This window comes from Streptomyces sp. NBC_00289, from assembly GCF_041435115.1.
GTDB lineage: Bacteria > Actinomycetota > Actinomycetes > Streptomycetales > Streptomycetaceae > Streptomyces.
This window is the reverse complement of record NZ_CP108046.1, coordinates 459,909-921,281: the sequence shown is the minus strand read 5'-3', so window position 1 is coordinate 921,281 and position 461,373 is coordinate 459,909. Positions and strand designations below refer to the sequence as shown.

The following is a 461,373-nucleotide window of genomic DNA, read 5'->3' as shown; positions in this document are numbered from 1 at the left end:
TACGGCTCGTCGTGATCACGCTGGGTGTCGACGGCGCACTCGCCTCGCTCGACGGCGTACGGCTGCGGGTTCCCGGAGTGGCCACGCAGGTCGTCGACACGGTCGGTGCGGGGGACTCCTTCACCGCCGGCCTGCTGCACCACCTCGGCGCCCACGGACTCCTCGGTGGCCGGCTGGACGGTCTCGGTCTCGACGATGTCGCGGAAGCCTGCCGGTTCGCCACCCGGGTCGCTGCCCTGACCTGCTCGGTGGCCGGTCCCAATCCGCCGTGGGGGAACCGGTTGGAGCAGCTCCCGGCTGCCGGCGGCGCCTGACGGGCGGGCGGGCCGCGCCGGGCAATCCCGCCCGCACCGTTGACGCATCGGCCGGACTCCGCTCATCATCGGGCCACCCGATGTCATCGATGACACAAGTCAACGATGACACGCCCTCGGCCGGCGGCGTGGACGACGGCGCCGATCAGGGCGTCACTTTCCGCTCGGTCCACGCCAGAGCCACAGGCTCCGCCAGATGGGCGGCCACAGCACAGGAGACACCATGAGCTCAAGACGTTTATCCCGGCATGCCCGCGTACGGATGACGGCAGCGGTGGCGACCGTCTGCGCCCTGTCCGCAGCCCTGCTCGCCCCGCAGGCCGTGGCCGCCGGCACTCCGCCGTACTCCGAGACCTACCGTCCCCAGTTCCACTTCACGCCGGAGAAGAACTGGATGAACGACCCCAACGGCCTCGTGTACTACAGGGGCGAATACCACCTCTTCTACCAGTACAACCCCAACGGCAACGCGTGGGGCGACATGTCATGGGGGCACGCGGTGAGCAACGACCTCGTGCACTGGAAGCAACTGCCGCTCGCCCTGTCGCACGACGACAAGGAGATGGTGTTCTCCGGCAGCGCGGTCGTCGACCGGGACAACTCCACCGGCTTCGGCACGAAGAAGAACCCGCCCATGGTGGCGATCTACACCAGCCACAACAAGACCACGGGCATACAGGCCCAGTCGCTCGCCTACAGCACCGACCGCGGCCGCACCTGGACCAAGTACCAGGGCAACCCCGTCATCGACATCGGCTCCAAGGACTTCCGCGACCCCAAGGTCCAGTGGTACGCGCCGACGAAAAGCTGGCTGATGACGGTGTCGATGTCCGCCGAACACAAGGTACGGTTCTACTCCTCCAAGAACCTCAAGGACTGGACGCTGCGAAGCGAGTTCGGGCCGTCCGGCGCGACGGGCGGCGTGTGGGAGTGCCCCGACCTGTTCCCCCTGGCGGTCGACGGGGACAAGAAGAAGATCAGGTGGGTCCTGGTCGTCAACATCAACCCCGGTGGCATCGCGGGCGGTTCGGCCGCCCAGTACTTCCTCGGCGCCTTCGACGGCAAGAAGTTCACCGCAGAGGACAAGGGCACCTACACCCCGCCCACCGGCACGGTGGTGCAGGACTTCGAGGGCACCGACTTCGGCTCGTGGACGACCACGGGCACCGCGTTCGGAACGGCTCCCGCCGCCGGGGCGGTGGACGGTCAGGGCACGGTCGACGGCTTCGACGGCAAGGGCCTCGCCAACAGCTTCCACTCGGGAGACGCCACCACCGGCACGCTGACCTCGCCCTCCTTCACCGTCGACAGCAAGTACCTGAACTTCAAGGTCGGCGGCGGCCGGCACCCTCACGTGGACGGCACTGTCATGGAGCAGGCCCCGCCGCCCGCGGGCACGGTCCTCGCCGACTTCGAGGCCGGCACCTACGGCGACTGGACGACCACCGGGGACGCCTTCGGCACCGCACCGGCCACCGGCACCCTCCCCAACCAGCAGGAGGTCTCCGGCTTCCTGGGAAGCGGCCTCGCCAACAGCTACCTGAACGGCGACTCCACCACCGGCACCCTCACCTCGCCCGAGTTCACCATCGACAAGGACTACGTCAACCTCCTTGTCGGCGGCGGCAACCACCCCGCCGGCTCCGGCAACCCCACCGCCGTCGAACTCCTCGTCGACGGCCAGGTGGTCCGCAGCACCACCGGACAGGACAGCGAGGCACTCAACTGGGCCTCCTGGGACGTCAAAAACCTCGCCGGCAAGAAGGCGCAGGTAAAGATCGTCGACGACAACAGTGGCGGCTGGGGCCACCTCAACGTCGACCACATCATGCTCTCGGGCACCCAGGCCCAACCCGTCTCCCAGGAGACGGCCGTCAACCTCGTCGTCGACGGCAAGGTCGTTCGCAGCGCCACCGGCTCCAACAGCGAGACCCTCGACTGGGCCTCCTTCGACATGCGCCCCTACGCGGGCAAACAGGCGCAGATCCAGATCGCCGACATGAACACCGCCGGCTGGGGTCACCTCCTCGCCGACCAGTTCACCGCCGCGCAGGCGCCCGCGAAGTCCGTCGTCCAGCGCGCCGACTGGGCCGACTATGGCAAGGACTACTACGCGGCGGTCTCCTGGGACAACGCGCCGGGCGGCAAGCGGTACATGATCGGCTGGATGAACAACTGGGACTACAGCGGTGCCATCCCCACGTCCGCCTGGCGGGGAGCGCAGAGCATCCCCCGGGAAATGGCCCTGCGTACCATCGACGGCCGCGTCCGGCTGACCAGCGAGCCCGTGAACAGCGTGACGTCCCTACGACAGCCCCACGCGGTGTCCACGGTCGGCGTCAGCGTCAAGAACACGTCCAAGACCCTGATCGGCCCCGCTGCGCAGGGCAAGGCGCTCGACATCGAGGCGACCTTCTCCCTCGAGGACGCGGACCGGTTCGGCCTGAAAGTGCGCACGGGAGCCAATGGCGAGGAGACCGTCATCGGCTACGACACCACGACACAGGAGCTGTACGTCGACCGCACACACTCCGGCGCCGTCGACTTCAACAGCACCTTCCCCGGCGCTCAGACCGCACCTCTGAAGGCCAAGAACGGCAAGGTCAAGCTGCGGATCCTCGTCGACTGGTCGTCAGTCGAGGTCTTCGGCGGCAGCGGCGAGGCCACGATCACCGACCAGATCTTCCCCGACCCCGCCAGCCAGGGAGTGCAGGTTTTCGCCGAGAACGGCTCGGTGAAGCTGGACAGGGCCGCCGTCTGGCACCTCGACTCCGCCCACAAGTGACGCCTACAACCGACATGGAGAACGAGACCATGAAGAAGACCCTGCTCGCCGAGTTCACCGCCCGTGAGGGAGCGGAGGACGAGGTCGCCCGCCTGATCGCGGACTACGCCCTGAAGGTCCGCGAGGAGGAAGGCAACATCGCCTTCGACGTCTACACCAGGGCGGCCGACCCGCGCGCCTTCTGGATATTCGAGGTGTACCGGGACGAGGACGCCTTCCAGGAACACCTGAACGCCCCCTATGGCGGCCCCTTCAACGCCGTTCTCGTCCCACTGATCGAGGAGGATGCCTCAGTTCTGACCTTCCTCGATCCGCTGGCCACGACCCCGTAGCGAGCTGTCGACAGGGGCTCCCGACAGGCGCGATCTCCTTCCGTGCCCAGCTTTCACGTGGGCGGGCGTCCGAGGGCTGATCCTAGACGAGAGAAGTGCTTCTGACCTGCAACGACGGGGCTTGTCGAAGGTCCCGTCGGTTGCGAGGGAAAGAAGCACTTCCCAGGTGAATGAGGTCCGCAAGTCCGGCCTGGATCAGGGGATGTCGGCGGCAGTGTTGCCGTGGCGCAGGCCGCGGACGGGGAGACAGGTGGGTCGGCGGACCTCGGGGTTCCTCACTTCTTGTGGCCGTTGCCGTGTCCGTTCGGATGCAGGACCACCTTGGTCCAGCCCTCGTCACGGGCGTCGAAGTGCTCGTAGGCGCTGGGGGCCTCGTCCAGGCTGAACTCGTGGGAGACGACGAAGCTCGGCGTTGCCTTCCCGCCGGCGATCAGATCCCGCAGCGCCCGGTTGTACTTCTTCACCGGCGCCTGCCCGGTCCCCATGTGCTGGCCCTTGAACCACATCATGCCGAAGTCGATCGGGACCTTGCCCTGCGCCTCCAACTCTCCCTGGGCCTCGGCGCCGCCGGGGTCCTCGGGCAGGAACACGCCGACCACGCCGATGTGGCCGGTGAACCTGACTGAGTCGATCAGTCCGTTGAGGGTGAGGCTGGCGTCCTCGTGTCCCTGTGGGTCGTGTGCCTGGTAGCCGACGCACTCACAACCGTTGTCGGCGCCCAGGCCGAGGGTGGCCTCCTTGACGACCTCGGCCGGATTCTGGTCGGCGGTGTTGATCGGGATGGCGCCGATCTCCTCCGCCTTGCGCAGTCGGTCGGGCTGGTGGTCGGCCACCCAGACGCGGCCGGCGCCCTTGAGGAGGGCGGAGTATGTCGCCATCAGCCCGACGGGACCGGCTCCGAAGACGATGGTCTGGTCGCCGGGCTTGACGTCGGCCATCTCGGTGGCGTGATAGCCGGTGGGGAAGATGTCGGCGAGCATCACGTAGTCGGTCTGCCGGTCGGCGGCGTCCTCGCCCAGACGCAGCGCGTTGAAGTCGCCATAGGGTACGCGCAGCAGTTCCGCCTGGCCGCCCTGGTAGGGGCCCATGTCGGCGAATCCGTAGGCGGCTCCGGCGAGGGCCGGCTCGGGCTGCATGGTCAGGCAGTAGTTGGTCAGGCCCCGTTCGCACTGCTTGCAGAAGCCGCAGGCGATGTTGAAGGGCAGGACCACATACTCGCCGACCTGGACCTTGCGGACGGCCGAGCCGACCTCCACGACCTGGCCCATGTTCTCGTGTCCCAGGGTTCGGCCGGACTCGAACGAGGTGCGGCCCTCGTACATGTGCAGGTCCGAACCGCAGATGTTGGTGGTGGTGATCTTGACGATGATGTCGCAGGGGTGTTCGATCTTCGCGTCGGGTACGTCCTTCACTGTGACCGTTCGCGGGCCTTCATATACCGCTGCTTTCATGATGGCTTCCTTCGGTGCCGCGACATGACCGCAGCACGGCGGTGATGGAGGCGACGCAAGGAGCCCGACGTCCGGGAGTTGGTGCGCGGGGTCAGTGGCTCCGGCATGCCTCTGCGGGCCGTTCACCCGGTTCGAGGGAGCGGTGCCGCCGCCGGCCGGCCATACGGAGCTTTGGCGCTTCGGCGGCGTAGCGCCCGGGTCCCCGTCGGCCCTGGCGCGAAACGGGCAGGCACTGATCGATCAGCTGATCCGAACCGCCCGATGCGATGGGCGCGGGCTGGACCCCGAAGGAGGCGTCGCGGGGGCCCTAACTCCCGGCACATCGAACTGCGGTGAGGGGGGCGATGCCGGCACGCTCGCGTCCCGTGGGCCGTTTGTGCCGTCACCGGTTCAGCATGATCTAGCGCGGAACCCTGGGCGTTCACGCCCGGGAGGAAGCGCTTGTCGACACTGCTGTGATCCGCGCGGGTGCGCGGGTCTGCGCTGGTGACCTCAGCCGGGATGTTCCTGGTTGTCGATGTACTTCTTGATGACGGCGTGTGGGGCGCCCCCGCACGAGGCGGCGAAGTAGGACGGCGGTCAGAAGTGCTCGCCCCACAGGTACGTGCGGATGTGGCCGGGGAACTCCTGCCGCAGGCGCCGGGCGGAAACACCCTTGAGGGAGCCTACGAGCCGGGAGATGGCGACCTGGGGCGGGTAGTGCACGAGCAGGTGAACGTGATCGCGTTCGCCGTTGAACACCCGCAGCTCCGCGCCGAAGTCGGTGCACACGTCGCGCATGACCTCTTCGCAGCGCCGAAGGATCTCGTCGGTGAATGGTCCGCGCCGGTACGTGGGAGTGAAGACCAGGTGGGCGTGCACGGTGCAGACGACGCTGCGGCCCCTGCGGCGGACATCGGGGTTTGGCCCCCCAGCGGGGTGACATAGATCAACGCTACGATCACGCCTGTGAAGATCGTGACGCAGGTCAAACTCATGCCGGATGCGGGGCAGGCATCCGTGCTTGAGCGCACCCTGCGCACGGTCAATGACGCCGCGAACTGGGTGTCGGAGGTGGCGTTCGAGCACGGCGTGCCGCGTGAGTACGAGCTGCGCAAGCACACCTACGCCGAGCTCAAAGCTCGTGGGCTGGGAGCACAGGCCGCGCAACATGTCGTCAAGAAGGTGCGCGACTCGTACACCACGCTCAAGGCCAACATCCGTGCGGGGAATCTCGGCCCGGAAGGCTCCAGGCGTCGCCGCAAGGCTGAGTCCAAGCCGGTCAGGTTCCGGCCCCGGGCCGCGCAGCCGTATGACGACCGGTGTTTGAGCTGGCAGTACGACCAGCAGACGGTGTCCATCTGGACCATGGACGGCCGGGTCAAGAACGTCTCATTCGTGTGCTCCGCGGAGGCGCTCACGATGCTCCAGGCGCACCGGCAGGGCGAATCCGACCTGATCGAGCGCGACGGCGTGTTCTACCTCGTCGCCACCTGTGACGTGCCCGAGGCCGAGCAGTACGAGCCGGCCGGGTTCCTCGGCGTGGACCTCGGTATCGTCAACATCGCCACCACGTCCGACGGCTACCGCGCCGCCGGGCGGGGGCTGAAGCGGTACCGCAAGCGACAGCTTGCCCTGCGTGCCAAGCTCCAGAAGAAGCGCACCAAGAGCGCCAAGCGGCGGCTCAAGGCCCGTGCCCGCAAGGAAGCACGGCACGTGGCGAACACCAACCACATCATCTCCAAGACGATCGTGACCGAGGCTGAACGCACCGGACGCGGCCTGTCCCTGGAAGAACTCAAGGGCATCCGCACCCGGGTACGGCTCCGCAAGCCCCAACGGGTCGCACTCCACTCCTGGGCCTTCGCCCAGCTCGGAGAGTTCATCGTCTACAAGGCCAAGCGAGCGGGAGTGCCGCTCATCTACGTCGATCCCGCGTACACGTCGCAGATGTGCTGCGAATGCCGGCACATCGACAAGCGCAACCGTGTCGGCCAGGGACTTTTCATCTGCCGGGGGTGCGGGGTCGTTGCCCACGCCGACCGGAATGCTTCCCGCAACATCGCCACCCGTGGCGAGAGCGTGTGGAATGCGGGGCGTGAGTCACGCGTCCCTGCCACCCCATAACGGGGTGTCTGGACCGGGGAGTCCACCCCAGCAGCCAGCTGGGTTCTACCTCCAAGCCCAGCCCTTCAGGGCCGGGTCAAGTTGACTTCACTTCGAGGGCCGGTCACCGTGGTTGTTCCGGACCATGCGGCGGCGTTCCTGTTCGCGTTTGGAGTAGGCGGCTGCCCGGATCGCCTCGTCGCTCTCCAGGCTTGATCCCAGCGCGCCGCCCACGGTGGCGATCGAAGCGACGAACCAGGACAACGTCAGGTACTCCGTGGTGTCCAGCGGGGTTCGTGTCGCGGAGGCGAACACCCGGTCGTTGAGGATGAACAGGGCCCACACCAGGTTGATGACCAGCAAACCCAGGTAGCAGACGAGCACTCCGATACTCACGGTTACGATCGTCGAGGCGTTGTAGAGAGCCGTCCTCTTCCTCGCCTCCGGCGAGGACTCTGTCGATCGATGCCACAGGTGCGCGTCCACGATCAGCCAGCCGATCATGAGCCCGATGGACCCGACCATGGCGATCACCAGGCGTGGTGCGCTCAGGGCCGCTGCCACGCTCCAGACGGTGGAGTTCACGGTGGCGACAGCTCCCGTGGCGAGTGCGGCCGCCAGGGCTTTCGACAAGCCCGGAATCAGCCGCCACGGCCGATTGGCGCGGACCATACCGATGAGCACGCGCAGATAGCCGCGCGGTCCGCTGACGACATACCGGAGATCGGCGGTCTCCTCCTCCTCACCGACCGGGCCCGGGTGGATAGGGTTGAGACGACCGGTGAAGGGCCCCAGAAGCGGCTGGTCTTGCGGAGTTTCTCCAGCCCCGTTGGTCTGCGCGGCCGTCAGGCCGAGCACGGCTTCTTCCACTGCGCGCCGGGCCCTGGTCTGCAGCCGCAAGCCCCCCAGTGCGGGAAGGGACAGCAGGGCCAAGCCGTGTTCGTGACTCAGGTTCACCACGAGCTTGCGCCCGTGTGAGTGGAGGGGAAGGTCGGTGAGGGCTACGACGATGTCCCAGTTCTCCGCACTTCCCCGGTCCATGATTCGCCGCATCAACTTGGCCAGGTCCTCGGTCTCCGAGGTGAAGGGCTCACTGACCACCTCGACGTCGAAGCGTTGCCCCTCTCCCGACTTGTCGGCGAGCCGAGCGGGAAGCGTCCGGGCCATGAGCCGCGCGACTTCTGTCGGCGTGTCCGGGTCCGCCAGGAGAGCCACGACCGTTACGCCCTGAGACGGCTCCCGCATGACTGCCTCTTCTCGTCGGCTGACCCCGCGATCCCGAGTGCCCGTGGATGCCCAGAGGTAACGGCGACGCCGCGTGACCCGCCGGCGCCCGGCCGTCAGGCGCGGGCGGTACGGCAGCACCTGCCTCTGCACCAGGCTGTTGGTGACCGGGCCGCCCGTCCGGGGGAGGTCAGCGCCAGGGCACGGATTGGCCCGTCACCGGCCGAGGGCCCTGGGGGTCGGCGGCGCGGACCAGGTTGCCTGCCTTTTCCCGGTGCTCGTGCACGAGGCGGATCGCCATGGCACCCTCGCCTGCCGCCGAGGTCACCCGTTTGACCGAGCCGCTCCTGACGTCGCCGGCGGCGAAGACTCCGGGGAGGGTGGTCTCCAGCAGCAACGGACCACGGCCGAGCGAGTCCCACCGGGTCGCGTCGGCCGCCGCCTGTGCGTCGGCGCCGGTGAGGACGAAGCCCTTCTCGTCCAGGGCCAGCACGCCTCTGAGCCATTCCGTGTGCGGCCGGGCACCGATGAACACGAACAGTGCCGTGGCCCGCAGTTGGCGGTTCTCACCGTGTGCGTTGTCCTCCACGGTCAGCGACTCCAGCTTCTCCTCCCCGCAGACGCCCCGGACTTCGGTGCGCAGCAGCACCTCTATTTTCGGGTGCCGTTCCACCCGGTCCACGAGGTAGCGCGACATGTCCGCGTTGAGGTCACCGCCCCGGACGAGGAGGTGGACCGTGGATGCGTGGTTCGCGAGGAACAGCGCCGCCTGCCCGGCGGAGTTCCCGCCGCCGACCACGGCGACCGGATCCGCCTGGCAGAGACTGGCCTCGTGGACGGTCGCCGCGTAGTAGACGCTGATGCCTTCCAGGCGGTCGATGCCGGGCACCTCGAGCCTGCGGTACCACACGCCCGAGGCGAGCACCACGGTGCCGGCGCGCGTCCTGGATCCGTCTGTGAAGGTGACAAGGTACTCGTCGTCCTGCGGAGTGAGGCCGTTGACCTGGGCCGGTACCATGAGGCGAGCGCCGAACTTGCGGGTCTGGAACACCGCGCGCTCGATGAGCTCGCCTCCGGAGATGCCCGAAGGGAAGCCGAGGTAGTTCTCGATGCGGGACGTGGTGGCGGCCTGGCCTCCGGTGGCGACGGCGTCGACGGTGACCGTGGTGAGGCCGTCGGAGGCGCCGTACACGGCGGCGGCGAGTCCCGCGGGGCCCGCACCGACCACCATGACCTCGCACCGCTCGGCCTCCGGTGAGGGGGCGGGCAGCCCGATGAGCCGGGCCAGTTCGGCGTTGCTCGGATTGCGCAGCACCTGCTCGCCCTTCCAGAGGACCACCGGGGTGTCTTCGGGACGGATGGCGAACCGACGGAGCAGTGCCTCCGCCTCCTTGTCCTTCTCCAGGTCCACCCAGCGGTGGGGCAGCCGGTTGCGGGCGGCGAACTCGCGCAACCGCATGGTGTCCGGTGAATAGCACGATCCCAGGATCCGGAAGCCGGCGCCGAGGCCGATGAGCAGATACCTGCGGCCCAGGTAGGCGCGGAGGATCAGGTCGCCCAGGACGGGATCGCGGCCGACCAGGGCGCGTTGTCGCTCCACCGGTATGGCCAGGATCTCGCCCGCCTCGCGCACCACGGCGGTGTCGAACGCGGCCTCGCCCTCCAGCAGCCCGAGTTCACCCAGGAACCTGCCGGGTCCGTGCACCGCCATGGTGCGTTCCTCGGGCCCGCCGTAGTCATGGAGCATCTCGACGGTCCCGCTGAGGATCGCGAGGAACTCCCGGAACGGCTCGCCCTCGCGGTACAGCACCTCGCCCTCGGTGGTTCCGCGGCGCTCGCCGTGTGCGGCCAGATCCTCGAGCTGCTCCGGTGTCAGGCGTGGAAACGCCCCGTACTGGTCCGGTGTCTCGCGGACCGCACTCTGCTTGTGCTCGGCCGTGCTCATCAGACCATGGCCTCGTGGACGTAACACCAGCGCCAGTTCTCTCCCGGCTGGAAGGACTGTACGACGGGGTGGTGGGCGCTGCCCGCGTGCCCCCTCGCGTGCTTGAGAGGCGAGGAGTCGCAGCAGCCGACATGTCCGCAGGTGAGGCAGAGCCGCAGGTGCACCCACGGGGAGTGCAACTTGAGGCACTCCTCGCAGCCCTCCGGGGTGCGCGGTGTCACTGGGCGCACCATCGCCAGGTGCGGGTCGGAAATCGTGGCCATGAGGGTTCTCCTTCCGTGGTCGGGACTGCCCGACTGCGGCCCGCGGTGGATTTCTGCACCGAACGGCGCCGCTTCGGGCGGGGTGGCACCGGCCCGGCGGGACATCTCCGCTGTCATGTCGAGCAGGACTGGTCGGTGCCGCTGTGACCCTGGAGTCGCTGTGCGGGGGCGGCGATGGGTCGCGTCCGGGGCTTGGGTTTCGAGGGGCTCGGGCGGTGGCTGATCCATCACTTTCCGGCAGTGGTTTGTCGGCCCTCCATGGCCTGCTCGACCCACGAGCGCAGAACGTGCGCGGGAGCCGCGCCGGCCTGCCGGGCGACCGTCTCGCCCCGGTCCAGGATGAGCAGGGTCGGCACCGCCTGCACCTCGAACCGTCGGCTGAGCCGTGGGTTCTTGTCGACGTCGACCTTGACGAGCTTGATGCGTCCTGCGAGGTCGCGGGCGACCTGTTCGAGGGCGGGGCTGACCATGCGGCAGGGGCCGCACCAGGTGGCCCAGAGGTCGACGACGACGGGCATGGTGGCCTGCTCGACGACCTCGGTGAAGTCGTCGTCGCCCGCGTCGACGATCCAGGGGATTGGCTGCTTGCAGTGGCCGCATTTGGGGCGTCCCTCGGCGGCCACGGAGATCCGGTTGGCACGCCCACAGTTGGGGCACGTCACCGTCGTCGTCCGGGTGGTGTTCATGCCGCCCTCGCTTCTCCAGTGCCCTGGTCGTAGGTGACCACCAGTTCTCCGTGCTGGGCGTCGACGCGGACGGTGGCGCCGTCCTGGACGTCGCCGCGCAGCAGGGCGCGTCCGACCAGTGTCTCGACCTCGTGGGAGATGTAGCGTCGCAGCGGGCGGGCCCCGTACACCGGGTCGTAGCCCTGGTGGGCGATGACCTCCCTTGCCGCGTCGGTGAGTTCGACGGTGATGCGGCGTTCGGCGAGGCGGCGGCGGAGTTCGTCGAACTGCAGTTCAACGATCCGCTCGATCTGCCGCTCGCCGAGCGGCTTGAACAGCACGATGTCGTCGACGCGGTTGAGGAACTCCGGGCGGAAGTGGCCGCGCAGCTCGCCCATCACCAGGGCCCGGGCGTCGGGCTTGATCTCGCCCTCGGCGGTGGCGCCGTCGAGGAGGTGCTCGGAGCCGATGTTGGACGTCATGATGATCACGGTGTTGCGGAAGTCGACGGTGCGGCCCTGGGCATCGGTGATGCGGCCGTCGTCGAGGACCTGCAGCAGGGTGTTGAAGACGTCGGTGTGCGCCTTCTCGATCTCGTCGAACAGCACTACCGAGTACGGCTTGCGGCGTACGGCCTCGGTGAGCTGGCCGCCTTCCTCGTAGCCGACGTATCCGGGCGGTGCGCCCATGACCCGGCTGACGGTGTGCCGCTCCTGGTATTCGCTCATGTCGAGGCGGACCATGTTGTCCTCGGAGTCGAACAGGGCCCGGGCGAGGGTCTTGGCCAGCTCGGTCTTCCCGACGCCGGTGGGGCCGAGGAAGATGAACGAGCCGATGGGGCGGCGAGGGTCGCGGATGCCGGAGCGGGCGCGGATGATGGCGTCGGCGACGAGCTTGACGGCCTCGTCCTGGCCGATGACGCGCTCGCGCAGGATCTCGTCGAGGCGCAGCAGTTTCTCGCGTTCGCCCTCCTGGAGGCGGCTGACGGGGATGCCGGTCCAGGCGGCGACGATCTCGGCGATCTCCTCCTCGGTGACGACCTCCCGCAGCAGCCGGTTCTGGCCCTGCCTGGAGGCCAGCTGCTCCTCCTCGGCGGCCAGCCGGCGTTCGAGGTCCTGGAGGCGGCCGTAGCGGAGTTCGGCGGCGCGGTTGAGGTCGTAGGCGCGCTCGGCCTCCTCCGCCTCGTGACGGACCTGCTCCAGTTCCTGCCGCAGCTCCTGTACGCGGCGAATGCTCTGTCGTTCCGCCTCCCACTGGGCGTGCTTGGCGTCGGCCTCGGCGCGCAGGTCGGCCAGTTCCTTGCGCAGTTCTTCGAGGCGGGTTTGGCTGGCGGGGTCGGTCTCCTTGGAGAGGGCGGCTTCCTCGATCTCCAGGCGGGTGACGCGGCGGGTGATCTCGTCGAGTTCGGCGGGCATGGAGTCGATTTCGGTACGCAGCCGGGCGCAGGCCTCGTCGACGAGGTCGATGGCCTTGTCGGGCAGGAACCGGTCGGTGATGTAGCGGTGGGAGAGCGTCGCCGCCGCGACCAGGGAGGTGTCCTGGATCTTGACGCCGTGGAAGACCTCCAGGCGTTCGCGCAGGCCGCGCAGGATGGAGATGGTGTCCTCCACGCTGGGTTCGTCGACCAGCACTTGCTGGAAGCGGCGTTCGAGGGCGGCGTCCTTCTCGATGTGCTTGCGGTATTCGTCGAGGGTGGTGGCGCCGATCATGTGGAGTTCGCCGCGGGCGAGCATCGGCTTGAGCATGTTGCCCGCGTCCATGGCCCCTTCGGCGGCGCCCGCCCCGACGACGGTGTGGAGTTCGTCGACGAAGAGCAGGATCCGCCCTTGGGCGGCCTTGACCTCGCTGAGCACGGCCTTGAGGCGTTCCTCGAACTCACCGCGGTACTTGGCGCCGGCGACCAGGGAGCCCATGTCGAGGGCGAAGACGACCTTGTCGCGGAGTCCTTCGGGTACGTCGCCGCGGACGATGCGCTGGGCGAGGCCCTCGACGATGGCGGTCTTGCCGACGCCGGGGTCGCCGATGAGGACGGGGTTGTTCTTGGTCTTGCGGCTGAGGATCTGGGTGACACGGCGGATCTCGGCGTCCCGGCCGATGACCGGGTCGAGCCTGCCGGACCTGGCCTCGGTGACCAGGTCACGGCCGTACTTTTCCAGGGCCTCGTAGGCCACTTCGGGGTTGGCGGAGGTCACGCGCTGGTTGCCGCGGATCTTGGTGAGTGCGCTCAGGAACGAGTCCCTGGTGATGCCGGCCTGGTTGAGCAGTCGGCCGGCGGCGGTCGCCGAGCCCTCCTCGGCCAGGGCCAGGAGCAGGTGTTCCACGGACACGTACTCGTCTTTGAGGCGTTTGGCCTCCCGCTCGGCGGCATCGAGCAGGCGGGAGAGGCGCTGAGTGACGAAGACCTGGCCCGGCGCCGCGCCCGGACCGGTCACCCTCGGGCGGCGGGAGAGCTCCTCGCGCACAGCCGCGCGCAGTTCCTTCGGCTCGCTGCCCGACTGTTGCAGCAGCCGCGGGATCAGACCGTCCTCCTGATCGAGAAGGGCGAGCAGCAGATGCTCCCCGTCGACCTCGGTCTGCCCCATGCCGACGGCCGCGCTCTGGGCCTCCTGCAGGGCTTCCTGGGACTTCTGGGTGAGACGGTTCATGTCCATGGGGGTGGTTCACTCCTCATGCCGCGGCCGCGCAGAGCGGCTTCGAGCAGGCTGATGCGGTCGAGCAGGTCGATTACCAGCCCGATGGATGCGTAGTTGAGGCAGAGGCCTGAGCGCAGCCGCTGGATTCGGGCGAGGACAACTGGGGCCGTGGGGCCGAACACCAGGTGCCCCGCGGCGTCGCGCTCGGCGTCGACCAGGCCGAGGGCGACGAACCGGCGGATGAGATCGGGATGCAGGCCCGAGCGGCGGGCCACGGTCGCCAGGGACAGTCTGGGGGCGGGCACGAGTGCGTACCGGACGGACGTCGAGGCGGTGAGGTCGGCGCCCGGTCGTACCGGACGGGCGCCGACACCGGCCCGGCCGACGCCTGCCGCTCCCGTGGGTCGGTCGTTCATCGCGTCCTCCTGGGGTCGAACGAGGAGGTGGCGGCGAGCTCCTCGAACAGTTCGCGCTCCCGGTCGCCGAGGGTGGGCGGCACCATGATCCGGAGCTCGGCGTACAGGTCGCCGTTCGCGCCGCGTGGGTTCGGCATGCCCTCGCCGCGCAGCCGCAGCCGCCGGCCGCTGGACGAACCCGCGGGCACCGTGACCTTGGCCGTGCCACCGCCGGGGGTGGGCACCGGTACGGTCGCGCCCAGGGCCGCCTCCCAGGGGGCGACCGGGAGCTGGACGTGTACGTCGCGGCCGTCGAGGCGGAATTGGGGGTGGGGCTGGATACGCACCCGCAGGTACAGGTCGCCGCCGGGGGCGTCGCCACTGCCCCGGCCGCCCTCGCCCGCCAGCCGGATGCGCTGCCCGTCGGTGACGCCCGGCGGGACGTCGACCTCGTACCGCCGCGGCTGCCCGGTGGGACCGGCCAGTGTGACGCTGCGGCGGCCGCCTCGGTACGCCTCCTCGACGGTGAGCGGCAGTTCGGCCTCCTGGTCGGCTCCCGGTACCCCGGCGGGGGCGCCGCCTGCTCCGAAGAGCGAGCCGAACAGATCCTCGATGTTGACGCCCTCCGTTGCGAAGTCGTCGCCGAAGCCGGTGGTGTAGCGGACGCGGGGGCCGCCCGCGCCCGCCGTCCGCCGACCGCGGAAGCCGCTGCCCGCACCGGCCGCGACCCGTTCGTCGAAGTCCTCGGGGATCTGGCGGAAGTCCTCGCCGAAGCGGTCGTAACGGGCCCGGGTCTTCGGGTCCGACAGGACGCTGTACGCCTCGTTGAGGTCCTTGAACTGTTCCTCCGCACCCGGGTCCTTGTTGACGTCGGGGTGGTACTTGCGGGCGAGCTTGCGATATGCCTGCTGGATCTCGTCCTGGCTCGCGGTCCGTGACACGCCCAGCGTCTCGTAGAAGTCCCGTGCCATGGCCGCTCACTCCCGCTTCGCGACGGTCACGGCGGCAGGCCTGAGCTGTCGTTCGCCGTCCCCGTAGCCCGCGCGCAGCACCTCCACGACCGTGCCCGGTGTGGCATCGGGGTCCTGGACGACGCCGACGACCTCGTGCCGGGCGGGGTCGAAGGCGACGCCGGTCTCCGCGTGGCGCGGATAGCCGAGCAATTCGACGACGTTGACCGCCTGGTCGTGGACCGCCTGAACGCCCTGCACGATCGCGCCGGGGTCGGCACCCGCGTGAGCCAGTGCGAGTTCGAGGTTGTCGAGGACGGGCAGGAAGGCGGCGGCCGTACGGGACCGCTCGGCCGCCCGCTCCCGCTCCAGTTCCCTGGCGTGGCGCTTGCGCAGGTTGTCGAGGTCGGCGAGCGCCCGCCGCCAGCGGTCCTCCAGCTCCCGGATCGCGGTCGTGTACTCGTCCTCGGACGGAGCAGGGCCGCCGGCCGCGTCGGGTCCGGGTTCCTCGTCCGCGGCAGGCCCCGGCCCGGTCGGGCCCGCGGGCGGAAGATCCCCTTGGGGAGGGTGTACGGCGCCCTCCGGAGCCGGGTCGGTGTGGTCCGGCACGACCGGGTCGGGTTCCCTGGGGTGGATCGGCATGGCAGTTCCTCAGTCCTTGTCGAACTCGGCGTCGATGACGTCGTCGTCACCGCCACCGCCGCTGGGGCCGCCGGCGGTCGCGCCGCCCTCGGTGGTGTCCTGGCCCGGACCGTCCGTGGTGGCGCCGCCCTGGTGGGCCGCCAGCCCGGCGAGCACCTGCTGGAGTTCGGAGGTCAGGGGCCGTACACGCTCCACACCCGCCTCTTCCTTGATCGCCGTCCTGGCGTCGGACACCAGCATTTCGGCGCGTGCCTTCTCGTGCGCGGGAGCTGCGTCGCCCAGTTCGGCCAGGCGCTTCTCGACCTGGTACGCGACGGCGTCGAGCTCGTTGCGGGCGTCGACGGCCTCGCGCAGGGCCTGGTCCTGGTCCTGGTTGCGTTCGGCCTCCTGGACCATGCGTTCGACCTCGCTGCGGTCCAGGTTGGAGCTCTCGGTGATGGTGATGCCCTGTTCCTTGCCGGTGTCCCGGTCGCGGGCCTTGACGTTGAGGATGCCGTTGGCGTCGATGTCGAAGGTGACCTCGATCTGTGCTTCGCCCCGCGGCGCCGGACGGATGTCGGTCAGCTGGAAGCGGCCGAGCACCCGGTTGTCGGCGGCCCGTTCGCGCTCGCCCTGGAGGACCACCACGTCGACGGCCGGCTGATTGTCCTCGGCGGTGGAGAAGGTCTCGCTGCGGCGCACCGGGATGGTGGTGTTCCGCTCGATGATCTTCGTCATCACTCCGCCGCGCGTCTCGACGCCCAGCGACAGGGGGGTGACGTCGAGCAGCAGGACGTCCTTGACCTCGCCCTTGAGCACCCCGGCCTGGATCGCGGCGCCCAGGGCCACGACCTCGTCGGGGTTGACGCTCATGTTGGGTTCCTTGCCGCCGGTCAGCCGGCGCACGAGGGCCTGAACCGCCGGGATGCGGGTGGAACCACCGACGAGGATGACCTCGTCGATGTCGCTCTCGCCGACCTTGGCGTCGGTCATGGCCTGCTGGACCGGCCCCAGGCAGCGTTCCACCAGGTCGCTGGTGATCTGCTCGAACGTGGACCGCATGATCGAGTCGGTGAGGTGCTTGGGGCCCGAGGCATCGGCGGTGATGAAGGGCAGGCTGACCTGCGTCTGCGTCACCGAACTCAGCTCGGTCTTGGCCTTCTCCGCCGCCTCGAACAGGCGTTGCAGGGCCTGCGCGTCCTTGCGCAGGTCGATGCCGTTCTCCTTCTGGAAGTCGTCCGCGAGGTAGTCCACCAGACGGCGGTCGAAGTCGTCGCCGCCCAGGTGGCTGTCGCCGGCGGTGGAGCGCACCTCCACCACGCCGTCGCCGACGTCGAGGATGCTCACGTCGAAGGTGCCGCCGCCGAGGTCGAAGACGAGGATGGTCTCGTGCTCCTTCTTGTCCATGCCGTAGGCGAGGGCGGCCGCCGTCGGCTCGTTGATGATCCGCAGCACCTCCAGTCCCGCGATCCGTCCGGCGTCCTTGGTGGCGGTGCGCTGGGCGTCGTTGAAGTAGGCGGGCACCGTGATGACAGCCTCCGTGACCCGTTCCCCCAGCTGCTTGGACGCGTCGTCGGCGAGTTTGCGCAGCACCTGGGCACTGATCTCCTCAGGCGCGTACAGCTTGTCGCGCACCTTGAATCGGGCCGCCCCACCGTCGCCCTCGACGACGTCGTACGTCACCGCCTTGGCCTCTTCGGAGATCTCGTCGAAGTGCCGGCCGATGAACCGCTTGGCCGAGTAGATGGTGCCCTTGGGGTTGAGGATCGCCTGGCGGCGGGCCAGCTGGCCCACCAGGCGCTCGCCGGTGTCGGTGAAGGCCACGACGGACGGTGTCGTGCGGTTGCCCTCGCTGTTGGGCACCACGGACGCCTCGCCGCCCTCCCACACGGCGATCACCGAGTTGGTGGTGCCCAGGTCGATGCCCACTGCTTTGGCCATGAGTAACTCCTCCTGGGTGCGGCGGCCTGCGCCGACTCTTCGGATCACGTTCGTTCGGATATGGGTGGAACCTTCGACGGGGGTACGCAGCGTGCCGATCAGCCGTACCGCCTCGCCCACGACGAACCTCGCACCGCCTCGGCCGCATCGAGCGCAGCGAGGCGACATCCCGGTGGCCGCCCCGCAGCGTGCTTGCGATCGCTCCGAAGATCAGCCCGTACAGGGCGAGGAGCAGGGCCGAGCCAAGGTGTCGGGCCAGTCCACACGGCGGGACAACTGCTCATCAGGCACGGGTGGCCCGTCTCCCGCCGTTGCGTGGAGTGCGGCCGTGCCGTCGTGCATCCAGCCGATCACCTCGGCCAGGTGCACGTGCCGGCCGATGATCGCTGCCCTCCCCACGGGGAACGCGGGGTGATAAAGGTCGTCATCGGCGCGTTCGGCCTTCGGGGATTTCTTGTACAGCCGACCGGCCTGCGACGCTGTTCGGTCATCGCCCAGTCCTTCCTGCCGGTGCGCGCGGAGGTTGCGAAGTTCCAGGGTGGCCAGCCGAGTGGCTTGACGCCTGCGCCTGGCGAGTCAGAAACGAGCGGGTCCGGTCGCCCCACGAGTACGAAGAATCCAAACATTTCGAATGAGCGGCCTGACAGCGGGTACCCGTCGCGTCTCTCCTCCCTGAAAGCGTGGGGAGAACGGAGTGATCCCAATGGCCGGCAGTTGGGCGCACAACCTGTACCGCCGCCGCTCCGACCGGGAGGGCAGCCTTCCGCGGGACGGAGCCGGGCGGCCTCCGACGGCCGCGCGGAGAGAGACCGGCCCATCCGCTACCACCACGGCCGACCATGCCCTCCACGACGTGACGGTGCTCTCCCGCACCCTCTTCGACACTCCGGACGAGGGCGAGATCCTGCGCCTGGCCATGGACCACATAGCCGCCGCAGGGCCGTACAGCGCCGAGGCCGCATACCTCACGGTGGACGGCTGCCTGGTCCCCAGCCGGACGAACGTGCAGCGCCACGCCTTGGCCGTGGACCACAGGGTGCGGGAACTGGCCGGGCACGACGGCCCTGTGACCGTACCGGGCCAGCTCTGGGGCCGGGCCCTGGGACTGCGCGGCCTTGAGAGGCTCCACGGCTACCTCGTGGTGACGTCCCACTCCCAGCCCACCGAGGCCGAGCGCTCCCTGCTCGCCACGCTCGTCCGGAACACCGCTGCCGCTTTGTCGGTCGCCTTCGCGCGCCGCCGCCAAGGCGAGGAAGCGCTGGAGCTGCACCGGCTCAGGCAGGAACGCACAGTCCTCCAGCGGCAGCTGATCTCCGTCATGGCCGAGCTGGGGTACCAGCGTGCCGTTCACGCGCTCATGGCCGACGTCGCCGCCTCGGGTGGCGGCGAGGAAGCCATCACCCGCGCACTGCACCGGCTCACCGGACTCCCCGCGCTGGTGGAGGACCGCTTCGGCCGGCTGAGGTCCTGGACCGGCCCCAGCCGCCCCGACCCCTATCCGGAACCGGACCCCAGACGCCAGGACGAAATGCTGCAGGCCGTCGCCCGGGAGGCCGGGCCGGTGCGGATAAAGGACCGGCTGATCACTTTGGTCCGCCCACACGGCGAGATTCTGGGCGTGCTGGCCCTGGTCGATGCCCGGAACGAGGCCGACGAGCACACCGTGCTCGCACTGGCACACGCCGCCACGTCGCTCGCCCTGGAACTGGCGCACCTGCGCAATCTGGCCGAAGTGGAACTCCGGCTGCGCCGCGAGCTGGTCGACGACCTCCTGGCGGGGACCGACGAGGCGAGCGCCTACGCCCGGTCCGAGGCAGTCGGGCACGACCTGCACCGCAGCCACTACGTCGTCGTGGTGCAGTGGTCGAACCGGACTGCCGACGACTCCTTCGCGCAGACCGTGGGGCGGGCGGCCTCGGCCGTGGGCATGCGCTCACTGCTGACCCGGCGATCCGACCACGTGGTCCTGGTCGTCTACGACCGGCCGCACGCCCGCGCGCTGTACGAGGCGCTCGCCAGGGAGACCGGGACACGGTCCGGGACGATCGGGGTGAGCGCCCCGTGTGACTCCCCGGACGACATCCCCCACCGCTACCAGGAGGCGCAGCGCGCCCTGGAAGTGCGCCGCCACTCCCGCGAGCGCTACGGCACGACGTTCTTCGACGAGCTGGGCCTCTACCGCATCCTGGGACCCGGCAACGATTACCGGGAACTGGAGACGTTCGTCCACGAGTGGCTGGGGAAGCTCATCGACTACGACGCCCAACACCACACAGCCTTGGTGGAGACCCTGTCCCGGTACTTCGACTGCGGCGGCAACTACGACGAGACCGCCGAATCCCTCGCGGTTCACCGCAGCACACTGCGGTACCGGCTCCAGCGCATCCGCGACATCAGCGGCAACGACCTCGCGAACGTCGAGAACCGGCTCAACCTCCAGGTGGCGACCCGGGTGTGGAGGATCGTGCTGGGCGGACACGGCTGAGTTGAGGAGGCGCGGTGCGGATGCTGCCGGAGATCGGGGCCGGGCGCGCCTGCCTGCGTGGCGCGCCGGGCGGGGCCGTCGCGGCCGGACGCCGACGGTGAGCGGCCAGGGGACAGGAGTCGTCGGTGGGGACTCGACGAGGTGGCCGAAGCCGTGGAACACAGGTGTCCGGTCGTGTTTGGATACGGACCGCGCGGAAACTCCGGCGTTGTCCGACATGCGTGCTTCGCTACCGCACTTGAGTGGCCTGACGCTTTCCCGTCACCTCATCGCACGTGGGGAGAACCCATGAAGACAGACACCCGCTTCACCTCCCGCCTACGGCACGATCCCCTCGTGCGCGGCCTCGGCTGGACCAGTGCGCTCCTGGGAGTGCCCCAGGTCGTGGCCCCGGCGGACTTCGCCCGGGCACTGGGCGTGGACGACACCCCCCGGAACCGTCTGGCCACGACCGCCGTCGGAGTGCGTGAGCTGGCGGCGGCGGCCGGGCTGCTGGGGCGGCCGCATCCCGCGTGGCTGTGGGGGCGTGTCAGCGGCGACCTCATCGATCTGGCATCGCTGACGCGGGCCCTGAAGAACCACGACGGCCGCGGCCTCGGCCGCACGGTCGCGGCAACCGCCGCGGTCAGCGCCATCACGGCCACGGACGTGTACGCGGCCGTCACCCGCACACGGGGGAGCGCCCCCATGCAACTGACCGCGACGACCACCGTCACCGAACCGCCGGACGAGGTCTACGGTCTGTGGAGCGACCTTGAGCGACTGCCCTCCTTCATGGCGCACTTGGACGAGGTGCGCGTCACCGGCCCGCGCACCAGCCGCTGGCGGGCGAGCGCGCCGTTCGGCAAGACGGTCGAGTGGGACGCCGAGACCACGCAACAGATCCCCGGCCGGCTGATCGCCTGGCGGTCGGTCGATGGCGCCGACATCGACAACTCCGGCGAGGTCCGCCTGGAGCCCGCCCCCGGCGACCGCGGCACGGAGATCCGGGTGACCCTGCGCTACGACCTGCCCGGCGGGGCGCTGGGCAAGGCTGCGGCGCGCTACTTCGGCGAGGAACCGCACCAGCAACTGGACGACGACCTGCGCCGCTTCAAGCAGATCGCGGAGACCGGCGAGGTCGTCCGCTCGGAGGGCGCACCCGGCGGCAAGCGCGCCCGCGGAGAATTCCCGCAGCACCCGGCCCGACCGCTGACCGAGGACGAACTGAAGGAGGCTGCGGCATGAAGGCAAGCTGCTGGACCGGGCGCAACTCGGTCAAAGTGCGGGACGTCCCCGAACCGTCGATCCTGAACAGCCGCGACGCCATCGTCAAAATCACCTCGACGGCGATCTGCGGCTCCGACCTCCATCTGCTCGACGGCTACGTCCCCACCATGCAAAAGGGCGACATCATGGGCCACGAGTTCATGGGCGAGGTCGTCGAGGTCGGTCCCGGCATCCGCAACGGCAAACTGCGCGTCGGCGACCGGGTCGTCGTGCCCTTCCCGATCGCCTGCGGCGCCTGCGCGTCCTGCCGCGCGGAGCTGTACTCGTGCTGCGAGAACAGCAACCCCAACTCCGGCATCTCGGAAAAGCTCTTCGGGCATCCCACCGCCGGCATCTACGGCTACTCCCATCTCACCGGTGGCTTCGCCGGCGGTCAGGCAGAGTACGCCCGGGTGGTGTTCGCCGACGTCAACGCCTTCAAAATCGAGTCGGACCTCAGCGACGAGCAGGTGCTGTTCCTGTCCGACATCCTGCCGACCGGGTACATGGGCGCCGAGCTGTGCGACATTCAGGAGGGTGACGTCGTCGCCGTCTGGGGCGCCGGGCCGGTCGGCCAGTTCGCGATGGACAGCGCCCGGGTTCTGGGCGCGGAGAAGGTCATCGCGATCGACAAGGAGACCTATCGGCTCGACATGGCCGCCGCTCAGGGCTACGCGACCGTCGACTTCGAGGAGGTCGACGTACGCTCGGCCCTGCTGGAACTCACTGGCGGCCGGGGCCCCGACAAGTGCATCGACGCGGTCGGAATGGAAGCCACGCACGGTGCCTCCCACCTCGACCTCTACGACCGCGCCAAGCAGGCGGTCCGCTCCGAGACCGACCGGCCGCACGCCCTGCGCCAGGCCATCCTGTCCTGCCGGAGCGGCGGCGTGGTGTCGGTCATCGGTGTCTACGGCGGGCTGATCGACAAGTTCCCGGCGGGTGCCTGGATGAACAGGTCCCTGACCCTGCGCACCGGGCAGTGCCATGTGCAGAAGTACATGAAGCCGCTGCTGGGTCTGATCGAGCAGGGCAGCATCGACCCCACCCGGGTGATCACCCACCGGCTGCCCCTGACCGAGGCAGCGACCGGCTACGACATGTTCAAGAACAAGAAGGACCACTGCGAGAAGGTCGTCCTCAAGCCGTGAGGCCCCGCCGCTGAACTCGGGTGCTTCCTCCACCGCGCCGAACTCCCGGGCGCGCAGGCGTTCCGCACCACCAGGAGCCTCGCGCGGTACGCAAATGGCGGCCGCGCGAACTGCCCCTCGGGCCGCAGCCCGAGGGGCGGGCTCGGCTCCTCGAGGTTTTCCGTACTGAGCCGCGACGCAGGGCGACGACTGGTGTGCCGCAGGCCATGGCCTCCACCATGACCATGCCGGGCCGGGAGCTCCTCCTAGTCCTGGGCGCCGACCAGAGCCTCGAAGTCCCGGGGCAGCTGGGACAGTACATGGCGGAACTCTCCATCACTGACCGCGTTCTTCAGGGTGCTCAGCTCGGCCCGTACACCCTCACGGGCCTCCTCCGGGCTCACCCCCGCTCGCCTGCTCACCCGATTGATGAACTCGTCGAGTCCGAACGGTTCGGCCTCCGGAGTGGGAGAGACCAGCGTCTCCTTCAGCTGCTTGGGCAGTTCGGAGGCGAGGTCGTCCGCCTCACCCCTGGTGAGCCGCTCGGCCAGGGTTTCCAGGGTGGCACGGGTGAGGGGCTCCGCCTTCTCCGGGGGGACATTGCCGCGCCGGGTGATGGTGTCGAGGAAGGTGTTGTAGTCCATGGGCCGTCCTGCTCTCTGTAGCTGTGCAGCCCCCGGCGGGGGAGACAGCCGTCGAAGGGGGCGTGGTGCGTGGGAGATGGCGGGCTGCGGCGCGACCAAGGCGCGCGCCCCAGCCAAGGCCAAGTAGAGGGGGGTGCTTCGTCGGTTCCATACTCCGGATGTGGGCCCCACCCGGCCTGCTCCCCACGGGAGGAAAAGTGCAAGGCTCGATAGGCCTCCGAGCGCAAATGCAGACAACCTGCGCCACGGCAAGGGGAGGCCGAGCTGGTCTGCCGTACGTGCGTCGGGGTGCCGTACAGGGAACTCCGGACCCGCAGTGGCCGGCGCGATACCACCCGACTTCACCACCTCGGACTGCCTCCGCCGCCCCGGCTGCCTTTACGTCTGCCCGCGGCCGCCCCAGCTCGTCCGACCAGGGGTGGACCATCTCGTGAAGCGGACAGGCGGCCGGCCGATGGAGGCCTGACCACTGGTCGCTGCTCTGCTAGGAGAAGAGGGAGTGCTCCTTTTCGGCCTGGCGTGCGGAGGCGCTCACCCCGGGGGCCCTGCGAATCTCGACCGGGTAACAGCAGATGGCGGCGCGGCCGGGAGCGAGCGACGCCGTAACGGTTCTCGGTGAGGAGGCGAGAGGCATGACCGTGATGGGTGTGTCGAAGTTCGAGAGGTTCTTCCGCGCTGCCGCAGGCCTCGACGTGGACAAGAACGATCTGAAGCGGTACGGCGACTTCGTCGACGCCAAGCTCTATGACCTCCTGCTCGTGGGCCAGGCATCGGCCAAGGCCAATGGCCGGGACACCGTCGAACCGTGGGACCTACCGATTACCAAGGGCCTCCAGGAGGCCATCCACCGCTTCCGCCGGCTCGACGAGGAGGTCGAGCTGAAGCCGATCCTGGAAGCCCTCGCCGCGCATCCTCCCCTCGACAGGGCGCCCACCCAGGAGACCGAAGAGCGCTACCCCGAGATCATCGGCGGTCTCAGCGTCGCCCTCGCCGAGACGTTCAAGATCATGTATTCGGACATCAAGAACCCGCAGACCAAGCACTGGGAGGGTGTAACCGCGGTCTTCGACCGGCTCCTGTAGCAGTCTGAGCGGCTCAGATCTGCACATCTTCCCTCTCAGGACGGCAGCCCCCCGCACCGCGCCCGGACACACGCCTGGGGCACGTCCTGGCCCGGCCTTGCCGTCCCCGGTCCGGCAGGGGACCCCTACGTGCCCTGCCAGATGTATCTGCCACTCGCAACGCACAGACCAGTGACTCGTGAAGGGAGCCGTACCATGACACAGGAACTCCGGGGGATGAGGGTGGGGATTCTGGCCACCGACGGCGTCGAACGGGTGGAACTCGACCAGCCGCGCGGCGCGTTGCAGGGCGCGGGGGCGAAGACCGAAATCCTCTCACTCCACCCCGGCGAGATACAGGCACGTCAGTTCGACCTCAACGCGGCCGGAACCTTCCCCGTGGACCGCACGGTCGACGACGCCTCCGTCGACGACTACCACGCGCTGCTCCTGCCCGGCGGCACTATGAACCCCGACCAACTGCGCATGAACCGCGACGCGGTGCAGTTCGTCAAGGACTTCATGACCACCGGGAAACCGGTCGCATCCATCTGCCACGGCCCGTGGACTCTGGCGGAAGCCGACTCCGTGCGCGGCCGTCGCCTGACGTCCTGGCCCAGTATCCGCACCGACCTGCGCAACGCCGGCGCGGAGGTCGTCGACGAGGAGGTGGTCGTCGACGGGCAGTTGGTCACCAGCCGCAGTCCGGCGGACCTGCCCGCCTTCTGCGCCGCCATCGTGGAGCAGTTCGCCCGGGCACACCACCCCATGCCCGGCTGACCCGGCAGGTCTGGTCGCCGGCGGTGGCAGCAGACGGTCCACGGTGGAGTTGTGCGGGAAAGCTCTCGACCCCCACGGGCCGGAAAGCCGGGGCGGTCGCCTCCGTACGGCTGCCCGTCCATAGCGTCGCGCAGCCGCATCGCGTGCCGCTGTGCCCAGGTGGGGATCGCCATGACCAGGACGAGCGCCACCAGGATGACCCTCGGGTACCCGGCCGCCACCGACATCGCCAAGAGGGCCCTCGCCACCGGCCGGGGATTGGCCGAACCCGTCCCCGCAGCTGCGCGCCGAAGTCGGTGCAGATGCTGGACCTGGCCGCAGATCCGGCCTGCGCCGACTTCGTCGGCTAGACCGCGGTGAAGGCCCACAAGAGGTTGGTGCTGATGCCGTAGGTCCACTGCTTGGTGATGGAGCCCGAGTCGACGTTGCCGCCGCCGTCGAGGACCAGACCGGTGGTGCGGTTGGCGATCGAGTAACGGTCGCCGCCGCGGTGGGTGATGGTCCACTGCTGATTGGTGCCGCCGTTCCAGGCGGCCTGTCTGGCCGGGGAGCCGTCGGCGGTGGCGCCCCAGCCGTCGGCGACCATGCCGTTGGTACGGTTGACCAGCCTGTAGTAACCGCCTCCGACAGCCACCGCGTGCCACTGCAGGTTCGGACTCCCGTCCCAGGTCCACTGCTTGAGGTTGGAACCGGAGGCGACGTTGCCGCCGCTGTCCAGGACGAAGCCGTTGGTGGCGTTGGTGATCCGGAAGTATGTCGCCGGGTTGAACTGGACCTTGAGTGAGGTGATCTGGTCGTTGTTGCCGGTGACTCCGAGGTCGGGGTTGTCGGCGGTGAAGGTCCAGGAGGTGCCGGTGAAGTTGTCTCCGGAGTAGCCGATCACCTGGTAGCCGGGGGCCGGCCGGAGGGAGGAGACGGTGCGTGGGCCCGGTCCGGCCGCGGTCAGGCCGGCCGAGTTGTAGTCGCCGACGGTGAGGGCAGCGGAGTTGCCGGTGTAGTTGACGTCCGTGAAGGCGATGGCGCCGGCGAGCGGCCGCAAGCCCGGGATCGTGCCGGAGAAGGTGAGCTTCAGGACGTAGGCGCCCGCGCTGTAGGGCGCCGAGGACGGCAGGCCGATCGTGAGGCCTGAGGCGTTCTGGGCCGGCGTGGGCAGGTCGATGTAGGTGCCGGCGGTGGAGCCGAGGAGCGTGACCGAGGTCAGCGAGGAGAGGTTGATCCGGTCCGAGCCGAGGGTCTTGATCGTCAGCGCGCTGCCGGGCCAGCCCAGGACGGTGGCGTACAGGACGTTGTCGGCCTTGTTGCGGGTGAAGCGGATGTCCTGCGCGGTGCCGGCGTGCGGAGTGGTGAACGCGCCGCCGCCCATCTTCGTCGGGCCCTCGCCGTACGCCGTCCAGGCGCGGGTCGCGTACACCGATTCGCCGAAGCGCCTCAGGTGGTCTCCGATGCCGAGCAGGATGTCCTTCTGCGCCTGGGGGATGGTCCCGTCGGCCATCGGCGCGAGGTTCAGCAGCACGCTGCCGTTCTTGCTGACCCGGTCGATGAACGAGTGCAGCATCTGCTGCACGGTGTAGTAGCCGATGCCCTGGGTGTAGCACCAGCTGCTGCTGGAGATGCTGTCGTCGGTCAGCCAGTACGGGGTGGTCAGATCGGCCGGGCCGCCACGTTCGTAGTCGAAGACCTCGCCCTCGCCGTTCATGCCGTCCTTGTAGGTGGCGACGACTTCACGGCCCCAGCTGTCGGCCTGGTTGTAGTAGTACGCCAGGAACTTCAGGCGCTGTGTCTCGTCGACCGCGTCCAGCTTGAAGTCCTGCCACAGGATGTCGGGCTGGGCGCGGTCGATGACCTCTTTGAGTTTGTCGAACCAGAGCTGGTTCTCCGCGGATGAACCCAGCTGTCCGTAGAACTTCTTGAGGCTGCCGTCCGTCTGTGCGGGGGCGAATTCGTAGAAGCCGTTGAAGTGGTAGGCGTGGTGCATGGCCACCAGTAGCTTCAGGCCCTTGGCGCGGATGGCCGTGGTGAAGAGCCGAAGCAGGTCGAGGCCGGGCCCCTTGTTCACCGAGTTCCACTCGTTGACCTGGCTGTCCCACATGGAGAAGCCGTCATGGTGCTCGGCGACCGGGCCGGCGAACCTCGCGCCCGCGTCGACGAACAGTTGAACCCACTCGTCGGGGTCGAACTTCCCGCCGGCCGACTTCAGCTTCGGCGCGAACTGCACGGTGTTGCCCGCCAGGTCCCGCGCTCCGTCGATGAAGTTGTGGTACGGCCACGCCGACGGCTGACCGTAGGTCGCGGTGTGGTGCCGATTGGCGTTGCTGCCACTCTGGTACATGCTGCGCGGGTACCACTCGTTGTCGAAGGCGGGGACGCTGAAGACGCCCCAGTGGAAGTAGATCCCGAACTTCGCGTCCTGGAACCACTCCGGAGCCGGCGGGTGCTGGTCGAGCGAGTTCCAGTCGGGCGTATACGCGCTGGACGCCGCCTCGGCGACTCCTGCACCAGACACACCTCCGTCAACGGCCGCTGTGGCCACGCAGGTTGCGGAGGCCAGGAACTGGCGTCGGTTGATCGAGCTCGACATGGACACATCCCTGATGCGGAAGGGGACGGGGGAATGCAGGGGCCACGCTTGAAGGTCGGCCATATCGCCATGGGATGTCAACCGCGTGCAGGGATGAAAGTGTCCATCGCTTCGAATGAACAAGCTCATTTGTCAGGATTTAGCGTGTGTTGAGATCGGGCAAAGATAGAATGTCTTACCGTGATTCACGGTCGGCGATAGTCATCAAGTGGCGACTGTTGACGGGATGAACCGTGCCCTGCGGCGGCACCACCCTGCCCGGCGTCGCGGTCGCCTTCCCGCACACGCGTCCCAGTATCATCAACGTCACCCTCGGCATGCGGACTCCGGAACAGGTCAGGCGAAACGTGGAACCTCGTGATCAGCAAGTCCTGGGCGGCCTCTGGGATGATCTCCGCACTCAGGGGCCGAACAGGTCTGGGCACGGTGGGGGGAGGGACGAGCGGTGTCTTTGACGGACAAGGCCATCGAGGAGATCCGTGAGCTGATCCGGACCGGTGCCCTGCCTCCGGGCTCGAAGCTCCCACCGGAGGCGGACCTGGCCGCACAGCTGGGCCTGTCCCGCAACCTCGCCCGGGAAGCGGTCAAGGCGTTGGCCGTCGCCCGGGTCCTGGAGGTCCGGCGGGGCGACGGCACCTATGTGACCAGCCTGCAGCCGAGCCTGCTGCTGGAGGGGCTCGGCGGCGCGGTGGAACTCCTGCAGGGCGACTCGGTCGCCCTGCAGGACCTCATGGAGGTACGGCGGCTCCTCGAACCGATCGCCACGGCCCTTGCCGCCACCCGGATCTCCGACGCCCAACTGGCCGAGGTGAAGCGGCACCTGGACGCCATGCGCGAGGCCCGCGACGACGTCGGACAGCTCAACGCCCATGACGCGGCCTTCCACCGCGCTGTCATCTCGGCCACGGGCAACGAGACTCTGCTCACCCTTCTCGAAGGCATCTCCGGCCGCACCCTGCGCGCCCGCATCTGGCGCGGCCTGGTCGACACCCAGGCCGCCGGACGCACCCTCGCCGAGCACGAGGCCATCTTCAACGCGCTGGCCACCCGTGACTCCGCCCTGAGCCAGGCTGCCGCCCTGCTGCACGTCAGCAACACCGAGCAGTGGCTGAGACAGCACCTGCGCTCCGGCGAACCCCTTCCCTTCGGGACGACAGCGCGGAAGTGACGGGCGGGCGCTGCCCGCCACGGTGCCCCGCGACAGGCGGCACGCGGGATGAATGCAGGGTGCCTCGGGAATGCGTCTTATCGCACGGCCTTCGCCCACCCCCGGGGCGTGCCGCTGCCTGCGACGGCCCCGCCGGCTGAGCCCTTCATACGCCCTGACCCGGTACGGAACTTCGCCCGAGCGGTCCCGGATCAGTAGCCGTAGACCATCTTGTAGGCGACCTCGGGGAGGAACTGTCCGGCCGAGGAGCCGCTTCCGGCGCCGCAGTTGCCGTCGGACTCACCCGGTACCTTGATCCACAGGAGCATCTCCGCGCCTCCCCCCAGCCGGGTGGGCGTGCCGATACGGCGGCCTGAGGGGTTGCACCACTGGCCGTTGGAGCCGTTGCCGTTGCGGCTGGTGTCCACGACGAACGGCTTGGTGTAGCCGTAGCGGGCGTTGAGTTCGGTGTTGACGGCGTTGCCGTATGCGGTGTTCTCGGCCGTGGTCAGGTAGTTGGAGACGTTGAGCGAGAAGCCGTGGGCCTGTCGGAGGCCGGCTTCGTGCAGGCGCCGGGCCATGGTCGCCGCGCTGGCCCAGGCCGGGTTGCCGGCGTCGAGATAGACCCAGGTGTTGGGGGCCTGGCGGTTGAACTCGGCGAGCGCGCCGGTGAGCATGGCCTCGCGTTCGTCGATCTGGGCCTGGGTCATGCAGCCGTAGTCCCCGAGGGAGTCCGGTTCGAGGACCACGACGGCGGGGCGGCCCGCGATCCCGCCCGCGAACTGGGCGATCCAGCTCGTGTAGGCGGACGGCGAGGAGGCTCCGCCCGCGGAGTGCCCGCCGCAGTAGTCGCGGTTGTAGATGTTGTAGGCGACAAGGACGGGCAGCTTGTCCCGGGCGTCCGCGGCGCCCGCGTACGCGCCGGTGGCGGTGCCGATGGTGCCGCTCCACGAGCCGAACCAGCGGGCCGTCGGGGTGCCCGCGATGGAGGCGTTGACCGCGGGTGCCCGGCCGTCGCCGGGGTTGGCGGCCACCCATCGCTTCGCGCTGGAGTCGGGGTCCGCGTAGAACCCGTTGGTCATCGTCGTCGGATCCGCCGCGTGGGCGGACGGTGCGGCGGCGAGCGTCAGCGGCAGCGAGGAGAGCGCTGCTGCCAGGGCGAGCAGTCTGCGGCGCATGACGGTACCTCGGTTCTCTGGCAGGGATGCGTCCGGTGGTCGGCGGTGAGTGTGGGGAGCGCTCCCGTCGGGAGCGCTCCCCACGGGCCTGGTCGGTCAGCAGGTCGAGTTGGTCTGGGTCAGGAGGCCGAGCCGCCACGGGAGGAGGTTGTAGTCGCCGCCCGCGTTGGGATTCAGGCCCTGGTAGAGGTACTGGAGCCGACACGCGGGGATGGTGAGTGTCTGGTCGTAGCCCGCGCGGATCATCTCGCCGTGGCTGACGTCCCGGGTCCACGCGCCCGCGGGGAAACTGACGTTGTTCGCCCGGGCGAAGGGATTGCTCTCGGACGCGGCGAGCTGCGTCCAGGAGCCGGCGAGACTGGCGGAGGTCCAGGAGCGGAAGTAGCGCCGCCCGTCGGAACCGATGGCCTCAACCAGGAGCAGGTACTGGTTGCTGCCCTGCACCTTGTACACGTTGCTCGCTTCGAACAACGCGTTCTTGGAGTCCTGCAGTGCGATGACGGTGTTCGTGAAACCGTTCGGGAACTGGCCGACGGTCGTCTGCGAGCGGTAGAGGTGTCCGTTGTCGTCGGAGGAGAACAGGTAGCAGTTGGCGCTGTCGCAGATCACCCACATGTCGACCCAGTAGCCGTTGCCGATGTTCTGCCGGATGATGTCAGGCATCGACGAGTAGAAGTTGCGGGGTGCGCTCCACCCGTTGGGGTTGCTGATGTCGGGGTTGGTGGAGTACGAGGCGTTGCCGGTCTGGTAGACGAGATACCACAGGCGCTGCTGCGCGTTGTAGAAGACCTGCGGCGCGGCCCGGTAGCCGGAGCCGATGGCGGTGCGGTCCAGGTAGTGGTGGGTGGCCGAGCCGGCCTGGGACCAGTCGCTGAAGTTCAGGTAGACGAGGTTGTAGCCGGAGGAGCTCGCGGTACTGGCGAACACGTGGTACTTGCCGTTGTACTGGACGACCGTCGGGTCCTTGATGCCGGCGATGTTGTGGGTCGAGTCGGGCTTCGGTGCGATCAGTTGGCCGCTGGAGCTCCACGAGTACCTGCTGGGCAGGGCGGTGGCGTCAGGGGCGCCGCGCGTGGTGGCGGGCGTGCCGCCCAGTGTCGTCAGCGCCGCGTTGTACGCCGACTTCTTGTTGCCGTTGCGGTCGAACAGCAGCGGGTTCTCGCTACTGCGCCAGGAGTCGCTGTCGCGGATGCCCCAGACCGTGATGCCGGTGCAGCGTGCCACGTTCATGCAGGCCCTGACCGTGTTCGCATACGCGGTCGGTGACGCCTGCGCGATGTCCAGTTCGGTGATCTGGACGTCCACGCCGAGGGCGGCGAAGCTCGACAGCGTCGTCTGGAAGCTGCCGGGGGGACCACCGGCGCCGAAGTGGGCCTGGAGGCCGACGCAGTCGATGGGCACGCCGCGTGCCTTGAAGTCGCGCACCATGCGGTAGACGCCCTGGGTCTTGGCGGCGTTCCAGTCGTCGATGTTGTAGTCGTTGTAGCAGAGCTTGGCCCCTGGGTCGGCCGTCCGGGCCGTGTGGAACGCCTCTTCCAGGAAGCCGTTGCCCAGCACGTCCCGGAAGACCGAGCTGCGGAGCTGGCCGCTGCCGCCGTCGGCGAAGGCCTCGTTCACCACGTCCCAGGCGTAGATCTTTCCCCTGTAGTGGTTCGCCACGGTGTTGATGTGGTTGTTCATCACGGATCGCAGGGTGTTCGCGTCCCTGATGGAGCTGACCCAGCCGGGCAGTTGGGAGTGCCACACCAGGGTGTGGCCACGCATGCGCTGACCGTGGGACGTCGCGCGGTTGACGATCTGGTCGCCGGGGCCGAAGTTGAACGAGCCGCGGGACGGCTCGGTGGCGTCCCACTTCATCTCGTTCTCGGGCGTGACCATATTGAACTCACGGTCAAGAATGCCGGTGTACGTACGGTCGCCGAGCCGGCCCGCGGCCACCGCGGTTCCGAAGTACCGGCCGGACTGGGCCGCTTGCGCGCCCAGGGTGGAGGCCCGGACGGCGTCGGGCGCGCCGGTCGCGGTCCCGGGTGTCGCCAGGACGGTCGCGGCCAGCAGGCCCAGGATCGAGGTTCGGCGACAGCCGAGCCGTTTGAGAGGGTTCATGGTTCTCCTCGTGGGGTGGGGGGTTGCGTGGTGCGATCGGTGGACCTCTTCAGGGCGTGGTCAGCTCGAACCGCGTGAAGCGGACCGCGCCGCCGAGTGCCTGGGTGGCGTGGTTGAAGAGGGCGAATCGGTAGCCCATGAAGAACCGCCAGTCGTTGCCCAGGGAGAAGGCGGGTCCGAGGCGGGCGAAGGTGGCGCCGTCGGTGCTGTAGGAGAAGGTGCCGAGGCGTCCGGTGCCGGGACGGATGTCCGCGCTCGCGCGCAGCCAGACGCGGCTGCCCGAGACGGCCGCGCTCGCGACCTCGGTGCCGGTGCCGGTGGTGTTCCAGTTGGTGTCCATGGTCAGCCCGTTGACCATGGACACGCGCGTCCCCGCGCCGTCGCGCTTGACGCCGATCCAGGCGGAGGAGTCACGCAGCAGTGCGAGTCCGGCCCGGTCGCCGTTTCGCATCGCGGTGTGGTCGAGCTGGACCGTGGCGGTGGAGGTGGGGCCCTGGATGCGGTGCGTGAGGGTGTTGCGGGCCCAGTAGAGATCGTTGGTGACGGTCGCGGTCCGCAGGGTCAGGCCGTTGTTGACCGACCAACTGGTGTTGTCCGGGTTGTGGTTCCACTCCCATCTCGGCTTGAGGGTTGTGCCGTCGAAGGTGTCGACGCCGGTCATGGGGGGGGTCTGGCGGGGCGGAGGGGGAACGGCCGGACTGGGATACGAAGTGCCCCAGGCGCCGTTGACGAGTTGCACGACCGGCCAGCCGTCCGCGGTCCAGGTGACCGGCGCCAGGGCGGGCATCCGGCCACCGGGGTACGCGTCGACGAAAGCCAGGTAGTACCAGGCGCCGTTCCCCGTCTGCACCAGCCCGCCCTGGTGGGGGACTCCACCCCCGGGGATCGGCCCGGGCAGGTCGAGGAGGACCTGCCGCATCGTGTAGGGGCCGAAGGGGCCGCTCGACGACTTCAGGATGTACTGGCCGTTCGCGGGGCGGGTCAGGAAGATGTAGTACTGCCCGTTGATCTTGTAGAAGCGGGAGCCCTCGAGGGTGCCGACGCTCGACGGAGCGGTGAACACCTGCTGCGTGCGGACCTGGTTGCGGCCGTCGGCCGAGAGCTGGGCCACGCTGATGGTGGTGTTCCCGTACGCCACGTAGAGGGTGTCGTCGGTGTCGACGAGCAGCCCCGCGTCGTAGTAGGGGGTGTTGATCGTCGTCAGCCTGTTCCATGGCCCCTCGGCCGCGGTGGCGGTGTAGAGGTACGTCTTGGCGAAGTCGATCTGGCCGAGCCAGTAGAACGTCCTGTTGCTCGGCCGGTAGGCCAGCGACGACGCCCAGATCCCTCGGACGTAGCCGCGGGCACCGTTCAGGTCGTACTTGGCGCCGAAGTCGAGCACGGGCACCGAGTGACCGGCGATCTCCCAGTTGACCAGGTCGTACGAACGCAGGACGGGCGCGCCCGGCGAGTAGTGCATGGTCGAGGCCGAGGCGTAGAAGGTGTCACCGACGCGGATGACGTCGATGTCCGCGAAGTCCTGCCAGATCACCGGGTTCGTGAAGGCCGCCGCGGTCGCGAGGGCCGGCGCTTGGGTGGAAGCCGTGCCGGAGGCCGTTGTCGGAGGAAGCAGAGTGACGGCGGCCAGGCCTGTGGCAGTCGTGAGCGCGCGGCGACGGGACAGGAGGTGATGAGTCCATGACATCTGCACGTGTGGCGTTCTCCTTCTGTGGCCCAGCCGTTGATGGTGGGAGGGGTCCGGAGGTGCCCTGCTGGTTCGCGCGAAGCGTCTACTCGTATACGAGATATCGAACAAGGATCGGCTTGTCGAGCAATCTGGATGATAGGGGGCCGGTGAATCCCGTCAATACCCCTCGCATGAATCGTCAGTAGTCTCGAAACATTCGAAGAAGACGTCTGATTTCGTGTCGCCGCTGGCCAGTTGCCCAGGCAGTGCAAATACGGCACCTTCCGTGGGCCTGCCTGGCCGGATCGTGGGGGGCGGTTCGGCCATGGGTGTTGACATGTTCGACCGCCTCCCTAGTATCCGAGAGGCTCACAGTTTCCGAACGGTCAACGAAATTTCGAACCAACCTTAGTGTCATGGACGTGACATCGATCTTCCCGTCACCCTCCCATGGCGCCCTTCCGGAAAGGGAGCACTTGGTGCCCAGACGATCAGGCGGACGGCTGCTCCACCTCCTCGCGGCGGCCGCGCTGACGATCACCGCGGCCGTGACCGCTTCCGCCCACTCCACCGCCTCGGCCGCGCCCGGCAGCCCGGCGCTCACCTCGCCGCTGGGCTGGAACAGCTGGAACAGCTTCGGGTGCGGGATCATAGAGGCGCAGGTTCACCAGGCCGCCGACGCGATGGCGTCCTCCGGCATGCGGGAAGCCGGCTACCGGTACGTGGTGGTCGACGACTGCTGGTTCGACCCGCAGCGTGACGCGTCGGGCCACCTCCGGGCCAACGCGGCCAAGTTCCCGAGCGGAATGAAGGCGCTCGGGGACTACATCCACGCCAAGGGACTGAAATTCGGCATCTACCAGGTGCCGGGCGAGCGCACCTGCGCGCAGGCCACGGGCGGCTACCCGGGGTCCACCGGCAGCAGGGGTCACGAGGCCCAGGACGCCGCCACATTCGCGTCGTGGGGCGTCGACTACCTGAAGTATGACTGGTGTTCCTCCAGCGGTACCCGCGACGAACAGGTCGCGCGGTTCACGCTCATGCGCGACGCCCTGCGCGCCACCGGGCGGCCGATCGTCTACAGCATCAACCCCAACAGCCTGCACGCCATCACCGGCGCCACGTACAACTGGGGCGAGGTCGCCGACCTGTGGCGGACGACCGAGGACCTGCTCGACATCTGGCAGAACGGCAACACCAACAGCTATCCGATGGGCGTCGGCAACGTCCTGGATGTCACCGCGCCGCTGGCGGCCCAGTCCGGCCCGGGTCACTGGAACGACCCCGACATGCTGGTCGTCGGCCGCCCCGGCCTGTCACTGACCGAGTCCCGCTCGCACTTCGCCCTATGGGCACTGCTGGGCGCACCGCTCATGGCCGGCAACGACATCCGAACCATGTCAGCCGACGTGAGCGCGATCCTGCGCAACCCGCGTCTGCTGGCGGTGAACCAGGATCAGCTGGGCGCGGGTGGGCGCAGGGTGCGCGACGACGGCAGCACCGAGGTGTTCGCCAAACGGATGTCCGACGGCTCGGTCGCGGTGGGCCTGTTCAACCGGGGAGGCGACACGACGACGGTCACCACCAACGTGGGACAAGTCGGCCTGTCCGGCGGGCCGTTCACCCTCACCGACCTGTGGACCGGCGGCACGTCGAGCACGGCCGGGCAAATTTCCGCGAGCGTCCCCGCGCACGGCGTGGCCGTGTTTCGGGTCAGCGGTGGCAGCCCGCAGGCCGCCACCACCTCGCGGCTGCGCGGCAACGCGTCCGGCCGCTGCCTGGACGTGGACAACGCCTCCACCGCTTCCGGCGCCACGGCACTCATCTGGGACTGCCACACGGCCGCCAACCAGCTGTGGACCACCTGGGCCGGCGGCGAGATCCGCGTCTTCGGCGACAAGTGCCTGGACGCCGACAACCAGGGCACCGCCAACCGCACCCGGGTCATCACCTGGCCCTGCAACGGCCAGAACAACCAGAAGTGGACCGTCGGCTCCGACGGGTCGATCCGCAACGCCCACGCCGGGCTGTGCCTCGACGCCGGCCGGGCCGGCACCACCAACGGAACCCCGCTGGTCCTGTGGAGCTGCAACGGCCAGGCCAACCAGAAGTGGACCCGCGCGTGAGCAACCGCGGCTTCAAAAGGAGAGCTTCACGATGACAAGGACAAGATCCCTGCTCTGGTCCGCCGTGGTCGCGGTGCTGGTCGTCCTGAGCCTGGGAGGCACGGCACTGGGACGCGGCCAGGGCGAGGACGCCCCGCGTGCGGCCTCCGACACGGTGGCCGCGTCCGTCGGCACCGCCGCCCCGAGCCCCGGTTGCGGCAAGATCCCCGCCCTGACGAGCGGAACGCACACCATCCAGAGCGGCGGCAAGATCCGGGACTTCATCCTGCGCATCCCCGACGGCTACGACCACAACCGTCCCTACCGGCTGGTCTTCGGGTTCCACTGGCTGGGCGGCACCTCCACCGACGTCGCCACCGGCCGCACCGTGGAAACGGGCACCTGGGCCTACTACGGGCTCCAGCGACTGGCGAACAACAGCGCCATCTTCGTAGCACCCCAAGGCCTCGACAACGGCTGGGCCAATGCCGGCGGGGAAGACGTCACCTTCGTCGACGACATGCTCAGGCGGATCGAGACGGACCTGTGCGTCGACACGACACAGCGCTTCGCCCTGGGATTCAGCTATGGCGCCGCCATGTCGTACGCGCTGGCCTGTTCCCGCGCGACGGTCTTCCGCGCGGTCGCGGTCCAGAGCGGCGGCCAGCTCAGCGGATGCAGCGGTGGCACCCAGCCCATCGCCTACCTCGGGGTACACGGCCTCAGGGACAACGTCCTCATGATCTCCGGCGGACGGACGTTGCGAGACAGGTTCGTCAGGAACAACGGCTGCGCCGGCCAGAACCCGCCAGAACCGGCCCAGGGCAGCCTGACGCACCGGATCACCGCCTACTCGGGCTGCTCGGCCGGACATCCGGTCGTCTGGGCCGCCTTCGACGAAGGACACATCGCAGCTCCCCAGGACGGGGCCGCAGGTGACAGCGGATCCAGGACCTGGCTGCCGGCGGAGGTGTGGAAGTTCTTCACACAGTTCCAGACCTCCAACCCGCCGCCGGGGACGGCGACCTGCCGCGTCACCGCCTCCGTCAGTGCCTGGAACACCGGCCTGTCGTCGAACATCAGCATCGCCAACACCGGCACCACCACGATCGACGGCTGGTCCCTCGTCTTCACCCTGCCTGCCGGCCAGACCGTCACCTCCGGCTGGAACGCGGACTACTCGCCCACCTCCGGCAAGGTGACGGCCAGGCACGTCGCCCACAACGCCACGATCGCCCCAGGCGCGTCCGTCGACATCGGATTCCAGGCGACCCACACCGGCAACACCGCCGCGCCGAGCTCCTACACCCTCAACGGCACAGCCTGCGCCATGACGGTGACCGCGCCGAAGTGACCAACGGTTCCTCGCAGCCCGCCTGGTGTTCTCCGCCCCCGGCTGAGCACCCGGCCGGGCGGCCGTGGTCAGGAGGTCGTGCCGGTCACCGTGCTGCCCGACCTGGTCACGTGGTAGGTCACGGTGGCGCCGCTCCAGAAAGGGAAGGTGAGCTTGACGCGCGCATTGTCCTCGAGCGCGTTGAGGAAGGCGGGGGTCAGGCGGATGGTCCTCTCGGCGTAGTCCGGTGCGAAGGCGGTGTTGAACTGCTGGTACGGCGTCCAGCTGGTCGGGCCCGCGTTGCTGCCGTCGGCGTACGTGGCCTGCATCGTCGCCAGCACGTCACCCCGGAACCGTGTGGGAATGCGGAACGACGCGGTCGTACCGGTCGTGTCCGACTGCACCGGGGTGTCATAGGTGATCACCTGGATGCGCCAGGGTACCCCTCGGGAGAACCCGGCCCGGAGCGTCGCGTTGACCCCGGGGGAGCGGTCGCCGACGAGCCGGGTGAGGGTGGTCGCCTTCAGGGTGAGCCGGTTGCCGGAGAGTGTGTAGTCCCGGCCGCTGACCAGCTTGGTGGTGCCCTGCTTGAGCGAGGTGAAGCCTGCGCCGTTCAGGTCCAGGGTGAGCGAACGGTCCGTGACCGGCCCGGACTTCGGCACGAAGACGCGGTCGGAGGAGACTGTCGCCGAGCGGGTCGTCCAGCTCGACTTGATCTGCCGGAACAGCCCCGCGTCCTTCCAGAGCAGCTTGCCGCGGTCGTAGAAGGAGCCGTTGTCCCACAGCACCGTGGTGATCTTGTTGGTGCGGGCGGCGTGGCCGAGCGCCTCGAAGTACTTCAGCATCTCACCGCGTTCCACCGCGCCGGGACCGTGGTCGTAGCCGAGGAGACCGTACTCGCCGAGCACGACGGGGATGCCCTGGGCGACGAAGGTGTCGCGCATCAGCCTGAACGTCGTGTCCAGGTCGCCCCGGGCCTGCGCGTCGAAGCGGGTGGAGCCGGCGACGTTCACACTGAACGGGAAATAGCCGTAGTAGTGCACGGTCGCGATCAGTCGGGAATCGTGCAGCGACTTGATCGAGGTGGCCAGGTTGTCCATCAGCCGTTGGCTGGGGGTACAGGCCTCGGTGGGCAGCATGAGCAGACGGTTCTTGTTGGTGCCGCCCGACGCACGCACGACCTTGTGGAAGGACGTGTTGAGCTCGCTGAGCAGCTGGGCCTTGCGGGCGTTGTCGGCGTTGTCGAACTGGGGTTCGTTGACGCTCTCGAAGACCAGCTGGGCAGGCTCGTCACGGAACGCGGTGGCGATCTGCGTCCAGGTCGCGTCGAAGCGGGCCAGGATCTGGTCGTGATCGGTGGACATCTTGCTGGTCCACTGCCAGGAGTCATGATGCACGTCGATGATCACGTAGAGGCCGTCGGTGATCGCCCAGTCGACGACCTGCTTGACCCGGCTCATGTACGCCGGGCCGATGGTGTAGTTCGGCGCCGCCCCTTGGTGGTCACTCCAGGTCACGGGGACACGGATGCTCTTGAAGCCCTGGGCGCGGACCGAGTCCAGCAGGGTCTTGGTGGTGCGCGGCTGACCCCAACTTGTCTCGTCGGGGCCGGCGTCCAGGCTGTTGCCCAGGTTCCAGCCCGGCTGCATCGCGGCCACGGCCGCCGACGCGTCGCGGGGCACCGGAGCCGGCGCCGCCGCAGCGTGGGGCTCGGCGTCGTCTCCGAACGTCCCGAAGACCGCGCCATAGGCGAGAACGCCAGCGGCGATCAGCGCCAGCGGCGTACCCACGGCCAGCCGGATCCTGCGTCGGCGGTGCTGTGGGGCTTGCTGCTTTCTCATTGCTCATCCGTTCTGGAATGCCGAGCCGGTGTTGCTTTCCAGTGGTCGCCGCAGGACGGAAGGTTGCCGCGCTCCACAGAAAGAGCACAGAAAGGACTCCGTGCGTGTCTGCCCGCAGCCGGGGCGGGCGCCCCCGAAGAGAGAGCCCTCCAAGTGCGGCCGGGCGGGCCGCGACCGGTCGGACGCCGGTGCGGGTGGCCATCGTGGTTCTGAGCGGGCGGGGGTCGTTGTCGACGCCGACGGCGGTGCCGTCATGCCGGGTGTCCGGGACGGGCACGTACGCCCGCCGGGGGCGGCGGCGCAGCCGCTGAACCCGACGCCGGGCAGTGCGACCGCTTGCGCAATTGGTGCCAGGATCTGGGCTGATCAGGGGTCGGGGCGCAAGCCTGTAGTGCACAGTGTGGTCAGCACGACCAGGGTGCCGATCGCGGAACGAGCACGACCGAGGCCAAACAGCGCACTCGTTTCGTCACGTTTCCTTTTCCTGCCCCTACCGGGGCCGTATCAGATCAGCGTGCTCGAGTCCTCGCGGCCTCGGGGGTGCCGGGCGCGAACACGTCACATGGACATATGAAGGGGAAGCGGTGGAAGCGACGAGTACACAGGTGCGGACAGGCACCAGACCTCCGGTCGTTGCGGCGCAGTGGGCGTTGTGGACTTTTGTCATTGTCAACTTGGTGATCCTCGAGGGCTTGTTCCTCGCTGCCGGGACCGGCCAGAACGGGGTGCTCACGGTCGCCAGGTTCTTTGGTCTGCACGCCGCCGTGCTCGTGCTGTTCCAGCTGTTGCTGGTGGCGCGGCTGCCGTGGCTCGACCGCCGTATCGGCATGGACCGGCTGACGGTGTGGCACCGGTGGGTCGGGTTCACCTTGTTGTGGACCGTGCTCACCCACGCCCTGCTGGTGGTGCTGGGCTTTGCGAGGCTCGATGACGCGTCGATGGCGAAGACGTTCTCCGCACTGGCCGGAGTGCCCGCCTCGTTGCTCGGGATGGGGGCCGCGGCGATCATCGTCGTGGTCGCCGCGGTGTCCGCCCGGCAGGTCAGACGGCGGCTTCGGTACGAGACCTGGCACGGCCTGCATCTGCTGTTGTACGTGGCGTTGGGGCTGGCATTTGTCCACCAGTTGCAGGAGACGACGACGTTCAGCTATTCCGCGCCGGCGAAGGTCTACTGGTGGGCTCTGTGGCTGTTCGCGTTCGGTGCTCTGGTCACGGGGCGGATCGTCCTGCCGCTGTGGCGCAACGCCTATCACCGGTTCCGGGTTGCTGAGGTGGTGCTGGAGTCGGACGACGTGGTGTCGGTGCGCGTCACCGGCCGTCACCTCGACAGGTTGCCGGCCCGGGCCGGCCAGTTCTGCATCTGGCGGTTCCCCGGGCACAACCACTGGTGGCTGGCGAATCCGTTCTCGCTGTCGGCGGCGCCCGACGGCCGCACGTTGCGCCTGACCGCCAAGGCGGTCGGCAGCGCCAGCGCCGGTCTGCGGCACGTCCCGGTCGGGAGCCGCGCATTCGTCGAAGGTCCGTACGGGGCGTTCACCGCGTTGCACCGAACGCGGCCGGGTGCGCTCCTGATCGCCGGAGGAGTGGGGATCACGCCGGTCAGAGCCCTGTTGGAGGAGGAAGCGGGCGACGACGTCGTCGTGCTCTACCGGGTGCGCAGTGAGAGCGATGCCGTGCTGGTCGACGAGGTACGAGCCCTGATCGCGGACCGGGGTGGGCGGTTGCACCTGCTCACCGGCCGCACGGGGGAGACGAGCCCGCCGTTCGAGCCCGACGGTCTCCTCGGCCTGGTTCCCGACATAGCCGAACGCGACGTCTACGTCTGTGGTCCGCCCGCGATGACCTCGACCGTGCTCGGCGCCCTGCGCAGGCTGAAGGTTCCGCACCTGCAGGTGCACGCCGAGCGGTTCGGCCTGGCCTGACGCAAGGGGGGCGACGGGCGCGATGACGTCTCAGCGCGGTCCACGGGCTTCGCTCGCCGCCCCCTCCGTGCGGTTGCGAAGTCCTGTGTCCCGGAGGTGTCGGGCTGAGTGAGACGAGGCCGATTTCCGTGAAGGCCTCAGGGCGACGGCGCCCGCGCCCCGGTTGGGGCCGGCGTCCTTCTTGCGGTCCATGGCCCTGCGGACCGTAGTCGCATGGTCACAGGCTCGTCGCCGGGGCCGTCACCCACCCTGGCGTGTGGATTCTGGTCGGTCACCTTCCGCAGCTACGGCCGCCCGCACGCGCTGCTCCTCGCGAGCAGAGCCGACGTCCCGTTCCAGGGGTGTGCGGCTCACGGCCGTCGCGAGGTCGTCCAAGGCCTGCTTCTGCAGTTCCGCTCCGCGCCGCACTACCGGGCTTTGGTCGCCGGCGGCGTCCTCCCACGCGTGGAGTGCCTGCTTCACGCGTTGCCAGTCGGGATTCTTGTGCTCGCGCACGTCGGCTGCCGCCTGCGCGGTGTCGGCCTCCAAGGCTTCGGCGAACTGCTGCGCCTCGGGGGCGAATCGGCTGTCGGCCCGCGGGATGTGGCTCTCCATGAGCATCGCCGCGCGGTCGAGTCCCTTGAGCGCCTGTTGTGCGTCCTCCGCCTCGCGCGATGTCAGACCTCTCGGGCGGACCGGTTCCTGTTTTGCCTGGTCGTAGGCCTCCTGCCAGGCGGCACGTGCCTCCCTGCTCGCCAGGAGGGCCCTGCGCGTGTCGGCGCGATGCTCCCGGGTCGGTTCGGCGTAGCTGCGGAGCACCGCGGCGGCGTAGCGGCCGTTGGCGGCGAGCCAGTCCGCAAGGCGGCTCGGCAGTCGGGGGGTCTCCCATGCTGGGAACACCACGTACGCCAGCATTGCCAGAGCCCCGCCGAGCAGGGTGAGCACTACCCGTTCCGGGACCGTCTGCTCCCATGCCTGGCCGCCCATGCCGAGCAGGAAGACGACGTACGCGGCGGTGAAGCACTGGGAGTAGGCGTAGCCGGTACGGATCAGCGTGTACGACAGGCCCGCCGAGACCACCGCCAGCGCGCCGAACACATGGGCGTCCGGGCCCAGGGCCCGCACCATCCCGGTGGCGAGCGTGACCCCCGCCAGGGTCCCGGCGAGACGGGCCACTGCACGCGCGTACGTCCGGTGGAAGTCCGGCCGCATCACCATCACCGCAGCGATGGGCGCCCAGTAGCCGTGGCCCAGGGGTAGCAGGGCGGCGATGAGATAGCCGAGCGTGGCCACCGCCGCCAGGCGGACGGCGTGCCGGAACACGGGCGAGTCCCGGCGGAGCTCACAGCGGGCCGCCCGGACGACGACCGGGAGCAGCCGGTGCATGGTCGGGCGCACCAGGAAGTGGGCGCTGGCGGGGCCGGGCGGCGTTGGCGCCTTGTCGCGCGCGCCGCCGCTCCCGGCGATCTCCAAGGCCTCGTCGAGCAGTTCCACGAGCCGTTGGGCGGCCTGTCGGGCGGGCCCCTCCAGCACTTCGTGTTCCTCGTCGACGCGCAGGACTTCCGTGCTCCGGGGCGGCACTTCGGTCGGAGTGCCGCAGCGGATCGAACGGGCGGCCGCGTCCAGGACGTCGGCGGCCGCGTTGAGCAACTCCCGTGCGCGGTCCCGCCCGGGTCCCTCCGCCGGGGCGCCGACGTCCGGGTCGGCGAGCGCGGCGACGACCGGCAGAATGCGCTCGGCGAGGCCGCGGGGGCCGTGGAGGACGGGGGGACGGGTGCGGGCCTGTGACGGCGTTACGGCGGCCGCGTCCCGGGCCGTCATCAGCGGCTCCGGGTCGAACGGGGCGGTCGGGTCCTGCCGCAGCCGGCGGGCGTAGTCCGCCACGGCGGCCAGGGCGTCGGCGAGCGCGTCACGATGCGCCCCCCAGCGGCGGATCGGGAACAGCAGGATCAGCAGGGCCTGCGCCACCCCTCCGAGCGCGATGACCCCGGCGTGCTCCAGGGCTCGCCCGACGCTCGTGGGCAGGGTGATGGTCACCAGCATGCTGCCGACCGTCGTCGCTGCGACGATCCCTGCGGTCGATCCGAGGGCCCACGCCATCCCGGCGACGAAGGCCCATACAGCCAGCAGTGGGAGGAACGTCGCGAGTCGCCCCGCCGCCAGGTAGCCCACGAAGGTGCTGACCGCCAGGCCCGAGCCCGCGGCGAGCGCGATGACCTTGCGTGGGCGCCAGGTGCGCTGGAAGGTGGCCCCACCCGCGGAGTAGGCACCGAGGGCGGCGGACGCGGCGTACGTGGGGGAGACCAGCCACAGCGCGGGCCCGATGACGAGCGCCACCCCAGCAGCCGTGCGCAGCGCGAGCAGGGGCTCCAGCCGCGTCTCCTCGATCGTGAGCCCGGATCGCACGACCTCGCCGAGGGCCCGCAGCCACGTCACGGTGTGAGCCTAGCCGGAACGCCCTGCTGGGTCGCGTTGGCCGGGCTGCCTCCTGGCGGCGCCGCGCTGGGCGGACGGGCGCGGCCATCGCGGCGTTCGGCGTCATCAGCAGCGCCGTGTGGTTTACGTGGGGCCTGCTCCATTTCCGACGCGACATGGGCGCCGGGACGGCCGGAACGGACACGCTCGACGAGCAGCCGCGTGCCGTGAACGGTCGGCCGGGCATCATGGTGGGACACGAAGACCTCCGTGCGGTGCAGTCCTGGACAGCTGCGCGACACCGGAGGTCTTCGCCGTGATCAAGCACCGGCGAGCGTCAACAGCGCTCGTGATCACTACACCTGGGTGTTGGGACGGCCGGGGCGCCGCATGCCTGTTCGGGGGCTGAGCCGCACTCGTGATCGTCTCCGGCCGGATCACGGCAGGAGCGCGGCAAGGGATTTCGGCACCCGGGATTTGAGGTGCTGCCATTCGCCGGCGCTCACGTGGCGCTCCAGGGATTTCAGTACGGTGCGCACCAGTTTTTCGCTGCCGCCCTCGACCGTGTAGGGGAATTCGCTCCGGACCCGTGCGAAGAACTCCTCGTTGCTCATCTTCACGGGCGTCTCGGCGGGTTTCCAGCCGTCGTAGTAGACGCCTCTGATGAGGGTCGGCAGCTGGGCGCCGAATTGTACGGCGGTCTCGACCGGGAGACGGTCCCGGAGTGGGTGCAGCACGGCCCGAAGTGCCGCGTACGACTGCTTGCGGCGTTCTTTGGGCCACTCGAAGGCCTCCTCGACGTCCTTGAGGAGCCGATTGGCCTTGTCCACCATGGTGTCGAACGAGGAGAAACCTGTGTCGACCATTTTCGTGGGCCTTTCGTTCTGGGCGCCTCACGGGCTCAGTCCGCGAGGTCGGCCTTGCCGAACAGGACCGCGTAACTGGAGGGGAGTTGGCTGATGAGCTGGTTCAGTTCTCCGCCCGTGACAGCGTCGGCGACGGTGGTCAGGACCGCGCTGGCGTCCCACTGCGCGGTACGCGGCCGGGCATGGGTGCGTTCGGCGACCCGGCGGTAGAACTCTTCGATCCCGAAGCTCCGCGCCTGCTGTGGCGTGGCGTGGTGCAGAACTTGTCCCAGTGGGCCGGGCAGCTGGGATGCGAGGTCTTTGACCTCTCCCGGGCTGATCCGCTGGGCCAGCACTTCCAGCACGGCGTTGGTGACGTCCGCGGCTTCGTCCTGGTCGTTGTATTCGCCGAGCTCGCGTACACGGGCGAGGAATCCGTCGTATTTCATCGCTGCCTTCCTTCTGTCCCGGTCACCGCTGGTCATGGGGGCGGCCCGGTGTGCCGTCGGGCCGGCCGGGTCAGTCCGCCGGCGCATAGGTGCCGTTCGCAAGGCTCTTGGTTCGGGACTCGCGCGCGGACTCACGCAGGGCGCGCCGGAAGCGCCCGGGGCCCCAGGAACGGCCGCCCACGGCCTGTTCGAGTCGGTCTCGGCTCGTCGGGCCGGCTTTTTGGAGCGCGTGGGTGATCTGTTCGATCTCGTCGTCGAGGCGTTGTTCGGCCACGGCGGACGTACGGCTTGCCGTGCCCGCTGTGCCGGCCATCCCGGGCGAGTACAGGGTGCTGCCCGGTCCGGTGCCTGGGCGGTAGCGGTGGGCTCCGGCGCGCTGCCGCTCCCGGCGGCGGGCGGTGCGGTCGGCGATCCGCAGTTCCCGCTCGTGCGCGGCCTGCCGGACGGGCGCGGGCCGGAGGCGGTCTCGTGCGTCCTGTGGCGCGGGCTCGTCGCGCCAGGCCGCGTCGGCTTCCTCGGCGGTGAGCGGCCGGGCGATGTTCTCCAGGGACTGTTGTTCGGCCTGGACACCGAAGAAGACCTCGGCCAGTCCGCCCAGCGCCATGGCTGCCGCTCCGACGAGGAAGCCGACGGCGACCAGGTTGGCATCGCCGCTGTGGATCAGGTGGCCGAACAGCAGCGGGCCGGTGATTCCGCCGACGGCCGTGCCGATCGCGAAGAACAGCGAGATGGACAGGGCTCGGGTCTCCATGGGGAAGACCTCGCTCACCGTCAGGTAGGCCGAGCTGGCTCCCGCGGACGCCACGAAGAAGGTCAGCGAGACCAGCAGGAAGAACGACCAGGTTGTCAGGGAACCGTTGATCAGCAGGACGGCGAGGACGGCTGCCACGACTGCCGAGCCGAAGTAGGTGCCTGCGATCATCGGCTTTCTGCCCACGGTGTCGAACAGTCGGCCGAGAAGGAGTGGTCCGAGGAAGTTGACGATGGCGAAGAGGGCAAGGAAGTAGGGGATCGAGCCGGAGCCGATGTCGAAGAAGCCGTTCAGGATCGTGCCCAGGTCGAAGACGATCGCGTTGTACAGGAACGCCTGTCCGATGAAGAGCGCCAGACCGAGAAGGGCGCGACGCGGGTACCGCCGCAGAGCCACGCCGGCGATCTCCCTGAACGGGATGACGTCGCGCTGCCGTACGGTGACCGCCTCGCCCGGTTCCGGCAGCTCGCGGCCGGTCTCCTGGCGCACCTCGGCCTCGATCTGGTCGACGATGCGTTCAGCCTCGGCTTGATGTCCGTGGATGAACAGCCAGCGCGGACTCTCCGGCACGTGGCGGCGTACCAGCATGATGCCCAGGCCCAGAACGCCGCCCAGGCCGAAGGCGAGTCGCCAGCCGAGGTCGGCTGCCAGCAGACTCTCGTTGAGAAGCAGCACGGCGACCAGGCTGCCGATCGCCGCACCGACCCAGTAGCTGCCGTTGATGGCCAGGTCCACCTGTCCGCGGTTGCGGGCAGGAATCAGCTCGTCGATGGCCGAGTTGATCGCGGCGTACTCTCCGCCGATGCCCATACCGGTGATGAAGCGGGCGAGGTAGAGATACCAGGCGTCGTGGGCGAACGCGGTCGCGACGGTGGCGAGGATGTAGATGCCGAGCGTGAGCATGAACAGCTTCTTGCGCCCGTAGCGGTCGGTGAGCCTCCCGAACAGCAGAGCCCCCGCACATGCGCCTGCCACGTAGATGGCGGCGGCCGTGCCGATGTCTGCGCTGGTCAGGTTGATGCCGCTGCCCGGCTCGGTCATACGGGCGGCAACCGCCCCGACGATCGTGACTTCCAGTCCGTCCAGAATCCAGACGGTTCCCAGACCGATGACGATCCGCCAATGGAACCGGGACCACGGCAGCCGGTCAAGCCGGGCGGGAACCTTGGTCGTGACGATACCGAGCTCGGCGGTGGTGGTCATGCCATGCCTCCTCGTTCAGGGCCTTGGGCTGTTGCCTGGAGGGACAGAACAGGCCGGAATGGGCTGGTCCGCATAGGGTGGTTCTCTGTGCTGCGCTGCCACCTTCTGGGACACCGTTTTCGCTTTCTCCACGAGAGCGACACGATGCTCTGGCGCTGCGCGCGTGGGTGCGGAGCGGAGGGAAGCAAGCGATATGCGACGGCCCAGGACGCCGAGCGTTACGCACGGGCATTCGACCGCGAGGACCAGGCGGACCTGGGCCGGCGAGCACCGCTGGGTCTGCTCCCGCTGCGGCTGCTGCGCGCCTGGCGTCTGCGGCGCCGAAAGCCGGCCGATGGGGAGCCACGTGCGGCGTCTCCGCCGCCGTGAGGGGTTGTGGACGCCGTGAAACGGGACGTCATTCATGAGTCACCCCGGGTGTTGAGCCTCGCCGGCCCGGGCCGCGGTGCCGGACGTGTGTCCGGAACCGCGGCGTTCGGTCTCAGCCGCTGCTCTCAGTGCTTTCACTCCTGTCGCTGATCTCGACATGCCGGGGCTTGGCGGCCTCCGCCTTGGGGACGGTGATGGTGAGCACCCCGCCCGACATGTGCGCATCGATCTTTTCGGTGTCGAGCTCTCCGGGCAGCCGCAGCCGGTACTCGAAGGCTCCGGTGCGGCGGGTGCTCCGGCGCAGGACGCCCTTGCGTTCCTTCTCCTTGATCTCTCCGGTGACCACCAGCTCCTGGCCGTTGGCGTCGACGCTGATGTCCTTGCTCTTGACGCCGGGAAGCTCGATCTCCACCTGGAAGGCGTCGTCGGACTCCGTGACATCCGCCAGGGGTGTCCACGCCACGGCGGGCACAGTGCCCCCCACCGTGGATTCCATCAGTCCGCTCATCTCGCTGAGCAGTTGGTCGAACTCCGTCAGCGGATTGCGTGCCCAGCCAGCGGGCCTGTCCTGCATCGCGCCACCGCGGTGACGTCGGACGGGCGTGGTCATTTCCATCGCCTCCATTTCCTTCTCGGGATCTCCTCGCCCGCTGAGCGGCATGCGAGCCAAGCGGACTGTTTCGGACGGGTGCGCGGGGACTACCGCCGGGCGCGGCCGTGTGGGCCAGGTAGCGGTGCGCGACGTGGATGCTCATCGCGCCTTCGCCGACCGCTGAGGCCACGTGCTTCACCGAGCCGCTGCCAGGCAGTCGCGGCCCTGGCTCTGCCACAGTTCGGGAAGGGAGCAGGCTCGTGCCTCCGCGCCGGTGAGCACGTAGCCGAGCGCGTCGAGGCCGAGCGCGCCGGACAGCCAATTGGTGTGGCGTCCGCGCCGGTGAAGACGAACAAGGCCCGCACCCGGACGGTGTCGTGTGGCTGCCGTGGCTGTCGGGCACCACGGACGGGCCGCCGTCCTCCCGCACGGCGAGCACCGAGTTGGTGGTGTCGATGCCCACTGCTTCGGCCACGAGTACCTCCTCCCGGGTGCGGCGGCCCCCGTTCGCCTCGGAATCGAGCCCGGTCTTTCAGCACTCGCTCAGGTGACGGCGGGACCGCTCCGCGGGTGGCTGCTCTTCCAAGCCCCGCTGCCTGTGCCCGTACCGGTCCCGCTGGGCAGCTCGGCCAGCAGCCGCACCGCCTCGTCGGCGACCGCGTCGTCGACGACGACGTCGTACCGGTCGGGCTGCATGAAGCTCACCGAGGCGAAATCCCGGCGGCCACCTTGGGCCGCGTGCACCAGCAAGCCCAGCAGCGCGCCGACGAGTGCTCCGAAAACCAGCCCGTACAAGGCGAGGAGCAGCCCAGACACGACAGGGTCCAGCCAGTTCAGCAGCCCGAAGATCCATCCGATCAGTGCGCCGGGCAGGGCGCCGCTCGCCGCGCCGTGCAGGGCGGCCCCGCCATATCCCATGCGGCCGGTCACCTGCTCGACCAGGCGCACGTCCTGCCCGATGATGGCCACCCTCTCGACGGGAAAACCCTGATCAGAGAGGTGATCGACGGCGCGTTCCGCCTCCTGGTACGTCGTGTACGAGGCGATGGTCCTGCGGGCCTGCTCCTTCATCAGCCAGTCCTTTCCTCCCACGGTCGCCGGTGCGCCGGCGATCCCTGAAAAGCCAAGCGTGGCAAGAGAGCAGCGCGCTCCGCCTGCGCCCGGCAGGTCAGAAACCGACGCAGCCGGTCGGTCCACGAGAACAGGAACAAATCCATACGAGCCGGATGGTCTTGCCGGGGCTGGGTACTCAGGGCTCGCCCCGGCGTGGATCCCACGATTCGCTTGATCGCCTCCGATGACCGGAGAACGGAGTGATCTATGGCCTGCCGTCCGTCACAGAGGCAGAGGCTGTCCTCTCATGTCCCCGACCAGGAAGTGACCCGCCCGGGCGACACCGCGGGCACCGAACGGCGCGACCCCGGTCTGCTCGCGGCGCTGGACCCGCACGGGCTGTTGATGCTGTCCCGCACCCTGTTCACCTGCGCGGAGCAGAGTGAGATCCTGCGGTTGGCCATGCGGCACGTCAGTGCCCTTGGTCCCTACCACGCCGATGCCGGGTACCTCGCGACGGGCGACGGTTTGGCCCGCGTCCCCGGCCACGACGCGGGAGCGCCAACGGTCGACGACGCGCAGGTGGAGGAGTTGGGCGAGGCTGACGGCTCCGTATCCCTTCCGGAGCGGTCCTGGAACTGGGCGTTCGGCCTGCGCGGGGCCGACGGTCTGCTGGGCTACATCCTCGTCTCCTCCCACTCCGGGCCCGACGAGCAGGGGCACTTTCTCCTCTCCACCCTCGTGGGGCTCACATCGGCGGCCCTGTCACTGACGGTCACGCACGCCGCGCAGCACGACAACGCCGGCGAACTGAGCCGACTCGGCACCGAACGCGACACCGCACTGCGGCGGCTGGACGCGATGCGCTCCGAGCTGCACCTGCAGAAGACCGTGCACGAGACCCTGGCCCGTGTCGCTGCCCGGGATGGCGGGGAGGACGCCATCACCCAAGCGCTGTACGAGCTCACCGGGCTGTCGGCGCTCGTCGAGGACCGGTTCGGCAACCTGAGGTCCTGGGCAGGTCCCGACCGGCCCGACCCCTATCCGGTGCGGTCCTCGACCTACCAGGAAGAGATGCTGGGGCAGGTCGCGCGCGAGGCGGGCCCGGTCAGAGTCAAGAATCGGCTGATCGCCCTGGCCCGCCCGCGCGGCGACGTCCTCGGCGTACTCGCCATCGAGGACCCCGACGCGACGGCCGACGAGCACACCATGTTCGCCCTGGATCACGCCCAGCAGTCGCTCGCCCAGGAACTCATGCACATGCGCGAACTCGCCGAGGTCGAACTGCGGCTGCGCCGCCAGCTGGTCGACGACCTGTTGGAGGGCACCGACCAGCAGGGCGCCTACGCCCGGGCCGAAGCCGTGGGCCACGACCTGCAACGTACCCATTACGTGGTCGTGGTGCACTGGCCGGGCAACGCCGCAGACGGCTCCTTCACCCGCGCCGTCGAGCAAGCAACGGCCGCCACGGCCACCACGGCGACCCGTCCGCTGATCACCCGTCGCGGCGACCGGGTGGTCCTGCTGACCGAAGCACGGCCCGACGACAATGCCGTGCACGCGGTGCTGGCCCATGAGCTGGGGACGCCCGACGGAGCGATCGGGGTGAGCACCCGCTGCGACTCCCCAGACGCCATTCCCCGCTGCTATCAGGAGGCAATGCGGGCCCTGGAGGTGCGGCAGAACTCCCGCCAGCGCAGCGGGACGACGTTCTTCGACGACCTCGGGCTGTACCGGATCCTGGGGCCCGGCAACGATCTTCGAGAGCTACAAGGCTTCGTGCGAGAGTGGCTCGGCCAGCTGATCGACTACGACGCAGAGCACGACACGGAGTTGGTGGAGACGCTCTCGCGCTACTTCGACTGCGGAGGCAACTACGACGATGCGGCCGCCGCGCTGACGGTCCACCGCAGCACCCTGCGCTACCGCCTCCAGCGCATCCGCGAGATCAGCGACCGCGACCTGGCGGATGTGGACACCCGCCTCAATCTCCAGGTGGCAACCCGCATCTGGAGGATCATCTTGGGCGGGCAGCGCTGACCCAAGCCATACCTGGGGCCCCGCGACGGTGACGAAGCCCGGCATGCCGCCGCGGTGTGACGAGTCCGCGCCGTGCTCGGCGGCGCGGCTTGCGATGAAGAAGGTGGCGGCCTGCTCGATCCAGCGTCGCCGGCCGTCGGTGAGCTCCTCGCCGGTGCGCGCTTTCCCGGCCGGCGCGGCATCGGCCGGCCCGGTGATGACGCGGCTCTGCGGGTAGTTCGGGCAGTTGCCGAGTACTTGCTCGGCGCGCATCCGCAGGCCGTCGGAAGTGGGTGCGGACACTGTGCCATGAAGCCCTCCGGGGTTCTTGAACGAACCCCTTGCGCAATGGTCAAGAAACGTTGACCATTGAGGGCATGCCTACCGATGATCTCCCCGAGACGTTTCACGTCACCACGGACGAGCAGCTGCGCGCCGTCTCCAACCTCACGCGTCACCGGATCATGGCCGTGCTCCGCTTCGAGCCGGCGACGATCACGCAGATCGCCGAGCGGGTGGGCCTTGCGAAGGGGAGTTCCAGCTATCACGTACGGCTGCTGGAGCGGGCCGGCCTGGTGAAGGTGGTACGGACGCGGAAGGTGCGGGGGGTCACCGAGCGGTACTACGCGATGGCCGCGCGGGCGATCGCGCTGCCGGATCCGGGCGAGGGAGGGCCGGATGTGCTGATGCGGCATGCGGTGGCGGACCTGGAGGCGTCGCCGGTGGATGGCGAGCGGCACGTACGGATGGCGCATCTGCGGCTCACCGAGGAGCAGTTCGCGCAGCTGGGGGAGCGGCTGCAGGCGCTGGCGGACGAGTACCGGGAGCTGTCCGATCCGTCGCTGCCGGACGCGTCACTCGTCTTCGCGCTGTTCCACCCGGCATCGCGCCAGCAGGCCGAAGGGGGCGCCAAGTGACCTCAGACTTCCGGAAGTTGCCGACCGGGTTCGGACGGCTGTGGACCGCGCAGACGATCTCCTCGCTCGGTGACGGGGTGTCGCATGCCGCGCTGCCGCTGCTCGCGTTGACGTTGACACGGGATCCGATGGCGCTCGCCGTCGTCACGGCCGCCGGGACGCTGCCGTGGCTGCTCTTCGGGGTGCTCGGCGGCGCGCTCGTGGACCGCTGGGACCGCCGGCGCACGATGTGGGCCGCGGACGCGGCGCGTGCGGTGCTGCTCGCGATAGCCGCGGCGGCGGCCGCGCTCGACATGCTGAGCATTCCGCTGCTCGCGGCCGTCGCCTTCCTGCTCGGCCTCGGCGGACTCTTCTTCGACACGGCCGCCACGGCCTATCTACCGGATCTGCTCGGCCGCGACCCCGCACTCCTGGAGCGCGCCAACTCCCGCCTGCGCGGCGCCCAGACCGCCATGTCCGGCTTCGCCGGGCCCCCTGCGGGCAGTGCGCTGCTCGCGCTCGGGCGGGCGGTTCCACTGCTCACCGACGCGGTGTCGTTCGCGCTCTCCGCATTGCTCGTACGGTCGCTGCCCGCCATGCCCCGGCCCGTGCCGGAGGTCCGCGAGTCGCTGCTTCGGCAGGCGCGGGCCGGGGCCTCGTACGTCTTCCGGGACCGGGTGCTGCTCGGGCTCGCGCTCCGCCCGGCGGTCGGGAACATCGCCTTCCTCGCCGTGGAGACCGTCCTCGCCCTCTTCGCGCACGACCGCCTCGGCATCGACACCTACGGCTTCGGGCTGCTCCTCGCAGCGGAGGCCACCGGCGGCCTGCTCGGCGCGGGCATCGCCTCCTTCCTCGGCCGCCGACTTGGCACCGGCGCCGCGCTCAGCTGCACGGCCGCGGTGGAAGGGCTCGCCATCCTGGGCCTGGCCGTCGCCCCGAACCCGTACGTCGCCGGACTGGCGCTCGCCGTCTGCGGGGCCGGCATGGGCGCCACGATGGTGCTCGGCCCCTCCCTCCGGCAGGCGATCGTCCCCGCCCGCCTGATGGGCCGGGTCGCCTCCACCTCCCGCATGTTGGCCATGTGCGCCGCCCCCATGGGGGCCTTCCTCGGCGGCTGGCTGGCCACCACCTACGACATCCGCACCCCGCTCTACGCCGCTGCCGTCCTCCTCCTGGCGATGACGGCCGTCACGGCATCCATGACCAGCAACCGCCGGGTCGAAGCGGCGCTGCGTGCCGCCGCCCCGGCCGCCGGTCCAGATCACCCGGCATCCGAGGATCCCGCCCAGGAGAGTGCACCTGACTTGGTGTGACACCCCTGCCGCGAACGTCACCACAGGGCGGGTCGCAGGCACCCGCGGGGCGCGACGAGTGGCCGAGTCGCTCGGGTGTGCCGGCCGTCGATCCTCGTCCTCCTCGGAGGCGTCCGGGTCCCGGAGGCAAGGCACCGGACCAGCGGGCGGGTGCCGCGCGCACAGGACGTTGAGGGCCCGCCGCGCCGGAGAGTGGCGGTCGCGATTGCCGTTCGATGATCGTGGCGTCGGCGAGCGCACTGTCCGGCCCGCGGGCGGCTCTCGGGAACGGTGCGACGCGGCCCGGTGCGCCGCCACGGGAATGCGGCGGAGAGGCTGCGGCCACCACGGAGAAGGCTGCGACACCACAGAGGCCTGAGGGTGCCGGGGCCGAAACCGCCGCTTCAGACGCGGGAGGGTTGGTGTAGCCGCCAGATGCCTTCCCGCAGGCGGTCGCTCGCCTTGTGCACGTCCACTGGGTTCAGTCCGCGTCGGCGACGACAGGGCCGAGGCGTTCGGGCAGGGTCGGGTCGCGGCTGACCAGGAGGGCGCTCAACTCCGCGGATGCGAGCGGATGTTCGTTGAGACGGAAAGTTACGGTCCGGTTCCGGAGCGAGGCTGGAGTTGCCGCCCGGGGGAGAGGGATCGATACCGTGGCACAGCGATCTTCTCGTGCGCACTGCCCAGGACGGTCGCCGAAAGTACACAAGAAACGGGGATACCTTGCCATGGCTCACTTGGCCCGCTCTGCTCACATGACCCGTGCCACGCGCATGGGCGTGTTCGCCGCGGTCGTCTTCTCAACTGCGGCTTCCTTGACCGGATGTTCCACCGCCGACATAGCCTCCGAGGCCCCGGACGCTGCGCCGGCCGAGAGGCCGTTGCTCACCAAGGCCGAGGCGAACAAGACGGTGGACGCCTATCAGAAGCTCAACAACCGGGCCAACGCCCAGCGTTCCGCCTCGCTCATGGCGAAGGCGGAAGGTGGCGCTGTCCTTGCGATGGACCAGGCGTACTTCACACAGATCCCAGCCCTCGACAAGAGCGACGTCGCGGACAATCTCGCTCCGTTCGCGTACGTCAACCGCACCTTCTACATCCCGCCCGCCTCCTCGAAGACCAACTGGTTCCTGGTGCGCACCCAAGGCGCGGACCTCACCCATGGCAAGCCGGGCAAGCTGTGGTCGAAGAACATCAGGTTCCTCGTCTTCAAGCGCTCCGGTGACGGCTGGCGGATGGTCGTTGCCCGCGACTTCGGGGGGTCTGACGTGGCCAAGGTGCCGCACATCGCCCTCGACAAGTCCGGGCTGATGAAGGTCGCCGACCCGGACACCAAGATCGGTAAGACGGCGCCCTCGCAGTTGCCGGAACTGGTCACCGACCTGTGGGTGACAGGCGGCCACAACACCCCGCTCGCCAACACCTCAGCCCGACGCACCGGCAGTTCCTGGTACACCGAGCGGGCCAGCAACCTGGACGAGCACGCCTGGGTCGACTTCACAAAGACCGCCCCCCACCCCGGGGACGTCTTCGCCGCGAAAACCGCTGACGGAGGCGCGCTCGTGTTGTCCGACAGCGCCGTCGATGAGACCTTCCTCGCCAAGGACCTCAACTCCTATATCAACCTCGGCGACTCGGACAAGCCGTTGGTCCAGCACAACCCGGACGCGCGCATGAACAAGGTCGTCCGCCACTACGCACAGACGGAACTCGGAATCATCTCCGCAGACGGCAAACCTGCCGTCTACTCCATCGGCACCCAGGTGACCAAGGTGGACGCCACACCAACACCTGACCTCTAGTAGGGCTTGGTCAGGTCCGTATCGGTGTGGGTATGTCGCGGTGGCAGGTGGGGCAAGCACCGGTCCAGGCGGCGAGAAGTGTCTGGAGTTCTCGGACGACTTGGTAGAGGCTCAGACCTGCGCCGCGTCTTTTGGGTCTCGTGCCAGTCGTTGCAGGGTGCAGAAGGCGTGGGCGGCGGAGACGAGGGTGACGTGGTGGTGCCAGCCGTTCCAGGTGCGGCCTTCGAAGTGGGCAAGTCCCAGGGCCTGTTTCATCTCGCGGTAGTCGTGTTCGATGCGCCAGCGCAGCTTGGCCAGCCTCACCAGGGTCGCCAGTGGCATGCCGGAGGGCAGGCTGGAGAGCCAGAACTGCACGGGTTCGGGTTCGGTGGCGGGCCATTCGGCCAGCAGCCAGCGTTCGGGCAGTTCAGGGCCGTCGGTGGCCTGGCGGACGCCGCGTCCGGCCGGGCGGATGCGCAGAGCCACGAACCGCGAGTAGATGCGTTTGAAGCCGCTGATTCCTTTGCCCGGGCGGGAGCCTTCCCGCCAGGACACCGGCCTCGTGGCCGTCCTCCCGGCCGCGATGACCAGGTCTTTCACGGTCTGCGCAGGCTCGGGATACTGCATTCGCGGTGGCCGGCCGGTTCCCGCGTAGGCGGGCTGGACGGGCCGGGCGTCGGCCGGATGGGCGGTGTGGCGGGAGGAAATGCCCACCGCGTAGGGCAGGTTGCGTTCTTCCAGACCGTGGCGGAAGGCGGCGGCGTCCCCGTATCCGGCGTCCGCGACGACCAGGGGGATGTCGATGCCCCACGACCGGCTCTCGTCGATCATGTCCAGGGCCAGCTGCCACTTCTCGACATGCCCCACCCGGTCGGGGATGCCGCAGCGACTGCGGCGGGCGACCTTGTCCGGGTCCGCCTCCGGCGAGTCGGGATCCCAGGACGCGGGCAGGAACAGCCGCCAGTTCACCGCCGCCGAGGCCCTCTCGCGCGCCAGATGCAGCGAAACCCCCACCTGGCACTTGGTGACCTTGCCCGCGGTGCCGGTGTACTGCCGTGACACACACGCCGAGGCATCCCCGTCCTTCAAAAAGCCGGTGTCATCGACGATCAATGCCTCTGGACCGATCGCCTCGTGCATCCGCCAGGCCAGCCGGGCCCGCACATGCGCCGGATCCCACGGACTGGAGGTGATGAAATGCGCCAGCGCCTGACGATTACCGTCCTCACCCAGTCGGGCCGCCATCGGCTCCACCGACTTACGCCGCCCGTCCAGCAACAATCCGCGCACGTACGCCTGCCCCCACCGCCGCTGATCCGCACGGAAGAACCCGTCGAACAACTCCGCCGCGAACGCCTCCAGGTCCTCCCGGACCGAGGCCATCTCCTCAGGTGTCACACCACCTCAACGACCCTCACGGACCAGCGGACACGCCACCCACGAGTGAAGCTGACCAAGCTCTACTAGTGCTCTGACCTGGTCCGCGAACTGAACCTCGACGCCGGTGAGTTCCTGGCAAGATCTCCGCATGTCCGAAGAGAGGGTCGACGCCCTCACGCAGAGGATGGCCGAGCACATGGCCATGCCGTTCCCACCCGGCTTTCGCGGCCTCGACATCGAGAGCCAGGACATGGTGATGCTCGACGCGGACGCCTATGGCTATGCCCTCGGCGTCGTCGAAGGTCCGCTCAACGAACAGCGCCGCGCGGGCCTGACGCGGCTGATGACCGTGTTCGAGCGGGTCCTTCCGGCGATCGACGACGAGTACGCGACCAGGTACTACACGCACGTACGCGACATGGCTGCTATGGCCGCCGAAATCGAGGCCCAGCGCGACATGTAGTCCTCTGACATGGAACGTTCGGCGCGGCGACGATCGGGACGGCTGGATGTGCGGTGACGTCCGATCCGATCGTGGGGGTGTGGTGGCCGAGCCTGTCCGTGTGCGCAGACTGACCGACCAGGAGGGGCAGAAGCTGCAGCAGATCGTGCGCCGGGGCAGCACCAGCACGGTGCGTTACCGGCGGGCGATGATGCTGCTGGCCTCGGCCGGCGGCAACCGGGTCCCGGTGATCGCCCGTTCGCCCTGGTCTCCCCGTGGTCGCAGGCCCGTACCCTCGTGGGGTGCACTCTCATCTGCGCTTCGAGAATCCGCCCGCGCTGCCTCACGAGGCGGTGGTCGAGACGCTGGAGCGGGCGCTTCGCGACCGCGCGCACGAGGGTGAGGCGGCAAGTGTCTTGGTCGGGAGTGCGTTGAACGACGAGGATCGGGAGTTCGTCGAGCACTGGTGCGTGCAGGTCGGGACGCGGGCTGTGCCGGGGAGCCCTTTGCTGGGCCTGGCTGGTCTGTGCCTTGGACATACCGCCCGGCGCTTCGGATACCTCAGTGCTGAGGCCCTTGCGCTCGTGGAGTCGCTGGCGGCGCGTGCGGAGGCGGATCCGAAGGAGGTGGACGGTCGGGCTCTTGATGGCTTTGACGACGCCCGGAGCTTCCTGCATCTGTGGTGAGGAGAGCTGTCACAGCCGGAGTCAGGCGGCGTCCGCCCTGGTTGCGACGTCGTTGAGGCGCTTGTCGGTGGCGTGCTTGTTCCGCCAGATGATGTAGCGGCGGATCATGCTGCCCTGGGCCTCGTGGGTGGGGCGGTCGGTGCCGTCCAGGGCGAAGTAGCGAAGGGCCGTGAACTGGGCCTCGATCCGGTTCAGCCAGGACCGCAAGGCCGAGATGCACACCGCGAAGGAGACCTCGCACGAGGCTCACCGCGCGGTCGTCGACGCGGTCATCGCCGGTGACGCGCGTGCCCAGACCGTGCTGGGCCCCCATCTGGAGTCGGTGGCCGCCTGGATCGAGAAGCACCGGGTGCGTCGGCGAGGGCCGCGGATCGCGGGGAACGTGGTCGAGCCGGACTGGTCGAGGGAGCGCGGGCCAAGCTCGCCGAGGTGGTCGCCGCCCGGATCCACGACGACATCGCCGCTCGTAGGAGCCCCCGGGGTCCAGGACGTCAGGGTGTGAGCTGTTGGTGTCCGATGACGGAGAGCAGCTCGAGTTTGCTGTGGCTCTCCGTGCCTGGGCGAGTGGTCAGCACGACCAGGGTTTGGGCGCGGTTCTCGGTGTACAGGAGCTGGGCGTCGACGTCGATGCGGCCGAGTTCGGGATGGAGGACGGCCTTGCAGTCGTCGTAGCGTTGCGCGACTTCCTGAAGTTCCCACATGCGGACGAACTCGGGGCTGTGTTCCTGGAGTTCGGCGAGGATCAGGGCGGCCCGGGGGGTGTCGCTGCCGGATGTCAGCGCGGCCCGCAGGCGCGCTGCCTGGGCACGGCCGTGGCGTTCGTGGGTCTCCTCGGGAACCATCAGACGCTCGGCCGGGTCCATGAACCAGCGGTAGTAGCCGCTGCGGGCCAGACCGGTGTGGCGGGTCTGGTCGCCGAGCAGCGCGACGGCCACGGGGTTCATCGCGAGGGTGTCGAACAGGTCGGTCTGCACCATGGCCGGGGAGTCGTCCAGGCGGTCCAGGACCCGCAGCAGCGTCGGGCTGACATGTTCGGAGCGTTGGAAGCGGGCCGGGGCGTTGTGGCCGATGAGGACGAAGAGATGGTCGCGTTCGTCCAGGGTCAGCCGCAGTGCCCGGGCGAGAGCCGTGGTGATCTGGACGGAGGGCTGCGGAGCACGCCGCTGTTCCAGCCGGGCGTAGTAGTCGGTGGACATGCCGGCGAGCTGCGCGACCTCCTCGCGGCGCAGCCCCCGCGTACGCCTGCGTGGCCCCTCGGCCAGCCCGACGTCGCGGGGCCGCAGCGTCTCGCGCCGGTGGCGCAGGAATTCCGCCAGTTCCTTCTTGTCCATGCCCCCATCCTCGCCGCATCCCGCCCGCCTATCCAGAGACCGCCGATCCATGGCTGAGCGCTCCTCTTCCACCCGCGCGAAGCCGCCCATGAGGCCGATGCCGAGGCCGAGGGCGCTCGGGGTGGGACGGGCCCGATGGTCCCTTGAGCTGCATGGCTCGCTGGGAAAGTCGCTGACCGTCGGCGGTGCGCCGCTGGCCGTCGGCAGGGAAGACGGCCTGCGGCGACGGTCCTCGTCGACGACGTCCAATGTGTTGGACCGGGCCCGGGCCGCGTCGCCTGGACCGGCCGACACGACGATGTTCGCCGTGTCAGACGGGTGCACGCGTGCCTCTCGGCACTCGGGACGGAGCCGAAGACGCTTCCCTATTCGTTCCGCGTCTTTGGTGAGGACCTCCGCGAGGCGGGTCCAGCTCGCGTTCGCCCATGACGTGACCTCTCACGGCCCGCCCGCGTGCTGTTCTTCCGCGTCGGTCACTACAGGTCGGTCAGCTGCCGCTGATCATGGCGAGGACGTCGTCGTAGGAGCCGTTGGCCTCCGCGTCGCGGATGAACCTGGCGCGCTCGACGACAAGCTCCTTCGCGCCGGGCTTCTCGCGCAGCAGGTCGAGGGTCTCGGTGAGGAAGTCGTCCAACGGCATGGATTGGTCGTTGTTTTGCTGGCCCAGCAGGGTCGTGCGCACGCCCGGCGGCACCATCTCGATCACCTGGACGCCGGCACCGGCACCGGCGAGCTGGATGCGCAGGCTCTCGGAGAAGGAGTGCAGCGCGGCCTTGGTCGCAGAGTAGGTCGGGGTGCTGGGGAACGGTACGAACGCCAGCGCGGAGGTGACGTTCATGACGGTCGCGTCGTCCTTGCCCGCGAGCAGGGGCAGGAAGGCGTACGTCATCCGGATCGTGCCGAGCAGGTTGACCGTGACCTGATCCTCGGCGACCTGGAGACCGGCCGGGTCGAGGAGGTTCTCCCGCAGCATGATGCCGGCGTTGTTGACCAGGACGTTCAGCCCCGGGTGGGTCGCCGCCACGGTCTCACGGGCCCGGGCAATCGACTCGGGGTCGGCGACATCGAGGACGAGCGCGTCGATGCCCGGGTACTCGGCCGTGATCTCGTCGAGGAGTTCCTTGCGCCGGCCGGCGACGACCACCTTGTTGCCGGCCTCGTGCAGGCGCAGGGCCAGGCCGAGGCCGATGCCCGAGGTTCCGCCGGTGATCAGGATCGTGTTGCCGGTCATCTTCATGGGGGTCTCGCTCCTTCGTTGCGGCGGGCCGGTGAGCGCCCGCAGCCTCGACCGTAGGAGCGCCCGCGCAGGGGCGGGAGAGGAAGGTTTATCCATGGATCGGCGGTCCCTGGCGAGCCGTAGAAGACGCCACAGCCGGTCAGCGCCTCCAGACCAGGCGCAGCGAGCCGCCGGTAGCAGACCTCGGTGGCCAGGATCACGGTCTGAGCGGGTAACAGTGGATTCGTCGTTGAACCGCGCCGACGCCGCCGCCCTCGGGCCATTGCGTGTACGAGGGCAGCCTCGGGTGACTCAGCGGTGGGCGGCGCGGTTCATCTCGACGACGTCGTCGACGGTGGGATGGGCACCGAGGGCGGCGAAGCGTTCCGGGAGGCTGTCGCGGACGCGCGCGTCCTTGGCGCGGTCGGCCGCGGCCAGGGCCGCCGGCAGCTCGTCGAGGGTCAACTCGGTGCAGTACGCGGGGCTGTTGGGCTGCTGACGCCAGGAGTCGGCAAGCGTGCCGGCGTCGTAGGGGTCGAAGCCGGTGTCGTCCACGAGGCGCATGGCCACGCGCCGCGCCTCTTCGGAGTCGCCGGCGACGGGGATGGCGAGGCGGCCGGGCGTTCCGGCCGGGACGCCCTTGGTCCGCTGGGTTTCGGCCAGCGCGGCGTTCCACGCCTTGACCACGGGGCGGCCGAGTAGCTCGGCGGTGTACACGCTCTCCACCTGGCCGTTGTCCACCGCCTCGATCGGCTCGCTGAGCATGCCGGGGTAGTAGTTCGAGGTGTCGATGACCACCGTCTCGTCGGGCACCGACGCGAACAGGTCCGCCAGCTGGCCCGCCACCCCGAACGGGATCGACAGAACGATGACGTCCCGGCCCTGGACGGCGTCGGAGAGGTCCGACGCGCGGGCCCCGGACTCGAGCACCTCGGCCGGGACGGCCACGGGGCGGCGGGCGTCGGCCACCTGGACGTCGTGACCCGCCGTGCTGAGCTTGGCAGCGAGGCTCCCGCCGATGGCACCGACACCTATGACGGTAATTTTCATGATTTGTTCCTCAGGAGGTTGTGCTGCCCCCGAGGGCAGCGCGACGTGTTGGCTGTGTGGTGGTGCCTCTTGGCGTTGCGAGGACGGGGTGCCTGGCGTTTTACGCCTGGGTGTCCCGCTGGCGGTAGCCGCTCGCGATGAGCGTGCGGAGCCGGTCGAGCGACTCCTCCTCGGTGCCGGTGCCCTTGATCCAGGCAACGGAACAGGCGGCGAGGAACAGGTCGTGCCCCCGCACCGACGCGCGCACGTGCCCCGCGAGCTGCGCCGCTCGCACGTACTGATCGGTGGCGGAGATGAGGATGTCGCAGGGGATCGTGAGCGGGTTGTCCGGCTCCTGCGCCCGGGCCGCGGCCATGAGCGGGTCCGGCAACCCGCTGAAGGCGCTGAAGTACTCCTCCATCGCCCGCAGCCACTGCTCCAGCGCCTCGCCGGCGTCGCCGAGTTGCTCGATGTCCGCCTGACGGGCCACCAGCTCCTCGGAGCGCGTCTGCAACACGGCCGCGAGCAGCGCCTCCCGGGTGGGGAAGTGTCGGTACAAGGTCCCGGGCCCGACGCCTGCCTCCTTGGCCACCGCCTCGAGCGAGGTGCCGACCCCGTGCTGCAGGAAGTGACGTTGCGCGGTCTCAATGAGGGCAGCGCGGTTGCGCTGGACGTCCGCGCGGGGCTTGCGTCCCCGCTGCTCACCGACGCTCATGTGCCCTCCTGTCCGCCGTGATCCTGCGGCCGCATCAAAACGGATGCTGCCTCCGTACGCATACGACAGTAAAGCGGAGGCGGCATCCGGTCAAACCGGCGGGACCGGCCACGGACAACGCAGGGGGCCGACATACCTGGCCGCAAAGCGCAGGGCAAGAGCCGTACAGAGGGGCCTGCGGCGTCATCCGGTTCAGCCTCTACCAGTCCATCACGCGATGAGCGGCATCGCCCGTCTCCACAACCTCGCACCTGGCCGATAGGCGGGCGAGCAGTGGACGACGACCTACCCTGCCCAGATTTTCGGCCCCTGCTTAACGACGACGAGTCCGTGAGTCCGGTCGGATGGCCAGAGATCTATCTGATAGAGAAAGTGGTCACCGGGACCTCCGACCCGCCCGTCGGTCCCGTCCTGCTCGACAGGGGGGACCGGCGTGGCCGGGGCGTCAGTCGAAGAGGATGCACCGCAGTGTCCGAGTGAGGTGTTCGGTGAGTTTGGCGGGTGGCATCGAGGCGAGGGGTTCCGTTCGGGCGATGTAGCGGCTGAAGGCCACGCCGATCAGGTGTGACCCCACGAGCGCCACGCGGGTGTCCAGGTCGTCGCCTGGTGTTGCCGCTGCGTTGGGGGAGAGTACGGACCGGTAGACGGTGGCGCTGTGCTCCTGCATCGCGACCAGGAGGTGAGCGGCCGCGCGCTCGTCGGACGCGGCGCTGCGCACAAGGGCCACGAGCGGGTCGTTGGCGGCGTCGGTCTCCATCCGTTGCACGAAGGCGTGGGAGATCCGGTCGGGCAGTGTCGCCGGATCCCCGGCGGCTACCCGCTCCAGGTCGCGGTTGCCGGGTACAGCGGCGAGGAAGAGCCGTTCCTTGGACGCGAACTGACGTGTGATCAGGCCGTGGGTGACGTCGGCCCGGCGGGCGATCTCGCGCAGGGTGGTACGAGCGTAACCGCGCTCGGCGAAGGTGTGGCGGGCCGCCTCCAGGATGGCCGCCCGGTGTCCCTCGGGGTCCCGTCGGCGGCTGCGCTGCGGCTTCTCGGGCGCTTCCTGGTCGTTCATGGCGGGCTCCTTCATGTGATCACTGTAATGCGGGTTGGCGGGGTCATCGGGGCCTCGAGCGGGCCACTGATACTCTTAATATCCAAGTGGATATTAACGATCGATCCCATGAGGATGGAGTCTGTTGTGAGCACGAATCCGCCGGAGTCGGCCGCGATCGTCGAGACCCGGTTACTGCACAAGATGCACCGGGCCGCGACGTCCCTGTTGGCCGACGCCACACAGCGCGACACGGCCCCGTCGACCGCGCTGGCCGAGCTGCGTGACTTTCTGGTGGCCGCGCTGCGCCATCACCACGAGAGTGAGGACCACGTGCTCTGGCCCCGGTTGACCGCCGCCGACCCGGCAGCCGGTGCGGGGCTGATCGAACTCGGAGCGGAGCACGCGGCGTTGGACGCGGCGCTGGACGCGCTGGCCGCCGCTCCCATACGGGACGACGAGGACCGGGCGGAGCTGGCCTCGGCTGCGGTGACCGTGCGCGACCTGGTGCACCGGCACCTCGAACACGAGGAGCCGGTGCTGTTTCCCGCGCTGGCGGCGCACATGTCCGACCAGGCCTGGTCGGAGTTCTCCCGCGCGGTGATCGCCTCGGCCCCGCCCGTGGGCGCCCACCTCAACATCGGCTTCTTCGAGCAGGTGGGCACCCCGGCCGAACTCGCGGTGGTCACGGCGAACCTGCCGCAGACCGCTCTTCCACTGGTCCCGGCCATGCGCGAGCAGGCCCTGGCCACCCTCAGCAGCCTTCGGGCAATCGACCACGTAAGGACGGTCAAGGCGTGACCAGCACACTCATAGTCGGTGGCAGCGGCGGCCTGGGCAGTGTGATCGCCCAGCACTTCGCCGACCGGGGCGACGATGTCGTCATCACCAGCAGGGACAAGGCACGGGCCGAGACCGTCGCCGACCGTATCGGCGGCAACACTCGGGGGCTGGCCCTCGACCTCGCCCGGCCCGAGACGATCGGCGCCTCGTTGGCCGACGTGACCGAGGTCGACAACGTCGTTGTCACCGCCGTAGGACAGGCCGCGAACACATTGGCGCAGTTCGACATCACGAACGCCGTAGCGGCCGTGACCATGAAACTCGTCGGCTACGCCGAGACCGTGCGGGTGCTGCGCGACCGGCTCAAGCCGGGCGCCTCCGTCGTACTCTTCGGCGGGCTCGCGAAAGAGCGCCCCTACCCCGGCTCGACCGTCGTGACCACCTTCAACGCCGGGATCACCGGCCTGGTGAAGACGCTCGCGGTGGAGTTGGCCCCGCACCGCGTCAACGCCCTGCACCCAGGCCTCATCGGCGACAGCCCCAAATGGCGCGATGTCCCCGACCCGCCGTACTCGGACCGGACACCGATCGGACGGCTGGTGACGATGGCTGAGATCGCCGATGCCACCGACTTCCTGCTCCGCAACACCGGCGTCAACGCCCACGACCTGTACATCGACGGCGGCCTGCTGGCCACCTGACACACACCCGCCGGTGACCGCCCCCGTACTGATCGCCGAGCGGGCTCCGGTTCCACCGCCTTCGTGAGCCCGTGCCGCTCGGGCGTGCTGCTGTCCCGGCCGCCGAGTGCGTGGAGCGCGGCGCGAACGGCACCGTACCCGGACTGGAGCAGCCGGGCGTAAGTGGAGGTTTCGCGAAGGTGGCTCAGCCGGCGCGTCGGCTGAGCCACCTGCTGTGAGGAAGCAACCGTGCCTGGCCTACTGCTCCCGCTCGGCCGGCAACCGGAGCACCTCCAGCCTCGCCTTCCTGCTGTTCATCCGTCACCCCGAACGCGCCCGGCATCGTGAACCAGCCGTACGCGACGAGGTCCTCCAGCTGTCGGAGGCGGAACTGCCCGGCGTGAAGGGCTGCGCATCGCGTCCGTGGACGCCGCGCACAACCGTGTCGTCGTGGCGACCGAGACGGCTGCCCCGGCGCTGGTGACGGCCCTGGGCGAGCGGTACGGCACCGACACCGTGGCCGTCCAGGTCTCGCCCGGGGTCGACGCGCTGGAATCCCAGGCGACCGGCTACAACGACATTCAGGCCGCAGGGCCGTTGAGGGTCCGTGCCTGTGCACGGACCGACCGGGCGGACGGCCGACTTCGAGGAGCCGACCTTGAGGCGAGGGCGGTGGACTGGGCGGAAGCATCACTTGCGCCCGGCGTGGCCGACTCACCCTCCCGGGCACGGGCCTGCGCGCCAGGTGGCAGGACTGCGGCCGCCACGACCTGCGCGGCAACAGCGATGTTCTGCGGATGCTGCTCGGCCGTGAACCCAGTCCTTCGAGCGAGTAGCCGCCGCTTTCGCCGCGGGCTGAGCGGCGCCGCAGTGGGGCGAGCCCCATGGCAGCCGGCGCGCAATGCGCGGGGAACGCGGGGAGGAGTCGGCGTGCGCCGGGCCAGTCTCCGGACGCACAAGCGTGGCCTGTCGGTCGACGTCCTCAGGCGTTGCGCACCGTCTTGCTCACCTGGTTGAGCAGCGTCCGCAGCTGCGCGCTCTCCGCCGGTCCCAGCCCCTCGGTGATGTGGCGCTCGATGTCGGCGATCACCTGGTCGGCCACGCGGAGCGCTTCCCGTCCGGCGTCGGTGAGGTGCAGTTCCTGCACGTGCCGGTGGCGCGGGTGCTCGCGCCTCTCCAACTGGCCGCGGCCCTCCAGGCGTGCCACGAGGGAGGCGACGGCCTGGGGGGTGACGTTGAGGCGGCGGGCCAACTCGGCGCCGGCCAGGCCTGGTTCGCTGTGCACCGACATCAGCAGGGTGTAGTGCGCGGCGGCCATGCCCAGCGGGCGTAGCCGCTGTTCCTTGAGTGTCTGCACCGCCAGTTCCGCGCGGCGCAATGCCCAGGTCACCCGGTCGAGCGCGCCGAGCCCCACAGGCTCCTCGTCATCACGTATCACCTGCCAAGCGTACGACATTTCACAACCATCAAGTGTTTGACACTAGGCTAACGCTTGAGGCATGCTCGGCGTATGACTCGCACCATCGCTCTCATCACCGGAGCTTCCTCCGGCATCGGCGCCGAATACGCCCGTCTGCTGGCGGATGACCACGACCTCGTCCTGGTGGCGCGCCGCGCGGACCGGCTCGGCGACTTCGCACAGGAGCTCCGCGCCCGGGGTGCAGCCGTGGAGGTGCTGCCCGCTGATCTCGGCACCCACGAGGGCATCACCGCTGTCACCGGTCGCCTCGCCGCGGGGGACGTGCGCCTGCTGGTCAGCAACGCGGGCGCCGGCGGCTACGCCCCGCTCGTCGACGTCGACCCCGCCGACATCGACCGCCTGCTCACCCTCAACGTCGTGGCCCCCGTTCAGCTGGTCCGCGCCGCGCTTCCCGGAATGCTCGCCGCCGGAGAAGGCGCGATCATCACCGTGGCCTCGCTGCTGGCCTTCAGCGGGGGCCTCAACGATCCACGCGCACCCCGACGCACTCTCTACGCGGCGGCGAAGGCCGCCACCGTCGCCTTCACCCGGACCCTCGCAGGTGAGCTCGCCGACACGCCCATCCGTACGCAAGTGCTGCTGCCCGGCGTCGTGGCCACGGAGTGGAACGAAGGCGTCGGCCGCGACATCCCCTGGGCGATGACCCCGCAGGACGTCGCCTCGGCCAGCCTTGCCGGACTGCGCCTGGGGGAGACCGTGTGCACCCCTGGTCTGGAGGACCAGGCCCCAGCCCTTGACGCCCTACTGGCCGCGGAGTCCGCTCTGCTCACCGGCGGCAACCAGCCCACCCCCGCGGCTCGCTACCGCAACCCGCAGGCGTAGAACCGGGCGCCTCCTCGGCGCTCCCCCGACCCGGCCGCGGTCGCCCTCCGACGGCTGCGCCACATCCGCCCGCCGAGAGCGCTTCCGGATATGCGGCCACCCGTGCCCAACTGCCAAACGTCCGGCATGGCACACGTTCTCAAAGATCTCGTCCGTGCGGTCCTTCACGTCGGCCCGCGCCGACTGCAGTCCAGCGGCCATTCGTGCCGAAGACCACGTCCGCCAACCTGCCCGCACCCACGGGTGCGCCTCACGCGGGCGGACGCAAGAAAGAAACAGGGGACGACCCATGACCGACAACATCCCGACGACCACACGTGACGGCGTCATCGGATACGACGCGACCGAGGTCGTCACCATCGACCAGGCCACCGGAGCCGAGTTCGCCCGATACCCCGTGGCCGGCAAGGAAGAGGCTGCCGCGGCCGTCGCCGCCGCGCGCTCGGTCACCGGGGCCTGGTGGGATCTCGGCTTCGAGGGCCGCGTGGAGCGACTGCGCGCGTGGCGGCGGCAGATAGCTTCGAGCGGCGAGGAGGGCGCCGCACTCATTCACGCCGAGAACGGCAAGCCCCTCGACGACGCCCGCGTGGAGGTGCTCGGGACTCTCGAGCACCTGCAGTACGCCGCCGACAACGCCGCCCGCGTCCTGGAGCGCCGGGAGGTTCCGGCCAGCCCCACCACGCCCAACCAGCGTGCGTGGGTGGAGTACCAGCCGTACGGCGTGGTCGGCGTCATCGGCCCGTGGAACTTCCCCCTGCTCACTCCCGCGGCCATCCTCGTCGACGCGCTCGCGGCCGGGAACGCCGTGGTCCTCAAGCCCAGCCAGATCACGCCAGGCGTCGCTGAATGGCTCGTCCGAACCTGGCAGCGTGCCGTCCCGGAGCTGCCGGCCGTCCTGCAGAACCTGAACGGATACGGGGCCACAGGTCAGGCGCTCATCGAGGCCGGCCTCGACAAGCTCGCGTTCACGGGCAGCGTCGCCACGGGCAGGACGGTGGCCGCCCAATGCGCTCAGACCCTGACCCCCGTCCTGCTGGAACTCGGCGGCAAGGACGGCGTCATCGTCGCCGAGGACGCCGACCTGGACGAAGCCGCCGCTCACATCGTGTGGGGCGCCATGCAGAACACCGGGCACGGTTGCATCAGTCTCGAAGTGGCCTACGTAGTCGAGTCGGTGCACGACGAGTTCGTCCGGAAGATCAGCGAGCTTGCCGGGCAGGTACGCGTCGGCAGCGACGAGGATGCGGAGATCGGGCCGGTTCCGCTGCCGAGCCAGACCTCGATCATCCGCGAACACATCCAGGACGCTCTGGAGCGCGGCGCGACAGCCACCGTAGGCGGCCTCGACGCGGTGGGTGACCGCTATGTCGCGCCCACCATCCTCGTCGGAGTGGCCCCCGACGCCCTCGCGGCGACGGAGGAGACGTTCGGGCCGACGCTGGCGGTCATCAAGGTCGCCGACGCCGATGAGGCCGTCGCTCACATCAACGCAGGCCGGTACGGACTGGGCAGCGCCGTCTTCAGCCGCGACCGCGGCGAAGCCATCGCCCGTCGCCTCCGCGTGGGAATGACCAGCATCAACGATGCACTGGTGTTCTCCATGAACCCCGCGGTGCCTTTCGGCGGTCGCGGCGACAGCGGTTACGGGCGCAAGCAGGGGGAGGAGGGGCTGCGGGAGTTCGCCTACGCGCACTCCTTCACCGCCAAGACCGGCCCCGCCCGGTTCTCCGCCTCGACCTTCGGCAGGCCACAGGGAGCCATGGAGGGAGCCCTCGCCGGCGCCCGTAACAGGATCCTGGCAGAGGACGGCGAGAAGTCGGACTGATTCAACTCACCGGCGCCGACGGATGTTCCGGGCCGAGCCCGGCCCGCCCTACGTGCCCTCACGAGGCAGGCCATCGGCCCGCCGGCACCCGGGTTCGAGACGCTGCACCGTCTTGGACAGCTGCCGCTGAACGTCCGCGAGTAGACGTGCGCCTGCGGCGCGAAGCATGACCGCGACGTGAACGCGGCGCGCAACATCCTGGCCGCCGGGTCGGCGGCGTCTGCTGTGGAGACGGTGTAAGCCCTCAACGGGAGTCCTCCCGGACGGGGCGGTCGTCGGTGAAGCAGGAATCCCAGCGGGCGACCGCTGGTCTTCTTCTCATCGCCCAGCCGTGCGTGACGGCGGGTCAGCTGCGCCCCTTGGAGCGCGGAGCGAGCGGGCCCAGTGCGCCGCGGATGCCGGGCGCCGGGGCCGCGTGGGTGCTCGCGCTCCGCGAGGGGCCGGGTGCACTGCCGCGACCACGGGGGAGCCGACGCACACGGAAAGCAGCGCAGGTGGGCGCGTAGTACCGCGGTACCACGCGGACGGCGTAGATCAGCCTCCCGGTACCACCGGACCGGGTGATTGGGCACCTAGCGTTGCCGGTGCGGCGTCGAAGTGACGGACGCCCGAGCCCGACAGAAAGAACGCGAATGATCGACGCACGGCAGCTGACCAAGAAATACGGCGAGAAGACGGCCGTCGACGGACTGGACTTCGTCGTGAAGCCGGGCACGGTGACCGGCTTCCTGGGGCCCAACGGCGCGGGCAAGTCCACGACCATGCGCATGATCGTCGGGCTCGACGCCCCGACGAGCGGTTCCGTCACCGTGAACGGCCACCACTACGCCCGCCACCAGGCGCCGCTCCAGGAGGTCGGCGCCCTCTTGGAGGCGAAGTCGATCCACCCGGGCCGCTCGGCCTACAACCACCTCAGGGCCCTCGCGCTGACGCATGGCATTCCGGGCCGCCGGGTCGACGAGGTCATCGAGCTGGCCGGGCTGGGCAGCGTGGCGAAGAAGCGGGCCGGCGCCTTCTCCCTCGGGATGGGTCAGCGGCTGGGCATCGCGGCGGCGCTGCTGGGCGATCCACAGACGGTGATGCTGGACGAGCCGGTCAACGGGCTGGACCCGGAGGGTGTGCTCTGGATCCGCAACCTGCTCATGGGGCTGGCCGACGAGGGCCGGACGGTGTTCGTGTCCTCCCACCTGATGAGCGAGATGGCCCTGGTGGCGGACCACCTGATCATCGTGGGGCGCGGGCGGCTGCTCGCCGACACCACGGTGGCGGACCTGATCCGCGAGGCGGGCGGTGACACGGTGAAGGTGGCGACGCAGGACCCGGCGCGGCTGCGGGACGTGCTGGCCGGGCCGGGCGTCGACGTCACGGGTCAGATCGGCTCCGAGGAGCTGCAGGTGACCGGGCTGTCGGCCCGCGAGATCGGGTTGAGGGCGGCCGAGCACGGGATCGCCCTGTTCGAGCTGAGCGCGCGGACCGTGTCACTCGAGGAGGCATTCATGGACCTGACCAGGGATGCCGTGGAGTACCACGGGGCCACGACCGGCATCGAGATCCTCGGGAGGTCCGCGTGAGCACCCTCACCGCAACCGCCGAGGAACCCGGGACCACCCGCGCCCGGCCGGCCTACCGGGTGACCGGGCGGCGCGTGCTGGCCTCCGAATGGGCCAAGTTGTGGTCCCTGCGCTCGACCTGGATCACCTTGGGCCTGGGCCTGCTGTTTTTGGTGGCCTTCGGCCTCATCGCCGCGAGCCGCTACAAGTCGGGGATCGACTCCGGCAACCTCGACTCGGACTTCGCCGATTCGACGACCGTGAGCCTGTCCCTGTTCGGTACGAACTTCGCCCAGCTTGCCCTGGGCGTGCTCGGAGTGCTGGTCACGGCGGGGGAGTACTCGACCGGCATGATCCGCTCGACGCTCGCGGCGGTGCCCCGCCGACTGCCCGTGCTGTGGTCCAAGGCGGCCGTGTTCGGGCTGGTCGCGCTGGCGGTGGGGACGCTGGGTGCGTTCGGCACCTTCCTGATCGGGAGCGGCATCGTCTCGGGCACGCCCGCGGCCATGAGCTTCTCGCACGCGGGTGTCCTGCGGAGTCTGCTGGGCGCGGGGCTCTACCTCGGCCTGGTCGGGGTGATCGGCGCCGCCCTGGGCGCTCTGCTGCGGTCGGTGGCCGGCGGGATCTCGGTCCTGGTGGCTGCCCTGATGCTGATCCCCGGACTGATCTCACTGCTGCCGAGCTCCTGGCAGGACGACATCAGCCCGTACCTGCCGTCCAACGCGGGCCAGGCGATGTTCTCCCTGACCCACGACTCCACGACCCTGTCGCCGGGCGCCGGACTGCTGGTGTTCCTGTGCTGGACGGCGCTGGCGCTGGGCGGCGCGGCGTACCGGCTCGCGCGCAGCGACGTCTGACGCCCGCACCATGGACAGGTGACGTCCGTGACCACCGATGACCTCAGCGGGATGGGACCGCTGGTCGCCCGATTGTCCCGGGGCGGCCAGCGGCTGCGGCAGGCCGACCGGACACATCCCTGGGTACTGGACACCGCGGTCGTCGTCCTGGTCTTCCTGATGTTCTGCCTGCCCGACCTGATCCACGGCGGTGTGGACGACGGCGACAGTCCGCCCCGTTTCCGGGTCGCCTTCACCCATCTGCCCGTCGCGGGGGTGCTGGCCCTGCAGGCCGGACTGGTACTGCCTCTGCTGTGGCGGCGGCGCACGCCCGCGGTGGCGTTCGGCGTCATCGCCGCGGTGTTCGTTTTGCAGTGGTCCCTGGGTGCCGCGATGCGTGCGGACATCGCCCTCTTCATCGCGCTGTACAGCCTGGCCCTGCACGGGCGGCTGCGGCAGCTGCCGTGGGCCTGTGCGGTCATGGCGGCCGCCATGGTGCTGGTCGCGGTGCGCGCGTCCTCGGCCGTGTCCGTCTGGGACGCGCTGTTCTTCCTGCTGAGCACGGCGACCGCGGCCCTCGCGCTCGGCCTGATGGTCCGGATCCGCCGGGCCCAGCTCGCCGGGCTGCGCGAGAGGGCCGCCCGGCTGGAGATCGAGCGCGACCAGCGCAGCAGGCTGGCCACGGCCACCGAGCGCACCCGTGTCGCCCGCGAGATGCACGACATCGTCGGCCACAACCTGTCCGTCATCATCACGCTCGCCGATGCCGGCGCCTACGCCACGGACATCGCTCCCGAACGGGGCAAGGAGGCCCTGCAGCTCATCGGCGACACCGGCCGGCAGGCCCTCGGCGAGCTGCGGCGCGTGCTCGGCGTGCTGCGCGAGGCGGCGGACGGTCCCTCGGACGGGCCAGAGCTCAGCCCGCAGCCCGGTATCGCGGACATGGAGGCGTTGTGCGCCAAGGTGCGCGCCGCCGGACTGGAGGTCTTCTACCGGACCTCGGGCGACGTGGACGCCCTGGACAGCGGAGTGCAGCTGGCGGCGTATCGCATCGTCCAGGAGGCCCTCACCAACACCCTGAAGCACGCCGCGCCCGGCGCCCGGGTTCACCTGGCGATCCTCGTCGAGGACAGTCGGCTGACCATCCGGGTCCAGGACACCGGCCCGGCCGTATCGTCCGGACCGCCGAACGAGGAAGGACATGGCCTGGTGGGCATGCGAGAAAGAGCGGCCTTGTACGGCGGCACCGTCAACGCGGGGCCGGCAGTCGGCGGAGGATGGAGCGTCGAGGCCGTCCTCGACCTCACGCCGGGAAGCGGCGGTGACCAATGACCACCGTGCTCATCGTGGACGACCAGCCGCTGCAACGCTACGGCTTCCACCTGCTCCTGGACTCCGTCCCCGAGACCGACGTCGTCGGCGAGGCCGCCCACGGGGCCGAAGCGGTCCGCAAGACGGCAGAACTGCGACCGGACGTCGTCCTGATGGACGTCCGCATGCCCGGCATGGACGGCATCGAGGCCACCCGCCGCATCGTCGCCGCCGGCGGCCGCTCACACGTCCTCGTGCTGACCACCTTCGACCTCGACGAGTACGTCCACGCCGCCCTGCGGGCCGGCGCGAGCGGGTTCCTCCTCAAGGACGCGCGTCCTGAGGAGCTCCTTGCCGGGATCCGCGCGGTCGCCGTCGGCGACGCCGTCATCGCGCCCGCTCTCACCCGCCGCCTCCTTGAGGAGTTCGCCCAGTACGTCCCCTCCCACAGAACCGACCCCGCCGAGGACCCGAGGCTCACCTCGCTGACCGACCGTGAACGCGAGATCCTCGTGGCTGTCGGCAAAGGCTGGACCAACGGGGAGATCGCCACGCGGTTCGTGCTGTCCGAGTCCACCGTCAAGACGCATGTCGGTCGTGTCCTGGCCAAGATCGGCGCCCGTGACCGCATCCAGGCCGTGATCTTCGCCTACGATCACGGCCTCGCCCGTCCCACGGTGGACTGAACCGACCGGAACCGAGCCCCGATCGCAAGGTGCCTGTTGGTGATGGCTGCCGGCGACCGAAGATGTACTCGACCATCGGCCGCGGTCGACCGAGTGCGGACTGTTCCCAGCACACCGGTGAGGTGGGGTGCAGGAAGACCACGGCCCGGCGGCGGTCGAGTTCCGCGAAGACCGGGTCGAGGCGCTGGTCGCCGAGGTAGACACCGTGCGTGTGCGTCAGCAGGGCCACGCCGTCGGCGTCGAGTTCGTCGAAGGCGAATCCGATCTCCTCCAACGAGCCGTCCACGTCCGGCAGGGGCAGCGACACGAAGTTGCCGAAGCGGCCGGGGTGGTCTCGGGTCAGTGCGGTGGTGTACTCGTTGACCTGCCGGGCGAGGAGACGGGCCGCCTTGTCGTCACCGAAGTGCACGCCGGGTAGACGACATGGACAGCATCGCGGTCTCGATGCCGTTGCGGTCCATCAGGTCCAGGTGGGCTGCCACGGACCATGGTGGCCAGCCGGCCATGCCGTCGGGGTGGGCGTGGCCCGCCGCTGTCGCCTGCTGGACGTAGAAGTCGGGAAGGAGGTGGGCGTGGACGTCGATGAGTGGGGAGGACATGACAGGCGGATCCCTTCTCGTGGGTCTTGTGCCGGGGACGAGTGACGGGTTCTGCTCACTCCGCCTGCTCATGTGCGGCCAGCCGCACCTCTTCGTAGTCCAGGGCGGCCTGGAGCCGACGCAGCACCGTGTCGTCGATGTCGCGTTCGTCGCGGAGGCGGACGATGGTCGCCCGCTTGTGGGCGATGAGGGCCAGGCCGAGATCCGTGTAGTGGCGGTTGCGGAGCAGGGCGGGATCGTCGTCGGAACCCGCGCCTTTCGCCCGCGCCGCCGCCAGGTGAGCCTCGTACTCCTGGCGCAGCCATTCCATGACCCGTGGGTCGGCGCCCTGTTCGGCGGCGAGCCGAGGCAGTGCCTCGATGGCTTCCTCGGTTGCCGTGGTCTCGGCGAGGATCTGCTCCTCGTCGACGGACGTGTCGCGCGGCAGCCGGGCCCAGCGCACCACGCGCGGCAGCAGCAGCCCTTGCACCACGAGCGTCACCACGATGACACCGGAGGTCACGAAGACGATGAAGGCGCGGTCCGGGAAGGGCTCACCCGAGTCCAGGGCCTTCGGTACGGAGAGTGCCACGGCGAGCGACACGGCACCCCGGAAGCCCGCGAACCCGCTGACGACGCGGGCCCGGTGGCTGATCCTCCGCAGCCGCTGCTGCGGACGACGGTCGATCAGGCGGATCAGGTAGGCGGAGGAGAACAGGAACGCGAACCGGACCAGGACCAGCACCACGCTGACCACTCCGATGGCGATCAGGGCGTCTTGCAGGTCGGCCCGGCTCAAGTGGCGCAGAGCGTATTGCAGCTCCACTCCCACCAGGACGAACAGCGTGCCGTTGATGATGAACGTGGCCAGCGGCCAGAAGGCCAGCGCCTGCCGGCGATGCTCGGCCCGGATGAGACTGGGAGCCACCTGGGCCATGATCAGCCCACTCACGACGACCGCGAGGACACCCGAGGCGTGGATCAGCTCGGCGAGCAGATACGCCGTGAACGGGGCCAGGATCATGACGAGATTGCCGAGCAGGGGATCGTCCAGGCGGCGTCGCAGGTTCATGTTGATCCAGGCGACCAGCACGCCGATCGCGGCCCCGCCGCCGTAGGCCAGGAGGAACAGTCCGCCGACGTGCGGCAGGGTGAGGTGTTCCTCGCCGACGGTCAGACCGACCGCCAGGCCGAAGATGACCAGAGCGGTGCCGTCGTTGACGAGGCTCTCGGCACGCAGCACGGTGACCTGACGACGCGGCAGGGCACCGGCCAGGGCGCCGACCGCGGTGGCGTCAGTGGGAGCCACAGCCGCGCCCAGCACCCACGCCGGTCCCCACGGCAGTCCCAGAGCGTGGCCGGCGACCGCCACCGCCCCGGCGGTGAGGATCACGAGGACCGTGCTGAGCAGGACGATGCCGCGCAGGTTCGAGCGGATCTCCCGCATCGACGTGGTCAGGCTCTCCCAGTACAGCAGCACGGGAAGGAAGAGCAAAAGCACTACTTCCGGCGGCAGTTGGGTTTGGCGGACAGCCGGGACGATCCCGAGGAGAGCGCCCACGACGAGCAGCATGACGGGCGGCGCGAGGCCGAAACGCTGCCCCAGGACGTTGCCCACCAGCACGGCCACGCCGAGGGCGACGACGAGTTCTAGACCGAGCATGGCGCTTGCTCCTGTGACGGGCGGGCTGTCGGTGGGAGCTCAGCGGTCTTCACGGGGAACGTCCCGCTCATTGGGGGACCAGCCGCAGTGTCGTCGAGCGGGCGGCGACCATGGGGTCGACGTACGCGCCGCCGAAGCGGCCGTACTTGGTGCGGTACGCGGTGTCGATGCGGTCGTTGCTTTCGGCGTCCGCCACCTCTTCGAAGGTGACGTCCTTGTCGACGCCGCCGGAGCGGATGTGTCCTTCGCGGCTCGTGCGGGCCGAGCGCCACCAGGCACCGTCGGTGCCTCGGAAGGAGCGGACGTACACGTCGTCACCGTCGCGGACCACCCAGATCGGCACCGGTCCCCGCAGGGTGCCGTCACGGCGGAGCGGCGCGATCTCCAACTCGTCGGCCCCCGCTATCCGGTTGAGCTCGTCGCTGGTCCATGTCGTCATCGGTGCTGCTCCAGTCTCCTTGATTCGGTGAGAGCGGGAAGAAGGTGTGGGGCCGGAACCCCTGGGGTCACGGGGGAGTGGTGGTGAGCGGCTCACCGAGGTAGGTACGCGTGATGCCGAGCGAGTCCTCGAAGACGCGATAGTCGGTGATCAGTCCGCCGGTGACGGTGAAGCGCAGGATCATCTCGCTTTCGAGTACCTGTCCCGAGGGATGGAACCGGGAGACGTAACGGCCCTGTGCCAGCACGCGCCCGTCGGCCTCCACCATGTTCCGCAACTCGAATGCGAGCGGCTCGACGGCGCCGAAGAACGCGGTGAGGGACTGACGGATCTGCTCCGGCCCGGTGCGGCACCCGGCCCAGGGAGTCAGTGCAGGGTCGCCCGGGATCGTCCAGGTCGCGTCGGGAGCGAAGTGGGGAAGGATGAGCTCCAGGTCGCGCGTACCGAGGGCGTCGAAGTACGCCTCGATGGTGAGGATCGCCTCGCTGGTCATGGCGGTCGGTCCGTTCTGGTTGGCTGGGATGTGCGGGCTCGACTGCCGCTCGTCGACGCCGGCGGTGGTGGACGCGGATGCGGAGTGGTGACGACAGCCGCGGTGGGCCTCGCCGTCCAGGTGTGGCTCGGGCCCGCGCTCGCGCTGAGCGCGGCCGTCGCCGCGGTGCTGCTCCCCGCGTCCACCACCGCCGGGCCTCACGTCAGGGACGCAGCAGCGCCTTGATGGCGCGGCGCTCGTCCATGGCCTTGTAACCTTCGGCGACGTCGTCCAGGGGCAGGGTGAGGTCGAAGACCTTGCCCGGGTTGATGCGGCCGCTGACGACGCGCTCGATGAGATCGGGAAGGTAGGCCCGCACGGGGGCGGGACCACCACGCAGCCCGACGTGGGAGAAGAAGAGCTCTTGGCCGTCGATCCGCACGTCGTGCGGCATGCCGACGAAGCCGACGTTGCCGCCGGGGCGGGTGGACAGCAAGGCCTGGTGCATCGACTCCTGGGTGCCGACGCACTCGAGGACGGAGTCGGCGCCGATGCCGTTCGTCAGTTCCTTGACGCGGGCGACGCCTTCCTCACCCCGCTCGGTGACGATGTCGGTGGCGCCGAACTCCAGGGCCAGCTTCTGCCGGGAGGCGTGCCGGCTCATGGCGATGATGCGCTCGGCGCCCAGCTCCTTCGCGGCGATGACGCCGGACAGTCCCACCGCGCCGTCGCCGACGACCACCGCGGTCGCACCCGGCTCGACCTCGGCCGCCCTGGCGGCGTACCAGCCGGTGCCCATGACGTCGGACAGGCTCAGCAGACTCGGGATCAGCTCCGCGGCCGGCTGCTCCGGAAGGGCGACCAGGGTGCCGTCGGCGAGGGGGATACGGACGTACTCGGCCTGGCAGCCGTTGGGGAAGTCACGGTGCAGGCAGTTGGTCTGGTAACCGGCCCGGCAGTTCGGGCAGGTGTTGTCGGAGGCGATGAAGGAGCCGATGACGAACTGGCCGGGCCTGACCGTCGAGACGTCACTGCCGACCTCCTCGACGATGCCGACGTACTCGTGGCCGATCGGCTGCGGCCCGGTGACCGGGTTGATGCCCCGGTAGCTCCACAGGTCGGAGCCGCACACACAGGTGGCGACGGTGCGGATGACCGCGTCCGTGGGCGCCACGATCTTCGGCTCGGGGGCGTTCTCCACCCGGATGTCACCAGGCGCGTGAATGAAGGTTGCTCGCATGACGCTGTCTCAGCTCTCGTCGGGTCTGTCGTGGGGTCAGGGACGGTGCGGGTGCTGACGCGCGGGCCGTGGTACTCGGTGTCCGAGACGTGTTCGAGCCAGGTGGCGTCGTCCGTCCCCACAGGGCGAGATGGACCATGAACCGGTCGGGCGCGGCACCGTGCCAGTGCTCCTCGCCCGGGGGCGTGTGGATGATGTCGCCGGGGTGAGCCTCGATGATGTCGCCGCCGCGGGACTCGATCAGGGCGATGCCCTCGACGATGTCAAGGGTCTGGCCCAGGGCGTGCGAGTGCCAGGCGGTGCGGGCGCCGGGAGTGAACCGGACGATATTGGCCGCATCCGCGACGAATCCTCGCCACGGTAGATCACGTCGGCGTAGGCGTCGCCGGTGAACCACTCGGCAGGCAGCTTCATGGTCGGGGGCTGCTTCAGCAGTTCCATGGTTGTCTTTCCCTCGGGGCCGTGCTGCCGCCGGACGTTGCGGCGACGACATGTGGGGGGCGGGGGCCGCGCTGGGGGGTGCGGGCGGTTCAGGAGAGGCGGCCTCAGTCGGATTGGCCGGGCTGGTCGGACTGGCCGGGCTGGTCGGACTGGTCCACGATCTCCTTGAGCTGGTTCATCGCGGTCATGGCGTTGGGCCAGCCGGCGTAGAAGGCCAGATGGGTGATGGCCTCGATCAGCTCGTCCTTGGTCACGCCGTTCTCCAGCGCCTTGCCGAGGTGGAAGCCGAGCTGGTCGGTGCGGTACAGGGAGGCGAGAGCGATGACGGTGACCAGGCTGCGGTCACGCGGGGACAGACCCGGCCGCTCCCAGATGTCCCCGAACAGGACCGTGTCGGTCACCTCCGCCAGCTTGGGGGCGAATTCCTGGATCGCGGGCGGCGCGAACTTCTTCCGTTCGGGCATGGGGGGTGCTCCTTGCGTGTGTTCGGGATTTCAGGCCGCCGGGTACTCGGCCGCCGGCTGTTTCACCCTGGGAAAGACCTAGAAACCACGGAATATCGGCGGCATTCGAAAGACGCTCCCCACCCCAGGAGGCAGAGGCCCCGCCACTTCGGTGAATGCTCTCCGTAGGCGGGTCCTCGTCGCCGACCACGTCATCGACCCTGCCAGCGTCGCGCGAACCCGCAATGGGGAGAATTCCACCCTGGGAAGGACTTATCCAGGGAAGGATCCTTCCCCCCCTCGCGAGGACCGGGCGCTGCGAGACTGGACAGCATGACCAGCGACGCGCACCTGAACGAGCTGGGAGAATTCCTCAAGGCGCGAAGGGCGGAGTTGAGTCCGCGCACGGTCGGCCTCCCCGCAGCCGCACAGTCGACCTTCCGGCCGGCGCACGCTGGACCGACAGCGCCCAGCGTCATGTCCACCGGCGACGTCACCGGGCCGTCCGCGCACAACAACGCGTCCACGAGCTCGAACAACTCGTCCCCACGCATGGTCAGGCAGTCGAATAGGTCCTCCCGGAAGCGTGACGCTTGCGCGAACGCTTCCCCGGGACTGGCGTCAGGCAGCAGACTCACCTTCACGGCCTTCGTCTCGATCGGTGCACCTTGGTCGGAGCACATGATCAGACGAAGGCCGCTCCAGCGTCCGGCGAACGCCCAGGTGAGCGGACTCGTTCGAGGCTCAATTCGACCTCAGACCATGAAGAACAAGCTCACCCGGCGAGCAGGGCGTGCAGCCACTGGTCTTCGCGTTGCTCGATGTATTCGGCGTCGTTTCGCCAGGCGTCACCGTGGCCTTCAGCCCACAGCCTTGCCCAGGGTTGGACACCTTGGGCTGCCTGGTCTCGCAGGAAGTCGTGCATGGAACGCGTACGGCGCCCCAGCAGAGGGACCAACCGACGACGTTCGGACTCATCGAGACCGTACGCGTCGGCGAAGACTCGCAGTCGTTCCGCCGCGTCCGGGCGCTGCCAGTCTGGATGTGCGGACAGCGGGATGAACCCGTGGATGGCGTATGCGACATCCCACAAGACGGAGCCGGGACCTGCTCCGTCCCAGTCGATGAGGGCCCACCGAGTCTCGTCTGCGACCACGAGGTTCCAGGGGGCCAGGTCATTATGGGCGATGATGTCGCTGCCCTCGGGAGGGATCAGCGTCTGCCAGTGCGCGTCGGACGGGGGCGTGAAGTCCTGCACGGCATCGTGGAAGTCTCGGATGAGGCGTGCAACGCGAGCCAGTTGTCGAGCAGGTTCCATCAGCGAGAACCGGTCGGGCCAGACCACATGTCCCGGCATGAAGGTCAGGACCTCACGTCCTTGATCGTCAATACCGAGTGGGCGAGGAGCCGCGCTGAATCCCACCTCGTTCAGGTGGGCAAGCAGGGCATGCACGGAGGGAGTCCACGCTCCTGCCGGACGGCGAACGGTGTCGCCGACGCGAACGACACCATCACTGACGTTGCCGCCAGGCAACGGCTGTTCATCATCGTGCTCCATCGAACCAGTGTGCCGGACCAGCTCGCCGTGATCACCCCATTAACAGGGGAACGTCAGAGTGCGGACAGAGGTTAAAGAACAAGCTCAGTGCCCGTGTTCGATGCTGGCATGACAGGTACGGCTTCAGTGTTGTTGTCGGCGGCTATCCGGCATCACGGACCGAGTGTTGTCAGTAGGGCCTGTCAGGATGCGGCCATGGAGTCTTCGGAGATCGTTGAAGCGTTGTGGGACCGCATGCAGGCCCGGGACTGGGAGGGGCTGGGTGAGTTGCTGGCCGATGACCTGGTGGTGGAGTGGCCCGTGAGTGGAGAGCGGATCGTGGGTCGCGACAACTTCGTTCGCATCAACGCGGAGTATCCGGAGGGGTGGTCGATCCGGGTGCTGCGGATCGTGGCGGATGGCGAGGCAGTGGTCTCTGAGGTGGAGGTCCCGCACGACGCCATGGGGGTCCACCGCGTGGCGTCGTTCTGGACCGTTCGGGACGGAAAGATCGTTGGTGGGCGGGAGTACTGGACCGAGCTGGGTACGGACCCGTCGCCGGAATGGCGGGCTGCGTACGTGCAGCGGATGTAGACCGCTCGCGTTGGCCGTCCGTGCGCCTGTCGTAAGACGGCTACCGGTCCTACGGTGCCCGTATGGGCAGGGACGGTGGCCCCCGGCTGCGGCTGGTTGTGGTCGCGGAGCAGGATGTTGGGCTGCGGTCGTGCCGGGGCTGCGGTGGGCCGTTGATGCCGTCGGCGAAGGCCACGGCGGTGTTCTGTGAGGCGGCCTGCCGCTCCAGGCACTGGCGGCGGATGCGTCGAGCGAGGACAAGGACCGAGGCGGTGAAGGCCGGCCGGACGGCCGGCTGCCCTGTGCGGGATGTGACACAGGCACTCAGAACGTCAGGACCAGCCGGCCCCGCACGCCGCCCGCAGCGAGGAGCCGATGCGCTTCGACGGCCTGTTCCGCCGGGAACGTCTTGGCCACCCGGAGTGTGACGCGGCCCTCCTCCACCTGCTGCCGGAGCTGGTCGAGCTTGGCGTGCTCCCGGGCGTATCCGAAGACGACGACCGGCTCGAAGACGACGCCTCGCTCGCCGGGGCCGTCGAAGCCGCGCAGCGTCACCACCCGGCCGCCGTCGCGGACCGCCCGAGCGGTGAGAGCGCCGAGCCCGGCGCCGTCGACGAGTCCGTCGACGCCTTCGGGGACTTCCGCGCATACACGGTCCGGGTACTCGGCACCGCGGCGCAGTACGACGTCGGCACCAAGTTCCCTGAGCAGCGTCTCGTCCTGTTCCGAGGCGTCGGCCACCACCCGCAATCCGTCCGCCTTGGCCAGTTGCACGGTGTACCCGCCGACCGCACCGGCCGCGCCGGTGACCGCGATGATCTGCCCGGGATCCAGATCGAGCGTGTCCAGCGCCAGGCGGGCGGCCAGGCCGTTCATCGGCAGGGACGCGGCCTGCGCGTCGGTCGCAGTGTAGGGAACGTGCACGACCGACTCCGCCGGTACCACGACCTGTTCGCAATACGCGCCGTGCGAGCCGCTGGGGACCACGATCGCCATCACGCGGTCGCCGACCCTCACGTGCGTGTCCGCGCCCGGGCCTATCTGGTCCACGACGCCGACGGCGTCCATGCCGGGAACGAACGGCGGCTGGACGTCCGGCGGTCCGGAGGGCCCGCCGCGCTGCAGGGCGTCGATCGCGTTGACGGTCGCTGCGTGCACCCGGATACGGACCTCGCCCGGACCGGCCTCGGGGGTGGGCAGCTCCAGGACCCGAAGCACCTCCGGCCCGCCGAATTCCGTGAAACCTACGGCCTTCATTCGAATTACCTCATTGCTCGGCATGCGGTCATTGAGGTGTCCAACCTTTCTGCCTGGCGCGCGCCGGAAAAGGGGAAAGTTCGTGGCGGGGATACGGGTATAGGGGGGAGAGATCTCTCCCCCCACGGCGCTGGATGGGGACCGGAGGCGCGATCATCCGGAACGCGGAAACGACGAGCGGAGCCGGGCGTCATGCTGGTCTTCGGCCGAGGCGAAGGGATCGTCCCGTGCTGCGGCCGCCGCGAACGCGAATCCCGGCGGCGACCGTCACCACGTACACGGTCGAGGGGAGCCGGGAGCTGCCCGGAGATGGTCTTCCCGCCCAACAGTGGTTGCTGACCGCAGTGATGGGGGGAGAGGTTCAGGACACGGTGTCGGACGCCGTTCGCTTCTGGTCCGTGGCCCAGGAGGCCAGGAGACGCAGTCCGTCGTGGGAAGGGGAGCCGGGTGCCGCGGTCCACACGATGATGTGCTGCTCGGGGTCCGTGGCACAGGTGAGCGTGTCCCAGTCGAGCGTGAGCTCGCCCACCGCCGGGTGACGAAGCTTCTTGGTGCCCTTGCCCCGTGCCGCGACGTCGTGCTCGGCCCACCACTGCCGGAACTGGGCGTCGCGGGCGGAGAGTTCCTCGACCAGGGCGGCGAGGAGCCGGTCGCCGGGGTAGCGCGCGCTTTCCATACGCAACTGGACGATGGCCAGACGGGTGACCTCCTCCCAGTCGGCGTACAGCTCGCGCATCCAGGGTTCGGTGAACAGCAACCGGAGGAACACACGTTCCTGCTCAGGGAATCGCCCGAAGTCGGTCCAGAGCGCTGCGGCGAGCTCGTTCCAGGCCAGGATGTCGGTCCGCCGGCCGATGACGAAGGCGGGAGTGCCGGTGAGATTGTCCAGTATGCGCTGCAGCTGGGTATCCGCCTGCTGGCGGTCGCCGGAGATGGGCGTGCGCACCGATTCCTTGGCCGCGAGGTCGAACAGGTAGGTTCGCTGGTCCTCGTTCAGGCGGAGCACCTGGGCGATCTCGTTCAGGAGGGGCGTCGACGCCTGGAGACGGCCCTGCTCGATCCGCGCGTAGTACTCGGTGCTGATCGCGGCCAGGAGAGCCACCTCTTCGCGGCGCAGACCACGCACACGCCGCCGTTGCCCGCCGCGCAGTCCGACCTCGGAGGGGCTGAGCTCAGCACGGCGGGCCTTGAGGAATTCACCCAGCTCGTTCAGATGCGGGTTGCGGCTCATGGTCTTCAGCCTTCCACAGAGGGCCCGGTGCTGTGAGGGGGAGAGACCCTGCCTACGTCGGCCTGGGCCGGCGTAGGGAAAGCATACGGTTTCGATCTGTACGGCCGCGAGCGCCATGACACGGTGGCCCAGCACGCAGGAGTGCGTACTGGGCCACCAAACGATCCACACAGCTGTGGCGTCAGCTCAGTGCCTTGAGCACCTCTTGGGCCAGCGGAGTCGCCGAGCCCGGGTTCTGGCCGGTGAACAGGGTGCGGTCGACCTCGAGGTGCGGGGTGAACGGATCGGCTTCGCGGTAGTCCGCCCCGAGATCGTTGACGAGGCGGTCCTGCAGCAGCCACTTCGCGCGGTCCGCGAGACCGTTCTGCTTCTCCTCGGCGTTGGAGAGGCCGGTCAGGCGGTAGCCGGTGAACGGGGACGTCCCGTCGGGGCCGATGGTGGCCAGCAGGGCGGCGGGGCCGTGGCACACCAGGGACACCGGCTTGCCCGAGGCGAGCCACTCGGTGAGCAGCTTCCCGGACTCGGCGTTGTCGGGGAGGTCCTCCATCGGGCCCCAGCCGCCGGGGTAGAAGACGGCGTCGTAGTCGTCGACGCGCACGTCCTCGATGCGCAGCGGCTGCGCCAGCTCGGTCGCCTCACGCAGCGTGGTCCGCATGCGCTCCGCGCCTTCCTCGCCGCCGTTGAAGTCCGGGGTGAGGCTGAGCGCGTCTGCCGTGGGCGGTACTCCGCCGGGTGTCGCCGTGGCGATCTCGTAGCCGGCCTTCTTGAAGACCTGGTACGGGCCGAGGGCTTCCTCGGCCCAGAAGCCGGCCGGCTGCCGGGTTCCGTCGGCCAGCGTCCAGTGGTCGGACGCGGTGATCACGAAGAGGATCTTCGCCATGGGTAATCTCCCGGTGATGGTGTCAGCAGTTCAGGGCTTCTTGGAGGAGGTGGCTGTCGGCGGCCTGCCGCATCCGTGCGAGCTTGCCTTCGCGGATGGTCCACAGGTGGATGAACCGGACGTCGGCCTTGTTCCCGCTCTTCGTCTCGGCGTGGTAATGCCCGTACACGAAGACGTGGTTGTCGTCGGCTCCGTAGAACTCCTCGGCCACCGCGCCGAAGGACTCGTAGCTCGGCATCATCACGCCGAAGAAGTCCTGTGCCACGTTGTCCCAGCCGTGGTAGACGCCGCTGTTCGGGAATCCCGGAGTGATGTCCCAGACGAGGTCGGGGGCCATGACTTCCTTGGTGACCTCGGGCGCCATTCCGGAGTCGTACAGCCGGCGGACGAGGGCGACGTTCGGGGAGTCGGACATGGTGCGCTCCTTGCGGGTGGGTGCAGTGGAGAGGGGATACGGGAAAGGGAGCCTCGTGATCAGGTGGCGAGGGCGATCCGCCCGGCGCAGAAGTCCGTGGCCTGTCGCGTGACGTGCGCACCGAGGTGCTCCGTGTGGCGATGTCCGGGGTGGCGACCACTTCCGGGCTCACTGCCCGTGGTGGATGCCCATCCCGGCTGCGGCCCCAGGACGATCCAGTGCATGCCGTGCCGCGGCGATGCTGGTGACGTAGCTCAGAGTGGACGATTTGTCGCCGTTCTTGGCGGCGAAGAGGATCGCGTCCGTTGCGCCGCGCGCCACGGCTTCTGCGATGACGGCTGTGTGCCGTAGCCCGAATAAAAGGCATCGGCGACCGTGGGGCGTCCGGAAGGGGACATGGTGGCAGGGCTCCTCGAATGTCATGCTCGTGCGTCAGCAAGCTTTGCATTGGAAGAGCGCGGTGTGAGGGGGAAGGATTTTTCCCCTGCACGCCATTCTCCGGGTTACCGAACCCCCTCGGAGGCCGAGGGAAAGGCATGGGCCTCGGGAAAATTGCGAGTGCCGCACTCGTTTCCACAACGGAAGGCGAGATTCCGAGCCGGGCGCCATCCCTCCCGGTCACCGGAGGCGACAGGTGAACGAGAGGGTCTTTCAGGCGACGTAACCGCTTCCGAGGTACGGAATTGCGGTGCCCTTGGGGCGACGGTGCCGTACGCCTTGGGACGACGGTGCCGCAGCCGCCGCCGTTCACAGACTCTGACCGATGTCCCGCGCGGATGCCAGCAAGGGTCGGGACAACTCCGCCAGGCTCGCGCGCGTGCATCGGACCGACGGAGCCGCAACCGCCACGGCCGCCACTGCGGTGCCCGTGCGGTCGCGCACGCATGCGCCGACGGCATGCACCCCGCGTTCGCTCTCCTGCAGATTGATCGCGTAGCCGGTCCGTCGCACCGACACCAGCTCGTTGAACAGGCGCTCCACGTCGTCGGAGGCGTCGGCCCGCCCGCCGGGGAGCCCGTTGGGGTAGAGGGCGCGCAGCCGGTCGGCCGGCAGCGCGGCGAGCAGGGTCTTGCCGCCTGAGGTGACGTGGGCGGGCAGGAGGGTGCCGGTGCGATAGCTGACGCGCAGTGCCTGGGGGCCCTCCACGCCGTCCAGGAAGCGGGCTGCGTTGCCTTCGAGCACCATCAGGTGGGTCGTCTCGCGGACGGCGTCCGCCAGCCGTTGCAGGTGAGGGTGGGCGATGGTGATCAGGTCCGGGGGAGGGGCGGCCTGGCTTCCCCTGATCGCCTGGAGAGCCGGGCCCGGCCGGTACACCTTGTGGCGGTCCTGCGCCGCGAATCCCTCGCACCGGCACAGCCAGGGAGCCTTCCGGTTCGTGCTCGAAGGCGAAGGCGTGTGGACCAACGTCGACGGGGACGCGGTCGCCATGCGGCGCGGTGACCTGCTGCTCACACCGAGCTGGGCCTTCCACGAGCACCAGAACGTCACCGACGAGCCGATGGCCTGGCTCGACGGCCTCGACATCCCGCTCTTCTCCAAACTCGACGGCGGTTTCTTCGAGTTCGGCCCCGACCAGCTTTCCACCCGCGAAACACCCGAGCGCTCGCGCGGCGAACGGCTGTGGGGGCAGCCCGGACTGCGCCCGATCAGCCGGCCTGACCAGCCCAACTCCCCGCTGAACGCCTACCGCTGGGAACACACCGACGCCGCCCTGACCGCCCAGCTGGAACTGCAGGACGAAGGCGTACCCGGCGTGATCGAGTCCGGGCACGCCGGAGTCCGCTTCTCCAACCCCACCACCGGCAAGGACGCCCTGGTCACGATGCGCACCGAGATGCGCCGACTGCGGGCCGGCACACAGACCGTCCCGGTGCGCACGGTCGGCTCCGCGGTCTGGCAGGTGTTCGAGGGCGAGGCGGTCGCCCACGTCGGCGACAAGGTCTTCGAGATCGCCAAGGGCGACCTGTTCGTCGTCCCGTCCTGGTGCGAGGTCTCACTGTCCGCCCGTACCCAGGTCGACCTTTTCCGTTTCAGCGACGAGCCCGTCTACGAGGCCCTGGGCCTCGCCCGCACCTCCCGAGGAGAACAGCAGTGAAGCTCGCCACGATCCGTGTCAACGGCACGACCCGCGCCGTCCGCGTTGACGAGGACAAGGCCGTCGACCTCGGCGAGAGCGACCTGGTGGCCTTCCTGCGCCACACCGACTGGGCGGCGCGCGCCGCGGACGCCGACGGCGACACCTACGAAGGCGCCCTGGACTACGCCCCCGTGGTCGTCGCCCCGGAGAAGGTCGTATGCGTCGGCCTCAACTACCGCACCCACATACTGGAGATGGGCCGCGAACTCCCCTCGCACCCCACACTGTTCTCCAAGTTCGCGCGGGCGCTGGTCGGCGCGTACGACGACGTGACCCTGCCCGCCTCCTCCACACAGATGGACTGGGAAGCCGAACTTGGCGTCGTCATCGGGGCCGAGGTCCGGCACGCCGACACCGAGCAGGCACGGGCCGCGATCGCCGGGTACACCGTGCTCAACGATGTCACCGCCCGCGACTGGCTGTACCGCACCGATCCCGCGCTGATGCGTAGGAGCTGACGTGGCCCCGTCGGCCGGCAGCCGGCTGTCGAGCGGACCCGTGAGCGACGGCACGGGCCCCAGACGAAGGAACGCGCCGATCACGGCGGAACCGGACAGCGTGGTGTCAACCGGCGTCGTCAGGTGCTGCAGCGGAGGTTGATCAATGCTGTCCGCCGGCGGGAGAAGGAGTACGTGCATGACCGCCAGGCAACAGCCGGCTCATCAAGCACGTACCACTCAGGGCATGAAGCTTCCATGAAGCCAGTGACTGCTACCGGGAGTCCTGCGGTGCGTCGGCAGGGTGCAGCGTGGTGAGCCATTGGGCCACGACGGCGTCGATGAAGGCGTCGGTGACCTGGCCGCGGTCGAGGAAGAGCCTGGCGAGGACGGGCCCGTACAGCAGGGTGAACTCGTCGTCGCTGATCTGGACGCCTGCGGGCTCCAGCAGCTTGTTGAAGCCGGCGTAGCGGTCTTCGCCGATGCGGACGAGTGCCCGGGCGCTGTCGGGGTCGTGGTCGGCCTGGGCGGTGACCGCCAGGGCCGCGGCTCGCACGGCCGGCACGCTGACGCCGGCGCGCAGGCTCTTCAGCCAGGCGGTGGCCACCTCGCGCACGTCGCTGCCCGGTTCGGGGTAGGTGCCGAGGTCGGGGCCTTCGAGGACGAGGTCGAAGAGAAGCGCGGCTCGGGTGGGCCAGTGACGGTAGAGCGTCTGGCGGGTGACGTCTGACCGCTCGGCCAGCAGGGCGTAAGTCAGCCCGGCTGGTCCGACCTGAGGCAGCAGTTCTCGCGCGACGGCCAGCACGCGGTTGCGGGTGCGCTGCACGCGTGGGTTGCTCTGGGTCGGCTGTCGGCGGTGGAGGGGCTGCTTCATGCCGCCACCCTACCGGCACATCATACGGCGCGTGTGATTGACATCACAGGCCCGAATCATACATGCCGTGTGATAGACCTGGGGAAGTAATCACACGCACTGGATGATTCCTGTGTGTCGGCGCATTCGAAAGGCAGACCGCCATGTCACCTCGCAACCTGACCGCACCCACGTTCGCCCGCACTCGCCTCGGCTCCGGCCCCGGCCTGCTCCTCGCCCACGGCGCCGGCAGCAGCCTGGCCGGCACCTACGGCCCCGTCCTGGAAACCCTCGCCGCCCGCCACACCGTCGTCGGCATCGACTACCCCGGCAGCGGCGACACCCCCCGCTCCACCACCCCGCTGTCCGTCGACGACCTCGCCGACCAGCTCGTCGCCGCCGCCGACGCAGAGGGCATCGACCACTTCGCCGTGTCCGGCTACTCCCTCGGCGGCCCGATCGCCATCCGAGCAGCCGCCCGCCACCCCGAACGCGTCACCGCACTCGTGCTGACCGCAGCCTTCCCCCACCGCGACAACCGGCTCGCACTCGCCTCCTCGATCCAGAGCAAGATCGCCGCATCCGGCGACCGCGAACTGCTCGCCGAATTCCTGCTCATGATGGCCCTCGGCACCCAGGCACTGGAGTCGATGCCGGCCGAGCAGCTACGGCAGACCCTCGGCTACACCGCCGCCTCCATCGCCGACGGCAGCGCCGAGCAGACCGACCTCGTCGGCCACGTCGACGTCCGCGACGACCTCCCTAACATCACCATCCCCACCCTGGTCATCTCGACCACCGACGACCGGCTCACCTCCACCGCCCTGCACCGCCAGCTCGCCAAAACCGTCCCCGGCGCCCAACTCGCGGAAATCGCCACCGGCCACCTGCCGATGCTGGAGCGGACCGACGAGTGGCTGCGGCTCATCACCGACTTCCTCGACAAGCACCACGCCTGAACGCACCCCAGGGGCGGGGCACAACGTCCTGGCCCCTCACCCCGGACCGCCCATCGACCACAACTCGCCACACGCGAGTTCTTGGAGGAATCATGCTCAACTTCGGCCACCTCGACGCGTCCACCCACTTCCGCGACCAGCAGAAGGAGGAGACCGGACCAGTCACCATCATCAACACGTTCGTGGCCCCAGAAGGCAAGGAGGACGAGGTGCTGGCCGCCTGGACGGACGACGCGGAATACATGAAGAAGTCGGGGAGCCTGCTCTCGGTGCAGCTGTACCGGGGCATCGGCGGCAGCCGGCTCTTCACCAACGTCGCGGTCTGGAAATCCACCGGGCACCTCCGCGCAGCGCTCGGCACGCCGGAGTTCGCCTCCCACCTGGAGCAGTATCCCTCCGGCACCGTCGCCTACCCGCACCTGTACCAGAAGTTCGCTGTCGAGGGCGTCTGCGAAGGGGAGTGACGACCGCTTCCGGTGTTTCCCGGCTACGCAGGCGGCCGAGAAGCCGGCGGCCAATGAGCGGCAGCTGCGCGGGTGGCGTACAAGGTCATGGACGAGAACGGGCTGCGACGGGTGCCCTTGTACGACGCTCACGCGAGCTGCTTCACGTACCTGGCGAACAACGGGGGGCCGGACCACCTGCCGGCCCGGTAGCTGGGCACCCCTAGCTAGTCTGCTTCGCGAGACATGTTCTCCGGGAAGTGGCAGGCCACAAGGTGTCCTCGCTTGAGCTCTCTGAGCGGCGGTTCCTGCGTCCGGCAGATGTCCTGGGCCTTCCAGCAGCGGGTGTGGAAGCGGCACGCGGGCGGTGGGTTCACGGGCGAGGGCACGTCGCCCGTGAGGAGGATCCGTTCGCGATTGGTGCGGCGCTCGGGGTTCGGGACGGGGACCGCAGACATGAGGGCCACTGTGTAGGGGTGCATGGGCCCGCTGTACAGCGACTCCCTGCCGCCGATCTCCACCACCTTTCCCAGGTACATCACCGCCACCCGCGTGGAGACATGTCGGATGACCGACAGGTCGTGCGCGATGATCACGTAGGTGAGGCCCAGCTCCTCCTGAAGATCGTCCAGCAGGTTGACCACCTGGGCCTGGATGGAGACGTCCAGCGCCGATACCGGCTCGTCTGCCACGATCATCTTCGGCCGCAGCGCCAGCGCCCTGGCCACGCCGATGCGTTGCCGCTGGCCGCCGGAGAACTCGTGCGGGTAGCGGTTGTAGTGCTCGGGGCTGAGCCCGCACAGTTCCAGCAGGTCCTGGACGGCGCGTTTTACTCCCTCCTCGGTCTTCACCTTCTGCAGCCGGAAGGGGTAGCCGACGATCGTGCCGACGGTGTGCCGGGGGTTGAGGGAGGAGTACGGGTCCTGGAAGATCATCTGGATGTCTTTGCGCAGGGGCCGCATCGCGCCGGGCGACAGGTGCGTGATGTCGCGTCCCTCGAACTCGATCTTTCCTGCCGTGGGCTCGAGGAGCCGGATGATCAGCCGTCCGGTCGTGGTCTTGCCGCAGCCCGACTCGCCGACCACGCCCAGCGTCTCCCCGGGCGCCACGCTGAAGTCGATGCCGTCCACCGCCCGCACCGCGCCGACCTGACGGCGCAGCAGGCCCTGGGTGATGGGAAAGTGCTTCACCAGCCCCTGGACGTTCAGCAGGGCCTCCTGATCGGTGGTCTGCGTCGGTCCCATGAGTCCTCCACCTCCTCAGCCCGGCCTCACAGCCGGGGCGCCACTTCCTTGGCGAAGATCCGGCGCCGTTCCTCGGGCAGCAGATGGCAGGCCACGAGATGGCCGGTGCCTGACGCGTCGGTCAACTCGGGCACTTCCGTGAGGGACTTGTCGCCATTGCGGTCGGCAAAGGGGCAGCGCGGATGGAACGCGCATCCCCGCGGCAGTCTGATCAGGCTCGGCGGATTCCCGGCGATCGGGATCAGCCGCGCCTGCATTTCGCGGTCCATGCGCGGCATGGAGCCCAGCAGGCCCCAGGTGTAGGGATGCTCGGGCGCCGTGAAGAGCTGCTTGGCCTCGCCCGTCTCCACACATTTGCCGGCGTACATCACCAGGATGTCGTCAGCCAACTCGGCCACCACTCCCAGGTCGTGAGTGATGATGATCACTGCGGAACCGAACTGCTCCTGGAGCTCGCGGATGAGGTCCAGGATCTGCGCCTGGACTGTGACGTCGAGTGCTGTCGTCGGCTCGTCCGCGATCAGCAGCGAGGGGTTGTTGACCAGAGCCATGGCGATCATGGCGCGTTGGCGCATGCCGCCGGAGAACTGGTGCGGATAGTCGTCGACACGGGTGGCGGGCTGCGGGATGCCCACCCGTTCGAGCATCTCCACCGCCCGTAGGCGGGCCTCCTTGCGGCTCGCTTTCGGGTGGTGCACCCGGTAGGCCTCGGTGATCTGGGCGCCGATGGTATAGAAGGGGTGCATCGCGGTCAGTGGGTCCTGGAAGATCATCGCCATCTTGTGGCCCCGCAGGTGCTGTACCCGGTCGGGAGGGGCGGAGACGAGCTCTTCGCCGTCCAGCCAGATCTCGCCGGAGATCTTGGCCTTGACGGTGCGGTGAAGGCCCATGATTCCCAGCGAGGTCACCGATTTCCCGGAGCCCGACTCGCCCACGATGCCCAGGGTCCGGCCGCGCTCGAGTTCGAAGGAGATGCCGTCCACGGCCCTGACCAGGCCGTCGTCGGTGTCGAAGTGGATGCGTAGGTCGCGTATGCGGAGAAAGCCGGTACCGGAAGGCGTTCCGTGGCCGGCCTCCACCTCACCGATGGGCGCCCCCACCGGCGGCTTTTCGCGAGGTTTCCGGTTCATCAGTACCTCACCCGGGGGTCGACGGCGACGTAGAGCACATCCACCACGAGGTTGGCCACGACGATGAAGAAGGCGGCCAGCGCGGTTACGGCCATGATCTTCGGCAGGTCGTTGTCGTTGATCGCCTGCACCGCGTACTGCCCGACTCCGGGCAGCGAGAAGGCGGTTTCGGTGAGTACGGCGCCGCCGAGCAGCAGACCGATGTCGAGGCCGAAGATCGTGATGATCGGGGTGAGCGCGGAGCGCAGACCGTGCTTGACGACCACCGTCCGCTCGCTGAGGCCCTTGGCCCGCGCGGTGCGGATGTAGTCCTCGCTCATCGTCTCCAGCATGCCTGCCCGAGTGAGCCGGGCGTACAGCGCCGAGTACAAGAAGGCGAGGGTGACCCATGGCAGTACCAGATTCTTCGCCCACATCAGCGGGTCCGAGGTGAAGGGCACGTACTGCAGGTTCGGGAAGATCGGCCACTTGTAGCTGAACAGTGCGAGGGAAACCAGCGCGGTGAAGAAGATCGGCAGCGAGACGCCAGCCAGCGCGATCCCCATGGAGAGTCGGTCGAAGATCGAGCCGCGCTTGAGCGCCGACAGCACGCCGATCGACACGCCGCTGACCAGCCAGATGATCGCCGCCCCTATGGTCAGTGACAGCGTCACGGGGATGCGTTCGGTGATCTGTGGCCAGACCGGCAGGTGGCTCTTGAACGAGTAACCGAAGCACGGCACCTGGCAGTAGGAGGCGTCCGGTCCGTAATGGAACGTGCGGCCGGCGAAGATCCCGTGCACGAACTGCCAGTACTGCGTATAGAGCGGCTGGTCGAAGCCCAGGTTCTTCTGGACGGCGGTCAGTGCCTCAGGACTGGGATCGCGGCCGACGTACTGCGCCGCCAACTGGGTGCTGGTCTCGCCGGCCAGCCGGGGCACCAGGAAGAAGATCGCGAAGGTCATGGCCGTCACGACGAACAGCAGGATCACCGCAGCCGCTACTCGGCGAATGATGTACGCACTCACGGTCGGGCGGCGGGGCCCCGGCCGGCCGGCGCCCCGCCCTTCACCTCCTCAGCTCCTCCGTTCCGGTACGGTCCGCGCGTCTGTCACGGGCTACTTGACGCCGACGTTCAGGTAGTCGTACATGCCGTAGGCCTCGGTGACGAACACGTTGGTCGCTTGGTCCGGGCGGTACAGGGGGTCCTTGCGGTACAGCAGGGGCACCAGAGGCGCCTGCGCCATCGCGGCCTTGTCGATGTCACCCCACGCCTTGGTGCGGGCCGCGGCGTCGGTGTTGCCGATGGCCGCGTCGAGCATCTTGTTGATATTTGGATCGTTGAGCTCGGACAGGTTGCTGTTGCCCGAGGCCTTGATGGCCGTGCCGTCGATGATCTGCTGGAGGAAGCCGTAGCCGTCCGGCCAGTCGGCGGCCCACGCCATCATCATCAGACCGAGACCGTGCGAGTGGACGAAGGCCGGAGCGCCGGCGCTGTCCGTGAAGTACTTGCCCGACGGGTACTGCTGGATGCCGACGTTGACCCCGATCTTCTTCAGCGAGGCCTGGACGGCCTGGGCGATCGCGATCTCGTTGGGCCGGTCGGACCGGGCGGAGAGGTTGGTGGAGAAGCCGCCCGGGTGGCCGCACTTGCCGAGCTCGTTCTTGGCCGCGGCGAGGCCCTCCGGCGAGTTCGCTCCCTTGTAGCCGGGGGTCTTGTACAGGTCGTACGTGACGTGGCCGGCCACTGTGGGCGGCAGGATCGTCGTGGCGATGTCACCGTGGATGTCGCCGCCGGTCGCGGTCTGCGCGGAGACCTTGTCGACCGCGTACTCCAGCGCCTTTCGGCAGTGCACATTGTCGAACGGCTTGACGGCGCTCGAGATCGCCACATAGGCGAGCGCGCCGCTCTGCGCGTCGTCGACGTGTCCCTTCTGGGTCGCATTGCTCAGGGCGGCGGCCTGACTCTGCGCCGCGATGCCGGCGCCTGCGATGTCGAGCGTCGCGTTACCGGCGATCAGATTCTGGTCGACCGTGGTCTGGGCGATGTTGAACTGGACGGTGATCTTGTCCGGGAGCTGCTTGCGGATCGAGTCGGAGGACGCTTTCCACTGCGGGTTCTTCACCAGCGTTGCCCCCTTGCCGTCCTGGTAGCTCTGGAACATGTACGAGCCGGACGAGATCACGTTCTTCACGTAGTCCGAGCCGGTGTCCTTGGCCTTGGGGACCGGCGCCGTCTGAGGACTGCTGACCAGGTAGTCGAAGTCCGCGAACGGCTGGTTGAGGTGGAAGACGAGGGTGGTGTCGTCAGGTGTCTCGATGGACTTCAGGTCGCCGGTCTTGTCCTTGTACGGCCCCTGGTACTTGGGGGTGTTGTCCACCAGATACGCGTTGAAGTACGTGGGCCCGTTGGACATCACCTCGGGCGCGTAGTTGCTGCGCTCGATGGCGTACTTGACGTCCTTGGTCGTGATCGGCGTGCCGTCGGAGAACTTCAGACCGGGACGGATGTGGTACGTCCAGGTCTTGCCGTTGTCGCTGGGCTTGCCGAGCTCCGCCGCGAGGTCCGGTACGAGTTTGAGACCAGCCTTGCCGGGGGCCGGCTGGTAGGTGGTCAGAGCCCGCGCGTAGACCCGCGAGAAGTTCCACATGAAGGCGTAGTAGGTGTTGCCGGGGTCCATCGAGTCCGGTGTGCTCGACAACTGGTACGCCGCTGTCCCGCCCTTGTGGTCGGAGGGATTGACCACGTCAGTGATGCCGGCGTTGTAGGCGGGGGCCTTGCCCGTCGTTCCGCCGCCGCCGCCGTTGCCGCCGCACCCGGACACGACCAGCGCCGCGACTGCGGCCCCCGCAAGAACGAAAGTGATCCTTGATCTCCTCATGACGATGTCCCCTCGCCTGAGACGGGAATCGGTACGCGCATCATTTGCTCCGCGGGTCCAGGGCGTCCCGGAGTCCGTCGCCGAGCAGGTTGAATGCCAGAACAGTGATGAAGATCGCCAGACCCGGGACGAGCATGAACCACGGATCGGCCTGGTAGAGGCTGATGGCCTGGTTGAGCATGCCGCCCCAGGACGCCTGCGGCGGCTGGATGCCGACGCCGAGGAAGCTCAGACCGGCCTCGAAGAGGATGTTCGTCGGGATCAGCAGCGTCGAGTAGACGATGATCGGCGCGACGAGGTTCGGCAGCAGTTGCTTGAACAGGATGTGCGGCCCCCGGGCGCCCAGGGTGCGTGCCGCGTCGATGAACTCGCGCTCGCGCAGCGAAAGCGTCTGGCCCCGAATGATGCGGCCCATATAGGGCCAGCTGAAGAAACCGATCACGAAGATCAGCACACTGATATGGAGCGTCAGCCCGTGGAGTCCGAAGGCACCGCCCTGCAGCGATGCGGACAGCGCGATCGCGAAGAGCAGCAGGGGGAATGCCAGGAATATGTCCATGAGGCGGCTGATCACGGTGTCGACCCAGCCCCCGTAGTAGCCGGCGGCCACGCCCAGCACCGTGCCGAGGGTCACCGACAGCAAAGTCGCGCCGAATGCGACTGCCAGCGACACCCACGCACCTTCGATGATCCGTGCGAGCAGGTCGCGGCCGAACTGCGGCTCGACGCCGAGGGGATGGTCCCAGCTGATCCCGCCCCAGGCCCCTTTGGGCCTGAGCTGCACCGGGTCGATCAGATTCTGGTGGAAGGCGTCCGGATCAAGCTTGAAGACGGATTCGATGACCTTGGCGAAGACTGCCAGCACCATCAGGCAGACAACGACGATGCCGCCCGCGACCGCGACCTTGTCTCGCTTGAACCGCATCCATGCGATCTGCCCGAGCGACCGGCCCTCGATCCCCTCGCCCATCCCGGACAGCACGGACTCCGGCTGCGCTTCGGCAGCTGAGCCGGTGACCTCTACGGGGGCCGTCATGGCCGTGCACCCCCTGTCCGGTGGTGACCGGTTCCGGAGCAGCCGTCACGGACGATGGCCCGGCGGGCCACGATCGCCCATCCAGCACCGGTCCGAAGGGTCGCCAGACCAAGGCGGGATCAGAACGACTCATTGTAAGTCTTTTCGGGTGGTAAGGGTAGAAATATGGGAGAATAGGGTAGTCGGCAGACCATGACGTCTCCGGTTCACTGCAGCCCAGAAGCGCAGCCTGCTGGACCTGGTCCGCGTCTACGTCGGCAACATGGACGACGGGCACGCCGACGTGAAGTTGAAGGAGGTGGAGGGGCACCTCGACGACACATACTTGGTCACGCGGCCCTTGACCCGGAAGTCACCGATCGTGTCAGGGGTGAAGGCCGGCAGTTGGAAGACATCGCCGCCGATCTGGTCAACGCCCTCTTCTTCGCCGCCACTCTGGCTGCCCGCACCGAGTACGCCCCTGCGGAAGTACGCGCTCAGGTCTTCATCTGGGTGGCGGCCTTGAAAATCACGTCGGGGTCCGCGGGCACCGCCCTCGCCGGTTCTCTCACGGGCTTCGACGTCCGTCTTCCCCTGCTCCTCGGCGCCGCCGGGATTTCGGCAGCTGCCCTGGCGGCGACGCTCGAGAAGCGGGCCGCCGAGAGCCTCGCAGGTTCACGCTGACCGAGCATGGCGGGCACATCCCGTGTGCCCGCCGAGCGAGTACATCCTGTCGTGACGGGCAGTCACAGGCGCGTGTACTTCGCCGGAGCCGGCGATGGCAGACCACACGGGAGTTGCTTGGACCACCCGAGCTCGCGGGACACACCAAGGCCGAAGTCGCTGCCGGTGTGGGCTTCCCCGATGACGTCCACTTCAACAGACTGTTCGCGGGCGAGTACGGAGTCCCCCAGGTCGCTACCGAGCCATCGCACTCGGATCCTGACCGACAGGTCCGAGCGGACCAGACCAAACGGTCGGCCATGCTCGTCGCACATGGCGGCCTCGCGGACAGCTTCGTAGCGCCACGGCTGGGCTCGCACATGGCCACGCAGGCGCCCGGCGTCCGCCGAAGCCCTGCCCCAACTCCTGCTGCTCTCGATGACTGGGGTCGGCTGTTGCGCACCGACCCCGGACTGCCCGTCGCCTACCTGGGGTCATCGGCGCCATCGGCGTGGGCGGGGCGGACGACACCACGGACGACCGCATCGCGCGGCAGGCTAGCGATTCCGTCGCGAAGATCGTCGACCGGGCCGGCGGCCGGGCCCCGGCAAAGGCCGGGGGTGCCCGGCCGAGCGCCCGCCGCCGCGGCGCGCGAGGCGTGCCGGAGGCCCTTTACTGGGACGCCGAGACCGCCCGGCTGCTGCCCTGGTTGCTCAAGGGCCGCACGCGCGGCCCGGTCTTCGTCACTCACCGCCCTTCTCGCGGGCCGCGCGACGCGCACCGGTCACGACGGCATCACCTTCGGTGGGCGTCTCAGAACATCGCACGGATGACCCCCACGGTGCGCTCCAGGTGCGGCTCGGAGCGGTCCGCGCGGTGGGCGACGGCCAGTTCCACGCGCGCGTCCGGTCCGGCCAGTGGTAGGTAGGTGACGCCGTCGAGCGTCAGTGCTGTCACGGGTTCGGGCACGACGGCGACGCCGAGGCCGCCGGCCACGAGTGTGACCAGTGTCGACGTCTCACCGACCTCGTGGCGGATGTGCGGCTCGACGCCCGCGTCGCGCAGAAGGCCCAGCACGACGTCGTACATCACCGACCGGCGGTCGGCGGAGTGCACGATCAGGTCGGCACCGGCCAGGTCCGCCACCCGCAGCCGTTTCCGGCGGGCGAGGGGGTGGTCGACCGGTACGGCGACGACGAGCCGGTCCCGGCGCAGCGTGTGCACGGTGAGGGAGAGGTCGGCCGCCGGGGGGCGCAGCAGCGCGACGTCGATCGCGCCGGTGCGCAGCGCCTCGACCTGGTCGGGCGCGAGCATCTCGCCACGGAAGGAGAAGTCGACGCCGGGAAGCTCCTCCGAGAGCCGCCGCGAGAGCGCGGGCAGGACGCTGTACGTCGCGGAGCCCACGCACCCGATCGCGAGGTGGCCCACCGAGCCGGCGGCGACGAGCCGTGCGTGCTGGCCGGCCTCGTCGATGTCGGCGAGGATCGCGCGTGCCCGCTCCAGGTAGGCCCGGCCGGCCTCGGTGAGGTCGACGCGGCGTGTGGTGCGGTGGAGCAGCTGTACGCCGAGCTCGGTTTCGAGCTGGCGGATCTGCTGGGACAGCGGTGGCTGGGCCATGTGGAGCCGCTCGGCGGCACGACCGAAGTGGCGCTCCTCGGCCACCGCCACGAAGTACCGCAGGTGACGCAGATCCATATGTCGTCCATATCAATCGGATGGGATATGCGTACTTCAGAATATCGCGGTCCGGGATTAGCGTCGCTGCCATGAGTGCCTTCCTCTACTCCGCCACACGCACGCCGTTCGGCCGCTTCAACGGCGCGCTGGCCGGCGTTCGCCCCGACGACCTCGCCGCCGCCGCGATCACCTCGACGCTCGCCAGGGTGCCGGGCCTCGACCCTGCCGCGATCGACGACGTGGTGTGGGGCAACGCCAACGGCGCCGGCGAGGACAACCGCAACGTCGGCCGCATGGCGGCGCTGCTCGCCGGGCTCCCGGTGAGCGTGCCCGGCACCACCGTCAACCGGCTGTGCGGCTCCAGCCTCGACGCGGCGATGGCGGCGAGCCGCACGATCGAGTCCGGCGACGCCGAGGTGGTGCTGACCGGCGGCGTGGAGTCCATGACACGTGCGCCGTGGGTGCTGCCCAAGTCGGCGAAGCCGTTCCCGGCCGGGGATGTCACCGCGGTCTCGACCACGCTCGGCTGGCGGCTGGTCAACCCGCGGATGCCGAAGGAGTGGACGGTCAGCCTCGGCGAGGCCAACGAGCAGCTCCAAGAGCGCTTCGGGATCTCCCGCGAACGGCAGGACGCCTTCGCCGCCCGCTCCCACCAACTCGCCCACGCGGCATGGGAGTCGGGCTTCTACGACGACCTGGTGGTGCCGGTCGAAGGCGTCGACCTGACCCGCGACGAGGGCATCCGGGCCGGATCCACACCGGAGGTCCTGGCCGGGCTGCGGCCGGTCTTCCGTACGGCGGAGCAGGGTGGCACCATCACCGCGGGCAACGCCAGCCCGCTCAACGACGGTGCCTCCGCGGTGCTGCTGGGCAGCGAGAAGGCCGCGGCCACGATCGGGGCCGATCCGATCGCCCGCATCGCCGGGCGCGGCGTGATGGCGCTGGAGCCGCAGGCGTTCGGCTACGCCCCCGTCGAGGCCGCCAACCGCGCGCTGGGCCGGGCCGGGATCGGCTGGGACCAGGTGGGCGCGGTCGAGCTCAACGAGGCCTTCGCCGTGCAGTCGCTCGCCTGCCTGGACGCGTGGAAGATCGACCCCGGCATCGTCAACCAGAAGGGCGGCGCCATCGCGATCGGGCATCCGCTGGGCGCCTCGGGCGGCCGCGTCCTCGCCACGCTGGCCAAGGTGCTGCGCGAGACGAGGCAGCGCTACGGCGTCGCCACGATCTGCATCGGCGTCGGTCAGGGCCTGGCCGTCGTACTCGAGAACTGCGCTGTCACGGAGTCGGGCCGATGAGCCGGGCGGAAATCCTCGAAAGCACCGACGCCGCGGTCGCCAGGATCGAGGACGGCTCCACCATCCTCGTCGGCGGCTTCGGCCTGGCCGGAATGCCGTTCGATCTGATCGACGCGCTCATCCGGCAGGGCGCGAAGGACCTCACGATCGTGTCCAACAACGCCGGAAACGGCGACGTCGGGCTGGCCGCGCTGCTGGCCGCCGGCCGGGTCCGCAAGGTGCTCTGCTCCTTTCCGCGCCAGGCCGACTCCTGGGTCTTCGACGGCCTCTACCGCGAGGGGAAGATCGAACTCGAAGTGGTACCGCAGGGCAACCTCGCCGAGCGGATGCGCGCGGCCGGTGCCGGCATCGGCGCGTTCTACTGCCCGACCGCGGTCGGCACACCGCTCGCCGAGGGCAAGGAGGAACGGGAGATCGACGGCCGTAAATACCTGCTGGAGTACCCCATCAAGGGCGACTACGCGCTGATCCGCGCGCACCTCGCGGACGCGATGGGCAACCTCGTCTACCGGAGAACGGCCCGCAACTTCGGACCGGTCATGGCCACGGCCGCGACGACCACGATCGTCCAGGTCGACGAGGTCGTCGAGCCCGGCAAGCTCGACCCCGAGGCCATCGTCACCCCGTCCATCTACGTCGACCGGGTCGTCCAAGTGGCGGTCCGCCACTACACCGTCCAGGGGGCACGATGACCACCAGGCCAAGCGAGCAGATGCGCGCCGACCACCGGCTCTCGATGGACGAACTGGCCGCCGTCATCGCACGCGACATTCCGTCCGGCGCCTTCGTCAACCTCGGCATCGGGCAGCCCACCAAGATCGCCGACCATCTGCCGGCCGGCTCCGGGGTGGTGCTGCACACCGAGAACGGCATGCTCAACATGGGCCCGAAGGCCGAGGGCGCCGCGATCGACCCCGACCTCACCAACGCCGGCAAGGTCCCGGTGACCGAGCTGCCGGGCGCGGCGTACTTCCACCACGCAGACTCCTTCGCCATGATGCGCGGCGGCCACCTCGACGTCTGCGTCCTGGGCGCGTACCAGGTCGCCTTCGACGGCGACCTCGCCAACTGGACCACCGGCAGGCCCGACGACATCCCCGCCGTCGGCGGCGCCATGGACCTGGCCATCGGCGCCAAGGACGTCTACGTGATGATGACGCTCTTCACCCGCTCCGGTGAGCCCAAGCTCGTGCCGCAGTGCACCTACCCGCTCACCGGCGTCGGCTGCGTCAGCCGCGTCTACACCGACCACGGCGTCTTCGACGTCGGCCCCGACGCCGTAAGGATCCGGGAGACGTACGGCGTCAGCGCCCCCGAACTCGCGGAACGACTCGGCATCACGCTGTCTTAACCGTGTGTCCTTGTTGACGTGGACGCTGACCCGTGATGAGGCCGTGCCCGTGGAGCTGGACCGATGGCGGCGGGGTCTCCCCTGCCTCCACCGACCACCGGTCCGGAGTCCTTCACCGCCGGACCAGGCGCCCCTTTCGCTCTGAGCGCGTCGGGCCCGGAGACTGTCACGTGCTCGGCTGGGAGAGCTCGATGTCGTGGCTCTGCACGCCCGAGCCATGCCCGTCAATCGCGTTGATCGCGCAGCATGGCAACCCAGGCACAGGCAGCTCCTCAAGAGGGCCTGCTGGAGGCAGCGGCCACGCTCACACCGAGACCGTGTCGGCAATCGGCGTCGCGGCGCTGTGCAAGGCGGCGGGGGTGTTGAAGCGTTCCATGTACCACTGGTTCCTGGCGAATGCGGTGGTGTGCGGCATCGTTGCGGCTCCCGTCGTTGGGTGATGGCGCCATCGTCCGGAAGGGCGTCACGGCGCCGCAATACCTCTTCCGCCTCACGGAAGCGGCTGGGGAAACTGCCTGTTCAGGGCGGGGGCTCGTCTGTGGGGTGAAATCAGGAGTGCGCTGAGCCGGCGACCTCGTTGAGCGGTTCCGCCGATGGTTTGCGTCAAGCTTCACCCTCCCGCTTTGCGGGTTATAGCAGCTTTGGCCATTTTGTATCGATTATTGCTCCGCAAACTGTCTGTACAGGAGCAGAAATTGCATCGTCGCAGATCAAGCATGTTCGTCGGCGCGTGAGAGGGCTTCGGGGGCGAATCCGGGTCGAATCTGCCCTCCTTTCGGCTCCCCAGTGTGTTGTCGCAGGTCGGACAGGCAGCGCGAAGGCTTGGGGGCAGGAATCGCGAGGAGGCTGCTGGATGAAAGGACGCAGGGAGACGGTCGTCGACTGGCTGTTCGCCTCCAGGTGACACCCATGGGACGCCAGCTCTGGCTTGCGGAAACCGGGCTGTTGGCGGGTGGTGACTCGGCCCACGAGTGGCCCGGTTGGGTTTTGGGTGGCGTGGCCAGGACGGTTCCTCGTCTGACTGCGTCCCCAGTCCTATGTCGGGGTTGGGCAGCCCGGGCGGAGAGTGAATTCGTCGTAGAGCAGAGCAGCGGACTCATAATCCGTCGGCCGTGGGTTCGAGTCCCACTCGCCCCACCTGTGCAGGCATGTGACCTGCGGAAACGTTCACTTTTGGGTGTCGGAGCGTCAACTGCCGCTCAAAGGACTGGATCCGCTGCTCGCGACTTCGGGGCGGGGCGGGACTTTTCTCCCGCGCCGAGCAGACATCGCGCTGACCTGCGGAAATGCTGATGATCAGGGCTTGTGCCGACGAGCCGGCAGCGCCTCCGCGGCTTCGATTTTTGATCCTGGGGACATGTTGGGGACGCGGGGTTTCGGAGGGGTCTGCTGATCACCGTCCGCGGGCCCTCTGTCCGGCCGCCCGGAAAGCTTCCGTGCGGGACTGCTGACCGGCCGCAACATCGAGGAACTCGATCGCGTCGGCACCGGAGCGTGGGGGCCTGGTGCACGTTGGGCGGAAACTGCCCAAACAGAAAACGGCCCGGTCTGTTCGATGAGCTGCTCGAGCGTGGCAGACGGTGACCCGGTAGCCGAGGAAGGGTCCGGCCTGGCTGAGGGCGGCGGCGAAGTCGACGGCGTCGACAGAAGATCAGAATCCGAGGCGGAGGGGTGTGGGTGTGGAGCAACGGCGGCGGGTCTGCCCAGTGGCAGTTCGCTCACGGCGGCGGCCGGGTGGGGCAGGGAAGTCGGGTCGACGCGTTGGATCAGGACATCGATCTCGCCAGACGGCTCCTTCCTTCCACCGGCCTCAGCCGCGCTCCTGCCGCTGTCCATCGGAGCAAGCGGCGTCGGCCGGGCCTTAGGGCTCGTAGCGAAACAAGTTATGAATCAGTCGCGCGGCGCGTACGTTTCCTGCTATGCCGATCGATATGGAGTCCCTGGCCCGGCGCTACGAGGCGATCCGGGATCACCTGACCGAGCGGCAGCGACGGTTGTGGCTCGGCAACGAGGCTCGTGAGCTGGGTGGCGGCGGTGCACGGATCGTCTGTGAGGCGACCGGGGTGTCCCAGGACACGATCCGACGGGGCCGCGGGGAACTGGACGATCCGCAGCCGCTGGCGGTCGGGCGGTCCCGGGGGCCGGGAGGCGGCCGCAGACGGGCCGAGGTCCTGGACCCGCAACTGGCCGTGGACCTGGATGCCCTGGTCGAGCCGGAGACTCGTGGTGATCCGATGAACCCGCTGCGCTGGACCACGAAATCGCTGTCGCACCTGGTTGCCGAGCTGGTCAATCGGGGACACCGGTGCACCGAGAACGTCGTGGCCCGACTGCTGCACGAGGCCGGCTACTCCTTGCAGGGCAACGCCAAAACCGTCGAGGGCAAGCAGCACCCCGACCGCGACGCCCAGTTCCGCTACCTCAACGATCAGGTCAGGGCGGCCCTCGCTGCCGGACAGCCCGTCGTGTCCGTGGACTGCAAGAAAAAGGAACTGATCGGGAACTTCAAGAACGTCGGCAAGGAATGGCGACCGCCTGGGGACCCGGTGAAGGTCAACGTCCACGACTTCCCCGGACCGGCCGGCAAAGCCATCCCCTACGGCGTCTACGACATCGGCGCCAACGCCGGCTGGGTCAGCGTCGGCATGGATCACGACACCGCCGCGTTCGCCGTGAACACCCTGCGGACCTGGTGGAACAACGTCGGCCGGGCCGCATATCCGCAGGCCACGACACTGACGATCACCGCGGACAGCGGCGGATCCAACGGCAGCCGACTACGGGCCTGGAAGACCGGGCTGGCTGCCCTCGCCGCCGAGACCGGCCTGTCGATCACCGTGCTGCACCTGCCGCCGGGTACTTCGAAGTGGAATCGCATAGAGCACCGGCTGTTCTCCGCAATCACCATGAACTGGCGCGGGACACCACTGACCAGCCACGAGGCCGCCGTTTCCCTGATCGGTGCGACGACGACCGAGACCGGCCTGACCGTGTCCGCGGCCCTGGACACCGGTGTCTACCCCACAGGCATCAAGATCAGCGACAAGGCCATGAAGGCCCTCCCGCTGACCCGTCACGAAACCCACGGCCAGTGGAACTACACCATCAGCCCACCCGCCGACACTCCCGAACCCGCAGACGTTAAATCACACTGAGCCCTTACTGACGTTCTGCTCGATGACGCGCCCTGCCAGGTCACGGCACTGTCGGCCCGTCAGTTTTCTGATCTCCGAGGTGAGGAGTCTGCGGCGCGGCGAGTCGGAGAGTCAGTACGTACGAGACCACCACCGCCACGATCACCAACGGCATGACGGTCAGTCCCGCGGAGCCAAGAAGCAGGGTGGCCAACAAGGCGCAGGTCATGGGCAGTTTGAGCATGGCAACGCTCAGCGCGCCCACGCCGAGGGCGAAGCCGGTGGTGGTGTCCAGGCCGGGAAGGTGGGACATGGCCAGTCCGCCCGCACCGCCGATGAACAGGGAGGGGAAGACCGGACCTCCGCGGAAGGCGCTGAGGGAGGCGCTGTAGGCGAGGGACTTGAAGACGACGAGGAGCAGCAGGGTGCCGAGGGAGTAGGTGGCGTGGTCGGCCAGGAGGGGGCCGATGGTGGTCTGACCGGAGAACAGCACGCCGGAGATCGGTTTGCCGGTGACGGTGGTGTAGAGCAGGGCGAGCAGTCCGACGAGTACGCCCATCGCCACGGTGAGGGGCAGCCTTCGCCGCTTGACGTGCGTCTCCAGGTGCTGGGCGGAGCGCCGGATGGCCTCGCCGAGGATCGCGGCGGCGAGGCCGGCGAGGATCGCCCAGCCGAACGCGGCGAGTGTCGGCCGGTCGGCGGGCGGCACCTGGTGCAGTGACAGGGAGTAGGTGCCAAGTCCGGTCCAGGAGTCCAGGCCGGTGAAGATCAGGGAGCCGACGCCTGCGGCGAGCAGGCCGGGCACCAGCACGACGCCGAGCATCGGACCGGCCAGGCCGGAGGCTTCCATGAGCAGGAACGCTGCGATCAGTGGGGAGCCGAGGAGTTCGCTGATCGCAGCGAAGCTGCCCGCTGCCGCGACGACGGCGAGGGTGGTGGGAGGGGCGTCGCGTTTCAGCATCCGGATCGCGCCTGCGGCCAGTCCGCCGCCGAGGGCGATGAGCGGGGCCTCCGGGCCGAGGACGGCACCGAGGCTGAGCGTGGCGATCGATGCGAGGGCGACGCCGGGAACCGATGTCACCGACGGGGTGTCGCCGGTCTTGAGCCCTTCGGCCGGCTCGTGTCCGCCCTTTCCGGGCAGATGGCGAATCGTGAGGGCGACCAGCACGCCGGCCACGGCGAGTAGGGGCACAGCCCACCAGTCCGGTGTTCCGCTGAAGCCGAGGCCCTTGGGCAGGTCCTCGTACAGCAGGGACTGGAGTTCGGAGACGAGGGCGAGGAACCCGTAGGCCACGCAGGAGATGGCGACGCCCAGTACGGCCGCGATCACCAGCAGGGAGATGTAGCTGCGGGTACGGACGATTTCGAGCGGGTTCTGCTGTGCGGTGGCGGGTCCGGCCGGCATACGTATCCACTCCTCGCAGACGGGACTGGGGTCACGGACTCGACATCCCCGTCAGGTGCTACCACGGGATGGCGAATCAGCCCGGCCTGCCGTGCTCGCGAGAGCTGCGAGTTCACAGCGTTCACTCGTTTGGCCAGTTCGATGTCAGGACGTGCTGCCGAACTCGGGGGGCAGCTCCGCGGACAGAGACGGCCCGGTCGGAGACCTCCGCCGTCACGCTGCCACGTCGGGACGTGGACGGTGCGCCCAGCGATCCCCTGGAAGAGGGTCAGGCTCCGACTGGGCCGTCCGTGGCTCCGAGAGGCGTCGGCATATGGCCTGTCAGATAGTGGACTGCGTAGAAACCTCCCTGATTGGACTCCTATGGACCGCTATCCCCCCATCGCCAACCACGGTCTGGTGGGCGACCTCCAGACCGCCGCCCTGGTGTCCTCGGAGGGCGTGGTGAACTGGTTCTGCTCGCCGAGGTTCGACTCGCCGAGTGTCTTCGCCTCGCTGCTCGATCACGACGGCGGCGGGTATTTCCGGCTGGCACCCGAGCACTCGGACGTGACGTGCAAGCAGCTCTACTACCCGGACACCGGTGTGCTGGTCACGAGGTTCATGTCCCCGGAGGGCGTCGGCGAGGTCATCGACTGGATGCCCGCGAACACCAGCCGGACCCCCACCGACCGCCACAGCCTGACGCGGGTGATCCGCGTGGTGCGCGGCACCGTCCGGTTCGTCCTGGAGTGCAGGCCGCGCTTCGACTACGGCCGGGCCGACCACGAGCTGGATCTACGGCCCCAGGGGGCGGTGTTCCGGGGGCCCGGGATCGCGGGTCACCTGCAGGCGTCCTTTCCGCTGGTACGGGACGGGCAGGACGTGAAAGGCGCGGTCACTCTCGGCATCGGGGAGTCGGCCGCCGCCGTGTTCACGACGTGCGCCGTCGACGGCGAGGCGCCACCTCCGCTCACGGTCGAAGGCGTGACGGAGGCGCTGTGGCGTGAGGTGGACTTCTGGCAGAAGTGGCTGCACACCTCCCACTACCGGGGGCGTTGGGCCGAGATGGTGAACCGCTCCGCCATCACGATCAAACTCCTCACCTACCACCCGACCGGCGCTCCCGTCGCCGCCGCCACCATGGGTCTGCCGGAGCAGGTCGGCGGTGAGCGCAACTGGGACTACCGGTACACGTGGGTGAGGGACGGATCGCTCTCCGTGCGCGCTCTGCTCGACCTCGGGTTCACCGAGGAGGCGTCGGCGTTCACCAAATGGCTGGGCGAGCGGATGCGCGACCGGGAGGACCTGCCCGGCGAGCGTCTGCAGATCATGTACCGGGTCGACGGGGACCCGCACCTGACCGAGGAGATCCTCGACCACTGGGAGGGCTACCGGGGATCAAGGCCCGTACGCGCCGGCAACGCCGCCGCGGACCAGTTGCAGCTCGACATCTACGGTGAGGCCATCTACGCGATGGCCGAGGGCATGGATGTCAGCGAGGAACTGGGCTTCCACGGCTGGAAGGGGCTCGCCCGAACGCTGGACTGGCTGTCCGACAACTGGGACCGTCCGGACGAGGGAGTCTGGGAGACGCGCGGGGGCCGCAGTGACTTCACGTTCAGCCGGGTGATGTGCTGGGTCGCCTTCGACCGGGGTCTGCGCCTGGCCACGGAACTCAGCCGGCCCGGCGACATCCCGCGCTGGCGCAACGCCCGCGACAGCATCCTCGAACAGGTGATGGACAAGGGCTGGAGCCAGTCCGAGCAGGCCCTGGTGCAGCACTACGGCGGAGACGTCCTGGACGCCTCCCTCCTGCTGATCCCGCGCGTGGGGTTTCTCGCCGCGAAGAGCCCCGGCTGGCTCTCCACCTTGGACGCCATGGAGCGCAAGCTCGTCTCGGACAGCCTCGTGTACCGCTACGACCCTGCCGCCTCCCCGGACGGCCTGCGCGGCTCGGAGGGCACCTTCAGCCTCTGCACCTACCTCTACGTCGACGCCCTGGCCCGCGCCGGGCGGATCCGTCCGGCCCGCTACACCTTCGAGAAGATGCATACCTACGCCAACCACGTCGGCCTGTTCGCCGAGGAGATCGGCCCCAGTGGTGAGCAACTGGGCAACTTCCCGCAGGCGTTCACCCACTTGTCGCTCATCATGGCGGCATCGACCCTGGACGAGGCCATCAACCGGCAGCGGCAACGTGGCTGAGCCGGAACCCGGGCAACCGGGTCCGGGCGCGCCCAACCCTGACAGCCGCCCGCAGAGCCGAGCCGCCTTCGACGCCCTGTACGCGCGCCTGCGACAGCAGGCGGACACCGCCGGGCCGGCGGCATCCGCCGACGGCCGCGGGGCGCTGTCCACCATCACACCGGCGCGGGTCCTCGCCGCGGCGGCCGAGGTCCTCTCCGGCCTGACGGTCTCCCTGTCGTCCCCGATCGAGACCGGCGTGGCTCCCGACAATCCGCGTCCGGCCGGCCACCGGCTCACCAGCGGCCCCGAGGCCGAAACCGCGGACAGAGAGCTGCACTTCGCCACCGACCACTTCTCCATGAACGTTCACGGCGACGCGGACAGCCACCTCGACGCTCTGTGTCACGTCGTCTTCGACGGCACGCTGCACGGCGGCGTCCCGGCGAGCACCGTGACGGCGGAGGGTGCCACGGCTCTGTCCGTCGACCTGGTTCGCAACGGAATCGTCGGCCGTGGCGTCCTGCTCGACATCCCGCGGCTGCGGGGCGTGCCGTGGCTGGAGCCGGGTGACCACGTCACCGCCGACGACCTCAGAGCCGCCGAGGCCGCCCAAGGCGTGCGGGTCGGGACCGGGGACATCCTCCTCGTGCGGGTCGGCCATCGCCGCAGGCGTGAGGAGGCAGGGCCGTGGGATGCCTCGCGCAGCCGGGCCGGCCTGCACCCGGATGCGATGGAGTTTCTAGCCGAGCGGCGGGTCGCCGTACTGGGCAGCGACGGGAACAACGACACGGCCCCCAGCCTCACCGAGGGCGTGGACTTCCCCGTGCACGTTCTGGGCATCCACGCCCTTGGGCTGCACTTCATGGACTACCTGCAATTCGAGGACCTGGTGCCGCTCTGCGAGGAGGCGGACCGCTGGTCGTTCCTCTGTGTCGTCGCACCCCTGCGGCTCCCAGCGGCTACCGGTTCCCCCGTCAACCCGATCGCCGTCCTCTGACCCACGAATGACCACGAACGACCCACGAACGACCCACGAACCGGCTGGTCCCGGCCTGCCCGCACCCATCCCCCCATGATCCGAGGCGGCCCATGGCAGCCACCGAGCACTACGACGTTATCGTCATCGGCACCGGAGCGGGCGGCGGCACGCTCGCCCACCGCCTCGCCCCTACCGGCAAGCGTGTCCTCATCCTCGAACGCGGCGGATATCTGCCTCGCGAGCGGGACGACTGGGAGTCCACCACGGTCTTCGTCAAGGGCAAATACCGCGCCCCGGAATTCCGGTACGACAGCACGGCGAGAAGTTCCCGCCCGAGGCCGACGCCCAGGTCGTCTGTGTCGACCCGGCCCTGGAGCACGACAACGTCACGATGATCACCGGGGCGGACGTTCGCAGGCTGGAGACCGGGCCGACCGGCCGCAGCGTCGACAAGGTGATCGCCGAACTCGCCGACGGGACGGTCGCGGAGTACTCGGCCGACATCGTGGTGGTGGCCTGCGGGGCCGTCAACTCTGCCGCTTTGTTGCTGCGTTCGGGGAACGACAGCCATCCGGACGGCTTGGCCAACAGCTCGGGCGTGGTGGGCGCCACTACATGCGGCACAACAACCTCGCGCTGATGGCGGTGTCGAAGGAGCCCAACGACACCCAGTTCCAGAAGACCCTCGCCCTGAACCGACTGGTATCTGGGCGCGGACGACTGGAACTACCCGCTGGGCGGAATCCAGATGCTCGGCAAGTCGGACTCCGACCAGATCCGGGGCGAGGCACCGCGGTGGGCCGGCATGGCCTCACCGGATCTTCCCTTCGAGGTGCTGGCCCATCACGCGGTGGACTTCTGGCTCTGCGGTGAGGATCTTCCCCACCCCGACAACCGGGTCACGCTCGACGCCGACGGTGACATCCACCTCGCCCTGGACGAGAAGAACAACACCGAAGGGCTGACGCGCCTTCGGCACAAACTCCAGAAGATGCTCGGCCACCTGGGCATGCACCCCCACCACCTGCTGCCGCACAGCCTCTACCTCACAAGGGCATGCCGATCGGCGCCACCGCCCACCAGGCGGACACCGTGCGCTTCGGCACCGACCCGAGGACCTCGGCCCTCGACGTCGACTACAAGGCCCACGACCTGGACAACCTCTACGTCGTCGACACCAGCTTCTTCCCGAGTATCGGCGCGGTGAACCCGTCGCTGACCGCCATCGCCAACGCACTCCGCGTCGGCGACCGCATCGCGGAACGCCTGAACTGACTCCGGACCCTCAGCGGGTGGCGTAATCCGCCGTCGGCGAGCCGCCGACACGTGCGCGGGTCGAGCGGCACGGTGGGGAAGGCCCCGAAGGTGTACTACGGGCCGGGCTCGCCGGACGGTGAGGCGTCGGGGGGCGCGTCCTGGCGGCTGCGTCCCCCGACGCCCTGGGGGTCGGCCGTCCGTGCGTCGGCGCGGCGGGGTGCGTCGGCGAACGCTCTTTCGACCGCGTCGTCGAGGAGGCCGAGTTCGGCGCGGAGAGCGGGCCCGCACTCGTCCGGCAGCGCCGCGAGGAGACCTTCGAGGAGGGCCCGGAGCCGTCGGCAGACCTGTACGGAGGTCGCGCCGTAGTCGCGGATCTCGGTGACGGCGAGCTCCAGGTAGTTCTCGCAGGGCCGGCCGGGCACCACGACGCGTGGCCGGCCACGCTCGTCGGCGAGCACGTAGTGACCGCGGGTTCCCGCGCGTCCGACGGCGTGCAGAACGCCTCGATGTGGTTCAGCACCTGGATGGCCGTGGTGGGGTCGTTGACCGCGGGCGAGAGGGCGCGGATGGCGATGTCGACCAGGATGCGCAGGGCGAAGGCCGGGTCCTGCTCGATGGTCCGCTCCGTGCCGAGGGCGAGGAGGCCGGTCACCCGGCGCGGGTCGGGCGCGGGCGCACCGCCGTGGATCTCGACGACGGTGCCACTGGGCGGGACGAAGTCGCCGACCGAGGCGGCCAGCACGAGCACGCAGTCGTGCCTGGCCGCGAGCGCGACCATGCCGGCAGCGTCGAACGCCTGGATGACGCCGCCGCGTTCCGACCGGATGCGGGCCACCGGGCCGCCCGCCGGTGGCACCCCGTAGGACGCCGCGCTGCTCCGTACGCGCGCCGCCGCGTGGTCGAGGACCTGTTCGCCCTGGCGTCCCACGATGTCGGCGATGGCCACCGGGCGCAGGTTGTGGGTGAAGCGGTTGAGGTAGATCAGCAGGAGCAGGAGGCTCACGGAGACGGCGATGCCGGCCAGGGTCACGCCGAGGTTGGGCACGGAGTCGGTCTCGATGCTCCGCAGCAGTGTGTAGGCGAACGAGAAGGTGCCGGTGAAGGTGGCCAGCACGGCCTTCTGCAACCGGTCGCGGTACCAGAGCCGCATGTACCGGGGTGAGAGGGTGCCGGTGGCCTGCTGGATGACGAGGACCCCGATGGTGACGACGAACCCGAGCAGCGCGATCATCGCGCCGACCACGGAGCTGAGGACACTGCTCGCCGTCGACGCGGAGTAGTCCCAGGTCTTCGGCAGCCAGGACGCGCCGTCCACGGCGGTCGCGGCCTCGGCGAGGGCGACGCCGAGCACGAGCCCGAAGAGGGGGACGATCCACAGACTCGCCTTGGCGTACTGCTGCAGCCGGAAGCGGGTGGCCCATGAAGTCATACGGAGCCCATCAGTACGGCGGTGTCGCCCGGCTGTGGTGTGATCCTCTGCGTGCCGGTGACCGGGACCAGCTGGCCGTCGGCCCGGACCACGAACAAGATGTCGCGGTCTGTCTCGGTGACCGGCACTCAGTTTGCCCTTCTGCGAAGTAGACCGGTGTGCGGTCCTACCGACCTACTGCTCTACCGGACCGGACCCCTGTAATCCCGAATCCCCGCGGCAGGAGGCCTTGCTCCATCGAGCCGACGCACGCCCCCACGGCACCGGCCGCGGTGAACACAGCACCCGTCTTGACGAGCCGGGTGTCGACATCGATTGCCCGCTGGGACCGGGGAGGGAACTGGGGGTGGTGACGGTTCATGACTCCACCATCCAATGAGGAAAAGTACTCCGCATCCCGGCCGACGCGGTGGGATGTCTTACCACCCGGGTGGTGGTCCGTCAGCGGGTTGGCCAGGCCCGGCAGACCACCACTGACATCGTCCGTCCGCCGTGGGCTCGAGTCCCACCCACCCATGGGTCTGTCACCCCGTGCACGGCGGGCCGGGTACCGGGCAAGCAGTGGAGGCGGCGCAGAGCCGGCGCGTCCGGTGCGTCGGCACTGGGCTGGACGACATCGGCTGGTGCCTGTGGTGTGGACGGGCGGCTTGGGGCCGCTCGTAGCCCGACCGTGTGACGTGCCCGGCCGAAGTGCGGCTGCGCTGCGCGCTGGTCCGTTCCCCTCGCGGCGCAGGGTGCTTTCGTCGGGGGGCCGGGTGTGCGACGGCTCCTGGGTGACCGTCCGGCCGGTCCGCACCGCGCGGGTGGCGGCCAGCGCACGGGCGGGAGTGAGTGCGTCCAGAGCGCCCCGCTCGCCCGAGGCCCAGGCGGCGCGCGAGAGCAGGCGCCGGTACAGCACGCCGTACTCGTCCTCGGTCAGCCGTGGTGGTTCGGCCGGACGGGCATGGGTGACCATGGGTCAGCGCCCGTGCCGCCGACTATGTGCAGCTCTAAACGGGCGACACTCTCCCGTCGGGGGAGCGCCGTCGCGCGGTCGCTGTCGAGCCGATGACCTGCCCGCCGGATGTCTTCCGCAGCGGCACCGGGCTCGTCAGCCGCGGCCCCGGCGAGCGGCACACCGTCCGCTGGGGGATCGCGCCGTGGCCAGAGTGAGAGCGCCTTCAACGTCTCCGACATTATCCTCGTTGGGCCGAGATTCACTTTCGATCCGGACCTTCCTCGGGGTGCTGGTGCTCAACGGACGTTTCTCCTCGGGCTGGTCAGAGGACGTTGAGCAGGACGACGTAGGCGGCGGCGCCGATGCCGACGTTCAGGATGTGCGGCGGCCGCAGCCGGGTGGACTCAGTTGGTGGTGGCGACCGCGAGCAGCGCGTAGCGCGTGCAGTGGTGGGCGGTGTTCAGGCTGGTTGTGGCGGCGCTTTGGTGGTGCGCTTGGCGAGCAGGCCTGCAAGCAGCATGACGAGCAGAGCGATCCCCACGCCGCACAACGTCCACAGCACCCGGTAGCCCTCTGCGGCATAGTCGGAGGGCTGCGGCAGGGCCACCAGGATGAGCGTTCCCATGGCCATGGCCGCGGCGTACAGCGCGTAGTTCCAGACTCGAATCGCCACCCCATGCATGTACATGACGAGCGCGACCACTTCGAGTCCACGCTCGACCGCGAAAAGTCTGATTCCGTGTTCACTGGCCGGCACCAGCAGCAGCAGCGCAGCCGCGACGGCTCCGATCAGCGCGCCGACAAGGCGCTGCACGGATACGAGCGTGGCCTGCTCCAGGCTCGGCTTCAGCGCGATCATGGCAGCGATCGTCATCCAGTAGCCGTGCGACAGGTTGAGCCCGAACGCAAGCGCGACGGTGCCGGCCATGACCAGAGCGCGGATCACCGTGAACGTGATCAGCGGCCGGGTCAGCTTTCGTCGGGAGGTGTCCCCAGGGATCTCCGCCACCATCGGGGGCTGGTCCTGGCGCCCGCGGATCAGCCACCCGACGAACGTCATCACGATCCACAGCGCCGCCCCTCCGGTCCAGGCGAGCACCTGAGCCCAGGTGTAACTGGTGACGCGGGCGTGCTGATGAAAGCCGAACCCGAGCGCGAGGGCGACGACGAACCAAACGTTGAGAAACATGGCGGCGACGAACCCGCGCACTCCGAACGCGATCGCCAGGCCGGCCACCAGCGTGACCGCGAAAGTCGCGAGCACCAGCCAGCCCCAGGCCTCTCCCGCGATGCCGAACCCCAGCGCGGTCAATCCTGCGCCGATCAGAGCAAAGACGGCGATGCATGAAGCGCGGTAGCCGTAGCTGCCTCCCGGGTCATTCAGCCACGTAAACAACAGGCCGAACAAGGCGCTGAGAAGATACTGCTCATGCCCGATCGCCCAGAAGACGATCATCGGGACCAGCGCGATGTCCAGGAACAGCACCCCGCGCGCCCAGTTGAGCCCCGCGGGGTTGAGCTCGAACACCTTCGACAGCCAGCTCATGACCTTCCCCCTGTGCGCGGGCTGTCCTTCGCGTCCGCTCGTACTCGTCATGGCCCGCCTCGCTCGCCTAGTCGCCGGGTATGCCGCTCCAGTCCCGCATTCTCCGATTCCGCCGCGATCGCCACGAAACGACCCGCAGGTCCCGATCAAAGACGCCGCGTCCACCAGTCATACGGCGGAGCGGAGCTATCAACGCCGACGACCGGCTGCAGGAGCGGTGGGTCGCCGCCGATCGAGGCGAACTCGTCGATCGGCGGCTGCGAGTCCCTCACCCGTACCGACGCACTCACCGCGTTCAGCACCGTCGGCTTCGGCGACATCACCGCCCGCACCGACGCGGCACGCGTCATGACGATGATCCAGATGGTCGGCGGGATCCTACTCGTCGGAGTGGCCGCCCGGATTGCGGTCACCGCCGTCAAAGCCGGACTGCGGCGGCGGAACCCGAAGGACAGGTGATCCGCCTCCGCGGCCTGACCCATGTGACGACTACCCGGCGGATGGTGCTTGCACGTCGCTGACATACCGGGCAGCGGGAGCGTGCGCGGATTCTCCCGGCACCAGGGTCTGCCGGCGCTGCGGCTGGTCCGATCGAGGGAAGACGCTCCGCTCAACGGCCCCACAGCGGTTGGCCGGACATGCGGCCCTGCGCGGCCGGTGATTGCGTGACCCCTGTACCAGGCCGGCTGCGGCCAGGCAGCCGCGCGGCGAGGAGGCAGGGCATGACGGAATCCACTGCGAGCGCACCGCAGGCGGCGATGACGGTGCATCTGCCGAAAGGGCGGAAGGCACTGGCCATCGGCGCAGAGTCGGGCATCGGCAAGGCCACGGCCATCGGGCCCTGCCGGGTCGGCACCGATGTGGTCGGCACTCGGTACCGAGGCCTCGGCCGACGCCTGACACCGCCCCACCTCCATCGCGCTCGGGCCGGTCCCCATTGCGAGCACGGCCTTCGTTCCGGCGGTGCGCGCCGGCCACCGCTTGCCGTACTGGTGGTGATCACGCTCTTCGTCACCCGCGAAGACGCCCCTCACGTGTGGCGCAGGCTCACCCATGATGCGGGCCTGGTCTTCGTCATCACCGCCGGGCGACCACGCTCGCCACGGTCGGGCTGCCCCTGCGCACGCGGGGCACCTGGGTCCGCGACACGGCCGTCGAAGTCGCCGCCTCCGCTGTCATCGTCCGGGGCACGGCCCAGCGCCCTGCCTCGTTCGCACCTCGCCGACCGTGCCCGCTACGCCGGCCTGGCCGGGATTCGTCACACAGGTGGCGTTGGTGATCGTCGTGTCGGCCGTCGGCCTTGCCGTACTGGCTGGACAGCCAGGGCGAGCTGGACGCACTCACCGGCGCCGACCTGAGAAGAAGGGGCACGGACGGTGGCGGTGCGGCAGACAACAGCTGACCACACGGTCCCGGCTGAATCCCGTGTGACGCCCGGACTCCGACGAAGGGAGCAGCTGTGACCGACGACGATACCCTGCTCGGGATGGCACTGATCGTGGCCCTCGCCGTCGGCTCGCAGATCGTTGCGAGCAAACTCCGCGTTCCCGCTCTGGTCCTTCTACTGCCGGCCGGGTTCGCCGCTGGTGCGCTGATGGATGCCATTCACCCGGACAAGCTGCTCGGGACGCCGGACTTCACCGCCCTGGTTTCGCTGGCCGTCGCGGTGATCCTCTACGACGCGGGGCTGGGGCTCAACCTGCGCAATCTCGCCGGTCACACGCGATGGATCGTGGGGAGACTGCTGTTGCTCGGCGTGCTCCTCACGTCTCTGGTCACCACGGCGCTGGCACCGGCGTTGTTCGACATGCCACTCAGAGTGGCCGCAATGCTGGGTGTGATCCTCGTCGTCTCGGGACCCACAGTTGTAGGCCCGCTGCTCGAATACGTGCGACCGACCGACAAGGTACGGCGCATCCTGATCTGGGAAGGAACACTGACCGACCCGATCGGCGGCATCCTCGGCGCGCTCACCTTCCACGCCATCGCCACGACGCAGCGAGTCGAGATCGGCTGGGGTTACCAGCTTGGCCAGTTCGGCATCAGTATGGCCGTCGGTCTGGTCGGCGGGGCTGTGGGAACCGCGTTGCTGTGGCTGACGCTGCGTACCCTTCGGCTCGGCGAGACGCTGGGCACGCTCGCGCAACTGGCCACCGTGGTCACCGTGTCGGCGGCTTGCGACATCGCCCGGGATGACACGGGGCTCATCGCCGCCATCGTCACGGGCCTGGCCGTCACCAACATCCGCGGATTCGACATGCCGGCTCGGCGTCCCTTCTTCGAAACCCTGATTCAGCTGATCATCGGGCTGTTGTTCGTCTCCATCTCCTCCACCGTCACCCCCGATTCCCTGGTGCCCGTCCTCCTTCCCGCATTCGCTCTCATCGCGGTCCTTGTCCTGGTGGTGCGTCCGCTCGTGGCCTTCGCCGCGGCGTCACGCTCGGGTCTGCCCCGAGGGGAACGGGCCTTCATCGGATGGATGGCCCCACGCGGGATCGTCGCCGCCGCCACGGCATCGGCCTTCGCCGCCGGTCTCGTCCAGCGAGGGGTGGAAGGAGCCTCAAAGATCATTCCGGTCACTTTCCTGGTTATCGTGGGAACGGTTCTCGTGTACTCACTGACCGCGGCACCCGTGGCCCGACGGCTGGGGGTTGTCCAACCTGTCGGCACGCGCCTCCTGCTGGTGGGCGGCCAGCCGTGGGTGGTCGACATGGGAAGGGCCCTGCGGTCCGCCGGACTCGACGTGCTGATGTGGGCCGGAGCCGAGGAGGAGCGGGAACGGATCAGGGGTGCCGGGATCGAACTGGCCAAGGGCGATCTGCTGGCCACGGCCACCAACCCCGGGGCGCGACTGGAGGGAGTGACGGCCGTGTTCCTGGCCACCGAAGACGACGACTTCAACGCGCTCGCCTCGGTCGTAGTGCAGGGCAATGTCGAAGGCCCCGTCTACCGGGTCGGACCACCGCACGAAAGCCACGGAGTCGTCGCCCCCTACACCGGCGGCGACATCCTCTTCGGCAGATCCCTCGTCCGTCACGTTCTGGCAGCGCGCTATGAACAGGGAGCCCGATTCCTGGTTCAGCCCGCCTCCGCCCCGCTGCCGCCGGATCACGACACACTCTTCGTGGTGCGGGCCAACCGCTGGCTGGAGCCGGTCACCGAGAAGCAGCGGATCACTCCGCAGGAAGGGGACAGCGTCGTACTGCTCGGCTCGGTCCTCTCCGAACGGTGAACCCCTCTCACGCGGGGATTCCACCGGCTACGTCTGGCCCTCACGTGCCCGGTTGAGGGTCGCGTCCAGGGTGATCGCCGCATCGATCAGCGCGAGATGGGTGAAGGCCTGCGGGAAGTTGCCCAGCTGCCGTCCCGTCAGGTCGATCTCTTCGGAGTGCAGGCCGATGCGCGCAGAGCTGGAGCTGCTGCAGGAGTCGGTGGAGCGGGTGTTCACCGACCCGGCCCGCCGGGCCATGGCACAAACGGCCGACCACCAGGGTATCGGGGGCCGGTACCGGGCCCCGCGATAGGGCGGGCGCCCTGCCCACCGCCGCATCCAGCTCCCACGGTCCAGCAAGCCCACCGTAAGGCCACCCCCTGACGGCGCGCAGGCAGCGCCGATGCCGCGGTCGGACCGCCTGCCCGTACGCACGCCCCGGACCGCGTCAGGTTCGGAGAGCTTCCAGCTGTTTCGGCCAGGCGAGCGAGCTGCCAGGTCAGCGCACCGCAGCTGCTCGTTCTGCGCAACCTGCCCTTCGGGTGACCGGCGCCTACCTGCCTGGCCCGACGAGCGAGAAGCCCTGATCACCAACATTGCCGCAGGTCAGAGCGACCGCCTCCTCGACGAGCAAGCAAGGGTCTCACCGCGCTCCTGAAGTCGCTCGGCAAGGCCGCCAAGCGATGGGGGCCAACGAGGAGGGTTCGGGACAGCCCGTAGCCCGACCGTGTGACATGCCCGGCCGAAATACGGCTGTGTGGCGCGCCGGTCGGTCCCACCTCCTGGGCAGGGTGCTTGGGTCGGGGGGCCGGGCATGCGACGGCTCCGGTGCCTGTCCCGGCGGTCGCCCAGGCTCCCGGCCTTCCTCATGTGCGTCGCCCGTCCCGGCGGGCACGCCTCGCGAAACGCAGAAGGAGAGATCGTGGTGGCAGGAAATGGCGACGTGAACCGCGGGGCGATGTCCGCGCAGCTTCTCAGGGGCCAGAAGGCGCTGGTGACCGGTGCCAACTCGGGCATCGGCCTGGCGACCGCCGTTGCCCTGGGCCGGGCCGGAGCCGACGTCGTGGTGAACTACGTCGTCGGTGCGGACGAGGCCGAGAAGGTCGTGGCGGAAATCGAGGGCTTCGGGGTCCGCGCCTACGCCCACGAGGCCGATGTGTCCGACGAGGACCAGGTGACCGCCATGGTCGCGCGGATGGTCGAGGAGTTCGGCACCATCGACATCATGGTGGCCAACGCGGGTCTCCAGCGGGACGCGGCCGTGACGGAGATGACGCTCGCGCAGTGGCAGAAGGTCATCGACGTCAACCTGACCGGCCAGTTCCTGTGCGCGCGGGAGGCGGCCAAGGAGTTCATTCGGCGCGGTGTGGTGGAGGAAGTGTCCCGGTCGGCCGGGAAGATCATCTGCATGAGCTCGGTGCACCAGATCGTCCCGTGGTCGGGGCACGTGAACTACGCCTCCTCCAAGGGCGGTGTGGCCATGATGATGCAGACCCTCGCCCAGGAGCTCGCCCCCCAGCGGATCAGGGTCAACGCGGTCGCACCCGGAGCCATCCGCACGCCGATCAACCGCGACGCCTGGGACACCCCCGAGGCCGAAGCCGACCTCCTGCGTCTGATCCCGTACCGCCGCGTGGGCGACCCGGACGACATCGCCAACGCCGTCGTCGCGATGGCGTCCGACCTGCTCGACTACGTCGTCGGCACCACTCTCTACGTCGACGGCGGAATGACACTCTTCCCCGGCTTCGCCACCGGAGGCTGATCTCCGATGCAGGATCACATCACGCCCCGCCGGGTGGTGATCCTCGGCGGGGGGTTCGCGGGGCTGTTCGCCGCCCGCGCCCTACGGAACTCACCGGTCGCGGTGACTGTGATCGACCGCCGCGCCCACCACCTCTTCCAACCGCTGCTGTACCAGTGTGCCTCCGGAATCCTGTCCGAGGGCCAGATCGCACAACCCCTCCGTGGGGTCCTGCGGCGCCACCGCAACGTGCGCTGCGTGCTCGCCGAAGCCACCGACGTGGATGCCGGTGCCCGGCTTGTCCACGCCCGGCGACCCGACGGTGGAGCTGTCGAGCTGCCCTACGACGATCTGATCGTCGCGGTGGGCATGCGCCAGTCCTACTTCGGGCACGACGAGTTCGCCAAGCACGCCCCCGGCATGAAGACCCTGGACGACGCCCTGGACATCCGCCGACGCATCTACCGGGCCTTCGAGATGGCCGAAACGGCCGCAGACGACCGGGAACGGCAGCAATGGCTCACCTTCGCGCTCGTCGGCGCCGGGCCGACCGGCGTCGAACTCGCCGGACAGATCCGGGAGATCGCCGGCCACACGCTCGACCGGGAGTTCCAGAGGATCGATTCGGCCAAGGCCCGGGTGCTGCTTTTCGAAGGATCCGACGCGGTGTTGGGCGCGTTCGGTCCTCGACTGGCCCACCGTGCGGCCCGAACCCTGCAGGGTCTCGGTGTGGAGCTCCACCTCGGCACGATGGTCACCGACATCGATGCTCACGGCCTGACCGTAAAGGACCGCGCCGGAGCAACGACCCGGTTCGACGCACGCACCGTCCTGTGGACGGCGGGCGTCGAGGCGCCGCCCATCGCAGCCGTGCTGGCCCGGGCAACCGGTGCCGAACAGGACCGGGCCGGACGCATCCTCGTCGAACCCGATCTCACCATCCCTGGCCATCCGGAGATCCGCGTCACGGGTGACGTGATGAGCCTGAACCGGCTGCCGGGCCTGGCCGAAGTCGCCATGCAGACCGGTGCGTACGCGGGCCGGCTGGTGCGACACCAGGTCGAAGGCAGGACGAAGAAGCCGAAGCCCTTCAAGTACGTGGATCTCGGCAGCGCCGCCTACATCGCCCGCGGCCGGGCAGTCGTCAAGGCCGGCCCTCTGCATCTGTCGGGCTTCACCGGCTGGCTGGCCTGGCTCTTCATCCACGTGGCCTTCCTCACCGGCTTCCGCAGCAGGCTGGGAGCGGTGCTCAGCTGGTTCGTCGCCTTCGCCACCAGCTCGCGCCGCGAACGTGCCTTCACCATGGCCGACACCGACGTGACGGCGACCCAGGCGGGCGGTCGAAAGGCGCCTCCGCCGCCCTGAGAGCGGGCCCCGGCCGATCCTCGGCAGGCACTCCTCCGCCCTTGTCCCTCCTCAGTCCCGCCACTTCGCACAGCAGACCATCGAGGCGCACATGCTCAGCAACGCTGCCCACCTGGCGAGCAGCACTCCGGACCAACTCCTGCCGGCACGAGAGCTGATGGCTTTCACCCTGGCCTCGCACATCCTGCTGGTCCCGTTCGGCGTCGCACTGCCGTTCATCACCCTGCTGATGCACCACCGGGGGCTGCGTCGCAACGATCCCGTCGCCCTCCTGCTCGCCCGGCGCTGGTCGGCGGTGATGGCCGTCCAGTTCGCCATCGGCATCATCACCGGCACCGTGCTGTCCTTCGAGTTCGGCCTGCTGTGGCCCGGCATGATGGGCCGCTGGGGAGACGTCTTCGGTCTCGGATTCGGTGTCGAGGCATGGGCGTTCTTCCTCGAGGCCGTCCTGATCGCGATCTACCTCTACGGATGGCGCCGGCTCAAGCCCTGGACGCACTTCTGGCTGGCCGTACCGCTGCCGCTGACGGCCCTGATGGGGGCGTTCGGCATCATCGCGGCCAACTCCTGGATGAACACCCCCCAGGGATTCAGCCTCGACGCCCAGGGCAAGCCGGTCAATATCGACGTTCGGCGGGCGATCTTCACACCGATCTTCGGCCCGGAGTACTGGCACTTCGTCGTCGCGATGCTGCTGACCGCCGGCTACGTGGTCGCCGGCGTGTACGCGGTCGGCTGGCTGCGCGGGCGCCGAGACCGCTACCACCGCCTCGGCTTCACGCTGCCGTTCACCGTGGCCGCGATCCTCACGCCGGTCCAGTTCATGCTCGGCGACTCCGCCGCTCGCGCCGTCTTCCACAAGCAGCCGGTCAAGTTCGCCGCCACGGAACTCGTCTGGAAGACCGACACCCATGTGCCCGAGTACATGTTCGGGAAGCTGAACAGTGACGGGACGGTCTCCGGCGGACTCAAGATCCCCCAGCTGGACTCGATCCTCGCCGGCTTCAAGCCCAGCACTCAGGTGACGGGGCTGACATCGGTGCCGGCCGCCGACCGTCCCACCATCGTCCAGGCCACCATCGCCCACTGGGCCTTCGACATCATGGTAACCGTCGGTAGCGTGCTGATCCTGCTCGCGCTCTGGTACGCCTGGTCCTGGTGGCGGCACCGCGACAACCCCGCCAGCCGCTGGTTCTACCGCTGCGCCGCGCTCGCCGGAGTCGCCTGCCTCTTCACGGTGGAGTGCGGCTGGATCACCACCGAGGTCGGCCGTCAGCCCTGGATCGTCTACAACCATATGAGGGTCTCGGAGGCGGTGACCAGCACGGGCGCCGGGTCGCTGTGGGCGATGCTCGGCATCGTCATCGTCGTGTACGTGGCCGTCTTCGGCGCGTTCCTCGCGGTCGTCCTGAAGATGCGCACCCGATGGCGCATCACGGACGAGGGCTATGCCGCCGAACGCCAAGCACCGGCCCCGGAGACCGACACCCCCTACGGACCCAGAGGCGAGCCGGAGCCTGCGGCCACCGGGGTCGCGCCAGGTGGCGGGTCCGACCACACGTCCGGCGGTGCGCTCTGATGGCCGAATTCATCGCTTGGGTGTTGGTGGTCGTGATCGCCGCCTATGCGTGCGCCGGGGGCACCGACTACGGCGCCGGCTTCTGGGACCTGCTGGCCGGAGGGGCGGAGCGCGGCAAGCGGCCGCGCTGGCTCATCGACCACGCCATGGCACCGGTCTGGGAGGCCAACAACGTCTGGCTGATCTTCATCCTGATTGTCATGTGGACCGGCTTCCCGACCATGTTCCAGGCAGTCTTCGAGGCCATGTGGCTGCCGCTCACCCTCGCCGCCATCGGGCTCGTGCTCCGCGGCGCGGGATTCGCCCTGCGCAAGCCGGCCCGCAGGCTGGCCCAACGACGGGTCTACGGCGCGCTGTTCGCCGTCTCGTCTCTGCTCACGCCGTTCTTCTTCGGAGTGGTACTCGGGGGCATCGCCGCCGGTCGGGTCGCGGTGGGCACGCCCGCCTCCGCGGACGCCTGGGCCAACGGGACCTCCGTCCTCACAGGTTTGCTGGCGATCGCCGCCACCGCGTTCCTCGGGGCGGTCTTCCTCTGTTCCGATGCCCTGCGCTTCGGCGCGCACGACCTCGTCGACTACTTCCGCCTGCGGGCGCTGATCGCCTTCGCCGCCATCGTCGTCCTCGCGATCGTCGCCCTGCCCGTCACCCACGAAGACGCCCGGTACGTCTGGGACGGCCTCACCGGGGGCTGGGGCCTGCTGCTGATCATCCTGGCGGCAGTCTGCGGTCTGGCCACGGGGGTGCTGCTGTGGCGTCGGTCCCACGGCTGGTCCCGCTACACCTCGGTGGCGAGCGTCGCCCTGGTCGTCGGCGCCTGGGGCCTCGCGCAGCGGCCCTACCTGCTGCCCACCTCCCTGACGGTGACCGAGGCCGCGGGCGCCGCTCACACCCTGCGCTGGCTGGTGATCGTCACGGGCATCGCGATCGTGCTGGTCGGCCCGGCGCTGGTGCTGCTCTACCGGCTCGACACGATGGGTGAGCTGGAGGAGCTCACCGACGCTGACACCCGGGCCGCCAGAACCCCCGGCGACAACCTGTAGCGGTGCCGCACCGGTTCACGCAGCGACGCAGCCGACGGCGGGTGGACGTGCCACCCGCCGTCGGCTCCGTCGCTGCGTGCGACACCCTGTCAGCTCAGCCGGTCGGCGATGTGGTCGCCGACCCGCAGAGCGTTGGCGATGGCGGTCAGTGACGGGTTCACGGCGCCGATGCTAGGGAAGAAGCTCGTGTCCACGACGTACAGGTTGTCGAGATCGTGGGCCTTGCAGTTGACGTCGAGAGCCGAACTCTTCGGGTCGTCGCCGAACCGCACGGTGCCGGCCTGGTGCGCGGTGGCACCGATCGGCATGCCCTTGTGCAGGTAGATGCTGTGGTCCAGCAGGTGGTGCTCGTGCATGCCCAGGTGCCCGAGCATGCCCCGCAGTTTGTGCTGGAGGCGCTTGAGTCCGGCGATGTTGTTCTTCTCGTCGAGAGCGAGGTGGATGGCGTCGTCGTTGTCGAGGGTGACCCGGCTCTCGGGCAGCGGGAGGTCCTCCCCGCACAGCCAGAAGTCGACGGCGTGGTGCGCCAGTACCTCGAAGGGCATGTCGGGCGTGACGGCGCCGGCCCAGCGCGGCGCCTCACCATGGATCTGGTCGCCGTCCGACTTGCCGAGCATCTGGATGCCGCCGAGCGGATACTCCCAGTCGTCCGCGCCCAGATACCAGTCGTTCAGCGCCAGGGTCTTCTGGAACCTGGTGGGGTTCGGTTCCTTCGACACCGCCATCAGCGCCAGGTTGTTGTGCCGCATGTAGTGGCGTCCCACCACGTCCGAGCTGTTGGCCAGTCCACCGGGGTGCTTGTCGTTGGCCGAACGCAGCAGCAGCACCGCGGAGTTCACCGCTCCGGCTGCGACCACCACGATGTCGGCGCTGAATTCCTCGGTTGCTCCGTTGCCGAGCTCGGCAACGACCCGGGTGACGGTGCGTCCGGTCGGGTCGGTCTCCAGGCGCCGCACGTTCGCGTCGGTCACCATCGTGACGTTGTCGTACTTGAGCGCCGGGTCGACGCAGATCACCTGCGCGTCGGACTTGGCGCCGAGCAGGCAGGGGAAGCCGTCGACCCGGTCGCAGCGGATGCAGACGCTGTCATGGGTGGCCCGGCCGTTCTCGTCCTGGGTGAGGTTCACGCCGATGGGCAGGTGGAAGGGGTGCAGGCCGGCCTTGCCGAGATCGTCGCTGAGCTGCTGGATGCGGGCCTCGTGCTCGACCGGCGGGTAGGCGTACTGCGCGCTGGTCGGCCCGCCGGTGGGGTCCTCGCCGTGACGGCCGTGCACCAGGTAGAGGTGCTCGGCCTCGGTGTAGTACGGCTCCAGGTCCTCGTAGCGGATCGGCCAGGCCGGGGAGATTCCGTCGTGATGGCGCAGTTCCCCGAAGTCCTCGGGCCGGAGCCGGAACAGCGCGGCGCCGTAGAACTTGGTGTTGCCCCCGACGTAGTAGTTCACCTCCGGCGGGAACTCCTTGCCATGCTTGTCGTACCAGAACTCCGGGGCACGGTACTTGCCCTTGACGAAGACGGCGGTGGAGTCCCAGTTGTCCCGCTCCCGCGGCAGGTAGCCGCCGCGCTCCAGGATCAGGACCCGTTTGCCGGTGGGGGCCAGCCGATGGGCGAGCGTACCGCCGCCTGCTCCCGTACCGATGACGATGACGTCATAGTGCTGATCGTCGGCCATGAGAGGGTCCCGTTCTAGGAGTCGTCGGCTGTCCTGGCCGTAGTGCCCGCCCGGAGGGGGCCGCTGCGCCGCGTCGCTCCGGACAAGTACTCGACAATCGGAACATTTCAGTGCCAAATTCACCGTAACGGGTAGGTCTGGTCGGAGCGACCCGGGAGCCGGACAGGTGCGCGGTCACCTGGTCTCCCGCACGGCGTGCGCCGCCTCGTCGGCGATCGTCTGCGGGTCGGCCGCCGCGTCGACGGTCAGGCCGGGCTCGTTCGGCCGCAGGGGTTCGAGAGCGGCGTACTGGGAGTCCACCAGCCGGGCGGGCATGAAATGGTCCGCGCGGCCTGCGACCCTTCGGGCGGCGGTATCCCGGTCGAGAGCCAGATACAAGAACCACGTGCCCGCGCCTGCAGTGCGGAACAGGTCCCGGTACTCGCGCTTGAGGGCCGAGCAGGCCATCACCCCGCCCCGCCCGTCGTCGGTCGCCTCGCGGATCAGGGCGGCGACGGCCAGCAGCCACGGCCGGCGGTCCTCGTCGTCGAGCGGGTGGCCCGCAGCCATCTTGGCGCGGTTCACGGCCGGGTGGAGGTCGTCCGCCTCCAGGAAAGGGACGCCGAGCCGCTGTGCGAGCAGCCGCCCCACGGTGGACTTCCCCGAACCCGAGACGCCCATGACCACCACGACCGGGGGTGCCGGATCGGTTGTGGCCATGGTGAACCTCCGAGGCCATCGGGCCCTGGGCGCGCTGCGGTGTCCGCCGCGGGAGTCGAGATGCCCAGGGAGATCGCCGGCCTACGCGCGCGCCGGCGGCGACGCGGACAGCCGGGCCTACTCGGGTGCTTTAGTAATATTCATCTAGATTTGTATCATGAGTCCGATGGACCGTCCTGCCGATCCGGGCGCCGCGAGGTTCCTGCTTCCGTACCCGCCCTCACGGATCGGCGGCCTGTCCGGGGGACTGCCCGTGGCGGTGTGGGAGGGCGCAGGCGATCCGCCCGCTGACGAGAGTCTGGCGGAGGTGGAGTTCTTCGTGATCCCCTACGGCCGCACGGACGTCGCGGTGGCGCTGCTGCCGCGCATGCCGCGGCTGCGGGTCGTCCAGTCCCTGTCCGCCGGTGTCGACGAACTCGTGAAGTACATTCCCGCCGGCGTCGTGCTTTGCAACGCCAAGGGAGTGCACGACGCCAGCACCGCAGAGCTGGCCGTGACACTCGCCCTCGCGTCGCTGCGCGGAATCCCCGGCTTCGTCCGTGCCCAGGACACCGAGGAATGGCAGTCCGGCTTCCACCCGGCGCTGGCCGACCGCACCGTCCTGCTCATGGGCTACGGCTCCATCGCCGCCGCCGCCGAGGACCGGCTCGTCCCCTTCGAGTGCGACATCCTGCGGGTCGCCCGGACTGCCCGCACCGCCACCCGCGGCGCCGTCCACGCCCTCTCCGATCTGCCCGAACTCCTGCCCCGCGCCGACATCGTGGTGCTCACCGTCCCGCTCACCGACGACACCCGCGGCCTGGTCGACGCGGGCTTTCTCGCTCTCATGCCGGACGGCGCCCTGCTGGTCAACGTGTCCAGGGGCGCGGTGGTGGAGACCGACGCGCTGCTCGCCGAACTCAGGACGGGACGGCTGAGCACGGCCCTCGACGTCACCGACCCCGAGCCGCTGCCGGCCGGGCATCCGCTATGGCACGCGCCCAACACGCTGATCAGCCCTCATGTCGGAGGCAACAGCTCGGCCTTTCTGCCGCGGGCTCTACGGCTGATCCGCACCCAACTGCTGCGTTACGACGCCGGAGAGCCGCTGGAGCACACCGTGCTGCCTCGTGAGCTCTGAGCAGGCCTGGGGCCCGATACGTCAGAGGACGGCGATCGGGTCGACCGGTGAGCCGGTGGCGTCCGGCGGCCTCAGTGGCGCGATCACACAGAGGAAGGACCAGCGTTCCTCCGCCTCGCAGAGCGGCGCCAGGTCCTCGAACTGCAGGTAGTCCAGCAGGTGGAGGCCCATGGCGTGGATTGCCAGCACATGCACGGGGAAGTCGACGCCGTCGGTGGAACTCGGGGCCGTGTCGTTGTTCCCGTCGCCGCCGAGCACGGCGACCCGCCGGTCCGCCAGGAACTCCAGCGCCGACGGGTGGAGCCCGGCGCGCTCACGTGCCGCGTGCCACGCCCCGAGTTCGGTGCGGCGTCGGCGGTGGCCGACCCGGACGAAGAGGAGGTCGCCCTCTCCCACGGGCGCGTGCTGGGCGGTCTCGGCCGCGGCGAGGTCGTCGGCGGTCACGTGATCACCCGGTTCGAGCCAGGGCACCCCGCGCAGCCGCGGAACGTCCAGCAGCACGCCACGCCCCACGATCCCGTCACGCACCGCATCGAGGGAGAGCTCCGTGGCCCCGCCCTGTGACACTGCCCGCGGGCACGCCGCCGTGCAGGGTGCCGTCGTAGATCACGTGGCACAGGGCGTCGAGATGGCTGTCGGCATCGCCGTGCACGTTCATCGCGAAGCTGTCCCTCGCGAAGTGCAGCCCGCTGGAGGCCCCTTCGCCTGGCCGCCCGCTCATCCGATGCTTCGCGGGCTCCGGATTGTCCGGGCCGGGCCGCGTCACCAGCGTGGCGCTGGGCATTGTCGGAGACGAGCTTGACCCAGGCCAGGACGAGCGCGCTGCTCGGCGTCTTCATCTCGGTGACCACCATCCCGGCCGCCGCCGACATCGGCGTCTCCTGCGCGTTCTCCAGCTGGAGCGAGGCGCGCGGATCCCTGGTCCAACTCCTGCTCAACATCGTGCTGCTGATCCTGGTGGGCGTCCTGATGCTCAGATTCCAACGGGCTGTCTGGCGGCGCATCGGCCGTCGCGGCGGGCGCTCGAGCAGCGGGTGACGCCGCCGTCCCCGGAGACGCCAGCGTGAGCGCCCTGGCCTGCACCGCCGCATCCCCTGTGACCTCAGTGGGCGAACCTGCCCGGCGAACGCGCCGACGAGAACGTGTCGCGCTTGACCCGGTCCATGAGGGGCCACACGCTTCCGACGGGAGAGCCGGCGCCGCAGGTCACCACTACGCCGGCTCTTTGAGAACGCACGCTGGGCGGACCGAGGAGGCCACACGTGCAGGAGAGCCGCACCGGACGGCAGCTGACCCTTTCTCACGGCACGCACCGTGCTGTCGTCGTCGAGCTCGGCGCGGCCCTTCGGTCCTACACGGTCGGTGGGCGCACGGTGATCGACGGATTCAGCGCACCTGACCGGATCACCGGCGGACGCGGCCAGATCCTCGTGCCGTGGCCCAACCGGATCCGCGACGGCCGCTACTCCTGGGACGGACAGGAGCTGCAGCTGCCGCTCACCGAGCCGGCCGGCGGCAACGCCATCCACGGACTGCTCCGGTGGGTCGCGTGGCAGGTCGTGGAGGCGAGCGACAGCCGCGCTGTCCTGGAGGTTCCGCTGTGGCCGCAGCCGGGCTACCCCTTCCACCTCCACGTCCGTGCCGAGTACGCCCTGGGCGAGCGCGGACTCGACGTCTCCGTCACCGCGCGCAACCTCGACGAGAGCGCCGCACCCTACGGCTTCGGCCAGCATCCCTACGTCACCGCGCGCACCGCGGCCGTCGACCAGGCGGTGCTGACAGTCCCTGCACGCACGTGGTTGCGCACCGATGAACGCGGCCTGCCGGTGGCCGCCGAACCGGTCGCCGGGACCGAGTACGACTTGCGAACACCGCGAGCTGTCGGTGCGCTCCGGCTGGACACGCCCTTCGGGGACCTCGACCGGGACGCGGACGGTCGGGCGGTGGTGCGCCTGGCCCACCCGTCGGGTGCGTTCGGTACGGACGTGTGGCTCGGCGAAGGCGCGGACTACGTGCAGCTCTACACCGGCGACACCCTCCCGCCGGGGGAACGCCGCCGTGCGGTCGCCGTCGAGCCGATGACCTGCCCGCCGGACGCCTTCCGCAGCGGCACCGGACTCATCGGCCTCGGCCCCGGCGAGCAGCACACCGTGCGGTGGGGGATCACGCCGTGGGGAGAGTAACGACCCTGCTCGTGCGGGAACGTCGGCAGCGGTCCTCCCGCCGTACGACCATCGGTCACGGCGCCGCACAGCCTCGCGGCCGTGGCGCCCATCCGCCCCGGTAGGCCATGCGCCGGTCGGCAGTAGCACCCACTTGTCCTCACATGCGGCCCGCTCGATGCCGAGGGGCCACGCGAGGAGGGGCAGCCGTCGTGGGGCAGCCCGCCGACGACATCCTGGAACCCGGCAGCGACCTGCTATTCCTCGTGCACCGCGACGTCGCCTCGATCCGGTCACGGAAGGCAGTACACCACTGCGTCGGCCGGGGGGACACGGCCGCTCGGCTGGTCCCGGGCCTGCGGACTACGGGAAGCCCGCAGGTGTGCGGTCGGCATCCGCTGTCGGCCGACTGAAGCTTCGCCCGAAGACCCGTGGCCGAGCCGCCGCGCATGGGAAGGGCAATCCGCTGTGGGCGAGTTCGAGCACCGCCCGCGAACTGGGGGGATCGCCGTTCCAGTCTTCGATCCGGCCCTGAGGAGACTCGTTGGGGACGCGTTGGGGACACAAGGACAGGAACAGACCGACAAAGGTAGGGGAGCGCCGACATGGTTCACCCCCTCTGACCTGCAAGAACGTCACGAATTAGCGTAGAAACGCAAGGGCCGCCAAGATCCTCAAAGGACTCATAATCCGTCGGCCGTGGGTTCGAGTCCCACCCGCCCCACTTGCAGGCTTCTGACCTGCGGAAACGTTCATTTTTGGGTGTCGGATCGTCAACTTTGCCTGAGCGGACTGAATCCGCTGCTCGTGGGTTTGGAGTCCGTTGGCGCTCGGGGGAGTTCGAACCCCTCTGACCTGCGGCTGAGTAGGTGATCGAGATTGCCGCGCGCGGTCCGGGCGACTGCTCTGAGGGGCGATGCCAAGATCCAGGGGCCGCACAGGGGCCGGGACGGCGGAGTCGTGTCCAGTCGACGGTGTCTACGGGGCCGATTCGTTGTCCCATTTGCTGGTTGCGCGGCATGGGCTGCCATCGGTTGTGGAGGCACTGCCGCCCTCGCGTCGCTCGTTCTGTGATGACGTCCAGGGGCGGGGAAACTGCCCCAAGAGGAAACCGCCCCGATGGGTTACTCGCCCCTCTTGCGTAGAGCCCTGCGGTTCGACTGGTCAGGCCGGTGGGACGGTCACCAACAGGCCCTGTCCAGCTGTGGATTGTCCCGAACAGGAGTGCGCCGGCTGGGCAGCAGCGCCCGCGCCTTCGAGCGCCACGGACCAGGGCATGGCCTCCTTCGGCGTGGGTGGTAGACCGCGCCGGCATGATCGACGGGCCGGCGTCGGCGAGCACGTCCAAGGGGGGAAGCACGTGGGTTCCCGCGGTCCTGGAGGTTCCGGCGGGTGAACCCGTATACGGACGGCTCCTGGCTGTCCGTCCAGGCGGGGGTTCGGGTGGTTTGGCGATGGGTCTTGACCTTCGAGTTGTGTCGAGGCTTTACCGTCGGTGGTGCGACGACCTACCGCATATCGCAGCTGGCCGAGCGCCTCGGCATCCGGCCGCAACGCTGCGCTTCTACGAGACCACTGGACTACTGCTGCCGAGCGGACGGCGTCCGGAGATCGCGGGAACGGAGATCGCGGAGGTTTCTGCCCAGGGCGGGTTCGCGCCGGGGACTGAGCAGGTCAGGGCAGCGACGCGGGCGGCGAAGGTGCAGGCGTCGGTGAGGTCTTCGAGGTTCAGCCGGTCGAGTCGGCCGCCGAGGTGTCCGAGGGCGGTGAGGCGGTGGAGCAGGCCCGCGGTGAAGGAGTCTCCGGCGCCGACGGTGTCGACGACGTCCACGGCCGGGGCCGGGACGGTGACGCGGTGGCCGTCGAGGGAGGCGAGGGCTCCGCGTCCGCCGAAAGTGAGCACGACCAGGCGCGCGCCGGCGGCGTGCCAGGTGTCGCACGCCTCTTCGGGGCTGGCGCCGGGCAGGAGCAGCGCGAGGTCGTCCTCGCTGAGGCGGAGGATGTCGGCGAGGGTGCACCAGTGGGGGAGCCGTTCGCGGTAGGCGGTGGGCGGTACGAGCAGGGGGCGGACGTTGGGGTCGATGGACACGGTGAGGTGCTCGCGGGCCTTGGCGAGGTGGTCCTCGATGCGGGTGCCGCCGGGTTGGCGTATGAGTGCCAGGGAGCCGGTGTGCAGGCAGGCCGCGCTCTCCCACCCGGTGGCGGCGAGTTCTTCGTCGGTCCACTGCCAGTCGGCCGCGCTGTCGGCGTAGAAGGTGTAGGTGGCCTGGCCGGTCTCGTCGAGGTCGGCGACGGCGAGGGTGCTGGGCTCGGGGGCGGTCAGGCTGCCGGTCAGGTCGACGCCGGAGGCGCTGAGGCGGGCACGAAAGAGGGTGCCGAAGACATCCGTGGAGAAGCGCCCGAGGAAGCGGGTGGGGGTGCCGAGCCTGGCGAGAGCGACGGCGGTGTTGGCGGGGCCGCCGCCGGGCAGGGCGCGCAGCGCGAGCTCGTCGGAGCTGGACCGGGTGGGGTCGGTGAAGGCGTCGGCGACGCACTCGCCGAGGACGGTGACGCTGACGGGGGCCTGGGGTCGGGCCATGGTGACTGTCTGCCTCTCTCAGGAAGAGCGCGGGTGGCGAAGGGCACCGGGATGGTGGCCTGATGCAGCCCATTGCGCAGGTATTGACATGCCGCTCAAGGCGGACGTAACTTCCCTGCCACAAGGAAGTAACGCGCGTTATTAAAGCGCGAAACCGGAGGCAGTGTCTCGCCTTCGTCCGGCCGAAGGGGACTGGAAGTGGCCACGAACAAGACGCATCGCGTGACCATGAGCGATGTGGCCCACCGCGCGGGTGTCTCGCGGACAACGGTCTCCTTCGTCCTGAACGACAAGCCCGGCGCCACCATCCCCGACGAGACCCGTCGGCGGATCCTGGAGGCGATCGACGAGCTCGGCTACCGGCCCAACGCCGGGGCGCGGGCGTTGGCCGCGAACCGCAGCGGGTGGTTCGGGCTGATCACCGAGATCGTGACCGGCCCCTTCGCGGGGGAGGTGATCACGGGCGCGCAGAGCCGCGCCTGGGGTGACCGGAGGCTCCTGCTGATCGCCGCGAGCGAGGGCGACCCCGCCCAGGAGGCTGCCGCGCTCGACCAGATGCTGGAGCACCGTGTGGAAGGGCTCCTGTACGCCACGACCTGGCACCGCGCCGTCACGCTCCCCAAGGCCGCCCGGGAGGTGCCGACGGTGCTCGTCAACTGCTACGACTCGGAAGGGGAGCTCCCGTGCATCCTGCCCGACGAGGTGTCGGGCGGATACAAGGCGACCCGCCGGCTCCTGGACGCCGGTCATACCCGCATCGGGTTGATCAACCTCGACCCGGCGATCCCGGCCGCCATCGGCAGGCGCGAGGGGTACGAACGTGCCCTGCGCGAGGCCGGGATCACCCCCCACCCCTCCCTCGTCGTCCCCGGCTGGGCGACCGCCGACGGCGCCTATGACGCCGCCTGCGAACTGCTGGACCGCCCGGCCGGCGACCGGCCGACCGCGCTGTTCTGCGGAAACGACCGGATGGCGATGGGCGCGTACGACGCGATCAAGGAACGTGGACTGCGCATCCCGCACGACGTGGCCGTGGTGGGGTTCGACAACCAGGAACTCATCGCCGCCTATCTGCGGCCGAAGCTGACGACGCTCGCCCTGCCCTTCGAGGCCATGGGCACCAAGGGCATCGACATGCTCGCCGCTCTCGCAGCGGGGCAGCCGCTCGACACCCATCGGGTGACGATCGACTGCCCGCTGCTCGAACGCTCGTCGGTCTGACCGCTAATCAGTCCGCCGAGGAATCCCATCCCCGTCTTCGCCCTGTGTGTTGAAGAGAGGAAAAGAGTCTCCATTATGGCACCCTCCCGCATACCTTCACGGCGGCCACGAGCCGTCCTGAGAGCGGTCACCGCGACCGCCGCCGCGGCCCTGGTCCTGTCCGCCTGTACGGGTGGCTCGGGCGCCGCCGGCGCCGGTGACACTTCTGGCAACCAGCTGCTCACCATCCCGCGCGAGGATCTGGCGACGTTCACGCGCAACTTCAACCCACTCTCCCCGCAGGCCGCCCCCATGACCCTCCAGTCGGTCTACGAGCCTCTGGCGGTGCACAGCATGGCGGATGCCAAGGACACGCCGTGGCTGGCCACCAAGTGGGAGCAGGCCAAGGACGGCAAGTCCCTCACCTTCACGCTGCGCGACGGCGTCAAGTGGTCGGACGGCAAGCCGCTCACCGCCGACGACGTCGTCTACACCTTCGAGCTCCAGAAGAAGGTGCTCGGCGGCTTCGACTACCTCGACAAGGTCACCGCGGTCGACGCCCACACGGTGAAGTTCTCCTTCGACAAGGCGTTCTCGACCGCCTTCTACGAGATCAGCGGCCACTACATCCTGCCGAAGCACATCTGGTCGAAGGTGAAGGACCCGGCGAAGTTCACCAACCCGGACCCGGTCGGCACCGGCCCGTACACCAAGATCGAGAAGTTCCAGAGCCAGTCGTACGAGCTGCGCAAGAACCCCGACTACTGGCAGCCCGCGAAGCAGCAGATCGCCGGCATCCAGATGCTCGCCTTCTCCGGCAACGACAGCGCCAACATCGCCTTCACCAACGGCGAGGTGGACTGGACGCAGTCGTTCATCCCGGACATCGAGAAGTCCTTCGTCGCCAAGGACAAGAAGCACAACCACTACTGGTTCCCGGCCACCGGCGCCATGATCAACTGGCAGCTGAACACCACCAAGGCGCCGTTCAACGATCCGGCCGTGCGCAAGGCGCTCAGCATGGCCGTCGACCGTGACCAGATCACCAAGGTCGCGATGAACGGCTACGCCGAACCCACCGACTGCACGGGCCTGGCCCGCACGTACGACAAGTGGCGTGACACATCGCTGGCCGCCTCCTGCACCTGGACGAAGTACGACAGCACCGAGGCGGCCAAGGCCCTCGACGCGGCCGGCTACAAGGAGAGCGGCGGCAAGCGGAAGCTGAAGAACGGCAAGAACTTCACCCTCGACATCTCCGTCGGCTCCGCCTCCTCCGACTGGATATCGGTCGCCAACATCATCAAGCAGGACCTGGCGAAGGTCGGCATCACCGCCACCGTGAAGACGCCCGACTGGTCGGCGGTCTCGTCCTCGTACAACACCGGCACCTTCGACACCGGCATCGTGTGGAGCAACAACGGCGCCACCCCCTACGAGTACTTCCGCGGCGTGATGTCGACCAAGATGGTGCAGCCGGTCGGCAAGCAGGCCACGGAGAACTACCACCGCTTCGGCGACAAGAAGGCCGACAAGCTCATCGACGCCTTCGCCGCCGCCACGGACGAGAAGACGCAAGCCGAGCAGATGAACGGCCTGCAGGAGCTGTACAACAAGGACGCGCCCGTCGTCCCGCTGTTCACCGGCCCCGAGTGGGGCGCGTACACGGACGCCCGCTTCACCGGCTGGCCCACCGAGAAGAACCCGTACGCCACCCTCGGCAACCGCAACGGCAGCACGATCCTCGTGCTCACCTCGCTGAAGCCCGTCAAGGGCTGACGCCGCCCGCGGACCGGCGGCCGCCCTCCTCCCCGGACGGCCGCCCCCGCGCACCGAGCCACACGTTCACCCCCCACCGACAGGGAGCACGACCCGTGCGTCTGATCCTGCGCAACCTGGGGTTCTATCTGCTCGCCTTCTGGGCCTCCATCACCCTGAACTTCGTTCTCCCGCGCTTCATGCCGGGCGACCCGGTCTCCCGGATGTTCGCGCAGGCCCAGGGCACCATGCAGCCCGACCAGATAGCCCAGCTGCGGAAACTCTTCGGCCTCGACAACCGCCCCCTCTGGGAGCAGTACGTCTCCTACGTCAAGAGCGTCTTCACCGGCGACCTCGGCATCTCCATCTCCCGCTTCCCGACCCCGGTCTCCGACGTGATCGGCTCGCAGATCGGCTGGACCCTGCTCCTCGGTGGCGTCGCGCTCGTCATCGCCGCCGTGCTCGGCAACCTGCTCGGCATCGTCGCCGCCTGGCGGCGCGGCGGCGTCCTCGACTCCGCCTTCCCGCCTCTGCTGATCTTCGTCGGCTCGTTCCCGTACTTCTGGCTGGCGATGGGCGCGCTGTACCTGTTCGGGGTGAGCCTGGGCTGGTTCCCCATGCGGCACGCCTACGACGTCGGACTGACCCCCGGCTTCAACGCCGAGTTCGTCTCCAACGTCGCCACCCACCTGGTGCTGCCCGCGCTGACCATCGTGCTGGTCTCCATCGGCGGCTGGATGCTCGGCATGCGCAACACCATGATCGCCACGGCGGCCGAGGATTACATCACGATGGCCGAGGCGAAGGGGCTCAGCCCCTCGCGGATCATGTTCCGCTACGCCGCCCGCAACGCCCTGCTGCCCTCCGTCACCAACTTCGGCATGGCGCTCGGCTTCGTCGTCGGCGGCGCCCTGCTCACCGAGGTCGTGTTCGCCTACCCCGGCATCGGCTACCAGTTGCTGATGGCCGTCCAGGGCCTGGACTACCCGCTGATGCAGGGCATCTTCCTGACGATCACGGCCGCGGTACTGGTCGCGAACTTCCTCGTCGACCTCGTCTACGTCCGCCTCGACCCGCGCGTCCGCGTCCGCTGAGGAGGTTGCCGACATGACCGCCATCGAGATCGCGACGGCCACCACGCCGACCACCCCCGCACGCACCTCCCGCCGACGCGGACTGCTGCGCCAGCTCATCGACAGCAAGAAAGCCTTGACCGGGCTGATCCTGCTCGCTCTCTTCGCGCTGCTGGCCCTGCTCGCGCCCTTCCTGGTACCGGGCGACCCGTCGCTCATCAACTCCACGGGCAGCCAGGCTCCCTCGGCCGCGCACTGGCTCGGTACGACCGCCAAGGGACAGGACGTGCTCGCCCTCACCCTGTGGGGTGCGCGCAGCTCCCTCTTCGTAGGGTTCACCGTGGGGCTCGTGGCGACCGCGGTCGCCATCCTCGTCGGCCTGGCGTCCGCCTACTTCGGCCGCATCATGGACGACGCGCTGACCCTGGTCACCAACGTCTTCCTGCTGCTGCCCGGCCTCCCGCTGCTCATCATCCTGGCCGCGTTCCTGCCGCCCGGCACCTCCACCGTGATCCTGGTCCTCGTCGTCACCGGCTGGGCGGGCTCGGCCCGGGTACTGCGAGCTCAGGCCAAGTCGATCCGCGGCAAGGACTTCGTGGCCGCAGCCGTCGTCACCGGCGAGCGCCCGCTGCGGATCATGTTCCGCGAGATCCTGCCCAACATGGCGTCCGTGGTGATGACCACGCTGCTCGGCTGCGTGATCTTCGGCATCGGCGCCCAGGCCGGCCTGGAGTTCCTCGGCCTCGGCGACAGCAGCGTCGTCAGCTGGGGCACCAACCTGTACTGGGCCAGCAACGACGGCGCACTGATGACGGGCACCTGGTGGGCCTTCGTCCCCTCCGGGCTGTGCATCGCGCTCGTCGCGTTCGCGCTCGCGCTGGTCAATTACGCGGTCGACGAGATCACCAACCCGAGGCTGCGCAACCGCCGTGCCCGCCGTGCCCGCCGTGAGAGGAGGGGCTGAGCCATGGAACCCGTACTTGAGGTGAACGGCCTGCGCGTCGAATACCGCGGCGACGGACGCACCGTCGTGGGCGCCGACGACGTCTCCTTCTCCATCGGCGCCGGAGAGGTCTTCGGCCTCGCCGGGGAGTCCGGCTGCGGCAAGTCGACCATCGCCAACGCGGTGATGCGGCTGCTGAAGCCCCCGGCGGAGATCACCGCGGGCAGCATCCGCTTCCAGGGCAGGGACGTCCTCGCCCTGAACGAACGGGAGCTGCGCGACTTCCGGTGGCGGGAGATCGCCATGGTCTTCCAGTCGGCGATGAACTCGCTCAACCCCGTTCTGACCATCGGCGAGCAGATCGTCGACATCTTCACCACCCACGAGAAGCTGAAGAAGCGGGCCGCGCGTGAGCGGGCCGGCGAGCTGCTGGAGCTGGTCGGCATCGACCCGGGAAGGCTGAAGGCGTACCCGCACCAGCTGTCCGGCGGCATGCGCCAGCGCGTGGTCATCGCCATGGCCGTCGCACTCCACCCCCGGCTGCTGATCATGGACGAGCCGACCACCGCGCTCGACGTGGTCGTGCAGCAGGAGATCATGGCGCAGATCCGCGACCTCCAGCGGGAGCTGGGCTTCTCCATCCTCTTCATCACCCACGACATGTCCCTGATGGTCGAGCTGTCGGACCGCATGGGCGTGATGTACGGCGGACGGATCGTCGAACTCGCCAACGCCAAGGACCTGTTCGCCCATCCGCTCCACCCCTACACCGAGGCGCTGATGAACGCCTTCCCGCCGCTGACCGGCCCGCGCGAAGAGCTCACCGGCCTCTTCGACGCCCCGCGCACCGCCGACAGCTGCGGCTTCCACGTCCGCTGTCCCGAGGACCGTTCGGACTGCTCCATGAACATCCCCGACCTGCGCGAGATCGCCCCCGGCCGGTGGGCGGCCCAGAGTGCCCAGGGAGCCCCGCGATGACCCAGCCCCTGCTGTCCGTACGCGGTCTGACCAAGGACTTCCAGGTCGGCACCGTCTTCTCCCGGCGCCGCGTCCGTGCCGTCAACGACGTGTCCTTCGACCTGCCTGCCGGCCGGATCACCGCGCTGGTCGGCGAGTCCGGCAGCGGCAAGTCCACCATCGCCCGCTGCCTCGCCCGCCTCGAACAGCCTTCCACCGGACAGGTACTGCTCGACGGCCAGGACATCCTGCGCACCGAACGGCGCAGGGCATCACGGGCGTACCGTCGCAAGGTCCAGATGGTGTTCCAGGACCCCTTCGGCTCACTCAACCCCGTCCACCGGATCGAGCACTTCCTCACCCGGGCCCTCGTCCTGCACGGCCACTCCGCCACACCAGAGGCGCTGCGCGAGCTGATGAAAACGGTCGGCCTGAGCGAGGACATGCTCCAGTCCTACCCGCACGAACTCTCCGGCGGCCAGCGTCAGCGCGTCTCCATCGCTCGCGCGCTGGCGGTGGAGCCGCGCCTCATCCTGGCCGACGAACCGACGTCGATGCTGGACGTCTCCGTGCGCGTCGGCGTGCTCAACCTGATGCGGCGCCTGCGCGACGAGCGGAACATCGCCATGCTCTACATCACGCACGACCTGGGCTCCGCCCGCTACCTCGCGGACACCACGATGGTCATGTTCGCCGGCGAACTCGTCGAGGGCGGCGATGCGTTGGCCGTCATGGACGCCCCGGCCCACCCCTACACCCGCCTGCTGCTGTCCGCCGTACCCGACCCCGAACGGGCCGGCAGCTACGACCCCGTCGAGCGCGCCCGCCTGCGCGAGGCGATCCTCAACCCCACGTCCTGCCCCTACGGCGACGACGGCGCGTGCAGCCGCACCGACCCCGTCCGCCACATCGTCGGCGAAGACGACGGCCAGCCCCACTGGGTGCGCTGCCATTTGCGCGCACCCGCCTCCGACATCGCCCGCCGCGTCCTGAAGGCCACCGACCGGCCGGACGGCGAGGCCACCGACGCCACCGACGACACCGAGAAAGCGGAGACCACCGCCGCATGACCCACGACCTCACCCTCCCCTCCGGCAGCCACACCGCCGAGGGACTGGCCGAACGCGCCCTGCGCGACCCCCACCGCCCCCGCTTCCACTTCACCTCGCCCGGCGGCTGGCTCAACGACCCCAACGGGCTGAGTCACTGGAACGGCGTCTACCACCTCTTCTACCAGTACAACCCCCTCGCCGCCGCCCACCACCGCATCCACTGGGGCCACGCCACCAGTACCGACCTCGTGCACTGGGCCGATGAGCCAGTCGCCCTGGTGCCAGGCTCGGACGGCCCGGACCGCGACGGCTGTTGGTCCGGTGTCCTGGTGGACGACGGGGGAGTGCCCACGCTCGTCTACTCGGGCAGGCACGGCGAGCATGAACTCCCGTGCGTGGCCAGGGGATCGGCCGACCTGCGGTACTGGACCAAAGACCCGGCCAACCCAGTCATCACCACCCCGCCCGAGGGCGTCGACATCACGGCCTTCCGCGACCACTGCGTCTGGCGGGAGGGCTCCGGCGAGAACACGGTGTGGCGCCAGTTGGTGGGCTCGGGCATCCGGGGCGTCGGCGGAACGGCCTTCCTGTACGAATCCGACGATCTGCGCAGCTGGCGCTACGTCGGCCCCCTGCTGACCGGCGACGCCTCGCAGAACCAGGGCGAGCTCGACTGGACCGGCACGATGTGGGAGTGCGTCGACCTCTTCCGGCTCGGCGAGGACGAGGAGGCCGGCAGCACGGACGTGCTGGTCTTCTCCGCCTGGGACGAGGGCACCACCCACCACCCCCTGTACTGGACCGGCCGCTACCAGGGCGACACCTTCAACCCGACCGCCCTCCACCGCCTCGACTACGGCGGACGCTACTTCTACGCCCCCCAGTCCACTCGCGACGAGCACGGCCGCCGCATCATGTTCGGCTGGCTCCAGGAGGGACGGACGGACGAGGCGAACGCGCAGGCCGGCTGGTGCGGCGTGATGTCCCTGCCGAGGGTCGTCACGCTCGCCACGGACGGCGGCCTGCATCAGGCCCCGGCGCCGGAGCTGACCGAGCTGCGGCGGGAGCGCCTAGAGGTGGCTCCGGGCCGGCAGGCCGACCGGTACACCCGGCTGCCCGCCGTGCGCGGGGACCAGCTGGACATCGAGACGACCCTGCGTCTCGCTCCCGGAGCGACCGCCCGGCTCGTGGTCCGCGAGACACCGGACGGCGCGGAACGCACGGTCGTGGAGGTGAGCAGGGCGCAGGACGGAACGGGCGGCACTCTCCGCCTGCGCCGCGAGACCAGCAGCCTCGACCCGACGGTCGACGCCGAACCCCGGTACGGCGAACTGCCGTTGGACCCCGACGGCCGGGTCGACCTGCGCGTCCTCGTCGACCACTCCGCACTGGAGATCTACGCCAACGGGCGTGCCTTGACCGCCCGGATCTACCCCACCCGCCCGGACGAGGCCGTAGGCGTGGGTATCGGTGCCGACGGCGACGTGGCCCTGGAGCGGTTCGACGCCTGGCAGATGGCGTCGGTCTTCACCGACGGACCCCGGCCGCTGTGGCCGTGACGGTCTTACACACGGCCACGGCCCGCGGGCTGGACATCCCGCGGGGCCGTGGCCCACCCTCGCCTGTTCTCCCTCAGGAGCCGCCATGAGCGTGTCCCGCCGTACCTTCCTGCTCGCCGGAGGAACCGCCGCCACCCTGCTGCCTCTCGGAGGCATCCTCCCCGCAGCACAGGCCGCCCCGAGCGCCGCCGGAGCGACCCCCGCCGCCACCCCGATTCCCGACCCCGTCCCCGTCACCGGCACCTGGACCCGCACCTCCGACGGCGGCCAGAAGGCGACCGCCGACCGTCGCGGGCCCGCCCTCGCCCTGTCCGAGCAGCAACTCGCGGCCAAGGGCACGTACGCGGCCCGCGTCACGCCCCAATCCTCTTCCGCCGTAGGCGCGTTGGTGTTCCGGGCAGCCCTGGACGGCTCGACCGGATACGCGGTCGCCCTCGACCCCGGCCGCGCCCGCATACGGCTCTACGACCTGGCCGACGGCGACACACTCGCCACCGCTCCACTTCCAGGTGCGCGGACCGCAAGACCCTATGACCTCGAAGTGGCAGTCGACGGGCCCGAGCTGACGGTGCATGTCGACGGCAAACGGCTCCTCCACACCGAGGACCACCGCCACGACACCGGCTCGGTGGGCCTGCTCGCCCAGGGCGGCACGGTCACCTTCGGCCCGCCGTCCCTCTCCTCAGTCACCACCAACCTCACCGGCTGGACCACGAGCGGCGGCACCTGGACGGCGAGTCCGCTGGGCTGGCGCGCGGCACCGACCCTGGGAGCCACCGCCCGCGCCCTCACCACGACCAAGACGTACGACACCGCGCTCCAGGCCGACCTGCTCCTGCACGACGCTTCCGCCATCGCCTCACTGCTGGTGCGCACCGACGCCACGGCCACGCACGGCTACGGCGTCCAAGTCGACGCGGACCAGGGCAGGCTGAGGCTCTACCGCATCGACGGCAACGTCACCCTCGGCACCTACGCGACCACCATCAAGGCCGACACGGTCTACCGCCTGCGCGTCGAAGCCGAACGCGACGAACTGCGCGTGCACTGGCAGACCAACTTCCTCTCTCCCGACGGCTACAGCCCCGTCATCACCGCCCAGGACTCCACCCACGCCAAAGGCCGACTCGCCGTCACGGCATCGGCTGGAGCGGTGTCCTTCGAGAACATCGCCGGGGCCGATCTCGCCACCGGCCTCCAGGGCTGGACGGCCCGCTCCGGCACCTGGACCCCCGACCTGCGCGGCATCCGCGGCGAGAACGGCCTGCGCACGGCCCCCTTCACCGACGGCGACCTGGTGGCGAGAGCCGACATCACACCCGGCGGCCCCTCCTCCTCGGCCGGCCTCGTCCTGCGCGCGTCCGCGAACGGCTCCGGCGGCTACGAAGCCCGCCTGGAAGCCGGCCGCAACGCCGTCGTCCTGCTGGACCGCTCCTCCGGCACCCGCCTCGCCTCCGCCTCCGGCCCGGTCCGGCGCATCACGGCCGGAGGCACGTACCGCGTCGAGGCCCGCGCGACGGGCAGAACCATCGAGGTGTACGTGGACGGCGTACGGGCGCTGAAAACCCGCGTGTCCCGCACCAAGGGCGCCGCCTTCGGCACCGCGGCCGCGCACGGGACGTCGTACTTCCAGAACGTCGAAGTCCGAAGCACCGCCGACCACTTCACCGAGCCGTACCGCCCCACGTACCACTACTCCCAGCTCACCGGCTCCACCAGCGACCCCTGCGGCCTGCTGCACCACGACGGCGAGTACCACCTCTTCCACCAGGACGAGGGCCGCTGGGCGCACGCGGTCAGCACCGACCTCGTCCACTGGCAGCCCCTGCCGATAGCCCTGCCCTGGAACGCCTACGGTCACTGCTGGACCGGCTGCGCGGTCGTGGACGCCGACGACACCTCCGGTCTCTTCGACGGCGGCTCGGGCCTGATCGCCTATTACACGAGCTACCACCCGAACAAGCCGGGCGGGAACGCGAGCGTGCGCATCGCGTACAGCAAGGACAAGGGCCGATCATGGCAGCTGCACGGCGGCTCGAGTCCGGCCGTGCAGAACCCGGGCGGCCCGGACGCCGGCTGGACCTTCCGCGACCCGAAGGTCATCCGCGACGAGGCCCACGACCAGTGGCTGATGGTCGTATCCGGCGGCGACCACATCCGCTTCTTCACCTCCACCGACCTCCTCACCTGGACCCAGGTCAGCTCCTTCGGCTACGGCGACTGGGCCACACCCGGGGTCTGGGAGTGTCCCGACTTCTTTCCGCTCCCCATCGACGGCGACGAGGACAAGGTGAAGTGGGTTCTCACCCTGAGCACCGGTGCCGTACGCGCCACGAACGGCTCGGCCGCCCAGTACTTCACGGGCGAGTGGAACGGCGCCGGCTTCACTCCCGACCAGAAGGCCGGCACGGTCCTGCGCGCCGACTCCGGCCGTGACTACTACGCCGCCATGTCCTTCTACGGCCTGACCGGCGACCGCCGCGTCTGGCTCGGCTGGATAAGCAACTGGGACTACCCCTTCAGCGCCCCGACCGGCGGCTGGAACGGCCAGCTGAGCACCCCCCGCGAACTGACCCTCACGGACACCGCCGACGGCGTACGCCTGGCGCAGCGCCCGGTCCCGGAGCTGGTCACGCTGCGCACGTCCACCACGACCCGCAAGAACCTCGCCGTCGGCCCCGACTCCGCGAACCCGCTCGCGGGAGCCCGGGGCACCGCCTACGAGATCGAGGCCGAGATCACCCTCGGCACCGCCACGGAGATCGGCTTCCGGCTCCGGACCGACGACGACCAGCACACGACAGTCGGATACGACGCCGAGGCGCAGGAGTTGTTCGTGGACCGCTCGGCATCGGGCCTGAGCGACTTCACGCAGTACTTCGCGGGCCGCACGACCGCGCCGATGAAGACGACCGACGGCCGCGTGACCCTGCGCGTGTACGTCGACTCGTCCTCGGTCGAGGCGTTCGGCGCGGACGGACAGGCCGCCGTGACCAGCCTGATCTTCCCCGGCCCGGACGCCGACGGCATGGCCTTCTACGCCAAAGGCGGCACCGCACACATCGAGTCGCTCAAGGTGCACAGGCTGGACAGCACCTTCCGCCTGGTGGATCGGGTGAAGCCGCTGGTGGCCGCCCCGGCCGGCGGTGAATTCCGCTCGAACCTCGGCAAGTTGACGATCACCCCCGCCGGCCGCTGGTCGACGGACAGCGCGGGCCGCGCCGGAAGCTTCGACAAGGACTCCAACGCGATCTCGGCCCGCACGGCGACGGACCTGGACCTCACCACTCTGGTCCGGCTCGGCGGCCCCGCCCCGGACACGGGCGGCGCCCTCTCCCTCCTCTGGCGCGCCTCCTCCGACGGCGCCGACGCCTACTGCCTCAACATCGACCCCGACCTACGCGTGATCCGCCTGGTCGCCAAGGCCAACGGCTACTTCGACGACGCCAAAGCCCTCGCCCGCGTCCCGGCTCTGGTCCGCCGCGGCACGACCTACCCCGTCCGCATCCTCACCGAGGGCGACCGCATCCAGGTGTTCCTCAACGGCACCCGGATCATCGACGTGACGGACACGACATACGCCGATGGCCACATCGCCCTGAATGTGTTCGGCGGGAGGGCGGCGTACCAGGACACCTACGCGCAGGAGCTGTGACCGCCGGTCAAGCCGACAAACAACCGTGACCGCGGAGACTCCGCCCTCCCCGCACTGGGGCGGAGCCTCCGCACGTGGGAAAGAGGATCCGCTGTACGAAGGTTCTCTCTCCTCGGCTGACCTGGGCGGACGCGGCTGCTTCTGTGATGCGTGTCCAACTCGAAGACGCTCAGGGGCCATTGAGGGGCCACAAGGACAGGAACAGACCGACAAGCACTGCACAGGGCTGACAGTGATCGGCACGTCTGACCTGGAAGAACGGCGTGAATCGGCAATGAGCGGCAAGGGCCGCCAAGATCCCCAAGGGACTCATAATCCGTCGGCCGTGGGTTCGAGTCCCACCCGCCCCACCTGCGCAGGCATCGCGCGCTGGGACGGGCGGAGCTTGCAGCGCCGGCCCCCTCTCGGGTGACGATGAGCATGGTGAGCACGTGCGCCGTTGTCACCTCCCGGTGCTGAAGGTGGTGGGCGAGATCGGTGGCCCTCCGCAGGCCGTCGGCCACAGCGGCGGTGACGGTCAGCCCGGTGTCCCCGACCTCCACGCGCACCTTGCCCCCGCGGGCCTCGTCCCTGTGCCGCGCCTTACGGACGACGACGCTGGCCGCGGCCCAGACATCCAGTGCCGGATCGTGACGGTCGGCCATGTGGGCCAGCAGCTCGGCTGTGCCGGCGTCGTCATGCGTCCCCTGGGCTGCTGCGAGGTGTGCGGCCCAGTCGCGGAGTTCGGCCGAGGGGGCCGGCCGGTCCGTATTGACGGGGCTCTTCAGGACGGGGGCGGGTGAGGGGGCGGCACCGAGCCGGTTCGTGGTGGGCAGGTGTTCCCCGATGACTCGGTCCGCGAGCAGCCGTACGACGGCGGCCCGTCCCCGCGGGGTCACGGCGCCCAGCCACACGGCCGCCGTGCAATCGGGATCCCAGACCATGCCGTGGACGACATGGCCGGGATCGACGACCTTGTGACTGAGATATTCAGCCAGTCGCTGACCGCGTTGGAGGGCCGTCATAAGTGCGTCGCTCACGACGATCCGCTCGTCGAAGCCGACGGCCAGGACCGTACGGCCGGTCTCTTGGCCGGACAGCAAGGCGGCGCCGTCGGGCGGTACGGAGTCGGCGCCGTGCCAGAACGCCGTCCACGGGGACGTCGCGGCGCTGTCCGTGGCGGTGACCGCGGCCAGTAGCGCCAGCGTGGTCATCGGGGACCCGGGCGGTGAGAGGGTTTGGGCGTGGCGCAGAGCGCGCCGGCACGTTTCGCTCAGATCGCAGCCCAGGCGTTGTGACGTCGTGGCCCCGGGGCGGCTGACCTGGCGCAGGACATCGGGAGGCCCTGGACGTCCGGCTGCTCGTCGGTGCTGTGGGATGTCCGCGGCGTCCAGGCGTCCGCGACCCGGTGGGCGGCGGGCGGCGGGTCGGTGGTCCAGCAGGTCAGGCCCGCCCACCCGGCGGCAGGTCCGGGGTTGACGCCCGCGGTGCGGCTCAGGGTACTCAGTGCCGTGCCCAGCCGCTCGGCCGCCCGCTCTCCCTGGGCGCTGTTCACCACGACCCGGGCGATGACGGTGGCCACGGTCTTGTTGGCGAGGATCGGGGCCTGGCCGCCGATCACGCTGCGGGCGCCTCCCAGGAGACAGGCGGTCGGCAGGCCGAACGGTTCGTCGGCCTCGGTCGGGAGTAGATGTGCGGCCCAGCAGGAACCCAGGACGACGGTGTCCGGCCAGTTCCACCGGCGGGCGGTGGTGGCCGAAAGGTATCCGCCGTCGGCGAGGCGGACGCCTCGGCTGGCCGAGTCGGGTGCGGTGTCGCCGTGGTGAAAGAGCACCGCCACGTCGTGCGCGGTGGCGGTGAGGAGGGCCTCGCGCAGCTCCGCCCGGTTCATCGGCTCGCTCACCGTCACCGGCAGCGGTGCCTGCTCGACGAGCGTCGTGAGTCGCTCGGTGAACATCGGCGCGGCGGCATGGGCGATCACGCGGCCCGGTGCGGATGGCGGTCCGGCACGGCGTGCCGCTGCCCCCTGCGGCCGAGGCTGTGCGCCCGGCGGCGCCAGCAGGCTGAGGCCGGGGAAGAAGACCGTGGTCGCGCACTCGGCAAGCGGCTGGCTCCCGGTGAGGCGCAGACCGGCGAAGGGCACCAGGGCGAGTGGTCCGTCCGGAACCACCACGAGGACGGCCGGTCTGTCTCGGGCGGACGTTGCGCCCCTTTCCCTTGGCGGCTGTTGATGCTCATTCAACCCTGCCTCTTCGTGCCGGACTGACGCCGACGTGGGTTCCGATACGGCAGGCAAGTTGGCGGGACGCGGGTTGACATCCGTTGACCGCGATCGTGTGCGAGGCGCGTGTCGCGCTCAAGGTGACCGCACCACACATCAGGTGCCGAGTTGCCCTCGCGGCCGGGCCCGGCGGAAGCCCCTCGAGGGTGGCCCGGCAACCGTGGTCGTGCGCAGGTGTGTGCCCGGTGCACCTCCCGTTGCCGGATGTGAGCGGTCAAAGTTGAGGCGCAGCAGTGAAGTTGGCGAATGGGGGAGAGCGTGAACGCAAAAGTCCTTTCCAGCTACCGAATACGGGAAGGCGCCCACGACGTCACCGATTCGGGTGACGAGTTCAGCGCCGCGCTCTTCGCGTCGTTACGCCGCAGCGATCAGCGACTACGAGCGCGGCACTACCTGCGTGGGCTGCTGGCGGTGAAGGGACGCAAGTCGATCCGGAACATCGCCACGCTCGTCGGCGGAGCTGCTGCCGAGCAGAGCCTGCACCACTTCATCAGCGGTTCCACCTGGGACTGGTCGCCCATACGCGAGGCTCTCGCTGACCATGTCACGCGCACGCTGACACCATCGGCCTGGGTCGTACGACCGCTGTTCATTCCCAAGGCGGGTGAGCATTCGGTAGGGGTGGAGCGGCAGTTCGTCCCGGAGTACGGGCAGGTGCTCAACGGCCAGCTGGCCTTCGGAGCCTGGGCCGCGACCGGGAGGACCAGCGTCCCTGTCCAGTGGCGGCTGCACCTTCCCGAGCCCTGGCTCGACAACGCGGGCAGGCGTCGTAAGGCGGAGATTCCGGACAGCGCTCGCGCGGAGACACCGGACGAGTGCGCCACCGCCACGGCACTGACTCTGCTGGACCGATGGGAGACGCCGAAGCGTCCCGTTGTGCTGGACACCCACATGGCGGGTCTCGGCGGGGTCGTCCGGTCTTTCGCCGAGGCTCAGGTCCCCCTGCTCACCCGGGTGAAGGGGAGCACCCGGCTGATCGTGGCGGACCGCGCGATACCCGGATACCGGGCGGGAGCCATCTCGGCCCGCCGGATCATGGAATCCGTGCAGAGTCTGCGCCGTCCGCTGGACACCCCCGGGGGAGTGGTGCGGCGCACAGCGCTCGGGGCAGCGGTCCGGGTACGGCTTTCCGGGCCAGGCTCCGGGGCGGAGCTGTTGCTGATCGGTGAGTGGCACGACTGGGGAAGGACACCCACGGCCCTGTGGCTCGCGGCCCCGGCGATGGCACCGGTCGGTGATCTCGTGCGGTTGACGTGGCTTGCGCAGCGCGTCGCCCACGACGAGAAGCAGATCGGCGAGCGGGTGGGCGTCCGGGACTTCGAGGGGCGCTCGTTCCGAGGCTGGCACCGCCACATGACCCTGGCCTCCGTCGCCCACGCCGTGTCGGTACTGGCGGTCGGGTCGGGCGAGTTAGAGGAGCCGTGTTTCAGCACGCTTCGCCGCTCCGCCTGACCTTTACGCGCCTGCGCCCCGTGGAGCTTGGTCACCTGCGTCCCCTGCCACCCCGGAGCTCGCCTGCCGGTGCTGCAGAGTGCGCCGGGTGTGGTGCAGCCGGAGGGCGAGCTGGATCTCCAGGGCACGATCGGGATCCTGCCAGTCGGCTCCGAGGAGCTCGGTGATGCGCTCCAGCCGCCTGGACACGGTATTGGGGTGGACGTGCAGGCTCGCCGCCGCGCGCGTCGGGCTCGAAGAGGCGGCGAAATAGGCGGAGAGCGTCCGGGTCAGCTCGGTGAAACGCTGGGCGTCGTAGTCCAGTACGGGGCCGATCGCGGACTCGACGTACTCGCCGATACCGTGGGTCTCGGAGAGCAGGACGCCGAGGAAGCCCATCTGCTGTGGGGTGGCGAGACCACCCAGGTTGCCCAGCTCGGTGAGCGCCTCCAGGCAACTGAGCGCCTCGCGGTGGGCCTGTGCCACCAGGGCCGGGCCCGAGACCGGCCCTGCCGCCCCGACCGTGACGGGATGGCCGACGAGCGGCGCGAGCTCCTCGGACACCGCGGTGGCCGCAGCGAGCGGGTCCTCGCCGGGGACCAGCAGCGTCACACAGCCGTCACGGAGCCTCATGAGCCCGGACACGCGATGGGCGTACGACGACGCCCACGCGCCGGCCCGGCCTTCCGGACCTCCCTCAGGCCGGGCCACCACCATCACATGCGGTTCGTCGATGGCGATGCCGAGCCGGCGGGCCCTCGGGACCAGCTGGCGCGGCTGCGGCCGGATGTCGCTGAGGAGTTCGTCCAGCAACTCGTCACGGATCTGGTCGTGGGCCACTGCCGAGGTGCGCTGCAGTAACAGGATGAGGGCGACCGCCCGCGCGGTGAGCTGGAGCAGCCGGACTCCGAAGCCGTCCGTGAGCGGTTCGTCGGGAACCAGCACGATGGCGCCGAGGTTCTCGCCGCCGGCGGTGACCGGCGCGACCCAGCAGCCCGCGGACATGGGCACCGGGCGGCCGGCCGCGTGGGCGTCGTAGGTCCACCTGAGCACGTCGTCCTCGGCGAGTTCGGGCGGCGTACCGGTCGTGACCACCACGCGGCCGACGCAGTCCCTGACGACCAGTGACCCCGACAGTTCCCTGACCGCGGCTTCGGCGAGGGTCTGAGGGTCGCAGCCGCTGAGCACCAGGTCGATCAGCCGGATGTAGGCGGCCTCGACGCGGCGCTGCACGTCGAGACTGCTCCGGGCGCGGGAGGTGTCCAGTTCCAGCTCGGTCACCTCGGCGCGGGTCTCCTCCAGCAGCCGCGCGCGTTCGATGGCGACACCGGCGAGCTGGCCGAGCGAGCGCATGAGGCTGATCTCGTCCGGTGTGAAGTGCCGTACCTTCCGGTCGGCGCCGTAGAGGGTGCCGAAGACCGTGGCGCCGTAGCCGAGCGGGACCGCCAGGATGGCGTGCAGGCCTTCGGCCCGGACGACGGCATCGATGTCGGGGGAGTGTGGAATGTCCCTGTCGGCCAGGTAGTCCGGGCTCCAGGCTGGTGCTCCGCTCCGCTGGACGAGGCCGCCGAGTCCGGAGTCGTCGGAGGTCTTCAGGCCTACGCTGCGCGAGGTGGTCTCGCCCTCTGCCGCGCGGATGGAGGAGGGTCGGCTCTCCTCGCCCGCGTCGCGCAGTCCGACGTAGGCCATGTCGAGGTGCAGCAGTCGGCGTGCCCGTCGTGTGATCTCGTACAGGAGCGCGTCCATGCCGTGCACCAGGGTGAGGTCGTGGGCGGTGTCGACCAGCGCGGCGAGTCCGGCCTCCCGCTGCTGTGCGTGGCCGACCAGGGCCTGGACGCGTGAGGCCAGGCGCACGGCCTGGTCGAGCTGTGCGAGGGTGTCGGCCGAGGCGTCCTCGCACCGGGCGTCGCGCAGCAGTTCCTCGAACCGCGCAGCGGGTGCCCCCCCGGCGAGCAGTTCCAGCACGGACATCACATCCGGCGAGGCGGTCGACATCAGTCCCCCCGTCATCGTCATCCCCCCTGTGATCAGGCACATCGATCTTTAGAGAGCCTAAGGTTGAGGATCTGTGGCTGCAACCGCCTGTTCTATACAGCCATGTGAACATCCCCTCGGTGGTGGCCGGGCCACCCCTCTCCCCGGTTGGTTGTGTGGCCGGATCACCTGTCGCCCGCACAGGACGGCACGGCAAGATCGGGCCGGGGCCGTGACCATGAGGACACGGTTGGTCACGGGGAAACGCCGAAGGTGGCGTTGACATGCAGAGAGGGAATGTCGGGGGATGTCCGAGATCAAGAGCTATCTACGGTCGCTCGAACGCAGCCGCGACTCCATGCGGGCGGAACATCGGCCCGGGGCCTTCTCGCTGGGTGGAAGGGAGTGGGATCTGCTCGACACGGTCTTCGCCCCTCTGCACGCGGGCACCACCGAGATCGTCCTGGACCTGCTCGGCCTCTCGGATCCCGCGAGGCACCCTCGACGTGGCGTGTTCCTGGAGATCGGCTGCGGGACCGGGGTCGTCGCTGTGACTGCGGCCCTCGCGGGCTGCGAGCGGGTCGTCGCCTCCGACATCAACGCCGACGCGGTGACGAACGCCGCGCTCAACGCGCGGCGGCACGGGGTCGACGACCGAGTGCGGGCCGTGCACAGCGACCTCTTCGAAGCGCTGCCCGCCGGGCAGCGATACGACACCATCGTCTGGAGTTCGCCCTACGTCCGCGCACCGGAGAACTACCGCTTCGCCACTCCCCTCGAACGCGCCTATGTGGATCCCGGATACGAAACGCACCGCAGGTATGTGGAGGAGGCACCGCGCTGGCTGACGGCGGACGGCCAGGCTCTGCTGCACTTCAGCAGCAGAGGGGACATGGACGGGCTGCACCGGATCACCGCGGAGACGGGGCGGCGGCTGCGGGTCCTCAGGAAGCTCACCCTCGTCGACCGAGGAGACGTGGTCGAGCACTTCCTGCTGGAGATCGACTCCGTCGGCGAACCGCGCACCCGGCCCGCCCGGACGGTGGCTCAGCCTGCCTGAACCGCCGTCAGGAGCTCGTTCCACGCGGTGCGTTCCCTCTCGATGGCCGCGGTTTCCAGGTCGCGGGTGACCGAGTCGAAGACGACACCGGACCGGCCGAGCGCCTCCATCACCCGGCGGGCCGCGTCGTGTTCGGCGGAGCCGGAGAGCGTGTCGCCGTGGAACCCCTCGCGGCTGTCCAGGGACTCGAGGGCCGTCTGGGGCAGGGCATGCGAGGTCATCCAGGCGATGAGCCGTTCGACCCTGTCCAGCGCGGTCCGAGGGGATTCCGGGGCGTTCTCCGAGGTCCAGAGCAGGCGTTGGGGGCGCGCGCCGTCGGCCACCAGGGAGCGCCAGTGCGGACCGCCGAGGCTCTCCTCGTAACGGCGGTAGACGAGTCGTGCGGTGGCCACCGCGGTCTGTCCGCGCAATGCGGCGGCGCTGGGGTCCGCCGAGCCGCCGAGAAGGGCGTCGACTCCGGCGTCGAGACGGCCGATGTCCAGGGAGACGAGCGAGGTGACGGCGGACGCGGCGTGACCGTTGGACGTGGCGTGTTCCAGGCTGCGGAAGTAGGTGTCCACGGCCTGGTCGTACCGGCGCACGGAGTACACGGAGGTGAGGTGCACGCCGACCCCGTGGGCGAGCACGTCACCGGCGGCCGCGAGTCCGCCGCCCGCGACGGGAATCCGAATCAGTATGTTGGGACGATCGACCTGTTCCGCGAGAAGCCTGGAGTGGTCGGCCATGGCCGCGGCGTCCGCCGCCGGCCGGGGCGCGATGCCCACGGAGACCCAGCCGTGCATGCCCTTGGTCGCCCGGAACACCGGTTCAAGCGCGGTACAGGCCGCACGGGCGTCCTCGGCGAGGATCGCGTAGACGCGCTCCTCGGCCGAGGTGGCTGCGCCCGAGAGTCGGTTCAGCTGGTTCCCGTAGGCGGTGGTGTCCGCCATGGCGCGCGCGACGGCCGCGGGCCGGGAGACGACACCGCCGACCAGTCCGTCGGCCACCAGTCTCTCCAGGCTGCCGTCGGCCAGCCGGCCACGGTGGTAGTCGTCCAGCCAGAGGCCGACTCCCTCCGCAGTGAGCTGGTCCAGGACGGCACTGTGCTTCGAGCGCGGCCATGTGATCAATGACTGCCTCCCCTCCAGCAGTCGAACGAGACGTAAAGGGCAGCGGTAATCCTAGGGCCTGGCGTGAGGATTTCATACGTGCGGGCATAACGGACGTGTTACTGCGTGATCGCATCGCGGACACCTGACAAAGTATGCGGCGCGGGTTGCGTATTGGTTCGTCATGTGTTCCGCAAGGTCATGGGCGGACACTTGACAAACTAATTCTGTGTACGTTGCAGACGGCGACGGCGGCGTGTGAGGATCCCGGGGAAATGGTGAGCGGGTAAACGCAGCGTTCTCTGGAGGGACCTTGACCGCAGGGCTCGACGGACAGTCACCGGTGGTTCGCCGGGACGGTGAGGGGATTTCCCGGCTCTGGGGGAAGGGGTCGGTGGTCACCACGAAACTCTCCGCCGAGGAGACCGGTGGTGCCTTGGGAATCACGCACTTCAGCGCGGTGCGGGGGGAGCGCGCGCCGCGCCACACCCACACCCTTGAGGACGAGATCTTCATCATCGAGGGCGGGGAGGTCCGCCTCACGGTCGCGGACCGCACCGAAACCGTGAGCGGTGCCGGCGTGCTGTTCCTGCCGCGCGGCATACCGCATTCCTACCTGGTGGAGAGCGAAGCCGCCCGTTTTTATGTCATCACCACACCCGGTGGATTCGAGAGGTTATTCTCCGAGGCCGGATATCCTGTGCAGCCCGGTAATTCAGCACCGGTCGGGGATGCGTGGTCGGTCGATCGCACCGTGGAATTCGCGGAGAACCTCGGGCTTGGAATGATCTGGGGCGACTGACCCCTCGTACACAAAAGACTTGCATCACTAAGGAAAGAGAACGCGAGTTCCATGAGAAGACGAAGCGTCCTGGCCGGCACGGCCGCCGCGATAGCCGCCACGTCCCTGGAGGCCGGCCCCGCCGCGGCGACCGCCACCGCCGCCCCCACCGCCCCCGGACCCGACGCCGTCACCGTCCTTCCGGGCGATCCCCGCTATGCCGATCTCGTCGTCGGCAACAACTCCCGCTGGGTCGCCCGGCCCGATTCCGTCCGGCTGGTGCGGACCACCGAGCAGGTGGTGCGGGCCGTTCAGGAAGCCGTGGACGCGGGCAAGCGGATCTCGGTGCGCAGCGGCGGCCACTGCTACACGGACTTCGTCTACCACCCCGAGGTCCGGGTCGTCATCGACACCTCCCTGCTCGACACCGTCGGCTACGACGAGGAGCTCAAGGCCTTCGAAGTGGGCGCGGGAGCGACACTCCTCCAGCTGTACGACGGTCTCTTCAAGGGCTGGGGCGTCACCATCCCCGGTGGCATGTGCTACTCGGTGGGGGCGGGTGGTCACATCAGCGGTGGCGGCTACGGGATGCTGTCCCGACGGCACGGCCTGACCGTCGACCACCTGTACGCGGTCGAGGTCGTCGTGGTCGACGCGAACGGCACTGCGCGCAGCGTGGTGGCCACGCGTGAGGCCGACGACCCTCACCACGACCTGTGGTGGGCGCACACCGGCGGTGGCGGCGGCAACTTCGGTGTCATCACCCGGTACTGGTTCCGCAGCCCCGGCGCCACCGGCACCGACCCCTCCGCACTGCTGCCCAGGCCCCCGAAGGACGTTCTCGTCAGCGCGGTCGCGCTGCCCTGGAGCGAGCTGGACAAGGACGCCTTCGTCTCGCTCGTGCAGAAGTTCGGCGCCTGGCACGAGAAGAACGGCTCCGCCGACTCCTCCGCGGCCTCACTGTGCAGTTTCCTGATGATGAATCACCGGGCGAACGGAGGCATCGGCCTGCTCACCCAGATCGACGCCACCGTCCCTGACGCGCAGAAGGTGCTCGACGACTTCCTCACCGAGGTCACCTCCTCGCTCTCTGACACGGCCGTACGCCCGATGTCCGAGCCGGTCGGCGAACTGGGCGCACTGCCCGACCTGTTCACACCGCAGCGGCTTCCGTGGCTGCACTCGGTGAAGCTGCTGGGCGCCAGCAACCCGACCCTGACCAATCCGACGCTGCGCGGCCACCACAAGTCCGCCTACCTGCGTAAGAACGTCACCACGGCACAGGCCAAGGCGATGTACCGGCACCTGACGCGCACCGATCAGGAGAACCCCGCCTCCATGGTCGTCCTCCTGTCATACGGCGGGAAGATCAACACCGTGGGCTCGGGTGACACCGCGGCGGCGCAACGGGACTCGCTCTTCAAGGGTCTCTTCCAGAGCTTCTGGTCGAGTGCCGACGACGACGCGGCGAACATCGGCTGGGTGCGTGACGTGTACGGTGAGGTCTTCTCGGCCACCGGCGGCTATCCCGTGCCGGGCACGGCCACGGACGGCTGCTACATCAACTACCCGGACGCCGACATCACCGACACCAAGGTCAACACCACCGGCGTCCCCTGGTACACGCTCTACTACAAGGCCAACTATCCGCGCCTGCAGCAGATCAAGGCCGCGTACGACCCCCGGAACACCTTCCGGCACTCACAGTCCATCACCCTTCCCGACCACACGTGAGGCGAGCTGTGCAGGAGCATGACGTCGCCGCGGCGGAGCCATCGCCCGCCCTCACCGCCGTACCCGACAAGACAAGAGGCGCGGCCTTCGCCCTGCTGGCGTCGGTCCAGTTCGTGCTCATCCTCGCCATGAGCGTGCTCAACGTCGTACTTCCCGACATCCAGCGCGAGTTCGGACTCGACCGGGCCGAACTCGCCCTGCTCTCGGCCTCCTACGGGATGTCCTTCAGCGGACTGCTGCTGCTGGGCGGCCGGCTGTCCGACCTGTACGGCAGCCGGCGGGTGTTCCTCCTCGGCACCGGCGCGTTCGGCGTGAGCTCGGTGCTGGCGGGGGTGTCACCGGGGCTGTGGACTCTGCTGGTGGCGCGCTTCGCTCAGGGTGCCGGTGCCGCACTGGCCGTACCCGCCGCGATGGCGCTGGTGAGCGTCGTCCACCCCGAGCCGGCCCGGCACGCCCGTGCCATGGCCGTCTGGGGCGGGCTCGCGGCCTCCGGCGGGACCGCCGGGATGCTGCTCTCCGGGGTGGTCGCCTCGTCGAACTCCTGGCGCTGGGCGTTCGTCGTGCCCGTCGCGGTGACGGCGGTGACCCTCGTCGCCGCCCCGCGTCTGATCCCCGAGGGCGCGCCGCCCCGGGCCGGCCGACTGGACGTCCTCGGGGCCGCCCTGGTCACCACCTCCATCGCGCTGCTCAGCTACGGCCTGGTGGAGGCGCCGGAGCGCGGCTGGACCTCCCCGGTGGCGCTCGGCACCCTGGCCGGCGGCGGTGTGCTGCTGCTGGCGTTCGTCGTCACCGAGGCACGGGTGCCGCAGCCGCTGCTGCCGCTGTCCTTCCCGGCCTCGCCGCGCAGGGCGATGGCGCTGCTGGCGGTCTTCCTGGGGTCCGCCGGGATCACCACGATCTTCTTCATGCTCGCGCTGTACTTTCAGGAGGTCCGGGGCTATTCCGCGCTGGAGACCTCGGCGGCCTTCCTGCCCTTCGGCCTGACCCTGGTCGTCAGCGGCCTGTGCGTGGGCAGGCTGGTGCAGCGCTTCGGGCCGCGCTCGGTGCTGGTGGCGGGACTGGTGCTCGCCGGACTGGGCCTTGCGGCGCTGGGCCTGATCGGTAGGGACACGCCGTATGTGGGCGCCGTCCTGGCCGGGCTTGTGCTCTTTCCCGCAGGGGTGGCGCTGGTCTTCGCCGGATCCACCGTCAGCGCGACCACCGACGTCCCGCGGGACCAGGCCGGTCTCGCCGGCGCCGTGGTCAACACCGCGCTGGAGGCGGGGCCGGCCATCGGTCTCGCCGTCCTGGTGACCCTGGCCACCGGACGCACCACGGATCTGGTGCGCACGGGGACGAGTACAGCGTCCGCCCTGACCTCCGGCTACGGCTTCGCCTTCACCCTCGCGGCGGCGGCCTTCGCCGTCGCCGCGGTCTGCGCGCTCGTCCTGCTGCGCCCTCGCCCGCCCCGGGACGGCGGCTGACGGACCCCGGTCCCTCCGCCGCTCAGGAACCCCACATCCCATCCATCACGACACGTACCGAGGAGCACCCCCCATGACTGCCCGTTTCAAGGACAAGGTCGTCATCGTCACCGGGGCCGGATCTGGCATCGGCCGGGCCAGCGCCAGGGCCTTCGCCCGCGAGGGCGCCACCGTGGTGGCCGCCGGAGCCCGGCCGGAGTCCATCGAGGAGACCGTGCGTCTCGTCGACGAGGACGGCGGCGCAGCCAGTGCGGTCGTCGCCGACGTCACCCGGCCCGAGGACATGGAGCGCCTGGTACGCACCACGGTGGAGCGCCACGGCGGCCTGCATGTCGCCCACAACAACGCGGGCATCTTCGGCAAGCCCGCCCCGGTCGGCGACCTGGACCTGTCCGTGTGGAGGTCCGTGCTGGACGTCAACCTGAACGGTGTCCTGATCGGCATGCAGCAGGAGATCGCGCACATGCGGGCGAACGGTGGCGGCGTCATCGTCAACACCGCGTCCAACATCGGCTACCACGGGCGCCGTCCCGGCATGGCCGCCTATGCCGCGTCCAAGGCCGCGGTGAGCACCCTCACCCGGGTCGCCGCCCTGGACCACATCAAGGACAACGTGCGCATCAACGCGGTCAGCCCGGGCGCCACGGACACCGGCATGTCGTTGCGTCCCGGGGAGACCGACGCCGATCGCGCGGCTCGGCTGGCCACGACGGTTCCGATCGCCCGCGTCGCGACGACGGACGAGATCGTGGCCGCGGTGCTGTGGCTGGCGTCCGAGGAGTCGAGTTTCGTCGTCGGCCACGACCTCGTCGTCGACGGCGGCGTCACCACCTGATCCACCCCCCGCCTTATCAATGGAGTCCCGGCCGCGTGTCCACGCGGCCGGGACTCCGTGTTTTCCAGAAATTCGCCAATTCCGTCCCGCCGGAACTTGACGAAGTAATGATTCTCCCCTTCCCAGGGGTACCGTAATTCCGCAGAATCGGTGAAAGCAACTCACGAGTTCAGCCGAAGAAATCCTTCTTCATCTCCGAGAGGAACCGAGTTGGACAGCGAGCTCGCTTACATCGAATCGCTCCCCGCTCTCCAGCAGCCCGATTGGCGGGGCCGCCCCGAGACGGAGCGGGCGAGGCGAGAACTGAGCGCTCTGCCGCCGCTCGTCGAGGCCACGGACGTGACCCGGCTGCACGACCACCTCAGGACGGTCGCTGAGGGCCACGCCCAGGTCATCCAGGCCGGTGACTGTGCCGAGGACTGGGCGGAGAGCGGTCACGTGGACGTCGCCCGCAAGGCGGCGGTGCTCGACCTCCTGGCGGGGGTCATGCGCGTCGCCACGGGCCGGCCCGTGGTGCGCGTGGGCCGGCTCGCCGGCCAGTACGCCAAGCCGCGCTCCCGGCCTACCGAAACGGTCCAGGGCGTCGAACTGTCCGTCTACCGCGGGCACATGGTCAACGATCCGAACCCCGACCCGGTGCTGCGACGGCCCGACCCCCGGCGCCTGCTGACCGGTTACCGGGCCGCACGCGAGGTCATGGAGCACCTCGGCCGTTCCGGTGGCGCCCGGCGTGCGGCGCAGGCCCCCGTGTGGACCAGCCACGAGGCCCTCCTCCTCGACTACGAACTGCCCATGCTGCGCAGGGGGGAGGACGGCGGCCTGCTGCTCACCTCCACGCACTGGCCGTGGATCGGCGAGCGCACCCGGCAGGTGGACGGCGCCCACGTGGCGCTCCTGGCGGCCGTACGCAACCCGGTGGCCTGCAAGGTGGGACCGGGCATGATGCCGGACGAACTGGTGCGCCTGTGCAAGCGCCTTGACCCCGACCGGGTCCCCGGGCGGCTGACGCTCATCGCGCGGATGGGAGCCGGCACGGCACCCGGGAAGCTCGCCGCCCTGGTCGCCGCCGTACGCGGCGCCGGGCACCCGGCGATCTGGCTGTCCGACCCGATGCACGGCAACACCGAGTCCGGCCCCGACGGTCTCAAGACGCGTTTTGTGAAAACCGTCATACGCGAGGTCGAGGAATTCCAGGAATCCGTGACGGCGGCCGGTGGGATTGCTGGCGGCCTGCACCTGGAAACCACGCCTGACCAGGTCACGGAATGCGTTGCCGACCCCACGTTTTTGAATTCGGTCGGAGACAAGTACACGAGCTTCTGCGACCCGCGGCTCAATCCCCGGCAGGCCGTCGAGGTCGCCTCGGCATGGCGGCGCTGAAAATTCGCCGGAAAGGAGACTTTTTCGATATGCGAGAAAAGATCGCCCTGGTCACAGGAGCCGCCGGTGGAATCGGCGAGGCCGTCGTCCGCACCCTCGCCGAACGCGGGGCCTCGGTGGCCGCCATGGACAAGGACGCCGAGCGGCTGATCGAGGTGACCGGGAAACTGGCCGCCGCCGGACTGCGGGTACGGGCGTTCCCCGCCGACGTCACCACGAGCGCCGGCGCCGAGCGTCTGGTCGCGGACGTAGAGGACACCCTGGGACCGCTCGACCACCTGGTCAACGGGGCGGGTGTACTGCGTCTGGCGAAGGCCCGAGAGCTCACCGACGCGGACTGGGCGGCGACGTTCGCGGTCAACACCACCGGCGTGTTCTACATGTCGCGGGCGGCGGTCGGCCGCATGGTCACACGGCGCTCCGGGGCCGTCGTCACCATCGCCTCCAACGCGGCGGGAACGGCACGCGTGGACATGTCCGCGTACGCGGCGTCCAAGGCCGCGGCGACCATGTTCACCAAGTGCCTCGGCCTGGAGGTCGCCCAGTACGGCATCCGGTGCAACGTGGTCGCTCCTGGCTCCACCGAGACCCCGATGCTCACGTCCATGTGGCAGGACGACCACGGGCGTCGCGCGACCCTCGAAGGATCGCCCGACGCCTACCGGGTCGGCATACCGCTCGGCAAGCTGGCCCGCCCCTCGGACGTGGCAGAGGCGGTGGCGTTCCTCCTCTCGGACCAGGCCGCGCACATCACCTTGCACGACCTCACCGTCGACGGCGGCGCGACCCTCGGCGTCTGACGACCCAAGCGACCCAGCGATACGAGGAAGACATGCCAGGGACACCTTCTATGAATTCCGTGCCAGGGATACCCCCCATCCAGCCCTACCCGATGCCCTCGCCCGGTGACCTGCCCGCCAACACAGCGGCATGGAAGGCCGATCCGGACCGCGCGGTCCTGCTCGTCCACGACATGCAGCGGTACTTTCTTCGGCAGTTCCCCGCGGACCAGGCGCCCGGTGCCGACCTCGTGCGAAACGCGACCCGGGTCCGCGACCAGGCGGTCGCCTGTGGCCTGCCCGTCGCGTACACCGCGCAGCCGGGCGGTATGACCGACGAACAGCGCGGACTGCTCAAGGACTTCTGGGGACCGGGCATGCGCGTCGACCCCGCCGACCGGCAGGTCGTGGAACCACTCGCCCCCGGCCCGGACGACTGGCTGCTCACCAAGTGGCGCTACAGCGCGTTCTTCCGGTCCGACCTGCTGGACCGGATGCGCGCCCACGGCCGCGACCAGCTGATCCTCTGCGGGGTGTACGCGCACATCGGGGTGCTGTCCACCGCGGTGGAGGCCTTCACCAACGACATCGAGACGTTTCTGGTGGCCGACGCGGTCGCCGACTTCACCGAGGCGTACCACCGGCTGGCCCTCGACTACGCCGCCGAGCGCTGCGCCCTGGTCACCACGACGACGTCCGTGATCGAGGAGCTCGGCCGATGAACCCGGTCGACGAAGGAGGAGAACCCCGTATGGCACCCGACCTGCTCGACCGGATCCTCGGGCCGCGGCCGCCCGCCTTCGCGCTGCTGCACCGCCCCGAGGTGAGCGGCCCGGACACCCTGGAGGTCCTGACGGGTACGGCGTCGACGGTGGACGCCGTGGCCCGGATCCCACTGAGCGAGACGCCCGATCCCGACGCCGGGGCGCGCCACGAGGTCCTGGCGCTGCTTCCCTACCGCCAGGTCGCCGAGCGCGGCTACGCCTGCGCCGACGACGGCGAACCGCTGATCGCGATCACCGTGGAGGAGCAGACCTCCGTCGCGCTGGGCGACGCCCTGCGGCGGCTGCCGGGTGAGCCGGTCGTGATCTGCGGCGGAGCCTTCGACCTGGACGACGACGAGTACGCCGGCATCGTCGGCAAGGTGATCGCGGACGAGATCGGCACGGGCGAGGGAGCGAACTTCGTCATCAAGCGGTCGTTCGTCGCCGACATCACCGGCTACACGCTGCACAGTGCCCTGGCGTTCTTCCGGCGGCTGCTGGAGCGGGAGCGCGGGGCGTACTGGACGTTCGTCGTGCACACCGGCGACCGCACCTTCGTCGGCGCCTCACCCGAGCGGCATGTGAGCCTCCGGGGCGGTCGGGCCGTGATGAACCCGATCAGCGGCACCTACCGCTATCCGCCCTCGGGCCCCACCCTGGCAGGGGTGATGGACTTCCTCGCCGACCGCAAGGAGGCCGACGAGCTGTACATGGTCGTCGACGAGGAACTCAAGATGATGGCGCGGGTCTGCGACCCCGCTCCCCGGGTCGTGGGGCCGTATCTGAAGGAGATGGCGCGGCTCGCGCACACCGAGTACTTCATCGAGGGCGCGAGCGACCACGACCCCCGCACGATTCTGCGGGAGACCATGTTCGCACCGACGGTGACGGGCAGTCCGCTGGAGAGCGCCTGCCGGGTGATCAACCGCTACGAGCCCCGCGGCCGCGGCTACTACAGCGGCGTGGCCGCCCTGATCGGGCAGGACGAGCGGGGACGGCGCACGCTCGACTCCTCGATTCTCATCCGCACCGCCGACATCGACGGCGCGGGTCGGCTGAGTATCGGCGTCGGCGCCACCCTGGTGCGGCACTCCGATCCGGCCTCGGAGGTCGACGAGACTCGGGCCAAGGCGGCCGGCCTCCTCGCCGCCCTGGGCGCCGAAGGCCCCACACGCCTCGCCGAACACCCGCGCGTGCGCCGGGCCCTTGAGCGGCGCAACGACTCGATCGCCGGGTTCTGGACCGGCGAGCACGCGGGGAGCGGCACCCCGGCAGTCGAGAGGTCCTCACTGGCCGGCCGTCGGGTCCTCGTGGTGGACGCGGAGGACGCTTTCACCTCCATGATCGGCCAGCAACTGCGGACCATGGGGCTGAAGCCGACGGTTCGCCGCTACGACGAGCCGTATTCCTTCGACGACTACGAACTCGTCGTCATGGGACCGGGCCCCGGGGATCCACGCGACACCCGCCACCCCAAGATCACCCACCTGCGGTCCGCGATCCACGCGCTCCTGCACCAGCGCCGGCCCTTCGTCGCCGTATGCCTGAGCCATCAGGTACTCAGCACCCTCCTCGGCCTGGAACTGGTGCGCAGACCCGTGCCCAACCAGGGAGTCCAGCGGGAGATCGACTTGTTCGCGGCGCGGGAACGGGTCGGCTTCTACAACACGTTCGCCGCCCGCAGCGCGCACGACGAGTTCGACGTCCCCGGCGTGGGGGTCGTCGAAGCGAGCCGGGAAGGCGACACCGGAGAGGTCCACGCGCTGCGCGGGCCGGGCTTCGCCTCGATGCAGTTCCACGCCGAGTCCGTGCTCACGCAAAACGGCGTACGCATCGTTGGTGACGCGCTGGAAAGGGTGCTGCGCACATGCGTGTCGTGATCGCCTGGTGGGACCTCGACGGATCCGGGCAGACCATCGCCTCGCTCCGGGACTTCCTGCGCGACGAGGCCGTGGACCGGTTCTCCCGGGTGCCGGGGCTGCGCCTGAAGGTGTGGATCTCGGACGAGCGCACCAACCGCTGGGGCGCCGTCTTCCTGTGGGAGTCGGCCGAGGCCGCCGCCGCGCCCATTCCGGCCAGGGCCGCCGAGCTCATCGGCCGTCCGCCCACCGAGCGGCACGTCTTCGACGTCGAGGCCACCACGGAGGGCGCCTACGACACTGTCGCACTGGCCCGTCTGGGCCTCGCCTTCACCGGCTGAGCCCACGCCCTAGTGCCATATGCCTGGAGGACAGTCCATGACGGACACGACCGCGTACCCCACCGCGGCGACGGCCCGTATCCCCGGCTCCAAGAGCATCACCAACCGCGCCCTGCTGCTGGCCGCCGCCGCGACCGGCACCTCCCGGCTGTGTCGGCCCCTCGTCAGCGCCGACACCCTCGCCTTCCGTACGGCGCTGACGGACCTCGGCTTCCGGGTCGGGGCGCCGGAACACGACGAGGTCTGGGAGGTGACCGGCGTGGGGCGCGGCCCCACGGGGAGAGCCGACGTCTGGTGCGAGGACGCCGGAACCGCGGCCCGATTCCTGCCGCCCTTCGCGGCCGCCGGCCGGGGCCGGTTCGTCTTCGACGGTAGCGCTCAGCTCAGAGCCCGACCCCTGCGCCCGCTGGCCGGCGCGCTGGCCGCTCTGGGAGCCGCGGTAACGACCAGTCCGGGCGGCGGCCTACCCATGACGCTGGACACCGAGGGGCTCTACGGCGGTGCGCTCACCGTGCACTCCTCGCTGAGCAGCCAGTTCCTGTCCGGGCTGCTGATGGCGGCCCCCCTGATGCGCACACCGGTGACCTTCACGGTCGAAGGCCTGGTCAGCCGGCCGTACCTAGCCATGACCCTCGCCCTGATGCGCCGGTTCGGCGCGCGAGTCACCGAATGGCCAGGCGACGTCATCGAAGTCCGGCCCGGCGGCTACGGCGCCGTCGACCTCGCCGTCGAACCGGACGCCTCCACCGCCTCCTACGTCTTCGCGGCCGCCGCGATCACCGGCACCACCGTCACCGTGCCCGGCCTGGGCAGCGGCAGCCTCCAGGGCGACCTGCGCTTCGTCGACGTGCTGCGTCGGCTCGGGGCGCGCGTCGAGATCACGGACACGGCCACCAGCGTCACGGGCGCGGGCCGGCTGCGCGGCGGCTTCTCGGTCGACATGGGGGAGATCTCCGACACCTTCATGACGCTGGCGGCCATCGCTCCCCTCGCCGACGCGCCCGTCACCATCCGGGGCATCGCCCACGCCCGGCTCAAGGAATCGGACCGCCTGGCTGCCGTCGCGCACAACCTGCGGGCTCTCGGCGTGGACACCGACGAGAGCCACGACCGGATCACCGTCCACCCCGGCACCCCCGTCGGCGCCCGCATCGCCTGCCGCCGCGACCACCGCATCGGCATGGCCTTCTCCGTCCTCGGACTCCGCGTCCCCGGCATCACGCTCGACGACCCGGACTGCGTCGGCAAGACCTTTCCGCAGTTCCACGAGGAACTGCGACGGCTCTTTCCTCCGACCTTTCGACCAGCTTCCCCACAGCGACAAGGATCACGATGAAGGTACTCATAGCCGGGGGCGGTATCGGCGGCCTCGCGGCGGCACTGAGCATCGCGCGCCACGGCCACCGGGCCGTCGTGCTGGAACGAAGGGACACCTTCGGTGAACTGGGCGCGGGCATCCAGCTGGGCCCGAACGCCTTCCACGCGCTGGACTGCCTGGGCGTCGGCGCGGCGGTACGACAACACGCGGTGCACATCGACGAGTTGAGGTTCATGGACGGCACCACCGGACAGCGGGTCGCGAGCATGCCGCTCACCGGCGCGTACCGCGACCGCTTCGGCAATCCATACGCCGTCGTACACCGCGGCGACCTCTACCAGACGCTCCTCGACGGCTGCGTCGCGCAGCGGAACATCACCCTGCACACCAACTCCTCCGTGACCTGGTACGAACAGGACGCGGACGGCGTCACGGCGATCACCGACACCGGGCGACGCTTCACCGGCGCGGTACTCATCGGCGCCGACGGTATCCGTTCCGCTGTGCGCGGTCGGCTGGTCGGGGACGGCGTGCCGCGCGTGTCCGGCCACACGATCTACCGGTCCGTCATCCCCATGGAGCGGGTTCCGCGGGAACTGCGCTGGAACACCGTCACCTTGTGGGCCGGCCCCAAGTGGCACTTCGTCCACTACCCCATCGGCAGCGGGAAGTTCCTCAATCTGGCGGTCACCCGCGACGACGGCGCCCAGGACGTCGTGGCCGGCAGGCCCGCCGAGCGGGCGCACGTCCTGTCCGAGTTCCCCGAACTGAGCGACACCGCCCGGCAACTGCTGGAACTGGGGACCGAGTGGAAGAAATGGGTCCTGTGCGACCGCGACCCGGTCGAGCGCTGGACGGACGGCCGCGTCGCCCTCCTCGGGGATGCCGCGCACCCCATGCTCCAGTACGCAGCCCAGGGCGCCTGCATGGCTCTTGAGGACGCCGTCGTCATCGGCGAACTACTCGCGGGAGCCGCCGGAGACATCCCACAGCGCCTGGAGAAGTACAACGCCGAGCGGTACGAGCGCGCCGCGAGGGTACAGCAGGTGGCCCGCGCCATGGGCGAGCGGCTCTACCACCCGGCCGGAGACGCCGCTGCCGCCCGCAACGCGATGCTGTCCTCCTTCACGGTCGACGAACTGTACGACGAGGTCGAGTGGCTGCACGGGGCTCGCATCGGCGGGACGGGAGAGCACCGTTGAGCAGGTTGCGCTGGCTGACCGCGGGGGAGTCCCACGGTCCCGCACTCGTCGCGACGCTGGAGGGACTTCCCGCCGGCGTGCCGATCACCACGGAGATGGTGGCGGACCACCTGGCGAGGCGTCGGCTGGGCTATGGCCGCGGTGCCCGGATGAAGTTCGAGCAGGACCAGGTCGCTTTCCTCGGCGGTGTCCGGCACGGTCTGTCTCTGGGTTCCCCGGTCGCGATCATGGTGGGCAACACCGAGTGGCCGAAGTGGGACCAGGTCATGGCGGCCGATCCGGTCGACCCGGAGATCCTCGCCGGTCTGGCCCGCAATGCCCCGCTGACCCGCCCGCGCCCCGGCCACGCCGACCTGGCGGGCATGCAGAAGTACGGCTTCGACGAGGCCCGGCCGATCCTGGAGCGCGCCTCCGCCCGTGAGACGGCCGCGCGCGTAGCGCTGGGCGCCGTGGCCCGGTCGTACGTGAAGGAGACGGCCGGGATCGAGATCGTCTCGCACGTCGTCGAGCTGGCCTCCGCGAAGGCCCCGCACGGCGTGTACCCCACCCCGGCCGACGTCGAGAAGCTGGACGCGGACCCGGTGCGCTGCCTGGACGCGGACGCGTCGAAGGCGATGGTCGCGGAGATCGACCAGGCCCACAAGGACGGCGACACCCTCGGCGGCGTGGTCGAGATCCTGGCGTACGGCGTGCCGGTGGGCCTGGGCTCGCACGTGCACTGGGACCGCAAGCTGGACGCCCGGCTGGCCGGCGCCCTCATGGGCATCCAGGCGATCAAGGGTGTGGAGGTCGGCGACGGCTTCGACCTGGCGCGGGTGCCCGGCTCCAAGGCGCACGACGAGATCGTCAACACCCCCGAGGGCATCCGGCGCGTCTCCGGCCGCTCGGGCGGGACCGAGGGTGGCCTGAGCACGGGAGAGCTGCTGCGGGTGCGGGCCGCGATGAAGCCGATCGCGACCGTGCCGCGGGCCCTGCGGACCGTGGACGTGACCACCGGTGAGGCGACCGCCGCCCACCACCAGCGCTCCGACGTGTCGGCGGTTCCGGCGGCCGGCATCGTCGCGGAGGCGATGGTCGCCCTGGTCCTGGCGGACGCGGTCGCGGAGAAGTTCGGCGGCGACAGCGTGACCGAGACCCGCCGCAACGTGCGGTCCTACCTCGAGAACCTGGCCATCCGATGACCGGTCCCCAGGTGGTGCTGGTCGGTCCGATGGGCGTGGGCAAGTCCACCGTCGGGCAGCTGCTGGCCGATCGGCTCGCTGTCGGCTACCGGGACACCGACGACGACATCGTCGCCGAGCGGGGCCGCACGATCGCGGAGATCTTCGTCGACGAGGGCGAGCTGGCCTTCCGGGCGATCGAGAAGGCCGCCGTGCGGCGGGCGCTCGCCGGGCACGACGGTGTCCTCGCGCTGGGCGGTGGCGCGATCCTGGACGCGGACACGCGCGCGCTGCTCGCCGGACAGCGCGTCGTCTACCTCTCGATGGACGTCGAGGAGGCCGTCAAGCGCACCGGCCTGAACGCCGCGCGGCCGCTGCTCGCCGTCAACCCGCGCAAGCAGTGGCGGGAGCTGATGGAGGCGCGGCGGCACCTGTACGAGGGGATCGCCACGGCTGTCGTACCCACCGATGACCGTACGCCCGAAGAGGTCACCCAAGCGGCCCTGGACGCACTGGAGTTGAAGGAAGCATGAGCGAGGCAGTGACGCGGATCCAGGTCGGCGGCACGGCCGGCAGCGAGCCGTACGAGGTCCTGGTGGGACGTCAGCTCCAGGGCGAAATGCCGTGGCAGAGCCTGGTCGCCCGCCTGGTGGAGGTGGTGCTGGAGGTGAGGGCCTGGGCCGCTCGTGGGGGCGGGTTCACCAGTAAGCTCCACCTGAGCGCGGACGGTAGTTGCCGCCCGCTGTCCCTGATCGTCACTCCAGGTCAGCGGGCGGACTGCACCCAGTTCATTGCCGTGCTGGAGAAGATCCGCGTTCCGCGGATCGGCCCGGGCAGACCGCGCAGGAGTCCCGACAGCCTGGCGGCCGACAAGGCATACGGCAACGGTACCGTCCGCGAGTACCTGCGCAGCGGGGGCATCCGGCACACCATCCCGGAGAAGACCGACGGCCAGGCCGCCCGCCTGCGCAAAGGATCACGCGGCGGCCGGCCCTGCGGCTTCGACGAGAACCGCTACAAGAAACGCAACACCGTCGAACGGGCGATCAACCGCCTCAAGCAGTCCCGAGCCGTCGCCACGCGCTTCGACAAGCGCGGCTACGTCTACCTCGGCACCGCCACCGCGGCGTCCGTTGCGATCTGGCTCCGAACGTGAACTCCTACGCGACCCAGCAGTAGACGTTCCGGCCCTGGCGTCGGGCACTGCTGACGAGAGCAGCCAGATCGCTCAGGATCACTTCGGCGATCTCCGGGTCGATGACCTCGCCGTCCTCCGCCCGCTGAAAGGACCATGCGACAGCGGCATCCTTCAACTCGGACCGCTCGGCCTCGGCGAGCGCTGCGGACAGGCGAGGGGAGATCGCGAAGACGACGCACCCGTCATCGTCCTGGCCGGCGACGAGACGAGGCTCGTCAGCTTCAACGAGTTGCTCGAAGCTGACGCCGGCAAACAGGCACTCCCACTCGACCACAGCCTCTTCGGGATCAAAGTTGCCGAAGGAGAGCGACTCGAATGCGTGTCGCGGCCCGGTCTGAAGAACCACAGCCGCTGACGCGTCATCCGGAGCCGCGAAGAACTCGACGATTATGCTCACCCCGGCATCATGCCGGACCGTCCACGACCGTGATCGGCCGGACAGGTCCTAGAAGGCTCATGAAGATCTTGGGTTCTGGCCCTGCCGCGTCAGCGGCAGGGCCAGACTCGCCATGTGGCGATGGGTGAGTGGGTCGGCGAGATGGTCGGGCCGGACGTGTGGGAGACCTGCCGGGAGTTGATCCCGGCAGGGAGTGTGTTCGCGTTCCTGGCCGAGCACCGCGGCGAGCTGTTCCCGGCTGAGATGTTCGTGGACATGTACCCGTCGGCGAACGGACGGCCGAGCATGCCGCCGCAGATTCTGGCCGCCGCGATCACCTTGCAGGCCCTTAACGGGCTGTCGGACTTCGAGACGGTCCAGGAGCTGCGGTGCGACCTGCGGTGGAAGGCCGCCTGCGGGCTGGGCCTGCACGACATGGCCTTCGACCCGTCGCTGCTGGCCTACTTCCGCCGCCGGCTGGCCCGTTCCGCCCGCCCCAACCGCATCTTCGAGGCCGTGCGCGAGGTCGTGAAGGCCACCGGAGTCCTCAAGGGCAAGCACCGCCGGGCGCTGGACTCCACCGTGCTGGACGACGCGGTCGCCACCCAGGACACCGTCACCCAGCTCATCGCCGCCGTCCGCGCGGTGATCCGCGAGGTCCCCGGCGCCGACGCGGTCGTCGCTGCGCAGTGCACCGCCCACGACTACACCGACCCGGGCAAGCCCCGCATCGCCTGGAACGACGAGCAGGCCCGCGCCGAGCTGGTCGACGCGCTGGTCACCGATGCCCTGCGACTGCTGGGCCACCTGCCAGACCAGCAACTCGGCGACAAAGCCGCGAACGTGGTGGGCATCCTGGCCCTGGTCGCCGGCCAGGACGTCGAGCCCGCCGAGGACTCCGACGGCCGCGACGGACGCTGGCGCATCACCCAAGGCACCGCTCCCAGCCGGATGCTCTCCACCGTCGATCCCGAAGCCCGGCACATCCACAAGACCCGCAGCCACCAGCAGGACGGCTTCAAGGCCCACCTGGCCATCGAGCCCGAGACCGGCTTATACACCGCCGTCGCCCTGCGGCCCGGCGCCGGAGCCGAACACCACGAGGCCGCCGTCGGCCTGGACCTGCTCGCCGACGAGGACGACCCGCTGGACGTCTTCGGCGACACCGCCTACTCCGCCGCCGACGCCCGCCAGACCCTCCACGAGGCCGGCCACCGGCTGTTCCTCAAACCCGCCCCACTGCGACCCGCCATCCCCGGCGGTTTCATCCTCGACGACTTCGCCATCGACACCACAGCCGCCATCGTGACCTGCCCGGCCGGACACGCCGTGGCCCTGTCCGACCCCGGCGGGCAGCACCACCAACGCAAAGCCTCTTTCGGGGACTTATGCACCGCATGCCACCTGCGCGAGCGGTGCACCAAAGCCAAGGCCGGACGCATCCTGACCATCCGACCGCACCACGACCTCCAGACAGCCGCCCGCCACCAGGCCGCCACCGACCCTGGCTGGCAGGCCGACTACCGCCGCTGGAGACCACCGGTCGAACGCGCCGTCGCCTGGCTCGTCCACCACGGCAACCGGCGCCTGCGCTACCGCGGCACCATCAAGAACAACACCTGGCTCCACACCCGGGCCGCCGCCCTCAACCTCCGCCGACTGATCAACCTCGGACTCACCCACACCAGTGGCACCTGGCACCTCGCACCAGCCACTACATGACCGGAGGGGCTGTCCGGCCTGACGGCCGGACAGCCCCTCACCAAGATCTTCATCAGCCTTCTAGGCGAGCTCGGCGCGTTGGTCGGGGAGAAGGCGCGGCGGGTCGCGGTGGGTACCGCAGCCGAATTGTGGGTGTCGGCGTGGCGCAGCATCGAACAAGGGACGCAGGCGTGTTCGTGGATGCAGGGGGCGCTGAAGGTTCGTCCGCAGGTTCCGAGCGCAGCCGGGCACTGGCCAACTGGCGTGCAGCGGCGGCTGTTTGAGCACGTCGCGAGACAGCGGTTCGCGCCGGCGCGGGACAGCCTGGCGGGTTTCTCCGTCCCCCAAGGAGGCAGGACTGCGCCTGCAAGCCGCTGCCGGTGACGCTCCAGCAGGAGCGACAGCCTGGTCTCCCGCGGTGCGGCACAGCCACCAGGTCCGCTGGGCGGGAGAGGCCTAGACATGCGACCGGTATCGAGGCAGCGTGAAGTTCCACGTGGCGAACGTCCTCGACAAGTTGCCCGGGCAATGGTCGCCGCCGCCCGCGGCGACCGCGCCACTGTCCGGCATCTCACCGACGACCTGGTGACCTGGTCGGCGCCGAACCGCATCGCCTTCGTACTTCGACTCGCCGCGCAACCGTCGACGCTTTGGGCAACGGAGAGGTCGGGACCGCCTACCGCCACCCGGTCGAGATCTGCTCACCAGAGACGGTGCTCGCCTGCACACCCGCGGCGCTGTGGGTTCTGCTCGACCTCGTCGAGGCGGCCGCCGTCCGCGCCGGGCGGACGGCAGAAGCGACCTCCGATCGGGCAACTGACCGGTTCGCTGCGGTTGGCTGAGTGCCAAGCGACAGCTGGTGAGCTCACTGGGAGGGCATGCCTTGACTACCGTCACCAGGTAGCACCGGCAATGGACCCCACACTCGATGTCGTTGAGTGGGTCCAACTGCTCGCCATGCCCTGCTTGTCACGGCTTGCGGAAGTTCCAGGAGACGGGATCACCGGATCCGTCATGCCGACTGGGCTCCGGCTCCCGTGGGTCGATGCCCGTGGTGCGGAACCGGCTGCGGTAACTGCCCGGCGAGACTCCGAGGTTGCGGCGGAAGATCCGTCTCATCGTCTCGGGGGAACCGAAGCCGGCACGCCGTGCGACGGACTCCTGGCTTTCGTCGCCGGTCACCAGGAGAAGCTTGGCCGCCTCGAGCCGGGTCTGCTCAACGTAGCGGGCGGGCGTCATGCCCACCTCGTCGCGGAACATCCGCGCCAGGTGGCGTTCGCTCACCGCGGCGCGGGTGGCCATCGCGGCAGCCGAGTGGTCCGCGGCGGGTTCGAGGACGACTGAGTCCAGTACCTGGCGCAGGCCGCGCGTGGTGGGCGCGCCGGCCTCGGACCAGACGCTGAACTGGGCCTGCCCGCCGGGACGTTGCAGGAAGACGACCATCCACCGGGCAACCCTGCGGGCGACGTCTGTGCCGTAGTCGTTCTCGACGATGGCCAGGGCCATGTCGGTGCCCGCGCTGATTCCGGCGCCGGTGACGAAGGGGCCGTCCTGGACGAAGAGGGCGTCCGGATCCACCATGACGTGCGGGTACTCCAGGGCGAGCCGCGCGCAGTGTGCCCAGTGGGTCGTCGCTCGGCGTCCGTCCAGCATCCCGAGGGCGGCCAGCACGAAGGCGCCGGTGCAGATGGAGGCGATCCGCGACGCCCGTGGGGCCAGCTCGCGGACCGCCGCCAGCGCCTCGGGGACCGTGTCCGGGGTCTGCTCCTCCGGTATGTCGTGCGTGCCCGGGGCGAAGGTGAAGTCGGACGGTACGCCTCCGGGCACCAGGAGGGTGTCGATGGAGTCGGGGGCGTCGGCCACGGGAAGGTCCACGCTCAGCCGGGTGAAGGCGGTTGTCCCGACCGGCTGCCCCGTGGGGGAGACCAGCAGCACCCGGTAGCGGGCCCCGAAGTCGTTGGCCCGGGCGAAGATCTCCAGCGGCGCCGCCACGTCCTGCAGCGTCACCTTGTCGTACAGCACGAAGACCATCGTCCGTTCGGTGCCGGTGTCCGTAATCGCGGTGCTCCGGTTCATGGCCCGTCCTCCTCTCGGGGAGTGTGGGGCTTCCCCGCGTGTCCGTAATCGTGGCTCGTAGGTCCGTTTCAGCCCTTGGCTCCTGTCCCGCCAGGCGGGACCGTGGGAGCCAAGCAAACTCCGGGCGTCCGGGGTCTGAATTCCTTGACGGGAAGAAATATTTACCGCACCAAGACCTGATGGGTCCAGTCTGATATCGACCTGCCTCCCAATGCCTCTCCGACAGGCTTGGGTGGCTTTTCCTGCGTCTATACCAGAATTCTGCGAACGTCAACACCGGAAATCATTTGTTGAGCCGCAGTTAATTTAAGTGAAACAAAGTGGCCGGAACCTATTGGTGTCTTGCCGTGCCAGAGCCGACACAATCGGCGCTGAAGGCATCTGCGGTCGAGTGTCCCCCGCCAGCACCTATGCGGCAAGAATCGAGGCACTCGAAATACCGGATTCGGCACCGCCGACCGGGCCTTGCGTGAACTTTTCACGTCAGGGCACTCCATCCTCTTCCGCACCTCAGCAGGCCATTTTGCCTGCCCGTGTTCGGGCACGAATTTTCGCCGAGTCACAAGAATTCGGCGTCAGAGGAGTGTTTTAGCCATGCGCCAGCTAGATGCTTTGTCAATCAGTATCGGCGTACTCGGAGGAGCCGCCACGCTGATGACCGCAACCGTCCTGACCATTCCGGTCTGGGTCATCTTCATCGCCTGGGCCTCCTTCTTCATCCTCGGAGCCGGCACCGAGGGCCTGGTGAGATCGATCGCCTCGAACCTGACCGGCATTGCCATCGCCTCGCTGACACTGCTGGTCATCCACGCGCTGGGCGGTGGCACCACCACCGCCGCCATCACCGTGGGTGTCGGCAGCGCCGCCATGGTGCAGGCCTCGAAGATTCCCCTGCTCTCGAAACTCCCGGCCATCGTGTGGGGATTCGCCTCCACGGTGGGCACGGTGGCCGCCACCGGCCACGACATCACCACCACATCCATCAGCAACCCGGCGCTCGTCGCGGCGCTGGCCATGGTCCTGGGCGCGGTGTTCGGCATCGCCTCGGAGTACTGGGGAGCCGCGATGACCCCCCGCCCGGCCACCGAGCCGGCCCCGGAAGGACGGTCATGAAGCTACAGCACCACCTGGGCGGCCTGGAGAACGTCGGCCCCGTCACCTACGAACCCCGCGTCTTCGTCGAGGACTGGGAGCAGCGCATCTTCGGCATCCACGTCGCGATGATGGGCCTGAGCGCCCACCTCCCAGACGCCGTACCCCGGTACCCGATCGAGGACGTGCCCACCTCCTTCTCGTCCGTCTGGACCTGGGCGGACCTGCGCAAGGGCGCCGAGGCGATGCCCCCCTTCGCCTACTTCCAGTACCGCTACTACGAGAAGTGGCTCGGCGGCATCAGCGGATTCTTCGTCTCCCAGGGCTACATCACGGAGGAGGAACTGGAGGCGAAGGCCGACGAATACCTCCGGGATCCGGGACTCGCGCTCGCCGAGGGCGGGGACGAAGGCATCGACGACCAAGTCATCCGCTACCTGCGCGAGGGCGACTCGCCCCGCCAGGGTCCGGCCGAGTCCCCCGCTTTCGCCGTCGGCGACCGAGTGACCGTCAAGGACGTGCCGCCCACCGACCACACCCGGCTGCCGGGCAATCTGCGCGGCCGCACCGGCACCGTGGAGCGCGTCTTCGAGGGCAACTACGGCTACTTCTGCTCCACCGGCCCCGACGGCGTCGGAGAGCCCATGCCCGTCTACGCCGTCCGCTTCGAACCCACCGGCATCTGGGGCGAACTCGCCGAACCCGGCGCCGTGCTCTACGGCGAGCTCTACCAGGCCTATCTCACCCCCGCGACGGAGGAACAGCAGTGACCGTGCAGTTCGGCTACCCCGAGGACCGCGAAGCCCGCAGTGCCGCCCGCGTGCGGGCGCTGGAAACCCTGCTCATCGAGAAGGGCGTGATCACCGACGCCACCGTCGACAAGGTGCTCGGCTACTTCGAGACCGACATGACACCGCTCAACGGAGCCAAGATCGTCGCCCGTGCCTGGACCGACCCGGAGTTCGCCGAACGGCTCGTCAAGGACACACCGGCCGCCGTCGCGGAACTCGACCTCCCCATCGGCATGGACGGCGCCGAAGGCGAACACCTGCAAGCAGTGGCCAACACCCCCGGCGTGCACAACCTGGTCATCTGCACCCTGTGCTCCTGTTTCCCCTGGCCCGTGCTCGGCCTCCCGCCGTACTGGTACAAGGACCCGACCTTCCGCGCCCGCGCGGCCCGGGAGCCCCGTGTGGTGCTCAAGGAGATGGGACTGGACGTCGACCCGTCCGTCGAACTGCGCGTGTGGGACAGCAGCGGTCATTCGCGCTGGTTCGTCGTTCCGCAGCGGCCCGCAGGAACCGACGGCATGACCGAGGAGGAACTCGCCACGCTGGTCACCACCGAGTCGATGATCGGCATCGCCGAGGCTCCGTCACCCGCCGCCTGAGCCGTATCCGAGCACCAGCGAAACCACACTTGGAGAAAGGGGATCCCATGGAGGCCACCGCCACCACCGCACCCCTGCACGACACCTGCGTCACCGACACGAACGCACCCACTTTCGACGCCGACTGGCAGCGCCGCGCGTTCGGCGTCGCCGTCGCCCTGTCGGAGTTCGGCCACTACCCCTGGGACGCGTTCCAGCAGAGACTCGTCGCCGCCATCGGTGAGTGGGAGGCCACCTCCGCGACGGAGCAGGACAGTTGGCAGTACTACGAGCACTGGCTCGCCGCACTCGAAGGCGTACTGGTCGATCACGATCTGATCGCCGAGGACGAGATGCGTGCCCGGCTCGGGGCCTGACCCGTTCCACGCCCCGGACCACCGGGACGTCCGTTCCCTCCCGTCCCCCGGGGCCGCACCCGCGACTGACTCCGCCGGGGTGCGGCCCCGCTCCTCTCGCAGCTGACCCACGGCACCGTGCGGTGCCCCCTGCCAAGGATGTGTGTGTGACCACTACGACCATCACCGCCGGCCGATGGACCCGCGCCGAACGGCTGCGCATCACGGGCATCGTCGGCGTCATCGCGGCCCTGCACGTCGCCGGATGGAGCCTGTACCTCTTCTACGCGAGCGGCCCGGCCGGCGCCGGTGCCTTTGCCGGAGCCGGAACCCTCGCCTACACCCTCGGGATGCGGCACGCCTTCGACGCCGACCACATCGCCGCCATCGACGACACCACCAGACTGATGATGCAACGCGGACGCAGACCCGTCGGCGTGGGCTTCTTCTTCGCCATGGGTCACTCCACCGTGGTCCTCGCCCTCTCCTTCGTCGTCGCGCTCGCCGCGGGCGCCGCCGGCTCGGGCATCGGCACCTTCCGCCACGTCGGAGGCCTTGTCTCGCAGGTCGTGGCCGTGCTGTTTCTGCTCCTGGTCGCCGTGCTCAACGTCATGGTGCTGGCTGGCATCGTCGGCCTGTGGCGGCGTATGGCGGAGGGTCGGCTCGACGAGGGTGAGCTCGAGCAGCAGCTGCTCAACCGGGGCCTGATGAACCGCATCCTCGGCCGCCGTACCCGCGGGCTGATCCGCTCGTCATGGCACATGTACCCGGTCGGCATCCTCTTCGGCCTCGGCCTGGAGACCGCCAGCGAGATCACCCTGCTCTCCCTGTCCGCCAGCGCCGCCACCCACGGGTCCGGCCTGCCCCTCCTCGCCGTCCTCTCCCTCCCGCTGCTCTTCGCCGCGGGAATGAGCGCCTTCGACACCGCCGACAGCATGCTGATGACACGCCTGTACTCGTGGGCGTACCGCAGCTCCGCGCGCAGGCTCTACTACAACATCGCGACCACCGGCATGACCGTGGCCGTGGCCGCGTTGATCGCCAGTGTCTACGTCGCCGGACTCGCTGCCGACGCCACCGGAGCCGGGGGAGCCCTTGCCGCCTACGCTTCCCTGGCGGATCACTTCGAACTGCTCGGCTACATCGTGGTCGCCGTCTTCGCGGCCTCCTGGCTCTCCGCCGCGGCCGTCTGGCGCTACCGCGGACTCGGCGAGAAGTACGGCAACCGGCAAGGTGCCGCCGATGACGTGCCCGAGCGCTTCTGAGCTCTGGTAGCGGCGGAGTGCTGCCCTCTGTGACGCCGTGGCCGCCGCCCTGCCGGCGTGGGGACCCGCCGTTCGGTTCGCACCGCGTGCGCCGGCGGATGGCCAGAGTCCAGCCGACGGCTGTGACCGCGGCCGGCGCGAGAGCGGCCAGCATCAGTGTGGTGTGGGCAAGCAGCCCAACTGTCAGGTCGCGGTGAGTGTGCACGCGGTCTCCGACACCGCGTCGTGTCCGCCGCAGTGGCGCCTGTTCGTGCCCCAGGAGTGGGTGCAGGATCCGGTCCGCCGGCGCAAGACCGGGATCCCGGAGGAGATCGGACACCGGGAGAAGAGGCGCCTGGCTCTGGACGCCGTTGCCGGGCTGGTGTATTGGGGTCTGGTTCCGCCGGTGCTGGTGGCCGACGCCGGCTACGGGCAGAACGCAAGCCCATCCTCGTTCGGAGGGGGGTGTCCTGAGGACATCCCAGGGCTCCCCAGTCTCTGAAGACAATTTCCGTGCCCCACCGATGTGGCGCACGTGTGCGGTGTGTCAGCATGACGGCTGCCCCGGCTTCCCTGCGCCGCAGCGCGAGGCTGGGGCGTGTCCATGCACAGGGAGGGACCACTTTGAAGAAGTACGCCGTGTTGATCGCCGCTGCCGCCATGGCCGCCGGCACGCTTGCCACCGCCCCGGCCTTTGCCGCGACCGATCCGAAGACCGTTCACTTCGGCGGATGGCAGTACGACAGCCCCGGCAGCGACACCCGCTCCAACACGAGCCTGAACAACGAGTGGATCAACATCCACAACGGCAACTCCGCCGCGGTGCAGCTCAAGGGCTGGTCTGTGGAGGATACGGCGGGGCACCGCTACGTCCTGCCGTCGTACAAGCTCGGCGCGGGCAAGACGGTCAAGCTGCACACCGGGCGGGGCACCAACACCGCAGGCCACCTGTACTGGGGCAGCGGCAACTACATCTGGAACAACACCCAGGACATGGCGTTCCTGATCAAGCCCAACGGTTACGACTTCCGGGCCTGCTTCGCCGGCCACGACTTCGATGACCCCAACCCGTACAACTGCCACAACGAGAGCTGACCGCCGCAGTGGTGGAGCCCCACCGGCCGTCACCTCATTTCCCACCCGGCTGGTTCTGCGGGTGCGGAGTGACGTCGCGGCCGACTTCGGTTGCAGCCTTGATGATCTCCGCGCTGAACAACTGAGTTGAACCCGCGATATGACGTGAGACAGGGCCCGGTGGAAGCCGGGCCCTGTCTCACGCCCGGGAAGCCGTGGACATGGTGGTGCCAGGAGTCCCGGCGGTAGTGCCTGCGGTACCCGGAGGTGGGCAGCGTATGGGTTGGAGACGACCCCTGTGCGCACGGGAATCTGAAGCCATGACGCGACGCAAGGCAGTAATCATTCCCTCTGAGCTTGTTCCGCTTTGACGGACACCATCGGTGTGGTGGTCAGGCTGCGAGTGCGGTCTCGTATTCGGCGGGACTGCGATAGCCGAGGCTGCTGTGCAGACGGTGCAAGTTGTACCAGCCCTCGATGAAATCGAAGATCGCGGTGCGGGCGGCGGCCCGGCTGGGCCAGGAGACGGCGTCGAGCAGCTCCCTTTGACGGTGGCGAAGAACGACTCGGCGAGTGCGTTGTCCCAGCATTGTCCGGTGCGGCCGACCGACAGACGCACCCCCAACTGGTCTGCCAGCGCGGCGAATTGCTGGCTCGTGTACTGACAGCCACGATCCGAGTGAAAGATCACCGGCCGGGTGGGACGGCGCTTGCGGCAGGCGGCCGTGAGGGCATCGGCGACCAGATCGGTCCGCAGGTGGTCGGCTGTCGCCCAGCCGACCACGCGACGGGAGGCGATGTCGATGACGGTGGCCAGATAGAGCCAGCCCTCCTCCGTGGCGATGTAGGTGATGTCGCCGCACCAGCGGGCATCCAGGCCGGCGGGGTCGGGCTGGAAGTCCCGGACGACGAGATCGGGCCGCAGGGCAACTCGTGGATCGGGGATCGTCGTCAGGTGCCGTCGTCTGCGGTGTCGGCCCTGCAGGCCGGCAGCCCGCATCAGCCGCGCGACACGTCGGCGGCCACATCCGGCGCCTGCCCGCTTGAGCACGGCATGGACGCGCGGGGCGCCGTAGGTTCCCCGCGATCTCGTATGGACGTCGGCGATCTGTTCCGCCAGCTCGGCGTCACGGACCGCGCGGGGACCAGGCTTGGCAGCGCGGCGGGCATAGAAGGCGGTCCTGGAGACCTTCAGCAGCTCACACGCTCGTTTGACGCTGTGACCTGCACGCTTCTCCGCCTCGATGAACGGGTGCACCGTCACCGGGTCTCCTTCGCGAAGAAAGCCGTGGCCCGCTTGAGGATGTCGACGTCCTCACGCAGACGGCGGTTCTCCCGCCGCAGTGCGGCCAGTTCCTCACGTTCGCTGCTGGTCAGGCCGTCCCGCTCGCCCGCATCGACCTCGGCCTGCTTCACCCAGTCACGCACCGCGGTCTCGGTCAGATCGAAGTCCTTGGCGATCTGACCGACCGAGCGGTCACCGCGTCGACACAGCTCGACGATCTCCGCCTTGAACTCCGGCGTGAACGAGCGACGAGGGCGAGGCTTCTTCTTCCCCATGCTCTCCATGATGGACATCCTCCCGGGGCTGAACCCCTGATCTCGGATGTCCGTCAAAGCGGATCAAGCCCACTCGGTCCTCCTCTCCCTCGGTGCCGTGGCGGTTGCCACTCCGGCCATCGGCGATGCCATGGACAAGTCACCGACTCAGGTTCCAGCGTCCGCCGGCCTTTCCAAGACATCGGCCACAGGGCAACGGGCGGGCGGCGTGGTCGATGCCATCGAGCGCAGTGCCCACACATTGAGGAGCACCGAGCCCGAAGGCAGTCTGCGGGACCTGGACGCGCTGGGCCGTATGGTCACGGACGCCGAGGTAGTGGGTCTGGGCGAGGCCAGCCACGGATCGCAGGACTTCTTCCGCATGAAGCACCGGGTCTTCCGTTACCTGGTGGAGCAGAAGGGCTTCCGGACCTTCTCCCTTGAGCTCGCCTGGAGCAGCGGTCTACGGCTCAACGACTACGTACTGAACGGCAAAGGCAACCTCAAGGACATAGCGAACGAGGAGTTCCAGGGGGCGTACCGGATCTGGAACAACCAGGACTACATCAACCTCATCGAGTGGATGCGGGACTACAACCGCCAGCACCCGAAGGACAAGGTGCAGTTCATGGGCAACGACATGGGATACGCCGGGCCGGAACTGTACGAGAAGGTGACCGACCAGGTGGCGCGCCAGTATCCGCAACTGCTGGAGCGCGTCGCCGAGTTGTACCGCGGCCTGGCGCCGACCACCGACGCCGGCACCTACAGCGGGGACTACCTGAAGCTGCCACTGGCCGAGCGCGAGGAGCGGGCGGAGCGGACCGGGAAGGTGTACGAGCTGCTGCGCAAGCAGCGCCCCGGCTCCGGCGCCGACCGGCAGGAGCACCTGTGGACCGTGCAGCACGCCAGGGCCATCCATCAGATGGCCAAGGGCTACTCCCTCGACATCACCGACGAGGCCCAGGTCGCGGAGATGATGAGGCTCCGTGACCAGGTGATGGCGGAGAACGTGGCCTGGTGGAACAAGCACACCGGCGACCGGATCCTGCTGTCGGCGCACAACACCCATGTGTCGTACGACTCCTTCGACGAGCGGTACCCCAAGACCCAAGGGGCGTTCCTGCGCGACGCGTTGGGCAGGAAGTACGTCAGCATCGGCTTCAGCTTCTTCAAGGGCTCCTTCAAGGCGTTCGGCACCGACGACAACGTGATGCGCACCTACAGCGTGGGTGCCGCGAAGCCCGGCTCCAACGAGGAGACCCTGGACAAGGTCCGTCAGGACGACTACATCCTCGACATGCGCACGGTCCCCAACTCCGCGCGCGCCTGGCTCGACACGTCGCGGGTCACCTGGAACATCGGCGCCGGATGGCCCGACCCCGTGACGTACAAGATCGCCCTTGGCCAGTCACATGACGTCCTCATCCACCTGAACGAGATCGAGGCCACCGAGTACCTGGGCAAACTCTGACCCACAAGGTGTGGCGCGGCCATCCTCCGGGCGCCCGCGCCGCGCGTTCTTTGCACCCTATCCGCAGCGGACTGCCGCGCCCAGATCGCCTCGCAGCCCTCGACACCTTCGGACCCGGCGGCCGCGCTGCCCGTCGACGCGGCGGCGCTACGCGCCCGGCAGCTTCTGCCGATGACGGCTCAGGGCTGGTCGGGAGGCGTGTCCGGCAGGTACCAGCCGTGGGTGGCCGTGCACTCCTTCGTCCACTCCATCAGCAGACCTGCGCCCTCCTTGACGCGAAGCCCGAGGTAGACCGGCCGCCCCTGTTCGTCGTCCTGCGGGGCCACCCCGCCTATGATGCGGTTGCCCCGGCAGCGTGAACACTGCGGTAGCCGGTCGGAGAACTCCAGCAACGCCATGGCCGGCCTCTTGCTCTGGACGTGGCCCTCCACCCACGATCTGCTGACCTGCGCCGTCAACCCTCCCGCAACGTGGGCGCCCGGACACGGATTCTGTCCACAGGGGAACGGGTCTCGCCGTCGCCCGAATCCTGGTTCTGGATCACTTTCAGTGCTGGGGCCACGGAGGGTCACCGAAACCGCGATCATGAACGGTCGTGGGTGATGTTCTCCTCCAGAACCTGTGGTTCCACCAGGTCCAAGGTGTCGTGATCGAAAACGTTGTGCCTGACGGCGAGTTGGTGGCCGTGCGGGCCCGGGCGGTTGCGGAGCGGGTCGTATGTCCAGCGTGCGGGACGCTGTCGTCTCGGGTGCACAGCCGGTACGTACGGCGGCTCGCCGACAGCTCGGTCAGAGGGCGTCCGGTGCTGATCGAGTTACAGGTGCGGCGGTTCCGCTGCGGCCAACGTTTGTGCAGACAGGCGACGTTCGCCGAGCAGGTCGACGGACTGACCGTCCGGCACGGCCGACGCAGCGCCGGGCTGCAGACAGTGCTGGAGCGTGTGGCGGTGATGCTGGCCGGCCGTGCCGGTGCCCGCCTCTCCCAGACTCTGGCCGCCGGGGTGAGCAGGTCGACACTGCTGCGGTTGATCCGTCGCCTGCCGGAGCCCGAGACCTCGACACCGCGGGTGCTCGGGGTGGACGACTTCGCGCTGCGCAAGGGCCACAAGTACGGCACGATCCTGATCGACATCGAAACCCGTCAGCCCATCGACCTGCTGCCGGACCGGACGACGTCGACGGTCGCCAAGTGGCTCGCCGACCATCCCGGCATCGAGGTGATCTGTCGGGACCGCTCCACCGCCTATGCCGAGGCCGGACGGCTCGGCGCCCCGAACGCCATCCACGTCGCGGACCGATGGCACATCTGGTCGAACCTTACTGAGGCCGTCGAGAAGACAGTCGTTCAACACCGCGCTCTGCTACGTGAGCCGCACGACGCCGCCACGGCCCAGGCCGTCGCGGACACGGAGAACACGAACCTCGATCCGCCCTCTCCCAGAGGGCCGCGGACAACCGGCCGACTCTCCGACCGCATCCGGGAACAGCACGCGGCTATCCACGCTCTCCTCGAGCAGGGCATCGGACTGCGCGCGATCGCCCGCCAACAGGGGCTGGCCCGCAATACCGTCCGCCGCTTCGCCAACGCGGCAAGCGCGGACGAACTCCTGGTTGGCCGGTGGACCGGCCGAGCCAGCATTCTCGACCCCTACAAGCCTTACCTGCACCAGCGGTGGGCGGAGGGCTGCACCGTCGCCCGCCGCCTGTTCGAGGAAGTACGCGAACGTGGCTACCCCGGCGGCGAGAACGTGGTGAAGGTCTACGTGGCCAAACTCCGCGAGAACTTTCCGCACGACCCGCCCCACAAGACGCCGTCCGTGCGGAATGTGACCAGCTGGCTCACCCGCCATCCCGACCGCCTCACCGAGGACCAGACCCAGCAGCTCAAAGCGATCCTGGCTCGCTGCCCCGCGCTCGACCGCACCGCCCACCACGTCCGCACGTTTGCCGAGCTCATGAACAACCGTCAGGGCCGGGACCTGAACAAGTGGATCACGAGCGTCCGGGCCGAGGACCTGCCAGCCCTTCATACCTTCGTCACCGGTCTCGGCCAGGATCTCGATGCCGTCGTCGCCGGCCTCAGCCTTCGCTACAGCTCCGGCGCGGTCGAGGGTCAGAACAACAAGATCAAGATGTTGAAGCGGCAGATGTTCGGCCGAGCCAACTTCGACCTGCTCCGCAAACGGGTCCTCCTCACCGCGCGATGCCGTTCATGATCGCGGTTTCGGTGACCCTCCGTGGCCCTAGCACTGAAAGTGATCCAGAACCCAGGTTCAGCCGACGCCGACAACGGGCGTCTGCTGGATGAATGATCGACAGCGACGACACGCAGCCGCCGGCCCCGCGCCGCAGCAGGGGCCTGGACGCCCTCAAGCCGCGGAGCGCAAGGTGTTCATCCGGCCCGCGCCGCAATCCGCGAAGGCTCAGGTGGAATTCCTCTACACGGGCGGGCGCCAAGAAGTCCACGAAGGCTGTGGCTGAACAGCTGGGCGTCTCGACCCGCATCCTGCAGCGCTACCGCGCCGGACAGCAGACGAAGCCAGAAGCGCCTGCCGGCCGCGCTGGTGGAGGATGCCGAGACCCCGTGGGCAACCGCAGGTCAGGGCGCAGCGCGGGAGCGTGGGGCGACGACCACCGGCATGCAGGTGGAGGTGTACGCCTACTTCGGATCCACCTGCACCGGAAGCTCGGACGACGGCCGCGAGCGGTTCATCAGCGCGACGATCTGGTCGTCGAGCAGGTCCGCGAGCTCGGCGGAGGCCGCCTCGGAGGCGGAGGTGTCCTGGAGCACGGCCGGTTCGCCCCCCACCTCAAGGGTGGAGCAAACCTCTACCTCTTTCTACAGCGACCCACCCTCATCGTGCTCGACCCTCATCGCTGGGCTGTCGTGGGGATGGCGTTGTCGATGAGGACGGCGGCGATGGCGGCGGCGGTGGGGAAGCTTTCGGTGTTGAGGACTCGCGTGCGGGCCGCGGCGCCGTCGAGGAGCAGTGCCAGTTGTTCGCCGAGTTGTTCAGGGTGGGTGGCGCCGGCTTCGCGTGCGGTTTCTGCCAGGCGCGCGGCGATGGCTTGCTTGTAGTCGCGTGCGTATTGGGACGCGGGGTGTTGGGGGTCGTGGAGTTCGACGGCCGCCGCGATGTACGGGCACATGGGGGTGAGCTCTTGCGTCCCGGACGCGGGCAGCTCGAAGGCGGCGAGCAGTCGTTCGCGGGGGGTGAGGTCGGTGCGGTCGAACACCGCGGACATGACGTCGGGATCGAATCGGCGAAGGTATTCGGCGACGAGTTCGTCCTTGGTGGTGAAGTGCTGGTAGGCGGTGCGCTTCGAGACCTCGGCCACTGCGCACAGCTGGTCCATCCCGGTGCGGTTGATGCCCTGGTCGCCGAACAGTTGCCGGGACGCGCCGAGGATGCGTTCGCGTGCGCCCCGGCCGCGGCGTCGGCCTTGGGGGCCCTTCTCCAGCTCCGTCATATCCACAGTCTAACGCAGTCGGGTACTGATCGGTATACATAGCTTGCGCTCCAGTCGGCCCTCGGATACGTTAAGCACACAGGCCGGTGTACATAACGTCTCGGCTGTTCCGAATACTCGTCAGCTCAATGGAGTGATCATGGGAAAGCTCGATGGCAAGGTAGCGGTGATCACCGGCGCCTCAACCGGCATGGCGCTGGCCGGCGCCCAGCTGTTCGTTGAAGAAGGGGCCTACGTCTACATCCTGGGCCGGCGGCAGGAAGCCCTCGACGAAGCCGTCAAGGTGATCGGCCGCAACGTCACCGCCGTGCAGGGTGACGCGGCCGAGCTGGCCGACCTTGACCGCCTCTACGAGACGGTCAAGAAGGAAAAGGGTTCGATCGACGTCCTGTGGGCCAGTGCCGGAATGGGTGAGCAGGCCAAGCTTGGCGAGATCACCGAAGAGCAGTTCGACCGCGCCTTCTTGCTCAACGCGCGCGGCACCCTGTTCACGGTGCAGAAGGCGCTGCCGCTGCTCAACGATGGCGCCTCGATCTTCATGACCGGCTCGAACGCCTCCCTGCGCGGCTTTCCCGGATGGAGCGTGTACGCCGGCAGCAAGGCCGTGCAGCAGGCCTGGGCCCGCGTGTGGCTCAACGAGCTCAAGGACCGGAAGATCCGGGTCAACGTACTCACCCCCGGCCAGGTCGCCACAGCGAAGCAGGAGGAAGTCTTCGACGAGGCCACCAAGAAGGCCTTCGAGTCCCTGATCCCCCGCGGAGAGATGGGTCGCCCCGAGGAGATCGCCACCGTCGCACTCTTCCTCGCCTCCGACGACTCCAGCTACGTCAACGGACTGGAACTGACCACAGACGGCGGCACCACCGTCGTCTAACCGCCAGACACTGGCAAATACGGGGCACGCACGCATTTACCAGCGTGGACACGGGCGAAGGAGCTGTCCTCGAAACTCGCCCCGCGCCGCGCCACCATCCAGTCCTTCATCGACTGCATGCACGGCGGCGCAGACGAAGACGCCCTCCCGGTGTACTCGCTGAGAACGTGGTGCTGATCAGCCCGCTCGGCGACGAGCCACTCATTGGCCGTGAGGCCGTCACGGGAGCCATACAGACCGTCAGCAGGGTGGCGACCGACCTCAGCTAGAGGGAGGTCCTTACCGGCGAGAGCCACCACGCGGCCTTCTTTCGGTTGCAGATCGAAGACACCATGGTCAACGGCATGGACCACATCCTGCTCGACGCGGACGGCAAGATTGCCGAGGTGACCATCTTCTGGCGCCCGCTGCCGTCCGCCGTCGAGACGCAGGGGCACCTTGCCCACCTCCTCGGCATGTGGTCCTGGGAACTGCGTACGGACGGGAAGTAACGATCATGGACTCCGTCGTCCCATCTCCATGACCTGACTCCTTGGAGTAACTCAGCTTTGCGGCCTACTTGGCTGGGTGTCCGCTGGATTGGGATCTCGATGTTCCGGGAGACGGCGACTGCGAGTCGGCAGCCTGAAGCGGCACGTCAGAGGTGATGCCGAGGTACCTGACAAGTAGCGGCTGGCCCAGTGCGCCGCAGTCGACGCGCTGGGCCAGGACCGACACGAACGAGACAAATGGAAAGCTCCAGAACAAGGAAGAGGGCACACCGCATGAGCAGCATCACCATCATCGGCACCGGGAACATGGCCCGCGCCATCGGCACGCGGGCGGTAGCGGGTGGCAACACCGTCGAGGTCATGGGCCGCGATCAGTCCAAGGCCGCTGACCTGGCCAAGGCTCTCGGCGGCGGCGCCACGACGGGAGAGTGGGGCGCCGTCCCGGCCGGGGACATCGTCATCGTGGCCCTGTTGTTCGACGGCGTCGTTCCGGCCGTCGCTAGGTACGGCGACGCACTCGCGGGCAAGGTCATCGTCGACATCAGCAACCCCTTCAATTCCACCTTCGATGGGCTGGCCCACCGCGAGCAGACCTCGATCGCGCAGGAAGCCGCCAAGGTGGTGCCGGCCAGCGCCAGCGTGGTGAAGGCGTTCAACACCGTCTTCCGTCATGTCCTGGAGAAGGGTCGGCCCGTCGTCTTCGTCGCCGGCGACAGTGCGCAGGCCAAAGCGGGCGTGGCGGAGTTCGTCAAGAGCCTCGGGCTGCGCCCGCTGGACGTCGGCGACCTGAAGATGGCGCATTGGCTGGAAGGAGCGGGCCTGGTCACGGTGGGCCTCGCCGGTCAGGGAGTGGGTCACTGGGACTTCGCCCTCGGCGTCGACGAATTTGCCGGCTGAGCCGCACCGCCCCTCGGCCCACGATTCGTAACTTCTCGTAGTGGACGTGGACTTCACGCGGAGGGCGGTAACCCACCGCCGACTGGAGGCGTATGTCCCTGCCGGGCGGCCTCGCGCTTCAGGTAAGTAACCCGGGGAAGTGGTGACACACTCGGCATGGCAAGCTCCTCGGGCCTGACCGGCAACTACGTCGTGGGTGGTGCCCCGCCCGCCGTACCATGGGCAAGCGCTTGCGGGAACAGGGTCGGAACTGAAGGCGGCACGCATGGGTATCGGGGACGACACGGACTCCCTCGACGAGGCGACGAACGTGTTCATGACGGCGCGTCCCCATCTCTTCGGCATCGCCTACCGAGTCCTCGGCAGCACCACGGAGGCCGAGGACGTGCTCCAGGACGCGTGGCTGCGGTGGCAGGGCACCGACCGTGACGTGGTCCGCGAGCCGCAGGCGTTCCTCGCCACTGTCACCGCCCGGCTGGCGCTGAACGTTGCCCAGTCCGCCAGGGTGCGGCGCGAGTCGTACATCGGACCCTGGTTGCCGGAGCCGGTCGACACGCGCGCGGACCCGCAGTTGGGCGCCGAGCGGGCCGAGGCGCTCGACACGGCGGTGCTCTTCCTGTTGGAGCGGCTCAACCCCGTGGAAAGGGCCGCCTATGTGCTGCGGGAGGCCTTCGACTACCCCTACCAGCAGATCGCGGACATGCTGGAGTCCAGCGAGACCAATACGCGCCAGCTGGTCAGCCGGGCGCGCAAGCACATCTCGTCGGAGCGTCGCAAGCCCGTCGAGGCCACCGAGCACCGACGGTTGATGGAGGTGTTCCTCACCGCGGCACAGACCGGCGATCTGGCCGTGCTCGAAGGCATCCTCGCCGACGATGTGGTCAGCTACACCGACGGGAACGGGCTGCGCGGGGCGTCCAGGATTCCGGTCGTCGGTTCGGTGCACGTCTCCAGGTACCTTGCAGCCTTCGCCCCGCGCTTCTGGCCGCAGAAGGAGATCCACTGGGTCGAGGCCAACGGCGGGCCTGCCGCCCTCGTCTCGGCCGGCGGGACGGCCGTCGTTCTGCTGACCCTGGACATCTCGGAACGCGGCATCGAGCGGGCCATGTGGGTCATGAATCCGGAAAAGCTGGCACCCTTCGTGGCGTCCCTGGACTGTGGCACCACGTTCTCCTCCTGAACGCCGCCGTGCGCGTGACAAGCGCATGGAGACCGTCGGCATCCACCCGGACATCGCGGACTATCAGGACCTCGCACACGTCTTCGATCTCAAGTCAGCCGCGCTGGCGGCCCGGGCCACCCTCGAATCGGCCCTCGAGCGTCGCGAGACGCGTGGCTGCCACAACCTCAGTGACTACCCCGATCTGGATTCCGCTCTGCAGGTCAATCTCGTGTGGTCCCCGACGACGGGCGTCACCCGCGAGAGCATTCCGGCCGTTCCCGACGAGATTTCCTCGCTGGTGGAGGAAGTCTCGGCCGCGGCCAAACTCGTCGAATAGGGGTTGTCACAAACAGGGCCCGTGCCCGGTCTCTACTGCTACAGGCACCAGGGAAACCCGAAAGGAACCCCGTCATGAAGGTCGTAGTAATCGGTGGAACCGGGCTCATCGGCTCGAAGGTGGTCGCCAGGCTCCGCGAGCACGGGCACGAGGCGGTCGTGGCGGCGCCCAGCACCGGCGTCAACACGTTGACGGGTGAGGGGCTGGCCGAAGTCCTGCAGGGTGCGTCGGTGGTGGTCGACGTGTCGAACTCGCCCTCGTTCGAGGACGAGGCCGTCATGGACTTCTTCCACACATCGACGACCAATCTGCTGAAGGCGGAGATCGAGGCGGGCGTCGCGCATCACGTGGCACTGTCCGTGGTCGGCACCGATCGCCTCCAGGAGAGCGGATACTTCCGCGCCAAGCAGGCCCAGGAAGACCTGATCAGGGCGTCCGGCAACCCCTACTCCATCGTGCACGCCACCCAGTTCTTCGAGTTCGCGAAGGGACTCGCCGACGGGGTCACCGAGGGTGACACCGTGCGCCTGCCCGATGCCAAGATCCAGCCCATCGTCTCCGACGACGTGGCCGCGGCCGTCGGCCTCACCGCGGTCGGGGACCCTGTCTGCGGCGTGGTCGAGGTCGCCGGTCCCGAAGCGTTCCAGCTCGAGCAGTTCATCCGCATGGGACTCAGCGCCCAGAACGACCCCCGCAAGATCGTCACCGACCCGCAGGCGACGTACTGGGGCGCCGAGTTGGAGGAGACCACGCTTCTGCCGGGTACCGACGCACACATCGCCGGCACGAGGTTCGCCGACTGGCTCGCGCAGCAGTAGACATCGATTCGGGTGGCCCTTTTCTCCGGGACGGGGCACCCGATCCTTTCGGGGAACGGCTCACCGGATTCCGCCGCAAGGCAATCGACACGTGTCTTCGGTTGCCCATGGCAACGCGGCGACAGCACAGGAGCACCATGGCCAAAACCCATGAAGGACGCACCGATATCGCGGTCGCGATGGTGGCGCTGACCGCAGAAGCGGCCGAACTGCAGACCCGCGTCACCCAACTGCGGAGGGAACTGGTGGATGTCGACTGACGCATGACAGCCGTCTCGGCCGCTCCGTACCGGCTTTCGCCCGCATGACATCTGGGAGAGAACGTGAGCAACTCCGGTCAAGGAGGAATCGCCCCAGGCGCCGGCGTGGGAACGCGAGTCGGTGAGCATTTAGGCCGACGTCGCTTCGCCTTCGAGCTGCCTGGTCGGATCTCCCTGCGGGAGGAAATGCCCAGCTTCGAGAACACCTTGCGGAGGTGCCATTCGGCGTGGGGACTGATGAACAACTGGGCGCAGATCTCGGGGTTCGTGAGCCCGTCGCCGGCGAGGCAAGCGATCTGCGCTTCCTACGGAGTGAGGGCTCCATGCGTCGGGGCGGTGCGTTTACGAACCTTCGCTCCCGTGGCCTGCAGCTCGCGTCGCGCACGCCCCGCGAACGCCTCGGCCCCGACCTGGTTGAGCATTTCGTGGGCGGCGGCCAGGTGAGCACGGGCGTCTGCGCGGCGGTTCTCGCGGCGAAGCCACTCACCGTAGAGAAGCTGGACGCGTGCGAGCTCCGTCCGCACCTCGGCGTTGCCGAGCCGCTCGATCGCCTGGCGGTACAGAGCGTCGGCGGCCTGCCCGTCGCTCACCAGCACTGACCCTGGCCGAGGTGCCAAGAGCCCATTCGGTGCCGCTGGCCAGCGCCATGTCGTGGATTGTTTGGCCCGTCTCGGTTGCGTGTTCCGGGCTTCCGAGTCGTGCTGATGCCTCGATGAGCTCAACCATCGACTGGAGGTACAGGCCGAGTTCCTGTGGCTTCTCACAACCGCGCTTGGCAGCCGCGTAGGCCTCCTCGTATCTCCGAAGCCGTTATAGAGCACCGCCGCCGCCCACTGCATTTTCGGCAGCGGCAGGAGTGCCGCGTGCCGGCCGAGCCTGCCGGTGCGGGCTACCGGGGTGCCCTGGCCATGCAGGGCCGGGAAACGCATAACGCTCGGTGGTGATTACCTCGCTGTCGGAAACGCAAAAATCTATCCTGGCTGAAGTAGACATTGGGTGATCGTGCGGCTATGGTTTCTCTCGTAGCCGAGATCGAGAAGGGCCCGGCAGAGATGAACTGCCGGGCAGCAGTACGCAGTTGCAGTGCGCAAGACGGTACGGCGGTGGAGTTCCGAAGCCAGCGTGGTCTTAGGACGGCGACGGGACTGACGGCCGGACCGGGTGGCCCGCAGTGATCAGGGGCCGCCGTAGCGGTACCGCAGTACCAGCAGCACGGTTTTCGAGTGGTTCCCCGGTGAAGGCGTCTGGCTGCGGGCGCGCGCACCGGGAGGTTCGGCAGCGGGGTTCCAAGCCAGAGCAGGTGCAGCACGGGCGACGGGGCTGGCTGTCGAAACGTGGCGCTGTTGAAGGCCACCAGCAGTACGCAGTACCGGTTTGGCAAGTGATTGATCCAGAGGGAAGAACGGAGGGGTTGAGCGCCATCAGGATCGCCCGGGCGGAATGCATGGGCCCGGGTACCGCAGGACATCGATAGTGAGGTGGTCTCCGGTCACGCATTCGCGATCCCCGCACTCCCGGCAGCGTTCAGGCCGGGCCCGCGGAAACAGAAGGCCGGCGCAGCATGAGGGCCGGCAGATGGTGTGACAGTTCCTTCGGGGCCCTGGTGCCGGTACGGCACCAGGGCCCCTCGACGCGTTTTACGAAGAGGTGCGATGACAGCAGACGATTCCTACGGCCGTCTCGACGACGACGACTACCCCGCCTACACCATGGGCCGGGCCGCCGAGATGCTCGGCACCACCCAGGGCTTCCTGCGCGCCATCGGCGAAGCCCGCCTCATCACCCCGCTGCGCTCCCCGGGCGGCCACCGCCGCTACTCCCGCTACCAACTGCGCATCGCCGCCCGCGCCCGCGAACTCGTCGACCAGGGGAACCCGATCGAGGCCGCCTGCCGCATCGTCATCCTCGAAGACCAACTCGAAGAAGCCCAGCGCATCAACGCCGCCCACGCCCGAAGCGGCCAGGCGCCCGACACACCGCCCACGCGCTCCCGCCGGACCGCGCCCACCACCGCTTCCGGACGCCAGACGGCACGGTAAAAGCCGTGCCGCTAGGTACACTCCCGCCGCGTCGGCAGAGATACACGACGCGGATGCTTCTCGCGTCTCGGGCTGCCGGCAGGCCTGGCTGCTCGGGGCGAGGCCGGGTGGCACGCCGTTTGGCGGCTCCAGCGCCGTATGCCGGTGCGGATGTCGGAGCGTTGAAGGAGTAGAGGCTCAGAGGCTTGTCCAGGCGTCGAGGAATGCTTTACGTCCGGCGGGATCGTCCCACCTGTGGTCGGCGTGCAGGACGTGCCAGGCGGTCAGTTCGAGATCGCGGAGCCACAATTCCCCGATGACTTGTGTCTTGAGGTCGGGAAGACGGTCGGACTCGGCGAGGGCTTGACCGATCACTTCCCCGGCTGCGAGGCGCTGGGGCGGGGTCATCTCATCGATGGCCGAGAGGATCTGTCGGGCCAGGGCGGTTCCTTCGCCTGCCAGGGATTGCAGCACCTTGGCCTTGATGTTGGCAGGTAGCAGGTAGGCGGTGCCCGAGGACCTCCACAGGTTGGACCAGAAGCGTTCTCCGGCCGCGGTGGGGGCGGGCAGCGCGGCCAGAAGGCCAGATGACCGATGGCTGCGTAACTACTGGAGTGAGCGGCTGCGACGACGGCGATGCGGGAACGGCAGCCCCTGTGTGGTCGCATGCTCAGACCCCCGACTCCGGCCACCGCAGCCGGATCAGCGCGTCGGTGGCCGAGGGAGTGGAGGGCGGGCGGACCACCGTGCCCTGGAACGTGGCGTAGGGCCACTCCTCGGTGCTGTCGGGTTCCGCGCCGACGCCCGTCACGAAGCCGCGCAGGATCCACCCCGGGCCGTCGTGGCCCAGCACCCGCGCGGTCTGGCGGTCCTTGCCGGGAGGTCCATGGATCCGCACGATGGCCTGGAGTTCGGGCCCCGCGGGGCCGACGCGCTCCTCCGCGGAGCCGCCCCGGCGGCGCATCGTACGGGCCAGATCCTCACGGACACTCGCCCAGGAGGTGTCCCCGAGTGCGCGGAACGCCTGGAGCTGGATCGCGGTCCGGCCGCGGATGACGGTGACGCCGGCGAGGGAGCCGTCCTCGCGGGACGACATGAGCTCGATCTTCAGACCGGGCTCCGTCGGCACCAACAGGCCACCAAGATCGATCAGTTCGCCACTCTGCGGCCGACGGTCGTCCCTCTCGTCCCACGGCCCGACGACAAGGCAGCTCTCCTCCGCGGCCTCCAGCAGGGCGTCCACCGCTTCCTCGGACAGCGACTCCTCGGCGATCACGGAGACCAGGAGCTCCAGCAGTCGGTCGAGGGTGATCAGGTCGCGTCGTGAGGTCTCCGAAGCCGCCGCCTCGTCCCCCAGCATGGCCCTGGCCATCAACTCGGCCGTTTCCTCGTCCGACCCGGGCGCCGGACGACCGGGGTCGGTCCGGCCGTCCTCCTCACGCAGTTTGACCAGTATCTGATAGGCGACGAGCAGTACCAGGCCAGGGGTCATCCGGTCCCAGACGTCGAACTCCGCACGCTCCACGCTCTCCGGCGCGACGAATCCGTCGCGCCGGAACTGCACGACTACCGAGCGTGCAGCGTCACTTGCCTCGCCCATTCCACCATCCCCTGAACATCTGGACCCCTCGGGCCAGCAAGATAGAACCTTCGTCAACTGCTGCCGAAGGCACGTGTGTTGCGCCCGGAACCGGCCACGCCGGGCGTTGTCGGCCTACGGGTGGATGTGCACCACCCCGTACCGACGAGAGCGCACCAACGTTGCCGCGGAGACGGGTCGTGTCCGTGAGTACGGGCGGCCGGTCGGGACCGCCCTTCCTGCGTTGGATCAGGATGCCTCCGTTACACGGTTGAAGAGCCGGCTGGCGAGGTCGACGCCTGTGACTGCGCCATTGACGTCGCGGGAGAAGTAGCCGCGCTGCCCCTTGAGGCCGCCCTCAGTGACGATGTACTCGTCGCCGTCGCCGGGAAGGAAGCCGATGTCCGCGGCCGGGTAGTCCGGGGGCATTTCCTCGTCCGATGCCTCGCGGATCTCCGGCTTGATCCCGACCGCCAGGGTGAGGCGGGTGCCGTCGGTGGCGATGTCGAGGTTCATGGCGTCGATCTCGTAGCGGCCGACGACCTGTTGGGCCTGTCCCTCGTCGTACGGGACCGGCTCCGTCGCCTTCTCGACGATGCCGAGGTAGTGCTCGATCGCCCACCGCACGACGGACTGGTTGAAGGGGTAGCCGTCCGGGCCGGCGTTGGCCAGGGAGACCACCGCGAAGTTGCGCTCGGGCACGATGAGCAGCTCGGCGAACTGGCCGTTACCCGAGCCGCCGTGGCCGATCCCGTGGAGGCTGTCCAGGTCGTGCAGGAACCAGCAGATGCCGAAGCCGTTGCCGAGCGTGCTGGCGCGCAGCTCGACCGTCTGCTCCCGCATGCGGTGCAGCGCCTGGGAGGGCAAGACGCCATCGCCGTCGCCGAGTTGGAATCGTGCCCAGCGCAGCAGATCGCTCACCGAGGAGGCGAGGCCGCCACCGGGGTTGTCGCCGCGCGCGCCCTCCTTGAACGCTCCCCAGGGCCGGGCGGGATGCAGTTCGCCGTCGTCGCCGCGGTTGTAGCCCACAGCGAACTTGCGGACCATCACCTCGGACAGGCCGTACACGGTGTCCGCAAGGCCCATCGGCTCCAGGACGAGCGAGGTCATGGCCTGCTCGAAGGGCAGGCCCGTGACCTTCTCGATGATCCGCCCGGCCAGGTTGTATCCGGCCTGGCTGTACGAGGCGCGGGCCCCGGGCGGTGCGATCAGCGGCAGCTGGGGCAACTTCGCCACGAGCCCGGCCAGGGAGCGGTCGCCCTCGCCGTCGTCGATCAGGTTCCAGTCCAGGCCCGCGGTGTGGTTGAGCAGGTTCAGGACGGTGATCTGCGCTGCGGCCTGCTCGTTGGCGAGCTTCAGCTCGGGGACGTAGCGCCGCACCGGCGCGTCCAGGTCCACCTTCCCCTCGGCGACCAGGCGCATCAGCGCGGTCGCCGTGAAGGTCTTGGACACCGACGCCAGAGGGAACAGTGTCTTCGCGTCGACCGGCAGCGGGTTGCTGAGGCTCGTCATGCCGTGTGAGGCGTAGATCTCCTGGCCGTCCAGGAGCACCCCGACGGCGACACCTGGCACTGCGAGCTCCGTGGCCTGCGCCTTGACGAACTCCGACAGCTTGTCCTGCGACATTGCTCCCCCTTCGGCCACTTGAACTAAGTACGAGAGCACCGTAAACCGCCACTCGAACAAAGTGCAAGGCTTGGCATGAACTAAGTGCAAGTAGGGTGGTGGCCATGCCGCGAGACACACTGACCGCAGACCGGATCGTCCGTGCGGCCATCGAGTTGCTCGACGACGAGGGACTGGACGGCCTCAACATGCGCAGCCTGGCGAAACGGCTCGGCTCGGCCGCCACGGCCGTCTACTGGCACATCAAGACCAAGGACGATCTGGTCCGACTCGCCAGCGACGCGATCTGGCACGAGGTCGAGCTGCCCGATCTCGACGCCACCGATTGGCGCACGGCCGCCACCGCCCACGCCTCCGGCATGCACGCGATGCTCACCCAGCACCCCTGGCTCGTCCAGGCATTCGGCAGCCACCTCCTGCACGGACCCGGCCAGGCCCGGCACAACGACCTCAGCCTCGCCATCTATGAAAAGGCGGGCTTCGCCGCCGCCGACGCGGACTGGGCGGCTGCCACCGTGTTCACCTTCGTGCTCGGCAGCGCGCTCGGCCCTGCCGCGCAGGTCTCGCTGAACCGCCGGCTGAGGAAGAACGGCGCAGACGCCGAGCAACTGATGGCCGACGCCATGACGCGCGCCACCGAGACCGCCATGCAATTCCCGCGCCTGCGCGAACGCCTCGACACCACGGCTGCCACGGAGTACGCCGCAGCGCCCGACAACACCTTCGCGTTCGGCCTTCAGTCCCTCCTCGACGGCTTCGAGGCCCGCCTCACTGCCGACCGCGCCAGCCGGCGCGAGTGACCGCCCCGGACAACACCCGCCCGCCCAGCCCACAGCCCCCTTCCGGCTTCGCGCCGACGCACGAGCAGGCGAGGTGAGACAGAACGGGGATGCCGACGTGCCCCTGAGCGGTGCACTGACTCCGTACTCGGTGCAACGCTCAGACTGGTGCTGGGGCGGGTATCGAAAGTGGATCTTGGTCGTGACGTGATCTCGGTTTGTGGCGCGTGGAGATCTGTCGGACGAGCAATGGGCCGTGCAGGAGCCACTGTTGCCGTAGGGCAAGAAGCCTGGCAGCCCGCCGAAGTTCGAACCGGAGGACTACAAGGGTGCCGTGGCCACGAGGTACGACTGCTAGCCGTCCGCTATGAGGCGACCGTCCTCGTTGCGGCCATCAATGAATGGCTGTGACCAGCGTCATCGAGAGTGATCCAGTAGCGGCGCTTGTCCCCGGTTTCGGTGCTGCGCACATCTTCGAGGACGCCGCCATTGCTTTCGATGGTGCGCGCCGAGCCGACGTTGCCATCGTCACAGGTGAGGAGGACCCGGTCCAGACCGAGCGCCGGCGCCTTGAGGAGAACCGCTCCCAGTGCCCACGTGGCCAGTCCGCGTCTCCTGGCAGAAGGCCGAACGCTGTAGCCGATGTGTCCGCCGCCTTCCAACAGAATGGCGTTCAGATAGTGCCGAAGGTCGATGGCCCCGAGGTACGTCTCGCCGTCGATGATCCACCAGTGGGTGGCGTGGACGCGCCCTTCCCCGACAGGCAGCGACCGGTCCGATTGCTGCCGCAGTCGCTCGGCCCATGAGGCGAACCCTTTCGGGCTGTCGAGGTCATCGTCACCAACCAGACGCAGGCCGGCCCCGTCCTGGTGAGCACCAGGCTGCCACTCGTCACGCGCCGCGAGCCACGAGGAATGCAGCCGTCCCGTGGGAGCGATCAGTTCAGCCATGCGAGGGACGATAACACCCCCTCCCTCTATGTGATCAGGCACTTTATGCCAGATCGGGAGCCTGGCCCGTCGGATGGGGTGCAGCGGGTAAACCAGGTCGAGGCGTGAGCGCCTCATTTCGCCGCGATTGATCAACCACTACCTTGATCCACTTTCGGCGCACGCTCTAGGACGGACGTCATGCGCCGGGCTACAGGGCGTGGGTGGAAGCGCCCGGTGGGCGTCTTGCGCAGCCAGCCCCGCCCGGCGAGCCGGTTCAGCTTGCTACGCGTCGCCTCGGTGTGTCGTGCCTCGATGCCCACGCCGAGCGCCGGGACACGTCTTTGACCATGACCGGCTCATCCGCGTCGTGCACGAGCTCCAGAAGCTTCCGGTACTCAGAGGGCAGGGCCTGCTCATCCGTGCCCGGGGCGCGGTGCGGCACCAGCAGCACCGGCTGCCCGGCGACCTGCCCCACCGCCACCACCGGTACCTTGTCGGTCGGCCACGGCCAGTTCGTCCCGCTCGGCCCGCACTTCGTCCAACTGCTTGACCAGCCCCGCACTTGCGCGGATGACAGCAGGGTGAGCCCGGGGCTGGACCGTGCGGACGACCAACCCGTCTGTCGATGCCGCTGTCCGGCCGAGCTTGGCGAACTCTTCCGAAGCCTTCTTGGCGAACACTGTCCCCGGGCCTCACCTCTCGCCTGCAAGGACCATCGTTCGGCTGAAGCCCTGCAGAGCCTTTCGCCGCGTAGGCGACCGCACATCACGACCACGCTCTTCGCGTGTGGCTCCGGCCGGGGAACCCGGCCGGAGCCACACGCGTGTGTGGGCTGTGGGCTGCGGTCGTTGGTCGGAGGGCAACACCCGCAAGTTGCGACTGCGGCTATGGCGGCCAGCGGCGGCACGAGGGGAGCGGGGCTTCAGGACCTCGCCGGCCTCGTGCTGTCCGGTGCTAGGTGTTGAGCTCCTGGTGTACAGGTAGCAGCGCAGCCAGACGCCGGGCTGCCCCGGGTCCCGGGTCGTGCGGTCCGTGGCGGTCGCCCACCGTGTGGCGAGCAGTTCCTGGATGGCGAAGCGGGTCTGCTCGTCGTCTGCCGCGATCTCCACCACGGCCAGCCCTGGCTGTTGCACGTGCACTTCGTTGATCGGGTCCCATGCAAGGCCAGCCGTTCCCGCACGCCTGGAGGTTCTGCGGCCGGGGCCGCTTCGCCCGGCCGTGTGCGGGCGGCTCGGGCAGATCGGCCCGGAAGGTCCGGTCAGGTGTGGAGGCACCTTCGGGTCCCATTGTGCGATGACCTGGGCTGCACGCCGCGGGCACAGGAATCTCCAGCCAGCTCAGCCTGCGGTGCCTCGGAACCCGCGTCCGGAGCGGCAGAGGGTCTGCCGACACAGGGCGGACCCTCTACCGCCTTGCACCCGTGGGGGGCGAATGGTGATGCATCCCGTTCAACGACGCCGCCGCGCTCCGGTCACCCACCGCCAGGCACCACGGAATCTCTCTGTCGACGTGGCGATGTCGCTGCCCTGCTGTTACTCACTTTCGGGTGGCGGGCCGCCTCTGGTGGTGCGGAGTTCAGCAGCTGCAGCTCAAGGTGCGGAAGGAATGCACGTGCTGTTGGCTCGTCAACTCGAGCATGCAGGACGTAAATGGACACTGCATCCAACAGTCACGGAAATATGGGCAATAGGTAACCGAGGCCCTGTTTTCTGCACATCTGCGTCGCGGAGTGGACAGAGTGCGGGTGGCGGTCGAAACCGGCCGTCACCCACACTCCGCACCAGTTCCTGTTCGGCGCCCCCGTCTGGGCCGCCGGGGGAGGGTGCCCGCACGATGCAAGGGGACTCTGTGTCCGTTTCCGTTTCTGTGACCGCCCGCCGTCTGGCCGCCGCCGCTCTCGCGGCCGGGGCCCTGGTAGGGGCGGTGGCGCTGCCGGCGTCTGCCACCGACCACGCCCGTCCGCACCGTCCCGCGGTGGAGATCAGCGATGTGCAGTACAACTCCCCGGGCTTCGACGACCGCTCCAACCGCTCGTTGAACAAGGAGTGGGTGGAGCTCACCAACACCGGCCGCCGCGCGGTCAACCTCGACGGCTGGACCCTGTCGGACGAGGACGGCCACACCTACACCTTCCAGCACCGCTTCTGGCTCGAGGGCCGCGACACCGTCCGCATCCACACCGGCGTGGGCCGCGACACCGACACCGACCTCTACCAAGACCGCCGCAGCTACGTGTGGGACAACCACTCCGACACCGCAACCCTGCGCAACGACCGCGACCGCTTCGTCGACGCCGTCTCCTGGGGCCACGACCGCCACCACGGCGGCAACCGCCACTGACCCACGCCCACCCCGCCGGTGACCGCCACCAACAGGTCAGCCACCGGCCACACCGGGCGGCGCGCCACCCTGACGGGCAGCGCGCCGCCCAACCGCTCCCGCCACAGGGTCCTACCGGGGAGGTAGCTGCAGATCGCTCCAGCAGCCCAAGACATGCACCGCAGCTTTCACCCGGTTCCCTTTCCCGCTCTGCGGGGCGTGCTGTCCCACCCCGCGCGTGGGGGGCGATGGCCGGGTAGGGGAGCATCTGCCCGTCTGCTATTCCCCACTGCTGAGGGATCGTCATGCACTTCGCCCATCGCGCCGCACCGTCCGTGCTGCTCACATGTCTGCTCCTGGCCGGCTGCTCCCCGGACTCCCTCGGCGGCCTGGGCGGGGCCGGCAGCGCAAGTCCGGCAGCGGGCACGCCTACGGGATCCGCGGCGGGCAGCGCGTCCGTCCGGTCGATCGCTGTGGGCGCCGGCCCGCAGAAGACGTACACGGTGCAGCAGCAGCCCGGGGGCCGGTACCTGCACCTACCGTTATGAGCACGGTGAGCCGCTGGAAGACCCGACCTGCACCCCCGGTGCGACCTCTCCGGCCGTCACGCAGGCGAACCTGAAGTCGACGATCTGCTGCAAAGGCGGCTACACCTCCGGTATCCGTCCCTCCACTTACGTCACCGGCAAGGAAAAGACCCTCAATGCGGCCTCCTACGGCTTCACAGGCAGGATGGGCGACGCGGAGTACGACCACCTGATCAGCCTGCAGTTGGGTGGCGATCCCAACGACTACCGCAACCTGTGGGTGGAGCCGGCCGATCCCGGCCACCGCAGCGGCTCCGGCGTGAACAACAAGAAAGACCCGGTGGAGGCGAAGCTGCACACCGCCGTCTGGCAAGCACCAGATCACCCTGGGCGCCGCGCAGCAGGCCATCGTGACCGACTGGACCACCGCGCTCAGCAGCCTCGGTCTGACCTGACCACAGCAAGGCGGACGTCACTACGCAGATAGCAGCGCATATCACTGGCAGGCAGTCCCACTGCATCAGAACTTTTTCCGCGCCCCGCGCAATGCAGCAATGGGCGGCTGCCCGGACTCCTCCTCGATCAGCGGTGGTGGGCGGACTCGACTCGAAACGGTCAGTGCCGCGGGCCGGTTCCAGCCGCTGGGCGCAAGACGTCCTCCTTCCGAGGCCGGTCTCGGGAAACGCGATAGGGAAAGCAAGCCGGGGGACTTCGGCGAAGTCGGGCCGTGGGTCGTTTCGGCCCAGACGGCGAGAGCGAGAGGGCCGTCGGTGTTGGCGCCGGCGGCGAGTGCAATGGCGCGCTGGAACGTGTGAAAGACCTCTGCCCAGGCGCCGGGCTCGGCCAGGAGACGGTTGGTCGAGTTGAGCGGTGAGGGCTGGCGTTTGTCCGGAGGGCTGGAGCGCCAGTTGGTCCAGGAGCGCATCCCGGAGCGTTGCGAAGGCCGGCACCTGGGTCGGGAACATCCGCGGCTGGGTCCTGGTTGTAGAGGGTGTGGTTATGGAGGGGACAGTGTCCCCGGGCCTCACCTATAGCCCATGAGGAAGATCGTTCGGCTGAAGCCTCATGGAGCCTTTCGCCGCGTAGGCGACCGCCCTTCACGACCACGTTCTTACGATGCAGCCCCGTCCCGGATCTCGGACGGGGCTGTTTCGCGTGCTCACTGCGCTGCGGGGTTCGGGGGGACAAGCGAGCGCAATTGTCGGAGGGTTGTCCGCGGGGACGCGCACTCAGCCGCGTCCGCGAGGCCGCCGCGTGCCGCCGCCAGTGCGGCGGCGACCTCCGGTGGGGGTGAGGTCGGGGCGGGCACGGTGGAAGCGGGCGGGGTGGCGCCACCGGTCGGCAGCATACCGGGCGACGTCGACGCCGACTTCCACCCTCAGCGTGGGGTTCACCAGGATGATGTCCAGCTTCTCGCGGCTGCCCCACCCGGCGGAGAACGACCGGCCTGTCCACGGATGACCGGGCTGAGCTAGGGCGATTAGCGCGGCGACTGTGCTGCTTGCCGTCTGGGTGAGGGTGGTGGTGCCGCCGGTGTACTGCAGATGACCGGTGTCGTCGTACCGGCCGAGCAGCAGGGTGCGCGGGGCGGCGAGGGTGCCGGTGACCGCGCCGACGATCGCCTCGGTCGTCTCGCGCGGTTTGTACTTCAGCCAGCCCCTCTCCGACGGACGGTATGCGCCTTCGAGCATTTTGAAGACCACACCTTCCATGCCGACCGACGACCACGTCAGCCACTCGCGGACGGTGTCGGCCTCGGTGGTCGTCGGGGACAGCACCCACGGCTCCGACAGCTGGCGGTCGGCGAACACCGAGTCCAGCGCGGCCCGGCGCCGACAATACGGCCAGCTGCTCGTGTCGGTCCCCGACAGCCGCAGCAGATCAAAGGCGACGAAGTGGGCCGGCCACTCGCCCGCGGCCCGGTCCGCCTGGGCGCCGCGACGCTGGAGCCGGTGCTGCAGCTGCTCGAAGGCGGCTGGCCCGCGGCGTCCCACACGACCAGCTCGCCGTCCAGCGCGGTCGCGTCCGGCAGCTGCGCGGCCCCGGCCCTGACCTCCGGGAACGCCGGCAGCATCTCGGTGCCGCGCCTCGAGCGCAGCACGACCCGGACGCATCAACGGAGACCAGGGCCCGGAAGCCGTCCCACTTCGGCTCCGCGGCCCACCCGGGCCGCAGAGTGGGGTCGGGCACGCGGGCGGCGAGCATCGGCTCTGGCGGCGTCCAGGTCACAGGCCCATGTCTCACCAAGATCGTCTGTCCGCAATCCGGGCGGTGTGCGCACCTCGGACCGTGACCTGGCCTCCGCAGACCACGGCAGGTCGGCGCCCTGCGGGACCTTGCTGGCCTCGCGTTGTCCGGTGCTAGGTGGTGAGCTCCTGGCGGACGTCGAGGTAGCAGCGCAGCCGGACGCCGGGCTGTCCGGGATCTCGGGTCGTGCGGTCGGTTGTTGCGGTCGCCCACCGTGTGGCGAGCAGTTCCTGGACGGCAAGGGCGGTCTGGTCGTCCTCCGCAGCGATCTCCACCACGGCCAGTCCCGGCTGTTGCACATGTGCTTCGTTGATCGGTCCCATGCAGGGCATACGTGTGGGCGGCCGCGGAGGTTCTGCGATGGTGCAGTCTTCACCCGGTCGTGTCACAACCGCTCCGCAGATGGATCCTCCAGCCGGACGCCGTCGAACCATGTGCCAGCAGGTGTCTACGGTCGGTTGCTGGTGAAGCGGACGCTGGTGCCCCAGTTCTTCTGAACGGTGGCCAGGCACCACTGGCACAGGGGCTTCTCTGGGGTAAGAGGTGTAGCGCGAGGCGGAGTTCGATGACTCAGTGCAGCTCAGCGTCGGTGTCGTTGAGGATATCCGGCACGACAGGTGTGGCGCCATCGCTGAATCGAGCGATAGCGCCTTGTCATAGGGAGACTCACTTTGCTCACCTGAGAAGGCAGCGCGAGGTGTGGGCCGGCGATCACAAGCCGTCGAGGCGCTTGAAGCCGTGATGCCCCGGCTGGAACTCGCCGCCACCAGAGGAGCGGACAAGCGGTCCGGGGCTGCCTGGGAGGCGGGCCTCTGATGCCACGTCAGATGACGTTGACGGTGTCGAGGAAGCGGGCGGCGAGGTCGGTGTCGCCGGTGAGTGTCACGTCGCTGTCGCGCCAGGACGAGCGCTGCGTGCCCCAGTCGGGGAAGGTCAGTGCGGGGGCGGTGATGTGCGCGCCTACCGGGCCGTCGGAGGGAGCCAGGCTGCCTGCCTCGTCGATCCACCAGGTGCCGCCGCCGGGGCCGGTGAGGGTCAGTGCGACGCGGGCGTCGAGCCCGGCGAGCGGTGCCTGCGCGACCTGATTGCTCAGTACGGCGATCATCCACGTCACGACCGCGCGCATCCTGTCGGCATCGGTGGGCGGCACGGGCCGGCCGAGGGCGGGGGCCATGTCGTGGCGCAGGTGGGTGTGGTGGTCGAAGACGAGTGCGCCGCCGATCAGCAGACCCAGGGGGTGGCGGCCGAGTTCGGCCATCGGTGCCCGTACGCGGGCGGCGGGTGTGCGTCTGACGACGTCGAGGAGCGTGGTGGCTCGCCGGCCGGCGCGCTGGTACTCGGCCACGACCTTGGCACGGCTCCAGTGGCGCCGTCGGTCGACGGGTTCTTGGTTCGCCTGTTCGAGGCTGGCGGCGAAGCTCGTGCGCAGCCCGGCGGGTGTGTAGAAGCTCCGCGCCGTCGCACCGATGTGGGCGACGACGTCGGCGATGCGCCATCCGGCCGCGGCGCTGGGCGCGGTCCATTCGTCGTCGGTGAGGCTGCTGGTGAAGTCCAGCATCTCGGCGCGTTCGGCGCGCAGGGCGGCGGCCATGTTCGGCAGGTCGGCGGGGGGCAGGCGCTTGCTCATGTCGTTGTCGTCTCTGGTGGTGAGGCGGGGCGGCGGATGGCCTGTACGGCGGTGTCGTAGAGGTCGAAGGTGTCGGCCTGCCCGCCCAGGCGCATCCACTCTTCTGTCGCTGCCTGGAGGCAGGTGATCGCCGCGGCCGCGATCGCGCGGGCCTGCAGTGCGCGGTGGTCACAGTCGGGCAGTCGCGGCTCGATCAGCGGTGCGAACAGGTCCTGCCAGCGGGCCTGCTTCTCGGCGTGGCCGGCGCGCAGGGATTCGTTGCCGAACAGCAGCGTGATCATCTCGAGCCGGCGCTCGGCGGTGAGGTCGATCTCCTCGAGCACCTGGAACGCCGCACGCAGCGAGGTCCAGACGTCTTCGTCGGCCGGGCGCTCGGCGAGCCGCGCGGCTATCAGTTCCCCCTGCTCGGACAGGCCGTTGAGGGCGAGGTCCTCCTTGCTGCGGAAGTAGTTGAACAGGGTCCGTTTGGAGACACCGGCTGCCGCGGCGATCTCCTCGAGTGTCGTGTCGTCGTACCCCTTGGCGGCGAACAGTTCGAGGGCGGTTTTGGCGAGGAGCGCGCGAACCACCGAGCGGGTCTGCTCACGAAGGGGTGCCGGATTCCGGGTCATGCACCAATGGTACATCTCTTCGCGAGATGCATCTTCTTGCACTCAGTGCAAGCATGTGCGTATGGTGCAGCTATGAGCAAAATTGACTATCGCCGCCAGACCGTCATCGTCACCGGAGCCAGCTCCGGGCTCGGCGCGGAATTCGCCCACCAACTGGCCCGCCGCGGCGCGGATCTCGCACTCGTCGCCCGCCGCGCGGACCGGCTCAAGGACCTGGCCGACGAACTCACCCGAGCCCACGGCGTCACGGTGCACGTCGTCGCCCGCGACCTCGGCCAGCCCGACTCTGGCCGCACCCTGCGCGCCGAACTCGAATCGCGCGGCATCTACGCCACCGGACTGGTCAACAACGCCGGCTTCGGCACCCACAACGCCCTCACCGACGAGGACCCGGACCGCCTGCAGAGCATGATCGCGCTGAACGTCAGCGCGCTGGTCGACCTCAGCCGCGCCTACATCGACCCGCTGAATTCCGCCGACACCGGCATCCTGATCAACGTCGCCAGCCTGCTGGGCTTCCAGCCGACCCCGTACCTGAGCGTCTACGGCGCCACCAAGGCCTTCGTCCTCAGCTTCACCGAATCGCTGTGGGAAGAAAACCGTGGCACCGGCCTGCGCGTCCTGGCCGTGTGCCCCGGCGCCACGAAGACCGAGTTCTACGACGCCGCCGGCAGTGAGACGGCCGACTACGGCGCGAAGCGAGTCACCCCCGAACACGTCGTCAAGATGGCCCTGGACACGCTCGACCGCCGCTCCGCGCCCCCGTCGGTGATCACCAACGGCCGCCCGATCGCCCTCGCCAGCAAGATCCTGCCGCGCCGCCTGATCGTCCGGATCATGGGCCGCATGGCCCGCCCCTAGCCGGCACTGCTCCTCCGTCGTCCCCACCAGCAGCAAGGGACCACCATCGTGACCATTACAGAAGTCACCCCACAGCCCACGGACGCGGAGCGCTTCGGTCACATCCTCGCAGTTCAGCGCGCTGCCTAACGCCGCGACACGTCATCCCCTTCCTGGTCGAGGCCCCTCAGGGTGGCTCCGGCTCGGGGACGCTACCTCCCGTTGGTTAAGTGCTCTGGTCAGCTCCCGGTTGGCGGATCTGGCCGCGTCGAGATCGCCCTGCAGCTCCTCCAGCCGGCGGGTCACTTGCACGACGTGCTGTTCGAGACGGGCCACTGTGGCCTGCAGGTCACAGACGTCAGCCGAGGCACCGAGTCCGGACTCCTGCCAAGCCCGCTGACCGAGCTGCTGAGAGAGACGTGCCTCCAGCTGCTGAACCCGCCCTGCAAGGCGACCGGCGCGGGCATTGGCGTTGGCGAGATCGGCCTGCAGCGACGCCTGGGTGATGTCCAGACCCGCTCCAAGCGTTTCAGCGCAGCGGCTGCCGGTGGTGCGCAAGCTTTCCAGCAGGTCGCGGTGTCGATAGAGGAAGGTGCGGTCGACACCCGCTGCGCGGGCGATAGCCGAGGCGGTCAGCGGTGTGCCGTGGCGCACGGCGGTCGTGATGGCGTCCTGGACGCGCAGACGGCGGCGTTCCGTGCCGGCCTCGCGGCCGCCGCTCATCGGTGTGGTCGCGTCGGGATCCTCCTGGGGCGGACGTCGGGCAAAGGCTGGTGGACGCGGGGCATGCCGAGCATGACGGTGCGGCTGCGGCGAACGAGGGTGACGGCCTGCTCGATCTGAGCGCGGTCCTCCGGGGTGAGGTCGTCGAGACCGGTCCGGACGCGTTCGATCAGGCGGCGCACGCGGCGGATCTCTTCCTCGGAGGGCATAGCCTGGCTACGGGCCCAGTCGTCGGCTTCGAACGCGGACATGAGGCGTTCGCGGCTACGGAGCAGGTCGGCGAGGTGGGCTTGGAGTTCGGGGAGGTAGGAGACGTCGGTGGAGTAGTGCTCGCAGCCCAGGCAGCGAAACCGCAGGGGGCAGGCGTGGCCGCCTGCGGCGACGTTGGACGGTTCACGGCAGACGCCGTAGGGGACGGCCACCTCGCCGATCGCGCGGCGGACGTGCTCGGTGTCCAGCAGGCTTTGCGCGGTGCGCCAGACCCGGTTGCCGTGCCGGTCGAACTGCAGGGCGGTGACCCGGTCGACGGCCTCGCGTCGGCGTTCCTCGCCGACGCGGTAGTAGCCCATGGTGGTGTGGACCAGCCGGTGGTCCATCAGTTCTTTGAGAACGTCGACGGGGACTCCGGCGTCGGCGTGGCGCTGGGCGTAGCAGTGGCGGTAGGCGTAAGGGAAGACGCGGGTCTTGTCGAACGGCACCAGCTGGGTCACCCGGGCGTCGTCGGCGCTGACGACGACGGGCACGAGGAGGTCGGGCAGGGACGTCACCCAGGCCCGGTGGTAGGAAGAGATCTCCACGAGCGGCTTGGTGCCCTCTGGGTTGACCTTGGGACGCGGCAGAAGCCGCAGTCGGGCGGGGTCGACGGCGGGGAAGCGTGCGCGGACGCGCTGCTGCTGGCGTCGGATGGTCGCGGCCGTCTCGGTTCCGATCGGCAGGCGCCGCCCGAGGCAGTATGCCTTGTGGTTGTCGTAGACCAGGATGTCGGAGCCGTCGGGGTCCTGTTCCAGGCAGTTGAGGGGAAGGGTGTTGATCTCGTCGGGGCGTCGCCCGGTGTCGATGAGCAGCTCGGTTGCAACCCGGACCTCGACGCTGCTCATGGTCTCCAACTCGTCGAGATGCGCGCACAGCGCACGCATCACCTCGTCCGGGAGGTCGCGGCCGGCCTCGGTGTCCTCGGGCTTGTCGGGCATGTCCTCGGGCAGGATCGCGAAGTCGACGGGCATCCCTGCCAACAGCTGTCCGGGCGCGGTGAGGCCGAGGGTGCGGAAGCGGAGCAGGACCCGGCGGGCGTACCGGGTGAAGGCCAGGCGCCGTCGGGGCGTGAGCTGCCCAGTCGAGGTGAAGTAGCCCATGCGGTCGGTGAACGCGAGGATGTCGCTGCGGCCCCAGGCCGCGGGCACCGCGCCGTGGTCCGCGCGCTGTACCCGCAGGCTTTCCGGGAGCATGCCCATGGCCGCGATGACCGCGCGGGTGTGCTGGACAGCGTTTTTGTTCCGGCGCCGGGGCAGGTCGTCGTACACCCAGATCTTCATCGCCTCCCGCAGTGGTTCCTGCAGTACGGGTGCGAAGGAGATGTGGCCCGGCAGTCCGAAGACCACCATGTCCCAGCGGTCCTTGAGACGTTCGGCCTCGGCGTCATGTTCAGTAGCTGCAACTCCCGTTGCCAGGCCCGGATCACCGTGACCTGCTCGCGGCTGTGCCCGTGAGCAGCCGGATCCGTCACCTCCGCAAGCTCCTGTACCTGGTGAAGCCGCAGCCGGTCGTACAGCTGGCGCAGGCACTCGGGCCGGGACTTGAACCCTTGCCGGGTGCGGACCCACAGGCCGAAAAGGAGTTCTGCGACGAGCTGGTCGGGCAGTCCGCGCAGGCTGGCCTCGCGCGTGGTGCAGATCGCCTTGTCCGTCCGGCGCCAGTGCGCCTCGTCAAACCCAGGCACATTACGGGCCCGGTAGAAGCGGTTGAGGTGTGCCTTGCAGTACGGGGGTGTGCGGGCGGTGCGGTCGAGGTAGCACGCGGCGACTTCGCACGATCCGAGCCGGACAAGCCCGGTGACGCTCGGATGGCCGAGGAACTCCTCCAGGGTCAACGGACGCAGTCCGACCGTGGTGTGCTGAACACGGTGCGCGTCACACAGCAGGCCGGCAATGGTGAGGCGGGCCGCTCGCACCCTTGCACCGCGCACGGCACCTGGCCCACTCCACGGCTTTCTGCCTTCGTTACGAGCACGAACTCCTCTAGGGGGAGGTCGGACTTGCTCCACCGCAGCATGCAGCCGCCGCACATCGGCCGCGTCAGAACAGTGATCGCCAGGGGGCATCCCGGCACGGGACAGTCCGGCAGACCGATCACCGGATGCTGCCGGGGCCACGTGACCACCCGCCGATTCCAGTCCCACCCCAACAGAACCAGAAAGTCCTCGTCCATCGCCCGGAGGATCTCCGCCAGCCGCTCATCGGCCGCCAGCGTCTCGTAAGCTGGCGGGATCGCGGCGCGCGCGCCCGTCACCGTTCCACCTCCGGGCCGCAGAGCCCGCGCGGAGAGGGCACCCGGTCAACCGCGGCCCGCACACGTTGCGGATCCGGAAACACGTACGGCCCCTGCGAGTCGAGACTCCTCTGCCCAAGCACCGCGGCCACTTCATCCGGAGCGCCGCCCGCATCGGCGACGTTCGACGCGAACGAGCGGCGCGCCATGTGTGCGCCCACCCTCCTGTCCAGCCCGGCCCGGTCGCTCAGCCGTTCCAACAGCTCCCCGATCGCCTCCGGGGACACCGGCTCACCCAGCGGGGCCCGGAACAGGTTCACCAGCAGGAAGTCACTCCCACCCGACCCCAGCAGCCGGTACCGCTCCTCGTAGTAGAGGTCGAGCGCGGACACCACCAGGAAGTCCAGTGGAGCCACCCACGCGTGCCGCGACTTCGACCACGCCCCGTTCTCGTTCTCCCGCCGCCGCCGCACATGCACATGGGCACCCGGGTAGTCGCAGCCCAGCGCACGGGAATCCGGCAGCAGATGCATATCGCTGCGCCGCAGCCCGGACGCTTGGCCGCGGCGCAGCCCGACCCTGCTCACCAGCAGGACGACGAGCCGGTCCCTCGCGCTGTGGCACGCGCCGAACATGGCCACCAACTCGGTGTCCTCGGCCCGGTCGACCCGCGTCTCCGGCTCGCGCACCGCGTGCACCGGCCGCAGCCGGTAGAACAGGCCGCCGTCCTCGCCCTGCGCCTCCGCCGGAAGATCCCGGCTGTCGGAAAGCTCGTAGATCTGCCCGAGCACCGACCTGGGCGCCTCGCCCACCGACACGGCGTACGACAGCAGGCCCCGCACCGCCACCAGAACACGGTTGATCCGCCCCTCACTGCGCACCGGCTTCGCTCCTGGCCCGGGCTGAACAACCGGCACCCTCTCCGGCCGGGGCGCCGGGGTGTACTTCAACCAGACCATGAACAGCCCGAGGTCCCGGCCGGCCGCCGTCCATTCCCGACGCGTCAACCGGCACCAGCGCAGGTAGAGCGCGACACCACCGGCGTACGACTTCGTCGTCAGCTCCGCCCGGTCCCGCCCGAACCGCAGATTCCGAAGCCACCGATCAGCTACAGGGACGACCTCCAGGTCGTCGTCAAGGAGCGTCCAGTACGTCTGCTCGGACGGCATCACCACGGGGAACGCCCGCATCCGCATCTCCTGCCACGAGTTGTGCAACAACCCGCCGCAGAGCCACACCCCCCGAGAACGAGTCCCAGGAGCTCAACGAACCCACCTCACCCCACGTCACACCACACCCGAATCCGCCCTAGAGAAAGGGGCAGGCGGCCGGCGCCGTACTTGTGGGTGTGGCGCTGGCAACCGGAGCACGGGCCGACCAGGGGGTCTATCAGGATTCAGGTGTGGTTCGTCTGTTTGGCCTACAGGTTTTTCGGTGGGCTGGTCGGCCTACACTCGTCCGGCGGTAAGGCGGCCGTCGAAGAGAACGTCGAACTCGTTCAAAGCGCTTTTCCAGCGGTTGTTCCAGCGCTGGCGGCCGCGGCCGGTGGGGTCGAGTGCGAGGGTGGCGAGGTAGAGGCGTTTCAAGGCGGCGGTCTCGTTGGGGAAGTGTCCGCAGGCCTGGGCCGCGCGCCGGTAGCGGGCGTTGAGGGACTCGATCGCGTTCGTGGTGTAGACGACCTGCCGGATCGCGTCGGGCAGACCGAGGAAGGGCACGAATTCGCTCCAGGCCCGCTCCCAGGTCCCGGCGATCGACGGATAGCGCTTGCCCCACTTGTCGTCGAAGTCGGTCAGCCGTGCCCGGGCCTCGTCCTCGTTGACAGCGGTGTAGACGGGCTTGAGGTCGCGTGCGACGTCGGCCCAGTCGCGGCGTGAGGCATACCGCAGACTCGCGCGCAGGAGATGAACCACGCAAGTCTGCACCACAGTCCGGGGCCAGACGGCGTTCACCGCGTCGGGCAGGGCGCTGAGCCCGTCGCAGACCAGCATCAGCACATCACGGACGCCTCTGTTCTTGATCTCGGTGAGCACCGTCTGCCAGTACTTGGCGCCCTCGCCGCCGTCGCCGGCCCACAGGCCGAGGATCTCGCGGTAGCCGTCGGCGGTGACCGCGATGGCCACGTAGATGGGCCGGTTGGCGACATGACCGTCTCGGATCTTGACGTGCACGGCATCGATGAAGACGACCGGGTAGACCGCGTCGAGCGGGCGGGTGCGCCATTCCGCCATCGATTCCAGGGCCTTGTCGGTGATCGTGGAGATGGTCTCCTTCGTTGTCGTCATCCCGTACGTCTGGGCGAGATGGGAGACGATCTCGCCGGAGGTCAGGCCCTTTGCGGTCAGCGAGATCACCAGGTCGTCCAACGCACCAGTGCGGCGGGCGTACTTGGGCAGCAGCCGGGGCTGGAAGGTGCCCAGACGGTCTCGCGGGATCTGCACCGTGACGGCGCCGACCTCCGTCATCACCTTCTTGCTCCGGTAGCCGTTGCGGGTGTTGCCGCCCGAGCGCGACCCGCGCCCGCCGACGCGGCCGACCCCGTCGGCCAGGTGCTGGTCCATCTCTGCTTCCAGCGCGGACTGCATCAGGTGCTGAGCGAGCTCGGGCAGCAGGCCGCCCTCGCCCATCAGCCGCAGTCCCTCTCCGCGGACCTTCTCGGCCGCGAGCGCGGCCAGCTCCTCCAGCAGCTCACTGGACAGACCATTCTGCGACACCGGCATCGACTTCACGTCGGCACCCTCGACGCCACCGCCGACCTCGGCAAGCGACACGCCCTCCACGGTCTCGATCAGGTGACCAGTCGTCGTACTCATCAGGCTCACTCCTTCGGGGAGATCCACACCTGATTCATGACACTCCCCGACCAGGCTGCATGAGCAGGTGAAGGTGGCGGGGTCCGGCTCGCTGATCGGCGGTGGCGGGGGAGTGCTGCTCATCAAGGCGTCCTGTTCCGGGTCCGGGTGGCTGGTGGATGACCGCGAACACGGACGGGACCAGCAAGTGCGGGTGCCGGTCAGTGCATCGCGGTCGGATGGGCCCGCCCGGCGGGTAAGTTGGGTCTACCGTGCGGCAGCTTGTGCAGGAGGGCATGAACGACCGACGGCCACCGCCCTCTGGACCAAGAACTGGTCTGCTGCGGGCAAGCACACCATCAAGATTGTTGTCTCCGCGACGAGCGGACGTCCCACCGTGACCACCGACGGCCTTGCCTACGTGCGGTAGAAGACTTACCGCGACCGGTTGCGGGACAAACGGAGCGAGGAGGTCGCGAAGTTCGTGGAGGCCGATGGCGCCAAAGCGCCGGAGGTGGTGAGGCGCAGGGTGCAGTCCGCTGTCCACCACGCCCGACCGGGGCGGATCACGCGGTTACAGGGTGGTTTTCCAGGACCCGCGGGTGAGGGTGGTTGTGCCGTCCTGGTCGATGGTGACATGAGCGCCGTAGACGGGCAGTGCGCCCTCTCGGTTGAGGCGGTGGCGGATGCGCTCGAGCTCAGGCCACAGCCGGTGAGGTCCGGCCTGGTGGACGATCGGTGAGTCGAGGAATCCGGTGGCTGTGGCGCGGGCCCAGGAGCCGTCGGGATGCAGTAGCCACACCGTGCGGGTGTCGCCGTCCTGGGCGCGGCGGTAGTCCAGGCCGGGGAGCTTGAGCTCCAGCATCGACATCACGTCCCACGCATCCGGCGGGTACAGCAGCGGGTAGCGGCTGGTGAAGGTCTCCTCACCCTCCCTCTCCGACGCCCCTTTCCAGGTGTCTCCTTGTGCGGGATGGTCGTAGACCCTGCCATGGCGGGTGCGCATGAATCCGGCCCGGTCCCACTCGATTCGGCCGACGGCGCCGCCGTCCGCGGTCTTGTCGGCGGTGAGGATCAGTCCGGTGCCGGCGATGGCGGTCACCAGTCGGCCGCCCGGCCGCAGTGCCCGCAGCCAAGAGGCCGGCACGGGCCGCACGGACACCGTGGAGACGATCTTGTCGTATGCGCCAGGCAGCCGGCCGGTGACGTCGCAGACCTGAATACGGGGGTGGTCGCCCAGCGCATCGAGGCGTTCCTGTGCGATCCTCACCAGGTGCTCGTCGACGTCAACGCTGGTCACGCGGCCGTCGCCTAGCCGGGCGCAGGCCAGGGCCGTGCCGTAGCCGGAGCCTGTAGTCACCAGGAGCTGGTCGTCGTCGGAGATCATCGCGTGCCGGTACATCCGTACGATGAGGCTGGGCAGCGTCGAGGAGGAAGTCGGCGTGCCGCTGAGCACGATGTCGCCGGGGCTGGCGTTGTCGGCGTGGCAGGCGTCGACCTGAGTGACCAGGGTCTGGTCGCTGTAGGCCGCCTTCAACCATGCGGCGGGATCATCGGTGCCGGCGCGGAGATTCCAGACCTCGCCGTCCTGTTCCCACCATCGGGGTACGAACTGGTGCCGTGGCACGGTGGCCACGGCGGTGTGCCAGCGGGATTCCGGCCGTACGACCTCGTGGGCCAGGTGCCGGGCCTGCGGGAGCCAATTCATCGCTTAAACTGCCCTCTCGTCTAGTACGCAGGGTCGCAGGTTTCGGTGTTGGCCGGGTCGCAGTCCCCGGAATCGTCGGGCGGGCAGGCCGAGGCGGCGCTTGGTGGGATGCGGGCGGCGGTGTCCGCCCACTGCTGCCCGCGGAACACCATGGCGAGGCCGTTGTCTTTCGCGTTCCCCGTGGGCAGGAAGCGGCCGAGGACGCACGGGGTGACCGTGCCATCGGTCATGATCGCAGCTCGTCCGTCCGCGCAGCGGCCGCACAGGTCTGCGGTGCTCGGGAGGTGGACCGCGCCGCGGCCGACGCTGCGGGCGCGGTCGGTGTTCACCGTGCGGACGCCGAGGCCGAGCAGCTCATCGCGGGCCGGCGCTGTGCGTTGTCCCTCAAACACTTTGACGATTCCCACTTGTAGGGGGATGCCGAGGCTGATGGCCTGGACGATGTTCGCACGGGTCGCTGCGTGGGAGCCTTTCCGACCCGTCACCTGCTCGTGTTCCTCCGCCATGTCGCTGTAATACGAGGTCGCCAGGGAAACCTTCGGGTGTTCGAACAACTGCCAGTGATTGAGCCGGACGCGGTAGAGATTGCTGTAGACCTGCACCGCGAGCCCGCTTATCAGGGCGCGATTCACGAGCGCCTCGAAGTCCGGGTGCATGGTCGGTTCACCGCCGATGAACTGCACCTTCTTCACGCCGATGGCGGCTGCCTCGCTGATGAGTCGCTTCCAGTCGTCACTGGTCATGCTGCCGTGCCCTTCAGCGGGGCCGGCCTTGGCGTAACACAGGGACGGGCAGGTGAACTGACACGTGCCGGTGATCTCCAGCTCGAGGAATTCCGGCACGGCCGGCCGGGCAAAAGCCTCGTCGGTTGCGGTCGTCATGGTGTATCTCCTCGATGTCGCGTGGACCTTCTCGGGACCTGGCGCGGAGCGGTGGCCGCGCCGTGGGGAGAGGTTCGGTGCCATCTCCCCGCGCTGGGCGTTGATGCGTGACGTGCGGGCACCAGGCAGACGGCGTTCGGGCCACCTGGCAGGGGTCGGCGGGGCGGTGCCGTCGCTGGATGTGGTGCCTGGAGAAGCGAGTTCCGGCCCTGTGCTTGCCGCGCCTTACGTGGTGCACGTACAGGGCCGGGAGCGAGGGCTCGTTCACCGGCCATCGTCCGCCCGGCCTTGCCGCCGCGGGCAGGGGTCAGCGGATTCCACGCTGGCGCTCGATGTCGGTGACGTGCTGGCGGTGCCAGTCGGCCTCGGCCCGTGCCGCCAGGGCGTAGTGGGCGACGACGTCTTTGCCGAGCAGGCTGTGGGCGAGGGTGCTGTGCTCGAAATGCTGGATCGCTTCGAGCAGGTCCGCGTAGAGCGGTATGGAGCCGCGGTCCTGGTAGGCGTCGCCGTCGCAGGCAGGCCGCGGCATCAGCTCTTCCTCGATGCCGTGGATCATCGCGGCGAGGTAGGCGGCGAGTGCCAGGTAGACGTTGGCGCCGGCGCCGGCGAGGCGCACCTCGAGGCGGGTGTGGTTGCCGTGTCCGGCAATGCGGATGGCGCAGCCGCGGTGGTCGTAGCCCCAGTTGTAGCGGACGGGGGCGAAGGAGTGGGGGCGGTAGCGTTTGTAGGAGTTGACCGTGGGTGCGTACAGCGGCGCCAGGTGTGGCAGGGCGGAGAGCAGTCCGGCAAGGGCCTGCTGCATCAGTGGTGGCAGTTCTTGGCCGCGGTGGTGGGTGAAGCACGGATCGTCGTGCTCGTTCCACAGCGACAGGTGCAGATGCAGGCCGCTGCCAGTGCCGGTTTCCGGGGCCGCCATGAACGCTGGCACCAGGCCGTGCCGGCCGGCCACCTGGCGGGTGATGTCGTAAAAGATGCTGTAGTCGTCGCAGGCGTGCAAGGGGTCGCCGTAGGCGAAGCTCACTTCGACCTGTCCCGGCACGCTCTCCGTCTTGATCGCTTCGAAGGGGATGCCGGCGTCGGTGAGGGCGCTGGTCAGGTCGTGGAGGAAGTCGGCGATGTGGGGCGGGTGTTGCAGGGCGTAGTCGAGGTTGTGGCGCCATGCCGGTACGCGTCCTGACGTGTCCTGGGTGTAGAGCACGGCTTCGACTTCCACTCCCGCTTTCAGCCGATACCCCAGCTGTGTCAGCCTCTCGATCTGTGTCTGCAGGAGGTGGCGCGGGGCCACCTGGACGGAGGTGTGGTCGTCGTGGAAGGGTGCGCCGATGATGAGGGCGGTGCCGGGCCGGTGGGGGAGCATCCGGACGGTGTCCCAGTCCGGCTTGACGAGGACATCGCCGAAGCCCTGATCCCAGCCGGTGAAGGCGAACCCCTCGAGGGGCGTCATGTCGATGTCGGTGGCCAGGATGTAGGCGCACATCTCGGTGCCGGCCGTCATGCGGTTCAGGAACACCGGCGCGTTGAAGATCTTGCCTTGGAGACGTCCCTGCAGGTCCGGCACCGCGAGCATGATCTCGGTGATGCTCCTGCTGTGGACGAGGTCTTCGAGTATCTGCCGGGAGACCGGTCCGGTCCGCCAGGGGGTTTTGACTGGGGTGGTCGCGGTGGTGGCCATCTGGAATCTCCATTGCATGCGGCGCAGACGGCCCCGGGCCCTGAGCCGGACTGTCGGCGCTGTCGGCGGCTGGTGGCTGTGCTGTGTGTGCATCAGACGATGTCCTCGGCCAGGGGGGTGCGGGTGGCCGTGTTGGCCAGCGCCGGGATGCGGTAGGTGCGCCGGCCCTTCGTGATCCACAAAATCCAGGCCAGCACCAGGACGGCGATCAGGGCCACGCCTGCGTAGTTGAAGGATGTGGTGGTGATGGGGGAGACCTGCGGCAGGCAGAACAGGACGGTGACGAAGCCGACCCAGGTCACGGCCGTCCAGCCGATGGGCTTGCTCCAGCGACCCAGGTTCCACGGTCCGGGCTCGAAGCGGTCGCCTGCGCGCAGGCGCAGGTAGACGGGGATGGCGTAGGCGGGGGTGATGCCGATGACGTTGATGGCGGTGACGGCGGCGTAGGCGGTTGGCGAGTACAGGGAGGGCGCGGCCAGGGCGAGCGCTGTGCCCACCGACAGCCAGACCGCGGCGACCGGGGTTTTGGTGCGGGGGCTGACGCGACGCCAGAGGGCGGCGAAGGGGATCGCGCCGTCGCGGGAGAACGCGAACACCATGCGTGAGGCGGCAGCCGTCTCGGCATTCCCGCAAAACAGCTGCGCGACGATGACGATGAGTAGTAGGGCTTTGGCGCCGGTGGTGCCGACGGTGTCGAGGAAGATCTGCGCGGGCGGCACGCCGGTGGCGCTGGTCTGGGTGCCTGTGTAGTGCTGGATGGCGGAGGTGAGTCCGGCCAGCAGGATGAAGCCGGCGATCCAGGAGACCCAGATCGAGCGGACCATCCCCTTGGGCGCCGATATCTGCGCCTGGGTGGTCTCTTCGGAGAGGTGGGAGGAGGCGTCGTAGCCGCAGAAGGTGTACTGCGCCAGCAGCAGGCCGAGCGCTGTCACGTACAGGCCGTTGCTGATCCCGGTGTCGTTGTTGACGTGTGTGAACACGAAGCCGGCGCCTTGGTGGTCGGTCGGGGCGAGGGTCAGGACGGCGACGATGACCGCGACGCCGGCCAGGTGCCACCAGACGGAGATCGAGTTGAGGAGGCTGACCAGGCGGACGCCGGCGACGTTCAGCAGGGCGTGCAGCAGCAGGATCGCGGCGAAGATCAGCATCGTCTTTTCCGGTGTGGGCGCAAAACCCCACTGGAGGTTGGCGAGGGCGCCGACGAAGGTGGCTGCGCCGTAGTCGATGCCGGCGATCGCGCCGAGCAGCCCCAGGAGGTTCAGCCAGCCGGTTACCCAGGCCCAGCGCGGTCCGCCGAGCCGGTTGGCCATGTAGTAGAGGCCGCCGGAGGTGGGGAAGGCGGAGGTGACCTCGGCCAGGGACATGCCGAGGAGTAGGACCATCAGGCCGACGCCGATCCAGCCCCACATGATCACGGCTGGTCCGCCGGTGGTGAGGCCGAAGCCGTAGAGCGTCATGCAGCCGGACAGGATGCTGATGACTGAAAACGAGATCGCGAAGTTGCCGAAGGGGCCCATGCGGCGGGCCAGCACGGGCTGGTAGCCGTGCCCGGCCAGGACAGCATCGTCATCCGTCAGGCGGTGGGCGGCATGTCTCGAAGACACCGAAAAAGATCCTCTGGGGTGAAGGGAAGGAGAGACGAGATAGTGCTGGACTGGGGGAGTGGCGGGGGTGCTCGGCTTCTCATCGATGCCGGCGTCCAGGTTTCATCGCGTAGGTGCGCGCCTGCAGGAACTCCTCCTCCCACCAGCGGCTTTCACTGACGTGCTGCCAGGGAGCCTGCGTCGCGAACGGGCCGATCGCCTCGAACACCTCGCCGGAGCCGGGCAGACCACAGGCGGTGAGGGTGTAGGCGAGATAGTTCAGATCCAGCTGGGAGGCCGTGCCGCGATCGGTGAGGTAGGCGAACCATCCATCCCGCGCCCGCGCCGCGTAGTGCCTCACCTGCTCGTTGTCCCAGAAATGAAGCGTCTGGGCGACCTGCCCGCTCGACGTCCGCAGCCGGTATTCCTCGACGAACGCGTATAGGGGCAGGGTGAGCAGCACCGACCCGGGACCGGCAAGGGAGGACGCCCACCGGGCGAAGTCGACAGCGCCTCCGCCACGCGCCTGGAAGCACTGCAGCATCCGCTGGTAGGCCTCCCTGTTCGGGTGGTCCCTCCTGTTTACCTGGTCGAGTACGGGCCACGGTCCGCACGGCAGCAAAGCCTCTGGGGGCGCAGCCCAGTTCCCGAGGTGGAGGGGGCGACCCGGATCGCAGTCCACTTGGGCGAGAGCCAGCAGGCACACCCCGGGCACGGGGTCGGCCGGCCAGCGGCGGGCCGCCTCCAGACACGCGGTGTGCGCGGCCCTGAGCTGGGGGAGCAGAGTGTGGCGGTCTGCCGTGTGGCGGTAGGCGGACAGAGCTCGCACTGTCAGTACCCGGGCCTGCATCATCAGGGCGTTGGCGTCGGTCGGGTCCTCCGCGAGCCAGGCGGCGATGGCATCGCCCTTGGCCGCGGCGGCCGCCAGAACCTGGCTGCGTGCAGTCCGTAGCGCCCAGCTCCTGGTGCGGGTGAGCAGCGTCTTGGTGGATAGCCATCGGTCGAGTTGTAAGTCATCCAGGGCCAGGCGTAAGTCCTCGTCGTTTCCGGCCGGATGGGGGGTCAGGGTCAGCTCAGTGGCGGGCATTGGGATACCTCGTGAGCGGGTGGGAGAAGGTGGCAGGCGGGGTGTTGATGTCGCCGTCGATAGGAGGCCGGCAGGTGGCTATCGGGCTCACCCCTGGGGCGGCAGCGGGGCGGCCCGGGCGCCGGCCCAGGTGGCGTCGGCGACCTGGGGCGCCCTATCGACGCTTCCGCACCACCGGAGCGGCCGTGAGCCGACTGCAGCAGCAGGACGGGCCCGACCAGAACGGGTCTGGCAACCGTGAACGAACCTGGATGACAGGCCGCTAGTGACGCGAGGAGAGTTCTGTACACCGGCGGCCCACCGCGTCCAGAAGCGGCTCGGGGGCCGAACCTGGTGCGCGCAGGGCAAGGGGCTACGGCCTTCGCACGGTGCGAGCGGCAACGCCTCGCGGTCCCTTGCTGTCGTCAAGGTCCTCTCCCATCGATTACATGTCACGTGGGGCGAGTCCGGCGCGGGACGGGGGGAGGCGGGGGCCCGCGCCGGGCGCTCAGGCCTGCCCGGTGGCATTGGGGCTGTCGGGCAGGGGTCTATGCCTCTGCCAGCTCTCGTTGCAGCGTGTCGAGGTCGAGGACGCGGAAGCTGCTGAGCCGGCGGATGAGCTGGGAGGCGAGGAAGGTCGCCAGGTTGGGGTGCCCGTAGGGCAGGGGGTGGTCGGGCTGCGCCACCACGTGGACGCCGTCACCATTCAGGCCGTAGAGGGTGCCGGTCACCCCGTACAACGGGGCGCTGGTGGCCAGGAAAACCATCGGCTTCGCCTCCAGGTGCGGGCACAGCGCGGCGGCCGCGCGGACATGTCGTGGGCAGACGGGAGGCTGGTTGGTGAGGATCTGCGGCTGGCCAGGGCCGTGGTCACGCGGCCCGGCGAGGAAGACGAAGCCCAGCGGAGTGCGTGCGTGCCGGGTGCACACCTGGCAGCGCATCGCCTGCATCGTCATCATCTGCCGGTAGGGATGCATGAGTTTCCACAGCGGCGCACCCGTCGGCATCCCGCGCTCGTCGACCGGGTTGAAGGCGCAGCGCGCCCACAGCACGCCTCGCAGGTCCCGGTCCCTGACGTCCTCGTCACGGTAGTGGAGCCGGTAGCTGCCGGGCCCGTGCTGGAGGATGAAGAGGTTGTCTGGCGCGGCCTGTTCACCCTCCCGTTGGGTGATGAAAGGGATCAGGCCCGGCTGGCTCACGGTGTGCACGGATCGCTGCTTCCTTCTTGTCTGCGAGAGCTGTAAGGCGGAACGGGGTCGGTGATGCCGCTCCCTTGAGGGACATGCCGCGGCCAGGCGTTCGAGGCTCGGTGGCAGCCCAGGGCGCGGGCCCTGTGGGTAGGTCAACGGGCGGGGTTACAGCCGCTCCGGCGCCGAAATGGCCAAAGTGCACCAGGTGGTCGCGCCGGCGCCCTCTGTGCCCCATCTCCCGCCGTGCATGGCCGCAATGGCCTGGACGAGGTGAAGACCGCGCCCCGACTCGCTGTAATTGCTGCCGCGCCGGCGGGTCGCGGCGGCGCCCGGCTGTCCGTCGGTGACGGCGATGCGCAGAAAGCGGTCTCGGAGCGTGATACTCAAACCGATGTCCTGGCTGCCGCTATGCAGGAGGGCGTTGGTGAGGAGTTCGGAAACGACCACCATGACGTCGTCCATCATCGCGGTCAGGCCGCAGTATCTGAGCCGAGCAGCGGCAATCCGACGCATGACGCCGACCTGGCAGGCATCCTCGGCACGGGGAGGCGCGCCCTCACGGCGGGGGGCGGCCTGAAAGCGCTCGTTCATCACGTCCCCCTCGCGGTGGCGCACCGTGCGAGGCGTCTTTACGGCTGTCGTCGTCATCACGTCCTTTAGGACTTTGCGAAGATGAGGCTCGGGGGCGGCGGATGTCGCACCACGTGGTTGCGTACAGCCGCCGCCGACGTGGAGAAGCGGCAGGCGGGGCTGGAGCGGAGTGCTCGCTGTGTCGCGCACGTTCTCCTCCTTTCGAAGCGCCAACGTGGTTGAGGCTCCCAACCAAGTGGTCAGTGCAGTGGGCAAGAGTGTGAGACCAGACAGCCGCTGCACTGATCCCTGCGGCGATATCTCTGTGGGGATATGGGATCCGGTCTATCGTGGAGACCGTGGGAAATCCGGACCAAGGGGTCGCGCCATGAGACCGTCGAACCGTGTCTGCGCCCGGTGTGCCACTGAGTTGAGCCAGTACAACCCGGATGCCTTGTGCGCGCTGTGCGCGAAGACGGGAACGGCGCCGGGAATACCCGATCGAGCCTGGCGTGACGAAGCTGTCTACGAGGCCCTGGCAGCCTGGGATTTCGGCGAGATGCTGCGCCTGGTGCGTAAACGGTCTGGGCTGTCACAGATGGCCGTGCGCGAGCTGACGGCGTTACCTCAGTCCTTCATCTCGGGACTCGAACGCGGACAGAAGCGGATCGGTAGCCCCGATACCCTCCTGGACCTTCTCAACGGTCTGGGACTACCCTCTGACCTGCAACATCTACTCCTGTCGCCACTGCGTGGCGATGCAGCGAAGACTGTACTAAACCGCTCAGCTGAAGCTGCTCTGCCCTGGACCACGGACCGTATGGTGGCCTCAATTGAAGTGGCTATCGGAGGTTCCACCATGAAGCGCCGCAGCGTGCTATCCGCCCTGAGCGGAGCCGCGCTAACCCAATACATGCTGCAGTCCACCGTTGCCCCTGCAGAGGCGGCCACGGCCTCCGGTGACACGGCCGTCTCAGGCTCGCTAATCAGCTCCCTGCAAGGCACCACCGATGCCCTCCGGCAAGTTGACGCCACGAGCGGAAGCGGGAGTCTCGTCCACACCGCTAAAGCTCATCTTCGGACGCTTCTGCACCTACTGAAGAACGGCTCCTACAGCGACTCTTACGGTCGCCGTCTCGCGGCCGTCGCCGCCGACACGGCCGCCCAGACAGGCTGGTACACCTTCGACGGTGGTGACCACGACGCTGCCCAAGAATTCTTCCTCGCTGCACTGCGCGCAGCCCACGTAGCGGGAGATGCCCGTCTGCGCGCCGGCGCCCTCGCATTCCTAGCAATCCACAGCTACTCCGTCGGCGATCCGCGCGACGCTATCGCTGCAGCCCGCACCGCGCGCCAGGCAGTCTCTGGACAGGAGGCCCCGGCATTGAACGCCATGCTCCTCACCCGCCAGGCCCGAGGCCATGCCCGACTCCGCGAACCACGCCATGCCTTGGCGGCGCTTGCTGAGGCAGAAGAGCTTTGTGCGCGTGGCCGAGGAGAAGATGATCCTCACTGGCTGTACTGGATCAACCCTGGTGAGATTCTCGGCCAAACCGGCAGTTGCTACCTCGACCTGGGGGAGCCGGCTCGGGCAGCACAAGCCTTCGCCACAGCACATGATGTGCTGAGCCGAGATGAAACCCGGACCACCGCACAGTTCTTGTCCCGAGCCGCGACGGCACAGATGCGCGCTGGCGACACAGACGCTGGCTGCGCCACCGCCCATGAGGTCCTGAGCCTTTCTGAAGGCATTCAGTCTGCCCGTCTGGACGACCACCTGCGGAGCATGCTCAATGAGGCGCAGCCCTTCGTATCCATCTCCCCCGGGAAGGACCTCCTCGAGCGCGGGCACATCGTCATGCGCGAGCGAGGCGCAGCATGATCCTCGTGCTTTGGGACATCGACCGCACACTCGTCTACACCGGTGACACTGACCGGCTGGTCTATCGGGAACTTTTTGAAGAGGTAGTAGGGCGGCCAGCTGAGACGCTTCCCGAGCGAGGCACCGGCGTGACGATGCCCCTGGCAGCGAAGGAGCTGCTCCGTGCAAACGCAGTCGAACCCGCACGGATTGAGGAGCTTGCACGGCACATCGTGCAGCGAATGCCTGAGCAACTAGCTCTGCACCGGCACGAGTTGATTCACACAGGCCAGATTATGCCGGGGGCACGTGCGGCTCTAGCCGCCGTGCAACAAGATTCCCGGTTCGTTCCCACGGTGGTAACTGGGAATTTGCGAGGCAGTGCGGAAGTCAAGTTGAAAACCTTCGAATTGGACGAATACCTTGACCTCGATATCGGTGGATACGCTTCTGAAGACCCTCACCGCCCTGCCTTGGTGCGAGTGGCCCAGGAAAAAGCCAGTACACGATACAGGCAAGCCTTCACGAAGCACTCGACGGTGATTATCGGCGACTCACTGGAGGACGTTCGTACGGGACGGGAGGGGGGCGCTCACGTGATCGGAGTCGCCTCCGGCACAACCTCAGCTGATGCACTGAGAGGTGCTGGCGCCAGTCATGTGATCCCCGACCTAACTGACTCTCAAAGGTTGCTAAGTCTGATAGGCCAGGTAAGCGCAGCCCGGTAATAACGCGCTCAAGGATTCCGGACGGGAGGAGCTCGCGAAGTTCTGGGCGAGGTGGCAGTACGTCTCATCACGCATCGACAGGCTCAAGGAGGGCGGGAGATGAACTTCTGGGAGACACTGGAAGCGATCTCACCAGGGAATAGAAGGCATTCGAAGCCCGGGCCGAGGCCCTGCCGGACGACTACCGGACGGCGTGGGGGCAGATCGTCGCACACCTCTTCCCCTACGGGACTTCACCGGCCGCAACCTGATGCCGATCCTCGACGCCGCCCTGGGGCTGCTCGAAGTGGCAGTGACGGACGGACCGTCCAGGAGGTGCTCGGCGACGACATCCCCGGCTTCTGCACCGCGCTGGCCGGTGGAAAAGGGGCTCGAACCTATCGCGGCCGGCGCGAGCAGTTGAACAGGAACGTCGCCAGGATATTGAGTCGGCTGGGAGGCTGACGTGGCCCTCCAGGACAGCATCGAGGGCAAGGAACAGTGGCGGGTGCACATGGCCCGACTCAAGGCATTCCCGCCTGACTATTGGATCCTCTACGAGGAGATGCAGAGTTCAGGGTCGGACCGGTCGACCTGCCTGACGGGCCCCTGCTCACCGGGATCATCGAGTTCTTCGAGGAAGGCGTCGTCGCGAGCAAGGGGGTCTTGGAACTCATCGGCAACGATGTCGCCGCGTTCTGCGACGACCTGGTCAAGGACTCACGCACCTATGCGGACGTCTACCAGGAGTCCATCAGCAGCGATCCCGGTACGGCCGAAAAGTAGCACCCCCGCCTCATGCCTGTGGGCGTATTGTCCCCCAGGCGCGGCTCGTTCGCCTCGACGTAGCGCGAACGGGCTCGGGCCGACCGGCCACCGGAAGCCGCGGCCTGCTGGTGACAGCATTAGGGCTCGTCCGGCGGATCATAGGCCGAGCCAGGGCCGTACCCGGAGCTGGACACCCTGCTGCTGGGCAGGCAGACGGTCTTCTACGGCACCGTCGTGGATGAGGGGCATCTGTTCGGTCTGCTGGCGCGTTTCCGCGTGCTGGGACTGAGGGTCACGAAGATGCGGCCGCTGCCGTCTTGGTCCTGATGCGCTTCGGTTCGGCTGACGATGCACCCAACTCGGGAAGCGTGGGCGCGGGAGTGGGGGTACAACGATGGTGGCTCCTGTTGTCGAGGGGTCGGAGGCGGGCCCGGTGAAGGGCTGTTCCCGGCATGAGCAAAGGATCGACCCATGGCCAGCGGCACTGTGACGTGGTTCAACTCCGAGAAGGGATTCGGCTTCATCGCCCCGGACGACGGGGGACCGGACGTCTTCGCTCACTACTCCGAGATCCAGGGCAGCGGCTACCGCGAGCTCACGGAAGGCGAGCACGTCACCTACTAGGTCGGACAGGGACAGAAGGGTCCGCAGGCCCAGAACATCGTCCGCGGCTGACAACGCGAAGCGATCACCGTCGAGGCCGCTCCCGTCGGCCGCATCCGCGCGCCGCAGCGGCCGAGATCGAGCGTGAATCGTCGATGTCGGGGTGGTGGAGGGGCGCGTCGGTCGTCACCCTGCTGCGTCGGTGGTGCAGGTGGTGAGGCCGAACAAGGTGTCGGCTCCGGTCAGCTTGAACAGTTGGGTGACCTCCGGTGCCCTTGCGGTGACCAGTACGAGGTCGATGTTTGCGGTGAGGGATTGTTCGCGTGCCTGGAGCAGGACGGACAGGCCCGAGCAGTCGCAGAACGTCACGCCGGAGAGGTCGACCACCAGCTGCTGGATGCGGCCGTGCAGACAGCAGCCGAGTACCTGCCAGAGCTCTGGTCCGCTGTCCAGGTCCAGTTCACCGAAGGCAGCCACTGTGACGCTGTCGTCTCTCCAGGCGACCGCTGCCCTGAAACCTGCGAAGTTCATCCGCGACCCCCTACAGCAGTGACCCGGGCAAGGCGCGGGCGCACCGTTTCATGCCAGCCCGACCACCCGGCCGATTCGGCGCACTCCTGCCCGACCGGGGGTCATCGGCACGTCGACCCGTCGCCTCGATGCCTGTTCCGCAACAGGGCGGCTGGCCGCAGCCGTCTCTGTGACGGGGCTCCTCAATTCTACGTACAGATCTTTATCTCGGTGCTTGACGGTCATTCCAGCAATACCAACCCGGTCCCGGCCAGGAATCCGCGCAGGAGGTGCGGGGCTTGCTTGATCTTGCTGAGTGCGGCGTCGGCGGCTTCTGCCAGCTCACGAATCGAACGGAATGCGCGGTTCGCGAGGAGATCTTTGACGATCTTCCACAGGAGCTCCACCGGGTTCAGTTCGGGGGCGTACGGCGGCAGTTGGACGATTCGTAGCCAGCGCTCCTGCCCCTCAGCCCACTCGCGTACCCCGGCGCTGGTGTGGCTGGAGTAGTTGTCCCATACGAGCGTGACGGGGCCGCCGAGGCGGGCGTGCAGCATGGTCAGCAGGAGCGGGAAGTGCTCCTTGGTGTATCCCTCGCGACTCTTGTGCCACACAAGCAGCCTCGGCTCGAACCCGGGCCTGTAGGCGACGAACGCCACCATGTTCTCCCGGTCCCCGCGCGACCCGTTCAGTTTGATCACCGGAGTGGTGCCCCGCTGTCCCCAGGTGCGGCGCACCACGCCGGCGAGCGCCGCTCCGGACTCGTCCTCGAAGACGATCCAGCGCCCCTCGGTCACGGCTTGACCGGATGGGACACCGCCGGCCACGTCTCCGTGCGCCATGCGGCGATCGCCTCCTCGTCGCGCTGGACCGCCTGCGTCTTCGGAACCTGCCACGACCAGCCCAGACGGTCCAGGAGGTACCACACCCCCGGCACCGTGAACCGCGCCCCGTACTTCTCCTCGATCACGCGCGCGATACGCGCGAGCGTCCAGCCCTGGCCCTCCCAGCCGTGCGCCGACGCCCCGAGTCGTAACTCTCGCAGCCACTCCTGCTCCTGCTGCGGCGTCAGATACGAGCGGGACCCGTTCGGCCGCGCCACAAGCGCCTCACGACCGCCCTCCCGCCACGCCGCATGCCACTGGCCGACCGCCTGCCGGGACACCCCCAGCAGCCGGGCCACATGCGCCTGCCTCACATCCTGTTCGAACAGGTCGGCGGCCTGCATCCGCCGCGCCTCCCGCTCAGCCGGCCCCCAACGCGCGGCATTCGAAGTCCCCATACCGCCCATATGCCCGAACTGACAGGTCGTCAAGCAAGACCTTAAAGATCAGTAAACCACTCCACTTCGGGATGGAGGCATATCTCCCGGATGTTCATCCTGTCCCTGGCGCGGCACGCGCGGTGTACGACAGCTCACGCGGCCTTACAAGATCTGGTGGCCGGCGATGTCGCCGCCGGGGTCGTCGGCGAGGGTGACGGCTACGGTGATGCGATTGCCGACGGGTTCGCGGTGGACGGCGAAGCTCTGACACACGGCCATGACGATTTCGATGCCGTGCTGGCCGACCCGGCCGGGGTCGGCTGCCAGCAGCTCGGGCGGGGTGGGGCTGCTGTCCCACACGCTGATCTGGACGGCACCCTCGATGATCTCCAGGTCGAGCAGGCAGGGTCCGAGCGCGTATTGCGGGCGCTGGTGACCAGCTCGCTGACCACCAGTTGCACCATGCCCATGGCCCGTTTCGAGACGGGCAGTCCGTGGACGGCTTGTACGCAGGTGAGGAAGGTGCGGGCCATGTCGCGGGCCACGGCGATCTCTTCACTGCCCTCGAATCCGGCGAGGACCATGATCGGACGCTCTACGAGCGGCTCCTGGCCCTCGTCCTGCCCAGCCAGGTCCATCGATCCGCCTCGCGTCCCCAGTACCCGTGCCTCTTACCGAACAATTCGACCACGGGGGCAGGCCGGCAGTTTCATTCGCATGGTTTGAGCGGGAGCGGGCACGCGGCTCTGATGCCATGTGCGTCTGCTGATCTCGTCTCGCAGGTGCGCTCTGACCTGATGCAAGTTGGTCTCCGCGTTTGGGGGACAGGGGCGACGGTGTTCCCGCGCTGCGGGTGATGAGGGCGCCTATGGGTGTTGTGGTCAGCTGGACCTCCTCGAACACGTTCGCCTCTGTGGCTCGTGAACAAGCGGGCCATGCTCCGAGCGACGGCGGCAAGAGGGTGATGGTCCAGGCGGCGGTGGCGGGGACGCTGGTCCAACAGGGACATACCGTCACCGAACAGCCTGACGGTGGTGACCTGGTGGTCCTCGCCGACCCCGTCCGCGTCCCGGAGGGTGGCGAGGGTAGGGCGTGTGGCTGGGCGTGTGGCTGGTGGTGCCGGTGTGGTGCAGAAGGGTCCCTGGCCTTGTGGCCCGGCGCGGGAGGGGTTGGGCTATCAGCCTCTCGGGTTCTTCGCCGGCTGCGGCCGGCGAAGAACCCGCCCCCGTGTGGTCTGTATTCACGTCCGGGGGGCCTACCGGGCAGGGGTTAGGGGCAGGGATACGTTGTAGTTCGTCCCTGTGTGGAGACTGGTGATGACGACTTCCCGCGACCTGCAGCCCGTGTCGGACGACACGGTGGAAGGCCTCCGGGAGGAGATCGCTCAACTGCGTCAGGCGATCGGTTCCCATGCGGTGGTCGACCAGGCGATCGGTTTCCTCACCGCGGTGTACCGGCTGCCGCCGGCCGCGGGGTTGGAGGTCCTGCGGGAGGTCTCCCAGCACACCGACATCAGACTGCTCACGGTCGCGGACACAGTGATCACCTGGGCGCTGGGCGTGCCGACGCCGCAGGCGGTGGACGCGTAGCTGAACGCAGCGATTCGCCGGCGCTCGCCGGACACCGAAAACGCCGGGGACACCGAGCAGCCGGAATAGAGCCTTTCACGCCGTCAAGGCCTGCTCGACGGTGGGGTGGCAGAGGATGAGGGCGTCGATGCCGACCATGTGCATCAGACGCAGGAGGGACTCCTGGGCGCCGGCGATGCGCAGCCACCCCGGGCTTCGCTGACGCGGCGGTGGGCGGCGATGAAGACGTTGATCCCGCTGGAGTCCATGAACGTCACACCGCTGAGGTCCACCACGATCCGGGGCGGAGCCGTGCCGTCGGCGGAGATCAGCGCCTGTGCGAGGTCGTTCTTCACGTCGTGGTCGATCTCGCCGTACACGGTCACGACAAGGACACCGTCCACCACCGCGGGTTTGACGGAAAATCGGTCTGGCCGGTCGTCCCTCGGGTTGTCGCTCACCGTCTCCTCAACCACCCCTCAACTCGCCTGCTCATGGCATGCGCGGATGATTCTGCCCCACGACGACAACGCGACGCAGCCAGACAAGTGTGCGGGACAACACAAGAATGGAGCAGGGATGTCACGGGTACTGGCGCGCATCAACCGGGGAGTGAGGACGGTACGTGGTATCTCAGGCCGAACCTGACGGCTGCACGGCGCCGCACGCGTACCTGGCGCGCGCCGGCCACACCCTGGAGGGAGACGGTGGCTGCATCGCCGACGCCCGCCACCAGGCCCTCGCCTTCCTCGACCGGGCCCGCACCGAGTACGACCTGCCCGTCTCCGCCCGCGCGCGAGACCTCACCCGGCTGGTGGTCAGCGAGCTGGTCACCAACGCCCGCAAGTACGCCCCCGGCCCGGTCCTGATGGAGCTGCGTGTCACCGCCCGCGCGGTGGAGGTCGTGGTGTGGGACAGCGATCCCACCGTGCCAGCGCCTCAAGCCTCTGGTCCGGACAGGATCGGCCAGCACGGCCTGGAGATCGTCCGGGCCGTCACGGAGGGCCTGTTTGTCGAGCAGGAGCCGGTCGGCAAACGTATCACGGCCCGCATCGCCCTGTCCGACGCCTCCAGCGACACTGCCCGCCGCTGAGCCAGGGCTGCAACGCGACACGAACTGGCGCTCCCCCGAGAACAACACGCCCGCGTCGTCGAGTTGGGGCACGGCATCTGGAGGAGCGCCTGGAGGAACGGGCGCACCACTTCGCGGATCTGCAGCGGGTTCTTGCGCCACTGACTCCGGCGCCGGAGCGGGCGGCCACCCCTTCAGGTGAACACGGCGGCGGGGGTGCGTAGTTCGGGCGGTCCGCTGGTGGCGTCGGGCGACCCTACCTTGATCAGCCGTAGGAGTGCATCGTCGTTGGGGAAGACCTGGACGACGTCGGTCCGGCGCTTGACCTCACGGTTGATCCGTTCCAGTGGGTTGGTGGACTGGATCTTCTTCCAATGTCGGTCTGGGAAGGCCGCGAAGGCGGTCAGGTCGTCCTTCGCTTCCAGGAACATCTGCTTCACCTTGGGGAACTGCTCGCCGAGCATGTCGGCGACGGTGTCGAGCTGGGCGCGGACCTGCGCCTGAGTGGGCTGGGCGAAGATCGTGCGGATGGTCGCGGCGACCATTTCGGCCGCGTCCTTGGGGATCACCGCGAAGACGTTGCGCAGGAAATGGACACGGCAGCGCTGGTAGGCGGCGCCGATCATGACCTTGCGGATCGCCTTGACCAGGCCGCTGTGGTGGTCGGCGATGACCAGGCGGACCCCGGACAGGCCGCGCTCACGCAGGGAGCGCAGGAACTCGGACCAGAACGCTTCGGTCTCGCTGTCGCCCACCATGAGCCCCAGGACCTCGCGGCCGCCGTCCTCTGTGATGCCGGTGGCGATGACCACGGCCTGGGAGACGATCTGGTGGTTCACCCGCGCCTTGCAGTAGGTCGCGTCCAGGTAGACGTAAGGGAAGCGGACATGGTCCAGCGGCCGGGTCCGGAAGGCGCACAGCGGCCCGTCGAGTTCGCCGCAGATCCGCGAGACCTCGCTCTTGGAAATCCCGGTGTCCGCGCCGAGGGCCTTGACCAGGTCGTCGACCGCGCGGGTGGATACGCCATGCACGTAGGCGTCCATGATTACGGCGTACAGGGCCTGGTCGATGCGGCGCCGCCGCTCCAGCAGGCTGGGGAAGAAGCTGCCGGTACGCAGTTTGGGGACGGCCAGGTCCAGGTCGCCGGCCTGGGTGGTCAGGGTCTTGCCGCGGTGCCCGTTACGGTAGGCGGTGCGGGCCTCGGTGTGCTCGTTCCACTCGGCGCCGATCCGAGCCGAGGCCTCGGACTCGATCAGCTCCTGCAGCATCCGCTCGGCCACACTCCGCACGAGTTCGAGTCCGTCCGCGGAACGTAGTGACTCCAGTAGGTGGAGTAAGTCAGACTGGGACAAGGCCACCGCGCACCTCCTGCGTTGAACTGCCCGTTCACCACGGAGAGTTGCACGGTGGCCGCCTCCTGCGCAGGGAGCAGAAACCTCTCGCGGGTGTGCGCCCCGGGAGCAAGCCCGCGCACACCTCAACCTTGATCGGCTACACCGCACAGCGGTACACCATCCTGTCTAGCCAACTGCCCAGCCAACGCACGAGGTTGGAAAAGGCTCAGTCAGAAGCCTGTCTGGGAAACACGAGGCCCCTCACCCGACAAGTCCGAGGGTGGGGCGGCAGAGACAGCAGGGTGAACAGCGCTCCGCACGGGCGTGTTGCATACGTACGGGCTCACCGCGGTCCGATGTCTGGAGCAGTACGTACGCCGAACTCGCGGCCAAGGGCAGACAGCGCGGCAAGGGATCCCGTCCGGGCGGCGCCGACCGCGTCGGTGGAGGACTTCGCGTCTCCGGTCTCGTCGGCGATCAGCACGCCGTCGCCGTCGTCCAGCAGGTCAACCGCCAGGCGCCGTCCGGTCCAGGACGGCCTGGTCGTCCCAAAATCGCGCGGAGAGCAGGTGCTGGAACCGGTACGGGCCAGGGTGCCCGACCGCCTCGGCCAGGGTCCAGCAGTTCACGTCCTCCAGCTCCATCAACAGGCCGGTCATGAACGTCCCGTGCGTCTCCCGGCGGGGAAAGCTGCAGGCCAGCCGTCCCATCAGGTCTTCGAAACACCTCAAGTGCCCCTCGTGCGCTACCGTGGCGGCGGCTGCCGCGTACTGATGTTGAGTCACATCTCGTCATGATCGCGGCGGCTACCTTCATGTCCGCAGGCAGCCCCCACCTCGCTGACTAGCACCGACACCGACCGGATAACGATCTAGAGCTGCCGTGGCTGTGCCGCGTGGGTACGGGATCGTGGGCTTGAGGTGCTGGTAAGCGTGAGATGGCTGAGTACTGCCTACTCGGGTGTTGATGTTGTGTGCCTGTAAAGGTGTCGAACACCTTTCCGTGAGTGTTCGGCTGCGCGGCGGTGGTGAGGGTCGCTGCGATGTTTCATTTGCTGACTAGTGGCTGTCGAAGGGTGCTGGGGTTCCGGTGCCATTTTTGTGATTGGCTATTTTTTTGGGGTGGTTGTGATGGGTAGAGGTGTGGGTTTGCGTTGGGTGTTTGGGTTGGGGAGGTGTGGCTGGCTGGCGTTGTCGACGGTGTGTGCGATGTTGTTTTCGTTGTTTTCGGGGGTGCCGGTTTCTGCTTCTCCGGCTGGTGTGGTGGCGGGGGAGCGGGTTGGTCCGGGGCATCGGGCGGGGGTGTTGGGTTCGGATGTTCCGCCGGGTTTGCCGGGGGGGCATAAGGATGTGCCGGTGCCGGGTGGTGCGGTGTCGGGGGGTTCGTCGAAGGTGGCGTATCTGCCGGGTGAGGGTGGTGTGTCTGCTTCGGGTGATTATACGTATCATGTTCCGTTGGAGGTGCCGGCGGGGCGGGCGGGGATGGCTCCGTCGTTGTCGCTGGATTATGCGTCGTCTGGTGGCAGTGGGGCGCTGGGGCGTGGCTGGTCGGTTTCTGGGCTGTCGCAGATTTCGCGGTGTGCGAAGAGTGAGGCTCAGGATGATGTGACGGCTGGTGTGGCGTTTGATGTGTCGGACCGGTATTGCCTGGACGGGCAGAAGCTGGTGCAGGTGAATGCGGGTTCTGCCGCGTATGGTGCGGAGGGTGCGGAGTACCGGACGGAGACGGATTCGTTCGCGCGGATTGTGTCGAAGGTGGTGGATCCGGATACGACGGTGCTGGGTCCGGATGCGTTTGTGGTGTCGACGAAGTCGGGTCGGGTGCTGCGGTTTGAGGCGAAGGTGGATGATTCCACTGCGGCTGTGGTGCAGCAGGTGTCGTCGCGGGTGACGGATCCGGCCGTGTCGTCGGCGGCGACGGTCGCTTCGGGTGCGGGGCGGCGTGTGACGTGGCTGCTGCGCAGTGAGTCGGATGTTCACGGTAATAAGATTTCGTATTCGTGGCTGCAGCCGGTGGCGGGGCAGGGGGTGTTTGTTCCGGACCGGATTGATTACACGTCTAATGGGGGGCGTGCTGCGACGCGTGCTGTCGATTTTGTGTATGAGGACCGGGGTGTTGAGGATGAGGTGTCCTTTGCCCGGGGTGTGAAGTCGACGTGGAACAAGCGTCTTGCGTCGGTGAAGATGATTGCACCGAATCCGGTTGATCCGCAGATGGTGTGGCAGTACGACCTGAACTATCAGATATCGGCGGGAGGCCGGCTGGAGTTGGGGTCGGTGAAGAAGTCCGGTTATCTGGGTACTGCTACGCGGGCGAAGGTGTTCTCTTACGGTGATGATGCGGGTCCGGTGTTCACGGACAAGCACGTCGCGGTGGGTGATGTGCTGAATATGCAGCGGGATGAGAAGCCTGCTGTGCAGGTGGCGGACCTGAATGGTGACGGTGCGTCGGACATTGTGTATCAGGTGGGGCGCAGTGTGCAGGACACGTCGTCGCTTCCGCTGGAGCATCATGTGCGCCTGGGGAAGCGGTCGGAGTCGTCTGCTGAGCCGCTGGCTGAGCATCACGGGTCGGGCCTGGTTTTGGGCTTGCCGCATGTGGGGCAGATGCGCCCGGTGGATGCGGACGGGGACGGGAAGGTTGAGCTGGCCGGGCAGTACAGTCTGGGCGGGCTTCCTCCGCAGCATCTGATGCGGCTGTACAAGTGGGATGATGACCAGCACACGTTCGTCGATGGCGGCGGCGGGGCTGCGGGCAGCAAGTATGGTTTTGAGTTCGCGGACATGGACGGTGACGGGCGGATTGACTATCTGCCGGCGGCCAATGTGGCGAATGGTTCGGGCACGTCGTTCGGGTTCACGGTGCGGAAGAACACCGGTTCTGGTTTTGCTGCGGCCGCGGCGCCGCAGACGTCGGTGTTTGATTACGGCTGCCCGGTGCGGGCGACGGACGTGGACGGGGACGGTCGGGCGGAGCTGGTGGGCAATCCGCGGCTGCCGCAGGTGGATGCGCCGCTGAATCCGGGCCCGGATGATGAGATTGTGGGCTTCCCGGGTAAGAAGCGGGGTGCTCCGCGTAATGCGGAGGAGCCGGATGCGCCGCTGACGATGGAAGAGCGGTGCCGCAACGGCACCGAGACGTATGTGCTGCGTCTGGACGCGGCCGGCAATGCGGTCACCGAGCCGGGTTTTGTGGATGCGGGCGGCAAGCGTGGCTACAAGGTGGCGCCGCATCTGATGGAGACGCATTCAACGGAGCTGGGTGACTTCAACGGTGACGGCCTGGCCGATGCGCTGATGGTTCCCAAGGCCGGCGGCGCGTCGAACATTTTGTGGAACACCGGGCGGGGTCTGGAGTTTTCCGGCCGCACGCTGCAGGTTCCCGTCGGTGCTTCCGGTGAGGAGCCGGATGTGCGGATCGCGGACGCGGACGGCGACGGCCGTGACGATGTGTTCGCGCTCACCGCGGCGGGGGTGCAGCTGAAGCTCTCGCGTGGTGACGGGCAGTTCCGTCCGGCTGCGGATGTGCCGGGCAATGCCGGCACGATGGTGCCCGGCCGGGGGCGCACGACCACCCAGCTGGGTGACTTCAACGCGGACGGCCGCATCGACCTGGTCCACTTCACCGCGGCCGGTGATGTCCGGCTGACGATGCAGGACGGCAGCAGCAAGGACGCCGGCCGGATGATGTCGGTGAAGGACGAGGGCACCGCCTGGCCGTCAACCGAGGTCACCTACGGCCTGCAGTGGTCCGAGCGGCCGGACATGGTCACCCAGACGGTGTGCGCGTATCCGCTGGTATGCCGCCGCTCGGGAATGCCGGTGGTGCGTGAGGTCGCCTCCCGCGCCCACCTCGCCGACACCGTCGACAGTGCCGGCCAGCTGCGGCGCACCTTCCACTCCTATGAAGACCCCATCGCTGATGTCCGCGGCCGCGGCTGGCTCGGATTCGGCACGGTGCGGACGTGGGATCCGCAGCGTCCGATGGAGACCACCACCGAGTACGCGCACCGGCTGAAGGTCGACGGCCGCTACTACCCGCAGGCCACTGCGCCCAAGACGGTCACCACCATTGTTCCGGTGCTGAGCCCGAGCGAACTGGCCGCCAAACCGGCCAACGCGATCGCGCGGGTCACCCGCACCGTCAACGACAATCTGGAAGTACGCCAGGTCCACGGCGGGAAGGTGTTCCAGGTCCTGCCCGCGTCTTCCACCACCAAGGAGTGGGAGCAGTCGGTCGGGCTGACCTTCGGTGCGCTGGACGGTATCAAGACCTCGCACCTGACCGGCATGCAGGAACCGGCGGAGTATCCGCAGCTCAAGCGGCTGCGCCAGGTGCTGATCACGCCGGGTGAGCAGTCCGGCGGTTACGACGCCTACGGCAACCTGCGCAAGGTGTCGACGCTGACCGAGCACGGCGCTGCGGTGACCGAGGAGACCACCTTCGACAACCGGATCGATGCCACCACCTGGCTGCCGGGGCTGGCGACCAAGAGGAAGACCACGGGCTTTGAGCCCGGCCGCACCGCGGTGACCCGCACGGTGGACAGCCACTACAACACCAAGGGCCAGGTCGACACGGTGTGGGTGGAGAAGGACTCCACCGATCCTGATCTGCGCTCGACGACGACCTACAGCTACGACACCGAGGGCTTGCTGCGGGGCACGAAGGTCGACGACGGTGACAGCACCACCGCGGGCATGCCGACGCAGGAGTCCCGCATCGAGTACGACAAGATGTTCGGCGAACTGCAGCCGGATGAAAAGATCTATCCCTCCCAGGTGTGGTCCAAGCACGATCTGGACGCCTACCGTCCCACCGTATGGACCGCAGTCCACCCCGCCTACGGCGTGCCGCTGGCCTCGATGGACGCCAACGGCGTGACGACGTCCAGCCGGTATGACGACCTGGGCCGGCTGGTGCGCTCGGACGCGGACGGCAGCGCCTCGACGACCATCTCGTATGCGGCCAGGCCGGACACGCAGGGCGGCACCAACGGCACCAAAATCACCACCAGCACGGTCGACTTCAGCGGTACTACCCCCAAGACGGCCGGCACCAGCACGGTTGCCACCGACGCGCTGGGACGGACCCTGAACACTGCCGTCACCGGTTTCGATGTCAACACCGACAGCAAAACCAGCAGCCGCTATGACCTGCTGGGCCGCATGGTGCAGGCCACCGGAGCCGCCCCGGCCGGAACGACCAGCACAATCTTCGACTCCCTGGACCGGCCGATCAGCACCGACCTGCCCGGCTCCACCGCCGGCCACCCGGTGCAAAACACCTACAGCTATCCCTCGTTCTTCGAAAGTGAAGTACTCCAGCCGGCCGGCTCGGGCGGCAACCGGGCCAAGACCCGCACCCTCAGTGACGTCGACGGCCGCACCACCAGCGTCACCGAAACACTCAAGGCAGGCACCGCTGCGGCGCAGGACCTGACCACCACCTACACCTACGCCCCGTTCGGGCTGCCCAGAACGGTCACCGACCCCAAGAACAACATCACCACCAGCCAGTACGACATCCTCGGCCGGCGCACCCAGCTGGAGGACCCCGACACCGGAATAACCAAGACCTCGTACTACGGCACCGGGCAGATCGACAGCGAGATCCACGACACGTCACAGCACAAGACGGTGTTCGGCTACGACGACCTGGGCCGCACCATCGCCTCCACCACCGAGGACGGCACGTCCACGTTCGTCTTCGACACCGCCGCCCACGGCATCGGCAAACCGGCCACCGCCACCAGCCCCGACAACATCACCACCACCCACCGCTACGACACCGCCGGCCGTCCGGCCGGCCAGGACATCACCGACTCGGCGGCAGCCACCAACGCCACACTGTCCAGCGACATCGGCTACGACTCCCTGGGCCGGCCCGACACGATGGCCTACCCCCAGACACCCGGCCGTGAGCGCACCACCGTCAAATCCGTCTACAACGACAACGGCTACCTCCAGCGCATCACCGACATCACCGGCGGCGCCTCCACCAACCTGTTCACCGTCAACTCCCGCAAGCCCAACCTCGCCCTGGAAAAGGCGACCATCGGCACCAGCCTCATCCTGGACAACACCTACGACAGCGGCACCGGCCAGCTCCACGACTCCACCGTCACCAAACCCGGCACCACCCCCAGCACCGTGCAGAAGTTCAGCTACGGCTACCTCGACAACGGGCAGATCGAAACCCGCACCCAAAACAGCAACCGCACCGACACCTACACCTACGACACCCTCGACCGGCTCACCAACTGGTCCCTGAGCGGCGAAGGCGCCGGCGGCGGCACCACCCCCCGCGGCGCGGCCTACTCCTACGACACCATCGGCAACCTGCTGAGCGTCACCGACAAGGCCACCAACACCAGCGACCAGCGCACCTACGACAAGAAAACCTGCGGCACAGACACCACCGCCGGCCCCCACACCGCCACCTCCTACACCCCCGCCAGCGGCCCGGCCCAGACCCTCTGCTACGACAGCGAAGGCCGCCAGACAGCCGTCACCGAAGCCACCGCCACCACCCAGACCGCCACCTACACCGCCTTCGACCTGCCCAAAACCATCACCAAAAACGGCAAAACCACCACCTACCGCTACGACGCCTACGGCCAGCGCATCACCGAAACCCAGACCTCAACCGACACCGTCACCTTCCACTTCCCCGGCCTCTACGAACGCCGCACCACCGGCGCCACCGCCACCACCCCCAAAACCGTCAAACACGTCTTCCACCTCCCCGGCGGCGCCGGCATCACCACCCAACTCGTCTACAACGAAACCACCCACACCACCGAAACCCAGCACCACCTCACCGACTCCCAAGGCAGCATCACCGCCACCACCGACGCCACCGGCACCATCAAAACCGGCGACACCTTCTACTACGACCCCTTCGGCAAACGCACCAAAAACGACGCCACCCCCTACACCGGCACCACCGGCGACACCCACCACGGCTACACCGGCCACCAAATGGACGACGACCTCGGCCTCATCAACATGAAAGGCCGCATCTACAACCCCACCCTCAAACGCTTCCTCACCCCCGACCCCTACACCACCGGCTACCACACCAGCCAAGCCCTCAACCGCTACACCTACACCGAAAACAACCCCACCAACCTCACCGACCCCACCGGCTACAAATCCTGCACCGGCGGCTACACCACCGCCGACGGCGACTGCGGAAACCGCTCCGGCAAAGGCATCCCCGGCACCACCCACGGCATCCCCACCGACGACACCACCTTCAGCCACTCCGTCACCGGAGAAAACAGCGGCTCCAACGCCCAACAACTCTGGAACAACGCCAACACCGCAACCAGCGACGAAACCGGAGCCAACCTCGAAATAGCCGCAGACATACCCGAAAGCGCCACCACCGGCGGCCCCGTCACTCCCCTCGACACTACAGACCCCTACGCCGGCGCGGACTCATACCCCATTGGCTATCACACGTTGCTTGACACGCTTCGAGGAAATACACAAGCCGCAGTTAAACTGACAGGGAAAGTAGGCTTTGTTAGACTTAGTGATGGCACTCAGCTGCTCTGTGGAGACAATGCCTGCGTGGCGGCTGAAGTATTGCTTGTGAAGCTGGAGTTCACCGGACTGCTACCCGAGGGCGGCGGTGGACTCTCTCTCCTAGACACCTCCGCGAGGGCCGCCCTGTGGGAAGCAAGCGGCGCCATGTCTATGAACACGGCAGCCAAGTTGGGTTTCTCGGTAATGAGAGCATCCGCTGATTTGGGTATGATGACGAAAGAACTGGCTAGCACCGACAGTCTGATCACCAATGCCACGCGGGAGATAGCGGACCTTTCTCAAGAAATCGAAGTTTGGCAAGGAATTACAGAAGAGGTAAGTAATGGCATAACTTATGGCGATCACCTGGCTAACCTATTCTGGGACTATGATCGAGCGATAAGCAACCTTCAGGTTTTGCGTCAAGTCCGAAAAGTTCAGGCTGCATCAATTGCGACGGCTAGAGGGCGGATGGCCGAGTTGGCGGCACAGCTGAAAGAGATAAAGACCCCTTAAAGCGTAGGTCACAATGACGTCTCATAGGTGACTTGTAACCCAATCCGTCAACACGTCGAAGCTCTGGTTGTCGTAGGCTGACTGAAATAGTCGCGCCACTCAGCTGGAGCTTCGACGTGTGTTCTGGTCTTCTGAGTCAGGAATGCCCGCGCGGACGCCGACCTGGTCTTGTCCACCCTCGAGTGCGCCCTCGCCTCCCGCGAGGTCGAGCCCGGCACGCTAGTCCACCACGCTGACCACGGCTGTCAGTTGCACGTCCGTGAAGCTGACAACTCACCTGCTGCGGACGGGCGTCCACGTGTCCATGGGCTCGGGCGGGGACTCGTGCGACAATGTGAGAATCTGTGGATGCTGATCAAGGCAGAGTGCATCCGCGGGCGCGTCTTCACCACCCGGGCCGAGGCGAATCTCGCGCTGTTCGAGTACATCGACGGACCCCGTTGCCCAATTGGGTGAATGCCGTTGTTCTTGGTCTTGGCTGATGGTGGAGGGGTGGAGCCTGAGGATCAGGGGCTTGGGCGGCAGGCCTGCGGTTCGGTCGTAGGGCGGAGGGCCGGGTGTCGATGCGGGCAGATTCGGGTCGGGAGGTTCCTGAGGGGACGCGAATGGTGGCGCGAGAAGCGTTCCCGAAGGGCTGCCTGGCGATGCGGGTGCGGGACGCGCTCGGTCCGCTCTTCGACGACGAGATCTTCAGGTCCGCATTCGGTGTGCGTGGCCGACCCGGTGTCGCGCCGGGGCAGCTGGCACTGGTCAGTGTGCTGCAGTTCGCGGAGAACCTGACGGACCGCCAGGCCGCCCACGCAGTACGAGCGAGAATCGACTGGAAGTACCTGCTCGGCCTCGAGCTGGCCGACCCGGCTTCGACTTCACCGTACTGACGGGCTTCCGCGACCGACTCCTGGCCCACGGACTGGAAGAGACGATCCTGGACCTGCTGCTGGTGCGGCTCAAACGATCTGGAGCTTGTGTCGGGCCGGGGCCGACAGCGCACGGACTCCACCCACATCCTCGCCGCGGTGAGGGATCTCAACCGCCTGGAGTTCGTCGGCGAGACGCTGAGGGCCGCCTTGGAGGCGGTTGCCGTCGCAGCACCCAAGTGGCTCGCCTCCTGGATGCCCGGGGGCTGGCAAAAGCAGTACAAGGCTCGAGTGGACTCCTACCGACTGCCGAGTGACGAGAGCGAGCGGACTCAACTGACCTGGCGCATCGCGGCCGACGGCTACCAGTTCCTCGGAACGACCCTCGCGGCCGGCGCCCCAGCCTGGCTGCGGCAGGTCCCGGCCGTCGGCATCTTGCGGACCGTGTGGCTCCAGCAGTTCCAGCGCACGATCACGGACGGGGCGCGGAGATGTAGCCGGCGTCCATCAGGGGTTCTCCCGGCAGCAGGCCCTTGGCGTCCAGCTGCCACCTACCGGAGCTTGAACGCCGAACAGATCAAGGCGTATGCGAAGGCCTCGCTCGCAGGAACACAGATCGCCAAGTACGCCACCGGTAAGGAACTACGGGACGTGAAGGACGCCGTCTTCGTCAACATGCAGAGCGACATCGTCTTTACAGGCGAACCGAAGATCACCGCCAAAGAGGACGACGTTGTCCTGAACCTCGAGGCGACTCCTCAGCGGGCCACGCTGCGCCTGTGCTTCGACCTGAACACCTGGGAGCCGAAGTACAAGAAGACCGGCAAGAGCGCCGCAGCGCCAAATCAGGCCAAGGGCTACCCCATCACAGCCCACTTGCAAGAGCAGGCGAGCCAGTGGCGGGTGGCTGAGGAGAGAGCGGACCGGCCTCCGAGAAGTTCGCCGCACCCGGCGCGATCGCGATCGCCGGATGCACCGGTACCCAGGCGCGGTCCCGCCAGCCGGCCGCTGCGCTGGAGGGCAGCACCCCGGCCAGCGCGTCTGTCAGCCCGGTGCGGTCCACGCACCGGCGACCTCAGCCCCAACGCAACAAATACCGCCACTACACCGTTGAACTCACGCTCGCCGCGTGATCAATCACCGCATGCCCATCTTCACGGGGAAGGCCCGCCCGATGCGCCACTGGACTGTTTCTGAGGCACGCACTCATCTTGAGCGGGCGCTACTCATGCGGCGATTCGGTCTGCCAGTAAATATCACTCGATAGAGTAATACGTGTCGACGGATTGCACCACCGCCACGTCCTTCGACGACAGCGGCGCTAGCTAATTTTCTGCAACTTGAAGATCAACTCGCCCTTCGTGTCGCGTACAGATGCCTGACTCCCATCATGCAGCATTTTAATCAAACATTGATGTTCACCAGCTCCGAAAAGGAAGAGTGTTGAGTGGTATGAATGCAGCTGCAGAGGTTGTCCTCGAGCAACTTATGGCCGGATTCTTTGAAGCTGTTTCCTTTCGTGAAGGAAGTTATCCTTGCCGCGACAGACTAGTGAGAATCTTTGCAAGCGAAGGAAGGCTGATCAGGAACACTTCTGGCGCGCCAGAAGTGTCGACAGTTTCGGATTTTATCACTTCCCGGGAAACATCCATTATAACCGGCGAGTTGCTTTCGTTTAGTGAGTTCGAGGTTGCATCCAGCACCACAGTATTTGGGAATATGGCGCACCGGCTCAGTGTATATAGAAAGTCGGCTTTGACTCATTCGGGAAAAATTGAAAGTAAGGGGGTTATATCTACTCAATTTTCACAAACCCGCTCTGGATGGAATATCATTTCGATGAGCTGGGATGACGAGCGGCCTGGGCTGAGTGTGCCTGAACTTTGATTACGGATTCCCGGGTGCCGGTGAGTTCGTCGTAGACCGACAGCGGCCGGCGGCCAGCCTCGATCCGGGTGGCCGTGGCCCTGTTGAGCAGGGCCTGGAGCGGTCCGGTGCCCTGCCTGTAGGTGGCGTCCTGCTGCGGGGGAGAAGGACACTTCGGTGGTGGTCCGCCGGTTGTTCTCCTCGGGCAGGCCACTTCAGTGGCTCTCGTCGACGACGCGGACACCACGGCCGACAGCCCTTGCATGGACGGCCAGCAGGCTGTCATCGCCGACGGCCGCAGTGGCCGAGTGCAGGCTGATCTGCGACTTGGTGGCCCGGATCTCCACCAGCTGGCGGGGGCGGACCTTGCGTGCCGGGACCGAGTAGCACCGCCCACGCACATGTACACAGCGTGATCACCCACCTGGCCGCCCGCGCGCCCTCTCTCACTCACGCGCTGCGGCAAGCCCGCCCTGAGTACATCCTCGTCGACGGCACGCTCGCCGAATGCGACCGCGTGGGCAACAGCCAGGACGACTATTCAGGCAAGCACCGCAAGCACGGCGTGAACATCCAGACGGTCACCGGCCCGGCCGGTGAGCTCGTCTGGTACTCGCCGGCCCTGCCCGGACGGACCGCGGACATCACCGCCGCCCGCACCCACAACATCGCCCCATCCGTGAGCGACTGAAGATCCCCGCCCTCGCGGACAAGGCGTACCAGGGTGCCGGCGGAACGTTCGCCACACCCGTTCAAAAGACACCGAAACCGTGAGCTCACCGTCAAAGAGAAGGCCGTCAACCGGGCACACGCCCGACTCCGCTCGCCCGTCGAACGGGCCTTCGCACGACTCAAAGCCTGGCGGATCTTCCGCAAAGCCCGCGTCAGTCCCAACACACTCACGTCAATCGCCAAGGCCGTCCTCACCCTGGAGAAGCAACGCTGAAGAAGCTCACTGGTGGTGAAGCAGCAGAACGGATCGCGGGAGTACGACAGGGTCATGTGGAACGAATAGACCTTCGGGATGCTCAGGTGGGCGAGAACCTTGCCCTCGTCGCCCCAGTCGACCTGGGCCTGGGCCCGGGGCACGACCTCGAAGCGGCGGTGCATGCCCGCCAACTCCCGCGGTGAGATGCCCAGTTCCTCGGCGACTCGTGGACGGGCTTCCTGCAGATAGAGAGCTTGACGCACTGGTAGTTGATGGTGGAGCCGTAGTTCTTCACCAGGCGCTCGTGCACTACCGCACCCTTGATGAGGATCTCCGCCTTCAGCATCGCGTCGATCAGCAGCGCGACCTCGTCCACCGCCTTCTTGCGTGGCCTGCCGTTCGACACCTCCTCGGCGGCGCGGCCGGGGCCCAGACCTCCGGAATCGGGTTCTTGATCACTGTTGAGTCGGGGTGAGGTGGTAGGTGATCGGGCGGGGGTCGCCGGGGAGGTGGGGTGGGGTCTGGTTGATTTCGTCGATCAGCAGGGTCAGGGCGTGGGTCAGGCGGGGGCTGCCGGGTGGGTCGAGGGTGACGGTGATCTTCTTCGGCTGGTAGTCGAGGGTGCCGTGGAGGTGGAAGAGGCTGCGGGTCAGGGTCCGGTACTCGTTGTTGTCGCGCAGGTAGTTGTTGAGGCGGTCGGCGAGCCAGAGTTCGGTGTTGTAGGCCAGCATCCGCAGCACCATCTGGAGGGTGCGCCGCCCGGTCGCGGGCAGGGCACGCTGCCGGCCGGGGTGGAGCTGGTTGGCGGGGATCTTGACCGAGATCTGCTTCAGCTCGGTCTTGGCGGTGGTCAGGGCCTTTTTGGCCTCGTCCACGTCGGTGCGGGCGGCGGGGATCTGCTGGTTGATCTTCGCGACGGGGCGGAGCGGGGACTCGATGAGGCGGGCCAGGCGGCGTTCGGCGGCGGCGAGGTCCTTTTCCCGGTCGCGGACGGTCTGCAGGGCGGCGGCGCGGGCGGGGTTGTCGACCGGTGTGGTGTCATCGGTTTCGGTCATGCGGTAGTCGCACAGCCAGTCGATGCCGTGCAGGCGGGCCAGGTCCTTGATGGCGTTCTCGATCCGCCAGCGCGAGCGCAGCCAGGCAAGCAGCGACGCGGCGCCCGCGGTCATGTCACTGGTCAGCACCTGCAGTCGCAGCACCCCGTCCTCGAACAGGGAAAGCTGCCGGCACACTCCGTAGCCGTCGAACTCCACCAGCTCATCCGCCAGATACACCACCTCGCCCGATCCGGCTTCGGCTCCGGCTTCGGCTCCGGCTCCGGCTCCGGCTCCGGCTCCGGCTCCGGCTCCGGCTCCGGCTCCGGCTCCGGCTCCGGCTCCGGCTCCGGCTCCGGCTCCGGCTCCGGCTCCGGCTCCGGGGGAAGGGTAGGGGTGGGCGGTGGGCTTGATGAGGGAGATCTTCAGTTTGCCGCGCCGGTAGGTGATCCAGTCGGTCTCGAAGGACCGGCAGACGTTGAACACGCTCGCGTAGGCGCCGCCGCGGTCGAAGCCGAGCATCAGTTTCGCCGCGGGGCCGGTGATGGCCCGCAGTTGTTCCAGTGCCTCGGGCAGGGTCCGGGTCAGCCCCGAGGGCTCGCCGGTGAGGAACGCCACCGCGCGGCCCCGGTAGTCGGTGACGAGCGTGTCACCGTGGCCCTTCTGGGCCTGCTTGCGTTTGTTGTTCCAGCCCCGGCCCACCGGGCGGGCCCCGGCATAGGGCACGAAGTGATCGTCCACGTAGTACACGCCCAGCGCGGGCGCGTCCACGGCCAGCATCGCCGCGGCCAGCTGCCGCTGCACCGCCAGGGGATCGCACGCATCGGCGATCGCCGCCAGCTGCGGGCGCAGCGTGCGCAACTCCGGGAGGCGGGCCAGGCCCGCCAGCGCGCCGGCCTCCCGCCGGTCCAGCAGTTTCGCCCCTTCGAGCGAGGAGATCCCCAGCCCGAACGCCAACGTCACCGCGCACAACAACGCGGCGTCATCAGCCTCGCGCGACGAGGTCGTCCGCAACGAGGCGAAGGTATCCGGCACTCCGGAGCGGGCCAGGAACGCATGCCCCAGCATCGCCCCTGCATACCGCGAGCGGACCTGCCCAGCCCGCACACCCTCCAGCTCTGGAGCAGCGTCCCCGGCCGGCCCGGGCTGCTCCGCTCCCTCGGCAGGCAGCTGGAGTTCAGGTTGTGGCGCTATCGCGCCATGCCTGGCGAGCAGCAGGCTGATCTGGGAGCGGTGGATGCCCAACCGCGCCGCGATCTGTTCCTGAGACCATCCCTGACCGGCCCACCGCCGGGCCTGCTCCACTTGACGCGGAGACAGCTTCGGGCGCCGCCCCATCGGCTTGACCAGGCCGGCCGAGCCATCCCGGCGGGCCCGCCCGCGAAGCATCGACACGTACTGCGGGGTCAACCCGAAGGCGGTGGCCGCTTCCTGAACCGCGACGCCCGCATCAGTGACGGCCACCACCGCGAGATTACGCATCCCGCGATCCGCCGCGTCATACACGAACAACACCGACACACCGCGGCTGACCAGGCACTTCCCATCGACCTCAACCCGGCGCAGCACAGAGGGTTCCGGCATCCCCGGAAGCTCCAGCACGATGGTCTCGGTCACCAGGAGACCCTATCCATTCGCCAGCCATCTCAACAACTTTCACACAATCAGCACCGCAGAAAGCACGCAGGTCAGCGAGGTTATCCACAGGTCACTACCGGAGGTCTGGGGCCTGCCCGGACAGATACATGCGGACCGGCTTCCGGTTCAGGCCCGTCTCCTTGGCGACCTCCGTCAGAGTCACCGCACCGGACTCGAACAGGGCACGGAAACGCCGCAGTTCCCACCAGCGTTGCGGGTCCAACATCATCGCCCTGCCCTCCGCCGCCCCTTACCAACCAGCAGCAGAGTGCCGAGCAACAGGACTCACCGCATCAACAAGCCGCCTTTTTCACTCGTACGTCACTGGCCGCGTTCAGGGCCCTGGCAAGATTTTCGTGAAGCGGGGCTGTGCCACCGTGCGCCGGTGACGCTCCGTCACGGGGAGTGGGACCTTCGGCGAGTGTGATGACCTCGTACGAATTGGGTCGCCGCACCTGGATGTGGTGCGGGTGGAACGGGTGTGGTCGTCGGGTGGCGTGGTCCGTATCGCTGCCCGTACCCGCGAGTTGATGGTGGCGTGTCCGGATTGCCGGTGCGAGTCGGCGCGGGTGCACAGCCGGTATTCACGCACGCTGGCCGATGTCGCCGGGGGCCGCCCGGTGCTGATCAGTTTGGCGGTGCGGCGGTTGTTTTGTGACAGTGCGGATTGCGGGCGGCGGACGTTTGCCGAGCAGGTGGAGGGGCTGACGGTGCGCTGTCAGCGTCGCAGTCCGCTGCTGCAGCATCTGGTCGAGATGGCCGGGGTGTTGCTCGCCGGCCGTGGCGGGGCCCGACTTCTGCGCATCTTGAGGACGCCGTTGTCGCGGACGAGTGTGCTGTTCCAGTTGATGCGCATGGGACTTGCGGCGGTCGCGGCACCGCGGGTGCTGGTTGTGGATGACTTTGCGTTGTACGCGGACGTCTACGGTACGTTGCTGGTGAATGCCGACACGCGGCTGCCGATCGAGTTGTGGGCCGGGCGCGATGCCGAGCAGTTGGCCTCCTGGCTGCGTGCGCATCCCGGCGTCGAGGTGGTGTGCCGGGACGGTTCGCTGGTCTACCGGCAGGGCATCGCCCAGGGAGCCCCGGACGCGGTGCAGGTCAGCGACCGTTTTCACCTGTGGCAGGGGCTGTCGAAGCGGGTTTCGGACATCGCCGCGGCCCACCGCGGCTGCCTGGCCGCCGCAGTACGTGAACCCGAACCGGCCCCACCGCCGTCGGACGAACCGTGCGAGGCGGGGCGATACTCCCGCCCTCCGTCACGCGAAGCGACTGTTCGAGACCGTCCAGGGGTACACCGGCACGGCCCGCAGTCTCAGTGCGATAGCCCGCGAGCTCGGCTTGAACCGCCGCACCGTGGCCAAGTACGCACGCGCTGCCTGTTGGCAGGAGTGCGTACGGCGCACTCCGCCCCGCCGGCCCACGAGCCTCGACCCGTATCTGGAGTATCTGAGGCAGCGGTGGGAGGAAGGCGAGCACACCGCGACCGTGCTGCACCAGGAGATTGCCGCCAAGGGCTACGGCCGCCACTACCAGCGGGTCAAGATGGCCATCGCGCCGCTACGCCGCGGTCTGCCGATCGACACACCGCGCGAGCGGCCACCATCACCCCGCCAGGTCGCCCGGTGGATCACCACCACACCGCCGAAGCGCGGCCTGCACCCCACCGAGGCACTCCGTCGGCTGCTTGAACACTGCCCGGAGCTCGACCAAACCCATCCGCGAAGACCAACTTGCGGTCGTACAGGGGATCACCACCCCCGTTCAGCTCCGGCGTCAACGAAGGCCGCATCACGGACCTGAAGCTCCAGTAACGGATTATGGCCAGCCGCCGGCATTCCGCTCCTGTGCCACCGCGTCGTCCTCATGGCCCACCTCCGACGCCACCGCCCGTGACGGAGCGTAACCGGCGCACGGTGGCACAGCCCCGCTTCACGAAAATCTTGCCAGGGCCGCGTTCAGACGTACGGCGACAACCCTGGGCTTTCCAGCGGCCTTCCGCGTGAATTTCGATGTGCGGCGGCAGGGAGCTGCCCAGCGCATCGATGTCGTCGCCCCCGGCGCTCACTATGAGCAGCATGGCTTGGGTGAACCTTTTGTGCGGGTCTGCTCTTGAGTTTCTGCGTGTTCCAGGCCGTGCGCTGTCCGGTCTGTGCCGCGCGGCAGCCCCTCTTGTTCAACGGCGGGGTTGTGCTGCTCCCGGCGGGCCTGTCTGGAGCGTCCGCTCGGTGTCTGCTGGGGCTGGTTGCTTGACTGTGATGGCGCAGGAGTGGGGGCGGGATTCCGGGGGTGTGGAATCCCGCCCCCATTCTTTCGGGGTGCGGCCGCGCGGAGGGACGTGCCGTGTGGCCGCACCGGCCGGCCCGGCTGTCAGGTGCGGGGCCGGAGTGTGGGGATCAGGCGGTGTTGAGCCGGGCCCAGTGGGTGGTGCCTCCGTGGGGGAGGGGACGGGTGCCATGGGCATGAGCGAGTGTGTCGACGATGGTGATGCCGCGGCCGTGCTCGTCGTGGGCGCACGAAGTGGTCCAGGCTCCCGGCTTGGCTGCGGGTCCGCCGTCGCTGACTCCCACCCATACCCTGCCGCCCGTGTGCTCGCGGTGCAGGTGCAGTGCGAGGGGCGGCTGGGCGTGTTCAATGGCGTTGGTCACCAGTTCGGAGACGATCAGTACCGCCGCGTCGGCCGGTTCGCCGTCTACCTTCCAGCCGGCCAGGATCTGATGGGCGGTGTGCCGGGCAGTGCTGACCGCTTCGGGGCGGTGCTGCAGTGCGTGGGTCACGTCGTCCACCGGCTTGCGCTGGCCCGGGATCCGCGGGGCGTGGGTGTCTTTGATGTCTGTTGCGGACCGCGGTTGGTCGGCGCTGCCGCCCGACGGACTAGTCCGGCCGGTCTGGCTGTCGCGGGTCGTGGTGGCGTACATGACGATCACTTCCGGGAGGATGGCTTCAGGACGGAAAACCGGTCCCGTTGCCGGGATCCGCTTCCCTCCACTGACAACACTCCGCCCCGGACCCGTCTGGAACCTGAGCAACCAGTACCCAAAACGGATATAACTGACTTCTGTGCGGCGCGGGGAGGACTGCGGATGCTGGCGATGCGAACCTCACATGGCGCCGGTAGCCATGGCGCATCTGCCGGCTAGTCCCATGCCCTGGGGCGGACCGCGGCCGCGGCCTGGCCCCCGCGGCCAGCTGCAGAAGTGACTGGTGCTCACTCCGCCGCACCCACACGGGCGGGGCGGATGCGACGGGGCTCACGTCAGTGCATGTACGGGTCGGCGTATGGTTCGAGGGATTGGCGCACTACCTCTTGGGCTGGCGTCATGCGGGGGCCGGGTGCGTAGTAGCGGGCGCGGGCTTTGCCGTGGGGGGTCAGCCAGCCCCGCCGCACGAGTTCGCGGATGTCGCGGATGGCCTGCTGGTCGGAGAGTTGTGCGTCCTGCTGGTAGACGGTGCGGCGCACTCGCGATCCCCAGAAGGCGGGGAGCAGGGCGTAGACGACGCGTTCGTCCAGGCCGTCGTGTTCAGCGGCCTCGGCAAGGTGGATCCAGGCGCGGGAGAGCAGGTCGGTGCGACGCTGGGCCTGCTGGGCCTGGCGGTGGTGGGCATCCAGGCAGAAGCGGATCCAGGGGTGGGTGTCGCGCTCGGGGCTCCAGCGTGGGCCACCTACCTGCTGCAGGACCTGGTAGTAGGCGTAGGTGTTCTGGCCGCGGCCGAGCCATTCCTCGATGGAGGAGAATTCCGGAGGCATCAGCGCTTCGCGGGCGAAGACCAGAGTGGACACGGCCCGGGACATGCGGCCGTTGCCGTCCTTCCACGGGTGAATGTTCACCAGGTTCAAATGGGCCATGGAGGCACGCACATGAACCGGTGCATCCAGATCGCCGTCGTTGAGCCAGTCCAGCAGTTCGCCTGTCAGGGCCGGTACCTGCTCGTGCGGCGGTGCGGTGTAGGCCGGGACCAGGGGGTCGTCGGGGCTGGTGACATACACCGGACCGTCACGCCACCGGCCGGGACGCTTGTCCAGGTGGTGGCCCTGCATCATGAACTGCAGGCCGTTGAGGAGGCCTGCGTCGTAGCGGAATTCCTCCCCGGCGCTGGCGAGGGCCTGGATATAGGTCATCGCCCGCTGATAGCCCTCCAGTTCCACGCGGGTGCGATCTGCCGTCTCGAGCGGTTCCTCGCCCGTCATCAGCGCTTCCACATCATCGACGGTGGCGGCATACCCCTCGATCGTGTTCGACCCGGCGATCGCCCGGGCGGTCAGGTTGCGCCGCAGCTGACCCGACCAGCGCGGCTGGGTGCGCAACTGATGGCGCAGCCGTATGCGCATGTTCTCGATCTCCTCAAGGACCCGGCGGTCATCAGCATCCAGTGAGGGTGTCTTGTACAGCATGACAGCATGACACCATGACATAATCATCATGTCAAGATGACGACGATGCCACGACGGCGCGGAGGGTCACTTCGCGGTGCACTGACCGGTCGCGGCTCAAGCACCTCCAAGACGCCGGTTCGGTTTCGGTGCATAGCCACGCAAGGCAGCGAGCCGGGCCGACAATGGCGGCGCCGACAGGAGCCCGAAAATCCGTTGCTGCCCGCCCCTCTGCGGCGCTGACCTTCTACTGGGCACCGCTCGCCCGACAAGTCCGGTTTGCGCGACCGGTCGACGAGCGTGGGCTTGTAGGGGGGTGCGCGGCGGTCGCCGGTGGGCTCCTTCATGCGGGCGTACCGCTTGACGGTGTTCAGGGCGACATCGAGGCGGCGGGCGCATTCGAGCAGGCCGACGCCCTGGCCGAGCAGATGGTGAACCCGCTGCCAGCGCTCGCGGGTGGTCTGCTCGCGTACGCCCTGGGGCCGGGCGGGGTTCACAGCGGTGGCCCAGCAGGCGGCGTGGGAGCGGACCTGGGACAGGACCCTGCCGCACAGGTTGGACCAGAGATGCCACCTGTCGCTGACTGCACCGCTTCAGGCGTTTGAGGGCGGCCTGCTCGTTGGGGAAGTGCCCGCAGGCCTGGGCCGGCGCCGGTAGCGGGCGTTGAGGGACTCGATGGCGTTGGTGGTGCAGACGACCTGGCGGATGGCGTCGGGCAGGCCGGGGAAGGGTACGACCTTGCTCCAGGTCCGCTGCCAGGTGCCGGCGATGGAGGGGTAGCGCTTGCCCCACGTGGCGTCGAAGTTGGCGAGCCGTTGCCGGGCCTCATCCTCGTTGACGGCGGTTACCGGTAGTTCGTTAAATCCGGCCGGTGGTGGGGATTGACGACGGGTTGGGTTGGTCGTAGGCCGGTGGTAGGAGTCAACTGCCTTGCTGGGGGCTGAAGATGACTGCTCGCCGTCCGTGTCCGCCCGCGCCGGGTCCGTTGGAGGAGTACGCGGCCCGGTTCGACGACCTCTTCTTCAGCCTGGCCCAGCGGCGGGGGTTTCGCGAATACCTGACCGGGCTGCTGGCACCGAGAGAGCGGAACAAGACGATCACCTGCCTGGCAGGGGCGGAACCGGTGGCAGGTGCAGGAATGCCAGGGGTGCAGCGGCTGCAGTTCTTCCTGTCCGAGTCGCCCTGGGAGGCCGAGCAGATCAACGACCGGCGGCTTGAGCTGCTGCACGAGGAGCCGGCGACCGCTCCGCACGACGGCGGGGTCATCGTGATCGACGATTCCGGAGACCGCAAGGACGGCACCGCGACCGCGCACGTGGGCCGGCAGTGGCTGGGCCGGCTGGGCAAGACGGACAACGGCGTCGTCACGGTGACCACGGTGTGGACCGACGGCCGCGTGTACTACCCGCTGCACGCGACTCCCTACACCCCCGCCCATCACTTCGCCCGCGGCCGGGCTGATCTGGCCTTCCGTACGAAACCGCAGCTGGCCGCCGCTCTCGCGGCCCGCGGGAAGGATGCGGGCTTCGGCTGCCGGGCAGTGGTCGCCGACTGCGCCTACTCCGTCAGCGACACCTGGTATCTCGCGCTGCGCGAGGCCGGCCTGGCCTACGTGGTCGCGTTCAAGCCGCACCGCGGCACCTGGGCTCCGGCCGACCAGCCGCACACCCCCATCGAGGCCGCGCACGCCCTGACCTGGAAGGGTGCCAGACGCCCTGGCGACTGGACGGCCGTGGAGCGTCACTTCCGCGACGGGCACACCGAGACCTGGTGGGCCGCCGATGCCCGCCTGGGCGGCTACGGTCCCGACTCGCCCTGCCGTCTGGTCGTGGCCACCACCGACCCAGCCCGGCTGCCGGAGAAGGCCACCTGGTACCTGGCCACCAACCTGCCCCACCCCGACGCACCCCACGCCGCCACCAGCCCGCATCCGCCGGCCGACCTCGCCGAGATCGTCCGCCTCTACGGCCTGCGGCCGTGGATCGAGCAGAGCTACAAACAGATCAAGGACGAACTCGGCTGGGCCGACTTCCAGGTCCGCTCCGATCGCGCCATCCGCCGCCACCAGACCCTGGTCAACTGCGCGTTCTCCTTCTGCTGGGACCAGTGGTTCAACCCACCCGGACCCCTGGATGACACCGCCCCGGACCCGTGCCCCGACGAGGGGCCAGAGAGGGGGACCAACCGAACCCCACCCACCCCAACTGCCCTGCTGGCCCAAGGCATTACGTTCGGTCCGCGCCTGGCTCACCCCCGCCACCACCCTGAACCGATGGTGGCGATCCTGGACGGACAGAGACCCACCCCCCGACCTCCAGGCCCTGATCGACGCGGTCACCACCGGACACGGCCTTGATCTCTACCTCCGGATTTAACGAACTACCGCTACTGCTGCATTCCTCATTGGATGTACACATATCGGCGTCGTAGTTGGCGGGTGGGCGGGGCTGGCCGGCCCCAGATCCAGGGGCGGGCTCGGGCGTTGAGTTGCCGGGTGGCCACGGCTGTGGCCTGGGTGATGTCGTCGGGGTTGGCGAAGGACCGTCCGGCCAGGGCGGTCTTGCGGAAGATCCGCCACCAGCCTTCCTGCAGGTTCAGCCAGCAGGCGCCGACCGGGATGAACGCGTGGTGGATGCGGGGGGGGCCTCTATGTCCTTCGTCAAGGCACCCCTGTCGGGTTTGGGGCGATTCGGTCTTGCTGTGGTCATGCGGCGAGCTCGACGACCGCGGGCGTGCGGGACTCGTAGAAGGTGCCGTCTCGGAGCATGGCGAACAGGACGCTGATGCGTTGGCGGGCGAGGCGGAGGAGGGCCTGGGTGTGGGTTTTACCGCGGGCGCGTTGCTTGTCGTAGTAGGCGCGGGAGGCGGGATCGGCGTTCATGCAGGCGAAGGCGGAGAGGAACATGGCGCGTTTGAGCTGCCGGTTTCCGCCTCTGGGTGCGTGTTCGCCGTGGATCGAGGTCCCGGACGACCTGGTCGCGGGGGCGAGTCCGGCGTAGGAGGCGAGGTGGGCGGCGGTGGGGAAGCTGGTGCCGTCGCCGACGGTGACCAGCAGGACGGCGGCGGTCCTGACGCCGACTCCCGGCATCGACGTCAGGACCGGGGAAAGAGGGTGAGCCTCCAGCAGGGCGTTGATCTGCGTCTCCAGGGCCCGGCGCTGTGCGTGGACAGCGGCGAGCGATGCGGCCAGGGAGGGAATCACGATGTCGAGGGTGCCGGTGCCGGGCACGATCACAGTCTGTTCATCGAGCGCGGCGAAGACATCGTCGATCAGCCGGGCGGCCATGCGCGGGGCCTTGGGCCGGATCAGTTCGACGAGTCTGCGGCGGCCGGCTTTGCGCAGGGCGGCCGGGGAGCCGTAGCGCTCCAGCAGCCAGGTGACGGCCTGGTGGTCGAGGCGAGGGCCCAGCACGCGTTCCAGGCTGGGGTGGAACTGGGTGAGCAGGCCGCGTATCCGGTTGGACGTGCGGGTGGCCTCGGCCGCGAGGTCCTGGTCGAAGCCGACGAGGACCGTGAGTTCGGCGGTGATCTCGTCGGTGAGTTCCAGCGAGCGCAGGGTGTGCGGCATGGTGCGGGCCGCGTCCGCGATCACGGCGGCGTCCTTGGCGTCGGTCTTGGCCTCGCCCGGATACAGGTCGGCGATCCGCCGCATTGCGAGTCCGGGCAGGTAGGCGACCTTGCAGCCCGCGTCGCGGGCGACCGTGAGCGGGAGGGCTCCGATGGATGCGGGCTGGTCCACGACTACCAGTACGGTGCCGAACTTCGCGGCCAGTTTGTCGAACACGGCCCGCAGTTTCGGCTCGCTGTTGGGCAGCTGCTTGTCGAAGACCTTCTTGCCGGCCGGAGTGAGCCCGTGGCCGTGGTGAGCGGTCTTGCCGACGTCCAGGCCGAGGAACACGCCCACGTCTTCGGTGTCGAACATCGCGCCCTTCCAGGGGAGTTGAACGTGCCGGCCTCGGCAGTGGTGTCGTACGCGCGCATCCACGTTATGCAGACCTGCCGCCCGCGAGCTGTCCGGCATTGCACCGGACCGGGCGGTGGCCGGACCTCTCATCAGCGTCTCCGACGGCACCTCCCGGGCCTGGTGACACCACCCCCCAGGTCATCCGTTCGACAGGGGGACACAGTCATGCCGGGCCCGGAGGCCAACGGCCCTCTTGCAGGACCGCGAAGAACATAACGGGGTCCTCCAGCCAGGTCCGGGTGGACAGGCTGTTGTGGGAGGACAGGTTGTCGGTGACGATCCAGATCTCACCGGCCGGATTGGCGTCCTCGACCAGTTGAAGGAATTGCTGGTAGAAGACGCTGTTGCGGGAGGATGCGGCCATGGTGATCTGCTGGCCGTCCCGGATGCGTAAAGCCCCGTAGACCCAGGTCTTTTCTGCCCCGCGGCTGTAGTCGAGCTCGGACTTGATCCGGTGCCCGTCGGGTGACCAGCCCGGTGCGGGCGGAAAAGTGCGGGGGATCACCGGCCCCAGTTCGCCGGCGCAGATCACCGTCGCGCCGTCGGGTGGCTGGGTGTAGAGGCCGATGATCCGCGTCCTTTTCCCGCGAAGTCCGGGTCCTTTGAACGGGTCCAGGATCGGGTACGGCGCCAGCGCACCCCCTCGGCAACCAGGATCCTGCGCACCTGGGAGCGGCCGACCTCGATACCCAGCTGCCGGGCCTGGGCGGCCAGGGAGTCCAGCGTCCACTCGGCCGGCCCGGCTTCGTCGGCCGCCCACAGTTCCCCGCCCGGCTCCCACCGCAGCCGGCCCGGCGGCACCTGTTTGACCAGAGCGATGATCCGGGATCGCTCGGCCTCGGTGATCCGCCGCTTGCGGCCCTGCCCGCCCAGATCATCCAGCCCCTCCAGCCCGGAGCGGTTGAAGCGGTGCAGCCAGCAGCGGACCGTTTTCTCGCTGCAGCCCAGCTCCACCGCGATCGCCGGCACCCGCAGCCCCGACCAGCTCAGCTCGATCATCCGGGCCCGCATCACCACATCCCGCGGCGCCTTCCGCGCCCGCGACAACCGACGGACAACTGCCCGTTCGTCCTCGTCACAGCCCGGCCGTGCCCATAACACCATGCCCAGCACCCGCCCCCGAGCACCCCCAACTACCCCGCCACCAAGACATATACCCAACCAAAGCGGAATCCAGCACTACTGATCTTTTCGTAAGTTCGGTGGGTGTGGTGGGTGGATGGTCAGGCCGGTATGGGCGAGGAATGACCATGGCAGTCGGGGGTTGGCGTTGATGCGGTGGATGCCTTGCTCGGTAGCGTCGGCGACATCGGCGAGGTGGTCGCCGGCGAGGTTGGCGAGTTCACGTTTCTTGAGCGAGGACCACAGCAGTTCCACCGGGTTCAGCTCGGGAGCGTAGGCGGGTAATCGTTCCAGCGTGAGCCAGTCCTGTTCGGCGACCCAGGCCCGCATCGCCCGGCTCCAGTGGGCGGACAGGCCGTCCCAGACCAGGACCACTCGCTCGCCGCGGTAGAACGCCTTTATCTGCTCCAGGACCTCGATGAGTCCGGCGGTGTCGTAGCTGCCGGGCTTGAGGTGGAAGCACAGGCGAGCCCCGCGATCGGGATCGGTGGAGTGGTAGCCCAAGGCCCCGGCCATCGACGCGCGCTTCCAGTTCAGGCGGTGCCGCAGGAGCGGAGTCCGCCCTCGGGGCGAGTAGGTGCGGCGGATCTGCGGGAGCAGGGAGACGCCTGATTCGTCGAGGAAGACGATCCAGGCACGTGTGTTCACGGCCCCTTTTTGATCCGCGGCCACTCGTGCGCGATCCAGCGGGCGATCTCCGAATCGTCCCGCTCGACCGCCCGCCGCTCGGGCCGTTGCAGGCTCCATCCGAGCCGGCCGGTCAGCAGCCGCCACACCGATGCCCTCGACAACACCACCCCCGTTTCCTGGGTGACGACCGCGCCGACTCGTTCCAGGGTCCACAGGTCGGCCTCGAAACCATGAGCCTGGGCACCTTGCTCCAACGCGGCCCGGACCATCTCGACTTGGGCGTCGTCCAGCTTGGGTGGGCGTCCGGTAGCTGCCCGTCGCCGCAGGGCCGAAGCACCGCCGTGCTCCCACACCCGCCGCCAACGCCGCACGCTTTCGGCACACACCCCCACCGCCCTCGCGATGTCCGCATTCGAAACGCTGTCCTCGAACAACTCGACTGCCCGAACACGACGCGCCTCCGCCAACTGAGGCCGCGACAAAGGAGGAAGGGAGGAGCCGGCAACCGAACGGGAAGGTTGATAAGCCACCCCGACAGCCTCCCACCCACACAGCCACCACACCCACCGAACTTACGAAAAGATCAGTAGGCGGCGCGCAGGCCGGGGTTGAGGATGGTGACCAGCTGGTCGAGCTCCCCGGTCAGGACCGTGTGTTCCTCGGTCAGGCTCTGGACCCGCTTGGCCAGCGTCCGCAGGGCCGTCAGGAGCGGGGCGTGCGCGGGGTCGCTGGCCGGCCGGAGCCGGGCAAGGGTGGTGACGCGCTTGTCACCGGACAATGCGCTGTACTTGGCGCGGATGGCGTCGGGGGGCGGTGATCAGGAGGTGCGTGATCTGGTTGAGTGTCGCGGTGCGGGCCTTGATCGCCGAGCGGGCGGCGGTCTGCAGAGCGCGTATCCCGACGATGGCCCCGTCCTTCGGAGCGCTGGTCGCGCGTCCGGAGACGACGGCGCGGGCCGCGGCGTAGGCGTCGATCGGGTCGGACTTGCCGATCCTGCGGCGTTCGGCCTTGTCGGGCCGGTTGACCTCGACGACGACCAGGCCGGCCTGCCGGGCGGCGTGTGTGAAGCCGGAGCCGTAGGAGGACGTGCCCTCCACGCCGACGGCGGCGACGGTGCCGTGGGCCTCCAGGAAGGCGATCGCGGCGGCGTATCCAGCAGCGTTGGTGGGGAATTGGGCGTCGGCGAGGTGCCCGCCCCGGTCGGTCACCACGGCGACGTGGATGGTGTCAGCGTGCGAGTCCACCCCGCCGACCACGAACTGGTCCTCGTGTCCGCCGCCTCTGTGCCTGTCATGCTGGAGCTGCCTTTCTTGCCGAAGGTAGCTCCGGCCGGAAAGAGCAGACAGGACAGTCAGGGGGCCTCTTGCCAGGCTCCTATGAGGTCATGCTCCGCCCGGCCGGAGCCCTGGGAACCGGGGCCCCGGCGGTCGGACAGATCAAAGCAAGGACAGCCCAGCAGGACGTCAGTCAGTGATTGGGCCACAACCACCGGGGACCCGGATATCACTATGACTGTCGGTGATGGTGGAGATGGTCTCCTACGTGGTCGTCATCCCGTACGTCTGGGTGAGGCGGGAGACGATCTCGCCGGAGGTCAGGCCCTTCGCGGTCAGCGAGAGCACCAGGTCGTCCAGCGCACCCGTGCGGCGGGCGTGCACGGGCAGCAGCCGGGGCCGGAAGTGCCCAGCCTGTCTCTGGGGACTTGCACCGTCATGGCGCCAACCTCCGTCATGACCTTCCTGGCCCGGTAGCCGTTGCGCATGTTGCCGCCCGAGCGGGACCCGCGCCCGCCGATCCGGCCGGCCCCGGCGGCGAGGTGCTCGTCCATCTCGACCTCCAGGGCGGCCTGCATCAGATGCCGGGCCAGTTCGGGCAGCAAGCCCGCCCTCGCCCATCAGCCGCGGCCCCTGGTCGCCCTGGACCTTCTCGGCCGCGAACGCGGCCAGCTCCTCCAGCAATTCGCTGGACAGACCGTTCTCAGACAGGGCTGGGCCGATTTCGGAACCTGGCTCAGCAAGTTTCGGGCGTAGTGAGTTCGGCAGCGTTGCCACGATGAGCCGGGCAGAACCGCACCGATGGCGGCCACCAGTCCGGTGTGTGCGTCGGAGCTGACGAGCTGGACGCCGGACAAGCCGCGGGCGATCAATGAGGATTTTCAGCAGTAGCTCTCAAGGGTGAGGACGGCTTTGGCTGCGGTGGTGAGCCAGGTGGGGCTGCAGCGGGCTTTGCGGAAGATCCGCCAGGTCTTCAATCGGGCCATGCCGCGCTCGACCGGGTAGCGCAGGCGGGCATGAGCCCTGTTCAGCGATAGCTGCCGGCGGTTGAGTTCTTTGCCGGGAGAACGTCGGATCGGGGTGGTGATGGTGCCGCCGGCACCGAGGTAGCCGAGGTCGGCCAGGACCGGGATACCGAGTCTGCGGCAGGTGTCGATGATCCGGTGGGTGCGGGCGGCGGTGAGGTCGTGGGTGCGACCGGGCAGCGCCTTCGAGATCCATACGATGGTGCCGTCCGGATCGGTGACGACCTGCAGGTTCACACCGTGACGCCGGTGCTTTCCCGAGTAGTCCCCGCGGCCGTCACCGACCCGGTCGCACTCCGCGAGGGTGCCGTCCACCAGCACGTATTCCGCCCGGGCCTTCACTTCACGCAGGGCCCGCGTCAGCCCCGGAGCCCGGCGCGCCAGCAGGCCCACCACGGAGCGGACATAGGCGTGCGCGGTCCCGACGCTGATGCGGAAACCAGCGGCGATCTGGGCCAGCGTGGTGTGCTGGCGCAAGTACACGAGCGCGACAACCGCACGCGCGGACGGACGGAGCTTGCACCGGCGGTCACCCTCACGAAGGACGATCAGCATCGTGACCGTCTCCACGAGGGCATGCGGGAGGTCGAGTGCGGCAGGATACGTAATCAACGGGGCTCCCCGGCAACCGAGATCAGATGTCAGATACCTCTCTCAACTGCCTGGGAGCCTCGTCCGTTGCCCTGCCAGCCATCCCCTTGCATCACTCGATCAGTGGCCACCCTGAAAACGCTCAATGAGCGCAGGAGGCGAGCCAGCCGGCACCGTCCTCGCTGGAGGCGACGTCGATGCCGAGGATCTCGCGGTGGCCGTCGGCGTTCACGCCGACCGCGATCAGCGCGTGGCCGTTGATGATGCGGCCGCCCTCGCGGACCTTCTGGGTCAGGGCGTCGATCCAGACGAATGCGTAAGGGCCTTGGTCCAGGGGTCGGTTGCGGAATAATGCGGCGACCTGTTCGTCCAGGTTTCTTGGCCATCGCACTGACCTGGGACTCGACAGTTGTGTGACGCCGAGGGGCTCGGCGAGTTTCTCGACCCGGCGCGTACGGACACCGAGCAGGTAGGCGGCGGCGACCACTGAGATCAGGGCCTGCTCAGCCCGCCGACGTCGCTCCAGCCGCCAGTGCGGGAAGTAGCTCCCGGACCTGAGCTTGGGGATGGCGAGTTCGACGGTGCCGGCGCGGGTGTCCCACTCGCGCGGGCGATATCCGTTGCGGTGGTTGACGCGTTCGTCGCTGACCTGCCCGTATTCGGCGTTGCAGAGGGCATCCGCCTGGGCGGACATGAGCGCGTCAGTGAACGTCTTGACCATCGCGCGCAGCAGATCGGGGCTCGCCGCGGCGAGAATTGTCCTCGGCGAGGGCGTGCAGGGGCACACTGTCAGGCGTGGTCATCGTGCTGATCTCCTTCGAGGCTGCGACACTTCGAAGATCAGCCGGTGGCCGTTCATCCATGCGGGCACCATCCCGATGCCGGAGCAAACCCCCGGATCAGGTCGAACCCGTACACCACTTCTCTGGACGCACCTTGGGCCGACGACGGCTGCGCCGGACCCGGCCCCGGGCTCGGTGGAAGCAGAGTCGCCGCCGCGCGGAAGAGGATCCGCGAGCTGGAAAGGCGATCGCCCCGTGACACCCCCCGCCGCGTCGCCCGGCTCCTGCTCACCCACCCCGAGTACCTGGGGACCAAGGACATCGACCTGCTCGGCCTCCTCGTCGCGGCGTGCCCGGAGATGACCGAACTCGCTGGACGCACCGGCGAGTTGGCCCCGTTCCTGACTCCGGCCCAGGCCAACGACGACAAGCTCACCCAGTGGATCGCCACAGTCCGCACCACTGGCCTGCCCCATCTGCACAGCTTCTGCAACGGCCTGGAACTCGACCGCGCTGCCGTGAACGCCGGCCTCACCCTGCCCCACCACAACGGCCGGACCGAGGGCGTCAATACCCGAACCAAGAAGATCATGCGGCAGATGCACGGCCGAGCAGGATTCGCCCTCCTCCGTCACCGCATCCTCCTGCAATGGGGAGAACGCACCGTCACCACCGACTACGGAACAGAGCCGTTGACTGGACAGGCCTGGCGTGGGTTGCCTTCTCCTGTGCCGGGCGAAGACAACCCACGTGCGATGCTTCTGGCGGGGGAGCCAGGCTCTATTGGCATCGCGTCCTTATTGGATCAGGAACGGGCAGCTGCTGAGTGAGCATGGGCTACTCCATGATCGATTCTGGTGGGCGAGGGTGCGCGGGCTGTGCCGCGACGTTCGTGGGTGGCGGAACTCATGGGTGGCAGGTGTAGGCGAGGAGTGGGCCACTGCCTTCGCATCCGGCAGCCTGGGGGAGTACCCCCGGCCCGGTGTCCGTCCACGGTCTGATCCAACAGAGGCGTGTTCCGGCAGCGGTTCCGGAAGTCGGCGTGTCGACCGTGGACGTCCTGTCGTCCGGTCGTAAGGAAGAATTGCCGTGACTGCTCGGTGTTGACCCGCACAAGTCCACTCACACCGCTACCGCCGTCGACCCTGTCTGCCGGGGGCTCGCTGAGGATCGAGGCGAGCCTGGCGGACTACCGGCGTCTCTTGACCTGGGGCCGCCGCTGGCCGCAGCGTAAGTGGGTGGTGCAGAACGCCAACGGGCTCGGCCGCCTGGCTCAGTGGCTTCTCGCCCGCGGGGAGAGCGTCGTGGACGAGTCCGTCGGCTCACCCGTGGCGGTGGCCGCAAGAATGACCGGTTCGACGCTGCCGCCGCAGCCACGGCCCACATCCACGAAGACGGGCGTGAGGTGAACGTGGACGACCACAGCCCTGGCCCTGCTCACGATGCGCCAACCTCGCCCAGGCCCGGGTCCGCACCGTCAACCAGCTGCACGCGGTGCTGCGTGACCTGCTGCCCGGTGGGGCTCCGCCTCAGCTGTCGGCGGACCAGGCCGCCACACTGTTGCGCACGGTCCGCCCCGCCGGCGCCGTCGAAAAGATCCGCAAAGACCTTGCCCGTGATCTGGTCACGGAGATCCGGGCGCTGGACAAGCGGATGGCGGAAAACGCCGTACGCATGGAGGAACTCGTCGAGTCCTCGGGCAGCACGCTGATGAGCACGCCCGACGGCCCTGGAAGACCTTCCCCAGGTCGAGTTGGCCACCGCCGAGTGGATCGACTGGATACTGTCACCGGCGCCTGCACGGTGAAGAGGCTACGGTCCCACCCGTCGAGTACGAGACCAACTACTACACGGACCTCACAAAACCCCAGTTCACAGCCACAATCTGAGAGGTCTACCGAACCGGGGCGGTTCAGAAGCCCCTGATAAGTTTGACGCACGACGGGATTCGCTTCAGTGCGTTATGCCCTGTGGTCGTGGTCGCTGCTTGCGGCGGCGATGCCTTGGCAGATGTCCAGGTCGGTGGGAGCGGCGCGGCGGTCGCGGAGAGCGTTCAGGCGGCGGACGAGGTGGTTGCAGGACGCCATGGCGGCCAAGCCGATGAGGATGGCGAGGCCCATGCCTATGACGACACTCAAACCCCCTATCGCGGCAATCACAAAGGTCTGCGGCGGGGTCATGACTTGTGAGTTCATTGTTTCATTCCGGGGCGGCTGGACGTTGACGATGGTGATGCTCCATGCGTGATGATTCGCGCGAGCGCCTGACTGAGTCCTTTCGGCCTGCATCCGGAAGAGTGTCACTTGACTGCTGATCAGGCTAGGGATGCTCACAGGGAAACGCGATGGTATTCAGTGCGGGGCGCGGTTTCTGCGGGTCAGTCGTGCTGTGCGCCTGTGGGCAGGGTGCGCAGCTGCATGGTGCCGGCGGAGGTGGTGCCGAAGGCGTAGTCCATCAGCTTGGCGGCGTCCTGGAATCGGTCTTGGTCATTGAGGAGTACTCCGACGACAGTTTTGCCGTTGCGGAGTGCGGAGAAGACGAGGCAGGGGCCGGCCGGCGTGTTGGTGCCGGTCTTGACACCGGTCGCGCCGCTGTAGGAACCCAGTAGCTTATTAGTGTTGTACCAGGTATAGGTGCGGGTGCCGTTCGTGCTCGTTGTCGCGTACTGGACGGTCTTCGTCTTCTTTACGATGCCCATAAACGTCGTGTTCTTCATAGCACTACGGGTGAGCTTGGCGAGGTCGAGCGGTGTCGTGTAGTTCGTGTTCTGCGTCGAGTTGCCGTCGAAGGAGTCGAAGTGAGTGTTCGTCAGGCCCATGACCTCGGCCTTGCTGTTCATCTTGCCGATAAACGATTGGGTGCGTGCCGAGAGGGTCGTGCCCGTGCCGAAGGTGTCCGCGAGGGCCATCGCGGCGTCACAACCTGAGGGCAGCATCATCGCGTGCAGCAGCTGGCGGACGGTGACCTTGTCGCCGGTCTTCAGGTCCGCCGTGCTTGCTCCCTGGGTGGTCACATAATCCCGGTAGGCCTGCTTGATGGTCACCTTACGGCCGAGGTTCAGCTCTGGTGTGCCCAGCACCACACGCGCCGTCATGATCTTGGTAGTGCTGGCCATGGGCCGCCTGGTGCCGGCGTCCTTGCTGTAGAGCGTGGAGCCGGTGACGCTGTCGAGCATCAACGCCGCCTTGGCGCTGACCGAGGGGGCGGGCACAGGCAGGGCAGGCGCAGCCAGGGCAGGCGCAGCCACGGCGGCGCTCGCCAGCAGCGCACCAGTGGTAGCTGTGACGGCCACGGCTCGCCGGAAACGAACCTCGTGCAGACAAGTGGACAACGTGAAATCTCCCAACACGGCGCATCGACTGTGCCGCTGGCTCAGCACGACAGGAGGACCCGGCGACTGGGAGCGGGCCCGCTGGTCACCTTGCCAGACGGTTTCACGAGGAAAGACGGAAGATCAACGCCGTCGGCCTGGGTAGTCACCACTCAACTGCTGCAGAGCCAGGCATAGGTTCGGCGAGGCGGCGAGTCATCCCTGGCGTTCTCTCCACGTGCAAAGGCAACTCGAGCCGACCGACGTCGGTCCAGTCATGGCCACCGCGGCCAGGACGCCCGCAACCTGCCTCCCGGCTTGCCACGACAGACGTGGGGAAAACGCCGGTTTTGCGGCGCAGAAGCCTACAGTCGTCGGATCACGAACCGGGCCCGCGTCGAGCTTCCGCCCTGGGACCGCGCAGAACGACGGGTACTGGGGGAGCGCCCGTCGCAGCCTAAGCGGCCGAGGAAGATTCGCCTGCTGCTCCGTCGGCACCTCACTTGACATGCTGACCGGCGTCGCGGGCCGCTGACGGCCGTCGAGGATTGCTTTATGCGACACGAGGCTGCTTGAGCTGAGTGGACTCACCGGCGGGGTAGTGCTTCATGACTATGGACGTCAGTTCTCAGGTCCTCAGGATCCACGTCTCGTGTGGTCAAGATCAGGGGTGAAGGCCCAACGCCGGGTAGGTACTGACTTCGACTTGTTAGGGTGATCTTCTTCGACGTCTCTGATGGGCCTGGAGTGTTGAGCAGAACATCAAGCCGCCGGAAGTCGCACGACGCCTGAGGGTGAGCCCGAAGTCGGCTTACCAGTGGCAGCAGATGTGGCGGGACGGTGGCGTGCAGGCCTTGGTCTCTCGTGGCTCGAGTGGATCGCGATGCCGCCTGTCCCCGCGCTGTCTGGAAAAGCTGGCTGCGTACATCGATGAGGGGCCTGCCGCGCATGGCTGGGTGGAGGACCAGGTGTGGACTGCTGCCCGGGTGGCCACGCTGATCGGCAGGAAGTTCCACGTCTCCTACAGCGTCTCGGGTGCCACGAGGCTGATGCACCGGCTCGGCTTCAGTCCTCAGGTACCCGCGCGGCGGGTGGTCGAGCACGATGAGCAGGCCGTGACCGTGTGGAAGGAGGCGACCTGGGCCGAGGTAAAAGAGCTCGGGCGGCGTGCGGGGGCTACGACCTCTTCTCGGCGGCCGCCGGCGTCCAGCGCACAGGCTGGCAGCGTCGGCGACTGGCCTCGTTGATCAGCGATGCAGTGAGCAGCGAGTACTCACGCCCGTGGGGGCGGCCGCTCGTTTTATGGAGTCATGAATCTGCGAAGCAACGTTCAGCGCGTCGTTGCAGGGGGCTGCGCTGCCGTGGCGGTCATCCTGTGCACTGCCGGGTGTCAGACGACACCTACCTCCTCACATTCTGCGCCCGACCGTCCGCGCAGTGTGCAGCAGAAGACGGCGTCTGCAGTTGGCGGTGAGAGGGGATCCGTGGATCCGTGCACTCTTGTTTCGGCCTCGGACCTTTCCGGCATCCTGAACACTCCTGTTATCAAGCAGGCAGGCCCTCTCGAGGAGTTCAGGGGAAGGTCGTGCAAGTACACCTTTGCAGATGGGAGCGCGGTGGGGGAGGGCGGCATGGCCATCACAACGTGGCATGGGCAGTCATTTTTTTCTCCGGAAACGCTAGGCCTAGCAAAGGTCGCGGGCGTCGGAGATGAAGCGGCCTCAGGGAACGGTGTCACGATGGTCCGCGATGGAGAGGAAGTGCTCCAAGTGCAGATACTGTCACCATCGAAAAGCCAAGCCAGCCTCCAAGTGGCCCGAGCTGCCATCGCCGGCCTGGTGGAGGGATCGTAAGGTCTCGGAGCTTTGAACCTTGAAGTGTTGTGACGGTCCGCCGACGGAGTCGGTGGACCGTTTTCGCGTTGCAGGCTGAGGCTGGGCAGGGCCGCGGCCCCGAGTGTCGTCTCGGGTTGGCGCTGGGGTCCACTGTTCCAGGTGTTGAGGTGCTGTCGTGGGGACGGGGAAATCTGCCGAACTGGGCTTGATCCGCTTTGACGGACATCCGAGATCAGGGGTTCAGCCCCGGGAGGATGTCCATCATGGAGAGCATGGGGAAGAAGAAGCCTCGCCCTCGTCGCTCGTTCACGCCGGAGTTCAAGGCGGAGATCGTCGAGCTGTGTCGACGCGGTGACCGCTCGGTCGGTCAGATCGCCAAGGACTTCGATCTGACCGAGACCGCGGTGCGTGACTGGGTGAAGCAGGCCGAGGTCGATGCGGGCGAGCGGGACGGCCTGACCAGCAGCGAACGTGAGGAACTGGCCGCACTGCGGCGGGAGAACCGCCGTCTGCGTGAGGACGTCGACATCCTCAAGCGGGCCACGGCTTTCTTCGCGAAGGAGACCCGGTGACGGTGCACCCGTTCATCGAGGCGGAGAAGCGTGCAGGTCACAGCGTCAAACGAGCGTGTGAGCTGCTGAAGGTCTCCAGGACCGCCTTCTATGCCCGCCGCGCTGCCAAGCCTGGTCCCCGCGCGGTCCGTGACGCCGAGCTGGCGGAACAGATCGCCGACGTCCATACGAGATCGCGGGGAACCTACGGCGCCCCGCGCGTCCATGCCGTGCTCAAGCGGGCAGGCGCCGGATGTGGCCGCCGACGTGTCGCGCGGCTGATGCGGGCTGCCGGCCTGCAGGGCCGACACCGCAGACGACGGCACCTGACGACGATCCCCGATCCACGAGTTGCCCTGCGGCCCGATCTCGTCGTCCGGGACTTCCAGCCCGACCCCGCCGGCCTGGATGCCCGCTGGTGCGGCGACATCACCTACATCGCCACGGAGGAGGGCTGGCTCTATCTGGCCACCGTCATCGACATCGCCTCCCGTCGCGTGGTCGGCTGGGCGACAGCCGACCACCTGCGGACCGATCTGGTCGCCGATGCCCTCACGGCCGCCTGCCGCAAGCGCCGTCCCACCCGGCCGGTGATCTTTCACTCGGATCGTGGCTGTCAGTACACGAGCCAGCAATTCGCCGCGCTGGCAGACCAGTTGGGGGTGCGTCTGTCGGTCGGCCGCACCGGACAATGCTGGGACAACGCACTCGCCGAGTCGTTCTTCGCCACCGTCAAAAGGGAGCTGCTCGACGCCGTCTCCTGGCCCAGCCGGGCCGCCGCCCGCACCGCGATCTTTGATTTCATCGAGGGCTGGTACAACTTGCACCGTCTGCACAGCAGCCTCGGCTATCGCAGTCCCGCCGAATACGAGACCGCACTCGCAGCCTGACCACCACACCGATGGTGTCCGTCAAAGCGGAACAAGCTCAGAACGATCAGTGAGCTTGTTCAGCTTGGCACCGATCGGGTGACGGCCGTCTCCGCGAAGTTGCCGATCACTGCAGGCCGTGCCGCGGTCAACCTTCGGCACCCATTCACCTTGGGGAGTGGCCGCTGAAGAGGCTCAGTCGCATGCCTTCGGGCCAGCCATTAGGACGTCGCCGGTGATTTCGGCGCGTCCAGGCGCCGTTTCGCGGATTTCGCCGTCCGCCTCGATGGCTGGTGTCCAGGCGGATGCCGAAACCTTCAGCATGCGCTCGTGGATCGCATCTGTGATCACCATGCCGACCGAGTAGGACAGGGTGGATTCAACTGGTTGTCGCAACACCCTGATCTCGGAGGTGTGCGACGTGGCCACGGCGGACTGGAGTTTGAAGACCAGCGATGTTCCGGAGGGGCGGCGTCGGCAGTGGCGCGCTGACCGTGCGTTGCGGCCGGCGATGCGTTCGCCGGGGCGGCCTGATCCTTCTCGGGTCGTGCAGCGCCAGTTCTGGCGACTGATCGCCACGGGGGTCACGACGGTGGAGGCGTCGTTGGTGGTCGGCGTGTCGTGGCCGGTGGGTGCGAGGTGGTTTCGTCACGCTGGCGGCATGCCTCCGATCTCGTTGGCCGAGCCCTCGGGCCGGTACCTCACGTTCGAAGAGCGCGAGGAGATCGCGATCCTCATGGCGATGAGCAAGGGCGTGCGCGAGATCGCCCGCGCCCTGGGGCGAGACCCCGGGACAATCTCTCGCGAACTGCGCCGCAACGCCGCCACGCGCGGCGGCAAGCAGGAATACCGCGCGACGGTCGCCCAGTGGAAGGCTCAGCAGGCGGCCAAGCGCCCGAAGAACGCGAAACTCCTGGGTAACGACCGGTTGCGTGAGTACGTAGAGGACCGGCTCGCCGGCAGCATCCGTCGCCCCGACAAGATGACCGTCACCGGGCCCAAGACGCCCGCATGGAAAGGGCTGAACAAGCCGCACCGTCAGGACAGACGTTGGGCGACGGCATGGAGTCCGGAGCAGATTTCGCACCGACTCCGTGTCGACTTCCCCGATGATGAGTCCATGCGCATCAGCCACGAAGCGATCTACCAGGCGCTGTTCATCGAAGGCCGTGGCGCGCTCAAGCGGGAACTGGTGACGTGCCTGCGCACCGGCCGGGCGCTGCGGGCTCCCCGTGCACGGTCGCAGAACAAGCCGCAGGGGCATGTCACCGCGGACGTCGTCCTCAGCGAACGCCCCGCCGAGGCCACGGACCGCGCGGTCCCCGGACACTGGGAAGGCGATTTGATTATCGGGACGGGCCGCTCCGCGATCGGCACGCTTGTCGAGCGCAGCAGCCGCTCCACGCTCCTGGTGCACCTGCCCCGTCTGGAGGGCTGGGGCGAGAATCCGCCCACCGTCCGCCGACCAGCGGCGATGACGCTTATAGACCGTCTCCCAGGGCTCGAAGCGCTCCGGCAAATCCCGCCATTGCACTCCCGTGCGCACGCGATACAGCACCCCGTTGATCACCCGGCGGTGATCGCTCCACCGGCCCCCACGCGCACCACCGTCGGCGTGCGCTGGAAGACTTCTGATGGTCGTCTTGGACACGTCCGCGCCGTAGACCTCGGCCAGGTGGGCGGAAATCCCCCCGTGAGGCCCTTGGCGGACAGCGAGAGCACCATCTCGTCCACGCCGGTCAGCCGGCGCTGCCGCTTCTTGACGATGGCCTGCTCGAAGGAGCTCTCCCGGTCGCGGGGCGCGTCGATCTCGACCGGCCCGATGTCCGTCAGGACCGCCTTGGAGCGGGCGCCGTTGCGGGAGTTGCCGCCGTCCTTGCCCGCAGGATCGTGCTTGCCATAGCCGAGATGGTCGGTGATCTAGCCCTCCAGGGCGGACTCCAGAACCTTCTTGCTCTAGTAGACTGTCGCGACTAAGTGTCTTCCTGGTTGGTGGAGTTGGCCGAGCGAGCGTCACTTGTCGCTTCCGTTCGGCCGGGCAGGGGTGCCGTGTCCTCGCAGAAGAAGTATCCGGTCGCGTTGTGTGCCGAAGATCGTCGGGCTTTGGAGCGCGTGACGACGACGGGGGTCCGCAGCGCGTCGATGATCAGGCGGGCGCGGGTGCTGCTCGCGTTGGACACCTCGGCCGGCGCGGTCGCTCCGCGGGTGGTGATCGCGGACCGGGTCGGGGTCTCGTGCGATACGGTCCGCCTGATCTCGAAGCGGTACGCGGAGACCGGTGGTGATGTGTGGGCCACGGTCGGCCGGAAGGCACGCGCACTCCCGCCGGTACCCTCCGCAGTGACCGGCGAGGTCGAGGCGCGGTTGATCGCACTGGCCTGCTCGACGCCGCCCAAGGGACACGCCAGGTGGTCGCTGCGCCTGCTGGAGAAGCACGTCGCGCTGGTCGAGGACATCCCGGACCTGGACCACTCCACGATCGGCCGGGTGTTAAAAAAACGGAATTGCGTCCTCATGTGAAGAAGTGCTGGACCATCCCGCCGGCTGCGAATGCGGCTTTCGCCGCGGCGATGGAGGACGTCCTGGCGGTCTACCGCCGACCCTTCGATCCGGCGCGCCCGGTGGTGTGCATGGATGAGAAGCCGTACCAGCCGCTCGGTCACGTCCGCGATCCGCTTCCCGCACGGCCGGGCCGTGACCGGCGCGAGGACAACGAGTACGTCCGCTCGGGGACCTGCTCGATCTTCTGCTGGGTCGAGCCGCTGCGCGGATGGCGGCGCGTGGACGCGCAGTCCCGCCGGACCAGGGTCGACTGGGCGCACCAGGTCGAGCACCTGCTGACCGTGGACTACCCCGACGCCGCCACGGTCGTGCTGGTCATGGACAACCTCAACACCCACACCACAGCCTCGCTCTATGAGGCGTTCGACCCGGCGAGGGCCTTCGCGCTCGCCCAGCGCCTGGAGATCCACCACACACCCAAACACGGTTCCTGGCTCAACATCGCCGAGATCGAGTTGTCCGCACTCACCCGCCAGTGCCTGGACCGCCGCATCCACGACCTCGCCGTGCTCAACACCGAACTCGCCGCCTGGCAGCAGTACACCAACAGCAACCAGCGCCAAGTCGACTGGCACTTCACCACCGACGACGCACGCGTGAAACTGCGCCACCTCTACCCAACAACACAGAGAAATTAAGGCGCGACAGTCTACTAGCTGCTGCAGCAGCCCGCCCTCGCCAGTCGGCTGCAGCCCCTTGCTGCGGGCCTGCTCGACGAGCTGGTCGATCTGCTCGACCGTCGCGGCTTCCACGAAGAATCCGCCTGGTCATCGGCGTCCACGAACTCGGTCATGGTGTCACTCACTTGATGCCTCTTCCATGATCAATTACACGGTGAGCGCACAGACCCCCTGCCCCGCGGCTGTGTGCGACGGTCTGGGACCGAGTCCACCGTGATGTGATCCGTTGTGACGGGGCCCACCCTGGGCCGGGCTTTTGTCCCCGTATCCCTCTGCGTGTCAGCAACGTTCGCGCACAGAGCATGTGGGCGGCTTCAGTGGCCATGTCGGAGGTGGGATTGAGGTGGTGCTTGGCCCGTACCCCCACCGTACGGGCCAAGCGTGAGGTGAGGTGGTGTCTGTGAGGTTTCCTAGTTCACAGGGCAGTCAGCTGGTCTGTGTATCGGACTGCCTCAAGCGGGGCCCGTTCGAACCTTGAGGGTGGTGCTCATCTGCAGGCGTGCGCCTGAAATGATCGGACGTGGGCGCGGGAGGCGTTTGGCGCGGTGCTGGCCGGTCTTACGGCTGGGGGCGGCGGGTGGCGCGGCTGTTGTGGGGCTCAGAAGGCGAACACGGTGTTGCCGCTGGTTGCGGCCTCCTTTTCGCATGGGTTGGCGAATGTGTGTTGCCAGGAGATGCGCTGTCCCTGCCACACACCGTCGACGCCGATTGTCACGGGTGCGTAGATCTTCGTGCAGGGTTGGCCGCCTGCTGGAGAGATGAGAGTGCTGAGGTGGCCGGCCGTCTGCCGCAGCTCTCTGCATGCCGGGGCGGGTGAGGGATGTGTTCCGGTAGGGCGAGGCGTACAGCTGAGAGTTACTGCTCGCTGGATGGCGGTCTCGAAACCCTCACCGCGTGCGGTCGTCAGGACGAGCGCCGAAGGGGCGTAGAGGCTGCCAGGCCCGGCGTGAGCAGACGGGGCAGTAGCCGTGAGTCCGGCTGCAGCGAGCACAGCTGTTGCAAGAGCCGTGAGTTTGCGCATGGACGGTTTGCTCCTTCGTTAAGGAGTGTCAGGACGGAGTGGAGTCTGTTCTGGGCAGGTCCACTCCGCTACCCGGACGGACCCGTTCTGGACGGGCGAAGCGCAGGTGGAGTCGATGGAGCTGGGAAGGCATGTGTGCAGGTCGCGGAGGACTTGAAAAAATCACGAAGGAATGTATTCACACGCTAGGGGAGCGACTTGTTCTAGTCTTCGCCTTGGTAAGCCCTTGCCTGGCAGCGCAAAGTTGGCCAGAAGCCCATGACGGGCAGGAGCGGCGGCGATACTTCGGCTGATCGCCGCTGCGGCGAAGGCGCGCGTTCGTCAGGGATCTTCGCCGTCCGGCAGTCACCGGATTGGAGGTTTCTGGCTCCGGCAGGCACCCGGATCAACTGCCCTCAGCTTCAACAACCCTGCTGTGACAGGGCGTTGGTGCAGTAGGGGTCGGACCGGGGCGCGGTACTGGCCTTGGGACCAGCCCGTTTCCCCGGCCCGCCCTCCGCACCGGACATGCGACTCTCACCGCATCCGGCGCTCCACGGACTCCCTTGGGACCGCGCGGTTCACACCGTCGCGGCCCTCGCCCACGGTGTCGGGACTGTATCCACGCCAGCGATAGCGGGTCACCTTCACCCGCTGCGGGACGAACAGCATGATCCCGTCCTCTGCGGGCCGCCAACCGGGCTCGCCGGTCAAGTAGCGGCGCCGCAGAGTCCTCCAGTCGATCCCGGGATGCTGCTTCCTCAGCCACAACGTCACTCGACGCCAGCAGAAGTCGTCGAGATAGTGGAACGTGGCTGTGGACGACCCGAACCGGAAGTAGTAACACCATCCCCGCACCGCCGAGTTGAGCTGGCGGAGCAGGTCGGCGAGAGTGCGTTGACCTCTCTTGTTCGTCATCGCCCGCACCTTGCCCGTGATGGAGGCCAGCGCCTTCTTCGACGGATAGGTGTAGACGTAGTGCTCGCTGGTGCCCTTCTTGCGCCTCCGCTGGATGTGAAAGCCGAGAAAGTCCAGCCCCTCGTCGATATGGCAGACCCAGGTCTTGGCCACGGACAGGCGGAGCCCCAGAGGGGCGAGCACGGCCGTGACCTCCTCCCACAGCGCGTCCGCGTGAGCTCGGGCGCCGCACACCATGATCAGAAAATCGTCCGCGTAGCGGACGATCCGGTATGTCGCCCCTCCGCGTCGACGGTGTGCTGTCCGCCTGCCGCCGTTGCCGTGAGCGTCCCACTTGGCACAGAAGTGTTCATCCAGCGCCGAGAGGGCGATGTTCGCCAACAGCGGTGAGGCGATCCCGCCTTGGGGTGTGCCGGTGTTCGTGTCCCTGGTCTCGCCATCGGCGGACATGATGCCCGCCTTCAGGAACGCCTTGACCAGGGCGAGAACCCGCTTGTCTCCGACTCGTCGGCGCATCCGCTCCAGGAGAGCGGAGTGTGCGATGTTGTCGAAGCACGCTTCGATGTCCGCATCCAGCACCCAGTGGTAGCCCTTGGTGCCGAAGTGGTGCACCTCAGCGATCGCGTCATGGGCTCGTCGTTCGGGGCGAAAGCCGTAGCTGACCGGCTTGAAGGACGCCTCGAAGATCGGCTCCAGGACCAGCACGAGCGCGGCTTGCACGAGCCTGTCCATCGCGGTGGGAATCCCCAGCCTCCTGAGCTTTCCCCCGCTGCCCGGCTTGGGGATCATGCGCTCCCGCACCGGCAGAGGGGTGAACGTGCGGGCCTTCAACTGCTCCCGCGTGTTCTTCAGGAAGGCCACGATGTCGGCGTCGGCGGCGATGAAGGCCGGGATGACCCGGTCCACGCCGGCGGTGCGCGCGCCCTATTGCCCCTCACCCTCTCCCACGCGACGGTGAGGAAATCGATGTTCGGGAGGGCAGGCGGCAGCATCCGGGCCGCGTGCGGACCGGATGACGGTGAGACGGGCCGGTCAGGCTGATGCCGGGGTGAATGACGACTTGGTGGCCGAGGGCCTGGAGCTGGCGGACAAGATCGCGGGTCTTGCGGGCGGTGTCGAGGTGGCGGCGGTGCCAGTCGGCGCCGAGCTCCTGGTAGGAGGCGTCTGGGTCGTTGATCAGGTGCCAGGCGATGACGAGTATCGAGCGGGCGACGGCGACCAGGGCTTTGGCGTGTCCGCGGCGTTTGACGATGCGGCGGTAGCGGGCGCCGAGGAAGATGCCGGTGCGGGCGGCGGCATTGGCGGCCTCGCCGGGGGCGCCCTTGAGCCAGGGGTTGCCCTGCCCGGCCGGACCCGTGCTGTTCTTCGCGCCGGACTGGATGGTGCGGGGACACAACTTCGCCCAGGAGACGAGGTGCTCGGGCGTGGGGAACTGGCTCATGTCCGCGCTGGTCTCGGCGAGGATGATCTGTGCGGTGGCCGGTCCGGTCCCGGGGACGGCGTCCAGCTTCTCGGCCAGAACCCGTGCACTGACTGTCGTGGCGGGCTCGCTCCCGGTGCCCGAGCGGTCTGGCGGGGTGGTGATCTCCTCCAGCGTCCGGGCGATCAGCCGGTTGAGTTCGCCTAACTGTGCGGTGAGGTGGCCGACGGTGCCCGGCAGCAGCCTCAGGAGCCGGGCGTGGTGGTCTTCGAACTGCCCGGTCAGGGCCTCGATGAGGGCCGGCTTCTTCTTGGCCAAGTTGCCTTTGGCGAGGTCGGTCAGGGTGCGCGGATTGCGTTCTCCGGCGACCAGGGCATCGAGCATGGCTCGCCCGGACATGCCGAACAGGTCCGAGACGACGTCGGACAGTTTGATCTGCGCGTCCTGCAGGGCCTTGTCCACGCGGTGCTTGTGCCGGGTGCGTTCCTGGACGAACACGGTGCGGGTGCGGGTGAAATCCTGCAGCTGCCTCACCGACTTCGCGGGACGAACGAGGCCCGGTTCATGCCGTGTTCGGCAAGCCTGGCCAGCCAGACCGCGTCCAGCTTGTCGGTCTTCGGGCGCCCGGGGACGTTCTTCACGTCCCGCGCGTTGACCAGCCAGCAGTCCAGGCCGCGAGCCTCCAGCAGGTAGAAGAACGGGCGCCAGTACGATCCCGTCGCTTCGATGACCACCCGCTCGACGCCCTGGCAGACCAGCCGGTCACCGAGTTCGAGGATCGTGTTCGTAGTCGAGGCGACGGTCCAGACCTTCTGAACGCGACGGCCCTCGATGGTGTCGTGCGGGACGCGCAGGCAGATCATCCCGGACGCCTTCGCGATGTCGATCGCCGCGACCCTGGCGACGGTGCCGTCGTCGTGGTCTTTTTCTCAACTCCTCCATGACGCACCCCCTTGTTGTGCTGGTGCAGGCAGGGGCTGCCCGGGAAGCCAAAGGGGTAACGGAGAAGCTGATCGGCGTGCTCAAGGCGACAGCGTGCGGCCCCCTCGGACGGCTCCCTCACAGACTCCTACGCGGGCTCAGGGCCCAAACATCAAGCGGCGTCGGCGGACAGCCCCTGCACCGATTTTCACGCCTGCGGGGCGTCACCGCAGGTGAACGGTCGACTCTTAGAGGTCGCCCCGGGTGTGCACTCGTACAGGGCCACGGCATCGGCCGTGAACTCGTCCCAGTAGTACCTTCATCGCCATCGTCGGTCTTCTCGCTTCCTACGGATCAACCAGATCCAGTATCAGCGTGTCCACCGCTCAGGGGGAGGCTCCGCGGACGGCCCCGCTGAACACCCGGCCAGCTCATCGCGGAAGAAGGCCAAGACTCTTGCGGACTGAGCCTACCTGCAACGACGTGAGATCGCGTATGCGCGATTCTGTCACCCGTGCACTGAACATCATCCCGTGCACTGAACATCATTAGGAGTCGAAGAAGACGCCACAAGCCGTCGTCCGCTGATGCCGTCTTTGAAAACGCAGCTCAGGGACGCGCACTGGCTGTTGGAATTTCAGGCGGCGGTGAGGCGTGCCCAATGGGTGGTGCGGCCGTCGGGGTGGGGGTGGGTGCCGTGGGTGTCGGCGAGCATGGTGACGATGGTCAGGCCGCGGCCGTGTTCGTCGTCGCTGCAGGAGCTGGTCCAGGGGCCTTGGTGGGGGGCGGGACCGCCGTCGGTGACACCGATCCAGATGCGGCTGCCGGTTGGTTCACGGTGCAGATGCAGGGCGATGGGTGCCTGAGCGTGTTCGACGGCGTTCGTGACCAGTTCGGAAACGATCAGAACAGCTGCGTCGGTTGCCTCGGTGTCGGTCCGCCAGTTCTGGAGGGTCACCTGGGCGAGGTGCCGGGCCGTTCCCGCTGCCTGGGGCCGGTGTTCCAGTGCCTGGGTGAGGTCCCGGTCGTGGTTGTCCACAGCGTGACGCGGTAGGGGAATCGGTTTTGGCCGGTTGCTGGGCGCGGCTTCGTGGCCGGGGCGCTCACCTGTTGCAGTGCCGCCGGACGGGCCGGGGAAGCGGCGGTCGAAAACGGCGGCGTACATGATGATCACTTCCAGGAGGGGCGGCGTCTGGCTCGTCTGGTTGTTCATCTACTGACCACCCTCCTCCCGCCCATCCGCAGCACCCTGAGCAACCCGTACTCAAACAGGCAACGCTCGTATTCCACATGGAAGGAAACCTTTGAGACGAAATTGCGCTCGCGGCGGTGCGTCGCATTCCGCGTCGTCTCAGGAATGGCGGGGCCTTCCGCGACGTGCAGGTCAGGTCCGCCAACATCTGGTCAGACAGTGGGCGAGATCGCCCGACTCCGGCTTGTGCTCAGAAACCTGCTTCAGCGCCCGCTCGAGCCGGGAGCCCTCACCGTATATCTGGGTGTTACTGACTTTCCGTTGAGTTGTCGTGTTGAGCGGTCGGTGCGTCGTCAGATGCGGCGCAGGCCGGCGTGGAGAAGGTGGTCACGCTCGGGGTTTGCCGCTGACGGCGGTTGATGAGCATGCTCTGTGGCGCGGCATGGAGGATCTTTACTCAGGTAGGCCAGTCGGTCGTCGGATAGTTTCTTCCCTGAGTCTTACGCGTCAAGATCGAGAAACTTCCCTCATGTCGCCGACTTGTGAGGCGAGACATGGTGGGTTTATCTATTCCTTGCAATTTTTAGTGGAAGCTGCGCGTTGCATCTTGCAGAAATCCCCTGAGTTCAATGAGTCCGCGATTGCCGGCCAAGTCCAGAATGGGAACTGTCCGCGACTTGCTGCAGTCGACGGGCTGCGTCTCATAGCTGCGGTAGCGGTGGCTGCTTACCACTATCTGGGGACGACCACTCCACACTTCTGGAGCAAGACTGACCTCGCAGAGTTCGCCCCGTTCCTGCATGCGGCTAGCCGCTACGGATGGCTCGGCGTCGAATTTTTCTTTATGATCAGTGGATTTGTTATTTGCATGAGCTGCTGGGGGCGGAGCCCAGCACAGTTTGTCGTCTCCCGTCTTGCGCGGATTTTCCCAGGCTACTGGTGCTCGGTGGTCCTGGTCGTCGTGCTTGTCCTGGCTGCCCGGCTCGGCCATTGGCCGGCAGCCACGCCAATGGATCCTCGTACGGTCGTGGGAAACCTGACGATGGTTCCGGGACCTCTGGGGCTCGACCTGCTCAACGGCGTCACTTGGACGCTCTGGGTAGAGGCACGTTTCTATCTGCTGATAACAACGCTGCTTGCCATAGGATTGACCTATCAGCGAATGGTGCTTTTCTGTAGCGCTTGGCTGCTGGCTGGTGTATTCACCCGGGAGACTGGCTCACTCCTGCTCAATGAGTTCGTGCTGAGCCAGTATGCCGGTCTTTTCGTCGCCGGGATTACGCTCTATCTCATGCGCAGGTTCGGTCGTAACCTGCTGCTATGGCTCCTGCTAGGTTTCGCATGGTGCTATGAACTCACCGTGCTCCAATTCCGAGTGGCTTCTCATGCGACCACGTTCAGCGGTGTCGGTCGGCTGTCCTGGCTTGTGTGTGCAGTTCTGCTCGCGATTTGTCTCGGCTTGCTGGCTATGGCTGGAGTCGGACCTCTGGCGCGAGTTCAGTGGGGCTGGCTGGTCACCGCGGGCGGGCTCACCTACCCGTTCTATCTCGTGCATCAGAGCATCGGAATTCCGCTAGCCAAGGGGCTGCTGCTGGAGCTGCCGGGGCTGGGACTCTGGCCTGCGATGTCGCTTTCACTCACCTGCATGCTGGGATTGGCCTTCCTCATCTGCAGACTGGTCGAACGTCCGCTCGGCCGCCTCATGCGGCAGCGACTACTAACACGTGGCTGGAACCTACAAGACGTCACAGCGGGCCGATAGCGGCGCGTCTCGTCTGGAAACTGTTCACCAGTATGAAGGGTGCTCGCAGAGCCGTCACGCCGAGGGCTTATATCGCCCTCCAGCGGCTTGCGCCGTCACGTAAGCGACCGTCGGCGGCTATCGCGGATCACGAGTACGTGAGCGCTCACCCCGGACCTGTCTGCGGTGCGACTGGCTCTCGTGCGCGGGGTGGCGGCCGCAGTGAGCGCTTGGTCAGCCAAAGAGGTCGCGGACGCGCAGGGTGCGCATTCTGCGTCGGCGCTGCGGGCCGTTCAGACCGTCGGGAGCCATGATGGTGGCGGGCGGTTTCCACTGGGCATGGTAGGCGTTCCAGAAGTCGTTCCATGCAGCCGTTTCGGTGGGGCCGTGCCCGGTGATGTGGGTGCCGGGGCATGTGACGGTGAAGCCGTCGGGGGTCAGCTGGACGGACACGCCAGTGTTCGGCATCGCCACCACCTCCATGCAGGTCGTGCGGTGTGAGACTGCCCTTCAGTGTGACGACCAATAGCGCCATGTACCAGCCGAACCGTTACCCATCTCTGAAACGGGGACCCGACACCAGGGGGAGAGGTGGGGTATCGGGGTGTGAGCAGTGAGCCTTTTTCATCCTCAGTCTGAGTTGGCCAGATGGAGGGTGAGGGCGGCTTGGACGAGGCTGGTGATTCGGGTCGTCGAGCACCGGAGTTTACGGAGGAGCCGCCAGGACTTGAGGGTGGCGATGGCTTGTTCGACCAGTGCACGGACCTTTGCGTGGGACCGGTTGACGGCCTGCTGTCCGGCGGAGAGGCTGTCCCATCGGCCGCGGTAGGGGAGGCGGACGGTGCCGCCTGCGCCCTGGTAGCCCTTGTCCGCCCAGCAGTTGATGCCGGCCTCGGCGAGAGCGTCGATGATGCCGTGCTCGCGTGCGGCCCGGACGTCATGGACGGCACCGGCCAGAGCCGGTGGAGCCCACAGGAGGCGGCCCTTCGGGTCGGCTAGGACCTGCACGTTCATGCCGTGTTTCTTGTGTTTTGCCCGAGTAGAAGGGCTGGTCGGCGGCGATCCGGTCGATCGGCAGAAGTGTCCCGTCCAGGATCAGGTACGCCTTCATCGACGCGGCCCGTACTGCTTCGGCGAGCGTGGGGGCGAGGGCGGCCAGGAGCTCGACGGCCTCGGTGATGTACCGGTAGACGGTGGTGGTGCCGATCCCGAAACCGGCCGCCAGTTGGGCATAGGGGTGGCCGTTGCGGAGATGGACGAGGGTGAGCAGGGCCTGGCGGCCTGCGCTCAGGCGCCGCCATCGGGTGCCGAGAGCGCGCCGGCGTTCCCTCAGGCGGGCGGCGAGGAAGCGGCACGCGGCGCTGGACACGTCGACGCCGGACAGGTAGACAAGCATGCGAAGCTCCTGGTGGAGACGGTTCTCTTGGTCGAAAACCCATCTACCAGGGGCTTCATCCATCTGTCAGGCCAACTGCCCAGCCAACGCACGAGGTTGGAAAAGGCTCAGTGCAAGACCGTGGCGCCACGCCGTCCGTTACCGATTACGACGTGGTGCGCGACTGAGGTCGGGGTGCGTCGGCCTGGCGGGTTGGCTGGTGGGTGATTACCGCAGGGCGGTGCGGTCGGAGACCAGTCCGGCGATCGCGAGGTGGGTCTGGTCGTAGTATTCGCGGCGTCCGATGTACCGCTGGAGCGGGCGCCACTGCTTGTGCTCGGCGTTGGCGTGCTCGACCGGGATCCTGGCCGAGGATTGGGCTTTGCGCTCCGCTTGCCAGGCGGCGGTGTCGTCGGCGGCGGCGGCATCTTTGGCGGGTTTCTTCGGCGGGCGGTCACCTGGTCGGGAAAGGCCTTGGCCAGGCCCCGGTACCCGGCGTCGACCTGCTTTCACCTCGGGGTACCGCTCGAACAGGTCCCAGGCTCGCCGGCCGGCCGCAGCAGTGCGGCGAGTCCGGCCGGGTTCAGCTTCTCGACCACGCGGCGCACGGTGTCCATCGACGCCGCAGGCCGCAGGCCGCACGCCCAGCGCACCGCGCGGCGCAAAGCCCAGCCGTTCCAGCGTGTGCTGCGGGGCACGCCCGAGCCGCTGCCCGATCGCCGCGTACGAACGGCCCCCGGCCGCCACCGCGCAGGCCGCCGCGCGAACCAGCGCGAGCAGCGGATACCGGCGCCCGCGCCGGTCCCGCGGGTCCCACGCCTCGGGCCCGTCACCCACACCGGTGACGACGCAGGACAGCACAGCCGCGGACATGGAAGACTCACACTGAAGCTCCGTTGGTGGTAGCCGACTTGAGAGGTCACTCACCCCAACGGAGCTTCGGTCTATCCGGTCACACCCCCGATGACCAGCCACTTCACAAGATCGCGCCGACCTTGCAACAGCCTTGGCTGACCAGGGGCTTCACCCCCACCGAGAAGAGCGTCAACCGGGCCCTGGCCGCGGCACCGGCACCGGTCGAACGCGGCGTCGCCCGCCTGAAGTCCTGGCGGATCTTCCGCAGATCCCGATGCAGTCCCAACCACATGACGTCAACGCCAAAGCCGTCCACACCCTGGAGCGTCAACGCTGAAGAAGCTCAATGCAGCACTTGAGTACTGATTACCCCATCACCCTCGGAATCTGAAGACGTATGACGCATCGACAAAGCCCATAGCGAAGAGGAACGAATGTCATGCGTACTTTGATCCCCAGGGCAACACGGTTCGCCGTCGCAGCAGCTGTGCTCAGTGGTGCCGCGCTCTCGCTGGGCGGCCAGGCTCACGCTTCCTCGGCAGTCGCCGCGCAGCTTCAGGTGGCTCCCGAGACGGGCTGGGGGTACGTGAATACGAGCGGGATGTTCCGTTTTGACTCCGGGTCCGCTTATCTTTCAGCGCCTGCCTCACAGTCGGGTAGCAGCTCCGGTTCGGTCCAGGTTCGCCGCGATAATGGTCCGGCACACAAGTTCACAGTGAGGCTGTCCGGTATGGGCACCTCTGAGAACAAGAACATGCCGGGAGTCGTCCACGTAACGAGAGGCCTGCATCAGATCGGCTCGCCAGCTGGATCCTTGACCGCTGACGGGCACTGCACTCCTTCCACACCCCAGTCAATCGATGGCGATCTCCTGGTCGACGTTAAATGTTACAACCAATCCGACCAGTACGATATGAATGCCACTTTCACTCTCACCTACGCACAGGGCAGCGGAATTGAGGGCACGGGCAGCCGAACGATGATGCGGGTGGACAGCCCCCCAACCTCTACTCAGTCTGTTACGCCGCCTCTGCAAGGCAGCACCACCGGCAAGGTCGCTACCGTCAGCGGCACCGGGACAGCGGGAAGCTATCTTGTGCACCTGCCCGTCCTGTCAGGCCCTTCAGCTTTGGCCGTGACGGCCACGCTCGATTCAGGCTTCGACAAGTCTTGCTCTCTGGGCAGTACCTCACTCGTAGGATCACCCGCATGGCAAGAGGTACAGGTGAAATGTACACGCACGAGCACGGGGCAGCCCGTAAATTCTGCCTTCTCCGTTACCGACGTTGCACAGACTAACTTCGCCGGCTCCTACTATCGCCTGTCTGCCGCTCACGCTCAGGTCCCTCTGATCCCGGTCAGTGATAATCTTACGTCTCCCGCCATCCGCTACAACCGCATATACGGAAGCGACTCGGGGGGAGTGTTCGTTCAACATGCGGCCTCCGGCCGCTACAACGTGCTGCTGGCCAACCAGCAGTGGAGCGACACAAAAACCAACGCTGCCACTGTAATGGTGACCCCTCAGAAAAGCACTGCCTCCTGCGTCGTCGATGACACCCACTACGACTCGGGATCTAACTATCAGACCGCAGTGATCGATTGCCGTAACAATAAGGGAGAACACACAGACTCCGCATTTCACCTCACCTATATGGCCAAACAGTGAACCGGAGTCATCTCTGCCGGATCAAAGCGGCTGTGGCAGTAGATGACATTCGATTCAGGGTCCACGAGGCTCCGCGGAAGATGCGCCAGAACCTGGCATCCTGCGCCGACAGTTGATCATTAGACAACGCGTTTGAGGGGCCAGCTGGCGACTTTGCGTTTAGTATCGCGGGGGTTGGCCCGGCGTCGGCGTGGTGGCAGGAGGCGTTCGAGGAGTTCAGCGTGGGTGGCCTTGACCGCGCGGGCGAGTCGGCTTGAGTTCTAGCAGTTGTTGCAGCACCCCAGTTCACAGGGTTTGTTCGACGGAGTTCGAGATCGGCACTTTCGGCCCATGCAGCAGGGCTGCAGCAACAGTGAAGCCTGCCGGATCGCCGGGATCGACATCCGGACTGGCAAGAAGTGGCGCAAGGCACCGCTCACGCGGCCAGGGCCGCAGATTACTGCCTCCGGCACGGAAGGCAGCAGTGGTCTGCGGCCCCTCGCGGTATCTGCGCGAGGACTCGCCGACCGGCTGCGTGAGAAAGCCACCATCCGCCAGATCTCAGCCGAAACTGGGGATGCGTCCCGCTGAGTGGTGTAGGGGATCTCCGCGGTTGAGTGCGCGGGTTCTGCTCCCTGGGGTGCACCGTCTGCCGGTGTCTGCTCCCTGCTCAACTGGCAGGCCATCGTGCAACTGTCCGGAGTGGACGGGCAGTTCGACCCCAGGGGGTGCACGATGGCCTTGTCCCAGCAGGACCTACTTCGCCTGCTTGAGTCACTACGTTCGGCCGATGGTCTTGAATTCGTCCGCGAGGTCGCTGAAGGCTGCTGCAGGAACTGATCGAGGCCGAGGCCACCACAAAGATCGACGCCGAGTGGGGCGAACACACCGACACCCGCACCACCTGGCGCAACGGGCACCGCGAGAAGACGGTGACCACGCAGGCCGGCGACCTGGAACTCGCCATCCCGAAACTGCGGGCCGGAAGCTTCTTCCCCAGCCTCATCGAGCGGCGGCGGCGCATCGACCAGGCCCTCTACGCGGTCATCATGGAGGCATACGTCCACGGCGTGTCCACCCGCTCGGTCGACGACCTGGTCAAAGCCCTCGGCTCCGATGGACCACATCCGGTTCCCCTACCTGTTCCTCGAGGCCACCTATGTCAAGGCCCGCGTCGACCACCGCATCGTCTCGCAGGCGGTCGTCATCGCCACCGCCGTCACCCAGGACGGCGGCCGTAAGGTCGTCGGTGTCATGGTCGGCGACAGCGAGACCGAAGTCTTCTGGGCCCAGTTCCTGCGTCACCTGCGCGAACGCGGCCTGAGCGGCGTCCGCCCGGTCATTTCCGAAAGCCACAGCGGTCTGGTCAAAGCGATCCGCAAGGTCATGCTCGGCGCTTGTCGGCGTACAAGTGATCGTGGCCCTGGCAAGATTTTCGTGAAGCGGGAGTGTGCCTCCGTGCGCCGGTGACGCTCCGTCACGGGTAGCGGGACCGTCTGCGAGTGTGTGATGACCTCGTACGGATTATGTCTCCGCACCTGGATGTGGTGCGGGTGGAGCGGGTGTGGTCGGCGGGCAGCGTGGTCCGTATCGTGGCTCTGACACGCGAGTTGACGATGGCGTGTCCGGACTGCGGGCGCGGATCGACGCGGGTGCACAGCCGGTACTCCCGCACGCTGGCCGATGTCGCTGCCGGTGGACGCGCGGTGCTGATCACCCTGGCGGTGCGGCGCTTGTTCTGTGACAGTCCGAGCTGCGGCCGGCGGACGTTTGCCGAAGCAGGTAGAGGGGCTGACGGTGCGCTACCAGCGTCGGAGTCCGCTGCTGCAGCACCTGGTGGAGATGGCCGGAGTGCTGCTCGCCGGCCGTGGCGGGGCACGGCTCCTGCACATTCTGAAGGCGCCGCTGTCGCGGACGAGTGTGCTGTTCCAGCTGATGCGCATGCGGCTGCCGGCAGTCGCGACACCGCGAGTGCTGGTTGTGGATGACTTCGCGTTGTACGCGGACGTCTACGGCACGCTGCTGGTGGATGGCGACACGCGGTTGCCGATCGAGCTGTGGGCCGGGCGCGATGCAGAGCAGCTGGCCGTCTGGCTGCGTACGCATCCCGGCGTCGAGGTGGTGTGCAGGGACGGCTCGCTGGTCTACCGGCAGGGCATCACCGACGGCGCCCCGGAAGCGGTGCAGGTCAGCGACCGTTTTCACCTATGGCAGGGACTGTCGAAACGGGTCTCGGACATTGCCGCCGCGCACCGCGGCTGTCTGTCCGCCGCAATACCTGAATCCGAACCTGCCTCACCACCGCCGGCAGAACCATTCGAGACAGCTGACTCTCCTGCTCGCCGCCACGCCAAGCGGCTGTTCGAGGCGGTACACGCGGCCTCCCACTCCGGCCGCTCGCTCAGCGCGATAGCCCGCGAGCTGGGCCTGAACCGACGCACCGTTGCCAAGTACGCACGTGCGACCTCCTGGCAGGACTGCGCACGCCGCACTCCGCCCCGCCGGTCCACGAGCCTCGATCCGTACCTGGAGCATCTGCGTCAACGCTGGGAGGAAGGCGAGCACACCGCGACGGTGCTGCACCAGGAGATCGTCGCCAAGGGCTACGGAGGCCACTACCAGAGAGTCAAAATGGCCATTGCACCCCTGCGTCGCGGTCTGCCGATCGACACACCGCGCGAGCGGCCACCCTCGCCCCGCCAGCTCGCCCGTTGGATCACCACCACGCCGTCTCGGCGCAGCCTGCACGCCACCGAGGCACTCCGGCGGTTGCTTGAGCACTGCCCGGAGCTGGACCGAACCCACGACCTGGTGCGGCAGTTCGCGTCAATGCTCAGTGCTCGCGACGCCGCCCCACTGCCGGACTGGCTTGACCACCTCGCGGCCTCCCGCCTCCCGGCTCTGGACGGCTTGGCCAAGGCAATCCGCGAGGACCAGCACGCAGTCGTTCAGGGGATCACCACCCCGTTCAACTCCGGCGTCAATGAAGGCCGGATCACGGATCTGAAGCTTCAGAAGAGGATCATGGCTGGCCGTGCCGGAGTTCCGCTCCTGCGCCACCGCGTCATCCTCATGGCAGGACTCCGACGCAGCTACCCGTGACGGAGCGTCACCGGCGCACGGAGGCACACTCCCGCTTCACGAAAATCTTGCCAGGGCCGTGATCGTGCACCACCTCGTACGGATGAGGGTGCACCAAAGTTGATGCGGTGGCGGGTGGGTGCCGCGAGTCTTCTGTCGTCGGTTTCGGGGTGGCAGAGGGGCGGCTGAGGTGGTCTTGGACCCGCATCGCTGGCTGGAGTTGAGGCGGTTTCGCGGTCTGTACGAGGCCGGTGCGATGAGCCTGCGGGAGATCGCGAAGGAGACCGGGCTGAACCGTCGCACGGTCTCGAAGTACCTGTCGGGCGAGGCTCCCGTCGCGCCGCCGAAACGGACGGCCGAGAGACGGCAGCATCGGGCGGTCGACGAGGTCGCTCCGCTCATCGACGCGATGCTCAAGTCGGAGATCCTGCTGAGGGCATCGGTGATCCATGAGCGCCTGGCCTCGGAGTACCAGGTCACCATCAACTACCAGCGGGTCAAGATCTACCTCCAGGAGGCGAGGCCCCGGATCGCCGAGGAGCTCGGCATCAGCCCGGGTGAACTGGCGGGTCTGCACCGCCGGTTCGAAGTGGTCCCGGGCGCCCAGGCCCAGGTCGACTGGGGCGATGAGGGCAGGATCCTCGCCCACGTCGGGATTCCCAAGGTCTACTCGTTCCACATGACACTGTCGTACTCGCGCGATCCGTTCTGCTGCTTCACCACCGGCCAGGACCTGACGAGCTTCTTCGACTGCCACCGGGCCGCGTTCGCGCACTTCGGCGGGGTGCCGATGACGATCGTCTACGACCGCACCAAGACCGTCGTGCGCCGTCACGTCGCGCCGGGCGAGGCGGTCCCGCTGCACCCGGAAGCGGTCGCGTTCGCCGGGCACTACGATGGGCTGGCACCACGAATTCACCCTCGCCACCGACATACCGGTTTACTCCTGCGACCCGGCAAGCCCCTGGCAACGCGGCTCGAACGAGGACACAAACGGTCTGCTCCGGCAGTACCCCGACTTGTATTGGGGAGGGCGAGGGCGGCGTGTGGGAGCTGGAATCGCAGGATCACCAGGGTGGCGGTCACCCGATCGGTGAAAACCAGCTGATGGTCCGGGCCTCCGCCCTCAGCCCGCAGACGCTCGTGACCTAGACGTTCGCGCAGCCGGGCGTGCTTCCGTGCCATCCAGGACGCGGCCAACTCGGCGATGATCTTGCCGAGTTGATTCCGTGAGATGCGGGTGCAGAGACGATGCGAGCAAGCCGTACGGGCCAGGTATTGCGTCACAACAACACCAACCCGTACGGCTCACTGCGTGTCAGGGCCTGATCAGGAGTTGGTGTCGCACACCACGTCGTATGTCGCCTTCGTCGTGGACACCTTCTCCCGCCGCATCGTCGGCTGGTCAGCAGCCACCTCAAAGGAGACCCGCCTCGCCCTGGACGCCCTCGACATGACCCTGTGGCAGTGCGGCATAGATCAACACCGGTACTAGAAGGGCGATTTGATACACAACTCGGATGCCGGGTCGTGGGTTGTTACGGGCGAGTGGTCCATCTTGCTGAACTGGAGTTTCTGACGCCGAGGGCTTCAGCCAGTTCGCGGCGGTTGGTGACACCGAGTTTGGTGTAGCTGTGGTGGAGGTGGTTGTCGACGGTGCGCACGGACAGGGTCAGGGCTGCGGCAATGTCTTTGCTTGAGTGACCCGTTGCAGCCATCAGTGCGATCTCTCGCTCGCGGGTAGTGAGGGGAGCGGCGGCTTTGGAGGTGGCTAGTGGCGGGGTTCGGGCACCTTCGCAGCGGGTCAGGAGAGCGGATGCCCGTCGGGTGCTTGCGGCGGCGTTCCTGGCCAGACCGAGCCGGTGCCAGCCTGCGACGGCTGCCGTCGCGGCCTCGGCTGCCAGCAAATCCGCACCGATTTCCTCGAGTTCGTCGGCTGCCGTCAGGAGTTGACCGGGGTCGTCGGCAGCTAGCGCGGTGGCCAGGTGAGCGCGGGCGGGGGCGAAAGCCCCGTCGCATGTATCGGCCAGCTGGCTCAGGCGGGTGGTGACGTCTTTGGCGCCGCCCAGGCGGGCGATATCGGTGAGGAGTAGGGCTTCACCGGTGACGTGGCCCGTGTCCCTGGCGGCTTGGGCGGCTTTGGTCAGCACGGCCCGGGCTTTGGCCAGTTGTCCGCGAGCTGTCCACACCCAGGCCTGGCCCAGATGTACCTCTCCACTGGAGAGAGGGCCTGGGGGAAGGGGCGGGTAGGTGGTGAGCTCGGTTATAGCCGCGTCGGCAGCATCCAGATCGCCGAGCACAGCCGCACATGCGGCGATGCCGCTCAAAGCCGGCCGGAGCGCCTTGATGAGGTCGATGGATCGCGCTGCGGTGGCGGCCTCGGCCCACCATCGGCGAGCTGTTGTCGGGTGCCCGGCAAGCCACGAGGCGCGGGCGATGCAGAGCGCAAGCCAGACCCTCACGACTTTGTCGAAGTGGGGCAGATCGGCGTAGGCGCTCTTGCCGGCCTCGTATGCCTCCTCCAGCTGGCCGGCCTCGGTCAGTGCAAGCACCAGGGAAATCCGGTGGACGGACGGGTGGGAGACCAGGGCGTGTTCGTCGACTCGCCGGTGGACGGTGTGAGCGCGTTCCGCCCACGTCATAGCCTCACGCGTGCGACCTACCAGAGCAAGTCCGACAGGTTTCATCAGTGCTCCGCGCAGCCAGGCATCGACATCATGCTCATGATCGACGTCGGGTTGCATGTCGTCCAGCTGGTCCAGGCCTTTGTGGATCTGACCGGCGGCGATGCGCATGAAGCCCTCGTTGAGACGCAGCGTCCGGCGTCCCCGGGGGTCAGTGACCGACTCCAGAGCGGCGTCATTGACTGCGAAAGCAGTAGCCGTGGAGGTGTTGCTCCATAGCAGGTTCGCTGTCCGTACCAGAGTAATGGCCAATTGGTCTTGTTCCCCGACAGTCGTCGTGTCGATACCGGCCAGTATCGTCTCTGCATGGTCGCAGCGGCCCAGTTGGAACAGGGCTTCCCCAAGAAGCATCCGGCTGCTCGCCGAATGATGCTCATCGGGTATGGCCTGCAGCAAGGTGGTGACCTGCTGGTAGTCGTGTCCGCGGCGGGCCAGTACTGCGGCTCGAGCAAGCAGAAGAGGATCAGCGGTGCCGGTGGCGGAAAGGCGCCAGGCGGTCGTATGGAGTGCGTCGTCCCGGCGGCGAGCGCCGCGGCTCTCCGTGCGTTCGCTTTGCTGGAGCAGCAAGGCGCGCCGGCGCAGGGCGGGCAGACCAGCTCGGATGATTTCGCCGTACAGCGGGTGGGCCAGTGTGAGGGTGGTCCGACGCTGGTCCCGCGTAGTGCCGATCAGGCCGGCGAACTCCAGTTCGGCCAGTACCTGCGATGAGGCCATCGCTTCGGCGTCGCCCAGAGGCAGCGGCTCGCACAGTGCGATCAGTTCCAGTACAGGCCAGCCGTCCGGGCCCACGGTCGCCAACCGGCTCTTGATGAGTTCGGTCAATTGTGGTGTACCCGCCAGTGAGATCTCACCCAGTGCCCGTATCTCTCCGTCGTGGGTCAGGGCGCCTTTAGCGAGCGCGCCGTGAACCATTTCCCGCAAGTACAGAGCATTACCCCCCGAAACGGTATACAGCCGCTTCAGGGTTCCGTGTGTCACCGGGCCGCCCAGCACCGTCCGCAGCAGCACGTCAACCTGGTCTTCGTTGAAGGTTTCCAGATCCAGACGGTGCACCGCATCGCCGCGGGTCAGAGCGTCCACGGCCTCGCCAGCTGGCTCACCCGTACGGATGGTGGCGATCAGGCGGATCACGCCGATGTCCATCAGCTGCCGCAGCAGCATGGCCGAAGCCGCGTCCAGGAGCTGCAGGTCATCAACCCAGACAGCCCACCGGCGTGTGCGTGCGGGGCCGGACAGAGCGGAAGCGGCAGCCTCGAATCCGGTCACCGGGTCGGACAGGTCAACCTCGGACGGCACCAGATGTGCAATGGCTCCTAGGGGTACGGCGGCGGCGGCTGAACTGGCCGTCACTCGCGCTCCCCGAAATCCCTCGCTCACCGCCCGCGCCAGGCATTCCTCGGCTAGCCGCGACTTGCCCACTCCTGTGGGCCCGTGCACCGTGAACCCCTCGCATCGCGGATCACCCCACGCTTTCGCGAAGACAGCAAGCTCTGCATCTCGGCCCACAAATGGCCAAAATCGTCCCAAAACATCCGTCTCCACGAGTGGTCTCCGAGCAAGGTTGGACATGACTGATCCCGTGAAGGATTACGCACCACCAGCGGCCGCCGATTAAGCAATTGATACTCACTAGGCCTTTTCCAGCCCGGGTGTCCGGAACTCGAGAGCTGGCAACACCGCTGTTCAAGTGCACTGCGTGAGTAACCGGCAGGACGATTCCACATCCGAGGGTCTGTGGTTGTCGGCGACGGCTGAAGAGTGGTTCTGGATCACTTTTAGTGCCGGAGCCATGGAGGGTCACCACAACCGCGATCATGAACGGCCTCGCGCGGTGAGGAGGACCCGATTGCGGAGCAGGCCAAAGTTGGCGCGGATCTGACGCTTGATCATTGTTGTGGCCCTCGACGGCGCCGGAGCTGAGCCCGGAGACGACGGCGTCGAGGTCCTGGCCGAGGCCGATGACGAAGCTGTGCAGGGCGGGCAGGTCGTCAGCCTGCACGCGCCAACGATCAACTACGCTGACCACCGCCGCATGACAACCGGTGTCCACGATCAACGGTAAAGGCACGACCTGCTGTCCTGACCGGCCGCATCGGCATGCGTCGGCGATGGCGCACGACCTCGGCTTCGCCGACAGACAGTCCCGCGCAGAAAAATTGGGCCCCCACCCTTTCGACAGGGTGGGGGCCGCCACTCCTTCGGCATGCGCGACCGATGGAGTGTGGAAGTCCACCTCCCCGAGGGGGGGTAGGAAGGTGGACAAGGGCAACGGCGCACACCTCTACTGCGCCGAACACGTCGTTAGTATTTCTTGCTGCAGCTAGGCGTTGATGAGTAAGAGCTACTGGGTTGAAGTCGCCCTGCACTACCGACGCCGACGTGGGGACAGGGGTGATGCCGAGGCTCGGAAGCCCTTCAGTCGGTTGATGGCGCGCTCGACGGTGTTGCGTTTCTTGTAGCGCTCGCTGTCGAAGCCTGCGGGCCGGCCGCCTCGAGAACCGCGGTTGCGGCGGTGCCTTTGCTGGTCGAGGCGTTCGGGGATGGTGTGCGGGATTCCGCGTCGTCGCAGGTAGCGGCGATTTCGGCGCGACGTGTAGGCCTTGTCGGCCAGGACATGATCGGGCCGGGTGCGAGGTCGGCCGACTCCGACGCGGGGCACGGACACCAGCTGCAGGACGGGCTCGAGTTGTGGGCCGTCACCGTAGTGTCCGGGGGTCAAGAGGAAGGCGGGCGGCCGGCATCGTCCGTCGGCGGCGAGATGGATTTTGGTGGTGAAGCCGCCGCGGGATCGCCTCAGACACTCGCCGATCTGACCACCTCCTCCAACCGGACGGCCAGTTTCCGAAGCACCGGATCGACCTGGTTCGTCCCCCGGCGGATCCCCTTTTGAGGACCCGTGACGGGGGGCGCCTTCATCGCGCCGGCCGCGTGCTGGTGAGACCTCACCGCTGTGGAGTCGACCGACACGTCCCAGTCGATCCGACCCTCGGCATCCTCGGCGGCCTGCACCCGCGACAGCAGCATCTGCCAGGTCCCGTCCGCCGACCAGCGGCGATGACGCTTATAGACCGTCTCCCAGGGCCCGAAGCGCTCCGGCAAATCCCGCCACTGCACTCCCGTGCGCACGCGATACAGCACCCCGTTGATCACCCGGCGGTGATCGCTCCACCGGCCCCCACCCGCACCACCGCGAGGCAAGAACGACTCCAGTCGATCCCACTCCGCGTTCGTCAGGTCACCACGTCCCATGCGGTCGGTCCGGTGTGTCGTTGCCGGCGCGTCGGGCGCTCGCGGTGGAACGGGAGACAGTGTGTAGTTCCAGTCACCGTGGGAGGCGTTGGGTGTGATCGGAAGGGCGTGGAACTCGGCGGGTGTGACGCTGATCCCCAGGTCGTAGCTGCCAGTGTCCAGTTCGGCCCCGATGGTCAGGCCGGTCTTGGTTGTTGTGGCGGCGATGGTCTCGAGGACGACTGGTAGGTGGTCAGCGGCCGCCCCCGCCAGTTCGCGGTGATGTGACAGAACATCCGGTGCTCTATCTTGTTCCACTTCGAAGTTCCGGGCGGTAGGTGACAGACCGATATCTCCAGACCGCTTTCCCGTGCGAAGGCGGCCAGGTTGTTCTTCCAGGTCCAGCGGCGAGGGTCGTTGGAGCCGCCGGAGTCGGCGGTGATCAGGAGCCTGCAAGCATTCGGGTGGTCCGTCCGTCCGCGGTGCTGCCACCAGCGGCGGATGGACTCCACCGCGAACTCGGCGGTGTCGTGGTCGGTTCCGACATTGACCCATCCGCTGTTGTTGGCAATGTCGTAGATCCCGTAGGGGATCGCCATGGGCTGGTCGTTGGTGGTGAACGTGTGGCAGTCCACCTTGATCGCGTTCTTGCCCGGCCGTCAGGTGCGACCGGGCCGGTCCCGGTTACCGAGCCATTCCTTGGGCCTTGGTGTCAACGCTGATCACCGGCTGGGCCTCGTTGAGGAAGGCGGCGGCGGTGGCATTCAGGTGGGTGAACTGGGCATTGCGGTCGGGATGGCTGATGCCCTCTGTTGTCTTCGCGGTTCCCTGCAGGCTGTATCCCAGGGTATGCAAAAGGTGTCCGACGGTTGAAGCGCTGACAACCGTCTGGCCCTGCGTGGTGAGGGTCGAGGCCAGCGCCCGTAACGACAGCGTGGTCCACCGCAACGGGGAGACGGGGTCGCCTCGGGTGTGAGGCTCGATCAGCGACTCCAGCGCGGGCAGCAGACCAGGGTCGGTGTCTGTCAGCCTCTTGCGGCCGGCACCTGGAGCCCGGACCCGCAGGGTCGGTGACGAGCGACCGGCCAACTCGGCCATACCTCGCGCAATGGTTGCAGTGCTGGTACCGGAGGCGGCGGCGACCCGGACGATCCCGCCATGCCCGAGGGCCGTAGCCTCACTGGCCAGGTACAGCCGACGGCGGCGTTCATCGAAGTGCGGCAGGATCTGATGGATCTTGGCCCGCAGAGCACGAGCGGCAACGCCGTCTGACAGACACGGGGGCATATCTCAGACTCCCACCAACACCCCTCTGCCGAGCACTTATGAAATACGGGCCCCCGCGGTGCCGGAATACTGCCGCTGCACTCCCGCAGAGCGAGTGCCCTTCTTCAGGAAGCCCGTGTCGTCGACAATGAGCACCGGCTCCCGGTCACCGAGGTGGTCGACCACGTAGCGCCGTACATCGTCGAGGACCAGCGTCCCACTCGATCCGGTTCAGCATCCTCTGGATACGGTCCGGCCCGCCATGGCCCGCCTCCTCGGCCAGCGTCCAGCCGTTCTTGCGCTCAAGCGGAGCGATCAGCCCCCGCATATAGGCCAGCGCCGACTCCCGCGGCTCCGACCGGCTGAGCCGGTGCCCGAACCGCCCGTGCACCGCGTCCAACTCACTCGCCCACACACGCACATCAGCAAGGTCCCCACCCATAACCACACCAACGATCGAGCTGGCCAGCAGTCACGGTAGACGCCGTTGCAGTACTAGGGCTGGCCTAGCCTCAATACCAGTGACTTAGGGTGGTGGCTGGTAGGGTGCGTGGCGGGGAGGTGCCGGGATGCCACGGCCGGGTCAGGTGAAGCCGGAGACGGACGAGCGGTTGTCGGATCGCATCGCGGTCGGGCTGTTGACGCGGTCGTTCCCGCCGGAGCTGGTGGATCGGGTGGTGGCCCAGTGCGGGAGGTCCGGGCAGCGTAACCGGCTGCCGCCGCGCGTGGTGGTCTACTTCGTGCTGGCGATGTGCTTGTTCTCCGGCCAGGGCTACGAAGAGGTCGCTCGGCTGCTGACGCATGGGCTGACCTGGGCGAAGCGCTGGTCGGGGTCGTGGCAGGTGCCGACCACGGGGGCGATCTCGAGAGCGCGCGCGAGACTCGGTCCAGAACCGCTGAAGGCCCTGTTCGCCTCGGTGGCCCGGCCGTTGGCCACGGAATCGACACCGGGTGCCTTCTACGGCCGGTGGCGGCTGATGGCCATCGACGGCACAGTCTTCGACGTTCCGGACAGCCAGGAGAACGTGGCGCACTTCGGGCGCCCGAAGACCCACCGCACCCAGCGGTGTGCGTATCCGCAGGTGCGGGTGGTCGCGCTGGCCGAGTGCGGCACCCATGCCATCACCACGGCGGCTCTCGGCCCATGCACCACGTCCGAACTCGTGCTGGCCCGCGAGCTGTTCGGTCACCTGGGCGAGGACGATCTGCTGCTGGCCGACCGCGGCTTCACCGGCCTGGAGCTGTGGCGGGCGGCCTCGGCCGGCGGTGCGGACCTGCTGTGGCGCATCCGTTCCCACCAGGTGCTGCCGGTCCGCGAAGAGCTGCCCGACGGCTCGTACTTGTCAGAGATCGTCGCGGCCAGAGACCACCGCAAGCGTGCCGACCCGGAAATGGTGCGGGTGATCGAGTACACCCTGGACGATCCCGGGCAGGACGCCCCTTACCGGCTGATCACCACGGTCCTCGATCCCGATGCCGCCCCGGCCACCGAGCTGGCCGCCCTGTACCACCAGCGGTGGGAGTTCGAGAACACGCTGGACGAGCTGAAGACCCATCAACGCGGACCTGCCCAGGTCCTGCGCTCCCGCTCACCCGAAGGCGTCGAGCAGGAGGTCTGGGCACACCTGCTGGTCCACCACGCCATCCGCACCCTGATGCACGACGCCGCCGAGCAGGCCGGCCTCGACCCCGACAGGCTCTCCTTCACCCGGAGCATCCGCCTCGCACGACGCCAGGTCACCGCGCAGGCGGCCTTTTCCCCTGACCGTCTGACCGCCGCCCTCACCGACGGACTCCGCGAGATCACCGCGCGCCTGTTACCCACCCGCCGCAGACGCTCCAACCCGCGCGTGGTCAAACGCAAGATGTCCAACTTCGGCGTCAAACGCGACGAGCACTACACCTGGCCTCAGCCCACCCGGGACCCAGCAGACGCCATGACCATCGCCCCGCACTGGCGCACCGCCCCGATCAACCCGTCAACCAAAGCCCGACGAAGCTAGGTCACTAAGTCACTGGTATTGAGGCTAGGTCGACTGGGGCGACGAGGGCAAGGTCCTCGCCCGTCCCGCCAACGGGCATGCCAGGCATAGGCGGACTTGCATGAGACACGTAACCGCCGCGCGACCTGCGGCGGTGTCACCCCTTGCGCAAGTAACTCGGCAGCCTCGAACCGCACTTGTTCCCGCCGGGCCCGCTGCTTCGCGGTCAGGCCACCCCCATCGGGATACCGCATCCTCCAGGGATACACCCACCCACGACATCACCGTCACCCTAGTGCTGCATTCCTCATTGGATGTACACATATCGGCGTCGTAGTTGGCGGGTGGGCGGGGCTGGCCGGCCCCAGATCCAGGGGCGGGCTCGGGCGTTGAGTTGCCGGGTGGCCACGGCTGTGGCCTGGGTGATGTCGTCGGGGTTGGCGAAGGACCGTCCGGCCAGGGCGGTCTTGCGGAAGATCCGCCACCAGCCTTCCTGCAGGTTCAGCCAGCAGGCGCCGACCGGGATGAACGCGTGGTGGATGCGGGGGTGGTCCTCCAGCCAGGTCCGGGTGGACAGGCTGTTGTGGGAGGACAGGTTGTCGGTGACGATCCAGATCTCACCGGCCGGATTGGCGTCCTCGACCAGTTGAAGGAATTGCTGGTAGAAGACGCTGTTGCGGGAGGATGCGGCCATGGTGATCTGCTGGCCGTCCCGGATGCGTAAAGCCCCGTAGACCCAGGTCTTTTCTGGCCCGCAGCCGTAGTCGAGCTCGGACTTGATCCGGTGCCCGTCGGGTGACCAGCCCGGTGCGGGCGGAAAAGTGCGGGGGATCACCGGCCCCAGTTCGCCGGCGCAGATCACCGTCGCGCCGTCGGGTGGCTGGGTGTAGAGGCCGATGATCCGCGTCCTTTTCCCGCGAAGTCCGGGTCCTTTGAACGGGTCCAGGATCGGGTACGGCGCCAGCGCACCCCCTCGGCAACCAGGATCCTGCGCACCTGGGAGCGGCCGACCTCGATACCCAGCTGCCGGGCCTGGGCGGCCAGGGAGTCCAGCGTCCACTCGGCCGGCCCGGCTTCGTCGGCCGCCCACAGTTCCCCGCCCGGCTCCCACCGCAGCCGGCCCGGCGGCACCTGTTTGACCAGAGCGATGATCCGGGATCGCTCGGCCTCGGTGATCCGCCGCTTGCGGCCCTGCCCGCCCAGATCATCCAGCCCCTCCAGCCCGGAGCGGTTGAAGCGGTGCAGCCAGCAGCGGACCGTTTTCTCGCTGCAGCCCAGCTCCACCGCGATCGCCGGCACCCGCAGCCCCGACCAGCTCAGCTCGATCATCCGGGCCCGCATCACCACATCCCGCGGCGCCTTCCGCGCCCGCGACAACCGACGGACAACTGCCCGTTCGTCCTCGTCACAACCCGGCCGTGCCCATAACACCATGCCCAGCACCCGCCCCCGAGCACCATCAACTACCCCGCCACCAAGACATATACCCAACCAAAGCGGAATCCAGCACTAGGCAGAAAACCTCAGAAGCAAGAATGAGGATTGTCGAGGTCCTTGTTCCCGCTGAAATCAGAGGCACTTCCCAGGTGAAGCACTCTATCGGCTCCTACCCGCGTGTCCGTGTCCAGGACGACGGCCGTCAGGTCGTCTTCCAGGCCGGGTCGGTCCTGCTCGTCGAAACGGTGCGCAAGAGCGGTCTCGCCCAAGCCATGTCCCAGGCCCTGGCTCCGTGGCGGAAGCCGCGGGCCGTCCACGGTCCCGGCAAGATCCTCCTGGATATCGCCCTTGCGGTCGCTCTGGGCGGCGGCTGCCTCGCGGATGTCGCGATGCTGCGGTCCGAACCGGCCCTCTTCGGCCCGGTCGGCTCCGACCCGACCGTCTCCCGCCTGATCGACACCTTCGCCGCATCCTCCGCCTCGCCCGTCACTGCCCTGGACCGGCGAGATCACCACGGCTCTTGAACAGCTCCCGCTCCTGCCCGGCCCCGGCTGACACACAACCACCGTCCCTGCGACAGCATCACCCGCCCCGGGCAGTGGAACCCGGCGCCCACCCGACGCGACAGCCGGGCCACCGGCCCGCCAGCCCGCTCCGGAAAGGGAAAGGGGCCCACCGATTCCGTCGGCGGACCCTCAAGAAAGATCGAGGCTAAGTAACAACTACCCAAACCATCGCCACGTTCCTAGCGTCTTCGCAAGCGTATGGAGAAATAAGATCTCTCAGCAGTTTCACCAATTCTTTCATCACTACTTGGAGACCTCATGACCTTCCGAAAGGTCCTTGCCCTGGCGGGAATCAGCCTCACTGTGGCTGCACTGGCCGCTGTGCCGACCAGTGCAGCCTCCGCTGCCCCGATGAAGACCAGCAGTGTGACCTTTTCCGTGAAATTCGAAGTTCGAGACGACGACAGTTCGATCTGGGGGCCTAGTTTCGACCATGCGTACTCCGGCAGCAATAAAGCGTACGCTGTGAATTCAATAGTGCCTCGCGTTTACGACCACCTCGGGATGTCCTCAGAGTGCGCTGGGGATGAGGTCAGTGGAGAGCTTCACCCGACAGTCATACAAACGGACGTTGCCGGATCGGTTAACGTTTCCTCTGTATTGCAGCTGTTTGAGGGCAGCCGATGCTGGAGTATGGATATGGACGGGTGGACAAAAGATCCGCGCGTCTTCCATTTGGCTCCCGGTGCCAGTCAGAGCTACTCACAGACGGTGCGGAATACCTCTGAGGGAACCCTGGACATGGTGAAAGCCACCGTGACGGTCCACAACTCGGTGTCATAATTGCGGGCCTGTGGTGTCGAGGAAGCCGATCGTCTCAACGCATGTGATCATACCGGGAAATGGCATCCACTCAGCAATTCCGTGAAGGTCGGATACGTCAGGTAGCTGTGATTGCTAGGCATCATTGTGCGACGTGATGGTGATCAGGTCGCGAAGAGTTTCTGCAGACGCTCGGCTGGAGTTCTCCAGCCGAGCGTTCTGCGTGGGCGGCAGTTTAGCCTCGCGCTTTCACGAGGTGGGTGTCCGAGGCTTGATAAAATAAGCGGAGAATGCTCCTGACCTGCCACGATGGGACTTGTAGGGGGTTTTGTTGGCTGCAGGGAAAGAAGCACTCTCCAGGTGAAAAATCGTATCGGGTCGCGTATCCGCATAGAGGGCGGCGGCCGGGCGATGGTCTCACAGGCCGGGGGCGTGCTGCTGGTCGAGACCGTCCGCAAGGCCAGCTTGGACACCTCGATATCAGCTGCGCTAACGCCGTGGCGGAAGGCTCGAGCGATGCATAATCCGGGCAAGATCCTGCTGGACGTGGCCCTGGCGGTCGCGCTGGGCGGGGACTGCCTCGCGGATGTCGCCATGCTGCGGGCCGAGCCGACCGTGTTCGGGCCGGTGGCCTCCGACCCGGCGGTCTCCCGCCTCATCGACACCCTCACAGCCTCCGGAGAAAGGCCTTGCGGGCCATCCGTGCCGCGCGGGCTGAAGTTCGTCAACATGTCTGGCGGTTGCCCGGCCGGGAAGCGCCTGATGCGGGCGGGACGGTGACAATGGACCTCGACGGGTGTTGGTGATCGCGCACTCGGAAGAAGTACCGGCGCGGGCGCCGGACCCTGATCCGCACCGATTCCGCAGGCGGCACCCACGACTTCGTCGCCTGGCTCGCTCAGCGGGGACGGTGGCCGTCCTTACTCGGTCGGCATAGTGATCACCGAGGCGATCCACCAGCATGTGCTGAAGGTTCCGGCATCGACCTGGACGGCGGCCGTCGAGGTGGACGGCGAGATCCGTGACGGCGCCTGGGTCGCTGAACTGATCGGAGACGTTCTGGACGGCTGGCCGGAGGGCATGCGGCTGATCGTCAGGAGGAACGGCCGCACTCCTGGGCGTTGGGGCGCACGGTGCTGACGGCATGAGGCTGACCTGTTTCGCCATTAGCCTCGATCTTTCGTGATGGTCTGCCGACGGAGTCGGCAGACCATTTCGCGTTCCGTGGCTGCTTGCGGGCAGGCCGGTAGCCCGACTGACGTGTCGGGTGGGCGCGGGGTTCCACTGCTCCGGAGACGTGGTGCGGCTCGCAGGGACGGGAAAGCTACTGGTCAGACTGGGTTGCAGTTGGTCGAGCGTTCGAGGGCGCTGGCGACGATATGAGTTCATGGCCAGTGGCGGGCGAGGCGGAGGATCTGGCGGCGGCCGGTGGTGACGAGCTGGCCGGCCGAGCTGAACAGGCGGAGCCGCAGGCGGTGGGGCTCCCAGAGCCTGGCCTGGCCGTTCAGTGCGAGCATCGGCATCCAGGCCAGCAGGTCGAGCGCGATCTGGACGATCTCCAGCCAGACCCTGTTTTGCGCGGTGTCGTGCAGGGGCAGGTTCCGCAAGCCGGTCGCGCGGGCGGCCCGGATACGGTCCTCGGCCCGGGCCCGCAGGCGGTGGCGGAGTTCGAGCTCGGCGATGGGCCGGCCGGTGGTGTTGGTGGCGAAACACGTGATCCGCATGCCGTCGGCGTCTGTGATCCTCAACTGCGCACCGGGATGCGGCCGTTCCTTCCGGACGATCAGCCGCATGCCCTTCGGCCAGCCGTCGAGCATGCCGCCGGTGAGTTCGGCGACCCAGGCTCCGTCGCGGATCTCTCCATCGGCCTCGATGGCCGGCGTCCATGCCGCGAGCGGCACTTTGAGGACGGCCTGGTGGACTGCGTCGGTGATGGTCATGCCGACCGAATACGACAGCCACCGTCCGCGTTGCGCGAGCCAGGCCACGAACTCGTGGGTGCCACCCGCGGAGTCGGTGCGGATCAGCGTCCGGCGCCCGCGCCGATAGGACTTGGGCAGCTGGGCCAGGGCCAGCTGGGTGGTCGTGATGTGATCGGCGGCGGTGTCGCTGCCGGCGTTTCCGGGCCTGAGCAGAACGGCCACCGGCTCGCCGGAGCCGCCGGTCCCGTGATCGACGAAGCCCATCAGCGGGTGGTGGCCGAAGGCCTTCTTCAGGTCGCAGCCGTGTCTTCCTTGTCGGAGTGCGCGATCACCAGGACGCCGTCCAGGTCCACGGTCACAGAACCGGTCGCATCCGGCGCCGTCGGCCCGGCCAACTTCCATACTTGTTGGCGCACTTGGGACCGGGCATTGCGGATCGCGTTCAGGGTTCGCTGGCCACCCGCTGCGAGCGTGTCGATCAGCCGGGAGACTGTCGGATCCGAGGCCACCTGCCCGAACACGGCTGGCTCGGCCCGCAGCATGCCGATGTCGGCCAGGCAGTCGCCGCCGAGGGGGACCGCGAGCGCCACATCCAGCAGGATCTTGCCGGGATCGTGCACCGCCCGCGGCTTGCGCCAGGGGGCCAGAGCCGCCGATATCGCAGTATCCAGGCCCGTTTTGCGGACTGTCTCCACCAGCAGCACGGTCCCGGCCTGCGAGACCACTCCACGACCACTGCCCTCAACGCGGACACGCGGGTACGACCCGATACGCTTCTTCACCTGAGAAGTGCTTCTTTCCACGGAACGATCTGGACCCTCGACAAGTCCTATCGTTCCAGGTCAGGAGCACTTCTCGCGTTTGTGATCAAGCCTCGGACAGACCACCTCGTGAAAGCCCGAGGCTAACACCTCGGGCCGGCCGATCGCTGGGCTCGTGCTCCCTCACCGGCTGCGGGCCCGGGCCGAGGACCGCATCCGCGCCGCCCGCGCCACCGGTCTGCGCAACCTGCCCCTGCACCGCACCGCCCAGAACCGGATCTGGCTGGAGATCATCCAGATCGCGCTCGACCTGCTGGCCTGGATACCGATGCTCGCCCTGACCCGGCAAGGCCAGGCTCTGGGAACCCCGCCGACTACGGGCTCCGCCGGCGAATCCTCCGCCTGGCCCGGCACAGGCCCTGGACCGGTCACATTACCGCAGCCCTTTACCGGCTCACCCAACTGCCCGACTTGGCTGACCAGCGGATTCCCCGTCCCTACGACAGCACCTCAACAGCCGGAGCAGTGGAATCCGGCGCCATCCCGAGGCAACACTCGGGTCTTCGGCCTGTACAGCCTCAGCCCACGGCACGAAACGGTCCACCGACTCCGTCGGCGGACCGTCACGAAACTATGCGGGTTTATAGGATGGCGATGGTTCTGTTGCTTATAGCGCCCGGAAAGGGCAAATGAGTAGGATCTACTCTTCTGTTAAAGGTTTTCATGTTGGTTTGGTAGTCAAGGAATATCTCAAAGTGGCAGCATGCGTGCAAATCAGAGGTAAAGGAGTCGCCCGATGCCCTGCGTCGAAGTCTGGTTGGCAGTAGTGGTGCCTTTCGGAGGCGCTCCTCGCAAATTAAATCACTCCGCCTTTCGGTGTGGAGCATATACTGACGGCTTCGCTTTTTGAGCGACTTCACATCACTGTCGTGACTTGCCCACCTTGTTTGCCGATCCGTGATTCAGTTTGTCGAGATATGAATCTAATTAATCATGCTATCAAGCAGGCTCTTCGGTCAGATTGCCGGCATAAACTTGGTGCAGTGGTTGCATCAGGAGGGCGCGTTCTATCCAGTGCCCCAAATCGTCGCCGAAATAGCCCCTCCATAGACTTCCGGAATGCGACCTTTCATGCTGAAGAGGCCGCCTTGCGTCGTTTGCGGGACGCCGCCAACGCAACCGTTTATGTGGCTCGGGTTGATAATCGGGGTGTAACTCGCCTGGCCCGCCCATGTTTGCGGTGTCAGGTGATGCTTTTGCAGGCAGGTGTGCGTCGTGCCTATTTTACTGTGAGCCCGACCGAAATTGACCTTCTTGATTTTCGGTGAAAATTTTTCGCGTGCCTCGGCTTTTTGGTTATTGCCCGACCTTGAGATAGTCATTAGCCGCACGCGTACATAAAAGGAGCGTAAATTTCGCAAATGTGGTCATATTTCACGGGGCTGACGGCTAAGAGGATCACAGAGATGCCGATCGAAAAGTTGGCCTTAGTGACCTTGCGAGACATTTCTATAAATGCGACTGGCGGGATGTCGGTCGATAACTGGGCCCGCAGCGTAAGGAGGATATTGAAGAAGGATAGAGATGCAATGAGGGCTGTAAGTGAGGCCTTGGCGTGGCTTTATAATTCGATGTATCTTGTGCGGGACTTGAATGTGACGACTGAGGGAGAATGGGCACTCATCAGTAGAGCAGGAAAATTGTGGATGGAGAAAAGTAGTCTGCCAAAATGACACCTTTTGAACGCAGGCCATGAGGGTTATTCGCAAGCCCACGGGGAGGCTTCCACCCCTTGGTAAACAGCAACGACCCCGCTCGGTAACCTGACGAGTTCACACAGGACAGGTGTTGCCGGGGCGGGGTCGTTGAGCTGGCAGGTTACAACCCAGGGCCCCGGCGAGTGCCTGGATCGTCCCGGTCTGGGGTGTTGATCTCGGTGGTGGGCCCCGGAAGCAGGTGAACACGGCACCTGTGGATCATGTAGTTCTCTACGCTGCAAGATCCACGAAGGTGCCGTGTTCGTTTCTCCATCATCCCTTGTCGCTGTCCCCGTGCCTTGTGCGCCCTGCCTGGAAGCCCTCGGCGAGGGTGCCGCCAAGGAGCAAGTGCGCTGCCTGGTCGCCGAGTTCGAGTCGGTCACCGATCCGAGAGGGGCTTGCGGAGTGCGGTACCGGCTCTCCTCGCTGCTGGCCCTGGTGGTCTGCGCGATGACCCCGTCCGGCCACGACTCGATCACCGCGGCGGCGGAGTGGTGCCGACGTGCGGCGCCGGAGGAACTGGCCGCCTTCGGCCTGCCCTACCACCCACTCCTTGGCCGCTACCGGGTGCCGAGCGAGAAAACCCTGCGCAGCGTCCTGGGGCGACTCGATCCCGGTGAGATCGGCGCGGCCGGTTACGACTACCTTCGGCCTCTGCTGTCCGCACAGCCCCGCCGGCCGGAGCCGGTGATGCCCGACGGTGGCACCGAACGTGAACAGCGCCGGGCTCACCGGGCGGCCGCCCGCGCCGAGCCGGTACGGCTCCGGCGGCGGGCGATCGCGGTGGACGGCAAGTGCCTGCGCGGCGCGAGGCGCCCGGACGGCAGCCGCGTCTTCGTCCTGTCCGCCGTCCGTCACGGCGACGGTGTCATCTCGCCTCCCGCGAGATCGGCGCGAAGACCAACGAAATCCCCGAGTTCGCACCTCTCCTCGACCAGATCGACGACGCGGATCTCACGGGGGTGGTCGTTACCGCCGATGCCCTCCACGCCCAACGCGACCACGCCATCTACCTGCGCGAACGCGGCGCTCACTACCTGCTGACCATCAAGAACAACCAGCGCGGCCAGGCCCGTCAACTCCACGCCCTGCCCTGGAAGGAGATCCCTGTGATCCACCGCGACGACGCCCGGGGCCACGGCCGTCACGAGCAGCGGCTCGTGCAGGTCGTCACCGTCGAGGGCCTGCTCTTCCCGCACGCGGCCCAGGTCCTGCGGATCCAGCGCCGACGCCGTCTCTACGGGGCGAAAAAATGGTCCAGCGAGACCGTCTACGCCATCACCGACCTGCCCGCCGAGGAAGCGAACGCAGCCGAGATCGCGTCCTGGGCTCGCGGGCACTGGACCGTGGAAAATACCGTCCACTGGTGTCGAGATGTCACTTTCAACGAGGACAAGTCCCAGGTCAGAACCCGCAACGCGCCCGCCGTACTCGCTACCCTCCGCGACCTGATCCGCAGCGCGCTCAAGCTCGCCGGCTACGTCAACACCGCCGCCGGACGACGAGCCCACACCGAGCGCCCCCGCGTCCTCGCCCTCTACGGCATCACATAACCAAACCGGACGATCCAGGCACACGCCGGGGCCCTGGGTTACAACCGGGTTGGATGCGGAGCAATTGACCGAGCTCGTGGGTTATTCATAAGCCTCACCAGGAGGTTCGGAAGAACGCGAGTGCGGTGATGGTGCGGACGATGCTCGGGAGGGTGTCGAGTGGGCCGCGGTAGCGGGTGGCGAGGATCTTCCAGTCCTTCAGGTGTGCGATCGCTCGTTCGACGGCGGCGCGCAGGGTGCTGATGGACTCTGGTGCCGATATAGCCGAGGTCACCCATCGTCTCGCGGTCGGCGAACAGACCGGGGAAGCCCGATTCCCGCCAGGCGCGGATGTCGTGCCAGGACCCCGGAACGGGGGCGGAGACCGCGAGCAGGCCGCCGTCCAAAGTGGCGGCGATCTGCAGGTTGAACCCGGTGTCGCAATGCTTGCCGCTGAACAGCTCGGTGCCCCGGCCCGCCCAGTCCCAGGTGGTAACCAGCGTGCCGTCGACCAGCACCACCTTCCCCGTGCTCGCCTCCGCCGGGTCGGGGACGAACTCGGCAAGGACCTGCTCCAGCAGCGGCCCGAGCAGAGCGAGCCGACGTGAGACGGTGGACTGGCTGCAGCCGAACAGCTCGGCCGCCGCCTGCTGGACTGGGTTCTGCCGCAGCAGGAACAGCGCCATCACCACTGAGCTTGTTCAGCGGTGAGTCTCCAGGGTGAGGATGGCTTTGGTGATTGACGTGATTGCGGTGGGGTGGCAGCGCGCTTTGCGGAGGATGCGCCAGGTCTTGATCTCCGCGATGGTCCGTTCGACAGGCCAAGGGAGTCGGGAGTGGGCCCGGTTGACGCATTTCTGCTTGAGTGTGAGGTCTTTCCCGGGTTTGCGTCGGTGCGGGACGGCGACGATGTCGCCGGCGCCCTGGTAGCTCCGGTCCGCGATGACAGGGATGCCGAGACGGATACAGGTGGCGATGATCCGGTGTCGGCGGGCCGCGGTGAGATCGTGAGTACGACCCGGCAGAGCAGGCGAAATCCAGACGAGTGTTCCATCTGGTGCTATCCACGACCTGTAGGTTCACGCCGTGCTGGCGTGTTTGCCCGAGTAGTCCGCGCGGCCGTCGCCGGTTCGGTCGCATTCGGCGAGTGTCCCGTCCAGAAGAACGTACCGGGTGTCGGCCGATCTCAGGGCCGCTGTCAATCCCGGTGCAAGATCGGCCAGAAGTGCCACGACCGCGTGGACATGGGCGTGGGCGGTGCCAAACCGATGCCGAAACCGGCCGCGAGCTGTCGCAGGGTGTCGTTCTTCCGCAGGTACACCAGTGCGACCAGGGCCCGCCGCGACGGGGACAGCTTGCATCTTCGGTCACCCTCCCGGGTGACGATCAGCATCGTCAGCCACTCCACGAGGGGATGCGGGACATCGAGTACGGCACGATAAGGAACCAACAGAGCCCCAAGGCTGAAGAGTTGAGCGTAGACACCTCGCTCAACAGCCCTGGGGCTCTGCCCGTTCCGCCCTCACCACACGTCACCCGATCAGTGGCCGAACTGAACAAGCTCACTGACCAGTACAGCCCCAGCACGAACGGCCGTCCCCGCGAGACCCGCCCGCTGCCGCCAAGCGCCGTATGCACCCGAGCCAGAGCTCGGTCAATTGCTCCGCATCCAACCCGGTTGTAACCTGCCAACTCAACGACCCCGCCCCGGCAACACCTGTCTTGTGTGAGAACTCCCAGGTTACCGAGCGGGGTCGTTGCTGTTGACCAAGGGGTGGAAGCCTCCCCGTGGGCTTGTGAATAACCCTCCTGGACTGTAGGTAATGTCTGCTCAGGTGTTGCACAGCCAGTCCAGTGCACGATGAGTAGATCGTGGAGGAGCATCCTGCTGATCTCAGCTGCTATCGTGCCTGCGGCTATTTGGGCAGGAGATCTATACAGAAGCCGCACCTGCCCCAGGAGGCCGTCAATGAGGAACCTCAGCTCCTTCGCCTGGAGCTCCTGGGCGGCAGCTTTTGCCGCATTTGAGACGTACACCCTGGTCAGTGATCGGAGCAACGACACGCTGAGCGAAACGACACGCCGGCTGTTCCGTATTCGGACTTCAGAGATCGGCCGCGCCCTCTTCACATTCGGCTGGGTTGGCTTTTCTGGGTGGTTTCTCTTCCATATCCACACCGTGGAGGTCGCACAGTCCGAATTCTCCCCCGGTCGACGACTAGCATCGCCAGCACTACAACAGACCGGTCCGCCGCTGATTCAGGCGGCGAGACCAGACCCTCTCCCGCTCCCAGTGCAAGGCTCCGCAGTCCACCGCCCGTGACTACTCAGGTGCTTGATTGCGCGTGAGCGGGCGGCAGCCAGACGTTTCCGGCGAAGAGGTCGCGGAGGACGTTCATGGGGTTGAGGCCTTGTTTGCGGGCGGTGGAGGGGGAGGAGCGCACGAGGAGCCAGCGGTTGGCGCTGTCGGGGGTGCGCCAGCCGCGGAGAGCTTCATCTGGATTTTGATCATGCGGATGTCCTGTTCGGCCTGGTTGTTGGTGAAGGGCAGTCAGGTCGTGCAGGGAGCGCAGGATGTCCTCGCGGCGGCGTGACAGGCGGTCGACGAGCTGCCGGGCGAAGATCTTCTTCGTTTTCGGTGGCGGGTCGGGGTTGGCGGGTCGCAGGTCGGTGGGTAGGCCGAAGAGGTCCAGGGGTGCCTTGTGGGGTGACAGGGCGATCTGGCGCTTGGCGTCCGCGATGGAAGTGCCCATGGTGCGGAGGTAGTTCATGGCCACCGATCGCAACGTCGAGGCATTCTGCGGGCCGTGGCCGCTGCGGATGCGCGAGGGATCCTCGCCGAACGTCACGTCCCGCACATAGTGGATCTTGTTTTCCACGCCCCAGTGGCCCCTCGCGTACCGCCCGAGCATGTCCGGGGCCGCCTCGGACGCCGACAGGTCGGTGATCAGGTAGACCGTCTCCCGCGTCCGCGTCCGCGTGCCCGTCGCCCGGTCGGCGCGGTGTCGGGTGACCCGGGCGACCTGCTTGACGTGGGGAAACACCAGGGATGTCCAGGTCACCGCCTGCACCACCCGCGTCTCCAGCCGGCCGTGACCCACCTCGCTCTCCTTGTGCCGGGCCGTCACCTCGCTCCACGGGATCGACCGGCACGCCTCCCACAACGCCGGCTGGTTCCGCTTCACCACCAGCACGAAGTGCGCGCCCCATCTCCTCCACCAGTACCTTCGCCGTCTCCACCTGCGTGTGCAGTGCGTCCGCCGTCACCACCACCCCACCCCATGCAATCGAGCACCGACAACAACGGCGCCAGCGCCGGGATCTCGTTGCTCTTGTCCGCCACCCGCTGCTGCGCGACCAGCGCACCGTCCTGCGCCATCGCACCGATCACCGTCACCGCGGCCGACTCACTGCTGCCAAACCCGCGAAGCACCTTTCCGTCCACCGCCACCGTCTCCAAGTCGAACCCGCGCACCCGCAGCAGCACCTCCAGACCCGCCGGACGCGCCAGCGTCAAGGCCCGTCGCAGCGTGTCCGCACTCGGCGTACGCACCAGCCGGAAGGGGCCCCACGGACGCAGCCCCAGCCGCAGCAACTCCACCGGCCCGGCGGCCGCCGCCCACTGCGCCATCGCCCGGTACGAGCCGAACCCGGCCACCGTCGCGCACAGCGTGACCAGCAGCAACGACCCCAGCGAGAAGCACCGGCCCCGAGGATCACGCGGGTCTCTCACCTCGGCCAATCGCCGCAACAGCAACGTCCGCTCCGACGCGACGGACATCGACTCCATAACGGGCACACACATGGCAGACTGACGATTCACCGAAGCTCCGTAGGCACAGGGCGACTTGCTAGGTCACCTCGCTCAACGGAGCTTCGGTCTTCCACGTCACAGACCGCTCACCTGCGGAAAGGTCTCAATCCCGGACCTTGCGTCAGCCCTGCCCCCAGCCCCCTCACTCATGCCCGAGCACGGGAAAGCTCCTCAGCTCCGTCACGGTTCCCCGGGCCAGCTCCGTGGGGTCAGCCAACGAATCGAGCTGGTTGCCGTCAGGCCAGGGTGTTCTTCACGGTGACGGTCGCTTCAACCTTATCCTGGCCGCTCTCGAACATCATGTTTGTCTTCATCTGAACGAGTAGGTGCCCGTCTTCAGAGTGAGGACGAGGTTGGGAGCGGAGGACCAGCCGTCCACATCGCTTGAGTAGCAGCTGCCTCCCTTATAGAGATCGAGATAAGGCGAGAACAGGATGGTGCCCCCGTTGTCGTACTGGCTGATGCAGCCGTATACGTCACCATGCACTTCGTTACCGGCGCAGGCAGCAGACATCGAGTTGACGTCAGCCAGGGCCGGAGTGTCTTTACCGACGAGGAACGTCTTGGTGCTCGTGCCGTAGGCGTGATCGAAGCTGGAACCGAAAATCGTGCTGTCGTCATCGACAGCATGCCAGTTCACCGTCACGGTCACCTTGTTCACCATGCTGGCCGCGGACGCGCTGCCCACAGGCAATGCAATCAGGCTGGCAGCGGCTGCGGCGGTGCCAGCGAGAGCGAGCGCCTTGCGCAGTCCAGACATATCAATCTTCCTTCTCGTAGGACCCCATGGTGCAGGGCTTCGGCGTAGTTGTGTGACGCCCGTTTTGTGATCATGCGAGGCCGAGGAGTGCGAGCGGGCGGCGGGGGTCACGGGCGTTGCGGCGAAGACCTGCCGCGATGTTCTTCGCTCCGGCTGCCCGGAGTGCCCCGATAGCGAGGTTGCGCCAGGTGGCCATCGTGCGGGGCGCGTTGCCGGTCCGCAGCTGAGAGGCGTCCTCGGCGAAGGTGGTGTCGCGGACGTGGTGCAGGGCCTCGATCGTCCAGGGGTCGCGGATGAGACGGGCGAGCGGGTCCGGAGTGGCCTGCTCGGCGGTCAGGCTGGTGACGGCGTAGACCGTCTTGACGGTGGTCTTGCCGGTCTTGCGGTCGGTGCGCCGGCGCTTGATCTGGACGGCCTGGCGGGCTCCGGGGAAGAGGAGGCTGTTCACAGTGGCGACCTTGATCCGGCGGATCTCCGAACGGCCGTGGCCGGTTCCCGGGTGCGTCCCTGAAGCGGGATGTCCTTCCAGGGAAGGGACTTGAGCTGTCGGCGCAGCTTCTTCTGGTTGCCCTTGACAATCACGATGTAGTGGGCAGCTCGGCCGAGGAGGTGGTCGGCGTGCTCGCGCTGGGTGTGCATGGCGTCGCTGGTCACGACGACTCCTGTCAGGTCGGCGACGGTGTCCAGCAGCGGCTGGAAGCAGGTTATCTCGTTCGTCTTCTCGCCGACGTCCAGCTGGGCCAGGACCAAGCCGGTGGCGTGTTCCAGTGCGGCGAGCAGGTGGATCTTGCGGCCGTTCGCTTTTGCCGCGCCGCGCAGGCTTTTGCCGTCCACTGCGAGGCCACGCAGCCCGGTCGCCTTCGGGAGACGGTCGGCGAGCCAGCGTCCGACTGCCCCGTCCAGCGTGTCGCCGTCGATGCGGGCCAGCAGTCGGCGGACCGTGCTCTCGGCGGGCAGGACCCGCCTGGGCAGAAGCGGATCGGGGTTCGCACCGACCTGTTCGAGCACATGCCCAGGGGCATCGGCGATCCATTCGCCGACCGCCAGCAGTGAGGTCGCTCCGGCCAGCACCGCGCACGCGGTGAGAGTGAGCACGACGGCTAGGCGGTGGCGCACCCCGCGTGGGTCACGCGGGTCTGGCACCTCGGCCAGCCGTTCCAGCAGGCCCGGGAGCTCCTCGGGTCCGACCTGCGGATTCTCGCGCAGTTGGTCAAGGGCAGGCGGGATCAGAGATGATGCGTCGGCAGGCACGGTCTTCCACTTGGATCACGGGGCGTAGAGAACTCCATGATCTTGGAAGCCGTGCCTGTCACGTCCCGAGAACACCGCCCTTGAGCTGACAGTCCGCCAGGAACCGGGCATCACGCGACTACGCCGAAGCCCTGCCCCATGGTGGGGGAGCGGGTCCACCGGCATTCACCGGCTGCTCTCTCGTGAAGGAAGACGTACCGACGCGGCTCGCGAGAGCCGCTGCTTGACGAACCGAGCCCGCCAGCGGCTCACCGACCGCTCGCGCACCCCGAGCTCCGCCGCCACCTGCTTGTTCGTCCCGCCCTCCGCGCACCGCAGCACGATCCTCGCCCGCAGGGCCAGGAACTGCGCGGTCTTCGCCCGCCTCGCCCACCGCATCAGCTGAGCCCGTTCGTCATCACTGAGCACCAGCTCCAACTTGCGCCGGCCCGGCCGCGGCTCATCCGCAAGCCCGGCCATCCGCTGGTCAACGAACCGCGAGCGCCACTTCCTGACCGTTTCCGCGGTCACCTTGAACTCCGCCGCGACACGCGTATTCGGCTTCCCCTCCGCGCATGCCAAGACGATGCGTGCCCGCTCGGCAAGACAGGGCGCCACTGCCCCGCCCGCCCAGCGCAGCAACTGGCGCGCTCCTCATCGGACAGCACCACTTCGACGGCACGAGGACCCCGGGACATGAAAACAGGCTACAGACTTAAGCCCGCGATTTCCGGCGCATCAAAACTAGGTAGGGCCAGTGAGTAATGAGGCGCAATTATGAAGCCTGCGGACGAATGGCTGCAAATTTCATGTCACCCATAGAGGTAATTGTACGGATATGAGCGTATCGCGGTAAGGCTGCGTTGAGCGTATTTCATGTCGCGCGACAACTGCTTCTCTTCTGTTGAGTAATAGTTACTCAAGGCCAATTCGCCCCGCTTGCCCATTCTGATCAATGGTCAGGTTCCTTCCGGGTGCCAGACGAGGCCACAGAAGCGCCCCGCATCCGAAACTAATCTGATTTCCTCGTTTCCCGGGTTGGTTCCACGGTATGTAGGTATCGCTCAGGTACAAGGCATCAAGGGCATGGGGGATGAAGAAGATGGTCCAGCATCGATCGAGCGTTGAAAGTCAGTCTGTTTCAGAAGACAGAAACTTCAAGCGGCACGCTGTGTCTGGCACGAGTGAGAGGGTTGAATGTCGGCTTGTTCCACCGGGTGACCGATTCAATAGTGAGGTGCTTCCTGCCGGACAGGTTCGCCTCATGGGACGCGATGCAGACTTGACTCGCCTCTTGCGTCTGTTGACACAGCCTGACGGGCGCGCCGGCGTGATTATTGCTGGGTCCACCGGTATGGGAAAGACTCGACTAGCCATGGAGGCGTTGGCAACGCTCTCAGACCGTCATACGGTGATACGTTTGATGACCAATTGGCCCGACGGTGCTGTCCTTGAACGCCTATCCGCCACCTCGGCGGATCGCAAACGTGGTTCAGGTGTTATCAGTTTGTCGGCTATGCAAGTCATCAGGGAGATAGAAGGGTCGGGTGATAGCAGTAGGAAACTTTTATTGTTCGTCGACGACGCTGATCTTCTGGACTCAGCAACAGCTGCGTTTGTTTTCGAGCTTGCGGTGCAGTGCCGGATTCGTTTGCTGCTAGCGTTGAATACGCGAGGCGATGTTCCGGCCTTGATCACTAAACTGTGGAGAGACGAGCACGTTCACCGTATAGACCTCCGACCGTTAGACCCGCCCGCGGCGCGTCGTCTGGCCGTGGCGCTGCTTGGGCGGCAGTTGACCTACCCTACGGCTGCGCGCCTGGCGCAATTAGCAGATGGAAATCCGCTGCTCATGCGTGAACTGACGCGTGCGGCAGCGCAGGGGCATATGACGTCGTCACCGGCAGGACTATCACTTGCCGAAGAAATGCCGTTGCCTGCTCATTTTAGCGAGCTCATCATGCTGAAGATTAAACAGTTGATGCCGACGGAACGCGACGCACTGGAGCGGATGGTGTTGGCAGAGCCAGTCACCTTACATGCGCTCCAGCGCATTGCGGGCGAGGAATCTCTGCTACGTCTAGAGGGTTTGGAATTCGTACACGTCGAAGCAACGACGCCGCAGGATCCGTCACTGGCCTTGGTGCGTTCGTTTCATCCTCTAGTGGGTCACGTGATCCGACGCAGCATACCGGCCTTGCGCCGCCGTGCACATCTACAAATGTGGATCGCTATCCACGGCGAGGAAGGGGAGGCAAAGGCCAGCGTTACTGGCTGGCGTCTGGATGTCGGAGAGATCGTTGCCGAGGAGACACTGCTCCGCGCAGCCCAGAACGCTATCGAGGGTCATGACTTCCAGGCGGCTACCCGTTTCACGGCTGCAGCCTGGCACCACTATGCGACCGCGCGAGCTGCAGCGGCCCATGTCCTTTCATTGATTTCGGTTGCGGACTTCGACGCAGCAAACCAGGTATTGACTACAGTCGAAAGCCGGCATGTGGAGCTTCCACAAGAACTTATCGCTGCTCGCGTGCGTTGGTATGTGCTGCAGGGGCGTTTGAAAGAAGCGGAAAGCATCATCTGTCACCTGACGGGCCGCTTGCAGCGCCTGCATCTCGGTATGACAGCATATTGGCAAGGCAGCTACATGCGTGCCATGACGCTTTGCGGTCCACTGACGGATGACCTGAGCGATCCATATTGCATAGAAGCCTCGATCTTCCAGATGGCAGCGCTGGTGCATGCCGGGCGACCCGCAGATGCCCTTGATCTACATGCACGAGTCAGCGGTCAGGTGAGCAAGGCTGGCGCCTTCCACGCCGACTCGCTGGAGGAGATTTACGCCAATGCACTAGCTGACTCCGGACGCTTGGAGGAGGCAGCGGACGTCCTGACCCGCGCGTACGACAGGGCCATCGCCGAGCAACACGTCCGCATTGATGCCCAGCGCGCTCTGGCTCTAGGGGTAGTGATGCTGGGACGTGGCCGTCCGCAGCAAGCACTGAACCTTTTCGTATCTCACGCTGCTCATCCCGTGGGCTGGCAACTCTGGCAGATCCGCGCTCGGTTCTGGGAAACAATGGCCACTGCAACCCTTGGGCGCCCCCACGAGATGGTTCTCCCACCTGCACAGCCCAGCCCTTCTATGGCTTTCCATGCCATCGCGCGGGCGTGGGCAATGTTCTTGACAGGCGACCGGCATCAATCCGCCGCTCTACTGCTTGAAACCGCCGAAGCGTGCCGTTCACTTGGCGGTCACGCTGATGTAGCGGCTATCCTGCATGAGCTGGGCCGTCTCGGCCTGATTCAACGTGCTGCCACTGACTGGGACATTCCGTTGCAGGGCCCCTATTTGCAGGCTCGCCGTGACTATGCCCGGGCAATCGTCACTAACGACGTCGCCCTCATGCGGCGCGTCGGCGAAGCGTTCGTAGAGGCGGGAGCCGAACTCTTCGCAGCCGAAGCGTATGCTGAGCTCGCCCGGCTCTACCGCACGACCGCGCAACCCCGAGCCGCCACTGCGGCCACGCTGCGCGCACGCGCCCTCGCCGCTCGCTGCGAGGGCGCCGCAACCCCGCCTCTACTGTTACTGGAGTCCACCGAACCGCTTACGCTGCGGGAACGTGAAATCGTCCTACTGGTTGCTCAAGGGCTCAGCGACAAGGCGGTTGCAGAACGGTTAACCGTCTCCGTGCGGACTGTCGGTAACCACCTCTACCGCATCTACCGCAAGATGGGGGTAGTCAATCGCGGGGAACTGCAACGCATGGCTGCAGTACCACCGTCTGGCGCGCATCCGCGCAATCCGTACATGCATTGAGTCTTGTCAGTAATGGGTCACGACGGTGTGTGATCGTTCAGATGGTGTGGTCGTGTTCGATCTGGAGCAGGACGAGGGCTGCGGCGGTGATCTTCGTGATGCGGCTGGGGTCGAGGCTGACTCTGCGCAGGGCTTTGAAGGTGGTCTGGGAGGTGGCGCGCTCGCAGACGCCGTGGATGCCGCAGATGACCTTGTTGTACGTCTGCTGCGCCTCGGTCAGCTCGCCTGGGCGGGCTTCTTGTGCGGGTAGCGGAAGCCGCCGCCGACGTTCTCGTAGCCGAGGTCGACCAGGGTCGGCATGTCCAGCTCGGCAGCGATCCGGATGAGGGCCGTCGATCAGGCCGTGATGGCGGGCGCAGATGTCGTGCTCCCGGCCCGGGCGGACCGGTGAGGCCAGATCGGCCAGCCGTCCAGGGGTGGTGATGACCTGCACGTTCCCACCATGGTGTTTGTGTTTTCCGGACCACTACAGGTCTGCGCCGTTGGGGCCGGGGGCGGCCACACGGTCGGTGCGGATGACGGTGCCGTCGAGGTTCAGGTGCGTCAGCCCGGCCGCCTTCGCGCGCTCCAAAGCGGTCGCGAGGTTCGGTGTTCCGGCCGCCAGGACGGACAGCCCCTCGTGGAGGTAGCGGTAGGCGGTGGAGGCCGACACCCGGTTGTCGCAGGCGAGTTGGGAGAGGCGGGTGCCGTCGATGAACCAGCGCAGGATGAGCACCGCCTGACGGAAGCAGCCCAGCGCACGCCTGCCATTGCGGGTTCCGGCCGAGATGCGGTGATCGCGCAGCAGCCGGCCAGGTGCTCAGCGGTGGACCGCTTCACATCGAGCACGGCAGTGTATGTGACACTGATCGACACGTGAGGCCCCTCGGTCGGATCTTTCCTTCGCAAGATCGTTCCTATCAGGGGCCTTACGCCTGCCCGGACTGGGGGACCACACGGGCCGAAGCGCCACCATCGCAATCTCAGCGAGCGACGGGCGCTTACCGGGAAAGGCTCATTGAGGTCTTCTGATCTTGCGTCCGTCGAGTACGGGCTGACCTCTCGTGGTCGAGTGCCCCTGGATCGTCTCGAATCTGTACCGCCTAAAGGCTTTAGTAGGCACTCGAAGACGCGGAACGATGACAGAGTGCTCGGCTGCCGTTGAGTCACCATCTGAGTATCATTTGCTCAATACGGAAGGAAGCCCTGTTGCGGCAGACTTCATCTGGTGCTGCAGTTATTTCAGCCCGCCAAAAAAGGCATGCCCCCTCACCTAGGTGGCGTATATCACTAATGTGAAATACAGAGCATTACGTGCGTCGCGTGTCGATAATCCATAAATCGGTATCTCAGGGAAATTCTATGCCAACAAACATCTTCATTGACGTAGCCCGCTCGTTCAAGCAAATAATTTTTCTCAGCGCTGAACCAAAGATGATGTTCGGCAGTCCAAATGAACAAGATGTCACGAAGGGTGGAGTGCCGAAGTGGGAGGTCCAAGTCGTCGCCACATCTGAACAATTCGGCAGGCTTGAGAATGAGATAATCAGGGTTAGTATCATCTCGCATAGTCACCCGGGTGATGGAATGGAGGGCCCGCAACCCGTCGAACTCGTCGCCTTGCGTGTACGTGTTAATCCTGTAGAGCGGCGTACCGATAAGGGCGGAGCCGAGCGCATGGTGGGAGGCACTGTCACCTATCAGGCAGACGGATTGCGAATTGCGGCCATGCCGTGATCAGGTCATTGGCGTCTTCAGCTTGTCAGGTTCTGCGGGATCGACTGGGCGGAAAAACATCATGACGTCGCCCTGATTGACGAGGTCGGGAAGCTGCTCGCCAAGGCCCGCATCACAGGTGACGCGGCCGGCTATCGGAAACTGCTGGATCTGCTCGCCGAGCACGGGGACACCGAGCACGATCCGATACCGGTCGCCATCGAGACCTCCCGCGGTCTGCTCATCGCCATCCTGCGAACCGGCAAACGGAAGGTCTTCGCGATCAACCCGCTCGCCGCCTCCCGCTACCGCAACCGCCACGCTGTCTCCCGCAAGAAGTCCGACCCTGGCGATGCCCTGGTCCGGGCGAACATCCTGCGCACCGATATGCCCATGCACCGGCTACTGCCAGCCGACAGCGAACTCGCCCAGGCCATCGCGTCCTGGCTCGCGCTCAGCAGGACGCCGTCTGGAATCGCCAGCAGATCGCCAACCAGCTCCGATCACTGCTACTGCTGCGCGAGTACTATCCCGCCGCGCTGAACGCGTTCATCACCGGCCGCAAGGGCGGCCTCGCTCACCCCGAAGCCCGCGCCCTCCTAGCCATGGCGCCGACCCCCACGCTGGCCGCGAAGCTCACGAAGCCCCAGATCAGAGCAGCCCTCAAACGCGGTGGCCGACAGCGATACCCCGAGGCAGAGACCAAGCGCCTCCAGGATATTTTCCGGGCCGAGTACACCCACCAACGGCTTTGCGGCCGCCCGCCCGGGGCCCGGCGTCGCTCGCCGCCGTCGCGTCGGGCGGCGGGGTCCTGTTTCTGCAGCGTCTGCCAGTCGGCGGTCAGGGTCTCCGTCAGCTCGGTCAGGGCGGTGCAGGTCATACCGGTCAGCGCGGGATGTGACAGAGCTCCGCGGTCGAAGTCCGCCGTCGGCCCGGGCGTTGGTCCGGTGGGGCCTGCCGGGCAGGCGGGGTGGAGGTGCGCGGTGTAGTTCCATTCGCCGTGAAAGGCATGTCCGGTGACCGGCACTGCGTTCAGCTCGGCATCGCTGACCTTCACACCGATGGGATAGGCGCCGGTGTCGAGTTCCGCATGGACGGTGAGACCGGTGCGGGTGGTGGTCGCGGCGATGGACTGCACGACGACTTCGTGGCTGTTCAGCGGTCTGCCGCGCCAGTTCATGGTGATCGCGGAGAACAGTCGATGCTCCATGTCGGCGTACTCTCGCTTCGGGCCGGGCCGGTACGTTTGAACGTCCCCAGGTGTTAGGCCACTTCGTTCTCCCGCTCGATGGCCTGGAGGCGGTTCTTGAGCCGGTAGCTCGGGCCGTTGATCGCGATCACTTCGCAGTGGTGGAGGAGCCGGTCGAGGATCGCGGTGGCGAGGACCTCGTCGCCGAACACCTGTCCCCATTCGCTGAAGGTCTTGTTGGAGGTCAGGATGATGGAGCCCTTCTCGTAACGCTTGGAGATGACCTGAAAGACCAGGTTCGCCTCGGCCCGTTCGAGGGGCTGGTAGCCCACCTCATCGATCACAAGGACGCTCGGCCGCAGGTAGGTGCCGAGTTTGTTGACCAGCCGTCCGGCCGACTCGGCAGCCTTCAGATTGCGGACCATGTCGTCGAGACTGGTGAAGTAGATCGAGTAGCCGGCCCGGCAGGCCGCGACAGCGAGAGCGACAGCGATATGCGTCTTGCCCACTCCCGGTGGCCCCAGCAGCGCGGCGTTCGCCTTGCCGTCGACGAAGGAGAGGCTGGCGAGGTCTTTGACCTTGCGCGGGTCGAGCTCGGGCTGGAACGAGAAGTCGTATTCGTCCAGCGTCTTGTGGTGTGGCAGCTTGGACAGTCGCAGGCCCTGGCGGAAGCGGCGGTCGTCGCGGACGGCGAGCTCTTCGGAAAGGACCAGGTCGAGGAAGTCGAGGTAGCCCATCTTCGCCTCGTCGGCTCGGCGGGTGTACTCGTTGATGGTCTCCGCCAGGTGGGGCAGGCCGAGCTTGCCGGCCGTGGTGCGGATGCGGTTGCCGGTCAGCTCGCTCAAGACGACTCCTTCGTCGGGGAGTTGGTGGTGAAGGGCCGGGTGCCGGTCAGTTCGTCATAGACCGACAGCGGCCGCCGCCCGACCTCGATCTGGGTTGCAGCGGCCCGGTTCAACAGGGCCTGCAAGGGCCCGATGCGACCCGCCGCGGGGAACTCGCTCTGCGGTGGTGGCGGCTCGTCGCCCGTCGTAGTGCGGCGGTTCTTGCCGGTTGGCAGGCCGTCCCAGTGCTCATCCTGCTTGACAACCACGCCGCGGCCGACCGCCCGCGGATGGCTGGACAGCAACGTCTCGCCGCTGGCATCGGGGACGGTCGTGTGCAGCATGACCTGGGATTTCGTCGCTCTGATCTCCACCAGCTGACGCGGGCGGACCTTGCGGGCGGGCACCGAGTAGAGGTTCCCGCCGAACGCGACCAGACAGTCCTTGCCCACCGGCCGCAGATGCCGCTCGGCCACCAGATAGGGCGAGGACGGCAACGGCTTCAGGGCGGCGTGATCCCGGGCGGCCCGGTGTCCGATGACCTCGTGGTGGGTGGCGTGGGTGCGGGCGCGTCGCTGCGGCACCCACGCCAAGAACGCGGCATCCAACTCCTCGAGCGAGGAGAACGCCCGCCCGGCCAGCACGTGATCACGCACGATCAACACCTGGCGTTCGACCCGACCCTTCCCGGTGGGCCGGTAGGCGGCCAGCACGTCGATGTCGAAGTCGTAGTGGCCGGCGAAGCCGACCGCTTCCGGATGCAGCGGAACCGCCTCACCGGGAGCGACGTGCCGGCGCACGACGGTCTTGGTCCGGTCGTAGACGATCGACATCGGCACCCCGCCGAAGTGCGCAAATGCCCGCCGGTGGCAGTCGAAGAAGGTCTGCAGGTCCTGGCTCGTGGTGAAGCAGCAGAACGGATCGCGCGAGTACGACAGCACCATATGGAACGAGTAGACCTTCGGGATTCCCAGGTGGGCGAGGATCTTGCCTTCATCGCCCCAGTCGACCTGAGCCTGGGCCCCGGGAACCACCTCGAAGCGGCGGTGCATACCCGCCAACTCCCGCGGCTCGATCCCCAGTTCACCCGCGATCCGCGGCCGGGCCTCCTGCAGATAGAGCTTGACCCGCTGGTAGTTGATCGTCGAGCCGTACTCCTTCACCAGGCGTTCGTGCACCACAGCACCCTTGATGAGGATCTCTGCCCGCAGCATCGCGTCGATCAACGGGGCGACCTCGTCGACCGCCTTCTTCCGGGGCCGGCCGTTCGACGTCCGCCTCGGCGGCACCGACGCCGCCGTGCTCGACAGATACTTGCGGACCGTCTTGCGGTCCAGCCCAGTCTCCTTGGCCACCTCGGTCAGACTGACCGCCCCTGACTCGACCAGAGCACGGAACCGCCGCAGTTCCAGCCAGCGCTGCGGGTCCAAAACCACCGCGTCACCACCCTCCGCCACCCTTCACCGGACGAGCAGAAGAGTGCCGGGCACCACGATTCACCGCACCATCAAGCGTCCCTTTTCACTCGTACGCGACCGGGGACGATCGTGTGTACGCCGACACCTGCGCAGGCGTCGCCGTGCAACCAGACGTCCGAACTGGCGAATCGTCCGCTACGCGGACGATTTCGTCGTGCTGACCGACGGCGAACGCGACGACGTCGAGGCGCTGCGCGAGGACATCGCCGAGGTGTTGCAACCGCTCGGTCTTCGCCTCTCTGAGGCCAAGACGCAGGTGGTGCACATGGCGGACGGGTTCGACTTCCTTGGGTTCCGCATCCAGTGGCGCCGCAAGCGGGGAACGGACAAGTGGCACGTCTACACCTTCATCGCTGACCGGCCCATCCGGCAGCTGAAGGACAAGATCCGCGCCCTGACGAACAGAACGTCGCAGCAGAACCCCAGGGACGTGCTGATCAGGCTCAACCAGATCATGCGCGGCTGGGCCAACTACTTCAAGCACGCGGTCTGCAAAGCCACCCTGAGTTCCCTGGCCAGTTTCACCTGGCACCGGGTGATCAGCTGGTGGATGGCACTGCACCGCTGGAAGTGGAAGGACGTCCGCCGACGCCTCACCGACCACACCGGACGGTGGCAAAGGCCCTCGGCAGACGGGATCGAACTGTTCGACCTCCAAGCGGTGGCGGTCACTCGCTACCGCTACAGGGGCAACACGATCCCCGACCCCTGGACCCGCCCCAACCACGCCTGAACGGCAGAGTCCGTGGAGAGCCCGGTACTCGGAGACGGGTACGCAGGGTTCGGCGAGCGGCACGGAGAAACGGACCGGTGGCAACACCGGCACCGCGCTCCGTGCCGACTCAACAGGCACCCCGCCCCCGCAGCCGGCGGGGGTTTCCTCCGCCATGTCCGTGGTCACCCGGACCGCTCGCCGGTATCCGTCTGGGCCTGGCGGACCCACTTGCGCAGGCTCCCCGCGCCCACGTCCAGCTTCGGCGCGATCGCCCTGCAGGCCTCCCACACTGACGGATACTCCGCCAGATGCTCCACGACCAGACGAACCGCCCGCTCACGCACTTCCTTCGGGTACTGCCTCGGCATAGACGCGATCTTCCCTCGTAAGCAAGTCTCCACCGAACCCGGCCCGGTTCACCCACCACCCTGGCCGCCCTCTCCCATGAACGGTGGGAGATCGAGACCGCACTGGACGAGCTGAAGACTCACCAGCGCGGGCCGGCCCAGGCCCCGCGCTATCGGCGGGCGATGATGCCGGCCCCGGCCGTGGAAACCGGGTGTCGGTAATCGCCCAACTAGACGATCAAGTCCTATGTCTGGGGCGGTGTCCGGGCATGCGGACGGAGTGTCCAAGATCGTTCTGTGACGAATGACATGGACACCCTGCTGACGGCACTTTACGTGAAGATCGACGACGAGACCGGGGACGTGCGGTGGATGGGCCGGCCGCCGCAGCTGACGGATCCGGAACTGGTGTGCCTGGCCGTTGCGCAAGCGATGCTGGGGTTCACCTCGGAGGCCCGGTGGCTGCGGTTCATCAATGTCCGTCTCAGGGCGATGTTCCCTTACGTACCGCAGCAGTCCGGGTAGAACAAGCGGCTTCGGGCCGCGTTACCGCTGGTCAAGCGCACCATACGGAATGCGGCCGGTCCAGACCGACGGTGAAGCGCTCGGACCTGGCCGGCTGGGCCGGATACGGGTACTGCGCCTCGCACTCGAGGTCCTTCTGGGGCCTGCGCCTGTACCTGGTGTGCACCCCGACCCGGATGCCGATCCTGTGGGCCCTGGCCAAACCGAAACTCGACGAACGGGAAGTCCTCCAGGCCATGCTCGACCTCCGCAGACCTGGTTGCCGACCGGCCCGGCCTGCTGCTGATCTCCGACAAGGGCTTCGCCTCCAAAGAGTTCGAGAACGACCTCGCCATGCGCGGCATCGAGTTCCTGCGCCCGTCGTTCAAACGGGAGAAGAGACGCAAGGGCGAGAGCCTGCTGAAATCGGTACGGCAGCTGATCGATTCGGTCAACGACACTCCCAAGGGCCAGCTTGACCTGGAACAACACGGCGGACGGACCTTCGAGGGCGTCGCCGTCCGCGTCGCCCAGCGCGTCCTCGCCCTGGCGAGCGCGATCTGGCACAACCACAAGACCGGCTTCCCGCTCACCCGATCACTCATCGCATACGACCACTGACCACATAGGACTTGATCGTCTAGTGCAGGCCGACGAGGACACCGTCCGGGACGTGGCTCGAAATCGTCCAGATCCCTCTCGACCTGCTGGCCTGGATGCCCATGCTCGCCCTGCCTAGCCAGGCCCGCCTCTGGGAGCCCCGCCGCGTGCGGTTGCGCCTGTTCTCCGCGGCTGGGCAACCCCCTACGAAGAACCCAGTCCAGACCGGAGCAGTGGAACCCGGCGGCCACCCGAGACGACACAGGTCCTCGGCCTGCCCGTCAGCTACAGAAGCGAAACGGTCCACCGACTCCGTTGGCGGACCGTCAAGAAAGATGAGGCTAGTAGACTGTCGCGACTAAGTGTCTTCCTGGTTGGTGGAGTTGGCCGAGCGAGCGTCACTTGTCGCTTCCGTTCGGCCGGGCAGGGGTGCCGTGTCCTCGCAGAAGAAGTATCCGGTCGCGTTGTGTGCCGAAGATCGTCGGGCTTTGGAGCGCGTGACGACGACGGGGTCCGCAGCGCGTCGATGATCAGGCGGGCGCGGGTGCTGCTCGCGTTGGACACCTCGGCCGGCGCGGTCGCTCCGCGGGTGGTGATCGCGGACCGGGTCGGGGTCTCGTGCGATACGGTCCGCCTGATCTCGAAGCGGTACGCGGAGACCGGTGGTGATGTGTGGGCCACGGTCGGCCGGAAGGCACGCGCACTCCCGCCGGTACCCTCCGCAGTGACCGGCGAGGTCGAGGCGCGGTTGATCGCACTGGCCTGCTCGACGCCGCCCAAGGGACACGCCAGGTGGTCGCTGCGCCTGCTGGAGAAGCACGTCGCGCTGGTCGAGGACATCCCGGACCTGGACCACTCCACGATCGGCCGGGTGTTCAAAAAACGGAATTGCGTCCTCATGTGAAGAAGTGCTGGACCATCCCGCCGGCTGCGAATGCGGCTTTCGCCGCGGCGATGGAGGACGTCCTGGCGGTCTACCGCCGACCCTTCGATCCGGCGCGCCCGGTGGTGTGCATGGATGAGAAGCCGTACCAGCTGCTCGGTCACGTCCGCGATCCGCTTCCCGCACGGCCGGGCCGTGACCGGCGCGAGGACAACGAGTACGTCCGCTCGGGGACCTGCTCGATCTTCTGCTGGGTCGAGCCGCTGCGCGGATGGCGGCGCGTGGACGCGCAGTCCCGCCGGACCAGGGTCGACTGGGCGCACCAGGTCGAGCACCTGCTGACCGTGGACTACCCCGACGCCGCCACGGTCGTGCTGGTCATGGACAACCTCAACACCCACACCACAGCCTCGCTCTATGAGGCGTTCGACCCGGCGAGGGCCTTCGCGCTCGCCCAGCGCCTGGAGATCCACCACACACCCAAACACGGTTCCTGGCTCAACATCGCCGAGATCGAGTTGTCCGCACTCACCCGCCAGTGCCTGGACCGCCGCATCCACGACCTCGCCGTGCTCAACACCGAACTCGCCGCCTGGCAGCAGTACACCAACAGCAACCAGCGCCAAGTCGACTGGCACTTCACCACCGACGACGCACGCGTGAAACTGCGCCACCTCTACCCAACAACACAGAGAAATTAAGGCGCGACAGTCTACTAGTGCCGCATCAGGCAACGTTCGCCCTGCCGTGATGCAGCGCTCGGTTGCTGCGTCGGGCGGCATCGGACGGCCAGAATGATGACGTGGCTGAACGGGTGCAGGTCCGGGAGATTGATGACGACGAGGGCAGGCGGCTGCTGCGGATCATCCGCAGGGGCACCGGTTCGGTGGTGACCTGGCGGCGGGCCCAGATGGTGCTGTTATCCGCTCAGAGCATGCCTGTGGCGAAGATCGCCGAGGTGACGTTCACCAGCCCGGACCGGGTCCGGGATGTGATCCACAACTTCAACGCGGACGGCTTCGAGGCGCTCTACCCGAAGTACAAGGGCGGCAGGCCCAGAACCTTCACCCTCCCGGAACGCCGGGAGATCAAGAAGATCACCAAGTCCAAGCCGGCCGAGCACGGCCTGCCGTTCTCGACCTGGAGCCTGGCCAAACTGGCCGACTTCCTGGTCGCTGAGGGGGTGGTCGACGACATCAGCCACGAGGGCCTTCGGGTCCTGCTCCGAGAGGAGGGCGTCTCGTTTCAACGCGTGAAGACCTGGAAGGCCTCCCGCGACCCGGACTACGAGGCCAAGAAGGCCCGCGTCGAGCATCTATACGCGATCGCCGACGGCGAGGTCATACCCGAGGACGGCGAGCCCGAAGTCGTCTTCTGCATGGACGAGTTCGGACCGCTCAACCTGCAGCCCCACCCCGGCCGGCAGTGGGCCGAACGCGGCGGCCGGCACAAGGACCCCGACCGCGGGCCCCGCCCTCGGCGCCGGGCGACCTACACCCGCCCGCACGGGGTCCGCCACCTGTTCGCCGCCTACGACCTGGCCAAGGACCAGCTCTACGGGCACGTCAAGAAGACCAAGAACAGGTCGAAGTTCCTGGAGTTCTGCCGCTATCTGCGCTCGCTGCATCCCACGGACGTGCGCATTGCGATCGTCTGTGACTGTGAGACTGGTGGGGTTCCGCACGGGTCGTGGCCTGACCCGGTCTGTGACTGACCACGGTGTCTCGTAGATTGATCTGTCGGTCACGGCCCGTGCGGTGCTCGCTGCCGCCGGCCCGGTGGGTGTGTCCCGATAGGGGCCTTCGCGACAGGCACCCTCACAGTCCTGACCGCCCGAACGGTCCGGCGGTGGCCATCCGTTTCGAAGCGATCGAGAGAGACGAATGACCGCCCTCAGCATGCCGCACAACAGCAGCAGCACGCAGCCGCCCGCCCACTCCGCGGGTGGTGCTCGGCGTGGACACTCATAAGGACGTGCATGTTGCGGCTGTCGTCAGCGTTCTTGGGGCCCTCCTGGGAACGCACGACTTCCCCGCCACGGCAGAGGGCTACGACGAACTCCTGTCCTGGGCAGGCAGGTTGGGGACCGTTGAGTAGGCCGGTGTGGAGGGGACCGGCTCGTACGGTGCCGGGCTGGCCCGGCACCTAGCGGCTGAGGGCATAGAGGTCATCGAGGTCAACCGGCCGGACCGCGCGGCGCGACGACGCTCGGGCAAGACCGACGCGGTCGACGCCGAAGCAGCAGCCAGGGCCGTCCTGGGCGGCCGTGCCACCAGCACCCCGAAGAGCAAGAACGGGCCGGTGGAGGATCTTCGCGTCCTGAAGGTCGTCAAGGATTCCGCGGTCCGCAACAGGACTCAGGCCATCAACCAGCTCAAAGCGCTCCTGGTCAGCGCACCATCACGGCTGCGCGAGTCCCTCGCCGGGCTCTCGAATCCAAGGCTCTTCACGGCCTGCGCCGCCCTCGATCCCCAAGCCAGCGCAATACACCAAGCCTTGCATGTGCTGGCCCACCGCATCAAACAGCTGACCGCCGAGGCCACCACCCTCACCCGCCGGATCACTGCCATCATCCAGGCCCACAACCCACAGCTGATTCAGCTGACCGGAGTCGGCCCGGACAGCGCGGCCATCCTGCTCATAGCCGCAGGTGATAACCATGACCGTCTCCGCGACGAGGCATCCTTCGCCGCCCTGTGTGGAGTCAGTCCCGTCGAACGCTCCTCCGGTAAGAGCCAGCGCCGTCGCCTGAACCGCGGGGGCAACCGGCAGGCCAACGCAGCCCTCTACCGCAGAGTCCTCTCCCGCCTGCGCTGGGAGGAACGCTCCCGCGCCTACCTGCAGCGACGGACCGCGGAAGGCAAGACAAAGCGCGAAGTCATCCGCTGCCTAAAGAGGTACGTCGCCCGCGAGATCCACCGTGCCATCACCTCTGCTCCACTGCCACTTCCACCCACCCTGGCGGCTTGACGAACCATAGGGGCATCAACTACTCCCCGCACCTGACGACGAAGCGCTGCCAGCGGGTCGCGACGTGGGCGGCGGCGAACAACGTGAAGATCGCCTACACCCCGACCAACAGCTCCTGGCTCAACCGGATCGAGGCCCAGTTCACCGCCCTGCGCTACTTCGCACTGGACGGCACCGACCATGCCAGCCACAAAGAGCAGGGAAGCATGATCCGCCGCTACATCATCTGGCGGAACAAGCACGCCCCCGACGAACGCCTCCGCGAGGTCGTGAACAGGGCGAACGTTGCCTGATCCAGCACTAGTAGGGCTTGGTCAGGTCCGTATCGGTGTGGGTATGTCGCGGTGGCAGGTGGGGCAAGCACCGGTCCAGGCGGCGAGAAGTGTCTGGAGTTCTCGGACGACTTGGTAGAGGTTCAGACTTGCGCCGCGTCTTTTGGGTCTCGTGCCAGTCGTTGCAGGGTGCAGAAGGCGTGGGCGGCGGAGACGAGGGTGACGTGGTGGTGCCAGCCGCCCCAGGTGCGGCCTTCGAAGTGGGCCAGTCCCAGGGCCTGTTTCATCTCGCGGTAGTCGTGCTCGATGCGCCAGCGGAGCTTGGCCAGCCTCACCAGGGGCGCCAGTGGCATGCCGGAGGGCAGGCTGGAGAGCCAGAACTGCACGGGTTCGGGTTCGGTGGCCGGCCATTCGGCCAGCAGCCAGCGTTCGGGCAGTTCAGGACCGTCGGTGGCCTGGCGGACGCCGCGTCCGGCCGGGCGGATGCGCAGAGCCACGAACCGCGAGTAGATGCGTTTGAAGCCGCTGATTCCTTTGCCCGGGCGGGAGCCTTCCCGCCAGGACACCGGCCTCGTGGCCGTCCTCCCGGCCGCGATGACCAGGTCTTTCACGGTCTGCGCAGGCTCGGGATACTGCATTCTCGGTGGCCGGCCGGTTCCCGCATAGGCGGGCTGGACGGGCCGGGCGTCGGCCGGATGGGCGGTGTGGCGGGAGGAAATGCCCACCGCATAGGGCAGGTTGCGTTCTTCCAGACCGTGGCGGAAGGCGGCGGCGTCCCCGTATCCGGCGTCCGCGACGACCAGGGGGATGTCGATGCCCCACGACCGGCTCTCGTCGATCATGTCCAGGGCCAGCTGCCACTTCTCGACATGCCCCACCCGGTCGGGGATGCCGCAGCGACTGCGGCGGGCGACCTTGTCCGGGTCCGCCTCCGGCGAGTCGGGATCCCAGGACGCGGGCAGGAACAGCCGCCAGTTCACCGCCGCCGAGGCCCTCTCGCGCGCCAGATGCAGCGAAACCCCCACCTGGCACTTGGTGACCTTGCCCGCGGTGCCGGTGTACTGCCGTGACACACACGCCGAGGCATCCCCGTCCTTCAAAAAGCCGGTGTCATCGACGATCAATGCCTCTGGACCGATCGCCTCGTGCATCCGCCAGGCCAGCCGGGCCCGCACATGCGCCGGATCCCACGGACTGGAGGTGATGAAATGCGCCAGCGCCTGACGATTACCGTCCTCACCCAGTCGGGCCGCCATCGGCTCCACCGACTTACGCCGCCCGTCCAGCAACAATCCGCGCACGTACGCCTGCCCCCACCGCCGCTGATCCGCACGGAAGAACCCGTCGAACAACTCCGCCGCGAACGCCTCCAGGTCCTCCCGGACCGAGGCCATCTCCTCAGGTGCCACACCACCTCAACGACCCTCACGGACCAGCGGACACGCCACCCACGAGTGAAGCTGACCAAGCTCTACTAGGTACCCGTAGCACGCAAAACAACATGCCGGATCTCTTCCAACCAGCCCAGAACTGCTGCTCAGATCGGAACATCGACGAGTCGCTGGCCTGAAAGAGTACGAACTTCGAAGCTTTTCAGTGCGCTTGGAGTGAGATCCGTCGAGGCCATCAAGGTGAGCGGATCAGGATCATCGTGGATCCCGTTCGTAGGAGCGGATACCTGCCACGCGCCGATCGAGTGGGCGCGCCCCTCGGTGTCGATGGCCATTAGGGTGCAGCGTTCGGGACCTTCAACACCAGTGATCCGGAGAGTAATAGAGGTACCCCAACTGCGGGCTTGCAGGCCCACTGCAGCGCGCACGCCGGTAGCTGCATCGGCTGCGGTGTGTTGTTGTCCGGCGAGTGCAGGTGCTGAACCATGGGCGGCAGGAGGCCTGCTAGCTGGTTCAGATGTGAGAGAAAGACTGAAGGCGGCGATAGCGGATGCTGCGGCCGCCACGATCACCAGACACCGCCGCCGCGTGCGGCGCCTGTCCGCTGCCGTTGTCTCCAAAAGATTCTGCAGCATTCTGGGGCCAGCCGTCGCGGCGGCGAGCGGCAATTGTCGCTCGCCGAGTGACCTGATGGGACCTCGGTGGGGGGTAGCTGCATCAGTGAACTCACTGCTGATTGGGTGACCGAGGATGCTCAGGCGCTGTGCAGCTGGGCCCAATTGCTCGGCCTCTTCTGTACATCTAGGACAGCAGGCCAGGTGCGCTTCGAATGCATCACTGTCGGCGCCTTCCAAGACTCCCAGGACGTAGGCGGCCACATCCTGATGTCGCTTAGGTGTTGCAGTCATCGCCCTGGCCCCTCCTTCTGGTCTCGTTCCTGCAGCGCCAAGCGCATGGCGTGCGACGCGTAATAGATACGGGATTTCAGCGTGCTTGCCGGCACTCCGAGGTGAGCGGAGGCCTGAGCGATGGTGCGTCCTTTAAGATACGTCTCCACCAAGGCCTCTCGGTGAAACGGACTGAGTGTGTCAAGCGCGTCGGAGACCGTCATGGTTTCCAGTGCCTGACTCATCTCATCCGGTCCGGGCAGTACTTCTAGCGCGGAAGCATCGGTTTCACGAGGCCGGGCCGTCCGCGCGCGATGCGCGTCGATGACGAGTCGGCGAGCCACCGTGATCAGCCACGGCCTTATGCTCGCAGATTCCATAGCGCAAAGTCGCTCGGCGTGCTTCCATGCACGCAAGAGTGTTTCCTGTACCACATCCTCAGCCAGTTGCCGGTCCCCGCCCGTCAGGCCTGCGATGAATCGGAATAGAGCCGTACCATGTTCCCGGTACAGACCTTCCACCAGCGCTCCATCCTGCGCAGGGAGCTGATCAATCCGATTAGTGCTCGTATTCATTTGATTCGCTCTGTGATCCTTTGTGGCTGATTTGTGCACTCCTCTATAGGAGCATCTCCATTCCGCTGGCGCGGATCCCAACTGGCAGTAGTTCAGCCGGGTTACCTTGCATGTGGCTACGGGTACTGGATAGGACTCATCTTGAAATAGCTGCCTCACCGATCGGTCTATTCGCTGCAAGGATTCGTCGGAATGTGTCCTGACACTTAACATTCGCATGTAGACTCCACAGGTTCCGCCGCATGCGCCTCGCCCGGTCCGGTATTGCCATGGGGTCGGGTTGATACGTCCCCTCGCTCGTGCCTTGGCCGGCGCCGGAATTGCACTTGGCGTACAACCGTCATAGATGGAAAAGTGCGTCAGCATGAAGGTGAGCTTCATTCCATCCGACTTTCCTGAACCAAAGCGCGCCGTCAAGGCGGCCAGGAGGACTCGGAAGGTGGTGGCACCGACCTATCTCAATTTACTTACTACCCGTAGCCACGAACGCAACATTGAATGTAAACGGTGGGGCGGTGCATTGACTTACGCACAGCTCGTGAATGACCTGACGGTCAGGGCAAGCTGGTTCTCGCACAATTTCACGGAGAATCACGCCGGGGCCCATGTTTTCGCGTGGAGGTCAGATCGCAAGCGATCCGCACGAACACGCGTTCAGGAGGTGTCTGCGCCGGCCCGGATACTGGTTTACCTGAGACTGAATCGAATCGGCTACCGTGACAGCCGCAGTTAATCGTTCAATCCGAGACGTCCAAGACCATGCGCCCTGCATGACTGCATACCGCACTGAATGCTTGCATAGCACCGTTTTCGTCCCGAGTAAGGACCAGCCCCATTGCATTCAGAACCGTTCCACCACCTTTCGGTATTGATCAACCGGAAGCAAGGATGATCCCCGTCGGGGGTCATCACCTTTTCGCACATCAGGTTTTACGAACTTGGTACCGTTACTGCAGGCGCAGCATCGCCCCGCCTGTTCCAGCAGCACTCACGAATGCAACATTCACTCGGCGCCGGGAAGGCAAGCCTTTCGTCTCGTCCTGGCCCGAGGAAGGCATCAGCGCTCCTCCGCTCACATGGGCTCCATTCAGTCGCCCTTTGCGTGTCGGCGTGGTCCCATTTCACCCATAATCTTACCCTGTCAACCGGCAGAGCGCGGAGTATTCGATACTCATTTCCTTGCATCGGGATAGGACTCCGGCGAGACATTCGGCCACGTGGGACGCCAGGGCGATTGCAAAAGCCTTTGATCGCGGGTGCAGGTCGGTTGAGGTCGAGGAGGGACAGTGGCCGCTCGTAGAGGCGGAGGGCTGCGGGGCGGAGTCCGGCGGTGTTGGTGTGGTGTCGAGGGGTGGTTGATGGCGAAGCTGCGGAGGGTAGCCATGTTTTCCGGGCTGTGCCCGGTGCGGATCGTGGAGGCGTCCTCGCGGAAGGCGATGTCCCGGACGAAGTGGAGCCTGTTTTCGGTCACCCAGTGTGCCCCAAGATCGTTGCGATTTGTTCGGGGGAGGCCTGACGGCTGGTCAGGTCGGTGATGACGTAGACGGGCGGTCGCGGTATGGGCACCGAGCCGGGCTAGGACATCCTGCGGGGCCTCGGCCGCCCACCGGCTGACCGTCACGAAACTCGTCGCATCAATCACCACGGCGGAGCAGGCGATCAGCAGCACTGCCGCAAAGGGGTGACGCTTCCCGCGCCGGCACCGCGGATCGGCCAGTGCCCGCAGCCGCTCGGCCAGCGGGCCGATCGCACAGTGCCGACGGCTGGGCGACTTGACCAGACCGACGGTGGCAGACTGGCGGCACATCGGAGCAGTGATGATGGTGCCGTGGTCCTCCGCCGGGTCTGACCCACATCGAAGCTGACGCCCAAGGGCTGTCATGTCGGAGAACTGTCGACTCGCTGCGGAGGGCTACCACGCACACAGCCGATCGGGCGCTCGTGACCTGATAGCGCCTCTGTGTGTCAAGCGGCTTGAGCGAGGTGGTTCCGTTGGTCGCGTTTCATGATCCGGTAGACCACGTTGGACAGGCGTCGCTTGAGAGCCCTGCGGGCCTCCGAAGGCGTCTTCCCCTCACTGATTTTGCAGAGGTAGTAGTCCTGCCCGCGCCCGCCGTCGCGGATCTGGCAGACGGCGATGGTGTGCAGCACCGAGTTCAGCGCGCGGTTTCCGCCGGTGTTGAGCCGGTGCCGTTCGTTGTTGCCGCTGGAGGCATCCAGGGGTGCGCTGCCGGTGTAGCTGGCGAAGTGGTGCTCGGTGGGGAACCGGCTGATGTCCCCGATGTGGCCGAGGATCTTCGCGGCCAGTACGGTGCCCAGGCCCGGCAGGGTGGTCAGCGTGGTGCTGATCGCAGCGATGGTCTCGCGCATCTCGGCTTCGTTGTCCTTGACCTGCCGGTCCAGTCTGCGCAGGTCGCCCAGGAGGTCACGGGCTATGTCCCGGCGGCAGTTGTCGGTGGCCGTGACCGGCCGGATGCCCTTCATCAAGGCGGCAGCCTTGTCGGCCGACAGGCCGTTGGGTGCTCCGCCGGGCAGGAGATCGCGCAAGACGGCGTGGAGTCGGTTGAGGACGCGGGTGCGCTCGTGGACCAGGTCGTCCCGCCGCTCGGTCAGCAGCCGCAGGATCGTGGTCTGGTCTTCCTGGACCACGGGGCGCAGGTCATGGCGGAAGAGGGCGACCTGGGAGACGTGGAGGGCGTCCTTGGCATCGGTCTTGCGGTCGGCGCCGGTGGCCAGCAGCCGGGCCCGGGCCGACAGCGTGGACGGCACGTCGACCACGTTCTCGCCCGCGGCCGCCAGTTGCTGGGCGAGCGAGTGGCCCAGGCCGCCGGCGCCCTCGACCGCGAAACGACGGTCAGGCCACTGCTCGCACCAGCGCATCAGCTGGCGGAAGGTTCCGGCGTTGACGACGAACCGGCGCTGGGCCACCTGGTGGCCTGCTGTGTCGACGGCGACGGCGGTGTGGGACGACTTGTGGGGATCGACACCGATCAGAGTCTCAGGCTGCTGCCCCCGCACTCGATGAGACAGGAAGGGGAGTGCGGTGGGCACCCTGACTTGAAGTCACTGCGTCGCCTTCATGCCTCTGTCGAGCCACACCGCGCGGGTGTCAGCCAGCGGCGGCACGCTATCAGTGAGCCAACCCGAGAGCGGCAAGGAGCACTGCGGGCCCGTGCCGACCGACACCCTGGACGCTACGGCTGCAGACCGAGCATCTGGGGCCGATTGAACAAGTCAGCGGTCCAGCGCACCGTCGGTGCGCGCCGGGGGCGTGGTAAATCCTGTGGCGCGCGCTGGGGTGCTTCCGTCTGCCTCTGACGCGGGCTGATACCGCTGCGGGACGCTGGTGGGGTTCGTTCCGGCCGAAACCGAATGCTCTGTGATGCCGGTGAGCTCGCAGGTCAGCGTGGTGCTGGGGGCCGTCCACGGGAACCGTGGAGTGTTGCTGCGAGCACGTGCGTCAGAATTCCTGATTCACCTTGGTCCCCCCGGAACGGCGTACCACTCGGCCGTTGAGGGAGGGACAGGGACGTGGATGTGCTGCACGAGCGCTGCGCCGGTGTGGACATCAGCAAGAAGGATGCCAAGGCGTGTGTCCGCACCCCGAGTACCAAGCGGCGGGGGGCCTTCGCGACCGAGACCACGACGTGGGGTTCGACGACGAACGCGGTGCTCGCCCTGCGCGATCACCTGCTCGCCGCCGAGGTCACCCTGGTCGTGATCGAGGCGACGTCGGACTACTGGAAGCTCTTCTACTACCTTCTGGCCGGGGAGTTGAACGTGATCCTGGTCAACGCGCGGCAGGTCAAGAACCTGCCCGGCCGCAAGACGGACGTCTCGGATGCGGCCTGGCTGGCCCAGCTCGGTGCGCATGGCCTGGTGCGGGCCTCGTTCGTGCCGCCCCAGCCGGTGCGCGAGCTGCGAGACCTGACCCGGGCTCGCACCCAGATGACCCGCGAGCGCGGCCAGATCGTGCAGCGGCTGGAGAAGCTGCTGGAGGACACCGGGATCAAGCTGTCCGCGGTCGCCTCCGACATCATGGGGGTCTCTGGCCGGGCCATGCTCGAAGCCCTCATCGGCGGGGAACGCGGCCCGCAGGTCCTCGCGGAGCTGGCCAAACGCAAGCTCCGCAACAAGATCCCCGAGCTGACCGAGGCGCTGACCGGACGCTTCCGCAGCCACCATGCCTTCCTGGCCCGGCTGCACCTGGACCACTACGACCAGCTCACCGACGCGATCCGGCAGCTGGACGAGCGGATCGAGGGGGCGATGGCTCCTTTCGTCCCTCGCTCGACCTCCTCGACACCATCCCCGGGATCAACCGGGCCGTCGCCGAGGTGATCATCGCGGAGACCGGCGGGGACATGAGCCGGTTCGCCTCCGCCAGGCACCTCGCGTCCTGGGCCGGCGTCTGCCCAGGCCACCACGAGTCCGCCGGCCGAACCAAGAGCACCAAAGTCCGACCCGGCATCCCTATCTCAAAGGCGCCCTCGGACTCGCCGCACTCGGCGCGGTGAGAACCAAGGACACCTACCTGCAGGCCCGTTACAAGCGGCTCACCGCCCGCCGCGGCCCGATGCGAGCCTTGGTCGCCGTCGAGCACTCGATCATCACCGCGATCTGGCACATGCTCACCGACAACGTCACCTACCACGAGCTCGGCGGCACCTACTTCGCCCAGCGCGACCCCGAACGCGCCACCCGCCGCGCGATCAGTGCGCTCAATCAGCTCGGCTACACCGTCACCCTCAACCCGCTGGAAGGCGCGGCCTGACCGACCCGCACCCAGACACCCGGCGAGCGCCACAGCCACCGGGCACCCAGCCCTGCCTACCCCCACCCTGACCTGCTGCTATTTACGCGTCAGGAGCTTGGGCTAGAAGCCCCCCGTCACTGCTCTGTCCGCCGCCCGACCGGCGTGTGCTGCCCCTCTTCGCAACCCGGAAGGACAGCACTTCCATCATCGCTGATCAGCGCCCGGACGTCTTGGGAGGCGTGGACACCCACGCCGACACCCACCACGCCGCCGTCGTCGACCCCATCGGCCGGCACCTGGGCGACGCTCCGTTCCCGACCACGAGCGACGGCTATCGCGCCCTGCTGGCCTGGCTTCGCTCCTTCGGGACCGTGCTCGCCGTTGGTGTCTAGGGCACCGGATTCCTACGGCACCCAGCTCGCACGCGTCCTGACCGCTTCCGGCCTGCAAGTGTTCGACATCAACCGGCCTGACCGGCGCATGCGCCGCCAGCTGGGCAAGTCCGATCCCATCGACGCCTATGCCGCCGCCGAGGCGGTCGCCTCCGGACGCGCGGGCGTCATCCCCAAAAGCCACACCGGTGCCGCCGGGGGGCTTGCGGGTCCTGTACAACGCCCGCGCCTAGGCCATGAAGGCTCGCACGCAGGCCGTCAACCAGATCCGCAGCCTCCTGGTCACCGCGCCCGACACCTTGCGCGGCCAACTGCGCGTCTGGCGGCAGCAGACCTGATCAGTATGTGCGCCAGGCTCCGGCCGACACCGGACCTGGCCGACCCGACCGCCGCCAAGTTCACCCTGCGACGCCTTGCCCGCCGCTACCAGGACCTCGGGCGTGAAATCAGCGAATACGACGCCGAGTGGACCGCACTGACGGCTCAGGCCGCGCCGATGCTGCTGGCCGTCAACGGCGTCGGCCCCGAGACCGCCGCCCGCCTCCTGGCTGCAGTCGGCGACAACCCCGAGCGACTGCGCTCCGAGGCAGCCTTCGCCCATGTGTGCGGCGCCGCACCTCTGCCGGCCTCCTCCGGCCGCCGGGACCGCCACCGGCTGAACCGGGGAGGCAACCGGTCAGCCAACGCGGCCCTCTACCGCATCGCGGCCGTCCGCATGCAGCACGACCGGCGCACCCGCGAGTACGTGGCCCGACGCACTGCGCAGGGACTGCAGAAGAAGGACATCATCCGCTGCCTCCAAGCGCTACAAAGCCCGCGAGATCTTCAGGGCCTTGACCTGTACAAACATCGCGAAGGCCGACCAACCTTGCACAGGCCGCTTGACAGGAGATAGGAGCTTCTCCCTCGCGTGACGGCGACTTGGCAAGCCACCTCCACAACGGAGCTTCGTTGCGTCCGGTCGCGCACCCGACCAGCATCGTCACACCGCCGCAACCTGCACACGTGGGGACCACCGCGACTTTGCAATCGCCTTGCGTGGGACGCTTCCGGCGGAAGACCTGGTGAGGGGAGGGAGCGAGCGAAGAGCATCTCGGCGATGGTGTGCCGTGTTTGCACAGAAGGCCACCGCACAGTATTACGACCGCGCCGAGGGCCATCGCCGCAAACCTGGACTTTCCCCATGCTCGCCAGGTCGCCCGGATCGTGCGGCACCGGAAGTAGCGGTAGCCGGTGCCATGCGAGATACCCGTCGCGCGCCAGGCAGTGCACACACCCCGCATCACAAAATGAGCGCAGTACCAGCATCGCCTGCCGGAATGGCCTCAACGCGCGCGAGGCCTGCGGCCTGTCAATCTGTCGCCATGAGCACTGAGCAACTTCGCCAGCATCGCCATGATGTGGCGCGGTACCGCCGAGTTAACTCAGCACTTTTCGGCGGTTACGATAGCGTTCCATATGTGCTCTTCTGCTGGCGAGAGAGGGCATGCCGATTCCATGTCTTTCCGACCTTCAGGAGGCAGGTATATGTAAACTCCGTGACACCATGCAATTGCGTAGAGCCCATTATTGACATGTGATAGAATTCGAGCAAAAAGATCCCGATTAAATTTCAAGAGACTTTCCTTTTGTGTGTCAATTTGGGCTTGTCCGGATTTGAGTACTCGCCTGAGGGTCTGTGTTCTTGAGCATCTTCGGAAGACGGCCTCAGGCGCGGATCAGTGGCGCAGGAGTGCAACCTCGCCGTTCGAATGCCTCTCTCGACGGGGCGGACTGCTGCTCGGGTTGGTTGTTGAGGGGGAGGGGAGGGGCATGTTCGGCGGGACTACCGCCGCTGACTCCGATCCGGTGCAGGTAGGCCCGCAGCGAGGTGTAGAGCGAGGCGTCCCCTCCCGAAGGATCAACGGTCACCAAGCAGGATCGCGCCGTCTGTCAGCCTCTTAACTGCTGTAGATCCATGGCCGGCTGTCTGACTGCTTGCGGCTACGGCCATTGCTGTCTCTCGCAGCCGTCGGTGGTTCACAGAGTGTGAAAACCGGCACCGCGCGCTCATAGTCTGACCGCGCCTAGACCACAGCTGCCTCGGCGCTGCTGCCTGGACGAGCGCGGAAGTCAGCGGTGGTTTGATGCCAGGTATCGTTTGATGCCTAGGTATGCCTGCCCCTTCCACCCAACACGGTCCTCTTGCCGCTGCAGGGAAGCTTGAGCAATACGTGCTTACGAGGACGGTAGATCAGCTGGCTGCACTCGCCGAACCTGAAGCAGACCGCTGCGGCCATGGACATGCGGCTGCGGGAAGCTTGAACCGACTACAGGTGTGTCACCTCTTGGCGCTCAGGCCGGAGCGTGCGACGTCATCAAACCGAGGCGGGTAGGCGGGTGTGGTGACGATCGGTCGCCCTCAGCGCGAACGGCGCCGCCCACCAAGTACCGCGCTCCGTGGACGCTTCCGGTGTCCTCGTCTCGTTCGGGTGCTTGGGGGCGGTGCTGGACGGTGGTGTTACGGCACGGTCGAGCCGTGACGAGAACGGGCAGGGGTCGTGTTACGGCTGTCGAGAGCGCGCAAGGCGCCGCGTGATCTGGTGCTGCGGGCACGGATGGTCGAGCTGAGCTGGGCTTGGTAGCGAGTGCCCATCGCGGGACGAGCTGAAGTGCAACCAAAGGACGGTCGGCGAGTGGTTGCCCTGCTTCAACCGCTTGGGCCTGGAGGGCCATGGACGCTGGAGTGGCCGAGAGCCTTCGTGATCGTGTGGAGTCGCTGGTGCGGAAGACATGGGTGGGACGGACGGCTGGGTACTCGCCCCGCCGGCCGCTTGTGGCCAGCAGGCCGCCGTCGTGGATGCGGCTGAGGAGCAGCTCCGTGATGTCGGTGAGCTCGGTCATCGGCGCTTCCCCGAAGGCCGTCCGCGGCCCCGGTTGCGGGACGCGGGCTGGTGACGCGGGCCGACGACCGCGGCCGCCTCGTCGTCCGGCTCGTCGTCCAGCGGCTCGTCGACGGTCTCGGTCTCCAGCGGCTCGCCCTTCGCGGCGGCCTGGGCCCGCTTGGCGAGCACGCGCTTCCTGAGGGCCTTCATCTGCGGCTCGCGCTCCTTGAGGTCGGCGACGAGCGGCGTGGCGATGAAGATCGAGGAGTACGCACCGGCCGCGAGGCCGACGAACAGCGACAGCGAGATGTCGTTGAGCATGCCGGCGCCGAGGACGCCGCCGCCGATGAACAGCAGGGCGCCGACCGGCAGCAGCGCGACCACGGTGGTGTTGATCGAGCGGACCAGCGTGCTGTTGATCGACCGGTTGGCGATGTCGCTGTAGGTCCAGCGGGTCTGCTTGGTGATGTCCTTCGTCTGCTCCTTGAGGCTGTCGAAGACGACGACCGTGTCGTAGAGCGAGTAACCGAGGATCGTCAGCAGACCGATCACCGTGCCCGGCGTGACCTCGAAGCCGACGAGGGCGTAGATGCCGACCGTGATGGTGATGTCGTGGATCAGGGCGACGAGGGCCGCGAGCGCCATGCGCCACTCGAACGCGATCGCCAGGTAGATCACGACGAGGACCATGAAGATCGCCAGGCCCTGCCAGGCCTTGTTGGCGATCTGGTCGCCCCAGCTGGGGCCGACCAGGTCCGCGTTGATGTTCTCCGAGTCGACCTTCAGCTCCTTGGCGAGGGTCTCCTTGATCTGGTCGGACTTGCCGGTGTCGATGCCGGCGATCTGGACGCGCAGGCTGCCGTCACCGAGCTTCTGGACGATGGCGTCGTGTCCGGACGCGTCCTCCGCGAACGTCTCGGCCTGGGCGACCGAGACGCTCATGTTCTTCGGGGTGGTGAAGACGGCACCGCCCTGGAACTCGATGCCCATGTTCAGGCCGCGCACCGCGAGGCCGAGGATGGCCGTGATGGTGATCAGTATCGAGATGCCGTACCAGATCTTGCGGTTGCCGACGAAGTCGTAGCCGACCTCGCCGCGGTGCAGTCGGGCGCCGAGGTTGCCGAGCTTCGACATCTCACGCCTCCTTCGGGTCGACGGGGGCGGCCGGACGGCGGGTGCGGCGAAGCGGGGGCTTCGCGCCGAGTGCCTTCGGGTCGAGGCCGGAGAACTTGTGGCCGTTCGCGAAGAACTTCTTGCGGGCGAGGATCGTCATCAGCGGCTTGGTGAAGAGGAAGACGACGACCACGTCGAGCACGGTGGTCAGACCGAGCGTGAACGCGAAGCCCTGGACCTTGCCGACGGTGACGATGAACAGCACCGCGGCGGCGAGGAAGGACACGAAGTCGGAGACCAGGATGGTGCGCCGGGCACGCGGCCAGGCCCGCTCGACGGCGGGGCGCAGCGAGCGGCCCTCGCGGATCTCGTCCCGGATGCGTTCGAAGAACACGATGAACGAGTCCGCGGTGATACCGATCGCGACGATGGCGCCACAGACGGCCGGCAGGTTCAGCGCGAAGCCGATGGCCGGGCCGAGCAGCGCCATGATCACGTAGGTGAGGGCCGCGGAGACCAGCAGCGAGGGGATCGCGATGACGGACAGACCGCGGTAGAAGATCAGCAGGTAGATGACGACCAGGGCCAGGCCGATCGCGCCCGCGATCAGACCGGCGTGCAGCTGCTCACCACCGAGGGCGGCGGTCACCGTGGTGACGCTGTCCTCCTTGAAGGTCAGCGGCAGGGCGCCGTACGACAGCATGTTGGCGAGGCTCTGGGCCTCCTGCTGGCCGAAGCTGCCGGAGATCTCCGCGCTGCCACCGGTGAGCGCCTGGCTGACGGACGGGTCGGAGACGACCTCACCGTCCAGGACGATCGCGAACTGGTTCTGCGGCTGCTGGTTCTTCGCCAGCTCGCCCGTGATGTCCCCGAACTTCTTGCTGCCCTTGTTCGTGAACTCCATGGTGACCGTCCAGCCGGCGGCGGTCGTCGTGTTGAAGACGGCCTGCGCCTTCTTGACGTCCGTGCCGTCGACAGCGGCGGCGCCGAGGACGTACTTCTGCCACTGGCCGCCCGAGTTCTGGCCGCAGGCGACGGTCGGCTCGGTGGCCTTGGCGTTTTTGCCGGCCGTGCTGCGGACCGACTTCTTGCTGCAGTCCAGCGCCGCGTACTGCGCCTGGAGCTTGGCGGTCGCCGGGTCGACGGAGGCGCTGGCGCTGGGGGTCGGGGAGCCGCTCGCGGCGGCCGAGCTTCTCGCCGACGGGGAGCTGTCCGCCTTCAGGGCGTCGGTGACGGCGCGCCCCTGCGTGCTGGCGGACGCCGACGGGGACGCCGAGGTGGAGGGTGACGCGGACGAGCCGGCCTTGTCGGTCGCCTTGTCGGTGGCCTTGCCCGAGGCGCTGCTGGAGGCGCTCGGCGACGGGGTGGCCGTCGCGGCGCCGCCGCTCACCTCGGTGGCGATCACCGGGCGGAAGTACAGCTTGGCGGTGGTACCGACCTGGTCCCGGGCCTCCTTGGAGTTCGTGCCCTTGGGGATGTTGACGATGATGTTCTCTTCGCCCTGGGTCTGAACCTCGGCCTCCGAGACACCAAGACCATTGACACGGCGGTTCATGATGTCGACCGCTGTGTTCATGTTGGTCTTGTTGATCGCGGATTCCTGGCCTTTCTCCGGGACCGCCCGGAGCGTGATGCTCGTACCACCGGCAAGGTCGATGCCGAGGCGCGGAGTGGTGTGCCCGGAGGCGAACATCCCGCCGGTGAGCGCCACGATGGCGATCAGGATGAGGGCCAGCGAGCGCCACGCGTTCCCGTTACCCGCTGAGCGCTGACGTTTCATGCGTTCGGCATACACCTTGTCTCCCTCAGGTCCTGTACTGCGCGAACGTGGGGAAACGTCGCCGCTCACAGTTCGTGTGCAAGTAGAGCGCTTACGATGGATCATGCACTCCTGGGCGTCGCCTGGCTGTAGAAGGCCAGACGAATCATCTGCCGGCACCACGCCATGCGCCGGTCATGGCCTGCAGCATCGGTACCAGCCGCTCCGGCGACGTGCCGCGCGCACGATCCGTCCAGATCACTCCCCAGCTGATGAAGAACGCAGCTGCGTATCTCGTCGACGCTGGAGGACAGGTCCGGACCAAGGGAAGTGCAGAAAAGGGCCTGAGACAACGCTTCCAACACGTCCACGCCCGCCAGTGTTCGCACGGGCGTCACTGAATACATCGAGGCCATAGCACACCTACCTCATTTTGGGCGATTGCTCACTTAATCTCTAAGTTCGCCCGGCACGCGCCTCTCCGCAGGAGTAAACGCTACCTATCTCCTTCACGGACGCGTGGTGGAGGCCGTCGTCGTGCCGATGGCAGTCGCCAAGGATCGTGTAGTCCCTCATGCGGGAGAAGACGCGCTCGGCGCGGACACCCACTTGGCGGTGAGCGACGTTGCGCCGTCCACGATCTACAGCACGTTCGATCATCCGTCGATGCCAGCTCGAGTGCGAATAGCAGGCCGAGCCCTGTCGGTCCGGTGAGGTCGCTTGCCGAACTGCACAGGTAGTGACATCGCCGGGACCATGGCGGGTTCTACGCCGCCGTGAACCGTGGACGCAATGATGCCGGCCGGCTGCAGCGGGCACTGGCCGAAGCTTCGCCCGGCGACAACATCGCCACTGTCACCGCCAGGCAGCCGCACGATCTGATTGAGCGACTGACTACCGCGGGGAGTGGCAGACGGGCGGACCTCCTCGTCTTTGCGGACACCGTACGGCGTCCCCCTCGGCTTCCTTCTGGCGACCCCGTGTAATCCTGGCCGGATGCGATCGGACCGGGTACTGCGCCGTGCTGTCCCGCCCTGTCAGTCGCACACCCTGGGCCGAACGCGCCGGCACGGGTTCGTCTTCGGCCAGCCCAACACACTGGGCACCGAAACAGTCAGGACACCTGGGACAAGTTAGTTAGAAGTGAATGAGCTTCGCTATCAGATCCGGCTCGCTCACAGCGTCCTGCAGTGCGATCGGGGCCGTCACCATGCCAGCACCTTTCCCGACGCGCACCATGCCGACAACCGTGCCCGCCCGGGCGGAGCGTGGGACGCCGTCGCTCTCAAGGCGGCTCTTTACTTCCAGACCGGGCCATCCGACTGCCTTGAGATCCCTGGTTGCCATAAGCGGGACCCTGTGGCCGAATCCGTCGTTTGCGTAGCCGACAAGATCGCCCTTCATGATTATGCTTGCCGATTCGGCGGCATCTTGCGCAGCCCTTATGAGAGTTATGCTGTCTGTGATCGCCCTCTGCAGCTTGGCATTGACGCTAGCGCCTGTGTGAATAGCGAACACGGCTCCGACGATCCGGTGCCTTCTGCCGTCAATTATAGTGTCCGCAGACCACAGCAAGTTCCCGCCGGCCGATGTCGACGAACCAGTCTTCACACCGTTCACGCCTGGCTCCAGGAGTGCGCGGCCATTGTTATTGTAGACCGTTGCGATCTGGTCAGATATTTCGACCTGTGTAGTGTCGACGATCTCCCGGAACACCTCATTCTGCAGTACGGCTTTGGCCAATTTCAACTGATCAATAGCAGTGGAAAGTGTCGTCGCCTTCAGGCCGCTCGGATCCGTGTATATAGTGTCTTTCATGCCAAGCGCCTTAGCTGCGGCATTCATTTTTTTCACGAACACCCTCTCGGACAGGGAGTCCCAGCGGGCCAACAAGCGTGCCGCGTTGTTCGCAGAAGGAATCAACAACAACTGCAGCATCTGCTTTTCAGTGAATGCCTGCCCTTTCCTGATCGGCGCGGTCGACTCGCCGTCAGCGTTGGACTCGATCTCGGCTTGCTGATCGACCTCTATCATTGGACCCTCTGCCTCCCCTGCGAGGGGATGGTTCTGCAGAACCACATACGCTGTCATTGTCTTGGCTACACTGGCGATGGGTGAAGGACGCTGCTCTCCATTCACTCCCATGATGCCAACACCTTCCACCTCCACTGCGGCTTGGCCCTCTTCGGGCCAGGGCAGGTTCGGCGCATTTCCTTCGAAGGTGTAGTGCAGCTCGGGTGGCATCGTAATGAAAGGTGCCGGGAGGGGACGCGCCATCTGTATGAAGATAAAGAAGATCGATAGAAGAACTATCAACGGTGTGGCGATCCTGAGTCGCCGCACTATTACCCAGAGTGGCTTTCCTTGTGGCGTGTCCGTCGAATCGCCTAGCAAGGTTCTTGCCTGCTCAGAATCAATTCTGTTTTGGCGTCGCGTCGGGATGTGCAGGCCCAGATTCACTTCAACGTACCGTAGGGCGTCTGCCGCGGGTGGGTCGCGGGCCTCCCACGTTATGCCGCTCCCAACCATTCAGTCCGCCCCATATGCCTTCAGTGATACCCTCACGAAGTGCCATACGGAAACAGAGTTCGGAAACGTTACATTTATGGCATACTTTTTTAGCCAGCCCATCCCAGCCGCGCTGACCGGATTGGTTGGAGGGGAAGAAGATATCCGGGTCGATACCTGGAGCCGTACATGCCGCCCCCTCTTGCCAGATTTTTTCCGATGATTTGTTCATTGCAGATCCTGATAGGTGAAGGGTTTAAATAAAATTCTTGGATCATTCAGGGGTGACTGAAAGCTACCTAATCTGCGAGTGCATCAAACTGGTGACCTTGCCATTGTGGTCATCCTCGTGCATTGCGTGTCGAAGTGGTCGCGGAAAATTCAATGTGTTCAATTCGGGAAACTTAATCGATAGCCAGTTGCCCTTTAATCCACGATGTGGTCCACCGGTGCGAATTTCCTGAGTAATTGCTGCTCATAGAAGCTCAGCTGAGAGGATGGGGCTTCAGGGACAGCCGGGTCGCTCCGAGCAGGTTGAAACTTACGGTTTTCAAGGCTGTACGCAGAGCGGTGAGCGTCTGCTAACGGGCTTTCAGATGCGCTATCTTCCGGGTGACGTCTGGACGAGGAGGCGTTGCGCACGACTGTCCTACTCTGCCTCGTAACTGACTGGCTTTCGCCCGTGCCGCAGCGGCGTCGACGCTTGGTGGTGGACGGAAAGTGCCTGCGCGGAGCGAAGCGCCCCGACGGCAGCCAGATCTACTTCCTGTCCGCAGTACGCCACGACGACGCACTGACGGTGGCCGCGCGCGAGATCGGCGCCAAGACCAACGAGATCCCGAGTTCCAGCCCTTGCTGGAGCAGATCGACGACGAGGAACTGAAGGACACCGTGGTCACAGTGGACGCCCTGCACGCCAAACGCGCCCACGCCCACTACCTGGTGGAGGAATGCGACGCGCACTACCTGTTCACCGTGAAGGGCAACCAGAAGAACCTCGCCAAGCAGCTCAAAACCCTGCCCTGGAAGGACGTCCCGGTGCTGCACCGCTCCACAGCGCACGGCCACGGCCGCGACGAGATCCGCGAACTGCAAGTCGTCAGCGTCAGCGGCCTCCTGTTCCCCCCACGCCCGCCAGGTCATCCGCAGGCGCCGCCTGTTCGGCGCCAAGAAGTGGAGCTCAGAGACGGTCTACGCGATCACCGACCTGCCCACAGAACAGGCAAGTGCCGACGAGATCGCCTCCTGGGCCCGGGACCACTGGACGATCGAAAACTCCGTGCACTGAGGATTTTCAGCAGTAGCTCTCAAGGGTGAGGACGGCTTTGGCTGCGGTGGTGAGCCAGGTGGGGCTGCAGCGGGCTTTGCGGAAGATCCGCCAGGTCTTCAATCGGGCCATGCCGCGCTCGACCGGGTAGCGCAGGCGGGCATGAGCCCTGTTCAGCGATAGCTGCCGGCGGTTGAGTTCTTTGCCGGGAGAACGTCGGATCGGGGTGGTGATGGTGCCGCCGGCACCGAGGTAGCCGAGGTCGGCCAGGACCGGGATACCGAGTCTGCGGCAGGTGTCGATGATCCGGTGGGTGCGGGCGGCGGTGAGGTCGTGGGTGCGACCGGGCAGCGCCTTCGAGATCCATACGATGGTGCCGTCCGGATCGGTGACGACCTGCAGGTTCACACCGTGACGCCGGTGCTTTCCCGAGTAGTCCCCGCGGCCGTCACCGACCCGGTCGCACTCCGCGAGGGTGCCGTCCACCAGCACGTATTCCGCCCGGGCCTTCACTTCACGCAGGGCCCGCGTCAGCCCCGGAGCCCGGCGCGCCAGCAGGCCCACCACGGAGCGGACATAGGCGTGCGCGGTCCCGACGCTGATGCGGAAACCAGCGGCGATCTGGGCCAGCGTGGTGTGCTGGCGCAAGTACACGAGCGCGACAACCGCACGCGCGGACGGACGGAGCTTGCACCGGCGGTCACCCTCACGAAGGACGATCAGCATCGTGACCGTCTCCACGAGGGCATGCGGGAGGTCGAGTGCGGCAGGATACGTAATCAACGGGGCTCCCCGGCAACCGAGATCAGATGTCAGATACCTCTCTCAACTGCCTGGGAGCCTCGTCCGTTGCCCTGCCAGCCATCCCCTTGCATCACTCGATCAGTGGCCACCCTGAAAACGCTCACTGGATCAGGGACGTCGTCTTCGGCGAGGACGCCCGCAAGACCCACACACGCAACACCCCCGCCGTCATGGCCACCCTGAGCGACATCGTCAGGGGCACCCTTCGAACAACCGGCTGGGCCAACACCGCCAGCGCGCGACGCGCCCACACCACCCCGCGCCATCCTCACGCTCCACGGCATCACATGATCAAACCGCACATCCAGGGAACACTCCGGGGCCGTGGGTCCACACCCTGGCCGAGGAGGTGATGGCCCTCAACGAGCAGATCCGCGAGATGGACAAGCTCATCGAGGGCCGGTTTCGCGAACACGAGCTCGCCGACATCATCCTGAGCGTCCCCGGAATCGGCGCGACCCTGGGTGCCGAGTTCCTCGCCGCCGTCGGCGGCAGCCTGGACGACTTCGGCTCCCCGGACGCCCTGGCGGCTTTCGCCGGGGCCGCCCCCGCACCTCGCGACTCGGGCAAGGTAAGCGGCAACCTCCACCGGCCGATCGTTTACCATCGGAAACTCCAGCGCGTGTCTTCTACACGTCCGCACTGGTCAGCGTCCAGTTCGACCCGAACTCGCGGAAGTTTTATGACCGCAAACGCGCAGAGGGGAAGAAGCATGTTCAGGCCGTGCTCGCCCTCGCCCGCCGACGCGTCTACGTCCTCTGGGCGTTGATCCGCGATCGACGGTGCTACGAAGTGACACCACCGGTGCCTGCGGCAGCTTGACAACAACATTAGGAAGCATGTGATCGCGATCGCCCAGCCGGCCAGGCGGCGTGAGCACAGGTCGATCACGGTCGCGGGATAGAGCGGTTTCGCGCCGCTGACCGGCAAGTACGTGATGTGCCGACGTACTTCTCATTCACCGCGGGCGCGGTGAAATCGCGGCCGATCAGGTTCGGGGCCTCCGCCGCGGCCGGGTCCGCGACGGTGGTGCGCTGCTGGCGCCGCAGACGCACTCCAGCGAGCCCGATGGCCCGCATGACGCGGGCGACGCGCTCGTGGGTCACGGCCTGGCCGCCGCCGTCGCGGAGTTCGGCAGTAACCCTGGGGACACCGTAAGTCGCGTCCGAGTCCCGGTGGACGTGGGTATCCAGGCCGCGAGCCGGGCGTCTGCCGCCTGGCGGGCGGACCGCTCGGGGGCGGCGACGAACTGGAAGCGGCTGCTCACCAGTTGGTCGCGCCCGCGAAATACTTTGCGGCCTTGCGCAGGATCTCTCGCTCCTGCCGTAGCTCTGCGTTCTGCTTGCGCAGCGCCGCATTCTTCGCCTCCAACGACGTCGACGCCGCCGGACCCGCCGCCTGGTGCGTCACATGAGAGCCCGCGGGGCGGCCGTCGGCAGCCCGTATCCAGTTCCGCAGCGTCTCGGTGTTCACCCCGAGATCAGCGGCGACCGACTTGATCGTCGCTCCCGGCCTCGACTGGTACAACGCGACCGCATCCGCCTTGAACCCGGCGGGATAGTGCTTCATTCCCACGGGGACTCCGTTCTCCTGGATCATCAAGATCCAAGTCCAAGTCCCTCCGGTGCCCAAACTCCGGGGTCAGGGCCCGTTACCGCCCGACCCGGTCATGCTGGCGAGGGGTGCGCTGGGGCCGTATTGGGCTCTGACGTGGGAGGAGTCGACGGCCTAGCCGGACCAGTCCAGCCACGATGCCGCGTGACTGACTTAGAGCTCGCGCAGATAGACGTCGTGGGGAGCCCCCAGCGACAAGGTGGGCACAGGTCCCGGTGATCATGGAGTTGCGACGCTCTGTGATTACTGGGGGGACCTGTGCCCGTGCTTCCATCATGGCTGACTGACCCGCTCTGGGAACAATTCGCGGCGCTGCTGCCCGAGCGCCCTACGGTCGATCCGTCCCACCCGCTGGGGTGCCACCGGCGCCGTATCAGCGACCGGATCGTGTTCGACAAGTTGCTGCAACTCCTGCGGTTCGGCTGCTCCTACCAGGCGATCTCCGACACGACCTGCTCGGCGACCACCATCCGCAACCGCCGCGACGAATGGATCCGGCTCGGCGTCTTTGGCCGACTCAAGCAGATCACGCTGGAGTCCTACGACCGGATCGTCGGGCTCGTGCTCGACCAGATCGCCGTCGACGGCTCCATCACCAAGGCCCCCGGCGGCGGCGAGGTCGCCGGGCGCTCACCGGTCGATCGCGGCAAACAGGGCTTGAAACGCTCGGGCATGACGGATGGTTACGGGATCCCGCTCGGCCGGGTCCTGGCCGGAGCGAACCGCCACGACTCGCCGCTGCTCTCGCCGACCCTGGACCTGCTGGACGACCTCGGGCCGCTGCCCAACGACATCATGGTGCACCTGGACGCCGGCTACGACTCGGACAAGACCCGCGCTGAACTGGCGGCCCGCGACCTGCGCGGACGCATCGCGCACAAGGGTGAGAAGGCGCCGATCCAGGCGAGCCGGCGGTGGCATGTCGAGCGTACGCACGCCTGGCAGAACGCCTTCTACCGCCTTTCCCGCTGCTACGAACGCCGCGCTACCGTCGTCAACGCCTTCTTCGATCTCGCGGACACGATCATCACCATCCGTAGCCTGATCCGTCGAGCCTGGGCCACCCATCGCTGGGACGAACGCCCCCACCGTCGCCCTTGAGTACCCGCCCTGCGCGCCTACCATGAGGCCGAAGCCGCCAGCACAGGATGGGTGACCCGAAGAAGACGGCCAACCGCCGTAGAAAGAAGTCGGCATGCTGCCAGAGTCGGAATTCGCCGTCATCCTCGGGATGTCCCCCGAACAGCGTGCGGCCTTCGTCGCAGGGGTAGCCGAGCGGGTCTTCGACCTGTACATGGACTGCGCACGGCCGTACCGCAGCAACGTTTGGGAAGCGATCACAGCTGCATGGGGCCGGGCATCCGGCGAGACCATACCTGGCGAGACCGCCGCTCGTCTGGCAGAAGCCCTCGATCAAGAAGCAGCCAGCTACTGCGACGATCTAGATGAGAGCATCGACATTCCCTTTGAGGTGATCACCGCCGTCGGCCACGCGCTCAAGGCCGCCTTCTTCGGCGACCCCAAAGACGCTGAAGCGGCCGCGAACTTCGCGACGGGCGGCATCGCCCGCGCAGCTCACGCATGCAACGACGATCAGGACAGGGCAGTACAGGAAGAACTCGGCTGGCAACTCGACTGGCTGCGTTACGTCAGTACGACCGAGGCGGAAGCCACCCGCGACGGATTCTCAGCACGCACAGTGACCAAGCCGACTTGGTATCTGCGCTGGGAGAACTGAACCCGCCAAACTGCACCGCCACCAATCTGCGTGACCTCTTAGGCTCGTTAGGGTGGCGTCGGGGCGTCGAGGGTCAGGCCTGTGCCGGCTATGAAGCCGTCTATGGTGTCGGACTGGTATTGCAGGCGCTTGAGCCGATTGCGGACGAGGGCCTCGAGTCGGTCGAGGGCGACGACGGCGAGGTTGGCCAGGCTGCGTTTGACGTGGGCCCAGACCCACTCGACGGGGTTGAGCGATGAAGTCCCGATCGCCCATGCTGCGGCGTTTGCCCTTGCCCGCGGGGTGGGTGCGTAGGTGGTGGCACAGCCTGGTACGGGAGCCGGGCCGCATGGCGATCAGTCCGGCCACCGACAGGCGTCCCGAGTGTCGCGCGCTCACCGTCGCCTGCGGAGTCGGCGGTGACCATAACCGCTCGAGCCGACTGGCAACCTCATCAAGCAGCCGGCCAGCGGTGAGCCTGAACGGCGTTGCGCCTGCTCCCGTGCCCGTTCATGCGCACGCCACGCTGAGTAGCCGGCCCGGCCGCTGCCACGCCTGACCTCCCGGATGATCGTGGACACAGCCCGCCCCAGGTGCCGGGCGATCGCCGTGAAACTGTCCCCACGACCCATCGCGAGCAAAATCCGCTGACGCTCATCTACGGGTCATGATCCCGACTGCACACCTCCGCCGCCACTATGCGGGCCGGCCGACCGCGTCACCGAATGACTCCGGCTACGAAAATCTTGCCAGTGCCACTTCAGCTCGTACGCCGACAACACCGAAAAAGCTCACCCACGCCTGCACGACCGTGTGCAACCTTGGCCTGTCCTGCCTGTAGGTAGTACTTGCTCATGGCTCACCCGTCACATAGGCGGAGGGTAGAGAAGCGCAGGCCAGGCTGTCCCACGGCAGAGGGCGCACACGATCTAAAAGGAGAACCTGATGCAACATGCAGCCGCCCCCGCTCACACAAGCCTCAATGCGATAACAGCGACATGGGCATCTGCTCTATTCTGCTCTCCGCTACAGCCAACCGATCATCCTGGCACGCAAAAAGTGCTTGAGGTGGTGATGGGGCAGCTTACGGCTTTTGCCAGACACCCAGGGGGGTGCATGGCAGTGGTAGCTCAGGAAGCTGGAGATCACCCCGAACTATATCTCTCTCGTATGGCTTGGTGTCGTGACGAGGTTATCCGAGCCTACTCCCCGGATCGCCTACCGCTTTCCTGACGCTGAACCAGTTGGCGCAAAAGGCGAACCGATGTAGAGCGTCTAGGGCGGTCATCAACGTCCTGGTAACCCATCATATGACAAGAAAGTGCAATCCTGGATTGACAGGTGATAAAAGTGCCAAATTTCACATCTGCTTACGATGGGAAAACGGAAATCCCGACGTACTCGCCGCCTGCGGATCATCGCCCGATCAACGTCTATGGCGAATTTGGGCAGCCGCCTTCATCGCAGCGACCTGAAGGACTTGCGGTCGTTCCGGTCAGTGCTCGAGGCTGGGCAGAGATCCTGGAAGAACTGGTTCGTCAAATCAGTACGGGGGAACACGTTTGCAGGCAGTGGTCAGTACACCCAGAACTCCTGGACGCGCTTAGGGCCGCCACCATGGCACTGGGCACAGTCACTCCAGGTGGCCTGGTCGGACTTCTTCGTCGGTGTCGAGCTCGGGCACTGCGGCACAGAAATTCAATCCATGGCCATAGAAGAACCGCGGGCTGTACGATGCCGCATGTCTGACGGTCGAAAAATAGTGCAGCAGCCGACGTTTTATGAATGACGTGATGCTCGCGAGAAGGAAGAACTGCATGGAAACTCCGTGTCTGCGACAGCCCTGCCCTTGTATGTGGAATTGGAGCGAGATTTCTGAGAGGTTCCTATGTGTCATTGAAGAAGCCTTTCTTATCACAGAAGAACGAACTCTAAATCAAATTACTCGACTTGCTGTGAATGATGCAACAGGAAAGGATGATGGCCGGGAGCCCTTTTCTCGTGTAGATTATGAGGGTGAGAAGGGCTGCGGAGACTGACGACAGCCCGTTCGGGCTGATGCGGGCATGACGGGGATCCGCCACTGTTTGATCCGTGCGATGGTGCGCTTTGACTGCAGCGCGCAGTGCCGCGTGGATCTTGTTCGATGACTTATGCTTGCCGCGGAGGTCGCTCTTCGGCGCCTGCGCTTGATCGGCGTGATGACAGTGTCGCTGGCTCCGATGTAGCCCCTGTCCACCAGGAATTTCAGGTTTCCGCTGGGCGCGCGCAAATGGTCACGATGTTGTGCTCCCGTGCGTCCTTCTCGCCGTGGGGCAGGGCCGACGAGATCCACTGCAGCCTTCCCTCGTCCGCCGAGACGACTTGCAGGTTCACACCTGCACAGAGGGCCTTGCCGCAGTAGTGGCCCTCGGCCTGAGCTTGACGTTTAACGTGGGCGGGCTCGGTATTCCTTGATCGATTCGGCCCGTTTGACGGTCTTGCCGACGTCGTGGTGCCTGGCCCGGTGTTTGTTTTTCGAGCCTGCAGGCCGTCCGGGCCCTGGCCGAGAGGGTTTCGGTGCGGTCGCGGGACGGGCCGTGGTCGCGTGGACGTTGCGAAACCCCCGCCGGACCCGGGCCGGGGTGAGTCGGCGGCCCTCGGCCGGTCGTTCCCAGGGGCGGCGGAGGTCCTCGGCGAGGGGTCGGGCGAGGCGGAGCTGGGTGTGGGCGGCGATGATGAGCCAGGTCCACAGGTCGGCGGTGTCCGCGTGGCGGACCTTCGGGGCGGTCCAGCCGAGGGTCTGTTTCATGAGCCGGAAGGTGTGCTCGAGGTCGAACCTGCGGAGGAAGGACTGCCACCAGTGCTCGACGTCCGCCGGTGTGGCGGCGGTGGCAGCCAGACCGGTTTCGGGTCGCGGTCGCCCGGCAGACGCTCGACCTTCAAGCGGATCAACGTGCCGTGCAGGACCGTGCCGACGCGGCCGTCCTCCCTTCGGCCCGGAGCGGGCGGGGCCGGGGTCACGGAGCATGACGCGGTCCGAGCGCAGGCGTCCGACCAGGACGACGGGCAGGTCCGCCAGGGCATGGGAGAGGTAGGCGACGTCGTAGCCGGAGTCCATGACGATCCAGATCTCCGGATCACCTGCCCGCCACTGCTGGGCCTGGACCAACCTCTCGATGACATCACGTAGTTGGGCGGCGGTGACAGTGGTCGCGTCGTCCGCCGGCCCGAGGCGCACGGCGTCCAGCAACGCGACCCAGGAGGTCCGGCCGGTCTCCAGAGCGGCGACGAAGGAGTACAGCCAGCCCGGCACGAACTGGTCCCTGCTGCGGGCACCGCGTCCGTAGACGTGGCAGAACAGCCGGTCCTCGCTGGTCGGGGCGTCCGGGCGGAGCCAGTTGCTGACGTCCACGGCCAGCACGAGCCGCCCGTCGGCCGCCCTGGGCAGCGGCAGGCCCGCCAGCGCGCGCCGCAACCGGGCCGGCTCCGCCCAGCCCCGGTCCAACGCCGCGTACATTGCCCCGTGCCCGCGCCGGTGCTCGACCGCCAGCGACAGCTCGACCAGCGTCTTCACCGGCCCGTCCGCACACAGCACCGCGTCTGTGAGCTCGAAGAGTGCATCCGCGCGGGCGTAAAGGCACTCGTAGAACTCGACCCGAAAGCGGGACAAGACGTCGAACGCCTCGCCCGCGGGCGCGTGGACCGGGAGACTCATAGCAGCGGCCGTTCTCTCGTGCTTCGTGACTCGACATCTCGAAGGGTGGAGAACGGCCGCCTTCGCTGTCCCGGAAAAGAACCGCAGATCAGCAGGTCGGGTGACAGGCGCAGTTAAACGTCAAGCTAAGAAACCGTCTCGCCGTCGCCCGAATCCTGGTTCTGGATCACTTTCAGTGCTGGGGCCACGGAGGGTCACCGAAACCGCGATCATGAACGGTCGTGGGTGATGTTCTCCTCCAGAACCTGTGGTTCCACCAGGTCCAAGGTGTCGTGATCGAAAACGTTGTGCCTGACGGCGAGTTGGTGGCCGTGCGGGCCCGGGCGGTTGCGGAGCGGGTCGTATGTCCAGCGTGCGGGACGCTGTCGTCTCGGGTGCACAGCCGGTACGTACGGCGGCTCGCCGACAGCTCGGTCAGAGGGCGTCCGGTGCTGATCGAGTTACAGGTGCGGCGGTTCCGCTGCGGCCAACGTTTGTGCAGACAGGCGACGTTCGCCGAGCAGGTCGACGGACTGACCGTCCGGCACGGCCGACGCAGCGCCGGGCTGCAGACAGTGCTGGAGCGTGTGGCGGTGATGCTGGCCGGCCGTGCCGGTGCCCGCCTCTCCCAGACTCTGGCCGCCGGGGTGAGCAGGTCGACACTGCTGCGGTTGATCCGTCGCCTGCCGGAGCCCGAGACCTCGACACCGCGGGTGCTCGGGGTGGACGACTTCGCGCTGCGCAAGGGCCACAAGTACGGCACGATCCTGATCGACATCGAAACCCGTCAGCCCATCGACCTGCTGCCGGACCGGACGACGTCGACGGTCGCCAAGTGGCTCGCCGACCATCCCGGCATCGAGGTGATCTGTCGGGACCGCTCCACCGCCTATGCCGAGGCCGGACGGCTCGGCGCCCCGAACGCCATCCACGTCGCGGACCGATGGCACATCTGGTCGAACCTTACTGAGGCCGTCGAGAAGACAGTCGTTCAACACCGCGCTCTGCTACGTGAGCCGCACGACGCCGCCACGGCCCAGGCCGTCGCGGACACGGAGAACACGAACCTCGATCCGCCCTCTCCCAGAGGGCCGCGGACAACCGGCCGACTCTCCGACCGCATCCGGGAACAGCACGCGGCTATCCACGCTCTCCTCGAGCAGGGCATCGGACTGCGCGCGATCGCCCGCCAACAGGGGCTGGCCCGCAATACCGTCCGCCGCTTCGCCAACGCGGCAAGCGCGGACGAACTCCTGGTTGGCCGGTGGACCGGCCGAGCCAGCATTCTCGACCCCTACAAGCCTTACCTGCACCAGCGGTGGGCGGAGGGCTGCACCGTCGCCCGCCGCCTGTTCGAGGAAGTACGCGAACGTGGCTACCCCGGCGGCGAGAACGTGGTGAAGGTCTACGTGGCCAAACTCCGCGAGAACTTTCCGCACGACCCGCCCCACAAGACGCCGTCCGTGCGGAATGTGACCAGCTGGCTCACCCGCCATCCCGACCGCCTCACCGAGGACCAGACCCAGCAGCTCAAAGCGATCCTGGCTCGCTGCCCCGCGCTCGACCGCACCGCCCACCACGTCCGCACGTTTGCCGAGCTCATGAACAACCGTCAGGGCCGGACCTGAACAAGTGGATCACGAGCGTCCGGGCCGAGGACCTGCCAGCCCTTCATACCTTCGTCACCGGTCTCGGCCAGGATCTCGATGCCGTCGTCGCCGGCCTCAGCCTTCGCTACAGCTCCGGCGCGGTCGAGGGTCAGAACAACAAGATCAAGATGTTGAAGCGGCAGATGTTCGGCCGAGCCAACTTCGACCTGCTCCGCAAACGGGTCCTCCTCACCGCGCGATGCCGTTCATGATCGCGGTTTCGGTGACCCTCCGTGGCCCTAGCACTGAAAGTGATCCAGAACCCAGGTTCAGCCGACGCCGACAAACCGTATCTCAACCGAACGTGATCGCTTGATTTCTGCTGGTCAGACATGGTGTAGCTCGGAATGGGAGAGGCATCCGGCGTCTTGTTTCCGTTCCGTGAGCGAGGGGTGCGCGATGGCGTCGGTGCTGGGAATGCTGGAGGAGCGGGAGACAGCGGCTCGTGTGCGGGCGGAAGAGCGGCGGGAGGAAGTCGCCCGGCTGGCTGAGGTGCTGGAGGCCGCCGAGATCGATCTGGACCGGGGCGATTGCGCGGGAAGAGCTGGTCGAGGCCCTGGCAGCCTCGGCTGCCGAGACCTCCGCCGTGACCGAGACCGAGGCTTAGGAGGAAGCGGCGCCGTCGCTCGCGCCGGTGCTGGGCTCGCCGGTGCCGCCCTGGCGGGAAGGGTTGCCGGTGACGGTTCTGGCGCCGGACTATCAGCGCATTCTGGGCCTGCTGGAACATCAACGATCCACGGGTCACGGGCTGTTTCGAGCCAAGGAGATCGCGGTGGAGCTGGGCCTTGATGCGACGCCAGCGAAGGTCGAGGGGTGCCTGTTGAGTCGGCACGGAGCGCGGTGCCGGCCGCGCCGCGCAGGCTTTTGCCGTCCACTGCGAGGCCACGCAGCCCGGTCGCCTTCGGGAGACGGTCGGCGAGCCAGCGTCCGACTGCCCCGTCCAGCGTGTCGCCGTCGATGCGGGCCAGCAGTCGGCGGACCGTGCTCTCGGCGGGCAGGACCCGCCTGGGCAGAAGCGGATCGGGGTTCGCACCGACCTGTTCGAGCACATGCCCAGGGGCATCGGCGATCCATTCGCCGACCGCCAGCAGTGAGGTCGCTCCGGCCAGCACCGCGCACGCGGTGAGAGTGAGCACGACGGCTAGGCGGTGGCGCACCCCGCGTGGGTCACGCGGGTCTGGCACCTCGGCCAGCCGTTCCAGCAGGCCCGGGAGCTCCTCGGGTCCGACCTGCGGATTCTCGCGCAGTTGGTCAAGGGCAGGCGGGATCAGAGATGATGCGTCGGCAGGCACGGTCTTCCACTTGGATCACGGGGCGTAGAGAACTCCATGATCTTGGAAGCCGTGCCTGTCACGTCCCGAGAACACCGCCCTTGAGCTGACAGTCCGCCAGGAACCGGGCATCACGCGACTACGCCGAAGCCCTGGCTCACACCCCACCTCCAAGACCCCGTCGAACCACCCTTGACAACGCCAGATAACCCTTAACTCCGTGGTCTTGGAAGTACCCCGACGAGCTGCGTGAGCGTGCGGTGCGGATGTACCGGACTGCCGAGCCGAAGCCCGTGATCCGCCGTATGGCCGAGGATCTCGGCGTGCATCACGAAGCCCCGCGCAACTGGATCCGGCAGGCCGAGGCCGACGCCGGCGAGCGGGATGACCTGCTCATATCTCAAGCCTGGAGACTCACTGCTAAACAAGCTTATGGACTTGAGGTGCCGGATCGGGACGAGATGCGAGCGGTGACGCCAAGAGTGTCTGCGAGTTGCCGACGGGTGGTAACACCGAGTTTCGAGTACGCGTGGTGAAGGTGGTTGTCCACAGTGCGGACCGAGAGCCCCAGCGTCTCGGCTATGTCCTTACTGACGGTGCCGGTCGCGGCCAGTAGAGCAATCTCGCGTTCGCGGGCGGTCAACGTCGCAGCGGATTCAGCCGTGACCAGCAGCGGCGTGCGGGCACCCTCACAGTGCGCTGTGAGCGTGGCGGCCTGTTGGGCGGCTGGTGTTGCACGCCGGTTGTGGCCGGTTCGGCGCCAGGCTACGGCAGCTGCGCTCGCAGCTTCGGCAGCAAGCAGATCCACGCCCATCGTTTCGAGTTCAGCAGAAACCGCCATGAGGCCTTCGGGATCGTCGGCGGCCAAAGCGGCAGCCAGATGAGAGCGGGCTACAGCCAGTGCTCCCTCGCTCTGCTGGGCGAGTTCGGCAAGCCGTTCGACAACGTCCTTAGCCCCGCCGAGTCGAGCGATATCAGTGAGGAGCAGTGCCTCAGAAGTGATGTGACCGCTACCGCGGGCGGCCCCGGCTGCACTGGTGAGCCGGTCCCTGGCCTGTGCAACTCGGCCCTGAGCTACCAAAATCCACGCCTCGCAGAGTTGCTCCTCACCAGTGAGGATTCCCATAGGCTGATGATCTTCCAGCGCTGACAGAGCCTCTTGTGCTGCCTCAAGGTCACCGCACAGTGCCGCAGATGCTCCCAACCCGGCGAGGACGGGATGCAGCGCCGTGCCATGATTTTGGGCCAGCACCGCGGCTTCCGCGTACCAGCGGCGTGCTCCTGCCGGATGCCCAGCCAACCACTCCGCACGTCCCATGTGGAACGCTACCCAAACTCGGGGAAGCGTAGCGCGTGCTGCCAAGAGATCAGCAAACGCGCCCTCACCGATCTTCCGCGCCTCAGTAAGCTCTCCGGCCTCCGTCAGCGCCATCACAAGTGAATTGAGTTGCGACGCAGGGTGGGCTATGAGCGCTTGGCGATCGATCTGTACGTGCACGGCATAGCCGCGTTCTGCCAGGGCAGCTGCTTCCCTCGCGCGCCCCCGCATTGCCAGCCCCGCAGACTTCATCATGGTGCCCTGCAGCCACGTGTTGACGTCCGGCGCCTCCCTGACGTCGTGCTCAAGGTCTTTCAGCAGTTCTACACCGATAAGCGGTTGCCCCGAGACCGTGCGTATGCAGGCCTCGTTCACCTGCAGCATGTACCGGCCCACGGGGTCGGCAATGTAAGCGCGAGCGGCATCGTTCACCGCAAGAGCGTCGGCAGTACGGGCGCCGGTCCAGAAGAGATTATTCGTTCGGATGAACGTTGCGGCCAGTTTCTCCTGTTCCGTGGAGGCTTGCTTGTCTGCCTTGATGAGAACAGCCTCAGCTTGTTCCCACATGCCCAGTTCAAGGAGCGACTCCCCAAGCAGTAGTCGGGTAGAGAACGTCTGATGCAGGTCAGGCAGGGCCTTTAGGAGAGCGATGACCTGGGGATAGTCGTGAGCATGGCGGGCAAGCGTGGCACCTTGGGCCAAGAGAGCGGGATCGGCGGTGCCAGTAGCGGCCAGGCGCCAGGTGGCAATATGCAGCGCGTCGCCACGACGTCTGGCACCGCAAGCTTCGATGCGCTCGGCCTGCGCCAGCAGCACGGCACGGCGGTTCAGGGTGGGCAACTGTGTACGTAGCACTTCTCCGTATAGCGGGTGGGTCAGCGTTACCGCGCTTCGTCGCCGGTCGTGACCGATGCGGATCAGTCCCGCACGTTCGAGGTCGGTCACGACCTCCAGGGAGGCAGCTTGGATAGCCTCGGTAATGGACAGTGGTTCGCACAGGGCGAGGATCTCCAGCACCGCTCTTCCGGTCTCGCCTGCGGAGGCCAAGCGTTCACCGATCAACTCGGTCAGTCGTACGGTCAAAAGTGAGGGCTCGGCCAGCTCCCACACTCCACCTCTGTTAGTCAAAGTGCCGGCAGCCAGGGCTGCGAGAACGAGTTCGCGCAGATACAGCATGTTGCCGCCGCTGCTGATGTGCAGGCGGTACAGGGTGAGTCGGCCGACGGGTCCGTCCAACACCGTCTGGAGCAACCGCTCGACTTGGGACTGGTTAAGCTCAGCCAGGCCAACCTGCTGCAGCTCGGCGCTGTCCCGCAAGGCAGCGACCGCATCGTTGACTCGCTCCCCGCTACGAATGGTGGCAATGAGGCGGACCACTCCAGCATCCATCAATTGCTGCAGCAGCATGGCGGAGGTGGCGTCCAGCAAATGGACGTCATCAACCAAGAACGCCCATCGACGCCGCTGCGGCCCGGTTAGCGCGGCAGCCGCGGTCTGGAACCCTTTAGCGGGGTCCGACAGATCCACTCCGGCCGGGATCAGGTGCGCAATAGCTCCCAAGGGCACGGTGCTGGCCGCCGCAGTGGCCGTGGCGCGCCCAGTCCTGTAACCTGCCTGTCTTGCAATTGTCAGGCTTTCCTCGGCCAGCCGAGACTTGCCGACCCCCGCAGGCCCATGGATCACCCATCCCCGGCCCTTCCTGCCCGCGAAAGCCAGGGAGAACGCCTTCAGCTCCTCCTCACGCCCGACCAACGGCCAACGGGCGTCCTCGACTCTCATCGCATCACATCCTGATCATCGACGCTGATGAGGAGCGTCGCAACGAAGACCGGCCGAAACCCCAACCGTCATCCAGTCACAGTACTCGTCTCAGTCTGCAACAGCACACAGGAGTCGACGGATACATCACTCCAGCTTTTGACTTCCTTCGTGGCTCGGTAACGAATCTTGCGGTCTCACGGCGTGCTTCCTCTTGTTGCATCCTCCGGGTACCACCGGGCATGAAGGCATCAACAGACCGCTGATGAGAGGCTTGAGCACCGGCTTTCACCCAGTGAGTCCTTTCCAACTTCCGTCTTCCGTCGCGGCTCGTCAGTTGGCCTGACAGACGGATGAAGTCCCTGGGCATTGGGTTTCGACCAAGAGGACCGTCTCCACCAGAGGCTTCGCATGCTTGCGTGCCCGTCCGGCCGTGGCCAGCGCCGCCTGCCGCTTCCTCGCCGGCCGCCTGAGGGAACGTCGGCAACTCTTGGCATCCGATGGCGACGTCTGAGTGCGGGACGACAGGCCCTGCTCGCCCTCTTCCCACCTGCGCAAGGCGAGCCCATGCCCAGCTCACAGCCAGCTTCGGTATCGGAACCACCACCGCCTATCGGTACATCATTGAGCCCGTCAATGTCCTGGCCGCCTCGCCCCCACGCTCGCCGAAGCAGTACGGGCCGCATCGATGAAGGTGTACTGATCCTGGACGGGACGCTTCTGCCGGGCGACCGGATCGCCGCCGACCTCCCTTCTACTCGGGCAACGCAAGAAGCACAGCAGAATCTGCAGTCCATTTTCAAAGAAATTGCTGCCACCGCATCCGACTCCTTTACGGATATACGGGCAGAGGACCACAGTCAAGAGTATGAAGTAACGTCAAGTCGCCGTGATCTGTCTAGCGTGGGCACGCAGCTGCAGCAGCCATCGGGCAGGGGTTGGCAGGGTTCGCGCGTGTGTGAACGGCGATTGAGTTTGATTAGAGCTACTTCGCGTGCGTGCCGAAATTTCCTAGGGAGAGGCCACCTTGAAGGCTCTTCCCACCCACTCCTGCGAGGAGGCGTATTGTCCGCCACGATCTGCATAATTCGATAGTGCCAGCTACTGTCCGGCGGCTGAGTAGGTGATACTCATTGCTCGGCCTCCTCGTAGGTGCATGCTGTACTCGAGGCTACTCATGCTGAAGCTACGCACCCCAAGATATGGAGGTTCAGTGAGTAACGCTAAAGAACCGATCGATTACGTTCTGGGTCGCTCAGAGGCCGAGACGCGTCGCCTGATTTTTCAAGGCACGATTTACGCTCCTTACACTCGCGCCTTTTTGCAGGCTGCTGGCATCACTAGAGGAATGAAGGTCTTGGATGTAGGCAGTGGAGCCGGTGATGTCGCTTTGCTCTTGGCTGATCTTGTAGGGCCTGAGGGCTCCGTGTTGGGCGTGGATGAGAACCCTGAGGTCGTCAAGGTGGCGCGGACGCGCTGCGCCACCATGGGATACGGCAACGTCAGGTTCGTCGAAGGAGACGTGCGGACTGTTTCTCTGGAGAAAGACTTCGATGCCGTGACAGGGCGATGGATCCTTATGTACGTTCCCGACTCCGCGGCGCTGTTGCGGAAAGCTGCTGGCCTCGTGAAGCCCGGTGGCGTCGTGGCTTTCCAGGAAATTAACCTCAGTTCGCCACCTGTCTCCTATCCGTCGACTCCACTCTTTGAACGCGTGCTGGGTTACGCGGTTCCTCGGCACGGAGCAGAGCGAGGGCCCGATACCCGCGCGGGACTAAATCTCTATAGCCAATACCTTGAGGGCGGGCTGCCGGCACCGCACTTGATGATGTCGACACCGATGGGGGGCGGTCCTTCGTGGCCTGGGTACCACTATTTGGCGGACACATTGCGCAGTCTCCTGCCCATGCTTGAGCGGCAAGGAGCGGTAATCCCAGAAGAGTTGGATATCGATACGCTCGGTGGGCGACTCCGTGACGAGGCAATCGGTGCGTGTGCCGTTCAAACGCTCCCGCCACTGATTGGTGCCTGGTCGCAGCGTAGTTGACGCAGCTGATATTGGGACGTTACACCACCCCCTACTTATCGAGTCGCGTGCAGCAGGGGTCCCGCTCGTTTCGGTGTGTTCGTGAGAGTGGCCGAGCTGTCGGACTCTACGAGAGCGGCCTCGGCCGCTGCCGCAGCGCGTTAGCCAGGATGAACAGGAACTGCTCGAATTCCCCGCCAGCGTCGCGTCTTTAAGCGGACAGTTGGCCGTAATTTATTCCGTCAGCGTCACGCCCTTTTTAAGGGTGTGGATGCCCAAGTGTACGTTACTCAGGGCTTGCCTAAGTGATGTGCTCGAATGCATCTCAAGCTGCCATCTATAGTTAGTTGGCGGTCGCGAATATACTCGTAATACTACGTTCTTTGGGTGATTGACTTGCTTTACATCGCCGTAGCGTGCGTACTGCTGACGCAAGCAGCATTCTTGGTCGCATGGGCCGTCAGCTGGTGTCCTAATGATCCAGGGGCTCACCCAGGCAGCGAGGAGCATCATGCAGCATTGGCATCCGTTGATGACGGCACGGATTTTAGCCTCAAGTACTGACGAAGCAGGAGGTCTACGCCGTCACCAGCCTGACCGACGAGCAGGCCACCCCGGCCGAGCTCGCCCAACTTGTCCGCGACCGCTGGAACACCGACAACGCGCCCCGCGCGATGGCCACCTGGCGCAACCTCGCCATCGGAGCCCTCCGAACAGCCGGAGCGTAGAACACCGCGGCCAGGCCCCCACCACAACGCCCGCAACCCCCGTCGCCCCCTCACCCTCCTGGCCTCGGATGATCACGAACCGGGCGTCACGCGACTATGCCGAAGCCCTGGCCGCATGTGGGCCGCCCGGTCGGCTGCGGTCTTGCTCGGCTACAAGCAGCTCCTGGAAGTCGAGCGCGGCTGGGTCCAGGGCGGCTTCAAGTTCCCGGTGGGGGGCGGCTGTCGCTGATGTCCCGGATCGCTTGGGTGGTCTTGGCGATGTGGTCCGCTTCCAGCGGCCGCAGTCTGCCGATGGCCAGGTTCCGCAGAGCGGCCATTGCCCGCGGCGCGCTGCCGGTGTGGACGGTGGAGGCGTCCTTGGCGAACACCACATCTCTGACATGGTGGCTGGAATTTTTGATTGCCCGGTGCCCGCGCACGTATCCGCCCCAGCTGGGCAGGGCTGGCCTGGTGGGTATCGAGGCTGGTGACGGCGTAGATCGTCTCCCGGGTCTGCCGCTTGCCACTCTCTTCTCGGCGCCGGTGGATGCGTAGGGCCGTGCCGTGCTTGCGGGAAGGCGATCGGGTCCAGGTTCGCCGCGGTGGCCGTGGTCTTGACCGAGCGGGATTCCCGCCGCCCGTGCCCGGTGCCGGAGACTGTGTGCGCTACGGGCACCTGTTCCCACGGCAGGGCTTTGACCTGGGCCGACGCGGTCGGCTGGGTTTTCTTGATCACCGCGATGCAGTGGGCCTTCTTTTCCTGGACGAGCCGGCGCACCTGGTCCTTGACGCTGTGCAGGGCGTCGAAGGTGGCCACGGTTCCGGTCGGATCGAGGGGTTCCAGCAGCGGACGGAAGGCGGCTGTCTCGTTGGCCGGTGGTGCCGGGCGTCGGTGTGGTTGTGTCCGGCCAGGTAGGTGCTGATCGCGGCGTCCAGGGCATCGCCGTCGAGGGCGGCCAGGAGCCGGGTGAGGGTGGCATGGGACGGGGCCCGGCGACGTCCGGGCAGATGGCGGCGGATGCCGAGGTGTTTCAGCACCGTGGTGGTGGCGCGCTGTCCCCACGCGGTGATCTCGGTGATGGTCCGGGCGCCGGAGACGACTGTGCAGGCGCAGACCAGCAGCAGGCCGGCCAGGGGATACCACCGTCCGCGACGCGACCGCGGGTCGGGTACGCGCTGGAGGCCGGCACGCAGGCGGCCGGTGTCGTGCTGGTGAACGGGCCCAGTTACGCCAGGGCGACAGGGATCGGGGAGGACGAAGCGGCAGGCACGGGACCCCAACGTGATCAGCTGGCGTAGACACCCTGATGATCACCGGTCTCGTGCCTGTGCTGTCTGCTGCGCCAACTCCCGCCGACACCGACGATCTACGCGATCCCGGAACTTGCAACCGTCCTGCGCTGGCGCGACATGAAACAGATCCTCCGACCTGCGGCCGGTCTACCACCGCCACGAGGAACGCATCCGGGTGCACGTCATCGTGTTGCTGGCTCGCCCTGCTGATCCGCATCACCGAAACCACCACCGGATCGACCTGGAACGAGATCGATGCCCCATTGGGACCGGGCGATACGGCCGATGAGCTGGGGCGATGCCTCGCGTGCTGTCCTATCCGTGATCGCGTGGACGGTCTGCCGGGTGACCTTGCCGGTCTTCAGATCGGTGCGGTGCCGAAGGATCTTCACCGCCTGGACGACATGCGGGATTGCCGCTTCGGCTCACACACTGCCGTGGGCGCTGTGGCGAGGAGTCCTCACATCTGAAGAGAACGAGGAAGAGAGCTCGGCAATCGCAGAGCATGAGTAGTGTGGGTGTGCAGGTCCCCGAGGCCCACAAGGCCCCGATCAGGTGGGTAAATCGGAAGGCGGTCACGGAGTGAGAAGCCGAGTTGCGCGGTGGCCGCTGGCAGGTCGGGACACTGAGTTGACGGATTTCGCCACAGCCTGGGGGGATCGCCGATACCGGGGCGTGGTGGTATTCGGACCGGCGGGCGTGGGCAAGTCACGGTTGGCCGAGGAGTTTCTTGCTCAAGCGGTCGGCGAGGGCTGGAAGGCTGGGCGGGCGACGGCTTCCGCGACAGCGGCTGAGGTACCACTGGGAGCGATCGCACACTTGATCCCGCCAGGAATCGACTTGTCTGACCCGGTCTCCGGCTTCGCCGAGGTCGCCCGCTCGCTGGTGGGACCAGAGCGGCGGCGTTGGGTGCTGTTGATTGACGATCTGCACCTCCTGGACTCGACATCGGCGGTTTTGCTCCGCCAGTTGCTCGATGCCGGTGTGATCCGCCTCATCGGCACCGTACGCAGCGGGGAACCTGTGAGGGAGGCAGTCGACGCTTTGACCGGCGGGGATGCGGTTCACCGGATCGACCTTTCGACGTTCGACCAAAAGCAGGCAGAAGTACTACTGCAGGCAGCTCTAGGTCGGCCTGTAAAACGGCGTGCCCTGCGAGAGCTGCACACCGCAGCAGGGGGGAACGTGCTCTACCTGCGGGAACTGGTGGTTGGCGCCTTGGAGGCGGGCTCACTTGCCAGCGACGGGGAAATCTGGGAACTGGCCGGGGACTGGCGCGCGGGCACGCCACGACTGGCCGAGCTGATTGGTGTGCGGCTGGCTGCCGTCGGTGAGGGCGCGCGGTCCGTGCTGGAACTCCTGAGCGTGTGCGGACCCGTTTCCCTCATGGACGCCGAGGCGGTGGCCGGCCCAGTCGTCCTGACCGATCTGGAGGAAGCCGGGATCGTCCAGATTGACACCGACCGGCGCCGTACAACCCTGCAACTTGCCCACCCGCTGTATGGAGAGATTATTCGCGCTGACATCCCTCACCTGGTTCGTCGCCGCACCTTGCTACAGCAGGTTCAGCGGGCCGAATCCCGCGGTACCCGGCGCCGAGATGATGCACTACATATTGCCAGCTGGCGACTAGCAGCCACAGGCACCGCAGACCCCGCCTTGCTTCTTCAAGCTGCGGGCCTTGCCCGGCACGCTCATGACTACGAACAGGTCATCGTCCTAATCGATGCAGTACCTGAAAGCTGCTGGACCGCTCAGACTCGTCTGCTTTTGGGCGAGGCGCTGTGGGAACTCGGTAGATGGGAGCGAGCGGACGCAGTCCTGGCTGACGCCGATTCTGTGATGATCAACGAAGATCAGAAGATCTCTCTAACGATCACCCGTATGCTCAATCTCCAGTGGATGGCCGGCCGTTCAGTTCAGGCATTGGCAGTTGCAGAGGCCGCCCGAATGAGGGTAACCAGCGCTGCTGGTCAGGAGCTGCTTCGAATCGCTGAAAGTTATATATTGGTCGTCTCCGGCCAGCCGGCCCGTGGTCTTGCACTGCTGGAGGACATCGATTCCTTGGCGAAAGATGCCCGTTACTTCCCTGACATTCATCTATGGCTGATGGGAGCGTCGACAAGGTCCCTAGGACTTTCCTATGCAGGGCGCACATCTGAAGCACTGACTTGGGCCGAACGCGCATATTCTGTGCACCTCGAACTCGAAGACCAAACTCTCGCCCCGCACCCCGCTACTCAGCTTACCGCCCAGGTCCTTGCACTAACTGAAAGTGGCAGACTTGCTGAAGCTCGAATAATTGGAGAAAAGGCAGTTGCCGAACTCTCAGCCTCTCGTGCTCCCGTGCGCCCAGTCCAGGTTTGGGCAAGTTTTCTCCTGGGCCGTGTCGAGTGGCTTGCGGGGCATGCCTTCGCCGCACGACGCTGGTGGGCTGAAGCTGCCGCGCTAGCCCGAAACCCTTACCCTATAACACCGCTACGTCTGGTGTTGGCAGGTCTGGCTGCGTCTACAGCAGTGCTCGGTGATCTGGACGCCGCCGAGCAGTTTCAGACCGAGGCCATGGCATGTCAACCGACGGGTTCTTTTGCGGGGGAGGATCGTCTCGGCGAAGCATGGCTGCTCGCGTCGCGCGGCCAACTGACCCAAGCCCGAATTGTGCTTGCCGAAGCAGTCCAAGATGCCAGCGACAGTGGTTACGCTACCTCCGAGGCTTTGTTGCTGACGGATTTGGCACGACTCGGTGGGCCAAAGAGCGTTTCTGATCGACTCTTCGACCTGGCCGCAGGGTGCGACGGCGCCTTTGCACCTGCCCGTGCCCGACTAGTCGCAGCACTGGCCTCTGGCCGCGCTGAGCAGCTGCTAGCGGTGGCAGGCGAACTGGAGGAGATAGGCGCTGATTTGCTGGCTGCAGAAGCTGCCATGGCAGCGGCCGCTGCTGCGCGGCAAACCGGTCAAACACGCCGCGCAGCAGCAGCTGGCCAGCAGGCACAGTCATGTGCCGCCCGCTGTCAGGGCGCCCGGACGCCATTGCTGGCCACAACGGAAACGGTCTCCCCTCTGACCGCTCGGGAACGGGAGATCGCTCTGCTCGCCGCGCACGGAACTCCCAGCAAAGACATCGCTGACACCCTGCACCTGTCCGTGCGCACGGTCGACAACCATCTCCACCACGCCTACACCAAACTCGGCGTTACCACCCGCCGCGAACTTGCTAACGCACTTGGCCACATCACCGGCCGCTCTCAGACGATCGCCGCGCCCAACCGGTGATGGGCCTTGGCCCTGCCAAACTGAACCGCTTGCGGTGCCGCCCGCCATGCGGCCTCCGAGTAGGCCGAGACCTGGTCACGGCACACGATCTCCCCTCAGGGTGGTTGGATGGAGTCAGCGGCCGATCGGTCTCAAGGCCAGACAGCACGTCGATAGGCGGACGTGCTGCGAGGCCCAGCAGCGACGTCGCGTACCTATGCCACTTCAGCAGGGTCAACTCGTCGACCTCAAGGACCCACACCAGCCCTGGCCAGCCACCTGAGTAATTGTCAAGGCCTGTGGATCAGTTGAGGTGGATCACGCTGCGAGGATCTCGCCTCGTTCGACGAGGAGGCCGTTCTCGAAGGGGGCGCCAGCTCGGATGAGGGCGACGAGGTGCGGGGTCATGTCCCCTGTGGTGGTGTAACCGTGTCGGGTGGATCTTCGGTTTGAGGTTGGTTCCCCGGGAGTGGACACCGGGTTTCATACGGCGAGTGACAGCGTATGTGATGTGATCAGTTGCTGTTGGAACTCGGCTGGTGTGAGGTAGGCGAGGGCGGAATGCCGATGGCGCCGGTTGTAGTACGACAGCCAGCGGAACAGCTCGAGCCGTGTCTGCGCCTTCGGGGTCCAGTGCCTCCCGTGGAGCAGCTCGCGCTTGAGGCCTTGGAAGAACGACTCGGTGAGGGCAGTGTCATAGCTTGAGCCGACCCGGCCGATGCTGCGCCGGATGCCGTGCCGGCCGCACACTTCGGCGAAGGCGGCCGCACTGTATTGGGCGAGTTCAACTGGTCGATGCAACACCGACTTGTTGAAGCGAGCGTAGTTGCTCCTCGAAGACTTCAGCGGGCGTCTTCCATCCGAGGATCCTTCGCGGCCGGTTGTTGAGCGCGTGAGCGACGGCCTCGAGTTCGTCAGCGGACCAGCGCGACCGGTCGGTGCCTTTGGGGAAGTACTGCCGCAGCAGACCGTTTGTGTTCTCATTCGTCGGGCGCTGCCATGGTGCGTGCGGGTCAGCGAAGAACACCCGCGTTCCGGTCTCCAGCGCGAACTGCGCGTGGCCCGAAAGCTCCTTCCCGCGATCCCACGTCAGGGTCTTGCGCAACTGGTCGGGCAACTTGGTCATCGACGCCGTGAGCGCGGCGTTCATCGCGACGGCCCCGTAGCCGCCGAGCGACGGCCCGTTTTTCACATACGGCTTCTCGCCCCAGCCTTCCATGCGTGGTAGGTGGACCAGGAGCAGGGCCCCGGCGAGTGCCTGGATCGTCCCGGTCTGGGGTGTTGATCTCGGTGGTGGGCCCCGGAAGCAGGTGAACACGGCACCTGTGGATCATGTAGTTCTCTACGCTGCAAGATCCACGAAGGTGCCGTGTTCGTTTCTCCATCATCCCTTGTCGCTGTCCCCGTGCCTTGTGCGCCCTGCCTGGAAGCCCTCGGCGAGGGTGCCGCCAAGGAGCAAGTGCGCTGCCTGGTCGCCGAGTTCGAGTCGGTCACCGATCCGAGAGGGGCTTGCGGAGTGCGGTACCGGCTCTCCTCGCTGCTGGCCCTGGTGGTCTGCGCGATGACCCCGTCCGGCCACGACTCGATCACCGCGGCGGCGGAGTGGTGCCGACGTGCGGCGCCGGAGGAACTGGCCGCCTTCGGCCTGCCCTACCACCCACTCCTTGGCCGCTACCGGGTGCCGAGCGAGAAAACCCTGCGCAGCGTCCTGGGGCGACTCGATCCCGGTGAGATCGGCGCGGCCGGTTACGACTACCTTCGGCCTCTGCTGTCCGCACAGCCCCGCCGGCCGGAGCCGGTGATGCCCGACGGTGGCACCGAACGTGAACAGCGCCGGGCTCACCGGGCGGCCGCCCGCGCCGAGCCGGTACGGCTCCGGCGGCGGGCGATCGCGGTGGACGGCAAGTGCCTGCGCGGCGCGAGGCGCCCGGACGGCAGCCGCGTCTTCGTCCTGTCCGCCGTCCGTCACGGCGACGGTGTCACTCTCGCCTCCCGCGAGATCGGCGCGAAGACCAACGAAATCCCCGAGTTCGCACCTCTCCTCGACCAGATCGACGACGCGGATCTCACGGGGGTGGTCGTTACCGCCGATGCCCTCCACGCCCAACGCGACCACGCCATCTACCTGCGCGAACGCGGCGCTCACTACCTGCTGACCATCAAGAACAACCAGCGCGGCCAGGCCCGTCAACTCCACGCCCTGCCCTGGAAGGAGATCCCTGTGATCCACCGCGACGACGCCCGGGGCCACGGCCGTCACGAGCAGCGGCTCGTGCAGGTCGTCACCGTCGAGGGCCTGCTCTTCCCGCACGCGGCCCAGGTCCTGCGGATCCAGCGCCGACGCCGTCTCTACGGGGCGAAAAATGGTCCAGCGAGACCGTCTACGCCATCACCGACCTGCCCGCCGAGGAAGCGAACGCAGCCGAGATCGCGTCCTGGGCTCGCGGGCACTGGACCGTGGAAAATACCGTCCACTGGTGTCGAGATGTCACTTTCAACGAGGACAAGTCCCAGGTCAGAACCCGCAACGCGCCCGCCGTACTCGCTACCCTCCGCGACCTGATCCGCAGCGCGCTCAAGCTCGCCGGCTACGTCAACACCGCCGCCGGACGACGAGCCCACACCGAGCGCCCCCGCGTCCTCGCCCTCTACGGCATCACATAACCAAACCGGACGATCCAGGCACACGCCGGGGCCCTGGGACCAGGAGCGTTGAACGACTGCTGCGCTCGACAAGCGTGCCGATCGCGGACCTGTCCGTCCCGATAATCAGGTCGCCTTCCCAATGCCCGGGTACGGCCCGGTCGTTGGCCTCGGCGGGGCGCTCGCTGAGGACGACATCGGCGGTGACATGCCCTTGGGGCTTGTTCCGTGACCTGACCCTCGGCTCCCGCAACGCTCGCCCCGTTCGGAGGCAGGTGACCAGTTCACGCTTGAGCGCACCACGCCCCTCGATGAACAGCGACTGATAGATAGCCTCGTGGCTGATGCGCATGGACTCATCATCGGGGAAGTCGACCTTCAGCCGATGCGCGATCTGCTCTGGGCTCCATGCCGTCGACCACCGTCGGTCTCGGCGATGGGGCTTGTTCAACCCCTTCCACGGCGGTGTCCTGGGGCCCGGGACGATCGTGCCGTCATGCCACGGACGTTGCCAGCGAGCCGGTCCTGCACGTACTCGCGCAGCCGCTCGTTGCCCACCAGCTTCGCCGGCTTCGGACGCTTTGCGGCCTGCTGCGCCTTCCATTGCGCCACCACGGCGCGGTATACCGGCTTGCCGCCCCTGGTCGCAGCGTTTCGGCGCAGTTCACGAGAGACGGTCCCGGGGTCTCGGCCGATCCTGCGAGCGATCTCCCGCACGCCCTTGTCCTGGGCCCTGAGCAGAGCGATCTCTTCACGCTCGGCGAACGACAGGTACCGGCCGGTGGGCTCGTCCAGGCTCAGCGGCGTCATCCCGCCAGCGTGTCGAAACCATCGGATCCCGACCGGTGCCGACACGCCGACCCCTTCGGCGGCCTGGACCGTTGTGACCCCGGACGCGATCAGGCGCCAGACTCCCGTTGCACAGCGCGCGACGGCTCCGGGCGGCCGGGCGAGCGCATCGGTGCCCGCATCGCCCGATCCGCGGCCCACTGCCGTCGTGCCCCGGCCGGCACCTGCGGCATCGGCTTCCTTGGCCGTCCCATCCAACACCTCCGTGATCAAGGTGTTGCGACGACAAGTTGAATCCGCCTTGGGCGCCCCTGTCGGTGTGGAAACGACGCCGTGGACTCGGCCGCCGCGGGCGGCCACGACCATCTCGATCGCGTCGGTGACCAGCGAGGTGCGCAGGTGGTCCGCGATCGACCAGTCCACCACCTTCCTCGAGCAGATGTCGATCACCGTGGCGAGGTAGAGCCATGTCGCGCCAACGGCTGTGTAAGTGATGTCGCCGCGCTTGCAGTTGACCCGCCGGTCCAGCCTGCGCAACTCGGCATGGATGCGCGGCACCCCGTAGGTGCGCCGGGAGGCGATGTGCAACACGGTGATCTCGTGGGCCAGGGCGTCGTCGGCGGCCCGGCGGGCGGCGCGGGCCGGCTCGCCGGCCAGCCAGGCGTAGAAGGAGGACCGGGCTACCTTCAGCAGCCGGCACAACAGAGCAACATGGCGGGTGGTCTTCTCCGCCTCGATGAACGCGTACACCTCGCTCATCGATCGCTCTCCTTCGCGAAGAAGACCGCCGCTTTTCGCAGCACCTCGATCGTCTCGGCCTGCTCACGGTTCTGCCGACGCAGCCGACTCAGCTCTTCCCGCTCCGCGCTCGTCAGCTCACCCGGTGCCCATGCCCGCGGTCGATCGTGTCCTGCTTGGCCCAGTTCCGCAGCCCCTCGGCGCTGACCCCGATCTCCCGGGCCACCTCGGTGACGGTCTTGCCGGAGGACCGGACCAGCGCGACCGCATCGCGCTTGAACTCCTCCGTATACCGCCTGCTGCGGTTGCACTTGCTTCCCACCTTGCACTACTTCTCTGGAAACCTCACGTCCCAGTCTCCAGGTGTCCAACATCAAGAGGAAGCTTCACACTGGGTCTTCTACTTCTCCGTAGCAGGTTGCTGCCCACTTTTGGCTTTCCACCAGCGCAAAAGCAGCGGTGGGAAGACGCACAAGAGGCCATGCACAAGAGGCCGTCTGAACCGTTCCGGGTTCGATAGGGACTCGATCATTTGAGAGGATCGAGTCATGGCACGCCCTTCCCCTTACCCTCTTGAGCTGCGCAAACGTGCGGTCCGCATGGTCGCCGTGGTGCGGCCCGAGTACGACACCGAGTGGTCCGCGATGAAGGCGGTCGCCGCCAGCGGTAAGCGGCGGTGGGAGCGGCCCCGGACGCGGACCACAGGGGTGTGGCCGCGGCGGGACCAGGTGCGGGTGGTCGGCGGCGTCATCGAGAATCCGGCTTCGTCCTCGAAGACGAGCCAGGCGTCGAGCGCCGCCACGGTCCTTCCACCTGGGGCCAGGTCTCCTTCACCCAGCCGGCCACCACGTTCTCGTCCCGCTCGATCGCCCGCCGGGCGGGGACCTGGCAGCTCCAACCGTGCCGCTTGAGCAGGGCGGCCACTCCTTGAGCGTTTTCAGGGTGGCCACTGATCGAGTGATGCAAGGGGATGGCTGGCAGGGCAACGGACGAGGCTCCCAGGCAGTTGAGAGAGGTATCTGACATGCGATCTCGGTTGCCGGGGAGCCCCGTTGATTACGTATCCTGCCGCACTCGACCTCCCGCATGCCCTCGTGGAGACGGTCACGATGCTGATCGTCCTTCGTGAGGGTGACCGCCGGTGCAAGCTCCGTCCGTCCGCGCGTGCGGTTGTCGCGCTCGTGTACTTGCGCCAGCACACCACGCTGGCCCAGATCGCCGCTGGTTTCCGCATCAGCGTCGGGACCGCGCACGCCTATGTCCGCTCCGTGGTGGGCCTGCTGGCGCGCCGGGCTCCGGGGCTGACGCGGGCCCTGCGTGAAGTGAAGGCCCGGGCGGAATACGTGCTGGTGGACGGCACCCTCGCGGAGTGCGACCGGGTCGGTGACGGCCGCGGGGACTACTCGGGAAAGCACCGGCGTCACGGTGTGAACCTGCAGGTCGTCACCGATCCGGACGGCACCATCGTATGGATCTCGAAGGCGCTGCCCGGTCGCACCCACGACCTCACCGCCGCCCGCACCCACCGGATCATCGACACCTGCCGCAGACTCGGTATCCCGGTCCTGGCCGACCTCGGCTACCTCGGTGCCGGCGGCACCATCACCACCCCGATCCGACGTTCTCCCGGCAAAGAACTCAACCGCCGGCAGCTATCGCTGAACAGGGCTCATGCCCGCCTGCGCTACCCGGTCGAGCGCGGCATGGCCCGATTGAAGACCTGGCGGATCTTCCGCAAAGCCCGCTGCAGCCCCACCTGGCTCACCACCGCAGCCAAAGCCGTCCTCACCCTTGAGAGCTACTGCTGAAAATCCTCCTTGCACGGTGTACCTCTTGTGGAAGCGGCGCCCGATCAGCGTCCTGATCCGCGACAGGGTCGACGTTTGGTCCGACCACCCATGTGCCACCGGGCCCTTGGCCAGCTCACGCTCCAGCGCGGCGAACAGTTCGTCGCTGAGCAACGGCAGCGAGGCCGGCCTTTCGAGGCCAGGGCTCTCGGCCCGTCCAGCGACCATGTGCGCCAACGCTGTACCGACCGAACGCGGACCCGCAGGTCGTGAGCGATGACCGTGTTCTCGTCGCCCTGCCTGAACCGCTCAGCCGCCTGCAACCGCAACTTCTCGCGGAAGGCCCGCCGTTCGTCGGTCAGCCCGCCCCCTTGCGCATACCTCATGCGGTCGGCATACCGCAGGGATCATGAGACGTCAGCCCTACGACACCACGCTTTGAAGGTCAGTAACCACGGAAGGGTGAGACATGCCATTGGTTCTTCTGCAATGCCCCTATTCAGCATGAATAGGGAATCGTGATGCGAGCGCTCATTGGTGTAGGAGGAAGTAATTCGAGAGTCGCCGTGGCACGGAAGGATCCACGCCCCTCGACAGCCCAATGCATGGAAACTTCCGTTTGCCGTGTGCCCCAGGCAATGTATTCACGCAGTGTTGCGGAATGGGTGCCGTCGCTGCGTAGCCACCGGTAGCTGATGATGCCAGGATCGCCGTTTGTTTTTACGAGACCAATTACTTTTATGGTTTCGTCACACGTGACTTTGGCGGGGGAAGCGCGAACGGTGACACTCGCGATGTCGGTCAGGTTGGTATAACGAGACCACGCGAAGTACGCGACGACAGCGAGTAGGACGATACCCGGCAGGAGCCATTTTCGGCCGTAACGAAAAGGCTGACTCGCGCTGGCTGGGCACTTTTGACCTGGCACCCTGAACCGGTAATCCAGGTTATACTCCAAGTCTCTGGCTGAGCTGGACGATGGCTGAGTCAGAGATGCTGTTGTGTCGAGGAGAGGCACGGTGTCCTCGGGAAATATGACGGTGGAGTCCGTGCTCTCCCAGAGTGCAGCAGCGTCGAGCAGTGTGGCGCGTGATTCATGATCGGGTACTTCAGGGAATGTGGAAACAGGTTTGGGCAGCCCTTCGGTGACTGTCGGCGGATTGCTCACTTGGGTGGGTTCCTCATCGGTGCCCGCAAAATCGCCGATACGCTGTGGTTTAGTGCTATCCGATGGTTGTGGGCTCAGAGGTTGGGTCATCGTGAATTTCCAGGTCGGTAGGTCAGCGGGGAGGATCGCACACAAAGGCATCGAGGAATTTATACGATCTTTCACCACTGTCGGCGTCAGGTGAGGTTGACACCATAGCGCCCCACCAGTTTTCTCCGGCAAAGGAATGGTGCGCACTAATGTATACGGAGTTCTCGCCTTCAGGAAGGGGGAAAGTTTGTACGTCCTCCACGTGGCTGCCTTGTGGCTCGGGGCGGTCCCCACTCAGCCAGGTGAGATTTAAACTGCCCCCAGCGACCCCATTTGTGTGCACCGTTATAGAGGCGTCACCCCGACTGCCCTTGCAGTCGACGTTGGTGATGTTAACGGAAAGTACATGCACGGTCCTCGCCGGTGACGTCGAAGGCAGTGGTTCCCCGGTTGCAAAAGTCGGGGATGCGCTAGGCGTGCCGGGGTCTGCCTGCGGTGACACCGTAGTACGCGGGCCTACTGTCGTTTCAGTCGCATCAGGGGCACTAATGGACGGTGAAGGTACGGCGCCAGAGCCGGGAGCCTCTGACGGGGTGCTCAATTCTGTGACATTTGCCGATGCGGCCGATGAGGTAGACGGGCCACCAGCAGAAGGAACCACCGAGGACGACATGGCTGTGGGCGCGACTCCTACCACAGGCGAGGTCGCACTCCCGCGGTCATGCGAAGGTGCAGTGACTATCGCCGCGCCGATGAACGTGGCGATTGCGCCAGCGCCTGCGAGGTAGACACTAGGCCTTCTCCATCTACGACGAATAGAAATCGAATCGGTGGAAGCCCGCTGATAGACAGCTCTCCCAGGCTGATTCAGCGAAGTGGTGGCTAGTGCTGTACCCGCCGAGGAAGGGCCAGTGGTAAACGGGAAGAGTAGAGGTAGTAGAGCAGTAAGGGCTGCCAACTTCCTCTGTCCGCGATCTTCCCACTCGGCGCCGTATGCTACCGATGCAATCATTTCAAGATCGTGGAGGAAAGCCGTCGCGCTTTCTGGTCTTTCGACTGGCGTTTTGGCCATGCCACGGTATATCAGTGAACGCAGCGGCTCTGGTACCTGGTGGACAGGGATGGGGCTTTCAGCATGCTGTACAGCCAGTGCAGTTGTCGTACTTCCGCTATAGGGCTTTGTTCCAGTCAGGCATTCAAAGAATGTTGCCGTCGCGGCATAGACGTCGGTAGCAGGCGTGGCTGGTTGCCCCCTCCACTGTTCCGGTGCCATGTAGGATGGCGTACCTGCGATTTCAGCCACCGCCCCATTCGGTACAGCAATGCCGAAATCTACGAGTTTGGATGATCCATTCAGGGAGACGAGGATGTTCTCGGGCTTATAATCGCGGTGCACGACACCTCTAGCATGTGCCGCTGCTAGGCCGAGCAATGATCCCTTGAGTAGTGTGAGCGAGGCCTCAGGGCTTACGATGCCTTCGATACTCAAAAGCGTACGTAAAGAAATGCCATCTACGAGCTCCATAATGATGGCCATTCCAGCGGGATTCACGACAAACTCGTACAGTTGAGCCACACTAGGAGACCGCAATTTCGCCAGCAGACGGGCCTCTTCTTGAAATCTTTTACGAAAAGCAGGGTCGTCGCACAGTTCTTGGTTAAGATACTTGATGGCTACTGCAGTTCCTGTTGCGTCTTCCCGTGCTCCTACTACTAATCCGCTGGCACCCGAGCCGAGCTCGCGATCATGCGTGTAACCTGGTACAGTCCATCCGGCCGCGGGTTGGTCCTCGTTTTCCATCGCGCTTGCAATTCCTTCTGTGCGAGTTGCTTCCCATGATTGGTGTTGGCATGCTCTGAGAGCAGGCCGCCACGCCGAGTTCCGAGAAGCACCCTATGGGATTCGGTGATCATTGCCGAAACCTGGTGTCTTGCAAAGACATGGCGCAGTTGAGCAATTTCGACAGCCACTGTCGCGGTCCTCAGCATCCTTATGCTGTTGAAGTAGGTTGCCCGCAAGGTGAAGTGCGGTTCGGCAGGGTCCTCCCATTCGTCGCTGCAAAACGACAGGAGTGCGCGTACGCGGTAACAGCCAAAATGGCACGTACTTAATCTCGTCGAGAACTCAGATGCCTGCGAACTTCGGCGATCGCCTCACGGGCGAGTCCCAGGATAAGCAACAAAATGATGCACGCAAAGAATCCCGTGAGTGTGAATATAATGCCGTAAGCGACTATCTGATCTGATGCACTCAAAACTATCTCACCCTGTCCCGTCGGTACGCACTGCCTATTGCAAGCATCTCGCCAGGTAAAGGGAAGAGTAGATCTTGCTCAGGTCTGTGGAGGCGGAGTAACCCTCTAGCGCGATTGCCCCAGATCCCGTACCGGACCAGCTCCGCCGTCAGTTCGAGTGGACCTTCGTCCGTGGCCGGACTTCAGCCGTAAACGCTGCAACTCGCCTGACGTTACGTGTCCACGACACCTTGAATTGTGAGCCGATTCCGACGGGGTGAAAAAATGGCCCCTACTGCGTCAGTTGATGTTGGTCATTCCCGGTGTTGGCCGTGGGAACAGTTGCGGCAGGGCGGCTTCAAGTTCCCGCTGGGAGCGGGCTGTCGGTGATGCTTCAGTCTCGATCCACCGTGTGAATTGTGATCATGGGTTTCGGGCGGGTTCTGGGTTCTTCTTTGGGATGCGGGTAGCGGTGATCGCCGGGTGACCGTCCGTGCGGGGGCTTCGAGGTCTTTCGGGTCGTGGGCGGGCCGGGCGGTCGTGGGGGGCAGGTGACCATGCGCTGTCCGGTTGCCGTTCGCAGGTGGGTGAAGTCGTCGGCTCAGCACCAGAGGTGGGGCAGGTGGTGGGTGAGGCGGCGTGCGCCGGTGGCGAGCGGGGCGGGATGTTGATCAGGTGGCGGCGATGGTGCCGGTCCGCGCCCTGGCGTGGAAGACGGAGGCGAGATGGCCCGGCGGCGCGGGGTGAGATTGTAGGCAGTGGCGGCGAGGGAACTTCCCCGATGGCGTGGGCGAGCGCGGAGTGTTCGAAATCGGCGAAGGCCTGTTCGGTCTGGGTGTGGTCGCGGTGTATGGGTCCGGCCTGGGCCAGGGGAACGGGCTGTCGGTGAAGATGACGTGGTGGCGCCAGACGCCGAACAGCCTCGCGCATCCTCTTGAGGTTCAGGCGCTTCACGCGGCGCACGATCAGCCGGGCGGTGGCGTGGAACTTCTTCTTGCTGGTGAACGCTGTGAAAGGGGGCCTCGGTGATCTCGGCGTCGGAGATCCGGCATTCCTCCTCCTCGTCCCCGGACGGCGGCGGCGTACCGGATCGGCGTTTAGGCGTCCTCGGCGATGTCCGCGATGGCCTCGCGGATCGTCTTCTTGACCGCGACCGAGAACCGTGCGCCGGCCTTGCGGCAGACGTCGACGACCTTGTGGGAGAAGTACGCAGAGCCGGCGCGGACGATGATCTGCGCGGTGATGCCCATCGCCCGCACGGTGGCCAGGCTTCGCGGAGCGAACTCGCCGCACCCTTGCCGGAGTTGGCCGAGCCCTTGCTCTCTTGTCGGCGCCAGTGGATGCGCAGGGCCGGCCGTGCTTGCGGGAAGGCGATCGGGTCCAGGTTCGCCGCGATGGCCATGGTCTTGGCCGAGCGGGACTCCCGCCGCCCGTGCCCAATGCCGGAGACGGTGTGCGCTACGGGCACCTGTTCCCACGACAGGGCTTTGACCTGGGCCGACGCGGTCGGCTGGGTTCCCTTGATCACCGCGATGCAGTGGGCTTTCTTCTCCTGGTCCTCGACGCTGTGCAGGGCGTCGAAGGTGACCACGGTGCGCGGTCGGATCGAGGGGTTCCAACAGCGGACGGAAGGCGGCTGTGTCGTTGGTCTTGGCCCCACCTCCCGCTGGGCCAGGGCGAGGGCGGGGGCGTGGGTGACGGCGGACAGCAGGTGCCGGTGGCGCTGCTGCCGGTGCGCGGAGCCGGACAGTGAGGATTTTCAGCAGTAGCTCTCAAGGGTGAGGACGGCTTTGGCTGCGGTGGTGAGCCAGGTGGGGCTGCAGCGGGCTTTGCGGAAGATCCGCCAGGTCTTCAATCGGGCCATGCCGCGCTCGACCGGGTAGCGCAGGCGGGCATGAGCCCTGTTCAGCGATAGCTGCCGGCGGTTGAGTTCTTTGCCGGGAGAACGTCGGATCGGGGTGGTGATGGTGCCGCCGGCACCGAGGTAGCCGAGGTCGGCCAGGACCGGGATACCGAGTCTGCGGCAGGTGTCGATGATCCGGTGGGTGCGGGCGGCGGTGAGGTCGTGGGTGCGACCGGGCAGCGCCTTCGAGATCCATACGATGGTGCCGTCCGGATCGGTGACGACCTGCAGGTTCACACCGTGACGCCGGTGCTTTCCCGAGTAGTCCCCGCGGCCGTCACCGACCCGGTCGCACTCCGCGAGGGTGCCGTCCACCAGCACGTATTCCGCCCGGGCCTTCACTTCACGCAGGGCCCGCGTCAGCCCCGGAGCCCGGCGCGCCAGCAGGCCCACCACGGAGCGGACATAGGCGTGCGCGGTCCCGACGCTGATGCGGAAACCAGCGGCGATCTGGGCCAGCGTGGTGTGCTGGCGCAAGTACACGAGCGCGACAACCGCACGCGCGGACGGACGGAGCTTGCACCGGCGGTCACCCTCACGAAGGACGATCAGCATCGTGACCGTCTCCACGAGGGCATGCGGGAGGTCGAGTGCGGCAGGATACGTAATCAACGGGGCTCCCCGGCAACCGAGATCGCATGTCAGATACCTCTCTCAACTGCCTGGGAGCCTCGTCCGTTGCCCTGCCAGCCATCCCCTTGCATCACTCGATCAGTGGCCACCCTGAAAACGCTCAGTGCCTTGCCGTCCACCGCGATCGCCGGCCGTGCTCTGCGGAACCTGGCCATCGGCACTGCGGCTGCTGGAAGTGGACAACATCGCCAAGACCACCCAAGCGACCGGGACACACCGAACACGCCATCTGGATCCGCGGCATCACCGACAGCCCACCCCCACCGGGAACTTGAAGCCGCCCTGGACCCAGCCGCCGGGATTCCGAGTCTTCGAAGTTACTGACTTCGGCTTGTCAGGGTGACTTTGGATCGTCGAGGGCCAGGCCGGTGCCGGCTATGAAGCCGTCGAGGGTGTCGGGCCGGTACTGGAGGCGTTTGAGCCGGTTGCGAACGAGGGTTTGGAGCCGGTCGAGGGCGACGACGGCGAGGTTGGCCAGGCTCCGTTTGACGTGCGCCCATACCCACTCGACGGGGTTGAGGTCGGGTGAGTAGGCGGGGAGCAGGAACACCTTGAGCCATTCACGTTCGGCGATCAGTTCACGCATGGCGTGGGAGACGTGGGTGTTGAGCCGGTCCCACACCAGCACGATCGGCGCCTTGAGGAGGTGGTGGACGCCGTCGATCAGCGCGATGAAGTCGCGCTCGCCCATGCTGCGGCGCTTGCCCTTGCCTGCGGGGTGGGTGCGCAGGCGGTGGCACAGCCGGGTCCGTGAGCCTGGCCGCATGGCGATCAGCCCGGCCACCGACAGGCGCCCCGAGCGGCGGCCGCTGACCGTCACGACCGGGGTGCGGCCGCGCCGGCCCCAGGTTCGCCCTTTGGGCGGTCGGCGGGTGAAACCCGCTTCGTCCTCGAAGCAGATGTAGCCTCCGCAGGCCGCCCGGGCTCTTTTATCTCCGCCCAGGTCGCCTCCTTCCACGCGGTGACGGCCTGCTCGTCGCGTTCGGCAATCCGCCGCGCGGGGACCTGGGAGCTGAAGCCGAGCCGGTGCATCAGCCTGGTGGCTCCCGAGACGCTGTAGGAGAGGTGGAACTTCCTGCCGATCAGCGTGGCCACCCGAGCAGCGGTCCACACCTGGTCCTCCACCCATCCATGCGCGGCCGGGCCCTGCTCGAGATACCCGGCGAGCTTCTCCAGGCAGCGCGGTGACAAACGGCATCGCGACCCGCTCGGGCCACGCGAGGTCAGAGCCTCACGACCTCCGTCCCGCCACAACTGGTGCCACCGGTAAGCCGATTTCAGGCTCACCCGCAGGCGCCTTGCAACCTCCGGCGGCTTGATCTTCTGCTCGAACAACTCGGCTGCCCGCATCCGTATCGTTTCCCGGCGCCGGCGCCCCGCAGAGGTCAGCCCGCCCCCATCCGCATACCTCACACACCACGGAATACAGCCACCACCACAGGCCCCTCAGGGACTTCGCGAAGATTCACCCTAACGAGCCGAAGTCAGTAAGCGGTGCGTGTCGGAGTACGTACTGACTTCCCGTCACAGTCCGTGATGAGTGGAGTGGTTGTCGGTCCTGGATGCAGGACGCCCGTGGTACTTGGGTGATCATTTCTGTTCTTGAGGCAGAAGAACGATCATCTGGGGAGCCACGGGCGTGGTCAACGATACGACGTTGTTGCTGGATCTGGCCGGGGTGTCCGTACACCGGGTCGAGCGGCTTGAGGACGGCACCCGACGGGTGCATCTGGTCACGGCGGATGAGGCGGCCAGGGCCTGTCCGGAGTGCGGGGTCTTCTCCTCCCGGATGAAGGGGCCGGCGACCACCCGGCCGCGTGACCTTCCGTACGGCGAGCGCGGGCTGGAGTTCTTCTGGCACAAGCGCCGGTGGTGGTGCGGGGAAGTGTCCTGTCCGCGCAAGTCGTTCACCGAGCAGGTCCCGCAGATACCGGCCGGGGCCCGGATCACGACAAGGTGCTGGGCATCGACGAGACCAGGCGCGGCCGCACCGGCTGGGAACAGGATCCCGACACCGGGAGTGGCTGCTGGTGCGGGACCGCCGGCACACCGGGTTCATCGACGCGCTTGGCACCGGTGCCCTGCTCGGCCAGGTCGAGGGCCGCACCGCCGCTGACGTGCTGACCTGGCTGTCCACCACACCAGGGGACTGGCGCAAGAACATCAAATACGTCGCCTTCGACATGTCGGCCACCTACCGGGCCGCGATCCGCACCGGACTTCCGCACGCCGTCGTGGTCGTCGATCACTTCCACGTCGTCCAGCGCGCGAACAAGGTGCTCTCCACCGTGCGGCGTCGCACCACCGCCGGGGTCCGGGGCCGGCGCGGACGGGCCACCGACCCAGAATGGACAGCCCGCCGACGGCTGCTCCGCAACCGCGAGAACCTCACCGACGAGCAGTTCGCGAAGATGTGGAACCCGCTGCTGGACGAGGGACCGATCGGGCAGAGGCTGCTGACCGTGTGGATCGCCAGGGAAAGCCTGCGTACCCTCCTCGCCCTGGCCCGCACCGGCGCCAATCGTGAACAAATCGGCCAGATGGCGTCCCGCGTGATGGTGTAGGCGATCACCGTGTGGGTGTGCGCGGGCGGGTGCCCGGGGCGTGCATCCGGTGACGGTCTCCGCTCCCTGCGCATGAGGCAGGCCACCGTGCAAATCTCCCTGGTGAACGGCCAGTTCAACCCTGGAGGTGCCCGATGGCCTTGTCCCAGTCTGACCTACAACGCCTGCTGGAGTCACTACGCACGGCGGACGGGATCGAGCTCGTCCGCAACGTCGCCGAGCGCATGCTGCAAGAGCTGATCGAGGCCGAGCTCAGCGGCCGGATCAGCGCCCAGTGGAACGAGCACACCGAAGCCCGCACCGCCTTCCGCAACGGCCACCGGGAGAAGACCTTGGCCACCCAGGCCGGCGATCTGGACCTGGCGATACCGAAGCTGCGCAGCGGCAGCTTCTTCCCCAGCCTGCTGGAACGGCGGCGCCGCATCGACCAGGCGCTCTACGCCGTCATCATGGAGGCATACGTGCACGGGGTGTCCACCCGCTCGGTCGACGACCTGGTCAAGGCGCTCGGCGCGGACAGCGGAATCTCCAAGAGCGAGGTCTCACGGATCTGCGGTGACCTGGACGAACAGCTCACGGTCTTCCGCGGCCGGCCCCTGGATCACAGCCGCTTCCCCTACCTCTACCTGGACGCCACCTACTGCAAGGTGCGCGTGAACCACCGGATCGTCTCCCAGGCCGTGGTCATCGCCACCGGCATCAGTGAGGACGGCGGCCGTGAGGTGCTGGGTGTGATGGTCGGTGACAGCGAGACCGAAGCGTTCTGGAGCGAGTTCCTGCGCTCCTTGCGCGAACGCGGCCTGGGCGGGGTCCGTCTGGTCATCTCCGACAGTCACAGCGGCCTGGTGGCAGCGATCCGCAAGGTCATGCTCGGTGCCGCCTGGCAGCGTTGTCGTGTCCATTTCTTGAGGAATGTGTTTTCCGTGATCCCCAAGGAATCCGGGGAAATGGTCGCGGCGACCATCCGCACCATCTTCATCCAGCCCACCGCCGAAGCCGTCCATCACCAACTCGATGCGGTGGCCGACATGCTCGGGCAGCAGTTTCCCAAGGTCAGGCAGATGCTCCTGGACGCCAAGGAGGACCTGACCGCCTTCGCTGCCTTTCCCATCTGGCATTGGAAGAAGATCCAGTCTTCAAATCCCCTGGAGCGGATCAACCGCGAGATCAAGCGCCGCACCGACGTCGTGCAGGTCTTCCCCAACCCGGCCGCCCTCGAGCGGCTGGTCACCGCCGTGCTCAGCGAGATGCACGACGAATGGATCGCCTTCCCCCGCCGCTACCTGTCCGAAGGCAGCATGACTGCCATCTACGCCGCCGAACACGCCGACCACACCACCCATGCACTCCCCAACACCCCGAACACTACGGAGGATTGATCGCCTACACCATCACAGGGGACGTGACCATCGGCCATGCCCGCTGGTTCCTGACCTGGTGCACCGACGCCGACATCCCCGAAGTCCGCACCCTCGCCACCACCATCGACCGCTGGTGGCCCGAGATCGCCGAGTTCATCGACACCGGACACCACAACGCCAAGAGTGAGGGAATCAACCGCGTGATCAAGCTGGTCGCCCGCAACGCGTTCGGTTTCCGCAATGCCGACAGCCAGCGCCTACGCACACGCTGCGTGACCACCCGCCGAGCCCGCGGACACCTCCGCACCGCTTAACTTCGAAGACCCGGATTCCACGCTAAGCGTCGTCGCCTCGCGCGGCATGGCCTGGGATGGAGTACCGATTACCCAGTCCAGCGGACCCTTAGTGCGCGTGTTGTCAGGTGTCAGCAGCTAAGCCCGCTGTCAGGGCTTCCCTCAACTGCTGGCGCTCTGCACCAAAAAAAGGATAAAGCATGCCTCTTCTCCGTAAGGCACTCGCCCTGGCCGGCACTGGTGCCGCAGCTGCAGCACTCATCGCGCTGCCCGCATCACCTGCGTCTGCCACCACGAACGGCGGCTGGGTCAACACCGTTGCCGTCAGAGTAAATTTTCACGCGCAAGACGACGACAGCACTGTCTTCACACCCGATGACTATACGCATGCCTACAGCTTGCGTTCCGGGAAGATTGCCCTGACTCCACAGTCACCTGGTTGGACGGGTATCAACCTCGTCTCATCATGCGCTGGGGGCGAAGTCACGGGTGATCTGGGCGCCGGGGCGAAGCAGGTAGCATCGGGCTACGTCGACTACGTCAGCAGCCTATACATCTTCGAGGACAATCACTGCTACGGTCCCACGGACCCTGATTTCGGCTGGGACGGACACACGCAAGGCTCAACAATTCGCCTTGCCCCGGGCCAGACGAAGAGCTATAAAATTAAGGTTTGGGACACGTGGGACAACAGCCCCGGCGACCTCGTCGAGGCTACGGTCACGGTCACCAACACTGCCGACCAGCTTTAGCCTCAATACCAATAACTTAAGGGCTCGCAGAGCATTAACCCGTAGCTTCCCGCTGGCCGACTCGTTGGCGTGGTATGGGCGTATCGGAGGTTCAACGGGAAGCTCTGGCAGCCAAGTTTGAGGCGATCTTCCCGCATCTTGACGAGAGGCAGCGGCGTCTGCTGATAGGGGCGGAAGCCCGGTCGCTGGCCCGTGGCGGGATCAGGCTGGTCGCCCGGGCCGCCGGGGTGCGGGAGGCCACTCCGGTGAGGCCCCGTTGGGGCGGGTACGCCGGGTGGGCGGAGGCCGCAAGCGGACGGTCGATCTGGACCTGGGACTTACTGGCTCTAACAAAAGCTGTTGATCATGTGACTGTTGGCCTGTCCGCTCGTTGATCTCGTCGTGGGGAAACGTCAGTCGCGACCGTGGATCGTGTCGGATGAACTCTGGGCACTCATCGAGCCGTTGCTGCCCGGGCCGGCGCCGAAGCAGGTCGAGGGCAGACCTCGAGTGCCGGACCGCCAGGCCTGTGCGGGATTCTGTTCGTCCTGCATACCGGGATCCAGTGGGAGTACCTGCCGCAGGAGCTGGGCTTCGGCTCGGGGATGACCTGCTGGCGGCGCCTGGCGGCCTGGAACGAGGCCGGAGTCTGGGACCAGCTGCACGTGCTGCTGCTGGAGAAGCTGCGGTCGAAGAACCAGCTGGACTGGTCGAGGGCGGTGATCGATTCCTCGCACGTCCGCGCGGCCCGACGGGGCCCAAAAGCGGACCCAGCCCGGTCGACCGCGCACGTCCGGGCAGCAAGCACCACCTCATCGTCGACGGACAGGGCATCCCGCTCGCGGTGTCGCTGACCGGCGGAAACCGCAACGACGTCACCCAACTCGAGCCGCTGCTGGACAAGATCCCGGCCGTCGCGGGCCGGGCCGGCAGACCGCGCCGGCGGCCGGACGCGCTGCTGGCCGACCGCGGCTACGACCACGACAAATACCGGCGCCTGCTCTGGCAGCGAGGGATCCGCCCCGTGATCGCGAAGCGAGGCGAGCCGCACGGCACCGGACTGGGCATCTTCCGCTACGTCGTCGAGCGCACGATCGCCTGGCTCCACGGCTTCCGCCGCCTGCGCATCCGCTGGGAACGACGCGACGACATCCACGAAGCATTCCTCAGCCTCGCCGTCTGCCTGATCACCCACCGTCACGTCCAGTGAGCTTGTTCAGTTCGGCTACTGATCGGGTGAGGTGTGGTGAGGGCGGAACGGGCAGAGCCCCAGGGCTGTTGAGCGAGGTGTCTACGCTCAACTCTTCAGCCTTGGGGCTCTGTTGGTTCCTTATCGTGCCGTACTCGATGTTCCGCATGCCCTGGTGGAGTGGGTCACGATGCTCATTGTCACCCGTGAAGGTGACCGCAGGTGCTGCCGCTACTGCCGTGAGTTCTTGCTGCCCAGGAGTTCCCCGGTGGAGCTGCTTCCCAGGCCAGAGGCGGTTCACCCCGTTGCCGCAAGATCTCGACCTTTCGTCATGATTCTTGAAGGAAAGTGGAAAAGCCTGGCGTACAGACGTTCCGAGTGAACTGAGGAACCCATGGCGCTGGCGGTTGTCCGTTCGATCGGCTCCGGACGCGAGCTGCGCTCGGAACAGGAGCGAGAGGACTTCGAGCAGGAACTGGTGGATCAGTACGCGCTGGCGATGGTCGGAGCGGGATGGGCCGACAGCACCATCGCAGGCGAGCGCGGGATGATCTTCGAGTTTCTGCGGTTCCTGGGACGCTCGGTATGGACGGCCCAGCCTGCTGACGCAGACCGCTTCCTGGCCTACCAGCGAAGAGATCGGGCCCTGGCCAAGTCGACGGTGCAGAAGAAGGCGCTGGCCATCGCCGGACTCTACGACTTCCTCCTGCTGCGCTATCAAGGCGACATCCACGCCCTGACTGGGCACGCGCTGGTCCAGCCGATCGACGAGTTCAACCGGCCGGCGCGGATCGGCGGCGATTCGGTACGAGTGCCGCCGACCGATCCGGAAGTGGAGCATCTCTTCACGAACTGGGGCGCCACACTCCCCGGTGTCCGCAAGTTCCTCCCGGCCGCGCGGAACTACTTCGCTGCGTCCCTGTGGCGCCGCGGAGGGCTGCGGATCAATGAAACCGTCATGCTCGACATCCGGGACTGGCGTCCCGACCTGGGATCCCACGGCAAACTGCACGTCCGGTACGGCAAAGGCAGCCGCGGACGCGGACCGAAGACCCGGTTCGTGTCCGCGATCAACTCCATCGACTCGCTCATGAACTGGTGGCTGACCGACATCCGTCACCAGTTCGGCGACGACTGGCAGCGCTCGGACGCACCGCTGCTGCCCAGTGAGCGCCGCGACCCCCTCACCGGATACTGCACCCGAGTGGGTGACGACGCACTCCGCTCTGGCCTGGCCCAGGCCGTGGCGACCTGGCTGCCGGAGTGGAACGACCGACTCACCCCACACGGGCTGCGGCACTACTGCGCGTCCTCGCTCTACCTGCGCGGCCTCGATCTCAAGGCCATCCAGGAACTCCTTGGCCATGAATGGCTCGCCACCACGACTCGTTACATTCACGTCCATAACGACCACATCGAGCGGGCCTGGGAGGACGCCAACGAGCGCGTCACCGCCCGGTTCTGCGGAGAGGCGAGGTGACCCGATGCGCTGGCAACTTCGCATGAGAGCAGCCGAACAGGGCATCTGGAAGTCCACCGAACTGCGCCGCCGGCTCTCCGAAGCCGGCCTGGAGATCAGCGCCGGCAAGATGTCGGCGCTGTGGACCGGTACTCCGACGACCATCCGGCTCGATGACCTCGACGTGCTCTGCGCCGTCCTGGAATGCAGCCCCACCGACCTGCTTATCTGCGAACCGGACAAAGTCGCGGCCCGCAAACCGGCACAGCCCGCCGAGGCAGTGGGCGGGCCGGTGATCACGCCGCGGTTCGGGCGCAACCGCTCGGCGCCCCCGGCATGACGCGCAACCACCCGCGCATCTGTCCGGGATGCCGCACCAAGCCGGTCGCCACCAGCCGGTCCGACCTCTGCTACGACTGCATGCCTGATGGTCCGCACGTCCCGCCGCGCTGCCGGGACTGTGGATCGGACCGCGACTACTACTCCAGCGGCCTGTGCCGGCTCTGCCACCACTTCGCTCCCCAGCCGCCGGGCTCCTGCCGGGACTGCCATGCCTGGGGCGTGACCCGGCGCGGCAACTGGCTGTGCAAGGGCTGCACTTCGTGGCGCGCACGGCCCGAGCACTACCCGGTCGCCACCTGCCCGTTCTGTGAACACCGCCGCCCCACCAAACCGGGCGGAACATGCCGGCTGTGCTGGCGGCAGACCGTCGCTGAACGCGTCCGACGCCACGCGAAGTACTTCCCGGCCGCCGAAGCCAACCGGCACGGCCAGCAGCTGTACTTCGCCCTGCCCACCCGCAACCTCCGCGCGGCGGGCCCACGCTCTACAGCCGCTGTCACCCTCGCCCACCCGGTACCGGTGGAGCACCGGCAGACGGTTCTGTTCGATCTCCCGCGCGACCTCGCCACAGGCCTTCGCCGTTCCTTTCCCGAGCCACCTGACCTCGGCGCGGCAGCCTTCCTCGACCACTTCACCCTTCAGCGGGCGGCACAGCACGGCTGGACGAAGAGCCCCACCAACCGCGTCCGTCACGGCATCCGGATCCTGCTGGGCACCCAGGACACGCCCGGCGCACCGATCCGGGCCCAGGACGTCCAGGCCCTCTCCTCGATCAGACTGCCCGCTGCTCAGATCGGCAGGGTCCTGGCGGCCGTCGGCCTCCTGGAGGACGACCTCGTCTCCGCCGTGGTGCCGTGGTTCGACCGGAAGACCGCCGGTCTGCCCGCCCCCATGGCTGAGGAACTGCGGACCTGGTTCGACATCCTGCTGAACGGCAGCAGCACCCCTCCGCGCAGCCAGCCTCGCGACCACAAGACCATCCGTCTTCTGCTTCTGTGGTCCTTGCCCGCGCTCGAGCAGTGGGCCGCGACGGGCCACACGACCCTGAGGGAGATCACCCGAGAGCACGTGCTGGACGTGCTTCCCCACAGCGGCACCGACCGCTCGCATCAGAGCCAGGGACTTCGCTCGCTCTTCCGCATCCTCAAAGCAAGCAAGGTCGTGTTCACCAACCCCACCGCCCGCCTCCGCACCCTCAGGGCCGAGGGCCGCGACCCGCTGCCCCTGGCACCCGTGGTCGTACGCGAACGTCTGGACAGCTCGCACCCCACAGCCGCCCTCGTCTCCGCACTGCTGGTCTTCCACGCGCTGATGCCGGGACAGATCCGCCGCCTGCACCTGGCCGACATCCACGACGGCCGACTGCACCTCGACGAGCGAGACATTCCGCTGGCCCGCCCGGTTCAACAGCGGCTGACCGCATACCTCGACCACCGGCAGCGGCGTTGGCCCCGCACTCTCAACCCGCACCTGATCATCAACCTGCAGACCGCCCCACGCACCGACCCAGTAGGACCGATGTGGTTCCACCGCCTCTTGGGTATGACCCCGAGGCATCTGCGCGAAGACCGGATCCTCGACGAAGTGCTCGCCACTGACGGAGATCTCCGACGCGTCTGCGACCTCTTCGACATGAGCATTCCCGGCGCGGTCCGCTACACCAGCTCCCTCGAGAACCCCGAAGTGCGCCGACTCTTCGAACGCGACACGGCCCAACACCGGTCGAGTTCGCGAACTCAATGATCCAATAGCCATCAGTGGCACCCCCTTTCCGTGGGTTCGCCGCAATCCACCCTTCAGAAATCACGAACTAACGGCCGATAAGCTGCCAGCGTCCGAGCGCGCCCTGGTCGCACTGGTATACCTGCGGAAGAACGACACCCTGCGTCAGCTCGCGGCCGGCTTCGGTATCAGCCTGGGCACCGCACACGCGCACGTGCACGCCGTGATCGGCCACCTCGCAGAGCTCGCGCCCGGTCTGACCGCGGCCCTGAGATCGCCCCGACGCCCGCTACCTGCTGCTGGAGGGGACACTCGCCGAGTGCGACCGGACCGGCGACGGCCGGGCGGACTACTGGGGAAAGCACCGCCGGCACGGCGTGAACCTGCAGGTGGTGACCGCTCCCGACGGCACGCTGGTGTGGATCTCGCCCGCGCTGCCCGGCCGGACCCACGATCTGACCGCGGCCCGACGGCACCGGATCATCGCTACGTGTATCCGCCTGGGCATCCCGATCCTGGCCGACCCCGGCTACCAGGGCGCCGGTGACATCGTCGTCGTGCCCCATACGACCGGGCAAAGACCTCACCGTCAAACAGAGATGCGTCAACCGGGCGCACTCGCGTCTGCGGTGGCCTGTCGAGAGATCCATCGCATCGGTCAAGACCTGGCGGATCCTCCGCAAAGCCCGCTGCAACCCGAGCCGGATGACGTCAATCGCCAGAGCCTTTCTCACCCTGGAGACTCACCGCTGAACAAGCTCAATGCCTTTGTTAGGGACAGTTAGCCTCGATCGTTCATGAGTCCTTGTCGGTTTGTTGACGGGGACTCTGCGTTTGTGTGGTGGGGTCTTTTCGGGGCTGGGGCAGGCCGAGGGCCCGGCTCTCGCGTCGGATGGGCGCCGGGTTCCACTTCACCGGTGTGGTGGTGCGGGTTTGTCGGGACGGGCGATGTGGCTGGTCAACCGGGGTTCGGCAGGGCGTGGAGCCTGACGATCGCGTGGCTGATGACAGCGGTCCAGGGCCATCGGGCGGGCAGGCGGAGCCAGCGGCGACGGCCGGTGTTCACGAGCTGAGCGGCGGCGGAGAACAGCCGCAGCCGGAGCTTCTTGGGTTCCCAGCGGCGGGCCTCGCCGGTCAGCGCGAGCATCGGCATCCAGGCGAGGAGGTCGAGCGCGAGGGAGACGATCTCCAGCCAGATCTGGTTCTGGGCCGTGTCGTGCAGGGGCAGATTGCGCAGGCCGGTGGCACGGGCGCCTCGGATGCGGTCCTCGCAGCGTGCCCGTCTGCGGTGACGCAGTTCGAGGTCGGCGAGCTGGCCGCCTTTCGTGTTGGTCGCGAAGCAGGTGAGCCGGTTGCCGTCGAGGTCGGTGAAGCGCAACTGGGCGCCGGGGTGCGGGCGTTCTTTGCGGACGATCAGCCGCATGCCCGTGGGCCAGGTACTCAGGTCGGGCATGTCGGTGATCTCGGCGACCCAGGCGCCGGGCCGCTCGGTGCCGTCGGCGTCGTAGGCGGGTGTCCATGCCTTCTTCGGGATCTTCAGTACGGCCTGGTGGATGGCGTCGGTGGTGGTCATTCCGACGGAATACGACAGCCACCGGCCCCGGCGGGAGAGCCAGTCGAGGAAGGTGTGGGTGCCGCCGGCGGAGTCGGTGCGGATCAGTGTCTGCCGTCCCCGCCGCAGGTGTTTGGGCAGTTGGGCCAGGGCGAGTTGGGCGGTTTCGATGTGGTCGGCGGCGGTGTTGGAGCCCGCGTTGCCGGGCCGCAGCAGGGCGGCCACCGGTTCCCCGGATCCGGCTGGGCCGTGGTCGACGAACGCGACGAGCGGGTGATGGCCGAAGGTCTTCTTCCAGGTCGGGGTGGCGTCCTGCTTCTCGGAGTGTGCGAGCACCAGTACCCCGTCGATGTCCACGATCACTTGGCCGTCGGCGGCCGGACTGCTTGTCCCGGCCAACTCCCAGACCCGCGTGCGTACTTCGGAACGTGCGCCCCGGATTGCCGCAAGAGCCTTCGGGCCGGAGGCGGCGAGCGCGTCGACGAGGCGGGAGACGGTCGGATCGGAGGCCACCGGGCCGAACACAGCCGGCTCGGCCCGCAGCATGCCGACGTCTGCCAGACAGTTGCCGCCGAGCGCGACGGCCAGCGCCACATCCAGCAGGATCTTGCCTGGGTCGTGCACGGCCCGCGGCTTGCGCCACGGTGCCAGTGCCGCCGCTATCGCACCGTCCAGGCCACACTTGCGGGCCGTCTCGACCAGCAGCACCGCCCCGGCCTGCGAGACCACCCCGCGGCCGCCGCCCTCGACACGGACGCGCGGGTACGACCCGCTACTCTTCTTCACCTGGAGAGTGCTTCTTTCCTTGCAGTGACAGGACCCTCGACAAGTCCCATCGTTGCAGGTCAGCAGCACTCTCCGCTTTTTTGATCAAGACCCGGACAGACCCACTCGCGAAAGCGCGAGGTTAGGCCGGCGCTGCTGGCCCTGGTCGAGCCGGATGTGCGGGGTGATCCGATGTCCCCGTTGCGGTGGACGACGAAGTCCACCCGTCATCTGGCCGCCGAACTCAGCCGCCAGGGTCACCGGATATCCGCCGACACCGTCGCCGACGTGCTGCGCGAGGAAGGCTTCAGCCTTCAGGGGAACGCCAAGACCATCGAAGCCGGCAGCATCCCGACCGGGACGGCCAGTTCCGTTACATCAATGAGCAGGCCAAAACCATATCGACGCCGGGGACCCGGTGATCAGCGTCGATACGAAGAAGAAGGAAATCGTGGGGTCGTACAAGAACGGCGGCCGCGAGTGGCGGCCCGCAGGCGACCCCGTGCAGGTCAGCACCCATGACTTCCCGGACACAGTACTCGGGAAGGCCGTGCCCTACGGCATCTATGACCTGGCTGCGAACACCGGCTGGGTCAGTGTCGGCACCGACCATGACACCGCCGCCTTCGCCGTCGAATCCGTCCGCCGCTGGTGGAAGGGCCGCGGCAAGGAGGATTACCCGCAGGCCGGACGACTGCTCATCACCGCCGATGCGGGCGGTTTTAACGGCTACCGGACCCGCGCCTGGAAGGCCGAACTCGCCACCCTGGCCCTGGAGACGGGCCTGGACATCACTGGCTGTCATTTTCCTCCCGGTCCTTCGAAGTGGAACCGGATCGAGCATCGGCTGTTCTCCCACATCACCATGAACTGGCGCGGCAGGCCCCTGACCAGCCACGAGGTCATCGTGCAGTCCATCGCCGCGACCACCACCCGCACGTGCTGTCGCTCCCTGGGAGGTCGTGGATGCCGTCGGTGGTCGGGCTGTTGGAACAGCGTGAGCTGGGTGCTCGCCGTCGTGTGGACGAACTACGGGAGGAGACCGACCGTGGAGTGAGGGGCTGGCCTGGTCGGTGCTGTCGGTGGACTACCAGCGCATCCTGCAGGTGCTCGCGGACCGCCACCGGCTCCATCAAGGGCCGCTGACCTGCCAGGAGAGGGCCGCGGCGTTCGGCATGGACGCGGTGCCGGCACGGGTGGAGGCGCTGCGGTCGACGGCGAAACGCCTGGTCGCGCGCGGCTGGCTGGCCGAGCCCGCGCCGGGCAGATTCACCCTCGCGCAGACCGTGGCCGGGCCAGGCGGCGGGTCATGAGCAGGATCATCGACCAGTAGATCACCGCTTCGGCGCTGGTGGTGCGGCGTTCGTAGTCGCGTGCCAGGCGGCGGGTGCGCATCAGGTGGGTCCGCGGGCGCTCGGGATGGAGAAGTCGGTGGTGCTGGCTGCTGCCTTCGGGAGCCCCAGCGTGGCTGGCATGGGAGCAGCCCATCTGGAAAGCCCTGTCACGTGCCCGGCCTGCCCCGTAGTCGCACGGTATTTCCGTTCCGGCCGGCACCGCCGGTTACTGGGTGGGTAGAGGTGCGCCGCCTCGGACGGGGACTCCGGTGCTGCTCGTGTCGGTGATGATGGCGGGAACGGCGCGTTCGGCGAGGGCTGCGATGGTCAGTGACGGGTTGACGGTAAGGGAGGTAGGAACGGCGGAGCCGTCAGTGATGAAGAGACCAGGGTGGCCGTGTAGTTCGTGGGTGTCAGTGAGCGCGCTGGTGGCGGGGTCGTCGCCTATCCGGGCTGAGCCCAGAGGGTGGGCTGTGACGGTGCCGGCGACGTCCTCGTCCCAAGGCTGTACGTGGGAAAGGCCGTCTTTCTCCAGGATGGTGCGCAGCGCGATGTCGGCTTTGCTCCAGGCTTGTCTGGTGCGGAAGTTGGGGTGGTAGGACATGGTGCCTTGTCCGAGACCGGGGGCAAGGCGAGCGAAGCTGCCGGTCAGCGGCGGCAACCCGAAGGTTCCTTCATTGTCGTCCTCGGTCATGGCCAGGAGGGTGAGCCAGGAACGCCACCGGGCACGCATGCTGCGTTTCCCGGTGCCGAACCATGTGGCGTCATAGGCCTGTGCCAGGAGGTTGGTCAGCGGGGGGAAGTAAATCTGCTGGAGCGTGAAACGGCTGTACTCGGGGGCGGTGGCGTCAAGGTAGTCAAAGGTGGCGGCGGTGATGGGGCGGCCTATGGGCAGCGCTTGGTAGGCGGAGCCGTCCGGGCGGGACAGCCCCAGCAGAGTGCGGGCCTTGGTCTCATCAATGTCGGCGACGCTGACACGGTCGCCGTTGCCCGAGAAGTAGCGGCCGACAGCGCTGGGAATACCTCCAAGCAGAAGTGCGGAGCGTTGGAGGATGACGGGTGTACCGATGGCTCCGGCGGCCAGGACCACGGTTTTGGCGTGGATGATTCCGGCCTCAGCAGTGCAGGTGTAGTCACCGGGATCGAGAACGGTGTAGGTGACTGCGTAGCGGTATGCGGACAGGTGCGAGGGAGTGATGCTCTGGACCTCGTGCAGGGCGCGGATGACAGCCCCGTGGGCTTCGGCTGCGGGCAGGTAGTTGAGCAGCAGGGAGCGTTTGGCGTCGAAGCGGCAGCCGGACAGCATCCAGTTGCAATTGGTGCAGACCCGGGTGTCGACTGCCACGGGGACCGGGTTGCAGGTGTGGCCCGTCCGATGACACGCGGCGGCCAGAACACCGCCGGCGTAGGAGACGTCGGGCCAGTCGGTGTGGGTGACCGGCAGAGCTTCCTCGACGCGGTCGTACCACGGATCGAGACGTGCGCGGGTCAGAGCGGCGGGCCATAATCGGTGGCCGAGGCTGCCGCGGCGTTCGAAGACGAAGGCCGGTGCACGTAGGGAGGCAGCGAAATATACGACGCTGCCGCCGCCGACGCAGTTGCCCGCGACGACCGTGACGCCGTCGCCTCGGATCACATCGACGATTTTGTTGTAGGTGCCCAGCCGCATCGAATGGGTGAAGTCGGCGGCGGCGCGTCGGGGGCCGCGCTCGAGGACGGTGACGCGGGCGCCGCCCGCGGCGAGGTAGTAGGCCGGGATAGCGCCGCCGAAGCCGCTTCCGACCACCAGGACGTCCGTGGTCAGGGCGCTCATGCCGGGCTGCCCGAAGGGCTTGTGGCAGGGTGGAGGGCCGCCAGTGGGCGTCCGTAGGAGAAGTCGACGAATCTCCACAGGCCGTCCGCGTCCGGCTCGGGAAAGCCCAGCCATGCCAGGCCTGGATGTGTCTGGGTGACGGCCTGTTGTGTGTCGTACTGTCCGGCGGTATCGAAGGCCAGCCCCATCAGCAGACTCAGGACCTGCCAGACTGGCCGATCCACGTCACCGGGGTTGAACAGGCTCTCCACCAAAGCAGTCCGATGGGAGAACGCCAGGCCGACGAACGGCGGCCGGAAAGGCGTCAGCCAGATGAGCCGGGCCGTGGCGTAGGCGACAGCCCGGGCATCCAGCAGCGATGCGATCGACGGAAGCAGCGGTTCCAGGGCCAGGTGTGGTGAGGTGAGTATGTCGATGGCGCCGGCCTGCACTGCGCCGGGACCGGTGACAGCGTCAGCGACCACGACATCGCCCGGAAAGCGGTGCTGACCCGGTATCAGTGTGTCGGCGAACGCCAGCAGCGTCTGTACTGGACGGCTCTCTGTCATTGCTGCCGCGGCCGAGGTCATCGCTGGATCGGCGATCCTCCCGGCAGCCAGCGTCGCGACGGCGGCGGTCAGAGCCTGCAGGATGGTCCGTCGGCCGGAGGTTGGCACGGAGGTTCACCCGGTCAGCGCGCAGCGCAGGTCGTAGGGCAGGTTTGCAGTCAGTCCTGTTTCGCCTGCACTTTGGCCGTATTCGCTCAGTGCGCTGGCGAGGTCTGGGTAGGCGCTTCGGAGGGCGGCGACCACGTCGCCGATCCCAGCAGTGTGGCCGTTGATGCGGAAGTTGGTCAGTCGAGCGCCGGCTCGATGGGTGGTCTTGTCCCACCAGTACTGGCCGTCCCACGTTACCCAGGGGTCCGCTCCCGCGGTGTGCTGCACGCTCCAGTGGTCCTTCTGATAGTAGTGGCAGGTCAGTGTGGTGACGGCGAACCTGGCAGGCTCGGCGACGAGGAAGCGTAGAACGCCTCCGTCATCGACGGTGATGTCGCGCTTGCTGTATTCCACACACAGCGGATCGGCCAGCAGCAGCCACCACGGCGGCGTTTCGCCCTCGCCGAACTCGTGCCACAGGCAGGTTGCGGCGAAGCCTGGCTCCACGAACGGGCTCACCGTGGAAACGGACGTCACCAAGGACGGCACGGCGTGCGTGGAGCTGGCCGTCGGCAGTCCGGCCGACATTCCCACAGCCGTCGCCAACCCGGCTGCGCAGGCGCCTAGACGAGGAAAAGACACGGAACCTCCCAGAGTCGCACGCGCTACTTTCCTTGCTGTGAAGAAGGAGACTGTGTGGCGCCGCTTTCGCGCCACCGTAGGTATGGCCGCGCACGGTGTTGAGTCCCATTGCCGAGGATGATCCTGAAGGTCCGTGGCCACTGATGGAAAGCTGAAAGCCACCCTGATGTCATCCGCAGGGGTGAGCATCCGCAGCGTAGATTTTGAGGGACTTCAGAGGGGGAAGGGTGTGGGCAGGAGCAGTCGGGTGTTGCGGTCCGTTGCCATCCCACGTCGTCCAAGCTCCGCCGGATCCCTCCTGGCCTGCCAGTCGTTGAGCGCCAGCTCTCGCGCGTGTGCGGCCAGGTCTGCGGGGCTGGCGAGCGTATCGGACTTTGGGGGTGCGTCGGTATCGACGATGGTCGTGACGAGCGAGAGGGTGTCTGGTGCCGCGGAAACTTCAATGAGCCGGCTTTGCTGGGGCCAGTCGATGTGGGCGGCGGTGGTGATTTCCCAGAAACCGCCGGGCTTGGGACAGGTGGCGGATCGGGCATGCGGCCGGATCCTGTTTGTGTGGCTGTGCCCGTTGATCAACGCGATGACGTTGGGGTGTTGCAGCAGCAGCGCCCGTACATGGCCACCGTCCCGCCGCGGGAACCACCAGGCCCACGGGTTGATGGTGTTGCCCATGGTGGTCAAGGTGTGGTGGGAGAAGATCAGAAAGAGGCGGTCGGTCACGTCGTGGCTGACGACATCCCCAGCGGCGGAGAGGTAGTGCCGGCTGCCTCTTCTGAGCTCCGTTTGCAGCCACTGGTATTGATCTGCGTCGAGGGACCCGTCGGCGCCGCCGTTATCGTTCACCGTGTCCAGCACGATGCACCGGATGATCCCGTGATCGAAGGCGTAGTAGGCAGTCCCGTTCATCCGGTTCTCGGCGGTGAACCCGTGTCCCACGGGCTTGCCTGCAGTAGCGAAGTGTTCGCCGACCATCTGCTTTTTACTGAGCAATCGCCGGGCCGGATCCGACGTCACTGCACGCAGCGGGCCGGTAATCGCAGTCGTCAGTGCCTCGCCGGAGACGTCGGGGCTGACCGCTTCTATAGCCTCCCAGCTCGCCGGCCACCCCACGGGCTTCACAGACCCGGTGGCGATCTCATTCAGCAGCCAGCTCACGGGCGCATTGCCCTGCACCAGACAATCGTGATTTCCATAGGCCGCGTACCAGGGCATCCCGAGCCCTTGCGCGGTGAATGGGCGCCGGGCCGCATCCAGTAGCCACGGGAGATCCGGAAACCCCCACATCCTCTTGGCGCGGTCGAGAGAGGCTGCCGGATCGGGATGCCAGTAGGCGGCATCAAAGCGCTCGCGATCGGCGACGCCTTCCCAGCGGGACAGGTCACCAGAGTCAGGGCGGATGACGCCGCCGTCCAGAAGGTCGATGTACCAGCGCATTTCGTTGCATTGTGAGTTGTCCACACTGTCACCCGTTACCACAGCGAAGGAGACGGGCAGTCCAGTCGCCGGTCCGCTCCCCACCCGCGAGACAGCCCGTGCCATCGCATCAACCACCTGCGTAGAGAGCATCTCCTGCGGACGGTAGGCAGCCGTCAGACTCGAACCCCCCAGCACCGAACCCGTATCACCGTAACGGTCAAGGAACTCGACGCGCGCCGGAGACTGGACATCCGTAACGTGAAGGTCTGTCAGCTGAGCAAACGCCACAAGCTGATGCCCTTCTCCGGATGCCGTGACTCTGCCGCCCAGCTCACTCCGCACCACGTGCGGCTCACCTGACCCCACGACCACAGCGCGATACCCGCCCGGACCAGCAGGGCCGGGAACCAAGGTCTGCGTCAGTGTCGTGACCGGTGACACGCCTGCCTCGGCAAACGCAAGCTGTGGCCGTCCTACGGCCGCCACTGCTGCACCCAGCGCGGCCGCCTCCAGGACCGTCCGACGCGAGAGAACCACAGACGCCCGCCCTTCACAGTGGATGAGTCTCTCAGCCAAAGAACCGCGCTGCAGTGGTCATGTCAATAGCTGCGGCGTGAGTGAAGGCTGCCAACCGGATACTCGGCAAAGCCGCCACCGACTGCCAGAAAGCCTCCAGGCAGCTCATCCGTGAGCAAGTGGTCTTCGCTCCCGGGCCTGCCAGCTTGGGGGTGTGCGCACTTTCGCGTCGGGCAATGTGAAGCCCCCGACCATCAATGGACGGGGGCTTCACGCGGCGAGTCGCCAGCAGCTAACGGGGGTCGCTCGCTGGCCAGACCGGAGGCCTTCCCCAGCCATCCGGCCATCCCGCACGTGCCAGGGAACCACCCCCGGCAGACCAATTGGATCATCGGGCGACGGCCATTGTGAGAGTAATTCCTACTCACGCATTGTTCAGCGTGGAGCCTTTTTCACTTGTACGGCTTGCGGGTGAGCGTCGGTGAGGTGAGGTTCCCCCGGCGTGCGGGAGGTGATGATCAGCGGGTCAGGGCGGGTTGACGGGGTCTCAGGTTCGTTCGTTCGGCCGTTGCCTGGTCGGCGTAGTGCTTTTCCTCGAACTTGATCGGACTGAGGTAGCCGAGCCGCTTCTGGATGCGCCGGGAGTTATAGAAGCCGTCGATGTACTCGAACAGCGCGAGATTCGCCTCGGCTCTGGTGTCGAAGGTCCGTCCGCGGATGCACTCGGTCTTAACCAGCATCCACAGGTTCTCCGCGAGAGCCTTGACGCTCCTACGAGTTCGTAACACGATCTTGTTGAGGTGCCCTGGTGGGGCGTGACCGATGTGACGATTCCGCCGTTCGAGATGCTGTGAGCACTCGGCCGTGGATCGTGGACGACGACTTGTGGGCGCTGATCGAGCCGTTGCTGCCGCCCTGGCCGCAGAAGTCGCCGGGGCCGCGGCCGGTGCCGGACCGGCTGTGTCTGCAGGGCATCCTGTACGTGCTCCACAACGACATAGCTGGCAACTCCTACCGCTGGAGCTGGGGTTCGGCTCCGGACAGACCTGCTGGCGGCGCCTGGACCGCTGGCAGAAGGCCGGAGTCTTCGAGCAACTGCACCGCATTTTGCTCGCCGAGCTGAATGCGGTCGGCAACTCGACTGGTCCAGGGCGTGTGTGGACGGCTCCCACATCCGCGCGAAAAAGGGGGGAGCCGACCACCGGTCCGTCGCCGGTCGACCGGCGGAAGACGGGCAGCAAGCAGCACCTACTGATCTTTTCGTAAGTTCGGTGGGTGTGGTGGGTGGATGGTCAGGCCGGTATGGGCGAGGAATGACCATGGCAGTCGGGGGTTGGCGTTGATGCGGTGGATGCCTTGCTCGGTAGCGTCGGCGACATCGGCGAGGTGGTCGCCGGCGAGGTTGGCGAGTTCACGTTTCTTGAGCGAGGACCACAGCAGTTCCACCGGGTTCAGCTCGGGAGCGTAGGCGGGTAATCGTTCCAGCGTGAGCCAGTCCTGTTCGGCGACCCAGGCCCGCATCGCCCGGCTCCAGTGGGCGGACAGGCCGTCCCAGACCAGGACCACTCGCTCGCCGCGGTAGAACGCCTTTATCTGCTCCAGGACCTCGATGAGTCCGGCGGTGTCGTAGCTGCCGGGCTTGAGGTGGAAGCACAGGCGAGCCCCGCGATCGGGATCGGTGGAGTGGTAGCCCAAGGCCCCGGCCATCGACGCGCGCTTCCAGTTCAGGCGGTGCCGCAGGAGCGGAGTCCGCCCTCGGGGCGAGTAGGTGCGGCGGATCTGCGGGAGCAGGGAGACGCCTGATTCGTCGAGGAAGACGATCCAGGCACGTGTGTTCACGGCCCCTTTTTGATCCGCGGCCACTCGTGCGCGATCCAGCGGGCGATCTCCGAATCGTCCCGCTCGACCGCCCGCCGCTCGGGCCGTTGCAGGCTCCATCCGAGCCGGCCGGTCAGCAGCCGCCACACCGATGCCCTCGACAACACCACCCCCGTTTCCTGGGTGACGACCGCGCCGACTCGTTCCAGGGTCCACAGGTCGGCCTCGAAACCATGAGCCTGGGCACCTTGCTCCAACGCGGCCCGGACCATCTCGACTTGGGCGTCGTCCAGCTTGGGTGGGCGTCCGGTAGCTGCCCGTCGCCGCAGGGCCGAAGCACCGCCGTGCTCCCACACCCGCCGCCAACGCCGCACGCTTTCGGCACACACCCCCACCGCCCTCGCGATGTCCGCATTCGAAACGCTGTCCTCGAACAACTCGACTGCCCGAACACGACGCGCCTCCGCCAACTGAGGCCGCGACAAAGGAGGAAGGGAGGAGCCGGCAACCGAACGGGAAGGTTGATAAGCCACCCCGACAGCCTCCCACCCACACAGCCACCACACCCACCGAACTTACGAAAAGATCAGTAATGGTGACTCACGGGACCGGTGAAATCTGAAGCACCACCGGGTCTGGAGCCCTGTGATCAGACGGGTTCACCGGTCCCGTCATTGCGGTGGTGTGACGCCATTGGCCAGTGAGCTTGTTCAGTTCGGCTACTGATCGGGTGACGTGTGGTGAGGGCGGAACGGGCAGAGCCCCAGGGCTGTTGAGCGAGGTGTCTACGCTCAACTCTTCAGCCTTGGGGCTCTGTTGGTTCCTTATCGTGCCGTACTCGATGTTCCGCATGCCCTGGTGGAGTGGGTCACGATGCTCATCGTCACCCGTGAAGGTGACCGCAGGTGCAAGCTGCCAGCGTCCGAGCGCGCCCTGGTCGCACTGGTATACCTGCGGAAGAACGACACCCTGTGTCAGCTCGCGGCCGGCTTCGGTATCAGCCTGGGCACCGCACACGCCCACGTGCACGCCGTGATCGGCCACCTCGCAGAGCTCGCGCCCGGTCTGACCGCGGCCCTGAGATCGCCCCGACGCCCGCTACCTGCTGCTGGAGGGGACACTCGCCGAGTGCGACCGGACCGGCGACGGCCGGGCGGACTACTGGGGAAAGCACCGCCGGCACGGCGTGAACCTGCAGGTGGTGACCGCTCCGGACGGCACGCTGGTGTGGATCTCGCCCGCGCTGCCCGGCCGGACCCACGATCTGACCGCGGCCAGACGGCACCGGATCATCGCTACGTGTATCCGCCTGGGCATCCCGATCCTGGCCGACCGCGGCTACCAGGGCGCCGGTGACATCGTCGTCGTGCCCCATACGACCGGGCAAAGACCTCACCGTCAAACAGAGATGCGTCAACCGGGCGCACTCGCGTCTGCGGTGGCCTGTCGAGAGATCCATCGCATCGGTCAAGACCTGGCGGATCCTCCGCAAAGCCCGCTGCAACCCGAGCCGGATGACGTCAATCGCCAGAGCCATTCTCACCCTGGAGACTCACCGCTGAACAAGCTCACTGGCCCGAGTTGAGGTCCGCCGTTGGCGCCGCCCCGAGCGCTGGCGTTGGGTGATCGCCCGCCGCAGCGTCAGCCGCCCGGAAGAGCAGTCGGTGGGCCGTGTAGGAATGTTCCCGACCGCGAAGCAGGAGTGCAGTCTGGACGACTACCAGGTCTGCTGCTCTCCAGGCTGGCACAGCCACATGACCCTGGCCGGAGCAGTTCTGCCTGCCTGATAGTCCTGCCGCGCCCGCTAACTCGACGCGGATGCTGCAGAAACGGACCCTCCCAGCTCATCCGCCTCAGCTTCGCCGAGATCAGAACGATCACCCGACTCACGGACCCGCCCCACTCCGGTCGACCACATCTTTCACCGGCGGTGCGATGACCGGCAGATCTGACCCCATAGAGTAGCTTTTGCTTAATTACATCAACAGCGTCCGTGATCTAATACGAAAGCGCGATAGGAAACCAACCATGGGTGGAAGGGGGGGGGGTTCTGTTTATAATGAGCTGTAATTCAGTTTGCATTGTTTCGCCTGTGGACTCCAGGCCGCCCACTGTCACGTTTGCCATACTGTAGATTGGTCGGGCGGAAATGAAGTGTTGCGGCGAATGTGGATCATCTTATCGTACGCCAGGTGGAGGTCTGGGGTGGGGTAATTTCTGCTCTCGTTTATGTAGGCTTGGTTATTTGCGGCGAATTCAAGGGCTACTCAAATGTAACCCGCAGGGAACTCAGGGGGCCAATGGGGAGGCATTCGATTCTTCACAACCCGAGTAAGGTTCTGAGTCGGACGACCTGCAACCTCGATTTTGCACAAGGGTCGTCCGCTTGCTGACGTGCCTCTTGCTCGTGGAGTGGGCGCCAAGTTCCACGGCTGGCTCCGGGTGGTGCTGCCGGCAGGGAAAGGATGTGCCGGTCCGCTGGGGGTTCGGATGCACATCCTCCGCTTCGCGGCTTATATCCTGCACCGATGTGATCACCTGCGTCCTCGACCGGCTCGATACTCGTACCGCCCCGTTTCGCCGGACCCGCCAACGCGGTGCTGCTGATCCCCGGTCTGATGGTTACCGTTCTGCCGCTTGAGCACGTGCCCCCCAGCCGGGAAAGGCGACCGGCGTGTTTAACACCCATAACTTCAGCGTCGGCGTGAGCTTCAGCCCTCCTCCTGACCGCCGTTGTGGCACTCACCGGAAAGCTCGCACGTTGGCCATCTGCGTATGGACTCGCTGAGCTACCGACTAGACCCACTGTTGGGTCTGCGGAGTGCAAATCAGGCGAAAGAATGAATGGGCATTTTTAGAGTGGCTGCCGATCGGGTGACAGTTGCTTCCGTGGGATTCGAGTTCTGCCAGGAAATCGACCTAAGAGGACCGTTCACTCCGAGGAGTATGAAAAGGCTCAATACGTCATTGTGGAACTCGATGCCGTGGAAGAGTGGCTTGCAGTGATAGGCCGCATAGTCGGTGAGCGGGTTCGTGCTCCGGCTCCAGGTCAAGCTTGCCTTCACTGCGCGTAACTGAAGCATCCCCACAAGAAAACTTGACTGATTTCCGTTAACAGCGATCGAAGCTGACATTCATACTGCTGACAAAAGATCAGGAGTTGTGCACCGTGGTAAAACAGCGAGGTCTCATACCTGCCAGCCTGCCCAAGGAGCTGCTTAATCGTTCCGCTGCAAAGCCACTGCCTGCAGATGTTACGAGCGGTCAATTTGCGGATCGAATGGGCATAACTTTCACTACACTTTCCATCCGCAGGATTGTGGCGACAATGCCTGTGGAAGGCAACAGGACCCCGCATGGCCGACTCCACGGAGGTGCTTCTGTGGCTCTAGCTGAGAGTTTGGGCACCATTGGTTGCCACTTGCATGCTGGGCTTGGGAAAACTGCAGTGGGCGTGGATGTCAATGCTACACATCACCGCGCAGCGAGCTCAGGCTTCGTTACCGGAATTGCCATACCGCTCCATCTTGGCCGGAATCTAGCGAGTTACGAAGTTGTCATAGTTGACGAACAAGAGCGAAAACTCTGCACGTCCCGAATAACTTGCATGATCCGAGACGTGTAGCGTCTTATTTGAGCGGAATCTGTTTGGGTGTCGACCGGATAGCTCGCGGTCAGCCCGCATCAAGGATGCATCCACCGAGCCTGGCCCAAGGGTCAGGGCTTCGGCGAAGTAGGTGGGTGTCCGTTTCGTGATCACTTGAGGTCGAGCAGGGCGAGCGGGCGGTCCGCGTTGCGGGCGTTGTGTCGCAGAGCTGCTGCGATGTTGGTGGCGCCGGCCAGCCGCAGGGTGCCGATGGCGAGGTTGCGCCAAGTGGCCATCGCCCGGGGCGCGTTGCCGGTTCGCAGTGGTGAGGCGTCTTCGGCGAACGTGGTGTCTCTGACGTGGTGCAGGGCTTCGATCTGCCAGTGATCACGGATCAGGGCCGCCAGCTGGGCGGGGCCGGCCTGCTCAGCGGTGAGGCTGGTGACGGCGTAGACGGTCTTGATGGTGGTCTTGCCGGTCTTGCGGTCGGTGCGGCGACGCTTGATCTGGGCGGCCTGGCGGGCTCCGGGGAAGAGCAGGCCGTTGACCGTGACCACCTTGATCCGTCGGATCTCCGAGCGGCCGTGGCCGATGCCCTTCACACGGCCCTGCAGCGGGATCTCTGTCCACGGAAGGGATCTGAGCTGCTTGCGGAGCTTCTTCTGGTTGCCTTTGACGATCACGATGTGTCAGCTCGCGGCCGGCTTCGGTATCAGCCTGGGCACCGCACACGCCCACGTGCACGCCGTGATCGGCCACCTCGCAGAGCTCGCGCCCGGTCTGACCGCGGCCCTGAGATCGCCCCGACGCCCGCTACCTGCTGCTGGAGGGGACACTCGCCGAGTGCGACCGGACCGGCGACGGCCGGGCGGACTACTGGGGAAAGCACCGCCGGCACGGCGTGAACCTGCAGGTGGTGACCGCTCCGGACGGCACGCTGGTGTGGATCTCGCCCGCGCTGCCCGGCCGGACCCACGATCTGACCGCGGCCAGACGGCACCGGATCATCGCTACGTGTATCCGCCTGGGCATCCCGATCCTGGCCGACCGCGGCTACCAGGGCGCCGGTGACATCGTCGTCGTGCCCCATACGACCGGGCAAAGACCTCACCGTCAAACAGAGATGCGTCAACCGGGCGCACTCGCGTCTGCGGTGGCCTGTCGAGAGATCCATCGCATCGGTCAAGACCTGGCGGATCCTCCGCAAAGCCCGCTGCAACCCGAGCCGGATGACGTCAATCGCCAGAGCCATTCTCACCCTGGAGACTCACCGCTGAACAAGCTCACGGTCTTCCAGACAGGTGAGGGCGGTGTCATAGCTTGAGCCGACCCGGCCGATGCTGCGCCGGATGCCGTGCCGGCCGCACACCCCGGCGAAGGCGGCCGCACTGTATTGGGCGAGTTCAACCAGTCGTTGCAACACCGGGCTGTTGCAGCGAGCGTAGCTGTTCTTCGAAGACCTCGGCCGGCGTCCGCCAACCCAGGACTTTGCGGGGCCGGTTGTTGATCGCCATGGCGACGGCTTCGAGGTCCGTGAACGACCAGCGGGAGAGATCGGTGCCCTTCGGGAAGTACTGGCGCAGCAGCCCGTTCGTGTTCTCGTTCGTCGGTCGTTGCCAGGGCGAGTGCGGATCGGCGAAGAACACCTTCGTCCCGGTATCGAGAGCGAACTGGGTATGACCGGAGAGTTCCTTCCCACGGTCCCAGGTGAGGGTCTTACGTAGCTGCTCAGGCAATTGCGTCATCGACGTGGTGAGCGCCGCGTTCATCGCGATCGCGCCGTAGCCCCCGAGCGAGGGGCCGTTCTTCACGGGCGGATTCTCGCCCCAGCCCTCCAGACGGGGCAGGTGCACCAGGAGCGTGGAGCGGCTGCTGCGCTCGACAAGCGTGCCGATCGCGGAGCGGCCCGTCCCGATAATCAAATCGCCTTCCCAGTGTCCGGGGACCGCGCGGTCCGTGGCCTCGGCGGGGCGTTCGCTGAGGACGACGTCCGCGGTGACATGCCCCTGCGGCTTGTTCTGCGACCGTGCACGGGGAGCCCGCAGCGCCCGGCCGGTGCGCAGGCACGTCACCAGTTCCCGCTTGAGCGCGCCACGGCCTTCGATGAACAGCGCCTGGTAGATCGCTTCGTGGCTGATGCGCATGGACTCATCATCGGGGAAGTCGACACGGAGTCGGTGCGAAATCTGCTCCGGACTCCATGCCGTCGCCCAACGTCTGTCCTGACGGTGCGGCTTGTTCAGCCCTTTCCATGCGGGCGTCTTGGGCCCGGTGACGGTCATGTTGTCGGGGCGACGGATGCTGCCGGCGAGCCGGTCCTCTACGTACTCACGCAACCGGTCGTTACCCAGGAGTTTCGCGTTCTTCGGGCGCTTGGCCGCCTGCTGAGGGTCACGTCCCCTGTGATGGTGTAGGCGATCAATCCTCCGTAGTGTTCGGGGTGTTGGGGAGTGCATGGGTGGTGTGGTCGGCGTGTTCGGCGGCGTAGATGGCAGTCATGCTGCCTTCGGACAGGTAGCGGCGGGGGAAGGCGATCCATTCGTCGTGCATCTCGCTGAGCACGGCGGTGACCAGCCGCTCGAGGGCGGCCGGGTTGGGGAAGACCTGCACGACGTCGGTGCGGCGCTTGATCTCGCGGTTGATCCGCTCCAGGGGATTTGAAGACTGGATCTTCTTCCAATGCGAGATGGGAAAGGCAGCGAAGGCGGTCAGGTCCTCCTTGGCGTCCAGGAGCATCTGCCTGACCTTGGGAAACTGCTGCCCGAGCATGTCGGCCACCGCATCGAGTTGGTGATGGACGGCTTCGGCGGTGGGCTGGATGAAGATGGTGCGGATGGTCGCCGCGACCATTTCCCCGGATTCCTTGGGGATCACGGAAAACACATTCCTCAAGAAATGGACACGACAACGCTGCCAGGCGGCACCGAGCATGACCTTGCGGATCGCTGCCACCAGGCCGCTGTGACTGTCGGAGATGACCAGACGGACCCCGCCCAGGCCGCGTTCGCGCAAGGAGCGCAGGAACTCGCTCCAGAACGCTTCGGTCTCGCTGTCACCGACCATCACACCCAGCACCTCACGGCCGCCGTCCTCACTGATGCCGGTGGCGATGACCACGGCCTGGGAGACGATCCGGTGGTTCACGCGCACCTTGCAGTAGGTGGCGTCCAGGTAGAGGTAGGGGAAGCGGCTGTGATCCAGGGGCCGGCCGCGGAAGACCGTGAGCTGTTCGTCCAGGTCACCGCAGATCCGTGAGACCTCGCTCTTGGAGATTCCGCTGTCCGCGCCGAGCGCCTTGACCAGGTCGTCGACCGAGCGGGTGGACACCCCGTGCACGTATGCCTCCATGATGACGGCGTAGAGCGCCTGGTCGATGCGGCGCCGCCGTTCCAGCAGGCTGGGAAGAAGCTGCCGCTGCGCAGCTTCGGTATCGCCAGGTCCAGATCGCCGGCCTGGGTGGCCAAGGTCTTCTCCCGGTGGCCGTTGCGGAAGGCGGTGCGGGCTTCGGTGTGCTCGTTCCACTGGGCGCTGATCCGGCCGCTGAGCTCGGCCTCGATCAGCTCTTGCAGCATGCGCTCGGCGACGTTGCGGACGAGCTCGATCCCGTCCGCCGTGCGTAGTGACTCCAGCAGGCGTTGTAGGTCAGACTGGGACAAGGCCATCGGGCACCTCCAGGGTTGAACTGGCCGTTCACCAGGGAGATTTGCACGGTGGCCTGCCTCATGCGCAGGGAGCGGAGACCGTCACCGGATGCACGCCCCGGGCACCCGCCCGCGCACACCCGCACGGTGATCGCCTACACCATCACGCGGGACGCCATCCTGCTGAGCCTTCCACTGGGCGACCGTCGCGCGGTATTCCTGCTTGCCGCCGCGCGTGGCGGCGTTGCGGCGCAGTTCGCGACCACCTCGCACCCACCGGCCACGACACGCCGACCACCAACGACGCCTCCACCGTCGTGACCCCCGTGGCGATCAGTCGCCAGAACTGGCGCTGCACGACCCGAGAAGGATCAGGCCGCCCCGGCGAACGCATCGCCGGCCGCAACGCACGGTCAGCGCGCCACTGCCGACGCCGCCCCTCCGGAACATCGCTGGTCTTCAAACTCCAGTCCGCCGTGGCCACGTCGCACACCTCCGAGATCAGGGTGTTGCGACGACCAGTTGAATCCACCCTGGGAGCCCCTGCCGGTGTGGAAACGACGCCGTGGACCCGGCCGCCGCGGGCGGCCACGGCCATCTCGATCGCGTCGGTGACCAGCGAGGTGCGCAGGTGGTCCGCGATCGACCAGTCCACCACCTTCCTCGAGCAGATGTCGATCACCGTGGCGCGGTAGAGCCATGTCGCGCCAACGGCTGTGTAAGTGATGTCGCCGCACCACCGGGTATTCAGCGTGTCCGCGGTCACGTCGCGCATCACCAGGTCCGGCGCGGGCGGCGCGGTCCTGTTCGCGATCGTCGTCCGCTTCTTCTTTCGCAGGTGTCGGCCGACGATGTGGTTGATCCGCATCGTCCGGGTCACGCGCTTGCGGTTGATCTTCCGTCCCCTCGCACGCAGCTCGGCATGGACACGTGGGGCGCCGTAGGCGCCTTGGTGCCCGGCGTGGACAGCGCGGATCTCGCTCACGGTCCGTTTCTCCTCGGCCTGGCGCTCGGCGCGGGCCTGCCCGGCCGCCAGGTGCCGGTAGTAGCCGGCGCGGGATACTCCAAGGACGCGGCAGATCCGCTTGACGCCGAAGCCGGCACGGTTGTCGGAGATGAAGTCCCAGCGGTGGGGGCTCACTTCACCTCCCGAGCGAAATAGGCGGCTGCCCGGCGCAGGATCCCGCGCTCCAGATGCCACTCCTTCTCGGCCTTGAGCAGCCGGGCGTTCTCCGCCCGCAACCGGGCCAGCTCCTCCGCCACGCTCCCGCCCGCGTCACGGTGTCCGGGCACGGCCTGGGCCTCGTCCCTGCGCACCCACGTCCGCAGCGACTCCGCGGTGATGCCGAGATCCGCGGCCACCGCCGCGTACGTCCGCTTGCCAGCCGCGGCGCGGTAGAGCACAACCGCGTCCTTCCTGAACCCCTCCGGACACGGAGACTTGCGTCCCACCCGGACACCCCTCTCCGGACCATCAAGACCCATTGTCAGGGTGTCCACTCCAAAGGATCAGCCTCACCCACGACTTCGTGTCCTGGCTCGCCCAGCGCGGGCGCTGGCTGTCCTACTCGGTCGGCATGGTGATCACCGAAGCGATCCACGAACACGTACTGAAGCTCCCTGCCCCGGCATGGACACCGGCCGTCGAGGCCGACGGTCAGGCCCGGGACGGGGCCTGGATCGCCGAGCGGCAAGGTCCTGGACGGCTGGCCCAAGGGCATGCGGCTCATCGTCCGAAGGGAACGACCTATCCCGACGCCCAGTTGAGGATCACCGACGCGGACGGCATGCGGATCACGTGCTTCGCGACCAACATCCCTGACGAGCCGCTCGCCGAGCTCGAGCTCCGTCACCGGCTCCGGCTCCGGGCACGGGCCGGGGACCGGATCAGGGCAGCCCGGGCCACCGGCCTGCGCAACCTGCCCCTGCACTACACCACCCAGAACCGGGTCTGGCTGGAGATCGTCCAAATCGCACCCGAACCCGCTGGCCTGGATTCCGATGCTCGCCCTGACCAGCCGGGCGAGGCTCTGGGAACCGCGTCGCCTGCGGTTCCGCCTGTTCACCGCAGCCGGCCAGCTCGTCACCACCGGTCGGCGACGCATCCTCCGCCTGGCCCGCCACTGGCCCTGGACCGGTGAGATCACCACGGCTCTTGAACAGCTCGCGCTTCTGCCCGACCCCGGCTGAAACACAACCCACCGTCTCTGCGACAGCATCACCCGCCCCGGGCAGTGGAACCCGGCGCCCACCCGACGCGACAGCCGGGCCACCGGCCTGCCCACCAGCCCGCTCCGGAAAGGGAAAGGGCCCACCGACTCCGTCGGCGGACCCTCAAGGAAGATCGAGGCTAAAGGTCCGTCAGGGAGCTGTAGAGGGCTGTGGGGACGGAGTAGCGGTCGTCTCCGTTACGGTCAAGTCGACCGTAACCGTGACGCCGTTCGTAGCGGTCAGGACGAGCTGGTAGGCGCCCGCATTCTCGTCCGTAAACAACTCAGGCAGCAAGACAAGCCCGTCGGTGCCGGTCGTGGTGAGTGTCAAGGTACGAAGTGGACGGTCCTTGGCGTCCTTAAAGTAAGGGCCTGCGCTGACCGGTTCTGTACCGCCGTCAGCGACAACCCGAGCGACCAGGGCAACGCCAGCCGCAGCCTTACCGTTAAGCGTTGCTTTGAAGCCGATTTCCTTGCCGAACGTACTTGAGGACGAAGCCTCCAGCGCCGTGTCGCTGGTGCGAGTCAGCTTGTCCGCGGCAGGCAGGACCGTGCCCGCAAATGCGACCGGAGTCACCCCTTCGATGTGTGTGCTCACGAGATGAGCGCGGATCGTGAACGTGCTCGGGCGGTCACCAGCCTCGATGCAAGGGGCTATGGCCACGCCTTGGGCGCTGGTGGTGACGGTCACTGTGCGCAGGCCACCAGTGAAACGGGCATCGGTGTCACCGATCACGGCGAAGCGGATTTTCTGTCCTGCTGCGGCCTTTCCGTTGGTGCGCACAGCCATGACCTTGGCTCTTCCCAGGAAGACGGTGCCTGCGTCCGCTGTGAACGAGGAGGCCCCAACTCGGGTGAGCTTGCCGATGGGGACGGGTTTCGGGGGCTTCGGGTCGGTCGTGTGGGGAGGCGTGGTAGGCCTGGTCGGAGGCTCTGGCTCCACCGGGGCATCTCGTTTTGGAGGGGCAGGCGGCGTTCTTGGTGTTGTGGGTGTAGGCGGCGCACCAGGTGCCGACGGCATGGCGGGTGTGCTGGGTGCCGACGGGCTCACCGGGGGAGTGGGCAGCGTTGGCAAATGTGGCAAACGCGTACCCGTGCCAGTGTTCGGCAGCTCGGCAACGCCCCCGCCCTCATACGTCCGCATCCACGACAACACGTTGTCGTAGTACTGGGTGGAGCGGTTGTAACTGAGGACGGCGGTCTTGAGATCTTCGGACGTCGACAGATTGCGGTCGCCAGCACACAGGTACAGGCCGGTAGCAAGCGCAGCGTCGTAAATGTTGTTCGGGTCCCGCTTGCCATCGCCGTTGCCGTCAGTGCCCCACTGCTTCCAGGTGGAGGGAATGAACTGAGTGGGGCCGACCGCGCGATCGTACTGCCTGTCGCCGTCCCACACGCCAGCGTCGGTGTCGCGGATCAGTGCGAACTGCTGTCCGTTCAGCTGAGGCCCGCGGATCGCCTTGTCTGTGTATCCGTCTTCGCGCAGCCCGTAGCCGGAGGCGTGCACTGACTCGATCCGGCCGATGGCCGCGACGAGTTCCCACTTCAAGTTACAGTCCGGGACAGCGGTCGCGACGGATTGCTCGGCCCGCTTGTATGCATGCAGGGCCGTAGCGGGGATCCCCAGGTCCGTGTCGGTTCCGCTGGGCGCATTCCCCTCAGTGTTCAGGTTCGGCAAGTCCAACACGCCGTCACTCCGGGGCTCAGCTTGCGGGCTGTTCGTGTCGGGAGTCGGCTTGTCCTCGCGCGGCCTGGAAATGCCGGTCGGTGAACCCGCGGCCGCCGCGGTGGACAGGCATGCTACGAGGGCTACGGACGTCAGGCTTTGGCGCGAGAGGCTGAAGAAGCGATTGCGCCGCAATTGGAGTCGCAAGGCATACCTAGTCAGGGGGAGGGCTATGTACCGAATGATTATCGAGTTCCCATGTCTCCTCTACCTGAGTAATCATCGCTTATTAGCATTGGGTGCCACCGCGAGCCGGCGGCCAGGTACAGGTCCGCGATAGCGACGGCGGCCCCCAGCCACCCCCGTCACCTCGGCATTGCACCGGAGCGACGACGAGCACGGGCGCCACGATTATCACCGCACTCACCCACCGGACCTAGTGACCGCCGTGGGTCAGCAGGGTGCGCGGCGCACGTGCGCGGTTCACAAACGACCGCAACGCGCAAAAGTGAGTCCCCGTTGGCCAGACGACGAGGACTCATAAAGGACGAGGTTGGGCTGCGATTGTCTATTGCGGTCTCAACGGATCTGATTTTAGGTTCGGGCGAGGGCGAGGGCGAGGGCGAGGGCGAGGGCGAGGGCGAGGGCGAGGGCGAGGGCGAGGGCGAGGGCGAGGGCGAGGGCGAGGGCGAGGGCGAGGGCGAGGGCGGGTGATGTCGCTGATTTGGCAGGGGGTGAGGGTCATGCGTTTGAGCGCTCGCCAGCGTTTTTTGAGCTTGGCGGCGGTGCGCTCACCGAGGGTCCGCACCCCTCGGCGGAGACCGACCGGGTGGCCGCTGCCGGCCACTACTCCGGCAAAGCCACCGCGAGGGCGTGAACCTGCAGGTCATCACCGCGGATGACGGCAGGCTGCTGTGGATCTCGCCCGCCCTGCCCGGCGGCACCCACGACGTGCGCGAGTGCTTCCTGTAGGTGGCGAACAGTTGGGCACGCCTCGGCACGCCGAGATGAGGTCGCGATACCGGGGGAGGTTGTCCGCCCAGGGCTTGAGGGGCGGCTCATCGCAGAGGACAGTGAATGCCATGAGCCGTCACCGACGCCCGCCGCGGCGGGTCCCCTGGATCGCGGGTGGTGTCGCCGTGCTCGCCATGGGGGGCCTTGGCGTGTGGACACTGGTAGCGCAGGACGGCGGCACGCCCGACCCGACGCCGTCGGCCTCGGCCAATCTGTCTGTGCCAACCTTGAATCCTTTGCCGCCCTGGACGCCTCACCCAAGGGCTTCAGATAAGGCAGGACCGACAACGGACATACCTGCGCCGAAACCGACGATGAGCCATCCCCGACAGCCAGTACCACCAAGCGACCGGCTGACGCCCCGCCGGACAGCAGTTGACTCGTCGGCCGTGTGGACGCCGAGAGCAAAACCGACAGCAACTCGCTTCATATCCTCCGAGCCCTCACGTAGTGCGACGGCACCAAGACAAGCCAGGCCATCCGCGCTACCGGCGACCGACGGCCATGAGCCGATGATCACGACGTGGTATACATCGCCGGCCGCAGTGGCTGCCGCTGAGCGAATGGCCGCAGTTGGCGCTGTCGGGGACCCAGTGTGCTCGATGGCAGCTGTCGGCCAGCCTGACCCTGACCTGGTCCCACAAGGCGGCCGTATCGGCATAGGCACCAGCCGCAATTACTGGTGCCTGATCTGGTGAGGCACCGCCCAACGACCCGCAGAGGGTGTCTCGGCGGGGTGTGACGGTCGTCCTGTGACTGTGGGTAGCTGTGGTTCGGGCTCGAGGATGCTGATGTGGAGACCGTGACGGTACGGCTTAGAAGCCGTTGTCTTTCCGGATGTGTTCGCTGAGTTTCTGCTGCTCAGGCATGGTTCGGGCGTCGTTGCGGGAGGGTTCGGGCGATCAGATCGTTCTCGCGGTGCGGAGATGGCCGGTGACATCGGTGATGGGTTTGCTGGAGGAACGTGAGACGGCTGCCCGGGTGCGGGCGGAGGGGCTTCAGGCGGAAGCGGACCGGATTCTCGCGGAACTCGCCGAAGCGGAGGCGGTGTTGGAGCGTCGGGTGATCGCCCGGGTCGAGCTGGCCGAGGCCCTGGCCGCGCCGGGCGCTGCCGCGGAGGCGTCTGCCCAGGAGGGGGCGCCGGAGCCGCCGGCCGGGGCGGGCGAGGGCTGCGGTTGCCGGGTCGGTCGTGCAGCGGTGGCGAGAGGGGATGACGGCGGTGGCGCTCGCGCCGGATTACCGGCGGATCGTGGAGCTGCTGGAGGCCGAACTCCCCGATGATAGGGAGGGATTGAGGCGAAGGAGATGACGGCCCGGCTCGGGCTCGAGCTGGTGCCGGCGAAGATCGAGGGGATGCGGTCGAAGGCGAAGCGGCTCGTTGAGCGGGGCTGGCTGGCCTCCTCACCGTCAGGCCGGTTCAGGCCGCGAGTGCCGTCCGCTGCCGACGCGGCGTCCTGACCGTCCGGCCGTGGGCAGTGGCGCGGGCCAGGCGGCGAGTCATGAGCATGGTGGCCGAGAAGTGGATGAACGCCTCGCTGCTGGCGGGTAGCCTATCGTAGTCCCGGGCCAGACGCCTCGTGCGCAACAGCCATCCCGGAGTTCATTCCACCAACGACCGTCTCGGCAGTACCACGAACCCCTTCACGTCGTCGCTCCGCTTGACGGTCTGCAGGCTGAGCCGGAGTTTCTCCTTCGCCCAGTCGACCAGGACGCCCGTGTAGCCGCCGTCGGCCCATACCAGGCTGATCTTCCTGAGCCGCGTCCGCAGCGGGGGCGGCAGCATGATGCGGGCGGCCTGCCGGTCGGCGTCCGCGGCACACCAGCACCAGGAGCAGCAGGCCGAGGCAGTCCGTGGCGACGTGCCAGCGCCTGCCATTGATCTTCTTCCCGCCGTCGTAACCGCGCGTGGCGGACGGCACCGAGGCGGCGCCCTTCACCGACTGCGAGTCGATGATCGCCGCGCTCGGCTCGGTCTGACGACCCTCGGCCTCACGGACCTTCCCGCGCAACTGTGTCGTGCAACTCCTTGACCAGGTCGTTCTCCCTCCACCTGCGGAAGAAGGCATACACGCGGTCCCAAGCAGGGAAATCGGCAGGAACCGAGAGCCACTTGATCCCGTTGTCGGTGACGTAGAAGACCGCATCCAGCGTCTGCCGGTGGCAGTAGCGTTCCGGCTGCCCGCCCCGCCCCGCCCCGCCCCGCCCCGCCCCGCCCCGCCCCGCCCCGCCCCGCCCCGCCCCGCCCCGCCCCGGCCCTCCAGCCAGGCCGGCACCGGCAGCGCGTCACGCACCACCGCCCACTCCGTATCCGTCATGTCCGACGGATACCGCCGTACCCTCTCGGGCCGGTCGGCCGCGTTCCCGAACCGGTGAGCGAGGCAATCGCACACCGACACGCAGGAGTTGGAGGAACGAGGGCCGTCACGCAAGGCTGGAACAACAGGGCCTCTGATACTCGAGTGGCGTCACAACCCCGAGCTACCAAGGGGCCCTGCTCTCATGCATCCACCCGGCCAAGATCACCCAACCAGGCACCCTGTTCGACCAGAACCGTCTTCCTGACCGATGGGAATACGGCTTCTCAGACTGCGCTCCATTGGTGTGGGCTGGCTCCGCGCCACTCCACCCACCTGGGATCGTCCAGCACGCCGTCGGGATCCTTGATGCCCTTGGCTTCAAGGAACACCACCAGGTCGTGGTCGCTGTAGGCGGTGCCAAGAATCTCGTCCCGGCCCTGCCTGTGCACGGTGACTCTCCGACCGCCGGTGCGGGACGGCCGGTGGACGACGATCGGCGCGCCAGTCACGTCTTCCAGCATGCTGCCGACTGGGGGCCGGGGCGAGTCGTGCCTTCGCCACGGCAGATCTTGCAGCGAGGACGCTTATCAGTGAGGGCTCACGCACGAGGTTTGGTGACTGGACTCGCTTCGTGGGACTGACGAGGGCGTAGGAACTCCCATCACCCCAAGTCAGCGGGCACCTCTTCTCATTTCGCCGTCCACAGACTGACTATCGTGCGGGTGGATCCAGGCCTCACTCACCCCGACAAGGTGCTGACCAGTGAGCTTCTTCAGCGTTGCTTTTCCAGGGTGAGGACGGCCTTGGCGATTGACGTGAGTGTGTTGGGACTGACGCGGGCTTTGCGGAAGATCCGCCAGGCTTTGAGTCGTGCGAAGGCCCGTTCGACGGGCGAGCGGAGTCGGGCGTGTGCCCGGTTGACGGCCTTCTCTTTGACGGTGAGCTCACGGTTTCGGTGTCTTTTGACGGGTGTGGCGAACGTTCCGCCGGCACCCTGGTACGCCTTGTCCGCGAGGGCGGGGATCTTCAGTCGCTCACAGATGGGGCGATGTTGTGGGTGCGGGCGGCGGTGATGTCCGCGGTCCGTCCGGGCAGGGCCGGCGAGTACCAGACGAGCTCACCGGCCGGGCCGGTGACCGTCTGGATGTTCACGCCGTGCTTGCCGTGCTTGCCTGAATAGTCGTCCTGGCTGTTGCCCACGCGGTCGCATTCGGCGAGCGTGCCGTCGACGAGGATGTACTCAGGGCGGGCTTGCCGCAGCGCGTGAGTGAGAGAGGGTGCGCGGGCGGCCAGGTGGGTGATCACGCTGTGTACATGTGCGTGGGCGGTGCTCTCGCTGATCCGGAAGCCGGCGGCGATCTGGGCGAGGGTGTCGTGCTTGCGTGGGTACACGAGCGTGATGAGGGCCCGCTGAGAGGCCGGCAGTTTGCGCCGGCGGTCACCCTCGCGGGTGATGATCAGCATCGTGACCCACTCCACGAGGGCATGCGGAAGGTCGAGTGCGGCAGGATAGGTAACCAACAAGGCTCCCTGACAAATGAGTTGAGACGTGAGATCTCTCGCTCAACTGTCCGGGAGCCTTGTCCGTTACGAGCCCTTGTCTGTCACCCGATCGGTAGTCGGCAGGCGGTCAGGTAAACAGAAAGTGCCCCTGACCAGCAAGAATGGGGATTGTTGAGGTCCTTGTTCCTGCCGCCGCCGGAGGCACTTCCCAGGTGAAGCACTCTATCGGGTCCTACTTCCGCGTCCGTGTCCAGGACGACGGCCGCCAGGTCGTCTCCCAGGCAGGGCGGTCCTGCTCGTCGAAACGGTCCGCAAGACCGCCCTTAGCCTCAATACCAGTGACTTAGGGTGGTGGCTGGTAGGGTGCGTGGCGGGGAGGTGCCGGGATGCCACGGCCGGGTCAGGTGAATCCGGAGACGGACGAGCGGTTGTCGGATCGCATCGCGGTCGGGCTGTTGACGCGGTCGTTCCCGCCGGTGTCGGCGTACGGACTTTTCTCCCCAGCCGTGTACGGGCGAACGTCCCCAGCTGTCAGGCCACTTCGGTCTCTCGCTCGATGGCCTGGAGTCGGTTCTTGAGCCGGTAGCTTGGACCGTTGATCGCGATCACTTCGCAGTGGTGCAGGAGGCGGTCGAGGATGGCGGTGGCCAAGACCTCGTCGCCGAAGACCTGGCCCCATTCGCTGAAGGTCTTGTTCGAGGTCAGGATGATCGAGCCCTTCTCGTAACGCTTGGAGATCACCTGGAAGACCAGGTTCGCCTCGGCGCGTTCGAGGGGCTGATAGCCCACCTCGTCGACCACGAGAACGCTCGGCCGCAGATAGGTGCCGAGTTTGTTGACCAGCCGTCCGGCCGACTCGGCGGCCTTCAGGTTGCGCACCATGTCGTCGAGGCTGGTGAAGTAGATCGAGTAGCCGGCCCGGCAGGCCGCGACAGCGAGGGCGACGGCGATATGTGTCTTTCCGACCCCGGGCGGCCCGAGCAGGGCGGCGTTCGCCTTGCCGTCGACGAAGGAGAGGCTGGCGAGGTCTTTGACCTTGCGTGGGTCGAGCTCGGGCTGGAACGAGAAGTCGTATTCGTCCAGCGTCTTGTGGTGTGGCAGCTTGGACAGTCGCAGGCCCTGGCGGAAGCGGCGGTCGTCGCGGACGGCGAGCTCTTCGGAAAGGACCAGGTCGAGGAAGTCGAGGTAGCCCATCTTCGCCTCGTCGGCTCGGCGGGTGTACTCGTTGATGGTCTCCGCCAGGTGGGGCAGGCCGAGCTTGCCGGCCGTGGTGCGGATGCGGTTGCCGGTCAGCTCGCTCAAGAGGACTCCTTCGTCGGGGAGTTGGTGGTGAAGGGCGGGTGCCGGTCAGTTCGTCGTAGACCGACAGCGGCCGCCGTCCGACCTCGACACGGGTGGCTGCGGCCCGGTCCAACAGGGCCTGCAGCGGGCCGACTTGACCGCCAGCAGGTGGTTCGCGACGCGGTGATGGTGTCACCTCACCGGTCGTGGTGCGACGCCCCTTGCCAGTGGGCAGGCCGTCCCAGTGCGTCTCCTCGACGACGCGGACGCCACGGCCGACCGCCCGCGGATGGGTGGACAGCAAGGTCTCGCCGCTGGCATCGGGGACGGTCGAGTGCAGCATGACCTGGGACTTCGTCGCCCGGATCTCGACGAGCTGGCGGGGGCGGACCTTGCGTGCGGGCACTGAGTAGAGGTTGCCGCCGAAGGCAACCAGGCAGTCCTTGCCGACCGGCCGCAGATGACGCTCGGCCACCAGGTAAGGAGTGGGCGGGAGCGGTTTGAGGGCCGCGTGGTCGCGGGCGGCCCGGATCCCGATGACTTCCCGATGCGTCTTGTGGATCTGGTCCCGTCGCCTCGGCACCCAGGCGGAAAACGCGGCGTCCATCTCCTCGAGCGAGGAGAACGCCCGCCCGGACAGGACATGGTCTCGAGGTCCGTCACCGCGGGCATGCCACGGTCGAGGACCACATCCGGTGCGGCAAGACCACCGGCTTCGGCCGCTTCCCCTCCCGCGGCTTCGGTGTCAACGCCGTTTGGCTCGAACTCAGCCTCGCGGCGATCGACCTGCTCGCCTGGACGCGCGTCCTGCTGCTGGACGGGGAACTGGCCACCGCCGAGCCGAAGAAGCTCCGCTACCGGCTGCTGCACGTCGCTGCCCGCCTCACCCGCGGCGGCCGACGCCTGCGCTTGCGGATATCGGCGACCTGGCCATGGAGAAACGAACTGGTCGCGGCTTTCCACCGCCTCGCCGCACTGCCCCGTCCAGCCGGCTGACTGGCAACCACCCCGCCGGCCCACGACCCGAAGGCCCCTGGAGAACCCGACCACCGCGCCGGGATTCCGCCATGCCCGAGCACCGAAATCGCGTCCGTCACCCGACAGCCGCCCCTCAGCAACGCCTCATCGCCCCAACCGAAATGCCGAGGCTAGAGCTTGACGCGCTGATAGTTGCCGGCGAACCCGTACTCCGCGGCCAGTCGCTCGTGGATCACCGACGCCTTCATCAGGATCTCGGCCCGCAGCATGGCATCGACCAGCGGCGCGAACTCGTCGATCTTCCTGGGCACCAACTGGCCACTGGCCGAGCGACGCGGCGGCGTCGCCGGACCCGCGAGGTACTTGCGGACCGTCTTGCGGTCCAGCCCCGTCTCCCGGGCGATCTCCGACAGGCTCATCGCCCCGGACTCCAACAACCCCCGAAACCGCCGTAGTTCCGACCAGCGACGTGGATCCAAGACCACCGCCAACCACCCCCTGCCGCAGCACATCGACTACGCAGCAGAGTGCCGACCAACGATCCTCACCGCCTCAGGAACTGGCCGCATTCATCCGTACGCGGGTGGGCACGTTCAGGTGTACGCCGACAGCCGGAGCTGGTGGATCGGGTGGTGGCCCAGTGCGGGAGGTCCGGGCAGCGTAACCGGCCGCTGCCGCCGCGCGTGGTGGTCTACTTCGTGCTGGCGATGTGCTTGTTCTCCGGCCAGGGCTACGAAGAGGTCGCTCGGCTGCTGACGCATGGGCTGACCTGGGCGAAGCGCTGGTCGGGGTCGTGGCAGGTACCGACCACGGGGGCGATCTCGAGAGCGCGCGCGAAACTCGGTCCAGAACCGCTGAAGGCCCTGTTCGCCTCGGTGGCCCGGCCGTTGGCCACGGAATCGACACCGGGTGCCTTCTACGGCCGGTGGCGGCTGATGGCCATCGACGGCACAGTCTTCGACGTTCCGGACAGCCAGGAGAACGTGGCGCACTTCGGGCGCCCGAAGACCCACCGCACCCAGCGGTGTGCGTATCCGCAGGTGCGGGTGGTCGCGCTGGCCGAGTGCGGCACCCATGCCATCACCACGGCGGCTCTCGGCCCATGCACCACGTCCGAACTCGTGCTGGCCCGCGAGCTGTTCGGTCACCTGGGCGAGGACGATCTGCTGCTGGCCGACCGCGGCTTCACCGGCCTGGAGCTGTGGCGGGCGGCCTCGGCCGGCGGTGCGGACCTGCTGTGGCGCATCCGTTCCCACCAGGTGCTGCCGGTCCGCGAAGAGCTGCCCGACGGCTCGTACTTGTCAGAGATCGTCGCGGCCAGAGACCACCGCAAGCGTGCCGACCCGGAAATGGTGCGGGTGATCGAGTACACCCTGGACGATCCCGGGCAGGACGCCCCTTACCGGCTGATCACCACGGTCCTCGATCCCGATGCCGCCCCGGCCACCGAGCTGGCCGCCCTCTACCACCAGCGGTGGGAGTTCGAGAACACGCTGGACGAGCTGAAGACCCATCAACGCGGACCTGCCCAGGTCCTGCGCTCCCGCTCACCCGAAGGCGTCGAGCAGGAGGTCTGGGCACACCTGCTGGTCCACCACGCCATCCGCACCCTGATGCACGACGCCGCCGAGCAGGCCGGCCTCGACCCCGACAGGCTCTCCTTCACCCGGAGCATCCGCCTCGCACGACGCCAGGTCACCGCGCAGGCGGCCTTTTCCCCCTGACCGTCTGACCGCCGCCCTCACCGACGGACTCCGCGAGATCACCGCGCGCCTGTTACCCACCCGCCGCAGACGCTCCAACCCGCGCGTGGTCAAACGCAAGATGTCCAACTTCGGCGTCAAACGCGACGAGCACTACACCTGGCCTCAGCCCACCCGGGACCCAGCAGACGCCATGACCATCGCCCCGCACTGGCGCACCGCCCCGATCAACCCGTCAGCCAAAGCCCGACGAAGCTAGGTCACTAAGTCACTGGTATTGAGGCTAAGCAGTTATTGCTCTCGCATACCGCCTTGCGTTGGGATGCACTAATGAGGGAAAGTTTCACGAATAAATACGAACGGCTTATTTATCTAAATGTGTCAAGATTTTGAATCTGCGGTTCACCACTCCTTGTGTTTCGGGTGCGGGCCATCTCATGGAACAGGCCTTGGCCTCAACGTTGTCCGCGACAGCCCAGAGCAGGCGCACGCAACGTTTCTGGTGACAGTTGATCATCAAGGTCCTCCGGGGTTTATTCATGGCGGGTTGCTGGCCTGCCTCTTTGATGAAGTCTTCGCGGGGGCAATTAAGCTGATGAATATATTTGCAGTCACTGTGCGGCTAGAAACGGACTTTCTGGCACCGATACCAATCGGCAGCCGCATCAAAATTGCGGCTCACTGCATAAAGACGGCTGGTCGTAAGATGCAGTGCACCGGAACGGTTACACTGACATCGCAGAATAATCAGATAGCTGCCAGAGCCAGTGCCCTTTTCGTCAGTATCTCAGCCGAACAACTGGGTACCTAGCCTCGATCGTTCATGAGTCCTTGTCGGTTTGTTGACGGGGACTCTGCGTTTGTGTGGTGGGGTCTTTTCGGGGCTGGGGCAGGCCGAGGGCCCGGCTCTCGCGTCGGATGGGCGCCGGGTTCCACTTCACCGGTGTGGTGGTGCGGGTTTGTCGGGACGGGCGATGTGGCTGGTCAACCGGGGTTCGGCAGGGCGTGGAGCCTGACGATCGCGTGGCTGATGACAGCGGTCCAGGGCCATCGGGCGGGCAGGCGGAGCCAGCGGCGACGGCCGGTGTTCACGAGCTGAGCGGCGGCGGAGAACAGCCGCAGCCGGAGCTTCTTGGGTTCCCAGCGGCGGGCCTCGCCGGTCAGCGCGAGCATCGGCATCCAGGCGAGGAGGTCGAGCGCGAGGGAGACGATCTCCAGCCAGATCTGGTTCTGGGCCGTGTCGTGCAGGGGCAGATTGCGCAGGCCGGTGGCACGGGCGCCTCGGATGCGGTCCTCGCAGCGTGCCCGTCTGCGGTGACGCAGTTCGAGGTCGGCGAGCTGGCCGCCTTTCGTGTTGGTCGCGAAGCAGGTGAGCCGGTTGCCGTCGAGGTCGGTGAAGCGCAACTGGGCGCCGGGGTGCGGGCGTTCTTTGCGGACGATCAGCCGCATGCCCGTGGGCCAGGTACTCAGGTCGGGCATGTCGGTGATCTCGGCGACCCAGGCGCCGGGCCGCTCGGTGCCGTCGGCGTCGTAGGCGGGTGTCCATGCCTTCTTCGGGATCTTCAGTACGGCCTGGTGGATGGCGTCGGTGGTGGTCATTCCGACGGAATACGACAGCCACCGGCCCCGGCGGGAGAGCCAGTCGAGGAAGGTGTGGGTGCCGCCGGCGGAGTCGGTGCGGATCAGTGTCTGCCGTCCCCGCCGCAGGTGTTTGGGCAGTTGGGCCAGGGCGAGTTGGGCGGTTTCGATGTGGTCGGCGGCGGTGTTGGAGCCCGCGTTGCCGGGCCGCAGCAGGGCGGCCACCGGTTCCCCGGATCCGGCTGGGCCGTGGTCGACGAACGCGACGAGCGGGTGATGGCCGAAGGTCTTCTTCCAGGTCGGGGTGGCGTCCTGCTTCTCGGAGTGTGCGAGCACCAGTACCCCGTCGATGTCCACGATCACTTGGCCGTCGGCGGCCGGACTGCTTGTCCCGGCCAACTCCCAGACCCGCGTGCGTACTTCGGAACGTGCGCCCCGGATTGCCGCAAGAGCCTTCGGGCCGGAGGCGGCGAGCGCGTCGACGAGGCGGGAGACGGTCGGATCGGAGGCCACCGGGCCGAACACAGCCGGCTCGGCCCGCAGCATGCCGACGTCTGCCAGACAGTTGCCGCCGAGCGCGACGGCCAGCGCCACATCCAGCAGGATCTTGCCTGGGTCGTGCACGGCCCGCGGCTTGCGCCACGGTGCCAGTGCCGCCGCTATCGCACCGTCCAGGCCACACTTGCGGGCCGTCTCGACCAGCAGCACCGCCCCGGCCTGCGAGACCACCCCGCGGCCGCCGCCCTCGACACGGACGCGCGGGTACGACCCGCTACTCTTCTTCACCTGGAGAGTGCTTCTTTCCTTGCAGTGACAGGACCCTCGACAAGTCCCATCGTTGCAGGTCAGCAGCACTCTCCGCTTTTTTGATCAAGACCCGGACAGACCCACTCGCGAAAGCGCGAGGCTAGCGTTGCCAGCTGGTGACTGCTCAGGTCCTTGTGTGACCTGCGCTTGACCGTCTCGTTGGTCTGTTCGTGGCTCTGACCAAGCGCCAGGTGTCGTACGAGGAACCTCGCGCGTTGATGAACTTGAGGCGGAAAACGCCGAGGGCACGAATCTGGAGCCGGTCGCCGGTCGCCGATCCCGATGCCGTCATCGAGCATCGCCCTGCCGCGTGCGGCGGCTGCCTGGACACCCTGGCCCCCAGGACGCCGAGGCGGTCGAGTTCTCGGTATCGCAGGTCTTCGAGCTTCCCGATCCGGGGCTGATCGTCACCGAGCACCGGATGCTGAAGGTCCGCTGCCACCGCGGGCACATCACACGCGCCGCGGATCCCCACGGTGTGGGGGCGCCAGCCCAGTACGGATCCGGCGTGCACGCACTGGCCGTCTATCAACTCGTCCACCAGCACGTTCCCTGTCTGCGGATCGCGGCCGGCGCGGCCGACCTGCACGGCGCCAACCTCTCCGAGGGCTTCGTCCACACCGCCCTGCTGCGGGCCGCCGCCCGGCTGATCCCCTTCAGTGCACGCGTCGTGGCGCTGCTGCAGCTGGCGGATGTGGCGCACTTCGACGAGTCCGGCATCCGCGTCAGCTCCTCGCTGCACTGGGCACGTCGCCTGCACCCCCCGTCTGACCTGGTACAAGGCACACGCCAAGCGCGGCAAGGCCGGCATGGCAGATGCCGGAGTGCTGCCGCACTTCACCGGCACCACCGTCACCGACGCCTGGTCCTCCTACCTCGGCTACGGCCGCGCCGGCGCGCTGCGCAACGCGCACATCCCGCGCGACCTGGACGGCGTTCACCACGCCGACCCCACCGGCCAGCAGTGAGCGAAGGCCGCCATCGACGCCCTCACCGCCGGAAACGACGCCGCGCATACGGCCCGCGAGACCGAGCGCGACGCTCTGACCAGCGAAGAAATCGCTTCCTGGAAACACAGTTCGACGGGGCGGTCCAGGCCGGACGCTCCATCAACCCGACCCGCCACCGAAAACGAAAAAGATCTTCGCCCGGCAGCTCGTCGACCGCCTGTCACGCCGCCGCGAGGACATCCTGCGCTTCCTGCACGACCTGACTGCCCTTCACCAACAACCACAGGGCCCCGGCGTGTGCCTGGATCGTCCGGTTTGGTTATGTGATGCCGTAGAGGGCGAGGACGCGGGGGCGCTCGGTGTGGGCTCGTCGTCCGGCGGCGGTGTTGACGTAGCCGGCGAGCTTGAGCGCGCTGCGGATCAGGTCGCGGAGGGTAGCGAGTACGGCGGGCGCGTTGCGGGTTCTGACCTGGGACTTGTCCTCGTTGAAAGTGACATCTCGACACCAGTGGACGGTATTTTCCACGGTCCAGTGCCCGCGAGCCCAGGACGCGATCTCGGCTGCGTTCGCTTCCTCGGCGGGCAGGTCGGTGATGGCGTAGACGGTCTCGCTGGACCATTTTTTCGCCCCGTAGAGACGGCGTCGGCGCTGGATCCGCAGGACCTGGGCCGCGCGGGGGAAGAGTAGGCCGTCGATGGTGACGACCTGCACGAGTCGTTGTTCGTGGCGGCCGTGGCCCCGGGCGTCGTCGCGGTGGATCACAGGGATCTCCTTCCAGGGCAGGGCGTGGAGTTGGCGGGCCTGGCCGCGCTGGTTGTTCTTGATGGTCAGCAGGTAGTGAGCGCCGCGTTCGCGCAGGTAGATGGCGTGGTCGCGTTGGGCGTGGAGGGCATCGGCGGTAACGACCACCCCCGTGAGATCCGCGTCGTCGATCTGGTCGAGGAGAGGTGCGAACTCGGGGATTTCGTTGGTCTTCGCGCCGATCTCGCGGGAGGCGAGAGTGACACCGTCGCCGTGACGGACGGCGGACAGGACGAAGACGCGGCTGCCGTCCGGGCGCCTCGCGCCGCGCAGGCACTTGCCGTCCACCGCGATCGCCCGCCGCCGGAGCCGTACCGGCTCGGCGCGGGCGGCCGCCCGGTGAGCCCGGCGCTGTTCACGTTCGGTGCCACCGTCGGGCATCACCGGCTCCGGCCGGCGGGGCTGTGCGGACAGCAGAGGCCGAAGGTAGTCGTAACCGGCCGCGCCGATCTCACCGGGATCGAGTCGCCCCAGGACGCTGCGCAGGGTTTTCTCGCTCGGCACCCGGTAGCGGCCAAGGAGTGGGTGGTAGGGCAGGCCGAAGGCGGCCAGTTCCTCCGGCGCCGCACGTCGGCACCACTCCGCCGCCGCGGTGATCGAGTCGTGGCCGGACGGGGTCATCGCGCAGACCACCAGGGCCAGCAGCGAGGAGAGCCGGTACCGCACTCCGCAAGCCCCTCTCGGATCGGTGACCGACTCGAACTCGGCGACCAGGCAGCGCACTTGCTCCTTGGCGGCACCCTCGCCGAGGGCTTCCAGGCAGGGCGCACAAGGCACGGGGACAGCGACAAGGGATGATGGAGAAACGAACACGGCACCTTCGTGGATCTTGCAGCGTAGAGAACTACATGATCCACAGGTGCCGTGTTCACCTGCTTCCGGGGCCCACCACCGAGATCAACACCCCAGACCGGGACGATCCAGGCACTCGCCGGGGCCCTGCCAACAACCAGGCCGAACAGGACATCCGCATGATCAAAATCCAGATGAAGCTCTCCGCGGCTGGCGCACCCCCGACAGCGCCAACCGCTGGCTCCTCGTGCGCTCCTTCCCCCTCCACCGCCCGCAAACAAGGCCGCGACCTCTTCGCCGGAAACGTCTGGCTGCCGCCCGCTCACGCGTAATCAATACCTACTGACCTTCAAAGGGTGGTGTCGTAGCGGCTGACGCCTCTTGATCCCTGCGGTATGCCGACCGCATGAGGTATGCGCAAGGGGGCGGACTGACCGACGAACGGCGGGCCTTCCGCGAGAAGTTGAGGATGGAGGCGGCCGAGCGGTTCAGGCAGGGCGACGAGAACCCGGTCATCGCTCACGACCTGCGGGTCAGCGTCCGGTCGGTACAGCGGTGGCGCAGAGCCTGGTCGCAGAACGGGCCCCGGGCCCTGGCCTCCAGGGGCCCGGCATCGCTGCCGCTTCTCAATGACGAACTGTTCGCCGTGCTGGAGCGTGAGCTGGCCAAGGGGCCGGTGGCACACGGGTGGCCGGACCAGACCTGGACCCTGTCGCGGATCAGGACGCTGATCGGGCGCCGCTTCCACAAGAGCTACACCGTGCAAGGGGTCGCCGCCCTGCTCAAGCGGCACGGTTGGAGCTGCCAGGTTCCCGCCCGGCGGGCGATCGAGCGGGACGAGAACGTGGTGGCCGGCTGGGTGAAGGAGACCTGGCCCCAGGTGGAAGGACCGTGGCGGCGCTCGACGCCTGGCTCGTCTTCGAGGACGAAGCCGGATTCTCGATGACGCCGCCGATCATCCGCACCTGGTCCCACCGCGGCCACACCCCTGTGGTCCGCGTCCGGGGCCGCTCCCGCCGCCGCTTATCGGTGGCCGCCGTGGCCTGCTACAAGACCGGCGAACCCTCGCGGCTGATCTACCGGCCCTGCCCAGACGCCCGGCCCGATGGGCGCAAAAGCTTCTCCTGGAAGGACTACCGCGACCTGATCCAGACCGCCCACCAGCAGCTTGGCGGCCCGATCGTGCTGGTCTGGGACAACCTCAACACCCACCTCACCGCCGGCATGCGCCGCTACATCGCCGACCGCGACTGGCTCACGGTCTTCCAACTCCCGCCCTACGCACCCGACCTCAACCCGGTCGAGGGCATCTGGTCCGTCCTGCGACGCACGACCACAGCCAACCGCGCCTTCGCCAACCCCGACGACCTGATCACTGCCGTCCGACGCGGCCTACGCCAGCTCCAGTACCGCCACGACGTCCTCGACGGCTGCCTCACCGGCACCGGCCTCCGGCGCCAGCCACCATGACGACATCACGCATTCAAGGTCAGTAAGTAGTCACCAGGTCATCACGGACATCGTCGGCATTCCCGGTGGCCCCACTCAGCAACCGTTGGAGGCCGTCGGGGGTGGCCGGCGTATTCGGCCAGTTACCAGCCGTTCTTGCGGCCGACCGGACCGAGCAGGACCGGACATAGTCGCGCATTCGGCGTCGGGCGTTGGCGCGGTCGAAGCGGTGCCCGATACGGAGAAAGAGGTCGTTGAGTTCCCCCTTCCAGGCCGCGTCCGCGAGGTCGTCGATCACATTGGAAGGCTGCCCGGATCGCATCCCAGACAGTTCTCAATGCACTCGTTGGAGGGGCAGTCCGCCAAGACCGCCCCTGGCCCACCCTCAGCCATCTACACTCCCGACGACGCCTCTGACAAGGCCAAATAGCGAAACGCTGCTGGAGTGACTAAGCCACTGGCATTGAGGTTAGCCGAAGACGTACGTGACGGTCGTTCGGAAGCCGTAGTCGAAAACGATCACGGCAGCGATCATGACCATCACGAAGACGACCACTACGGACGTGTAGGCCATGAGTTGGCTGCGCTTGGGCCAGACTACCTTGCTCAGTTCGGCGACAATCTGCCGATAAAACATCACAAACCATCTTAACATTCCTCTTTTGGCGTGTTTTCTGCCTCTTCGAGTCATCCTTAATTCCCTTACCCGCTCCGTACATCAGGCTCGTAGAGAGCGCCCACGATGTATGTCACTTCTGTCGCTCATTCACGGCCATAGCAGACCACAGGCAATATGGCTTACCCTTCGGCTTACGCCGAAGATTGCTCGAAAAAATAGTCAAGCTCAAACAAATCTCTCACCAGGCAGCTGAGTCGACGCTCCGCAACGGCACCCTGTGCAACCCCAACCCACCCCTAACAGGGTGACCAGCGCCATACGGGTCTCCAGCACAGCATGGCCATCAAGCATGCTGATAGATTCGGCACGACGCGCGGCGAACCAGCGCCCCGTACAGCCTGGCTAGAAGCCGCCGAGATGTTTCAGGCACCGCAAATGGTCAAGTGTGGGGCAGGATGCCTATGTGTTGAGGCGGCTAAGCAGACGCTGCAAGCAGCATCGCGCGCTCCTTGATCTGCGACGCGCCACTGTTGCAGCAGGGTTGATTTGGTGGTCAAGTCTGGTTGTGGAGTCCGTAGAGGGTCACATCGGGGGGCACAGAGAAAAGGTACACGGGCTTCCAGCGGCCACTGGGAGCCCGTGCTCCCCTTTGCACCTGCCACATTTATGCTTCCGTACACCCGGCCACCTGAGCAATCCCTGCTCAGACAGGACCTTTGCGTGAGGGGGTCTTCCCCCGTGATGGTGGGCACGCGGTTATTGATCACGCGGCGAGCGTGAGTTGAGCGGTGTGGTGTCGGTGTTGTATGCGTTGGTGCCATTGGTGGAGTGCCGGCGGCGGGTGTTGTAGCGGGTGAGCCAGGCGAAGACGGTCCTGCGGCAGGTGCCAGCGTCGCCGTAGTCGTGGGCGCCCTGAAGGGCCTCGCGTTTCAGGGACGCGTGGAAGCTTTCGCAGGCCGCGTTGTCGGCGCTGGTGCCGGCCGCGCCCATCGGCCGGGTGACGCCGAGTTGGTCGCAGAGGTCGGCGATGGCCCGGGATCCGTATTGGGCTCCGCGGTCGGGGTGGAACACGGCGCCGTCCAGGCGGCCGCGGGTCGCGGCTGCCATCCGCAGTGCGTCGGCGACCAGGCTGGTGCGCATGTGGTCGGCGATGGACCAGCCGACGGCCTTGCGGCTGAAGCTGTCGCCCATGTATTTCCGGCCGGGTTCGGTGGCGGTGAAGTCCCGCTGGAACAGGTCCGCAACCTGTGAGGTGGCCGGGGCCCGGATGGTGGTGCGCACGCGTCTGCGCAGGCGGATGCAGGTGATGGAGAACGTCCGCGTGATTCGGGCGACCCTCTTTCGTTGACCCGCCGCCCTTTCGCGCGGAGCTCGGCGGTCACGCGCTGGGAGCCGTAGGTACCACCGGACTCGGCGTGGACTGCGCGGATCAGTCGGCCAGGATCCGGTCCTTGTGCTGCCGGGTGGCCCGGGCCTCGGCGCTGGCGAGCCACTTGTAGTAACTGGACCGGTTCACGTGCAGGACGTGGCAGAGCCGCTTCGCTTCGTAGGTGTTCCGGTGGTCGTCAACGAACTGGAAGCGGCTGATCACCGGTTCGTCTCTCTGGCGAAATACTTGGCGGCCTTGCAAAGGATGTCCAGCTTGAACTGCGGCGGATAGTTCTTCATGACCAGGAGATGGCCGTTCTCAGATCCTCAGGATCCAGTGTCTCGTGTGTCCAGAATCAAGGGGCCAGGCCCGCCAGCGCGTCCTGCCCGAGATGGCGTCCCGCGTGATGGTGTAGGCGATCACCGTGCGGGTGTGCGCGGGCGGGTGCCCGGGGCGTGCATCCGGTGACGGTCTCCGCTCCCTGCGCATGAGGCAGGCCACCGTGCAAATCTCCCTGGTGAACGGCCAGTTCAACCCTGGAGGTGCCCGATGGCCTTGTCCCAGTCTGACCTACAACGCCTGCTGGAGTCACTACGCACGGCGGACGGGATCGAGCTCGTCCGCAACGTCGCCGAGCGCATGCTGCAAGAGCTGATCGAGGCCGAGCTCAGCGGCCGGATCAGCGCCCAGTGGAACGAGCACACCGAAGCCCGCACCGCCTTCCGCAACGGCCACCGGGAGAAGACCTTGGCCACCCAGGCCGGCGATCTGGACCTGGCGATACCGAAGCTGCGCAGCGGCAGCTTCTTCCCCAGCCTGCTGGAACGGCGGCGCCGCATCGACCAGGCGCTCTACGCCGTCATCATGGAGGCATACGTGCACGGGGTGTCCACCCGCTCGGTCGACGACCTGGTCAAGGCGCTCGGCGCGGACAGCGGAATCTCCAAGAGCGAGGTCTCACGGATCTGCGGTGACCTGGACGAACAGCTCACGGTCTTCCGCGGCCGGCCCCTGGATCACAGCCGCTTCCCCTACCTCTACCTGGACGCCACCTACTGCAAGGTGCGCGTGAACCACCGGATCGTCTCCCAGGCCGTGGTCATCGCCACCGGCATCAGTGAGGACGGCGGCCGTGAGGTGCTGGGTGTGATGGTCGGTGACAGCGAGACCGAAGCGTTCTGGAGCGAGTTCCTGCGCTCCTTGCGCGAACGCGGCCTGGGCGGGGTCCGTCTGGTCATCTCCGACAGTCACAGCGGCCTGGTGGCAGCGATCCGCAAGGTCATGCTCGGTGCCGCCTGGCAGCGTTGTCGTGTCCATTTCTTGAGGAATGTGTTTTCCGTGATCCCCAAGGAATCCGGGGAAATGGTCGCGGCGACCATCCGCACCATCTTCATCCAGCCCACCGCCGAAGCCGTCCATCACCAACTCGATGCGGTGGCCGACATGCTCGGGCAGCAGTTTCCCAAGGTCAGGCAGATGCTCCTGGACGCCAAGGAGGACCTGACCGCCTTCGCTGCCTTTCCCATCTCGCATTGGAAGAAGATCCAGTCTTCAAATCCCCTGGAGCGGATCAACCGCGAGATCAAGCGCCGCACCGACGTCGTGCAGGTCTTCCCCAACCCGGCCGCCCTCGAGCGGCTGGTCACCGCCGTGCTCAGCGAGATGCACGACGAATGGATCGCCTTCCCCCGCCGCTACCTGTCCGAAGGCAGCATGACTGCCATCTACGCCGCCGAACACGCCGACCACACCACCCATGCACTCCCCAACACCCCGAACACTACGGAGGATTGATCGCCTACACCATCACAGGGGACGTGACCCTGCCCGAACACCACAGCGAGCCGTTCCCGCTTGGTCTTCGAGGCTGGCAGCGTCCAGCCTTCGACCCGCTGCCCGTAACGGTGGGCGATTTCGGGCACGTCCACCACGCCGGCCAGCCAGGACGGGGCAGCCGCTGAGAGAGCCTCAAGTGCGGCCCGCACGCTCTCCCCGGCCAGCTCCAGCCGGTCAAGTCCCTGACCGCGCTGATCACATGGGTCGCATCGGTGCGCTGTTTCCCGCCCGCCGCCACCAGCCCCTTATCCGGCAGTGCTCCACCAGCCGTTCGAAGAGGACCCGCTCCATGCCGTGTTCCACCAGGCGGGCACGGAACTTTGACAACACCGTGAAATCGAAGCCGGTGTCCTCCAGCTCCATCCCGAACGCGTACTTCCCATCAATCGCCCACCGCCATCGCCGCGGCCTGCCGATCGGTCAGGTCCTCAGCGAACTGCAACACCGTGCCCAGCGATAGAGTAGCTACCCGGCCTTGGGGCAAGGGCCCAGGTCTCTGGACGATGCTCTGGCCCTATTGGACGATCCGTGTCAGGCGTTCTGGGACTGGTCAGCTGTTGGTCAGAATGGGTGCGGTTCCGCGGGAGCCGGGCTCGACGGCGACTGTGCTGGAGCGGAGTCGGGTCTGGCCGTTGGGGCGGGCTGGCCCTGGGCGGGCATTCCTGGGCGGTAGGTCTTGGTGATGGTCGCGGTCGCATGCGCCAGGGATGCGGCGACTTCCTCGACGTCGATCTCAAGGACGGTGCGGCGCTGGCCTTCCTTGCCATCGTAAGTGCGTTGTTTGAGGCGGCCCTGAACGATGACACGCATCCCCTTGGCCAGCGACTGCGCGGCATTTTCGCCGGCCTGTCGCCACAGCGAGCAGCGCAGGAAAAGGGTTTGCCCGTCGACGAACTCATTGCGGTCACGGTCGAAGACGCGGGGGGTGGATGCCACGGTGAACCCGGCCACCGGGATACCGGAGTTGGTGTAGCGCAGTTCCACGTCGGCGGTCAGGTTGCCCACCACCGTCACCAGCGTCTCGCCCGCCATACCGCCACCCTCTTTGCCGTCCGCTCACCGCAATACGCCCACCGTACCGGCCCTGCACCCTGGCTGGCACGATGACCGTATGACGAGCGAGGAGCACACGCTGGAGACGGCAGCCCAGGCACTGCACGATGCACAGGAAGCCGTCCACACGGCTCGCCGGAACCTGACCGCGGCGATCGTGGCCGCATACCAAGGTGGGGAGTCGGCAGCCCGGATCGCGATGCGCACCGGTAGGCACATCATCGAGATCCGGAATCTGCTGGCCGCCGCCCAGGCATCCCGTCGCAGGTAGACCAGTTGTCGCGGCGAGGTTCCCCCGCAGCCGACCCTCACCCCGGAGTCGCTTCGCCTTCTGAGATGAGGCGACGCCCGGCCCGTCGAGTTGCAGCCGAGTGACAACCCGACTTCACCTGCGGCGGCCGGGCCGGGGCCCGCATGGACGTGAATCTACGCCGCTGCCTGACGCTCGTACGGTTTGGTATGCGGCTCAGCGGTGTCCTCACGCCGTGTTCTGGCCCGGGCCCGGCAGCCCGGTGTCCGACCTGCCAGGATGACAACCAGGGCGTGTTATGTAACCCGTGGCGCGTCCTGCGGCCATTCAACAACCGGCCGCGGGGCGCACGGTCTCGGGTGTCCGTAACGGCGCGGCGGCCAGCCCGCGGGCTCAGCTGACCTGCCCCGACCCTGCTGTGCTGGGGCGAGCCATACTGAGGATGACCTCGCTTCGCGTATACGGGGCGGCCGAGAGCGGGAAGTGAGTTTGGCCCGCTGGCGTTCCGCCCGCTCGCTCGGCAGTGGCCCGTGGCCGGACGCGCGCCACAAGCTGACCCGGGAACAGTCGTCCTGTTATGACGAGTGCGGCGGGCAGGCTCTGTCAGCGCGCGTGGCGGCCACGCGGACGGCGCGGTCCGGAGCTGCTTCGCCGTGGAGGGCTGCCGCCGTCGGCTGGTGGGGATGGGGAGGAGAAGCGGCCCGGAACAGCGGAACGGGCGCTGTCACGTTGGCTGGCCGGTGCGGGATGATCTTCGGCCGCTCCGGCTCCAGCCACGGCGGATGCGGGCCGTGATCCCCGCCCGTTCTGAGTCCTCAGCCGACTGCGCGACGCACCGCCCCGGCTGAGTTCCGCCGATAGTGTGGTCGTATGTCCCGCAAGCGCCGCCCCGCACACGGCCTGCCCGTCCTCGTCGAGCGGACTGATGCCCTGCAAGCCGAAGAGTTGGAAGCGCTGGCCCGCAAGTATTCCCAGGACCAGGAAGAACTCCTGACCGAGGCCGCAGAGTTCTACAGCCGCGCAGGCCAGCACGACAACGCGCTCGCGCTCTACCAGCAGGTGCTGGACGCCAACTGCCGAGATCCCCACCTCATCCAGGCTTTCCGCATCGACACGCTCTGGAATGCAGGACGCACCGACGAGGCCCGCGAAGCCGCCGAAGCCTTGCGTCGCCGGCACCCCGCCCATGCCGTCACTTGGGAGATCATCGCGGAGATGCTCGAGGTCGCTGACCACCTCCACGATGCTGCGGACTGGTTCACCGCCGGAGGGACCCACCTCTTGGGCCCCACCGCCCCTCTCTCCGTTGACGCTGTCCACGACGCGGCAGATGGCAACGGCATCGAGATGCTCATCATCAGCCGCCACCGTGTCAGGCGCCGCCTCGGCCAGCCCTGCGACGACCTCGACCAGCTCGCACACGACCGCTACGACAACCGCCCGGCACAACTTCGCGCGACCAGCACCCTCGACGACCTCCACAACCCGAAACTGCGAGAAGCAGCAGGCAAGGATCCCCAAGCCCTGATCGCCTCGATCGAGAAACTGTCCCGCGAGGTCGAAGCCCGCCGCTCTGCCCTCTCCCGGCCCCACCTGACCTGCGCACTCTTCTGGAGCCCTGACGAGTTCGCCCAGCTGCTGACACATGGCCCGAGCTGGCCGACCACTACGGCACCGAGCACCACGAACACATCCGCCACATCGAGCAGATGCTGCAATGCCTGTCCAACGAAAGCGAACCCCACCTCGGCATCGCGCACGGCACTGTGACCGACTTCGAGTCCTTCACCCGCGAGGAGAACCTCGCTCCCGGGGACGGGGACACCCGAGCCCACTACGCCGCCGACCTCGCAGCCCGGGGCCAGGCCACCCCATGGACTCCGCCCCGCAACACCCCCTGCTGGTGCGGCTCCACACACCAGGGCGATTGCAAAGTCGTCTGATCCCGGATCGTTGCAGGTCAGTTAAGCCCGATGAGGTCCAGGGGGCGTTCGTAGGGGCGGAGGGCTGTGGTGCGGAGTCCGGCGGCGATGTTGGTGTGGCCGGCGTCGCGGAGTTGGTTGATGGCGAAGCTGCGGAGGGTGGCCATGTTCTCCGGGCTGTGCCCGGTGCGGATCTTGGAGGCGTCTTCGCGGAAGGCGGTGTCGCGGACGAAGTGGAGCCTGTTTTCGATCACCCAGTGCGCCCTCGAGATCGTTGCGATCCGTTCGGGAGACGCCTGGCGGCTGGTCAGGTCGGTGATCACGTAGACCGTTTCCCGGCTCTGCTTGCCGGTCTTGGTGTCGGTGCGGTGGCGTACGACCTTGGCGGCCTGGGCGGCGTGGGGGAAGTCGACGCCGAGGCCGGTGACGGTCAGGGCCTGCACGACCCGGGTCTCCTTACGTCCGTGGCCGGTGGTGCGGTCGTAGAACTTCGCCGCCGCCTGCTCCCAGGGCAGGGTCCGCAGCTGCTCGTAGAGGTTCTTCTGGTTCCGCTTCACGGTGAAGGCGTAGTGCGCCTTCTTGACGTCGACGAGGAAGCGGGCGTGCTCGCGCTGGGTGTGCAGAGCATCGCCGGTCACGGTGACACCCTGCAGGTCAAAGGGGTCCAGTAGGGCGGCGAAGCAGGTGATTTCGTTGGTCTTCTCGGGAATCCTGAGCGGGGTGACGGTCATGCCGGTGCCGGTCATCGCGGCCAGCAGGTGCGCGGCCGGGGTGGTGCCGTGGCGCGAGCCGCGGGCGCTCTTGCCGTCGACGGCGAGGGTGTCGGTGCTGGCCGGGTCATGGCCGAGGAGGTCGGCCAGGCCGCCGGGGCAGGTGTCCTTGACGACCCGGCGGATGGTCGCGCCGCTGGGCGGGACACGTACGGACAGGTCGGTCGCGGTACGGGCACCGAGCCGGGCCAGGACGTCCTGCGGCGCGTCAGCCGCCCACTCGTCGATCGCCACGAAGCTCCTCGCACCGGTGACCACGGCGGAGCAGGCGATCAGCAGTACTGCCACGAAGGGGTGACGCTTTCCGCGCCGGCACCGCGGATCGGCAAGTGCCCGCAGCCGCCCGGCCAGCAGACCCGTCGCACCATGCTGACGGGTGGGCGACTTGACCAGGCAGACGGTGGCAGACTGGCGGCACATCGAAGCTCCGTTGCGGGACGGCGACTTGGGAAGGTCACCTCCACAACGGAGCTTCGTTGCATCCGGTCGCGCGCCCTCCCGACATCGTCACACTGCCGTGACCAGCACACTCACGAGATCACCGCGACTTTGCAATCGCCCTGCTCCACACACAAGTACAAGAAATGCTGCGATAACCCCGCCCTCACCACCTGACCAAGATCCAAACGGGCTCTTTCACCAAACTCGCGACAGAGCCAGAACTGAGTGGCCGTTGACAGTGGGCGCCCAGGGCACCGGCCGTGGTCCGTTACTGACATCGGCTCGTCAGGGTGAACTTCGGCCAAGTCCCTGACGAGGTTGGATCGGTGGCCGTATTCCGGGGTGTGTGAGATATGCGGATGGGGGCGGGCTGACTGCCGCGGGACGCCGGCGCCGGGAGACTGTGCGGCTGCAGGCGGCCGAGCTGTTCGAGCGGAAGGTCAAGCCATCGGAGGTCGCGCGGCAGCTGCGGGTGAGCCGGAAGTCGGTCTACCAGTGGCAGCAGTTGTGGCGGGACGGCGGTGTGCAGGCACTGGCCTCTCGCGGCCCGGGCGGGTCGCGGTGCCGTCTGTCCCCGCGCTGTCTTCAGAAGCTGGCCGCGTATCTGGAGCAGGGTCCGGCCGCGCACGGCTGGGTGGAGGACCAGGTATGGGACGGCTTCGCGGGTGGCCACGCTGATCGGCAGGAAGTTCCACGTCTCCTACAGCGTCTCGGGGCCACTCGGTCATCGTCGACGGTGCCGAGGTCTTCAACGGGACTACAACTACCCTTGTCCCCACGGCGGCCTCGGAGGCCAGACACCCCACGAACGCCTCAGGCAGAAAACCACGACCCAGGCGTAATCAGTGATCGCCAGTTGCACACCTGTAGGAACTCCTGGATGCGCTGGTCGCTGTTCTCCCTGAAGCCGCCGTCCTTGCCCTCACGGCCACTGCCGTCCGCGACCGCGAGCACGTCCTGCCGGATTGCCTGGCGGCGCCCGCCACCACCAAGGCGTCGCGACCGCCTGCCACCAGCAACGACACCACTGTCACCAACCGTGATCAAGAACTACAGCTGCCGTTTGTGCACCGACTCAGCCGGTCCGGCACGGCAGTTGTAGTTTCGATGTCTGTGCTGGTCAGCGCCTTGCCGGGGTGGGTGCCTGACCGATCGTCAGGAGCACGCTCGATCGCGGACCAGGCCGTGATCGCAGATGAAGTAGTGATCACTCACCCAAAAGACGGAATCCCGTGATCATCTGTGATGGGCACCAGGTTTCCCCGGAGGTGTCAGGCGCAGGGTTGTCCCGGCTGGGGCCGGGACAACCCTGCAGCCCCAACAGCGACGCATCGCTGGACCTCGGCGGAGTGCGCGACATGACACGCCGGTCTGACATCTCAAAACAGCGTCAGGTCCCTGTCACTGGTGTCGGCGATGACGGGACGGAACCAGCGGGGGAGACCGTCCAGGCGGTCAGGCCCGGGCCGCGGCGGCCACGGCCGGGTCACGGGCGATCGCGGTGAACGTATCGCCGCCATGGAGCCCGAGCAGGATCTGCTCACGCTCGTCGATCGTCAGGCAGCCGGGACGAGGCCCCAACCAAACGGCTTCGCATCGAGATGCCGTCCACTGCGGGCCATGACGCCGACCATCGGCGCGCTGCAGCCGATCTCGCGGGCGATGTCGACCAGCCGCCAGCCCTTCGCATACAGCCTGAGCGCGAGCTGCTTCTGCTCCCGGCTGATATGACCATGCTTGCCCTGCATCCGGATCCTCCTGTGATCAGCGACTGTCTCATCTCGCAGGACTCGTTGCACTGACCGCTTGAATCCGCCCGAGCTAAGCCACCTCGATGCCGCGCTCGAGCATCAACTCCTCGACGTCGCGCACACTCAGGTGAACCGGTGGTACAGCCACACACAGGGGGAGATGACCTCCGGCGGGAAGCGGAACCCCCGGTACGACACCGCGTCCACGAGCAGCCCCTCCAACGATCCGGCCAGACGGATGATCATGCCAGCTGAGAAGGCCTCCACTCAACCGTCAACTGATTCGGGGACCGGGAGCTGAGGGGCCTCGCGTTTTCCGGACAGGCTTCTGACCGTTTATTTCACGCGGCGATTCGCAACTTCTCGTACTCGGCATGGACTTCGCGTGGAGGGCGGTACCCCACCGCCGAGTGGAGGCGTTTGCGATTGTACCAGAATTCGATGTAGCGAGTGATGTCCTGCTGGGCGACCTCGCGGGTCAGGTAAGTCACCCTTGATACGCGCTCGTTCTTCAGGGCGCCGAAGAATGATTCGGCCATGGCGTTGTCGAAACAGATCCCGGTGCGGCCGGCAGATCTGCGGAGCCCGAACCGGTCCAGCGTCCTCCCGAACTCGGCTGACATGTAGTTACTTCCGCGATCCGAGTGAAATATCGCGTCGGCCGAGAGGTTCCTGTTCCGTGCCGCGTTACGGATCGCCTTGGATATCAGTGGGGTTTGGTAGTGGTCGTCCATCGCGTAACCGATGACTTCCTTCGTGCAGCAGTCGATTACCGTCGCGAGGTACAGCCAGCCTTCCCCGGTCCCGATATAAGTAATGTCACCGACGAGCTTTTCGCCGGGTGCGTCCGCGGTGAAGTTGCGGCCGACGAGGTCCGGCACTTGGCCGGCCGCGGCCTTGGTGAGGTTGAACCTCTTCGGCTGTGGCTGGCAGGACTCAAGTCCCAGCTCGCGCATCAGGCGGCGGACCAGTTCCAGGCCGACGCTGATGCCCCAGCGGTGCAGCTGGGCTTGGATGCGACGGTGGCCGTAGGTGCTGTCGGAAATGTCGAAGGCTTTCTTGATGAGCAGTTTCAGTTCCTCGCGCCGCTGTGTCGTCGCGGATTCCGGGCGGGATCGCCAGTCGTAGTAGCCGGATCTGGAGACGCCGAGTCTGCCGCACATGAACTCGACGCTGTATGCGCACTCCGCAGTGTCGAGCCGCATCTCATCGATGAACTGTACTTGCTTGCTACCGGGGATCCTTCGCGAAGTACGCCGCGCATTTTTTCAGGAAGGAGTTTTCCATCTCCAGCTCACGGTTCCGCCGTTCGAGTTCCTTCAGGCGTACCCGCTCGTTCACCGTGAATTCTGCATCGGGAGCCGGTTCCTGCTGCTTCTGGTGCTTCTTCACCCAGCCGCGTAGCGTCTCCGAGTTCAGCTCAAGCTCCCGGGCAACTTCGGAGATCGTCTTGCTTGACCTCAACGCGATCTGGACTGCTTCCTCACGGAACTATGGCGAGTACTTACTGGGTGGCGCCACTTCTTCCTCGTTTCCTGTTCAGGACAACCCTATTGGGTCCCTGTCCGGAAACTTCGGGGCCCCTCAAGCTCCACCTCCCGCACCAGGGCCCGCTCCGCGCCCGTGTCCGGCAAGCCGGCCGACTGCCGGAAGGCACCGCCCTGGCCGCGTTACAGGAAGTTGTTAGGCCAGATCATGGTGCGCCACATGTGTGCGACCGGTGAGCCATCAAAGCCCAGGCCCTGATCGGGTTGCCGGAAGTGCCGGCCGATGATGTCTTCGAACTCGGCGATGTCGATGTCGTTTTCGTTGTCGAAGGTGTACAGGTCGTTGAGGGTGACCAGACGCGCTGTCATGTACCAACGGTGTGCACGAATGTGCTCATAGGCACTGTGTATGTGTGCGGGTGGGGCGTATTGCGGGCCGAAGAAGGTCCGGTATGCCTCGGGGTAGTCGTAGCCAACCGACGGGTCGGGAAAGAAACGCAGGATCTCGTGCTGGCGGATAGCCCAGGCGACTTTCTCGGAGACGTAAGGGGCCACCAGCTGGGCGCCCCAGTGTCCATGGTGGCTGCGCAGCAGGCCGCCCACAGCGATGTCGTGGAGGAGACAGGCCAGCACCACCTCCTCGTTCAGCCCCAAGTCTCGGGCCCGGCGGGCGCTGTGCAGCATATGCCGGGCGGTGAAGGGCTCAAGGCGCAGCCGGAAGAAGTCCGCCAGAGTCGGACGCTCGGGCATCGGGGGCAGAGCAGGGTTGTCACCCATCATGAACACTTTGCCAGGACGCAGCTCAGCCAGCAGTTCCTCGCCGGTGGCGTGATGCGCGGTGCCCATCATGGCGATCGACGGCAGAACGGCCATTCGTTCCAATCCCTCCTGGCCGTGACCAGGGCGGGGCTGGGGGACAGGTTCGATGCTGGTGGTCACTGATGAAACTCTCCTGAAGTCCCCCGCTTCTCGAACACATAGGTCATGTTCTGAGTTTTGGGCGGGTCCCACTATGTCCCGGAGGACGATCGCCTCACCCCTGAAGAGCTAGGTAGTTGATACCTCACTTGAAGCGAGCCTCCTCCCCGAACACGGCAGCTGTGGGTCAATGGGGCGTGAACATCTGAGAGGGGTTGTCGTGGAGGCCGGAGCGACACCGTCGTACAAGGGGTACCGGTACCCGGCGGAGGTCATGTCCCGCTGCGTGTGGCTGTACCACCGCTTCCCGCTCTGCTTCCGCGAGGTCGAGAAGCTCATGCTCGCCCGCGGCGTGATCGTCTCCCACGAAACCGTCCGGCAGTGGTGCACCAAGTTCGGGCCCCAGTACGCGGCCGGCCTGCGCCGCCGGAGGCCGAAGGCCGGCGACAAGTGACATCTGGACGAGGTCTACGTGAAGATCAACGGCGAGTGGCGGTACCTGTGGCGGGCGGTGGACCAGGACGGCAACGTCCTGGACATCCTGGTCCAGTCCCGGCGGAAAGCCAAGGCCGCCAGGCGGTTCATGGTCAAGCTGATGGAGGAGCAGCGGCGGGTGCCGCGAGTGCTGGTGCGGCAAGCTCCGCAGCTACGGCGCTGCACACCGGTAGCCCATGCCCTCGGTGGAGCACCGGCAGTCGAAGTACCTGAACAATCGGGCGGAGAACTCCCACCAGCCGACGAGGCAACGCGAACGCGGCAGTCGCATGCGAGAAACACGCCGACCGCACTGGACTGAGCCCCGAGGGCAAAGAGATCCAGGCCTGGATGTGCCCCCAGGCCACATGCCGTAATGGGCCTTGACCTCGGCGATACTCAGCTTCGAGGCAATCGGCCGAGCCGACGGTGGCGGCGCACTCTTCCGCGGCTACCATCACCTGCTGAGCGGCGCACAAGTCACCTTCTGCGCTTGTCCGCACGGTGAAGGTGGCGGTCTTGCTTGCGGTGGCCCGCGGCGGACCCGTCGACCAGCACCTCGAAGCGCTTGATGATGGCGGACGCTGCGTGTTTTTTCCAGGCCAGGGTGGCCGAGGGGTTACTCAACACTGTCGGTGGGACCTGGATTGATCGCCGGGTGCCGGAGCACTGCATCTTCTGCAGCCTCATCGCCCACAACCTCCTCGAAACGCATGGACTGTGGCTGGGATCACGGCACCGTAGGCGGCAGTTGAGTAACGCCTGCTCGCCTTTGGTGCTAATGGGGGTGGATACCTTGCAGCCTTGGTGCGGCGATGGCAGCAAATATCTCCGGTAGCGGGGCCGTGCAGCCCGTCGTCACAGCGCTGCGGTTGATGAGTCCGAAGATCACATTGACCGGGGTGGGCGTTGAGACAGAAGCACCGCAGGGACCGCAGGAAAAAGCTGATCGTCTACGGTGTCGCCTCAGCTGTGGTCGCCACCGCCGCCGTGGGCACCCTCGCTATGGCATCGTCCGAGTTCCCGCGCCGGACGGACGGCAAGGGATTGGCTCCGAATCTCAAGCTCCAGACCCAGTTCAAGGAAGCCGCTCAGGAGTTCGACGTTCCGCAGAGCGTGCTGATGGCGGTCTCGTACCGGCAGACGCGCTGGGAGAGCCACGGCGGGCTGCCGAGCACAACCGGCGCGTACAACGTCATGGGTCTAACCCGGGTGATGCCCGCCGACGTAGAGGACGGCGAGGAGACCGGCGAACACCGGCTCACGCATCTCAACATGAGCGGTGACCCGGCCGTCGAGAAGCACTTCAACCCTCAACGCGCGCTCACCAGCCTCTCTGACGAGCACGTCGACACGGGTGACCCCCGGCTGCACTCGCTGGACAAGGCGGCCGAACTCGTCCACGAGCCCGCGAAGTTGCTGCAGAGTGATGCCGGGCAGAGCATCCGCGCGGGCGCGGCGCTGCTTGCCCGGTATCAGCGTGAGGCCACCGGCGACCTACCGGACGACCCGGGCCGGTGGTATCCGGCGGTCGCCCGCTTCAGTCAGGCGCCCGACAGGACAGGCGCGGACCTGTTTGCCAAGAAGCACTGAACATTTCTGAAATCGCCTCGGCCATGGGATTGCGGGCTTGGCGGGTCGACGCGCCCCAGGCCATACAAGATGCAGTGCAGGAAGCGCTCAAAACTGGCGAGCCAGGAGTGATTGAAGTTATGATTGATTCGACCGTTCTTCCCCCCGTGGGTGATCGCGTAGAAACTATCGCCGGCTTTAAAGGCAAGTAATTTACGAAACTGGCGGCGAAAATGAGTAACTATTTCCGTGATGAAGTAAACCAACTTTCCAGCTATCAGAAAATTCCTGACCCGAACGCTGTAGCAAAGAATTTGGGTCTGCACCGTGTGGCCAAACTGGACACTAATGAGATCTACTACCCTCCACTTCCCGGTGTGGCTGAGGCCGTGCAGGCAGAACTGGGAAAGCTGCATTACTATCCTGACATGACAAACGCCCTTGTAGTCGACGCTCTGTCGCATCACTATGGGCTGATATCTGAGGGGCTGTGTGTAGGAGACGGCTCGGCCGCATTGATCGAAGCAATTGTGAAAGGGGTAACTTGCTCTGGGTATGATGAGGTCGTGTACTCGTGGAGATCCTTCGAGGCATATCCCTTAATTGCCACGATGGCGGGAGCCAAGCCGATTCCGGTTCCCCGAGCCGCGGATCACGGCCACGATTTGGCTGGAGTACTCAAAGCAATCACTCCAGCAACTCGAGTTATCATAATTTGCAATCCAAGTAATCCTACGGGTGCATACATGCCGTTACGAGAGATCGAAACGTTCTTGGCAAGCGTCTCTCCCAGTGTACTTGTTGTGCTGGACGAAGCATATCGCGAATTTATTCACCCACGCCCCCATTTTGATACCTTGCCACTCGCCTCTAGGGTGAAGAACCTTATTATCTTGCGGTCATTTTCCAAGGCTTGGGGTCTTGCAGGACTTCGAGTGGGCTGGTCGTATAGTAGTCCAGACCTTGCTCGGGGCATCCAAAAATGTATTCTTCCGTTTTCCGTTAGTAGGATCGGGCAGGCAGCCGCAGTCGCCGCTCTAAGCCAAGAAGAAGAGATGCGCCGGAGGGCGGCTGAAATTGCCGCTGAGCGAGATGCGTTGCTTGCGATGGTGCGCCTTCATACGCCCGAGGTGCCATATTCCCAGGGCAACTTCATATGGCTTCCTATTGGCGATCTAGCTGCAGCCTTCGGTTACGAGGCTGAGCAACGAGGATTCATTGTGCGCGCCTTCGCGGGCGAAGGGATACGCGTTACGGTAGGCACCGCCGAGCAAAATGCAGACTTCGTAGCCGCTTACCCCAATGTATTGCAGGCCATTGGCTTTCGGTGAGAACTACTGCTTCGTTCCTCAAAGGACGTACACGCTACCCTTCAGTGGGAGATCGGCGGCTTCGCTGTAGTTCCTCGATCACTGAGCGTTTTCAGGGTGGCCACTGATCGAGTGATGCAAGGGGATGGCTGGCAGGGCAACGGACGAGGCTCCCAGGCAGTTGAGAGAGGTATCTGACATGCGATCTCGGTTGCCGGGGAGCCCCGTTGATTACGTATCCTGCCGCACTCGACCTCCCGCATGCCCTCGTGGAGACGGTCACGATGCTGATCGTCCTTCGTGAGGGTGACCGCCGGTGCAAGCTCCGTCCGTCCGCGCGTGCGGTTGTCGCGCTCGTGTACTTGCGCCAGCACACCACGCTGGCCCAGATCGCCGCTGGTTTCCGCATCAGCGTCGGGACCGCGCACGCCTATGTCCGCTCCGTGGTGGGCCTGCTGGCGCGCCGGGCTCCGGGCTGACGCGGGCCCTGCGTGAAGTGAAGGCCCGGGCGGAATACGTGCTGGTGGACGGCACCCTCGCGGAGTGCGACCGGGTCGGTGACGGCCGCGGGGACTACTCGGGAAAGCACCGGCGTCACGGTGTGAACCTGCAGGTCGTCACCGATCCGGACGGCACCATCGTATGGATCTCGAAGGCGCTGCCCGGTCGCACCCACGACCTCACCGCCGCCCGCACCCACCGGATCATCGACACCTGCCGCAGACTCGGTATCCCGGTCCTGGCCGACCTCGGCTACCTCGGTGCCGGCGGCACCATCACCACCCCGATCCGACGTTCTCCCGGCAAAGAACTCAACCGCCGGCAGCTATCGCTGAACAGGGCTCATGCCCGCCTGCGCTACCCGGTCGAGCGCGGCATGGCCCGATTGAAGACCTGGCGGATCTTCCGCAAAGCCCGCTGCAGCCCCACCTGGCTCACCACCGCAGCCAAAGCCGTCCTCACCCTTGAGAGCTACTGCTGAAAATCCTCACTGCGCGCGGCAGGGCCCCGGCGTTTGCCCGGGTCGTCCGGTTTGATCATGTGATGCCGTAGAGGGTGAGGACGCGTGGGCGTTCGGTGTGGGCTCGGCGTTCGGCGGCGGTGTTGACGTATCCGGCGAGCTTGAGCGCGCTGCGGATCACGTCGCGGGCGGCAGCGAGTACGGCAGGTGTGTTACGGGTCCTGACCTAGGATTTATCTTCTCCGAAGACGACATCTCGTACCCAGTGGGCGGTGTTTTCCACGGTCCAGTGTCCGCTCCGCTCCTACGGCGTCGCCCACCGCGAGCTGATGAGCTCGGTCGAGCACCGTTCCCACAAGGGCCTGAACAACCGCACCGAGAACAGCCACCAGCCGACGAGACAGCGCGAACGGGCGATGAAGGGCTCCCGCTCCGCCGGAGGAGCGCAACGCTTCCTGCCCGCGTTCAGCGAGCGCGCCAACTCCCTACTCAAGACCACCTTCAAGGCCCTGCGCAGAGCCAGGCCAGAAAACTGGTGGAGGCGATCGGGAACCGGATAGAAGAGGTCGGGCTGCGTCTGCATCCCGGCAACACCCGGATCGTCTACTGCAAGGACGCGAACCGGCGGGTCTCGTATGAGCACACGGCGTTCACTGGCGCACTGGTGTACCTCCGCAAGTACGACACGCTGCACCAGATCGCCGCCTGATTCGGGATCAGCGTGGGCTTGGGCACAGCCCACGCTTACGTCCACGCTGTCGCGGCTCTCCTGGCTGCCCGGGCACCGGGCCTGACCGCAGCCCTGCGAAACTCCGACGCCCGCTACCTCTGCTCGATGGGACGCTCGCCGAGTGCGACCGGGTCGGTGATGTCGGCGTCGGCTGAACCTGGGTTCTGGATCACTTTCAGTGCTAGGGCCACGGAGGGTCACCGAAACCGCGATCATGAACGGCATCGCGCGGTGAGGAGGACCCGTTTGCGGAGCAGGTCGAAGTTGGCTCGGCCGAACATCTGCCGCTTCAACATCTTGATCTTGTTGTTCTGACCCTCGACCGCGCCGGAGCTGTAGCGAAGGCTGAGGCCGGCGACGACGGCATCGAGATCCTGGCCGAGACCGGTGACGAAGGTATGAAGGGCTGGCAGGTCCTCGGCCCGGACGCTCGTGATCCACTTGTTCAGGTCCCGGCCCTGACGGTTGTTCATGAGCTCGGCAAACGTGCGGACGTGGTGGGCGGTGCGGTCGAGCGCGGGGCAGCGAGCCAGGATCGCTTTGAGCTGCTGGGTCTGGTCCTCGGTGAGGCGGTCGGGATGGCGGGTGAGCCAGCTGGTCACATTCCGCACGGACGGCGTCTTGTGGGGCGGGTCGTGCGGAAAGTTCTCGCGGAGTTTGGCCACGTAGACCTTCACCACGTTCTCGCCGCCGGGGTAGCCACGTTCGCGTACTTCCTCGAACAGGCGGCGGGCGACGGTGCAGCCCTCCGCCCACCGCTGGTGCAGGTAAGGCTTGTAGGGGTCGAGAATGCTGGCTCGGCCGGTCCACCGGCCAACCAGGAGTTCGTCCGCGCTTGCCGCGTTGGCGAAGCGGCGGACGGTATTGCGGGCCAGCCCCTGTTGGCGGGCGATCGCGCGCAGTCCGATGCCCTGCTCGAGGAGAGCGTGGATAGCCGCGTGCTGTTCCCGGATGCGGTCGGAGAGTCGGCCGGTTGTCCGCGGCCCTCTGGGAGAGGGCGGATCGAGGTTCGTGTTCTCCGTGTCCGCGACGGCCTGGGCCGTGGCGGCGTCGTGCGGCTCACGTAGCAGAGCGCGGTGTTGAACGACTGTCTTCTCGACGGCCTCAGTAAGGTTCGACCAGATGTGCCATCGGTCCGCGACGTGGATGGCGTTCGGGGCGCCGAGCCGTCCGGCCTCGGCATAGGCGGTGGAGCGGTCCCGACAGATCACCTCGATGCCGGGATGGTCGGCGAGCCACTTGGCGACCGTCGACGTCGTCCGGTCCGGCAGCAGGTCGATGGGCTGACGGGTTTCGATGTCGATCAGGATCGTGCCGTACTTGTGGCCCTTGCGCAGCGCGAAGTCGTCCACCCCGAGCACCCGCGGTGTCGAGGTCTCGGGCTCCGGCAGGCGACGGATCAACCGCAGCAGTGTCGACCTGCTCACCCCGGCGGCCAGAGTCTGGGAGAGGCGGGCACCGGCACGGCCGGCCAGCATCACCGCCACACGCTCCAGCACTGTCTGCAGCCCGGCGCTGCGTCGGCCGTGCCGGACGGTCAGTCCGTCGACCTGCTCGGCGAACGTCGCCTGTCTGCACAAACGTTGGCCGCAGCGGAACCGCCGCACCTGTAACTCGATCAGCACCGGACGCCCTCTGACCGAGCTGTCGGCGAGCCGCCGTACGTACCGGCTGTGCACCCGAGACGACAGCGTCCCGCACGCTGGACATACGACCCGCTCCGCAACCGCCCGGGCCCGCACGGCCACCAACTCGCCGTCAGGCACAACGTTTTCGATCACGACACCTTGGACCTGGTGGAACCACAGGTTCTGGAGGAGAACATCACCCACGACCGTTCATGATCGCGGTTTCGGTGACCCTCCGTGGCCCCAGCACTGAAAGTGATCCAGAACCAGGATTCGGGCGACGGCGAGAGGTGACAGCCGGGCCGACTATTCGGGCAGGCGCCGCCGTCACGGAGTGAACTTGCAGGTCTTGTGTCCTGAACACGAAAAGGAGTTGGTTGTAGGGCAGCTTCTGGAAGTGATGCTGTGCGGGAGATGAAGGAAATCATGGCCCTTCGGCTTCGCCCTGCGGGGGGAGATGCCAAACCGCCTCATCCTGCGTGGATGAAGACTGTCGTAGTGAGCGATGCGCATTCACGACCTCACGTGGTCACCACGGTCTTCGAACGAGTGTTGTTGCGGGTGTTGCCGTCGGCGGCCCTGTCATGCTTCTCGTGGCCGAGATGATCGGCGATCTCACCCTCGAGAGCGGACTCCAAGAGCCTCTTCGTCAGCTGCTGCATTAGCCCGCCCTCACCGGTCAACTTGATCCCGCCAGCCTTCGCGCGGTCCACCAGTTGCCCGATCAACTGACCTCATTTGTTCCTGGCTGGCGGTGGTCGTAGTTCGTGGGGCCTGTTCAGGTGGCGGCAGGTGTGCTGCAGGATGTGGCGGGCTTGCAGGAGGTGGACCGTGGTGGCGGGGTCTTGTTCGGTGTTTGCGGTGTGTGCGATTGCTGCGGCGGTTTCGTTGATGAGGTCGCGGACCGCGGCGACCAGGTGCGGGATCCAGGACTGGTAGAGCCGTCGGTCGAGCGTGGGATTGGGGCGAGTCTGGGTGCGGTGGCGGGCGTGGACCAGCCAGCGGTGGGCCGGGATGCCACCGGTAACGGGCCGGAGTCGCTGCTCGGTGGTCAGCGCCAGGCGTAGTTGCCAGATACGGGCCTGCGATCCGGGCAGGCGCGTCATATCGTCATGGAAGGCCAGGAGGGCGTCGATGAGCAGGCCGGACCACCGGCGCAGGCGGTCGGTGTGGGCGGGCATGCGTCCGGGGCCGCCGGCTGCCTGGTGGACGGTCCACCAGAGCTGGCTGCGTGCGGCGTCTTCCGCCCCGCAGGGCATGCCGCTCGCGGCTGTGGTGCAGGAGCCTGCGTTGTCCGGCTGGGCGCCTGCTGGGCTGGTCATGCCTGGCATCCACCGCAGGCCGGCGCCGTGTAGGCGTGGGTGGCCTGTTCCAGGCACCAGGCCATCCGCGCGGTGAAGAGCTCGGGGCAGTCCCCGGCCCGCTGCGCGACCGCTCCCGCGCACCCGCCGGGCACTGTCGCGTGGCGGGCCAGCTCCTCGGCGACCGCCGCGCACACCGTCTTTGTACTGATCTGGTCCGGTGGGCGCAGGGGCGAGCAGAACAGGGCCTGTGCCCACACTCGGATCACTTTCTCGGCCACCGGTCCGGCCGAAAGTTGTGAAGTCGTGCCCATTGCGTCACACATTCCTGATGGGAAATCCGCCCGGTGTGCCCACGGTCGAACGGGTCAGAACGGGCCTGGTCTCCCAGGTTCCGCCGCATCCCGGGGCGCGGCGTGAGCAGCTGGTGCTCACCGTGGCGCACGGGGGCGCTGAGCGAGCGAGTGGCAGACGTCACGGGGGTGCCGTGCTCGACCATGTCGGCCCACGCGCGCTCGGCGGCCTGGAAAATCTTGTCCTCCGTGCCCACGTCACGGCGGGCCGTGACTCGATGTGGGTCGCGCAGCGTGCGGTGTTGGCCGCGGCGAGGGCCTACCGCGCTGCGCTGGCCAGTTGGTGCCCGGTGCCGCGCCTGCCCGCGGCTGCTGTTCGGCTCGGCGGGCATGCATCGCCGAGTAGCGGTGGCCGGTGTCGTCGGCGTACGAGCTGAAGTGGCTCTGACACGAAAATGCGGTGTGCCTGTGCTTCATAGTGAAGTCCAGGTCTTGCGCCGTCGGAGGACTTGCCCGAGTCGGTGGCGAGGTCGCCGACGACCGAGACGCCGCCCTTGCCGTCCTCCTGGAACTGCGTCAGGCGGCGGAAGAGCAGGTTGGCGACCTGGCCGGCGTCCGAGACATAGATCTAGCCAGGGTCGAGGTGGGAGAGACCCGCCTCCTGGTAGACCTGGATGGTGCCGCCACTCCTAGCACCGGGAACCTCCTGGGCGGACCAGTGGAGGCGGCCGCGTCGCGTAGGTGCTCGGTCTACAGGTCGTCGGGCAGGAGGCGGAATGCCTGGTGGCCGGTCAGCGGCCGGATCATGCGGAAATGCCGGTCGGTAGTGAGAAGGACCTCGGTCCGGTAGGCGGCTGCGAGGGCGACGTTCATGGCGTCGGTCAGTCCGACGCCTTTGCCTTGGTCGGCGTCTGCATAGCCTTCGGCGACGGCGATCGCCGCGCTCAGGTGTGTGGCGAGAGAGGGGATCTCGAAGCGGCGCACGGCTGTATTGCGTTCGATGAGGATTTTCAGCAGTAGCTCTCAAGGGTGAGGACGGCTTTGGCTGCGGTGGTGAGCCAGGTGGGGCTGCAGCGGGCTTTGCGGAAGATCCGCCAGGTCTTCAATCGGGCCATGCCGCGCTCGACCGGGTAGCGCAGGCGGGCATGAGCCCTGTTCAGCGATAGCTGCCGGCGGTTGAGTTCTTTGCCGGGAGAACGTCGGATCGGGGTGGTGATGGTGCCGCCGGCACCGAGGTAGCCGAGGTCGGCCAGGACCGGGATACCGAGTCTGCGGCAGGTGTCGATGATCCGGTGGGTGCGGGCGGCGGTGAGGTCGTGGGTGCGACCGGGCAGCGCCTTCGAGATCCATACGATGGTGCCGTCCGGATCGGTGACGACCTGCAGGTTCACACCGTGACGCCGGTGCTTTCCCGAGTAGTCCCCGCGGCCGTCACCGACCCGGTCGCACTCCGCGAGGGTGCCGTCCACCAGCACGTATTCCGCCCGGGCCTTCACTTCACGCAGGGCCCGCGTCAGCCCCGGAGCCCGGCGCGCCAGCAGGCCCACCACGGAGCGGACATAGGCGTGCGCGGTCCCGACGCTGATGCGGAAACCAGCGGCGATCTGGGCCAGCGTGGTGTGCTGGCGCAAGTACACGAGCGCGACAACCGCACGCGCGGACGGACGGAGCTTGCACCGGCGGTCACCCTCACGAAGGACGATCAGCATCGTGACCGTCTCCACGAGGGCATGCGGGAGGTCGAGTGCGGCAGGATACGTAATCAACGGGGCTCCCCGGCAACCGAGATCGCATGTCAGATACCTCTCTCAACTGCCTGGGAGCCTCGTCCGTTGCCCTGCCAGCCATCCCCTTGCATCACTCGATCAGTGGCCACCCTGAAAACGCTCACTGAGAACACCCCGACTTTGACCCCCGACTCGACTCCGTTGCGCATTTCGGTCGAGGGTTACGCGACAGGGCGACTCTGCTGCGCAATTGGTGAGGTCTACGCGGTGAGCCGGTAGGCGAGGCGTTCGAGGCGGCTGGTGCGGACCCGGCGGAGGGGCTGGTCGCTCCAGTAGGCGTCCAGCCGCACCACGTTGACCGCGGCTGCGGAGAAGGCGTGTTGGAGGCGGACCTTGGGCAGCCCGCGGTAGCGGGCCCGGCGCAGGCCGGTGACGTCCAGGGCCTGGTTGACGGTGCCCTCGATGCCGGCGCGCAGGGCGTACTTGGTCCGCCAGGCCGGGGTGTTCTGCTCGGTGCGGGCCTTGGCGGTGGTCTCGTGGATCTCCTTGGGCCGCAGGGTGAGCATGCGGTTGCCGCGGGCGGCGCTGGTGCACCGGTCCTTGACCAGGCAGCTGCCGCAGTCGGACTTGGCGAACTCGATGACGATGGCGTCGCGTCCGTGCTGGGTGACGGAATGCCAGCCGGTGCTGGCGTGTCCTTCGGGGCAGCCGACGGTCCGGGTCCTCCAGTCGATGTGGAAGGCACTCTTGGCGAACCCCTCGGCGGCCCTGGCCTGCGGGGAACGGTCGGCCAGCAGCGGGGTGACCATGGCGATGCCGTTCTTCGCGGCGGCGGTGACCAGGTCGGCCGAGGGATAGCCGGAGTCGAGGTAGTGCTCGCCCGGGGCGAGGTCGCGTTCGGCGAGCCGCTGCTGGATACCGGTCGTGGCCTTCACATCCGGCACGGTGGCGTCGATGGTGTGCACGTCGGTGATCAGATTCGGCCGTGGGCCGGCGCGCCGTCCGGCTCCGGCTCCGGCTCCGGCTCCGGCTCCGGCTCCGGCTTGAGTATCGCAGCTCTCAGTCAGGTGGATCTTGTATCCGCACCAGAACAGATCCTCACCTTTCACCGCCCAGCGTGCGTCGGTGTCGTACGGGGAAGCCAGACGGCGTCTGCCGGGCGGGACGCCCTCGTCGTCGGCGTCCCGCTTCACGATCACCTCCCGCCCCCGGGTATCGGTGCGCAGGCAGTAGGTCTGCACCAGCACCTGCCGCAAGATCTGGACGGCCTCGACCTCGCGGATCCACATCGGGGCGGCAGTATCGTAGGCGGCCCGCACGATCGCATAGCCGTCCTGCGCGAACACCTGCGCCAGCCGGTCCTGCTTGGTCTTGGACGACGGCAAGGTCCAGCCGTTGACCCTCGGTCCGTAGCGGTGAGCGAACTCGGCGACGTCGATCTGGTCGGCCAGCCAGGCAGGGGCGGCCACCGCGAGGGCCTCCAGCGCCGCGCGTACGCTCTCTCCAGCCAGCTCCAGCCGGTTCAGGTTCCGCACCGCGGAGATGACGTGGGTGGCGTCGGTACGCTGTCTGCTGCCGGCACCGACCAGCCCGGCCTCACGGCAGTGGTCGACCAGCCGGTCGAAGACCACCCGCTCCAGGCCATGCCCGGCCAACCGGGCGCGGAAGCGGGCCAGCACGCTGGGATCGAAGCCGGTATCAGTCAGCTCCGCCCCGATCGCGTACTTCCAGTCGATCGCCCGGACAGCCATCACGGTGGCCTGCCGGTCGGTCAGGTTCTCGGCGAACTGCAGAACCGTGATCAGAGACAGCACCGCCGGTGCCATCCCCGGGGCGCCACGGACCCCGAAGGCGCCGGTGAACGGCTCGTCGGCGAAGACCTCCGCCAGGCGGTCCCGTACCCGAATCGGCAGGCTCCCCTTGGGGAAAGCCGCCCGGGCCACCGCCGCGGTCTGCTCCGGGACCTCCGGTAACCCCTTCGGCTGCAACGACATCCGCATCATCTCCCCCGCAGCCGCACGGCAGGAAAGCGGCCACGGGCACGATCACCTCGTCAACACGCCACTCTTCGCAGCGAATTGCGCAGCAGAGTCGCCCTGATGTGACTCGTGATCGATGTTGTCGTTGAGTGAGTCGTCGTCGTGCTCCGAGGAGACGACCAGCTGCTTGATGTTGAGGAATGGACACCCACAACCCCGACCTGGTCCTCGCCACCCTCAACGGCAAGGGCAAGCTGGAGCCCGGGCCCTGCTTGCGCAGGTACATCACGACCGGCCACCTCGACACAGGCCGGGGGCGCGATGTCGGCGGCGGTGACCAGACATCTCAGACGATGGTGACCGGGCCCTCCAGACGACGGTGAAGCAGGGCGGGGAAGCGGGGGAAGTCCTTCTTCGTGTAGCCGCCCGACGGCTTGACCGCTAGATCATCCGGGGCTCCTCGCCCTCCTTGAAGCAGATCCACGCCACCCGCCGGTTCGGCCCCGCCTACGCCGCGGCGCTGCGCCGGCGCCGCCCGAAATCGGATGATTAAGCCTGTCCGGCCGGAAGGCCCGACTGCTGATGGGATGGCGTGCCCGCCGGGGCTGTGGCGGCGTGAGCACTGGATCCATTAGGGCGCGAGCTGTGTCTTCCGCTGGCCACGTGCACGTGGTACGTCGAGAGGTTGGAGAAGCGGGTGCTGTTCGTCGGCGACGACTGGGCCGAAGACCACCATGATGTCGAGGTCCAGGACGGTTCGGGCCGCAGGCTCGGGACCGCCCGGCTGATGGAGGGTGTCGAAGGGATCGCCAAGCTGCACGCCCTGGTCGCCCGGTACGGTGGCCAGGACCTGGAGCCGGGGCAGGTAGTGGTCGGGATCGAGACCGACCGCGGGCCGTGGGTGCAGGCCCTGCTCGCGGTTGGCTACCAGGTCTATGCGGTCAACCCGCGGCAGGCGGCCCGGTTCAAGGAACGCTACGGCACCTCCGGCGCGAAGAGCGAAAAGGGCGACGCGCACGCGCTCGCGGACATGGCCCGCATCGACCGCGATCAGTTACGGCCGATCGCCGGGGACAGCGAGCAGGCCCAGGCCGTCAAGGTCGTTGCCCGCGCCCATCAGACCCTGATCTGGGAACGCACCCGCACCTTCCAGCGCCTGCGGAACACGCTGCGCGAGTACCCGGCGCGCTCACTGCCTACGCCAGCTTGGAGCTGACCAGCACCGACGCCCTGGAACTGCTGGTCAAGGCCCCCACACCCGAGCGGGCGTCGAAGCTGACGAAACAGCAGATCACCGCGGTGCTGGCCCGGCACCGCCGCCGCAACCGCGACCAGAGGGCCGCGACGATCGCGGCCGCGCTGCGCGAGCCCCAGCTCGACGTCGCGGCCCCGGTGACCGCCGCCTACGCAGCCGCGGCGACCGCGCACGCCCGGCTGCTGATTGCCCTCAACGAGCAGATAGACACGTTGGAGGGTGAAGTGAAGGCACATTTTCGGGCACACCCGGACGCTGAGATCTACCTGTCGATGCCCGGCATCAGCGAGATCGTCCGGGCCCGGGTGCTCGCCGAGTTCGGGGACGACCCCGCCCGCTACGCGTCCGCGAAGGCACGCAAGAACTACGCCGGCACCAGCCCGGTCACCCGCGCTTCCGGCAGGAGCCACACCGTCCAGGCCCGCTTCGTCCGCAACAACCGCCTCGCCGACGCGCTGCAGCGCCAGGCGTTCTGCGCGCTGCAGAACTCACCCGGAGTCCGCCGCTACTACGACAAGCAGCGAGCCCGCGAACTCGACTACAACCCCGCCCTGCGTCAGGTCGGCAACCGCCTCGTCGGCATCCTCCACGGATGCCTCAAGACCCGCACCCGCTACGACGAGGCCACCGCCTGGGCCCACCACGCCAACCTCGCCACGAGTTGACACCCAACGCCATGGGATGTCTGACAACACCTCCCGGGGCCCCTGAGGATGTCCGTCAAAGCGGATCAAACCCAAGACCTCTACCCACGCGACGGCTCAGGCACCAACGTCTTCTCCGGCTCACCACGCGACGGCTCAGGCACCAACGTCTTCTCCGGCTCACCACGCGACGGCTCAGGCACCAACGTCTTCTCCGGCTCACCACGCGACGGCTCAGGCACCAACGTCTTCTCCGGCTCACCACGCGACGGCTCAGGCACCAACGTCTTCTCCGGCTCACCACGCGACGGCTCAGGCACCAACGTCTTCTCCGGCTCACCACGCGACGGCTCAGGCACCAACGTCTTCTCCGGCTCACCACGCGACGGCTCAGGCACCAACGTCTTCTCCGGCTCACCACGCGACGGCTCAGGCACCAACGTCTTAGCGGGTGAACTTCGAGGGTTTCGGCCGATTCGAATCACGTTCAGAACGGTTCCGGTGATGGTGACCCGTGAGGCTGGCAGAGAAAGTGGCGGAGCTGAAATGCGAGTAGCATTCCGGTTCACCACGCCAGTCTGAGTACCATCCGGCAGGAATATCCAGCCCGCATCAATATCATGGCCTTCGGTTACTGATACTGCTTTATACATGGCGACAGATCGACCAGTTTTGAGGTCAAAGGCTGTGGAACTACCGTGTCGCTCAAGGATCCCGGACGCGTGGTCGTTCCTCGCCTTTCCTGAGAGGCGCGCTCCATCCGGTCCATTCAGTTCAAATGCGCCATCTCCGGAAGCGGCCCCACTGAACCAATCTCCCACTTCATGGCCATCGCACAAATAACCATAAGCTTTTTCGCCGAAAACAGAAATTGCCAAAGCTGCTCCGCCTCCTATGTGACTGGAGTAGTCTATCGCACGTATTCTCCTGTCCTGCGATTGCACTGCACAAAGTGCAGCAATGATGCAAGTAATCATTAAAGCGACCAGTCCGACGACAGTCGGAGGACACGAAAATCTGCCAACTTTCAGTTTCATAAATACCCCTTCGCGCAGAATACGGCATCCTGATTGTTGCATCGATATCACAAGAGTGGCGAGTGTGGATCCGAGGCAAGGAAGACGGTTCCATATACGTATCTTCAACCCGAGCTATCCAGGTATACGATACTCACTTCCAATGGCTCGCAAAAGATCAAGCTGCTACTGAGTCTTTGCCAGGGCATTGTCAGACATCCCATGGCGTTGGGTGTCAACTCGTGGCGAGGTTGGCGTGGTGGGCCCAGGCGGTGGCCTCGTCGTAGCGGGTGCGGGTCTTGAGGCATCCGTGGAGGATGCCGACGAGGCGGTTGCCGACCTGACGCAGGGCGGGGTTGTAGTCGAGTTCGCGGGCTCGCTGCTTGTCGTAGTAGCGGCGGACTCCGGGTGAGTTCTGCAGCGCGCAGAACGCCTGGCGCTGCAGCGCGTCGGCGAGGCGGTTGTTGCGGACGAAGCGGGCCTGGACGGTGTGGCTCCTGCCGGAAGCGCGGGTGACCGGGCTGGTGCCGGCGTAGTTCTTGCGTGCCTTCGCGGACGCGTAGCGGGCGGGGTCGTCCCCGAACTCGGCGAGCACCCGGGCCCGGACGATCTCGCTGATGCCGGGCATCGACAGGTAGATCTCAGCGTCCGGGTGTGCCCGAAAATGTGCCTTCACTTCACCCTCCAACGTGTCTATCTGCTCGTTGAGGGCAATCAGCAGCCGGGCGTGCGCGGTCGCCGCGGCTGCGTAGGCGGCGGTCACCGGGGCCGCGACGTCGAGCTGGGGCTCGCGCAGCGCGGCCGCGATCGTCGCGGCCCTCTGGTCGCGGTTGCGGCGGCGGTGCCGGGCCAGCACCGCGGTGATCTGCTGTTTCGTCAGCTTCGACGCCCGCTCGGGTGTGGGGGCCTTGACCAGCAGTTCCAGGGCGTCGGTGCTGGTCAGCTCCAAGCTGGCGTAGGCAGTGAGCGCGCCGGGTACTCGCGCAGCGTGTTCCGCAGGCGCTGGAAGGTGCGGGTGCGTTCCCAGATCAGGGTCTGATGGGCGCGGGCAACGACCTTGACGGCCTGGGCCTGCTCGCTGTCCCCGGCGATCGGCCGTAACTGATCGCGGTCGATGCGGGCCATGTCCGCGAGCGCGTGCGCGTCGCCCTTTTCGCTCTTCGCGCCGGAGGTGCCGTAGCGTTCCTTGAACCGGGCCGCCTGCCGCGGGTTGACCGCATAGACCTGGTAGCCAACCGCGAGCAGGGCCTGCACCCACGGCCCGCGGTCGGTCTCGATCCCGACCACTACCTGCCCCGGCTCCAGGTCCTGGCCACCGTACCGGGCGACCAGGGCGTGCAGCTTGGCGATCCCTTCGACACCCTCCATCAGCCGGGCGGTCCCGAGCCTGCGGCCCGAACCGTCCTGGACCTCGACATCATGGTGGTCTTCGGCCCAGTCGTCGCCGACGAACAGCACCCGCTTCTCCAACCTCTCGACGTACCACGTGCACGTGGCCAGCGGAAGACACAGCTCGCGCCCTAATGGATCCAGTGCTCACGCCGCCACAGCCCCGGCGGGCACGCCATCCCATCAGCAGTCGGGCCTTCCGGCCGGACAGCAGGGGCACGGTCTGACAACAGAGCTCGTACAGCTCCGGTGGAGATAGTGCTCACCTGCTGGCGGCCACTCATCGAGTCTCGCCTACGACCCGACGAGCCCCATTAGGTTGAGTGAGTCGTTGGGGTGGTCGGTTCGGGACGTTTTCAGCCGTAGTCGTGGCGTCTAGTTCAGGCTGCGGTGGGGAGGGCGAGGTGCCGGTGATCTGGTTCCAGACGGCGAAGCGGATGATCATTTCGGTGCGGTAGCCGGGTGCGGTGAGCAGGTGGCGTCGGGGTCGGAAGTGGGGTGAGATGCCGCTGAACGCGGCCAGGAACCCTTGCGCGGCGCCGACGGAGCGGAAGCCCTTCCTGGCGCGCTCGCGTTGCCTCGTCGACTGGTGGCTGTTCTCCGCGCGGTTGTTCAGGCCCTTGTGCGAGCGGTGCTCCACCGAGGGCATCACCGTGCGGTGGGCGGCGCCGTAACTGCGGAGTTTGCCGGTGACGATCACCCTCGGCACGGTGCGGGTCTTCGTCATCAGTTTCCGGCACGTTCCCGTCCTGGCCGACGGCCCGCCACAGGTACTTCTGCACGCCGTTGATCTTCACGAAGACCTCGTCGAGGTGCCATGTGTCGCCCGGCCGCGGGCGGCGCCGGCGCAGCGCGTTGGCGAAGGCGGGGCCGAACCGGCGTGTCCACTGGTGGATGGTCTCGTGGCTGACCTCGATGCCGCGCTCGGGCATCAGCTCCTCGACGTCGCGCAGGCTCAGGCTGAACCGGTGGTACAGCCACACGCAGTGGGAGATGATCTCCGGCGGGAAGCGGAACCCCCGGCACGACACCGTGTCCACGAGCAGCCCCTCCAGCGATCCGACCAGACGGATGACCATGCCACCGGAGAAGGCATCCACTCAACCTAATGGGGCTCGTCGGGTCGTAGGCGAGACTCGATGAGTGGCCGCCAGCAGGTGAGCACTATCTCCACCGGAGCTGTACGAGCTCTGTTGTCAGACCGTGCCCCTGCTGTCCGACCGGAAGGCCCGACTGCTGATGGGATGGCGTGCCCGCCGGGGCTGTGGCGGCGTGAGCACTGGATCCATTAGGGCGCGAGCTGTGTCTTCCGCTGGCCACGTGCACGTTGTACGTCGAGAGGTTGGAGAAGCCAGGGCCCCGGCGAGTGCCTGGATCATCCCGTTCTGGGATGCTGATCTCGGTGCTGGGCCCCGGAAGCAGGTGAACACGGCACCTGTGGATCATGTAGTTCTCTACGCTGCAAGATCCACGAAGGTGCCGTGTTCGTTCCTCCATCATCGCCTGTCGCTGTCCCCGTGCCTCATGCACCCTGCCTGGAAGCCCTTGGCGAGGGTGCCGCCAAGGATCAAGTCCGCTGCCTCGTCGCCGAGTTCGAGTCGGTCACCGACCCGAGAGGGACTTGCGGGGTGCGCTACCGGCTCTCCTCGCTGCTGGCCCTGGTGGTCTGCGCGATGACCCCGTCCGGCCACGACTCGATCAGTGCGGCGGCGGAGTGGTGCCGACGTGCGGCGCCGGAGGAACTGGCCTCCTTCGGCCTGCCCTACCACCCACTGCTCGGCCGCTACCGGGTGCCGAGCGAGAAGACCCTGCGCAGCGTCCTGGGACGCCTGGATCCCGGTGAGATCTGTGCGGCGGCCTACGACTACCTTCGCCCCTTGCTGTCCGCACAGCCCCGCCGGCCGGAGCCGGTCATGCCCAACGGTGGCACCGAGCGTGAACAGCGCCGGGCCCACCGGGCGGCCGCCCACGCCGATCCGGTACGAATCCGGCGGCGGGCGATCGCGGTGGACGGCAAGTGCCTGCGCGGCGCCCGCCGCCCGGACGGCAGCCGGGTCTTCGTCCTGTCCGCCGTCCGCCACGGTGACGGTGTCACGCTCGCCTCCCGCGAGATCGGCGCGAAGACCAACGAGATCCCCGAGTTCGCACCTCTCCTCGACCAGATCGACGACGCGGATCTCGCGGGGACGGTCGTGACCGCCGATGCCCTCCACGCCCAACGCGACCACGCCACACCTACCTCCGCGAACGCGGTGCCCACTACCTGCTGACCATCAAGAACAACCAACGCGCACAAGCTCGTCAACTCCACGCCCTGCCCTGGAAGAAGATCCCCGTGATCCACCGCGACGACGCCCGGGGCCACGGCCGCCACGAGCAGCGGCTCGTGCAGGTCGTCACCGTCGACGGCCTGCTCTTCCCGCACGCGGCCCAGGTCCTGCGCATCCAGCGCAGACGCCGTCTCTACGGCGCGAAGAAATGGTCCAGCGAGACCGTCTACGCCATCACCGACCTGCCCGCCGAGGAAGCGAACGCAGCCGAGATCGCGTCCTGGGCTCGCGGGCATTGGACCGTGGAAAATACCGTCCACTGGTGTCGAGATGTCACCTTCAACGAGGACAAGTCCCAGGTCAGGACCCACAACGCGCCCGCCGTACTCGCCGTCCTCCGCGACCTGATCCGCAGCACACTCAAGCTCGCCGGCTACGTCAACACCGCTGCCGGACGACGAGCCCACACCGAGCGCCCCCGCGTCCTCGCCCTCTACGGCATCACATGATCAAACCGGACGATCCAGGCACTCGCCGGGGCCCTGTTGGAGAAGCGGGTGCTGTTCGTCGGCGACGACTGGGCCGAAGACCACGTGCGCCACGAGGCGCTTGAAGTCGAGCGGGGGTGAGAGACCTTCGACTCCTGGCCGTCGCAGCGGCTGGGTGAAGCTGAGGGCAGCCTGATCCGGGAGACGCCGGGGAGGGTGGGAGCAGCCCTGACAACGTCGGGACGTGCCAGTACTGCCAGATGGCGCGGGTCCGGTCAGCGAGACGGGAAGGTGTACGAGAGGAACCAGTGTCTGACGCCCCTTAACGGCCCACCAGCTCAAATCTGGCGGATATGGGCTGGTCGCGGTGCATACCTGCTCCTCGTGCGAGAGCGGGTAACTCCTGGTCGCCATGTGATCAACGGCCAGGAGGCCACGGTGAATGTCTGCGGCGTAGTCGTGGCGATGCCGCAGGGGTAGAGCTGGGCGCCTCACCCGTCGATCGACTCTCAAGTGAACGTGGGAACCGTCCGGTGTCGTCCTCGCCCCGCGCAGCCAGTGCGGCGGAAGGACAGGCACGTCGTCAGCTTTCGGCGCCGGGCGGGGCGGAGGCTCCGTAGTAGTCCGAGGCCGGGAAAGCCGGCCGCATGGCGAAGGGGGCCAGCAAGTCAGTAGTGGACGTACTGGAAGACCAGGAGACCGCTGGTGAATACGAGTGATCTGCCGCTCGGCTCGTTCCGGGCTGAACGGCGGGTACTGGAGATCCAGACCAAGCTGCACCGTTGGGCGAACGACGATCCTCATCGTCGGTTCGACGATCTGTACAACCTCGTCTGCGATCCCGCGTTCCTGGCCATGGCCTGGGAGCGGGTCGCGGGGAACAAGGGTGCGCGCTCGGCCGGAGTGGATGGCATGACCGTCACCTTCGTCCGGGAACGGATTGGCGAGGCTCAGTTCCTCGCCGAACTGCGGGAGCAGTTGAAATCCCGCAGCTTCCGTCCGGTGCCGGTCAGGGAACGGATGATCCCCAAGCCGGGGTCGCGCAAGCGGCGGCGCCTTGGGATTCCGACCGTGGCCGACCGGGTGGTCCAGGCGGCCTTGAAGCTGGTGCTGGAGCCGATTTTCGAGGCGGACTTTGCGCCGTGCTCGTACGGCTTCAGGCCCAACCGGCGTGCGCATGACGCGATGGCCGAGACGCGCTTTCTGGCATCCAAGACCTACGAGTGGGTGCTGGAGGGCGACATCAAGGCCTGCTTCGACGAGATCTCGCATTCGGCCCTGATCGACCGAGTGCGGGTTCGGATCGGGGACAAGCGCGTGCTCGCGCTGGTGAAGGCGTTCTTGAAGGCGGGCATCCTCACCGAGGTCGGCACCTCCAGGGAGACCGTCACCGGCACTCCGCAGGGCGGGATTCTCTCGCCGCTGCTGGCCAACGTGGCCCTCTCGGTCCTGGACGAGCACTTCACCAAGATCGAGGGCGGACCACAGACCAGCCCGAAGCGACGGTTCACCCGGCGCCAGAAGGGGTTGGCCAACTACCGGTTGATCCGGTACGCGGACGACTTCGTCATTCTGGTCTCGGGCACCCGAGCTCACGCGGAAGCACTGCTTCCCGAAGTGGCGGAGGTCCTCTCCACCGTCGGCCTGCGGCTGTCGGAGGAGAAGACACTGATCACGCACATCGACGAGGGCCTCGACTTCCTCGGCTGGCGCATCCAGCGCCACCAGAAGCGGGGAACCGACCGGCAGTACGTCTACAACTACCCGGCCAAGAAGGCACTTCGGTCCATCAAGGCCAAGACGAAGGCGCTCTGCCGGATGAACGTCAGCCTGCCGCTGGCAGTCCTGCTGCACAAGCTCAACCAAGTGCTGCGGGGCTGGACGGCCTACTTCCGCCCCGGGGTGTCTGCCCGGGCCTTTCAATACCTGCGCATGATCGTCTGGCGTCAGGTCTTCGGATGGCTCCGCCGCAAACACCTCGGAACCGGATGGAAGGAACTCCGCCGCCGCTACTGCGACGGCGGATGGTGGCCACACGACGGCGACGTCGTCCTGTTCAACCCCGGCTCGGTAGTCACCACGCGATACCGGCCCAGAGGGACGACCATTCCGTCGCCCTGGCCCAGCACGACCTGAGGAAAGCAACTGCTCAACAGGGCTTGTGGAGAGCCGGATGCGGGGCCAACTCGCACGTCCGGTTCGGGAGGGCGGCGCGGAGAAACGGGCTGGGAGGAACCCCAGTACCGCGCTCCGCGCCGACCCCACCATGATGTCGAGGTCCAGGACGGTTCGGGCCGCAGGCTCGGGACCGCCCGGCTGATGGAGGGTGTCGAAGGGATCGCCAAGCTGCACGCCCTGGTCGCCCGGTACGGTGGCCAGGACCTGGAGCCGGGGCAGGTAGTGGTCGGGATCGAGACCGACCGCGGGCCGTGGGTGCAGGCCCTGCTCGCGGTTGGCTACCAGGTCTATGCGGTCAACCCGCGGCAGGCGGCCCGGTTCAAGGAACGCTACGGCACCTCCGGCGCGAAGAGCGAAAAGGGCGACGCGCACGCGCTCGCGGACATGGCCCGCATCGACCGCGATCAGTTACGGCCGATCGCCGGGGACAGCGAGCAGGCCCAGGCCGTCAAGGTCGTTGCCCGCGCCCATCAGACCCTGATCTGGGAACGCACCCGCACCTTCCAGCGCCTGCGGAACACGCTGCGCGAGTACCCGGCGCGCTCACTGCCTACGCCAGCTTGGAGCTGACCAGCACCGACGCCCTGGAACTGCTGGTCAAGGCCCCCACACCCGAGCGGGCGTCGAAGCTGACGAAACAGCAGATCACCGCGGTGCTGGCCCGGCACCGCCGCCGCAACCGCGACCAGAGGGCCGCGACGATCGCGGCCGCGCTGCGCGAGCCCCAGCTCGACGTCGCGGCCCCGGTGACCGCCGCCTACGCAGCCGCGGCGACCGCGCACGCCCGGCTGCTGATTGCCCTCAACGAGCAGATAGACACGTTGGAGGGTGAAGTGAAGGCACATTTTCGGGCACACCCGGACGCTGAGATCTACCTGTCGATGCCCGGCATCAGCGAGATCGTCCGGGCCCGGGTGCTCGCCGAGTTCGGGGACGACCCCGCCCGCTACGCGTCCGCGAAGGCACGCAAGAACTACGCCGGCACCAGCCCGGTCACCCGCGCTTCCGGCAGGAGCCACACCGTCCAGGCCCGCTTCGTCCGCAACAACCGCCTCGCCGACGCGCTGCAGCGCCAGGCGTTCTGCGCGCTGCAGAACTCACCCGGAGTCCGCCGCTACTACGACAAGCAGCGAGCCCGCGAACTCGACTACAACCCCGCCCTGCGTCAGGTCGGCAACCGCCTCGTCGGCATCCTCCACGGATGCCTCAAGACCCGCACCCGCTACGACGAGGCCACCGCCTGGGCCCACCACGCCAACCTCGCCACGAGTTGACACCCAACGCCATGGGATGTCTGACAATGCCCTTCGGAGGGATTGTCCTCAATAATCGATAATCACTCCGCAATCGGCCGACTGCCAGGGCCATGTATATCGGCCTGTTGGCGACCTGGCCCTCGCGGATCTTCACGTTGATGCAGGTCAACGCCCGCGACGTGAAGAACGTCCCGGGCCGGCCCAAGACCGACAAGCTGGACGCGATCTGGCTGGCCAAGCTCACCGAACGCGGCATGCTCCGGCCCTCGTTCGTGCCCCCGAAACCGATCCGGCAGCTCCGGGACCTCACCCGCACCCGCACCGTGCTCACCGAGGAACGCACCCGGCACAAGCAGCGCGTGGAGAAGCTCCTCGAAGACGCCCAGATCAAACTCTCCACCGTGGCCACCGACATCTTCGGCGTCTCCGGCCGCGCCATGATGGACGCCCTGATCGCCGGCCAGCGCAACCCGAACGTCCTCGCGGAGATGGCCAGAGCCCGGATGCGGAACAAGAAAGCCGGGTCTTCGAAGTTAGAGGTCGGGCAGATAGGCGTGGTGCGGGTACCCCGGCAGTGAGACAGGCACAGGTCCTGGCGATCATGGAGTTACGACGCTCTGTGATCACTGGGTAGACCTGTGCCTGCGCTGCCATCATGGCTGACCGAACCGCTCTGGGGCCAATTCGCTGCCTTGCTGCCCGAACGACCGGAATACCACCCGGACCATCCGCTGGGCTGCCACCGCCGGCGCATCAGCGACAGGATCATCTTCGACAGGATGCTGCAGCTGCTGCGCTTCGGCTGCTCCTACCAGGCGATCGCCGACACGACGTGCTCGGCCACAACGATCCGCAACCGCCGCAACGAGTGGATCCGGCTCGGCGTCTTCGCCAGGTTCAAGCAGATCGCGCTGGAGTCTTAGGGCTCGTAGCGAAACAAGTTATGAATCAGTCGCGCGGCGCGTACGTTTCCTGCTATGCCGATCGATATGGAGTCCCTGGCCCGGCGCTACGAGGCGATCCGGGATCACCTGACCGAGCGGCAGCGACGGTTGTGGCTCGGCAACGAGGCTCGTGAGCTGGGTGGCGGCGGTGCACGGATCGTCTGTGAGGCGACCGGGGTGTCCCAGGACACGATCCGACGGGGCCGCGGGGAACTGGACGATCCGCAGCCGCTGGCGGTCGGGCGGTCCCGGGGCCGGGAGGCGGCCGCAGACGGGCCGAGGTCCTGGACCCGCAACTGGCCGTGGACCTGGATGCCCTGGTCGAGCCGGAGACTCGTGGTGATCCGATGAACCCGCTGCGCTGGACCACGAAATCGCTGTCGCACCTGGTTGCCGAGCTGGTCAATCGGGGACACCGGTGCACCGAGAACGTCGTGGCCCGACTGCTGCACGAGGCCGGCTACTCCTTGCAGGGCAACGCCAAAACCGTCGAGGGCAAGCAGCACCCCGACCGCGACGCCCAGTTCCGCTACCTCAACGATCAGGTCAGGGCGGCCCTCGCTGCCGGACAGCCCGTCGTGTCCGTGGACTGCAAGAAAAAGGAACTGATCGGGAACTTCAAGAACGTCGGCAAGGAATGGCGACCGCCTGGGGACCCGGTGAAGGTCAACGTCCACGACTTCCCCGGACCGGCCGGCAAAGCCATCCCCTACGGCGTCTACGACATCGGCGCCAACGCCGGCTGGGTCAGCGTCGGCATGGATCACGACACCGCCGCGTTCGCCGTGAACACCCTGCGGACCTGGTGGAACAACGTCGGCCGGGCCGCATATCCGCAGGCCACGACACTGACGATCACCGCGGACAGCGGCGGATCCAACGGCAGCCGACTACGGGCCTGGAAGACCGGGCTGGCTGCCCTCGCCGCCGAGACCGGCCTGTCGATCACCGTGCTGCACCTGCCGCCGGGTACTTCGAAGTGGAATCGCATAGAGCACCGGCTGTTCTCCGCAATCACCATGAACTGGCGCGGGACACCACTGACCAGCCACGAGGCCGCCGTTTCCCTGATCGGTGCGACGACGACCGAGACCGGCCTGACCGTGTCCGCGGCCCTGGACACCGGTGTCTACCCCACAGGCATCAAGATCAGCGACAAGGCCATGAAGGCCCTCCCGCTGACCCGTCACGAAACCCACGGCCAGTGGAACTACACCATCAGCCCACCCGCCGACACTCCCGAACCCGCAGACGTTAAATCACACTGAGCCCTTACGACCGGATCGTGGGCCTCGTCCTGGACCAGATCGCCGTCGACGGCTCGATAACCAAGGCCCCCGGCGGCGGCGAGGTCGCCGGGCGTTCCCCCGTGGACCGCGGCAAACAAGACCTGAAACGCTCGGGCATGACGGATGGTTACGGCATTCCGCTGGGCCGCGTCCTGGCCGGAGCCAACCGGCATGACTCCCCGCTGCTCGCCCCGACCCTGGACCGCCTGGACGACCTCGGACCGCTGCCCGATGACATCACCATCCACCTGGACGCCGGCTACGACTCCGACAAGACCCGCACCCTGCTCGATGAACGCGGCCTGCACGGCCGGATTGCGCGCAAAGGCGAAAAGGCGCCGGTCCCAACCAGCGTCGTGCACACCAGCACCCCGTCGGCAAGCAGGTCAAAACGGACACGGTCGGAACCGGCGGAAAAAAGCAAGCAGCTTAACCTCGCGCTTTCACGAGGTGGGCTGTCCAAGCGTTGATCAGAAACACGGAAAGTGCCCTTGACCTGCAACGATAGGACTTGCTGAGGGTCCTGTTGGCTGCAAGGGAAAGAGCACTTTCCAGGTGAGAGAGCCTATCTCGTCGTACCCACATGTCCGTGTCCGGGGAGACGGTCGGCAGGTGGTCTCGCAGGCCGGTGCGGTCCTGCTGCTGGAGACGGTCCGCAAGACGGGCCTTGACCAGGCGATATCCGCAGCTCTGGCTCCGTGGCGCAAACCGCGGGCCGTCCACGATCCCGGCAAGATCCTCCTGGACGTTGCCCTGGCGGTCGCACTGGGCGGGGACTGCCTCGCGGACGTCGCGATGCTGCGGTGTGAGCCGGCCATCTTCGGCCCGGTCGCCTCCGATCCGACCGTCTCCCGCCTGATCGACACCCTCGCCGCGTCCGGCGAGAAAGCCCTGCAGGCCATCCGGTCCGCACGCTCCGAAGTCCGCCATCGTGCCTGGTCGTTGGCCGGCGAGAACGCCCCGGACGCCGACGGTCAGGTCACCGTCGACCTCGACGGCGTCCTCGTGATCGCCCACTCCGACAAGCAGGACGCGGCGCCAACGTGGAAGAAGACCTACGGCCATCACCCGCTGACGGCCTTCGTCGACCAGGGACCGGGCGGAACCGGAGAGCCGGTCGCCACCCTCCTCAGACCGGGAAACGCGGGCTCCAACACCGCTGCCGACCACATCACCACCGCCCAACTCGCCCTGGCCCAACTGCCCAAGCGATACCGACGAGGACGGCAGACGCTGATCCGCACGGACTCCGCCGGCGGCACCCACGACTTCGTGTCCTGGCTCGCGAAGCGGGGCCGATGGCTGTCCTACTCGGTCGGCATGACGGTCAGCGAAGCCATCCACGAACACGTGCTGAAGGTCCCCGCCTCGGCCTGGACCCCGCCATCGAGACCGACGGTGAGGCGCGGGACGGGGCCTGGGTCGCCGAGCTCACCGGCAAGCTCCTTAACGGCTGGCCCAAGGGCATGCGGCTCATCGTCCGCAAGGAACGGCCTCATCCTGGCGCCCAGTTGAGGATCACGGACGCGGACGGCATGCGGATCACATGCTTCGCGACCAACACCACCGGCCGGCCGATCGCCGCCCTCGAGCTGCGTCACCGGCTCCGGGCACGGGCTGAGGACCGGATCCGGGCCGCCCGGGCCACCGGCCTGCGCAACCTGCCCCTGCACGGCACCGCCCAGAACCGGGTCTGGATGGAGATCGTCCAGATCGCGCTCGACCTGCTGGCATGGATGCCCATGCTCGCGCTGACCGACCGGGCGAGGCTCTGGGAACCGCGTCGCTTGCGCTTTCGCCTGTTCTCCGCGGCCGGCCAGCTCATCACAACCGGTCGGCGCAGGATTCTCCGCCTCGCCCGGCACTGGCCCTGGACCGACGAGATCACCGCCGCCCTCGAACGACTCGCGCTCCTGCCCGACCCCGGCTGACCAGCAACCCACCGTCCCTGCGACAGCATCACCCGCCCCGGGCAGTGGAACCCGGCGCCCACTCGACGCGACAGCCGGGCCACCGGCCCGCCAGCCCGCTCCGGAAAGGGAAGGGCCCACCGATTCCGTCGGCGGACCCTCACGAAAGATCGAGGCTAATCACAATACCAGTGACTTAGTGGTCTGAGTCGTAAGTCCTTCGGGGGTTGATCATGTTTCCGGCGTCGCGGAGGATTCTTCTGGGTGATCGGCGGTGTGCCGGTCGAGCCTGGCCAGCAGATCGTCCAGGTCGGAGGTGGTGCACCTCCATTGGAACGGCTGTGCCGTGGCGTTGTAGCGGTCTTCGAAGGCTCGGAGCCGGTTCTCGACCTCGTTGAGGTCGGTGAAGTCGTTGGGCGAGACGACCTTGCGCTGCACGACGGAGAAGTAGATCTCCACCTGGTTTAACCAGGAGGCGTGGACCGGGGTGTGGACGAGGACCGCGTTCGGGTGGGCGGCGGTGAGCCGGCCGGCGGCCTTCTTGCCGCGGTGGGAGGAGCCGTTGTCCACGACCCAGAACACGCGTTTCGCGCTGGCGTAGGGCTCTTGGGTCATGACCTGGTCGACCAGGGCCATGAACGGGGCGATGCCGGTTCTCGGCTCGCAGCGGCCGAAGATCTTCGCGTGGTGGACGTCGTAGGCGGCCAGGTAGGCCAGCGCTCCACCGCGTCCGTAGGTGTGGTTCACCCGCATCGCCCTGGCCTGCCCAGGGGCCAGGGTGGGGTGGCAGCGGCAGCGGGCCTGGACGGAGGTCTTCTCATCCGCACTGATCACGTACTCGTCCGCGCCGAGCGCTTCGCCGTTCCAGATGCGGGCATAGAGGTCGAGCACGCGCTCGGCCCTGGAGCGGAAGGCGGGGTCGGTGATGAAGATCCAGGACTGGTACTGCCAGGGCTTGAGCGCGTCCTGCTTGAGCCAACGCCGCACGGTGGAGGCGGAGATCGCGCCGGCGATGGCGCGGGCGACGACCTCGCGGGCCAGCTCCGGGGCCGACCAGCGCGACAGCGGCATCCCGCTCTCGGCGGGCAGCTGACAGGCCAGGGCCTTGACCTGGGCGGCCTGCAGCGGCGTGAAGGAGGCCGGACGGCCGGAGCGCTTGCGGTCGGACAGGGCGGGCAGCCGGTGCCCGGCAAATCGGCCGCGCCAGGTGCGGACGGTGTCCAGGTGCAGCCTGGTCTCCCGGGCGATGCGGGCGTTGGAGCGGTTCCGGGCCGCGTGCAGGACGACCTGGGCGCGCTGGCGGTGCCGGTGCTCGGTTTTGTGACCGTAGGCCATGGTCTTGAGCCGCTTGCGCTCGGAGGCGGTCAGAGTGATCGGGCAGGCGGAGGCAACGGGCAAGGCAGACATGCCGATCACGAGAAGTGGATCAGGACAGGCCGCATCCTGCCGCATCCCGGTCCCCGGCCCTGCGGCAGGATGTCCGCTGTGCCAACGCCCTCGGAACATACCCGGCTCCAGCTTGAGCTGTACCTGAATATGCGCGCCCAGGCCGCCTGGCCGCAGCTGGCCGGCCTCCACGTCCGCCACCGGGGCCAGTTCGCCTACGTGGAAGGCGAACTGGCCGACGGCGAGTGCATCAAGCTGATGCGCCTGCGCTACCACGGCACCGCGAGCCGCTGGGGCTTCGCCCCGCACGACCCGGCCAGCGACCGCTACCAGGACGCCCTCCTGCCCACCGGCAGCGCAAGCGGCACCCCCGAGGACGCCCTCGACACCGCCTGCCACCTCCACCTCACCGCCCTCGACACCTGACCGCGCACACCCACAACCAGCTCCGAAGTCAACCCCCGAAGGACTTACGACTCAGACCACTTAGGGTGGTGGCTGGTAGGGTGCGTGGCGGGGAGGTGCCGGGATGCCACGGCCGGGTCAGGTGAAGCCGGAGACGGACGAGCGGTTGTCGGATCGCATCGCGGTCGGGCTGTTGACGCGGTCGTTCCCGCCGGAGCTGGTGGATCGGGTGGTGGCCCAGTGCGGGAGGTCCGGGCAGCGTAACCGGCTGCTGCCGCCGCGCGTGGTGGTCTACTTCGTGCTGGCGATGTGCTTGTTCTCCGGCCAGGGCTACGAAGAGGTCGCTCGGCTGCTGACGCATGGGCTGACCTGGGCGAAGCGCTGGTCGGGGTCGTGGCAGGTACCGACCACGGGGGCGATCTCGAGAGCGCGCGCGAAACTCGGTCCAGAACCGCTGAAGGCCCTGTTCGCCTCGGTGGCCCGGCCGTTGGCCACGGAATCGACACCGGGTGCCTTCTACGGCCGGTGGCGGCTGATGGCCATCGACGGCACAGTCTTCGACGTTCCGGACAGCCAGGAGAACGTGGCGCACTTCGGGCGCCCGAAGACCCACCGCACCCAGCGGTGTGCGTATCCGCAGGTGCGGGTGGTCGCGCTGGCCGAGTGCGGCACCCATGCCATCACCACGGCGGCTCTCGGCCCATGCACCACGTCCGAACTCGTGCTGGCCCGCGAGCTGTTCGGTCACCTGGGCGAGGACGATCTGCTGCTGGCCGACCGCGGCTTCACCGGCCTGGAGCTGTGGCGGGCGGCCTCGGCCGGCGGTGCGGACCTGCTGTGGCGCATCCGTTCCCACCAGGTGCTGCCGGTCCGCGAAGAGCTGCCCGACGGCTCGTACTTGTCAGAGATCGTCGCGGCCAGAGACCACCGCAAGCGTGCCGACCCGGAAATGGTGCGGGTGATCGAGTACACCCTGGACGATCCCGGGCAGGACGCCCCTTACCGGCTGATCACCACGGTCCTCGATCCCGATGCCGCCCCGGCCACCGAGCTGGCCGCCCTCTACCACCAGCGGTGGGAGTTCGAGAACACGCTGGACGAGCTGAAGACCCATCAACGCGGACCTGCCCAGGTCCTGCGCTCCCGCTCACCCGAAGGCGTCGAGCAGGAGGTCTGGGCACACCTGCTGGTCCACCACGCCATCCGCACCCTGATGCACGACGCCGCCGAGCAGGCCGGCCTCGACCCCGACAGGCTCTCCTTCACCCGGAGCATCCGCCTCGCACGACGCCAGGTCACCGCGCAGGCGGCCTTTTCCCCCTGACCGTCTGACCGCCGCCCTCACCGACGAACTCCGCGAGATCACCGCGCGCCTGTTACCCACCCGCCGCAGACGCTCCAACCCGCGCGTGGTCAAACGCAAGATGTCCAACTTCGACCCTGATGGTTAATTCGGGGTCAAGCCGCGAGGGCGAGTTCGAGGCGGGCGAGGTGGCTGGTCCTGGTCCGGTCCATGGGGTGGCCGTTCCACCAGGCGTGGAGTCGGATGAGGTTGAGAGCGACGGCCGAGTAGACGTGCTCGAGGTGCGTCCGGGCCAGGCCGCGGTAGCGGGCACGGCGGGTGCCGGTGACCGCGACGGCCTGGCGGATGGTGCCCTCGACGCCTGCTCGTCGTCGGTATTCGTGCTGCCAGTCACGGGTGGCCTGGGCGAGGCGGGCGGTGTGCTGGAGCTCGTGGAGTTGGCGGGGCAGGACGGTGAGCTGCCGGTATCCGGCCTTCGAGGTGGTGCACCGGCCCCGGGCCGGGCACGGCTGGCAGGTGGTCTTGGCGAACTTGATGACCACGGCGTCGGTGCCGCGCTGGGTGCAGGGGCTCCAGGACGAGCTGGTGCGGCCCTGCGGGCAGACGGCGTTCTGCTGTTCGAAGTCGATGGCGAACGCGGCCCGGTCGTAGCCGGCACCGGCTCTGGCCTGGGGCGAGCAGTCGCCCAACAGCGGGCTGATCAGCACGGTGCCGAAGTCCTTGAGCGAGGAGGCGACAAGCGCCGCGGAGGGATAGCCGGAGTCGACGTAGTGCTCGCCCGGAGCCAGTTTCCGGCCGGCCAGGGTCTGGTGGATCGGCTCGGTCATCGACGCGTCCGGCACGGTGGCATCGGTCGTGGCCACGTTCGTGACCAGGTTCGGGGCGCGGTTGTCGCCATCATCGTCGTCACAGGTCTCGGACAGGTGGATCTTGTATCCCAGCCAGAACAAGTCCTCGCCCTTGGCCGCCCAGCGGGCGTCGGTGTCGTACGGAGAGCCGAGACGGACTCTGGCCGGCGGGAGACCGTCCTCGTCCCCCGCCCGCCGCCGCACCTCCCGTCCTCTGGGGGTGTCGGTGACCTGGTAGTTCTGCACCAGTACGGTCCGCAAGACCTGCACCGCGGGCAGCTCGCGCAGCCATCCCGGCACGTCGGCGCGGTAGACCGCTTCCAGCAGTGTGACCGCATCCGTTCCGAACGCGACGGCCAGGTCGGCGCGCTTGGACGCGGTGACGGGCAGCCGCCAGGAACCGACCCGGGCCGCATAACGCCTGGACCATGGTTCGACGTCCACGACCGTGGCGAGCCAGCCCGGTGCCGCGGCCGCAAGCGCCTCCAGCACGGCCCGCACACTCACCGGCCAACTCCAGGCGGTTCATGTCCCGCACCGCGCTGATCACGTGAGTGGAGTCTGTCCGCTGCTTCCCGCCCGGCTTGACCAGGCCCTTCTCCTTCAACGCGGCCAGCAGCAGGTCCAAGGCCCGCTCCTCCAGGCCGTGCTCGACCACCCGGGTGCGGAACTCCGACAACACCGACGCGTCGAACCCCTCGTCCGCCAGGCCGAGCCCGAGCGCGTATTTCCAGGTGAGGTCCTTGCGGGCGGCATCGGCGGCCTGCCGGTCGGTGAGGTTCTCCACCATCTGCAGCACCGTGACCAGCGCCAGCAGGCCCGGCGAGAGTGCCGGTCGGCCCCGTGCACCGAACGCACCGGAGAACTCCGTGTCCGGGAACACCTCGGGCAACTGGTCCCGGATCGCCACCGCGAGCGGCGGCTCCTTACGCGCGTATATCTTCCGCACCGCCGCAGCGATCTCCGGCGACGGTTCCGGCCACGACCGCGGCGACATCGACAAAACGAGCCCCTCCCCGGCCGGACCCTCCCGGCACAGGAGGAACCTGCCCACCCACTCCCACCAGCACCCTCAGCCGCACGAATTACTGACTTCGGCTCGTTAGGGTGATCTTCTTCGACGTCTCTGATGGGTCTGGAGTGTTGTCTGTATTCCGTGGTGTATGAGGTATGCGGATGGGGGCGGCCTGACCCCTGTGGGACGTCAGCGCCGGGAGACGGTACGGATGCAGGCGGCGGAGCTGTTCGAGCAGGACATCAAGCCGCCGGAAGTCGCACGGCGCCTGAGGGTGAGCCCGAAGTCGGCCTACCAGTGGCAGCAGATGTGGCGGGACGGTGGCGTGCAGGCTCTGGTCTCTCGTGGCTCGAGTGGATCGCGATGCCGTCTGTCCCCGGGCTGTCTGGAAAAGCTGGCTGCGTTTCTCGATGAGGGGCCTGCCGCGCATGGCTGGGTGGAGGACCAGGTGTGGACGGCTGCCCGGGTGGCCACGCTGATCGGCAGGAAGTTCCACGTCTCCTACAGCGTCTCGGGTGCCACGAGGCTGATGCACCGGCTCGGCTTCAGTCCTCAAGTACCCGCGCGGCGGGTGGCCGAGCGCGATGAGCAGGCCGTGACCGTGTGGAAGGAGGCGACCTGGGCCGAGGTAAAAGAGTCCGGGCGGCGTGCGGGGGCTACGTCTGCTTCGAGGACGAGGCGGGCTTCACGCGACGACCGCCCAAAGGACGCACCTGGGGCCGGCGCGGCCGCACCCCGCAGGTCACGGTGAGCGGGCGACGCTCGGGCCGCCTGTCGGTGGCCGGACTCATCGCGATGCGGCCCGGCTCCCGCACCCGGCTGTGTCACCGCCTGCGCACCCATCCCGCGGGCAAAGGCAAACGCCGCAGCATAGGCGAACGGGACTTCATCGCGCTGATCGACGGAGTCCACCACCTCGTCAAGGCCCCGATCGTGCTGGTCTGGGACCGGCTGAACACCCACGTCTCCCACGCCATACGTGAGTTGATCGCCGAGCGTGAATGGCTGACGGTATTCCTGCTGCCCGCCTACTCGCCCGACCTCAACCCCGTCGAGTGGGTATGGGCACATGTCAAGCGCAGCCTGGCCAACCTCGCCGTGGTCGCCCTCGACCGGCTCGAAGTCCTCGTACGCAACCGGCTCAAACGCCTCCAGTACCGGCCCGACACTCTTGACGGCTTCATAGCAGGCACCGGCCTGACCTTCGACGACCCAGCGTCACCCTGATGCGCCGAAGTCAGTAACACCCCTGGAGACAACCCCGGCGCCCCACGGACACCGAACGCGTCCGCGAACGGATCGTCCCTGAAGACCTCCCCAAGCCGATCCCGCACCCGGATCGGCAGACTCCCCTTCGGGAAAGCGGCACGAGTCACCTTCACCGTCCGCTTCGAAACCGACGGCAACCCCTTCGCCTGCAACGACACCCGCATCACCCCCGCTACCGCACGACAAGGAAAGCGACCGCACGAGAGATCATCACCCACTCACCGGAACCAGACCCCGAAAATTGAGCAACAGAGTCCTGGAAGGCACGCGCGCCGAGTGCGACCGGGTCGGCGACACCCGGGCCGACCACTCGGCCAAGCACCGCGGCACGGAGTGAACGTGCAGGTGGTTACCGACCCGGACGGCCGGCTGCGGTGGCGCTCACCCGCACTGCCGGGCCGGACTCACGCCAGGGCATCCCATCCTGGCCGACTTCGCCCATCAGGGCAGCCGCCCCTGGCTGACCACCGGCATCAAACGCAGACCACTACAGGAACTCACCCCCATCGAGAAGACCGTCAACCGGGCCCTGGCCGCGGCATGGGCACCGGTCGAGCGCGGCGTCGCCCGCCTGAAGTCCTGGCGGATCTTCCGCAGATCCCGATGCAGTCCCAACCGCATGACGTCAATGCCAAAGCCGTCCTCACTCTGGAGCGTCAACGCTGAAGAAGCTCACTGATCTGCAAGCCCTAACTACCCGGCCTTGTTGTGTCCTGAACGTGAAAGGAAGAAGCATGTAGGAACTCTTCTTGTAGCGATGTTGTACGGAGGATGAAGGTATGGCCCTTCAAATTCACCCTGCGGGGGGAGAATTTAAACCACCTCATGCTGCGCTAGCTGAAGACTGCCGTGGTGAACGATGAGGAAAAGGCGTCCATTGAGACGTCAGGTGGGGATCGGGAAGGCGAGCGCAAGCGAATCGCTGCTGACGTGTCGAAAAGTAGAGTCGACATCAGAACCGGGGTGTCAAGGCAGTCCCGGGATGAGTCTGGCGGGTGCCCGTTTATTGGCCAGGCGGTGTCCGGCATGCAGGCGACGCGAGCCCGGTCTGCGGCCTTCGTACGGAACAGGAGAAGGCGGGCTTGGATACGTCTCCGCTGGTGAGCGGGGAGAGAGGGAGCGTCCCGGGCGGTCCGAAGCCGTGAGGGACTGAGTACCGACGCCAAGTACGCCGGCGGACCGGCTCGTAGTAGTGATGAAACCCCTGTAACGGGGGCGGAGCGAAGGGGCCGGGTCGTTCGTGACTGTGTTTATTCGATCAACCGGACGTTACCCGGGAGGAGTCGTGTGAACGAGGTGAAAGCGTCAGGCAAGCCGTTCAATATTTCCAAGCAGTCCGTCTGGGAGGCGTACGAGAAAGTCAGGTCGAACAAGGGCGCAGCGGGCGTGGATGCGGTGTCGATGGAAGAATTCGAGAAGGATCTGAAGAACAATCTATACAAGATCTGGAATCATCTTTCCTCCGGCACCTATTTTCCGCCTCCGGTGCGTGCGGTGGAGATCCCCAAGAAAGAGGGCGTCCGGATATTGGGCGTGCCCACGATCGGGGATCGTATAGCCCAGACGGTGGTTGCCGGGGTGCTGGAGGCCAAGGCCGAGCCGGTCTTTCATCCCGACTCCTACGGTTACCGTCCTGGGCGGTCGGCGATTGATGCTGTGGGCCGGTGCCGGGAGCGCTGCTGGAAGGCGGACTGGGTCATCGACCTGGATATCCGCGCATTCTTCGACAGCGTTCCGTGGGACCTGGTACTCAAGGCGGTCGCCGCCCACACTGATCCGTCCAATCCGTCCCAGTCCTGGGTCCTGCTGTACGTGCGACGCTGGCTCGCCGCACCGCTGCAACTGCCCGACGGGACACGGCGCGAGCGGGACCGGGGGACGCCCCAGGGCTCCTCGGTCTCGCCGGTCCTCGCCAACCTCTTCCTCCACTACGCCTTCGACGCCTGGATGGCGCGGAACTTCCCCGCCATCGGGTTCGAACGGTACGTGGACGACGCGGTGGTCCACTGCGTCAGCGAACGCCAGGCACGCTTCGTGCTCAAGGCGATCGAGAAGCGGATGGCCGAGGCAGGGCTTGAACTGCACCCGGAGAAGACGCGGATCGTGTACTGCCAGGATGCCAACCGGCGTGCCTCGTACGAGCACACCGAGTTCACCTTCCTGGGATTCACCTTCCGCACCCGCTCCGCGGTACGCAAGGACGGCCAGATGTTCCGGTCGTTCCTCCCCGCCATCAGCGGGGAAGCCCTGCGCAGGATCAGTTCCGAAGTGCGGTCCTGGCGGCTGCACCACCGCACCAGCCTGACCGAAGCAGACCTCGCACGGTTCATCAACCCGATCATTCGCGGGTGGATGACGTACTACGGAGCCTTCTACCAGTCGGCCCTCCATCCCCTCCTGGAACGCGTCAACGCCTACCTGATGCGGTGGATGCGCAAGAAGTTCAAACGGCTGCGGGGCAGGAAGAAAGCCCAAACGGCGTGGAACCAGGCCGTCGCACGGCGACCCCGGTTCTTCGCCCACTGGGCCTGGACCACCCATGCCCCCCGCGTCTGGTGACCAGAACGACAAGAGCCGTATGACGAGAGATCGTCACGTACGGATCTGTGAGGGCCGAGGGGTGAAAATCCCCTCGGCTACTCGGCGGACTGGCCCTCTCTACCATGCAGGCGGCTCAAGGCGCTGCAGTACAGGCACAACATTCTCGACGGATTCCTCGCCGGGGACAGGCCTCGCACTCGACAGACCAAAGTGAACCTATTACGCCGAAGTCAGTAGAGGACAGGGCGCTCGCCGGCACAGTCCGCATTGACCTCCGCTCGAGGGGTTCATCGGGATTCTGCGCGGCCTGCCTGCGGTGACAAGGCCTGAGGCTCCTTGGCCGCGTGAAGTGAGTCACGTAAGGGTCGGATGGTTACGCGGCAAGTCTCCCTCCATCATCCGTTCTCGGCAGGCGAGTTGATGACTCGATTCTGGACGATTGAGACTCACTGCCTTGCCCCCAATGCAACAAAGTGATCTTAGTGGCGGCATTATGCCTTGTTCCGGACATGTGCTTTCACATACCTTTTCGTCGATCCTGGGGAGATCGCTGAATCCTGCCACCGCCCGGCTACCCCCACCCACCCGCGCATGGCAGGGGTGAGAGGGACTTGCAGGCAAGCCGCCGATCCGGACACCAGACCGGCTAGGGGTGAACCCCGCCCAGAACGCGACCGGGCATTTCCCGCCGGAACCCGACAGCTCGCCTCGCGGGCGCCAGAGAGGACATTCGCCATGACCGCACGAGGTAAGCATCGCCGCACGAAGACCGGCCTCATCACCCGGGGCATGGTCACCGCTGGCACGGGCTGCATCGCACTTGCCTTCCCGCTCGTGAGTGCGACCAGCGCCCACGCGGCGACCCCGGCGCGGGCTCTCGAACTCATCAGTGCCGCCGTAGTCCCCAACGTCCAGCTCATCACTTACAAGACGGTTGCGGGCGACACCCTGCGCAAAGTCGCGCAGAAATTCCCGTCGAGCGGAGGCTGGAAGAAGCTGTACTGGGCGAACCGTGCGGTCATTGGTGACAACCCCGCCCTCATCAGAGCGGGCTTGACATTGACCGTGGGAACCAAAACGCTGGAACCTGCGGCGATAGAGTCAGTTCTGGAAACACCTGCCGCTTCAACC

General features: G+C 67.3%; 368 protein-coding genes and 110 pseudogenes (2 of these 478 running past the window's edge). 232 read left to right on the top strand and 246 right to left on the bottom strand.

Features of this window, described 5'->3' with window-relative positions:
• The 3 genes from OG985_RS04835 to OG985_RS04825 all read left to right on the top strand — a co-directional run.
• Positions 1-314 carry the final stretch of a carbohydrate kinase gene (locus OG985_RS04835; RefSeq protein ID WP_371666954.1) on the top strand. It extends 649 nt beyond the left edge of the window, so the window shows 314 of its 963 coding nt (coding positions 650-963); the start codon falls outside the window, past its left edge; the stop codon is at positions 312-314.
• A gap of 223 nt (positions 315-537) precedes the next feature.
• Entirely contained in the window at positions 538-3,099 is a 2,562-nt protein-coding gene (locus OG985_RS04830) for a GH32 C-terminal domain-containing protein (RefSeq protein WP_371666953.1), read from the top strand.
• Between the two features lie 29 nt (positions 3,100-3,128).
• The gene (locus tag OG985_RS04825; RefSeq protein WP_371666952.1) at positions 3,129-3,431 is read left to right on the top strand and encodes a putative quinol monooxygenase; all 303 of its coding nucleotides are present in this window, start codon (positions 3,129-3,131) and stop codon (positions 3,429-3,431) included.
• 275 nt (positions 3,432-3,706) lie between these two features.
• On the opposite strand, the gene OG985_RS04820 is transcribed toward OG985_RS04825, so the two are convergent.
• On the bottom strand, positions 3,707-4,882 hold the full coding sequence (locus OG985_RS04820) for a glutathione-independent formaldehyde dehydrogenase (RefSeq protein WP_371666951.1): 1,176 nt from the start codon (positions 4,880-4,882) through the stop codon (positions 3,707-3,709).
• A 492-nt stretch (positions 4,883-5,374) separates the two neighbouring features.
• A pseudogene (gene tnpA, locus OG985_RS04815) lies at positions 5,375-5,743 on the bottom strand (IS200/IS605 family transposase).
• Positions 5,744-5,857: 114 nt separating this feature from the next.
• Here tnpA and OG985_RS04810 point away from each other — a divergent pair.
• Positions 5,858-6,988: an RNA-guided endonuclease InsQ/TnpB family protein gene (locus OG985_RS04810; protein ID WP_371674260.1), complete on the top strand. Its 1,131-nt coding sequence runs from the start codon at positions 5,858-5,860 to the stop codon at positions 6,986-6,988.
• An 87-nt stretch (positions 6,989-7,075) separates the two neighbouring features.
• On the opposite strand, the gene OG985_RS04805 is transcribed toward OG985_RS04810, so the two are convergent.
• The 9 genes from OG985_RS04805 to dnaK form a co-directional block, all read right to left on the bottom strand.
• A complete protein-coding gene (locus OG985_RS04805) occupies positions 7,076-8,212 on the bottom strand; it encodes a hypothetical protein (RefSeq protein WP_371666950.1) in 1,137 nt (378 codons plus the stop codon).
• Positions 8,213-8,381: 169 nt separating this feature from the next.
• Positions 8,382-10,136 (bottom strand): FAD-dependent oxidoreductase, encoded by a 1,755-nt coding sequence (locus OG985_RS04800; protein ID WP_371666949.1) that lies wholly within the window; start codon positions 10,134-10,136, stop codon positions 8,382-8,384.
• Positions 10,136-10,399: a UBP-type zinc finger domain-containing protein gene (locus OG985_RS04795; protein ID WP_371666948.1), complete on the bottom strand. Its 264-nt coding sequence runs from the start codon at positions 10,397-10,399 to the stop codon at positions 10,136-10,138. Before OG985_RS04795 ends, OG985_RS04800 begins: the two co-directional genes overlap by 1 nt.
• A 227-nt stretch (positions 10,400-10,626) precedes the next feature.
• Positions 10,627-11,085, bottom strand: a complete 459-nt coding sequence (gene trxA, locus OG985_RS04790) for a thioredoxin (protein ID WP_371666947.1) — start codon at positions 11,083-11,085, stop codon at positions 10,627-10,629.
• Positions 11,082-13,715, bottom strand: a complete 2,634-nt coding sequence (gene clpB / locus OG985_RS04785) for an ATP-dependent chaperone ClpB (RefSeq protein WP_371666946.1) — start codon at positions 13,713-13,715, stop codon at positions 11,082-11,084. The genes trxA and clpB overlap by 4 nt, the downstream gene beginning before the upstream one ends.
• Complete coding sequence (locus OG985_RS04780) at positions 13,706-14,113, bottom strand: chaperone modulator CbpM (RefSeq protein ID WP_371666945.1); 408 nt, start codon at positions 14,111-14,113, stop codon at positions 13,706-13,708. Before OG985_RS04780 ends, clpB begins: the two co-directional genes overlap by 10 nt.
• The gene (locus OG985_RS04775) at positions 14,110-15,063 is read right to left on the bottom strand and encodes a DnaJ C-terminal domain-containing protein (protein ID WP_371666944.1); all 954 of its coding nucleotides are present in this window, start codon (positions 15,061-15,063) and stop codon (positions 14,110-14,112) included. Before OG985_RS04775 ends, OG985_RS04780 begins: the two co-directional genes overlap by 4 nt.
• Before the next feature lie 6 nt (positions 15,064-15,069).
• The gene (locus tag OG985_RS04770) at positions 15,070-15,684 is read right to left on the bottom strand and encodes a nucleotide exchange factor GrpE (protein ID WP_371666943.1); all 615 of its coding nucleotides are present in this window, start codon (positions 15,682-15,684) and stop codon (positions 15,070-15,072) included.
• Between the two features lie 9 nt (positions 15,685-15,693).
• Positions 15,694-17,604 (bottom strand): molecular chaperone DnaK, encoded by a 1,911-nt coding sequence (dnaK, locus tag OG985_RS04765; RefSeq protein WP_371666942.1) that lies wholly within the window; start codon positions 17,602-17,604, stop codon positions 15,694-15,696.
• A gap of 703 nt (positions 17,605-18,307) precedes the next feature.
• Between dnaK and OG985_RS04760 the strand changes: the two genes are divergently transcribed.
• The 3 genes from OG985_RS04760 to OG985_RS04750 all read left to right on the top strand — a co-directional run bounded on the left by OG985_RS04760 (position 18,308) and on the right by OG985_RS04750 (position 22,488).
• Positions 18,308-20,089, top strand: coding sequence for a PucR family transcriptional regulator (locus OG985_RS04760; RefSeq protein ID WP_371666941.1), 1,782 nt, complete (start codon positions 18,308-18,310; stop codon positions 20,087-20,089).
• Between the two features lie 288 nt (positions 20,090-20,377).
• A complete protein-coding gene (locus OG985_RS04755) occupies positions 20,378-21,316 on the top strand; it encodes an SRPBCC family protein (RefSeq protein ID WP_371666940.1) in 939 nt (312 codons plus the stop codon).
• Positions 21,313-22,488, top strand: coding sequence for a zinc-dependent alcohol dehydrogenase (locus tag OG985_RS04750; protein ID WP_371666939.1), 1,176 nt, complete (start codon positions 21,313-21,315; stop codon positions 22,486-22,488). The genes OG985_RS04755 and OG985_RS04750 overlap by 4 nt, the downstream gene beginning before the upstream one ends.
• 245 nt (positions 22,489-22,733) lie before the next feature.
• Here OG985_RS04750 and OG985_RS04745 read toward each other — a convergent pair whose 3' ends face one another.
• Entirely contained in the window at positions 22,734-23,111 is a 378-nt protein-coding gene (locus OG985_RS04745) for a DUF2267 domain-containing protein (RefSeq protein WP_371666938.1), read from the bottom strand.
• Positions 23,112-23,743: 632 nt separating this feature from the next.
• Here OG985_RS04745 and OG985_RS04740 point away from each other — a divergent pair.
• Positions 23,744-24,193 (top strand): DUF1931 family protein, encoded by a 450-nt coding sequence (locus tag OG985_RS04740; protein WP_371666937.1) that lies wholly within the window; start codon positions 23,744-23,746, stop codon positions 24,191-24,193.
• 195 nt (positions 24,194-24,388) lie between these two features.
• Positions 24,389-24,952 (top strand): type 1 glutamine amidotransferase domain-containing protein, encoded by a 564-nt coding sequence (locus tag OG985_RS04735; RefSeq protein ID WP_371666936.1) that lies wholly within the window; start codon positions 24,389-24,391, stop codon positions 24,950-24,952.
• A 346-nt stretch (positions 24,953-25,298) separates the two neighbouring features.
• Here OG985_RS04735 and OG985_RS04730 read toward each other — a convergent pair whose 3' ends face one another.
• The gene (locus tag OG985_RS04730; RefSeq protein WP_371666934.1) at positions 25,299-27,530 is read right to left on the bottom strand and encodes an alpha-L-fucosidase; all 2,232 of its coding nucleotides are present in this window, start codon (positions 27,528-27,530) and stop codon (positions 25,299-25,301) included.
• A gap of 445 nt (positions 27,531-27,975) precedes the next feature.
• On the opposite strand from OG985_RS04730, the gene OG985_RS04725 reads away from it, so the two are divergent.
• Entirely contained in the window at positions 27,976-28,698 is a 723-nt protein-coding gene (locus OG985_RS04725; protein WP_371666933.1) for a FadR/GntR family transcriptional regulator, read from the top strand.
• Positions 28,699-28,889: 191 nt separating this feature from the next.
• On the opposite strand, the gene OG985_RS04720 is transcribed toward OG985_RS04725, so the two are convergent.
• The 3 genes from OG985_RS04720 to OG985_RS04710 form a co-directional block, all read right to left on the bottom strand.
• Positions 28,890-29,855 carry a glycoside hydrolase family 6 protein gene (locus tag OG985_RS04720; protein WP_371666932.1) on the bottom strand — a complete coding sequence of 322 codons (966 nt, stop codon included), beginning with the start codon at positions 29,853-29,855 and terminating at the stop codon, positions 28,890-28,892.
• A 96-nt stretch (positions 29,856-29,951) separates the two neighbouring features.
• Positions 29,952-31,958, bottom strand: coding sequence for a non-reducing end alpha-L-arabinofuranosidase family hydrolase (locus tag OG985_RS04715; RefSeq protein ID WP_371666931.1), 2,007 nt, complete (start codon positions 31,956-31,958; stop codon positions 29,952-29,954).
• A gap of 49 nt (positions 31,959-32,007) precedes the next feature.
• A complete protein-coding gene (locus tag OG985_RS04710) occupies positions 32,008-33,642 on the bottom strand; it encodes a glycoside hydrolase 43 family protein (protein WP_371674259.1) in 1,635 nt (544 codons plus the stop codon).
• Between the two features lie 461 nt (positions 33,643-34,103).
• On the opposite strand from OG985_RS04710, the gene OG985_RS04705 reads away from it, so the two are divergent.
• Both OG985_RS04705 and OG985_RS04700 read left to right on the top strand, forming a co-directional pair.
• Positions 34,104-35,750 (top strand): ricin-type beta-trefoil lectin domain protein, encoded by a 1,647-nt coding sequence (locus OG985_RS04705; protein ID WP_371666930.1) that lies wholly within the window; start codon positions 34,104-34,106, stop codon positions 35,748-35,750.
• Between the two features lie 31 nt (positions 35,751-35,781).
• Positions 35,782-37,083, top strand: a complete 1,302-nt coding sequence (locus tag OG985_RS04700) for a cellulose binding domain-containing protein (RefSeq protein WP_371666929.1) — start codon at positions 35,782-35,784, stop codon at positions 37,081-37,083.
• A 68-nt stretch (positions 37,084-37,151) separates the two neighbouring features.
• Here the strand turns inward: OG985_RS04700 and OG985_RS04695 are convergent, their stop codons facing one another.
• Positions 37,152-38,903: a cellulase family glycosylhydrolase gene (locus tag OG985_RS04695; RefSeq protein WP_371666928.1), complete on the bottom strand. Its 1,752-nt coding sequence runs from the start codon at positions 38,901-38,903 to the stop codon at positions 37,152-37,154.
• Positions 38,904-39,487: 584 nt separating this feature from the next.
• Here OG985_RS04695 and OG985_RS04690 point away from each other — a divergent pair.
• A complete protein-coding gene (locus tag OG985_RS04690) occupies positions 39,488-40,825 on the top strand; it encodes a ferric reductase-like transmembrane domain-containing protein (RefSeq protein WP_371666927.1) in 1,338 nt (445 codons plus the stop codon).
• A 240-nt stretch (positions 40,826-41,065) separates the two neighbouring features.
• Here OG985_RS04690 and OG985_RS04685 read toward each other — a convergent pair whose 3' ends face one another.
• The 6 genes from OG985_RS04685 to OG985_RS04660 all read right to left on the bottom strand — a co-directional run bounded on the left by OG985_RS04685 (position 41,066) and on the right by OG985_RS04660 (position 48,499).
• Positions 41,066-43,240: an FUSC family protein gene (locus OG985_RS04685; RefSeq protein ID WP_371666926.1), complete on the bottom strand. Its 2,175-nt coding sequence runs from the start codon at positions 43,238-43,240 to the stop codon at positions 41,066-41,068.
• Between the two features lie 416 nt (positions 43,241-43,656).
• Positions 43,657-44,085 (bottom strand): DUF2267 domain-containing protein, encoded by a 429-nt coding sequence (locus OG985_RS04680; protein WP_371666925.1) that lies wholly within the window; start codon positions 44,083-44,085, stop codon positions 43,657-43,659.
• Positions 44,086-44,120: 35 nt separating this feature from the next.
• Positions 44,121-44,513 (bottom strand): DUF2267 domain-containing protein, encoded by a 393-nt coding sequence (locus tag OG985_RS04675; RefSeq protein WP_371666924.1) that lies wholly within the window; start codon positions 44,511-44,513, stop codon positions 44,121-44,123.
• 70 nt (positions 44,514-44,583) lie between these two features.
• Positions 44,584-46,467, bottom strand: a complete 1,884-nt coding sequence (locus OG985_RS04670) for an MFS transporter (protein WP_371666923.1) — start codon at positions 46,465-46,467, stop codon at positions 44,584-44,586.
• Positions 46,468-46,948: 481 nt separating this feature from the next.
• Positions 46,949-47,446 (bottom strand): Hsp20/alpha crystallin family protein, encoded by a 498-nt coding sequence (locus OG985_RS04665; protein WP_371666922.1) that lies wholly within the window; start codon positions 47,444-47,446, stop codon positions 46,949-46,951.
• Between the two features lie 525 nt (positions 47,447-47,971).
• Positions 47,972-48,499: a general stress protein gene (locus OG985_RS04660; RefSeq protein WP_371666921.1), complete on the bottom strand. Its 528-nt coding sequence runs from the start codon at positions 48,497-48,499 to the stop codon at positions 47,972-47,974.
• Positions 48,500-48,748: 249 nt separating this feature from the next.
• On the opposite strand from OG985_RS04660, the gene OG985_RS04655 reads away from it, so the two are divergent.
• The 4 genes from OG985_RS04655 (at position 48,749) to OG985_RS04640 (ending at position 54,490) form a co-directional block, all read left to right on the top strand.
• Positions 48,749-50,521 (top strand): PucR family transcriptional regulator, encoded by a 1,773-nt coding sequence (locus OG985_RS04655; protein WP_371666920.1) that lies wholly within the window; start codon positions 48,749-48,751, stop codon positions 50,519-50,521.
• A gap of 356 nt (positions 50,522-50,877) precedes the next feature.
• On the top strand, positions 50,878-51,417 hold the full coding sequence (locus OG985_RS04650; protein WP_371666919.1) for an ArsR/SmtB family transcription factor: 540 nt from the start codon (positions 50,878-50,880) through the stop codon (positions 51,415-51,417).
• The gene (locus tag OG985_RS04645) at positions 51,414-52,709 is read left to right on the top strand and encodes an MFS transporter (RefSeq protein WP_371666918.1); all 1,296 of its coding nucleotides are present in this window, start codon (positions 51,414-51,416) and stop codon (positions 52,707-52,709) included. Before OG985_RS04650 ends, OG985_RS04645 begins: the two co-directional genes overlap by 4 nt.
• Positions 52,710-53,443: 734 nt before the next feature.
• Entirely contained in the window at positions 53,444-54,490 is a 1,047-nt protein-coding gene (locus OG985_RS04640; protein WP_371666917.1) for a hypothetical protein, read from the top strand.
• A gap of 111 nt (positions 54,491-54,601) precedes the next feature.
• Here the strand turns inward: OG985_RS04640 and OG985_RS04635 are convergent, their stop codons facing one another.
• Entirely contained in the window at positions 54,602-55,852 is a 1,251-nt protein-coding gene (locus OG985_RS04635) for an IS701 family transposase (RefSeq protein ID WP_371674258.1), read from the bottom strand.
• Positions 55,853-55,997: 145 nt separating this feature from the next.
• Here OG985_RS04635 and OG985_RS04630 point away from each other — a divergent pair, with 145 nt between their 5' ends.
• From OG985_RS04630 to OG985_RS04620, 3 genes and pseudogenes are all read left to right on the top strand, one after another.
• Positions 55,998-56,312: a hypothetical protein gene (locus tag OG985_RS04630; protein ID WP_371666916.1), complete on the top strand. Its 315-nt coding sequence runs from the start codon at positions 55,998-56,000 to the stop codon at positions 56,310-56,312.
• Positions 56,313-56,394: 82 nt separating this feature from the next.
• A pseudogene (locus tag OG985_RS04625) lies at positions 56,395-56,550 on the top strand (IS630 family transposase); the annotation flags it as partial.
• A 43-nt stretch (positions 56,551-56,593) separates the two neighbouring features.
• Entirely contained in the window at positions 56,594-56,977 is a 384-nt protein-coding gene (locus tag OG985_RS04620; protein ID WP_371666915.1) for a hypothetical protein, read from the top strand.
• Positions 56,978-56,998: 21 nt separating this feature from the next.
• Here OG985_RS04620 and OG985_RS04615 read toward each other — a convergent pair.
• A pseudogene (locus tag OG985_RS04615) lies at positions 56,999-57,178 on the bottom strand (transposase); the annotation flags it as partial.
• A 13-nt stretch (positions 57,179-57,191) separates the two neighbouring features.
• Here OG985_RS04615 and OG985_RS04610 point away from each other — a divergent pair.
• Positions 57,192-57,479, top strand: coding sequence for a hypothetical protein (locus OG985_RS04610; protein ID WP_371666914.1), 288 nt, complete (start codon positions 57,192-57,194; stop codon positions 57,477-57,479).
• On the opposite strand, the gene OG985_RS04605 is transcribed toward OG985_RS04610, so the two are convergent.
• The 5 genes from OG985_RS04605 to OG985_RS04585 all read right to left on the bottom strand — a co-directional run bounded on the left by OG985_RS04605 (position 57,469) and on the right by OG985_RS04585 (position 62,325).
• Positions 57,469-58,308 carry a helix-turn-helix transcriptional regulator gene (locus OG985_RS04605; protein ID WP_371666913.1) on the bottom strand — a complete coding sequence of 280 codons (840 nt, stop codon included), beginning with the start codon at positions 58,306-58,308 and terminating at the stop codon, positions 57,469-57,471. The genes OG985_RS04610 and OG985_RS04605 overlap by 11 nt on opposite strands.
• A gap of 487 nt (positions 58,309-58,795) precedes the next feature.
• Entirely contained in the window at positions 58,796-59,545 is a 750-nt protein-coding gene (locus OG985_RS04600) for an SDR family oxidoreductase (RefSeq protein ID WP_371666912.1), read from the bottom strand.
• A gap of 291 nt (positions 59,546-59,836) precedes the next feature.
• Positions 59,837-60,574, bottom strand: coding sequence for an NADPH-dependent F420 reductase (locus OG985_RS04595; protein WP_371666911.1), 738 nt, complete (start codon positions 60,572-60,574; stop codon positions 59,837-59,839).
• 100 nt (positions 60,575-60,674) lie between these two features.
• Positions 60,675-61,268, bottom strand: coding sequence for a TetR/AcrR family transcriptional regulator (locus OG985_RS04590; RefSeq protein WP_371666910.1), 594 nt, complete (start codon positions 61,266-61,268; stop codon positions 60,675-60,677).
• A 445-nt stretch (positions 61,269-61,713) separates the two neighbouring features.
• Positions 61,714-62,325, bottom strand: a complete 612-nt coding sequence (locus OG985_RS04585; protein ID WP_371666909.1) for a TetR family transcriptional regulator — start codon at positions 62,323-62,325, stop codon at positions 61,714-61,716.
• A gap of 126 nt (positions 62,326-62,451) precedes the next feature.
• Between OG985_RS04585 and OG985_RS04580 the strand changes: the two genes are divergently transcribed.
• From OG985_RS04580 to OG985_RS04570, 3 genes are all read left to right on the top strand, one after another.
• The gene (locus OG985_RS04580) at positions 62,452-63,105 is read left to right on the top strand and encodes a hemerythrin domain-containing protein (RefSeq protein WP_371666908.1); all 654 of its coding nucleotides are present in this window, start codon (positions 62,452-62,454) and stop codon (positions 63,103-63,105) included.
• Positions 63,102-63,788, top strand: coding sequence for an SDR family oxidoreductase (locus OG985_RS04575; protein WP_371666907.1), 687 nt, complete (start codon positions 63,102-63,104; stop codon positions 63,786-63,788). Before OG985_RS04580 ends, OG985_RS04575 begins: the two co-directional genes overlap by 4 nt.
• 214 nt (positions 63,789-64,002) lie before the next feature.
• Positions 64,003-64,251, top strand: a complete 249-nt coding sequence (locus OG985_RS04570) for a hypothetical protein (RefSeq protein WP_371666906.1) — start codon at positions 64,003-64,005, stop codon at positions 64,249-64,251.
• Positions 64,252-64,749: 498 nt separating this feature from the next.
• Here the strand turns inward: OG985_RS04570 and OG985_RS04565 are convergent, their stop codons facing one another.
• On the bottom strand, positions 64,750-65,205 hold the full coding sequence (locus tag OG985_RS04565) for a MarR family winged helix-turn-helix transcriptional regulator (protein WP_371666905.1): 456 nt from the start codon (positions 65,203-65,205) through the stop codon (positions 64,750-64,752).
• Positions 65,206-65,277: 72 nt separating this feature from the next.
• On the opposite strand from OG985_RS04565, the gene OG985_RS04560 reads away from it, so the two are divergent.
• The 7 genes and pseudogenes from OG985_RS04560 (at position 65,278) to OG985_RS04530 (ending at position 72,277) form a co-directional block, all read left to right on the top strand.
• Positions 65,278-66,069 (top strand): SDR family NAD(P)-dependent oxidoreductase, encoded by a 792-nt coding sequence (locus OG985_RS04560; RefSeq protein ID WP_371666904.1) that lies wholly within the window; start codon positions 65,278-65,280, stop codon positions 66,067-66,069.
• 289 nt (positions 66,070-66,358) lie between these two features.
• Positions 66,359-67,894, top strand: coding sequence for an aldehyde dehydrogenase family protein (locus OG985_RS04555; protein WP_371666903.1), 1,536 nt, complete (start codon positions 66,359-66,361; stop codon positions 67,892-67,894).
• Positions 67,895-68,011: 117 nt separating this feature from the next.
• Positions 68,012-68,208: pseudogene (locus tag OG985_RS04550) on the top strand (zinc ribbon domain-containing protein); the annotation flags it as partial.
• 318 nt (positions 68,209-68,526) lie between these two features.
• Positions 68,527-69,465 carry an ATP-binding cassette domain-containing protein gene (locus OG985_RS04545; protein WP_371666902.1) on the top strand — a complete coding sequence of 313 codons (939 nt, stop codon included), beginning with the start codon at positions 68,527-68,529 and terminating at the stop codon, positions 69,463-69,465.
• Positions 69,462-70,301, top strand: coding sequence for an ABC transporter permease (locus tag OG985_RS04540; RefSeq protein WP_371666901.1), 840 nt, complete (start codon positions 69,462-69,464; stop codon positions 70,299-70,301). The genes OG985_RS04545 and OG985_RS04540 overlap by 4 nt, the downstream gene beginning before the upstream one ends.
• Positions 70,302-70,328: 27 nt before the next feature.
• On the top strand, positions 70,329-71,612 hold the full coding sequence (locus tag OG985_RS04535) for a sensor histidine kinase (RefSeq protein ID WP_371666900.1): 1,284 nt from the start codon (positions 70,329-70,331) through the stop codon (positions 71,610-71,612).
• Positions 71,609-72,277: a response regulator gene (locus tag OG985_RS04530; protein WP_371666899.1), complete on the top strand. Its 669-nt coding sequence runs from the start codon at positions 71,609-71,611 to the stop codon at positions 72,275-72,277. The genes OG985_RS04535 and OG985_RS04530 overlap by 4 nt, the downstream gene beginning before the upstream one ends.
• Here OG985_RS04530 and OG985_RS04525 read toward each other — a convergent pair.
• From OG985_RS04525 to OG985_RS04505, 5 genes are all read right to left on the bottom strand, one after another.
• Positions 72,171-72,686: an amidohydrolase family protein gene (locus OG985_RS04525; RefSeq protein ID WP_371666898.1), complete on the bottom strand. Its 516-nt coding sequence runs from the start codon at positions 72,684-72,686 to the stop codon at positions 72,171-72,173. The two genes, OG985_RS04530 and OG985_RS04525, sit on opposite strands and share 107 nt — an antisense overlap.
• Positions 72,673-72,876 (bottom strand): hypothetical protein, encoded by a 204-nt coding sequence (locus tag OG985_RS04520; protein ID WP_371666897.1) that lies wholly within the window; start codon positions 72,874-72,876, stop codon positions 72,673-72,675. The genes OG985_RS04525 and OG985_RS04520 overlap by 14 nt, the downstream gene beginning before the upstream one ends.
• A 55-nt stretch (positions 72,877-72,931) precedes the next feature.
• Positions 72,932-74,518: a Na+/H+ antiporter gene (locus OG985_RS04515; protein ID WP_371666896.1), complete on the bottom strand. Its 1,587-nt coding sequence runs from the start codon at positions 74,516-74,518 to the stop codon at positions 72,932-72,934.
• A 67-nt stretch (positions 74,519-74,585) separates the two neighbouring features.
• Positions 74,586-74,957: a DUF2255 family protein gene (locus OG985_RS04510; RefSeq protein WP_371666895.1), complete on the bottom strand. Its 372-nt coding sequence runs from the start codon at positions 74,955-74,957 to the stop codon at positions 74,586-74,588.
• A gap of 67 nt (positions 74,958-75,024) precedes the next feature.
• The gene (locus OG985_RS04505) at positions 75,025-75,450 is read right to left on the bottom strand and encodes a nuclear transport factor 2 family protein (RefSeq protein WP_371666894.1); all 426 of its coding nucleotides are present in this window, start codon (positions 75,448-75,450) and stop codon (positions 75,025-75,027) included.
• 84 nt (positions 75,451-75,534) lie between these two features.
• Between OG985_RS04505 and OG985_RS04500 the strand changes: the two genes are divergently transcribed.
• Positions 75,535-75,675, top strand: coding sequence for a hypothetical protein (locus OG985_RS04500; RefSeq protein WP_371666893.1), 141 nt, complete (start codon positions 75,535-75,537; stop codon positions 75,673-75,675).
• Here the strand turns inward: OG985_RS04500 and OG985_RS04495 are convergent.
• The 3 genes from OG985_RS04495 to OG985_RS04485 are packed head-to-tail and all read right to left on the bottom strand — an operon-like array spanning position 75,653 to position 77,574.
• Entirely contained in the window at positions 75,653-76,669 is a 1,017-nt protein-coding gene (locus OG985_RS04495; protein ID WP_371666892.1) for a zinc-dependent alcohol dehydrogenase family protein, read from the bottom strand. The two genes, OG985_RS04500 and OG985_RS04495, sit on opposite strands and share 23 nt — an antisense overlap.
• A complete protein-coding gene (locus tag OG985_RS04490) occupies positions 76,638-77,162 on the bottom strand; it encodes a cupin domain-containing protein (protein WP_371666891.1) in 525 nt (174 codons plus the stop codon). Before OG985_RS04490 ends, OG985_RS04495 begins: the two co-directional genes overlap by 32 nt.
• 52 nt (positions 77,163-77,214) lie before the next feature.
• Positions 77,215-77,574, bottom strand: coding sequence for a carboxymuconolactone decarboxylase family protein (locus OG985_RS04485; RefSeq protein ID WP_371666890.1), 360 nt, complete (start codon positions 77,572-77,574; stop codon positions 77,215-77,217).
• 312 nt (positions 77,575-77,886) lie between these two features.
• On the opposite strand from OG985_RS04485, the pseudogene OG985_RS04480 reads away from it, so the two are divergent.
• A pseudogene (locus OG985_RS04480) lies at positions 77,887-77,973 on the top strand (transcriptional regulator); the annotation flags it as partial.
• Between the two features lie 43 nt (positions 77,974-78,016).
• On the opposite strand, the pseudogene OG985_RS04475 reads toward OG985_RS04480, so the two are convergent.
• Positions 78,017-78,191 (bottom strand): annotated as a pseudogene (locus tag OG985_RS04475) (transposase); the annotation flags it as partial.
• A 137-nt stretch (positions 78,192-78,328) separates the two neighbouring features.
• Entirely contained in the window at positions 78,329-79,111 is a 783-nt protein-coding gene (locus OG985_RS04470; protein WP_371666889.1) for a phosphotransferase enzyme family protein, read from the bottom strand.
• A gap of 195 nt (positions 79,112-79,306) precedes the next feature.
• Here OG985_RS04470 and OG985_RS04465 point away from each other — a divergent pair, with 195 nt between their 5' ends.
• Complete coding sequence (locus OG985_RS04465) at positions 79,307-79,684, top strand: nuclear transport factor 2 family protein (protein ID WP_371666888.1); 378 nt, start codon at positions 79,307-79,309, stop codon at positions 79,682-79,684.
• 303 nt (positions 79,685-79,987) lie between these two features.
• Here the strand turns inward: OG985_RS04465 and OG985_RS04460 are convergent, their stop codons facing one another.
• From OG985_RS04460 to OG985_RS04440, 5 genes are all read right to left on the bottom strand, one after another.
• Entirely contained in the window at positions 79,988-80,920 is a 933-nt protein-coding gene (locus tag OG985_RS04460; protein ID WP_371666887.1) for a zinc-binding alcohol dehydrogenase family protein, read from the bottom strand.
• A gap of 361 nt (positions 80,921-81,281) precedes the next feature.
• A complete protein-coding gene (locus OG985_RS04455) occupies positions 81,282-82,151 on the bottom strand; it encodes a helix-turn-helix domain-containing protein (RefSeq protein WP_371666886.1) in 870 nt (289 codons plus the stop codon).
• Between the two features lie 181 nt (positions 82,152-82,332).
• The gene (locus OG985_RS04450; RefSeq protein ID WP_371666885.1) at positions 82,333-83,031 is read right to left on the bottom strand and encodes a type 1 glutamine amidotransferase domain-containing protein; all 699 of its coding nucleotides are present in this window, start codon (positions 83,029-83,031) and stop codon (positions 82,333-82,335) included.
• Positions 83,032-83,053: 22 nt separating this feature from the next.
• Positions 83,054-83,446, bottom strand: coding sequence for a nuclear transport factor 2 family protein (locus OG985_RS04445; protein ID WP_371666884.1), 393 nt, complete (start codon positions 83,444-83,446; stop codon positions 83,054-83,056).
• Between the two features lie 747 nt (positions 83,447-84,193).
• Positions 84,194-84,760 (bottom strand): IclR family transcriptional regulator, encoded by a 567-nt coding sequence (locus tag OG985_RS04440; protein ID WP_371666883.1) that lies wholly within the window; start codon positions 84,758-84,760, stop codon positions 84,194-84,196.
• Between the two features lie 61 nt (positions 84,761-84,821).
• On the opposite strand from OG985_RS04440, the gene OG985_RS04435 reads away from it, so the two are divergent.
• Together OG985_RS04435 and OG985_RS04430 are read left to right on the top strand one after the other, a co-directional pair.
• Entirely contained in the window at positions 84,822-85,541 is a 720-nt protein-coding gene (locus OG985_RS04435) for a cupin domain-containing protein (RefSeq protein ID WP_371666882.1), read from the top strand.
• Entirely contained in the window at positions 85,538-86,041 is a 504-nt protein-coding gene (locus OG985_RS04430; protein WP_371666881.1) for a fumarylacetoacetate hydrolase family protein, read from the top strand. The genes OG985_RS04435 and OG985_RS04430 overlap by 4 nt, the downstream gene beginning before the upstream one ends.
• A 253-nt stretch (positions 86,042-86,294) precedes the next feature.
• On the opposite strand, the gene OG985_RS04425 is transcribed toward OG985_RS04430, so the two are convergent.
• On the bottom strand, positions 86,295-86,894 hold the full coding sequence (locus OG985_RS04425; protein ID WP_371666880.1) for a TetR/AcrR family transcriptional regulator: 600 nt from the start codon (positions 86,892-86,894) through the stop codon (positions 86,295-86,297).
• Positions 86,895-87,037: 143 nt separating this feature from the next.
• Here OG985_RS04425 and OG985_RS04420 point away from each other — a divergent pair, with 143 nt between their 5' ends.
• Both OG985_RS04420 and OG985_RS04415 read left to right on the top strand, forming a co-directional pair.
• The gene (locus OG985_RS04420; RefSeq protein ID WP_371666879.1) at positions 87,038-87,832 is read left to right on the top strand and encodes an alpha/beta fold hydrolase; all 795 of its coding nucleotides are present in this window, start codon (positions 87,038-87,040) and stop codon (positions 87,830-87,832) included.
• 92 nt (positions 87,833-87,924) lie between these two features.
• A complete protein-coding gene (locus tag OG985_RS04415; protein ID WP_371666878.1) occupies positions 87,925-88,296 on the top strand; it encodes an antibiotic biosynthesis monooxygenase in 372 nt (123 codons plus the stop codon).
• A 206-nt stretch (positions 88,297-88,502) separates the two neighbouring features.
• On the opposite strand, the gene OG985_RS04410 is transcribed toward OG985_RS04415, so the two are convergent.
• The 5 genes from OG985_RS04410 to OG985_RS04390 all read right to left on the bottom strand — a co-directional run bounded on the left by OG985_RS04410 (position 88,503) and on the right by OG985_RS04390 (position 94,546).
• Positions 88,503-89,519: an ABC transporter ATP-binding protein gene (locus OG985_RS04410; RefSeq protein WP_371666877.1), complete on the bottom strand. Its 1,017-nt coding sequence runs from the start codon at positions 89,517-89,519 to the stop codon at positions 88,503-88,505.
• Positions 89,520-89,545: 26 nt separating this feature from the next.
• The gene (locus OG985_RS04405) at positions 89,546-90,649 is read right to left on the bottom strand and encodes an ABC transporter ATP-binding protein (RefSeq protein WP_371666876.1); all 1,104 of its coding nucleotides are present in this window, start codon (positions 90,647-90,649) and stop codon (positions 89,546-89,548) included.
• A complete protein-coding gene (locus tag OG985_RS04400) occupies positions 90,649-91,656 on the bottom strand; it encodes an ABC transporter permease (RefSeq protein ID WP_371666875.1) in 1,008 nt (335 codons plus the stop codon). The genes OG985_RS04405 and OG985_RS04400 overlap by 1 nt, the downstream gene beginning before the upstream one ends.
• Positions 91,657-91,746: 90 nt before the next feature.
• Positions 91,747-93,510, bottom strand: coding sequence for an ABC transporter substrate-binding protein (locus OG985_RS04395; RefSeq protein WP_371666874.1), 1,764 nt, complete (start codon positions 93,508-93,510; stop codon positions 91,747-91,749).
• 40 nt (positions 93,511-93,550) lie between these two features.
• Positions 93,551-94,546: an ABC transporter permease gene (locus OG985_RS04390; RefSeq protein WP_371666873.1), complete on the bottom strand. Its 996-nt coding sequence runs from the start codon at positions 94,544-94,546 to the stop codon at positions 93,551-93,553.
• 384 nt (positions 94,547-94,930) lie between these two features.
• Between OG985_RS04390 and OG985_RS04385 the strand changes: the two genes are divergently transcribed.
• Positions 94,931-95,209 carry a hypothetical protein gene (locus tag OG985_RS04385; protein WP_371666872.1) on the top strand — a complete coding sequence of 93 codons (279 nt, stop codon included), beginning with the start codon at positions 94,931-94,933 and terminating at the stop codon, positions 95,207-95,209.
• Between the two features lie 559 nt (positions 95,210-95,768).
• A pseudogene (locus OG985_RS04380) lies at positions 95,769-95,963 on the top strand (site-specific integrase); the annotation flags it as partial.
• Positions 95,964-96,001: 38 nt separating this feature from the next.
• Here the strand turns inward: OG985_RS04380 and OG985_RS04375 are convergent.
• Positions 96,002-96,883 carry a LysR substrate-binding domain-containing protein gene (locus OG985_RS04375; RefSeq protein WP_371666871.1) on the bottom strand — a complete coding sequence of 294 codons (882 nt, stop codon included), beginning with the start codon at positions 96,881-96,883 and terminating at the stop codon, positions 96,002-96,004.
• 71 nt (positions 96,884-96,954) lie between these two features.
• On the opposite strand from OG985_RS04375, the gene OG985_RS04370 reads away from it, so the two are divergent.
• The 4 genes and pseudogenes from OG985_RS04370 to OG985_RS04355 all read left to right on the top strand — a co-directional run.
• A complete protein-coding gene (locus OG985_RS04370; RefSeq protein WP_371666870.1) occupies positions 96,955-98,160 on the top strand; it encodes an acetyl-CoA C-acyltransferase in 1,206 nt (401 codons plus the stop codon).
• Positions 98,157-98,852, top strand: a complete 696-nt coding sequence (locus OG985_RS04365) for a 3-oxoacid CoA-transferase subunit A (RefSeq protein ID WP_371666869.1) — start codon at positions 98,157-98,159, stop codon at positions 98,850-98,852. The genes OG985_RS04370 and OG985_RS04365 overlap by 4 nt, the downstream gene beginning before the upstream one ends.
• On the top strand, positions 98,849-99,511 hold the full coding sequence (locus tag OG985_RS04360; protein ID WP_371666868.1) for a 3-oxoacid CoA-transferase subunit B: 663 nt from the start codon (positions 98,849-98,851) through the stop codon (positions 99,509-99,511). Before OG985_RS04365 ends, OG985_RS04360 begins: the two co-directional genes overlap by 4 nt.
• Positions 99,512-101,430: 1,919 nt before the next feature.
• Positions 101,431-102,624, top strand: a pseudogene (locus OG985_RS04355) (ISAzo13 family transposase); the annotation flags it as partial.
• Between the two features lie 82 nt (positions 102,625-102,706).
• Here the strand turns inward: OG985_RS04355 and OG985_RS04350 are convergent.
• Entirely contained in the window at positions 102,707-104,050 is a 1,344-nt protein-coding gene (locus tag OG985_RS04350) for a chloride channel protein (protein WP_371666867.1), read from the bottom strand.
• Positions 104,051-104,413: 363 nt separating this feature from the next.
• Here OG985_RS04350 and OG985_RS04345 point away from each other — a divergent pair, with 363 nt between their 5' ends.
• The 3 genes and pseudogenes from OG985_RS04345 (at position 104,414) to OG985_RS04335 (ending at position 108,473) form a co-directional block, all read left to right on the top strand.
• On the top strand, positions 104,414-106,237 hold the full coding sequence (locus tag OG985_RS04345; RefSeq protein ID WP_371666866.1) for a glycoside hydrolase family 15 protein: 1,824 nt from the start codon (positions 104,414-104,416) through the stop codon (positions 106,235-106,237).
• Positions 106,230-107,216 (top strand): cyclase family protein, encoded by a 987-nt coding sequence (locus OG985_RS04340; RefSeq protein WP_371666865.1) that lies wholly within the window; start codon positions 106,230-106,232, stop codon positions 107,214-107,216. Before OG985_RS04345 ends, OG985_RS04340 begins: the two co-directional genes overlap by 8 nt.
• 92 nt (positions 107,217-107,308) lie before the next feature.
• A pseudogene (locus tag OG985_RS04335) lies at positions 107,309-108,473 on the top strand (GMC oxidoreductase).
• 95 nt (positions 108,474-108,568) lie between these two features.
• On the opposite strand, the gene OG985_RS04330 reads toward OG985_RS04335, so the two are convergent.
• The 4 genes and pseudogenes from OG985_RS04330 to OG985_RS04315 all read right to left on the bottom strand — a co-directional run bounded on the left by OG985_RS04330 (position 108,569) and on the right by OG985_RS04315 (position 112,367).
• Positions 108,569-108,877: a hypothetical protein gene (locus OG985_RS04330; protein WP_371674257.1), complete on the bottom strand. Its 309-nt coding sequence runs from the start codon at positions 108,875-108,877 to the stop codon at positions 108,569-108,571.
• Between the two features lie 125 nt (positions 108,878-109,002).
• Positions 109,003-109,884, bottom strand: a pseudogene (locus OG985_RS04325) (DUF2254 family protein); the annotation flags it as partial.
• The gene (locus OG985_RS04320; protein ID WP_371666864.1) at positions 109,881-110,012 is read right to left on the bottom strand and encodes a hypothetical protein; all 132 of its coding nucleotides are present in this window, start codon (positions 110,010-110,012) and stop codon (positions 109,881-109,883) included. The pseudogene OG985_RS04325 and the gene OG985_RS04320, both read right to left, overlap by 4 nt.
• Positions 110,013-111,281: 1,269 nt before the next feature.
• The gene (locus tag OG985_RS04315; protein ID WP_371666863.1) at positions 111,282-112,367 is read right to left on the bottom strand and encodes an FUSC family protein; all 1,086 of its coding nucleotides are present in this window, start codon (positions 112,365-112,367) and stop codon (positions 111,282-111,284) included.
• A 261-nt stretch (positions 112,368-112,628) separates the two neighbouring features.
• On the opposite strand from OG985_RS04315, the pseudogene OG985_RS04310 reads away from it, so the two are divergent.
• Together OG985_RS04310 and OG985_RS04305 are read left to right on the top strand one after the other, a co-directional pair.
• Positions 112,629-112,826: pseudogene (locus tag OG985_RS04310) on the top strand (potassium channel family protein); the annotation flags it as partial.
• A gap of 1,000 nt (positions 112,827-113,826) precedes the next feature.
• Entirely contained in the window at positions 113,827-115,599 is a 1,773-nt protein-coding gene (locus tag OG985_RS04305) for a cation:proton antiporter (RefSeq protein ID WP_371666862.1), read from the top strand.
• Between the two features lie 27 nt (positions 115,600-115,626).
• Here the strand turns inward: OG985_RS04305 and OG985_RS04300 are convergent, their stop codons facing one another.
• Positions 115,627-115,836 (bottom strand): hypothetical protein, encoded by a 210-nt coding sequence (locus OG985_RS04300; protein ID WP_371674717.1) that lies wholly within the window; start codon positions 115,834-115,836, stop codon positions 115,627-115,629.
• Between the two features lie 700 nt (positions 115,837-116,536).
• Here OG985_RS04300 and OG985_RS04295 point away from each other — a divergent pair.
• The 4 genes from OG985_RS04295 (at position 116,537) to OG985_RS04280 (ending at position 121,306) form a co-directional block, all read left to right on the top strand.
• Complete coding sequence (locus OG985_RS04295; RefSeq protein ID WP_371674256.1) at positions 116,537-117,343, top strand: SDR family oxidoreductase; 807 nt, start codon at positions 116,537-116,539, stop codon at positions 117,341-117,343.
• A gap of 6 nt (positions 117,344-117,349) precedes the next feature.
• Positions 117,350-118,687, top strand: a complete 1,338-nt coding sequence (locus tag OG985_RS04290) for an NAD(P)/FAD-dependent oxidoreductase (protein WP_371666861.1) — start codon at positions 117,350-117,352, stop codon at positions 118,685-118,687.
• A 91-nt stretch (positions 118,688-118,778) separates the two neighbouring features.
• Entirely contained in the window at positions 118,779-120,266 is a 1,488-nt protein-coding gene (locus OG985_RS04285; RefSeq protein WP_371666860.1) for a cytochrome ubiquinol oxidase subunit I, read from the top strand.
• Entirely contained in the window at positions 120,266-121,306 is a 1,041-nt protein-coding gene (locus tag OG985_RS04280; protein WP_371666859.1) for a cytochrome d ubiquinol oxidase subunit II, read from the top strand. The genes OG985_RS04285 and OG985_RS04280 overlap by 1 nt, the downstream gene beginning before the upstream one ends.
• A gap of 89 nt (positions 121,307-121,395) precedes the next feature.
• Here the strand turns inward: OG985_RS04280 and OG985_RS04275 are convergent, their stop codons facing one another.
• Entirely contained in the window at positions 121,396-122,976 is a 1,581-nt protein-coding gene (locus tag OG985_RS04275; protein ID WP_371666858.1) for a GMC oxidoreductase, read from the bottom strand.
• Between the two features lie 174 nt (positions 122,977-123,150).
• Positions 123,151-123,675, bottom strand: coding sequence for a gluconokinase (locus tag OG985_RS04270; protein WP_371666857.1), 525 nt, complete (start codon positions 123,673-123,675; stop codon positions 123,151-123,153).
• Positions 123,676-123,841: 166 nt separating this feature from the next.
• On the opposite strand from OG985_RS04270, the gene OG985_RS04265 reads away from it, so the two are divergent.
• Positions 123,842-124,795 carry a 2-hydroxyacid dehydrogenase gene (locus tag OG985_RS04265; protein WP_371666856.1) on the top strand — a complete coding sequence of 318 codons (954 nt, stop codon included), beginning with the start codon at positions 123,842-123,844 and terminating at the stop codon, positions 124,793-124,795.
• Between the two features lie 21 nt (positions 124,796-124,816).
• Here the strand turns inward: OG985_RS04265 and OG985_RS04260 are convergent.
• A pseudogene (locus tag OG985_RS04260) lies at positions 124,817-125,579 on the bottom strand (cyclase family protein).
• 11 nt (positions 125,580-125,590) lie between these two features.
• Between OG985_RS04260 and OG985_RS04255 the strand changes: the two are divergent.
• Positions 125,591-125,833, top strand: a pseudogene (locus tag OG985_RS04255) (DUF389 domain-containing protein); the annotation flags it as partial.
• A gap of 224 nt (positions 125,834-126,057) precedes the next feature.
• Positions 126,058-126,978, top strand: a complete 921-nt coding sequence (locus tag OG985_RS04250; RefSeq protein ID WP_371666855.1) for an aldose 1-epimerase family protein — start codon at positions 126,058-126,060, stop codon at positions 126,976-126,978.
• A gap of 1,543 nt (positions 126,979-128,521) precedes the next feature.
• Here OG985_RS04250 and OG985_RS04245 read toward each other — a convergent pair.
• The gene (locus OG985_RS04245) at positions 128,522-129,535 is read right to left on the bottom strand and encodes a carbohydrate kinase (protein WP_371666854.1); all 1,014 of its coding nucleotides are present in this window, start codon (positions 129,533-129,535) and stop codon (positions 128,522-128,524) included.
• Between the two features lie 198 nt (positions 129,536-129,733).
• On the opposite strand from OG985_RS04245, the gene OG985_RS04240 reads away from it, so the two are divergent.
• The 8 genes from OG985_RS04240 (at position 129,734) to OG985_RS04205 (ending at position 141,732) form a co-directional block, all read left to right on the top strand.
• The gene (locus tag OG985_RS04240; RefSeq protein WP_329227650.1) at positions 129,734-130,756 is read left to right on the top strand and encodes a LacI family DNA-binding transcriptional regulator; all 1,023 of its coding nucleotides are present in this window, start codon (positions 129,734-129,736) and stop codon (positions 130,754-130,756) included.
• 75 nt (positions 130,757-130,831) lie between these two features.
• Complete coding sequence (locus OG985_RS04235) at positions 130,832-132,514, top strand: ABC transporter substrate-binding protein (protein ID WP_142264159.1); 1,683 nt, start codon at positions 130,832-130,834, stop codon at positions 132,512-132,514.
• 95 nt (positions 132,515-132,609) lie between these two features.
• Complete coding sequence (locus OG985_RS04230) at positions 132,610-133,587, top strand: ABC transporter permease (RefSeq protein WP_329227646.1); 978 nt, start codon at positions 132,610-132,612, stop codon at positions 133,585-133,587.
• A 13-nt stretch (positions 133,588-133,600) separates the two neighbouring features.
• A complete protein-coding gene (locus OG985_RS04225) occupies positions 133,601-134,530 on the top strand; it encodes an ABC transporter permease (protein ID WP_371666853.1) in 930 nt (309 codons plus the stop codon).
• A gap of 3 nt (positions 134,531-134,533) precedes the next feature.
• Positions 134,534-135,487: an ABC transporter ATP-binding protein gene (locus OG985_RS04220; RefSeq protein WP_371666852.1), complete on the top strand. Its 954-nt coding sequence runs from the start codon at positions 134,534-134,536 to the stop codon at positions 135,485-135,487.
• On the top strand, positions 135,484-136,536 hold the full coding sequence (locus OG985_RS04215) for an ABC transporter ATP-binding protein (protein WP_371666851.1): 1,053 nt from the start codon (positions 135,484-135,486) through the stop codon (positions 136,534-136,536). Before OG985_RS04220 ends, OG985_RS04215 begins: the two co-directional genes overlap by 4 nt.
• Positions 136,533-138,077 carry a glycoside hydrolase family 32 protein gene (locus OG985_RS04210; RefSeq protein WP_371666850.1) on the top strand — a complete coding sequence of 515 codons (1,545 nt, stop codon included), beginning with the start codon at positions 136,533-136,535 and terminating at the stop codon, positions 138,075-138,077. Before OG985_RS04215 ends, OG985_RS04210 begins: the two co-directional genes overlap by 4 nt.
• Positions 138,078-138,162: 85 nt before the next feature.
• The gene (locus tag OG985_RS04205; protein WP_371666849.1) at positions 138,163-141,732 is read left to right on the top strand and encodes a GH32 C-terminal domain-containing protein; all 3,570 of its coding nucleotides are present in this window, start codon (positions 138,163-138,165) and stop codon (positions 141,730-141,732) included.
• Between the two features lie 1,252 nt (positions 141,733-142,984).
• Here OG985_RS04205 and OG985_RS04200 read toward each other — a convergent pair.
• The gene (locus OG985_RS04200) at positions 142,985-143,884 is read right to left on the bottom strand and encodes a CHAT domain-containing protein (protein ID WP_371666848.1); all 900 of its coding nucleotides are present in this window, start codon (positions 143,882-143,884) and stop codon (positions 142,985-142,987) included.
• A 366-nt stretch (positions 143,885-144,250) separates the two neighbouring features.
• On the opposite strand from OG985_RS04200, the gene OG985_RS04195 reads away from it, so the two are divergent.
• Positions 144,251-145,444: an IS701 family transposase gene (locus tag OG985_RS04195; RefSeq protein WP_371666847.1), complete on the top strand. Its 1,194-nt coding sequence runs from the start codon at positions 144,251-144,253 to the stop codon at positions 145,442-145,444.
• Positions 145,445-145,447: 3 nt separating this feature from the next.
• Here OG985_RS04195 and OG985_RS04190 read toward each other — a convergent pair whose 3' ends face one another.
• A complete protein-coding gene (locus OG985_RS04190) occupies positions 145,448-147,433 on the bottom strand; it encodes a helix-turn-helix domain-containing protein (RefSeq protein WP_371666846.1) in 1,986 nt (661 codons plus the stop codon).
• Positions 147,434-147,704: 271 nt separating this feature from the next.
• Here OG985_RS04190 and OG985_RS04185 point away from each other — a divergent pair, with 271 nt between their 5' ends.
• On the top strand, positions 147,705-148,457 hold the full coding sequence (locus tag OG985_RS04185) for a methyltransferase (RefSeq protein WP_371666845.1): 753 nt from the start codon (positions 147,705-147,707) through the stop codon (positions 148,455-148,457).
• On the opposite strand, the gene OG985_RS04180 is transcribed toward OG985_RS04185, so the two are convergent.
• A complete protein-coding gene (locus OG985_RS04180) occupies positions 148,445-149,566 on the bottom strand; it encodes a transaldolase family protein (protein WP_371666844.1) in 1,122 nt (373 codons plus the stop codon). The two genes, OG985_RS04185 and OG985_RS04180, sit on opposite strands and share 13 nt — an antisense overlap.
• 292 nt (positions 149,567-149,858) lie before the next feature.
• On the opposite strand from OG985_RS04180, the gene OG985_RS04175 reads away from it, so the two are divergent.
• The 14 genes from OG985_RS04175 (at position 149,859) to OG985_RS04110 (ending at position 164,317) form a co-directional block, all read left to right on the top strand.
• The gene (locus OG985_RS04175; protein ID WP_371666843.1) at positions 149,859-150,347 is read left to right on the top strand and encodes a cupin domain-containing protein; all 489 of its coding nucleotides are present in this window, start codon (positions 149,859-149,861) and stop codon (positions 150,345-150,347) included.
• Positions 150,348-150,398: 51 nt separating this feature from the next.
• Positions 150,399-152,060, top strand: coding sequence for an FAD-binding oxidoreductase (locus tag OG985_RS04170; RefSeq protein WP_371666842.1), 1,662 nt, complete (start codon positions 150,399-150,401; stop codon positions 152,058-152,060).
• Between the two features lie 8 nt (positions 152,061-152,068).
• Positions 152,069-153,523 carry an MFS transporter gene (locus OG985_RS04165; RefSeq protein WP_371666841.1) on the top strand — a complete coding sequence of 485 codons (1,455 nt, stop codon included), beginning with the start codon at positions 152,069-152,071 and terminating at the stop codon, positions 153,521-153,523.
• A 73-nt stretch (positions 153,524-153,596) separates the two neighbouring features.
• On the top strand, positions 153,597-154,358 hold the full coding sequence (locus OG985_RS04160; RefSeq protein WP_371666840.1) for an SDR family NAD(P)-dependent oxidoreductase: 762 nt from the start codon (positions 153,597-153,599) through the stop codon (positions 154,356-154,358).
• A 210-nt stretch (positions 154,359-154,568) separates the two neighbouring features.
• Complete coding sequence (locus OG985_RS04155; protein ID WP_371666839.1) at positions 154,569-155,738, top strand: 3-deoxy-7-phosphoheptulonate synthase; 1,170 nt, start codon at positions 154,569-154,571, stop codon at positions 155,736-155,738.
• A 29-nt stretch (positions 155,739-155,767) separates the two neighbouring features.
• Positions 155,768-156,538 carry a 2,3-dihydro-2,3-dihydroxybenzoate dehydrogenase gene (locus OG985_RS04150; RefSeq protein ID WP_371666838.1) on the top strand — a complete coding sequence of 257 codons (771 nt, stop codon included), beginning with the start codon at positions 155,768-155,770 and terminating at the stop codon, positions 156,536-156,538.
• 59 nt (positions 156,539-156,597) lie between these two features.
• The gene (locus OG985_RS04145) at positions 156,598-157,239 is read left to right on the top strand and encodes an isochorismatase family protein (RefSeq protein ID WP_371666837.1); all 642 of its coding nucleotides are present in this window, start codon (positions 156,598-156,600) and stop codon (positions 157,237-157,239) included.
• 29 nt (positions 157,240-157,268) lie between these two features.
• Positions 157,269-159,161, top strand: coding sequence for an anthranilate synthase family protein (locus tag OG985_RS04140; RefSeq protein WP_371666836.1), 1,893 nt, complete (start codon positions 157,269-157,271; stop codon positions 159,159-159,161).
• A complete protein-coding gene (locus tag OG985_RS04135) occupies positions 159,149-159,481 on the top strand; it encodes a hypothetical protein (protein ID WP_371666835.1) in 333 nt (110 codons plus the stop codon). The genes OG985_RS04140 and OG985_RS04135 overlap by 13 nt, the downstream gene beginning before the upstream one ends.
• A gap of 37 nt (positions 159,482-159,518) precedes the next feature.
• A complete protein-coding gene (gene aroA / locus OG985_RS04130; RefSeq protein ID WP_371666834.1) occupies positions 159,519-160,817 on the top strand; it encodes a 3-phosphoshikimate 1-carboxyvinyltransferase in 1,299 nt (432 codons plus the stop codon).
• A complete protein-coding gene (locus OG985_RS04125) occupies positions 160,814-162,001 on the top strand; it encodes a 3-hydroxybenzoate 6-monooxygenase (protein WP_371666833.1) in 1,188 nt (395 codons plus the stop codon). The genes aroA and OG985_RS04125 overlap by 4 nt, the downstream gene beginning before the upstream one ends.
• Positions 161,998-163,182, top strand: coding sequence for a chorismate synthase (gene aroC, locus OG985_RS04120; protein WP_371666832.1), 1,185 nt, complete (start codon positions 161,998-162,000; stop codon positions 163,180-163,182). The genes OG985_RS04125 and aroC overlap by 4 nt, the downstream gene beginning before the upstream one ends.
• Complete coding sequence (locus tag OG985_RS04115; RefSeq protein WP_371666831.1) at positions 163,179-163,694, top strand: shikimate kinase; 516 nt, start codon at positions 163,179-163,181, stop codon at positions 163,692-163,694. Before aroC ends, OG985_RS04115 begins: the two co-directional genes overlap by 4 nt.
• A gap of 86 nt (positions 163,695-163,780) precedes the next feature.
• Positions 163,781-164,317, top strand: a complete 537-nt coding sequence (locus OG985_RS04110; RefSeq protein ID WP_371674255.1) for an IS5 family transposase — start codon at positions 163,781-163,783, stop codon at positions 164,315-164,317.
• Positions 164,318-164,321: 4 nt separating this feature from the next.
• Here OG985_RS04110 and OG985_RS04105 read toward each other — a convergent pair whose 3' ends face one another.
• Positions 164,322-164,756: a hypothetical protein gene (locus tag OG985_RS04105; protein ID WP_371666830.1), complete on the bottom strand. Its 435-nt coding sequence runs from the start codon at positions 164,754-164,756 to the stop codon at positions 164,322-164,324.
• Between the two features lie 120 nt (positions 164,757-164,876).
• On the opposite strand from OG985_RS04105, the gene OG985_RS04100 reads away from it, so the two are divergent.
• Entirely contained in the window at positions 164,877-166,457 is a 1,581-nt protein-coding gene (locus OG985_RS04100; RefSeq protein WP_371666829.1) for an IS1182 family transposase, read from the top strand.
• Positions 166,458-167,086: 629 nt separating this feature from the next.
• Positions 167,087-167,278, top strand: coding sequence for a hypothetical protein (locus OG985_RS04095; RefSeq protein ID WP_371666828.1), 192 nt, complete (start codon positions 167,087-167,089; stop codon positions 167,276-167,278).
• 127 nt (positions 167,279-167,405) lie between these two features.
• Here OG985_RS04095 and OG985_RS04090 read toward each other — a convergent pair whose 3' ends face one another.
• The gene (locus tag OG985_RS04090) at positions 167,406-168,512 is read right to left on the bottom strand and encodes a GlxA family transcriptional regulator (RefSeq protein ID WP_371666827.1); all 1,107 of its coding nucleotides are present in this window, start codon (positions 168,510-168,512) and stop codon (positions 167,406-167,408) included.
• A 594-nt stretch (positions 168,513-169,106) separates the two neighbouring features.
• Here OG985_RS04090 and OG985_RS04085 point away from each other — a divergent pair.
• The 7 genes and pseudogenes from OG985_RS04085 to OG985_RS04055 all read left to right on the top strand — a co-directional run bounded on the left by OG985_RS04085 (position 169,107) and on the right by OG985_RS04055 (position 173,668).
• Positions 169,107-169,625: a DUF1097 domain-containing protein gene (locus tag OG985_RS04085; RefSeq protein WP_371666826.1), complete on the top strand. Its 519-nt coding sequence runs from the start codon at positions 169,107-169,109 to the stop codon at positions 169,623-169,625.
• On the top strand, positions 169,622-170,374 hold the full coding sequence (gene nthB / locus OG985_RS04080; RefSeq protein WP_371666825.1) for a nitrile hydratase subunit beta: 753 nt from the start codon (positions 169,622-169,624) through the stop codon (positions 170,372-170,374). The genes OG985_RS04085 and nthB overlap by 4 nt, the downstream gene beginning before the upstream one ends.
• The gene (gene nthA / locus OG985_RS04075; RefSeq protein WP_371666824.1) at positions 170,371-170,994 is read left to right on the top strand and encodes a nitrile hydratase subunit alpha; all 624 of its coding nucleotides are present in this window, start codon (positions 170,371-170,373) and stop codon (positions 170,992-170,994) included. Before nthB ends, nthA begins: the two co-directional genes overlap by 4 nt.
• Before the next feature lie 47 nt (positions 170,995-171,041).
• On the top strand, positions 171,042-171,350 hold the full coding sequence (locus OG985_RS04070; protein ID WP_371666823.1) for a nitrile hydratase accessory protein: 309 nt from the start codon (positions 171,042-171,044) through the stop codon (positions 171,348-171,350).
• A 146-nt stretch (positions 171,351-171,496) separates the two neighbouring features.
• Positions 171,497-172,594: a HoxN/HupN/NixA family nickel/cobalt transporter gene (locus tag OG985_RS04065; RefSeq protein ID WP_371666822.1), complete on the top strand. Its 1,098-nt coding sequence runs from the start codon at positions 171,497-171,499 to the stop codon at positions 172,592-172,594.
• Between the two features lie 151 nt (positions 172,595-172,745).
• Positions 172,746-173,015: pseudogene (locus tag OG985_RS04060) on the top strand (transposase); the annotation flags it as partial.
• A gap of 182 nt (positions 173,016-173,197) precedes the next feature.
• Complete coding sequence (locus OG985_RS04055; protein WP_371666821.1) at positions 173,198-173,668, top strand: lamin tail domain-containing protein; 471 nt, start codon at positions 173,198-173,200, stop codon at positions 173,666-173,668.
• Positions 173,669-174,039: 371 nt separating this feature from the next.
• Here OG985_RS04055 and OG985_RS04050 read toward each other — a convergent pair whose 3' ends face one another.
• From OG985_RS04050 to OG985_RS04040, 3 genes and pseudogenes are all read right to left on the bottom strand, one after another.
• Positions 174,040-174,237, bottom strand: coding sequence for an IS3 family transposase (locus tag OG985_RS04050; RefSeq protein ID WP_371666820.1), 198 nt, complete (start codon positions 174,235-174,237; stop codon positions 174,040-174,042).
• A gap of 5 nt (positions 174,238-174,242) precedes the next feature.
• Positions 174,243-174,905: pseudogene (locus OG985_RS04045) on the bottom strand (IS3 family transposase); the annotation flags it as partial.
• Between the two features lie 2 nt (positions 174,906-174,907).
• Positions 174,908-175,216 carry an IS3 family transposase gene (locus OG985_RS04040; RefSeq protein WP_053743648.1) on the bottom strand — a complete coding sequence of 103 codons (309 nt, stop codon included), beginning with the start codon at positions 175,214-175,216 and terminating at the stop codon, positions 174,908-174,910.
• Positions 175,217-175,415: 199 nt separating this feature from the next.
• Between OG985_RS04040 and OG985_RS04035 the strand changes: the two genes are divergently transcribed.
• Complete coding sequence (locus OG985_RS04035; protein WP_371666819.1) at positions 175,416-176,660, top strand: erythromycin esterase family protein; 1,245 nt, start codon at positions 175,416-175,418, stop codon at positions 176,658-176,660.
• A gap of 179 nt (positions 176,661-176,839) precedes the next feature.
• Here the strand turns inward: OG985_RS04035 and OG985_RS04030 are convergent, their stop codons facing one another.
• Positions 176,840-177,058 carry a hypothetical protein gene (locus tag OG985_RS04030; RefSeq protein WP_371666818.1) on the bottom strand — a complete coding sequence of 73 codons (219 nt, stop codon included), beginning with the start codon at positions 177,056-177,058 and terminating at the stop codon, positions 176,840-176,842.
• A gap of 197 nt (positions 177,059-177,255) precedes the next feature.
• Between OG985_RS04030 and OG985_RS04025 the strand changes: the two genes are divergently transcribed.
• On the top strand, positions 177,256-178,875 hold the full coding sequence (locus tag OG985_RS04025; protein ID WP_371666483.1) for an ISL3 family transposase: 1,620 nt from the start codon (positions 177,256-177,258) through the stop codon (positions 178,873-178,875).
• A gap of 443 nt (positions 178,876-179,318) precedes the next feature.
• Here the strand turns inward: OG985_RS04025 and OG985_RS04020 are convergent, their stop codons facing one another.
• On the bottom strand, positions 179,319-179,468 hold the full coding sequence (locus OG985_RS04020) for a hypothetical protein (protein WP_371666817.1): 150 nt from the start codon (positions 179,466-179,468) through the stop codon (positions 179,319-179,321).
• Between the two features lie 62 nt (positions 179,469-179,530).
• Positions 179,531-180,130 (bottom strand): TetR/AcrR family transcriptional regulator, encoded by a 600-nt coding sequence (locus OG985_RS04015; RefSeq protein ID WP_371666816.1) that lies wholly within the window; start codon positions 180,128-180,130, stop codon positions 179,531-179,533.
• A 139-nt stretch (positions 180,131-180,269) separates the two neighbouring features.
• Between OG985_RS04015 and OG985_RS04010 the strand changes: the two genes are divergently transcribed.
• The 7 genes and pseudogenes from OG985_RS04010 to OG985_RS03980 all read left to right on the top strand — a co-directional run bounded on the left by OG985_RS04010 (position 180,270) and on the right by OG985_RS03980 (position 184,969).
• Positions 180,270-181,004, top strand: coding sequence for an SDR family NAD(P)-dependent oxidoreductase (locus tag OG985_RS04010; protein ID WP_371666815.1), 735 nt, complete (start codon positions 180,270-180,272; stop codon positions 181,002-181,004).
• Between the two features lie 314 nt (positions 181,005-181,318).
• Positions 181,319-181,495, top strand: coding sequence for a hypothetical protein (locus OG985_RS04005; protein WP_371666814.1), 177 nt, complete (start codon positions 181,319-181,321; stop codon positions 181,493-181,495).
• Between the two features lie 273 nt (positions 181,496-181,768).
• On the top strand, positions 181,769-182,392 hold the full coding sequence (locus OG985_RS04000) for an NADPH-dependent F420 reductase (RefSeq protein ID WP_371666813.1): 624 nt from the start codon (positions 181,769-181,771) through the stop codon (positions 182,390-182,392).
• A 265-nt stretch (positions 182,393-182,657) separates the two neighbouring features.
• Complete coding sequence (locus OG985_RS03995; protein ID WP_371666812.1) at positions 182,658-183,572, top strand: RNA polymerase sigma-70 factor; 915 nt, start codon at positions 182,658-182,660, stop codon at positions 183,570-183,572.
• Between the two features lie 16 nt (positions 183,573-183,588).
• A pseudogene (locus OG985_RS03990) lies at positions 183,589-183,891 on the top strand (succinate dehydrogenase); the annotation flags it as partial.
• A 74-nt stretch (positions 183,892-183,965) separates the two neighbouring features.
• Positions 183,966-184,709, top strand: a complete 744-nt coding sequence (locus OG985_RS03985) for an SDR family oxidoreductase (protein ID WP_371666811.1) — start codon at positions 183,966-183,968, stop codon at positions 184,707-184,709.
• Between the two features lie 137 nt (positions 184,710-184,846).
• A complete protein-coding gene (locus OG985_RS03980; protein WP_371666810.1) occupies positions 184,847-184,969 on the top strand; it encodes a hypothetical protein in 123 nt (40 codons plus the stop codon).
• Between the two features lie 77 nt (positions 184,970-185,046).
• Here the strand turns inward: OG985_RS03980 and OG985_RS03975 are convergent, their stop codons facing one another.
• Together OG985_RS03975 and OG985_RS03970 are read right to left on the bottom strand one after the other, a co-directional pair.
• The gene (locus OG985_RS03975; RefSeq protein ID WP_371674253.1) at positions 185,047-185,265 is read right to left on the bottom strand and encodes a helix-turn-helix transcriptional regulator; all 219 of its coding nucleotides are present in this window, start codon (positions 185,263-185,265) and stop codon (positions 185,047-185,049) included.
• A gap of 9 nt (positions 185,266-185,274) precedes the next feature.
• Positions 185,275-185,559: a hypothetical protein gene (locus OG985_RS03970; RefSeq protein ID WP_371666809.1), complete on the bottom strand. Its 285-nt coding sequence runs from the start codon at positions 185,557-185,559 to the stop codon at positions 185,275-185,277.
• A 1,062-nt stretch (positions 185,560-186,621) separates the two neighbouring features.
• On the opposite strand from OG985_RS03970, the gene OG985_RS03965 reads away from it, so the two are divergent.
• Positions 186,622-187,008 carry a MerR family transcriptional regulator gene (locus tag OG985_RS03965; RefSeq protein ID WP_371666808.1) on the top strand — a complete coding sequence of 129 codons (387 nt, stop codon included), beginning with the start codon at positions 186,622-186,624 and terminating at the stop codon, positions 187,006-187,008.
• 177 nt (positions 187,009-187,185) lie between these two features.
• On the opposite strand, the gene OG985_RS03960 is transcribed toward OG985_RS03965, so the two are convergent.
• From OG985_RS03960 to OG985_RS03950, 3 genes are all read right to left on the bottom strand, one after another.
• Positions 187,186-187,461 carry a hypothetical protein gene (locus tag OG985_RS03960; RefSeq protein ID WP_371666807.1) on the bottom strand — a complete coding sequence of 92 codons (276 nt, stop codon included), beginning with the start codon at positions 187,459-187,461 and terminating at the stop codon, positions 187,186-187,188.
• Positions 187,462-187,657: 196 nt separating this feature from the next.
• Positions 187,658-188,551 carry a DUF3710 domain-containing protein gene (locus tag OG985_RS03955; RefSeq protein WP_371666806.1) on the bottom strand — a complete coding sequence of 298 codons (894 nt, stop codon included), beginning with the start codon at positions 188,549-188,551 and terminating at the stop codon, positions 187,658-187,660.
• Between the two features lie 264 nt (positions 188,552-188,815).
• On the bottom strand, positions 188,816-190,192 hold the full coding sequence (locus OG985_RS03950; RefSeq protein ID WP_371666805.1) for a serine hydrolase domain-containing protein: 1,377 nt from the start codon (positions 190,190-190,192) through the stop codon (positions 188,816-188,818).
• Between the two features lie 104 nt (positions 190,193-190,296).
• Between OG985_RS03950 and OG985_RS03945 the strand changes: the two genes are divergently transcribed.
• Entirely contained in the window at positions 190,297-190,992 is a 696-nt protein-coding gene (locus tag OG985_RS03945) for a TetR/AcrR family transcriptional regulator (protein ID WP_371666804.1), read from the top strand.
• Between the two features lie 344 nt (positions 190,993-191,336).
• Here the strand turns inward: OG985_RS03945 and OG985_RS03940 are convergent, their stop codons facing one another.
• Both OG985_RS03940 and OG985_RS03935 read right to left on the bottom strand, forming a co-directional pair.
• The gene (locus OG985_RS03940; protein WP_371666803.1) at positions 191,337-191,921 is read right to left on the bottom strand and encodes a GNAT family N-acetyltransferase; all 585 of its coding nucleotides are present in this window, start codon (positions 191,919-191,921) and stop codon (positions 191,337-191,339) included.
• A gap of 674 nt (positions 191,922-192,595) precedes the next feature.
• Complete coding sequence (locus OG985_RS03935) at positions 192,596-193,177, bottom strand: DUF6207 family protein (protein WP_371666802.1); 582 nt, start codon at positions 193,175-193,177, stop codon at positions 192,596-192,598.
• A gap of 574 nt (positions 193,178-193,751) precedes the next feature.
• Between OG985_RS03935 and OG985_RS03930 the strand changes: the two genes are divergently transcribed.
• Positions 193,752-194,243 carry a lamin tail domain-containing protein gene (locus OG985_RS03930; protein WP_371666801.1) on the top strand — a complete coding sequence of 164 codons (492 nt, stop codon included), beginning with the start codon at positions 193,752-193,754 and terminating at the stop codon, positions 194,241-194,243.
• A 284-nt stretch (positions 194,244-194,527) separates the two neighbouring features.
• Positions 194,528-195,204: pseudogene (locus tag OG985_RS03925) on the top strand (hypothetical protein).
• A 774-nt stretch (positions 195,205-195,978) separates the two neighbouring features.
• Here the strand turns inward: OG985_RS03925 and OG985_RS03920 are convergent.
• The 4 genes from OG985_RS03920 to OG985_RS03905 form a co-directional block, all read right to left on the bottom strand.
• Positions 195,979-196,743, bottom strand: coding sequence for an ATP-dependent DNA ligase (locus tag OG985_RS03920; RefSeq protein WP_371666800.1), 765 nt, complete (start codon positions 196,741-196,743; stop codon positions 195,979-195,981).
• 366 nt (positions 196,744-197,109) lie between these two features.
• Positions 197,110-197,319: a DUF6207 family protein gene (locus tag OG985_RS03915; protein WP_371666799.1), complete on the bottom strand. Its 210-nt coding sequence runs from the start codon at positions 197,317-197,319 to the stop codon at positions 197,110-197,112.
• Positions 197,320-197,819: 500 nt separating this feature from the next.
• A complete protein-coding gene (locus OG985_RS03910) occupies positions 197,820-198,623 on the bottom strand; it encodes a maleylpyruvate isomerase family mycothiol-dependent enzyme (protein ID WP_371666798.1) in 804 nt (267 codons plus the stop codon).
• A complete protein-coding gene (locus OG985_RS03905) occupies positions 198,620-199,234 on the bottom strand; it encodes a TetR/AcrR family transcriptional regulator (protein ID WP_371666797.1) in 615 nt (204 codons plus the stop codon). The genes OG985_RS03910 and OG985_RS03905 overlap by 4 nt, the downstream gene beginning before the upstream one ends.
• 72 nt (positions 199,235-199,306) lie before the next feature.
• Here OG985_RS03905 and OG985_RS03900 point away from each other — a divergent pair, with 72 nt between their 5' ends.
• Complete coding sequence (locus OG985_RS03900; protein WP_371666796.1) at positions 199,307-200,095, top strand: SDR family NAD(P)-dependent oxidoreductase; 789 nt, start codon at positions 199,307-199,309, stop codon at positions 200,093-200,095.
• A 141-nt stretch (positions 200,096-200,236) separates the two neighbouring features.
• Here the strand turns inward: OG985_RS03900 and OG985_RS03895 are convergent, their stop codons facing one another.
• The 12 genes from OG985_RS03895 to OG985_RS03840 form a co-directional block, all read right to left on the bottom strand.
• Positions 200,237-200,797 carry a hypothetical protein gene (locus tag OG985_RS03895; protein WP_371666795.1) on the bottom strand — a complete coding sequence of 187 codons (561 nt, stop codon included), beginning with the start codon at positions 200,795-200,797 and terminating at the stop codon, positions 200,237-200,239.
• Positions 200,794-202,398 carry a hypothetical protein gene (locus OG985_RS03890; RefSeq protein ID WP_371666794.1) on the bottom strand — a complete coding sequence of 535 codons (1,605 nt, stop codon included), beginning with the start codon at positions 202,396-202,398 and terminating at the stop codon, positions 200,794-200,796. Before OG985_RS03890 ends, OG985_RS03895 begins: the two co-directional genes overlap by 4 nt.
• 481 nt (positions 202,399-202,879) lie before the next feature.
• Positions 202,880-203,302 (bottom strand): hypothetical protein, encoded by a 423-nt coding sequence (locus OG985_RS03885; protein WP_371666793.1) that lies wholly within the window; start codon positions 203,300-203,302, stop codon positions 202,880-202,882.
• A complete protein-coding gene (locus OG985_RS03880) occupies positions 203,299-204,471 on the bottom strand; it encodes a tyrosine-type recombinase/integrase (protein ID WP_371666792.1) in 1,173 nt (390 codons plus the stop codon). The genes OG985_RS03885 and OG985_RS03880 overlap by 4 nt, the downstream gene beginning before the upstream one ends.
• Before the next feature lie 258 nt (positions 204,472-204,729).
• Positions 204,730-205,998 (bottom strand): IS256 family transposase, encoded by a 1,269-nt coding sequence (locus tag OG985_RS03875; RefSeq protein WP_331718661.1) that lies wholly within the window; start codon positions 205,996-205,998, stop codon positions 204,730-204,732.
• 646 nt (positions 205,999-206,644) lie between these two features.
• Positions 206,645-207,778, bottom strand: a complete 1,134-nt coding sequence (locus OG985_RS03870) for a protein-L-isoaspartate O-methyltransferase (protein ID WP_371666791.1) — start codon at positions 207,776-207,778, stop codon at positions 206,645-206,647.
• A 20-nt stretch (positions 207,779-207,798) separates the two neighbouring features.
• Positions 207,799-208,659, bottom strand: a complete 861-nt coding sequence (locus OG985_RS03865; protein ID WP_371666790.1) for a radical SAM/SPASM domain-containing protein — start codon at positions 208,657-208,659, stop codon at positions 207,799-207,801.
• 307 nt (positions 208,660-208,966) lie between these two features.
• Entirely contained in the window at positions 208,967-210,331 is a 1,365-nt protein-coding gene (locus tag OG985_RS03860) for a glutamine synthetase family protein (RefSeq protein ID WP_371666789.1), read from the bottom strand.
• Between the two features lie 92 nt (positions 210,332-210,423).
• Positions 210,424-211,935 (bottom strand): amino acid permease, encoded by a 1,512-nt coding sequence (locus OG985_RS03855; protein ID WP_371666788.1) that lies wholly within the window; start codon positions 211,933-211,935, stop codon positions 210,424-210,426.
• 79 nt (positions 211,936-212,014) lie between these two features.
• Positions 212,015-213,001 carry a hypothetical protein gene (locus tag OG985_RS03850; RefSeq protein ID WP_371666787.1) on the bottom strand — a complete coding sequence of 329 codons (987 nt, stop codon included), beginning with the start codon at positions 212,999-213,001 and terminating at the stop codon, positions 212,015-212,017.
• 527 nt (positions 213,002-213,528) lie between these two features.
• Positions 213,529-214,188: a hypothetical protein gene (locus tag OG985_RS03845; RefSeq protein WP_371666786.1), complete on the bottom strand. Its 660-nt coding sequence runs from the start codon at positions 214,186-214,188 to the stop codon at positions 213,529-213,531.
• 147 nt (positions 214,189-214,335) lie between these two features.
• Positions 214,336-214,818, bottom strand: a complete 483-nt coding sequence (locus tag OG985_RS03840; RefSeq protein WP_371666785.1) for an ATP-binding protein — start codon at positions 214,816-214,818, stop codon at positions 214,336-214,338.
• A 310-nt stretch (positions 214,819-215,128) separates the two neighbouring features.
• Between OG985_RS03840 and OG985_RS03835 the strand changes: the two genes are divergently transcribed.
• The 6 genes and pseudogenes from OG985_RS03835 to OG985_RS03810 all read left to right on the top strand — a co-directional run bounded on the left by OG985_RS03835 (position 215,129) and on the right by OG985_RS03810 (position 218,700).
• Positions 215,129-216,622, top strand: a complete 1,494-nt coding sequence (locus OG985_RS03835) for a helix-turn-helix domain-containing protein (RefSeq protein WP_371666784.1) — start codon at positions 215,129-215,131, stop codon at positions 216,620-216,622.
• Positions 216,619-217,329, top strand: a complete 711-nt coding sequence (locus OG985_RS03830) for an HAD family hydrolase (RefSeq protein WP_371666783.1) — start codon at positions 216,619-216,621, stop codon at positions 217,327-217,329. Before OG985_RS03835 ends, OG985_RS03830 begins: the two co-directional genes overlap by 4 nt.
• Positions 217,330-217,333: 4 nt before the next feature.
• Positions 217,334-217,432, top strand: a pseudogene (locus tag OG985_RS03825) (PadR family transcriptional regulator); the annotation flags it as partial.
• Positions 217,429-217,773: pseudogene (locus OG985_RS03820) on the top strand (DUF1048 domain-containing protein). The pseudogenes OG985_RS03825 and OG985_RS03820, both read left to right, overlap by 4 nt.
• Position 217,774: 1 nt before the next feature.
• Positions 217,775-218,094 (top strand): annotated as a pseudogene (locus tag OG985_RS03815) (DUF1048 domain-containing protein).
• A gap of 453 nt (positions 218,095-218,547) precedes the next feature.
• Positions 218,548-218,700, top strand: coding sequence for a cold-shock protein (locus OG985_RS03810; RefSeq protein ID WP_371666782.1), 153 nt, complete (start codon positions 218,548-218,550; stop codon positions 218,698-218,700).
• A 165-nt stretch (positions 218,701-218,865) separates the two neighbouring features.
• On the opposite strand, the gene OG985_RS03805 is transcribed toward OG985_RS03810, so the two are convergent.
• The 4 genes and pseudogenes from OG985_RS03805 to OG985_RS03790 form a co-directional block, all read right to left on the bottom strand.
• A complete protein-coding gene (locus OG985_RS03805) occupies positions 218,866-219,210 on the bottom strand; it encodes an STAS domain-containing protein (protein WP_371666781.1) in 345 nt (114 codons plus the stop codon).
• A 221-nt stretch (positions 219,211-219,431) separates the two neighbouring features.
• A complete protein-coding gene (locus OG985_RS03800) occupies positions 219,432-219,986 on the bottom strand; it encodes an IS630 family transposase (RefSeq protein WP_371666780.1) in 555 nt (184 codons plus the stop codon).
• Positions 219,983-220,471: a winged helix-turn-helix domain-containing protein gene (locus tag OG985_RS03795; RefSeq protein ID WP_371666779.1), complete on the bottom strand. Its 489-nt coding sequence runs from the start codon at positions 220,469-220,471 to the stop codon at positions 219,983-219,985. The genes OG985_RS03800 and OG985_RS03795 overlap by 4 nt, the downstream gene beginning before the upstream one ends.
• Before the next feature lie 144 nt (positions 220,472-220,615).
• Positions 220,616-221,037 (bottom strand): annotated as a pseudogene (locus OG985_RS03790) (ATP-binding protein).
• A 732-nt stretch (positions 221,038-221,769) separates the two neighbouring features.
• Between OG985_RS03790 and OG985_RS03785 the strand changes: the two are divergent.
• On the top strand, positions 221,770-222,042 hold the full coding sequence (locus tag OG985_RS03785) for an ANTAR domain-containing protein (RefSeq protein WP_371666778.1): 273 nt from the start codon (positions 221,770-221,772) through the stop codon (positions 222,040-222,042).
• A gap of 143 nt (positions 222,043-222,185) precedes the next feature.
• Here the strand turns inward: OG985_RS03785 and OG985_RS03780 are convergent, their stop codons facing one another.
• Positions 222,186-222,482 (bottom strand): STAS domain-containing protein, encoded by a 297-nt coding sequence (locus OG985_RS03780; RefSeq protein WP_371666777.1) that lies wholly within the window; start codon positions 222,480-222,482, stop codon positions 222,186-222,188.
• Positions 222,483-222,646: 164 nt separating this feature from the next.
• Between OG985_RS03780 and OG985_RS03775 the strand changes: the two genes are divergently transcribed.
• On the top strand, positions 222,647-223,114 hold the full coding sequence (locus tag OG985_RS03775) for an ATP-binding protein (RefSeq protein WP_371666776.1): 468 nt from the start codon (positions 222,647-222,649) through the stop codon (positions 223,112-223,114).
• A 173-nt stretch (positions 223,115-223,287) separates the two neighbouring features.
• Here the strand turns inward: OG985_RS03775 and OG985_RS03770 are convergent, their stop codons facing one another.
• The 3 genes from OG985_RS03770 to OG985_RS03760 form a co-directional block, all read right to left on the bottom strand.
• Positions 223,288-224,451: an IS256 family transposase gene (locus OG985_RS03770; protein ID WP_371666775.1), complete on the bottom strand. Its 1,164-nt coding sequence runs from the start codon at positions 224,449-224,451 to the stop codon at positions 223,288-223,290.
• A gap of 319 nt (positions 224,452-224,770) precedes the next feature.
• Positions 224,771-224,911, bottom strand: coding sequence for a hypothetical protein (locus tag OG985_RS03765; protein WP_371666774.1), 141 nt, complete (start codon positions 224,909-224,911; stop codon positions 224,771-224,773).
• A 22-nt stretch (positions 224,912-224,933) separates the two neighbouring features.
• On the bottom strand, positions 224,934-225,137 hold the full coding sequence (locus OG985_RS03760) for a hypothetical protein (protein ID WP_371666773.1): 204 nt from the start codon (positions 225,135-225,137) through the stop codon (positions 224,934-224,936).
• A gap of 351 nt (positions 225,138-225,488) precedes the next feature.
• Between OG985_RS03760 and OG985_RS03755 the strand changes: the two genes are divergently transcribed.
• The 5 genes from OG985_RS03755 to OG985_RS03735 all read left to right on the top strand — a co-directional run bounded on the left by OG985_RS03755 (position 225,489) and on the right by OG985_RS03735 (position 235,222).
• On the top strand, positions 225,489-232,478 hold the full coding sequence (locus OG985_RS03755) for an FG-GAP-like repeat-containing protein (protein WP_371666772.1): 6,990 nt from the start codon (positions 225,489-225,491) through the stop codon (positions 232,476-232,478).
• A 348-nt stretch (positions 232,479-232,826) separates the two neighbouring features.
• Positions 232,827-232,934 (top strand): IS3 family transposase, encoded by a 108-nt coding sequence (locus tag OG985_RS03750; RefSeq protein ID WP_371666771.1) that lies wholly within the window; start codon positions 232,827-232,829, stop codon positions 232,932-232,934.
• A gap of 149 nt (positions 232,935-233,083) precedes the next feature.
• Positions 233,084-233,356: a transposase gene (locus tag OG985_RS03745; protein WP_371666770.1), complete on the top strand. Its 273-nt coding sequence runs from the start codon at positions 233,084-233,086 to the stop codon at positions 233,354-233,356.
• Between the two features lie 138 nt (positions 233,357-233,494).
• Positions 233,495-234,532: a hypothetical protein gene (locus tag OG985_RS03740; protein WP_371666769.1), complete on the top strand. Its 1,038-nt coding sequence runs from the start codon at positions 233,495-233,497 to the stop codon at positions 234,530-234,532.
• Between the two features lie 255 nt (positions 234,533-234,787).
• Positions 234,788-235,222, top strand: a complete 435-nt coding sequence (locus tag OG985_RS03735) for a hypothetical protein (protein WP_371666768.1) — start codon at positions 234,788-234,790, stop codon at positions 235,220-235,222.
• Between the two features lie 194 nt (positions 235,223-235,416).
• Here OG985_RS03735 and OG985_RS03730 read toward each other — a convergent pair whose 3' ends face one another.
• Complete coding sequence (locus OG985_RS03730) at positions 235,417-235,602, bottom strand: hypothetical protein (RefSeq protein WP_371666767.1); 186 nt, start codon at positions 235,600-235,602, stop codon at positions 235,417-235,419.
• Here OG985_RS03730 and OG985_RS03725 point away from each other — a divergent pair.
• Positions 235,572-236,147, top strand: a pseudogene (locus OG985_RS03725) (transposase family protein). The gene OG985_RS03730 and the pseudogene OG985_RS03725 overlap by 31 nt on opposite strands.
• 82 nt (positions 236,148-236,229) lie before the next feature.
• Here OG985_RS03725 and OG985_RS03720 read toward each other — a convergent pair.
• From OG985_RS03720 to OG985_RS03710, 3 genes are all read right to left on the bottom strand, one after another.
• Positions 236,230-236,535 carry a hypothetical protein gene (locus tag OG985_RS03720; protein WP_371666766.1) on the bottom strand — a complete coding sequence of 102 codons (306 nt, stop codon included), beginning with the start codon at positions 236,533-236,535 and terminating at the stop codon, positions 236,230-236,232.
• Positions 236,536-236,584: 49 nt separating this feature from the next.
• Positions 236,585-238,780 (bottom strand): putative transposase, encoded by a 2,196-nt coding sequence (locus OG985_RS03715; protein ID WP_371666765.1) that lies wholly within the window; start codon positions 238,778-238,780, stop codon positions 236,585-236,587.
• Between the two features lie 94 nt (positions 238,781-238,874).
• Positions 238,875-239,030, bottom strand: a complete 156-nt coding sequence (locus OG985_RS03710; RefSeq protein WP_371666764.1) for a hypothetical protein — start codon at positions 239,028-239,030, stop codon at positions 238,875-238,877.
• 301 nt (positions 239,031-239,331) lie between these two features.
• Here OG985_RS03710 and OG985_RS03705 point away from each other — a divergent pair.
• A pseudogene (locus OG985_RS03705) lies at positions 239,332-239,895 on the top strand (transposase family protein); the annotation flags it as partial.
• Positions 239,896-240,142: 247 nt separating this feature from the next.
• The gene (locus OG985_RS03700; RefSeq protein WP_371674716.1) at positions 240,143-240,604 is read left to right on the top strand and encodes a hypothetical protein; all 462 of its coding nucleotides are present in this window, start codon (positions 240,143-240,145) and stop codon (positions 240,602-240,604) included.
• A gap of 593 nt (positions 240,605-241,197) precedes the next feature.
• Here OG985_RS03700 and OG985_RS03695 read toward each other — a convergent pair.
• From OG985_RS03695 to OG985_RS03680, 4 genes and pseudogenes are all read right to left on the bottom strand, one after another.
• Positions 241,198-241,719 (bottom strand): ATP-binding protein, encoded by a 522-nt coding sequence (locus OG985_RS03695; protein WP_371674251.1) that lies wholly within the window; start codon positions 241,717-241,719, stop codon positions 241,198-241,200.
• A 338-nt stretch (positions 241,720-242,057) separates the two neighbouring features.
• Positions 242,058-243,194: a Fic family protein gene (locus OG985_RS03690; RefSeq protein ID WP_371666763.1), complete on the bottom strand. Its 1,137-nt coding sequence runs from the start codon at positions 243,192-243,194 to the stop codon at positions 242,058-242,060.
• Positions 243,195-243,451: 257 nt separating this feature from the next.
• Positions 243,452-243,757 (bottom strand): annotated as a pseudogene (locus OG985_RS03685) (ISL3 family transposase); the annotation flags it as partial.
• A 9-nt stretch (positions 243,758-243,766) separates the two neighbouring features.
• Positions 243,767-244,000 (bottom strand): annotated as a pseudogene (locus OG985_RS03680) (transposase); the annotation flags it as partial.
• Positions 244,001-244,119: 119 nt separating this feature from the next.
• On the opposite strand from OG985_RS03680, the gene OG985_RS03675 reads away from it, so the two are divergent.
• Complete coding sequence (locus OG985_RS03675; protein ID WP_371666762.1) at positions 244,120-245,529, top strand: IS701 family transposase; 1,410 nt, start codon at positions 244,120-244,122, stop codon at positions 245,527-245,529.
• A gap of 348 nt (positions 245,530-245,877) precedes the next feature.
• Here the strand turns inward: OG985_RS03675 and OG985_RS03670 are convergent, their stop codons facing one another.
• The 11 genes and pseudogenes from OG985_RS03670 to OG985_RS03620 form a co-directional block, all read right to left on the bottom strand.
• A complete protein-coding gene (locus OG985_RS03670; protein ID WP_371666761.1) occupies positions 245,878-247,095 on the bottom strand; it encodes an IS110 family transposase in 1,218 nt (405 codons plus the stop codon).
• Between the two features lie 205 nt (positions 247,096-247,300).
• Positions 247,301-247,669: a transposase gene (locus tag OG985_RS03665; RefSeq protein WP_371666760.1), complete on the bottom strand. Its 369-nt coding sequence runs from the start codon at positions 247,667-247,669 to the stop codon at positions 247,301-247,303.
• Positions 247,666-248,148 (bottom strand): transposase, encoded by a 483-nt coding sequence (locus tag OG985_RS03660; protein ID WP_371666735.1) that lies wholly within the window; start codon positions 248,146-248,148, stop codon positions 247,666-247,668. The genes OG985_RS03665 and OG985_RS03660 overlap by 4 nt, the downstream gene beginning before the upstream one ends.
• Positions 248,149-248,316: 168 nt before the next feature.
• A complete protein-coding gene (locus tag OG985_RS03655) occupies positions 248,317-248,907 on the bottom strand; it encodes an IS630 family transposase (protein ID WP_371666678.1) in 591 nt (196 codons plus the stop codon).
• Positions 248,904-249,419 (bottom strand): winged helix-turn-helix domain-containing protein, encoded by a 516-nt coding sequence (locus OG985_RS03650; RefSeq protein WP_371666677.1) that lies wholly within the window; start codon positions 249,417-249,419, stop codon positions 248,904-248,906. Before OG985_RS03650 ends, OG985_RS03655 begins: the two co-directional genes overlap by 4 nt.
• Before the next feature lie 53 nt (positions 249,420-249,472).
• The gene (locus OG985_RS03645; RefSeq protein ID WP_371666759.1) at positions 249,473-249,667 is read right to left on the bottom strand and encodes a hypothetical protein; all 195 of its coding nucleotides are present in this window, start codon (positions 249,665-249,667) and stop codon (positions 249,473-249,475) included.
• Positions 249,657-250,133 carry a transposase gene (locus tag OG985_RS03640; protein WP_371666757.1) on the bottom strand — a complete coding sequence of 159 codons (477 nt, stop codon included), beginning with the start codon at positions 250,131-250,133 and terminating at the stop codon, positions 249,657-249,659. Before OG985_RS03640 ends, OG985_RS03645 begins: the two co-directional genes overlap by 11 nt.
• Positions 250,134-250,427: 294 nt before the next feature.
• Positions 250,428-250,717 (bottom strand): annotated as a pseudogene (locus tag OG985_RS03635) (transposase).
• Between the two features lie 141 nt (positions 250,718-250,858).
• Positions 250,859-251,041 (bottom strand): annotated as a pseudogene (locus tag OG985_RS03630) (transposase); the annotation flags it as partial.
• 3 nt (positions 251,042-251,044) lie between these two features.
• The gene (locus OG985_RS03625) at positions 251,045-251,800 is read right to left on the bottom strand and encodes a transposase family protein (RefSeq protein ID WP_371666485.1); all 756 of its coding nucleotides are present in this window, start codon (positions 251,798-251,800) and stop codon (positions 251,045-251,047) included.
• Between the two features lie 136 nt (positions 251,801-251,936).
• A pseudogene (locus OG985_RS03620) lies at positions 251,937-252,582 on the bottom strand (transposase); the annotation flags it as partial.
• A 230-nt stretch (positions 252,583-252,812) separates the two neighbouring features.
• Here OG985_RS03620 and OG985_RS03615 point away from each other — a divergent pair.
• Positions 252,813-253,208, top strand: a pseudogene (locus tag OG985_RS03615) (transposase); the annotation flags it as partial.
• 1,314 nt (positions 253,209-254,522) lie between these two features.
• Here OG985_RS03615 and OG985_RS03610 read toward each other — a convergent pair.
• Positions 254,523-254,699, bottom strand: a complete 177-nt coding sequence (locus OG985_RS03610) for a hypothetical protein (RefSeq protein ID WP_371666756.1) — start codon at positions 254,697-254,699, stop codon at positions 254,523-254,525.
• A gap of 239 nt (positions 254,700-254,938) precedes the next feature.
• On the bottom strand, positions 254,939-255,853 hold the full coding sequence (locus OG985_RS03605; protein WP_371666755.1) for a D-alanyl-D-alanine carboxypeptidase family protein: 915 nt from the start codon (positions 255,851-255,853) through the stop codon (positions 254,939-254,941).
• 779 nt (positions 255,854-256,632) lie between these two features.
• Between OG985_RS03605 and OG985_RS03600 the strand changes: the two genes are divergently transcribed.
• The 4 genes from OG985_RS03600 (at position 256,633) to OG985_RS03585 (ending at position 259,147) form a co-directional block, all read left to right on the top strand.
• The gene (locus OG985_RS03600) at positions 256,633-257,118 is read left to right on the top strand and encodes a transposase (RefSeq protein WP_371674250.1); all 486 of its coding nucleotides are present in this window, start codon (positions 256,633-256,635) and stop codon (positions 257,116-257,118) included.
• Positions 257,119-257,310: 192 nt separating this feature from the next.
• Positions 257,311-257,724, top strand: a complete 414-nt coding sequence (locus tag OG985_RS03595) for a hypothetical protein (protein WP_371666753.1) — start codon at positions 257,311-257,313, stop codon at positions 257,722-257,724.
• 245 nt (positions 257,725-257,969) lie between these two features.
• Positions 257,970-258,278, top strand: coding sequence for an IS3 family transposase (locus OG985_RS03590; protein ID WP_053743648.1), 309 nt, complete (start codon positions 257,970-257,972; stop codon positions 258,276-258,278).
• Entirely contained in the window at positions 258,275-259,147 is an 873-nt protein-coding gene (locus OG985_RS03585) for an IS3 family transposase (RefSeq protein ID WP_371666752.1), read from the top strand. Before OG985_RS03590 ends, OG985_RS03585 begins: the two co-directional genes overlap by 4 nt.
• A gap of 175 nt (positions 259,148-259,322) precedes the next feature.
• Here the strand turns inward: OG985_RS03585 and OG985_RS03580 are convergent.
• Positions 259,323-259,498: pseudogene (locus OG985_RS03580) on the bottom strand (IS1380 family transposase); the annotation flags it as partial.
• Between the two features lie 289 nt (positions 259,499-259,787).
• Here OG985_RS03580 and OG985_RS03575 point away from each other — a divergent pair.
• Positions 259,788-260,597, top strand: a pseudogene (locus OG985_RS03575) (IS30 family transposase); the annotation flags it as partial.
• On the opposite strand, the pseudogene OG985_RS03570 reads toward OG985_RS03575, so the two are convergent.
• Both OG985_RS03570 and OG985_RS03565 read right to left on the bottom strand, forming a co-directional pair.
• Positions 260,580-260,732 (bottom strand): annotated as a pseudogene (locus OG985_RS03570) (transposase); the annotation flags it as partial. The pseudogenes OG985_RS03575 and OG985_RS03570 overlap by 18 nt on opposite strands.
• A 27-nt stretch (positions 260,733-260,759) precedes the next feature.
• A pseudogene (locus tag OG985_RS03565) lies at positions 260,760-261,082 on the bottom strand (transposase); the annotation flags it as partial.
• 156 nt (positions 261,083-261,238) lie between these two features.
• On the opposite strand from OG985_RS03565, the gene OG985_RS03560 reads away from it, so the two are divergent.
• Both OG985_RS03560 and OG985_RS03555 read left to right on the top strand, forming a co-directional pair.
• A complete protein-coding gene (locus OG985_RS03560; protein WP_371666751.1) occupies positions 261,239-261,646 on the top strand; it encodes a helix-turn-helix domain-containing protein in 408 nt (135 codons plus the stop codon).
• Complete coding sequence (locus OG985_RS03555) at positions 261,535-262,326, top strand: IS630 family transposase (RefSeq protein WP_371666750.1); 792 nt, start codon at positions 261,535-261,537, stop codon at positions 262,324-262,326. Before OG985_RS03560 ends, OG985_RS03555 begins: the two co-directional genes overlap by 112 nt.
• A gap of 640 nt (positions 262,327-262,966) precedes the next feature.
• Here OG985_RS03555 and OG985_RS03550 read toward each other — a convergent pair.
• The 5 genes from OG985_RS03550 to OG985_RS03530 form a co-directional block, all read right to left on the bottom strand.
• On the bottom strand, positions 262,967-263,389 hold the full coding sequence (locus OG985_RS03550; RefSeq protein ID WP_371666749.1) for a subtilase-type protease inhibitor: 423 nt from the start codon (positions 263,387-263,389) through the stop codon (positions 262,967-262,969).
• A gap of 516 nt (positions 263,390-263,905) precedes the next feature.
• On the bottom strand, positions 263,906-265,192 hold the full coding sequence (ltrA, locus tag OG985_RS03545) for a group II intron reverse transcriptase/maturase (protein WP_371666748.1): 1,287 nt from the start codon (positions 265,190-265,192) through the stop codon (positions 263,906-263,908).
• A gap of 28 nt (positions 265,193-265,220) precedes the next feature.
• Complete coding sequence (locus OG985_RS03540) at positions 265,221-266,240, bottom strand: transposase (protein ID WP_371666746.1); 1,020 nt, start codon at positions 266,238-266,240, stop codon at positions 265,221-265,223.
• Entirely contained in the window at positions 266,237-266,587 is a 351-nt protein-coding gene (locus OG985_RS03535; protein ID WP_371674248.1) for a transposase, read from the bottom strand. The genes OG985_RS03540 and OG985_RS03535 overlap by 4 nt, the downstream gene beginning before the upstream one ends.
• Before the next feature lie 677 nt (positions 266,588-267,264).
• A complete protein-coding gene (locus tag OG985_RS03530) occupies positions 267,265-267,840 on the bottom strand; it encodes an ATP-binding protein (protein ID WP_371666745.1) in 576 nt (191 codons plus the stop codon).
• 379 nt (positions 267,841-268,219) lie between these two features.
• Between OG985_RS03530 and OG985_RS03525 the strand changes: the two genes are divergently transcribed.
• On the top strand, positions 268,220-269,581 hold the full coding sequence (locus tag OG985_RS03525; RefSeq protein ID WP_371666744.1) for an acyltransferase family protein: 1,362 nt from the start codon (positions 268,220-268,222) through the stop codon (positions 269,579-269,581).
• Positions 269,582-269,794: 213 nt separating this feature from the next.
• Here the strand turns inward: OG985_RS03525 and OG985_RS03520 are convergent, their stop codons facing one another.
• The 3 genes and pseudogenes from OG985_RS03520 to OG985_RS03510 all read right to left on the bottom strand — a co-directional run bounded on the left by OG985_RS03520 (position 269,795) and on the right by OG985_RS03510 (position 271,808).
• A complete protein-coding gene (locus tag OG985_RS03520) occupies positions 269,795-270,028 on the bottom strand; it encodes a hypothetical protein (RefSeq protein WP_371666743.1) in 234 nt (77 codons plus the stop codon).
• 162 nt (positions 270,029-270,190) lie between these two features.
• Positions 270,191-270,956, bottom strand: a pseudogene (locus OG985_RS03515) (IS5 family transposase).
• A 207-nt stretch (positions 270,957-271,163) separates the two neighbouring features.
• Entirely contained in the window at positions 271,164-271,808 is a 645-nt protein-coding gene (locus tag OG985_RS03510; protein ID WP_371666742.1) for a hypothetical protein, read from the bottom strand.
• Positions 271,809-271,939: 131 nt separating this feature from the next.
• Here OG985_RS03510 and OG985_RS03505 point away from each other — a divergent pair.
• The 8 genes and pseudogenes from OG985_RS03505 to OG985_RS03470 all read left to right on the top strand — a co-directional run.
• Positions 271,940-272,127 (top strand): annotated as a pseudogene (locus tag OG985_RS03505) (IS5/IS1182 family transposase); the annotation flags it as partial.
• A 102-nt stretch (positions 272,128-272,229) separates the two neighbouring features.
• Positions 272,230-273,459 carry a hypothetical protein gene (locus tag OG985_RS03500; RefSeq protein ID WP_371666741.1) on the top strand — a complete coding sequence of 410 codons (1,230 nt, stop codon included), beginning with the start codon at positions 272,230-272,232 and terminating at the stop codon, positions 273,457-273,459.
• Positions 273,460-274,173: 714 nt separating this feature from the next.
• A pseudogene (locus OG985_RS03495) lies at positions 274,174-274,836 on the top strand (transposase); the annotation flags it as partial.
• Between the two features lie 128 nt (positions 274,837-274,964).
• Positions 274,965-275,123 (top strand): annotated as a pseudogene (locus OG985_RS03490) (ISL3 family transposase); the annotation flags it as partial.
• 55 nt (positions 275,124-275,178) lie between these two features.
• Positions 275,179-276,540 (top strand): ISL3 family transposase, encoded by a 1,362-nt coding sequence (locus OG985_RS03485; protein WP_371666740.1) that lies wholly within the window; start codon positions 275,179-275,181, stop codon positions 276,538-276,540.
• 169 nt (positions 276,541-276,709) lie between these two features.
• Positions 276,710-277,417 (top strand): annotated as a pseudogene (gene istA / locus OG985_RS03480) (IS21 family transposase); the annotation flags it as partial.
• A gap of 7 nt (positions 277,418-277,424) precedes the next feature.
• Positions 277,425-277,616 (top strand): annotated as a pseudogene (locus OG985_RS03475) (IS30 family transposase); the annotation flags it as partial.
• 218 nt (positions 277,617-277,834) lie between these two features.
• On the top strand, positions 277,835-278,014 hold the full coding sequence (locus tag OG985_RS03470; RefSeq protein WP_371674715.1) for a hypothetical protein: 180 nt from the start codon (positions 277,835-277,837) through the stop codon (positions 278,012-278,014).
• A 43-nt stretch (positions 278,015-278,057) separates the two neighbouring features.
• Here OG985_RS03470 and OG985_RS03465 read toward each other — a convergent pair whose 3' ends face one another.
• Positions 278,058-280,772 carry a LuxR C-terminal-related transcriptional regulator gene (locus OG985_RS03465; RefSeq protein ID WP_371666739.1) on the bottom strand — a complete coding sequence of 905 codons (2,715 nt, stop codon included), beginning with the start codon at positions 280,770-280,772 and terminating at the stop codon, positions 278,058-278,060.
• Positions 280,773-281,085: 313 nt separating this feature from the next.
• Between OG985_RS03465 and OG985_RS03460 the strand changes: the two genes are divergently transcribed.
• Positions 281,086-281,265: a hypothetical protein gene (locus tag OG985_RS03460; RefSeq protein WP_371666738.1), complete on the top strand. Its 180-nt coding sequence runs from the start codon at positions 281,086-281,088 to the stop codon at positions 281,263-281,265.
• 303 nt (positions 281,266-281,568) lie between these two features.
• Here the strand turns inward: OG985_RS03460 and OG985_RS03455 are convergent.
• From OG985_RS03455 to OG985_RS03440, 4 genes and pseudogenes are all read right to left on the bottom strand, one after another.
• A pseudogene (locus OG985_RS03455) lies at positions 281,569-282,452 on the bottom strand (IS5 family transposase).
• Positions 282,453-282,563: 111 nt separating this feature from the next.
• A pseudogene (locus tag OG985_RS03450) lies at positions 282,564-283,030 on the bottom strand (ISAzo13 family transposase); the annotation flags it as partial.
• Positions 283,031-283,115: 85 nt separating this feature from the next.
• Positions 283,116-283,619, bottom strand: coding sequence for a hypothetical protein (locus OG985_RS03445; protein ID WP_371674247.1), 504 nt, complete (start codon positions 283,617-283,619; stop codon positions 283,116-283,118).
• Between the two features lie 150 nt (positions 283,620-283,769).
• Positions 283,770-284,139: pseudogene (locus tag OG985_RS03440) on the bottom strand (transposase); the annotation flags it as partial.
• Positions 284,140-284,266: 127 nt separating this feature from the next.
• On the opposite strand from OG985_RS03440, the pseudogene OG985_RS03435 reads away from it, so the two are divergent.
• Positions 284,267-285,460: pseudogene (locus tag OG985_RS03435) on the top strand (IS4 family transposase); the annotation flags it as partial.
• A gap of 236 nt (positions 285,461-285,696) precedes the next feature.
• On the opposite strand, the gene OG985_RS03430 reads toward OG985_RS03435, so the two are convergent.
• From OG985_RS03430 to OG985_RS03420, 3 genes are read right to left on the bottom strand one after another with little or no spacing between them, the layout of a single operon-like run.
• Positions 285,697-285,933: a helix-turn-helix domain-containing protein gene (locus tag OG985_RS03430; RefSeq protein WP_371666737.1), complete on the bottom strand. Its 237-nt coding sequence runs from the start codon at positions 285,931-285,933 to the stop codon at positions 285,697-285,699.
• Positions 285,934-285,986: 53 nt separating this feature from the next.
• A complete protein-coding gene (locus OG985_RS03425; protein WP_371666736.1) occupies positions 285,987-286,541 on the bottom strand; it encodes a transposase in 555 nt (184 codons plus the stop codon).
• Positions 286,538-287,020 carry a transposase gene (locus OG985_RS03420; RefSeq protein WP_371666735.1) on the bottom strand — a complete coding sequence of 161 codons (483 nt, stop codon included), beginning with the start codon at positions 287,018-287,020 and terminating at the stop codon, positions 286,538-286,540. Before OG985_RS03420 ends, OG985_RS03425 begins: the two co-directional genes overlap by 4 nt.
• Positions 287,021-287,265: 245 nt before the next feature.
• On the opposite strand from OG985_RS03420, the pseudogene OG985_RS03415 reads away from it, so the two are divergent.
• A pseudogene (locus OG985_RS03415) lies at positions 287,266-287,613 on the top strand (transposase); the annotation flags it as partial.
• Between the two features lie 1,191 nt (positions 287,614-288,804).
• Positions 288,805-289,609: pseudogene (locus tag OG985_RS03410) on the top strand (transposase); the annotation flags it as partial.
• A 220-nt stretch (positions 289,610-289,829) separates the two neighbouring features.
• Here the strand turns inward: OG985_RS03410 and OG985_RS03405 are convergent.
• Positions 289,830-291,148, bottom strand: a pseudogene (locus tag OG985_RS03405) (IS1380 family transposase).
• Positions 291,149-291,272: 124 nt separating this feature from the next.
• On the opposite strand from OG985_RS03405, the pseudogene OG985_RS03400 reads away from it, so the two are divergent.
• From OG985_RS03400 to OG985_RS03385, 4 genes and pseudogenes are all read left to right on the top strand, one after another.
• Positions 291,273-291,598: pseudogene (locus tag OG985_RS03400) on the top strand (transposase); the annotation flags it as partial.
• A gap of 506 nt (positions 291,599-292,104) precedes the next feature.
• Positions 292,105-292,455, top strand: a complete 351-nt coding sequence (locus tag OG985_RS03395) for a hypothetical protein (protein ID WP_371674245.1) — start codon at positions 292,105-292,107, stop codon at positions 292,453-292,455.
• A 93-nt stretch (positions 292,456-292,548) separates the two neighbouring features.
• On the top strand, positions 292,549-292,860 hold the full coding sequence (locus tag OG985_RS03390; protein ID WP_371666734.1) for a hypothetical protein: 312 nt from the start codon (positions 292,549-292,551) through the stop codon (positions 292,858-292,860).
• 282 nt (positions 292,861-293,142) lie between these two features.
• A pseudogene (locus OG985_RS03385) lies at positions 293,143-294,437 on the top strand (ISAs1 family transposase).
• Positions 294,438-294,475: 38 nt separating this feature from the next.
• Here the strand turns inward: OG985_RS03385 and OG985_RS03380 are convergent.
• The 8 genes and pseudogenes from OG985_RS03380 to OG985_RS03345 all read right to left on the bottom strand — a co-directional run bounded on the left by OG985_RS03380 (position 294,476) and on the right by OG985_RS03345 (position 300,862).
• A complete protein-coding gene (locus OG985_RS03380; RefSeq protein ID WP_371666733.1) occupies positions 294,476-295,102 on the bottom strand; it encodes a transposase family protein in 627 nt (208 codons plus the stop codon).
• Positions 295,103-295,117: 15 nt separating this feature from the next.
• Positions 295,118-295,866: pseudogene (locus OG985_RS03375) on the bottom strand (transposase family protein).
• Between the two features lie 877 nt (positions 295,867-296,743).
• Positions 296,744-297,610, bottom strand: a complete 867-nt coding sequence (locus OG985_RS03370) for an ISAs1 family transposase (protein ID WP_371666732.1) — start codon at positions 297,608-297,610, stop codon at positions 296,744-296,746.
• Positions 297,598-298,197 carry a transposase family protein gene (locus OG985_RS03365; RefSeq protein ID WP_371666731.1) on the bottom strand — a complete coding sequence of 200 codons (600 nt, stop codon included), beginning with the start codon at positions 298,195-298,197 and terminating at the stop codon, positions 297,598-297,600. Before OG985_RS03365 ends, OG985_RS03370 begins: the two co-directional genes overlap by 13 nt.
• Positions 298,198-298,540: 343 nt before the next feature.
• The gene (locus tag OG985_RS03360) at positions 298,541-298,990 is read right to left on the bottom strand and encodes a hypothetical protein (protein ID WP_371666730.1); all 450 of its coding nucleotides are present in this window, start codon (positions 298,988-298,990) and stop codon (positions 298,541-298,543) included.
• Between the two features lie 70 nt (positions 298,991-299,060).
• On the bottom strand, positions 299,061-299,438 hold the full coding sequence (locus OG985_RS03355; protein ID WP_371674714.1) for a hypothetical protein: 378 nt from the start codon (positions 299,436-299,438) through the stop codon (positions 299,061-299,063).
• Positions 299,435-300,241 (bottom strand): ISAs1 family transposase, encoded by an 807-nt coding sequence (locus OG985_RS03350; RefSeq protein ID WP_371666729.1) that lies wholly within the window; start codon positions 300,239-300,241, stop codon positions 299,435-299,437. The genes OG985_RS03355 and OG985_RS03350 overlap by 4 nt, the downstream gene beginning before the upstream one ends.
• 165 nt (positions 300,242-300,406) lie before the next feature.
• Positions 300,407-300,862, bottom strand: coding sequence for a helix-turn-helix domain-containing protein (locus OG985_RS03345; RefSeq protein WP_371666728.1), 456 nt, complete (start codon positions 300,860-300,862; stop codon positions 300,407-300,409).
• Positions 300,863-301,484: 622 nt separating this feature from the next.
• On the opposite strand from OG985_RS03345, the gene OG985_RS03340 reads away from it, so the two are divergent.
• Positions 301,485-304,040: a LuxR C-terminal-related transcriptional regulator gene (locus tag OG985_RS03340; protein WP_371666727.1), complete on the top strand. Its 2,556-nt coding sequence runs from the start codon at positions 301,485-301,487 to the stop codon at positions 304,038-304,040.
• 37 nt (positions 304,041-304,077) lie between these two features.
• Here OG985_RS03340 and OG985_RS03335 read toward each other — a convergent pair whose 3' ends face one another.
• Positions 304,078-304,473: a transposase family protein gene (locus tag OG985_RS03335; RefSeq protein WP_371666726.1), complete on the bottom strand. Its 396-nt coding sequence runs from the start codon at positions 304,471-304,473 to the stop codon at positions 304,078-304,080.
• A 33-nt stretch (positions 304,474-304,506) separates the two neighbouring features.
• Complete coding sequence (locus tag OG985_RS03330; protein WP_371666725.1) at positions 304,507-304,755, bottom strand: hypothetical protein; 249 nt, start codon at positions 304,753-304,755, stop codon at positions 304,507-304,509.
• Between the two features lie 626 nt (positions 304,756-305,381).
• On the opposite strand from OG985_RS03330, the gene OG985_RS03325 reads away from it, so the two are divergent.
• The gene (locus tag OG985_RS03325; RefSeq protein ID WP_371666724.1) at positions 305,382-305,756 is read left to right on the top strand and encodes a hypothetical protein; all 375 of its coding nucleotides are present in this window, start codon (positions 305,382-305,384) and stop codon (positions 305,754-305,756) included.
• 39 nt (positions 305,757-305,795) lie between these two features.
• Positions 305,796-306,481: pseudogene (locus tag OG985_RS03320) on the top strand (IS110 family transposase); the annotation flags it as partial.
• 14 nt (positions 306,482-306,495) lie between these two features.
• On the opposite strand, the pseudogene OG985_RS03315 reads toward OG985_RS03320, so the two are convergent.
• The 3 genes and pseudogenes from OG985_RS03315 to istA (OG985_RS03305) form a co-directional block, all read right to left on the bottom strand.
• A pseudogene (locus OG985_RS03315) lies at positions 306,496-306,945 on the bottom strand (ISAzo13 family transposase); the annotation flags it as partial.
• Between the two features lie 53 nt (positions 306,946-306,998).
• Positions 306,999-307,769, bottom strand: a complete 771-nt coding sequence (gene istB / locus OG985_RS03310) for an IS21-like element helper ATPase IstB (protein WP_189845846.1) — start codon at positions 307,767-307,769, stop codon at positions 306,999-307,001.
• Positions 307,766-309,184 carry an IS21 family transposase gene (gene istA / locus OG985_RS03305; protein ID WP_331719138.1) on the bottom strand — a complete coding sequence of 473 codons (1,419 nt, stop codon included), beginning with the start codon at positions 309,182-309,184 and terminating at the stop codon, positions 307,766-307,768. The genes istB (OG985_RS03310) and istA (OG985_RS03305) overlap by 4 nt, the downstream gene beginning before the upstream one ends.
• A 43-nt stretch (positions 309,185-309,227) precedes the next feature.
• Here istA (OG985_RS03305) and OG985_RS03300 point away from each other — a divergent pair, with 43 nt between their 5' ends.
• Entirely contained in the window at positions 309,228-309,959 is a 732-nt protein-coding gene (locus tag OG985_RS03300) for a group II intron maturase-specific domain-containing protein (protein ID WP_371666723.1), read from the top strand.
• Positions 309,960-310,123: 164 nt separating this feature from the next.
• Here the strand turns inward: OG985_RS03300 and OG985_RS03295 are convergent, their stop codons facing one another.
• Positions 310,124-310,309 carry a transposase gene (locus tag OG985_RS03295; protein ID WP_371666722.1) on the bottom strand — a complete coding sequence of 62 codons (186 nt, stop codon included), beginning with the start codon at positions 310,307-310,309 and terminating at the stop codon, positions 310,124-310,126.
• A 276-nt stretch (positions 310,310-310,585) separates the two neighbouring features.
• Here OG985_RS03295 and OG985_RS03290 point away from each other — a divergent pair.
• The 6 genes and pseudogenes from OG985_RS03290 to OG985_RS03265 form a co-directional block, all read left to right on the top strand.
• Positions 310,586-311,413: pseudogene (locus OG985_RS03290) on the top strand (IS982 family transposase).
• A gap of 505 nt (positions 311,414-311,918) precedes the next feature.
• Positions 311,919-312,296, top strand: a complete 378-nt coding sequence (locus OG985_RS03285; RefSeq protein ID WP_371666721.1) for a helix-turn-helix domain-containing protein — start codon at positions 311,919-311,921, stop codon at positions 312,294-312,296.
• A complete protein-coding gene (locus tag OG985_RS03280) occupies positions 312,185-312,976 on the top strand; it encodes an IS630 family transposase (RefSeq protein WP_371666720.1) in 792 nt (263 codons plus the stop codon). Before OG985_RS03285 ends, OG985_RS03280 begins: the two co-directional genes overlap by 112 nt.
• 101 nt (positions 312,977-313,077) lie before the next feature.
• Positions 313,078-313,935, top strand: a pseudogene (locus tag OG985_RS03275) (IS630 family transposase); the annotation flags it as partial.
• 443 nt (positions 313,936-314,378) lie between these two features.
• Positions 314,379-315,245 carry an IS110 family transposase gene (locus tag OG985_RS03270; protein ID WP_371666719.1) on the top strand — a complete coding sequence of 289 codons (867 nt, stop codon included), beginning with the start codon at positions 314,379-314,381 and terminating at the stop codon, positions 315,243-315,245.
• 17 nt (positions 315,246-315,262) lie between these two features.
• Positions 315,263-315,538 (top strand): annotated as a pseudogene (locus tag OG985_RS03265) (transposase); the annotation flags it as partial.
• A gap of 122 nt (positions 315,539-315,660) precedes the next feature.
• Here the strand turns inward: OG985_RS03265 and OG985_RS03260 are convergent.
• The 5 genes from OG985_RS03260 to OG985_RS03240 form a co-directional block, all read right to left on the bottom strand.
• The gene (locus OG985_RS03260; protein ID WP_371674244.1) at positions 315,661-316,911 is read right to left on the bottom strand and encodes an IS701 family transposase; all 1,251 of its coding nucleotides are present in this window, start codon (positions 316,909-316,911) and stop codon (positions 315,661-315,663) included.
• 143 nt (positions 316,912-317,054) lie between these two features.
• Positions 317,055-317,816: an anti-sigma factor gene (locus OG985_RS03255; RefSeq protein WP_371666718.1), complete on the bottom strand. Its 762-nt coding sequence runs from the start codon at positions 317,814-317,816 to the stop codon at positions 317,055-317,057.
• Positions 317,813-318,370 carry a sigma-70 family RNA polymerase sigma factor gene (locus tag OG985_RS03250; protein WP_371666717.1) on the bottom strand — a complete coding sequence of 186 codons (558 nt, stop codon included), beginning with the start codon at positions 318,368-318,370 and terminating at the stop codon, positions 317,813-317,815. Before OG985_RS03250 ends, OG985_RS03255 begins: the two co-directional genes overlap by 4 nt.
• A 1,171-nt stretch (positions 318,371-319,541) precedes the next feature.
• Positions 319,542-320,177, bottom strand: a complete 636-nt coding sequence (locus OG985_RS03245) for a transposase family protein (RefSeq protein WP_371666716.1) — start codon at positions 320,175-320,177, stop codon at positions 319,542-319,544.
• Between the two features lie 158 nt (positions 320,178-320,335).
• Positions 320,336-321,421 (bottom strand): IS110 family transposase, encoded by a 1,086-nt coding sequence (locus OG985_RS03240; RefSeq protein ID WP_371666715.1) that lies wholly within the window; start codon positions 321,419-321,421, stop codon positions 320,336-320,338.
• 480 nt (positions 321,422-321,901) lie between these two features.
• Here OG985_RS03240 and OG985_RS03235 point away from each other — a divergent pair.
• The 3 genes and pseudogenes from OG985_RS03235 (at position 321,902) to OG985_RS03225 (ending at position 324,413) form a co-directional block, all read left to right on the top strand.
• Positions 321,902-323,144, top strand: a pseudogene (locus tag OG985_RS03235) (IS110 family transposase).
• 221 nt (positions 323,145-323,365) lie between these two features.
• The gene (locus tag OG985_RS03230) at positions 323,366-323,518 is read left to right on the top strand and encodes a transposase (protein ID WP_371666713.1); all 153 of its coding nucleotides are present in this window, start codon (positions 323,366-323,368) and stop codon (positions 323,516-323,518) included.
• A gap of 58 nt (positions 323,519-323,576) precedes the next feature.
• Complete coding sequence (locus OG985_RS03225) at positions 323,577-324,413, top strand: transposase (protein WP_371666712.1); 837 nt, start codon at positions 323,577-323,579, stop codon at positions 324,411-324,413.
• Between the two features lie 1,984 nt (positions 324,414-326,397).
• Here OG985_RS03225 and secF read toward each other — a convergent pair.
• The 5 genes from secF to OG985_RS03200 form a co-directional block, all read right to left on the bottom strand.
• On the bottom strand, positions 326,398-327,516 hold the full coding sequence (gene secF, locus OG985_RS03220; protein ID WP_371666711.1) for a protein translocase subunit SecF: 1,119 nt from the start codon (positions 327,514-327,516) through the stop codon (positions 326,398-326,400).
• A 1-nt stretch (position 327,517) separates the two neighbouring features.
• A complete protein-coding gene (gene secD / locus OG985_RS03215; protein WP_371666710.1) occupies positions 327,518-329,275 on the bottom strand; it encodes a protein translocase subunit SecD in 1,758 nt (585 codons plus the stop codon).
• A 101-nt stretch (positions 329,276-329,376) separates the two neighbouring features.
• A complete protein-coding gene (locus tag OG985_RS03210; RefSeq protein ID WP_371666709.1) occupies positions 329,377-329,625 on the bottom strand; it encodes a hypothetical protein in 249 nt (82 codons plus the stop codon).
• 766 nt (positions 329,626-330,391) lie between these two features.
• The gene (locus OG985_RS03205; protein WP_371666708.1) at positions 330,392-331,714 is read right to left on the bottom strand and encodes a D-alanyl-D-alanine carboxypeptidase family protein; all 1,323 of its coding nucleotides are present in this window, start codon (positions 331,712-331,714) and stop codon (positions 330,392-330,394) included.
• Between the two features lies 1 nt (position 331,715).
• Positions 331,716-331,994: a WhiB family transcriptional regulator gene (locus OG985_RS03200; protein ID WP_371666707.1), complete on the bottom strand. Its 279-nt coding sequence runs from the start codon at positions 331,992-331,994 to the stop codon at positions 331,716-331,718.
• A gap of 447 nt (positions 331,995-332,441) precedes the next feature.
• On the opposite strand from OG985_RS03200, the pseudogene OG985_RS03195 reads away from it, so the two are divergent.
• Positions 332,442-333,047, top strand: a pseudogene (locus OG985_RS03195) (ISAs1 family transposase); the annotation flags it as partial.
• Positions 333,048-333,056: 9 nt separating this feature from the next.
• Here the strand turns inward: OG985_RS03195 and OG985_RS03190 are convergent.
• Positions 333,057-333,812, bottom strand: a complete 756-nt coding sequence (locus tag OG985_RS03190; protein ID WP_371666485.1) for a transposase family protein — start codon at positions 333,810-333,812, stop codon at positions 333,057-333,059.
• A gap of 316 nt (positions 333,813-334,128) precedes the next feature.
• Between OG985_RS03190 and OG985_RS03185 the strand changes: the two are divergent.
• Positions 334,129-334,655 (top strand): annotated as a pseudogene (locus OG985_RS03185) (transposase); the annotation flags it as partial.
• A 65-nt stretch (positions 334,656-334,720) separates the two neighbouring features.
• Here OG985_RS03185 and OG985_RS03180 read toward each other — a convergent pair.
• Entirely contained in the window at positions 334,721-335,191 is a 471-nt protein-coding gene (locus OG985_RS03180) for an IS3 family transposase (protein WP_371666706.1), read from the bottom strand.
• Entirely contained in the window at positions 335,097-335,402 is a 306-nt protein-coding gene (locus tag OG985_RS03175) for a transposase (RefSeq protein ID WP_371666705.1), read from the bottom strand. The genes OG985_RS03180 and OG985_RS03175 overlap by 95 nt, the downstream gene beginning before the upstream one ends.
• Positions 335,403-335,705: 303 nt before the next feature.
• On the opposite strand from OG985_RS03175, the gene OG985_RS03170 reads away from it, so the two are divergent.
• Entirely contained in the window at positions 335,706-336,548 is an 843-nt protein-coding gene (locus tag OG985_RS03170) for an IS5 family transposase (RefSeq protein WP_331718633.1), read from the top strand.
• 94 nt (positions 336,549-336,642) lie between these two features.
• Entirely contained in the window at positions 336,643-337,185 is a 543-nt protein-coding gene (locus tag OG985_RS03165) for a hypothetical protein (RefSeq protein WP_331718632.1), read from the top strand.
• A 360-nt stretch (positions 337,186-337,545) separates the two neighbouring features.
• Here the strand turns inward: OG985_RS03165 and OG985_RS03160 are convergent.
• The 3 genes and pseudogenes from OG985_RS03160 to OG985_RS03150 form a co-directional block, all read right to left on the bottom strand.
• Positions 337,546-337,826, bottom strand: a pseudogene (locus tag OG985_RS03160) (helix-turn-helix domain-containing protein); the annotation flags it as partial.
• A gap of 971 nt (positions 337,827-338,797) precedes the next feature.
• A complete protein-coding gene (locus tag OG985_RS03155; protein WP_371666704.1) occupies positions 338,798-338,983 on the bottom strand; it encodes a hypothetical protein in 186 nt (61 codons plus the stop codon).
• 609 nt (positions 338,984-339,592) lie between these two features.
• A pseudogene (locus tag OG985_RS03150) lies at positions 339,593-340,861 on the bottom strand (transposase).
• Positions 340,862-341,082: 221 nt separating this feature from the next.
• On the opposite strand from OG985_RS03150, the gene OG985_RS03145 reads away from it, so the two are divergent.
• Positions 341,083-342,468 (top strand): ISL3 family transposase, encoded by a 1,386-nt coding sequence (locus tag OG985_RS03145; protein ID WP_371666703.1) that lies wholly within the window; start codon positions 341,083-341,085, stop codon positions 342,466-342,468.
• On the top strand, positions 342,390-342,701 hold the full coding sequence (locus tag OG985_RS03140; protein WP_371674242.1) for a transposase: 312 nt from the start codon (positions 342,390-342,392) through the stop codon (positions 342,699-342,701). The genes OG985_RS03145 and OG985_RS03140 overlap by 79 nt, the downstream gene beginning before the upstream one ends.
• Before the next feature lie 114 nt (positions 342,702-342,815).
• On the opposite strand, the gene OG985_RS03135 is transcribed toward OG985_RS03140, so the two are convergent.
• Entirely contained in the window at positions 342,816-343,646 is an 831-nt protein-coding gene (locus tag OG985_RS03135) for a transposase family protein (RefSeq protein WP_371674240.1), read from the bottom strand.
• A gap of 356 nt (positions 343,647-344,002) precedes the next feature.
• Here OG985_RS03135 and OG985_RS03130 point away from each other — a divergent pair.
• Positions 344,003-344,296, top strand: a pseudogene (locus tag OG985_RS03130) (transposase); the annotation flags it as partial.
• On the opposite strand, the gene OG985_RS03125 reads toward OG985_RS03130, so the two are convergent.
• A complete protein-coding gene (locus tag OG985_RS03125) occupies positions 344,191-346,857 on the bottom strand; it encodes a LuxR C-terminal-related transcriptional regulator (RefSeq protein ID WP_371666702.1) in 2,667 nt (888 codons plus the stop codon). The pseudogene OG985_RS03130 and the gene OG985_RS03125 overlap by 106 nt on opposite strands.
• Before the next feature lie 394 nt (positions 346,858-347,251).
• Between OG985_RS03125 and OG985_RS03120 the strand changes: the two are divergent.
• Both OG985_RS03120 and OG985_RS03115 read left to right on the top strand, forming a co-directional pair.
• Positions 347,252-347,600, top strand: a pseudogene (locus tag OG985_RS03120) (IS5/IS1182 family transposase); the annotation flags it as partial.
• Positions 347,601-348,049: 449 nt separating this feature from the next.
• A complete protein-coding gene (locus OG985_RS03115) occupies positions 348,050-348,883 on the top strand; it encodes a class I SAM-dependent methyltransferase (protein ID WP_371666701.1) in 834 nt (277 codons plus the stop codon).
• Between the two features lie 904 nt (positions 348,884-349,787).
• Here OG985_RS03115 and OG985_RS03110 read toward each other — a convergent pair.
• From OG985_RS03110 to OG985_RS03100, 3 genes are all read right to left on the bottom strand, one after another.
• Positions 349,788-349,961 carry a hypothetical protein gene (locus OG985_RS03110; protein ID WP_371666700.1) on the bottom strand — a complete coding sequence of 58 codons (174 nt, stop codon included), beginning with the start codon at positions 349,959-349,961 and terminating at the stop codon, positions 349,788-349,790.
• Positions 349,962-350,301: 340 nt separating this feature from the next.
• Positions 350,302-350,850 carry a transposase family protein gene (locus OG985_RS03105; protein WP_371666698.1) on the bottom strand — a complete coding sequence of 183 codons (549 nt, stop codon included), beginning with the start codon at positions 350,848-350,850 and terminating at the stop codon, positions 350,302-350,304.
• A gap of 194 nt (positions 350,851-351,044) precedes the next feature.
• Positions 351,045-351,254, bottom strand: coding sequence for a hypothetical protein (locus OG985_RS03100; RefSeq protein WP_371666697.1), 210 nt, complete (start codon positions 351,252-351,254; stop codon positions 351,045-351,047).
• 163 nt (positions 351,255-351,417) lie between these two features.
• Between OG985_RS03100 and OG985_RS03095 the strand changes: the two genes are divergently transcribed.
• A complete protein-coding gene (locus tag OG985_RS03095) occupies positions 351,418-354,135 on the top strand; it encodes a LuxR C-terminal-related transcriptional regulator (RefSeq protein ID WP_371666696.1) in 2,718 nt (905 codons plus the stop codon).
• 462 nt (positions 354,136-354,597) lie between these two features.
• On the opposite strand, the pseudogene OG985_RS03090 reads toward OG985_RS03095, so the two are convergent.
• Together OG985_RS03090 and OG985_RS03085 are read right to left on the bottom strand one after the other, a co-directional pair.
• Positions 354,598-354,894, bottom strand: a pseudogene (locus OG985_RS03090) (integrase core domain-containing protein); the annotation flags it as partial.
• A gap of 4 nt (positions 354,895-354,898) precedes the next feature.
• Positions 354,899-355,354: pseudogene (locus OG985_RS03085) on the bottom strand (IS30 family transposase); the annotation flags it as partial.
• A 129-nt stretch (positions 355,355-355,483) separates the two neighbouring features.
• Between OG985_RS03085 and OG985_RS03080 the strand changes: the two are divergent.
• Positions 355,484-356,778, top strand: a pseudogene (locus OG985_RS03080) (ISAs1 family transposase).
• 25 nt (positions 356,779-356,803) lie between these two features.
• Here OG985_RS03080 and OG985_RS03075 read toward each other — a convergent pair.
• The 5 genes and pseudogenes from OG985_RS03075 to OG985_RS03055 all read right to left on the bottom strand — a co-directional run.
• Positions 356,804-357,779 (bottom strand): annotated as a pseudogene (locus OG985_RS03075) (IS30 family transposase); the annotation flags it as partial.
• Between the two features lie 118 nt (positions 357,780-357,897).
• Positions 357,898-358,305: pseudogene (locus OG985_RS03070) on the bottom strand (DDE-type integrase/transposase/recombinase); the annotation flags it as partial.
• A 112-nt stretch (positions 358,306-358,417) separates the two neighbouring features.
• The gene (locus OG985_RS03065; protein WP_371666695.1) at positions 358,418-358,606 is read right to left on the bottom strand and encodes a transposase; all 189 of its coding nucleotides are present in this window, start codon (positions 358,604-358,606) and stop codon (positions 358,418-358,420) included.
• Positions 358,607-358,849: 243 nt separating this feature from the next.
• Complete coding sequence (locus tag OG985_RS03060) at positions 358,850-359,086, bottom strand: hypothetical protein (RefSeq protein ID WP_371674172.1); 237 nt, start codon at positions 359,084-359,086, stop codon at positions 358,850-358,852.
• On the bottom strand, positions 359,032-359,310 hold the full coding sequence (locus OG985_RS03055; RefSeq protein WP_371666693.1) for a winged helix-turn-helix domain-containing protein: 279 nt from the start codon (positions 359,308-359,310) through the stop codon (positions 359,032-359,034). Before OG985_RS03055 ends, OG985_RS03060 begins: the two co-directional genes overlap by 55 nt.
• A gap of 26 nt (positions 359,311-359,336) precedes the next feature.
• On the opposite strand from OG985_RS03055, the gene OG985_RS03050 reads away from it, so the two are divergent.
• Complete coding sequence (locus OG985_RS03050) at positions 359,337-360,092, top strand: transposase family protein (RefSeq protein WP_371666485.1); 756 nt, start codon at positions 359,337-359,339, stop codon at positions 360,090-360,092.
• Positions 360,093-360,570: 478 nt separating this feature from the next.
• On the opposite strand, the gene OG985_RS03045 is transcribed toward OG985_RS03050, so the two are convergent.
• Together OG985_RS03045 and OG985_RS03040 are read right to left on the bottom strand one after the other, a co-directional pair.
• Entirely contained in the window at positions 360,571-361,329 is a 759-nt protein-coding gene (locus OG985_RS03045; protein ID WP_371666692.1) for a hypothetical protein, read from the bottom strand.
• A 22-nt stretch (positions 361,330-361,351) separates the two neighbouring features.
• Positions 361,352-363,070 carry a protein kinase gene (locus tag OG985_RS03040; RefSeq protein ID WP_371666691.1) on the bottom strand — a complete coding sequence of 573 codons (1,719 nt, stop codon included), beginning with the start codon at positions 363,068-363,070 and terminating at the stop codon, positions 361,352-361,354.
• Positions 363,071-364,289: 1,219 nt separating this feature from the next.
• Between OG985_RS03040 and OG985_RS03035 the strand changes: the two genes are divergently transcribed.
• Positions 364,290-364,532 carry a hypothetical protein gene (locus OG985_RS03035; protein WP_371666690.1) on the top strand — a complete coding sequence of 81 codons (243 nt, stop codon included), beginning with the start codon at positions 364,290-364,292 and terminating at the stop codon, positions 364,530-364,532.
• 68 nt (positions 364,533-364,600) lie between these two features.
• On the opposite strand, the gene OG985_RS03030 is transcribed toward OG985_RS03035, so the two are convergent.
• The 4 genes from OG985_RS03030 to OG985_RS03015 all read right to left on the bottom strand — a co-directional run bounded on the left by OG985_RS03030 (position 364,601) and on the right by OG985_RS03015 (position 367,395).
• Positions 364,601-364,753 carry a hypothetical protein gene (locus tag OG985_RS03030; protein ID WP_371666689.1) on the bottom strand — a complete coding sequence of 51 codons (153 nt, stop codon included), beginning with the start codon at positions 364,751-364,753 and terminating at the stop codon, positions 364,601-364,603.
• Positions 364,754-365,262: 509 nt separating this feature from the next.
• Positions 365,263-366,018 (bottom strand): transposase family protein, encoded by a 756-nt coding sequence (locus OG985_RS03025; RefSeq protein WP_371666485.1) that lies wholly within the window; start codon positions 366,016-366,018, stop codon positions 365,263-365,265.
• A 355-nt stretch (positions 366,019-366,373) separates the two neighbouring features.
• Positions 366,374-366,940, bottom strand: coding sequence for a transposase (locus OG985_RS03020; RefSeq protein WP_371674239.1), 567 nt, complete (start codon positions 366,938-366,940; stop codon positions 366,374-366,376).
• The gene (locus OG985_RS03015) at positions 366,856-367,395 is read right to left on the bottom strand and encodes a transposase (protein WP_371674237.1); all 540 of its coding nucleotides are present in this window, start codon (positions 367,393-367,395) and stop codon (positions 366,856-366,858) included. Before OG985_RS03015 ends, OG985_RS03020 begins: the two co-directional genes overlap by 85 nt.
• Positions 367,396-367,678: 283 nt before the next feature.
• Between OG985_RS03015 and OG985_RS03010 the strand changes: the two genes are divergently transcribed.
• The 12 genes and pseudogenes from OG985_RS03010 to OG985_RS02955 form a co-directional block, all read left to right on the top strand.
• Positions 367,679-368,155 (top strand): transposase family protein, encoded by a 477-nt coding sequence (locus OG985_RS03010; RefSeq protein WP_371666688.1) that lies wholly within the window; start codon positions 367,679-367,681, stop codon positions 368,153-368,155.
• Positions 368,070-368,603, top strand: a complete 534-nt coding sequence (locus OG985_RS03005) for a transposase (protein WP_371666687.1) — start codon at positions 368,070-368,072, stop codon at positions 368,601-368,603. The genes OG985_RS03010 and OG985_RS03005 overlap by 86 nt, the downstream gene beginning before the upstream one ends.
• Before the next feature lie 134 nt (positions 368,604-368,737).
• Positions 368,738-369,982: an IS256 family transposase gene (locus OG985_RS03000; RefSeq protein WP_371666686.1), complete on the top strand. Its 1,245-nt coding sequence runs from the start codon at positions 368,738-368,740 to the stop codon at positions 369,980-369,982.
• The gene (locus OG985_RS02995; RefSeq protein WP_371666685.1) at positions 369,979-370,278 is read left to right on the top strand and encodes a transposase; all 300 of its coding nucleotides are present in this window, start codon (positions 369,979-369,981) and stop codon (positions 370,276-370,278) included. Before OG985_RS03000 ends, OG985_RS02995 begins: the two co-directional genes overlap by 4 nt.
• Before the next feature lie 179 nt (positions 370,279-370,457).
• Complete coding sequence (locus OG985_RS02990) at positions 370,458-371,009, top strand: hypothetical protein (RefSeq protein ID WP_371666683.1); 552 nt, start codon at positions 370,458-370,460, stop codon at positions 371,007-371,009.
• Positions 371,010-371,083: 74 nt separating this feature from the next.
• Positions 371,084-371,328, top strand: a pseudogene (locus OG985_RS02985) (ISAzo13 family transposase); the annotation flags it as partial.
• A 62-nt stretch (positions 371,329-371,390) separates the two neighbouring features.
• Positions 371,391-372,198: pseudogene (locus OG985_RS02980) on the top strand (IS5 family transposase).
• Positions 372,199-372,310: 112 nt separating this feature from the next.
• Positions 372,311-372,403, top strand: a pseudogene (locus OG985_RS02975) (IS5/IS1182 family transposase); the annotation flags it as partial.
• Between the two features lie 168 nt (positions 372,404-372,571).
• Positions 372,572-373,657 (top strand): tyrosine-type recombinase/integrase, encoded by a 1,086-nt coding sequence (locus OG985_RS02970; RefSeq protein ID WP_144316336.1) that lies wholly within the window; start codon positions 372,572-372,574, stop codon positions 373,655-373,657.
• Positions 373,658-373,661: 4 nt separating this feature from the next.
• Complete coding sequence (locus tag OG985_RS02965; RefSeq protein ID WP_143612431.1) at positions 373,662-373,976, top strand: helix-turn-helix transcriptional regulator; 315 nt, start codon at positions 373,662-373,664, stop codon at positions 373,974-373,976.
• Positions 373,973-375,721, top strand: a complete 1,749-nt coding sequence (locus OG985_RS02960; RefSeq protein ID WP_371666388.1) for a hypothetical protein — start codon at positions 373,973-373,975, stop codon at positions 375,719-375,721. Before OG985_RS02965 ends, OG985_RS02960 begins: the two co-directional genes overlap by 4 nt.
• A gap of 79 nt (positions 375,722-375,800) precedes the next feature.
• Positions 375,801-376,453 (top strand): annotated as a pseudogene (locus OG985_RS02955) (transposase family protein); the annotation flags it as partial.
• A gap of 205 nt (positions 376,454-376,658) precedes the next feature.
• Here the strand turns inward: OG985_RS02955 and OG985_RS02950 are convergent.
• Complete coding sequence (locus tag OG985_RS02950; RefSeq protein WP_371666514.1) at positions 376,659-378,038, bottom strand: IS1380 family transposase; 1,380 nt, start codon at positions 378,036-378,038, stop codon at positions 376,659-376,661.
• A gap of 120 nt (positions 378,039-378,158) precedes the next feature.
• Between OG985_RS02950 and OG985_RS02945 the strand changes: the two are divergent.
• Positions 378,159-378,957 (top strand): annotated as a pseudogene (locus tag OG985_RS02945) (ISAzo13 family transposase); the annotation flags it as partial.
• Between the two features lie 26 nt (positions 378,958-378,983).
• Positions 378,984-379,330 (top strand): annotated as a pseudogene (locus OG985_RS02940) (hypothetical protein).
• A gap of 247 nt (positions 379,331-379,577) precedes the next feature.
• On the opposite strand, the gene OG985_RS02935 reads toward OG985_RS02940, so the two are convergent.
• The 5 genes from OG985_RS02935 to OG985_RS02915 all read right to left on the bottom strand — a co-directional run bounded on the left by OG985_RS02935 (position 379,578) and on the right by OG985_RS02915 (position 385,110).
• Entirely contained in the window at positions 379,578-381,164 is a 1,587-nt protein-coding gene (locus tag OG985_RS02935) for a GMC family oxidoreductase N-terminal domain-containing protein (RefSeq protein ID WP_371666682.1), read from the bottom strand.
• Entirely contained in the window at positions 381,161-381,820 is a 660-nt protein-coding gene (locus OG985_RS02930; RefSeq protein WP_371666681.1) for a DUF5987 family protein, read from the bottom strand. Before OG985_RS02930 ends, OG985_RS02935 begins: the two co-directional genes overlap by 4 nt.
• A gap of 6 nt (positions 381,821-381,826) precedes the next feature.
• The gene (locus tag OG985_RS02925; RefSeq protein WP_371666680.1) at positions 381,827-382,387 is read right to left on the bottom strand and encodes a hypothetical protein; all 561 of its coding nucleotides are present in this window, start codon (positions 382,385-382,387) and stop codon (positions 381,827-381,829) included.
• A gap of 267 nt (positions 382,388-382,654) precedes the next feature.
• On the bottom strand, positions 382,655-384,295 hold the full coding sequence (locus OG985_RS02920) for a TIGR03767 family metallophosphoesterase (RefSeq protein ID WP_371674236.1): 1,641 nt from the start codon (positions 384,293-384,295) through the stop codon (positions 382,655-382,657).
• Positions 384,296-384,888: 593 nt separating this feature from the next.
• On the bottom strand, positions 384,889-385,110 hold the full coding sequence (locus OG985_RS02915) for an IS3 family transposase (protein ID WP_371666679.1): 222 nt from the start codon (positions 385,108-385,110) through the stop codon (positions 384,889-384,891).
• A 68-nt stretch (positions 385,111-385,178) separates the two neighbouring features.
• Here OG985_RS02915 and OG985_RS02910 point away from each other — a divergent pair.
• Positions 385,179-385,636 (top strand): annotated as a pseudogene (locus tag OG985_RS02910) (transposase).
• On the opposite strand, the gene OG985_RS02905 reads toward OG985_RS02910, so the two are convergent.
• Both OG985_RS02905 and OG985_RS02900 read right to left on the bottom strand, forming a co-directional pair.
• Positions 385,619-386,209 (bottom strand): IS630 family transposase, encoded by a 591-nt coding sequence (locus tag OG985_RS02905; RefSeq protein ID WP_371666678.1) that lies wholly within the window; start codon positions 386,207-386,209, stop codon positions 385,619-385,621. The pseudogene OG985_RS02910 and the gene OG985_RS02905 sit on opposite strands and share 18 nt — an antisense overlap.
• Positions 386,206-386,721 (bottom strand): winged helix-turn-helix domain-containing protein, encoded by a 516-nt coding sequence (locus OG985_RS02900; RefSeq protein ID WP_371666677.1) that lies wholly within the window; start codon positions 386,719-386,721, stop codon positions 386,206-386,208. The genes OG985_RS02905 and OG985_RS02900 overlap by 4 nt, the downstream gene beginning before the upstream one ends.
• A gap of 283 nt (positions 386,722-387,004) precedes the next feature.
• Between OG985_RS02900 and OG985_RS02895 the strand changes: the two are divergent.
• From OG985_RS02895 to OG985_RS02885, 3 genes and pseudogenes are all read left to right on the top strand, one after another.
• A pseudogene (locus OG985_RS02895) lies at positions 387,005-387,750 on the top strand (transposase family protein).
• A 12-nt stretch (positions 387,751-387,762) separates the two neighbouring features.
• Positions 387,763-388,140 (top strand): annotated as a pseudogene (locus OG985_RS02890) (hypothetical protein); the annotation flags it as partial.
• Between the two features lie 1,328 nt (positions 388,141-389,468).
• On the top strand, positions 389,469-389,813 hold the full coding sequence (locus OG985_RS02885) for a hotdog fold thioesterase (protein ID WP_371674235.1): 345 nt from the start codon (positions 389,469-389,471) through the stop codon (positions 389,811-389,813).
• A gap of 287 nt (positions 389,814-390,100) precedes the next feature.
• Here the strand turns inward: OG985_RS02885 and OG985_RS02880 are convergent.
• Positions 390,101-390,457 (bottom strand): annotated as a pseudogene (locus tag OG985_RS02880) (ISAs1 family transposase); the annotation flags it as partial.
• On the opposite strand from OG985_RS02880, the pseudogene OG985_RS02875 reads away from it, so the two are divergent.
• Positions 390,456-391,051: pseudogene (locus tag OG985_RS02875) on the top strand (transposase family protein); the annotation flags it as partial. The pseudogenes OG985_RS02880 and OG985_RS02875 sit on opposite strands and share 2 nt — an antisense overlap.
• A 126-nt stretch (positions 391,052-391,177) precedes the next feature.
• Here the strand turns inward: OG985_RS02875 and OG985_RS02870 are convergent.
• The 4 pseudogenes from OG985_RS02870 to OG985_RS02855 all read right to left on the bottom strand — a co-directional run.
• Positions 391,178-392,161, bottom strand: a pseudogene (locus tag OG985_RS02870) (IS30 family transposase); the annotation flags it as partial.
• A 31-nt stretch (positions 392,162-392,192) separates the two neighbouring features.
• Positions 392,193-393,436: pseudogene (locus tag OG985_RS02865) on the bottom strand (IS256 family transposase).
• A gap of 159 nt (positions 393,437-393,595) precedes the next feature.
• Positions 393,596-393,878 (bottom strand): annotated as a pseudogene (locus OG985_RS02860) (IS30 family transposase); the annotation flags it as partial.
• A gap of 70 nt (positions 393,879-393,948) precedes the next feature.
• A pseudogene (locus tag OG985_RS02855) lies at positions 393,949-394,867 on the bottom strand (IS3 family transposase); the annotation flags it as partial.
• Between the two features lie 65 nt (positions 394,868-394,932).
• Here OG985_RS02855 and OG985_RS02850 point away from each other — a divergent pair.
• Positions 394,933-395,605 (top strand): annotated as a pseudogene (locus tag OG985_RS02850) (transposase); the annotation flags it as partial.
• Between the two features lie 171 nt (positions 395,606-395,776).
• Here OG985_RS02850 and OG985_RS02845 read toward each other — a convergent pair.
• Positions 395,777-397,174, bottom strand: coding sequence for a lytic transglycosylase domain-containing protein (locus OG985_RS02845; RefSeq protein ID WP_371666676.1), 1,398 nt, complete (start codon positions 397,172-397,174; stop codon positions 395,777-395,779).
• A 681-nt stretch (positions 397,175-397,855) separates the two neighbouring features.
• Between OG985_RS02845 and OG985_RS02840 the strand changes: the two genes are divergently transcribed.
• The 3 genes and pseudogenes from OG985_RS02840 to OG985_RS02830 all read left to right on the top strand — a co-directional run bounded on the left by OG985_RS02840 (position 397,856) and on the right by OG985_RS02830 (position 399,763).
• Positions 397,856-398,005, top strand: a complete 150-nt coding sequence (locus tag OG985_RS02840; protein WP_371666675.1) for a hypothetical protein — start codon at positions 397,856-397,858, stop codon at positions 398,003-398,005.
• Positions 398,006-398,161: 156 nt separating this feature from the next.
• Positions 398,162-398,248: pseudogene (locus tag OG985_RS02835) on the top strand (IS5/IS1182 family transposase); the annotation flags it as partial.
• Between the two features lie 1,362 nt (positions 398,249-399,610).
• Complete coding sequence (locus tag OG985_RS02830) at positions 399,611-399,763, top strand: hypothetical protein (protein ID WP_371666674.1); 153 nt, start codon at positions 399,611-399,613, stop codon at positions 399,761-399,763.
• A 142-nt stretch (positions 399,764-399,905) separates the two neighbouring features.
• Here OG985_RS02830 and OG985_RS02825 read toward each other — a convergent pair whose 3' ends face one another.
• Positions 399,906-400,181, bottom strand: coding sequence for a hypothetical protein (locus OG985_RS02825; protein ID WP_371666672.1), 276 nt, complete (start codon positions 400,179-400,181; stop codon positions 399,906-399,908).
• Positions 400,182-400,294: 113 nt separating this feature from the next.
• Positions 400,295-400,453 (bottom strand): transposase, encoded by a 159-nt coding sequence (locus OG985_RS02820; protein WP_371674234.1) that lies wholly within the window; start codon positions 400,451-400,453, stop codon positions 400,295-400,297.
• 9 nt (positions 400,454-400,462) lie between these two features.
• Here OG985_RS02820 and OG985_RS02815 point away from each other — a divergent pair, with 9 nt between their 5' ends.
• Positions 400,463-400,678 (top strand): hypothetical protein, encoded by a 216-nt coding sequence (locus OG985_RS02815; RefSeq protein ID WP_371666671.1) that lies wholly within the window; start codon positions 400,463-400,465, stop codon positions 400,676-400,678.
• Between the two features lie 208 nt (positions 400,679-400,886).
• Here the strand turns inward: OG985_RS02815 and OG985_RS02810 are convergent, their stop codons facing one another.
• The 4 genes and pseudogenes from OG985_RS02810 to OG985_RS02795 all read right to left on the bottom strand — a co-directional run.
• Positions 400,887-401,111, bottom strand: a complete 225-nt coding sequence (locus OG985_RS02810; RefSeq protein WP_371674233.1) for a hypothetical protein — start codon at positions 401,109-401,111, stop codon at positions 400,887-400,889.
• 263 nt (positions 401,112-401,374) lie between these two features.
• Positions 401,375-402,123: pseudogene (locus OG985_RS02805) on the bottom strand (transposase family protein).
• 513 nt (positions 402,124-402,636) lie between these two features.
• Entirely contained in the window at positions 402,637-403,407 is a 771-nt protein-coding gene (gene istB / locus OG985_RS02800; RefSeq protein WP_210582092.1) for an IS21-like element helper ATPase IstB, read from the bottom strand.
• 295 nt (positions 403,408-403,702) lie between these two features.
• A pseudogene (locus OG985_RS02795) lies at positions 403,703-403,993 on the bottom strand (IS21 family transposase); the annotation flags it as partial.
• 8 nt (positions 403,994-404,001) lie between these two features.
• Here OG985_RS02795 and OG985_RS02790 point away from each other — a divergent pair.
• Positions 404,002-404,382 (top strand): annotated as a pseudogene (locus OG985_RS02790) (transposase); the annotation flags it as partial.
• A gap of 152 nt (positions 404,383-404,534) precedes the next feature.
• On the opposite strand, the gene OG985_RS02785 reads toward OG985_RS02790, so the two are convergent.
• Positions 404,535-404,783, bottom strand: a complete 249-nt coding sequence (locus OG985_RS02785; protein WP_371666669.1) for a hypothetical protein — start codon at positions 404,781-404,783, stop codon at positions 404,535-404,537.
• Positions 404,784-404,984: 201 nt separating this feature from the next.
• Here OG985_RS02785 and OG985_RS02780 point away from each other — a divergent pair, with 201 nt between their 5' ends.
• From OG985_RS02780 to OG985_RS02770, 3 genes are all read left to right on the top strand, one after another.
• Positions 404,985-406,088, top strand: coding sequence for an IS4 family transposase (locus OG985_RS02780; protein WP_371666668.1), 1,104 nt, complete (start codon positions 404,985-404,987; stop codon positions 406,086-406,088).
• Between the two features lie 85 nt (positions 406,089-406,173).
• Positions 406,174-406,326, top strand: a complete 153-nt coding sequence (locus OG985_RS02775) for a hypothetical protein (RefSeq protein ID WP_371666667.1) — start codon at positions 406,174-406,176, stop codon at positions 406,324-406,326.
• A gap of 117 nt (positions 406,327-406,443) precedes the next feature.
• Positions 406,444-406,878: a PaaI family thioesterase gene (locus OG985_RS02770; RefSeq protein WP_371666666.1), complete on the top strand. Its 435-nt coding sequence runs from the start codon at positions 406,444-406,446 to the stop codon at positions 406,876-406,878.
• 173 nt (positions 406,879-407,051) lie between these two features.
• On the opposite strand, the gene OG985_RS02765 is transcribed toward OG985_RS02770, so the two are convergent.
• The gene (locus OG985_RS02765; RefSeq protein ID WP_371666514.1) at positions 407,052-408,431 is read right to left on the bottom strand and encodes an IS1380 family transposase; all 1,380 of its coding nucleotides are present in this window, start codon (positions 408,429-408,431) and stop codon (positions 407,052-407,054) included.
• 442 nt (positions 408,432-408,873) lie between these two features.
• Here OG985_RS02765 and OG985_RS02760 point away from each other — a divergent pair.
• A pseudogene (locus OG985_RS02760) lies at positions 408,874-409,122 on the top strand (hypothetical protein); the annotation flags it as partial.
• 139 nt (positions 409,123-409,261) lie between these two features.
• Complete coding sequence (locus tag OG985_RS02755; protein WP_371674713.1) at positions 409,262-409,420, top strand: hypothetical protein; 159 nt, start codon at positions 409,262-409,264, stop codon at positions 409,418-409,420.
• A 301-nt stretch (positions 409,421-409,721) separates the two neighbouring features.
• Here the strand turns inward: OG985_RS02755 and OG985_RS02750 are convergent, their stop codons facing one another.
• Positions 409,722-411,017, bottom strand: coding sequence for an ISAs1 family transposase (locus OG985_RS02750; protein ID WP_371666665.1), 1,296 nt, complete (start codon positions 411,015-411,017; stop codon positions 409,722-409,724).
• Positions 411,018-411,402: 385 nt separating this feature from the next.
• Between OG985_RS02750 and OG985_RS02745 the strand changes: the two genes are divergently transcribed.
• Positions 411,403-411,942, top strand: a complete 540-nt coding sequence (locus OG985_RS02745; RefSeq protein WP_371666577.1) for a winged helix-turn-helix domain-containing protein — start codon at positions 411,403-411,405, stop codon at positions 411,940-411,942.
• Complete coding sequence (locus OG985_RS02740) at positions 411,939-412,466, top strand: transposase (protein WP_371674223.1); 528 nt, start codon at positions 411,939-411,941, stop codon at positions 412,464-412,466. The genes OG985_RS02745 and OG985_RS02740 overlap by 4 nt, the downstream gene beginning before the upstream one ends.
• 19 nt (positions 412,467-412,485) lie before the next feature.
• Here the strand turns inward: OG985_RS02740 and OG985_RS02735 are convergent, their stop codons facing one another.
• From OG985_RS02735 to OG985_RS02715, 5 genes and pseudogenes are all read right to left on the bottom strand, one after another.
• A complete protein-coding gene (locus tag OG985_RS02735; protein WP_371666664.1) occupies positions 412,486-412,743 on the bottom strand; it encodes a hypothetical protein in 258 nt (85 codons plus the stop codon).
• A gap of 171 nt (positions 412,744-412,914) precedes the next feature.
• Positions 412,915-413,198: pseudogene (gene secE, locus OG985_RS02730) on the bottom strand (preprotein translocase subunit SecE).
• Between the two features lie 622 nt (positions 413,199-413,820).
• Positions 413,821-414,345, bottom strand: a complete 525-nt coding sequence (locus OG985_RS02725) for a DDE-type integrase/transposase/recombinase (protein ID WP_371666663.1) — start codon at positions 414,343-414,345, stop codon at positions 413,821-413,823.
• A 101-nt stretch (positions 414,346-414,446) separates the two neighbouring features.
• Positions 414,447-414,494: pseudogene (locus OG985_RS02720) on the bottom strand (hypothetical protein); the annotation flags it as partial.
• Positions 414,494-414,655, bottom strand: a complete 162-nt coding sequence (locus tag OG985_RS02715) for a hypothetical protein (protein WP_371666662.1) — start codon at positions 414,653-414,655, stop codon at positions 414,494-414,496. The pseudogene OG985_RS02720 and the gene OG985_RS02715, both read right to left, overlap by 1 nt.
• 327 nt (positions 414,656-414,982) lie before the next feature.
• Here OG985_RS02715 and OG985_RS02710 point away from each other — a divergent pair, with 327 nt between their 5' ends.
• Entirely contained in the window at positions 414,983-416,227 is a 1,245-nt protein-coding gene (locus tag OG985_RS02710; RefSeq protein WP_371666661.1) for an IS256 family transposase, read from the top strand.
• A gap of 237 nt (positions 416,228-416,464) precedes the next feature.
• On the opposite strand, the gene OG985_RS02705 is transcribed toward OG985_RS02710, so the two are convergent.
• Both OG985_RS02705 and OG985_RS02700 read right to left on the bottom strand, forming a co-directional pair.
• Entirely contained in the window at positions 416,465-416,632 is a 168-nt protein-coding gene (locus tag OG985_RS02705) for a hypothetical protein (protein ID WP_371666659.1), read from the bottom strand.
• 198 nt (positions 416,633-416,830) lie between these two features.
• Positions 416,831-417,301 carry a single-stranded DNA-binding protein gene (locus tag OG985_RS02700; protein WP_371666493.1) on the bottom strand — a complete coding sequence of 157 codons (471 nt, stop codon included), beginning with the start codon at positions 417,299-417,301 and terminating at the stop codon, positions 416,831-416,833.
• A 79-nt stretch (positions 417,302-417,380) separates the two neighbouring features.
• Between OG985_RS02700 and OG985_RS02695 the strand changes: the two genes are divergently transcribed.
• The 3 genes from OG985_RS02695 (at position 417,381) to OG985_RS02685 (ending at position 419,515) form a co-directional block, all read left to right on the top strand.
• Positions 417,381-417,593 (top strand): hypothetical protein, encoded by a 213-nt coding sequence (locus OG985_RS02695; protein ID WP_371666492.1) that lies wholly within the window; start codon positions 417,381-417,383, stop codon positions 417,591-417,593.
• Positions 417,594-418,442: 849 nt separating this feature from the next.
• Positions 418,443-419,342: a hypothetical protein gene (locus OG985_RS02690; protein WP_371666658.1), complete on the top strand. Its 900-nt coding sequence runs from the start codon at positions 418,443-418,445 to the stop codon at positions 419,340-419,342.
• A complete protein-coding gene (locus tag OG985_RS02685) occupies positions 419,339-419,515 on the top strand; it encodes a hypothetical protein (RefSeq protein WP_371666657.1) in 177 nt (58 codons plus the stop codon). The genes OG985_RS02690 and OG985_RS02685 overlap by 4 nt, the downstream gene beginning before the upstream one ends.
• Before the next feature lie 17 nt (positions 419,516-419,532).
• Here the strand turns inward: OG985_RS02685 and OG985_RS02680 are convergent, their stop codons facing one another.
• Positions 419,533-420,684 carry an ISAs1 family transposase gene (locus OG985_RS02680; RefSeq protein ID WP_371666656.1) on the bottom strand — a complete coding sequence of 384 codons (1,152 nt, stop codon included), beginning with the start codon at positions 420,682-420,684 and terminating at the stop codon, positions 419,533-419,535.
• A gap of 430 nt (positions 420,685-421,114) precedes the next feature.
• Between OG985_RS02680 and OG985_RS02675 the strand changes: the two are divergent.
• A pseudogene (locus tag OG985_RS02675) lies at positions 421,115-421,421 on the top strand (transposase); the annotation flags it as partial.
• A gap of 775 nt (positions 421,422-422,196) precedes the next feature.
• Here the strand turns inward: OG985_RS02675 and OG985_RS02670 are convergent.
• The 5 genes and pseudogenes from OG985_RS02670 to OG985_RS02650 form a co-directional block, all read right to left on the bottom strand.
• Positions 422,197-422,453 (bottom strand): annotated as a pseudogene (locus OG985_RS02670) (helix-turn-helix domain-containing protein); the annotation flags it as partial.
• A 126-nt stretch (positions 422,454-422,579) separates the two neighbouring features.
• Positions 422,580-422,702 carry a hypothetical protein gene (locus OG985_RS02665; protein WP_371674712.1) on the bottom strand — a complete coding sequence of 41 codons (123 nt, stop codon included), beginning with the start codon at positions 422,700-422,702 and terminating at the stop codon, positions 422,580-422,582.
• 95 nt (positions 422,703-422,797) lie between these two features.
• Positions 422,798-423,661, bottom strand: a complete 864-nt coding sequence (locus OG985_RS02660; RefSeq protein WP_371666655.1) for an IS3 family transposase — start codon at positions 423,659-423,661, stop codon at positions 422,798-422,800.
• Between the two features lie 25 nt (positions 423,662-423,686).
• Complete coding sequence (locus OG985_RS02655) at positions 423,687-423,920, bottom strand: transposase (protein WP_371666654.1); 234 nt, start codon at positions 423,918-423,920, stop codon at positions 423,687-423,689.
• 206 nt (positions 423,921-424,126) lie between these two features.
• Entirely contained in the window at positions 424,127-424,882 is a 756-nt protein-coding gene (locus OG985_RS02650; protein ID WP_371666653.1) for a hypothetical protein, read from the bottom strand.
• 169 nt (positions 424,883-425,051) lie between these two features.
• On the opposite strand from OG985_RS02650, the pseudogene OG985_RS02645 reads away from it, so the two are divergent.
• Positions 425,052-425,625 (top strand): annotated as a pseudogene (locus OG985_RS02645) (IS6 family transposase); the annotation flags it as partial.
• A gap of 190 nt (positions 425,626-425,815) precedes the next feature.
• On the opposite strand, the gene OG985_RS02640 reads toward OG985_RS02645, so the two are convergent.
• Positions 425,816-426,025 carry a hypothetical protein gene (locus tag OG985_RS02640; RefSeq protein WP_371666652.1) on the bottom strand — a complete coding sequence of 70 codons (210 nt, stop codon included), beginning with the start codon at positions 426,023-426,025 and terminating at the stop codon, positions 425,816-425,818.
• A 282-nt stretch (positions 426,026-426,307) separates the two neighbouring features.
• On the opposite strand from OG985_RS02640, the gene OG985_RS02635 reads away from it, so the two are divergent.
• The 4 genes and pseudogenes from OG985_RS02635 (at position 426,308) to OG985_RS02620 (ending at position 429,199) form a co-directional block, all read left to right on the top strand.
• The gene (locus OG985_RS02635; protein ID WP_371666651.1) at positions 426,308-426,928 is read left to right on the top strand and encodes a hypothetical protein; all 621 of its coding nucleotides are present in this window, start codon (positions 426,308-426,310) and stop codon (positions 426,926-426,928) included.
• Positions 426,929-426,951: 23 nt separating this feature from the next.
• Positions 426,952-427,119, top strand: a complete 168-nt coding sequence (locus OG985_RS02630) for a hypothetical protein (protein WP_371666650.1) — start codon at positions 426,952-426,954, stop codon at positions 427,117-427,119.
• A gap of 21 nt (positions 427,120-427,140) precedes the next feature.
• Positions 427,141-428,238, top strand: a complete 1,098-nt coding sequence (locus OG985_RS02625) for an aminotransferase class I/II-fold pyridoxal phosphate-dependent enzyme (protein ID WP_371666649.1) — start codon at positions 427,141-427,143, stop codon at positions 428,236-428,238.
• Between the two features lie 206 nt (positions 428,239-428,444).
• Positions 428,445-429,199 (top strand): annotated as a pseudogene (locus OG985_RS02620) (transposase family protein).
• Between the two features lie 55 nt (positions 429,200-429,254).
• On the opposite strand, the pseudogene OG985_RS02615 reads toward OG985_RS02620, so the two are convergent.
• Positions 429,255-429,473: pseudogene (locus tag OG985_RS02615) on the bottom strand (ISAs1 family transposase); the annotation flags it as partial.
• Between the two features lies 1 nt (position 429,474).
• Between OG985_RS02615 and OG985_RS02610 the strand changes: the two are divergent.
• Positions 429,475-429,660 (top strand): annotated as a pseudogene (locus OG985_RS02610) (DDE-type integrase/transposase/recombinase); the annotation flags it as partial.
• A 53-nt stretch (positions 429,661-429,713) separates the two neighbouring features.
• Positions 429,714-429,887 carry a hypothetical protein gene (locus OG985_RS02605; RefSeq protein WP_371666648.1) on the top strand — a complete coding sequence of 58 codons (174 nt, stop codon included), beginning with the start codon at positions 429,714-429,716 and terminating at the stop codon, positions 429,885-429,887.
• 233 nt (positions 429,888-430,120) lie between these two features.
• Here the strand turns inward: OG985_RS02605 and OG985_RS02600 are convergent, their stop codons facing one another.
• The 8 genes and pseudogenes from OG985_RS02600 to OG985_RS02565 form a co-directional block, all read right to left on the bottom strand.
• A complete protein-coding gene (locus OG985_RS02600; protein WP_371666483.1) occupies positions 430,121-431,740 on the bottom strand; it encodes an ISL3 family transposase in 1,620 nt (539 codons plus the stop codon).
• Positions 431,741-432,063: 323 nt separating this feature from the next.
• Positions 432,064-432,264 (bottom strand): annotated as a pseudogene (locus OG985_RS02595) (transposase); the annotation flags it as partial.
• A gap of 6 nt (positions 432,265-432,270) precedes the next feature.
• Positions 432,271-432,858 (bottom strand): hypothetical protein, encoded by a 588-nt coding sequence (locus tag OG985_RS02590; RefSeq protein WP_371666647.1) that lies wholly within the window; start codon positions 432,856-432,858, stop codon positions 432,271-432,273.
• Complete coding sequence (locus tag OG985_RS02585; RefSeq protein WP_371666525.1) at positions 432,855-433,118, bottom strand: hypothetical protein; 264 nt, start codon at positions 433,116-433,118, stop codon at positions 432,855-432,857. Before OG985_RS02585 ends, OG985_RS02590 begins: the two co-directional genes overlap by 4 nt.
• A gap of 494 nt (positions 433,119-433,612) precedes the next feature.
• Positions 433,613-433,865: pseudogene (locus tag OG985_RS02580) on the bottom strand (ABC transporter substrate-binding protein); the annotation flags it as partial.
• A gap of 15 nt (positions 433,866-433,880) precedes the next feature.
• The gene (locus OG985_RS02575; RefSeq protein ID WP_371666646.1) at positions 433,881-434,114 is read right to left on the bottom strand and encodes a hypothetical protein; all 234 of its coding nucleotides are present in this window, start codon (positions 434,112-434,114) and stop codon (positions 433,881-433,883) included.
• A 26-nt stretch (positions 434,115-434,140) separates the two neighbouring features.
• Positions 434,141-434,896, bottom strand: coding sequence for a transposase family protein (locus OG985_RS02570; RefSeq protein ID WP_371666485.1), 756 nt, complete (start codon positions 434,894-434,896; stop codon positions 434,141-434,143).
• 221 nt (positions 434,897-435,117) lie between these two features.
• Positions 435,118-436,851, bottom strand: a complete 1,734-nt coding sequence (locus OG985_RS02565) for an IS1182 family transposase (RefSeq protein WP_371666644.1) — start codon at positions 436,849-436,851, stop codon at positions 435,118-435,120.
• Positions 436,852-437,036: 185 nt separating this feature from the next.
• Here OG985_RS02565 and OG985_RS02560 point away from each other — a divergent pair, with 185 nt between their 5' ends.
• Together OG985_RS02560 and OG985_RS02555 are read left to right on the top strand one after the other, a co-directional pair.
• Entirely contained in the window at positions 437,037-437,219 is a 183-nt protein-coding gene (locus tag OG985_RS02560) for a hypothetical protein (protein ID WP_371666643.1), read from the top strand.
• A gap of 314 nt (positions 437,220-437,533) precedes the next feature.
• Positions 437,534-438,756: pseudogene (locus OG985_RS02555) on the top strand (IS110 family transposase).
• 80 nt (positions 438,757-438,836) lie between these two features.
• Here OG985_RS02555 and OG985_RS02550 read toward each other — a convergent pair.
• The 3 genes and pseudogenes from OG985_RS02550 to OG985_RS02540 all read right to left on the bottom strand — a co-directional run.
• The gene (locus OG985_RS02550) at positions 438,837-439,823 is read right to left on the bottom strand and encodes a hypothetical protein (RefSeq protein WP_371666642.1); all 987 of its coding nucleotides are present in this window, start codon (positions 439,821-439,823) and stop codon (positions 438,837-438,839) included.
• Between the two features lie 163 nt (positions 439,824-439,986).
• Positions 439,987-441,209, bottom strand: a pseudogene (locus OG985_RS02545) (IS110 family transposase).
• 343 nt (positions 441,210-441,552) lie between these two features.
• A pseudogene (locus tag OG985_RS02540) lies at positions 441,553-442,219 on the bottom strand (IS6 family transposase); the annotation flags it as partial.
• Positions 442,220-442,621: 402 nt separating this feature from the next.
• On the opposite strand from OG985_RS02540, the pseudogene OG985_RS02535 reads away from it, so the two are divergent.
• The 8 genes and pseudogenes from OG985_RS02535 (at position 442,622) to OG985_RS02500 (ending at position 451,496) form a co-directional block, all read left to right on the top strand.
• Positions 442,622-443,919 (top strand): annotated as a pseudogene (locus tag OG985_RS02535) (ISAs1 family transposase).
• A 684-nt stretch (positions 443,920-444,603) separates the two neighbouring features.
• Positions 444,604-446,034 (top strand): group II intron reverse transcriptase/maturase, encoded by a 1,431-nt coding sequence (ltrA, locus tag OG985_RS02530; RefSeq protein WP_371666641.1) that lies wholly within the window; start codon positions 444,604-444,606, stop codon positions 446,032-446,034.
• 126 nt (positions 446,035-446,160) lie between these two features.
• A pseudogene (locus OG985_RS02525) lies at positions 446,161-447,350 on the top strand (IS110 family transposase); the annotation flags it as partial.
• Between the two features lie 137 nt (positions 447,351-447,487).
• Positions 447,488-447,847, top strand: a pseudogene (locus OG985_RS02520) (transposase); the annotation flags it as partial.
• Positions 447,848-447,970: 123 nt separating this feature from the next.
• Positions 447,971-448,252, top strand: a pseudogene (locus OG985_RS02515) (transposase); the annotation flags it as partial.
• Between the two features lie 57 nt (positions 448,253-448,309).
• A pseudogene (locus OG985_RS02510) lies at positions 448,310-449,502 on the top strand (ISAzo13 family transposase); the annotation flags it as partial.
• Between the two features lie 32 nt (positions 449,503-449,534).
• A pseudogene (locus tag OG985_RS02505) lies at positions 449,535-450,035 on the top strand (transposase); the annotation flags it as partial.
• A gap of 85 nt (positions 450,036-450,120) precedes the next feature.
• Positions 450,121-451,496: pseudogene (locus OG985_RS02500) on the top strand (IS1380 family transposase).
• Positions 451,497-451,706: 210 nt separating this feature from the next.
• On the opposite strand, the gene OG985_RS02495 reads toward OG985_RS02500, so the two are convergent.
• The gene (locus tag OG985_RS02495) at positions 451,707-452,882 is read right to left on the bottom strand and encodes an IS630 family transposase (protein ID WP_371666640.1); all 1,176 of its coding nucleotides are present in this window, start codon (positions 452,880-452,882) and stop codon (positions 451,707-451,709) included.
• A 78-nt stretch (positions 452,883-452,960) separates the two neighbouring features.
• On the opposite strand from OG985_RS02495, the gene OG985_RS02490 reads away from it, so the two are divergent.
• Both OG985_RS02490 and OG985_RS02485 read left to right on the top strand, forming a co-directional pair.
• A complete protein-coding gene (locus OG985_RS02490) occupies positions 452,961-453,287 on the top strand; it encodes a hypothetical protein (RefSeq protein WP_371666639.1) in 327 nt (108 codons plus the stop codon).
• Positions 453,288-453,390: 103 nt separating this feature from the next.
• On the top strand, positions 453,391-454,590 hold the full coding sequence (locus OG985_RS02485) for an IS4 family transposase (RefSeq protein WP_371666638.1): 1,200 nt from the start codon (positions 453,391-453,393) through the stop codon (positions 454,588-454,590).
• Between the two features lie 134 nt (positions 454,591-454,724).
• Here OG985_RS02485 and OG985_RS02480 read toward each other — a convergent pair whose 3' ends face one another.
• Together OG985_RS02480 and OG985_RS02475 are read right to left on the bottom strand one after the other, a co-directional pair.
• Complete coding sequence (locus tag OG985_RS02480; protein ID WP_371666637.1) at positions 454,725-455,924, bottom strand: transposase; 1,200 nt, start codon at positions 455,922-455,924, stop codon at positions 454,725-454,727.
• A gap of 190 nt (positions 455,925-456,114) precedes the next feature.
• A pseudogene (locus OG985_RS02475) lies at positions 456,115-456,207 on the bottom strand (transposase); the annotation flags it as partial.
• Positions 456,208-456,580: 373 nt separating this feature from the next.
• On the opposite strand from OG985_RS02475, the pseudogene OG985_RS02470 reads away from it, so the two are divergent.
• The 5 genes and pseudogenes from OG985_RS02470 to OG985_RS02450 form a co-directional block, all read left to right on the top strand.
• A pseudogene (locus OG985_RS02470) lies at positions 456,581-457,036 on the top strand (transposase); the annotation flags it as partial.
• The gene (locus OG985_RS02465; RefSeq protein ID WP_371666576.1) at positions 457,036-457,659 is read left to right on the top strand and encodes a transposase; all 624 of its coding nucleotides are present in this window, start codon (positions 457,036-457,038) and stop codon (positions 457,657-457,659) included. The pseudogene OG985_RS02470 and the gene OG985_RS02465, both read left to right, overlap by 1 nt.
• Before the next feature lie 295 nt (positions 457,660-457,954).
• Positions 457,955-458,367: pseudogene (locus OG985_RS02460) on the top strand (transposase family protein); the annotation flags it as partial.
• 621 nt (positions 458,368-458,988) lie between these two features.
• Entirely contained in the window at positions 458,989-460,260 is a 1,272-nt protein-coding gene (gene ltrA, locus OG985_RS02455) for a group II intron reverse transcriptase/maturase (RefSeq protein WP_371666636.1), read from the top strand.
• Between the two features lie 717 nt (positions 460,261-460,977).
• Positions 460,978-461,373 carry the 5' portion of a transglycosylase SLT domain-containing protein gene (locus tag OG985_RS02450; protein WP_371666635.1) on the top strand. The gene runs 333 nt beyond the window's last position, so only the first 396 of its 729 coding nucleotides appear in the window; the start codon lies at positions 460,978-460,980; the stop codon falls past the right edge of the window.

What these genes read in the sequence shown, in the direction of transcription:
- OG985_RS04350 (WP_371666867.1), bottom strand. Translation starts at nt 104,050, where the DNA reads ATGCCGGCCGGACCCGCCACCGCACAGCAGAACCCGCTCGAAATCGTC.
- OG985_RS04720 (WP_371666932.1), bottom strand. Translation starts at nt 29,855, where the DNA reads ATGCGCCGCAGACTGCTCGCCCTGGCAGCAGCGCTCTCCTCGCTGCCG.
- OG985_RS04735 (WP_371666936.1), top strand. Translation starts at nt 24,389, where the DNA reads ATGACACAGGAACTCCGGGGGATGAGGGTGGGGATTCTGGCCACCGAC.
- OG985_RS04295 (WP_371674256.1), top strand. Translation starts at nt 116,537, where the DNA reads ATGTCCGCGCAGCTTCTCAGGGGCCAGAAGGCGCTGGTGACCGGTGCC.
- OG985_RS04455 (WP_371666886.1), bottom strand. Translation starts at nt 82,151, where the DNA reads ATGAGCCGCAACCCGCATCTGAACGAGCTGGGTGAATTCCTCAAGGCC.
- OG985_RS04695 (WP_371666928.1), bottom strand. Translation starts at nt 38,903, where the DNA reads ATGAGAAAGCAGCAAGCCCCACAGCACCGCCGACGCAGGATCCGGCTG.
- OG985_RS03200 (WP_371666707.1), bottom strand. Translation starts at nt 331,994, where the DNA reads ATGAACAAATCATCGGAAAAAATCTGGCAAGAGGGGGCGGCATGTACG.
- OG985_RS03055 (WP_371666693.1), bottom strand. Translation starts at nt 359,310, where the DNA reads ATGTCAGATACCTCTCTCAACTGCCTGGGAGCCTCGTCCGTTGCCCTG.
- OG985_RS03420 (WP_371666735.1), bottom strand. Translation starts at nt 287,020, where the DNA reads ATGCGGGCCCGGATGATCGAGCTGAGCTGGTCGGGGCTGCGGGTGCCG.
- clpB (WP_371666946.1), bottom strand. Translation starts at nt 13,715, where the DNA reads ATGGACATGAACCGTCTCACCCAGAAGTCCCAGGAAGCCCTGCAGGAG.
- OG985_RS03340 (WP_371666727.1), top strand. Translation starts at nt 301,485, where the DNA reads ATGGGACGCGATGCAGACTTGACTCGCCTCTTGCGTCTGTTGACACAG.
- OG985_RS04545 (WP_371666902.1), top strand. Translation starts at nt 68,527, where the DNA reads ATGATCGACGCACGGCAGCTGACCAAGAAATACGGCGAGAAGACGGCC.
- OG985_RS04190 (WP_371666846.1), bottom strand. Translation starts at nt 147,433, where the DNA reads ATGACGGGGGGACTGATGTCGACCGCCTCGCCGGATGTGATGTCCGTG.
- OG985_RS02965 (WP_143612431.1), top strand. Translation starts at nt 373,662, where the DNA reads ATGCGCTGGCAACTTCGCATGAGAGCAGCCGAACAGGGCATCTGGAAG.
- OG985_RS03380 (WP_371666733.1), bottom strand. Translation starts at nt 295,102, where the DNA reads ATGGCGCTGTTCCTGCTGCGGCAGAACCCAGTCCAGCAGGCGGCGGCC.
- OG985_RS04665 (WP_371666922.1), bottom strand. Translation starts at nt 47,446, where the DNA reads ATGACCACGCCCGTCCGACGTCACCGCGGTGGCGCGATGCAGGACAGG.
- OG985_RS03365 (WP_371666731.1), bottom strand. Translation starts at nt 298,197, where the DNA reads ATGTCCGTCGCGTCGGAGCGGACGTTGCTGTTGCGGCGATTGGCCGAG.
- OG985_RS03430 (WP_371666737.1), bottom strand. Translation starts at nt 285,933, where the DNA reads ATGCGGTATCCCGATGGGGGTGGCCTGACCGCGAAGCAGCGGGCCCGG.
- OG985_RS02700 (WP_371666493.1), bottom strand. Translation starts at nt 417,301, where the DNA reads ATGGCGGGCGAGACGCTGGTGACGGTGGTGGGCAACCTGACCGCCGAC.
- OG985_RS04410 (WP_371666877.1), bottom strand. Translation starts at nt 89,519, where the DNA reads ATGGGACCGACGCAGACCACCGATCAGGAGGCCCTGCTGAACGTCCAG.
- OG985_RS04010 (WP_371666815.1), top strand. Translation starts at nt 180,270, where the DNA reads ATGGGAAAGCTCGATGGCAAGGTAGCGGTGATCACCGGCGCCTCAACC.
- OG985_RS03360 (WP_371666730.1), bottom strand. Translation starts at nt 298,990, where the DNA reads ATGTCTGGACTGCGCAAGGCGCTCGCTCTCGCTGGCACCGCCGCAGCC.
- OG985_RS04715 (WP_371666931.1), bottom strand. Translation starts at nt 31,958, where the DNA reads ATGAACCCTCTCAAACGGCTCGGCTGTCGCCGAACCTCGATCCTGGGC.
- OG985_RS04285 (WP_371666860.1), top strand. Translation starts at nt 118,779, where the DNA reads ATGCTCAGCAACGCTGCCCACCTGGCGAGCAGCACTCCGGACCAACTC.
- OG985_RS04225 (WP_371666853.1), top strand. Translation starts at nt 133,601, where the DNA reads ATGACCGCCATCGAGATCGCGACGGCCACCACGCCGACCACCCCCGCA.
- OG985_RS04280 (WP_371666859.1), top strand. Translation starts at nt 120,266, where the DNA reads ATGGCCGAATTCATCGCTTGGGTGTTGGTGGTCGTGATCGCCGCCTAT.
- OG985_RS03030 (WP_371666689.1), bottom strand. Translation starts at nt 364,753, where the DNA reads ATGGGCATCACCGCGCAGATCATCGTCCGCGCCGGCTCTGCGTACTTC.
- OG985_RS03390 (WP_371666734.1), top strand. Translation starts at nt 292,549, where the DNA reads ATGTGGTCATATTTCACGGGGCTGACGGCTAAGAGGATCACAGAGATG.
- OG985_RS04560 (WP_371666904.1), top strand. Translation starts at nt 65,278, where the DNA reads ATGACTCGCACCATCGCTCTCATCACCGGAGCTTCCTCCGGCATCGGC.
- OG985_RS03690 (WP_371666763.1), bottom strand. Translation starts at nt 243,194, where the DNA reads ATGCTGTACAAGACACCCTCACTGGATGCTGATGACCGCCGGGTCCTT.
- OG985_RS02710 (WP_371666661.1), top strand. Translation starts at nt 414,983, where the DNA reads ATGGCCTTGTCCCAGTCTGACCTACAACGCCTGCTGGAGTCACTACGC.
- OG985_RS04185 (WP_371666845.1), top strand. Translation starts at nt 147,705, where the DNA reads ATGTCCGAGATCAAGAGCTATCTACGGTCGCTCGAACGCAGCCGCGAC.
- OG985_RS04420 (WP_371666879.1), top strand. Translation starts at nt 87,038, where the DNA reads ATGTCACCTCGCAACCTGACCGCACCCACGTTCGCCCGCACTCGCCTC.
- OG985_RS03895 (WP_371666795.1), bottom strand. Translation starts at nt 200,797, where the DNA reads ATGAGCGGCGGCCGCGAGGCCGGCACGGAACGCCGCCGTCTGCGCGTC.
- OG985_RS04085 (WP_371666826.1), top strand. Translation starts at nt 169,107, where the DNA reads ATGCGCCAGCTAGATGCTTTGTCAATCAGTATCGGCGTACTCGGAGGA.
- OG985_RS04360 (WP_371666868.1), top strand. Translation starts at nt 98,849, where the DNA reads ATGACCACCAGGCCAAGCGAGCAGATGCGCGCCGACCACCGGCTCTCG.
- OG985_RS03910 (WP_371666798.1), bottom strand. Translation starts at nt 198,623, where the DNA reads ATGAGCAAGCGCCTGCCCCCCGCCGACCTGCCGAACATGGCCGCCGCC.
- OG985_RS04745 (WP_371666938.1), bottom strand. Translation starts at nt 23,111, where the DNA reads ATGGACTACAACACCTTCCTCGACACCATCACCCGGCGCGGCAATGTC.
- secF (WP_371666711.1), bottom strand. Translation starts at nt 327,516, where the DNA reads ATGTCGAAGCTCGGCAACCTCGGCGCCCGACTGCACCGCGGCGAGGTC.
- OG985_RS02935 (WP_371666682.1), bottom strand. Translation starts at nt 381,164, where the DNA reads ATGAGCGCCCTGACCACGGACGTCCTGGTGGTCGGAAGCGGCTTCGGC.
- OG985_RS02755 (WP_371674713.1), top strand. Translation starts at nt 409,262, where the DNA reads ATGGCAGATGCCGGAGTGCTGCCGCACTTCACCGGCACCACCGTCACC.
- OG985_RS03900 (WP_371666796.1), top strand. Translation starts at nt 199,307, where the DNA reads ATGAGCAAAATTGACTATCGCCGCCAGACCGTCATCGTCACCGGAGCC.
- OG985_RS03965 (WP_371666808.1), top strand. Translation starts at nt 186,622, where the DNA reads ATGACAGCAGACGATTCCTACGGCCGTCTCGACGACGACGACTACCCC.
- OG985_RS02625 (WP_371666649.1), top strand. Translation starts at nt 427,141, where the DNA reads ATGAGTAACTATTTCCGTGATGAAGTAAACCAACTTTCCAGCTATCAG.
- OG985_RS03875 (WP_331718661.1), bottom strand. Translation starts at nt 205,998, where the DNA reads ATGCCGGTGTCGCAGAATGGTCTGTCCAGTGAGCTGCTGGAGGAGCTG.
- OG985_RS04290 (WP_371666861.1), top strand. Translation starts at nt 117,350, where the DNA reads ATGCAGGATCACATCACGCCCCGCCGGGTGGTGATCCTCGGCGGGGGG.
- OG985_RS04235 (WP_142264159.1), top strand. Translation starts at nt 130,832, where the DNA reads ATGGCACCCTCCCGCATACCTTCACGGCGGCCACGAGCCGTCCTGAGA.
- OG985_RS03870 (WP_371666791.1), bottom strand. Translation starts at nt 207,778, where the DNA reads ATGAATTGGCTCCCGCAGGCCCGGCACCTGGCCCACGAGGTCGTACGG.
- OG985_RS03735 (WP_371666768.1), top strand. Translation starts at nt 234,788, where the DNA reads ATGAATGCAGCTGCAGAGGTTGTCCTCGAGCAACTTATGGCCGGATTC.
- OG985_RS03835 (WP_371666784.1), top strand. Translation starts at nt 215,129, where the DNA reads ATGAGACCGTCGAACCGTGTCTGCGCCCGGTGTGCCACTGAGTTGAGC.
- OG985_RS04395 (WP_371666874.1), bottom strand. Translation starts at nt 93,510, where the DNA reads ATGAGGAGATCAAGGATCACTTTCGTTCTTGCGGGGGCCGCAGTCGCG.
- OG985_RS02885 (WP_371674235.1), top strand. Translation starts at nt 389,469, where the DNA reads ATGGGCATAACTTTCACTACACTTTCCATCCGCAGGATTGTGGCGACA.
- OG985_RS02665 (WP_371674712.1), bottom strand. Translation starts at nt 422,702, where the DNA reads ATGATCATCCGTCTGGCCGGATCGTTGGAGGGGCTGCTCGTGGACGCG.
- OG985_RS02630 (WP_371666650.1), top strand. Translation starts at nt 426,952, where the DNA reads ATGGGATTGCGGGCTTGGCGGGTCGACGCGCCCCAGGCCATACAAGAT.
- OG985_RS04630 (WP_371666916.1), top strand. Translation starts at nt 55,998, where the DNA reads ATGTCCGAAGAGAGGGTCGACGCCCTCACGCAGAGGATGGCCGAGCAC.
- OG985_RS04135 (WP_371666835.1), top strand. Translation starts at nt 159,149, where the DNA reads ATGCGTGTCGTGATCGCCTGGTGGGACCTCGACGGATCCGGGCAGACC.
- OG985_RS02745 (WP_371666577.1), top strand. Translation starts at nt 411,403, where the DNA reads ATGAGGTATGCGCAAGGGGGCGGACTGACCGACGAACGGCGGGCCTTC.
- OG985_RS04150 (WP_371666838.1), top strand. Translation starts at nt 155,768, where the DNA reads ATGCGAGAAAAGATCGCCCTGGTCACAGGAGCCGCCGGTGGAATCGGC.
- OG985_RS03590 (WP_053743648.1), top strand. Translation starts at nt 257,970, where the DNA reads ATGGAGAGCATGGGGAAGAAGAAGCCTCGCCCTCGTCGCTCGTTCACG.
- OG985_RS04090 (WP_371666827.1), bottom strand. Translation starts at nt 168,512, where the DNA reads ATGAACCGGAGCACCGCGATTACGGACACCGGCACCGAACGGACGATG.
- OG985_RS03530 (WP_371666745.1), bottom strand. Translation starts at nt 267,840, where the DNA reads ATGAACAACCAGACGAGCCAGACGCCGCCCCTCCTGGAAGTGATCATC.
- OG985_RS04555 (WP_371666903.1), top strand. Translation starts at nt 66,359, where the DNA reads ATGACCGACAACATCCCGACGACCACACGTGACGGCGTCATCGGATAC.
- OG985_RS04635 (WP_371674258.1), bottom strand. Translation starts at nt 55,852, where the DNA reads ATGGCCTCGGTCCGGGAGGACCTGGAGGCGTTCGCGGCGGAGTTGTTC.
- OG985_RS03180 (WP_371666706.1), bottom strand. Translation starts at nt 335,191, where the DNA reads ATGCGGCGCTGCGCAAGCAGAACGCAGAGCTACGGCAGGAGCGAGAGA.
- OG985_RS03745 (WP_371666770.1), top strand. Translation starts at nt 233,084, where the DNA reads ATGGTGGCGCGAGAAGCGTTCCCGAAGGGCTGCCTGGCGATGCGGGTG.
- OG985_RS04650 (WP_371666919.1), top strand. Translation starts at nt 50,878, where the DNA reads ATGCCTACCGATGATCTCCCCGAGACGTTTCACGTCACCACGGACGAG.
- OG985_RS03710 (WP_371666764.1), bottom strand. Translation starts at nt 239,030, where the DNA reads ATGATGTTGGACCCGCAACGCTGGTGGGAACTGCGGCGTTTCCGTGCC.
- OG985_RS04660 (WP_371666921.1), bottom strand. Translation starts at nt 48,499, where the DNA reads ATGAAGGAGCAGGCCCGCAGGACCATCGCCTCGTACACGACGTACCAG.
- OG985_RS03660 (WP_371666735.1), bottom strand. Translation starts at nt 248,148, where the DNA reads ATGCGGGCCCGGATGATCGAGCTGAGCTGGTCGGGGCTGCGGGTGCCG.
- OG985_RS03995 (WP_371666812.1), top strand. Translation starts at nt 182,658, where the DNA reads ATGGGTATCGGGGACGACACGGACTCCCTCGACGAGGCGACGAACGTG.
- OG985_RS04160 (WP_371666840.1), top strand. Translation starts at nt 153,597, where the DNA reads ATGACTGCCCGTTTCAAGGACAAGGTCGTCATCGTCACCGGGGCCGGA.
- OG985_RS04375 (WP_371666871.1), bottom strand. Translation starts at nt 96,883, where the DNA reads ATGGATCTGCGTCACCTGCGGTACTTCGTGGCGGTGGCCGAGGAGCGC.
- OG985_RS02960 (WP_371666388.1), top strand. Translation starts at nt 373,973, where the DNA reads ATGACGCGCAACCACCCGCGCATCTGTCCGGGATGCCGCACCAAGCCG.
- OG985_RS03500 (WP_371666741.1), top strand. Translation starts at nt 272,230, where the DNA reads ATGCGTACTTTGATCCCCAGGGCAACACGGTTCGCCGTCGCAGCAGCT.
- OG985_RS03260 (WP_371674244.1), bottom strand. Translation starts at nt 316,911, where the DNA reads ATGGCCTCGGTCCGGGAGGACCTGGAGGCGTTCGCGGCGGAGTTGTTC.
- OG985_RS03805 (WP_371666781.1), bottom strand. Translation starts at nt 219,210, where the DNA reads ATGAACTTCGCAGGTTTCAGGGCAGCGGTCGCCTGGAGAGACGACAGC.
- OG985_RS02680 (WP_371666656.1), bottom strand. Translation starts at nt 420,684, where the DNA reads ATGTGCCGCCAGTCTGCCACCGTCTGCCTGGTCAAGTCGCCCACCCGT.
- OG985_RS04210 (WP_371666850.1), top strand. Translation starts at nt 136,533, where the DNA reads ATGACCCACGACCTCACCCTCCCCTCCGGCAGCCACACCGCCGAGGGA.
- OG985_RS02560 (WP_371666643.1), top strand. Translation starts at nt 437,037, where the DNA reads ATGGACACCCACAACCCCGACCTGGTCCTCGCCACCCTCAACGGCAAG.
- OG985_RS04805 (WP_371666950.1), bottom strand. Translation starts at nt 8,212, where the DNA reads ATGCGGGAGCCGTCTCAGGGCGTAACGGTCGTGGCTCTCCTGGCGGAC.
- OG985_RS04470 (WP_371666889.1), bottom strand. Translation starts at nt 79,111, where the DNA reads ATGGAGCACGATGATGAACAGCCGTTGCCTGGCGGCAACGTCAGTGAT.
- OG985_RS03950 (WP_371666805.1), bottom strand. Translation starts at nt 190,192, where the DNA reads ATGTCGCAGGACAAGCTGTCGGAGTTCGTCAAGGCGCAGGCCACGGAG.
- OG985_RS04000 (WP_371666813.1), top strand. Translation starts at nt 181,769, where the DNA reads ATGAGCAGCATCACCATCATCGGCACCGGGAACATGGCCCGCGCCATC.
- OG985_RS03000 (WP_371666686.1), top strand. Translation starts at nt 368,738, where the DNA reads ATGGCCTTGTCCCAGTCTGACCTACAACGCCTGCTGGAGTCACTACGC.
- OG985_RS04215 (WP_371666851.1), top strand. Translation starts at nt 135,484, where the DNA reads ATGACCCAGCCCCTGCTGTCCGTACGCGGTCTGACCAAGGACTTCCAG.
- OG985_RS03985 (WP_371666811.1), top strand. Translation starts at nt 183,966, where the DNA reads ATGAAGGTCGTAGTAATCGGTGGAACCGGGCTCATCGGCTCGAAGGTG.
- OG985_RS04670 (WP_371666923.1), bottom strand. Translation starts at nt 46,467, where the DNA reads ATGACCACCACCGCCGAGCTCGGTATCGTCACGACCAAGGTTCCCGCC.
- OG985_RS04115 (WP_371666831.1), top strand. Translation starts at nt 163,179, where the DNA reads ATGACCGGTCCCCAGGTGGTGCTGGTCGGTCCGATGGGCGTGGGCAAG.
- OG985_RS02590 (WP_371666647.1), bottom strand. Translation starts at nt 432,858, where the DNA reads ATGACCAGCCCAGCAGGCGCCCAGCCGGACAACGCAGGCTCCTGCACC.
- OG985_RS04775 (WP_371666944.1), bottom strand. Translation starts at nt 15,063, where the DNA reads ATGGCACGGGACTTCTACGAGACGCTGGGCGTGTCACGGACCGCGAGC.
- OG985_RS03795 (WP_371666779.1), bottom strand. Translation starts at nt 220,471, where the DNA reads ATGGGGACTTCGAATGCCGCGCGTTGGGGGCCGGCTGAGCGGGAGGCG.
- OG985_RS03550 (WP_371666749.1), bottom strand. Translation starts at nt 263,389, where the DNA reads ATGCGCAAACTCACGGCTCTTGCAACAGCTGTGCTCGCTGCAGCCGGA.
- OG985_RS03860 (WP_371666789.1), bottom strand. Translation starts at nt 210,331, where the DNA reads ATGGCCACCACCGCGACCACCCCAGTCAAAACCCCCTGGCGGACCGGA.
- OG985_RS03175 (WP_371666705.1), bottom strand. Translation starts at nt 335,402, where the DNA reads ATGAAGCACTATCCCGCCGGGTTCAAGGCGGATGCGGTCGCGTTGTAC.
- OG985_RS04220 (WP_371666852.1), top strand. Translation starts at nt 134,534, where the DNA reads ATGGAACCCGTACTTGAGGTGAACGGCCTGCGCGTCGAATACCGCGGC.
- OG985_RS04680 (WP_371666925.1), bottom strand. Translation starts at nt 44,085, where the DNA reads ATGGTCGACACAGGTTTCTCCTCGTTCGACACCATGGTGGACAAGGCC.
- OG985_RS03880 (WP_371666792.1), bottom strand. Translation starts at nt 204,471, where the DNA reads ATGCGGGCGTTCCCCGTGGTGATGCCGTCCGAGCAGACGTACTGGACG.
- OG985_RS03940 (WP_371666803.1), bottom strand. Translation starts at nt 191,921, where the DNA reads ATGGCTGAACTGATCGCTCCCACGGGACGGCTGCATTCCTCGTGGCTC.
- OG985_RS04520 (WP_371666897.1), bottom strand. Translation starts at nt 72,876, where the DNA reads ATGTCCTCCCCACTCATCGACGTCCACGCCCACCTCCTTCCCGACTTC.
- OG985_RS04740 (WP_371666937.1), top strand. Translation starts at nt 23,744, where the DNA reads ATGACCGTGATGGGTGTGTCGAAGTTCGAGAGGTTCTTCCGCGCTGCC.
- OG985_RS03750 (WP_371666771.1), top strand. Translation starts at nt 232,827, where the DNA reads ATGCTGATCAAGGCAGAGTGCATCCGCGGGCGCGTCTTCACCACCCGG.
- OG985_RS03830 (WP_371666783.1), top strand. Translation starts at nt 216,619, where the DNA reads ATGATCCTCGTGCTTTGGGACATCGACCGCACACTCGTCTACACCGGT.
- OG985_RS03760 (WP_371666773.1), bottom strand. Translation starts at nt 225,137, where the DNA reads ATGGGACGGCTGGCCTGCAGCTTTCCCCGCCGGGAGACGCACGGGACG.
- OG985_RS04600 (WP_371666912.1), bottom strand. Translation starts at nt 59,545, where the DNA reads ATGAAGATGACCGGCAACACGATCCTGATCACCGGCGGAACCTCGGGC.
- OG985_RS02485 (WP_371666638.1), top strand. Translation starts at nt 453,391, where the DNA reads ATGCCACGGCCGGGTCAGGTGAAGCCGGAGACGGACGAGCGGTTGTCG.
- OG985_RS03840 (WP_371666785.1), bottom strand. Translation starts at nt 214,818, where the DNA reads ATGACGACGACAGCCGTAAAGACGCCTCGCACGGTGCGCCACCGCGAG.
- OG985_RS04140 (WP_371666836.1), top strand. Translation starts at nt 157,269, where the DNA reads ATGGCACCCGACCTGCTCGACCGGATCCTCGGGCCGCGGCCGCCCGCC.
- OG985_RS04640 (WP_371666917.1), top strand. Translation starts at nt 53,444, where the DNA reads ATGACCCGTGCCACGCGCATGGGCGTGTTCGCCGCGGTCGTCTTCTCA.
- OG985_RS04365 (WP_371666869.1), top strand. Translation starts at nt 98,157, where the DNA reads ATGAGCCGGGCGGAAATCCTCGAAAGCACCGACGCCGCGGTCGCCAGG.
- OG985_RS03325 (WP_371666724.1), top strand. Translation starts at nt 305,382, where the DNA reads ATGCCAACAAACATCTTCATTGACGTAGCCCGCTCGTTCAAGCAAATA.
- OG985_RS03670 (WP_371666761.1), bottom strand. Translation starts at nt 247,095, where the DNA reads ATGTTCGACACCGAAGACGTGGGCGTGTTCCTCGGCCTGGACGTCGGC.
- OG985_RS04205 (WP_371666849.1), top strand. Translation starts at nt 138,163, where the DNA reads ATGAGCGTGTCCCGCCGTACCTTCCTGCTCGCCGGAGGAACCGCCGCC.
- OG985_RS03785 (WP_371666778.1), top strand. Translation starts at nt 221,770, where the DNA reads ATGACGACTTCCCGCGACCTGCAGCCCGTGTCGGACGACACGGTGGAA.
- trxA (WP_371666947.1), bottom strand. Translation starts at nt 11,085, where the DNA reads ATGAACACCACCCGGACGACGACGGTGACGTGCCCCAACTGTGGGCGT.
- OG985_RS04460 (WP_371666887.1), bottom strand. Translation starts at nt 80,920, where the DNA reads ATGAAGGCCGTAGGTTTCACGGAATTCGGCGGGCCGGAGGTGCTTCGG.
- OG985_RS04595 (WP_371666911.1), bottom strand. Translation starts at nt 60,574, where the DNA reads ATGAAAATTACCGTCATAGGTGTCGGTGCCATCGGCGGGAGCCTCGCT.
- OG985_RS03905 (WP_371666797.1), bottom strand. Translation starts at nt 199,234, where the DNA reads ATGACCCGGAATCCGGCACCCCTTCGTGAGCAGACCCGCTCGGTGGTT.
- OG985_RS02640 (WP_371666652.1), bottom strand. Translation starts at nt 426,025, where the DNA reads ATGAGGCTGCAGAAGATGCAGTGCTCCGGCACCCGGCGATCAATCCAG.
- OG985_RS04605 (WP_371666913.1), bottom strand. Translation starts at nt 58,308, where the DNA reads ATGGACAAGAAGGAACTGGCGGAATTCCTGCGCCACCGGCGCGAGACG.
- OG985_RS04405 (WP_371666876.1), bottom strand. Translation starts at nt 90,649, where the DNA reads ATGAACCGGAAACCTCGCGAAAAGCCGCCGGTGGGGGCGCCCATCGGT.
- OG985_RS04825 (WP_371666952.1), top strand. Translation starts at nt 3,129, where the DNA reads ATGAAGAAGACCCTGCTCGCCGAGTTCACCGCCCGTGAGGGAGCGGAG.
- OG985_RS04390 (WP_371666873.1), bottom strand. Translation starts at nt 94,546, where the DNA reads ATGACGGCCCCCGTAGAGGTCACCGGCTCAGCTGCCGAAGCGCAGCCG.
- OG985_RS04610 (WP_371666914.1), top strand. Translation starts at nt 57,192, where the DNA reads ATGCACACCGCGAAGGAGACCTCGCACGAGGCTCACCGCGCGGTCGTC.
- OG985_RS03810 (WP_371666782.1), top strand. Translation starts at nt 218,548, where the DNA reads ATGGCCAGCGGCACTGTGACGTGGTTCAACTCCGAGAAGGGATTCGGC.
- OG985_RS03915 (WP_371666799.1), bottom strand. Translation starts at nt 197,319, where the DNA reads ATGGGACCGATCAACGAAGCACATGTGCAACAGCCGGGACTGGCCGTG.
- OG985_RS04510 (WP_371666895.1), bottom strand. Translation starts at nt 74,957, where the DNA reads ATGACGACATGGACCAGCGACGAGCTCAACCGGATAGCGGGGGCCGAC.
- OG985_RS03980 (WP_371666810.1), top strand. Translation starts at nt 184,847, where the DNA reads ATGGCCAAAACCCATGAAGGACGCACCGATATCGCGGTCGCGATGGTG.
- OG985_RS02990 (WP_371666683.1), top strand. Translation starts at nt 370,458, where the DNA reads ATGCCTCTTCTCCGTAAGGCACTCGCCCTGGCCGGCACTGGTGCCGCA.
- OG985_RS03045 (WP_371666692.1), bottom strand. Translation starts at nt 361,329, where the DNA reads ATGACCCAACCTCTGAGCCCACAACCATCGGATAGCACTAAACCACAG.
- OG985_RS02770 (WP_371666666.1), top strand. Translation starts at nt 406,444, where the DNA reads ATGTGTCAAGATTTTGAATCTGCGGTTCACCACTCCTTGTGTTTCGGG.
- OG985_RS03850 (WP_371666787.1), bottom strand. Translation starts at nt 213,001, where the DNA reads ATGCCCGCCACTGAGCTGACCCTGACCCCCCATCCGGCCGGAAACGAC.
- OG985_RS02785 (WP_371666669.1), bottom strand. Translation starts at nt 404,783, where the DNA reads ATGAGCCTGTCGGAGATCGCCCGGGAGACGGGGCTGGACCGCAAGACG.
- OG985_RS03675 (WP_371666762.1), top strand. Translation starts at nt 244,120, where the DNA reads ATGACTGCTCGCCGTCCGTGTCCGCCCGCGCCGGGTCCGTTGGAGGAG.
- OG985_RS04070 (WP_371666823.1), top strand. Translation starts at nt 171,042, where the DNA reads ATGGAGGCCACCGCCACCACCGCACCCCTGCACGACACCTGCGTCACC.
- OG985_RS04100 (WP_371666829.1), top strand. Translation starts at nt 164,877, where the DNA reads ATGGGTGAGTGGGTCGGCGAGATGGTCGGGCCGGACGTGTGGGAGACC.
- OG985_RS03695 (WP_371674251.1), bottom strand. Translation starts at nt 241,719, where the DNA reads ATGTACGCCACCACGACCCGCGACAGCCAGACCGGCCGGACTAGTCCG.
- OG985_RS04495 (WP_371666892.1), bottom strand. Translation starts at nt 76,669, where the DNA reads ATGCGAGCAACCTTCATTCACGCGCCTGGTGACATCCGGGTGGAGAAC.
- OG985_RS04265 (WP_371666856.1), top strand. Translation starts at nt 123,842, where the DNA reads ATGGACCGTCCTGCCGATCCGGGCGCCGCGAGGTTCCTGCTTCCGTAC.
- OG985_RS04760 (WP_371666941.1), top strand. Translation starts at nt 18,308, where the DNA reads ATGGCCGGCAGTTGGGCGCACAACCTGTACCGCCGCCGCTCCGACCGG.
- OG985_RS04795 (WP_371666948.1), bottom strand. Translation starts at nt 10,399, where the DNA reads ATGGCCACGATTTCCGACCCGCACCTGGCGATGGTGCGCCCAGTGACA.
- OG985_RS04245 (WP_371666854.1), bottom strand. Translation starts at nt 129,535, where the DNA reads ATGGCCCGACCCCAGGCCCCCGTCAGCGTCACCGTCCTCGGCGAGTGC.
- OG985_RS04450 (WP_371666885.1), bottom strand. Translation starts at nt 83,031, where the DNA reads ATGGCGAAGATCCTCTTCGTGATCACCGCGTCCGACCACTGGACGCTG.
- OG985_RS03250 (WP_371666717.1), bottom strand. Translation starts at nt 318,370, where the DNA reads ATGAATACGAGCACTAATCGGATTGATCAGCTCCCTGCGCAGGATGGA.
- OG985_RS02830 (WP_371666674.1), top strand. Translation starts at nt 399,611, where the DNA reads ATGACGGCCCGGCTCGGGCTCGAGCTGGTGCCGGCGAAGATCGAGGGG.
- OG985_RS04515 (WP_371666896.1), bottom strand. Translation starts at nt 74,518, where the DNA reads ATGCTCGGTCTAGAACTCGTCGTCGCCCTCGGCGTGGCCGTGCTGGTG.
- OG985_RS04040 (WP_053743648.1), bottom strand. Translation starts at nt 175,216, where the DNA reads ATGGAGAGCATGGGGAAGAAGAAGCCTCGCCCTCGTCGCTCGTTCACG.
- OG985_RS04465 (WP_371666888.1), top strand. Translation starts at nt 79,307, where the DNA reads ATGGAGTCTTCGGAGATCGTTGAAGCGTTGTGGGACCGCATGCAGGCC.
- OG985_RS04030 (WP_371666818.1), bottom strand. Translation starts at nt 177,058, where the DNA reads ATGGCGTTGCTGGAGTTCTCCGACCGGCTACCGCAGTGTTCACGCTGC.
- OG985_RS04345 (WP_371666866.1), top strand. Translation starts at nt 104,414, where the DNA reads ATGGACCGCTATCCCCCCATCGCCAACCACGGTCTGGTGGGCGACCTC.
- OG985_RS03890 (WP_371666794.1), bottom strand. Translation starts at nt 202,398, where the DNA reads ATGGTGGTCTTCGGACTGCCGGGCCACATCTCCTTCGCACCCGTACTG.
- OG985_RS04110 (WP_371674255.1), top strand. Translation starts at nt 163,781, where the DNA reads ATGCCGTGGCAGAGCCTGGTCGCCCGCCTGGTGGAGGTGGTGCTGGAG.
- OG985_RS04820 (WP_371666951.1), bottom strand. Translation starts at nt 4,882, where the DNA reads ATGAAAGCAGCGGTATATGAAGGCCCGCGAACGGTCACAGTGAAGGAC.
- OG985_RS04270 (WP_371666857.1), bottom strand. Translation starts at nt 123,675, where the DNA reads ATGGCCACAACCGATCCGGCACCCCCGGTCGTGGTGGTCATGGGCGTC.
- OG985_RS02705 (WP_371666659.1), bottom strand. Translation starts at nt 416,632, where the DNA reads ATGGAGCTGGAGGACACCGGCTTCGATTTCACGGTGTTGTCAAAGTTC.
- OG985_RS04170 (WP_371666842.1), top strand. Translation starts at nt 150,399, where the DNA reads ATGAGAAGACGAAGCGTCCTGGCCGGCACGGCCGCCGCGATAGCCGCC.
- OG985_RS03155 (WP_371666704.1), bottom strand. Translation starts at nt 338,983, where the DNA reads ATGCAGTTCTTCCTTCTCGCGAGCATCACGTCATTCATAAAACGTCGG.
- OG985_RS04425 (WP_371666880.1), bottom strand. Translation starts at nt 86,894, where the DNA reads ATGAAGCAGCCCCTCCACCGCCGACAGCCGACCCAGAGCAACCCACGC.
- OG985_RS04675 (WP_371666924.1), bottom strand. Translation starts at nt 44,513, where the DNA reads ATGAAATACGACGGATTCCTCGCCCGTGTACGCGAGCTCGGCGAATAC.
- OG985_RS04275 (WP_371666858.1), bottom strand. Translation starts at nt 122,976, where the DNA reads ATGGCCGACGATCAGCACTATGACGTCATCGTCATCGGTACGGGAGCA.
- OG985_RS04830 (WP_371666953.1), top strand. Translation starts at nt 538, where the DNA reads ATGAGCTCAAGACGTTTATCCCGGCATGCCCGCGTACGGATGACGGCA.
- OG985_RS04125 (WP_371666833.1), top strand. Translation starts at nt 160,814, where the DNA reads ATGAAGGTACTCATAGCCGGGGGCGGTATCGGCGGCCTCGCGGCGGCA.
- OG985_RS02925 (WP_371666680.1), bottom strand. Translation starts at nt 382,387, where the DNA reads ATGTCGGCCGGACTGCCGACGGCCAGCTCCACGCACGCCGTGCCGTCC.
- OG985_RS04590 (WP_371666910.1), bottom strand. Translation starts at nt 61,268, where the DNA reads ATGAGCGTCGGTGAGCAGCGGGGACGCAAGCCCCGCGCGGACGTCCAG.
- OG985_RS04050 (WP_371666820.1), bottom strand. Translation starts at nt 174,237, where the DNA reads ATGCTGGGACAACGCACTCGCCGAGTCGTTCTTCGCCACCGTCAAAGG.
- OG985_RS03040 (WP_371666691.1), bottom strand. Translation starts at nt 363,070, where the DNA reads ATGGAAAACGAGGACCAACCCGCGGCCGGATGGACTGTACCAGGTTAC.
- OG985_RS04710 (WP_371674259.1), bottom strand. Translation starts at nt 33,642, where the DNA reads ATGTCATGGACTCATCACCTCCTGTCCCGTCGCCGCGCGCTCACGACT.
- OG985_RS03285 (WP_371666721.1), top strand. Translation starts at nt 311,919, where the DNA reads ATGATCAGGCGGGCGCGGGTGCTGCTCGCGTTGGACACCTCGGCCGGC.
- OG985_RS03465 (WP_371666739.1), bottom strand. Translation starts at nt 280,772, where the DNA reads ATGTCCAACCTTGCTCGGAGACCACTCGTGGAGACGGATGTTTTGGGA.
- OG985_RS04755 (WP_371666940.1), top strand. Translation starts at nt 20,378, where the DNA reads ATGAAGACAGACACCCGCTTCACCTCCCGCCTACGGCACGATCCCCTC.
- OG985_RS02825 (WP_371666672.1), bottom strand. Translation starts at nt 400,181, where the DNA reads ATGGCAGGCGCTGGCACGTCGCCACGGACTGCCTCGGCCTGCTGCTCC.
- OG985_RS02970 (WP_144316336.1), top strand. Translation starts at nt 372,572, where the DNA reads ATGGCGCTGGCGGTTGTCCGTTCGATCGGCTCCGGACGCGAGCTGCGC.
- OG985_RS02565 (WP_371666644.1), bottom strand. Translation starts at nt 436,851, where the DNA reads ATGTCGTTGCAGCCGAAGGGGTTACCGGAGGTCCCGGAGCAGACCGCG.
- OG985_RS02695 (WP_371666492.1), top strand. Translation starts at nt 417,381, where the DNA reads ATGACGAGCGAGGAGCACACGCTGGAGACGGCAGCCCAGGCACTGCAC.
- OG985_RS04780 (WP_371666945.1), bottom strand. Translation starts at nt 14,113, where the DNA reads ATGAACGACCGACCCACGGGAGCGGCAGGCGTCGGCCGGGCCGGTGTC.
- OG985_RS02740 (WP_371674223.1), top strand. Translation starts at nt 411,939, where the DNA reads ATGACGCCGCCGATCATCCGCACCTGGTCCCACCGCGGCCACACCCCT.
- OG985_RS02660 (WP_371666655.1), bottom strand. Translation starts at nt 423,661, where the DNA reads ATGCGGCTCGACACTGCGGAGTGCGCATACAGCGTCGAGTTCATGTGC.
- OG985_RS02690 (WP_371666658.1), top strand. Translation starts at nt 418,443, where the DNA reads ATGTCCCGCAAGCGCCGCCCCGCACACGGCCTGCCCGTCCTCGTCGAG.
- OG985_RS04800 (WP_371666949.1), bottom strand. Translation starts at nt 10,136, where the DNA reads ATGAGCACGGCCGAGCACAAGCAGAGTGCGGTCCGCGAGACACCGGAC.
- OG985_RS04015 (WP_371666816.1), bottom strand. Translation starts at nt 180,130, where the DNA reads ATGACGGAGCTGGAGAAGGGCCCCCAAGGCCGACGCCGCGGCCGGGGC.
- OG985_RS04505 (WP_371666894.1), bottom strand. Translation starts at nt 75,450, where the DNA reads ATGACCAGCGAGGCGATCCTCACCATCGAGGCGTACTTCGACGCCCTC.
- OG985_RS02915 (WP_371666679.1), bottom strand. Translation starts at nt 385,110, where the DNA reads ATGCTGGTTAAGACCGAGTGCATCCGCGGACGGACCTTCGACACCAGA.
- OG985_RS04770 (WP_371666943.1), bottom strand. Translation starts at nt 15,684, where the DNA reads ATGCCGATCCACCCCAGGGAACCCGACCCGGTCGTGCCGGACCACACC.
- OG985_RS04315 (WP_371666863.1), bottom strand. Translation starts at nt 112,367, where the DNA reads ATGAGCTGGCTGTCGAAGGTGTTCGAGCTCAACCCCGCGGGGCTCAAC.
- OG985_RS04485 (WP_371666890.1), bottom strand. Translation starts at nt 77,574, where the DNA reads ATGCCCGAACGGAAGAAGTTCGCGCCGCCCGCGATCCAGGAATTCGCC.
- OG985_RS03945 (WP_371666804.1), top strand. Translation starts at nt 190,297, where the DNA reads ATGCCGCGAGACACACTGACCGCAGACCGGATCGTCCGTGCGGCCATC.
- OG985_RS03245 (WP_371666716.1), bottom strand. Translation starts at nt 320,177, where the DNA reads ATGTGCCGCCAGTCTGCCACCGTCGGTCTGGTCAAGTCGCCCAGCCGT.
- secD (WP_371666710.1), bottom strand. Translation starts at nt 329,275, where the DNA reads ATGAAACGTCAGCGCTCAGCGGGTAACGGGAACGCGTGGCGCTCGCTG.
- OG985_RS04730 (WP_371666934.1), bottom strand. Translation starts at nt 27,530, where the DNA reads ATGTCGAGCTCGATCAACCGACGCCAGTTCCTGGCCTCCGCAACCTGC.
- OG985_RS04490 (WP_371666891.1), bottom strand. Translation starts at nt 77,162, where the DNA reads ATGTCGTCGCCGCAACGTCCGGCGGCAGCACGGCCCCGAGGGAAAGAC.
- nthB (WP_371666825.1), top strand. Translation starts at nt 169,622, where the DNA reads ATGAAGCTACAGCACCACCTGGGCGGCCTGGAGAACGTCGGCCCCGTC.
- OG985_RS04415 (WP_371666878.1), top strand. Translation starts at nt 87,925, where the DNA reads ATGCTCAACTTCGGCCACCTCGACGCGTCCACCCACTTCCGCGACCAG.
- aroA (WP_371666834.1), top strand. Translation starts at nt 159,519, where the DNA reads ATGACGGACACGACCGCGTACCCCACCGCGGCGACGGCCCGTATCCCC.
- OG985_RS03255 (WP_371666718.1), bottom strand. Translation starts at nt 317,816, where the DNA reads ATGACTGCAACACCTAAGCGACATCAGGATGTGGCCGCCTACGTCCTG.
- OG985_RS04655 (WP_371666920.1), top strand. Translation starts at nt 48,749, where the DNA reads ATGGCCTGCCGTCCGTCACAGAGGCAGAGGCTGTCCTCTCATGTCCCC.
- dnaK (WP_371666942.1), bottom strand. Translation starts at nt 17,604, where the DNA reads ATGGCCAAAGCAGTGGGCATCGACCTGGGCACCACCAACTCGGTGATC.
- OG985_RS02495 (WP_371666640.1), bottom strand. Translation starts at nt 452,882, where the DNA reads ATGTCTGCCTTGCCCGTTGCCTCCGCCTGCCCGATCACTCTGACCGCC.
- OG985_RS03125 (WP_371666702.1), bottom strand. Translation starts at nt 346,857, where the DNA reads ATGAGAGTCGAGGACGCCCGTTGGCCGTTGGTCGGGCGTGAGGAGGAG.
- OG985_RS04370 (WP_371666870.1), top strand. Translation starts at nt 96,955, where the DNA reads ATGAGTGCCTTCCTCTACTCCGCCACACGCACGCCGTTCGGCCGCTTC.
- OG985_RS03865 (WP_371666790.1), bottom strand. Translation starts at nt 208,659, where the DNA reads ATGACGACCGCAACCGACGAGGCTTTTGCCCGGCCGGCCGTGCCGGAA.
- OG985_RS04585 (WP_371666909.1), bottom strand. Translation starts at nt 62,325, where the DNA reads ATGAACGACCAGGAAGCGCCCGAGAAGCCGCAGCGCAGCCGCCGACGG.
- OG985_RS03395 (WP_371674245.1), top strand. Translation starts at nt 292,105, where the DNA reads ATGAATCTAATTAATCATGCTATCAAGCAGGCTCTTCGGTCAGATTGC.
- OG985_RS03510 (WP_371666742.1), bottom strand. Translation starts at nt 271,808, where the DNA reads ATGTCCGCGGCTGTGCTGTCCTGCGTCGTCACCGGTGTGGGTGACGGG.
- OG985_RS04750 (WP_371666939.1), top strand. Translation starts at nt 21,313, where the DNA reads ATGAAGGCAAGCTGCTGGACCGGGCGCAACTCGGTCAAAGTGCGGGAC.
- OG985_RS03520 (WP_371666743.1), bottom strand. Translation starts at nt 270,028, where the DNA reads ATGCCGAACACTGGCGTGTCCGTCCAGCTGACCCCCGACGGCTTCACC.
- OG985_RS03165 (WP_331718632.1), top strand. Translation starts at nt 336,643, where the DNA reads ATGCTGCCAGAGTCGGAATTCGCCGTCATCCTCGGGATGTCCCCCGAA.
- OG985_RS04445 (WP_371666884.1), bottom strand. Translation starts at nt 83,446, where the DNA reads ATGTCCGACTCCCCGAACGTCGCCCTCGTCCGCCGGCTGTACGACTCC.
- OG985_RS03295 (WP_371666722.1), bottom strand. Translation starts at nt 310,309, where the DNA reads ATGCCGAGGCAGTACCCGAAGGAAGTGCGTGAGCGGGCGGTTCGTCTG.
- OG985_RS04300 (WP_371674717.1), bottom strand. Translation starts at nt 115,836, where the DNA reads ATGGCCCGGCGGGCCGGGTCGGTGAACACCCGCTCCACCGACTCCTGC.
- OG985_RS04530 (WP_371666899.1), top strand. Translation starts at nt 71,609, where the DNA reads ATGACCACCGTGCTCATCGTGGACGACCAGCCGCTGCAACGCTACGGC.
- OG985_RS04700 (WP_371666929.1), top strand. Translation starts at nt 35,782, where the DNA reads ATGACAAGGACAAGATCCCTGCTCTGGTCCGCCGTGGTCGCGGTGCTG.
- OG985_RS04810 (WP_371674260.1), top strand. Translation starts at nt 5,858, where the DNA reads ATGCCGGATGCGGGGCAGGCATCCGTGCTTGAGCGCACCCTGCGCACG.